At 68.8% G+C, this 456,665-nt stretch carries 414 protein-coding genes, 9 tRNA genes and 2 pseudogenes; 263 read left to right on the top strand and 162 right to left on the bottom strand.

Features of this window, described 5'->3' with window-relative positions:
- Positions 1–74: 74 nt before the first annotated feature.
- Genes U8331_RS09825 through cysS form a run of 3 tightly spaced genes read right to left on the bottom strand, consistent with a single transcriptional unit; the run spans position 75 to position 3,246 of the window.
- On the bottom strand, positions 75–1,316 hold the full coding sequence (locus U8331_RS09825; RefSeq protein ID WP_481130863.1) for an MFS transporter: 1,242 nt from the start codon (positions 1,314–1,316) through the stop codon (positions 75–77).
- 3 nt (positions 1,317–1,319) lie between these two features.
- Complete coding sequence (locus U8331_RS09820; protein WP_481130862.1) at positions 1,320–1,769, bottom strand: SufE family protein; 450 nt, start codon at positions 1,767–1,769, stop codon at positions 1,320–1,322.
- Between the two features lie 55 nt (positions 1,770–1,824).
- Complete coding sequence (gene cysS / locus U8331_RS09815; protein ID WP_481130861.1) at positions 1,825–3,246, bottom strand: cysteine--tRNA ligase; 1,422 nt, start codon at positions 3,244–3,246, stop codon at positions 1,825–1,827.
- A 136-nt stretch (positions 3,247–3,382) separates the two neighbouring features.
- On the opposite strand from cysS, the gene U8331_RS09810 reads away from it, so the two are divergent.
- The 10 genes from U8331_RS09810 to U8331_RS09765 all read left to right on the top strand — a co-directional run bounded on the left by U8331_RS09810 (position 3,383) and on the right by U8331_RS09765 (position 15,158).
- Positions 3,383–3,832: a hypothetical protein gene (locus tag U8331_RS09810; RefSeq protein ID WP_481130860.1), complete on the top strand. Its 450-nt coding sequence runs from the start codon at positions 3,383–3,385 to the stop codon at positions 3,830–3,832.
- A 280-nt stretch (positions 3,833–4,112) separates the two neighbouring features.
- Positions 4,113–5,129, top strand: coding sequence for an N-acetylornithine carbamoyltransferase (locus tag U8331_RS09805; protein WP_481130859.1), 1,017 nt, complete (start codon positions 4,113–4,115; stop codon positions 5,127–5,129).
- 33 nt (positions 5,130–5,162) lie between these two features.
- Positions 5,163–6,356: an argininosuccinate synthase gene (locus tag U8331_RS09800; RefSeq protein ID WP_481130858.1), complete on the top strand. Its 1,194-nt coding sequence runs from the start codon at positions 5,163–5,165 to the stop codon at positions 6,354–6,356.
- Positions 6,357–6,510: 154 nt separating this feature from the next.
- Complete coding sequence (locus tag U8331_RS09795; RefSeq protein WP_481130857.1) at positions 6,511–7,620, top strand: acetylornithine deacetylase; 1,110 nt, start codon at positions 6,511–6,513, stop codon at positions 7,618–7,620.
- Positions 7,621–7,710: 90 nt separating this feature from the next.
- The gene (locus U8331_RS09790; RefSeq protein WP_481130856.1) at positions 7,711–9,084 is read left to right on the top strand and encodes an acetylglutamate kinase; all 1,374 of its coding nucleotides are present in this window, start codon (positions 7,711–7,713) and stop codon (positions 9,082–9,084) included.
- Entirely contained in the window at positions 9,081–9,692 is a 612-nt protein-coding gene (locus U8331_RS09785) for a GNAT family N-acetyltransferase (protein WP_481130855.1), read from the top strand. The genes U8331_RS09790 and U8331_RS09785 overlap by 4 nt, the downstream gene beginning before the upstream one ends.
- The gene (gene argC / locus U8331_RS09780) at positions 9,689–10,639 is read left to right on the top strand and encodes an N-acetyl-gamma-glutamyl-phosphate reductase (protein ID WP_481130854.1); all 951 of its coding nucleotides are present in this window, start codon (positions 9,689–9,691) and stop codon (positions 10,637–10,639) included. The genes U8331_RS09785 and argC overlap by 4 nt, the downstream gene beginning before the upstream one ends.
- A 132-nt stretch (positions 10,640–10,771) precedes the next feature.
- The gene (gene argH, locus U8331_RS09775) at positions 10,772–12,067 is read left to right on the top strand and encodes an argininosuccinate lyase (RefSeq protein ID WP_481130853.1); all 1,296 of its coding nucleotides are present in this window, start codon (positions 10,772–10,774) and stop codon (positions 12,065–12,067) included.
- A gap of 614 nt (positions 12,068–12,681) precedes the next feature.
- Complete coding sequence (gene proB, locus U8331_RS09770) at positions 12,682–13,866, top strand: glutamate 5-kinase (RefSeq protein ID WP_481130852.1); 1,185 nt, start codon at positions 12,682–12,684, stop codon at positions 13,864–13,866.
- Positions 13,866–15,158: a glutamate-5-semialdehyde dehydrogenase gene (locus U8331_RS09765; RefSeq protein ID WP_481130851.1), complete on the top strand. Its 1,293-nt coding sequence runs from the start codon at positions 13,866–13,868 to the stop codon at positions 15,156–15,158. Before proB ends, U8331_RS09765 begins: the two co-directional genes overlap by 1 nt.
- A 109-nt stretch (positions 15,159–15,267) precedes the next feature.
- On the opposite strand, the gene U8331_RS09760 is transcribed toward U8331_RS09765, so the two are convergent.
- Positions 15,268–15,344: transfer RNA gene (locus tag U8331_RS09760), tRNA-Pro, on the bottom strand.
- A 181-nt stretch (positions 15,345–15,525) separates the two neighbouring features.
- On the opposite strand from U8331_RS09760, the gene hisS reads away from it, so the two are divergent.
- The 12 genes from hisS to U8331_RS09700 all read left to right on the top strand — a co-directional run bounded on the left by hisS (position 15,526) and on the right by U8331_RS09700 (position 28,396).
- Positions 15,526–16,902 (top strand): histidine--tRNA ligase, encoded by a 1,377-nt coding sequence (hisS, locus tag U8331_RS09755; RefSeq protein ID WP_481132947.1) that lies wholly within the window; start codon positions 15,526–15,528, stop codon positions 16,900–16,902.
- The gene (locus tag U8331_RS09750) at positions 16,899–18,791 is read left to right on the top strand and encodes an HAL/PAL/TAL family ammonia-lyase (RefSeq protein ID WP_481130850.1); all 1,893 of its coding nucleotides are present in this window, start codon (positions 16,899–16,901) and stop codon (positions 18,789–18,791) included. Before hisS ends, U8331_RS09750 begins: the two co-directional genes overlap by 4 nt.
- Before the next feature lie 267 nt (positions 18,792–19,058).
- Positions 19,059–19,364, top strand: coding sequence for a YerC/YecD family TrpR-related protein (locus U8331_RS09745; protein ID WP_481130849.1), 306 nt, complete (start codon positions 19,059–19,061; stop codon positions 19,362–19,364).
- Between the two features lie 33 nt (positions 19,365–19,397).
- Positions 19,398–20,306, top strand: a complete 909-nt coding sequence (gene hisG / locus U8331_RS09740; protein WP_481130848.1) for an ATP phosphoribosyltransferase — start codon at positions 19,398–19,400, stop codon at positions 20,304–20,306.
- Positions 20,303–21,604, top strand: a complete 1,302-nt coding sequence (gene hisD / locus U8331_RS09735) for a histidinol dehydrogenase (protein WP_481130847.1) — start codon at positions 20,303–20,305, stop codon at positions 21,602–21,604. Before hisG ends, hisD begins: the two co-directional genes overlap by 4 nt.
- 11 nt (positions 21,605–21,615) lie before the next feature.
- Positions 21,616–22,686, top strand: a complete 1,071-nt coding sequence (hisC, locus tag U8331_RS09730; RefSeq protein ID WP_481132946.1) for a histidinol-phosphate transaminase — start codon at positions 21,616–21,618, stop codon at positions 22,684–22,686.
- A gap of 5 nt (positions 22,687–22,691) precedes the next feature.
- The gene (gene hisB / locus U8331_RS09725) at positions 22,692–23,765 is read left to right on the top strand and encodes a bifunctional histidinol-phosphatase/imidazoleglycerol-phosphate dehydratase HisB (RefSeq protein WP_481132945.1); all 1,074 of its coding nucleotides are present in this window, start codon (positions 22,692–22,694) and stop codon (positions 23,763–23,765) included.
- On the top strand, positions 23,762–24,382 hold the full coding sequence (gene hisH / locus U8331_RS09720) for an imidazole glycerol phosphate synthase subunit HisH (protein ID WP_481130846.1): 621 nt from the start codon (positions 23,762–23,764) through the stop codon (positions 24,380–24,382). Before hisB ends, hisH begins: the two co-directional genes overlap by 4 nt.
- Positions 24,379–25,167: a 1-(5-phosphoribosyl)-5-[(5-phosphoribosylamino)methylideneamino]imidazole-4-carboxamide isomerase gene (gene hisA, locus U8331_RS09715; RefSeq protein WP_481130845.1), complete on the top strand. Its 789-nt coding sequence runs from the start codon at positions 24,379–24,381 to the stop codon at positions 25,165–25,167. The genes hisH and hisA overlap by 4 nt, the downstream gene beginning before the upstream one ends.
- Positions 25,161–25,934, top strand: coding sequence for an imidazole glycerol phosphate synthase subunit HisF (gene hisF / locus U8331_RS09710; protein ID WP_481130844.1), 774 nt, complete (start codon positions 25,161–25,163; stop codon positions 25,932–25,934). Before hisA ends, hisF begins: the two co-directional genes overlap by 7 nt.
- The gene (hisIE, locus tag U8331_RS09705; protein ID WP_481130843.1) at positions 25,927–26,556 is read left to right on the top strand and encodes a bifunctional phosphoribosyl-AMP cyclohydrolase/phosphoribosyl-ATP diphosphatase HisIE; all 630 of its coding nucleotides are present in this window, start codon (positions 25,927–25,929) and stop codon (positions 26,554–26,556) included. Before hisF ends, hisIE begins: the two co-directional genes overlap by 8 nt.
- A 217-nt stretch (positions 26,557–26,773) precedes the next feature.
- Positions 26,774–28,396, top strand: a complete 1,623-nt coding sequence (locus U8331_RS09700) for a calcineurin-like phosphoesterase C-terminal domain-containing protein (protein WP_481130842.1) — start codon at positions 26,774–26,776, stop codon at positions 28,394–28,396.
- 85 nt (positions 28,397–28,481) lie between these two features.
- On the opposite strand, the gene mtnC is transcribed toward U8331_RS09700, so the two are convergent.
- The 5 genes from mtnC to U8331_RS09675 form a co-directional block, all read right to left on the bottom strand.
- Positions 28,482–29,192 carry an acireductone synthase gene (gene mtnC / locus U8331_RS09695; protein ID WP_481130841.1) on the bottom strand — a complete coding sequence of 237 codons (711 nt, stop codon included), beginning with the start codon at positions 29,190–29,192 and terminating at the stop codon, positions 28,482–28,484.
- A gap of 2 nt (positions 29,193–29,194) precedes the next feature.
- Positions 29,195–29,746, bottom strand: coding sequence for a 1,2-dihydroxy-3-keto-5-methylthiopentene dioxygenase (locus U8331_RS09690; protein ID WP_481130840.1), 552 nt, complete (start codon positions 29,744–29,746; stop codon positions 29,195–29,197).
- Entirely contained in the window at positions 29,743–30,378 is a 636-nt protein-coding gene (locus U8331_RS09685; protein WP_481130839.1) for a methylthioribulose 1-phosphate dehydratase, read from the bottom strand. The genes U8331_RS09690 and U8331_RS09685 overlap by 4 nt, the downstream gene beginning before the upstream one ends.
- Before the next feature lie 72 nt (positions 30,379–30,450).
- Positions 30,451–31,743 (bottom strand): amino acid permease, encoded by a 1,293-nt coding sequence (locus U8331_RS09680; RefSeq protein ID WP_481130838.1) that lies wholly within the window; start codon positions 31,741–31,743, stop codon positions 30,451–30,453.
- A gap of 7 nt (positions 31,744–31,750) precedes the next feature.
- Positions 31,751–33,217, bottom strand: coding sequence for an amino acid permease (locus tag U8331_RS09675; RefSeq protein ID WP_481130837.1), 1,467 nt, complete (start codon positions 33,215–33,217; stop codon positions 31,751–31,753).
- Positions 33,218–33,407: 190 nt separating this feature from the next.
- Between U8331_RS09675 and U8331_RS09670 the strand changes: the two genes are divergently transcribed.
- Positions 33,408–33,986 carry an NUDIX hydrolase gene (locus tag U8331_RS09670; protein WP_481130836.1) on the top strand — a complete coding sequence of 193 codons (579 nt, stop codon included), beginning with the start codon at positions 33,408–33,410 and terminating at the stop codon, positions 33,984–33,986.
- 166 nt (positions 33,987–34,152) lie between these two features.
- On the opposite strand, the gene yeiP is transcribed toward U8331_RS09670, so the two are convergent.
- The 6 genes from yeiP to U8331_RS09640 form a co-directional block, all read right to left on the bottom strand.
- Positions 34,153–34,719, bottom strand: a complete 567-nt coding sequence (gene yeiP, locus U8331_RS09665; protein WP_481130835.1) for an elongation factor P-like protein YeiP — start codon at positions 34,717–34,719, stop codon at positions 34,153–34,155.
- A 137-nt stretch (positions 34,720–34,856) separates the two neighbouring features.
- On the bottom strand, positions 34,857–35,627 hold the full coding sequence (locus tag U8331_RS09660; RefSeq protein ID WP_481130834.1) for an SDR family NAD(P)-dependent oxidoreductase: 771 nt from the start codon (positions 35,625–35,627) through the stop codon (positions 34,857–34,859).
- A 112-nt stretch (positions 35,628–35,739) separates the two neighbouring features.
- Positions 35,740–38,307 (bottom strand): sensor domain-containing protein, encoded by a 2,568-nt coding sequence (locus U8331_RS09655; RefSeq protein WP_481130833.1) that lies wholly within the window; start codon positions 38,305–38,307, stop codon positions 35,740–35,742.
- A 23-nt stretch (positions 38,308–38,330) separates the two neighbouring features.
- The gene (locus tag U8331_RS09650; RefSeq protein ID WP_481130832.1) at positions 38,331–39,224 is read right to left on the bottom strand and encodes a hydroxymethylglutaryl-CoA lyase; all 894 of its coding nucleotides are present in this window, start codon (positions 39,222–39,224) and stop codon (positions 38,331–38,333) included.
- Between the two features lie 7 nt (positions 39,225–39,231).
- Positions 39,232–41,232, bottom strand: a complete 2,001-nt coding sequence (locus tag U8331_RS09645) for an acetyl/propionyl/methylcrotonyl-CoA carboxylase subunit alpha (RefSeq protein WP_481132944.1) — start codon at positions 41,230–41,232, stop codon at positions 39,232–39,234.
- Positions 41,233–41,323: 91 nt separating this feature from the next.
- Positions 41,324–42,106 carry an enoyl-CoA hydratase-related protein gene (locus U8331_RS09640; protein ID WP_481130831.1) on the bottom strand — a complete coding sequence of 261 codons (783 nt, stop codon included), beginning with the start codon at positions 42,104–42,106 and terminating at the stop codon, positions 41,324–41,326.
- Between the two features lie 79 nt (positions 42,107–42,185).
- On the opposite strand from U8331_RS09640, the pseudogene U8331_RS09635 reads away from it, so the two are divergent.
- The 3 genes and pseudogenes from U8331_RS09635 to U8331_RS09625 all read left to right on the top strand — a co-directional run.
- Positions 42,186–42,443: pseudogene (locus U8331_RS09635) on the top strand (FeoA family protein); the annotation flags it as partial.
- 86 nt (positions 42,444–42,529) lie between these two features.
- Positions 42,530–44,401 (top strand): ferrous iron transport protein B, encoded by a 1,872-nt coding sequence (gene feoB / locus U8331_RS09630; protein WP_481130830.1) that lies wholly within the window; start codon positions 42,530–42,532, stop codon positions 44,399–44,401.
- Positions 44,401–44,634, top strand: coding sequence for a DUF6587 family protein (locus tag U8331_RS09625; protein ID WP_481130829.1), 234 nt, complete (start codon positions 44,401–44,403; stop codon positions 44,632–44,634). Before feoB ends, U8331_RS09625 begins: the two co-directional genes overlap by 1 nt.
- A 31-nt stretch (positions 44,635–44,665) precedes the next feature.
- Here U8331_RS09625 and U8331_RS09620 read toward each other — a convergent pair whose 3' ends face one another.
- The 7 genes and pseudogenes from U8331_RS09620 to U8331_RS09590 form a co-directional block, all read right to left on the bottom strand.
- Positions 44,666–45,022: a hypothetical protein gene (locus U8331_RS09620; RefSeq protein WP_481130828.1), complete on the bottom strand. Its 357-nt coding sequence runs from the start codon at positions 45,020–45,022 to the stop codon at positions 44,666–44,668.
- Complete coding sequence (locus U8331_RS09615) at positions 45,019–45,561, bottom strand: bactofilin family protein (protein WP_481130827.1); 543 nt, start codon at positions 45,559–45,561, stop codon at positions 45,019–45,021. Before U8331_RS09615 ends, U8331_RS09620 begins: the two co-directional genes overlap by 4 nt.
- A 152-nt stretch (positions 45,562–45,713) precedes the next feature.
- A pseudogene (locus tag U8331_RS09610) lies at positions 45,714–47,268 on the bottom strand (BCCT family transporter).
- 127 nt (positions 47,269–47,395) lie between these two features.
- Positions 47,396–49,018, bottom strand: coding sequence for a carboxyl transferase domain-containing protein (locus U8331_RS09605; protein WP_481130826.1), 1,623 nt, complete (start codon positions 49,016–49,018; stop codon positions 47,396–47,398).
- 140 nt (positions 49,019–49,158) lie between these two features.
- Positions 49,159–49,539 carry a hypothetical protein gene (locus U8331_RS09600; RefSeq protein WP_481130825.1) on the bottom strand — a complete coding sequence of 127 codons (381 nt, stop codon included), beginning with the start codon at positions 49,537–49,539 and terminating at the stop codon, positions 49,159–49,161.
- A gap of 166 nt (positions 49,540–49,705) precedes the next feature.
- The gene (locus U8331_RS09595; RefSeq protein WP_481130824.1) at positions 49,706–50,083 is read right to left on the bottom strand and encodes a hypothetical protein; all 378 of its coding nucleotides are present in this window, start codon (positions 50,081–50,083) and stop codon (positions 49,706–49,708) included.
- A gap of 181 nt (positions 50,084–50,264) precedes the next feature.
- The gene (locus U8331_RS09590; protein ID WP_481130823.1) at positions 50,265–51,440 is read right to left on the bottom strand and encodes a thiolase family protein; all 1,176 of its coding nucleotides are present in this window, start codon (positions 51,438–51,440) and stop codon (positions 50,265–50,267) included.
- A 285-nt stretch (positions 51,441–51,725) separates the two neighbouring features.
- On the opposite strand from U8331_RS09590, the gene U8331_RS09585 reads away from it, so the two are divergent.
- Positions 51,726–54,554: a S8 family serine peptidase gene (locus U8331_RS09585; protein ID WP_481130822.1), complete on the top strand. Its 2,829-nt coding sequence runs from the start codon at positions 51,726–51,728 to the stop codon at positions 54,552–54,554.
- Between the two features lie 418 nt (positions 54,555–54,972).
- On the opposite strand, the gene U8331_RS09580 is transcribed toward U8331_RS09585, so the two are convergent.
- The 3 genes from U8331_RS09580 to U8331_RS09570 form a co-directional block, all read right to left on the bottom strand.
- Positions 54,973–56,130, bottom strand: coding sequence for an isovaleryl-CoA dehydrogenase (locus U8331_RS09580; protein WP_481130821.1), 1,158 nt, complete (start codon positions 56,128–56,130; stop codon positions 54,973–54,975).
- 113 nt (positions 56,131–56,243) lie between these two features.
- Entirely contained in the window at positions 56,244–57,347 is a 1,104-nt protein-coding gene (locus U8331_RS09575) for a Glu/Leu/Phe/Val dehydrogenase dimerization domain-containing protein (RefSeq protein ID WP_481130820.1), read from the bottom strand.
- A gap of 206 nt (positions 57,348–57,553) precedes the next feature.
- A complete protein-coding gene (locus U8331_RS09570) occupies positions 57,554–58,774 on the bottom strand; it encodes a 2OG-Fe(II) oxygenase (protein WP_481130819.1) in 1,221 nt (406 codons plus the stop codon).
- Positions 58,775–58,897: 123 nt separating this feature from the next.
- Here U8331_RS09570 and U8331_RS09565 point away from each other — a divergent pair, with 123 nt between their 5' ends.
- From U8331_RS09565 to U8331_RS09550, 4 genes are all read left to right on the top strand, one after another.
- Positions 58,898–62,347 (top strand): methylmalonyl-CoA mutase family protein, encoded by a 3,450-nt coding sequence (locus U8331_RS09565; RefSeq protein ID WP_481130818.1) that lies wholly within the window; start codon positions 58,898–58,900, stop codon positions 62,345–62,347.
- A gap of 228 nt (positions 62,348–62,575) precedes the next feature.
- Positions 62,576–63,520 carry a reverse transcriptase family protein gene (locus tag U8331_RS09560; protein ID WP_481130817.1) on the top strand — a complete coding sequence of 315 codons (945 nt, stop codon included), beginning with the start codon at positions 62,576–62,578 and terminating at the stop codon, positions 63,518–63,520.
- A 26-nt stretch (positions 63,521–63,546) separates the two neighbouring features.
- On the top strand, positions 63,547–64,899 hold the full coding sequence (locus U8331_RS09555; protein ID WP_481130816.1) for an OLD family protein: 1,353 nt from the start codon (positions 63,547–63,549) through the stop codon (positions 64,897–64,899).
- A gap of 718 nt (positions 64,900–65,617) precedes the next feature.
- On the top strand, positions 65,618–66,205 hold the full coding sequence (locus tag U8331_RS09550; protein ID WP_481130815.1) for a hypothetical protein: 588 nt from the start codon (positions 65,618–65,620) through the stop codon (positions 66,203–66,205).
- A 65-nt stretch (positions 66,206–66,270) separates the two neighbouring features.
- Here U8331_RS09550 and U8331_RS09545 read toward each other — a convergent pair whose 3' ends face one another.
- Entirely contained in the window at positions 66,271–67,074 is an 804-nt protein-coding gene (locus U8331_RS09545) for a protein NO VEIN domain-containing protein (RefSeq protein WP_481130814.1), read from the bottom strand.
- Between the two features lie 174 nt (positions 67,075–67,248).
- Between U8331_RS09545 and U8331_RS09540 the strand changes: the two genes are divergently transcribed.
- The 4 genes from U8331_RS09540 (at position 67,249) to U8331_RS09525 (ending at position 69,897) form a co-directional block, all read left to right on the top strand.
- Positions 67,249–67,632 carry a hypothetical protein gene (locus U8331_RS09540; RefSeq protein ID WP_481130813.1) on the top strand — a complete coding sequence of 128 codons (384 nt, stop codon included), beginning with the start codon at positions 67,249–67,251 and terminating at the stop codon, positions 67,630–67,632.
- 219 nt (positions 67,633–67,851) lie between these two features.
- A complete protein-coding gene (locus U8331_RS09535; protein ID WP_481130812.1) occupies positions 67,852–68,340 on the top strand; it encodes a hypothetical protein in 489 nt (162 codons plus the stop codon).
- 400 nt (positions 68,341–68,740) lie between these two features.
- The gene (locus U8331_RS09530; RefSeq protein WP_481130811.1) at positions 68,741–69,376 is read left to right on the top strand and encodes a tetratricopeptide repeat protein; all 636 of its coding nucleotides are present in this window, start codon (positions 68,741–68,743) and stop codon (positions 69,374–69,376) included.
- 116 nt (positions 69,377–69,492) lie between these two features.
- Entirely contained in the window at positions 69,493–69,897 is a 405-nt protein-coding gene (locus tag U8331_RS09525; protein ID WP_481130810.1) for a cupin domain-containing protein, read from the top strand.
- Between the two features lie 39 nt (positions 69,898–69,936).
- Here the strand turns inward: U8331_RS09525 and U8331_RS09520 are convergent, their stop codons facing one another.
- Positions 69,937–71,103, bottom strand: coding sequence for a Fic family protein (locus U8331_RS09520; RefSeq protein ID WP_481130809.1), 1,167 nt, complete (start codon positions 71,101–71,103; stop codon positions 69,937–69,939).
- A gap of 343 nt (positions 71,104–71,446) precedes the next feature.
- On the opposite strand from U8331_RS09520, the gene U8331_RS09515 reads away from it, so the two are divergent.
- Both U8331_RS09515 and U8331_RS09510 read left to right on the top strand, forming a co-directional pair.
- Positions 71,447–72,055, top strand: a complete 609-nt coding sequence (locus U8331_RS09515; protein ID WP_481130808.1) for a class I SAM-dependent methyltransferase — start codon at positions 71,447–71,449, stop codon at positions 72,053–72,055.
- A gap of 178 nt (positions 72,056–72,233) precedes the next feature.
- Positions 72,234–72,827, top strand: a complete 594-nt coding sequence (locus U8331_RS09510; protein WP_481130807.1) for a DUF6151 family protein — start codon at positions 72,234–72,236, stop codon at positions 72,825–72,827.
- A 53-nt stretch (positions 72,828–72,880) separates the two neighbouring features.
- Here the strand turns inward: U8331_RS09510 and U8331_RS09505 are convergent, their stop codons facing one another.
- Entirely contained in the window at positions 72,881–74,500 is a 1,620-nt protein-coding gene (locus tag U8331_RS09505) for a serine hydrolase domain-containing protein (protein ID WP_481130806.1), read from the bottom strand.
- Between the two features lie 186 nt (positions 74,501–74,686).
- Here U8331_RS09505 and U8331_RS09500 point away from each other — a divergent pair, with 186 nt between their 5' ends.
- The 7 genes from U8331_RS09500 (at position 74,687) to U8331_RS09470 (ending at position 81,646) form a co-directional block, all read left to right on the top strand.
- The gene (locus U8331_RS09500; RefSeq protein ID WP_481130805.1) at positions 74,687–75,964 is read left to right on the top strand and encodes a hypothetical protein; all 1,278 of its coding nucleotides are present in this window, start codon (positions 74,687–74,689) and stop codon (positions 75,962–75,964) included.
- 69 nt (positions 75,965–76,033) lie between these two features.
- Positions 76,034–76,825 (top strand): hypothetical protein, encoded by a 792-nt coding sequence (locus tag U8331_RS09495; RefSeq protein WP_481130804.1) that lies wholly within the window; start codon positions 76,034–76,036, stop codon positions 76,823–76,825.
- Between the two features lie 96 nt (positions 76,826–76,921).
- A complete protein-coding gene (locus tag U8331_RS09490) occupies positions 76,922–77,482 on the top strand; it encodes a type 1 glutamine amidotransferase domain-containing protein (protein WP_481130803.1) in 561 nt (186 codons plus the stop codon).
- A 31-nt stretch (positions 77,483–77,513) separates the two neighbouring features.
- Complete coding sequence (locus U8331_RS09485; RefSeq protein WP_481130802.1) at positions 77,514–78,014, top strand: DUF4126 family protein; 501 nt, start codon at positions 77,514–77,516, stop codon at positions 78,012–78,014.
- Positions 78,015–78,085: 71 nt separating this feature from the next.
- Entirely contained in the window at positions 78,086–78,364 is a 279-nt protein-coding gene (locus U8331_RS09480) for a hypothetical protein (RefSeq protein ID WP_481130801.1), read from the top strand.
- Positions 78,365–78,367: 3 nt separating this feature from the next.
- Positions 78,368–81,094, top strand: a complete 2,727-nt coding sequence (locus U8331_RS09475; protein WP_481130800.1) for an excinuclease ABC subunit UvrA — start codon at positions 78,368–78,370, stop codon at positions 81,092–81,094.
- Positions 81,095–81,115: 21 nt separating this feature from the next.
- The gene (locus U8331_RS09470) at positions 81,116–81,646 is read left to right on the top strand and encodes a nucleotidyltransferase family protein (protein ID WP_481130799.1); all 531 of its coding nucleotides are present in this window, start codon (positions 81,116–81,118) and stop codon (positions 81,644–81,646) included.
- A gap of 285 nt (positions 81,647–81,931) precedes the next feature.
- On the opposite strand, the gene U8331_RS09465 is transcribed toward U8331_RS09470, so the two are convergent.
- Positions 81,932–82,411, bottom strand: coding sequence for a VOC family protein (locus tag U8331_RS09465; protein WP_481130798.1), 480 nt, complete (start codon positions 82,409–82,411; stop codon positions 81,932–81,934).
- A 181-nt stretch (positions 82,412–82,592) separates the two neighbouring features.
- Between U8331_RS09465 and U8331_RS09460 the strand changes: the two genes are divergently transcribed.
- The 3 genes from U8331_RS09460 to U8331_RS09450 all read left to right on the top strand — a co-directional run bounded on the left by U8331_RS09460 (position 82,593) and on the right by U8331_RS09450 (position 86,977).
- On the top strand, positions 82,593–83,897 hold the full coding sequence (locus U8331_RS09460) for a PQQ-dependent sugar dehydrogenase (protein ID WP_481130797.1): 1,305 nt from the start codon (positions 82,593–82,595) through the stop codon (positions 83,895–83,897).
- Between the two features lie 32 nt (positions 83,898–83,929).
- Positions 83,930–86,089 (top strand): TPR end-of-group domain-containing protein, encoded by a 2,160-nt coding sequence (locus U8331_RS09455; RefSeq protein ID WP_481130796.1) that lies wholly within the window; start codon positions 83,930–83,932, stop codon positions 86,087–86,089.
- A 126-nt stretch (positions 86,090–86,215) separates the two neighbouring features.
- On the top strand, positions 86,216–86,977 hold the full coding sequence (locus U8331_RS09450) for a hypothetical protein (protein ID WP_481130795.1): 762 nt from the start codon (positions 86,216–86,218) through the stop codon (positions 86,975–86,977).
- A 74-nt stretch (positions 86,978–87,051) separates the two neighbouring features.
- Here the strand turns inward: U8331_RS09450 and U8331_RS09445 are convergent, their stop codons facing one another.
- Positions 87,052–88,794, bottom strand: coding sequence for a potassium/proton antiporter (locus U8331_RS09445; RefSeq protein ID WP_481130794.1), 1,743 nt, complete (start codon positions 88,792–88,794; stop codon positions 87,052–87,054).
- A 271-nt stretch (positions 88,795–89,065) separates the two neighbouring features.
- Between U8331_RS09445 and U8331_RS09440 the strand changes: the two genes are divergently transcribed.
- The 4 genes from U8331_RS09440 (at position 89,066) to motB (ending at position 93,698) form a co-directional block, all read left to right on the top strand.
- Positions 89,066–90,325 (top strand): putative DNA modification/repair radical SAM protein, encoded by a 1,260-nt coding sequence (locus U8331_RS09440; RefSeq protein WP_481130793.1) that lies wholly within the window; start codon positions 89,066–89,068, stop codon positions 90,323–90,325.
- A gap of 8 nt (positions 90,326–90,333) precedes the next feature.
- Positions 90,334–91,761 (top strand): UdgX family uracil-DNA binding protein, encoded by a 1,428-nt coding sequence (locus U8331_RS09435; RefSeq protein WP_481130792.1) that lies wholly within the window; start codon positions 90,334–90,336, stop codon positions 91,759–91,761.
- A gap of 141 nt (positions 91,762–91,902) precedes the next feature.
- A complete protein-coding gene (gene motA, locus U8331_RS09430; RefSeq protein ID WP_481130791.1) occupies positions 91,903–92,763 on the top strand; it encodes a flagellar motor stator protein MotA in 861 nt (286 codons plus the stop codon).
- Positions 92,764–92,774: 11 nt separating this feature from the next.
- Entirely contained in the window at positions 92,775–93,698 is a 924-nt protein-coding gene (motB, locus tag U8331_RS09425) for a flagellar motor protein MotB (protein WP_481130790.1), read from the top strand.
- A 29-nt stretch (positions 93,699–93,727) separates the two neighbouring features.
- Here the strand turns inward: motB and trmY are convergent, their stop codons facing one another.
- Entirely contained in the window at positions 93,728–94,321 is a 594-nt protein-coding gene (gene trmY, locus U8331_RS09420; protein ID WP_481130789.1) for a tRNA (pseudouridine(54)-N(1))-methyltransferase TrmY, read from the bottom strand.
- A 115-nt stretch (positions 94,322–94,436) separates the two neighbouring features.
- Here trmY and U8331_RS09415 point away from each other — a divergent pair, with 115 nt between their 5' ends.
- Positions 94,437–95,315, top strand: coding sequence for an acyltransferase (locus U8331_RS09415; protein ID WP_481130788.1), 879 nt, complete (start codon positions 94,437–94,439; stop codon positions 95,313–95,315).
- 228 nt (positions 95,316–95,543) lie between these two features.
- Here the strand turns inward: U8331_RS09415 and U8331_RS09410 are convergent, their stop codons facing one another.
- On the bottom strand, positions 95,544–96,896 hold the full coding sequence (locus tag U8331_RS09410) for a M14 family zinc carboxypeptidase (RefSeq protein WP_481130787.1): 1,353 nt from the start codon (positions 96,894–96,896) through the stop codon (positions 95,544–95,546).
- 124 nt (positions 96,897–97,020) lie between these two features.
- Here U8331_RS09410 and U8331_RS09405 point away from each other — a divergent pair, with 124 nt between their 5' ends.
- The 9 genes from U8331_RS09405 to U8331_RS09365 all read left to right on the top strand — a co-directional run bounded on the left by U8331_RS09405 (position 97,021) and on the right by U8331_RS09365 (position 104,604).
- Complete coding sequence (locus U8331_RS09405) at positions 97,021–97,512, top strand: GFA family protein (protein WP_481130786.1); 492 nt, start codon at positions 97,021–97,023, stop codon at positions 97,510–97,512.
- A gap of 3 nt (positions 97,513–97,515) precedes the next feature.
- Complete coding sequence (locus U8331_RS09400; protein ID WP_481130785.1) at positions 97,516–98,568, top strand: S66 peptidase family protein; 1,053 nt, start codon at positions 97,516–97,518, stop codon at positions 98,566–98,568.
- 34 nt (positions 98,569–98,602) lie between these two features.
- Positions 98,603–100,174: an N-acyl-D-amino-acid deacylase family protein gene (locus U8331_RS09395; RefSeq protein ID WP_481130784.1), complete on the top strand. Its 1,572-nt coding sequence runs from the start codon at positions 98,603–98,605 to the stop codon at positions 100,172–100,174.
- A 126-nt stretch (positions 100,175–100,300) separates the two neighbouring features.
- Complete coding sequence (locus U8331_RS09390) at positions 100,301–100,516, top strand: DUF4287 domain-containing protein (protein ID WP_481130783.1); 216 nt, start codon at positions 100,301–100,303, stop codon at positions 100,514–100,516.
- A 243-nt stretch (positions 100,517–100,759) separates the two neighbouring features.
- Positions 100,760–101,464, top strand: a complete 705-nt coding sequence (locus U8331_RS09385) for a hypothetical protein (protein WP_481130782.1) — start codon at positions 100,760–100,762, stop codon at positions 101,462–101,464.
- Positions 101,465–101,616: 152 nt separating this feature from the next.
- Positions 101,617–102,516, top strand: coding sequence for an RNA polymerase sigma factor SigJ (gene sigJ / locus U8331_RS09380; RefSeq protein ID WP_481130781.1), 900 nt, complete (start codon positions 101,617–101,619; stop codon positions 102,514–102,516).
- Between the two features lie 40 nt (positions 102,517–102,556).
- Positions 102,557–103,021 carry a carboxymuconolactone decarboxylase family protein gene (locus U8331_RS09375; protein ID WP_481130780.1) on the top strand — a complete coding sequence of 155 codons (465 nt, stop codon included), beginning with the start codon at positions 102,557–102,559 and terminating at the stop codon, positions 103,019–103,021.
- A gap of 275 nt (positions 103,022–103,296) precedes the next feature.
- Positions 103,297–103,929, top strand: coding sequence for a redoxin domain-containing protein (locus tag U8331_RS09370; RefSeq protein WP_481130779.1), 633 nt, complete (start codon positions 103,297–103,299; stop codon positions 103,927–103,929).
- 120 nt (positions 103,930–104,049) lie between these two features.
- Positions 104,050–104,604: a DUF3228 family protein gene (locus tag U8331_RS09365; RefSeq protein WP_481130778.1), complete on the top strand. Its 555-nt coding sequence runs from the start codon at positions 104,050–104,052 to the stop codon at positions 104,602–104,604.
- Here the strand turns inward: U8331_RS09365 and U8331_RS09360 are convergent.
- From U8331_RS09360 to U8331_RS09350, 3 genes are all read right to left on the bottom strand, one after another.
- The gene (locus U8331_RS09360; RefSeq protein WP_481130777.1) at positions 104,601–105,788 is read right to left on the bottom strand and encodes a DmpA family aminopeptidase; all 1,188 of its coding nucleotides are present in this window, start codon (positions 105,786–105,788) and stop codon (positions 104,601–104,603) included. The genes U8331_RS09365 and U8331_RS09360 overlap by 4 nt on opposite strands.
- A 69-nt stretch (positions 105,789–105,857) precedes the next feature.
- Positions 105,858–106,982, bottom strand: a complete 1,125-nt coding sequence (locus U8331_RS09355; protein ID WP_481130776.1) for an NAD(P)/FAD-dependent oxidoreductase — start codon at positions 106,980–106,982, stop codon at positions 105,858–105,860.
- Between the two features lie 113 nt (positions 106,983–107,095).
- Positions 107,096–108,814, bottom strand: coding sequence for an EAL domain-containing protein (locus U8331_RS09350; protein ID WP_481130775.1), 1,719 nt, complete (start codon positions 108,812–108,814; stop codon positions 107,096–107,098).
- Positions 108,815–109,034: 220 nt separating this feature from the next.
- On the opposite strand from U8331_RS09350, the gene U8331_RS09345 reads away from it, so the two are divergent.
- A complete protein-coding gene (locus U8331_RS09345) occupies positions 109,035–109,625 on the top strand; it encodes a hypothetical protein (protein WP_481130774.1) in 591 nt (196 codons plus the stop codon).
- A gap of 235 nt (positions 109,626–109,860) precedes the next feature.
- On the top strand, positions 109,861–110,643 hold the full coding sequence (locus U8331_RS09340) for a DUF72 domain-containing protein (protein WP_481130773.1): 783 nt from the start codon (positions 109,861–109,863) through the stop codon (positions 110,641–110,643).
- Here the strand turns inward: U8331_RS09340 and azu are convergent.
- The 3 genes from azu to U8331_RS09325 all read right to left on the bottom strand — a co-directional run bounded on the left by azu (position 110,615) and on the right by U8331_RS09325 (position 113,507).
- A complete protein-coding gene (azu, locus tag U8331_RS09335; RefSeq protein ID WP_481130772.1) occupies positions 110,615–111,232 on the bottom strand; it encodes an azurin in 618 nt (205 codons plus the stop codon). The genes U8331_RS09340 and azu overlap by 29 nt on opposite strands.
- Before the next feature lie 90 nt (positions 111,233–111,322).
- Complete coding sequence (locus U8331_RS09330; RefSeq protein WP_481132943.1) at positions 111,323–111,790, bottom strand: GGDEF domain-containing protein; 468 nt, start codon at positions 111,788–111,790, stop codon at positions 111,323–111,325.
- Between the two features lie 892 nt (positions 111,791–112,682).
- Positions 112,683–113,507: a hypothetical protein gene (locus U8331_RS09325; RefSeq protein WP_481130771.1), complete on the bottom strand. Its 825-nt coding sequence runs from the start codon at positions 113,505–113,507 to the stop codon at positions 112,683–112,685.
- A 220-nt stretch (positions 113,508–113,727) separates the two neighbouring features.
- Here U8331_RS09325 and U8331_RS09320 point away from each other — a divergent pair, with 220 nt between their 5' ends.
- The 13 genes from U8331_RS09320 to U8331_RS09260 all read left to right on the top strand — a co-directional run bounded on the left by U8331_RS09320 (position 113,728) and on the right by U8331_RS09260 (position 128,731).
- The gene (locus tag U8331_RS09320) at positions 113,728–115,071 is read left to right on the top strand and encodes a mechanosensitive ion channel family protein (RefSeq protein WP_481130770.1); all 1,344 of its coding nucleotides are present in this window, start codon (positions 113,728–113,730) and stop codon (positions 115,069–115,071) included.
- A gap of 61 nt (positions 115,072–115,132) precedes the next feature.
- Entirely contained in the window at positions 115,133–116,056 is a 924-nt protein-coding gene (locus tag U8331_RS09315; protein ID WP_481130769.1) for a M14 family metallopeptidase, read from the top strand.
- Between the two features lie 108 nt (positions 116,057–116,164).
- Positions 116,165–116,650, top strand: coding sequence for a pyridoxamine 5'-phosphate oxidase family protein (locus tag U8331_RS09310; RefSeq protein ID WP_481130768.1), 486 nt, complete (start codon positions 116,165–116,167; stop codon positions 116,648–116,650).
- 109 nt (positions 116,651–116,759) lie between these two features.
- Positions 116,760–117,761 carry a ligase-associated DNA damage response exonuclease gene (locus U8331_RS09305; protein ID WP_481132942.1) on the top strand — a complete coding sequence of 334 codons (1,002 nt, stop codon included), beginning with the start codon at positions 116,760–116,762 and terminating at the stop codon, positions 117,759–117,761.
- On the top strand, positions 117,761–119,365 hold the full coding sequence (locus U8331_RS09300) for an ATP-dependent DNA ligase (RefSeq protein WP_481130767.1): 1,605 nt from the start codon (positions 117,761–117,763) through the stop codon (positions 119,363–119,365). The genes U8331_RS09305 and U8331_RS09300 overlap by 1 nt, the downstream gene beginning before the upstream one ends.
- Before the next feature lie 74 nt (positions 119,366–119,439).
- A complete protein-coding gene (locus U8331_RS09295; protein ID WP_481132941.1) occupies positions 119,440–121,884 on the top strand; it encodes a ligase-associated DNA damage response DEXH box helicase in 2,445 nt (814 codons plus the stop codon).
- Positions 121,868–122,512, top strand: coding sequence for a ligase-associated DNA damage response endonuclease PdeM (pdeM, locus tag U8331_RS09290; protein WP_481130766.1), 645 nt, complete (start codon positions 121,868–121,870; stop codon positions 122,510–122,512). Before U8331_RS09295 ends, pdeM begins: the two co-directional genes overlap by 17 nt.
- 72 nt (positions 122,513–122,584) lie before the next feature.
- On the top strand, positions 122,585–123,562 hold the full coding sequence (locus U8331_RS09285) for a glutaminase (protein WP_481130765.1): 978 nt from the start codon (positions 122,585–122,587) through the stop codon (positions 123,560–123,562).
- 1,101 nt (positions 123,563–124,663) lie between these two features.
- A complete protein-coding gene (locus U8331_RS09280; protein WP_481130764.1) occupies positions 124,664–125,248 on the top strand; it encodes a glutathione S-transferase family protein in 585 nt (194 codons plus the stop codon).
- 73 nt (positions 125,249–125,321) lie between these two features.
- The gene (locus U8331_RS09275) at positions 125,322–125,768 is read left to right on the top strand and encodes a cupin domain-containing protein (RefSeq protein WP_481130763.1); all 447 of its coding nucleotides are present in this window, start codon (positions 125,322–125,324) and stop codon (positions 125,766–125,768) included.
- Positions 125,769–125,890: 122 nt separating this feature from the next.
- On the top strand, positions 125,891–126,943 hold the full coding sequence (locus U8331_RS09270) for a DUF1615 domain-containing protein (RefSeq protein ID WP_481130762.1): 1,053 nt from the start codon (positions 125,891–125,893) through the stop codon (positions 126,941–126,943).
- Between the two features lie 130 nt (positions 126,944–127,073).
- On the top strand, positions 127,074–128,003 hold the full coding sequence (gene yedA, locus U8331_RS09265; RefSeq protein WP_481130761.1) for a drug/metabolite exporter YedA: 930 nt from the start codon (positions 127,074–127,076) through the stop codon (positions 128,001–128,003).
- Positions 128,004–128,104: 101 nt separating this feature from the next.
- Complete coding sequence (locus U8331_RS09260) at positions 128,105–128,731, top strand: glutathione S-transferase family protein (protein ID WP_481130760.1); 627 nt, start codon at positions 128,105–128,107, stop codon at positions 128,729–128,731.
- Between the two features lie 173 nt (positions 128,732–128,904).
- On the opposite strand, the gene U8331_RS09255 is transcribed toward U8331_RS09260, so the two are convergent.
- Entirely contained in the window at positions 128,905–129,954 is a 1,050-nt protein-coding gene (locus tag U8331_RS09255; protein ID WP_481130759.1) for an ornithine cyclodeaminase, read from the bottom strand.
- A gap of 145 nt (positions 129,955–130,099) precedes the next feature.
- Between U8331_RS09255 and U8331_RS09250 the strand changes: the two genes are divergently transcribed.
- The gene (locus U8331_RS09250) at positions 130,100–130,519 is read left to right on the top strand and encodes an Lrp/AsnC family transcriptional regulator (RefSeq protein ID WP_481130758.1); all 420 of its coding nucleotides are present in this window, start codon (positions 130,100–130,102) and stop codon (positions 130,517–130,519) included.
- 125 nt (positions 130,520–130,644) lie between these two features.
- Positions 130,645–132,456: a YbhB/YbcL family Raf kinase inhibitor-like protein gene (locus tag U8331_RS09245; RefSeq protein WP_481130757.1), complete on the top strand. Its 1,812-nt coding sequence runs from the start codon at positions 130,645–130,647 to the stop codon at positions 132,454–132,456.
- A gap of 70 nt (positions 132,457–132,526) precedes the next feature.
- Here the strand turns inward: U8331_RS09245 and U8331_RS09240 are convergent, their stop codons facing one another.
- The 3 genes from U8331_RS09240 to U8331_RS09230 form a co-directional block, all read right to left on the bottom strand.
- On the bottom strand, positions 132,527–132,793 hold the full coding sequence (locus U8331_RS09240) for a hypothetical protein (RefSeq protein WP_481130756.1): 267 nt from the start codon (positions 132,791–132,793) through the stop codon (positions 132,527–132,529).
- A gap of 96 nt (positions 132,794–132,889) precedes the next feature.
- The gene (locus U8331_RS09235) at positions 132,890–133,405 is read right to left on the bottom strand and encodes a hypothetical protein (RefSeq protein ID WP_481130755.1); all 516 of its coding nucleotides are present in this window, start codon (positions 133,403–133,405) and stop codon (positions 132,890–132,892) included.
- Positions 133,402–134,625: a PAAR domain-containing protein gene (locus tag U8331_RS09230; RefSeq protein ID WP_481130754.1), complete on the bottom strand. Its 1,224-nt coding sequence runs from the start codon at positions 134,623–134,625 to the stop codon at positions 133,402–133,404. Before U8331_RS09230 ends, U8331_RS09235 begins: the two co-directional genes overlap by 4 nt.
- Positions 134,626–134,726: 101 nt before the next feature.
- Here U8331_RS09230 and U8331_RS09225 point away from each other — a divergent pair, with 101 nt between their 5' ends.
- The 4 genes from U8331_RS09225 (at position 134,727) to U8331_RS09210 (ending at position 137,034) form a co-directional block, all read left to right on the top strand.
- Positions 134,727–135,023: a hypothetical protein gene (locus U8331_RS09225; RefSeq protein ID WP_481130753.1), complete on the top strand. Its 297-nt coding sequence runs from the start codon at positions 134,727–134,729 to the stop codon at positions 135,021–135,023.
- A gap of 297 nt (positions 135,024–135,320) precedes the next feature.
- Positions 135,321–135,578, top strand: coding sequence for a hypothetical protein (locus U8331_RS09220; RefSeq protein ID WP_481130752.1), 258 nt, complete (start codon positions 135,321–135,323; stop codon positions 135,576–135,578).
- A 24-nt stretch (positions 135,579–135,602) separates the two neighbouring features.
- On the top strand, positions 135,603–135,845 hold the full coding sequence (locus U8331_RS09215; RefSeq protein ID WP_481130751.1) for a hypothetical protein: 243 nt from the start codon (positions 135,603–135,605) through the stop codon (positions 135,843–135,845).
- Positions 135,846–136,074: 229 nt separating this feature from the next.
- Positions 136,075–137,034: a serine hydrolase domain-containing protein gene (locus tag U8331_RS09210; RefSeq protein WP_481130750.1), complete on the top strand. Its 960-nt coding sequence runs from the start codon at positions 136,075–136,077 to the stop codon at positions 137,032–137,034.
- A gap of 23 nt (positions 137,035–137,057) precedes the next feature.
- Here the strand turns inward: U8331_RS09210 and arsN2 are convergent, their stop codons facing one another.
- From arsN2 to U8331_RS09190, 4 genes are read right to left on the bottom strand one after another with little or no spacing between them, the layout of a single operon-like run.
- Positions 137,058–137,645: an arsenic resistance N-acetyltransferase ArsN2 gene (arsN2, locus tag U8331_RS09205; RefSeq protein ID WP_481132940.1), complete on the bottom strand. Its 588-nt coding sequence runs from the start codon at positions 137,643–137,645 to the stop codon at positions 137,058–137,060.
- The gene (gene arsB, locus U8331_RS09200; RefSeq protein WP_481132939.1) at positions 137,534–138,592 is read right to left on the bottom strand and encodes an ACR3 family arsenite efflux transporter; all 1,059 of its coding nucleotides are present in this window, start codon (positions 138,590–138,592) and stop codon (positions 137,534–137,536) included. Before arsB ends, arsN2 begins: the two co-directional genes overlap by 112 nt.
- Positions 138,593–138,626: 34 nt before the next feature.
- Positions 138,627–139,154 carry an arsenate reductase ArsC gene (locus U8331_RS09195; RefSeq protein WP_481130749.1) on the bottom strand — a complete coding sequence of 176 codons (528 nt, stop codon included), beginning with the start codon at positions 139,152–139,154 and terminating at the stop codon, positions 138,627–138,629.
- Between the two features lie 36 nt (positions 139,155–139,190).
- Entirely contained in the window at positions 139,191–139,523 is a 333-nt protein-coding gene (locus U8331_RS09190; protein ID WP_481130748.1) for an ArsR/SmtB family transcription factor, read from the bottom strand.
- Positions 139,524–139,540: 17 nt separating this feature from the next.
- On the opposite strand from U8331_RS09190, the gene arsH reads away from it, so the two are divergent.
- Positions 139,541–140,263: an arsenical resistance protein ArsH gene (arsH, locus tag U8331_RS09185; RefSeq protein ID WP_481130747.1), complete on the top strand. Its 723-nt coding sequence runs from the start codon at positions 139,541–139,543 to the stop codon at positions 140,261–140,263.
- A gap of 39 nt (positions 140,264–140,302) precedes the next feature.
- Here the strand turns inward: arsH and U8331_RS09180 are convergent, their stop codons facing one another.
- Both U8331_RS09180 and U8331_RS09175 read right to left on the bottom strand, forming a co-directional pair.
- Positions 140,303–141,331, bottom strand: coding sequence for a sodium:calcium antiporter (locus U8331_RS09180; protein ID WP_481130746.1), 1,029 nt, complete (start codon positions 141,329–141,331; stop codon positions 140,303–140,305).
- A 114-nt stretch (positions 141,332–141,445) separates the two neighbouring features.
- The gene (locus tag U8331_RS09175) at positions 141,446–141,946 is read right to left on the bottom strand and encodes a lipocalin family protein (RefSeq protein ID WP_481130745.1); all 501 of its coding nucleotides are present in this window, start codon (positions 141,944–141,946) and stop codon (positions 141,446–141,448) included.
- A gap of 204 nt (positions 141,947–142,150) precedes the next feature.
- Here U8331_RS09175 and U8331_RS09170 point away from each other — a divergent pair, with 204 nt between their 5' ends.
- A complete protein-coding gene (locus tag U8331_RS09170; protein WP_481130744.1) occupies positions 142,151–143,356 on the top strand; it encodes a TerC family protein in 1,206 nt (401 codons plus the stop codon).
- 21 nt (positions 143,357–143,377) lie between these two features.
- Here U8331_RS09170 and U8331_RS09165 read toward each other — a convergent pair whose 3' ends face one another.
- On the bottom strand, positions 143,378–143,923 hold the full coding sequence (locus U8331_RS09165; protein ID WP_481130743.1) for a peroxiredoxin: 546 nt from the start codon (positions 143,921–143,923) through the stop codon (positions 143,378–143,380).
- 463 nt (positions 143,924–144,386) lie between these two features.
- On the opposite strand from U8331_RS09165, the gene U8331_RS09160 reads away from it, so the two are divergent.
- The 8 genes from U8331_RS09160 (at position 144,387) to U8331_RS09125 (ending at position 151,010) form a co-directional block, all read left to right on the top strand.
- On the top strand, positions 144,387–144,809 hold the full coding sequence (locus tag U8331_RS09160) for a hypothetical protein (protein WP_481130742.1): 423 nt from the start codon (positions 144,387–144,389) through the stop codon (positions 144,807–144,809).
- Positions 144,810–145,000: 191 nt separating this feature from the next.
- A complete protein-coding gene (locus U8331_RS09155) occupies positions 145,001–145,351 on the top strand; it encodes a VOC family protein (RefSeq protein ID WP_481130741.1) in 351 nt (116 codons plus the stop codon).
- Between the two features lie 18 nt (positions 145,352–145,369).
- On the top strand, positions 145,370–145,975 hold the full coding sequence (locus tag U8331_RS09150) for a phosphatase PAP2 family protein (RefSeq protein WP_481130740.1): 606 nt from the start codon (positions 145,370–145,372) through the stop codon (positions 145,973–145,975).
- 90 nt (positions 145,976–146,065) lie between these two features.
- Positions 146,066–146,578, top strand: a complete 513-nt coding sequence (locus tag U8331_RS09145; protein ID WP_481130739.1) for a hypothetical protein — start codon at positions 146,066–146,068, stop codon at positions 146,576–146,578.
- Between the two features lie 147 nt (positions 146,579–146,725).
- On the top strand, positions 146,726–148,849 hold the full coding sequence (locus U8331_RS09140) for a M13 family metallopeptidase (protein WP_481130738.1): 2,124 nt from the start codon (positions 146,726–146,728) through the stop codon (positions 148,847–148,849).
- Between the two features lie 256 nt (positions 148,850–149,105).
- Positions 149,106–149,552 (top strand): BON domain-containing protein, encoded by a 447-nt coding sequence (locus tag U8331_RS09135; RefSeq protein ID WP_481130737.1) that lies wholly within the window; start codon positions 149,106–149,108, stop codon positions 149,550–149,552.
- Between the two features lie 51 nt (positions 149,553–149,603).
- Positions 149,604–149,798: a hypothetical protein gene (locus U8331_RS09130; protein WP_481130736.1), complete on the top strand. Its 195-nt coding sequence runs from the start codon at positions 149,604–149,606 to the stop codon at positions 149,796–149,798.
- Between the two features lie 81 nt (positions 149,799–149,879).
- On the top strand, positions 149,880–151,010 hold the full coding sequence (locus tag U8331_RS09125; protein WP_481130735.1) for an HDOD domain-containing protein: 1,131 nt from the start codon (positions 149,880–149,882) through the stop codon (positions 151,008–151,010).
- Positions 151,011–151,020: 10 nt separating this feature from the next.
- On the opposite strand, the gene U8331_RS09120 is transcribed toward U8331_RS09125, so the two are convergent.
- Complete coding sequence (locus U8331_RS09120; RefSeq protein WP_481130734.1) at positions 151,021–151,305, bottom strand: hypothetical protein; 285 nt, start codon at positions 151,303–151,305, stop codon at positions 151,021–151,023.
- A gap of 278 nt (positions 151,306–151,583) precedes the next feature.
- Entirely contained in the window at positions 151,584–153,302 is a 1,719-nt protein-coding gene (locus tag U8331_RS09115) for a cytochrome c biogenesis protein DipZ (protein ID WP_481130733.1), read from the bottom strand.
- Positions 153,303–153,440: 138 nt separating this feature from the next.
- Here U8331_RS09115 and U8331_RS09110 point away from each other — a divergent pair, with 138 nt between their 5' ends.
- Complete coding sequence (locus U8331_RS09110) at positions 153,441–154,304, top strand: PA4780 family RIO1-like protein kinase (protein ID WP_481130732.1); 864 nt, start codon at positions 153,441–153,443, stop codon at positions 154,302–154,304.
- A gap of 90 nt (positions 154,305–154,394) precedes the next feature.
- Positions 154,395–155,744 (top strand): DUF763 domain-containing protein, encoded by a 1,350-nt coding sequence (locus tag U8331_RS09105; RefSeq protein WP_481130731.1) that lies wholly within the window; start codon positions 154,395–154,397, stop codon positions 155,742–155,744.
- A 36-nt stretch (positions 155,745–155,780) separates the two neighbouring features.
- On the opposite strand, the gene U8331_RS09100 is transcribed toward U8331_RS09105, so the two are convergent.
- Both U8331_RS09100 and U8331_RS09095 read right to left on the bottom strand, forming a co-directional pair.
- The gene (locus tag U8331_RS09100) at positions 155,781–156,515 is read right to left on the bottom strand and encodes an rRNA pseudouridine synthase (RefSeq protein ID WP_481130730.1); all 735 of its coding nucleotides are present in this window, start codon (positions 156,513–156,515) and stop codon (positions 155,781–155,783) included.
- 55 nt (positions 156,516–156,570) lie between these two features.
- A complete protein-coding gene (locus U8331_RS09095; protein ID WP_481130729.1) occupies positions 156,571–158,649 on the bottom strand; it encodes a TonB-dependent receptor plug domain-containing protein in 2,079 nt (692 codons plus the stop codon).
- Positions 158,650–158,929: 280 nt separating this feature from the next.
- Here U8331_RS09095 and U8331_RS09090 point away from each other — a divergent pair, with 280 nt between their 5' ends.
- Both U8331_RS09090 and U8331_RS09085 read left to right on the top strand, forming a co-directional pair.
- The gene (locus U8331_RS09090) at positions 158,930–159,115 is read left to right on the top strand and encodes a hypothetical protein (protein ID WP_481130728.1); all 186 of its coding nucleotides are present in this window, start codon (positions 158,930–158,932) and stop codon (positions 159,113–159,115) included.
- A 96-nt stretch (positions 159,116–159,211) separates the two neighbouring features.
- On the top strand, positions 159,212–161,140 hold the full coding sequence (locus U8331_RS09085; RefSeq protein ID WP_481130727.1) for a S9 family peptidase: 1,929 nt from the start codon (positions 159,212–159,214) through the stop codon (positions 161,138–161,140).
- Between the two features lie 26 nt (positions 161,141–161,166).
- Here the strand turns inward: U8331_RS09085 and U8331_RS09080 are convergent, their stop codons facing one another.
- The gene (locus U8331_RS09080) at positions 161,167–161,796 is read right to left on the bottom strand and encodes a DNA-3-methyladenine glycosylase (protein WP_481130726.1); all 630 of its coding nucleotides are present in this window, start codon (positions 161,794–161,796) and stop codon (positions 161,167–161,169) included.
- 4 nt (positions 161,797–161,800) lie between these two features.
- The gene (locus U8331_RS09075) at positions 161,801–163,672 is read right to left on the bottom strand and encodes an FUSC family protein (protein WP_481130725.1); all 1,872 of its coding nucleotides are present in this window, start codon (positions 163,670–163,672) and stop codon (positions 161,801–161,803) included.
- A gap of 229 nt (positions 163,673–163,901) precedes the next feature.
- On the opposite strand from U8331_RS09075, the gene U8331_RS09070 reads away from it, so the two are divergent.
- Together U8331_RS09070 and U8331_RS09065 are read left to right on the top strand one after the other, a co-directional pair.
- Positions 163,902–164,981, top strand: coding sequence for a diguanylate cyclase domain-containing protein (locus tag U8331_RS09070; protein WP_481130724.1), 1,080 nt, complete (start codon positions 163,902–163,904; stop codon positions 164,979–164,981).
- 123 nt (positions 164,982–165,104) lie between these two features.
- On the top strand, positions 165,105–165,251 hold the full coding sequence (locus U8331_RS09065) for a hypothetical protein (protein WP_481130723.1): 147 nt from the start codon (positions 165,105–165,107) through the stop codon (positions 165,249–165,251).
- Positions 165,252–165,345: 94 nt separating this feature from the next.
- Here the strand turns inward: U8331_RS09065 and U8331_RS09060 are convergent, their stop codons facing one another.
- The 4 genes from U8331_RS09060 to U8331_RS09045 all read right to left on the bottom strand — a co-directional run bounded on the left by U8331_RS09060 (position 165,346) and on the right by U8331_RS09045 (position 168,885).
- Positions 165,346–165,870, bottom strand: coding sequence for a hemerythrin domain-containing protein (locus U8331_RS09060; protein ID WP_481130722.1), 525 nt, complete (start codon positions 165,868–165,870; stop codon positions 165,346–165,348).
- A 75-nt stretch (positions 165,871–165,945) separates the two neighbouring features.
- Positions 165,946–167,790, bottom strand: a complete 1,845-nt coding sequence (locus U8331_RS09055) for a DUF7844 domain-containing protein (protein ID WP_481130721.1) — start codon at positions 167,788–167,790, stop codon at positions 165,946–165,948.
- A 27-nt stretch (positions 167,791–167,817) separates the two neighbouring features.
- Positions 167,818–168,120, bottom strand: a complete 303-nt coding sequence (locus U8331_RS09050) for a DUF2388 domain-containing protein (RefSeq protein WP_481130720.1) — start codon at positions 168,118–168,120, stop codon at positions 167,818–167,820.
- Positions 168,121–168,276: 156 nt separating this feature from the next.
- A complete protein-coding gene (locus U8331_RS09045) occupies positions 168,277–168,885 on the bottom strand; it encodes a mechanosensitive ion channel domain-containing protein (RefSeq protein ID WP_481130719.1) in 609 nt (202 codons plus the stop codon).
- A gap of 147 nt (positions 168,886–169,032) precedes the next feature.
- Between U8331_RS09045 and U8331_RS09040 the strand changes: the two genes are divergently transcribed.
- Positions 169,033–169,299 (top strand): DksA/TraR family C4-type zinc finger protein, encoded by a 267-nt coding sequence (locus U8331_RS09040; protein WP_481130718.1) that lies wholly within the window; start codon positions 169,033–169,035, stop codon positions 169,297–169,299.
- A 96-nt stretch (positions 169,300–169,395) separates the two neighbouring features.
- Here U8331_RS09040 and U8331_RS09035 read toward each other — a convergent pair whose 3' ends face one another.
- The 3 genes from U8331_RS09035 to U8331_RS09025 all read right to left on the bottom strand — a co-directional run bounded on the left by U8331_RS09035 (position 169,396) and on the right by U8331_RS09025 (position 172,032).
- Positions 169,396–170,019, bottom strand: coding sequence for a DUF4136 domain-containing protein (locus U8331_RS09035; RefSeq protein ID WP_481130717.1), 624 nt, complete (start codon positions 170,017–170,019; stop codon positions 169,396–169,398).
- A gap of 94 nt (positions 170,020–170,113) precedes the next feature.
- Positions 170,114–171,067, bottom strand: a complete 954-nt coding sequence (locus U8331_RS09030; RefSeq protein WP_481130716.1) for a cation diffusion facilitator family transporter — start codon at positions 171,065–171,067, stop codon at positions 170,114–170,116.
- Positions 171,068–171,129: 62 nt separating this feature from the next.
- Positions 171,130–172,032 (bottom strand): SDR family NAD(P)-dependent oxidoreductase, encoded by a 903-nt coding sequence (locus U8331_RS09025; protein ID WP_481130715.1) that lies wholly within the window; start codon positions 172,030–172,032, stop codon positions 171,130–171,132.
- A 150-nt stretch (positions 172,033–172,182) separates the two neighbouring features.
- Between U8331_RS09025 and U8331_RS09020 the strand changes: the two genes are divergently transcribed.
- The 4 genes from U8331_RS09020 (at position 172,183) to U8331_RS09005 (ending at position 176,595) form a co-directional block, all read left to right on the top strand.
- Complete coding sequence (locus U8331_RS09020) at positions 172,183–172,749, top strand: hypothetical protein (RefSeq protein WP_481130714.1); 567 nt, start codon at positions 172,183–172,185, stop codon at positions 172,747–172,749.
- An 8-nt stretch (positions 172,750–172,757) separates the two neighbouring features.
- Positions 172,758–173,429, top strand: coding sequence for a GGDEF domain-containing protein (locus U8331_RS09015; protein WP_481130713.1), 672 nt, complete (start codon positions 172,758–172,760; stop codon positions 173,427–173,429).
- 131 nt (positions 173,430–173,560) lie between these two features.
- Positions 173,561–174,358 (top strand): outer membrane protein OmpK, encoded by a 798-nt coding sequence (locus tag U8331_RS09010; RefSeq protein WP_481130712.1) that lies wholly within the window; start codon positions 173,561–173,563, stop codon positions 174,356–174,358.
- A gap of 110 nt (positions 174,359–174,468) precedes the next feature.
- The gene (locus U8331_RS09005) at positions 174,469–176,595 is read left to right on the top strand and encodes a methyl-accepting chemotaxis protein (RefSeq protein WP_481130711.1); all 2,127 of its coding nucleotides are present in this window, start codon (positions 174,469–174,471) and stop codon (positions 176,593–176,595) included.
- Between the two features lie 107 nt (positions 176,596–176,702).
- Here U8331_RS09005 and U8331_RS09000 read toward each other — a convergent pair whose 3' ends face one another.
- The 3 genes from U8331_RS09000 to xth form a co-directional block, all read right to left on the bottom strand.
- Positions 176,703–177,005, bottom strand: a complete 303-nt coding sequence (locus U8331_RS09000) for a hypothetical protein (protein WP_481130710.1) — start codon at positions 177,003–177,005, stop codon at positions 176,703–176,705.
- 349 nt (positions 177,006–177,354) lie between these two features.
- Entirely contained in the window at positions 177,355–177,549 is a 195-nt protein-coding gene (locus tag U8331_RS08995) for a hypothetical protein (protein ID WP_481130709.1), read from the bottom strand.
- Positions 177,550–177,667: 118 nt separating this feature from the next.
- Positions 177,668–178,456, bottom strand: coding sequence for an exodeoxyribonuclease III (gene xth / locus U8331_RS08990; RefSeq protein ID WP_481130708.1), 789 nt, complete (start codon positions 178,454–178,456; stop codon positions 177,668–177,670).
- Positions 178,457–178,605: 149 nt separating this feature from the next.
- Between xth and U8331_RS08985 the strand changes: the two genes are divergently transcribed.
- Positions 178,606–179,295 (top strand): COG4315 family predicted lipoprotein, encoded by a 690-nt coding sequence (locus tag U8331_RS08985; protein WP_481130707.1) that lies wholly within the window; start codon positions 178,606–178,608, stop codon positions 179,293–179,295.
- A gap of 31 nt (positions 179,296–179,326) precedes the next feature.
- Here the strand turns inward: U8331_RS08985 and U8331_RS08980 are convergent, their stop codons facing one another.
- Both U8331_RS08980 and U8331_RS08975 read right to left on the bottom strand, forming a co-directional pair.
- Positions 179,327–180,241, bottom strand: a complete 915-nt coding sequence (locus tag U8331_RS08980) for an NAD(P)/FAD-dependent oxidoreductase (RefSeq protein ID WP_481130706.1) — start codon at positions 180,239–180,241, stop codon at positions 179,327–179,329.
- A 79-nt stretch (positions 180,242–180,320) separates the two neighbouring features.
- Positions 180,321–181,406, bottom strand: a complete 1,086-nt coding sequence (locus U8331_RS08975; protein ID WP_481130705.1) for a COG3904 family protein — start codon at positions 181,404–181,406, stop codon at positions 180,321–180,323.
- Positions 181,407–181,728: 322 nt separating this feature from the next.
- Here U8331_RS08975 and U8331_RS08970 point away from each other — a divergent pair, with 322 nt between their 5' ends.
- Positions 181,729–182,736 (top strand): LLM class flavin-dependent oxidoreductase, encoded by a 1,008-nt coding sequence (locus U8331_RS08970; RefSeq protein ID WP_481130704.1) that lies wholly within the window; start codon positions 181,729–181,731, stop codon positions 182,734–182,736.
- Positions 182,737–182,851: 115 nt separating this feature from the next.
- Here the strand turns inward: U8331_RS08970 and U8331_RS08965 are convergent, their stop codons facing one another.
- From U8331_RS08965 to U8331_RS08950, 4 genes are all read right to left on the bottom strand, one after another.
- Entirely contained in the window at positions 182,852–183,592 is a 741-nt protein-coding gene (locus U8331_RS08965; protein WP_481130703.1) for a DUF3618 domain-containing protein, read from the bottom strand.
- Entirely contained in the window at positions 183,589–184,092 is a 504-nt protein-coding gene (locus U8331_RS08960; protein ID WP_481130702.1) for a phage holin family protein, read from the bottom strand. Before U8331_RS08960 ends, U8331_RS08965 begins: the two co-directional genes overlap by 4 nt.
- Positions 184,092–184,805, bottom strand: coding sequence for a hypothetical protein (locus U8331_RS08955; RefSeq protein WP_481130701.1), 714 nt, complete (start codon positions 184,803–184,805; stop codon positions 184,092–184,094). The genes U8331_RS08960 and U8331_RS08955 overlap by 1 nt, the downstream gene beginning before the upstream one ends.
- Before the next feature lie 273 nt (positions 184,806–185,078).
- Entirely contained in the window at positions 185,079–187,706 is a 2,628-nt protein-coding gene (locus tag U8331_RS08950) for an outer membrane protein assembly factor BamB family protein (RefSeq protein ID WP_481130700.1), read from the bottom strand.
- A gap of 181 nt (positions 187,707–187,887) precedes the next feature.
- Between U8331_RS08950 and trhA the strand changes: the two genes are divergently transcribed.
- Positions 187,888–188,559, top strand: a complete 672-nt coding sequence (gene trhA / locus U8331_RS08945) for a PAQR family membrane homeostasis protein TrhA (protein ID WP_481130699.1) — start codon at positions 187,888–187,890, stop codon at positions 188,557–188,559.
- 53 nt (positions 188,560–188,612) lie between these two features.
- On the opposite strand, the gene U8331_RS08940 is transcribed toward trhA, so the two are convergent.
- The gene (locus U8331_RS08940) at positions 188,613–189,083 is read right to left on the bottom strand and encodes an FKBP-type peptidyl-prolyl cis-trans isomerase (RefSeq protein WP_481130698.1); all 471 of its coding nucleotides are present in this window, start codon (positions 189,081–189,083) and stop codon (positions 188,613–188,615) included.
- A gap of 239 nt (positions 189,084–189,322) precedes the next feature.
- On the opposite strand from U8331_RS08940, the gene U8331_RS08935 reads away from it, so the two are divergent.
- The 10 genes from U8331_RS08935 to U8331_RS08890 all read left to right on the top strand — a co-directional run bounded on the left by U8331_RS08935 (position 189,323) and on the right by U8331_RS08890 (position 199,859).
- Positions 189,323–189,934 carry a tetratricopeptide repeat protein gene (locus U8331_RS08935; protein WP_481130697.1) on the top strand — a complete coding sequence of 204 codons (612 nt, stop codon included), beginning with the start codon at positions 189,323–189,325 and terminating at the stop codon, positions 189,932–189,934.
- 44 nt (positions 189,935–189,978) lie between these two features.
- Positions 189,979–190,842: an N-formylglutamate amidohydrolase gene (locus U8331_RS08930; protein WP_481130696.1), complete on the top strand. Its 864-nt coding sequence runs from the start codon at positions 189,979–189,981 to the stop codon at positions 190,840–190,842.
- 35 nt (positions 190,843–190,877) lie between these two features.
- The gene (locus tag U8331_RS08925; protein WP_481130695.1) at positions 190,878–192,173 is read left to right on the top strand and encodes a tyrosine/phenylalanine carboxypeptidase domain-containing protein; all 1,296 of its coding nucleotides are present in this window, start codon (positions 190,878–190,880) and stop codon (positions 192,171–192,173) included.
- Positions 192,170–193,252, top strand: a complete 1,083-nt coding sequence (locus U8331_RS08920) for an ATP-grasp domain-containing protein (RefSeq protein ID WP_481130694.1) — start codon at positions 192,170–192,172, stop codon at positions 193,250–193,252. The genes U8331_RS08925 and U8331_RS08920 overlap by 4 nt, the downstream gene beginning before the upstream one ends.
- 118 nt (positions 193,253–193,370) lie before the next feature.
- Positions 193,371–193,988 carry a trimeric intracellular cation channel family protein gene (locus tag U8331_RS08915; protein ID WP_481130693.1) on the top strand — a complete coding sequence of 206 codons (618 nt, stop codon included), beginning with the start codon at positions 193,371–193,373 and terminating at the stop codon, positions 193,986–193,988.
- 88 nt (positions 193,989–194,076) lie between these two features.
- Positions 194,077–195,585, top strand: coding sequence for an FAD-dependent oxidoreductase (locus U8331_RS08910; RefSeq protein ID WP_481130692.1), 1,509 nt, complete (start codon positions 194,077–194,079; stop codon positions 195,583–195,585).
- Positions 195,586–195,829: 244 nt separating this feature from the next.
- A complete protein-coding gene (locus U8331_RS08905; RefSeq protein WP_481130691.1) occupies positions 195,830–197,578 on the top strand; it encodes a M1 family metallopeptidase in 1,749 nt (582 codons plus the stop codon).
- 235 nt (positions 197,579–197,813) lie between these two features.
- The gene (locus tag U8331_RS08900; RefSeq protein WP_481132938.1) at positions 197,814–199,094 is read left to right on the top strand and encodes an MFS transporter; all 1,281 of its coding nucleotides are present in this window, start codon (positions 197,814–197,816) and stop codon (positions 199,092–199,094) included.
- 64 nt (positions 199,095–199,158) lie between these two features.
- The gene (gene trxC / locus U8331_RS08895; RefSeq protein ID WP_481130690.1) at positions 199,159–199,602 is read left to right on the top strand and encodes a thioredoxin TrxC; all 444 of its coding nucleotides are present in this window, start codon (positions 199,159–199,161) and stop codon (positions 199,600–199,602) included.
- 161 nt (positions 199,603–199,763) lie between these two features.
- The gene (locus tag U8331_RS08890; RefSeq protein ID WP_481130689.1) at positions 199,764–199,859 is read left to right on the top strand and encodes a hypothetical protein; all 96 of its coding nucleotides are present in this window, start codon (positions 199,764–199,766) and stop codon (positions 199,857–199,859) included.
- 220 nt (positions 199,860–200,079) lie between these two features.
- Here U8331_RS08890 and U8331_RS08885 read toward each other — a convergent pair whose 3' ends face one another.
- Both U8331_RS08885 and U8331_RS08880 read right to left on the bottom strand, forming a co-directional pair.
- The gene (locus U8331_RS08885) at positions 200,080–201,402 is read right to left on the bottom strand and encodes a DUF2254 domain-containing protein (RefSeq protein WP_481130688.1); all 1,323 of its coding nucleotides are present in this window, start codon (positions 201,400–201,402) and stop codon (positions 200,080–200,082) included.
- 49 nt (positions 201,403–201,451) lie between these two features.
- Positions 201,452–201,763: an HPF/RaiA family ribosome-associated protein gene (locus U8331_RS08880; RefSeq protein ID WP_481130687.1), complete on the bottom strand. Its 312-nt coding sequence runs from the start codon at positions 201,761–201,763 to the stop codon at positions 201,452–201,454.
- 120 nt (positions 201,764–201,883) lie between these two features.
- On the opposite strand from U8331_RS08880, the gene U8331_RS08875 reads away from it, so the two are divergent.
- The 3 genes from U8331_RS08875 to cueR all read left to right on the top strand — a co-directional run bounded on the left by U8331_RS08875 (position 201,884) and on the right by cueR (position 205,604).
- A complete protein-coding gene (locus U8331_RS08875) occupies positions 201,884–202,645 on the top strand; it encodes a sulfurtransferase (protein ID WP_481130686.1) in 762 nt (253 codons plus the stop codon).
- 71 nt (positions 202,646–202,716) lie between these two features.
- The gene (locus U8331_RS08870) at positions 202,717–205,143 is read left to right on the top strand and encodes a heavy metal translocating P-type ATPase (RefSeq protein WP_481130685.1); all 2,427 of its coding nucleotides are present in this window, start codon (positions 202,717–202,719) and stop codon (positions 205,141–205,143) included.
- The gene (cueR, locus tag U8331_RS08865) at positions 205,143–205,604 is read left to right on the top strand and encodes a Cu(I)-responsive transcriptional regulator (RefSeq protein WP_481130684.1); all 462 of its coding nucleotides are present in this window, start codon (positions 205,143–205,145) and stop codon (positions 205,602–205,604) included. Before U8331_RS08870 ends, cueR begins: the two co-directional genes overlap by 1 nt.
- Before the next feature lie 330 nt (positions 205,605–205,934).
- On the opposite strand, the gene U8331_RS08860 is transcribed toward cueR, so the two are convergent.
- Positions 205,935–207,170, bottom strand: a complete 1,236-nt coding sequence (locus U8331_RS08860; protein WP_481130683.1) for a TIGR03862 family flavoprotein — start codon at positions 207,168–207,170, stop codon at positions 205,935–205,937.
- A gap of 313 nt (positions 207,171–207,483) precedes the next feature.
- Here U8331_RS08860 and U8331_RS08855 point away from each other — a divergent pair, with 313 nt between their 5' ends.
- Positions 207,484–209,196 carry a serine hydrolase gene (locus tag U8331_RS08855; protein WP_481130682.1) on the top strand — a complete coding sequence of 571 codons (1,713 nt, stop codon included), beginning with the start codon at positions 207,484–207,486 and terminating at the stop codon, positions 209,194–209,196.
- Entirely contained in the window at positions 209,193–209,345 is a 153-nt protein-coding gene (locus U8331_RS08850) for a hypothetical protein (RefSeq protein WP_481130681.1), read from the top strand. Before U8331_RS08855 ends, U8331_RS08850 begins: the two co-directional genes overlap by 4 nt.
- Before the next feature lie 194 nt (positions 209,346–209,539).
- Here U8331_RS08850 and U8331_RS08845 read toward each other — a convergent pair whose 3' ends face one another.
- Positions 209,540–209,998, bottom strand: coding sequence for an FKBP-type peptidyl-prolyl cis-trans isomerase (locus tag U8331_RS08845; RefSeq protein ID WP_481130680.1), 459 nt, complete (start codon positions 209,996–209,998; stop codon positions 209,540–209,542).
- 235 nt (positions 209,999–210,233) lie between these two features.
- Here U8331_RS08845 and U8331_RS08840 point away from each other — a divergent pair, with 235 nt between their 5' ends.
- The 3 genes from U8331_RS08840 to U8331_RS08830 all read left to right on the top strand — a co-directional run bounded on the left by U8331_RS08840 (position 210,234) and on the right by U8331_RS08830 (position 212,064).
- Complete coding sequence (locus tag U8331_RS08840) at positions 210,234–210,695, top strand: EF-hand domain-containing protein (RefSeq protein WP_481130679.1); 462 nt, start codon at positions 210,234–210,236, stop codon at positions 210,693–210,695.
- 66 nt (positions 210,696–210,761) lie between these two features.
- Complete coding sequence (locus U8331_RS08835; RefSeq protein WP_481130678.1) at positions 210,762–211,154, top strand: host attachment family protein; 393 nt, start codon at positions 210,762–210,764, stop codon at positions 211,152–211,154.
- A gap of 22 nt (positions 211,155–211,176) precedes the next feature.
- Positions 211,177–212,064: an SDR family oxidoreductase gene (locus tag U8331_RS08830; protein WP_481130677.1), complete on the top strand. Its 888-nt coding sequence runs from the start codon at positions 211,177–211,179 to the stop codon at positions 212,062–212,064.
- Between the two features lie 143 nt (positions 212,065–212,207).
- On the opposite strand, the gene U8331_RS08825 is transcribed toward U8331_RS08830, so the two are convergent.
- Together U8331_RS08825 and U8331_RS08820 are read right to left on the bottom strand one after the other, a co-directional pair.
- Positions 212,208–213,341: a BaiN/RdsA family NAD(P)/FAD-dependent oxidoreductase gene (locus U8331_RS08825; protein ID WP_481132937.1), complete on the bottom strand. Its 1,134-nt coding sequence runs from the start codon at positions 213,339–213,341 to the stop codon at positions 212,208–212,210.
- A 70-nt stretch (positions 213,342–213,411) separates the two neighbouring features.
- The gene (locus U8331_RS08820) at positions 213,412–213,960 is read right to left on the bottom strand and encodes a YaeQ family protein (RefSeq protein WP_481130676.1); all 549 of its coding nucleotides are present in this window, start codon (positions 213,958–213,960) and stop codon (positions 213,412–213,414) included.
- Between the two features lie 160 nt (positions 213,961–214,120).
- Between U8331_RS08820 and U8331_RS08815 the strand changes: the two genes are divergently transcribed.
- A complete protein-coding gene (locus tag U8331_RS08815; protein ID WP_481130675.1) occupies positions 214,121–215,173 on the top strand; it encodes an NAD(P)-dependent alcohol dehydrogenase in 1,053 nt (350 codons plus the stop codon).
- A 111-nt stretch (positions 215,174–215,284) separates the two neighbouring features.
- On the opposite strand, the gene U8331_RS08810 is transcribed toward U8331_RS08815, so the two are convergent.
- On the bottom strand, positions 215,285–216,064 hold the full coding sequence (locus U8331_RS08810; RefSeq protein ID WP_481130674.1) for a TerC family protein: 780 nt from the start codon (positions 216,062–216,064) through the stop codon (positions 215,285–215,287).
- A 314-nt stretch (positions 216,065–216,378) separates the two neighbouring features.
- Here U8331_RS08810 and U8331_RS08805 point away from each other — a divergent pair, with 314 nt between their 5' ends.
- Positions 216,379–217,260, top strand: a complete 882-nt coding sequence (locus U8331_RS08805; RefSeq protein ID WP_481130673.1) for a pseudouridine synthase — start codon at positions 216,379–216,381, stop codon at positions 217,258–217,260.
- A 69-nt stretch (positions 217,261–217,329) separates the two neighbouring features.
- On the opposite strand, the gene U8331_RS08800 is transcribed toward U8331_RS08805, so the two are convergent.
- On the bottom strand, positions 217,330–217,767 hold the full coding sequence (locus U8331_RS08800) for an MgtC/SapB family protein (protein ID WP_481130672.1): 438 nt from the start codon (positions 217,765–217,767) through the stop codon (positions 217,330–217,332).
- Positions 217,768–217,795: 28 nt separating this feature from the next.
- Positions 217,796–219,796, bottom strand: coding sequence for a DEAD/DEAH box helicase (locus tag U8331_RS08795; protein WP_481130671.1), 2,001 nt, complete (start codon positions 219,794–219,796; stop codon positions 217,796–217,798).
- A gap of 309 nt (positions 219,797–220,105) precedes the next feature.
- Between U8331_RS08795 and U8331_RS08790 the strand changes: the two genes are divergently transcribed.
- From U8331_RS08790 to thpR, 5 genes are all read left to right on the top strand, one after another.
- Positions 220,106–221,683, top strand: a complete 1,578-nt coding sequence (locus U8331_RS08790) for a protein adenylyltransferase SelO (protein WP_481130670.1) — start codon at positions 220,106–220,108, stop codon at positions 221,681–221,683.
- A gap of 311 nt (positions 221,684–221,994) precedes the next feature.
- Positions 221,995–222,684 (top strand): DUF5666 domain-containing protein, encoded by a 690-nt coding sequence (locus U8331_RS08785; RefSeq protein WP_481130669.1) that lies wholly within the window; start codon positions 221,995–221,997, stop codon positions 222,682–222,684.
- Positions 222,685–222,730: 46 nt separating this feature from the next.
- The gene (locus tag U8331_RS08780) at positions 222,731–224,623 is read left to right on the top strand and encodes an ATP-binding cassette domain-containing protein (protein WP_481130668.1); all 1,893 of its coding nucleotides are present in this window, start codon (positions 222,731–222,733) and stop codon (positions 224,621–224,623) included.
- An 83-nt stretch (positions 224,624–224,706) separates the two neighbouring features.
- Positions 224,707–225,312, top strand: a complete 606-nt coding sequence (locus U8331_RS08775; RefSeq protein WP_481130667.1) for an alpha-ketoglutarate-dependent dioxygenase AlkB family protein — start codon at positions 224,707–224,709, stop codon at positions 225,310–225,312.
- Between the two features lie 48 nt (positions 225,313–225,360).
- Entirely contained in the window at positions 225,361–225,948 is a 588-nt protein-coding gene (thpR, locus tag U8331_RS08770; protein WP_481130666.1) for an RNA 2',3'-cyclic phosphodiesterase, read from the top strand.
- 16 nt (positions 225,949–225,964) lie between these two features.
- Here the strand turns inward: thpR and U8331_RS08765 are convergent, their stop codons facing one another.
- The 7 genes from U8331_RS08765 to U8331_RS08735 all read right to left on the bottom strand — a co-directional run bounded on the left by U8331_RS08765 (position 225,965) and on the right by U8331_RS08735 (position 235,888).
- Positions 225,965–226,234 carry a hypothetical protein gene (locus U8331_RS08765; RefSeq protein WP_481130665.1) on the bottom strand — a complete coding sequence of 90 codons (270 nt, stop codon included), beginning with the start codon at positions 226,232–226,234 and terminating at the stop codon, positions 225,965–225,967.
- A 106-nt stretch (positions 226,235–226,340) separates the two neighbouring features.
- Complete coding sequence (locus tag U8331_RS08760; protein WP_481130664.1) at positions 226,341–227,411, bottom strand: lipid A deacylase LpxR family protein; 1,071 nt, start codon at positions 227,409–227,411, stop codon at positions 226,341–226,343.
- A 28-nt stretch (positions 227,412–227,439) separates the two neighbouring features.
- Positions 227,440–228,048, bottom strand: coding sequence for a TetR/AcrR family transcriptional regulator (locus U8331_RS08755; protein WP_481130663.1), 609 nt, complete (start codon positions 228,046–228,048; stop codon positions 227,440–227,442).
- Positions 228,045–229,460, bottom strand: coding sequence for an efflux transporter outer membrane subunit (locus tag U8331_RS08750; protein WP_481130662.1), 1,416 nt, complete (start codon positions 229,458–229,460; stop codon positions 228,045–228,047). The genes U8331_RS08755 and U8331_RS08750 overlap by 4 nt, the downstream gene beginning before the upstream one ends.
- Positions 229,457–232,633, bottom strand: coding sequence for an efflux RND transporter permease subunit (locus U8331_RS08745; protein WP_481130661.1), 3,177 nt, complete (start codon positions 232,631–232,633; stop codon positions 229,457–229,459). Before U8331_RS08745 ends, U8331_RS08750 begins: the two co-directional genes overlap by 4 nt.
- 12 nt (positions 232,634–232,645) lie before the next feature.
- Complete coding sequence (locus U8331_RS08740; RefSeq protein ID WP_481130660.1) at positions 232,646–233,929, bottom strand: efflux RND transporter periplasmic adaptor subunit; 1,284 nt, start codon at positions 233,927–233,929, stop codon at positions 232,646–232,648.
- 162 nt (positions 233,930–234,091) lie between these two features.
- A complete protein-coding gene (locus tag U8331_RS08735) occupies positions 234,092–235,888 on the bottom strand; it encodes a M14 family metallopeptidase (RefSeq protein ID WP_481130659.1) in 1,797 nt (598 codons plus the stop codon).
- 135 nt (positions 235,889–236,023) lie between these two features.
- Here U8331_RS08735 and U8331_RS08730 point away from each other — a divergent pair, with 135 nt between their 5' ends.
- The 9 genes from U8331_RS08730 to U8331_RS08690 all read left to right on the top strand — a co-directional run bounded on the left by U8331_RS08730 (position 236,024) and on the right by U8331_RS08690 (position 242,549).
- Positions 236,024–237,670 (top strand): POT-type proton-dependent oligopeptide transporter, encoded by a 1,647-nt coding sequence (locus tag U8331_RS08730; protein ID WP_481130658.1) that lies wholly within the window; start codon positions 236,024–236,026, stop codon positions 237,668–237,670.
- Positions 237,671–237,705: 35 nt separating this feature from the next.
- Positions 237,706–238,311, top strand: coding sequence for a rhomboid family intramembrane serine protease (locus U8331_RS08725; RefSeq protein ID WP_481130657.1), 606 nt, complete (start codon positions 237,706–237,708; stop codon positions 238,309–238,311).
- 188 nt (positions 238,312–238,499) lie between these two features.
- Positions 238,500–239,387, top strand: a complete 888-nt coding sequence (locus U8331_RS08720) for a hypothetical protein (RefSeq protein WP_481130656.1) — start codon at positions 238,500–238,502, stop codon at positions 239,385–239,387.
- A gap of 117 nt (positions 239,388–239,504) precedes the next feature.
- A complete protein-coding gene (locus tag U8331_RS08715; protein ID WP_481130655.1) occupies positions 239,505–239,786 on the top strand; it encodes a GNAT family N-acetyltransferase in 282 nt (93 codons plus the stop codon).
- 69 nt (positions 239,787–239,855) lie between these two features.
- A complete protein-coding gene (locus U8331_RS08710; RefSeq protein WP_481130654.1) occupies positions 239,856–240,569 on the top strand; it encodes a pseudouridine synthase in 714 nt (237 codons plus the stop codon).
- A 94-nt stretch (positions 240,570–240,663) separates the two neighbouring features.
- Entirely contained in the window at positions 240,664–241,629 is a 966-nt protein-coding gene (locus U8331_RS08705; RefSeq protein ID WP_481130653.1) for a DUF3298 and DUF4163 domain-containing protein, read from the top strand.
- Entirely contained in the window at positions 241,626–242,012 is a 387-nt protein-coding gene (locus U8331_RS08700) for a sensory rhodopsin transducer (protein WP_481130652.1), read from the top strand. The genes U8331_RS08705 and U8331_RS08700 overlap by 4 nt, the downstream gene beginning before the upstream one ends.
- A 38-nt stretch (positions 242,013–242,050) precedes the next feature.
- Positions 242,051–242,158, top strand: coding sequence for a D-arabinono-1,4-lactone oxidase (locus U8331_RS08695; protein ID WP_481130651.1), 108 nt, complete (start codon positions 242,051–242,053; stop codon positions 242,156–242,158).
- Between the two features lie 61 nt (positions 242,159–242,219).
- Positions 242,220–242,549: a sensory rhodopsin transducer gene (locus U8331_RS08690; RefSeq protein WP_481130650.1), complete on the top strand. Its 330-nt coding sequence runs from the start codon at positions 242,220–242,222 to the stop codon at positions 242,547–242,549.
- A 224-nt stretch (positions 242,550–242,773) separates the two neighbouring features.
- On the opposite strand, the gene U8331_RS08685 is transcribed toward U8331_RS08690, so the two are convergent.
- Positions 242,774–245,011 carry a M3 family metallopeptidase gene (locus U8331_RS08685; RefSeq protein ID WP_481130649.1) on the bottom strand — a complete coding sequence of 746 codons (2,238 nt, stop codon included), beginning with the start codon at positions 245,009–245,011 and terminating at the stop codon, positions 242,774–242,776.
- Between the two features lie 215 nt (positions 245,012–245,226).
- Here U8331_RS08685 and U8331_RS08680 point away from each other — a divergent pair, with 215 nt between their 5' ends.
- Entirely contained in the window at positions 245,227–245,664 is a 438-nt protein-coding gene (locus U8331_RS08680) for a CBS domain-containing protein (protein ID WP_481130648.1), read from the top strand.
- A gap of 4 nt (positions 245,665–245,668) precedes the next feature.
- Here the strand turns inward: U8331_RS08680 and U8331_RS08675 are convergent, their stop codons facing one another.
- Positions 245,669–248,065 carry a Tex family protein gene (locus tag U8331_RS08675; protein ID WP_481130647.1) on the bottom strand — a complete coding sequence of 799 codons (2,397 nt, stop codon included), beginning with the start codon at positions 248,063–248,065 and terminating at the stop codon, positions 245,669–245,671.
- Between the two features lie 257 nt (positions 248,066–248,322).
- On the opposite strand from U8331_RS08675, the gene U8331_RS08670 reads away from it, so the two are divergent.
- On the top strand, positions 248,323–250,272 hold the full coding sequence (locus U8331_RS08670) for a diguanylate cyclase domain-containing protein (RefSeq protein WP_481130646.1): 1,950 nt from the start codon (positions 248,323–248,325) through the stop codon (positions 250,270–250,272).
- An 8-nt stretch (positions 250,273–250,280) separates the two neighbouring features.
- Here U8331_RS08670 and U8331_RS08665 read toward each other — a convergent pair whose 3' ends face one another.
- From U8331_RS08665 to U8331_RS08655, 3 genes are read right to left on the bottom strand one after another with little or no spacing between them, the layout of a single operon-like run.
- Positions 250,281–251,090: a ferredoxin--NADP reductase gene (locus tag U8331_RS08665; RefSeq protein WP_481130645.1), complete on the bottom strand. Its 810-nt coding sequence runs from the start codon at positions 251,088–251,090 to the stop codon at positions 250,281–250,283.
- Between the two features lie 43 nt (positions 251,091–251,133).
- On the bottom strand, positions 251,134–252,372 hold the full coding sequence (locus U8331_RS08660; protein ID WP_481130644.1) for an App1 family protein: 1,239 nt from the start codon (positions 252,370–252,372) through the stop codon (positions 251,134–251,136).
- Between the two features lie 9 nt (positions 252,373–252,381).
- Positions 252,382–254,124, bottom strand: coding sequence for an ABC1 kinase family protein (locus U8331_RS08655; RefSeq protein WP_481130643.1), 1,743 nt, complete (start codon positions 254,122–254,124; stop codon positions 252,382–252,384).
- 140 nt (positions 254,125–254,264) lie between these two features.
- Here U8331_RS08655 and U8331_RS08650 point away from each other — a divergent pair, with 140 nt between their 5' ends.
- From U8331_RS08650 to U8331_RS08640, 3 genes are all read left to right on the top strand, one after another.
- Positions 254,265–254,801 (top strand): DUF488 domain-containing protein, encoded by a 537-nt coding sequence (locus U8331_RS08650; protein WP_481130642.1) that lies wholly within the window; start codon positions 254,265–254,267, stop codon positions 254,799–254,801.
- A 524-nt stretch (positions 254,802–255,325) separates the two neighbouring features.
- A complete protein-coding gene (locus U8331_RS08645) occupies positions 255,326–256,792 on the top strand; it encodes a SulP family inorganic anion transporter (protein WP_481132936.1) in 1,467 nt (488 codons plus the stop codon).
- A gap of 10 nt (positions 256,793–256,802) precedes the next feature.
- Positions 256,803–257,675 (top strand): universal stress protein, encoded by an 873-nt coding sequence (locus tag U8331_RS08640; protein WP_481130641.1) that lies wholly within the window; start codon positions 256,803–256,805, stop codon positions 257,673–257,675.
- 456 nt (positions 257,676–258,131) lie between these two features.
- Here U8331_RS08640 and U8331_RS08635 read toward each other — a convergent pair whose 3' ends face one another.
- Positions 258,132–258,845 (bottom strand): BON domain-containing protein, encoded by a 714-nt coding sequence (locus U8331_RS08635; protein ID WP_481130640.1) that lies wholly within the window; start codon positions 258,843–258,845, stop codon positions 258,132–258,134.
- 387 nt (positions 258,846–259,232) lie between these two features.
- Positions 259,233–261,122 carry an ABC transporter ATP-binding protein gene (locus U8331_RS08630; protein WP_481130639.1) on the bottom strand — a complete coding sequence of 630 codons (1,890 nt, stop codon included), beginning with the start codon at positions 261,120–261,122 and terminating at the stop codon, positions 259,233–259,235.
- 234 nt (positions 261,123–261,356) lie between these two features.
- On the opposite strand from U8331_RS08630, the gene U8331_RS08625 reads away from it, so the two are divergent.
- The 7 genes from U8331_RS08625 (at position 261,357) to U8331_RS08595 (ending at position 268,337) form a co-directional block, all read left to right on the top strand.
- Positions 261,357–261,554 carry a hypothetical protein gene (locus tag U8331_RS08625; protein ID WP_481130638.1) on the top strand — a complete coding sequence of 66 codons (198 nt, stop codon included), beginning with the start codon at positions 261,357–261,359 and terminating at the stop codon, positions 261,552–261,554.
- A 97-nt stretch (positions 261,555–261,651) separates the two neighbouring features.
- The gene (locus U8331_RS08620; RefSeq protein ID WP_481130637.1) at positions 261,652–263,604 is read left to right on the top strand and encodes a S9 family peptidase; all 1,953 of its coding nucleotides are present in this window, start codon (positions 261,652–261,654) and stop codon (positions 263,602–263,604) included.
- 76 nt (positions 263,605–263,680) lie between these two features.
- Positions 263,681–264,142, top strand: coding sequence for a hemerythrin domain-containing protein (locus tag U8331_RS08615; RefSeq protein WP_481130636.1), 462 nt, complete (start codon positions 263,681–263,683; stop codon positions 264,140–264,142).
- A 100-nt stretch (positions 264,143–264,242) separates the two neighbouring features.
- Positions 264,243–265,421: a DUF3182 family protein gene (locus U8331_RS08610; RefSeq protein ID WP_481130635.1), complete on the top strand. Its 1,179-nt coding sequence runs from the start codon at positions 264,243–264,245 to the stop codon at positions 265,419–265,421.
- Complete coding sequence (locus U8331_RS08605; protein WP_481130634.1) at positions 265,418–266,236, top strand: alpha/beta hydrolase family protein; 819 nt, start codon at positions 265,418–265,420, stop codon at positions 266,234–266,236. Before U8331_RS08610 ends, U8331_RS08605 begins: the two co-directional genes overlap by 4 nt.
- 157 nt (positions 266,237–266,393) lie before the next feature.
- Complete coding sequence (locus U8331_RS08600) at positions 266,394–266,633, top strand: heavy-metal-associated domain-containing protein (RefSeq protein WP_481130633.1); 240 nt, start codon at positions 266,394–266,396, stop codon at positions 266,631–266,633.
- Between the two features lie 156 nt (positions 266,634–266,789).
- A complete protein-coding gene (locus U8331_RS08595) occupies positions 266,790–268,337 on the top strand; it encodes a fumarate hydratase (RefSeq protein ID WP_481132935.1) in 1,548 nt (515 codons plus the stop codon).
- Between the two features lie 309 nt (positions 268,338–268,646).
- On the opposite strand, the gene U8331_RS08590 is transcribed toward U8331_RS08595, so the two are convergent.
- The 5 genes from U8331_RS08590 to U8331_RS08570 all read right to left on the bottom strand — a co-directional run bounded on the left by U8331_RS08590 (position 268,647) and on the right by U8331_RS08570 (position 273,609).
- The gene (locus tag U8331_RS08590; RefSeq protein WP_481130632.1) at positions 268,647–269,321 is read right to left on the bottom strand and encodes a DUF4142 domain-containing protein; all 675 of its coding nucleotides are present in this window, start codon (positions 269,319–269,321) and stop codon (positions 268,647–268,649) included.
- A gap of 128 nt (positions 269,322–269,449) precedes the next feature.
- Positions 269,450–270,406, bottom strand: coding sequence for a patatin-like phospholipase family protein (locus U8331_RS08585; RefSeq protein WP_481130631.1), 957 nt, complete (start codon positions 270,404–270,406; stop codon positions 269,450–269,452).
- A 73-nt stretch (positions 270,407–270,479) separates the two neighbouring features.
- Positions 270,480–271,679 carry a phospholipase A gene (locus tag U8331_RS08580; protein WP_481130630.1) on the bottom strand — a complete coding sequence of 400 codons (1,200 nt, stop codon included), beginning with the start codon at positions 271,677–271,679 and terminating at the stop codon, positions 270,480–270,482.
- 78 nt (positions 271,680–271,757) lie between these two features.
- Positions 271,758–273,023 (bottom strand): phospholipase D-like domain-containing protein, encoded by a 1,266-nt coding sequence (locus tag U8331_RS08575; protein WP_481130629.1) that lies wholly within the window; start codon positions 273,021–273,023, stop codon positions 271,758–271,760.
- A 100-nt stretch (positions 273,024–273,123) separates the two neighbouring features.
- Complete coding sequence (locus U8331_RS08570) at positions 273,124–273,609, bottom strand: DUF456 domain-containing protein (protein ID WP_481130628.1); 486 nt, start codon at positions 273,607–273,609, stop codon at positions 273,124–273,126.
- Positions 273,610–273,828: 219 nt separating this feature from the next.
- Between U8331_RS08570 and U8331_RS08565 the strand changes: the two genes are divergently transcribed.
- The gene (locus tag U8331_RS08565; RefSeq protein WP_481130627.1) at positions 273,829–274,038 is read left to right on the top strand and encodes a cold-shock protein; all 210 of its coding nucleotides are present in this window, start codon (positions 273,829–273,831) and stop codon (positions 274,036–274,038) included.
- Positions 274,039–274,127: 89 nt separating this feature from the next.
- On the opposite strand, the gene U8331_RS08560 is transcribed toward U8331_RS08565, so the two are convergent.
- Positions 274,128–274,589, bottom strand: a complete 462-nt coding sequence (locus U8331_RS08560; protein ID WP_481132934.1) for a glycine zipper 2TM domain-containing protein — start codon at positions 274,587–274,589, stop codon at positions 274,128–274,130.
- A gap of 152 nt (positions 274,590–274,741) precedes the next feature.
- Entirely contained in the window at positions 274,742–275,191 is a 450-nt protein-coding gene (locus U8331_RS08555) for a cytochrome c (RefSeq protein ID WP_481130626.1), read from the bottom strand.
- A gap of 92 nt (positions 275,192–275,283) precedes the next feature.
- On the opposite strand from U8331_RS08555, the gene U8331_RS08550 reads away from it, so the two are divergent.
- Positions 275,284–276,105: a tRNA threonylcarbamoyladenosine dehydratase gene (locus U8331_RS08550; protein ID WP_481130625.1), complete on the top strand. Its 822-nt coding sequence runs from the start codon at positions 275,284–275,286 to the stop codon at positions 276,103–276,105.
- 78 nt (positions 276,106–276,183) lie between these two features.
- Here U8331_RS08550 and U8331_RS08545 read toward each other — a convergent pair whose 3' ends face one another.
- The gene (locus U8331_RS08545) at positions 276,184–276,960 is read right to left on the bottom strand and encodes a TatD family hydrolase (protein WP_481130624.1); all 777 of its coding nucleotides are present in this window, start codon (positions 276,958–276,960) and stop codon (positions 276,184–276,186) included.
- Between the two features lie 27 nt (positions 276,961–276,987).
- Positions 276,988–277,218, bottom strand: coding sequence for a DUF6116 family protein (locus U8331_RS08540; RefSeq protein ID WP_481130623.1), 231 nt, complete (start codon positions 277,216–277,218; stop codon positions 276,988–276,990).
- Positions 277,219–277,405: 187 nt separating this feature from the next.
- Between U8331_RS08540 and U8331_RS08535 the strand changes: the two genes are divergently transcribed.
- The 4 genes from U8331_RS08535 (at position 277,406) to U8331_RS08520 (ending at position 282,491) form a co-directional block, all read left to right on the top strand.
- Positions 277,406–278,212 (top strand): glycine zipper 2TM domain-containing protein, encoded by an 807-nt coding sequence (locus U8331_RS08535; protein ID WP_481130622.1) that lies wholly within the window; start codon positions 277,406–277,408, stop codon positions 278,210–278,212.
- 146 nt (positions 278,213–278,358) lie between these two features.
- Positions 278,359–279,522: an acyl-CoA dehydrogenase family protein gene (locus U8331_RS08530; RefSeq protein WP_481130621.1), complete on the top strand. Its 1,164-nt coding sequence runs from the start codon at positions 278,359–278,361 to the stop codon at positions 279,520–279,522.
- A gap of 33 nt (positions 279,523–279,555) precedes the next feature.
- A complete protein-coding gene (locus tag U8331_RS08525) occupies positions 279,556–280,110 on the top strand; it encodes a GNAT family N-acetyltransferase (RefSeq protein WP_481130620.1) in 555 nt (184 codons plus the stop codon).
- A 110-nt stretch (positions 280,111–280,220) separates the two neighbouring features.
- Positions 280,221–282,491 (top strand): thiamine pyrophosphate-dependent enzyme, encoded by a 2,271-nt coding sequence (locus tag U8331_RS08520; RefSeq protein ID WP_481130619.1) that lies wholly within the window; start codon positions 280,221–280,223, stop codon positions 282,489–282,491.
- 185 nt (positions 282,492–282,676) lie between these two features.
- Here U8331_RS08520 and ygfZ read toward each other — a convergent pair whose 3' ends face one another.
- On the bottom strand, positions 282,677–283,543 hold the full coding sequence (ygfZ, locus tag U8331_RS08515) for a CAF17-like 4Fe-4S cluster assembly/insertion protein YgfZ (RefSeq protein WP_481130618.1): 867 nt from the start codon (positions 283,541–283,543) through the stop codon (positions 282,677–282,679).
- Between the two features lie 29 nt (positions 283,544–283,572).
- On the opposite strand from ygfZ, the gene U8331_RS08510 reads away from it, so the two are divergent.
- From U8331_RS08510 to U8331_RS08435, 16 genes are all read left to right on the top strand, one after another.
- The gene (locus U8331_RS08510) at positions 283,573–283,746 is read left to right on the top strand and encodes a DUF1674 domain-containing protein (RefSeq protein ID WP_481130617.1); all 174 of its coding nucleotides are present in this window, start codon (positions 283,573–283,575) and stop codon (positions 283,744–283,746) included.
- Between the two features lie 76 nt (positions 283,747–283,822).
- On the top strand, positions 283,823–284,242 hold the full coding sequence (gene sdhC / locus U8331_RS08505; protein ID WP_481130616.1) for a succinate dehydrogenase, cytochrome b556 subunit: 420 nt from the start codon (positions 283,823–283,825) through the stop codon (positions 284,240–284,242).
- Complete coding sequence (sdhD, locus tag U8331_RS08500) at positions 284,239–284,649, top strand: succinate dehydrogenase, hydrophobic membrane anchor protein (protein ID WP_481130615.1); 411 nt, start codon at positions 284,239–284,241, stop codon at positions 284,647–284,649. Before sdhC ends, sdhD begins: the two co-directional genes overlap by 4 nt.
- Positions 284,650–284,655: 6 nt before the next feature.
- Positions 284,656–286,449, top strand: coding sequence for a succinate dehydrogenase flavoprotein subunit (sdhA, locus tag U8331_RS08495; protein ID WP_481130614.1), 1,794 nt, complete (start codon positions 284,656–284,658; stop codon positions 286,447–286,449).
- 21 nt (positions 286,450–286,470) lie between these two features.
- Complete coding sequence (locus U8331_RS08490) at positions 286,471–287,253, top strand: succinate dehydrogenase iron-sulfur subunit (RefSeq protein ID WP_481130613.1); 783 nt, start codon at positions 286,471–286,473, stop codon at positions 287,251–287,253.
- A gap of 88 nt (positions 287,254–287,341) precedes the next feature.
- A complete protein-coding gene (locus U8331_RS08485) occupies positions 287,342–287,761 on the top strand; it encodes an MAPEG family protein (protein ID WP_481130612.1) in 420 nt (139 codons plus the stop codon).
- Positions 287,762–287,771: 10 nt separating this feature from the next.
- Positions 287,772–288,032, top strand: coding sequence for an FAD assembly factor SdhE (locus tag U8331_RS08480; RefSeq protein WP_481130611.1), 261 nt, complete (start codon positions 287,772–287,774; stop codon positions 288,030–288,032).
- Between the two features lie 427 nt (positions 288,033–288,459).
- Positions 288,460–289,704: a lipoprotein-releasing ABC transporter permease subunit gene (locus U8331_RS08475; RefSeq protein ID WP_481130610.1), complete on the top strand. Its 1,245-nt coding sequence runs from the start codon at positions 288,460–288,462 to the stop codon at positions 289,702–289,704.
- Entirely contained in the window at positions 289,697–290,410 is a 714-nt protein-coding gene (gene lolD / locus U8331_RS08470; protein WP_481130609.1) for a lipoprotein-releasing ABC transporter ATP-binding protein LolD, read from the top strand. Before U8331_RS08475 ends, lolD begins: the two co-directional genes overlap by 8 nt.
- Before the next feature lie 14 nt (positions 290,411–290,424).
- Entirely contained in the window at positions 290,425–292,875 is a 2,451-nt protein-coding gene (locus U8331_RS08465) for a DNA internalization-related competence protein ComEC/Rec2 (protein WP_481130608.1), read from the top strand.
- A gap of 25 nt (positions 292,876–292,900) precedes the next feature.
- Positions 292,901–293,563 carry a MotA/TolQ/ExbB proton channel family protein gene (locus tag U8331_RS08460; protein WP_481130607.1) on the top strand — a complete coding sequence of 221 codons (663 nt, stop codon included), beginning with the start codon at positions 292,901–292,903 and terminating at the stop codon, positions 293,561–293,563.
- Between the two features lies 1 nt (position 293,564).
- Positions 293,565–294,005, top strand: coding sequence for an ExbD/TolR family protein (locus U8331_RS08455; protein ID WP_481130606.1), 441 nt, complete (start codon positions 293,565–293,567; stop codon positions 294,003–294,005).
- On the top strand, positions 294,002–295,750 hold the full coding sequence (msbA, locus tag U8331_RS08450) for a lipid A export permease/ATP-binding protein MsbA (RefSeq protein ID WP_481130605.1): 1,749 nt from the start codon (positions 294,002–294,004) through the stop codon (positions 295,748–295,750). Before U8331_RS08455 ends, msbA begins: the two co-directional genes overlap by 4 nt.
- Positions 295,747–296,772 carry a tetraacyldisaccharide 4'-kinase gene (lpxK, locus tag U8331_RS08445; protein WP_481130604.1) on the top strand — a complete coding sequence of 342 codons (1,026 nt, stop codon included), beginning with the start codon at positions 295,747–295,749 and terminating at the stop codon, positions 296,770–296,772. Before msbA ends, lpxK begins: the two co-directional genes overlap by 4 nt.
- Positions 296,769–297,542, top strand: a complete 774-nt coding sequence (gene kdsB / locus U8331_RS08440) for a 3-deoxy-manno-octulosonate cytidylyltransferase (RefSeq protein WP_481130603.1) — start codon at positions 296,769–296,771, stop codon at positions 297,540–297,542. Before lpxK ends, kdsB begins: the two co-directional genes overlap by 4 nt.
- Positions 297,543–297,546: 4 nt before the next feature.
- Complete coding sequence (locus tag U8331_RS08435; RefSeq protein WP_481132933.1) at positions 297,547–298,014, top strand: low molecular weight protein-tyrosine-phosphatase; 468 nt, start codon at positions 297,547–297,549, stop codon at positions 298,012–298,014.
- On the opposite strand, the gene U8331_RS08430 is transcribed toward U8331_RS08435, so the two are convergent.
- Entirely contained in the window at positions 298,000–299,304 is a 1,305-nt protein-coding gene (locus tag U8331_RS08430; protein WP_481130602.1) for a DUF445 domain-containing protein, read from the bottom strand. The genes U8331_RS08435 and U8331_RS08430 overlap by 15 nt on opposite strands.
- Before the next feature lie 226 nt (positions 299,305–299,530).
- Here U8331_RS08430 and uvrC point away from each other — a divergent pair, with 226 nt between their 5' ends.
- The 5 genes from uvrC to U8331_RS08405 all read left to right on the top strand — a co-directional run bounded on the left by uvrC (position 299,531) and on the right by U8331_RS08405 (position 302,493).
- Positions 299,531–301,453 (top strand): excinuclease ABC subunit UvrC, encoded by a 1,923-nt coding sequence (uvrC, locus tag U8331_RS08425; protein WP_481130601.1) that lies wholly within the window; start codon positions 299,531–299,533, stop codon positions 301,451–301,453.
- A complete protein-coding gene (pgsA, locus tag U8331_RS08420; RefSeq protein ID WP_481130600.1) occupies positions 301,450–302,043 on the top strand; it encodes a CDP-diacylglycerol--glycerol-3-phosphate 3-phosphatidyltransferase in 594 nt (197 codons plus the stop codon). The genes uvrC and pgsA overlap by 4 nt, the downstream gene beginning before the upstream one ends.
- A 40-nt stretch (positions 302,044–302,083) precedes the next feature.
- Positions 302,084–302,159 (top strand) — tRNA-Gly (locus tag U8331_RS08415).
- Positions 302,160–302,284: 125 nt separating this feature from the next.
- Positions 302,285–302,358: transfer RNA gene (locus U8331_RS08410), tRNA-Cys, on the top strand.
- A 48-nt stretch (positions 302,359–302,406) separates the two neighbouring features.
- Positions 302,407–302,493: transfer RNA gene (locus U8331_RS08405), tRNA-Leu, on the top strand.
- A 7-nt stretch (positions 302,494–302,500) separates the two neighbouring features.
- Here the strand turns inward: U8331_RS08405 and U8331_RS08400 are convergent.
- A complete protein-coding gene (locus U8331_RS08400) occupies positions 302,501–303,385 on the bottom strand; it encodes a LysR substrate-binding domain-containing protein (RefSeq protein WP_481130599.1) in 885 nt (294 codons plus the stop codon).
- A gap of 91 nt (positions 303,386–303,476) precedes the next feature.
- Here U8331_RS08400 and U8331_RS08395 point away from each other — a divergent pair, with 91 nt between their 5' ends.
- The 3 genes from U8331_RS08395 (at position 303,477) to U8331_RS08385 (ending at position 307,545) form a co-directional block, all read left to right on the top strand.
- Positions 303,477–304,505: a YeiH family protein gene (locus U8331_RS08395; protein ID WP_481130598.1), complete on the top strand. Its 1,029-nt coding sequence runs from the start codon at positions 303,477–303,479 to the stop codon at positions 304,503–304,505.
- A gap of 122 nt (positions 304,506–304,627) precedes the next feature.
- On the top strand, positions 304,628–305,848 hold the full coding sequence (locus U8331_RS08390) for a lytic murein transglycosylase (protein ID WP_481130597.1): 1,221 nt from the start codon (positions 304,628–304,630) through the stop codon (positions 305,846–305,848).
- A 71-nt stretch (positions 305,849–305,919) separates the two neighbouring features.
- Positions 305,920–307,545 (top strand): FMN-binding glutamate synthase family protein, encoded by a 1,626-nt coding sequence (locus tag U8331_RS08385; protein WP_481130596.1) that lies wholly within the window; start codon positions 305,920–305,922, stop codon positions 307,543–307,545.
- Between the two features lie 9 nt (positions 307,546–307,554).
- Here the strand turns inward: U8331_RS08385 and arsC are convergent, their stop codons facing one another.
- The 5 genes from arsC to U8331_RS08360 all read right to left on the bottom strand — a co-directional run bounded on the left by arsC (position 307,555) and on the right by U8331_RS08360 (position 309,797).
- Positions 307,555–307,908 carry an arsenate reductase (glutaredoxin) gene (arsC, locus tag U8331_RS08380; protein ID WP_481130595.1) on the bottom strand — a complete coding sequence of 118 codons (354 nt, stop codon included), beginning with the start codon at positions 307,906–307,908 and terminating at the stop codon, positions 307,555–307,557.
- A 77-nt stretch (positions 307,909–307,985) separates the two neighbouring features.
- Positions 307,986–308,060: transfer RNA gene (locus U8331_RS08375), tRNA-Val, on the bottom strand.
- 75 nt (positions 308,061–308,135) lie between these two features.
- Positions 308,136–308,393, bottom strand: coding sequence for an acyl-CoA-binding protein (locus U8331_RS08370; RefSeq protein ID WP_481130594.1), 258 nt, complete (start codon positions 308,391–308,393; stop codon positions 308,136–308,138).
- Positions 308,394–308,479: 86 nt separating this feature from the next.
- Positions 308,480–309,424: a restriction endonuclease gene (locus tag U8331_RS08365; protein ID WP_481130593.1), complete on the bottom strand. Its 945-nt coding sequence runs from the start codon at positions 309,422–309,424 to the stop codon at positions 308,480–308,482.
- Between the two features lie 97 nt (positions 309,425–309,521).
- On the bottom strand, positions 309,522–309,797 hold the full coding sequence (locus U8331_RS08360) for a polyhydroxyalkanoic acid system family protein (RefSeq protein ID WP_481130592.1): 276 nt from the start codon (positions 309,795–309,797) through the stop codon (positions 309,522–309,524).
- Positions 309,798–309,871: 74 nt separating this feature from the next.
- Here U8331_RS08360 and U8331_RS08355 point away from each other — a divergent pair, with 74 nt between their 5' ends.
- The 5 genes from U8331_RS08355 to aroA all read left to right on the top strand — a co-directional run bounded on the left by U8331_RS08355 (position 309,872) and on the right by aroA (position 315,717).
- Complete coding sequence (locus U8331_RS08355; RefSeq protein WP_481130591.1) at positions 309,872–310,690, top strand: FHA domain-containing protein; 819 nt, start codon at positions 309,872–309,874, stop codon at positions 310,688–310,690.
- 94 nt (positions 310,691–310,784) lie between these two features.
- Positions 310,785–311,870, top strand: a complete 1,086-nt coding sequence (serC, locus tag U8331_RS08350; RefSeq protein WP_481130590.1) for a 3-phosphoserine/phosphohydroxythreonine transaminase — start codon at positions 310,785–310,787, stop codon at positions 311,868–311,870.
- 138 nt (positions 311,871–312,008) lie between these two features.
- Positions 312,009–313,145: a prephenate dehydratase gene (pheA, locus tag U8331_RS08345; RefSeq protein WP_481130589.1), complete on the top strand. Its 1,137-nt coding sequence runs from the start codon at positions 312,009–312,011 to the stop codon at positions 313,143–313,145.
- Between the two features lie 74 nt (positions 313,146–313,219).
- The gene (hisC, locus tag U8331_RS08340) at positions 313,220–314,392 is read left to right on the top strand and encodes a histidinol-phosphate transaminase (RefSeq protein ID WP_481130588.1); all 1,173 of its coding nucleotides are present in this window, start codon (positions 313,220–313,222) and stop codon (positions 314,390–314,392) included.
- The gene (gene aroA, locus U8331_RS08335; RefSeq protein WP_481130587.1) at positions 314,389–315,717 is read left to right on the top strand and encodes a 3-phosphoshikimate 1-carboxyvinyltransferase; all 1,329 of its coding nucleotides are present in this window, start codon (positions 314,389–314,391) and stop codon (positions 315,715–315,717) included. Before hisC (U8331_RS08340) ends, aroA begins: the two co-directional genes overlap by 4 nt.
- Here the strand turns inward: aroA and U8331_RS08330 are convergent.
- Positions 315,714–316,367: an energy transducer TonB gene (locus U8331_RS08330; RefSeq protein WP_481130586.1), complete on the bottom strand. Its 654-nt coding sequence runs from the start codon at positions 316,365–316,367 to the stop codon at positions 315,714–315,716. The genes aroA and U8331_RS08330 overlap by 4 nt on opposite strands.
- A gap of 121 nt (positions 316,368–316,488) precedes the next feature.
- Here U8331_RS08330 and serS point away from each other — a divergent pair, with 121 nt between their 5' ends.
- The gene (gene serS, locus U8331_RS08325) at positions 316,489–317,784 is read left to right on the top strand and encodes a serine--tRNA ligase (protein ID WP_481130585.1); all 1,296 of its coding nucleotides are present in this window, start codon (positions 316,489–316,491) and stop codon (positions 317,782–317,784) included.
- 193 nt (positions 317,785–317,977) lie between these two features.
- Here the strand turns inward: serS and U8331_RS08320 are convergent, their stop codons facing one another.
- The gene (locus tag U8331_RS08320) at positions 317,978–318,562 is read right to left on the bottom strand and encodes an FMN-dependent NADH-azoreductase (RefSeq protein ID WP_481130584.1); all 585 of its coding nucleotides are present in this window, start codon (positions 318,560–318,562) and stop codon (positions 317,978–317,980) included.
- Positions 318,563–318,674: 112 nt separating this feature from the next.
- Here U8331_RS08320 and U8331_RS08315 point away from each other — a divergent pair, with 112 nt between their 5' ends.
- Together U8331_RS08315 and U8331_RS08310 are read left to right on the top strand one after the other, a co-directional pair.
- Entirely contained in the window at positions 318,675–319,649 is a 975-nt protein-coding gene (locus U8331_RS08315; RefSeq protein WP_481130583.1) for a LysR family transcriptional regulator, read from the top strand.
- A 70-nt stretch (positions 319,650–319,719) separates the two neighbouring features.
- A tRNA-Ser gene (locus U8331_RS08310) sits at positions 319,720–319,809 on the top strand.
- A gap of 38 nt (positions 319,810–319,847) precedes the next feature.
- Here U8331_RS08310 and U8331_RS08305 read toward each other — a convergent pair.
- The 6 genes from U8331_RS08305 to U8331_RS08280 all read right to left on the bottom strand — a co-directional run bounded on the left by U8331_RS08305 (position 319,848) and on the right by U8331_RS08280 (position 325,709).
- The gene (locus U8331_RS08305; protein WP_481130582.1) at positions 319,848–320,156 is read right to left on the bottom strand and encodes a DUF2218 domain-containing protein; all 309 of its coding nucleotides are present in this window, start codon (positions 320,154–320,156) and stop codon (positions 319,848–319,850) included.
- 13 nt (positions 320,157–320,169) lie between these two features.
- Entirely contained in the window at positions 320,170–321,735 is a 1,566-nt protein-coding gene (locus tag U8331_RS08300; RefSeq protein ID WP_481130581.1) for a PepSY-associated TM helix domain-containing protein, read from the bottom strand.
- Between the two features lie 10 nt (positions 321,736–321,745).
- Positions 321,746–322,009 carry a hypothetical protein gene (locus U8331_RS08295; protein ID WP_481130580.1) on the bottom strand — a complete coding sequence of 88 codons (264 nt, stop codon included), beginning with the start codon at positions 322,007–322,009 and terminating at the stop codon, positions 321,746–321,748.
- Entirely contained in the window at positions 322,009–322,347 is a 339-nt protein-coding gene (locus U8331_RS08290; RefSeq protein WP_481130579.1) for a hypothetical protein, read from the bottom strand. Before U8331_RS08290 ends, U8331_RS08295 begins: the two co-directional genes overlap by 1 nt.
- A gap of 19 nt (positions 322,348–322,366) precedes the next feature.
- Positions 322,367–324,508 (bottom strand): TonB-dependent siderophore receptor, encoded by a 2,142-nt coding sequence (locus tag U8331_RS08285; RefSeq protein WP_481130578.1) that lies wholly within the window; start codon positions 324,506–324,508, stop codon positions 322,367–322,369.
- Between the two features lie 229 nt (positions 324,509–324,737).
- Complete coding sequence (locus U8331_RS08280; protein ID WP_481130577.1) at positions 324,738–325,709, bottom strand: M28 family peptidase; 972 nt, start codon at positions 325,707–325,709, stop codon at positions 324,738–324,740.
- Positions 325,710–325,839: 130 nt separating this feature from the next.
- On the opposite strand from U8331_RS08280, the gene U8331_RS08275 reads away from it, so the two are divergent.
- Positions 325,840–326,487 (top strand): response regulator, encoded by a 648-nt coding sequence (locus U8331_RS08275; protein WP_481130576.1) that lies wholly within the window; start codon positions 325,840–325,842, stop codon positions 326,485–326,487.
- Between the two features lie 68 nt (positions 326,488–326,555).
- Here the strand turns inward: U8331_RS08275 and U8331_RS08270 are convergent, their stop codons facing one another.
- Complete coding sequence (locus U8331_RS08270) at positions 326,556–329,687, bottom strand: Rne/Rng family ribonuclease (RefSeq protein WP_481132932.1); 3,132 nt, start codon at positions 329,685–329,687, stop codon at positions 326,556–326,558.
- A gap of 477 nt (positions 329,688–330,164) precedes the next feature.
- Between U8331_RS08270 and U8331_RS08265 the strand changes: the two genes are divergently transcribed.
- Positions 330,165–331,139: an RluA family pseudouridine synthase gene (locus U8331_RS08265; RefSeq protein WP_481130575.1), complete on the top strand. Its 975-nt coding sequence runs from the start codon at positions 330,165–330,167 to the stop codon at positions 331,137–331,139.
- 75 nt (positions 331,140–331,214) lie between these two features.
- Here U8331_RS08265 and U8331_RS08260 read toward each other — a convergent pair whose 3' ends face one another.
- Both U8331_RS08260 and U8331_RS08255 read right to left on the bottom strand, forming a co-directional pair.
- Positions 331,215–331,661 carry an energy transducer TonB gene (locus U8331_RS08260; RefSeq protein WP_481130574.1) on the bottom strand — a complete coding sequence of 149 codons (447 nt, stop codon included), beginning with the start codon at positions 331,659–331,661 and terminating at the stop codon, positions 331,215–331,217.
- A 4-nt stretch (positions 331,662–331,665) separates the two neighbouring features.
- The gene (locus U8331_RS08255) at positions 331,666–332,007 is read right to left on the bottom strand and encodes a 4a-hydroxytetrahydrobiopterin dehydratase (RefSeq protein WP_481130573.1); all 342 of its coding nucleotides are present in this window, start codon (positions 332,005–332,007) and stop codon (positions 331,666–331,668) included.
- A 100-nt stretch (positions 332,008–332,107) separates the two neighbouring features.
- On the opposite strand from U8331_RS08255, the gene U8331_RS08250 reads away from it, so the two are divergent.
- Positions 332,108–332,704: an NfuA family Fe-S biogenesis protein gene (locus U8331_RS08250; protein WP_481130572.1), complete on the top strand. Its 597-nt coding sequence runs from the start codon at positions 332,108–332,110 to the stop codon at positions 332,702–332,704.
- Positions 332,705–332,720: 16 nt separating this feature from the next.
- The gene (locus tag U8331_RS08245) at positions 332,721–334,484 is read left to right on the top strand and encodes a serine/threonine-protein kinase (protein ID WP_481130571.1); all 1,764 of its coding nucleotides are present in this window, start codon (positions 332,721–332,723) and stop codon (positions 334,482–334,484) included.
- 134 nt (positions 334,485–334,618) lie between these two features.
- Here U8331_RS08245 and U8331_RS08240 read toward each other — a convergent pair whose 3' ends face one another.
- Both U8331_RS08240 and U8331_RS08235 read right to left on the bottom strand, forming a co-directional pair.
- Positions 334,619–335,053, bottom strand: coding sequence for a c-type cytochrome (locus U8331_RS08240; RefSeq protein WP_481132931.1), 435 nt, complete (start codon positions 335,051–335,053; stop codon positions 334,619–334,621).
- 20 nt (positions 335,054–335,073) lie between these two features.
- Positions 335,074–335,433: a c-type cytochrome gene (locus U8331_RS08235; protein WP_481132930.1), complete on the bottom strand. Its 360-nt coding sequence runs from the start codon at positions 335,431–335,433 to the stop codon at positions 335,074–335,076.
- Positions 335,434–335,735: 302 nt separating this feature from the next.
- Between U8331_RS08235 and U8331_RS08230 the strand changes: the two genes are divergently transcribed.
- Genes U8331_RS08230 through U8331_RS08220 form a run of 3 tightly spaced genes read left to right on the top strand, consistent with a single transcriptional unit; the run spans position 335,736 to position 343,461 of the window.
- Positions 335,736–336,887, top strand: coding sequence for an efflux RND transporter periplasmic adaptor subunit (locus U8331_RS08230; RefSeq protein WP_481130570.1), 1,152 nt, complete (start codon positions 335,736–335,738; stop codon positions 336,885–336,887).
- Positions 336,888–336,901: 14 nt separating this feature from the next.
- Positions 336,902–340,390 (top strand): efflux RND transporter permease subunit, encoded by a 3,489-nt coding sequence (locus U8331_RS08225; protein ID WP_481130569.1) that lies wholly within the window; start codon positions 336,902–336,904, stop codon positions 340,388–340,390.
- On the top strand, positions 340,387–343,461 hold the full coding sequence (locus U8331_RS08220) for an efflux RND transporter permease subunit (protein WP_481130568.1): 3,075 nt from the start codon (positions 340,387–340,389) through the stop codon (positions 343,459–343,461). Before U8331_RS08225 ends, U8331_RS08220 begins: the two co-directional genes overlap by 4 nt.
- A gap of 37 nt (positions 343,462–343,498) precedes the next feature.
- On the opposite strand, the gene U8331_RS08215 is transcribed toward U8331_RS08220, so the two are convergent.
- The 7 genes from U8331_RS08215 to ykgO form a co-directional block, all read right to left on the bottom strand.
- A complete protein-coding gene (locus tag U8331_RS08215) occupies positions 343,499–344,716 on the bottom strand; it encodes a TraB/GumN family protein (protein WP_481130567.1) in 1,218 nt (405 codons plus the stop codon).
- Between the two features lie 153 nt (positions 344,717–344,869).
- Complete coding sequence (locus U8331_RS08210) at positions 344,870–345,793, bottom strand: alpha/beta hydrolase (RefSeq protein WP_481130566.1); 924 nt, start codon at positions 345,791–345,793, stop codon at positions 344,870–344,872.
- A 13-nt stretch (positions 345,794–345,806) separates the two neighbouring features.
- Positions 345,807–346,424, bottom strand: coding sequence for a TetR/AcrR family transcriptional regulator (locus U8331_RS08205; protein ID WP_481130565.1), 618 nt, complete (start codon positions 346,422–346,424; stop codon positions 345,807–345,809).
- Between the two features lie 59 nt (positions 346,425–346,483).
- Positions 346,484–347,368 (bottom strand): carbon-nitrogen hydrolase, encoded by an 885-nt coding sequence (locus U8331_RS08200; RefSeq protein WP_481130564.1) that lies wholly within the window; start codon positions 347,366–347,368, stop codon positions 346,484–346,486.
- 73 nt (positions 347,369–347,441) lie between these two features.
- Entirely contained in the window at positions 347,442–348,479 is a 1,038-nt protein-coding gene (locus U8331_RS08195; protein WP_481130563.1) for an agmatine deiminase family protein, read from the bottom strand.
- A gap of 17 nt (positions 348,480–348,496) precedes the next feature.
- A complete protein-coding gene (locus U8331_RS08190) occupies positions 348,497–348,817 on the bottom strand; it encodes a hypothetical protein (protein WP_481132929.1) in 321 nt (106 codons plus the stop codon).
- 221 nt (positions 348,818–349,038) lie between these two features.
- Positions 349,039–349,164, bottom strand: a complete 126-nt coding sequence (ykgO, locus tag U8331_RS08185; RefSeq protein WP_005913193.1) for a type B 50S ribosomal protein L36 — start codon at positions 349,162–349,164, stop codon at positions 349,039–349,041.
- Between the two features lie 136 nt (positions 349,165–349,300).
- Here ykgO and cmk point away from each other — a divergent pair, with 136 nt between their 5' ends.
- The 9 genes from cmk to U8331_RS08140 all read left to right on the top strand — a co-directional run bounded on the left by cmk (position 349,301) and on the right by U8331_RS08140 (position 359,040).
- Positions 349,301–349,993 (top strand): (d)CMP kinase, encoded by a 693-nt coding sequence (cmk, locus tag U8331_RS08180; RefSeq protein WP_481130562.1) that lies wholly within the window; start codon positions 349,301–349,303, stop codon positions 349,991–349,993.
- A gap of 183 nt (positions 349,994–350,176) precedes the next feature.
- Positions 350,177–351,871: a 30S ribosomal protein S1 gene (rpsA, locus tag U8331_RS08175; protein ID WP_481130561.1), complete on the top strand. Its 1,695-nt coding sequence runs from the start codon at positions 350,177–350,179 to the stop codon at positions 351,869–351,871.
- A gap of 148 nt (positions 351,872–352,019) precedes the next feature.
- Positions 352,020–352,322 (top strand): integration host factor subunit beta, encoded by a 303-nt coding sequence (locus tag U8331_RS08170; protein WP_481130560.1) that lies wholly within the window; start codon positions 352,020–352,022, stop codon positions 352,320–352,322.
- Between the two features lie 80 nt (positions 352,323–352,402).
- The gene (locus U8331_RS08165; protein WP_481130559.1) at positions 352,403–352,669 is read left to right on the top strand and encodes a lipopolysaccharide assembly protein LapA domain-containing protein; all 267 of its coding nucleotides are present in this window, start codon (positions 352,403–352,405) and stop codon (positions 352,667–352,669) included.
- A gap of 1 nt (position 352,670) precedes the next feature.
- On the top strand, positions 352,671–353,849 hold the full coding sequence (lapB, locus tag U8331_RS08160) for a lipopolysaccharide assembly protein LapB (protein WP_481130558.1): 1,179 nt from the start codon (positions 352,671–352,673) through the stop codon (positions 353,847–353,849).
- A 5-nt stretch (positions 353,850–353,854) separates the two neighbouring features.
- Positions 353,855–354,853, top strand: a complete 999-nt coding sequence (locus tag U8331_RS08155) for an MraY family glycosyltransferase (protein WP_481130557.1) — start codon at positions 353,855–353,857, stop codon at positions 354,851–354,853.
- Positions 354,850–356,766 carry a polysaccharide biosynthesis protein gene (locus U8331_RS08150; RefSeq protein ID WP_481130556.1) on the top strand — a complete coding sequence of 639 codons (1,917 nt, stop codon included), beginning with the start codon at positions 354,850–354,852 and terminating at the stop codon, positions 356,764–356,766. Before U8331_RS08155 ends, U8331_RS08150 begins: the two co-directional genes overlap by 4 nt.
- Positions 356,766–357,665, top strand: a complete 900-nt coding sequence (galU, locus tag U8331_RS08145; protein ID WP_481130555.1) for a UTP--glucose-1-phosphate uridylyltransferase GalU — start codon at positions 356,766–356,768, stop codon at positions 357,663–357,665. Before U8331_RS08150 ends, galU begins: the two co-directional genes overlap by 1 nt.
- An 85-nt stretch (positions 357,666–357,750) precedes the next feature.
- Positions 357,751–359,040 (top strand): NAD(P)/FAD-dependent oxidoreductase, encoded by a 1,290-nt coding sequence (locus tag U8331_RS08140; protein ID WP_481130554.1) that lies wholly within the window; start codon positions 357,751–357,753, stop codon positions 359,038–359,040.
- Positions 359,041–359,085: 45 nt separating this feature from the next.
- On the opposite strand, the gene U8331_RS08135 is transcribed toward U8331_RS08140, so the two are convergent.
- From U8331_RS08135 to U8331_RS08125, 3 genes are all read right to left on the bottom strand, one after another.
- Positions 359,086–360,288 carry an acetyl-CoA C-acyltransferase gene (locus tag U8331_RS08135; RefSeq protein WP_481130553.1) on the bottom strand — a complete coding sequence of 401 codons (1,203 nt, stop codon included), beginning with the start codon at positions 360,286–360,288 and terminating at the stop codon, positions 359,086–359,088.
- Between the two features lie 144 nt (positions 360,289–360,432).
- Positions 360,433–362,820, bottom strand: coding sequence for a 3-hydroxyacyl-CoA dehydrogenase/enoyl-CoA hydratase family protein (locus U8331_RS08130; RefSeq protein ID WP_481130552.1), 2,388 nt, complete (start codon positions 362,818–362,820; stop codon positions 360,433–360,435).
- Positions 362,821–362,913: 93 nt separating this feature from the next.
- Positions 362,914–363,534, bottom strand: coding sequence for a TetR/AcrR family transcriptional regulator (locus U8331_RS08125; RefSeq protein ID WP_481130551.1), 621 nt, complete (start codon positions 363,532–363,534; stop codon positions 362,914–362,916).
- Positions 363,535–363,782: 248 nt separating this feature from the next.
- Here U8331_RS08125 and ndk point away from each other — a divergent pair, with 248 nt between their 5' ends.
- The 13 genes from ndk (at position 363,783) to tadA (ending at position 377,351) form a co-directional block, all read left to right on the top strand.
- Positions 363,783–364,208 carry a nucleoside-diphosphate kinase gene (ndk, locus tag U8331_RS08120; RefSeq protein ID WP_481130550.1) on the top strand — a complete coding sequence of 142 codons (426 nt, stop codon included), beginning with the start codon at positions 363,783–363,785 and terminating at the stop codon, positions 364,206–364,208.
- Between the two features lie 116 nt (positions 364,209–364,324).
- The gene (gene rlmN, locus U8331_RS08115) at positions 364,325–365,479 is read left to right on the top strand and encodes a dual-specificity RNA methyltransferase RlmN (protein ID WP_481132928.1); all 1,155 of its coding nucleotides are present in this window, start codon (positions 364,325–364,327) and stop codon (positions 365,477–365,479) included.
- Positions 365,466–366,308, top strand: a complete 843-nt coding sequence (gene pilW, locus U8331_RS08110) for a type IV pilus biogenesis/stability protein PilW (RefSeq protein ID WP_481130549.1) — start codon at positions 365,466–365,468, stop codon at positions 366,306–366,308. The genes rlmN and pilW overlap by 14 nt, the downstream gene beginning before the upstream one ends.
- A complete protein-coding gene (locus tag U8331_RS08105; protein ID WP_481130548.1) occupies positions 366,305–367,114 on the top strand; it encodes a helix-turn-helix domain-containing protein in 810 nt (269 codons plus the stop codon). The genes pilW and U8331_RS08105 overlap by 4 nt, the downstream gene beginning before the upstream one ends.
- A 95-nt stretch (positions 367,115–367,209) precedes the next feature.
- Positions 367,210–367,839: a YfgM family protein gene (locus U8331_RS08100; RefSeq protein WP_481130547.1), complete on the top strand. Its 630-nt coding sequence runs from the start codon at positions 367,210–367,212 to the stop codon at positions 367,837–367,839.
- Positions 367,839–369,050, top strand: coding sequence for an outer membrane protein assembly factor BamB (gene bamB, locus U8331_RS08095; RefSeq protein ID WP_481130546.1), 1,212 nt, complete (start codon positions 367,839–367,841; stop codon positions 369,048–369,050). Before U8331_RS08100 ends, bamB begins: the two co-directional genes overlap by 1 nt.
- A 149-nt stretch (positions 369,051–369,199) precedes the next feature.
- Positions 369,200–370,600 carry a ribosome biogenesis GTPase Der gene (gene der, locus U8331_RS08090; RefSeq protein ID WP_481130545.1) on the top strand — a complete coding sequence of 467 codons (1,401 nt, stop codon included), beginning with the start codon at positions 369,200–369,202 and terminating at the stop codon, positions 370,598–370,600.
- A 4-nt stretch (positions 370,601–370,604) separates the two neighbouring features.
- A complete protein-coding gene (locus U8331_RS08085; RefSeq protein WP_481130544.1) occupies positions 370,605–371,555 on the top strand; it encodes a molybdopterin-binding protein in 951 nt (316 codons plus the stop codon).
- A gap of 72 nt (positions 371,556–371,627) precedes the next feature.
- Complete coding sequence (gene moeB, locus U8331_RS08080) at positions 371,628–372,752, top strand: molybdopterin-synthase adenylyltransferase MoeB (RefSeq protein ID WP_481130543.1); 1,125 nt, start codon at positions 371,628–371,630, stop codon at positions 372,750–372,752.
- Between the two features lie 106 nt (positions 372,753–372,858).
- Complete coding sequence (gene folD, locus U8331_RS08075) at positions 372,859–373,779, top strand: bifunctional methylenetetrahydrofolate dehydrogenase/methenyltetrahydrofolate cyclohydrolase FolD (protein ID WP_481130542.1); 921 nt, start codon at positions 372,859–372,861, stop codon at positions 373,777–373,779.
- Between the two features lie 58 nt (positions 373,780–373,837).
- Positions 373,838–375,295, top strand: coding sequence for an IMP dehydrogenase (gene guaB / locus U8331_RS08070; protein ID WP_481130541.1), 1,458 nt, complete (start codon positions 373,838–373,840; stop codon positions 375,293–375,295).
- 1 nt (position 375,296) lies between these two features.
- Positions 375,297–376,862, top strand: a complete 1,566-nt coding sequence (gene guaA / locus U8331_RS08065) for a glutamine-hydrolyzing GMP synthase (RefSeq protein ID WP_481130540.1) — start codon at positions 375,297–375,299, stop codon at positions 376,860–376,862.
- 24 nt (positions 376,863–376,886) lie between these two features.
- Positions 376,887–377,351: a tRNA adenosine(34) deaminase TadA gene (gene tadA, locus U8331_RS08060; protein ID WP_481130539.1), complete on the top strand. Its 465-nt coding sequence runs from the start codon at positions 376,887–376,889 to the stop codon at positions 377,349–377,351.
- Here tadA and U8331_RS08055 read toward each other — a convergent pair.
- On the bottom strand, positions 377,348–377,776 hold the full coding sequence (locus U8331_RS08055; RefSeq protein ID WP_481130538.1) for a DUF2721 domain-containing protein: 429 nt from the start codon (positions 377,774–377,776) through the stop codon (positions 377,348–377,350). The genes tadA and U8331_RS08055 overlap by 4 nt on opposite strands.
- A gap of 101 nt (positions 377,777–377,877) precedes the next feature.
- Between U8331_RS08055 and orn the strand changes: the two genes are divergently transcribed.
- Positions 377,878–378,456 (top strand): oligoribonuclease, encoded by a 579-nt coding sequence (gene orn / locus U8331_RS08050; RefSeq protein WP_481130537.1) that lies wholly within the window; start codon positions 377,878–377,880, stop codon positions 378,454–378,456.
- Positions 378,457–378,585: 129 nt separating this feature from the next.
- Here orn and U8331_RS08045 read toward each other — a convergent pair whose 3' ends face one another.
- Together U8331_RS08045 and ppsA are read right to left on the bottom strand one after the other, a co-directional pair.
- Entirely contained in the window at positions 378,586–379,470 is an 885-nt protein-coding gene (locus tag U8331_RS08045) for a mechanosensitive ion channel family protein (RefSeq protein WP_481130536.1), read from the bottom strand.
- A 96-nt stretch (positions 379,471–379,566) separates the two neighbouring features.
- Positions 379,567–381,939, bottom strand: a complete 2,373-nt coding sequence (gene ppsA / locus U8331_RS08040; RefSeq protein ID WP_481130535.1) for a phosphoenolpyruvate synthase — start codon at positions 381,937–381,939, stop codon at positions 379,567–379,569.
- Between the two features lie 142 nt (positions 381,940–382,081).
- Here ppsA and ppsR point away from each other — a divergent pair, with 142 nt between their 5' ends.
- The 4 genes from ppsR (at position 382,082) to U8331_RS08020 (ending at position 383,754) form a co-directional block, all read left to right on the top strand.
- The gene (ppsR, locus tag U8331_RS08035) at positions 382,082–382,903 is read left to right on the top strand and encodes a posphoenolpyruvate synthetase regulatory kinase/phosphorylase PpsR (protein WP_481130534.1); all 822 of its coding nucleotides are present in this window, start codon (positions 382,082–382,084) and stop codon (positions 382,901–382,903) included.
- A 96-nt stretch (positions 382,904–382,999) separates the two neighbouring features.
- Positions 383,000–383,494, top strand: coding sequence for a DUF1249 domain-containing protein (locus U8331_RS08030; protein ID WP_481130533.1), 495 nt, complete (start codon positions 383,000–383,002; stop codon positions 383,492–383,494).
- Positions 383,495–383,538: 44 nt separating this feature from the next.
- A tRNA-Ala gene (locus U8331_RS08025) sits at positions 383,539–383,614 on the top strand.
- A 64-nt stretch (positions 383,615–383,678) separates the two neighbouring features.
- A tRNA-Glu gene (locus U8331_RS08020) sits at positions 383,679–383,754 on the top strand.
- Between the two features lie 122 nt (positions 383,755–383,876).
- Here U8331_RS08020 and U8331_RS08015 read toward each other — a convergent pair.
- The 4 genes from U8331_RS08015 to U8331_RS08000 all read right to left on the bottom strand — a co-directional run bounded on the left by U8331_RS08015 (position 383,877) and on the right by U8331_RS08000 (position 390,823).
- Positions 383,877–385,232 (bottom strand): efflux transporter outer membrane subunit, encoded by a 1,356-nt coding sequence (locus U8331_RS08015; RefSeq protein ID WP_481130532.1) that lies wholly within the window; start codon positions 385,230–385,232, stop codon positions 383,877–383,879.
- 169 nt (positions 385,233–385,401) lie between these two features.
- The gene (locus U8331_RS08010) at positions 385,402–388,569 is read right to left on the bottom strand and encodes an efflux RND transporter permease subunit (protein WP_481130531.1); all 3,168 of its coding nucleotides are present in this window, start codon (positions 388,567–388,569) and stop codon (positions 385,402–385,404) included.
- Positions 388,570–388,808: 239 nt separating this feature from the next.
- Positions 388,809–389,948, bottom strand: a complete 1,140-nt coding sequence (locus U8331_RS08005; RefSeq protein ID WP_481132927.1) for an efflux RND transporter periplasmic adaptor subunit — start codon at positions 389,946–389,948, stop codon at positions 388,809–388,811.
- Between the two features lie 74 nt (positions 389,949–390,022).
- A complete protein-coding gene (locus U8331_RS08000) occupies positions 390,023–390,823 on the bottom strand; it encodes an SDR family NAD(P)-dependent oxidoreductase (protein WP_481130530.1) in 801 nt (266 codons plus the stop codon).
- Between the two features lie 404 nt (positions 390,824–391,227).
- Between U8331_RS08000 and U8331_RS07995 the strand changes: the two genes are divergently transcribed.
- Positions 391,228–392,280, top strand: a complete 1,053-nt coding sequence (locus tag U8331_RS07995; RefSeq protein ID WP_481130529.1) for a LysR family transcriptional regulator — start codon at positions 391,228–391,230, stop codon at positions 392,278–392,280.
- Positions 392,281–392,296: 16 nt separating this feature from the next.
- A complete protein-coding gene (locus U8331_RS07990) occupies positions 392,297–393,340 on the top strand; it encodes a LysR family transcriptional regulator (RefSeq protein ID WP_481130528.1) in 1,044 nt (347 codons plus the stop codon).
- A gap of 14 nt (positions 393,341–393,354) precedes the next feature.
- Here U8331_RS07990 and U8331_RS07985 read toward each other — a convergent pair whose 3' ends face one another.
- The 4 genes from U8331_RS07985 to U8331_RS07970 form a co-directional block, all read right to left on the bottom strand.
- Positions 393,355–393,774 carry a hypothetical protein gene (locus U8331_RS07985; protein ID WP_481130527.1) on the bottom strand — a complete coding sequence of 140 codons (420 nt, stop codon included), beginning with the start codon at positions 393,772–393,774 and terminating at the stop codon, positions 393,355–393,357.
- A 53-nt stretch (positions 393,775–393,827) separates the two neighbouring features.
- Positions 393,828–394,181 (bottom strand): four-helix bundle copper-binding protein, encoded by a 354-nt coding sequence (locus U8331_RS07980; protein ID WP_481130526.1) that lies wholly within the window; start codon positions 394,179–394,181, stop codon positions 393,828–393,830.
- Between the two features lie 108 nt (positions 394,182–394,289).
- Positions 394,290–394,805 carry a DUF411 domain-containing protein gene (locus U8331_RS07975; protein WP_481130525.1) on the bottom strand — a complete coding sequence of 172 codons (516 nt, stop codon included), beginning with the start codon at positions 394,803–394,805 and terminating at the stop codon, positions 394,290–394,292.
- A 73-nt stretch (positions 394,806–394,878) separates the two neighbouring features.
- Positions 394,879–395,646 carry a copper resistance protein B gene (locus tag U8331_RS07970; RefSeq protein ID WP_481130524.1) on the bottom strand — a complete coding sequence of 256 codons (768 nt, stop codon included), beginning with the start codon at positions 395,644–395,646 and terminating at the stop codon, positions 394,879–394,881.
- A 6-nt stretch (positions 395,647–395,652) separates the two neighbouring features.
- Between U8331_RS07970 and U8331_RS07965 the strand changes: the two genes are divergently transcribed.
- Complete coding sequence (locus tag U8331_RS07965; protein WP_481130523.1) at positions 395,653–396,027, top strand: hypothetical protein; 375 nt, start codon at positions 395,653–395,655, stop codon at positions 396,025–396,027.
- Here the strand turns inward: U8331_RS07965 and U8331_RS07960 are convergent.
- The gene (locus U8331_RS07960) at positions 395,979–397,826 is read right to left on the bottom strand and encodes a copper resistance system multicopper oxidase (protein ID WP_481130522.1); all 1,848 of its coding nucleotides are present in this window, start codon (positions 397,824–397,826) and stop codon (positions 395,979–395,981) included. The two genes, U8331_RS07965 and U8331_RS07960, sit on opposite strands and share 49 nt — an antisense overlap.
- Positions 397,827–397,932: 106 nt before the next feature.
- Positions 397,933–398,331, bottom strand: a complete 399-nt coding sequence (locus tag U8331_RS07955) for a CopL family metal-binding regulatory protein (RefSeq protein ID WP_481132926.1) — start codon at positions 398,329–398,331, stop codon at positions 397,933–397,935.
- Between the two features lie 812 nt (positions 398,332–399,143).
- Here U8331_RS07955 and U8331_RS07950 point away from each other — a divergent pair.
- The 14 genes from U8331_RS07950 (at position 399,144) to U8331_RS07885 (ending at position 412,631) form a co-directional block, all read left to right on the top strand.
- Positions 399,144–401,033, top strand: a complete 1,890-nt coding sequence (locus U8331_RS07950; protein WP_481130521.1) for a hypothetical protein — start codon at positions 399,144–399,146, stop codon at positions 401,031–401,033.
- 3 nt (positions 401,034–401,036) lie between these two features.
- Complete coding sequence (locus tag U8331_RS07945) at positions 401,037–402,035, top strand: ATP-binding protein (RefSeq protein WP_481130520.1); 999 nt, start codon at positions 401,037–401,039, stop codon at positions 402,033–402,035.
- 431 nt (positions 402,036–402,466) lie between these two features.
- Positions 402,467–403,165, top strand: a complete 699-nt coding sequence (locus U8331_RS07940) for a hypothetical protein (RefSeq protein ID WP_481130519.1) — start codon at positions 402,467–402,469, stop codon at positions 403,163–403,165.
- 586 nt (positions 403,166–403,751) lie between these two features.
- The gene (locus U8331_RS07935; RefSeq protein ID WP_481130518.1) at positions 403,752–404,084 is read left to right on the top strand and encodes a helix-turn-helix domain-containing protein; all 333 of its coding nucleotides are present in this window, start codon (positions 403,752–403,754) and stop codon (positions 404,082–404,084) included.
- Complete coding sequence (locus U8331_RS07930) at positions 404,081–404,386, top strand: hypothetical protein (RefSeq protein ID WP_481130517.1); 306 nt, start codon at positions 404,081–404,083, stop codon at positions 404,384–404,386. The genes U8331_RS07935 and U8331_RS07930 overlap by 4 nt, the downstream gene beginning before the upstream one ends.
- Positions 404,380–404,697, top strand: a complete 318-nt coding sequence (locus U8331_RS07925; RefSeq protein ID WP_481130516.1) for a hypothetical protein — start codon at positions 404,380–404,382, stop codon at positions 404,695–404,697. The genes U8331_RS07930 and U8331_RS07925 overlap by 7 nt, the downstream gene beginning before the upstream one ends.
- Positions 404,624–404,971, top strand: a complete 348-nt coding sequence (locus tag U8331_RS07920; protein WP_481130515.1) for an SEC-C metal-binding domain-containing protein — start codon at positions 404,624–404,626, stop codon at positions 404,969–404,971. Before U8331_RS07925 ends, U8331_RS07920 begins: the two co-directional genes overlap by 74 nt.
- A 91-nt stretch (positions 404,972–405,062) precedes the next feature.
- Positions 405,063–405,152 (top strand) — tRNA-Ile (locus tag U8331_RS07915).
- A 51-nt stretch (positions 405,153–405,203) separates the two neighbouring features.
- Positions 405,204–405,596, top strand: a complete 393-nt coding sequence (locus tag U8331_RS07910; RefSeq protein ID WP_481130514.1) for a hypothetical protein — start codon at positions 405,204–405,206, stop codon at positions 405,594–405,596.
- A 57-nt stretch (positions 405,597–405,653) separates the two neighbouring features.
- Complete coding sequence (locus U8331_RS07905) at positions 405,654–406,934, top strand: TolC family protein (RefSeq protein ID WP_481130513.1); 1,281 nt, start codon at positions 405,654–405,656, stop codon at positions 406,932–406,934.
- A gap of 5 nt (positions 406,935–406,939) precedes the next feature.
- A complete protein-coding gene (locus tag U8331_RS07900) occupies positions 406,940–408,205 on the top strand; it encodes an efflux RND transporter periplasmic adaptor subunit (RefSeq protein ID WP_481132925.1) in 1,266 nt (421 codons plus the stop codon).
- Between the two features lie 22 nt (positions 408,206–408,227).
- Positions 408,228–411,407: an efflux RND transporter permease subunit gene (locus U8331_RS07895; protein ID WP_481132924.1), complete on the top strand. Its 3,180-nt coding sequence runs from the start codon at positions 408,228–408,230 to the stop codon at positions 411,405–411,407.
- Complete coding sequence (locus U8331_RS07890; protein WP_481130512.1) at positions 411,404–412,018, top strand: cation efflux transmembrane domain-containing protein; 615 nt, start codon at positions 411,404–411,406, stop codon at positions 412,016–412,018. Before U8331_RS07895 ends, U8331_RS07890 begins: the two co-directional genes overlap by 4 nt.
- On the top strand, positions 412,011–412,631 hold the full coding sequence (locus U8331_RS07885) for a cation efflux transmembrane domain-containing protein (protein ID WP_481130511.1): 621 nt from the start codon (positions 412,011–412,013) through the stop codon (positions 412,629–412,631). The genes U8331_RS07890 and U8331_RS07885 overlap by 8 nt, the downstream gene beginning before the upstream one ends.
- A gap of 247 nt (positions 412,632–412,878) precedes the next feature.
- On the opposite strand, the gene U8331_RS07880 is transcribed toward U8331_RS07885, so the two are convergent.
- The gene (locus U8331_RS07880; RefSeq protein ID WP_481130510.1) at positions 412,879–413,103 is read right to left on the bottom strand and encodes a hypothetical protein; all 225 of its coding nucleotides are present in this window, start codon (positions 413,101–413,103) and stop codon (positions 412,879–412,881) included.
- 136 nt (positions 413,104–413,239) lie between these two features.
- On the opposite strand from U8331_RS07880, the gene U8331_RS07875 reads away from it, so the two are divergent.
- From U8331_RS07875 to U8331_RS07835, 9 genes are all read left to right on the top strand, one after another.
- Positions 413,240–413,614 carry a hypothetical protein gene (locus U8331_RS07875; RefSeq protein ID WP_481130509.1) on the top strand — a complete coding sequence of 125 codons (375 nt, stop codon included), beginning with the start codon at positions 413,240–413,242 and terminating at the stop codon, positions 413,612–413,614.
- Between the two features lie 33 nt (positions 413,615–413,647).
- Positions 413,648–414,025: a hypothetical protein gene (locus U8331_RS07870; RefSeq protein WP_481130508.1), complete on the top strand. Its 378-nt coding sequence runs from the start codon at positions 413,648–413,650 to the stop codon at positions 414,023–414,025.
- A gap of 1,149 nt (positions 414,026–415,174) precedes the next feature.
- Positions 415,175–415,618 (top strand): CopL family metal-binding regulatory protein, encoded by a 444-nt coding sequence (locus U8331_RS07865; RefSeq protein ID WP_481130507.1) that lies wholly within the window; start codon positions 415,175–415,177, stop codon positions 415,616–415,618.
- A gap of 97 nt (positions 415,619–415,715) precedes the next feature.
- Positions 415,716–417,590 (top strand): copper resistance system multicopper oxidase, encoded by a 1,875-nt coding sequence (locus U8331_RS07860; RefSeq protein ID WP_036211308.1) that lies wholly within the window; start codon positions 415,716–415,718, stop codon positions 417,588–417,590.
- 5 nt (positions 417,591–417,595) lie between these two features.
- Positions 417,596–418,777 carry a copper resistance protein B gene (locus U8331_RS07855; protein ID WP_481130506.1) on the top strand — a complete coding sequence of 394 codons (1,182 nt, stop codon included), beginning with the start codon at positions 417,596–417,598 and terminating at the stop codon, positions 418,775–418,777.
- Between the two features lie 17 nt (positions 418,778–418,794).
- Complete coding sequence (locus U8331_RS07850; protein WP_036211302.1) at positions 418,795–419,646, top strand: c-type cytochrome; 852 nt, start codon at positions 418,795–418,797, stop codon at positions 419,644–419,646.
- An 18-nt stretch (positions 419,647–419,664) separates the two neighbouring features.
- Positions 419,665–420,192 (top strand): YybH family protein, encoded by a 528-nt coding sequence (locus U8331_RS07845; protein ID WP_481130505.1) that lies wholly within the window; start codon positions 419,665–419,667, stop codon positions 420,190–420,192.
- 93 nt (positions 420,193–420,285) lie between these two features.
- A complete protein-coding gene (locus tag U8331_RS07840) occupies positions 420,286–420,639 on the top strand; it encodes a four-helix bundle copper-binding protein (RefSeq protein WP_036211296.1) in 354 nt (117 codons plus the stop codon).
- 195 nt (positions 420,640–420,834) lie between these two features.
- On the top strand, positions 420,835–421,287 hold the full coding sequence (locus U8331_RS07835) for a DUF305 domain-containing protein (protein WP_481130504.1): 453 nt from the start codon (positions 420,835–420,837) through the stop codon (positions 421,285–421,287).
- 187 nt (positions 421,288–421,474) lie between these two features.
- Here U8331_RS07835 and U8331_RS07830 read toward each other — a convergent pair whose 3' ends face one another.
- From U8331_RS07830 to U8331_RS07790, 9 genes are all read right to left on the bottom strand, one after another.
- A complete protein-coding gene (locus U8331_RS07830; RefSeq protein WP_481130503.1) occupies positions 421,475–421,876 on the bottom strand; it encodes a copper-binding protein in 402 nt (133 codons plus the stop codon).
- Positions 421,877–421,947: 71 nt separating this feature from the next.
- On the bottom strand, positions 421,948–425,070 hold the full coding sequence (locus tag U8331_RS07825) for an efflux RND transporter permease subunit (RefSeq protein ID WP_481130502.1): 3,123 nt from the start codon (positions 425,068–425,070) through the stop codon (positions 421,948–421,950).
- Position 425,071: 1 nt separating this feature from the next.
- Entirely contained in the window at positions 425,072–426,475 is a 1,404-nt protein-coding gene (locus U8331_RS07820) for an efflux RND transporter periplasmic adaptor subunit (RefSeq protein ID WP_081974901.1), read from the bottom strand.
- Positions 426,472–427,710 carry a TolC family protein gene (locus U8331_RS07815; protein WP_036211284.1) on the bottom strand — a complete coding sequence of 413 codons (1,239 nt, stop codon included), beginning with the start codon at positions 427,708–427,710 and terminating at the stop codon, positions 426,472–426,474. The genes U8331_RS07820 and U8331_RS07815 overlap by 4 nt, the downstream gene beginning before the upstream one ends.
- A gap of 207 nt (positions 427,711–427,917) precedes the next feature.
- Entirely contained in the window at positions 427,918–428,319 is a 402-nt protein-coding gene (locus U8331_RS07810) for a hypothetical protein (protein WP_152597888.1), read from the bottom strand.
- Positions 428,320–428,376: 57 nt separating this feature from the next.
- Positions 428,377–430,656 (bottom strand): heavy metal translocating P-type ATPase, encoded by a 2,280-nt coding sequence (locus U8331_RS07805; protein WP_481132923.1) that lies wholly within the window; start codon positions 430,654–430,656, stop codon positions 428,377–428,379.
- Between the two features lie 166 nt (positions 430,657–430,822).
- Positions 430,823–431,335, bottom strand: coding sequence for a DUF411 domain-containing protein (locus U8331_RS07800; RefSeq protein WP_203225043.1), 513 nt, complete (start codon positions 431,333–431,335; stop codon positions 430,823–430,825).
- A 5-nt stretch (positions 431,336–431,340) separates the two neighbouring features.
- Complete coding sequence (locus U8331_RS07795) at positions 431,341–431,550, bottom strand: heavy-metal-associated domain-containing protein (protein WP_036211281.1); 210 nt, start codon at positions 431,548–431,550, stop codon at positions 431,341–431,343.
- A gap of 317 nt (positions 431,551–431,867) precedes the next feature.
- The gene (locus U8331_RS07790) at positions 431,868–432,647 is read right to left on the bottom strand and encodes a hypothetical protein (RefSeq protein ID WP_481130501.1); all 780 of its coding nucleotides are present in this window, start codon (positions 432,645–432,647) and stop codon (positions 431,868–431,870) included.
- 2,503 nt (positions 432,648–435,150) lie between these two features.
- Between U8331_RS07790 and U8331_RS07785 the strand changes: the two genes are divergently transcribed.
- The 3 genes from U8331_RS07785 to U8331_RS07775 all read left to right on the top strand — a co-directional run bounded on the left by U8331_RS07785 (position 435,151) and on the right by U8331_RS07775 (position 440,723).
- Positions 435,151–439,275, top strand: coding sequence for a wall-associated protein (locus U8331_RS07785; RefSeq protein WP_481130500.1), 4,125 nt, complete (start codon positions 435,151–435,153; stop codon positions 439,273–439,275).
- 133 nt (positions 439,276–439,408) lie between these two features.
- Complete coding sequence (locus U8331_RS07780) at positions 439,409–440,311, top strand: RHS repeat domain-containing protein (RefSeq protein ID WP_481130499.1); 903 nt, start codon at positions 439,409–439,411, stop codon at positions 440,309–440,311.
- Entirely contained in the window at positions 440,301–440,723 is a 423-nt protein-coding gene (locus tag U8331_RS07775) for a DUF4279 domain-containing protein (protein WP_481130498.1), read from the top strand. Before U8331_RS07780 ends, U8331_RS07775 begins: the two co-directional genes overlap by 11 nt.
- A gap of 692 nt (positions 440,724–441,415) precedes the next feature.
- Here U8331_RS07775 and U8331_RS07770 read toward each other — a convergent pair.
- Positions 441,416–441,982: a hypothetical protein gene (locus tag U8331_RS07770; RefSeq protein WP_481130497.1), complete on the bottom strand. Its 567-nt coding sequence runs from the start codon at positions 441,980–441,982 to the stop codon at positions 441,416–441,418.
- A gap of 275 nt (positions 441,983–442,257) precedes the next feature.
- Positions 442,258–443,493: an HNH endonuclease gene (locus tag U8331_RS07765; protein WP_481130496.1), complete on the bottom strand. Its 1,236-nt coding sequence runs from the start codon at positions 443,491–443,493 to the stop codon at positions 442,258–442,260.
- A 461-nt stretch (positions 443,494–443,954) separates the two neighbouring features.
- Here U8331_RS07765 and U8331_RS07760 point away from each other — a divergent pair, with 461 nt between their 5' ends.
- The gene (locus tag U8331_RS07760) at positions 443,955–445,115 is read left to right on the top strand and encodes an IS30 family transposase (RefSeq protein WP_481130495.1); all 1,161 of its coding nucleotides are present in this window, start codon (positions 443,955–443,957) and stop codon (positions 445,113–445,115) included.
- Between the two features lie 71 nt (positions 445,116–445,186).
- On the opposite strand, the gene U8331_RS07755 is transcribed toward U8331_RS07760, so the two are convergent.
- Positions 445,187–445,885, bottom strand: coding sequence for a hypothetical protein (locus U8331_RS07755; protein ID WP_481130494.1), 699 nt, complete (start codon positions 445,883–445,885; stop codon positions 445,187–445,189).
- Positions 445,886–446,317: 432 nt separating this feature from the next.
- Here U8331_RS07755 and U8331_RS07750 point away from each other — a divergent pair, with 432 nt between their 5' ends.
- Genes U8331_RS07750 through qatD form a run of 4 tightly spaced genes read left to right on the top strand, consistent with a single transcriptional unit; the run spans position 446,318 to position 451,009 of the window.
- Complete coding sequence (locus U8331_RS07750) at positions 446,318–448,165, top strand: KAP family P-loop NTPase fold protein (RefSeq protein WP_481130493.1); 1,848 nt, start codon at positions 446,318–446,320, stop codon at positions 448,163–448,165.
- Complete coding sequence (gene qatB, locus U8331_RS07745; RefSeq protein WP_481130492.1) at positions 448,165–449,004, top strand: Qat anti-phage system associated protein QatB; 840 nt, start codon at positions 448,165–448,167, stop codon at positions 449,002–449,004. The genes U8331_RS07750 and qatB overlap by 1 nt, the downstream gene beginning before the upstream one ends.
- Positions 449,001–450,278, top strand: coding sequence for a Qat anti-phage system QueC-like protein QatC (gene qatC, locus U8331_RS07740; protein WP_481130491.1), 1,278 nt, complete (start codon positions 449,001–449,003; stop codon positions 450,276–450,278). Before qatB ends, qatC begins: the two co-directional genes overlap by 4 nt.
- A complete protein-coding gene (qatD, locus tag U8331_RS07735; protein WP_481130490.1) occupies positions 450,275–451,009 on the top strand; it encodes a Qat anti-phage system TatD family nuclease QatD in 735 nt (244 codons plus the stop codon). Before qatC ends, qatD begins: the two co-directional genes overlap by 4 nt.
- A 32-nt stretch (positions 451,010–451,041) precedes the next feature.
- On the opposite strand, the gene U8331_RS07730 is transcribed toward qatD, so the two are convergent.
- Entirely contained in the window at positions 451,042–452,127 is a 1,086-nt protein-coding gene (locus U8331_RS07730) for a site-specific integrase (protein ID WP_481130489.1), read from the bottom strand.
- Between the two features lie 104 nt (positions 452,128–452,231).
- Here U8331_RS07730 and U8331_RS07725 point away from each other — a divergent pair, with 104 nt between their 5' ends.
- The 5 genes from U8331_RS07725 to U8331_RS07705 all read left to right on the top strand — a co-directional run bounded on the left by U8331_RS07725 (position 452,232) and on the right by U8331_RS07705 (position 456,587).
- Entirely contained in the window at positions 452,232–453,206 is a 975-nt protein-coding gene (locus tag U8331_RS07725) for a DNA-binding protein (RefSeq protein WP_481130488.1), read from the top strand.
- A gap of 107 nt (positions 453,207–453,313) precedes the next feature.
- Entirely contained in the window at positions 453,314–453,859 is a 546-nt protein-coding gene (locus U8331_RS07720; protein ID WP_481130487.1) for a hypothetical protein, read from the top strand.
- Between the two features lie 513 nt (positions 453,860–454,372).
- Positions 454,373–454,618 carry a hypothetical protein gene (locus tag U8331_RS07715; protein WP_481130486.1) on the top strand — a complete coding sequence of 82 codons (246 nt, stop codon included), beginning with the start codon at positions 454,373–454,375 and terminating at the stop codon, positions 454,616–454,618.
- Positions 454,619–454,885: 267 nt separating this feature from the next.
- Positions 454,886–455,551, top strand: coding sequence for a hypothetical protein (locus U8331_RS07710; RefSeq protein WP_481130485.1), 666 nt, complete (start codon positions 454,886–454,888; stop codon positions 455,549–455,551).
- 487 nt (positions 455,552–456,038) lie between these two features.
- Entirely contained in the window at positions 456,039–456,587 is a 549-nt protein-coding gene (locus tag U8331_RS07705) for an NIF family HAD-type phosphatase (protein ID WP_481130484.1), read from the top strand.
- Positions 456,588–456,665 lie beyond the last annotated feature (78 nt).

Raw genomic sequence — 456,665 nt, 5'->3', positions numbered from 1 at the left:
GCGGCCGGGGCCGATTATCCGATCGCGGCTGAAGCCGCTCCTACAGGAGCTGAGTCGCTCGCGCGAACGCCCGGTCAATGTAATTCGCGCAGGTCCATCCGCCGCAGTGCAGGCGCGAGTCGCGCGGTGATGCCGACCACCAGTAGCGTCATCGTCCCGCCGAACACCACCGACGGCACCAGCCCGAGCAGTCGCGCCGCCACGCCGGACTCGAACGCGCCCAGCTCATTGGAGGACCCGATGAAGATGCCGTTGATCGAGGCGACCCGGCCGCGCATGGCATCCGGCGTGGCCAGCTGGACCACGGTCGAGCGGATCACCATGGACACGCTGTCGAGTGCGCCGGACAGCGCCAGCATCGCGATCGACAGCCACAGCAGCTCCGACAGCGCAAAGCCGATGATGCACACGCCGAACCCGGCGACCGAGCCCAGCAGCAGGTAACCGGCGTGGCGTTGAGGCGGCCGGCGCGCCAGCCACAGGCCCATGCCGACCGCCCCCAGCGCCGGTGCTGCGCGCAGCAGCCCGAGTGCTTCCGGACCTTCCGCGAACACCTCGGTGACGAACGCCGGCAGCAACGCCACGGCCCCGCCGAACAGCACCGAAAACATGTCCAGCGCAAGCGCCGCGAACACGACCTGGCTGTTCCGGACAAACCGCAGTCCCTCGCCGATGCTGGCGAAGATCGGGCCCCGCTGCAGCGGCAACGGCGGCTCGGTGACCGGCAGCCGCACCACGGCCGCCGCGGCCACCAGCGCGAAGCCGGTGGCGACCAGATAGGTCGACGTGATCCCGCCGCCTGCGATCAACAGCCCACCCAGCGCGGGGCCGAGTACCAGCCCGGTCTGCGTGGCCACGCTGCCCACGCCGGCGCCATGGGCGAACTCCTCGCGCTTGAGCACGCGGGCGAACAGCGACATGTAGACCGGCGTGAGGAACGCACGCACCAGCCCGTTGAGCGCCACCGCCGCGTAGATCAGCAGGTTCTCCGCCGAGCCGAAGCCGGCGGGCAGCAGGCCATGCGCGATGGCGGCCAGCAGCAGGGTGGTGGTGGCCAGCCCGAGGCAGGCGGCCATGCCGATTCGCCGTCGCGGCAGGTGGTCGACCGCGTAGCCGGCGAACAATGCGAAGCCGACGTAGGGAATGACCTCGGCCAGGCCGATCAGGCCGAGGGCGAGTGGGTCGGACGTGCGCTGGTAAAGCTGCCAGCCGACGGTGACGGTGAGGATCTGGTTGGCGAACAGGGCCAGCAGCCGGTAGCCGAGCAACCCCAGGAAGCCGCGGTTGCGCAACACCGTCGCCGCGTCGCCCGCCACCGGTCAGTCGGCCCGCGCGAGCACCGCGCCCGCGTGTTCCCGGATGAAGGCGAGCAGGGCCGCCAGCCCGTTGCTGCGCGTCGGTGACAGGTGCTTCGCCAGGCCGATGTCGGCGATGTAGTCGGCATCGGTGGCGACGATCTCCGCCGCGCTGCGCCCGGAGTACACCCGCAGCGCCAGGTAGATCAGCCCGGAGACGATGGCCGAGTCGCTCACCGCATGGAACTCGAGGCGCGCGGCGTCGCCACGCGGAACGATCCACACCATCGACTGGCAACCGTGCAGCCGGTGTTCCTCGGTCTTCCACTCATCGGGGAAGGCCGGGAGCTTGCGGCCGAGGTCGATCAGGTACTGGTAGCGCTCCGACCAGTCGCCGAAGAACGCGAACTCCTCGCGGATGGCTGCCTGGGCCTCGGCCGCGGTGGGTTCGAGCGGAAAGGGGGAGGTGGTCACGTGCGGTTTCCGATGGTTCTTGCGCGTCTGGCGACCGCGCAGGTGGGCATGGGGTTCAGGCGCGGCGCCAGCGTACGCCGGCCGGCGTGTCCTCCAGCAGGATGCCTTCGTCGGCGAGTTGCTGGCGGATCGCGTCGGCGCGGGCGAAGTCGCGGGCCTGTTTGGCCGCCGCGCGTTCGTCCACCAGCGCCTGGATCCGTACGTCGTCGCCGGCGGCGCCGCGCGCGAACCACTGCGCTGGCGACTGCTGCAGCAGGCCGAGCGCCCGTGCGCCGGCACGCAGGAGATTCCCCAGCGTGGCCAATTCCGCGAGCCGCTCGTCGCCGTCGTCGTGCCGTGGCGTCCCGGCGCCGATCGCGCTGCGCAGGCTGCGCGCATTCGCCGCGATCGCGGCCAGTTCGGCCAGCGCCCACGGGGTGTTGAGGTCGTCGTCCAGCGCTTCCTCGATGACCGCCGGTACGGCTCCGGCGTTACCGTCCGCAGCCACTAGCGCATCGATGTCCCGCAGGGTGCCGTAGAGCCGGTCCAGGGTGCGCACGCTCTGCTCGATCAGGGCGTCCGACCAGTCCAGCGGCTGCCGGTAGTGGGCCGAGAGCAGCGCATAGCGCAGCGCCTCCGGCGGATGGGCGCGGACCAGGTCGTGGACCTTCTCGATGTTGCCCAGCGACTTGCTCATCTTGGCGCCGCCGAAGTTGAGCATGCCGTTGTGCAGCCACCAGCGGGCGAACACCTTGCCACCGTGCGCGCATTCGCTCTGGGCGATTTCGTTCTCGTGGTGCGGGAACTGCAGGTCGACGCCGCCGGCATGGATGTCGATGGTCTCGCCCAGGTGGGCCGCCGCCATCGCCGAGCATTCGATGTGCCAACCCGGCCGGCCACGACCCCAGGGCGAATCCCAGCCGGGCAGATCATCGGTCGAGGGCTTCCACAGCACGAAGTCGCCCGGGTCCCGTTTGTACGGCGCGACTTCGACCCGCGCGCCGGCGAGCATGTCCTCCGTATCGCGACGCGAGAGCTTGCCGTAGCCGTCGAAGCTCGCCACCGAGAACAGCACGTGGCCCTCCGCGGCGTAGGCGTGGCCGGTGCCGATCAGGCGTTCGATCATCGCGACGATCTGGCCGATGTGTCCGGTCGCCTCCGGCTCCATGTCCGGCGGCGCGACGCCGAGGGCCGCCATGTCCTCCCGGTAGGCGGCGGCGAAGCGGTCGGTGATCGTCGAGATCGGCACGCCCTGTTCCTTCGCGGCGGCGTTGATCTTGTCGTCGACGTCGGTGATGTTGCGGGCGTAGGCGAGGGCGCCGTAGCGACGGCGCAGCAGGTCGGCGAGCACGCCGAACACCACCGGCCCGCGCGCGTTGCCGATGTGCACGTAGTTGTAGACCGTCGGGCCGCAGACATACATGGTCGGGCGGGAAGGATCGGCGGGCGCGAACGGCTCGGCCCGGCGGGTCAGGCTGTTGTAGAGGTGCAGGCTCATGGGGGGTATTGCCGGGATTTGCGACATTCTAGCCGGGGTGGGCACGGGTACCGGGGCATGACAGCAGGCATTCAGGCGTTTCCGCCGGCTCCCGCATACACTTGCTGAATACGCCTGCCCGAGCACCCCGAGCCGAATGAACCGCCTCGTCCTGTCGATGCCCATCCTGCTGACCGTCCTGTTGGCGAACGCGGCGTGGGCCCAGGAGACGACGGTGATCCAGGCCGAGAACGTGCGTTTCGCCTACGCGCAGGTGCTGCGGGTGACCCCGGTGTACCAGACCCTTACCGCCACCAGCATCGAAGAGCAGTGCGACCAGTCGCCGGCGCCGGACGCGGATCGCTCCGGGCTGTCGCGCGTCGTCGGTGCGGTCAAGGATGCGCTGACCCGGCAGAGTGACGAGCAGCCCGACCCCGGCTGCCGTGCCGTGCCGGTGGAGCGGGAGTTCCGCCGCCCGATCGCCTATGACGTCGACTACGTCTACAAGGGGGCCAAGTACCGCTCGCGACTGCCGGACGACCCGGGCAACCGCCTGCGGATACGGATCGGCGTCACCCCGGTGGTAACCGGTTCGCGCAGCCACTGAGCGCCTTTTCGCGGCCCGGCGGAAACCTGTTGCCGCCGGCCTGCGCACATGCGAGCATTCGCCACCGATGAGCCACCCCCGCGCCGACGCCGACATCATGACCTCCGCCTGGATGGCGGCGGGGATGACCTCGCGCGCGCGCCGACGCCTGCCTTCACTCCAGGCCGGGTAGCCGCTCGCACGCACGTCATCGTTGCGTGACACACGAAAGCCCAGCCTCTGCGCTGGGCTTTTTTGTTTTTCGCGCCCGGCGATTCCCTCTCCCCGAAGGACTCCCGAGATGACCCCGACTCCCCGCCACTTCCTCAACACCCAGGACTGGTCGCGCGCCGACCTCGACGCGCTGCTCGCGCAGGCCGCCGCGTTCAAGCGCGACAAACTCGGCGACCAGCTGCGCGGCAAGTCCATCGCGCTGGTGTTCTTCAACCCGTCGATGCGCACCCGCACCAGCTTCGAACTCGGCGCGTTCCAGCTTGGCGGCCATGCGGTGGTGCTGCAGCCGGGCAAGGATGCCTGGCCGATCGAATTCGACCTCGGCACGGTCATGGACGGCGAGGCCGAGGAGCACGTCGCCGAGGTCGCGCGGGTGCTCGGCCGCTACGCCGACCTGATCGGCGTGCGCGCGTTCCCGAAGTTCGTCGACTGGTCGGTCGACCGCGAGGACCGGGTGCTGCAGGCATTCGCGAAGTACTCGCCGGTGCCGGTGATCAACATGGAGACGATCACCCACCCGTGCCAGGAACTGGCCCACGCGATGGCGCTGCAGGAGCACTTCGGCACCGCCGACCTGCGCGGGAAGAAGTTCGTGCTGACCTGGACCTACCACCCGAAGCCGCTCAACACCGCCGTCGCCAACTCCGCCTTGACCATCGCCACCCGCATGGGCATGGACGTGACCCTGCTGTGTCCGACGCCCGAGTACGTGCTGGACGAGCGCTACATGGGCTGGGCCGATGCCAACGTCGCCGAGTCCGGCGGCTCGCTCGCGGTCAGCCACGACATCGACAGCGCCTACACCGGCGCCGACGTGGTGTACGCCAAGAGCTGGGGCGCATTGCCGTACTTCGGCAACTGGGCGCCGGAAAAGCCCATCCGCGACCGGTACAGGCACTTCATCGTCGACGAACGAAAGATGGCGTTGACCAACAACGGCGTCTTCAGCCATTGCCTGCCGCTGCGCCGCAACGTCAAGGCGACCGACGCGGTGATGGACTCGCCGCGCTGCATCGCGATCGACGAGGCCGAGAACCGCCTGCACGTGCAGAAGGCCGTGATGGCCACGCTCGCGAACCGCTGATCCGCGTCAACACACACTCCGAAGAATCCGACCATGAGCAAAGACATCGTCCTCGCCTTTTCCGGCGGCCTCGACACCAGCTTCTGCGTGCCCTACCTGCAGGAGCGCGGCTGGGCCGTGCACACCGTGTTCGCCGACACCGGCGGCGTCGACGCGGAGGAGCGCGCCTTCATCGAGCAGCGCGCCGCCGAACTGGGCGTCGCCAGCCACGTCACCGTCGACGGCGGCCCGGCGATCTGGTCGGGCTTCGTCAAGCCGTTCGTGTGGGCGGGCGAGGGCTACCAGGGCCAGTACCCGCTGCTGGTGTCGGACCGCTACCTGATCGTCGAGGCGGCGCTGGAGCGCTGCGCCGAACTCGGCACCCGCGCGATCGCCCACGGCTGCACCGGCATGGGCAACGACCAGGTCCGCTTCGACCTTGCGGTCAAGGCGCTGGGCGACTACGAGATCGTGGCCCCGATCCGCGAGATCCAGAAGGAGCACACCGAGGTCCGCGCCTACGAACAGGCCTACCTGGAGGAGCGCGGTTTCGCAGTGCGCGCCAGGCAGAAGGCCTACACGATCAACGAGAACCTGCTCGGCCTGACCATGTCCGGCGGCGAGATCGACCGCTGGCAGGCACCGGGCGAGGGCGCGGTGGGCTGGTGCAGGCCACGCGCCGAATGGCCGGCGCAGCCAATGCGGGTGCGGGTCGGCTTCGAGCGCGGTGAGGCGGTGACGCTGGATGGCGCGAAGGTCGCAGGTCACGAACTGCTGGCGAAGCTCAACGGCCTGTTCGCGCAGTACGGCGTCGGCCGCGGGCTCTATACCGGCGACACCACGATCGGCCTGAAGGGCCGGATCATCTTCGAGGCGCCCGGACTGGCTGCGCTGCTGGTCGCCCACCGCGCGCTGGAAGAGGCGGTGCTGAGTAAGCAGCAGAACCGCTTCAAGCCCGAGGTCGCGCGCAAGTGGGTGGAGCTGGTGTACGAAGGCTTCTTCCACGACCCGCTGAAGACCGACCTCGAAGCCTTCCTCGCATCCAGCCAGTTGACCGTCAACGGCGAGGTGGTGCTGGAGACCCACGGCGGCGTGGTCAACGCGGTCGCGGTCGAATCCCCGCACATCCTCAACACCAGCGGCGCGACCTATGCGCAGGCGGCGGACTGGGGCGTGGCCGAGGCCGAGGGCTTCATCAAGCTGTTCGGGATGAGCAGCACGCTTTGGGCGGAGGTCAACCGGAAGTAGCCCTGAATCGTCAGGTCGGATCCGATGTCCGACTGGACTTGCTCCGCGGCGTAGGAGCGACGTAAGTCGCGACCCGCCGACCCCGCCTATCGATGTACAGGTCGCGACTCACGTCGCTCCTACACAAAGCACAAAGCAGAACCACAAAGATCCCATGCTCCCCGACATCCTCCGCCACCTCGAAGCCCTCGTCGCCTTCGACACCCGCAACCCGCCCCGCCGGATCGGCACCGGCGGCATGTTCGATTACCTGCTCGCGCAACTGCCGGGCTTCCGCGTCGACGTCACCGACCACGGCGAGGGCGCGGTGTCAATGCTGGCCGTCCGCGGCAACCCGCGCCGGCTGTTCAACGTGCACCTCGATACCGTGCCGTCGTCGCCGGCGTGGAGCGCCGACCCGCACGTGCTGCGCGTCACCGGCGACCACGCGATCGGGCTCGGCGCCTGCGACATCAAGAGCGCGGCGGCCGGGCTGCTGGCCGCGGCGGCGCGCACGTCGGGCGATGCCGCGTTCCTGTTCAGCACCGACGAGGAGGCCAACGACACGCGCTGCATCGCCGCGTTCCTGAAACAGAACGCACTGGGCCGCGACCACGGCTTCACCGAGGCCATCGTCGCCGAGCCGACCGCCTGCGAGGCGGTGCTCGCCCACCGCGGCATCAGCTCGGTGCTGATGCATTTCCGCGGCAGCGCCGGCCACGCGTCCAACGCCGAGGCCCAGCACGCCAGTGCGCTGCACCAGGCGATGCGCTGGGGCAGCCGCGCGCTCGACGTGGTCGAGGCGGAGTCGCACCAGCGCTTCGGCGGGCTGACCGGCCTGCGCTTCAACATCGGCAAGGTCGAGGGCGGGATCAAGGCGAACATGATCGCGCCGTCGGCCGAGCTGCGGTTCGGTTTCCGGCCGCTGCCGTCGATGTCGACCGACGCACTGCACGCGCGCTTCGGCACGCTGGTGGAAGCCGGCGCGGTGGCGCGCTACGAGGAGACCTTCCGCGGTCCGCCACTGCCCGCCGGCGACATCGCCGCCGCCGAGGATCGCCGGCTGCAGGCGCGCGACCTCGCCGAGGCGCTGGAGCTGCCGATCGGCAACGCGGTCGACTTCTGGACCGAGGCCTCGCTGTTCTCGGCCGCCGGCTTGACCGCGCTGGTCTACGGGCCGGGCGACATCGCCCAGGCGCATACCGCGGACGAGTGGGTGGCGCTGGAGCAGTTGCAGCGTTACGGCGAGTCCGTCACCCGGATCCTCGATGGCGCTTCGACGTAGGAGCGACGTGAGTCGCGACCCGCCGAACGCTGGAGACGATGTACAGGGCGCGACTCACGTCGCTCCTACAGGAAACCACCCACGAAGCCGATGACCATCCCCCCCACCATCCACGACCTCCAGACCCGCCAGACCATCGTCCGGCTGCTGTCCAGCATGGCCAGCGCGAAGGAGATCAGCCAGTACCTCAAGCGCTTCTCGCAGCTGGACGCCGCGCGCTTCGCCGTGGTCAAGGTCGGCGGCGCGGTGCTGCGCGACGACCTTGACGCGCTGACCTCGTCGCTGGCGTTCCTGCAGGACGTCGGCCTGACCCCGATCGTGATCCACGGCGCCGGCCCGCAGCTGGACGCGGAACTGTCCGCTGCCGGCATCGAGAAGCGCACCGTCGACGGCCTGCGGGTGACCTCGCCGGAGGCGCTGGCGGTGGTGCGCCGGGTGTTCCATGCGCAGAACCTGCGGCTGGTCGAGGCGCTGCAACGCAACGATGCCCGCGCCACCTCGATCGTCTCCGGCGTGTTCGAGGCCGACTACCTCGACCGTGACGGCCTCGGGCTGGTCGGACAGGTCACCCGGGTCGACCTCGCGCCGATCCAGGCCAGCCTGCAGGCCGGTTCGATCCCGGTGATCGCCAGCCTCGGCGAGACCGCCGGCGGGCAGATCCTCAACATCAACGCCGATTTCGCCGCCAACGAGCTGGTGCAGGTGCTGCAGCCCTACAAGATCGTGTTCCTGACCGGGACCGGCGGGCTGCTCGACGCGCAGGGCAGGGTGATCGACTCGATCAACCTGTCGACCGAGTACGAACACCTGCTGGCGCAGCCGTGGGTGCATGGCGGCATGCGGGTGAAGATCGAGCAGGTCAAGCAACTGCTCGACCGGCTGCCGCTGTCGTCGTCGGTGTCGATCACCCGGCCGGCCGAACTGGCCAAGGAGCTGTTCACCCACAAGGGCTCCGGCACGCTGGTCCGGCGCGGCGAGCGTGTGCTGCAGGCGGACCGCTGGGAGGCGCTGAACCTGCCGCGGCTGCGTGGGCTCGTCGAGTCGGCGTTCGGTCGCCGGCTGGCGCCGGACTACTTCGAACGCACCGCGCTGCACCGCGCCTACGTCAGCGAGAACTACCGCGCGGCGGTGATCCTGGTTGACGGGCACGAAGACGGTGATGGCGGGACCTACCTCGACAAGTTCGCCGTGCTCGACGAGGCGCAGGGCGAGGGCCTCGGCCGTGCGGTCTGGCAGGTCATGCGCGAGCAGAATCCGCGGGTGTTCTGGCGCTCGCGCCACGGCAACCCGGTCAATGCGTTCTACTACGCCGAGGCCGATGGCCACATCAAGCAGGAGCAATGGAACGTGTTCTGGTACGGGATGGAAGGATTCGATGCGATTGCCCGCTGCGTCGCGCATTGCCGCGAACGCGCACCGACCCTGCTCGGGCCGGTCGACGCCGACATGGAGGTGCAGCCATGAGCGGGGCATGGACCACGGTGCCGACGCTGGCCGGCCGCCACGTACGGCTGGAGCCGCTGCGTAGGGAGCACGTCGACAGCCTGCGCGCCGCGACCGACGAGGCGCTGGCCTCGGCCTGGTACACCAGCGTGCCGACGTCCGCCGACATGGACGCGTATGTCGAGGCCGCGCTGCGCAAGCAGGCCGGCGGCGGTTCGATGGCGTTCGCCGTACTCGATGCCGACGACGTGCCCTGCGGCAGCACGCGCTTCTACGACATGGACCCGTCGGTGCCACGGCTGCAGATCGGCTACACCTGGTACGCGCGCCGCGTACAGCGTACCGGGCTCAACACCGAGGCCAAGCGGCTGCTGCTCGGCCATGCCTTCGAGGCGCTTGGCTGCGCCGCGGTCGGCTTCCAGACCAGCTGGTTCAACCACGCCTCGCGCAACGCGATCGAGCGCCTCGGCGCGAAGCGGGATGGCGTGATCCGCAACCACCTGCGCCACGCCGACGGCAGCCTGCGCGACACCGTGACGTATTCGATCATTGACGGCGAATGGCCGGCGGTGCGGCGGCACCTGGAAGCGAAGCTTGCCCGCTACGACGCACCGGAGGCGGCATCATGAGTGGCGCCACAATTTCCCTCGGCATCGTCGGCGCGCGCGGCCATGTCGGCGCCGAGCTGATCCGGCTGGTCGCCGGCCACCCGCGGTTCGAGCTGGCGTTCGTGTCCTCGCGCGCGCTCGATGGCCAGCGCGTGGCCGACCACAACCCGGACTACCGCGGCGACCTGCGCTACAGCTCGCCGGACTACGACGAGCTGCCACGGCTAGGCGCCGACGCGGCGGTCCTGGCCCTGCCCAACGGCAAGGCCGCGCGCTGCGTGGAAGCGTTCGACCGGGCCGGCTCCGACGCGCTGCTGATCGACCTGTCGGCCGACTACCGCTTCGACCCCGGCTGGTACTACGGCCTACCTGAACTGACCCGTGGCGACCATGCCGGCCAGCGCCGGATCAGCAACCCGGGTTGTTACGCCACCGCGATGCAGCTGGTGATCGCGCCGATGCTCGACGTGCTGGACGGGCCGGTGCAGTGCTTCGGCGTGTCCGGCCATTCCGGTGCCGGCACCACGCCGTCCGACCGGAACGACCCCGACAGGCTGCGCGACAACCTGATGCCGTACGCGCTCACCGGCCACGTGCACGAGCGCGAGGTGTCGGCCCGGCTCGGCCACGCGGTCGAGTTCATGCCGCACGTGGCGCCGCACTTCAGGGGCATCACGGTGACCGCCAACCTGCACCTCGCGCGGCCGCTCGCGCTCGACGGGGTGCGGGCGCGCTACCGCGAGCGCTATGCCGGCGAGCCGCTGGTACGCGTGGTCGACGAGGCGCCGTGGGTCAGCGCGATCGCCGGGCGGCACCACGTCGAGATCGGCGGCTTCACCCTGTCGGGCGACGGCCGGCGGCTGGTCGTCGTCGCCACGGAGGACAACCTGCTGAAGGGCGCGGCGACGCAGGCGCTGCAGAACCTCAACCGGGCGTTTGGCTTCTCCGAGCTGACCGGGATCCGCTGAACTACATCGCGCTATTGGCTGCGCCGCCCCTCACCCGCCGATATCGCGCGTCGAACCTTGCACATCGCCCCGATTGCACCCTTTGCCCAACCATACCCATCACACAACCGGATCGCCCACGGAACTCACACCATGACCGACCTCCTCTGGCAGAAGCCTGGCGTCCGCATCGACGAGCGCATCCAGCAGTTCTGCGCTGGTGACGACGTCATCCTCGACCGCGAGTTCTTCGCGTTCGACATCCGCGCCAGCGCCGCGCACGCGGAAGGGCTGCAGCGCATCGGCCTCCTGTCCGCCGACGAGCTCGCCGCGATCCGGCGCGAGCTCGACACGCTGGCCAACGACTTCCAGGGCGGCGCCTTCGTTCTTGACGGCCGCTACGAGGACGGCCATTCGGCGATCGAGGCCCGGCTGGTCGAGCGACTCGGCGCCACCGGCCGGCGCATCCACGCGGGCCGCAGCCGCAATGACCAGGTGCTGGTCGCCACCCGGCTGTGGCTGAAGGACCGCCTCGCCACGCTGCAGTCGCTGTGCCGCGAAGTCGCAGGCGTCGCGCTGGACCGCGCGCAGGCCGAGCGTGACGTGCCGCTGCCCGGCTACACCCACCTGCAGCGTGCCGTGGTGTCGTCGCTGGGCATGTGGTGGGCGGCGTGGGCCGAGGGCTTCATCGACAACGCGGCGCGCGCGCGCGACACCCTGGCCTGGGTCGACGCCAACCCGCTCGGCAGCGCCGCTGGCTACGGCGTCAACCTGCCACTGGACCGCGACCACACCACGCAGGCGCTGGGTTTCGGCCGGATGCAGGTGGCTGCCACGTACGCGCAACTCTCGCGTGGCAAGTTCGAGCTGGCGGCGATCGAGGCACTGTCCAGCGCGGTGCTCGACCTGCGTCGGCTGGCGTGGGACCTTAGCCTGTTCACCAGCGCCGAGTTCGGCTTCGTCGCGCTGCCGCCGCAGTACACCACCGGCAGCTCGATCATGCCGAACAAGCGCAACCCGGATGTCATCGAACTGATGCGCGCCAGCTACGCCAGCGTCGCGGCGGGCAGGGCCGAGGTCGAGCAACTGCTGTCGCTGCCGTCCGGCTACCACCGCGACCTGCAGTTCTCCAAGGGCGCGATCTTCCACGCCTTCGGCCGCGGCCTCGGCGCGCTCGGCGTGCTGCCGGACCTGCTGCGCAACCTCGAATGGAAGCCCGACGCGATGCGCGCCGCGCTCGATCCGTCGATGTACGCGACCGACCTCGCGGTCGACCTCGCACGCGATGGCAAGCCGTTCCGCGATGCCTACCGCGAGGCGGCCGACCCGGCGCGGTGGGGCGAGGGTGAGCCTACGACGAGCCTGGCCGCGCGCGTGTCGCCGGGAGCGGCGGGTGATCTGCGGCTGGACGTGTTGCGCGAACGGCTTGCCGCCTTGACCGACCAATGATGTGCCTGGTTGTAGGAGCGACGTAAGTCGCGACCCACTGACAATTCGTCGGCGCCGCGATCCACGCAATGGCGCGGTCGCGCGATCGTGGGTGCGCGTTGATCTTTCGGCCTCGATTGCCAGTGGGTCGCGACTTACGTCGCTCCTACAGGAGCCTGGTGGCGGTGCGGATGTCGACAGCTGCACATCGTTTCAGGGGGCGTCCGTGCGACCGGTAATCACGGGCGATGGGTCTCATTCGGCTGCGGTGATCGCGCGGCTACACCGCCCCAAACCAACCCTCTCCTGAACCCGTCGCTGGCCCGGAAGCCTTGGAATTGCTAGACTTCCACGCTTTCGAGTACAGCTTCCGGCGTTGGTGCACGTAACGCCGTTGCCTCGCACGTACGTCTTCGGCTTCACTTGGAAGTCCGCCGGTCGCCACGCGACCTCCGACGTATACCGCCGCGAATCACCGCCGCCATCGCCGGTGCATCGCAACCTCCGGGGCACTCCATCCAGCATCGCCGGACACCTTGGCGCTTGGCGCCTACGTCCACGCCGGTCCGCTGTTCTCCTCCCTGTCGCCATGCCCGGCATGCGCGTCGCTGCACTACAGGAGGACCACCGCGCCGATGATCGCCACGTTCCCGGACAAGACTTTCCCCGAACAACCGTTGCCACGCTGGCAGCGCGCCGTGCTCAAGGTCGGCAGCAGCCTGCTGACCGACGGCAAGGGCGGGCTCGGCAAGCGCAATGCCGCCGCACTCGCCAATCTCATCGCGCGTTTCCGTGACCAGGGCCGCGAGGTGCTGCTGGTGTCGTCGGGTGCGGTCGCCGCCGGGCGCGGCCTGATGGCGAGCAACGGCGTCGGTCTCGCCCAGCGGCAGGCGCTCGCCGCGGTCGGTCAGACGCCGATGCTGGCGCTGTGGCAGGGGCTGGTGGAGCAACCGGTCGCGCAGGTGCTGCTCAGCCACGACGACCTGCGCAACCGCCGCCGCTACCTCAACGCCCGCGCGACGCTGCGCGAGCTGCTGCGGATCGGCGCGCTGCCGATCGTCAACGAGAACGACACCGTCGCCATCGACGAGCTCAAGCTCGGCGACAACGACAACCTCGCCGCGGTGGTCGCCACCCTGGTCGAGGCCGACGTGCTGCTGATCGCCACCGACACCGCCGGCCTGTACACCGGCCACCCGGTGCGCGACCCGGACGCGCGGCCGATGCCGCGGGTCGAGGAGATCACCCCCGAGGTGATGCTGATGGCGCAGGGTGGGGCGGGCTCGCTCGGCACCGGCGGCATGTACACCAAGCTGGAGGCGGCCACCAAGACCGCCGCCGCCGGCATCGACACCGCGCTGTTCTGCGGCCACGACGCCGACACCATCGCCGCTCTTGCCGAGGACCGCCTGCGCGGCACCTTCATTCCCGCGCACGGCGACCGGCTGGTCGCGCGCAAGCTGTGGCTGCGCCACACCCCGCCCAGCGGCGGTGCCATCCGCGTCGATGCGGGCGCCGCCAAGGCGCTGGCCGGGCAGGGCGCATCGCTGCTGCCGGGCGGCATCGTCGGGGTGGAGGGCGACTTCTGCCGCGACGCGATGGTCGACGTGCTGCCCGAGCGCGGGCACCGGCGCCTCGCCCGCGGGCTGGTCCAGTACGACTCGACCCATCTGGAGCGCATTGCCGGCTGCCACAGCCGCGAGATCGAATCGGTGCTCGGCTTCCACAACGGCGAATCGGTGATCCGTCGCGACGACCTCGTCCTGCTGACGCCCGCCGCTGCCGCCGCCACCCCCGAACTGTTCACGGAGACCCTTTGATGACCACCCGACACAGCGGCTACGTCCGCGATCTCGCCACCCGCGCGCGCGCCGCGTCCCTCGCCATCGCCGGCCTCGACGACACCGGCCGCGCCACGCTGCTGTCGGCGATGGCCGATGCGGTCGACGCCGGCCGCGCCGGCATCCTCGAAGCCAACGCCGCCGACATGGAGCGCGCCCACGCCAACGGCACCACCGGCGCCATGCTCGATCGGCTGAAGCTCGACGACGCCCGCATCGACGGCATCGTCGCCGCGATCCGCGAAGTCGCCGCGCTCCCCGACCCGGTCGGCCAGGTCACCCGCCGCGAGACCCGCCCGAACGGGCTGGTGGTGGAGAAGGTGCGCATTCCGCTCGGGCTGGTGGCGATGATCTACGAGGCCCGCCCGAACGTGACCGCCGATGCCGCCGCGCTGTGCCTGCGCGCCGGCAACGCGGTGCTGCTGCGGGGTGGCTCGGAGGCGCGCGAGAGCAACATCGCGATCGCCCGCTGCCTGCACCGTGCACTCGCCGACCACGGCCTGCCGGCCGAGGCGGTGGCGCTGGTGGAGGACACCGCGCGCGAGCACGTACTGGAATTGCTGCAGCTGACCGACCTGGTCGACCTCGCGATCCCGCGCGGCGGCGAGCGGCTGATCCGCTTCGTCGCCGAGAACGCCCGGGTGTCGGTGATCAAGCACTACAAGGGTGTGTGCCACCTCTACGTCGACCGCGCGGCCGGCCCCGCGCTGGCGCTGAAGCTGGCGATCGACGGCAAGCTGTCGCGCCCGGGCGTGTGCAACTCGCTCGAGACGATGCTCGTGCACGCCGACATCGCCGAAGAATGGCTGCCGGACGCGCTGGCCGAAATGCAGGCGCGTGGCGCGGAGATCCGTGGTTGCGAGCGCACCCGCGCGCTGTTCCCCGGCGCCAGCGCCGCGACCGAGGACGACTACGCGGCCGAGTTCCTGTCGCCGGTCCTCGCCGTGCGCGTGGTCGATTCGATCGACGACGCGATCGCCCACATCCACCGCCACACCTCCGACCACACCGAGGTGATCTGCAGCACCGACCAGACGGCGATCGACCGCTTCATCCGCGCGATCCGCAGCTCGGCGGTGGTGGTCAACGCCTCCTCGCGCTTCAACGACGGCGGCGAGCTGGGGCTCGGCGCGGAGATCGGCATCTCGACCACCCGCCTGCACGCCTACGGCCCGATGGGGCTGGAGTCGCTGACGATCGAGCGCTACGTCGTGCGCGGCGAGGGGCAGACCCGGCACGCCGATGTGCCGAAGGTCGCCGAGGCGGCCTGAATGCGGCGAGGCCCGCGGCCGAGGCTGCGGGCCCCGGACGGGCGACCCGTCGACCAGACACGAAAAAGCCGGCGCGAGGCCGGCTTTTTTGCGTTCTGCTTCAACTGATTGGTCGGGGAGACAGGATTTGAACCTGCGACTTCTACGTCCCGAACGTAGCGCTCTACCAGGCTGAGCTACACCCCGACTGCAGAGCCGCGCATTTTAGGGGGTGCCGGGGCATCCGGCAAGGGGGCGCATCGCGGGCGGGGCGGGGCCCATGGCGGACCGCTAAACTGTCGCGATCCCTTTGCGCCCCGCCTGGAGCCCTGCCTTGAGCAACGCCCCGACCCCGTCGCCGATCAAGCCGCGCACGCCGCCCGGTGTAATGGAGCTGCTCCCACGCGACCAGATCGCCTTCCAGCGCATGCTCGACACCATCCGCCGCAACTACGAGCGGTTCGGCTTCCTGCCGGTGGAAACGCCGGTGATGGAGCTGTCGGAGGTGCTGCTGACCAAGTCCGGCGGCGAGACCGAGCGGCAGGTCTACTTCGTACAGTCGACCGGCGCGCTGGACAAGGCCGCGCAGGGGCAGGGCGGCGAACTGCCCGAGCGTGCCCTTCCAGAGCTGGCGCTGCGCTTCGACCTGACGGTGCCGCTGGCACGCTACGTCGCCGAACACGAGCACGACCTCGCCTTCCCGTTCCGCCGCTACCAGATGCAGCGCGTCTACCGCGGCGAGCGTGCCCAGCGCGGCCGCTTCCGCGAGTTCTACCAGTGCGACATCGACGTGGTCGGCAAGGATGCGCTGAGCACGCGGTTCGACGCCGAGATCCCGGCGGTCATCCACGCGGTGTTCTCCGAGCTGGCGATCGGCAAGTTCACCATCCAGCTCAACAACCGCAAACTGATGCGCGGCTTCTTCGAGGCGCAGGGCGTGGCCGAGCCGGACCTGCAGGCGCGGGTGCTGCGGGAGGTCGACAAGCTCGACAAGCGCGGCGCCGACTACGTCCGAGAGACGCTGACCGGCGAAGGCTTTGGCCTGGCCGCGGACGCGGTCGCGCGGATCCTCGAATTCGTCGAGGTGCGCTCGACCTCGCATGCCGACGCGCTGGCCTGCCTCGACGTGCTCGGCGATGGCAACGACGCGCTGCGCGAGGGCGTGGCCGAACTGCGCGAGGTACTGGAGCTGGTCCGCGCGCTGGGCGTGCCCGAGGCCGACTACGCGCTCAACTTCTCGATCGCGCGCGGGCTCGACTACTACACCGACACCGTCTACGAGACCACGCTGGACGACTATCCGCAGATCGGTTCGATCTGCTCCGGCGGCCGTTACGAGAACCTCGCCAGCCATTACACGAAGTCGAAGCTGCCCGGCGTCGGCATCTCGATCGGCCTGACCCGGCTGTTCTGGCAACTGCGCGAGGCCGGCCTGCTCGACACCGCCGACAGCACGGTGCAGGTGCTGGTCACCCAGATGGATGCCGAAGTGCTGCCGCATTGCCTGTCGCTGGCGCATGAGTTGCGCCAGGGAGGGCTCAACACCGAGGTGGTGATGGAGCCGTCCAAGCTGGCGAAGCAGTTCAAGTACGCCGACCGCGCCGGCATCCGGTTTGTCGCGGTGCTGGGCGAGGAGGAGATCGCCAAGGGCACGGTGACGGTGAAGGACCTGCGCCGCGCCGACCAGTTCGAAGTGCCCCGCGCCGAGCTGGCGCAGGCGCTGAAGGTCGAGCTGGCGCAACCGCGGATGGAGGGCCGGGCATGAAGCCGGTACGTCTGGATGGCCGTTCGCTGACCCGGGCCGGGCTGGTCGCCGTCGCGCACGGGGCACAGGTGGAGCTGGCCGAGGAGCAGTTGCCGGCGGTCGCCCGCGCGGCGGGGTTCCTTGCCGAACAGGTCCGGCGCGAGGAACCCATCTACGGCGTCTCGACCGGTTTCGGCAGCAACGCCGACCGCCTGCTCGGCAGCCATCGGCTGCGCAGCGGCGCCGGCGAGGACGCGGTCAACCCGCACGAGTCGCTGCACGAGGAGTTGCAGCGCAACCTGATCGTCACCCATGCGGTCTGCGTCGGCGAGCCGTTCGCACCGGAGGTGGTCCGGGCGATGCTGTGCATCCGCATCAACACGCTGATGCGCGGCCATTCCGGGATCCGGGTCGAGACCCTGCAGGCGCTGGCGGCGATGCTCAACGCCGGGATCGTGCCGGTGGTGCCGCAGCTGGGTTCGGTCGGCGCGTCGGGCGACCTCGCGCCGCTGTCGCACCTGGCGATCGTGCTGCTCGGCGGCGGCGAGGCGTTCTACCGGGGCGAGCGCCTGTCCGGCGCCGAAGCGCTGTCGCGTGCGGGCCTGCAGCCGGTGACGCTGTCGTACAAGGAGGGCCTGGCGCTCAACAACGGCACCGCGCAGATGCTGGCCTGCGGCGTGCTGGCGCTGTCGAAGCTGGAGGACCTGCTCGACACCGCCGACCTTGCCGCGGCGATGACGATCGATGCGTTCGCCGGTCGCCTCGGTGCGTTCGCCGAGGAGGTGCACGCGCTGCGTCCGCACCCGGGGCAGGTCGAGGTCGCCGCGCACCTGCGGCGGCTGCTGGACGGCTCGACCCTTGCCGACATCCCGTACCACCTGGTGCCGAGGTTCCGGCCGTGGACGCCGGAGGCATGGGATGCCGCGGAGGCGCAGTCGCTGCGCTTCGACATCGGGTGGGACTGGGTGCCGTTCACCCAGCGCCACGGCCGCGAGAAGTTCTACACCCGGTTCCGGCCGTTCCGCGGCGGCAAGAAGCACCAGCCGCAGGACAGCTATTCGTTGCGCTGCATCCCGCAGGTGCACGGCGCGGTACGCGACGCGGTGGCGCAGGCCGCGCGCGTGCTGGAGGTCGAACTCAACGCGCTGACCGACAACCCGATCGTGTTCCCCGACGCCGACAGGGAGCACGTCGAGGAGCAGGTGATCTCCGCCGGCCACTTCCACGGCATGCCGCTGGCGCTGGCGATGAGCTACGTCAAGGCGGCGATCCCGGTGCTGGCCAGCATCTCCGAGCGCCGCCTCAACAAGCTGGTGGACCCGGCCACCAACGACGGCCTGCCGGGTTTCCTGATCGGCAACGAGGACGCGACCGAGTCGGGCTTCATGATCGTGCAGTACACCGCCGCGGCGATCGTCAACGACCTCGCAAGCCGCGCGCACCCGGCGTCGGTCTATTCGATCCCGACCAGCGCCAACGCCGAGGACCACGTCTCGATGGGCGCCAACGAGGCGCGCCACGTGCTGGCGATGGCCGACGACCTCGGCAAGGTGCTCGGCCTGGAGCTGTACACCGCCGCGCAGGCGCTGGACCTCCGGCGCGACATGATCAACGCCGCCCGCGGTTTGGCCGCCCGGGGCGACGCCGCCGCACTGGCGGACAAGGTGTCCGGCGCGCCGCGCCAGGACCACCGCGACCACGCCGGATTCATCGCCGATGTCGAGGCGCTGCGGACCGAGTTGGCCGATGCGGACGAGTTCCATCCCGGCCGCGCGGTGGCCGCCGCGCACGCGGCGATCCGGCAGCGCATCCCGTTCCTGCAGCGCGACCGTGCGCTGGATGGCGAGGTCGCCGCGGCCGTCCAGCTCGTGGTCGATGGCGTGGTGCTTGCAGCGGCGCGTTCGGCCTGAGCCCACACCGCCTGGGCCACGGCCTGATGCCGTGGCCTGCACCCGGTAGCCCACGCAGGATCCGGTAGCCCGCGCACGACCGCGGCGCCGCCGCGGCAGGCGGCGATCACCGCACCGCTAAACCCACTCTCCGGATCACCTTTGTCCGGGCGGGGACTCCGTCGAGGAAGCCCCGGCCCGTGGCGTCTGCTCCCACAGGAAAGCAGCGGTTGACCTCGTCCAACGCTTGCCCTAATGTGTTAACGCGTTAATACATTGGAGTGACGGATGAAGCGTCGTGCTGACGGAGCGGTGGAGGTACAGGAAGACGTGCTCGACACGCTCGCCTCGGTGATCGACCGCCTGCGCGGGGCGGCCGAGGTGCGGGCGTTTCTCGAAGACCTCTGCACGCCGGCCGAACTCGAGGCGATGACCGATCGCTGGCGGGTCGTGCCGCTGGTGGCGCAGGGCATCCCCTATCGCGAGATCCACGACCGCACCCAGGTCAGCGTGACCACGATCGGTCGCGTCGCACGGACGCTCGAACGCGGCGCGGGCGGTTACGGCCAGGCGCTCAAGCGAAGCCGTATCTGACGCCCCCGACATTCCGGACTCCAGGAACACCCCATGACCCCTTCGACCCCGGTGCGCGACAGGCTGCGCATCGCAATCCAGAAATCCGGCCGTCTGGCCGAGCCCGCCCGCGCCCTGCTGGCCTCGTGCGGCCTGAGCTGGCGCGAGAGCCGGGACCGCCTGTTCTGCTACGGCGAATCGCTTCCCGTCGATCTGCTGCTGGTGCGCGACGACGATATTCCCGGCCTGATCGCCGACGGCGTCTGCGACCTCGGCGTGGTCGGCCGCAACGTGCTGGCCGAGCAGGACGCCGTGCGCGTCGCCGACGGGCGCGGACGGGCGTTCCGCGAGTGGCGTGCGCTCGGTTTCGGCGCGTGCCGCCTGGCCCTGGCCGTGCCGGAGGGCTCGGGATGGCAGGGGCCGGCGCAGCTGTCGGGCAAGCGGATCGCGACCAGCTATCCGGCGCTGCTGTCGCGCTGGTTGGCCGGCGAGGGCGTCGACGCCGAGGTCGTGTTGCTGTCCGGGTCGGTGGAGATCGCGCCGCGGCTCGGGCAGGCCGATGCCGTCTGCGACCTCGTGTCCAGTGGCGCGACGCTGGCGGCCAACCAGCTCAAGCCGGTCGCGACGCTGTGCGAGAGCGAAGCGGTGCTCGCCGGGCCGGTCGCCGAGCTCGACGCGGTCCGTGGCGAGCTCGCGGCGCTGCTGCTGCGCCGGCTCGACGGTGCGCTGCGGATCCGCCACAGCAAGCTGCTGCTGTTCCAGGCGCCGCGCGATGTGCTGCCCAGGCTGTTGCCGTTGCTGCCGGACGCCGAGGCGCCGACGGTGATGCGCGTCGATGGCGCGGAGGACCTCGCGTTGCAGGCGTTGTGCCACGGCGCGGTGACCTGGCAGCGGCTCGAGGAGCTCAAGCGCGCCGGCGCGCGCGGCCTGATGGTGCTGCCGGTCGAGGGCATGCTCGCATGAGCCGCATCGTGCAGTGGAGCGACCTCGACGAGGCGGCGCGTACCGCGATGCTGCGGCGTCCGGCCCAGCAGGTCGGCGCGGAAACGGCGGCCACCGTCGCGGCATTGCTGGCCGAGGTCCGCAACGGGGGTGACGAGGCGCTGCGCCGGTTGAGCGCGCGGTTCGACGGGATCGCACCCGACGGTTTCGAGGTGACCGGGGCCGAATTCGCGGCGGCGGCCGATGCACTCGCGTCGGGGCTGCGCGACGCGATCATCGAAGCCGCCGCCCGCATCGAACACTTCCACCGCACCGGCATGGGCACGGCGCCGGCGGTGGAAACCGCACCCGGGGTCATGTGCGAACGCATGCAGCGGCCGATCGGCCGGGTCGGGCTGTACGTCCCGGCGGGGTCGGCCCCGCTGCCGTCGACCGCGCTGATGCTGGCGGTGCCCGCGCGGCTGGCCGGCTGCGAAGACGTGGTCCTGTGCACGCCGCCCAGGCGCGACGGTTCGGCCGACCCGGCGGTGCTGTTCGCCGCCGCGCATTGCGGCGTGCGGCGGGTCTTCAAGCTCGGTGGCGCCCAGGCGGTCGCGGCGATGGCGTTCGGCAGCGCGAGCGTGCCGGCGTGCGACAAGCTGTTCGGCCCCGGCAACGCGTGGGTCACCGAGGCCAAGCGGCAGGTCGCGATGCTGGAGGGTGGCGCCGCCATCGACATGCCGGCCGGGCCGTCGGAAGTGCTGGTGATCGCCGACGCCGGCGCCAATCCGGTGTTCGTGGCGGCGGACCTATTGTCGCAGGCCGAGCACGGCCCGGACTCGCAGGTGATCCTGCTCAGCGACGACGACGGCGTGCTCGCGCGGGTCGAGGCCGAGATCGAACGGCAACTGCCGGATCTGCCGCGGGCGTCGATCGCGCGGCAGGCGCTGGCCGCGTCGCGGCTGGTCCGGGTCGCTTCGACCACTCAGGCATTCGGGATCAGCAACCGGTACGCACCCGAGCACCTCATCCTGGCGTTGCGCGAACCGCGTCGCTGGCTGCCGTACGTCCGTGCCGCGGGCTCGGTGTTCCTGGGCGACTGGGCGCCGGAAGCGCTCGGTGATTACTGCAGCGGCACCAACCACGTGTTGCCCACCGGCGGTGCCGCGCGCTGGTGCAGCGGCCTCTCGGTGGCCAGCTTCCAGACCGCGATCACCGTGCAGGAAGTGGCGCCGGAGGGCCTGCGGGCGATCGGCCCGTGCGCGATGGAACTGGCCGCCGCCGAGGGACTGGACGCGCACCGCCGGGCGGTGTCGCGCCGGCTGGAGGCGTTGGCGTGAGCCGGTCTCCGATGAACCTCGTGCGCGAGGACCTGCGTGGCTTCGCCGGTTACCGCTCCGCCCGCAGCCACCCGGTCGAGGGTGAAACCTGGCTCAACGCGAACGAGTCGCCCTGGCCGAATCCCGCCGCCGGTGCCGAGCGTCTTCGCCGCTATCCGGAGCCACAGCCCGCGGCGCTGCGGGCCGCGATGGCGTCGCGCTACGGATGCTTGCCGGAGCAGGTGCTGGCCGGCCGCGGCAGTGACGAGGGCATCGATCTGCTGATCCGGGCGCTGTGTCGCCCGGGTGCCGACGCCATCGTGGTGACGCCACCCACCTTCGGCATGTACGAAGTCTGTGCCCGCCTGCACGGCACGCGCGTGCTCACGGTGCCGCTGGAAGACGGCGATGCCGGCTTCCGGTGTGATTTCGACGCGGTTGCCGAAGCCACGCTGGCCGGCGGCGCGAAGCTGGTCTTCCTGTGCTCGCCCGGCAACCCCGGTGGCAACCTGCTGCCGCTGGCCGACATCGAGGCGCTTGCACGAAAGCTGGACGACCGCGCACTGGTGGTGGTGGACGAGGCCTATGGCGAGTTCGCGCAGGCGCCATCGGCGGTGTGGCTGATCGCCCGCCAGCGCAACATCGCGGTGTTGCGCACGCTGTCGAAGGTCCACGCGCTGGCCGCCGCGCGGGTCGGCTGCGTGGTGGCCGATGCCGACCTGGTCGCCCTGCTGCAACGCTGCCAGGCGCCGTATCCGCTGCCGGCGCCCTGCAGCGAACCGGCCCGCGACGCGCTGGGCGACGTGGCGTGGGCGGTCACCCGGACGCGCATCGACACCGTCGTCGGCGAACGCGAGCGGCTGGCGTCGGCGCTGCGGCGGCTTGCGTCGGTCGAGCGGGTGTATCCGTCCTCGGCGAACTTCCTGCTGGTGCGGTTCGCCGACGCGCAGGCGGCGCTGGACCGGTTACTGCAGAGCGGCATCGTGGTGCGTGACATGCGGGCCAGCGCCGGGCTGGCGGACGCGTTGAGGATCACCGTCGGCACGCCCTCGCAGAACGATCGCATCATCGAGGCGATCGCCGCCGTGCAGGTGGCCGCATGAGCGGGTTGACGCCCATCCTGTTCGTGGATCGCGACGGCACCCTGATCGAAGAGCCCGAAGACTTCCAGATCGACCGCTTCGACAAGTTGCGTTTCGTGCCGGGCGTGATCCCGGCGCTGCTCCGGCTGCGCGACGCCGGCTACGCGTTCGTGATGGTGACCAACCAGGACGGGCTCGGCACCGAAGCCTTCCCGCAGGTGGACTTCGACGGCCCGCACCGCCTGATGATGCAGGTGTTCGAAAGCCAAGGCATCAGGTTCCGCGAGGTGCTGGTGGACCGCAGCCTGCCGGCCGACAACGCCCCCACCCGCAAACCGGCCATCGGCATGGTGCTGGCCTACCTGCGGGACCGCGGCATCGCCTGGGAGCGGTCGGCAATGGTGGGGGACCGCGAGAGCGACAACGCGTTCGCCCGCAACCTCGGGGTCCGGGCCTTCCAGCTGCGCACGCCGCAGTTCGGTGGCGACTGGGACTGGCCCGGCATCGCGCGTGAACTGGTCGATGCACCGCGGCGCGCGAGGGTGGAGCGGATCACCCGTGAAACGGCGGTGCGGGTCGTGCTCGACCTCGACTGCGTGGCGGATCCGCGGGTCGGTACCGGGCTCGGGTTCTTCGACCACATGCTGGACCAGCTCGGCAAGCACGGCGGCTTCTCGCTGGAGTTGCGCTGCCAGGGCGACCTGCACGTGGACGAGCACCACACCGTCGAGGACAGCGCACTGGCGCTGGGCCAGGCGCTGCGCGACGCATTGGGCGACAAGCGTGGCATCGGCCGCTACGGCTTTACCGTGCCGATGGACGAGTCGCTGGCGACGGCGGCGCTGGACTTCTCGGGCCGACCGCATTTCGTGTTCGACGGTGGCTTCCGCCGCGAACGCGTCGGCGACCTGCCCACCGAACTGGTACCGCACTTCTTCCGCTCGCTGTGCGACGGGGCCGGACTGAACCTGCACCTCCAGGTACGGGGCGACAACGACCACCACCAGGTGGAAGCCTGCTTCAAGGCGGTCGCGCGCGCGATGCGGCAGGCCATCCGCCGCGAGGGTAACGACCTGCCAAGCACCAAGGGGGCGCTGTGAACGACGTCGTGCTGATCGATGCCGGCGGCGCGAACCTCGGTTCGGTGCGGTACGCGCTGGAGCGGCTGGGTGCCGGTGTGCGGGTGAGCGCCGATGCGGCGGTGATCCGCGCCGCGCGGCGGGTCATCCTGCCCGGCGTCGGTACGGCCGCCGCCGGTATGGCGAGGCTGCACCAGGCCGGGCTGGTCGACGTGGTCCGTGGTCTTCGCCAGCCTCTGCTCGGGATCTGCCTGGGCATGCAGTTGCTGTACGACTCCTCGGACGAGGGCGGGGTCGAGTGCCTCGGTTTACTGCCGGGGTGTGTCACAAGGCTCCTTCCCGGCACCGGCAGCGCCGGCAGTCCGGCCGTGCGTGTCCCGCACATGGGCTGGAACCGCCTGCGCAGGGTGGCTGGCAGCACCCTGCTGGACGGCATCGAAGACGGCGCGCAGGCCTACTTCGTCCACAGCTATGCCGCGCCGGTGGGCAGCGCCACGCTCGCCAGCGCCACCCATGGTCGCGAATTTGGGGCGGTGGTCGGCGATGGCCTTCGTTTTGGCGCGCAGTTCCACCCCGAGCGTTCGGCCGCGGTGGGCGCGCGGCTGCTGCGCAACTTCCTGTCGGAGGCGATCGCATGAGCGTCGCCAAAGCGACTGCGCGCGCGCCCGCGTTCGAGGTGCTGCCCGCCATCGACGTGCGCGGCGGCCGGGTGGTGCGACTGCGCCAAGGGGACTATGCGCAGGAAACGCGCTACGACGACGCGCCGCTCGCGCTGGCCCGGCGCTACGCCGATGACGGGGCGCGTTGGCTGCACCTGGTGGATCTGGAGGCCGCGCGCGCCGGTGGATACACGCTGGGGCCGCTGCTGACGCGGCTGGCGGCTGAAACCGGCTTGCGGATCCAGACCGGCGGCGGGGTGCGGGACGAGCGCGATGTCGCGCTGCTACTCGAGGCGGGTGCGGCCCGAGTGGTAATCGGATCCCTCGCCGTGCGCGAACCCGACCGCGTTTCGGATTGGCTCCGGCGCTTCGGCTCCGATCGGATTACCGTTGCGCTCGATGCGCGGCAGGACCGGACAGGGCGCTGGCGACTGCCGACCTCCGGCTGGACCGAGGACAGCGAGACCGGACTCGAGCCGCTGCTGCGCCATTACGCCGACGCCGGCCTGCGCCACCTGCTGTGCACCGATATCGCGCGTGACGGCATGCTGTCCGGCCCCAACCTCGACCTGTACGCGCGGATACGGGCGTTGGCGCCCGGGGTGCGGCTGCAGGCCTCCGGTGGCATACGCGACCTCGCCGACATCGCCGCCGCGCGCGCCGCCGGCTGCGCCGGCGCGGTGCTCGGCAAGGCGCTGCTGGAGGGCCGGTTCCAGTTGGGTGACGCGCTGGCCGACGCGCTGGCCGGAGAACTGCCGTGCTGAGCCGCCGCATCATTCCGTGCCTGGACGTGCGCGACGGCCGGGTGGTCAAGGGCGTGCGGTTCCGCGACCACGTCGACATGGGCGACATCGTCGAACTCGCGCTGCGTTACCGCGACGAGGGTGCGGACGAGCTGGTGTTCTACGACATCACCGCCAGCCCGCAGGCGCGCTGCGTCGACCGGGGCTGGGTCGAGCGGGTTGCCCGTGTCGTCGACATCCCGTTCTGCGTCGCCGGTGGGATCCGCAGCGTCGATGACGCGCGCACGGCGCTGCATGCGGGGGCGGACAAGGTATCTATCAACACGCCCGCACTGCAGCGGCCGGCGCTGGTGTCGGAGTTGGCCGACGCGTTCGGCGTGCAGTGCGTGGTGGTGGGCATCGACAGCCTGCGCGACGCCGACGGCGAGTGGCGCGTGCGCCGGTTCACCGGTGATCCGTCGCGGACCGAAGTGCTGCCGCGCCGGACGCTGGACTGGATCGACGAAGTGCAGCGGCTTGGCGCCGGCGAGGTGGTGCTCAACTGCATGGGCAGCGACGGCGTGCGCGAAGGGTTCGATATCGAACAGCTGCAGGCCGCGCGACGCGCCTGCGACGTGCCGCTGGTTGCCTCCGGCGGCGCCGGGGAGGCATCGCACTTCGCCAGCGTATTCGAGCAGGCCGACGTGGACGGTGCGCTGGCGGCGAGTGTCTTCCATTCCGGTGCGGTGCCGATCCCCGGACTCAAGCGCGAGTTGCGCAGGCGCGGCGTGGAGGTGCGCGATGGCTGAGCTGACCGGGTTCGACCAGGCCGCGCTGGCCTGGGAAAGGCAGGACGGACTGCTGCCGGTCGTGGTCCAGCATGCCGACACCCTGCAGGTGCTGATGCTGGGTTACATGGACCGGGCGGCGCTGCGCGCTACGCTGGAAAGCCGTCGCGTCACGTTCTTCAGCCGCAGCCGGCAGCGGCTCTGGGAGAAGGGCGAGACCTCGGGCCACCACCTGGCGCTGGTGGCGCTGGAAACCGATTGCGACGCTGACACGCTGCTGGTCCAGGCGCGACCCGCAGGCCCGACCTGCCACCTGGGCCGCAGCAGCTGCTTCGCCGCGGCGCCCTCCGACTTCCTGGCCGAACTGGACGGGGTGGTCGAGCGCCGCCATCGGGAGCGGCCGCCGGACAGCTACACCAGCCGCCTGTTCGACGAGGGCATCCGGCGCATCGCGCAGAAGGTGGGCGAGGAGGGCGTGGAAACCGCGCTGGCCGCCGTCGCACAGGACGACGATGCGCTGCTCGGCGAGGCGGCCGACCTGCTGTTCCACCTGCAGGTACTGCTGCGTGCACGCGACCGGTCGCTGGCCGATGCGGTGGCGGTGTTGCGGCAACGGCATGGGCCGACTGCGCCGGTGAACTGACGTGTGTCTTCGTGGCTTCGCGGCTGTCTTCGCGGATTCGCGCCACCTTTTGCAGGAGCGGCTTCAGCCGCGATCCGGAACAGGTACCGGCGAACGGTTCCAGATCGCGGCTGAAGCCGCTCCTGCAAAGGCCTGCCGCTTGAGCCGATACTGAAAAGGCGCGTGGCTGCGTGGCTCGGCGCGCTGCGTTAGGCTTCCGGTCCTTCCGGAGGCCCGCATGACCGCTTCTCGCCTGCTGCTCCCATTGACTCTGCTGGCGCTGTCGTTTCCCCCGGCCTCGTTCGCCGGCGTAGACGCCTCCGTCTCCGGCGGGGTCTACGCCGACGCAAACGGCAACGGAAGGCGCGATGCCGGGGAACCGGGAGTCCAAGGGGTGAAGCTGTCCAACGGGCGCGCGGTGGTCGCAACCGATCGGGAAGGCCGCTACTCGATCGAAGTACGACCGGGCGACACCGTGTTCGCGATCAAGCCGGCGGGCTACGCCTTTCCGGCCGGTGAAAACGGACTGCCGCGGTTCTGGTCGCACTATTTCCCGGAGGGGTCCCCGCCGCTCGAGTTCGGCGGAGTGCCGAAGGGAGCGGACACCCGCTTCGATCTCGCGCTGCGACCCGCGCCGGCGCAGAGCGGCACCCCGCTCGACGTGCTGGTGTTCGCCGACCCGCAGACCAGCACCCTGACCGATGTGGGTTACTACGCACGCGATATCGTCGCGTCGGTGCGGGAGTCCGGTCACGCGACCGCGCAGCTGGGCCTGACCCTGGGCGACGTGGTCAACGACGACCTGTCGCTGTATCCGGCCATCAACCGGGCCACCGCGTCCCTGGGCGTGCCCTGGCTGCACGCGCCCGGCAACCATGATCTCGACTTCGACGCCGACGACGAGCAGTCGCTGCTGACCTTCCGCCGCCACTTCGGCCCCGACACCTTCGCCTGGGAAGAGCCGACCGCCACCTTCATCGTCTTCGACGATGTCGTCTACCGGCCGGGGCAGTCGCCCGGCTACATCGGCGGCCTGCGCGAGGACCAGTTCGCCTTCCTGCACGCGTACCTCGCCGTTGCCCCACGCGACCGCCTGCTGGTGGTCAGCGCCCACATTCCCTTCTTCGACACCGACCCCGGGCCGGAGCGGGAGACCTTTCGCAGCGCCGATCGCGAGCGGCTGTTCGCGATGCTCGAAGCCTTTCCCCATGTCCTGTTGCTGAGCGGGCACGGCCACGTCCAGCGGCACGTCTTCCACGGCGGATCGACCGGCTGGAACGGCGCCGCGCCCCTGCACGAGTACAACCTCGGCGCCGCCTGCGGCGCGTTCTGGTCGGGCGCGAAGGACGCCGACGGCATCCCGGACACCACCATGGCCGACGGGACGCCCAACGGCTATGCCCGCCTGGTGGTGCACCCCGGTGGCGAATACGCCCTCTCCTGGCATCCCGCGCGCCTCGGCGACGACGAGCCCGGCTCCGCCCCGGCGATGTTCCTGCACGCCCCGCGCGTGCTGCGCCGCGGCGCCTATCCGGCGTGGGGCGTCTACGCCAACGTGTTCATGGGACTGCAGGACACCCGTGTCGAGTATCGCGTCGATGAAGGCGAGTGGACGCCGATGCGAAAGGTGGATCGCCCCGACCCGCGCGTGCTGGCCGAAAACGTCCGCGACGACGAAGCCGCGGCACTGCGGGGTTACGACCGCTCCCCCGAAGCCGTCCCGAGCACCCACCTCTGGCGCGGCGCACTGCCGACCGACCTCGCGCTCGGCGCACATCGGGTGGAGGTGCGGGTGTTCGATCGCTGGCAGGGCGAGCAACGCGCCGCCACCACGTACCACCTGCAGGACGCCCGCCCGTAGCAACGCCGCCGGCCAGCTCCCTCGTCACGCCAGTTTCCGAAGCCCCGCCGCGGATCCCGTGCGCTATCCGGACGCCGGTAGCCGGCTACCTCCCAATCTCGATTTCCGCAAACGACTCCACCCGCCGATGCCCGTTCGCCGCGTCACCGGTACGCGCGTCCGGATAATCATCCCGGCGGTCGACCAGCACCGTCGCCATCCCGGCTTCGCGTGCCGCGTCGAGCTCCTCGACCACGTCCGACAGGAACAGCACCTCGGCCGCCGGCAGGCCGATCGACTCCGCGATCCGGCGATAACTGTCCGCCTCGCGCTTCCCGCCGACCTCGGTATCGAACCACCCCGAGAACAGCGCCGTCAGGTCGCCCGCATCGCTGTTTCCGAAGAACAGCCGCTGTGCCGGCACACTGCCCGACGAATACACGTACAGCGGCACGCCCGCGTCCAGCCACGCCCGAAGCGCCACCGGTGCGTCCGGATAGATGTGCGCGGTGAAGTCCGCCTCCCGGTAGCCCGCCGCCCAGATCATCCCCTGCAGCGCCTTCAGCGCGGTGTGCTTGCGGTCCTGGTCGATCCAGCCCTGCAGCACCTCGACCACCATGTCGTCCTGGCACATCCCGCCGTTCTCGGCGGCGACCGCGTCCAGCCACCTGCGTACGCCCGGGTCCGAGCCGTGGCTGCGGACAAAGCCCGGCAACGCGCGTCGCGCATACGGGAACAGCACGTCCTTGACGAACGAAATGCTGCTCGTGGTCCCCTCGATGTCGGTAAGGACCGCCTTCGCCCGGATCGCCACCATGCTCAGTGCCCCCGCTCGAGACGCGGGAAGCGCTGGGCGATGTCGCTCCCGGTGAAGTGCCCGACCCAGCCATCCGGCTCGGTGAAGAAGCGGATCGCCACGAAGCTCGGTTCCGGACCCATGTCGAACCAGTGGGTGGTGCCGTCGGGCACCGACACCAGGTCGCCGGCCTCGCACAGCAGTTCGTAGACCCGATCGCCCACGTGCAGCGTGAACAGCCCCGAGCCCGCGACGAAGAACCGCACCTCGTCCTCCTTGTGGAAGTGCTCGTCCAGGAACTTGCGGCGCATCTCGTCGCGGTCCGGATGGTCCGGCGCGATGCTGACGACGTCGACGCTCCTGAACCCGTGCTCGGCCACCAGGCGATCGATGTCGGCGCGGTACGCCGCCATGATGTGCTCGGCGCTGTCGCCCGGCGCCACCGGTGCCGTGGCCTGCCATTGCTCGAAGCCGACGCCCACCGGCGCGAGTCCGGCGGCGATCGCGGCGTGGTCGGTGGTAGAGACCAGCGGCGCGGCGGGCTGGTCTTCGGCGAAGATGCGCAGGCGGCTCATCGTTGCAGTTTCCTCAGTTCGAGTTCGCAGCCGAGCAGAAAATCGAAGGCTTCCAGGTGGCGGCGCGCTTCGGCCATGTCGCGGCCCCATGCGTACAGGCCGTGACCGTCGATCAGGTAGCCCCACATGCATTGCCGGTCGAGCAGGGCATCGACCTGGGCGGCAAGGGTGTGCATGTCCTGGCTGTTGGGCAGCACCGGCAGCTCGACCGCGGTCTCGTGGGTGGCGTTGCCGGTGAAGGCCTTGAGCAGTTCGTAACCTTCCAGGTGGACGTGGCCGGCGCCGGCGAACAGCCGGGATGCCACGGTCTGGTTGAACGAGTGGGTGTGCAGCACGCAGCCGATCCTGGCGAAACGCGAGTACAGCTGGGTGTGCAGCAGGGTCTCGGCCGACGGCCGGTGGTCCGTGGCGACCGGCTGCCCCTGCAGGTCGACCACCATGATGTCGTCCTCGACCAGCCGGCCCTTGTCGCGGCCCGACACCGTGATGGCGGCGTGCCTCTCGTCAAGCCGGCGCGAGAAGTTGCTGCTGGTCGCGGGGGTCCAGCCGGCCGCTGCCAGCTCGCGTACGTTGCGGATGATCTCGCCGGCGCAGTGCTGGAGCCGTTGCGGATCGTAGGGGAGGGTGTCCATCCGGCGAGTTTACAACGCCGGTGGTGCGCGGCCGGGCACGGACGGGCCCCGGTGAAACCGGGGCCGCGTGGTTCAGGCGGCCGGCACCCGACGCCGCCCGAACAGGCGGAAAAGTAGCCATGCCACCAGCATCGCCGCCGCCGCTCCGACCAGCATGGTCGGCGAGGTGGAGGCCAGCAGCAGCGCGCAGGCGAACAGCGCGGTGACGCCGAGCACCCGGTCACGCGTGCCCGGGCGCCTGGAGGGCGTTCCGACCACCAGGCTGAGGCCCGCGGCGGCGTAGGCGAGCACCACCAGGTTCACCACGATGCCGATGATCAGTCCGAACTGCTCCGACACGTTGGGCGACAGCGTGGTGAACGCGATCACGCTCATCGCCGAGGCGATGATCAACAAACCCCAACCGGAGGCGCCGCGCTGGTTCAGGCGACCGAAGATCGCCGGCAGGTAGCCGTGCTGGGCGGCGCGCGCGCCGGTCTCGCCGGTGACCAGCATCCACCCGCCCAGAGTGCCGGTGGCCTTCAGCGCGGCGGCCGCGGCAATCGCGATGCCGGCCCACGGCCCGAAGATCTCCGCCGCCACCAGCACGAAAGGTGCGCTGGATGCAGCCAGTTCTTCGGCCGGGATGATGCCCATCACCAGCACCGAGGAGAGGATGTAGACGATCGCGGCGATCAGGATGCCGCCAGCGGTGGCGATCGGCACGTCGCGGTCCGGGTCGCGTACCACGCCGGCGATCATCGCGCCGGTTTCCAGCCCCACGAAGGCCCAGAAGATCGCCCCCAGCGAACCGAAAACGACCGCCGCGTCGGACTCGCCCGACACGTTCCACGAAGCGTCGTAGATGCCGCCATCGAAGTGGCCCCAGCCGAACAGCAGCACCAGTGCCACCGGTGCCAGGCCGAACACCACGCACAGCGACTGGAAGCGTGCCACCGGCCGCGGCCCGAGCAGGTTGATCGCGAACATCAGCCAGATCAGCCCGATCTGCCCGGCCACCTGGACGGTCGGGTTGTCGCCGTCGAGCGGCAGCAGCGTCACCAGGTAACCGAACGCCGCCACCGCGATCGCGTTGTTGCCGATCCACGACGACGCCCAGTACAGCGACGTGGCCAGGAAGCTGGCATCGCGGCCGAGCGACGGCCGCACGTAGTCGTCGGCCGAGGTCAGGTCCGGGTAGTCGCGTGCCAGCCGGGCGAATGCGCCGCCGAGCATCAGCGCCAGCACGGTGCCGATCACCCAGCTGAAGACGGTAACGCCGCCGGAGGTGGCCAGCGAAGCGGGCAACAGGAAGAACCCCGACCCGATCATGTTGTTGGCCACCACGAAGGTGGCCAGCACGGGTCCGATCTTGCGTGGCGTCATCGGCGGCTTACCGCTTGCGCAGCCTGCTGTGGCGGTAACCGTAGACCGCGTAGATCAGCAGGCCGATGGCGATCCAGCCCAGCAGCAGGCGCCAGTGCTCGGCGAACGGCTGCGAGAACAGGTAGAGGCAGGCGACCACGCCGAGCGGACAGATCACGATCGCGAACGGCACCTTGAACGGACGCGGCAGGTCCGGCCGGGTGCGCCGCAGGATCAGCACGCCGGCGCAGACCGTCGCGAATGCGAGCAGGGTGCCCATCGACACCATCTCGCCGAGCAGGCCGATCGGCAGGAAGCCCGCGAGCACGGCGGCGATGACACCGACGATGACGGTGCCGACGTACGGCGTATGGAACTTCGGGTGGACTTTGCCGAACAGCTTGGGCATCAGGCCGTCGCGCGCCATGCTGTAGAAGATGCGCGGCTGCGCCATCAGCATGACCAGGATCACCGAGGACAGGCCGGCGATCGCGGCGACCTCGACCAGCGTCTGCAGCCAGCCCAGCGCCGGGTAGTTGTTGAGCGCGGTCGACACCGGTTCCGGCGTGCCCAGCAGGCGGTAGTCCATCATGCCGGTCAGCACCGCGCAGACCACGATGTAGAGCAGGGTGCAGACCACCAGCGAACCGAGGATGCCGACCGGCATGTCCTTCTGCGGGTTGCGCGCCTCGCCGGCCGCGGTGGAGACCGCGTCGAAGCCGATGTAGGCGAAGAACACGATCGCCGCCGCGCGCATCACGCCGTCCACGCCGAACCGGCCCGGGCCCTCGTTGGCGGGGATGAAGGGTTCCCAGTTGCCCGGATCGACGTACTGGGCGCCGAACGCGATGAACAGCAGGATCACCGTAACCTTGATCGCCACGATGATGCCGTTGACGAACGCCGACTGGGTGATGCCGACGTAGCCCACGCCGGTGACGAACGCGATGATCAGCACCGCCGGCAGGTTGATCAGGGTGCCGGTGCGGATGAACTCGCCGCCCTCGACGGCGAACGGTGCACTGGCCAGCGCCGCGGGTAGCGCGAGGTCGAAGTTGGTCAGGAACGCGTTGAGATACCCCGACCAGCCGACCGCCACGGTTGACGAGGCGAACAGGTATTCGAGTACCAGGCACCAGCCGATGAACCAGGCGACGGCCTCGCCCAGCGTGGCGTACGAGTAGGAGTACGCGCTGCCCGAGACCGGCAGCATCGCCGCGAACTCGGCGTAGCACAGGCCGGCGAATGCACAGGCGATACCGGCGATGACGAAGCTGAGCATGATCGCCGGGCCGGCGTGCTCGGCCGCGGCCTGGCCGGTCAGCACGAAGATGCCCGCGCCGATGACCGCGCCGACGCCCAGCAGGATCAGCTGGGTCCCGGTGAGGGTGCGCTTGAGCGTCGCCTCGCCTTCGAGACTGCCTTCGAACGGTTCACCGGCATCGACGTGGCCTGCCGGCTCGATCGGCTTGGTCGCTAACAGATTCTTGAACATCCGGATCCCCAGTTGGTGGCGCGGCGCATTGGTCCGCGTCCGTAAGCACGCCGGCATGACGCGCGGCAAGTGGCGGGCCACCTTACCCCAGCCCGGAAACGAGCGGCAAGGGACGATTGCCACGGTCACAATGGCCCGGCGCGGGTCGATAATCCGATGCCTCCACCTCGCCCCGAACGTACTGCCGCGTATGCCTTCGCCCACCCCGATCGACAGCCCGCTTCGCCGTTCACTGGACGAGTACCGCCGGCAATGGCCGGGCGAGGGCGCGGTGGTGGACCTGTTCGAAGCGCTGCTCGACGAGCACGACATGCCAACGGGGCCGAACGCCTATGCGCGCGAGCGGCTCGAGGGCCACTTCACCGCGTCCACCTGGCTGGTCGACCGCAGCGGCACGCGTGTGCTGCTGACCCACCATCGCAAGCTCGCCCGCTGGCTGCAGCTGGGTGGCCACGCCGACGGGGATTCCGATCTGGGCGCGGTGGCCCTGCGGGAGGCCGGGGAGGAGTCGGGATTGCCGGGGCTGGAGCTCGAGGGCGGGCTGTTCGATCTCGACCGGCACTGGATTCCGGAGCGCGGCGACGTGCCGGGCCACTGGCACTACGACGCCCGCTACGTGGTGCGGGCCATGGCGGGCGAGGCGTTCGTGGTCAGCGGGGAATCGCTGGACCTGGCCTGGCGCGACATCGTCGCGATCCAGGCCGACGCCGGCGCGGACGAGTCACTCCGGCGGATGGCGCGCAAATGGCTCGCGCGCGAGGTTTTGTAGGAGCGATGCAAGTCGCGACCTGTACACCGCCCCGACTCTCTCCGCGGTCGCGACTCACGTCGCTCCTACACTAGGAGGGCGGACGGACGTCGGTGCGCACGTAGACGCCGGCAGCCACGAATGCGACGCAGGAAAGCGGGCCAGCCGCGTCGGCCCGCTGCCGGCTTCAGTCCGCCCGCCCCGAAAACTCGCCGCTGGTGGTGTTGACCAGCACCCGCTCGCCGTTGGCGATGTACTCGGGGACCATGATCTCGATGCCGGTCGACAGCCTGGCCGGCTTCGGCCGCTTGGTCGCGGTGCCGCCCTTGAGTTCCGGCGGGGTCTCGACCACTTCGATCGCCACCGTCTGCGGCAGCTGCAACGCAACCGGCTGGTCGTCAATGATCTGCACGTAGCAGCCGGTGAGGTCGTCGACGATGTAGCCGGCGTCATCGCCGACGACGTCGGCGTCGAGCGTGTACGGGGTGTAGTCCTCGTCGTCGAGGAACACGAACGCCTCGCCGTCCTTGTAGGAGAACGTGGCCTGGCGGCGGCTCAGCTCGACTTCCTTCAGCTCGTCATCGCCGCCGAGGCTGAGGTCGAACTTGTTGCCGCCGGGCACCGAGTACATGGTGAAGCGGAACTTGACGTTGCCGCCGCGGCCCTGCGGCGAGCTGCGTTCGATGTCGCGCACCTGGTAGACGGTGCCGCTGTGCTCGACCACGTTTCCTTTCTTGACGTCGTAGGCTTTCATGCGATTTCCGGATGTGTTCCAAGCGCTCCACGTGGAGCTTCGTGTAGGAGCGACGTGAGTCGCGACCTGTACATGGCCTCGGGCGTTCGGCGGGTCGCGACTCACGTCGCTCCTACAACGAAGCCGTACCGCCGGACTTACTTCGGCGCCAGCCGCGTCGCGCCGTCGAGGCGGATCGTCTCGCCGTTGAGGTAGGTGTTGCCGAGGATGTACGCGACCAGGTCGGCGAACTCCTCGGGCTGGCCGAGCCTCGACGGGAACGGGATCGTCGCCGCCAGCGACTGCTGCACGCTCTCGGGCATGCCGTCGACCATCGGCGTCCAGAACACACCCGGCGCGACGGTCATCACGCGGATGCCGAAGCGGGCCAGCTCGCGCGCCATCGGCAGGGTCATGCCGACCACGCCGCCCTTGCTCGCCGAATACGCGGCCTGGCCGATCTGACCCTCGTAGGCGGCCACCGAGGCGGTGTTGACGATGACGCCGCGCTCACCATCCTTGCCGGCCTCGTTGTGCTGCATCAGGTCGGCGGCGGCCTTGGCGACGTTGAAGCTGCCGACCAGGTTCACCATCACCGTGGACTGGAACTGCGACAGCGGCATCGGCGCCTCGCGACCGAGCACGCGGCCCGCGCCGAGGATGCCGGCGCAGTTGATCGCCGCATTGAGGCCGCCGAGGAAGTCCTTCGCCGCGGCGACGTTGGCGACCACGCCGGCCTCGTCGGTGACGTCGGTCTTCCAGAAGCGCGCGTTGGCCTCGCCGAGTTCGGCGATCGCGGACGCGCCTTTCTCCTCGTTGACGTCGAACAGCGCGACCTTGCCGCCGTTGGCGACGAGATGGCGCGCGACCGCCAGCCCAAGGCCGGAAACGCCGCCGGTGATGACGGCGCGGGTATCGGAAAGCTGCATGGGAAATCTCGCAGTCGAATGAAGGCGGAATTCTACGGGAGGGCGGCGGCGGGCCGCGAACCCTGGGAGGTGCAGTCGGCGGGGTGCGGTCCCGCGCCGGTACCGCCCCGTATTACCCCACCTCCGCACTGCCGGCCACCGGAGCGGCCGAACCGGCATACCGGTGCTGCATCTCCTCGGGTGACAGCCCGGGCGCGAACAGGAAACCTTGGCCGATACCCACCCCCAGCCCGAGCAGGAACTCCCGCTGTGCCTCGTTCTCCACCCCTTCGGCGACCAGCCCGAGCTTGAGGCTGCGGGCAATGCCGGTGACCGCTTCGCAGACGGCGACGTCGGAGGCGTTCCCCGGCACGCCCTGCACGAACAGCTGGCTCAGCTTGAGGCCGTGGATGGGCAACCGGCGCAGGTAATTGAGCGCGCTGTAACCTTCGCCGAAGTCGTCGATGGTCAGCATGACCCCGAGTTCGCGCAGGGCGGCGAAGGTGCGGGTGGTCTCCGGCTCGTCCTCGATCAGCACCCGCTCGGTGAACTCCAGCTCGAGCGCGCTGCCGGGCAGGCCGGTTTCCCGGAGCGCCGCGCGCACGTTGGCGGCCAGGTCCTCGCCCAGGAACTGGCGGTAGGACACGTTGACCGCGACCCGCTCGATCGGCAGCCCGGTCTCGCGCCAGGTGCGGAGCTGGCGACAGGCCTCGTGCAGGACCCAGCCGCCGATGCCGACGATATCGCCGGTGCTCTCGGCATGGTCGATGAAGCGGCTGGGCTGCATCTGGCCCAGCGACGGATTGTTCCAGCGGATCAGGGCTTCGGCGGACACCAGCCGGCCGCTCGCGAGGTCCACCTGCGGCTGGTAGACCAGGTGGAACTCCTCGTTGCCGATCGCGCGCCGCAGCTGGGTTTCCAGCTGAAGCCGCTGCTGCTGCTGCTCGGCGAGTTCGGCGGTGAACAGTTGCCAGCCGTTGCGTCCGCGGCGCTTGCTGTCGTACATCGCCACGTCGGCGCACTGGATCAGTTGCTCGGAGGTGGTGCCATCGGCCGGTGCCTGGGCGATGCCGATGCTCGCGGTGATGGCGAACTCCTCGCCGCCCAGGCTGAAGCTGTCGCCGAAGATCTCCAGGATCGCACCCGCCAGTCGGGCCGGACGCGCGGGGTCGTCGCCGGTCGCGCAGGTCACCAGGAACTCGTCGCCACCGAAGCGGGCGATCAGCCCTTCATTGCCGACCGCGCGGCGGATGCGGCGTGCCGCCGAGCCCAGCAGGCGGTCGCCGGCCGCGTGGCCGAGGATGTCGTTGACGATCTTGAAGCGGTCCAGATCGATGTACAGCACCGCCAGCGCGGCGCGTGCCGGGTCGGCAAGCCGGGCGTCGAGCTCGCGTCGCATCGCGTCGCGATTGAGCAGGCCGGTGAGCGGGTCGGTGCGGGCCTGCACGTGCAGGCGTTCCTCGGCGTGCTTGCGGTCGGTGATGTCCTGCAGGGTGCCGGTCAGCCGCGCGCTGAGCGGGCCGCCGGCCTCCGCCTCGGCGATCGCGCGCACCCAGAACTGCCGGCCGTCGCCGCGGGTGCCCTGCAACTCCAGGTCGAGCGCCTGGCCGGTGGCCATCGCCTGGTCCAGGGCGTGGCGCAGGCGGACGCGGTCGTCGACGATGAGGCAGCCCAGCAGGTCGCCGATCGAGCGCGGGGCCGGGTGGCGGTCGATGATGCGGCGCGACTCGGCGGTCAGGTACAACCGGTCGCGTCCGGTGTCCCATTCCCAGCCACCGATGTGGGCCAGCGCCTGGGCGCGGTCGAACATCGTGCTGTCGCGCTTGAGCGCGGTGACGTCGGAGAACAGCGACAGCACCTGCTGGACGCGATTGCTGCCGGGACCGAACTGCGGCACCGCGGTGACCGAGAACCAGGTGAGCGTACGCCGCCGGCGGTGGTAGAAGCCGAGCAGGACGCTGCCGACCGGGCGGCCGTCGCGCAGTGCGCGGGCACTCGGCAGTTCGTCGTCGCGCAGCTCGCGGCCGCTTTCGTCGACGATCCGCCAGTGGTCGCGGGCGAGCGCGACTTCGGCGCGTTCCCCCGGGGCGATGCCGAACAGCCGCATCGCCGCCGCGTTGGCCTGGGTGATGTGGCCCTCGGCGTCGCGCACGAGGATGCCGGTGTCGATCGTCTCCATGAGCTCGCGATAGCGCAGCTCGGCGTCGCGGCGGCCGCTGAGGTCGCGGGCGACGGCGACGATGCAGTCGCGGTCGTCGTGGCGGAAGCCGGCCGAGTGCACCTCCACCGGGAAGCGGCTGCCGTCGGCGCGCATGTTGGACACCTCGACGACATAGGTGGCCCCGCGGTTGAGCGTCTCCCAGACCGGATCGAGGTGGTCGCGCGGCAGGTCGGGGTTGAGCACATGGATCGGCTGGCCGACGATCTCCTCGCGCGGCAGCCGGTAGGCGGCGAGGCCGGCGCGGTTGAGGTCGAGGACGATGCCGTGCTCGTCGAGGATGCTGACCGGGTCGGGGACGGCGTCGAACAGCGCGTGGTAGCGCAGGCGCGCCGATTCGGCATCCACCCGCGCGGCCAGCAGGGCGTCGCGTGCGCGCTGGAGCAGGCCGCGCAGGGTGGCGGGCAGGGTGTCGTCGTTGCAGGCCGCTTCCAGCGCCGCCAGCGTGGCCGCCGCGTCCGAGCCGTCGGGGGGCGGCGGCATGCCGGGCGCTGGCGGCGTGCGGCTCATGACACCGCGAGCGCCCGGGCGACGCGGCTGGAGGTCTCCCGGCCCAGGCGGGCGCTGAGCCAGCGCCCGGTATCGGCGAGCCGTTCCAGGTCGATGCCGGTGTCGATGCCGAGGCCATGCAGCATGTAGACCACGTCCTCGCTGGCGACGTTGCCGCTGGCGCCCTTGGCGTAGGGGCAACCGCCGGCTCCGGACACGGCCGAATCGACCACCGCGACGCCTTCCTCCAGGCAGGCGAGGATGTTCGCCAGCGCCTGTCCGTAGGTGTCGTGGAAGTGCACCGCCAGCGCGTCGATCGGCAGCTCGGAGGCGACCGCCTTCAGCATCGCCCGCGCCTTGCCGGGCGTGCCGATGCCGATGGTGTCGCCCAGTGAAATTTCGTAGCAGCCCATTGCGTGGAGTTCACGTGCCACGCGGACGACATCGGCCAACGGCACCTCGCCCTGGTAGGGGCAGCCGAGCACGGTGGAGACGTAACCGCGCACCTTCACGCCGTCGGCGCGGGCGCGGTCGAGCACCGGCGCGAAGCGCGCCAGCGATTCGTCGATCGAGGCGTTGATGTTCCTGCGGTTGAACGCCTCGGAGGCGGCGGTGAACACGGCGATCTCTTCCACCCCGACCTCGCGCGCGCGTTCGTAGCCCTTTTCGTTGGGCACCAGCACCGGGTAGTGCACGCCCGGGCGGCGGGTGATGCCGGCGAACACCTCGGCGGCGTCGGCCAGCTGCGGGATCCATCTGGGGCTGACGAAGCTGGTCGCCTCGATGCTCTGCAGGCCGGTGGCCGACAGCCGGTCGACCAGCTCGATCTTGTCGGCGGTGGACACCATCGCCTTCTCGTTCTGCAGGCCGTCGCGCGGACCCACCTCGACGATGCGGACGTGACTCTTCATGGCCGCTTCAATCCTGCGCCGCCAGGGCCACCAGCACCGCGTCGGCCTCGACGAAATCGCCGGCGCGGGCACGCACCTCCGCGACCTTGCCGGCGCGCGGCGCCTTGAGGCTGAGCTCCATCTTCATCGCCTCGATCACCATCACCTCCTGGCCGGATTCGACCATGTCACCGGTGGCGGCCTTCACCACGACCACCCGGCCCGGCATCGGGGCGGTAACCTGGTCGGCGCCCGCGCCGGGGCCGCTCGCCTCGTGACGATACATCGCCAGCGGCTGCAGTCGCAGGCGGCCTTCGCCGTCGTGCACCAGCAGGTGGGGCGCGTGTTCGAGCACCGCGAAACGGCGCGCGCGGGCGCCGATGCGCAGGCTCAGCTCGCCGCCGGCCAGGCGTGCGCCGCTGACCTCGTGCTCACCGTCCCCGGTTTCCACCAGGTAATGGCCGTCGCTGCCTCGCGCATGCACCTCGATGCGGCGGTCGCGGTGGCCGAATGCCAGGCTGCGCCGGCTGCCATGTCCGAGGCGCCAGCCGTCGGGCGTGGCCCAGGGGGAGCCGGGGTCCTCCGATGCCGCGGCCCGGGTGCGGGCGTCATGCTCCTGCACGAGCAGGCGGGTGACGGTCGCGGCCAGCAGCAGGTCGTCGTCGGACTCGGCGGACGGTATGAACTCGTCCAGGTGGCGGTCCAGGTAACCGGTGTCGATCGTTGCGCCGGTGATCGCCGGGTGGCGCGCCAGCCGTTCGAGGAACTCGATGTTCGACTTGGGCCCGTCGATGCCGCACTGCGCCAGCGCGCTGCGCAGGCGGGCGAGTGCACGCGGCCGGTCGGCGTCGTGCACGATCAGCTTGGCGATCATCGGGTCGTAGAAGATGGTGACGGTGTCGCCTTCGACCACGCCCGAGTCGATCCGCACGTGCGCCGACGGCGCCGGCAGGCGCAGCCGCTCCAGCCGGCCGGAACCCGGCAGGAATCCGGCCTCAGGGTCCTCCGCATACAGCCGCACTTCGATCGCGTGGCCGGTCTGGGTGATCGCCTCCTGCGGCAACGGCAGGGGTTCGCCGGCGGCGACCCGCAGCTGCCACGCGACCAGGTCGAGCCCGGTCACGCACTCGGTCACCGGATGTTCGACCTGCAGCCGGGTGTTGATTTCCATGAAGTAGAAGCTGCCGTCCGGGGCGACGATGAACTCGACCGTGCCGGCGTTGACGTAGTCGATCGCGCGTGCGGCGAGCACCGCGGCCTCGCCCATGGCTTGGCGCAGCGCCGGGGTCAGGAACGGCGAGGGCGATTCCTCCAGCACCTTCTGGTAGCGCCGCTGCGCCGAGCACTCGCGTTCGTTGAGGTGGAGGATGTTGCCGTGGCGGTCGCCGAACACCTGGATCTCGATGTGGCGCGGCTGTTCGATGTAGCGCTCCAGCAGCACCCGGTCGCGCCCGAAGGCACTGCCGGCTTCGCGCTGGCACGATTCCAGGTGGGCCAGGAACTCGCCGGAGCCGCGTACCACGCGCATGCCCTTGCCACCGCCGCCGTGCGCGGCCTTGATCATCAGCGGGTAGCCGATGCGGTCGGCCTCGGCGTGCAGGTGTGCCGGGTCCTGGTCCTCGCCGGTGTAGCCCGGCACCACGGGCACCCCGGCCGCGTGCATCAGTTCCTTGGCACCGGCCTTCGATCCCATCTTCCGCATCGATGCCGCGTTCGGGCCGATGAATGCGATCCCGGCGGCTTCGACCGCGTCGGCGAAGTCGGCGTTTTCCGACAGGAAGCCGTAGCCCGGATGGATCGCCTGCGCACCGCTGTCGCGCGCGACCTGAATGATCGCCTCGCCCCGCAGGTAGCTGTCGGCCGGCCGCGGCCCGCCGATGCAGTACGCCTCGTCGGCCTGACGCACGTGCTGCGCGTCGGCGTCGGCTTCCGAGTACACCGCCACGGTGCGGATGCCGAGTTCGCGGCAGGTACGGATGACCCGGCAGGCGATTTCGCCGCGGTTGGCAATCAGGATCTTGTCGAACATGGCCTTCTTGGACATGGGGATTGGCTTCCTCTCCTCCGCTGCGGGAGGGCCGGATGGATCGGTGGGCGGACGGCTGGCGATCAGTCCCGGTTCAATCGCACCAGCCCGGCTTGCGCTTGTCCAGGAACGCCGCCAGGCCTTCCTGGCCTTCCGCAGACACCCGCAGCCTGGCAATCAGGGCGGCGTTGTCGATGTCGTGGCGGGCGCCGTCGGCATGCGCGGTGACCTGGCGCACGAGCGCCTTCGCGCCGGCCGAGGCGAGTGGGCCGGCCTTGAGCAGCAGTTCGACCTGGCGCGCAACGGCGGTGTCGAGGGCGTCGGGCTCGACCGCCTCGTGCAGCAGGCCCATGCGCACGGCCCGGGCGGTGTCGAAGATCTCCGCCGTGGCAAACCAGCGCCGCGCCTGGCGCGCGCCGATCGCCTCGACGACGTACGGCGAGATCACCGCCGGCAGCAGGCCGAGCTTGCTCTCGGTGAGGCCGAACTTCGCGCCGTGGGCGCCGATGGCAATGTCGCAGCAGGCCACCAGGCCGACACCGCCGCCGAACGCGGCGCCGTGGACGCGCGCGACGGTCGGCTTGGGCAGCTCGTTCAGGGTACGCATCAGCCGGGCAAGAGCGAGCGAATCCGCGCGGTTTTCGGCCTCGCTGGCCTTGGCCATGCCGCGCATCCAGTGCAGGTCGGCGCCGGCGGAGAAGGAGGCGCCTTCGCCTTCCAGCACCACCACCCGAACGCCGTCGTCGCCGGCAAGCGACTCCAGCGCGCCGGTCAACGCGGCGATCAGCATCGCGTCGAAGGCGTTGTGCAATTCGGGCCGGTTCAGGCGCAGCCGGGCCACCGGGCCCTCGCGCAGGTGCAGCAGCGGATTGGTCATGTCGTGGGTCTTTGCGCAGGTGGGCGAATGATAACGGGCGGCGACCGGCGTCCCGTTTGCAGGGTCGCGCGATGCTAGAATGAGAACAATTCCCATTTGTCCGGACGTTGCCTTGAAGCTGACGGAACTGCCGCGGCGCACCGCGGCCACGGTGCTGGCGGTCGATGACATCTCCCCGAACGACGCGATCGCCCGGCGTCTGCGCGAACTCGGGTTCGTCGGTGGCGAGCGGGTCGAGGTGGTGGCGGCCGGGCTGTTCTCGGCCGAGCCGCTGCTGGTGCAGGTCGGTTTCACCCGGTTCGCGTTGCGCCGCGCGGAAGCGGCGCGCATCCGGGTGGGTCTTGAGGCGGAGCAGGGCGTCGACCCCGGTACGGAGCACGAGGTGGCCCGGCAGACCGTCCGCCACGCCGAGGAGCAGGCCGCATGAGCACGAGTGACATGCCGCGGCTGGCGCTGGTCGGCAGCCCCAACTGCGGCAAGACCGCGCTGTTCAACCTGCTGACCGGCAGCCGGCAGAAGGTGGCCAACTACGCCGGCGTCACCGTAGAGCGCAAGGAAGGGCGTTTCCGCGCGCCCTCCGGCCGCGATTACGCGGTGCTCGACCTGCCGGGCGCGTACAGCTTCGACGCCGCCAGCCTCGACGAGGCGGTGACCCGCGATCTGTGCCGTGGCTTCTACCCCGGCGAGCCCGCCCCCGACGTCATCATCTGCGTGGTCGATGCGACCAACCTGCGCCTGCACCTGCGTTTCGCCCTCGAAGTGCGGGCGCTGGGCAAGCCGATGATCCTGGCGGTCAACATGATGGATGCGGCCCGGCGTCGCGGCATCGAGGTCGACCTGGACGTGCTGGAGCGCGAGTTCGGCGTGCCGGTGGTCCCGACCGTGGCGATCCGCCGCGACGGCGCCGCCGCACTGGTCGGCCGGCTGGACGGCGCGGCCGGCGCGGTTCACGCCCCTCGCGAGACCACGGCCGCCGATGCGCGCACGCACCTGGAGGCGCTGCACGAGGAAACCCGGCGCCTGCTTTCGGTGGCGGTCAACATGCCGCGCCGCACCGCCAGGATCGACGACGCGCTGGACCGGTGGCTGCTGCAACCGGTCATCGGCCTGGTGTCGCTCGGCCTGGTGATGTTCCTGATCTTCCAGGCGGTCTACGCCTGGGCGACGCCACTGATGGACCTGATCGAGGCGGGCACCGGCTGGCTCGGCGAAGCGGTCGCCGCGAGCCTGCCCGAGGGGCCACTCGCCAGCCTGCTGGTGGACGGCGTCATTGCCGGTCTCGGCGGCGTCATCGTGTTCCTGCCGCAGATCCTCATCCTGTTCCTCTTCATCATCGCGCTGGAGGAATCCGGCTATCTGCCGCGTGCGGCCTTCCTGCTGGACCGCATGATGTCGAAGGCCGGGCTGTCGGGGCGCTCGTTCATCCCGCTGCTGTCGAGCTTCGCCTGCGCGATCCCCGGCATCATGGCGACGCGCTCGATCCAGGACCCGCGCGACCGCCTGGCGACGATCATGGTCGCCCCGCTGATGACGTGCTCGGCGCGGCTGCCGGTGTACGCGCTGCTGATCGGCGCCTTCATCCCCCAGCAGCAGGTCGCCGGCATCCTCAACCTGCAGGGGCTGGTGCTGTTCGGGCTGTACGCGGCCGGCATCCTCAGCGCGCTGGCGGTGTCGTGGGTGATGAAGAAGTGGCGCCGCGACAAGGGCGAGCACCCGCTGATGCTGGAGCTGCCGTCGTACCGCATTCCGCACCCGCGGGACGTGCTGATCGGCCTGTGGGAGCGGGCGTGGATCTTCCTGCGCCGGGTCGGCGGGATCATCCTCGCGTTGACCATCCTGTTGTGGTTCCTGCTGTCCTTCCCCGGTGCGCCGGAAGGGGCGACCGGCCCGGCAATCGACTACAGCTTCGCCGGCCGCATCGGCCACGCGTTGACCGCGGTGTTCGCGCCGCTGGGCTTCAACTGGCAGATCTGCATCGCGCTGATTCCCGGCATGGCCGCCCGCGAGGTCGCGGTGTCGTCGCTGGCCACCGTGTACGCGTTGCAGGCGGCGGATGAAAGCGCCGCCACCGCCGCGCTGACGCCGATCATCACCGACACCTGGTCGCTGGCCACCGCGCTGTCGCTGCTGGTGTGGTTCATCTACGCACCGCAGTGCCTGTCCACCCTGGCCACCATCAAGCGCGAGACCAACTCGTGGAAGCAGGTCGGCATCGCCACGGGCTATCTGTTCGCGCTCGCTTACCTGGCGTCGCTGGTGACCTATCAGGTGGCCGTGCTGCTGGGCGCCGGGTAATGAGTGGCGGGCTGTTCGCGCAGTACGGGGTGATCGCGCTGGCCGTGCTGGCCAGCGTGGCCTACGTGACGCGGCGGCAGTTCCCGGCGGCGGTGCGGCGCATGCGCATCCTGCTCGCGGTGCCGTTGGTGCGCGAAGGGCGCGCGCCGTGGGTGCAGCGACTCGGCCGCGCAATCGCGCCGCCGGGACAGGGTCCCGGCAACGGTTGCGGCGGTTGCGACGGCTGCGGCTAGCCTCGTAGACCCGCCGCGGGCGGGGCGCAGCTCAGTGCCGGCCGCGCCGCCCCTTGGGGTCCTTCACCTCGGTCGCCTCGACCCGCAGGCTGAAGGTGCGCTCCTCGCCCGGATGCATCGCGCCCACGCCTACGACCTGGCGGTTGATCTCGCGGCCACGACCGTCGCGGATCGACAGCACCATGGAGTACTCGCAGGCACCGTCGGCCGGAGCCGGAATCGTCCCGTCCACCTGCAGCGGCGAGAACGTCGCCGTGGTTGCCGCGTCGGCGTCGAAGCGCAGGTGCCCGCGACACTGCGGGCACACGCTCGCGCTTTCCAGAATGATGGTCTTGCAGTGCGGGCAGGTGCGCGTCGCGCCCGCGGTACCGGGGCGCGGGGCGCTCATGCGGCGTCGTCGTTGCCCGCCTTGGCCTTGCCCGGCTGCTTGTCGCCCCAGCCGAAGTCGACCTGTCCGCGCATCCGCGCGCCATTGGCAACGGTGAGCGCGCCGGCCTTGACGTCGCCGGTGAGCGCGCCGGACTCGAGCAGCTCCACCCGCTGCGCCGATTCGACATTGCCCTCCAGTTCGCCCGCCACGATCACCTTCTGCGCGCGTACCCCGCCGGTGAGCCTGGCGCCGGTTTCGATGGTCAGGTTGCCCTGCACGTTGACGTCGCCGTTGAACTTGCCCGCGATGCGGACGTGGCCGGTGCCCTCGATCTTGCCTTCGATAGTCAGGTCGGCCGCGATCAGCGATTCCTTCAGCTGCGCCTCGCCCGTACGCGGCGTACCGGCCGCCGCTGCGGGGCCGGGCGCCGGGGGCGTGATGTCGCGGACCGGTGCCGGCTCGAAGCTGGCCGGTCGGGCCGATTCGGTGTCGGCCGGGGCGGGGGACGGCGAGGGGGCGTTCGGCTTGGCGGGGGTCGATTCTTTCCAGATGGCCATCGGCAGGAGTCCGGTTCGTGACAGGGGGTTCCGAACTTAGCACCTGCTTCACAGCGTCATCATGTGACGCATCACGTCACGGCGCCGTCCTTCAGGAAACGGTCAGATTCCGCTGGTCCAAGCGGGCGGGCCGGAAGCGCGCTACGCCGTTGTCACGGGCTCGATGCATACAGGTAGTGCCGGAAGCGGTTGTAGTGGCTGATCACATCGGCGATGACCTGCTCGGCCTCGTAGCCGTAGATGTCGTAGCCGCGGTCGCCTTGCGGCAGGAACACTTCGGCTTGGCAGTAGCGGGTCCGTTCGCCCTCGCGACGCGCGGCATCGGTGAGCGCGAACGCGGGGATCGGGTGCTGTACCGGCCGCACCGAGTAGACGAAGTCCGACGCCCCCTCGCCATGATGGACCGTCAGCGCGACGCCTTCGTCGTCGGCGGTGACCTCGGCCACCAGTGCGCGTTCGGCCAGCTCGCCCACCACCGTCGCCAGCGCGGGCTTGACGGTCTTCTGCAGATAGGCGGTGACCTGCGGCAGGCTCGGGTGGCTGACGATGGCCGCCAACCGGCGTCGCCACGGAATCCCGGTCCCGGCACCCCAGGTCATCGGCGCCGCGGGCAGCCGCTCGCTCGCGACCGGCATGTTTTCTGCGACGGTGCGCGAGATCTCGCCGCCGGCCTCGTTGAGGTTCAGCCACATGGCGGTGTTGCCGAAGATCGTGAACCAGATGAAGCTGAAACCCGCCGGCGCGAACAGCACGCCGAACAGGAATTCGCGGATGGTGCGCCCGCGCGAGATGCGCGCGATGAACATGCCCACGAACGGCGACCACGAGATCCACCAGCCCCAGTAGAACAGCGTCCAGGTGCCGACCAGTCGGTCGGCTCGTAGGCATAGATGTGGAACGTGCGCGAGACGAACGCGTTGAGATACAGCCCGATGTTCTCGACGAAGGCCGTCAGCAGGAAGCGGGTGGGCCCGAGCGCCGGGATCAGCAGCATCAGCAGGAACGAGACCAGCAGGATCATCTCGCTGAGGCGGCGGATGCCGTTGTCCAGGCCTGTGGCGACCGTCATCGGCGCCAGCAGGGTGACGGCGGCGATCAGCACCAGCTGGGTCGCCAGGTTCTGCGGCATGCCGAACAGGTACGCCATGCTGGCGTTGAGCTGCGAGACGCCCAGCCCGAGCGAGGTGGCGAGGCCGGCGAGGGTGCCCACCACCGCGAAAATGTCGATCACATCACCCAGCGGCCCGTGGATGCGGTCGCCGAGCATGGGGTGGAAGGCCGAGCGCAGCAGCAGCGGCTGGTTCCGGCGGTAGCCGAAATAGGCCAGCGCGAGGCCGACCACCGCGTAGATCGCCCACGCGTGCACGCCCAGTGGAAGAACGTCACCTCCATCGCGTCGCGGGCGGCCTGTGGCGAGCGCGGCGACGCGTCCGGGGGGAACGAGAAATGGGTGATCGGCTCGGCCACGCCGTAGAACACGATGCCGATGCCCATGCCGGCACTGAACAGCATCGCGACCCAGGTGCCGTAGCGGTAGTCGGGGCGTGACTCGTCCGGGCCGAGCTTGATCATCCCGTAGGGGCTGAGCGCCAGCGCGAGCAGGAACAGCACGAAGACGCCCACGGCCAGCATGTAGAACCACCCCGCGTCGGCAATCACCCAGGCGTTGGCCACCGTAAACATCGCCGCGGCCGAGTCGGGCGCCAGGCTGGCGTAGACGATCAGGCAGAGGGCGATGATCGCCGAACCGAAGAACGTGACGGGGGAGACCTGCTAGAGCCAGGACTTCATGCGCTGTTTCCCCTGTATGCGGAAGCCGGCGCAGCCCGTGGAGCTACATGCGGAACACCCCGAAGCGCGTGCGGTCCGCGATGGGAGCGTTGAGGCTCGCCGACAGGCCCAGTCCTAGCACGCGCCGGGTGTCGGCCGGGTCGATGATGCCGTCGTCCCACAACCGCGCGGTGGCGTAGTACGGATTGCCCTGGTCCTCGTACTGTTGCCGGATTGGGGCCTTGAACGACTCCTCCTCGTCCGCCGTCCAGTCGCCGCCGCCGGCCTCGATGCCGTCGCGCTTGACCGTCGCCAGCACGCTGGCGGCCTGTTCGCCGCCCATTACGCTGATCCGCGCGTTCGGCCACATCCACAGGAAGCGCGCGCCGTACGCACGGCCGCACATCGCGTAGTTGCCGGCACCGAAGCTGCCGCCGATCACCACGGTGAACTTGGGCACGTGCGAGCACGCCACCGCGGTCACCATCTTCGCCCCGTCCTTGGCGATGCCGGCCTGCTCGTACTTCTTGCCGACCATGAAGCCGGTGATGTTCTGCAGGAACACCAGCGGGATGCCGCGCTGGTTGCACAGCTCGATGAAGTGCGCACCCTTGAGCGCGCTCTCGGCGAACAGGATGCCGTTGTTGGCGACGATGCCGACCGGGTAGCCGTGCAGGTGGGCGAAACCGGTGACGAGCGTCTTGCCGTAGCGGGCCTTGAACTCCTGGAACTCGCTGCCGTCGACCACGCGCGCGATGACCTCGCGGATATCGAACGGGCGGCGGGTGTCCTTCGGCACGATGCCGTACAGCTCCTCGGCGGCATATAGCGGTTCCTTGGGCGGCTCGCGCGACGGCTGCACCGCCACCGGCAACACCTTGCGGCGGTTGAACGTGCCGACGATGTCGCGCGCGATCTGCAACGCATGGCGGTCGTCCTCGGCGAAGTGGTCGGCAACGCCGGAGATCGACGTGTGCACGTCGGCGCCGCCGAGGGTCTCGGCATCGACCACCTCGCCGGTGGCTGCCTTCACCAGCGGGGGGCCGCCGAGGAAGATCGTGCCCTGTTCGCGCACGATCACCGACTCGTCGCACATCGCCGGCACGTAGGCGCCGCCGGCGGTGCAGCTGCCCATCACCACGGCGACCTGCGGGATGTTCTCCGCGCTCATCCGCGCCTGGTTGTAGAAGATCCGGCCGAAGTGCTCCTTGTCGGGGAACACCTCGTCCTGCAACGGCAGGAACGCGCCGCCCGAATCGACCAGGTAGACGCACGGCAGGTGGTTCTCGCGCGCGACTTCCTGCGCGCGCAGGTGCTTTTTGACCGTCATCGGGAAATAGGTGCCGCCCTTGACCGTCGCGTCGTTGGCGACGACCACCACTTCCTGGCCCATCACCCGCCCGATGCCGCAGGCCATGCCCGCGGCGGGTGCCGCGTCGTCGTACATGCCTTCGGCGGCCAACGGCGCGATCTCCAGGAACGGCGAGCCGGGATCGAGCAGGGCGGTGATGCGGTCGCGCGCGAGCAGCTTGCCGCGCGCGGTGTGCTTGTCCCGGGCCTTCTCGCCACCACCGGCGGCGGCGCGTGCCAGCCGTGCGTCCAGTTCCTCGACCAGCGCGCGGTGGTAGGCCGCGTTGTCCTGGAAATCCTGCGAGCGGGGATCGAGGGCTGAGCTCAGTCGGGGCATGCGGAGGTCGGCGGTGGTGGAGGCGCCACAGGATACCCGGGGTGGCGGACCGCGGTCGCGCGGGCGTGTGGCGCGGGCGGCGAGGACCAAAGAAAAAGGCCCGCGTGCGCGGGCCTTTCCGGTGCAGCAAGTGCGGACGATCAGTCCTGGACTTCCGCGTCGGCCTCGGCCTCGGCTTCGGCCTGCTCGTCGGCCATCTCCGCCGAGACGCTATCGGCCGCATCGCCGATGGCGCCGGCGGCGTTGGCCTTGCCTTCCTCGTAGGCCTGCTGGATCGGATCGGCGGCCGCGTCGGCCGCGGCCGCGGCCGAACCGACCGCCGCGGCGGCGCCGGCGGCGGCGGCTTCGGCGCCAGCCGCGGCGGCGTCACCCGCGGATTCGGCGGCGACGGCGGCCTGCTCGCCCGCGACCTCGGCTTCGGCGGCCGCTTCGTTGGCTTCCTGGTCGGCGGTCGGGGAGTTGCAGGCTGCGAGGGCGAACGCGCTGGCGGCCAGCAGGATCAGAAACTTGTTGTTATTCATTGCGGACTCCTGTGTCGGCAGTGGACTTCGATAAGGCGCCGGTGCTGCCGGCGGCGGAACTATCCGAGCGCCGCCCGTAAAGCAATGTGAAGACGGCGCCCGCGGACACAAAAAAAAGCCGCCGGCATAAACCGGCGGCTCTCTGGATCAATAACTCGGGCCGGAATTACTGGCCGTCGTTGTTGGTCTCGGCGTCGGCACCGGCAGCGGCTTCTTCAGCAGCGTCCTGGGCCTGCTCGGCGGCGTCGGCGGCGTTCTCGGCCGAGTCGGCAGCGTCGTCGGCGCCGGTCATGTCGGTCGCACCGGCAGCGGCGTCGGCCGAGGTGGCAGCGGCGTCGGCAGCGGCGGCGGCGGTGTCGGCAGCAGCCTGGGCAGCGTCGGCAGCCATGGCGTCGCCGGCAGCGGCGGCGTTGGCAGCGGCTTCGGAAGCCTCGCCAGCAGCCTCGGCGGCCTCGGCGGCGGAATCTTCAGCCTGCTGCTGGTTCGAGCAAGCAGCCAGAGCAAAACCCAGGGCCAGGGCAAGCAGCGCCTTGTTGAAAGTCATGGTTCGTTCCTCGTCGTTTTTAAAAGTGTGGGCAACGCGCAGTTGCGCGCCGTTAACATGATGACAAGGCCGTGACGCCTGTCAAGCGGCACGTTGAAATTTTTAGTTAATACCTTGTTAACCAATTCAGCGGCCGCGCGCGCAAAGTGAACAGGGGCGTGGTAAAAGCGCCGCCGCCCGTTCAGGTCAGCTCGATCGCGATCGCGGTGGCCTCGCCGCCGCCAATGCACAGCGATGCCACGCCGCGCTTTCCGCCGCGCGCACGCAAGGCGTTGATCAACGTCACCAGCAGGCGCGCGCCGCTGGCGCCGATGGGATGGCCAAGCGCCACGGCGCCGCCATGCACGTTGATTCTGTCGTGCGGAATGCCGAGATCCTTGATCGGCGCCATCGCCACGCAGGCGAACGCTTCGTTGATCTCGAACAGATCCACGTCCTCCACCCGCCAGCCGGCCTTCTCCAGCACGCTGGAGATCGCCTTCACCGGCGCGGTGGTGAACCACTCCGGCGCTTGGGCATGGCCGGCGTGCGCGACGATGCGTGCAAGCGGCTTCAGCCCTTGCGCCGCCGCGGTATCGGCCGACATCAGCACGGTTGCGGCGGCGCCGTCGGAAATCTTCGACGACGACGCGGCGGTCAGCACGCCTTCCTTGCCGAACGCCGCGCGCAGGCCCGGGATCTTGCCGGTGTCGATCTTGCCGGGTTCCTCGTCGGTGTCGACCACGACCTCGCCCTTGCGGGTTTTCACCGTCACCGGAACGATTTCGTCCTTGAACAGACCATCGGCCTGGGCCTTCTTCGCGCGGTTGACGCTCTCTTCGGAGAACGCGTCGAGCGCGGCGCGATCGAACCCGTAGGTGCTGCAGGTGGCGTCGCCGAACACGCCCATCGCCTTGCCGTCATACGGGTTGGTCAGGCCGTCGTGCGCCATGTGGTCGAGCATCTCGGCGCTGCCGTAGCGGATGCCGGTACGCGAGTTGTTGAGTACGTGCGGGGCGTTGGTCATCGACTCCATGCCACCGGCGACGATGACGCTGGCCGAGCCGGCCTTGATCATGTCGTGGCCGAGCATCACCGCCTTCATGCCCGAACCGCACACCTTGTTGATCGTGGTGCAGGCCGCGGACGCGGGCAGGCCGGCGCCGAGCGCGGCCTGGCGGGCGGGTGCCTGGCCCAGGCCGGCGGGAAGCACGCAACCCATGATCACCTCCTCGACCTGGCCGGGCGCGACGCCGGCCTGCTCGAGTGCGCCGGTGATCGCGGCGGTGCCCAGCTCCGGGGTCGGTACGCCGGTGAACTGGCCGAGGAAGGAACCGATGGCGGTGCGCTTGGCACCGACGATGACGACGTCGCTCATGGCGGACTCCAGATGATGTGGAAGCCCGCGGGGGCGGGCTCCGGATGGGGCGGCTGCGGCCGGATCGCCCGATTATGCGGCGGCGTGCTGCAGTGCCGCAAACCAGCAGGGCGGCCGGTCGCCGGCGCCATCCACTTCGCGGCGGCCGTGGCGGTTCGCTTCACCAGCTTGAACGCATTGCCGATTGTGTCGCCTGCGCGCCGCATCGATACTCCCGTGAACCGCGCCGCAGGGTCGCCCACCGGCGAGCGGCGCGTCGAAGCCATGGATTCCGGGGGAGACCTGATGAAGCTGCATCCCAACGTGCTCGCACGCGCGTGCCGTATTGCTCTGGGTGGTATCGGACTGGCCGTGCTGGCCGGGTGTGGTGGCGGTGGCGGCGGGAATGGTGGCGGCGTCATCGTCCGGCCCGACACCCCGCCGCCGACCGCGCCGCCGGGCGAGCCGGTGGTGTACGAGCAGGATCCGCGCTTCATCAAGCATCTCACCGTCACCCGCGCCGACGAGGCACTCGCGGCCGGGTTCACCGGCGAGGGCATCCGGATCGGCGTGGTCGACAGCGGCGTCAACCACTACCACCCGTCGCTGTACCCGCGCGTGGTGGAGAACCTCGTCTACCTGGACCCCAGCCAGAACGACCTGGACGTGGACGACACCCATGGCCACGGCACCGCGGTGGCGCAGGTCATGGCGGGCACCGCGTTCGGCGCCTGGCCCGGCGGCGTCGCGCCGGGCGCGGAGATCGTCTCCGCGCGGATCATCTCCGACGAGACGCCCGAGGACGACGGCACGGGGCAGGGCAACGAAGTCGACGGGCCGCTGGGGCTGGAGCCGATCCACCAGGACCTCATCGATCGCGACGTACGGATCATGAACAACTCCTGGGGCGGCCTGTACTGGACCAATCCGGAGGCGACCGCGCCGATCGCCGGGGAATACCGTCCCTTCATCATCGAGCACGGCGGGCTGGTGGTGTTCTCGACGGGCAATTCGGGCTTTGCCGGTCCTTCGAGCATGGCCGCACTGCCGAGCCAGCCGGGCGTCGGCGGCACGACGCCGGCCGCCGACCTGGAGAGGGGCTGGATCGCCGTCGCGGCGGTGAGCACCGATGCGCCGACCCGGTTGGCCAGCTACTCCAACGCCTGCGGCGTCGCGATGGACTACTGCATGGTCGCGCCCGGCGACGTGGTCACCACCGGGACCGACGATGCCTCGGACGATCCTTCGTACTACAACTGGAGCGGCACCTCGTTCTCCGCACCGCTGGTGTCCGGCGCCGCGGCGCTGGTGTGGGAGGCCTTCCCGTACTTCGACAACGATCTGGTGAGGCAGACCCTGCTGGGCACCGCCACCGACCTCGGTACGAGCGGCGTGGACGACGTCTTCGGCCATGGCCTGCTCAACGTTGCCGCGGCGGTGCAGGGACCGGGTCGCCTCGACTGGGGCCAGGTGGAGGCCGATTTCGACAGCGGCACCTCGTTCTGGAGCAACGACCTGTCCGGCGACGGCGGCATCACCAAGCGTGGCGACGGCGCGCTGGTGCTGGAAGGCGACAACGATTACGACGGTGACACGCGCATCGAGGGGGGCATCCTGACGGCCCTGTCCGACATTCCCGACAGCGCGTTCGTCGGCGCCGAGGGTGGTCTTGAACTGCTGGCGAGCGGAGTGGACGGCGCGCTGACCAGCAACGGCGTCGTGTTCATGCACGGCGGCGGGTCGGCTGGCCAGACGCATCGGGTGGCCGGCAATTTCCTGCAGGGGGAGGGCGCCCTGCTGGCGTTCGATGTCGGCTCGACACTGCAGGTCGACGGCACCGCCGCCATTGACGGCGACGCGATGGTGGCCGGCGTGACCGAGGGCTATGTCCACCAGTCCAGCGAGACCTTCCTGACGGCCGACGGCGGCGTCACCGGCCGGTTCGACAACCTGCTCGCGGGCGAGGGCGTGTTCCTCGAGGCGGAGCTGGCCTACACCGCCAATGCGGTGTCGCTGGAAATCGAGCGTCTCGACGTCGGCGCCACCGCACAGGCCTCGGCGATGAGTGCGGCTGCCGTGGGCAGCGCCGTCCGCGTCGAAAACGCATTCCGCATGATCGATGGCGTGCAGGCGCCGGTCGTGGGTGGCTTCATCGAAGGCGCGGCCGCGTTCCAGCGCACGCCCAGCCTGGCGGCGGCCGAGCAATCGCTCGAAAGCCTCTCCGGCGAGCTGCACGCCGCCGACACCGCTTTCGCGATGATGGCGATCGAGGGTGGACGGCACGCTTTGGAATCGCGACTGGACACGCTCGACCGTAGCGGCCTGGCGGGTGCCTGGGCCAACCGGCTCGATGGCGAGCGCTCAATGTGGGCGCACACCCGGCTCGACAGCAACGGATGGCTGGTCGGCCATGACCGCTGGCTCGCGCCGAACCTGATGACCGGTGTCGCGGTCGGCCAGAGCGACGGCTACGCGTCGCACGACCTGCGCGGTGACCGCGAGCGCAACCGCCAGCTCGAGGGCCAGTTCTACGGCGCGTGGGACGACGGCGCGAACTACGTGCTGGGCCGCTTGGCCGTGGGTCGTACGGATCGCCGGATGCAGCGCGACATCCTGCTGGGCGGCAGCCGGTTCGGCGTTGCTGCCGATTACGGCAACCACTACTCGACGCTGGGCGTTCAGGCCGGCCACCGGTTCGACATCGGCGGCGGCACGCTGACGCCGTACATCGGCACGCAGGCGTTGCAGCTGGACCGCGACGGCTTCGCCGAGCAGGGCGCCGCGGGCTTCGGGCTGGCCAGCGCAGCGTCCAGCCTCGAGGCGACCCAGGCACTGGCCGGTGCGCGGCTCGAGCGGCAGTGGTCGCTGGGATCGGCGCGCGTCGGCCTGCAGGGCCGGATCGAATGGCAGCGCACGCTGTCGCAGTCCGGCACTGCGATCGACGCGCGCTTCACCGGACTGGACGTGTGGTCGCCGATCGGCGGCGCCGGGCTGGGCGACGAGGCCGCGGTATTCGGCCTCGGGCTGCAGGCACGCCTGCCGGAGTGGGGACGACTCGGCCTTGACCTCGACAGCCGCCGCGAGCACGGCCGCAGCTACACCGGCGCGTTCGCAAACTGGTCGGTCGGGTTCTGATCCGGGGAATCCAGCCGGATAGGACGAAGGACGCCGCGGTCACACCGCGGCGTCTTTTTTCTGCCGCAGGGTACGTGGCACCTCGCGCCTTGAAGCGGTTCCCACGCAAGCTTGAGCTGTTGTAGGAGCGGCTTCAGCCGCGATCATGGAATCGGTGCGGGTGCCCGATCATCCGATCGCGGCTGAAGCCGCTCCTACAAAAAAGCCCGGATTTTCACGAGACGAAAGCAGGAGCGACGTAAGTCGCGACCTGTACATCGTGGCCGGAGGATCGATGGGCTCGGCGGGTCGGGGTGTCGGAGGCGGGTCTCCAGGCGACTTTATCGTTGCCGGACGGCCACCGGTGGTGGCCGGGTTTCGGCGGGTCGCGACTTACGTCGCTCCTACAAAGCGGAGGGCGGCCAGGAAACGGGCGCGATCAACTCCGCCCGTCGAACAGCTCCCGGCCGATCAGCATGCGGCGGATCTCGTTGGTGCCCGCTCCAATCGCGTACAGCTTGGCATCCCGCAGGATGCGGCCGGTCGGGTACTCGTTGATGTAGCCGTTGCCGCCGAGCGTCTGGATGCCTTCCAGCGCGACCTGCACCGCCGCCTCCGAGGCGTGCAGCAGGCACGAGGCGGCATCCACGCGGCTCTTGTGGCCCGCGTCGTAGTCCCGCGCCACCTGGTAGGCGAACGCGCGGCTGGACTGCAGGGCGGTGTACATGTCGGCGATCTTGCCCTGCATCAGCCCGAAGCAACCGATCGCCTGGTCGAACTGCTTGCGCTCGCGCACGTAGGGCAGGGCGATGTCGAGCGCCGCCTGCATCAGGCCGATCGGGCCGCCGGTCAGCACCAGCCGCTCGGTGTTGAGGCCCGACATCAGCACCTTCACGCCGTTGTCGACCTCGCCGAGCACGTTCTCCGCCGGGATCTCGCAGTCCTCGAACACCAGTTCGCAGGTGTTGGAGCCGCGCATGCCGAGCTTGTCCAGCTTCTGCGCGGTCGAGAACCCCTTCATGCCCTTCTCGACGATGAAGGCGGTCATGCACCGGCTGCCCGCGTCCTTGCCGGCGGTGCGCATGTAGACGATCAGCACGTCGGCCTCGGGGCCGTTGGTGATCCACATCTTGTTGCCGTTGGCGACCCAGACGTCGCCGCGCAACTCGGCGCGGCACGACATCGAGCCCACCACGTCCGACCCTGCACCGGGCTCGCTCATCGCCAGCGCGCCCTTCCACTCGCCGCTGCACAGCTTGGGCAGGTACTTCGCGCGCTGCGCGTCGTTGCCGTTGGCGTACAGGTTGTTGACGCACAGGTTGGAGTGGGCGCCGTAGCTCAGGCCGACCGAACCGGACGCGCGCGAGATCTCCTCCATCGCGACCAGATGGGCGAGGTAGCCCATGTCGCTGCCGCCGTATTCTCCCGGCACGGTGAGGCCGAGCAGGCCCATTTCGCCCAGCTTGGGCCACAGGTCCTGCGGGAATGCGTTTTCTTCGTCGATCGCGGCGGCGCGCGGGGCGATTTCGGCATCGGCGAAGCGGCGCACGGCCTCGCGCAGGGCGTCGAGTTCGTCACCAAGGGGGAACGGGCGCATGGAAACTCCTGGTGGGTCCGGTGGAGGCCGCCGTCCGGGGCGGCCGTGCAATGCAGGTTCCAGAAACGACGACGGGGCACTCGGCCCCGTCGTCGGTACAGCGTCAACCGTGCTTACGCACCGCCGCGAATGCGACCCTGGAAGCGCGGGGTCGAGCGGCCCAGCGGCAGCTTCAGCTTGCCCATCACGTCGATGCGCTCCTCGGCCATGCGGTCGGCGGCCTTGTAGGTCGGGATGCCGTCACGGTCGGCGATCTCGAAGATGCGCGTCAGGTTGTGGTAGATCGTGCGCATCTGGCGCATCGCACGCTCGCGGTTGTAGCCGGTCATCTCCAGCGCGACGTTCATCACGCCGCCGGCGTTCACCGCGTAATCCGGCGCGTACAGGACGCCGCGCTTGGCCACTTCGTCACCGATGGCGTTGTTGGCCAGCTGGTTGTTGGCCGCGCCGCAGATCACCTTGGCCTTCAGGCGGGGCAGGGTGTCCTCGTTGACGGTGCCGCCCAGGGCGCACGGCGAGTACACGTCGGCGTCGACGTCGTAGATCTCGTCCAGGCCCACGGCCTCGGCGCCGTACTCGGACACGGCCTTGTCGACCAGGCCCTTGTTGATGTCGGTCACGAAGATCTTCGCGCCGCGCTCCTTGAGCAGCTTCACGTACTCCATGCCGACGTGGCCCAGGCCCTGCACGGCGTAGGTGTACTTGCCGACTTCCTCGTCGCCGAAGCGCTTGTTGAGCGAGGCCATCAGGCCCTGCAGCGCGCCGTAGGCGGTGAACGGCGACGGGTCGCCCGAACCGCCGTGGACCTGGTGCACGCCGGTGACGAACTCGGTCTCGCGGTAGACGAACTCCATGTCGTTGACGTCGATGCCGACGTCCTCGGCGGTGATGTAGCGGCCGCCGAGCGACTGCACGAACTGGCCGAACGCGCGGAACAGCGCCTCGGACTTGTCGGTCGCCGGGTCACCGATGATCACCGCCTTGCCGCCGCCGATGTCCAGGCCGGCCACCGCGTTCTTGTAGGTCATGCCGCGGCTGAGGCGGAGCACGTCGTTCAGAGCGTCCTGCTCGGTCTTGTACGGCCACATGCGCGTACCACCCAGGGCCGGGCCCAGGACGGTGTTGTGGATCGCGATGATGGCCTTCAGGCCCGCGTCCTTGTTGTGGCAGAACACGACCTGCTCGTGGCCGAAGGTGTCCAGGGTCTCGAAAATCATCGGGTGCTCCGCGTCGGCGCGCGAATGCGTTGTTAACGCTTTACGCCAACTGTTTTTGGTAGGTAGTTGAATCTTTTGGGATTCGCCTGTGCGGCCGAGGTGATGCGCCGGCCGCAGGGGCGGTAGTCTAATCCAATCGCGGGATACGGCTGCGTATGTTTTTCGTGTGACCGGCGTTGCATTCAGGGGGTGACCGGCGCCAGCCGTCACGCATTCCGGTAGCGCCCGTCGCGTAGCCACAACGTGGCCTGCCACTGCTGCCCGCGTTCGATCGCAGCCTCGGCGTGCAGCGCGCAGGCGTCGTGGCTGCCGTCGTCGCGCAGGTTGTCGAACACCAGCGCGGCGCCGGTGGCCGGCCGCACCGTCCGCCGTACCAGCGGGAAGGACAGCCCGCCGCCGTCCTCGGCCGCGCCCAGGCACACCCACACCGTGCGGCGCCGGTTGCCGGCCAGCGGACGGTCGTGCGCCAGCTGCCCGGCGGGCAACGGATCGCGATGGGCCGGCCCGCTGGGCTGCAGCCCTCGGCATTCGACCTGCAGCGGTTCGGCCTGGGCCAGCTCGCCGCGGGCCGCGCGGGCCAGGCGCAACTGCAGCACGCGTAGTGCGAAATCCTCCTGCACGCCGTCCAGCCGGACCGTGCCGGGGCTGTCCTGCGCGTCGGCCAGCATCGCGCTGGCGACCAGCAAGCGGCACTCGTCCGACGTCAGCAGGCCATCGATGCGGGCCAGCCGCGGCCGCTCGGCCATCCAGCCGAGGGTCGGCGGCACCAGCGCCTCCTCGAAGGCGAGGGTGGAATGCGTCACCGGCCCGCGGCCCGGACGCGGCTTCACCGGCAGGGCGACGATCGGCGGCAGCGGCTCCACGCCCTGCTGGCGCAACTGCGCGCGGATTGCCGCGGCGGCGCGCGGCTGCAGCGGGCAGCCCTCGCCGCGCTGCAGCCGCTCGGCCAGCAATACGGCCGCCAGCATGTCGCCGCCAATGGCCGCACGCTCCAGCAGCTTGACGCACAAGGCCTGGTCGACCGGGTTCGCTTTGCGCCCCAGGTGCAGCGCCGCCGCGCGCAACGCCGGCGGGTGGTCGTGCTGTACCGCCACCAGCATCCGTTCGTTGATACGGCCATCGCGTGGCAACAGCACGCTGCCGAGCGCGACCCACGCCAGCCAGTAACCGGCCGTCGGGTTGCCCGCCGCTTCGGCCTGCTCCAGGCAGTGCACCGCGGCGCGCAGCCGCGTCGGGTCGCCGCCGAACAGCCATTCGCGCGCCCGCTCCACCTCGGCGTCGGTCTCCTCGCGAGGACGCGGCGCCCGAGGGGGCGCGGCGGTGGCCACCTCCTCGATCTCCGCCGCCGGCACGGCGGGAGCGGGTGCCGCGGCGGCCGCGCGCAGGGCGGCCAGGCCGTCATTTCCTTGGGCGGCGAACAGGTCCATGAAACGGAACAACGTACCCGCCGCGGCTGAGCGGCCGCCGCCCGTCGCGGCGTTGCCGCCCGGAGCCGCCAAACACCCCCGCGCTACAATCGGTGAATTCCCGTTACAGCAGTCGAGTGCGCCATGAGCACCCCCGCCAGCAACCTCCCCGAGTCCAACGCCGACACCGCCCGCACGCCGCTGCGGTTCGTCACCGCCGCCAGCCTGTTCGACGGCCACGACGCCGCCATCAACATCATGCGGCGGCTGATCCAGGGGCAGGGCGCGGAGGTGATCCACCTCGGCCACAACCGCTCGGTGGAGGACGTGGTACGCGCCGCGCTGCAGGAGGACGCCGATGGCATCGCGCTGTCGTCGTATCAGGGCGGCCACGTCGAGTACCTCAAGTACATGGTCGACATGCTCAAGGAGCGCGACGCCGGCCACATCAAGATCTTCGCCGGCGGCGGTGGCACCATCACCCCCGAGGAGATCCGCGAGCTGCAGGCCTACGGCGTCGAGCGCATCTACCACCCCAACGACGGCATGCACATGGGGCTGGTGGCGATGATCGAGGACGTGGTCCGCCGCGCCGAAGAGGGCCGCCAGGCCGACACCACGCCCGACAAGCCGGCCGCGATCGACGACGAGATCACGATCGGGAAAATGCTCAGCGCCATCGAAGAAGGCCTGCTGGACGAGGCCGAGCTCGCCCACAAGCGCAAGCAGTGGCAGCTGGCCGGCGGCAAGACCCCGGTCATCGGCATCACCGGCACCGGCGGCGCCGGCAAGTCGTCCGTCACCGACGAGCTGCTCAACCGCTTCCTCGCCAACTTCCCCGAGATGCGCATCGCCGTCATCTCCGTCGACCCGACCCGCCGCCGCACCGGTGGCGCGCTGCTGGGCGACCGCATCCGCATGAACTCCCTGCGCAGCCCGCGCGTCTACATGCGCTCGATGGCGACCCGCCGCCAGCACGCCGCCACCAACGCCGTGCTGAAGGACTCGATCGGCTTCCTCAAGGGCCTGGACTACGACCTCGTCATCGTCGAGACCGCCGGCATCGGCCAGAGCGACTCGGAGATCGTCGACCTGGTCGACTTCCCGATGTACGTGATGACCAGCGACTTCGGCGCCCCGAGCCAGCTCGAGAAGATCGACATGCTCGACTTCGCCGAGCTCATCGTGCTGAACAAGTACGACAAGCGCGGCGCCGAGGATGCCCTGCGCGACATCCGCAAGCAGTGGAAGCGCAACCGGGTGAAGTTCGACGTCAAGGACGAGGACGTCCCCGTCTACCCGACCATCGCCAGCCAGTTCAACGACCCCGGCGTCAGCTGGATGTTCGCCAACCTGTGCCGGTTGTTGCGGGAGAAGCTCGAGCTGCCGGCCGATAACTGGTCGCCCGACATCGACACCGCGCTGAAGGAACCGCGCGCGACGGTGCTGATCCCAGGCAGCCGCGTGCGCTACCTCGCCGAAATTGCCGAGCAGGGCCGGGGGATCAACAAGCAGATCGAGACGCAGGCCGAAATCGCCGACCGGGCGCAGTCCTACTGGCAGTCCCTGCACGACCTCGAAGACCCGCAGCTGCCCAAGCAGCTCGACCTCTACCAGGCCGAAGCCCTGCAGTCGGAGGACGACCGCACGCTCCTCACCCTCCGCCAGCGCTACAACGACGCCGTCCAATCCCTCACCTCCGAGGCCCTCAAGCTCCTGCGCGACTGGCCGGCCCGCCTCAAATCCATCACCGACGACGTCAACGAGTACCAGGTCCGCGACAAAACCATCCGCGTCGAAAACTACCGCGAGTCCCTGTCGCACCAGCAGATCCCCAAGATCGCCGCCCCCACCTACAAATCCTGGGGCGAGCTGCTCACCTTCCTGCAAAAAGAAAACCTCCCCGGCGCCTACCCCTACACCGGCGGCGTCTACCCCTACCGCCGCACCGGTGAGGACCCCATCCGCATGTTCGCCGGCGAGGGCACGCCGGAGCGCACCAACCGCCGCTTCCACTACCTCAGCGTCGGCCAGCCCGCCGCGCGCCTGTCCACCGCGTTCGACTCGGTCACCCTGTACGGCGAGGACCCGGCGCCGCGCCCGGACATCTACGGCAAGATCGGCAACTCCGGCGTCAACATCCCCACGCTGGACGACATGAAGAAGCTGTACTCCGGCTTCGACCTGTGCGCGCCCACCACCTCGGTGTCGATGACCATCAACGGCCCCGCGCCGATGATCCTGGCGATGTTCATGAACACCGCCATCGACCAGCAGGTGGAGAAATACCTGCGCGAAGACCAGCAGCGCTGGGACGACGCCCGCGCCAAACTCGACCAGATCTTCGAAGGCAAGCAGCGCCCCACCTACGACGGCAACCTGCCCGAAGGCCATGACGGCCTCGGCCTCGGCCTGCTCGGCGTCACCGGCGACCAGCTGGTGGACGCCGACACCTACGCCCGCATCAAGGCGCAGACCCTCAAGACCGTGCGCGGCACCGTGCAGGCCGACATCCTCAAGGAGGACCAGGCCCAGAACACCTGCATCTTCAGCACCGAGTTCGCGCTGCGGATGATGGGCGACATCCAGCAGTACTTCGTCGACAACGCGGTGCGCAACTTCTACTCGGTGTCGATCTCCGGCTACCACATCGCCGAGGCCGGGGCGAACCCGATCAGCCAGCTCGCCTTCACGCTGTCCAACGGCTTCACCATCGTCGAGTACTACCTCGCGCGCGGCATGAAGATCGACGACTTCGCGCCCAACCTGTCGTTCTTCTTCAGCAACGGCATGGACCCCGAGTACACCGTCATCGGCCGCGTCGCCCGCCGCATCTGGGCCCGCGCCATGCGCGAGCGCTACGGCGCCAGCGCCCGCAGCCAGATGATGAAGTACCACATCCAGACCAGCGGCCGGTCCCTGCACGCGCAGGAGATCCAGTTCAACGACATCCGCACCACGCTGCAGGCCCTGTACGCGCTGTTCGACAACTGCAACAGCCTGCACACCAACGCCTACGATGAGGCCATCACCACGCCGACCGAAGAGAGCGTGCGCCGCGCCGTGGCGATCCAGATGATCATCAACAAGGAACTCGGCCTTAACTTCTGCGAGAACCCATGGCAGGGCAGCTTCATCGTCGACAAGCTCACCGACATCGTCGAGGAAGCCGTCTACAAGGAGTTCGAAGCCATCAGCGAGCGCGGCGGCGTGCTCGGCGCCATGGACACCATGTACCAGCGCGGCAAGATCCAGGAAGAGAGCCTGTACTACGAGCACAAGAAGCACGACGGCAGCCTGCCGCTGGTGGGCGTCAACACCTTCCTGGGCAAGGACGGCCACTCTGATGTGGCCACCGAGATCGAACTGATCCGTTCGACCCCTGAGGAGAAGGGCCAGCAGATCGAGAACGTGGCCGGCTACCAGGACAACCGCAACGCACTGGCCGGGAAGGGCCTGCGCGCGCTACAGAAGACCGCCCGCGACCGCCAGAACGTGTTCACCGCGCTGATGGAGGCGGTGAAGACGCACAGTCTGGGGCAGATCAGCCATGCGTTGTATGAGGTGGGTGGGGAGTATCGGCGAAATATGTGACGTAACACTTCTGTATCGCTTCGACAGTCCACAACTGCTTTGGGCTTGCAGCAGCTCCTAGTTCTGCTAATCTGGCGACATGCCAGCGACTAGGAGTAGCTCCAGTCTAATGTCTGGCCTCTACAGCGCTTTAGTTATTTACGTATGCCCGGCCCGGCGAACAGCTGAAGGCCGGGCATTTCGTTTGCGGTGTTCGAACGTTGCGCAGATGGCGTTGGTGGGAAGGGTATGAAAGCGAGAGAACTGCGGACGCTGTTCGATGCCATGTATCACGGCAAATATGATTTCGATGATTTCCTCAACTGCAACGTTGAAGAAAACTATGACCTCGTGCCGTGGTCTGGTCGCGTTATATATAAGCCCAGCAAGAAGCTCAAATCCTTCCACCGGTTTACTAATAATTTCATTTTTGACCATCTTCCAATAAATGGTCGGGTTGCATTCGCGTATAGAAAGGGGTCAAACCCTCATCATGCGTTGGAGCCTCACTCCGAAAGCCGTGCGTTCTACCAAACGGACCTTACCAAGTTCTTTGACAGTATCACTACTGATTTAATTCGTGGTGTTCTGGCTCACGCAGCGACTCCTGTCTCTGACCTTTCCTCTTATACCGAGCGCGTGTTGGAACTCGTCACTGTCGAGGGGCGATTACCGATTGGCTTTTCATCGTCGCCGCCGCTTAGCAACGCATGCTTGAAGAAGTTTGACGACGCTTTAGAGGAGCTGTGTGGTCGCAAAGGTCTGATCTACTCTCGCTACGCAGACGACATCATCATTTCCTGCCAGGATCGAGAGCGTTTAGCCGGTATGGAAGAAACGCTTAAAGAGTTTCTGCGCCTCCATTTGGGAGAAGGGTTTAGCATTAACCAGTCGAAGAGTAAGCTTACTACGGTCGGTAGAAAGATAAAGGCGCTTGGGATGGTGGTGCTGCCGTCTGGTCAAGTTGCCATCGATATGGCCGTCAAGAAGAAAGTCGAGACCCAACTCCACTTCTTTATCAGCGACCGAGTTCGCTTAGCCAAGATATTCAACAATGACTTGGAGTCCGGGCTACAACAGCTTGCGGGCAGCATAAGTTATATAAATGCTGCTGATCAGGCTTATCTTGAGAAGCTCCGTAGAAAGTATGGCTCAACTGTGATTGATAGTTTTTTACATAGGTCGGCTCAATGAGTCGATTTAGCATTTCAATTCAGGCAGTGCAGCATATCAAGGACTTCCATGTTGACGTGGATCTAGCAAGCCCTGGTCTCTTATGTTTTGTTGGCCGGAACGGTGTTGGAAAGACTACGCTGATGCGTGCATTACGGAATTTGTCGAATGCGGATACCTTCATGAGGACCGCTAGCGCACAAATTTTCGATTCGAATAGTCGCATCGAGTATGAGGTGGACGGGAAAAAATTTTCTTTCAGTTACGATCCGAAGATTCGTTCGCTGAATTGTAGGCAAAGCATCCCAGTTGCGATTCGCACTCTCGTGTCGGCCGAACTGCCAATGCCGCATGGGGCTCGTTTCAACTATTTCAGGAGCGCGAGCGAAGCTGACAACGAAATTCGGCAGTCCTTAATTATCGAGGACTACGGTAAACCTGAGGAATTGATTAGATTCTTATCTTCCATCTACGCGTCAGATAAATACGACCAGTTGGTGGAGGTATCCGCAAGAGGAAGAAGTTATTACTGTATACCTCTTGCGGATGACAGGTATATCCGAGAGGATCACTTGAGCTCGGGTGAATACTTTTTGATAAATTTGTATCGCACGATCAAGGGCGAGGCGCGTCTAATCGCTGTCGATGAAATTGATCTGTCTTTGGATGCGGCAGCTCAGGTTCAGCTGGCAGGCTGGCTCCGTTCGTTCTGCAGGGAGTATCAGTGCAGTATTTTGTTTACTACCCATTCGCTTGCAATGATGCGAACGTTAGAAAAGTCTGAGTTGGCATATATAGACCAGGAGACTGACAGAACGGTTTGCTATCCCGCATCTTATAGCTACGTAAAGGCAAGGCTTTTCGGGTTTAGGGGGTGGGATCGGTACATTTTGACAGAAGACCCGGTTTTGAAAGGGTTCATTGAATATGTCATTCAGGAGTATTGCCCTCGCACCTTCTTTAGCTGCAATGTGATCTACATTGGCGGAGCTACGCAGGTGACTGACTTACTTCGTCGCAACCACGCTGAGCGTTTTCTAGCTGATCCAGGAAGCGTGATTGCTATTCTGGATGGTGATCAGCGCGAAACTGCTCATGCACAGCATCCGGCAGTACACTGTGTGCCGGTCGAGAGTGTGGAAAAGGCAATCCTTAGCCACTACTCTGAGCCCGATTTTCCATACAAGTTGCCTACGCCGAAGGTTTTTACCGGCGCGAAGGATGCTTTCAACTCAATTCAGGAGCAGCAAGTCGCGACAAGGAATGAGCTGTACAGCTTCTTGTGCCGGAAGTATTCGCTCGCGGACCTTTCGCGGACTCTGGCGGAATTTCTTGGTGTCGTCGAGCCTCCTGCGGGTTCGGAACAGCAGCCTGCATGCGGCTCATCGCTCGCGCCCTGACCCTGAGTGTAAGATTCTTGTCGCTCGCGTTGCGCTATGTGCCGATCACTTCCACAGACCGCGGCGGAACAGGGTGAGGCCGGTGCACTGGATTCGCAGACGGATCGACAAGAAGTTCAATGTGCCTTAGAGAGCGATTTTCCGCGACCTCTCCAACGACAAATCGCTCGCCCGCGCCGGTCTGCAGTTGCAAGTTAGCTGAGTAGCCGCTCTCGAGAATGGCCTTTTCCCGGCTTGAAACACACGCTTCAAAAAATCGCCTCTGCGCTGTCGCGGGTCGACGTCCGACATCTCGGATCCCGTCTCGCCCGGTCTAAGAGACCGTAAGGATGTGGATCGGTATCGATTCACATCCCCACGCCCGATCTTTACTAGCTGGTGTGACAACTAGGACAACAGTGGTAGCAGCCGTTGGATTGTGGATACGTTTGCTTTGCCTCTCGTACCGCAGAGTGGCAACTCACGTGATACCCAAGTGACAACTGATTGCTGGAGATGGGAAGGCGGTAGCAGGCGCCAGGCGTCAGGTCGTGGACCTCGTGATCACCGTTCGTTTGAGCGTTTCTGTTGACGCAGAAGTTAGGCATTGGTCGTCCAGTGAGTCGCGAAGAATTTTCGCCAGTTCCTTGTACAGACCGTTTGTCGCACTGGTTGCGACTGACGAGAGCGATGGTTGCTAGATGAACTGCTCTATCCGTCGCTTCGAATGAGGGTCGCCATGTTTTCAAAGTTGCTGGAGATCAGTGAGCACAGGTTTCTCATTCCGTTGGTCCTGATCGCAGCCGCAACAGCGCTGGCGAAGGCCGTGTTTGGCGTGCACCGCTTCCGTAGCCAAGATCGGAAGGATTACCTTGAGCTGTGGAACTCAAGGAAATCCTCTGATGATCTGTGGATCGAGGTTGCCGTGAGACACCAATTTGGCGAGTACCTTCCGGCTAGCTTGATCAGATCTCTGATGAGTGCGCCACAGGCAGGTCGCGCATTGCTGGAGGTTTCGACGATCTGGGCACTACTGGATTGCAAAGACGAAACCGGCGAAGTGCATTGGCGTAGCAAGCGGCATCAGAAGCAGATGTGGCGGGGCATCGAGCGACACGCTATGAACGTTGGTTACTTTCTGTCGATGGGTTCGGCACTGCTACTGAGCTATTTGATTGTAAAGGTGCCCGGTGGTGATGCGTTCTCTTTTGGACACCTTTGGGCACTCGTCATTGCTTTGGTCATCTTGGCCTTTGCGGCGCTGGAGAAAGCGAACGTGTTGCGGATTGCGGAGAAGGCGGCGCCAAGATGGCTAGGCCTGAATTAATTGGGGCCAAGTACGGGCATTCTGTTCATGTTTAACTGCCGTGAGGCGAAAGCATTTTCGAGGTATCAGGCTAGCCGAGCGAGATAGGAGACCGGCTCCAGTTCGCAGCGCGTCGCAATAGCGCCCGATAGTTCAAAAACGCGCGGGCGGTCTCGGAACGCGAAGAGCCGATAGAGGTGGTACTGCTCAGCATCGACCTCCGACCGTGCTAGCTCGTTCCGACTGACGTAGAAGGGAGTGAGTTGGCCAAAGGCCGTGGTCTTCACCTCGATTAGCCTCTCGCGTCCGTTTGTCTCGAACGACAGCACGTCGTAGCCCAGCCCATCTCCTTGCGTGGCGGCCACATGCTCCACTCGATTGCTGAGAGCCTGCTTGCCTAGAGCGTGGAGGCGTCGAACCTCGAGTTCCGCCACGAAGAGCTCGCCCGCTCGACCGAGCGATCTGTTCCTCGCTTCTTGGGCCAGATAGTCGCGGCGGGCTGGCGAGAAGCGCGGGGTGTACGTGGACGCATTCTCTTTCACTGCTGCTGGCTGGGGCGCTGGTACCCAGATTGAGAGGCCATCCTCAAGGGACGCCACGGTTGCTGGGCGTAGCACTGCGGCCTGCGCAGCGTCTTGCACCAATGGGTTGTGCTCCAGTTGCCTTTCCACCACTTCCAGCAACACGGTCTGATAGTTGCCACGCGGCTTGTACCCTTTGATGTACGGGTAATTAAGCTCAAGCATCACAGCACTGATGTTGCAGTGCTTGAACTCCACCGACTGGCGGTTTCGGTCGTCTAGAAGCTTGAGCAGCGCGTGCGCGTGTTCCGTCTTGCTGTAGCGCTGGCCGTTGAGTTCCAGCGTCAGCATGCGCAGGTAGTCCGCCACGCAGGCTTCTACCTCAATACGAGACCAATCGTTTGCCCGTGCCATATGCGTTTCCCGTCCGCGTGGCGCCAGGCTAGCACTCTCAAGTGCTGCGAGCCCCGTCCCTCCTTGGTCTCAAGCGTAGCGATGGGGCGGCAGTAGCTTCTGTCTGATCCCCACCTGCGAGGCTAGGACGTGTCTCATCAACGACAGACCGAACCACACACGATCTTTGAGTACCTCTACCGCGACGCAGGCAACTGGAAGACCGCCGGCGCTTTGTTGCTCACCGGTACTTCTGACAACGCAGAGACCACCACCCGAAGTTCGCTGGAATGGGCAGACCAGTTCGTAGCCGAACAAGTCGGCGTGCCGTCGCTCTGCCCCAAGCACTTCGAGACCACCGGCGACGGCCCGACCGATCTCGACCATGTCTATCACGAGTTCCTCGGCCTCCGTGCTGCAACGGCGGCCGATCTGTTGCTCCCGCTCGCCGGCGAGCTATCCGACCTCGTCGAACGCTTTGGCATCGCCGCCGGCCGTTGGAACGTGACGCTTTCGCCCAACTGCCTTCTGTAGCTCGCGGGTCGGAAAACTTCCCATACCCGCGTAGGACAACGCCGCGACACAGTGTCCGCATCGCCGCCGCGGGGGCTGAGACCGCGCCAAAGCTGCGAGACTCCCACCCGCTCCGATCGCCCCGTACCCGCGATCACCCAGCGCCACACGGACCGCGGCGGAGCATGGACGCACCCGGCATCCCGCCGGGTCGACACAAGGACCGACAAGGAGATCACCGTGTCCCAGAACTTCATTTCGCTCACCCTCACCGACGACCAGGTCACCGACGCCCGCGCCGGGCTGGACCAGCTGGCTGGCGCGCTCGTCGGGGCGGTGGCCATTCCGGATTCGGAGCGTCGCAACCTCATCTACATGGGCCCGCGCTCGGAGCCGTTCGTACGGCAGGTGCTGCGGGTGCTGCAGGCCAATCCGCAGATCGTGCCGCCGAGCATGGACGTGGCCGGCGCCACCGCGGACCTCGCCACGCTCGACCGCCTGCGCCCGCTGCTGGAGGACCTGCAGAAGCTGGTCGCGCGCGTGTCCGACACCGTCGACCTGCTCGGCAGCGACGCGATGGACCTGGCGCTGGACGGCTACGCGCAGATCAAGCTGTCCGGTGGCGACCAGGGTCTGGACGACCTGCGCCGGCAGCTCGGCACGCGCTTCACCCGCGGCCGCCGCGAGACCGCCGAGCCGGTGCCGGGTCCGGAATTGACGCCGGCCTGAGCCTGTAGGCACCGCTGCAACGGGAGAGCCGCCTTCGGGCGGCTTTTTCGTATCCGGTGCCGATCGTGCGGCTATCTCCGGCTAAAACGAGGTCTCGAACCTCATCGACGAGGTTCCGGACCTCGTTCGCGAGGTTCCAGACCTCGTCATCGGGGCTCCGGACCTCGCCAACGAGGTCCCGGACCTCACGCGCGAGGTTCGGCACCCCGTGAGCGAGGTCCCGGGCGTCATCGATGAGGTCCCGAACCTCGCCGGAGAGGTCCGGATGCTCAACGGTGAGGTTCGTCGGGTCACTACTGACTGCTCCAAACCAATCGCCAAGGCCGACTTGTAACATCGGGTCGGCAAGACTCACCTCACTCCATACCCAGCCCGTAAGCGTTCTCGAGGAATGCCAGCAATGCCCATGATCGGCCGTCGTTCGCTGGTGCTGCTCCTGATGCTGACCTGCCTGTTGCCCATGGCATGGGCCGGTGATGACGCGGCGACACCGGGGCTGTGGGTCCAGGACGACCCCGCTGCCGTTGCCTGGCGCCCGCCGCCGGGACAGACCAGCAGGTTTCGCGAGCTCCTGAACCAGGAGCTGCGGCGCCATCCCCGCAACGTGTCGGCACGGATACACAGGGCCTATCTGCTCGACAGGGCGGGCGAGCATGAGCGGGCGCGGCGCGATTACGACGCTGCGCTCGAAGCCGCACCGCCGCAGGGGCCGGAGCTCCGGCACATCCTCTGGTCACGCGGCTGGAGCCGCTACGACAGGGGCGACGTGGCCGGCGCGCTCGAAGACTGGCAGGAGTCCGTGCGCCGGCATGGTGGCCGTCCTCACTGGGCCCCCTATACCTTCGCCCTGGCCTACTGGACGCTGGGCGACGCGGAGCAGGCGCTGGCGTGGTACGAGGCCGCGGCCACTTCGAACAGGGAGTGGGGCACCGAGGCCGGCCTGAAGGACAAGACCAGCCATTGGCGCCCCGAGCAACGCGAACGCATGCAGGCGCTTTTCGGGGTATGGAACGCGGCGGCCGGGCCACGCCGATGATGGAAGCCCGCGCCAGCCATGCTGCCCGGAGCTGTAGCGCGGCTTGTCCGCGGGTGCGGCGTCGTTCTTTCCTTCATCGCCGCCTGATCCCCGCCGATGGTCCGTCGCCTGCGGCTGTGCGTTTCCTGGCCACCAGCGAGCAGACCGGTGGGCGCTTTGCCGTGGTCGAGCTGGCCGAGCAGGGCGGCTACATGACGCCGCCGCATCGCCACGACCACATGGACGAGAGCTTCCACGTACTGGAAGGCGTGCTGCGGGTGACGATGGCGGGCCGGACGGTGGACCACGGGCCCGGTTCGTTCGTGGTCATCCCGCGCGGCGTGGTGCATTCGCAGGGCAGCGCGGACGAGCGGCCGGTGCGCGTGGTGATGACCATGGTGCCGGGCGGGTTCGAGGCGTTCTTCGCCGGGCGTGTCGAGCTGGCGCGGCACACCCGGCGCGGTGAACCGGGGTTCGAGGACGGCATGTGGAAGCTCCTGCGCGAGAACGAGCGGTGGATCCAGCCGGGCGCTGCGGAGTAGGGGTTCCGCATCCGGCCATCGCAAGCACTGCCGCCCGGCCTACTCGCGCTCCAGCCGGGTGAGGATCTCGCCGGCATGGAACACCCGATTCCGGCGCCGGGTCGGCTCGCTCAGGATCTTCCGCTCCACCAGTTGCGCGATCGCTCGGCTGGCCGCCACGAACGATATGCCGTGGGCCCGGGCCACCTGGTTGACGGTGGTGACGGGGTGGCCCAGCAGGTAGGCCGGCAGCCGGTGCGCGGTGGCGTCCGCGCGCAGCCCGGCCAGCCGTTGCGACCAGTCTTCGCGGATGCGCTCCAGGTCGTTGGCGATGGCGATGGCGTTGTCGCAGGATTCGCTCACCGCGCGGGCCAGCAGGCCCAGCCACGGCGCCCAGTCCCATCGCAGCTGGATGTCGGACAGGGCGTCGTAGTACTCGCGCCGGTGGCGCAGCAGGCTGCCCGACACGTACAGCGGCGGGTAGCCCTCGGCGGCCAGCATCACCGGCATCAGCAGGCGGCCGGTACGTCCGTTGCCATCGGCGAACGGGTGGATGGTTTCGAACTGCGCGTGGGCGATGGCGATCTGCGCGACCGGCGACAGCGCCCATTGCTCGTCGTCCCGGGGCGTGTACTGGAGCATGGAGGTTTCGAGTTCCCGCATGCACGCCGCGATGTGTGACGGCGGGGCAGGGACGAACGTGGCGTCCTCGATGCGGCCGCTGCCGATCCAGGCCTGGATATCGCGGTAGCGGCCGCGGCCCACGTTCGCGGGTGCGTCCTGCATCAGGATGGCGTGCATCGCCTGCACCAGCCCGAGATCCAGCGCACGTCGCGAGCCGGCGCGGCGGATGGTCGACAGCCCGTGGTCCAGCGCCTGCACGTAGCGTTCGGTCACCGTCGCTTCGGTCGGCAGGCCGTCGGTCGTTTGCGTGGCCTCGTATTCCAGCAGCTCGTGCAGGCGGGTGCGCGTGCCTTCGATCTGCGAGCTCTGCACGGCCTCGCGGCGGGCGAGGGTGCGGGTGACCATGTCGACGTTGGGGAGGTGCTGCGTGGTCGCCTTCAGGCGCTCCAGCGCCAGCATCGCCTGCGTCAGGTCCCGGTCAGCCGCGACGACATCCGGCAGCCGCCGTGGGGTGGGCGGCGCCACCAGCGCGTGGCAGTGGGGCGTGTCCTCGCATTTGACCAGGTGCGCTTGCAGCTGGGGAGTCAGGTCGGACCGGCGCATGGGCGCTCGCAAAGGTTCAATAAGGCCAGTCGTTATTAAACTCTACTGCCTTAGAGTTCAACAACAGGGCAGGTTATTCAACCTTTTGGCCCAGCGGGGCAGCTCGAACGCCGCCGACACGCGTTCGGTGAAGTCGATGGTCGGTTGCAGGCAGGGCGGGTCTGCGAACTGCGCGGACTGGGCGTTGGGTCGTCAAGCCGGTGTTAACGCCGTCTGGGGGTTTTCGGCGCTGCATGCCCATAAACCGCTGTCGGGCGTGTTTGTCTGCACCGCCGTAAAAATGGTTTCAGGAGCAGACTGCCGCTTGCCCCCAGCGTGGCGGGTCTTCGAAGGAGTTGCGTCGATGGCGCGGGACGCGCGCGACAACAACCGTCGCACTGTCATGGACTACGAACGCTCCGCGCGCGAGTACGTCGCCACGGTGGCAGGCAAGCCGTCGGCCAGTGCCGAAGCGCTGCGGCGTCTGGCCGCGGAGGTGGCGCCCGGCACGCGCGTGCTGGAGATCGGCTCCGGTCCGGGATGGGATGCCGATGCGCTCGAGGCGCTGGGCGTCGCCGTGCACCGCACCGACGTCACGGCGGCCTTCTGCGAGCTCCAGGCCGAACGCGGCAAGCGCTGCGAGCGTCTCGACCTGCTGTCGGACCCGATCGAGGGGCGCTATGGCGGCGCGATGATGCTTTGTGTGCTGCAACACTTCGAGCGCGCCCAGTTGGATGGGGCGCTGCGCAAGCTGGCGGACGCTTTGGACCCCGGCGCGTCGCTATTGCTGATGTACCCCGAAGGCGACGACGAGGTCCGGGAACACGGAGTCGGCGGCGACTACCGGGTCGTGCGGTGGGCGCCGGCCCCGTTCGATGCCCACCTCGCGCGGGCGGGATTCACCGTGGTGTGGGAACACCGCAGGGAAGGGCGCGGTGGGCCGTGGCGCACCCTACTGGCGCTGAGACGGTAGGACCCATAGGCGGAACCTGCGTAGCGGGTTCAGCCGGATGCAGGAGCGGCGCGAAACCGGACCGTCGAGACGGACGCAACGCGTGGTCCGTCCATCTATGATCCGCCTGCGAATCGCTCCGAAACGCTCCGGCTTTCGACCGTCCCGAGGGCTCGTGACCATGCCTGCGAGAACACCCATGCCCCTGCCACTGAAATGCCGCTGCGGCGCCGTCCGCGGGGAGATGCAGCCCGGACGCGCGTACGCCCGGGCCATCTGCTACTGCAAGGATTGCCGGGCGTATGCGCGGTTCCTCGGGCAACCGGGCGTGCTGGACGAGGCGGGCGGCACCGATGTCGTGCCCACGGCGCCGGCCACCGTGCGGCTGACGGCCGGCGCGGAGCAGGTGGCCTGCATGTCGCTCAGCCCCAACGGCACGCTGCGCTGGTACGCCGGGTGCTGCCGCACGCCGCTGGGCAACACCTCGCGCAATGCCGGGCTCCCGTACCTGGGGCTGGTCACGGCGTGTCTGGACGCCACCCCGCAGCAGCTCGACGCGGCTTTCGGCCCGGCCGGCCGCTGCGTGCTCAACACCGCTTCCGCCACCGCGCCGGTGCGCGCCACGCCACTGGCGTTCGCGTGGGGCGGGTTGCGGATCCTCGCCGGCGTGCTCGGTGCCCGCCTGCGCGGCGAGCGCGGGTCGCCGTTCCTCGATGCCGACGGGCAGTGGTTGCGCGCGCCGGAGGTGGTCGGCCGGGAGCAGCGCCGGGAACTGGAACGCGACGGCGGCTGACCGCCAGCTCGCGGTACGCGTAGGGCACCCGGCCTGCAGGCGCGGGTGGCCCGCTACCGCGCCCGGATAAAGATCAGCCGGTTGATCCGCATCGGGCGGCCGCCCTGCCAGATCTGCATCCGGAACCGCCGTGCGGTGCGGTGCGCGGGCAGTACCACGTGCAGCACGTGCTTGTTGTCCGACAGCAGGTGTACCTGCCCGATCACCGTCTGCGGGGCGGGGCGCAGCTCCGGCACGCCCACCTGCCGCGGCTCGGGCGGGAAGTGCAGCTTGATCGTGTGCACGCTGCCGGCGGTCGGCTGGTACAGGGCGATGCCACGGATGGTTTCCTCATGGTGGAACTCGACGTCGATCCATGGTGCGTTGGTGCGGCTCTTCCAGCCGGTCGCGAACTCGGGGCTGTTCATCACCGACGCCGGCGCGGAGTTGGAGGCGCCGTCCTCCGATGACAGCGTCACGCTGCGGGCGGGCACCGCCTCGTGCAGGTAGCGGAACAGCTCCCAGCCCTCGGCCATCGCCAGCGCTTCCCGGGTGAGCGCCTCGGTGGCCTCGATGGCGCGTTCGCCCGAGATGTTGGTGAAGGCGTAGGCGGCGGTGCGGTTCAGCAGGTTGATTTGGCAATTCGCCCGCGACCAGCCGTTGTCGCCGTTGTGGCCGATGGTCGATCGCGCCTCGTTGGTGGACCAGCCGCCGACGGTGAACGGCACGCTGAGGCCCGGCGGGCAGATGCTGGTGTATTGGCGCCAGGTCTCCGGTGAGAGGAACCTGTGGGTATTGGTCGCCACCTCGGCGATAAGCCGCCCGAACGCGCGCAGCGACAGGCACACCGCGCCCGACGGCGCGTGGGTGTAGGCGATCTGGCTGGTGTTGAGGTGCGCGGTGGTGCGCAGCACGCCATTCCCGTCGAAGCCGTGGAACCGCGGCCCGTCTAGCTTGCTGGTGGCCGAGAGCCGGTTGAAGGAGTACCGCTTGATGCCGAGCGGCTCGAAGACATGCGCCTTCATCAACTGCTCCCACGTCTGGCCGGTGCGCTTCTCCATCATCGACGTGACGATGACGCAGCCGCCGGTGTAGCGATGGGACCTGAGACCCTCCTTCTTCGTAGCCCCGGGGTCGCTGAAAGGCTCGTCGAGCATGGCCAGCCGCGCGTACATCCGGCGCTTGGCGATGAGGTTCTTCGACGGTGTGCTGCCGGCCGGGACGTCCAGCAGGCCCAGCGCCTCTTCCTGGTCGACGGACGGCGCACCCGGCAGGCCGGAGGAGTGGGTCATCAGGTCCGCCACGGTGACGCGCGCGTAATGGTCGGCCCAGCGTCGCGACTCGCGGGGGATCGACATGCCCGGCAGGACCTCGCGGTCGCTCTCCAGCCATTCGATCAGGTCGGGGAATACGTCGCCGATGCGGGTGTTCCAGGACAGCTTGTTCTGGTCGATCAGCCGCGCGGCCAGCAGCCCGGTGAGCGGTTTGGAGATCGACCCCAGGCACCAGCGATCGGCCGAAGTGATCGGCGCGTCCTCCTTCCACTGCCGGACGCCGCGCTCCACGCGCAGGGCGATGTCGCTGCCCGAGGTGAGGCCGACGCCCACCGCCGGCAGCACGGAGCGGGCGCGTTGTTCGTCGATCATTCGCCGCAGGTGGTCCCGCGCGTTCATGGCGGTGCGGTCGTTGGGCATGACCAGCTCCTGGGTGGCAGACCCTGTCCGGGTGGAGACACGACCTGACGCCGGTCGGTCTACCTCTCCAACGCGAAATGCCACGGGCGCTGGCCCACAGAGCGGCGACCAGCGCGTGCTGACATCATGGATGGGGGCAGCGGGCCGATGGGCTGGCCACATGAATGGAATCCCGGGGGAGAGGCAATGAACAAGACAGGGGTAATGCGCGGTATCGCCTGGGCGGTGTGCATGCTGGTGGGGGTTCCGACAGTCGCGTACCTGGCGCTCGTGATCGTCAACTGGAATGACCAGCCGCCTTCCGCCGACGTGGAGCGGCTGGTCGCGATGAAGCATGACCGCCCGGTATGGGTCGATGCCGCCAACGGCTATGTCCACATGCTGGGTCTGGCTGGCGGGCCGGACGCGGAGTCGGGCTATAGAGCCGCGCGCCGTCCGGAGGTCACCGCGCTCGCCGAGGCGTGCAGCGAGGCTCCGGCCTGTGCGGAGGCCCTGGGCGCCCACCCCGGGGCGCTCGCGCAATGGCTGGAGTCGGAGCAGTGGCTGCTTGAGCGGTACCGCCGCATGCTCGCGACCGAGGGTTGGCGGGAGGTGATTCCCGATGACGTGGTCGCGCAGTTGCCGCCCTACCAAACTGCGATGGAGGCGCAGAAGCTGCATTTGCTCGACGCACGGCAACAGGCCCTCGCGGGTGAACCGGCGGCCGTGCGCGACCTGCTGGAGCGGGACCTGGTGTTCTGGCGGCAGGTGCTGGCCTCGTCGGACACGCTGATCACCAAGATGGTGGCCGTGGGGGCGGTCCGGCGGAACTTCGCATTGGGCAACCTTGCGCTGCGCGAGCTCCCGCCCGATCTCGCGGACGCGGCCGTGCCGCCGTCCTGGCAGCAATCGCTGACGGTGGCCGAGCGCTCGCTTGCCCGGGCGTTTGGCGGTGAATGGCACTTTGTCGCGAACTCGATGCGGGCGGCCATGCCGCCGGACGGTCAGGACGCCTCCTTTGAAAAGAGCACGGCCGACCGCCTGCTGCGCCCCCACTACCAAGAGCAGGCGACGCTCAACCTGACTGCCGCTCGCATGGTGCGGTTGGGCACGCTGTCGGAGCTGCCCTATCCGGAGCTCGGTCAGGCACTCGAGCGTCTCGCGCGGCCAGGGGAGCAGGCGGGGCTGCGTTTCCACCCGTACAACCCGGTCGGCGCCGTTCTCGATTCGGTGGCGACCGAAGCCGTTTATTCCGATTACATCGCGCGGGCCAGCGATCTCGAGGGGTTGCGCCGCGCCACGCTTTCGGTGGCCAGCCTGCGGGGCGGAGGCGTCGGGAGGGAAGGTGTAGCGGCGGCCGTGCGCGAGTCGCCGATGCGCAGCCCGTACGACGGCGCGCCGTTCGAATGGGATGTCGCTACCGGGTCGGTGGTATTTGACGGTTTGGCGGGGAGCGGGCGCGGGCGACACGCGGTGCTGTTCTAGGCAGCCGCGGGCGTCGCGCGCCCGCTGCTAGGCTGCCGTCCACCCCCACCCAGACCCCCGGAGCCGGTCATGCCCCGTACCCCCAGCGGATTTCGCTCTTCTCTCGTAATCGCCGCCACGTTGCTTGCCACCGCTTGCGCCACGCCGCCCGACGCGGCCCCCGCTGCCGACGGGGCCGTCCGCGCCACCGGCGTGGTGGCGTCCATCGACACCCAGCCGTGGGCCTACGACGGCCATGCGGTCGTGCAGGTGGACACCGCCGACCGCGGCCGGGTCGACGTGCAGTTGCCGGCCCGCTGGAGCCTGTGCAAGGCGCCGCCGGTGGACGTGGAGGCGCTGGCCGTCGGCATGCGGGTGCAGGTGGTGGCCGCGACGGCCGGCGAGGGCGCCCTGGTGGTCTGCACGGACTCGGCGCATCGGCTGGTGCCGGTGGGCGATGCGCCGTCGCCGGCGGGTGGCGAGGGCGACACCGTCGGTGGCGACGGCTCGGCGATCACGCTGTCGCCGCTCACCGCGGCGGACATCGAGGGCGCGTCGCTGGCCGGTGAACTCGCGTGCAGCTTTTCCGCCGCGCCGGGCGATGCGCCGCTGTTGCTGGCCGAGGGCGATGTCGCCTCGGATGCGCCCGCCCGCGGCGTGGTTAAGGTCGGCGACTACGTGGAGCCGGTCGCGGCGCCGGGTGGCTTCGACGGCATGCTGCGCGGCGCGCGTTTCTCGGGCGCCGGCAAGGTGGTGCTGGTCGAGCTCACCGGCCCCGCCACGCAGGGCGGTGAGTCGCCACCCGGCCCGGCAACCCTGACGTACCACCGCGCCGACGGCGCCCGGCGCACGTTCGCCGGCCAATGGCAGTGCGGGCCGTAAGGGGGGCGGGCCTGCACGGTCACGCCGTGCCCATGGCCCCGGTTGCATCCTGCGGGCCTGCGGCACGTGGCCGCGTCCGGACTTGCAGGAGGTCCCATGAGCAGTGCGCTTCAGAACAAGACCGTCGCCATCCTCGCCACCGATGGCGTCGAACAGGTCGAGCTGACCGAGCCGAAGAAGGCGGTGGAGCAGGCCGGGGCGACCACCCGGTTGCTGTCGATCAAGGACGGCGAGATCCAGGGGATGCACCACGACAAGCCCGGCGACAGGCTCAAGGTCGACGGCCGGGTGGCGGACGCGAAGGTTGAGGACTTCGACGCGTTGATCCTGCCCGGCGGCGTGGCCAATCCCGACAGGTTGCGCATGGACGAGGCGGCGGTGGGGTTCGTGCGTGACTTCTTCCGCAGCGGCAAGCCGATCGGCGTGATCTGCCACGGGCCGTGGGTGATGATCGAGGCCGACGTGGTGCGCGGCCGCCGCATGACGTCCTGGCCCAGCGTGCGCACCGACCTGCGCAATGCCGGCGCCGAGGTGGTGGACGAGGAGGTGGTGACCGACAAGGGCATCGTGTCCAGCCGCAAGCCCGATGACCTGCCGGCGTTCTGCAAAAAGATCGTCGAGGAGTTCGCCGAAGGCCGCCACTCGCCGCGCACCTGACACCGCGCGCACCGACACAGGGAGATTGCAGATGGCACTGGTCCATTCGGTTCTGATGGCCGCGGTCGGCGGGATGCGAGCGGTGACGCCACTGGCGGCGGTGGCCAACGCCGCGCGCGACGACCTGCTTCCGCGCGACACCGGGGCGCCGCGCTGGCTGGCCAGCCCCGTCACCTCGGCCGCCACCAGTGCACTCGCGCTGGCGGAGATGGCCGGCGACAAGATGAAGAGTGCGCCGGACCGCATCGCGCTGCCCGGCCTGCTGGCCCGCTGCGCCACCGGCGCGATCGCCGGCGTCGCGCTGGCCCCGGCGCGGCAACGCAACACCGCCGCGTTGCTGGGGGCGGCCGCCGCGGTCGGCTCGTCCTACGCCACCTTCCGGCTGCGCAAGTACGCGCTGAAACGCTACGGGCAGACGCCCACCGGCGTGGTCGAAGACGGGATCTCCGCGGCCGCGGCGGCGCTGGTGGTGGCCAGGGTGGGCCGGGAGGCGCGGCTCCGGCGGCGCGCACCGCTGCGGCGCCTACGCTGACCGGTCGCGCGTTTGCCCTCTAGGGGCGCCGGCTGCGTTAGCCTTCCCGTCCCCGATTTCAGGTCCCAACCATGAGAGCCACCGTTGTCGGTCTGGTGACGCCGCACCTGCTACGCGTCATCGACCTCGCCAATGAAGCCGAGAAGGGCGTCAACGTGGACTGGCACGTGCGCGATGCGGTGTCCCGGTCGATGGCCGAGCTGGCCGACCAGTACAACGCGGCGGCATTGATGCAGGCGCTGGTGGACGGGCTGGAGAGCGCGGCCGCGAACGCGCCGCGGGGCCGTACCGCCTACGCCGGCGTGCTGCAGTCCGCGGCAGAAACGGCCCGCCGCCTGCTGCGCGACTGAGGCATGCCCCGCGCCGCCAAACCCCGCTCCGCCGACGAGTCGCCGGCCGGCACGTCGCCCGCCAGCAGCCCGACGCCTGCCAACAGCCCGGCCCCCGTGATCGCCCGTGACGACGGCTGCGTCCGCGTCCGCGGCGCCCGCGAGCACAACCTCAAGGACGTCGACCTCGACGTGCCGCGCGACCGGCTGGTGGTGTTCTCCGGCGTGTCCGGCTCGGGCAAGTCGTCGCTGGCGTTCGGGACGATCTACGCCGAGGCGCAGCGCCGCTATTTCGAATCGGTGGCGCCTTACGCGCGGCGGCTGATCGACCAGGCAGGCGTGCCGGATGTCGACGCCATCGAGGGCCTGCCGCCGGCGATCGCCCTGCAGCAGCAGCGCGGGGCCAGCAACGCGCGCTCCAGCGTCGGCAGCGTGACCACGTTGTCGAGCCTGGTGCGGATGATGTATTCCCGCGCCGGCGCGTACCCGGCCGAGCAGCCGATGCTGTACGCCGAGGACTTCTCGCCGAACACGCCGCAGGGCGCGTGCCCGCGTTGCCACGGGCTCGGCCACGTGTACGAGGTGACCGAGGCGCTGATGGTGCCGGACCCGTCGCTGACCATCCGCGAGAAGGCGATCGCCTCGTGGCCGCCGGCGTGGCACGGGCAGAACCTGCGCGACATCCTGGTCACGCTCGGCTTTGATGTCGACAAACCCTGGAAGGACCTGCCGAAGAAGGACCGCGACTGGATCCTGTTCACCGAGGAGGCGCCGACGGCGCCGGTGTACGCCGGCTTCACCCCGGCCGAAACCCGCGCCGCGCTCAGGCGCAAGGCCGAGCCCAGTTACATGGGCACCTACACCGGCGCGCGCCGCTACGTGCTGCACACGTTCGCCACCACCCAGAGCGCGCTGATGAAGAAGCGGGTGTCGCGCTTCCTCGAGGGCCGGCTGTGCCCGGAGTGCGACGGCAAGCGGCTCAAGCGTGAGGCGCTGTCGGTGACGTTCGCCGGGGTCGATATCGGCGAGCTCTCGCGCCTGCCGCTGGACCGGGTGGTGGAACTGTTGCAGCCGGTCGCCGAAGGGGCGCTCCCTGCGGAAGCGGGCGAGGGCAGCACCAACGCCAGCGCGACCAGACGTGACCGCGCGAAACGCGCCGCCGCCAAACAGGCCACCCACGCCGCCGCGCCCGACGTGCGCCGCACCCCGGCGATGTCCGAGGAGAAGCGGCTGGCCGCGCAGCGCTTGGCGGAGGGCGTCGTCGGCCGGCTGCACACACTGCAAGCGCTGGGGCTGGGCTACCTGTCGCTGGACCGCAGCACGCCGACGCTGTCGCCCGGCGAGCTGCAGCGCCTGCGGCTGGCCACGCAGCTGCGCTCGCACCTGTTCGGCGTGGTCTACGTGCTCGACGAGCCGTCCGCCGGCCTGCACCCGGCCGACAGCCAGGCGCTGTACGACGCGCTGGAGCAGCTGCGCGACGCCGGCAATTCGGTCTTCGTGGTCGAGCACGACCTGGAGCTGATGCGCCGCGCGCAGTGGCTGGTCGACGTCGGCCCCGACGCCGGCGAGCGCGGCGGCGAAGTGCTCTACAGCGGGCCGCCGGCCGGGCTGGCCAAGATCAAGCAGTCGCGCACGGCGCAGTACCTGTTCGGCACCACGCCGGCGCCCGGCAGCCATGAGCGCACGCCGTCCGGCTGGCTGGAGCTGCAGGGCCTGCACCGCCACAACCTGCACGGGCTGGACGCGCGCGTCCCGCTGGGCGTGCTGACCGCGGTCACCGGCATCTCCGGCTCGGGCAAGTCCAGCCTGATCGCCCAGGCACTGGCCGAGCTGGTCCGCCTGCACCTGGGCCACGAGCCCGAGGACAGCGACGACGACACCCCCGACGCGCCGTCCGCCATCGAGCGCACCCGCGGCCACCTGGCCGGCGACGTCGATGCCGTGAAGCGGCTGGTGCAGGTCGACCAGAAGCCCATCGGCCGCACGCCGCGCTCCAACCTCGCCACCTACACCGGCCTGTTCGACCACGTGCGCAAGCTGTTCGCCGCCACGCCCGAGGCGCGCCGCCGCCGCTTCGACGCCGGCCGCTTTTCGTTCAACGTCGCCAAGGGCCGCTGCGAGACCTGCGAAGGCGAGGGCGTGGTCAGCGTCGAGCTGCTGTTCATGCCCAGCGTCCACGCGCCGTGCCCGACCTGCCACGGCGCCCGCTACAACGACGCCACGCTGCAGGTGCGGTGGAACGGCCGCAACATCGCCGAGGTGCTGGGCATGACGGTCGAGCAGGCCGCCGGGTTCTTCAGCGGGCAGGAGGCCATTGCCCGCCCGCTGCACCTGCTGCGGGAGATCGGCTTGGGCTACCTGCGGCTGGGCCAGCCCGCCACCGAGCTGTCCGGCGGCGAGGCCCAGCGCATCAAGCTGGCGACCGAGCTGCAGCGCAGCCAGCGCGGCCGCAGCCTGTACGTGCTCGACGAGCCCACCACCGGCCTGCACGCCGCCGACGTCGATCGCCTGATGGCGCAGTTGCACCGGCTGGTCGAAGCCGGCAACACGGTGGTGGTGATCGAACACGAGATGCGCGTGGTGGCGCAGGCCGACTGGGTGATCGACATGGGGCCGGGCGCCGGCGAGCGCGGAGGAAGGATCGTCGCCGAGGGCCGCCCGCGCGAGGTGGCGAAGGTGCGCGGCAGCCGGACGGCGGGGTACCTCGGTGCGGCGTTGGATTGTCTGGACGGGGACGCGCCGGGCGACTGACCAGCGCGCTAGGATGCGCGGATGGCCAGCCTGCTTGACCAGATCCGGGAATCCCTTGCCGCCTTCACCCGTTTGCGGGTCCCGCCGGCGCTGATTGGCGGGCTCGCGTTGGCCGCACACGATGTCGTGCGTGCCACGCGTGATGTCGATTTCCTCGTTGATGCAGACGATGGCGAACGGTCGCACGAACTGCTGTTGGAGCTCGGCTACCGCTGCATCCATCGCAGCGAGGATGCGGCCAACTACCTGCGGGGCGATGAGGGTCTCGACGTGCTGTATGCGCACCGCCCCATCGCCCGTCATCTGCTGGCGACCGCCAACGAGCGTGATACGCCCATGGGGCGATTGCGGGTGATCAGTGCCGAGGGGCTGGTTGCATTCAAGCTGCAGGGATATATCAATGACCCGACACGCACGCGCGACCTGGACGACATCCGGGCGCTGCTGCGTGCGCATTTCGAGACCCTCGACCGCGAGGAGTTGAGGAAGTATTTCGGTCTGTTCGAACGGGAGGATCTGTTTGAAGCGCTCGTCGACGAACTTTCCGATTGACAACGACCGCGTCGTCCTCGTCCGCGAGGGGGGGGAGGGCCGCATGCCGCCTCCGCTCGATCCGATCAAGGCATGGATCGACCTGATGGAAGTGGTGGAAATGCTGCGTCCGCAGGCGCGCCGGCGCCCCCCAAAGCGGGCCGGCGGGCGATTTCTGCTGTAGCCGGGGAGTAGGTCGTTCCGTAGACCGAGGCAAGCGGTCCGTCGCTCAAGCTGCTGGAGATCGACCGGAAGGGGCTGGAAGTGTTGCTCCAAGGCGAGTGCTCCGCCCTTGCCGGGCATCCTTCACCCCCGTCGCGCGGCCTCGATCGCGGCGACATCGATCTTGCGCATCGTCATCATTGCGTCGAACGCGCGCTTGGCGGCGGCGCGGTCCGGGTCGGTCCACGCGTTGGTCAGCACGCGCGGGGTGATCTGCCACGACACGCCCCACTTGTCCTTGCACCAGCCGCACTCGCTCTCCTGACCGCCGTTGCCGACGATGGCGTCCCAGTAGCGGTCGGTCTCGGCCTGGTCGTCGGCGGCGACCTGGAACGAGAACGCCTCGCTGTGCTTGAACATCGGCCCGCCGTTCAGGCCCATGCAGGGGATGCCCATCACGGTGAAGTCGACCGTCAGCACGTCGCCCTGCTGGCCGTCGGGGTAGTCGCCCGGCGCGTGGTGCACGGCGTCGACCGAGCTGTCGGGGAAGGTCTCGGCATAGAAGGTCGCGGCGTCCAGCGCGTCGCCGTCGAACCACAGGCAGATGGTGTTCTTGGAGATCATGCGGGGTGTCCTCGGGTGGAAGCGGCAGCGCCGCCGGTCTCCTGACGACGGGCGAGGGCGCCGGGATTCGACAATGCCATGCGCGGGCGGGATGGTGCCGGTGACTCGCGGCAATCACCTTGGGGGTAGGCTATCCGGGTCGGCATCGCGGTATGCGGCCGACGTGGATCAAGGGGGGTCGATGACGATGTTGCGTACCTTGGCAGTGGCTGCGACGTGCCTGCTGTCGGCGCTGCCCTGCGCGGCGCGTGAGCGCTATGCCGTGCAGGGCGCGCCATGCGACGGCTATCCGCGCCTGGCGATCGAGACCATGCGCGGCATGTGCGCCGGGCTGGTGGCCGGCCCGACCGTGCAGGACCCCGCACGCGAACTGCGCCTGCCGCGCTCGCTGCTGCAACTGGACGCCGACACCTGGCTGGTGACCGACCTGGGCCGCTGGGACGGCTCGCACGGTGCGGTGTGGAAGCTGCACACGCGTCCCGGTGAAGGCGCCACGCTGGAGCGGATCATCGACGGGCTGCACCTGCCGCATGCCATCGTCCGTGGTCCCGACGGGCGGGTCTACATCGGCGAGATGAGCCGGATCGTCCGTTTCGACCCCGGGGCGGCGACGCCCGCGGCGACCATCGAACCGGTCGTTACCGGGTTGCCCGACAACCGCCTGCATGCGCACCGGCATCCGCTGTCGAGCTTCGTGTTCCTGCCCGATGGCGACCTGCTGGTGAACGTCGGGGCGCCGAGCGACCAGTGCGCCGGCGACGGGGCGCGTACCGACGCCGGCCTGTGCGCGGAGAGCGAAGGCGAGTCGGACGCAGCGTCGCTGCGGGTCTATCCGCGCGATGGCGAGGGTGGCTGGTCGCCGGACTACACGGTAATGGCGCGCGGGCTGCGCAACTCGGTGGCGCTCGCGGTGCATTCCTCGGGGACGGTCCTGCAGGCGGAGAACAGCTACGACTTCGAAAGCCGCTGGGTGCCGTTCGAGGAGCTCAACATCATCGAGGCGGGCCGGCATTTCGGCTGGCCCTATTGCACGGCGACGTCCCACGTCACGCCCGCATGGCCCGACAGGGGGGAGTGGTGCCGGTCCGACTCGCACGCCACCGCGGCGCTGCTGTTGCCGCCGCACGCGGCGCCGCTGGACATGCTCTGGTACGACGGCGCGATGTTCCCGGCGTTGCAGGGGCGGCTGCTGATGAGCTGGCACGGCTACCGCTCGGTCGGCGGCCGCATCGCCAGCTTCGCGGTGGATGTGCGCGGGGTGCCGATTCCCGACCCGCGTCCGCGCTTCCCGATCTACGGCGCCGGCCACCGCGCGTACGGCGCGGCGCCGGCCGCCACGCCGGTGGTGCTGACGCCCGGGTGGGGCCTGCGTCGCGGGCTGCACCCGCAGGGATCGCCGGTGGGCATGGCCGTTGCCGCCGACGGTGCCATCTGGGTCGCCGACGACCGCGCCGGCGCGATCATCCGGTTGGCGACGGACGAATGAGCCGCCAACCCACGGACCGCCCGCGCAGGCGGATGCTGAAGAAACTTCTTCCCGCCGGCGTATTGCTGGCGCTGTCGGTATGCGTGCTTTTGATGACCGGTATCCAATCGCTGTTGTTCGCCGCCCAGCACGACCCGGCGTTTCCACGCCTGTCGGACAACCTGGCCGCGTCCGGGCACCTGGAAGTGCGCCGGCAGATCAGGGGCAACATCCAGGCGATGTTCGCGCTGCCACGGCGGAACGAGGTCATCGTGGTCGCCGACGGCTACCTGTGGCGCTTCAGCGCGGACGGCCGGCTGCTCGACACCATCGACACGCCCGGGGCGATGCACCGCAACGGCATTTCGTTCGGCGACGAGGGTTTCGTCGACTGGGTGCACACCGGCGTGCGCGCCCGCAAGCCGTATGCGCCCCCGGTCGACGGCAATGCGCTGGAGCCGGCGCGACTGCAGGCCACCCTGTCCGCGGCGAAGGTGGTGGCCTTCGGCCGCGACGACGTGAGCGCCTGGGCCTGGCTGTGGGATGGCGACACCGCCTGGAAGATGGACATCACCGGGTATCGCGAGCGGGTGGACACGTACTGCAACCCGCGTTCGTCCACCGACGACCATCTGTCCTGGGCCGACACCTGCCTGGAGGGACTGGACGCACCGGAGCCGCTGATGGTGGAGATCGAGGCGGATTCATTCGCCGGCGGCTACGGCGGCCGGCCGTCGCGCGTGGAGGTGGTCGGCTTCGACCGCCGCCATTACCACGTGGAGGGTGGGGTGGTCCGCTATGCGGCGGAGGTGGTCGCCGGCGGCGTGTTCAAGGTGATCGCGCCGCACCTGCCGGGCGGCTTGCCGCGCCGGTGCTGGTTCGGCGATGCGCACACCCGCCTGCGGGTGGGCGACGAGGTCCTGCAGTTCAAGGTCTTCGTGGGGCGCGACGAGGGCGACTACGAGTTCCTGCACATGACGTCCTGGTGGGACCCGTCCACCGTCCTGCCCGGCGCGAGTCCGTGGCTGCAGATACGCATGCGCGACTACATGGACCACGCGGGCGAGGACGCGTTGTGGCAGCTCTATCGCGAGGATTTCGGCCTGTACGCCGTGCGGCCACGGCGGAGCGCGCACGATCCGGCTGCCCCGGCGCAGCCGGTCCCGGCGTGGGTGCCCGCGTTCGAAGGGCCGGAGACCGAGCGCGATGCGGTCACCGGCACGGTGGTGCTGGACAGCGGTGCCACGGTCTACCGCTGGTGGCGCGCCCGGCCGGCGGGTCGGCGGATCATTGCTCCGACCGTGGCGCTGGATGCGGACGGTCCGCCGTTGAGCGGACTGCCGACCGCGATGCGGGTGGAGTGGGGCTCGCCGTGGGACGAGGGCAGGCACGCCGTTGTCGAAGTGACGCTGGACCCGGCGCAGACCCGCGCCGCGTTCGCGCGTCTGCCGGCCGCGCACGGCCCGGCCACCCTGCTGTTGCAGGTGCCGGACCTGTTCGGCGAGGTGGACGGGATGCGGTTGGTGCTGCGCCGCGGTGGCACCGACGTGCCGCTGGACCACGCGAAGGTGGCGTACATCCGCCGCCCGACGTTCCGGCCCTGGCACGGCCGCGAGGGAGAGCCGCCGCCGCCGACGCGCGTGGCGCAACTGCAACAGACCGGCGAGGCAGCGGCGGCCGGCGAGGACGAAGCGCTGGCCCGCTTCCAGCTCCAGGCCGAGACGATCGCGCGCGATCCGGGCATCGGGGCCCAGTCGGTGCCGTTCGTCACCGAAGGCTACGCCCGCCTGCTCAACGGCCTGAATTCGGCCGGGCATGTCGACGCATCGACGGCACTGGTGCGGCACTACCTGTCACGGGTGCATCCGTACACGTCCGGGCGTTCGGATGATCCCAGCGTCGCCTACAACACCAGCGTGATCGCGAGCCAGACCCTGGCGGTGGCGATGCGCCGGCCGCAGGACGCCGGGCTGGTCGATGACGTGATGACCACCCTGGTCGGCGCGCAGTTCGATCCCGACACGCACCCCAATGCCACCCTGCTGTACAACCTGGCCTGCTACTACGCGCTGCAGGGCGACAAGCCGCGGATGCTGAGGCACGTGTCCGCCGCCATGCGCCTGGGCAAACCGGGCGAGCAGTTCCAGCGCGACCGGGACTTCCAGCGGTACCGGGGCGATCCGGAATTCAAGGCCGCGGTGTCAGCGCAGTAACCCCTTGGACGCGGGGGCGCACCGTGCGCGGCCAGCTCCCCGCGCGCTGGAACCTCTGGCAGGCCGCGCCGGTAGACGTGGAGGCGCAAGCGCAGGGGCTTCACGCACCCGGCCTATCCTGTCCGCATGCAAAAGCTGGCCGACACCTTCTGGAACCTGCGTGGCACGTACCGCGTCGGCGGCGTGCTCGATATCGGCACGCAGATGTCGCTGGTACGACGGGCCAATGGCCGCTTCGTGGTGGTCGACGGCATCGCGCTGGATGACGGGCAGCAAGACGCGCTGATGTCGCTCACCGGCTACGGTGAACGGGTGGAGGCCGTGGTGCACGTGCACCCGTTCCACACGCTGCACGTGGAGGCGGTGCATCGGCTGTTTCCGTCGGCGACGCTGTACGGCACCGCGCGCCATCGCCGGCGGGCGCCGTCGCTGCCATGGGCGGGGGCGCCGGTGGAGGCGTGGGGCGTCGACCATCCGCTGGCGGACGTGTTCGACCTGTCGGTACCCGACGGCGTCCAGTTCACCTGTCCCGACGAGCGCGTGCACACGGCCTCGGTGCTGGTGCGCCACCGGGCCAGCGGCATCGTCCACGTCGACGACACGCTTAATGTCATGGCCGCGCCGGGGATGCTGCGGCGGTGGCTGCCGCAGTCCTCGCTGCGCATGCACCCGATGCTGGGACGTGCACTCCGGCCCGCGCCGGGGGCGGCGGATGCCTATGCGAGCTGGGCACGCGGGCTGGCGGCAAGGTGGGCCGACACGGCCATCGTCTGCGCCGCGCACTCGGCGGTACGGCGGTTGCCGGAGGGCGGCTTCGCCCGCGAGGTGCTGGCCGCGCTCGACAGGGTATCCGCCACGCTGGACAGGCACCGGGCGCGGCACGGGTAGGCCCGGCGGGGCGCCGAAGGCGTGGATCCATCCGGGGCCGGACGCCGGGGGTGGAGCGCCTAGTGCCGGACGATCTAGCGCCGCCGCGCTTCCGACCCGTTTTCCGGCGCCGCGGCGAGCATGCCGACGGTGGCGATCCGCGGCCCGTCCATGTCGCACACCTGCAGCCGCGTCCCGTCCAGCGCGATGGTGGCGCCGGCGACGGGTTCGCGGTCCAGGTGCTGGCGGATCACCGCTTCCAGCGAGTCTTCGTCCGCGGCGGTCAGGTGCACGCCATAGGAGTTGCGTATGTCCTCCACCGTGGTGCCGCCCTTGAGCCGCAGCTCGAGCTCGGGCAGCGGGTCGGCCGCGCTGTCGTCGGTGGCCTGGGAGAACGCGCGATCCACGAACGGCCGGGTGATGGGCCGCAGCACCGCGAACAGGTGGTCGTCGGCGCGCAGGACGGTGGAGCCGCGCGGCGGGATCACCCCGTCGCCGTGGGTGATCATGGCGATGACGGTGTCCTCCGGCAGCGCCATGCGCGACAGGCGCCGGCCGACGGCGCGCGAATCCGGCGCGAGCGTGTACTCGACGATGTCGGCGTTGACGTTGCCCAGCGAGGTGATTTCCAGCGTCGCCGCGGGGCGGGCCGGTGGCGCTTCGGCCAGGCCCAGCCTGCGGGCGAGCCATGCCAGCGTGGAGCCCTGCATGATTGCCGAGATCAGCACGACGAAGAACACCACGTTGAAGATCACCGGGGCGCCGGGCAGCTCGAACAGCAGCGGGAAGATCGCCAGCACGATCGGTACCGAGCCGCGCAGGCCGACCCAGGACACCAGCGTGGTCTCCCGCTTGCCGTAACCGAACGGCAGCATCAACGGCATCACCGCCAGCGGGCGGGCGATGAACATCAGCACCAGCGCGATCATCAGCCCCTGGATCCACACGTCCAGTAGCGCCATCGGGTCGATCAGCAGGCCCAGCACCACGAACATGGTGATCTGGGCGAGCCACGCCATGCCGTCGTGGAACAGGAACACGCTGCGCTTGAAGGCGAAATGGCTGTTGCCGACCACCACGCCGGCGATGAAGATCGCCAGGAAACCGCTGCCGCCCAGGTTGGCCGCCAGGCCGAACGCCAGCAGGCCGCACGCGGTCACCAGCACCGGGTACATGCCCGAGGCCTGCAGCCGGATACGCCTGAGCAGGGCGACCGCGCCCCAGCCCACGCCCAGCCCGCAAGCCGCCCCCACGCCCATCTGCATCAGGAACAGCTTCAGCAGCCCGACCCCGAGCGGCACGTCGTCGACGATCACCTCGATCACGCCGATGGTCAGGAAGATCGCCATCGGGTCGTTGGATGCGCTCTCCACCTCCAGCAGTGCCTTCAGGCGCTTGCGGATGTGGATGCCCGCGTTGCGCAGCTGGGCGAACACGGCGGCTGCATCGGTCGAGCCGACGATCGCGCCGATCAACAGCCCCTGCAGCAGCGGCCAGTCGAGGATGTGGGCGGCGGCCAGGCCGGTGACCACCGCCGTCACCAGCACGCCCAGCGTCGCCAGGGTGGCGGCCGGCTTCCACACCGAGCGGATCGAGGCCAGCGGGGTCTGCAGCCCACCGTCATACAGGATCACCGCCAGCGCCAAGGTGCCCAGCGCGTGCGCCGCGCCGGGGCTGTCGAAGGCGATGCCGCCGATGCCGCGCTCGCCGGCCAGCATGCCCACGATCAGGAACAGCACCAGCACCGGCAGCCCCAGCCGGGCGGATGCCTTGCTGGACACCACGCCGAGCAGGATCAGCACGGCGGAAAGGAGGAGGATCCGGTCGATCGCGAACATGCGCGGCGCTTCGGGCAGGAGGGACGGACCTTGGACCCTACCGCTGAAGCTGCCCTTGTTGGATCAACACGGTGCCGCGCAGGCGGCTGCTCGGCGCCGGTACACCGAGGCCTGCGGCACGCCGGCGGGCGATCCGCCCGCGCAATGCGAGCGGCGTGGAACGACTCGATACGGCCCGTACCGGGCCGCGCGGTGCTTCGCCGTGCGGGCAGGGCTGAACCGTTCATTGCCCGTCTCACCGGCTGAGACCGGCGCCCGCGACCCTCGCGCGATGAACGTCACCGAAAAACTCGCGGTGCTGGCGGACGCGGCCAAGTACGACGCCTCCTGCGCCTCCAGTGGCGCGGCGAGGCGCGACTCGTCGAAGACCGGCGGCATCGGCAGCACCGGTGGCATGGGCATCTGCCACTCCTACACGCCGGACGGCCGTTGCGTGTCGTTGCTGAAGATCCTGCTGACCAACTTCTGCATCTTCGACTGTGTGTACTGCGTCAACCGCGTATCCAGCAACGTGCGGCGCGCGCGCTTCAGCACTGACGAGGTGGTACGGCTGACGCTGGACTTCTACAAGCGCAACTACATCGAGGGGCTGTTCCTCTCCAGCGGCATCATCCGCAATGGCGACTACACCATGGAGCAGCTGGTGGAGGTGGCGCGCAGCCTGCGCGAGGACCACCGCTTCGGCGGTTACATCCACCTCAAGACCATCCCCGACGCGGCGCCCGAGCTGCTGGCCGCGGCCGGGCGTTACGCGGACCGGCTGAGCATCAACGTCGAGCTGCCGACCCAGGCCGGGCTGGACGCGCTGGCGCCGGAGAAGAACCTGCAGAAGATCCGCGGCGCGATGGGCGAGGTGCGCTGGCGCATCGAGGACGGCCAGGCCGCGCGCAAGGCGGTGCGGCGCGGCTCGGCCAGGCCGCCGCGGTTCGCGCCGGCCGGACAGAGCACGCAGATGATCATCGGCGCCGACGGCGCCGACGACCGCAGCGTGCTGCAGTCCAGCGCCAATCTGTACGGCAACTACCGGCTGCGGCGGGTGTACTACTCGGCCTTCAGCCCAATCCCGGACGCCTCGTCACGGCTGCCGCTGGTGGCACCGCCGCTGGCGCGCGAGCACCGCCTGTACCAGGCCGACTGGCTGCTGCGCTTCTACGGCTTCGAGGTCGACGAGATCGCCCCGGCCGTAAGCCACACCGCGCCCGGCGCCGGCATGCTCGACCTCGACATCGACCCCAAGCTGGCGTGGGCGCTGCGCCACCCGGAGCGTTTCCCGGTGGACCTCAACCATGCGCCGCGCGAGTTGCTGCTGCGCGTACCGGGGCTGGGCACGCGCAACGTGGCGCGCATCGTGCAGTCGCGCCGCAGCGGTGGACTGCGCGTGGCCGACCTGGCCCGGCTGCGCGCGCCGCTGGCCAAGGTGCTGCCGTTCGTGCAGTTGCTCGACCACCACCCCGGCCGCCACCTCGACGATCCGGTGCGGCTGCGTGCGCGGCTGGCGCCACCGCCGCGGCAGGCCGGGCTGTTCGGCTGAAGGCACGCATGCATCGCGCGATGGTGGAGCCGGCATGGAGCCTGGAGGCCTGGCGGGGACAGGCCCGGGCGGCGCTGGCGGCGGGGGTGCCGCCCGAGCAGTTGCAGTGGGACGGCGACGCCCAGCAGGGCCTCGCGCTGGCATCGCCACTGCCGGACGCGCGGCCAGCGGACGCCCGCCCGGCGGTGCCGGCGGCGCTGCCCGAACTGGCCGGCGCGGTGCTGTGCCATCGCGACGCCGGCCGCCACGGCCTGCTGTACCGGCTGCTGTGGCGCGTGGTGCATGGCGAGCGCCGCCTGCTGGAGCGCGCCACCGACGCCGACATGGCGGCGGCGACGGCGCTGGCGCAGGCGGTCCGTCGCGACACCCACAAGATGAAGGCGTTCGTGCGGTTCCGGCAGGCCGGCGAGGGCGCGGAGGCGTACGTCGCCTGGTTCGAACCCGAGCACTGGATTGTCGATCGCGTGGCGCCGTTCTTCGCCCGGCGCTTTGCCGGGATGCGCTGGGCGATCCTGACCCCGTACCGCAGCGTGCGATGGGATGGCAGCGCGCTGGAGTTCGGTCCCGGGGCCGTGCGCGCCGATGCGCCGGCCGAGGACGCCCGGGAGGACCTGTGGCGCACCTACTACGCCAACATCTTCAACCCGGCCCGGCTCAACCCGACGATGATGCGGCAGGAGATGCCGCAGAAGTACTGGAAGGGCCTGCCCGAAGCCGCGCTGCTGCCGTCACTGCTGCGCGACGCCGGCAGCCGCGTGCGCGACATGGCCGAGCGCGAGGCGCAGGCGCCGCGCCGCAGGATCCCGGAGCGGCGCATCGAGCCGGCACCGGCCGACGCCGGCGGCCTGGCGGCGGCGCGGGTGCAGGCGGCGGACTGCCGGCGTTGCCCGCTGTGGGAGCCGGCCACCCGGACGGTCTGGGGCGAAGGGCCGGAGGACGCGCGGCTGATGTTCATCGGCGAGCAGCCCGGCGACGCCGAAGACCTCACCGGGCGCCCGTTCGTCGGTCCGGCGGGCGCTTTGCTGGACCGCGCGTTCGCCGACGCCGGCATCGAGCGCGCTTCCGTCTACCTGACCAATGCGGTCAAGCACTTCCGGTTCGAGCAGCGCGGCAAAGTGCGCCTGCACCAGCGACCCGACGCCGGCCATGTCCGCGCCTGCCACGGGTGGCTGCAGCGCGAGCTCGGTACCGTGCGGCCGGACGCGGTCGTGTGCCTGGGGGCGACCGCCGCGTCGGCCGTGTTCGGGCCCGGTTTCGGGCTGACCGGGCAGCGCGGTCGTTGGCACACCCTCGGCAACGGCGTGCGGGCGATGGCGACGGTGCACCCGGCGTGGGTGCTGCGGCAGCCGGCCGCGAAGCAGGCGGCCGCCTACCGCGGGCTGGTCGAGGATCTGCGCGGCATCCAGTCCGGCAGCGGCCAGCCCTCCGGCCTGTGACGCGCTGGAGTGTGAGCGCGTTCGCATCCGGTCGGTGACGCAGCCATCGCCGCCGCGCACCATGCTGCGGAAAGGGGCTTAAAGCCCTGACGGATTGCGCCGTTACTGGCGGGACCCTCGTGCTTTCCGGAGCTCCCGCTCGTGTATCTGATCATCGGTGCCATCGTCGTCGTCGCCAGCGTGCTCGGCGGCTTCATGATGGTGGGCGGCAAGCTGCTGGCGTTGTGGCACGTCAACGAGGTCATCGTCATCTGCGGCTGCGCCCTCGGCGCCTATGTGATCGCCACGCCCCCCAAGGTGATGAAGAGCGCGTTGCAGGGCATGGTGGCGCTGCTCAAGGGCCCCAAGTACCGGCGGGCCGATTACGTCGACCTGCTGAAGCTGATCTACGAGGTGCTGCTGAAGATGCGGCGCGACGGCACGATGGCGATCGAGGACCACATCGAGAACCCGAAGGACAGCGCGATCTTCCAGAAGTACCCGAAGATTTCCGCCGACCCCCACGTGCTGGAGTTCATCACCGACTGCCTGCGGCTTATGGTGGGCGGCAACATGAACCCGCACGAGCTGGAGTCGCTGCTCGAATACGAGCTGGAAACGCACCACCAGGAGGCGCTGGAGCCGGCGCATTCGGTGCAGAAGGTCGCTGACGCGTTGCCCGGGTTCGGCATCGTCGCCGCCGTGCTCGGCATCATCCTGACGATGTCGATCGTCGGCAGCGCGCCCCCGGCGGAAATCGGCGAAAAGGTGGCCTCGGCGCTGGTGGGCACGTTTCTGGGCATCTTCATCGCGTACGGTTTCGTCGGGCCGATTGCCAGCGCGATGGAGAACCGTGCGCATGAAGAGGGCAAGGCGTTCGAGGTGGTCAAGATGGCGCTGGTGGCCTCGCTGCGCGGCTACGCACCGTCGGTGGCGATCGAGTTCGCGCGCAAGTTGCTGTTCTCCGACGTGCGTCCGAGCTTCCAGGACCTGGAAGCCGACCTCAAGGCCGCCAAGAGCTGACCGAAAGGCACATGGCCGCTCCACTGCAACCGATCATTGTCGTCCGCAAGAAAAAACGCGGCGGCGCCGCCCATCACGGCGGCGCCTGGAAGGTGGCGTATGCCGACTTCGTAACCGCGATGATGGCGTTTTTCATGGTGATGTGGCTGGTCGCCACGATGCCGCAGGAGAAGCTCGGCGGCATAGCCGACTACTTCAGAAACCCGAGTGCGGTCGAGGGGCGTGCCGCGGTGATGGCGCCAGGCTCCAGTGGGCCGGGGGGCGCCGGCAATGCGCCGATCAGAATGTTCGACCATCTCCGCAATCCGCCGGGCGCCGGCCCCGATGTCGCCGCGGCGGGCAGCAGGGACGATGCGGCGCAGAAGGCGCGCGATGCGCGTGACCGCCAGCAACTCGAGGCGCTCCAGCGCGCCCTCGAAGAGGCGGTGGCCAGCAGCCAGGCGTTGGCGCCGTTCAAGGACCAGCTGCTGATCGACATCACGCCGGAAGGCCTGCGGATCCAGATCGTGGACACCCACAACCGGCCGATGTTCGACCTGGGTTCGTCGAACCTGAAGGGCTACGCCAACGAAATCCTCGTCGAGCTGGCGACCTACCTCAACCAGGTGGAGAACCGGGTGGCGATCTCCGGCCACACCGACAACACGCCGTACTCCGGACGGAGCGGCTACAGCAACTGGGAGCTGTCGACCCAGCGCGCCAACGCGGCCCGGCGCGCCCTGGTTGCCGGTGGGCTGCAGGATGCGAAGCTCTCGCGGGTGGTCGGGCTGTCGTCTTCGGTGCCGTTCGACAAGACCGACGAGCGCAACCCCATCAACCGCCGCATCAGCATCGTCGTACTGAGCGACGCCGCCGAACGCACCGCCGCCGAGGTGGACGATGCGCTCCCCGCCGGGGCGGTCAGCGAGGAAGCGGTGGCGGCGTCCCGCGGTTGACGGATCTCCGGCAGCTTCCGTCGACGTTGCTACCGCTGGTCCAGCGCGTGGTGGATCAGCACCACGCATTGCGACGCGAACAGCATCGTCTTCCCGAGCGTGATCCGCTTCGCGCCCAGGCGGTCGAGGCTGCCGAAGGTCTTCTTCGGCATCGGGATGTGGTCGGTCAACAGGAAGCAGGGGTTGCCGTCGAATGCCTGTTCGCCGATCGGCGTGCCCTTGCGATCCATCACGTAGAGCTGGTGGTCTTCGGCCAGTTGCTGCACCAGCCGCTCGAAGCTGACGGTCTGCACAGTGACGCCGGGCTCCACAGGCCGGGTCTCCTCCTTGCCCATGCCGCGGGATGCATCCAGCGCCCGGGCGACCTTGCCCAGCAGCGCCTGCTCGTTGAAGCCGCCGATGTCGTGCATGGCGCTGGCGTCGAACCGCACCGTGCGCGAGAAGTCCTGCGTGCTTTCGAGCACAAGGTAGACCACCACGTCGGGACGGTGCGACTGCGCCACGAAGATGGCGTTCATCAGCGTGTGCGCGAGGATTTCGGTGTGAGCTTCCTGGCCGACGGACGCCAGCAGTCTCTGGCTGTCGGTGGGGGCGGCGCGGGCTCTGAGGACGAAGGTTCGCATGCGGGTCGGGGCGGGGGTTTCCGCCATTGTCCACCAATGGCGGTTCGCGGACGGGGCATGAAGCGGGCGCCGTTTCCGGGACAATGGTCCGCCCCCTTCGAAGCCCCCACAGTCCATGCTCCCATTGCGCGTCGCCCTGGTGTCCCTGCTGATCGCCGCCAGCACCGTGCTGCATGTCGTCCCGTTGATGGCGGTGGCGCTGGTGAAGGCGCTGCTGCCGTCCGGCCGCCTGCGCAAGGCGGCCAACCCGCTGCTCACCGGCGTGGCGGAAAGCTGGATCGGGGTGAACAACCGGACCTGGGACCGGTTCTTCCGCACGCGCGTGGAGGTGCAGCAGGACGTGGACCTGCGGAAAGACGGCCATTACCTGGTGCTGGCCAACCACCAGAGCTGGGTCGACATCGTGGTGCTGCAGAAGGTGTTCAACCGGCGCATCCCGCTGATGCGGTTTTTCCTGAAGCGGCAGCTGTTCTGGGTGCCGCTGCTGGGGCTGGCGTGGTGGGCGCTGGATTTCCCGTTCATGGGGCGGCACACGCCGCGGCAGATCGCGCGCCGGCCGGAGCTGGCCGGGCGCGACATCGAGGCCACCCGCCGCGCCTGCGGGAAGTTCCGCGAGATTCCGGTGGCGATCATGAACTTCGTCGAGGGCACGCGCTTCACCCCGGCCAAGCAAGCCGCACAGGGCGCGCCGTACCGCCACCTGCTCAAGCCGAAATCCGGCGGGGTGGCGTTCGTGCTGGACGCGATGGGCCAGGGCCTGCACTCGATACTCGACGTGACCATCGCGTACCCGGCCGGGCGGCCGTCGATGGTGGACCTGCTGGCCGACCGCGTCCCCGCGATCCGCGTGCTCGTCCGCCAGCGGCCGATCCCCGCCGAACTGCTCGGCGGCGACTACCAGAACGACCGCGCCTTCCGCGTCCGCTTCCAGCAGTGGATGAACGGGCTGTGGCAGGAGAAGGACGCGGACATGGCGCGGCTGCTGGCGGAGTGAAGCGGCAAGGAGCTTCGACGGGACCGCGTGCTCGATCGTGGCCTCGGTGCATGGCCTTTGTAGGAGCGGCTTCAGCCGCGATCGGGTGATCGTCCGCCCGCGCCGATGCCAGGATCGCGGCTGAAGCCGCTCCTACAGACGTCCGCTCCAAAGGGCGACCCGACCGCGCCCTTGTGTTCGGTGACCGCGTTCTCTCTGGGAGGACATGCGACACGCCGCGGCGCGCCTTTATCTCGGCGGCGGCGCGGGCCGGTCCGGGTCGACGTCGCCCGCCAGCGTCCACACCACGTCGCGGCCCTGGGGGTCGCGGCTGAGGTGGAAGTAAGCCGGCCTGCCGGTCGCGAACGCCACCGGGGTATCGCCGGTGCCCGGGTCGAACGGCACGATGTACAGCCCCGAGGCGTCGATCGTCCGGCGTGCACGTACCTCGGCCAGGTCGCCGATGTCGGCGAGGGTGCCACCGCGCTCCAGCAGCGGGCGCTCGAAGTCGACCAGCAGGTCCACCCGCGCCGGCGGCCGGCCGGGGAGGGCGAGCGTGCCGCCGGTGACCCGCAGGTCCGGCCAGACGTCGCCGTTTTCCGGCAGCTCGTCGTAACGCTCGCGCGGCAGCCCCGCGTACGCGCCGGTGGCGATGGCGTCGAGCGCGCCGGCCAGGGCGAGGAAGTTGAGCTTGCGCAGGCGCTGCTTCTGCAGGTCGCCCTCGATGCCGCCGGATTCGATCAGGATCGTCGACACGCCGGCCGCGGCCGTGAGGTCGCCGAACGCGCGTGGGTTGAAGGTGTCGTCCCATTTGGCGATGTGGCCGGCGATGTACGGCTCGAGCACGGCGCGGATGGCGACGGCGACTTCGATGGCGCGGGCGCGGGTCGGGTCGACATCGCGGGCTTCGTTGAAGGCCGGTGCGAGCAGGGCGATGGCGGTGCCGCGGTCGGAGTCGCCGGCGCGGTAGCCGACGTTCTGGTCGTGCAGGTTGAAGCCGAAGTCGGGCCGGACGCGTTGGCGCAGGCCGTGCAAGGCGCGGGCCTCGGGGGAGACGAGGGCGCGCGCGTCGCGGTTGATGTCGATGCCCTGCGCATTGCGACGCTGGAAGCGCGCGGCGCCGTCGGGGTTCATCACGGGCAGGAAGTGCAGGGTGGTGTGCTCGCGCAGGCGGCGCACCAGCGGGTGGTCCGGGTGTTCGCCGAGGAAGCGGAACAGGTCGGCCAGCGCCATCGAGGCGGTGCTCTCGTCGCCGTGCATCTGCGACCACAGCAGCACGCGGGTGTCGCCTTCGCCCCAGGATACGTGGCGCAACGGGCGCCCTTCCACGCTGCGGCCGATCTCCTCGGTATCGAAGCCGCGCGCGTGGCTGGCCAGCGGCGTGGCGATGTCCCACCAGTGCGCCGGTGCGAAGGCGCGGTCTTCCAGGCCGGGTACCCGGATGCGGGTGTCGTACAGCGCGTCCAGTTCGTCCAGCCAGGCCGGGGGCGGGGGCATCGCGTCCGGCGGGTGGGACGGCGGCGTACCGGTGTCGCCGGCGCCGGACACGCCCGGCATCAACAGGGTCGACAGCAGCAGGGACAGCGCGAGGGCGCGAGGCATGGCGGTGCTCCGTGACGTGCCCGCCCGATGCTCGGAGGCGGCCTGCGGGTTGTCAAACCGGGGCTGACGGGCCATCCACGCCCGCGCGGCTAAGGTCGGCCTTTCCGCCACGGGAAACCCGTCCATGCGACTCGAAGGATCCTGCCACTGCGGCCAGGTGCGCTTCCGCTGCGAGGCGTACGCGCCGGTGCCGTTCCTGCATTGCTACTGTTCCATCTGCCGCAAGACCGCGGGCGGGGGCGGCAGCGCGGTCAACCTCGGTGCCTGCGCCGACACGCTGGAGGTGGAAGGCCGCGAGCACCTGGGCGTCTACCGGGCGCGGATCCGCGAGGACGATGGCGGTTGCCGCATCAGCTCCGGCCGGCGGCATTTCTGCACCGGCTGCGGCAGCGCGCTGTGGCTGTTCGACCCGGAGTGGCCGGAGCTGGTGCACCCGCATGCATCGGCCATCGACACGCCGCTGCCGCACCCGCCCGGGCGTGTCCACATGCTGCTCGACTCGAAGGCCGAGTGGGTCGACGTGCCCGGCGGCCGCCACGACGTGCACGTCGATGGATTCCCCGACGAATCGCTGGAAGATTGGCACCGGCGGCACGGGCTGCTGGAGGAGGGCTGAGGCATGCACCGTCGGGACTTCATCCGTACCGCGGCGCTGGCGGCGCTGCTGCCGGCGCTGGGCCGCATCGGCCACGCGACCGCGGCATCGCGCGGGCGGATATTGCCGCTGCCGTTGAACCCCGGCGACACCGTCGGGCTGGTCAGCCCGTCCTCGGCCACCGACGGGCGGCTGGGCCTGCAGCTCGCGCGGGAGGTGATGGAGGCGCTCGGTTTCAGGGTGAAGACCGGCGCCCATTACGCGGCGCGGTACGGCCACCTGGCCGGCACCGACGCCGAACGCGCCGGCGACCTCAACACGATGTTCGCCGACCCGGAGGTCCGGGCCATCGTCTGCGTGCGCGGCGGATCCGGCGCGGCGCGGTTGCTGCCGCTGCTCGACTACAAAGCCATCCGCGCCGACCCCAAGGTGCTGCTCGGCTACTCGGACATCACCGCGCTGCACAACGCCATCCTTGCCAGGGCGGGACTGGTCACCTTCCATGGGCCGATCGGGGCGGGCAGCTGGAACACGTTCAACGTCGACCAGTTCCGCCGCCTGTTCTTCGACCGCGAGCTGATGCACTACGAAAACGTGGTCGACCCCGGCGACGAACTGGTCCCGCGCAAGCACCGCACGCTGACCATCACGGGTGGCAAGGCGCGCGGCGAGCTGGTCGGGGGCAACCTGTCGGTGCTGGTGGGGCTGGCCGGCTCGCCGTACCTGCCGGACTTCGACGGGCGGATCCTGTTCCTCGAGGACGTGGAGGAGGCGCCGTACCGCATTGATCGCATGCTCACCACGCTCAAGCTGATGGGCGCGCTGGACCGGATCGCCGGTTTCATCTTCGGCGAGTGCACCGACTGCGACCCCGGCGAGGGCTTCGGGTCGCTGACGCTCGACCAGATCTTCGACCACCACATCAGGCCGCTGGGCATTCCGGCGTACCGTGGCGCGATGATCGGGCACATCCGCCAGCAGTTCATCGTCCCGGTCGGCGGACAGGTGGAGATGGACGCCGATGCCGGCACGTTCCGCATGCTGGAGCCGGTGTTCCAGGCGGGTGGCGTCCGCTAATGTGAGTCACACTCATTACAGCGGAGACGCGGCGATGCGGCAGTCGGGGTGGTCCAGGCGCGAGGTGCTCGGGGTGATGGCGACGGGCGCGGCCTGCGCGGTGACGGCGCCGGCGTGGGGACGGTCGGCGTCGGTGTCGACGGAGGGCGGCCTGCTGCTGCGCGACGTGCGGCTGGTCGACGGCATCGAGCCCGCACACCCGACCGACGTCCTCGTCCGCGGCGACACCATCGAGCACATCGGCCGGGTCTCCGATGGCGAGGCGCGCGGTCTGCGGGTGATCGACGGCGGCGGCCGCGTGCTGGCGCCGGGCTTCATCGACCTGCACACCCACGGCGACCCTCTGAAGGAGTCGTTCGCTCCGTTCCTGGCAATGGGCGTGACCACGGTGGTGCTGGGGCAGGACGGCGGCAGCCCGTCGTTGCCGGACCGGGACACCGCGCCGGGCAGCCTGGGCGCGTGGATCGGCGCGGTCGAGCACGCCACGCCGGACATCAACGTCGCGACGCTGTCGGGACACGGCGCGTTGCGGCGGCGGGCGGGGATCGACGACGGCACGCGCCGCCCCCCGGACGCGCAGCTGGAGCGGATGCGGACGATCCTCGGGCACGACCTGGCCAACGGCGCGTTCGGCCTGTCCACCGGGCTCGAGTACGTGCCCGGCCTGTATGCCGAGCCGCGCGAGCTCGCCAGCCTCGGCTCGGTGGTCGCCGACGCGGACGGCGTGGTGATGAGCCACATGCGCTCGGAAGATGCCGACGAGGTGCGCGATTCCATTCGCGAGCTGGTCGAGGCGGCCGGCAAGGCGCACGCCCACGTGTCGCACCTGAAGATGGTCTACGGCAAGGGCGAGGCCGCGGCGGACGCGCTGCTCGCCTTCATGCAGACCCTGCGCACGCGCCGCCAGCCGCTGACCGCCGACGCCTATCCCTACGAAGCCAGCTACACCGGCGTGGCGATCCTGTTCCCCGAATGGGCGCTGCCGCCGACCGATTACGCCGCCGTGCTGGAGTCGCGCCGCGACGAGCTGCGCGCTTACCTGCAGCAGCGCATGGAGCAGCGCGGCGGGCCGGAGGCGCTGCTGTTCGGCACGGGTCCGTACGCCGGACGCACCCTGGCGCATGTGGCGGCGCAGCGTGACCTGCGGTTCGCCGACCTGCTGCTGGAGATTGGCCCCGGCGGCGGCAAAGCCGCGCACTTCGTCATGGACCGCGTGCTGCAGGACCGGCTGCTGCTGGACCCGCACGTGGCGATCGCCTCCGATGGTTCGCCCGGCGGCAGCCACCCGCGCGGGGCCGGCACGTTCGCCAGCTTGATCGAGGACTTCGTGGCGGGTGCGTCGCGGCTGTCGCTGGAGGAAGCGGTGCGAAAGGCCGCGGTGATGCCGGCATCGATCCTGCGGCTGTGGGACCGCGGCGTGGTCCGTGCCGGCAACAGGGCCGACCTGGTGCTGTTCGACCCGGGCAAGGTGCGCGCCCGTGCCGATTACGTGAATCCGACCGCGCTGTCCGAAGGGTTCGACCTGGTGGTGGTGAACGGCCAGCCGGCGTACGAAGCCGGCGAGCCGGTGGCACGGGCGGGCCGCATGCTGCGGCGGGGCTACTGACGGCGGTTGATGCCCCGCGGCGGAGGCGCTGTCGATTTCCCCGCGCCCCGTTCGTCGACAGGGAAAGCGCGCCGGTGCGACCGGGCCGGTAAGCCGCTTGCACCGTCACAGAAGAGGACCACGACCATGGCAGCAGACACGAAGACCAAAGGCCCCGCCTCGTACTTCCCCTCCATCGAGAAGACCTACGGCAAGCCGGTGCAGCACTGGTTCGAGCTGCTCGAGACCGTGCGGGACCGCAAGCACGGGGAGCAGGTGGCCTTCCTCAAGTCCGAACACGGACTCGGCCACGGCCACGCCAATGCGCTGGTGGCGTACCGGCGCGCGCAGGCGGCTGCTTGACGCGGCAAAGTTTCCGCCACCTGTCCGCGGAGCCCGTCATGTCCCGACGTTGTAGCGGCCGTGACCTTGTTGACACCGGCCGAGGCCGTCCCCACCCTACGCGCGGACCGGAGGTTCAGGCTGGACGCGATGTATGTGATGCATGGACCGCATCGCCGCCTCCGCAGTCGTGCCTGGCCCCGGCGCCTTACCACCAGGCGGCGCGTAGTTGAGCGACCGACCAGTCACTGACAGGGGAACAGCATGAACAAGACCAGGCTGATGGCGGCAATGGCCGCTGTCGGAGTTGCCGTTATCGCGTCTGCCACCGCGCACGCCCAGAACACACCGATCGGGGTGTGGCAGCCGCCACAGCAGGACGAGGCGGATCCGGCCAAGCGCATCTCCGAAACGCCCCGGACGGCACCCGCGTCCAACGTGGCCTCACAGCCGTACGGCTTTGCTCCGCCTGCTTCAGCTCCGTACGAGCAAGGCCGCGGTGGCTTCTTTCTCGGTGTGCAGGCCGGCAAGGGGTGGGTGTTCGACGATGTCGACCAGTCCGCGCGCATGGTCAATGCCGGCTATCGCTGGCAGGCCGGTGCGGTAACACTGGTGGGGATCGAAGCGGCCGGTGGTCGGCTCGAAGACGCCTGGCACGATGATGCATATTTCGGCGAGGTCGACTACGGCAGCCTCGGCGCGAACGCACGGTTCAACTTCGGTCCCGACAATCCGGTCTATGGCTTGGTGCGGGGCGGCTACTGGCTGGCCCATGAAGGGGCTTTCGGTAGCATCGAAGGCGGCTACTTCGGCGTCGGCCTCGGTGTCGACTTCAACCGCCACTTCAATATGAGTCTGGTTTACACCACCCACGTGTACTTCCAGGACTACTACTGGGAAGGCGATGACTTCTATTACGATCTCAATCGTGCGGATACGCTGATGCTCGGTGCCGAAGCCCGGTTCTGAACCGGTAGTCGCCGCGAATCCTCAGGGCCGCCTTCGGGCGGCCTTTTTATTGTCCGTAACGGGGCGGGGCAGGCCACAAGGCGGAACGACGCACGCTGTCACGAATCCAACCGCCCGCGCGTCCTGGCCATGTCTTGCCCGAGAATCCGCCCATGGACACCGCCACCGCCCTGTTCGAACACCATCGCCCGCGTCTGTTCGGCCTCGCCTATCGCATGCTCGGTTCGCCGGCCGACGCCGAGGACGTGCTGCATGACGCCTGGCTGCGGCTGCACGCGCAGGAGCTGGCCGCGCTCGACGACCCGGAAGCGTGGCTGGTCACCGTCACCACCCGCCTGGCGCTGGACCGCCTGCGCCGCGCCAAGGCGGAGCGCGAGCACTACACCGGCCCGTGGCTGCCCGAGCCGCTGGTGCCGGATGCCGAACGTCCCGACGCCACGTTCGAACGCGGCGAGTCGCTGACGCTGTCGTTCCTGCTGCTGCTGGAACGGTTGAGCCCGGACGAGCGCGCGGCGTTCCTGCTCAACGAGGTGTTCGACTACAGCCACGCCGAGGCGGCGGCGATCCTCGACATCGCCGAAGACGCCTGCCGCCAGCGCGTGCACCGCGCGCGGACGCGGCTGCGGCAGGGGCGGCCACGCTTCAACGTGGACGAGGCGGCACAGCGGCGGCTGCTGCAGCGGTTCGTGGCGGCGATGGCCGAGCCTTCGCTGGAGTCGCTGCGGGCGCTGTTCGCCGAGGACGCGGTGCACGTCAGCGATGGTGGCGGCCTCACGGCCGCGACGCTGCGGCCGTTGCACGGTGCCGACCGGCTCGCCCGGCTGTACCTGCAGATCGGGCGCAATCTGGGCGGGTCCGACGTGCGCTACGAGACGGTCATCCTCAACGGCGCGCCGGCGCTGCTGCAGTACCAGCGCGACGACGTGGTCACCGCGCTGTGGATCGAATGCGACGGCGAGTGCATCACCGCGATCCACGCACTGCGCCATCCGGGGAAGCTGGCGCGGTTGCTGGCTGTCACGAAAGCGCCGGCCTCCGCGTCCTTGCATTGAAGCGGCCGATTCCCCGGCCGCCAATGCAAGGAGTCGTTCCATGAGCCGTTTCTCCATCCAGCGCCACTACGCCGCGCTGCAGCCGCTGATCACCCTCAACCAGAACGTCCACACCGCCGGACGGCTGGAGCCGGCGCTGATCGAACTGGTGCTGATGCGCGTTTCGCAGATCAACGGCTGCGCCTACTGCCTGGACATGCACAGCAAGGACGCGCGCGCCGCCGGCGAGACCGAGCAGCGCCTGTACATGCTGTCGGCCTGGCGCGAGACGAAGCTCTACAGCGAGCGCGAGCAGATCGCCCTGGCATGGGCCGAGGAGCTGACCGAACTGGCCTCGCACGAGGCCGTGTCCGACGCCCTCTACGAGCGTGCGCGCCAGCAGTTCGAGGAAGCCGAACTGGTCGACCTGACGATGCTGGTGGTGGCGATCAACGGCTTCAACCGCATCAACGTGGCGGCACGCACCATCGGCGGGAGCTACAAGCCGGGCGCGCATTCGGCCTGAGCGCGGCGCCGGCGGAGGCCGCGCCTGGGCGCGGTCTCCGCGCCGAGGTGCGGTCCGGGCCGCGGAGCCGTCTCTGCGAAACGGTGGCGGCCGTCCCTGGCCGGGACCGACCGACGTCGCCGGGTTCCCAATTGACACGGACTTAAACCGATCGGGCGCACCGTCGACCATCACCGCCGCGCAGGCGGGGAACGGAGTCCCACTGCCGCCTCCCGCGTACCGCCCCGTCCGCATCGAGACCGGTGCGACGGCACCACGCGCCCAAGGAGCCGCCCATGAACCCGAAGATCGAAGTGGGACAGACGTTCCCCGACTACGTCCTTCCCGACCACACCAGGAGCCCGCGTCGCCTTTCCGCCCTGCAGACCGAAGGCGACCCCCTGCTGGTGGTGCTGATCCGCGGCTTCTTCTGCCCGAAGGACCGCGAGCAGCTGAAGGAGCTGACCCGCTTCCATCCGCAGCTGGTCGTGGGCAACTGTACCCCGGTGGTGATCACCACCGACGACTGGCACACGACCAACAACCTGCGGCAGCAACTGGGTGCGTCCTACACGTTCCTCTACGACGAGGAGCACCGCGTGCGCGACGACCTGGACATCTGCGAGTACACCGACACCCAGCACTACCCGATGATCCCGTACACCTTCCTGCTGGCGCCAGGGCTGGAGATCCGCAAGGTGTGGAACGGCTACTACTACTGGGGCCGACCGTCCAACGCCGAGCTGCATGCCGAACTGCGCCAGCTGACCCGCGATATCCGCGCGGACTGGGACCTGTCCGACCCCGGACTGAAGAAGCGCTGGGACGCCGGCGACAAGTCGGACTTCTACCCCTATGGCCTGAAATCGATGGAACAGACGCTCAAGGAAATGGCGGGCGCGGTGGATCAGTACGCCGGCAAGGCCTGATTTTCTTTTGGAGCTGCGGCCTCACTCTGCCGGGCGCCGACGTGCTGGCGTGCGGCCTCCATAGGCGAGCGGGGTGGCGCAGCCCGCATAATCGGGGGCCCCCACCTTGCCGGCCGCCGCATGTCCGTCGTCCTCACCGACTTCGCCCGTTCCCGCCTGTTCCGCGAGCAGCGCCGCAACACCATCCAGGACGTCACGCCCGCGCAGTTCGAGCAGCACCTCAACGAGGTCGCGCCGCTGGAGGTGCTGGACGGCTACGCGCCGTTCTGCAAGCTGCACGTGCACCGCAACTGGACTTCGACGCGCTGCCTGGCGGTGCCGATCACCGATGGCAACCGACACCTGCTGCGTTCGGATTACGAGGCGCGCACCAAGGACGAGTTGCCGGTGCTGGTGCGCTGGTTCGAAGGACTGGAACCGCCGGTGGCGGATTACCTGGTCGTGATCCTCTACAGCCGCGAGCAGCTGGCGAAGGAGGGCACGACGATCAGCGCCGACTGGGGGGTGGTGGGCTGCATGTACACGGCCGAGCCTGCGGAAACGCCGATGGCTCCCATCACCATGCTGCGCAATGCGCTGGGCGTGGAGGAGGGCGGCTCGGGCGTGCCGCTGGACCGCGAGGCGTACCGGCGCAGCGTCGAGTTCTGGCGTACGCACGCCAACTGGCGCGGCTAGCGCCGATCGGTTCCGGGCCGGCCTGGAGGGAGCGGTGGGACGGGCTGACGCGTGACCGGATCGCCGCGCTCCGCCATGATCCGAAGCACGTCGTCGACCGGCAGCGCGTCGACCTCGTGGCCGTCGCGGCCGGACATCGTCCGGGCGTGGAACAGCGAGTTGAGGATGGCTTCCTCGGTCGCTTCGATGGTGGCCATGAACAGCGGCGACATCGCGTCGTTGCGCAGGACGGCGACCTGCCGCATCGGACTGTCGGATTCGTACGGTACCCGCACCGATTCGCTGGCCGAGAACGCGATCACGTAGTCGCCGCTGCCGTTCGACGCGATGCCGCCGGTCCGTGCCAGGCCCAGCATCGCGCGCTTGGCCACGCGTTCCAGGTTGCGCGCGTCGAGCGGCGCGTCGGTGGCGACGATGATCATGCACGAGCCGTCGGCCGAGTCGTTGAGTTCGTCGCTCAGGTAGTACTTGCCCAGTGCCTTGCCGACGGGCACGCCGTCCACGCTCAGCACGCCGCCGAAGTTGGTCTGTGCGAGCACGCCGACGGTGTAGCCGCCCAGCGATGCCGGCAGCTTCCGCGACGAGGTGCCGATGCCGCCCTTGAAGCCGAACGCCACCGTCCCGGTGCCGGCGCCGACGTTGCCCTGTTCGACCGGGCCACTGATGGCCGATTCGATCGCGCCCAGCACGTCCTGCTCGGTCACGTGGCGGCCGCGGATGTCGTTGAGGTAGCCGTCGTTGGTCTCGCCCACCACGGCATTCACCGACCGCACCTCCTCGTTGTCCGGCAGCGCGAGGGTGTAACCGACCAGTGCGTCTATCGCGGTCGCCACGCCGAGCGTGTTGGTCAGCACGATCGGCGTCTCGACGGTGCCGAGCTCCCGCACCTGCGTGCTGCCGGCCAGCTTGCCGAAGCCGTTGCCGACATGGACCGCGGCGGGGACCTTGTCCTGGAACAGGTTGCCGGCATGCGGCAGCACGGCGGTGACCCCGGTGCGGACGTCGTCGCCATGGATGAGCGTCCGGTGGCCGACCCGCACCCCCGGCACGTCGGTGATCGCGTTCCACTGGCCCGGCGGCAGGACACCGATGGCGATGCCGTGGTCGCGCAGGTTTCCGTGCCGGGCGTAGGCCGAAGCCGCGACGGACAGCAGCAGAACGAGGATGAGCAGGCGAGGGCGCATGAAGGACTCCGTGCGGCGGGTGCAGGCCGACGATAGCCCAGGTGCGGCCGGGTCATGGAACGGCGGAGATCACGCCCGGCGCTTGTGGAAGTACACCCGCTCCGCCGCCCAGCGCAGCGGCGGCGAATGCAGCAGCAGGTCGAACGGCCAGTCGAACTGCAGGCGGTCGTAGGCCCAGCGCAGGGCGCGCTTGGTGCGGAAGCGCGGTGCGGCTTCGACGGCGACCTGCTCCGGCGGGGGCACGCGTCCCGCGGCCCCCGGCGAGGTGCCGCCACGATCACGCAGGTACGCGGCGATTCCGCGGCCCACCGCCCAGCCGTGCTCCCACGCCGAATGGATGCCGCCCGCGGTGACGGGCGAGACGATGCCGGCGGCGTCGCCGACCAGGATCGCGCGGTCGCGGGCCATGTCGAACACCGGACCGCTGCACGGAATCAGCCCTGCGCGGGTGTGACCCGGCCGGAGGTGGCGCGGCAGCCCGCCCGCCATGCCGACGCGCAACAGGAACCCGTCGATGTCGGGCACGCGCGCGTTCGCCGGGTCGTGCCGCAGCGCGAGGCCGGCCTGCACGCCGGTCGGGCTCTGGGCGATCCAGCCGATGTAGCCGGGTGCGTAGCGCTTGCTGATGAAACAGTGCAGCGCGCCGGGCCGGGCGAGGGTGGCGCCCGGGAACTCGTACTCCACGCCGTAGAGGAAGTGCCGCACCTCGCCGAGGCCGCAGCGTCGGGCCACGCGCGAGCGGGCCCCATCGGCGCCGACCAGGTAGCGCGTGCCGCCCACGCCGGCGACCTGCCAGCCGTCACCGTTGGGCACGGCGTCGGTGAAGGCGCAGCCCAGCCGCAGGTCCACGCCGTTGGCGCGCATTTGCCCGGCGAGCCAGCGCATCACCGCCGGTGTGTCGGTCGTGAGGAAGTAATAGCCCGGCGCGGCCAGCGCGACCTGTTTCAGGCTTGGCGCGTACAGGCGCACTTCCTCGACGCGCCGGGTCATCGCGACGGGGACCTGGTTGAGCAGGGTCCGCTCGGCGGCCTCCTTCACGATGATGCCGGTGGTGTGCAGCTTTTCGCCGGGGTCGTGCTTGCGTTCCAGCACGCAGACGCGCAGGCCGCGCTGGGCCGCGGCGATGGCGCAGGCGGCGCCGGCGAAGCTCGCACCGACGATGACGAGGTCGAAGGCAGGGGTGGCGGCGTTCAAGGGCGCTCCGGGCGATGGGATGCGCCGACGATGTCGGCGCCGCGCGAAGCGGCGATGGGGGGACGGTGAAGCGGGCTTGAAGTGTGGCGGCGTCCACCACCGGGTGCGGGTGGCTAGTGCATCAACCGCTGTGGCCTGCCGGGCGATGGCGCCGGAACCGGCGGGGCGCGGTCGGACTGCAGCAGCTCGGCGAACGCCTCGGGCGCCATCGGCCGCGCGATGCCGAACCCCTGTCCGGTGTCGCACCCGGCGGCGGCCAGCCAGCGCCAGGTCGCGGCGTCCTCGATGCCTTCGGCGGCGACGGTGGCGCCGAGGTCATGGGCCAGGCCGATGATCGCGTTGATGATGGCCTGGTCCGAATGCGACGTCAGCAGCGCGGCCACGAACGAGCGGTCGATCTTCAGCTCGTCGGGCGCGAGGCGGCGCAGGTTGACCAGCGAGGAATGCCCGGCGCCGAAGTCGTCCACCGAGATGCGGATGCCGTGGGCGCGCAGGCGCGGCAACGCCGCGGCGACGTGTTCGGGCTCGCGCATCACGTCGGTCTCGGTGACTTCAAGCATCAGCCCGGTGCCCGAAGGCCCGCATGCGCCGATGACGGCATCCACCAGTTGCGGGTCGGCCAGGTCGTTGGCCGACACGTTCACTGCCAGGTGCAGCGGCGGGTCGGCCTCCGGCCATTCCCGGCAATGCGCGAGGCCGCAACGCAGCAGGTGCAGGCTCATCTTGCCGATGACGCGGGCCTGTTCGGCGAGCGGCACGAACTCGTCGGGCGCGAGCGGGCCACGCTGCGGGTGGTCCCAGCGCACCAGCAGTTCGGCGCCGACCCAGCGGCCGCTGTGCAGGTCGAGCTTGGGCTGGAGCATGAAGCCGAGGCGGTCGGCGTCGATGGCGGCGTGCAGGTCGGCGAGCAGCGCCTCGTCCCGGCGCTCGGCCGCGGTGGCGTTGCGCGCCGCGGGCTTCCTCGTCCACCCGTAGGCGGCGAGGCCCAGGGCGACCAGCGTCACCAGCAGGGCCACGACCAGCGGCCAGGTCCGGGGCGGTTCGAGGCCGGGGTTGCCGATCCATTCGACATACAGGTCGTTCTGCACGCCCGCCGCACGCAGCCGCGCCAGCGAGGCGTCGAGCCGCTCCACCAGGTCGGGGCGTCCGCGATGCACCGCGAAGACGTACTTGCGCTCCAGCAGCGGCGGACTCAGGGCGATCACGTCGCCCAGGTGCTGCTGGCGGATCGCGTGGTAACCGATGCCGGTGGGCGCGAGGGCGTAGTCGGCCTCGCCACGCACCACCGCGCCGAGCGTGTCGGCCTCGGTGTCCAGCTCGACCAGCCGCACCCCCGGACCGGCCTGTGCATGCAGGGCTTCGGCGGCCAGCCCGGCGCGCTGCACGGCGACACGCACGTCGGCCAGTTCGTCCAGCGAGGCGAGCGTCGGCCGGTCGCGGCGCCCGAACAGCGCGTGGTGGCGGATCATGATCGGCTGGGTGAAGAGATAGCGCTGTTCGCGCTCGGCCGACCAGAACATCGGCACGATGTCGAGTTCGCCGCGCTCCAGTCGATCCAGCGCCCGGTCCCAGCCGCCCAGTTCGAACCGCGGCGCCAGGCCGAGGTCCCGTGCCAGCTCGCGGGCCAGCGCCACGTCGAAACCGTCGGCATCGCCGTCGTCGTCGATGAACTGGTAGGGCGGGTAGTCGGCGTCGCCGCCCATGCGCAGCACGCCGGCCGTGCCGTCCGCAGCGAAGGCCGGCATCGCCGCCGCCAGCATTGCAAGCAGCCACCCGCACGCGCGCACCGCTACGCCGCGGCCATGGTCCGACACCCACCCCAGACGATCCATGGAGTGCCCCTTCGGTTGGACAGGCGTCCTGTTTAGCACGGTGCCGGGGTGCTTGCCGTGTGCCGGGTCGCAGAGCGGCGCTAGGTGGCCGCTCTGCTGCCGCGGCTGCGGCCAAGGGGACGACGTATGCGGGACTTCGTCCCCGCTTCACACGTGCCCCATCGGGCGCTCACCCGTGGGCCGGAAGCTGGCGCTCCGGAACCCTGCAGGAGAACGAGCGATGGTCGGCAATACGGAAACCCATGGTGTACGGCCCACCGGGCCGGGGCGCGGCAACCGCTGGAGCGCGGTGACATGGGCCGCGGCCGCGTGCCTGCTGTTGCTGCCGGCGGTGGCGATGCGGTTCACCGACGAGGTCGACTGGGGCGCGGAGGACTTCATCGTGATGGGCGCGATGCTGGCGGCCGCCTGCGGCAGCTACGAGCTGGCAACGCGGCTGTCGGGCGGCCGGTCGTACCGCGCCGCCAGCGCCGTGGCGATTGCCGGCGGGTTCCTGCTGGTGTGGGTGAACCTCGCGGTCGGGATGATCGGCTCGGAGGACCACCCGGCCAACCTGCTCTATGCCGGTGTACTGGTGGTGGGGCTCGTCGGCGCCGTGTTCGTAAGGTTCCGCGCAGGTGGGATGGCCCGGGTGATGGTGGCGGTGGCGGTCGCGCAGATGCTGGTGGCACTGGCGGCGGTCGCCGCGGGCTGGGGCGCGCCGTACAGCCCGCCGGCCGAGGTGCTGGGCGTCAGCGCGCTGTTCGCGATGCCGTGGCTGATGTCGGCGGCGCTGTTCCGCCACGCGGCCCGGCCACCTACGGCCGGCTGACCGGACGTGCGGGTCGCGCGGCCGGTGCCGTCAGGGCCCGGGCGCAGTGGCCGGCGCGCCCAGTACGGTCGACACGTCGACCATGTCCGCACGTTCTGACCATCGGCACGGACGATGACGCCGCTGCCACCCGCGCCACCGCACCATCGAGGCCCCGTCCCGCTGCCGGTGTCCGCATGCCCCTGATCGATGCCCATGACCGCCGCCCGGACCGGGCGGCCGAGGCTCCAGGCGGATGACTCCGGCATCGACCGTTGGCGCCGCGAACGGGGTCCGGATCGGCTGCGCCGGCTGGTCGATTCCTTCGCGCCACGCCCATCTGTTCGGCGAAGGCGACAGCCACCTTGCGCGGTACGCCACCCGTTTCGACATCACCGAGATCAACTCGACGTTCTACCGGCCGCACCAGCCGCGGACGTTCGAGCGCTGGGCGGCGAGCGTCCCCGCGCGCTTCCGGTTCTCGGTGAAGGTGTCCCGGGCGATCACCCACGAGGCGCGGCTGCAGGGCACCGGCCCTGCGCTGACGGCGTTCTTCGACGGCGTGTCCGGGCTGGGTCGCAAGCTTGGCGGGGTGCTGGTGCAGTTGCCCCCGAGCCTGGCGTTCGACGCGCGGGTCGCCGACCGGTTCTTCGCGATGGTGCGGCGTCGCTGCACGGTGCCGGTGGCGTGCGAACCGCGTCACGCAAGCTGGTTTGAACCGGCGGTGGACGCCGTGTGGCAGCGCTACGGCATCGCACGTGTCGCCGCCGATCCTGCGCGGCTGCCGGAGGCGGCGCGGCCCGGCGGTGCCGGCGCGGCGGCGCGCTGGAGCTACTGGCGCTGGCACGGTTCGCCGCGCATCTACTACAGCCGCTACGACGATGCCGCCTTGGATGCCTTGGCGCAGGCATTGCGCGGGCACGGGAAGGCGCGGTCGCCGGCATGGTGCATCCTGGACAGCACCGCGCACGGGCATGCCATCGAGGACGCGGCGCGACTACAGGGTCGGCTCATCCGACCTGGATCGTCCCCTTCATGATCGCCGAGTGGCCCGGGAAGCTGCAGAAGAACTGGTACGGGCCGCCGTCCTGCAGCTCGCTGACCGGGAAGGTGACCGAGGTGGATTCGCCGCCGCCGACCAGATCGGTGTGGGCGATCACGCGTTCGTCGCCGGGCATCACGTAGTCCGCCTCCAGACCCGCCCCCATTCCCTCGGCGGCGACGGCGGCCATGTCGGAGGCCGCGGTGATCACCACGTTGTGTCCCATCGCCACCACGGGCATCTGGCCGGTGTGCTCCAGGGTGATGGTGAATTCGGTGCACGAGGACGGCACGGTGATGGAGCCGATGTTGAACTGCATCGCGTCGCTGCCTTCGATGGTCGTGCCGCAGTCGCTGACCACCGCGGCGGGCTTGCCGTCGGCGGTCGGCATGGCGGCGGGGGGCTGCGCGCCGGCGGCCGGGGTGCGCGCCGCCGGTGCCATGGTGTCGGGCGCGGTCGTGGCCGGCGCGGTATCGGCGGGCGCCGTGGCCGGGGCGGCGGTGCCCTGGGTGTCCGGCGCATCGTTGCCGCAGGCGGCCAGGGCGAGCGCGCAGGCCGCGGCGGTGAGGGTGGTCTTGAGGTTCATTGGACGGTCTCCTCGTCGGGTCGGCGGCATGATCGGCCGGCGTGCCCCGGCGCCATGTGAAAGCCGCCGTTCGCGGTCCGGGCGGTGCCGCTACTCCGGCCCGCCGTCTCCCGGTCCGCCCGACGCCGCCTGCACCCGGTTCCGGCCGCCGTGCTTGGCCCCGTACAGCGCCGCGTCGGCGCGGGCGACCAGCGCCTCGGCGGTTTCGCCGGACAGGTACTGGGCGACGCCGAAACTGCAGGTGATCGAATCGACGCCGGCGAAGGTTGCCCGCGCGATCGCCTCGCGCACCTTCTCCGCGGCCAGGCACGCCGAGTGGGCGTCGGAGCCGGGCATCAGGATCAGGAACTCCTCGCCGCCCCAGCGCACCAGCAGGTCGGTGTTGCGGATCACGCCGGGCACCAGCCGGGCCAGCTGGATCAGCACCTGGTCGCCGGCCGCATGGCCGTGGGTATCGTTGACCTGCTTGAAGCGGTCGACGTCGAACAGCACGATCGACAGCGGCATCTCGTAGCGCTGCGCGCGCGCCATTTCCGCGGAGAGCGTGTGCTCCAGCATCAGGCGGTTGTGCAGGCCGGTGAGCGGGTCGGTGGTGGCCTTGACGCCGAGGTCCTGCGCGAGCGCCTGCAGCTGCAGGCGCTGGCCGGCCTGGATGTCGTCGTGCATCCAGCGGCCGCGGCCGATCAGGTAGATCAACGCCATCAGCGCGGTCAGCAGGGTGATCACGATGCCGAGGAAGCGGTTGGCGAAGATTTCCCGGCTCGGCTCGAAGATCACCAGCGACCAGCCGTGGTCGTCGGCGAACTCGCGCCGCACGTAGTCCGAATCACCGTCCACCCGCGTCCACGCCGTGTCGGTGACTTCGGCGCCAAGTATCGGCCGTGTGCCCAGGCGGTCGTAGCTGCGCGCGAGCTCCGCCCGTTCCGCCGTGTCGAGTGGCCAGAGCGGGCGGAACAGCGTGGCGGGGCGATTGGTCAGGACGATGATGCCGTGCGGATCGGCCACGAAATACGGACGGTCGAAATTGCGCAGGTCCGCTTCGAAGGTATCCAATGACCGCGTGAGCATGGCGGTGCCGACGGTGCGCCCATCCACGGCGCGGACCGGCTGGCTGGCGAAATACAGCGGACGGGCCAAGGCCGTATCGAACACGAAGCCGCTGCCGCCGTGGGGGCGTGCCGGCGCGGGGAAGTGCCGCGTGCGCGCGGCGGCTGCCGGCGGCGTGGAGGCGGCGACCACCGCGCCCGAGGCGTCGCTGACCATGCCGTCGCGCGCGCCGGACGCGCTGACGGCCAGGTCGACCACGCGCTGCAGGTTGCGCGCCGCGGCGCTGCGTTCGCCGGGGGCGTCGACCAGCGCCGGCACCACCGACGGCGAGCCCGCCAGCGCCATCGTCATGGCATCGACGATGGCGCGCTCGCCCGCCAGGCGGCTGGCGATCAGGTCGAGGTCACTGGCGGCCTGTTCCTCCACGTCCTCGCGGTAGATGCCGCCGAGGAACTCGGTGAGCGTCCAGCCGGCCAGCATGATCCCGCCCAGTACCACGACGGTCCGCACGAACTGGCCGCGCACGAAGCGGGAACCGCGAGGACGACACCTCCGCGGCCAACTGCTCGCTCCAGACGGCCCAGATGCAGAACGATATCCAGCAGGCGATCAGTCCACGCACGAGTTGTATCGGCACGCCGGTGAGCGCGGCGAAGGTGTCGTGGTTGAGCGTGTCGGCCGGCCAGAACGACGCCCGCGGGACCACGAGGCCGGCGCAGACCGCGTAGAGCAGGAAGCCGGCGGCCGCCGACACGGCAAAGCGCTTCGCGCCGTCCGGCAGGCTGTCGGCCAGCCGCGCCAGCACCACGCTCGTGCCCGCCGCGCCGACAAAGCCGAGCGCGTAGCGGGCCGCGACATTGGCCGCGGGAGTGCCGTGGAGAAAGCCCACCAGCGCCACCAGCAACAACAATGGCACATGGATCCAGCGCCCCGGCACGCGTGCGCCGAGTCGCGCCCCTTCCAGCCGGGCGAACTCCAGCAACAGCACGAAGGAAACGGCCATCACTGCGGTACGCCCCGCGGCGAACAGCGGCGTGTCGCCGACGATCAACGCCGCCAGGTCGAGCCATTCACCGACGCCGTGCACGAGACCGAAGCCGCCCAGCGCCGCCCAGGCCCCGCGCCGGCCCACGCCGCGTGCCGTGGTCCAGCACGTGGTACCCAGCAGCAGAAACGCCAGGCCGTAGAAGAAAAATATGAAATCGAGCTGGTTGGCGAGCATGTCCATTGCAGGTCCGGACGTGGGGTGGTGACGCTGGCTCCACGCCGCCACTTTCCCGCAGCGACGGTGACCGGCGGCGCCGCCGATCCGATGGTGCTGACGCATCGTGAAGCGCCATGTGATGACCGGTGTTGGCATCGGACGGATGTCCGAGCCCCCGGTAGACATGCAAAGTGCACGGCGCGGGCTCCACGACGCATCAGTTATGGTGCGCGCGGAGGCGACCATGACCCATGCAACGAACAGCGCGGCCCCGGCCTGGATGGCCGCACTGATGCAGCCGTCGCTGCTGTGGCAGGGCGCCGCGGTGGTCGCGTGCCTGGCGCTCGCATGGCTGGCGCACCGGCGTTACGCCGGCTGGCGGGCGCGGCACCCCGCTGCCGCCGGAAGCGCCGCGCCGCTGGCCCTGACCGCCCTCGCGGCAGGCCGCCTGCTGGTGTTTCCGCTGGCGGCCTGCGTGTCCCTGCTGCTGGCCTGGGGTGCGTTCGCCGCGCTGCGGCAACCCGACGGCATGGTGCGCATCGCGCTGAGCCTGGCGGTCGCCTTCGGGCTCGTCCGGCTGGCGGTCTACCTGCTCTCGACCGCGCTCAATCCCGGGCCCCTGCTGCGTGCGTCCGAGAGCCTGATCGTCGCCGTGGTCTGGGTCGGCGTGGCGCTGCACCTGCTGGGCTGGTTGCCCCGGGTGGTCGGTGCGCTGGACGCGGCGGCGTTCTCCGTCGGGGACACCCGCATCTCGGTGTTGCTGGTCCTGCGCGCGCTCGCGGTGGTGCTGCTGGTGCTGGTCGTGGCGGCGTGGCTGTCGCGCCTGCTCGAGCGCCGGGTCATGGGTTCGCCCCATCTGTCCGCCAGTGCCCGCGTCGGCATCAGCAAGGTCGCCAAGCTCGCGCTGATGACGGTGGGGGTGGTGGTCGCGTTGCAGGTGGTGGGGCTGGACCTGTCGGCGCTGGCGGTGATCGGCGGCACCCTCGGCCTAGGCCTCGGCCTGGGCCTGCAGCGCATCGTCAGCAACTTCATCTCCGGCTTCATCCTGCTGGCCGACCGCTCGGTCAAGCCCGGCGACGTGGTCACGGTGGAGGACCAGTCGGGCAGCCGCTACGGCTGGGTGCAGGAAATGCGCGCGCGCTACGTCGTCATCCGCGACCGCGACGGCGTCGACACCTTGATGCCCAACGAGAACCTGATCATCAACCCGGTGGTCAACTGGAGCTACGGCGACCAGAACGTGCGGCTCAAACTGCCGGTGCGGATCAGCTACGACGCCGACCCGGAACTGGCCATGGCGCTCATGGAGCGGGCGGCGAAGGGCGGACAGCGCGTGCTGGACGATCCGGCTCCCGCGTCGCGGCTGATGGCCTTCGGCGAGAACGGCATCGAGCTGGAACTGCGCGTGTGGGTGACCTCGCCGGAGCAGGGCGTCAACAACGTGCGTTCCGAGATCAACCTGGCGATCTGGCGGGCCTTCCGGGTGCACGGCATCACGATCCCGCTTCCGCAGCGCGAGGTGCGGCTGCCGGGTGCCGGTCGCGGTGGTGAAGCGGGCGGGGCCGCCGGTCACGCAGGGCCGGGATGACGGTTGGCGCGGCGGCGACGGGCCTTCATCATCGGGTGCTTGTACCTGCGCAGGACCGACCATGACACGCACCGATTCCTTCTATCCCATCGGCACCCCCGGCACCCCGTGGGGTGCGCCCGAAAAGGCCGCCTGGCTGTCCGGCCAGCGCCGCAGGCGCAGCTACGAGGCGGACGTGCTCGGGGCGGTCGAGCGCCTGCGCGGGCGCTTCGACGTGGAGCAGTACGGGCAGCTCGACTACGCCGGCGAGCATTACCCGCTGCTGGCGATCAGGAGCCGCGGCTGGCGCGACGACCTGCCCGTGGTGCTGGTGACCGGCGGCGTGCATGGCTACGAGACCAGCGGCGTGCATGGCGCGCTGCAGTTCGTGGAGCAGCACGCGGCCGACTACGAGGGGCGCGCCAACCTGCTGGTCGCACCGTGCATCAGCCCGTGGGGCTACGAACGCATTCACCGCTGGAACATGCACGCGGTCGACCCGAACCGCTCGTTCGTCGCCGACAGCCCGGCGCCCGAGTCGGCCGCATTGATGGCGCTGGTGGCGCCGTACCGCGGTCGCATCGTGCTGCACATCGACCTGCACGAGACCACCGACAGCGACGAGTCCGAATTCCGCCCGGCGCTCGCCGCCCGTGACGGCAAGCCGTACGAGCCCGACGACGTGCCCGACGGCTTCTATCTGGTGGGCGACAGCGCGAACCCGCAGCCCGAATTCCAGCAGGCGATCATCGAAGCGGTGGCGAAGGTGACCCACATCGCTCCGGCCGATGCGAACGGCCGGATCATCGGCTCGCCCGTGGTCGCGCCCGGCGTCATCAACTACCCGGTCCGGCAGCTCGGCCTGTGTGCCGGCATCACCGACGCGGCGTACACCACCACCACCGAGGTCTATCCCGACAGTCCGAAGGCCACCCCGCAGCAGTGCAACGACGCCCAGGTGGCGGCGGTGCGCGCGGCGATCGACTTCGTGCTGGCGCAGCAGTAGACCGGTCTTCGCGCTGCGCCTCCGGGGAATTCCGCACGCCGCGCTAACCCGGGGCCTGCTATTCCAATCCCTTCCGCCGCATTGTTGCGGCGCTGACGGAGACTGGAAATGGCCGACCCCCGCGAGCTGGAAGCGAAATTCTGGAAGGCGCTGCACGACGACCGCACGATGATGCTGGGGCTGGACGGCGTCGAAGACGGCCACGCGCGCCCGATGACGGCGCTGGCCGAACACGACCGCAGCCCCATCTGGTTCTTCACCGCCCGTGACAACGCGCTGGTGCAGCAGCTCGGCCCGGGCGGCGGCCGCGCCGTCGCCGCATTCGCCTCCAAGGACCACGAACTGTTCGCCAGCATCCGCGGCACGCTGCGCGAGGACACCGACCGGGCGGTGGTCGAGCGCCTGTGGAACCCGTTCATCGCCGCCTGGTACGAGGGCAAGGACGATCCCAAGCTGGTGCTGCTGCGGCTGGACGCCGAGGAGGCCGAGGTGTGGCTCAACGAGTCCAGCCTGCTGGCCGGGGTGAAGATGATGCTCGGGGCCGATCCCAAGAAGGACTACCAGGACAAGGTCGGCGACGTCGACCTGCGGTAGCGGGCGCTGCGGTAGCGCGGGCGGGCGTGGACGCGCGGTGCTGACGTCGCGCTGACGCCCGCGCTGGTCCACTCGCTCCGACGCCGGCGCGGCGAAGTGGACGGGGTGGATTCTGGGCAGCGTTTCCGATCTGGTGGTGACGACGCCCGACGGCCTGTACTGCCCGGCCGGCGATTTCCACGTCGACCCGTGGCGGCCGGTTTCCCGCGCGGTGATCACCCACGGCCACGGCGACCACGCCCGGGTCGGCATGGGCTGCTACCACGTGGTCGACGCCGGCCTGCCGATCCTGCGGTGGCGGCTTGGCGAGCAGGACTACCGCGTGCACGCGCACGGCGAGCGGTTCCGGATCGGCGCGGCGACGCTGTCGTTCCACCCGGCCGGGCACGTGCTCGGCTCGACCCAGCTGCGCATCGAGGTCGACGGCGAGGCGTGGGTCCTGTCGGGCGACTACAAGCGCGACCCCGACCCGACCTGCCTGCCGTTCGAGGTGGTCCCGTGCGACGTGTTCGTCACCGAGGCGACGTTCGGGCTGCCGGTCTACCGCTGGCCTGCGACCGCCGACGTGGCGCGCGACATCGCGGAGTGGCGGGACGAGTGCGCGGCCAATGGCGAGGCGGCGATCCTGTACTGCTACGCGCTGGGCAAGGCGCAGCGGGTGCTCGCCGAGCTGATGGCGCATACCGACCGGCCGGCGTGGCTGCACGGCGCGATCGACGCCGGCGTGCAGGTGTACCGCGAGGTCGGCGTGCCGATGCTGGAAACGCGGCGCGTCGTCGACGAAGCGCGCGGGACCGACTTCGCCGGTGAACTCGTCATCGCGCCGCCGTCCGCGGCCGGCAGCCCGTGGGTGCGCCGCTTCAAGCGGGCGCAGCAGGGGTTCGCGTCGGGCTGGATGCGCATCCGCGGCAACCGCAGGCGGCGCAACCTGGACCGCGGCTTCGTGGTGTCCGACCACGCCGACTGGCCGGCGCTGCTGCGCACCGCGCGCGAGACCGGCGCTGGCCGCGTCATCGCCACCCACGGCGATACCGACGCGCTGGTGCGGGTGCTGCGCGAGTCCGGCATCGACGCGGGCGTGTTCCGCACCGATTACGGCGGCGACGACTGATGCGCCGCTTCGCCGCCCTGTACGAACGGCTCGACCGCAGCACCGGCACCGGTGACAAGCGCGCGGCGCTGGTCGACTACTTCCGCGACGCGCCGCCGCGCGATGCCGCGTGGGCGCTGTGGCTGCTGGCCGGCGGCAAGGTCGGCGGCGCGCGTGCGCGGATCGCCTCCAGCGGCGAGCTGCGTGCGTGGATCGCGGTCGAGAGCGGCAACCCGGACTGGCTGGTGGAGGCCAGCCACCATGCGGTCGGCGACCTGGCCGAAACGCTGGCCCTGCTGCTGGACGACCCGCGGGACCCCGGCGACGACATCGGGCTCGCGGAGTGGATCGAACGGCGGCTGGTGCCGGTCGCCAACGCCGACCCGGAGGCGCGGCGCGCGGTGGTGGTGGCGGCGTGGCGCGGCCTGTGTTTCCGCGAGCGGCTCGCGTTCAACAAGCTGCTGACCGGCGCGCTGCGGGTGGGCGTGTCGGCCGGGCTGGTGCAGAAGGCGCTGGCCGAGCTGTCGGGGCTGGACGTGGCGCTGGTCGCGCAGCGGATGCTCGGACGCTGGACGCCGTCGGCGGCGTTCATGGAAGGGCTGCTGTCGAACGAGCCGCAGGCCGGCGACGCCGAGTTGCCGTATCCGTTCTTCCTCGCCTCGCCGCTGGAATCCGACGCCGCCGCGCTCGGCGATATCGGCGACTGGCTGCTGGAATGGAAGTGGGACGGCATCCGTTTGCAGCTGATCCGCCGCGGCCCCGACATCGCGCTGTGGTCGCGCGGCGAGGAGCGGATGGACGGCCGCTTCCCCGAGATCGAGGCCGCAGCGGCGGAGCTGCCGCGCGACGCGGTGATCGACGGTGAACTGCTCGCCTGGCAGGGCGAGGACGAGGCGCCGTTGCCGTTCTCGGCCCTGCAGACGCGGATCCAGCGCCTGAAGCCGGGGCCGAAGGCATTGGCGAACGCCCCGGCGCGGGTGCTCGCCTACGACCTGCTGGAACTGGACGGACAGAACCTGCGCGAGCGCCCGCTGGCCGAGCGCCGCCGCTTGCTGGTCGACCTGCTCGACCCCGCCGCGCACCCGCTGCTGCGGGTGTCGCCGGAGGTCGTCGCACCCGACTGGGGACAGGCCGCCGGGTTGCGCGAGGAAGCCCGCGGCCGCGGTGTCGAGGGGCTGATGCTCAAGCGCCGCGACTCGCCGTACCGGCACGGCCGCAAGCGCGGCGACTGGTGGAAGTGGAAGGTCGACCCGCTGACCGTCGACGCGGTGCTGGTCTATGCGCAGTCCGGCTCGGGCCGGCGCAGCACGCTGTACACCGACTACACCTTCGCGCTGTGGGACGGCGACGCGCTGGTGCCGGTCGCCAAGGCGTACTCGGGGCTGGACGACAAGGAGATCCTGCAGCTGGACCGCTGGATCCGCGCCAACACCGTCGAGCGCTTCGGTCCGGTGCGTTCGGTGACGCCGGAGCATGTGTTCGAGCTCGGGTTCGAGGGGGTGAACCTGTCGAAGCGGCACAAGTCGGGCGTGGCGGTGCGGTTCCCGCGGATCCTGCGCTGGCGCACCGACAAGCCGGCGTCCGAAGCCGACCACGTCGATGCGTTGAAGGCACTGGCCCGGTGAGCGCGCAGGCGCCGCCCGCGGGCGGAGAGGAGCCGGGCGCGCCGCGACGGCGACGCCGCACCGCCGATGCGCCGCTGCTCGACTGGTTCGACGCGCGCGGGTGGCGGCCCGCGCCGTTCCAGCGCGAGGCGTGGCGGCGTTACCTCGCCGGCGAGTCCGGCCTGCTGGTCACGCCGACCGGCAGCGGCAAGACCCTGGCCGCGCTCGGCGGGCCGCTGCTGCAGGCGCTGAAGCTCGGCGACACCGCGGCGAAGACGCGCCGTGGCGTCGCCGCGCCGCCGCGGCTGCGCCTGCTGTGGATCACCCCGCTGCGCGCGCTGGCCGCCGACACCGCGCGCGCGATGCAGGAACCGATCGCCGCGCTCGGCGTGCCGTGGACGGTCGCCATGCGCACCGGTGATGCCAGCGCGCGCGACCGCCGCCTCGCGCGCAAGGGGTTGTCCGACGTGCTGGTCACCACGCCGGAGTCGTTCGCGCTGATGCTGTCGTACCCCGATGCCGCGCAGCTGCTGGGCGGCGTGCGCGGGGTGGTGGTCGACGAGTGGCACGAGCTGCTCGGCAACAAGCGCGGCGTGCTGTTGCAGTTGTGCCTGGCGCGCCTGCGCGCAATCGCCCCGGCCGCGCCGGTGTGGGGGCTGTCGGCCACGCTCGGCAATCTGGAAGAAGCGCGCGACGTGCTGCTGCCGCACGCGCCCGGCGCGGCGATCGTCGCTGCGCCACGCCGGCGCCGGATGACGGTCGAAACGCTGCTGCCCGGCGAAGGCGAGCGCTTTCCGTGGGCCGGTCATCTCGGCCTGTCACAGCTGCAACGCGTCGCGGCGGTGCTGCAACGGGCGCGTTCGAGCCTGCTGTTCACCAACACCCGCTCGCAGGCCGAGCTGTGGCACCGCGCGCTGCAGTCGGTGTGGCTGGACGACCCGGCCACGCTGGCGCTGCACCACGGCTCGCTCGATGCCTCGCTGCGTGCCGCCGCCGAAGCCGGCCTGCGCAACGGCAGCGTGCGCTGCGTGGTCGCCACGTCGAGCCTCGACCTCGGCGTCGACTTCCCCGCGGTCGACCAGGTGCTTCAGGTCGGCAGCCCGAAGGGCATGGCGCGGCTGCTGCAGCGCGGTGGCCGCGCGCGGCACCGGCCGGGCGAGGCCGGCCACGTGGTCTGTGTGCCGACCCACGCGCTTGAGTTGGCCGAGTACGCCGCGGCGCGCACCGCGCTGTCGCACGGCCGCATCGAGGCTCGGCCACCGCCGCGGCTGTCGCTGGACGTGCTGGCCCAGCACTGCGTGACGCTCGCGCTCGGTGGTGGATTCACGCCGGACCGGTTGCTGGCCGAGGTGCGCGGCACCCACGCCTACGCCGGTCTCTCCGACACCGCGTGGCAGGCGGTGCTCGACTTCATCGTCCGCGGCGGCAGCGCGCTGGAGCACTACCCCGACTACCGCCGCGTGGTCCGCGACGACGACGGCGGCTACCGCGTCCACGACCGCCGCATCGCGTTCCGGCACCGGCTGTCGATCGGCACCATCACCAGCGACGGCAGCGTGCAGGTGCGTTTCGCCAAGGGCGGCTATCTCGGCGCGGTCGAGGAGGCCTTCATTGGCCGGCTCAAGCCGCGCGACCGCTTCCAGTTCGCCGGCCGCACGCTGGAGCTGGTGCAGCTGCGCGACATGACCGCCTATGTGCGCATCGCCAAACGCGCCGACGGCCGGGTGCCGCGCTGGCAGGGCGGCCGCATGCCGCTGTCGAGCGAACTGGCGGAGGAGGTCGAGGCGATCCTCGCCGCGCCGCCGGACAGCCCCGAGATGCGCGCGCTGTCGCCGCTGCTCGACCTGCAGGAGCGCCTGAGCGGGCTGCCGACGCCGCGCACCCTGCTGGTCGAGGCGGTGAAGACGCGGCAGGGCTGGCACGCGTTCGTGTTCCCGTTCGCCGGTCGCGCCGTGCACGAGGGACTGGCCGCGCTGATGGCGCTGCGCTGGGGCCGCGAGGCGCCCAACACCTTCGGCTGGGCGGTCAACGACTACGGGCTAGTGCTGACCGCACAAGCGCAGGCCTGGCCGGATCCGCCGCTGCTGCAGCGGCTGCTGTCACCCGACGGGCTGATGGACGACCTGCGACAGAGCCTCAACCTGGCCGAACTGGCACGCCGGCAGTTCCGCGAGATCGCCCGCGTCGCCGGCCTGTTGCCGCCGTCACTACCGGGGAAGGCCGCGCGTTCGCTGCGGCAGCTGCAGGCGTCGAGCAGCCTGCTGTTCGACGTGCTGCGCCAGCACGACCCCGGCCACGTGCTGCTGGCGCAGGCCGAGCGCGAGGTGCTCGACGCGCAACTGGAGGTGCGACGGCTGCGCGAAGCACTGCAACGTTGCCGCGACCGCGTACTGGCCCTGCACCGGCCGCGCAGCCTGACGCCGCTGGCGTTCCCGCTGTGGGCCGAGGCGATCCGCGGCCAGCTCAGCACCGAGGACTGGCGCACCCGCGTCGCGCGCGCTGCGGAACAACTGGAGCAGCGCCATGCCGGACGCGCTTGAGCTGGTGCTTGCCGGCGAACGAGTGCACGCGCTGGCCGACCGCGCGCTGTACTGGCCGGCGCGGCGGCGGCTGCTGATCGCCGACCTGCACCTGGGCAAGGGCGACATCCTGCGCGCAGCCGGCATCGCGGTGCCCAGCGGCGGTACCCGGCACGACCTGTCGCGGCTTGACGGTCTCCTGCAACGCACCCGCGCCCGCGAGCTGTGGATCCTCGGCGACTTCCTGCACGGCGCGCGTCATCCGGGCGTCGAACAGGCATGGCGGGACTTGCTCGCCGCGCACCCGGCGCTCCCGGTCGCGGTGGTCGCCGGCAACCACGACCGCGCGCTGCGGGCGGACGCGCTGCAGGTCGAGCTGCTGCCCGGCGAGGTGCGCGACGGCCCGTTCCGGTTCCGCCACCATCCGCTGGACGGCGCGTCGATCGCCGACGGCCACGTGCTGTGCGGCCACGTGCATCCCGTGGTCGGGCTGCCGGGGCTGCCGGGGCGCTTTCCGGCGTTCCTGCTGGAGCCGGCGCAGATGGTGTTGCCGGCGTTCTCCGCGTTCACCGGCGGCTGCCGGGTGGACGAGCCGGAGCGGCAATGGATCGCCTGTGCGAAGGGCGAGCTGGTCGCGCACCTGCGGTGACGCCGCGCGACGGAGGGTTACGCCGGCGCCGGCACCTTCGTAGAGTGGGGGGCCGCCGACCAGGAACCCCTCATGCAGCAACGCGACCGGCGCGAACCGCGCGAGCCCATCCAGATCCAGTTCGACATCGGCGCGCTCGACCTGCCCGACATCCTCGGCACGATCGACCAGGAAGTCCGCGCGCGCTTCGGCGAAGGCGAGGTCGCCGACTACATCGACGCGCTCGCCAACGTGCCGCGGGACCGCTTCGGCATGGCGCTGGTCACCCGTGACAACGAGGTGCACGAGGTCGGCGAGTCGCGCGAGGCGTTCTCGATCCAGAGCATCTCCAAGGTCCACACCCTGACAATGGCGCTCGATGCCGTCGGTGACGCGCTGTGGGAGCGGGTGGACCGCGAACCCTCCGGCGACCCGTTCAACTCGCTGATCCAGCTGGAGTACGAGAAGGGCATCCCGCGCAACCCGTTCATGAACGCCGGCGCGCTGGTGGTGGCCGACGTGATCCTGTCGAACTACGAAAAGCCCGAGCAGGCGCTGGTGGAGTTCATGCGGGCGCGGTCCGGCGCCGTCGACGTGGGCGCGGATGACGTGGTCGCGAAGTCCGAGCGTGAAAGCGGCTACCGCAACATCGCCACCGCCAACTTCATCCGCAGCTACGGCAACATTGTCAACGACGTCGACGCCGTGCTCGACTTCTACTTCATGCAGTGCTCGCTGCGCATGAACTGCGTGGACCTCGCGCGCAGCGTGCAATACCTCGCCCGCGGTGGCTTCTGCGGCATTTCCGGCCAGCGCGTGGTCGACTGGCAACTGGCGACCCGGATCAACTCGCTGATGATGACCGCCGGCACCTACGACGCCGCCGGCGACTTCGCGTTCTACGTCGGCCTGCCGGCCAAGAGCGGCGTCGGCGGCGGCATCGTCGCCGTGGTCCCGCACGTAATGAGCCTGTGCGTCTGGTACCCGGGGCTGGACGACAAAGGCAACTCGGCGCTGGGCAAGTACGCGCTGCATCGTTTCGCCCAGATGACCGGGCTGTCGGTGTTCTGAGTAGGGGTCACTCCGCGGCGGCCAGCGCGGCGCACTTCGTCGATGACCCACGGGGCGTGGCGTGAGCAGAAGAACCCGGCCCAGTCCTCCAGCGGCTCCTCGCCGGGATGCCGCAGGGCGAGATCGATGTGCGGCGAGCGCAGGAACCGGCGGATGCGGGCGCGGCCTTCCGCCTCGGGCCACTCGGACCAGCCGCAGAACCTCTGGACGACGCCGAACTGCAGCGGCACGCCGCGCTGGCGCAGCAGCCCGGGCACCGGCTGGCGCGCATCGAAGCGGCCGCTGTCGAGCAGCATCATCAGTAACTCGAGGTCGGCGCCGTTGTTGTGGTTGATCGCGGCGAGGATCGCGGCGGGGGTGACGTCCACCCGCGGGTCCGCGAGCAGCACGCCGGTTTCGGTCAGGTCGCGGCGGCCCGCGTGGTACGCCAGCGGATCGCCCAGGTTGGCGTCGATGCCGGGCCGCGTGAGCAGCCATTGCAGGGCGCGTGGCCCGGCGAAGTGCAGCACCGTGCGGCCGGACGCGTCGGCGCGGTTCCAGTCGATGTCCTGCATCGACTCGAGCCGGGCCATGTCGTCGTAGCGGGCGGCGCGCACGGTCTGGGCGAACTCTTCCGCGTTCGTGGCGTCGACGCCGCCGGTGTCCGCGACCGGCGTGGAAGACGAGGCGCCGGCGGACGTGGCGCACAGCAGCCCCAGGAGAAGCGCTGCGAGCGTTGTGCCGCGGCGGCGACAGCGGTGAGGGACGTGGTGCATGGTCATGGATGCATTGCCTGCCGAGGCTCCGGGGCGGGGAGTCTAACCAGCGCCGGCGGACCGGGCTCTCCCGTCGGCGCGCCTGCGGGAGCTCCGTCGCGAGTCAAGCCGCGGTGGCGGCCGCCGGATCGGCAGGGACGGGGGCACGTGCGGTGCCTGCTGCCAGCCGCTCGACCAGCGCGTCGACCTGCGTTTCCGCTGCGGCGATGGACGCCTGCAGCCGCTCGTCGCGGAACTCGTCGTACTCGATGGCGATGCTCTCGGATGGACGCCGCGCTCCATCCGTGCCCTGTCAACCCGGCAGGCGGCGGGTAAGCTCGCCGAACCCGCCGCTGGAGCCGGCCCAATGCAGCTGATCTACACCCCTCGTTCCCATTTCGCCCGCAAGGTCCGGATCCTCATGGCCGGCCTCGGGCTGGAAGCCGGACTGGTCGACGCCGGCAATGTCGTGGAGAGCGACCCGGTGCCCTACGGACCCAACCCGCTGATGAAGGTCCCGACGCTGGTGGACGGCGACCGCACCGTATTCGAGTCCGACCACATCGCGGCCTACCTCGTCCGTCGCCACGACCCCGACGATCGCTTCGGCGTGCTGACCGGTGACCCCGACGTACTCAACGCGCGTACGGTGATGAACGGCGCCATGGCGTTGGAGGTCGAGCTGATCCTCGCCGAGCGCAGCGGGCTGGGCACGTCCCATGCGCGATTCGGCAAGATGCGGATCGCGCTGGTGCAAGCGCTGCAGTGGCTGAATGCAAATGCCCGTGTGTTCGGAGAGGAGCCGAACTACCTTGGATTCCACCTGGTCGCGATGTGGGACCACATGGAGGCGTTCGGACCGGTGGCCCTGGATGATTACCCCCGATTGCGCGGGCGGGCGACCGCCTACTCGGCGTGGCCGTTCGTGGCGACCTCGCGCCCGCCGCGCTGAGGTCCGGGGCGAACGATCGAGTCGCGACGCGCGGGCCTGCTGCACTATGGGGCACCTTCCGGCTGGATCGCCCATGCCCAAGCTCGACCTCAGCGCCATCGCCGCGACCAATGCCACCGGCTATCCGGCGCCGTATTCACACGTGGTGGCGGGTCGCTGGTACCGGCGCCTCGCCCCCGCATCGGGACTGAGCGACTTCGGCGCCAGCCACGTGACCCTGCAGCCGGGCGCCTGGTCGTCGCAACGGCACTGGCACGAAGACGAGGACGAACTGGTGGTGATGCTCGCCGGCGAGGCGGTGCTCGTCGACGACTCGGGCGAGACGCCGCTCCGGGCCGGCGACGTCGCGGTGTTCCCCAAGGGCGACGGCAACGGCCACTGCCTGCGCAACGACAGCGACGCCGATTGCGTGTTCCTCGCCGTAGGCCAGCCGACCACGCGCGTCTGCCACTACCCCGACATCGACATGCACCTGCCCGAAGGCGGCGGATTCCATCACAAAGACGGACGGCACTACTGATGCCGATGCTGGAGTCGATCCTGGGCGCCGTCGTCCGGCGGCATGCGGACACGGGCAGCGAAGTGACAGCCGCAAGCGTCCCGGCCGGGCGTGCCGGCCTCCGCGCGGGCGTCCTGGCGGGCATGCTGTTCGTGCTTGCCGGTTGCTTGACCGCGCCGCGGACCGCGGGCCCGGCGCCCGATGCGGTACAGGCGGAGATCGTCCGCCGGATGCCCGTCGACGTCGAGGACCGGGCCGGCTGGGCCGCGGACATCCAGGCCGCGTTCGCCGCACAGGGGATCGACCCGATGCCGGAGAACATCTGCGCGACGCTCGCGGTGATCGAGCAGGAATCCGGCTACAAGGCCGACCCGCCGGTGGCCAACCTGCCGGCGATCGCGCGCGGCGAGATCGAACGGCGGGCCGCTTCGATGCATGTGCCCGGCTTCGTGGTGGATGCGGCGCTGAAGCTGCGTTCCACCGATGGCCGCAGCTACGCCGAGCGCCTGCGCGGGGTGCGCACCGAGCGCGAGTTGAGTGACATCTACGAGGACCTGACCGGCCGCGTGCCACTGGGCGACCGGCTGTTCGACGGTTACAACCCGGTGCAGACGGGCGGGCCGATGCAGGTGTCGATCCCGTTCGCCGAGTCGCATGCCGGCGGCTATCCGTACGACGTCGACGGCAGCATCCGCGACGAGGTGTTCACCCGCCGCGGTGGCCTGCATTTCGGCATCGCCCACCTGCTGGGCTACACCACGCCGTACACGCGCAAGGTGCATCGCTTCGCCGACTTCAATGCCGGCTGGTACGCGAGCCGCAACGCCGCGTTCCAGAACGCGGTGGCGCTGGCGACCGGGCGCACGCTCGCACTGGATGGCGACCTGCTGCGGCCCGGTGCGCCGCTGGACCGGCCCGGCGAAACCGAGCAGGCGGTGCGGTCGCTCGGCAATCGCATCGGCCTGGACGACCGCGCCATCCGCGACGCGCTGGAGCGCGGCGACCGCCTCGACTTCAACGACACGGCCCTGTTCGCCCGCGTGTTCGAACTGGCCGAGACGCGCGCCGGCAAGCCGCTGCCGCGGGCGATGATCCCCGGCATCACCCTGGAGAGCCCGAAGATCACCCGCGAGCTGACGACGGCGTGGTTCGCGACCCGGGTGGACGCGCGCTACCGGGACTGCATGGCGCGCTGAGCGGCGGTTCCACAGAGGCCGGGCGATCGCGGCGGACCGGGCAGCGTCCGGGACACAGTGCGCCACGATCGGCACTCGTCGCGATCGCAGCGCCGCCGGATAATGGCGCCCCCTGCCCAAGGCCCTCCCCATGTCCGATGGCTGCACCCCCGCCGCCGCGGCGACTGTCGCGTCGCCCTCCGCCGGCCACTCGCTGGAGCCGCGGGTATTGATTCCGCTCGCCCTGCTCACGCTCTACGTCGTCTGGGGCTCCACGTACCTCGGCATCCTGTACGCGCTGAAGAGCTACCCGCCGTTCCTGCTGGCCGGCGTGAGGTTCCTCGGTGCCGGTGTGGCGATGTACGCCTTCCTGCGCTGGCGCGGGCATGCCGCGCCGAGCCGCCGGCAATGGCGCAACGCCGCCATCACCGGCGTGCTGCTGCTGGGGTTCGGCAACGGCCTGGTGTGCTTTGCCGAGGAGCGGGTGAGCTCGGGCATCGCCGCGGTGGCGGTGTCGAGCATGCCGCTGTTCGCCGCCGCCTTTTCGGGCATGTACGGCCAATGGCCGACCCGCCGGGAGACGGTCGGCCTGCTGGTGGGCTTTGCCGGCGTGGTGGTGCTCAACCTCGGCAGCGGCCTGTCGGGCGAGCGGCTCGGTGCCATCGCGCTGTTGACCGCGGCGATGTGCTGGGCGTTCGGGTCGGTCTGGAGCCGGCGCCAGGACATGCCGTCGGGGCCGATGAACACCGCCGCGCAGATGCTGTGCGCCAGCGTCGCGCTGCTGGCGGTCGGCTTCGGCACCGGCGAACGGCTGCCGGCGGACCCGACCTGGCGCGCCACCGCGGCGCTGGTCTATCTGGCGGTATTCGGCTCCATCCTCGCCTTCAGCGCCTACCTGTACGTGCTCAAGCACGCGCGGCCGGCGGTCGCGACCAGCTACGCCTACGTCAACCCGCCGGTGGCCGTGCTGTTCGGCGTGCTGCTGGTCGGCGAGACCGTCGGGCCGTACGACCTGGCGGGCATGGCGATCATCCTCGCCGGGGTCGCGGTGATCACGCTGGCGCGGCAGCGACGCACCTGACAACGACACGCGCGGGGGCGCAGGCCAATGAGGGCGGAAGGTGTCCGCATTGGCCGGCAGACTGCCGCCATCGACGTTCATCCACCACAAGGAGCACCACCATGGCCGAAGCACCCGCACTGACCCTGTACCACAACCCGCAGTCGCGATCCGCCGGCGTGCGGGTGATGCTCGAAGAGCTCGGCGTCGACTACCGAATCGAGCTGGTGAACCTGCAGGCCGGCGAGCAGCGCCGCCCTGAATTCCTCGCGCTCAATCCGCTCGGCAAGCTGCCGACGCTGGTGGACGGCGACACCGTGGTGACCGAGCAGGTGGCGATCTACCTGCACCTGGCCGACCGCTTCCCCGAGGCGGGGCTGGCCCCGGCCATCGGCGATCCGGCGCGCGGCGAGTACCTGCGCTGGATGGTCTATTACGCCTCGTGCTTCGAGCCTGCCGTGGTCGACCGTTCGCTCAAGCGCGAAGGGGCCGAGCCGATGGTGTCGCCGTACCGCGACTTCGACAGCATGCTGGCCGCGCTGGAAGGCCAGCTCGCCAAGGGGCCGTGGGTGCTGGGCGAGCGTTTCAGCGCCGCCGACGTGCTCTGGGGCACCGCACTCAACTGGACCACGCAGTTCGGCCTGGTACCGAAGAGCGCGGTGATCGAGCGCTACATCGAACGCGCCAAGGCGCGTCCCGCGTTCCAGCGCGCCGCGGACAAAGACGCGGCGTTGCTGGCGACGGCGTAGGCCAACCTGCCACGCGGCAATGCAACGGCCGCGACGCCCCCGCTGCCCATGGGCCGTTCAAACCGGAACCCCGGGCTGGTGCAGGAGCGGCTTCAGCCGCGATCGGATCTCCACAAACCAGACGCCCGCCGCGTTCCCGCGGCGGGCGTCTGCATCGCATCGACTGACAGCGCTTACGCCGCCTGCTGGCGCGCCTTCGTGCCCATCAGGTGCCCGAACAGGTCCTTCGGGTCGGCCATCACCGGCACGAGGTCGGTCCGGCTGCCGAGCTTGAGCTCGCTGGCCAGGTCGCGCACCAGCCGCAGCGCCGAGTAGTCCTCCAGCGCGAAGCCGACCGAGTCGAAGATCGTCACTTCGTCGGCGGCGGTGCGGCCCTCGGCCTCGCCGGCGACCACGCGCCAGAACTCGGTGACCCGGAAGTCCTCCGCCATGTGCTGCAGCTCGCCCTCGATCCGGCTCTGCGGCTCGAACTCGACGTAGGTCTTCGTGTTGGCCGTGGTCAGGATCGCCGGGTCCAGCTCGGTCTTGCCCGGGCAGTCGCCGCCGACGGCGTTGATGTGCATGCCCGGCTCGACCATGTCGGCGCTGAGGATGGTCGCGTTCTTCTTGTCGGCGGTGACGGTGGTGACGATGTCGGCGCCGCGCACGGCCTCGCGGGTGTCGGCGGCGCGGACCACGCGCAGCTTCGGCGCGGCCTCGGCGAGGTTGGCGGCGAGCTTGTCGGTGGCGGCGGCGTCGACGTCGTACAGCCGCACTTCCTCGATGCCGAGCATCTGGTGGAAGGCCAGCGCCTGGAACTCGCTCTGCGCGCCGTTGCCGATCAGCGCCATCACCCTGGCGTCCTTACGCGCGAGCTTCTTCGCGGCCATGATCGAGGTCGCCGCGGTGCGGATCGCGGTGGTCATGGTCAGCTCGCTGAGCACGGTCGGCATGCCGGTCTCGACGTCGGCCAGGGCGCCGAACGCCATTACCGTAGAGAGGCCGTGCCGGTAGTTGGTCGGGTGGCCGTTGACGAACTTGAAGGCGTACTCCTTGTCGTCGGCGACCGGCATCAGCTCGATCACGCCGACGTCGGAGTGCGCGGCGGTGCGGGCGGTCTTGTCGAAGTCGTTCCAGCGGGCGAAGTCGGCCTCGAGGTAGTCCACCAGGCGCGAGAACATCTGCGGCAGGCCGTGGGTGGCGACGATCCTGGCGACGTCGTGGGTGGTCAGCAGGGTGGTCATGCAGGCTCCTTTCGATGCGTCGGCGCCAGCGGGCGCCGGGGACACGACCATTGTCCGGACCTGCGCGTCAGCGCGAAACGGCAGGAGTGCGGCGGATCCGCCAGAAAGCTGGCAAAGTGGCAGCGCCAACTGACGGATTGAACGGATGGATGACCTCGACCACCGCCTGATCGCCGCGCTCCGCCACGATGCGCGCGCCCCGGTCGCCAGCCTCGCGCAGGCGCTCGGCGTCTCGCGCGGCACCGTCACCAACCGCATGGCGCGGCTGGAGCGCGACGGCGTCATCACCGGCTATACCGTGCGCCTGCGTCCCGACGCCGCGCCCGACGAGATCCGCGCCTGGACCAGCCTCGCGGTGAAGGGCAACCAGCACTCGGTGATCCGCGCGCTGCTGGGCGAGCCCGGCGTCGCCGAGCTGCACGACACCAACGGCCGCTGGGACCTCGTCGCCGAACTGCGCGTGGCCGACCTCGCCGAACTGTCGAAGGTGCTTGAGCGCATCCGCGGCATTCCCGGCATCAGCAACAGCGAGACCAGCGTCCACCTGCAGACGCTGCGGGGTTAGCCGCAAGGATTGCGAGCGTGCAGTGCTCGTGCGGGAGTAGGGCCGGCCGCGATCGGGTGTAAGCGTGTTCGCACCATGTCCACGCCGCGCCCGGCACGCTCGGCCACCCGCCCGAAGGTTGCGCCATGGCCCGTATCCCCCGTCGCACCGCGCTTGCCGGTGCCCTCGCGTGCCTTGCCGCGTACGCCGCGCCCGCCCTTGCTCAGCAGAACGACGGCACCAATACCGCCGCCCGCAACACCGTCTTCCAGCCGGCCCCGCTCGAGGCCACGCCCGAACGGCTGGCTTCCGTCGAGCTGCCGGACGGCTTTGCGATCGCACCCTTCGCCACCGGCCTGAAGAATCCGCGCATCCTCGCGGTCGACCCCGCCGGGCACGTCTACGTGTCGCGTCGCGAACAGGGCGACGTGCTGCTGCTGCGCGACGCCGACAAGGACGGCCGCGCCGACGGCGAGCCGGTGCAGGTGCTGCACCGGCCGGCCGCGCACGGGCTGACGGTGCACGACGGCCATCTCTACGTCGCCACGGTGAAGGAGATCCTGCGCGCGCCGATCAGGCCCGACGGCACGCTTGGCGAGGCGGAACTACTGGTCGACGACCTGCCCGACGGCGGCCAGCACCCCAACCGCACCCTCGCGTTCGGCCCCAACGGCAAGCTCTACGTCAGCATCGGCTCGACCTGCAACGCCTGTAACGAGAGCAACCCCGAGCACGCGAGCCTGCTGCGGTTCGAGCCCGACGGTTCCTCGCGCAGCATCTTCGCCAAGGGCCTGCGCAACACCATCGGCTTCGGCTGGCAGCCCGAAACCGGCGAGCTGTGGGGCATGGACCACAACATCGACAGCCTCGGCGACGACCGGCACGCCGAAGAGCTCAACCGGATCGCGATGGGCAAGCAGTACGGCTGGCCGCACGTGTTCGCCAAGGGCGACCTGCACCCGCAGACCAGCCCGCCCGGCGGCATCACCCACGAGCGGTGGCGCGACATGAGCGAGCCGATGGTGCTCGGCTACGACGCCCATGCCGCGCCGATGCAGATGGCCTTCTACCAGGGCGCGGCGTTCCCGGCCGAGTACCGCGGCGACGCCTTCGTCGCCATGCGTGGTTCTTGGAACCGCAAGCCCGCGTCGGGCTACGAGGTGGTGCGCATCCGTTTCGACGACGGCCGGCCACAGGCGATCGAGCCGTTCGCGACCGGCTTCCTGCTCGACGACGGCGAGCATCACATCGCCCGGCCCGTCGGCCTGACGGTGATGCCCGACGGCGCCCTGCTGGTCAGCGATGACAGCAATGGCGCGATCTACCGCATCGCCTACGCAGGCGGGCAGGGTGCGGCCAGCGCGGCCGCGCCGAAAACCCCGCCGGCCGGGCCGATGCAGCAGCAGGCCAGCAAGGGCCACGGCGTACCCTTGGCGTTCGATCGTCCGGAAGCCGAGGCCAGCACCGGGGCCGCCCTCGAGCTGCGGTCGGATGCGTTCGGCGACAACCAGCCCATTCCCCGCCGCCACAGCGACTACGGCGAGGGCATCTCCCCGCCGCTGGCGTGGCAGGCGGTCGAGGGCGCGCGCTCGTACGCACTGATCATGGAAGACCCCGACGTCGCCAAGCCCAAGCCGTTCGTGCACTGGGTCGCATGGAACATTCCCGCCAACCTCACCGCGCTGCCGGAAGGCCTGCACACGCTGCCGCGCCTGACCGAGCCCGAGGACCTGCGACAGGGCAGCAACAGCCGCGGCTCCACCGGCTACTTCGGGCCCAAGCCGCCGCCGGGCACCGGCACCCACCACTACCACTTCCAGCTGTTCGCCCTCGACGCCACGCTCGACGTCGACCCTGGCGCCGACCGCGACACCCTGCTTGAAGCGATGAAGGGCCACGTGCTGGGCAAGGCGAAGGTGGTGGGGACCTTTGCGGCGCCGGCGGACGCGGGGCGCTGAGCACCTGGACCGTGTCGTTCTCCACATGAGCAAGAGCGACATGTAAACGCCGGCAGCGTGACGCGAGTGCTTATTCCAGGATCGCGGAAGCGAGCCCGATGCCGAGCATCACCAGAGCGGGCGACCCGACGGCGACCACTTCCAGCCGTCGCGACAGCGGATGCGGCGCCATCAATTGCAGGTAGCCCACGGCCCCGACGATCACCGAGAGCAGCGACAACACGAAGCACACCATGAAGGAGAGAAGTATCGCGCCGAGCAGCGGCATCCCGCAGAACTCGGCGCCCCGGGACGGATCCGGATGCAGGAACTCGGTACGCGCCCAGACGAAGAACACGGCAGGAACGAGAACCGACAGCGCGCCAAGAGTCAGCGAAGCGGCACGCCATCGGCCGCGCCCTCTGGAATCAGAGATTGTGGAAGACACAGAGAATCACTCGGCGCACGCGTCCCATTGCGGACGACCCACGCCCCAAGGCACCGGCACAATCGATATCGCACCCGAAACGTGCTGCTTCAAACAGAAGTTTTCCCGGTAGAGCCGAGTGGCCCAGCCGTCGCCACGCGGCTCATCCTCGGGCTCGGCTCCCATGACGGAAAGTGCGTAGTGCGCTCCCGGGACGGGCGTTTCCCGAAGCACCTCAATCACGCCTTCGCCATGTGGCGCGCCGGGGCGCAAACATTCCCCGGGGGCGAGAACGAAAGGTTCGGATGCACCGGTGAAGTCGAGTTCCCAGACCGCTTCCGCCCGGTCACCCGAAAGCCGGCTCAGCGTCAGGCCCGCAAGCCTCGTTGTGTGCGGCCGGGTACCGCTGTCGCTCGCGACGGATACGCATATCTGTTCGTCGACCATGGCGACGGTGGCGCGCTGGTACAGATCGGCCGGCTGGGTGCATCCACCCGCGATGGGCAACATCAGCCCCGTCAGGAGCGTTGTAGTGCGCTTCATTCGGTCACCTGCGGAAGGTTGCCTGTGTCGTGTGGATTGCCGAGGAACTCCGACAAGGTGTGCTCGTACATCGGCAGCACGTCGAAGGTACTGAACATGTACTGCGTTTCGTAAAGGGCACGTCTGTCGCCGTGCACCTTCAACGTGTAGTAGTCGGCAATGATGTTGCCTTGGGCTTCCATGTTGTAGTCGCTGAACTTTCGCCCCATGCCCAGCGTGTAGGAGTAACTCATGGAGGGACGGAAAACCCGGATCCGCTTGATCGGATAGCCGAGCTGGTACTGCCAGACATGCGTGAGTTCATGTATCAACAACCGTTGCTCGGTTGGTCCGAGTAGAGAGAAGTCCGGTTTGAACAGGTCTTCGGGCAAGTAGATCTCCCCGTTCGGTGCAGTCGCCGTGTCGTCCCGCTGAAAGCCGAAGAACGCCCAATACCCGTGGTTGTGGAGCCTGACTGATCGATAGTCGATCGCTTCACCAAAAACCTGGCGGGCCATCACGATCTCTCCGCTGGTCAGGCTCCGGTCCTCAGCCTTGTTGACACCGGCCTGATGGACCGACGTCCCTACCTGGTTGCCGTTGGTCGCGACACCGCCCAAGGTGACCTGTACCGACTGCGACGGAAGCCCCGTAGCGCTGCAGCAACCGGCCGCTTGCGCCGGGGCCTGCAACTCTGCCCGGGCAATGCCGAGCGGCGCAGGGGTCGTTACGCGCCCGGTCCGGCCGTCGTCATCGGTTACCCCGTCGACACTGCTCCCATCTTCCAGATGCAGCACATAGCCGATGTTCGATAGCGCCACACCAGTTGGGCCCACGAACCGGATCTGCTCGTCAAAGACCGCCTCGTCGCCTGCAGCCGCCGCCGCAGTCGGAGCGAGAGCCGCGGCTGCGGCCGCGAGTGCACCGGTCCCGGCTGCGGCGCCTTCTGCTGCCGAACCCGAAACCGATCTGGCGCCACCGGCGCCACCCCCCGCATCCACGAAAACCCGCATCTGCTTCACCGCCAGCACCATGCAACCGCAGGCCAGCGAACTGCCATGCAGGGCCACCGCCTCGCCATCGATGACGGTGGTCGGGTCGCCATCGACGATCGGAAACGTCCCCTTGTGCTTCGGGCACGTCGCCTTGTCGTTGACCCGGGCGACGGGCTTGCCGTCGATATCGGTGAAGGGTGAGCCGCTGATCACCTGGCCGCCGCTCGACGTAGCGTCGCCCAGCACAATCCACATCCTTGTCATGTTTTCTCCTTGTCTTGGCGCAGACGTGGCGAGTTTAGCCCGCGCCCGTCTCACTCCACGCAATGCCCTGACGTATCCTGCTGATGGTGCTGGAGCAAAACCCCGACATCGTCCCTGCCGCGCTGCGGCTGGAGGAGGCGCAGGCCGACCTGCGCGCGGTCGACGCGTTGCGCCCGGTGTTGGCGCGCCTGCAGCGGCTGGCCGAGCGGGTGTCCGATTCGGAGATGGCGCTGGGCAGCGACGCGATGAGCACCGCGCTGGAGGGCTACGCCCTGCTCAAGGTCACCGGCCGCAACCGGGGGGTGGAGGCGCTGAGCGCGGCGCTGTCGCAGCGCTTCGCCCGCTCGGCCCCGGCCCGCGAACCCGCACCGGCGGAGTAATTCGCCCGTACGCGCAGCTGATAACCCCGCGCCCACAGAGAAAAGCCCCGGCAACGGGGCTTTTTTCTTGCCCGGTGGAGCGCAAGGCCCGGACCGCCGACCTTTCTGCTCCGCCATCCGGGCGTTCTGCTCCACCGGCGGAGCGTTTTGCCCGGCGGTCGGAGCAAAAAGGGCTGTCATCGCGGCTTTTTGCTCCGGAGTTGGACAAATTTTGTCCAACCTGGGGGTTCCGTCACTCCGCCGGCGCAAGCCGGGCAGCCGCTCGACCCTGTGACCACCGCGAGCCGGATGGTCGCCATGCCGAACGCGAGCGCGTTGGGGGACGAGGACGCCGCGAAGGCGCACTTCGACGCCGCCGACGCGGACCTGTTGAGGTCGATGAAGGTCGCCGACGCCCGTCGCCCGATCAACCGGGAGGCCGCGCGCGCGGCGGCACGTCAGGTGCCGGGGGTGCGCTCGGTTGCATGGGTGGATCGCCACCACCTGCTGGCCCTGGTGGACGGGCAAGGCCATCGCACCCAGCAGACCATCGACGGCATCTGCCATCGGCTGTAACCGCTGGGTGACACGTTGGCCGTGGTGGTGCACCTGCAGGACGCCACCGCCCGGACTGGCGACGAGCTGGAGACCATTAGCCGCAACTGCCAGTTGAAGCAGGGCGATGCCGCGCTTTTCCAGCGCCCCCGCCAGTTGGATGTGGTGGCGCCCGTGGTTCGCGCTCAGCACAAGGCCGTCAATGCAACCGCGCCGGATGTGGAGGAGTCGCAGCGGCGTGCGGACGAGGCGATGCGCCTGCTGGAAGACAGCACTCCGTCGATGTGAGATCGCGACGACTGTCGGCAGCCAGGCGCGGCGAGTGCAGACCGCGTCACTCGCGTGCCATGCCCGCATGGGCACGCGCCCACGACCCGCTGGCTGCAATCATTGCGGCATGCCACTTACACGAACCCTCGTTCTGCTGCTCGCGTGCCTGGCTGCACCAGCCTGCGGGCAGATGCCCGCGCCGTCAGCTGCCGGCAGCGCCGGCGGTACACAGGCTGAAGACCGCCCCGTGGCGGTGACGGCAGTCCGCACGGATCCGGGACCGGCGGTTGCCGAACTGCTCGATCAGGCCGAGTCGATCCAGCCGCTGAAGGCTGTCGCGGTCGCCCTCGACGGCGAAACCATCGCCGCGCGCGGCTACCGTGGTGCGACGCCGGACACGTCGACCAACATCAAGTCGGCATCCAAAACCGTGGTGTCGGCGCTGGTCGGCATCGCGATCGACAAGGGCGTGCTGGAGGGCGTGGACCAGCCGATCGCGCCGATTCTGCGCGACCAGTTGCCGCCGGACCCGGACCCGCGGCTGGCGCGGGTGACAGTCGGCCACCTGCTGTCGATGCAGGCCGGGCTGGAGCGCACTTCGGGGCCGTACTACGGACGCTGGGTGGGCAGCGACAACTGGGTGCGCGCGGCGCTGGCACGGCCGTTCGTGAACGAGCCGGGTGGGGCGATGCTGTACTCCACCGGCTCCACCCATCTGCTATCTGCGATCCTGACCCGTGCCAGCGGCCGTTCGACGCTGTCACTGGCGCGCGAATGGCTCGGGCCGCAGGACGGCTTCGCGATCACCGCCTGGGAGCGCGACCCGCAGGGCATCCATTTCGGCGGCAACAACATGGCGATGAGCACGCGCTCGCTGCTGGCGTTCGGCGAGCTGTACCGCAACGGCGGGGTGAGCGCGGACGGCGAGCGGTTGCTGTCACCCGGGTGGATCGAAGCCTCGTGGCAGCCGCGCACCCGTTCCCGCTACACCGGCGATGGCTACGGCTACGGCTGGTTCCTGCGCGATTTCGCAGGCGAGCCGGTGGCCTACGCCTGGGGCTACGGCGGGCAGATGCTCTACGTGGTGCCGTCGCTGAAACTGACGGTGGCGATGACTTCCGACGACAGCCAGGCGTCGGCACGCACTGGCCACCGCGACGACCTGCACCGGCTGATGGGCCGGATCATCGAGGCGGTGCGGGGATAAGCGTCCGCACCCCGCAAGAGGGTTCAACGCCCGGGCGGGCTCTGCACGCGCTCGGAAAGCGATACTCGCGCATGCCCCAGGTTCTTGCGCATGAAGTCCGAAGCGGCGGGGCAGAGCCGGCTGAACTGCGAAGTGGCGGCGATGGCCGGCGGCGCCTCGTCGCGTTCCACACGTCGATAGCCGTGGCGCTCGAAGAACCGCGTCGCGGTGGTGGTCAGCAGGTGGAGCGTTTCGATACCGTCCGCCCGGGCCTGCTGCTCCGCGAACTGCAGCAACTCGACCCCGAGACCGGTGCCGCGGTGCGACGGGTGCACCGCCAGCGAGCGCAACAGGGCGGTGTCGCCGTACACCTCCAGTGCGACGCAGCCGGCCGGCTCGCCGCCGATGGTGGCGACGAACAGCCGCAGGGCGGGGTGGTCGTGCAGGTCCCCGGTCGGCAGGCCGGCGTCGGCGAGCAGGGCGGCCAGTGCGGACGTGACGCGCGTGGCGTGGATATCCGTCATGCGCGGGCCTCCCGTTCCGTCGTGGTGCGGGTACGGTCGCCCTCGTACCAGCGCTGCGAGCGGTTGACGATGCGCACCACCGACAGCATCACCGGCACTTCGATCAATACGCCGACCACCGTGGCCAGTGCGGCGCCGGAGTGCACGCCGAACACGCTCACCGCGGTGGCCACGGCCAGTTCGAAGAAGTTGCTGGCGCCGATCAGTGCCGATGGGCCGGCGACGCAGTGGGCCACGCCAAGGCGGCGGTTGAGCAGGTAGGCCAGACCGGAATTGAAGTAGACCTGTATCAGGATCGGTACGGCGAGAATGGCGATGACCAGCGGCTGTCCGATGATCTGCCGGCCCTGGAAGCCGAACAGCAGCACCAGTGTCAGCAGCAAAGCGCCGAGCGAAAACGGCGCAAGCCGCGCCAGCCAGGATTCCAGCAGCGCGGGGCCGCCGCGGCCCAGCAGCCAGCGCCGCAGCACCAGCGCGACCGCCACCGGCACCAGGATGTACAGGCCTACCGACAGCACCAGGGTCGCCCACGGCACGGTGATCGACGACAGCCCCAGCAGCAGCGCGACCAGCGGCGCGAACGCGACCACCATGATCGCGTCGTTGAGGGCGACCTGGCTCAGGGTGAAGTTGGCATCGCCGCGGCACAGGTGGCTCCACACGAACACCATCGCCGTGCAGGGCGCGGCTGCCAACAGGATCAGCCCGGCGATGTAGGAGTCGATCTGCCCCGCCGGCAGCCACGGCGCGAACACGTGGCGCAGGAAGAACCAGCCCAGCAGTGCCATCGAGAACGGTTTGACCGCCCAGTTGATGAAGAGCGTCACGCCGATGCCGCGCCAGTGCCGCCCGACCTGCCCGAGCGCGCCGAAGTCGACCTTCAGCAGCATGGGGATGATCATCAGCCAGATCAGTGCGGCGACCGGCAGGTTGACCTTGGCGACTTCCATCGCGCCCAGCCGCGCGAAGGTGTCGGGCAGCAGGTAGCCCAGGCCGGTGCCGACCACGATGCAAAGCGTCACCCACAGGGTGAGGTAGCGCTCGAAGAAACCGATCCGCGGGGTGTCGGCGGAGGTGGCAGGGACCGCGTCAGACACCGGCGGCGCCTCCAGTGGATTCTGGCTCGGGCTGCACGGAGCCGATACGGTCGAGTGCCTGCTTCAGCGCCTCGCGGTCGGTCCAGGTGTCGGCCGGAATCGCCAGGAAAGCCAGCAGCCGCGCCTTGATGATGCGGTGCGCTTCGGCGAAGGCGACGCGCCTCCCGTCCTCGCTGCCCGTCACCGCCGCCGGGTCGAACAGGCCCCAGTGGGTCCGAATGAAGTCGCCGAACATCACCGGGCAGGTTTCCGCCGCGGCGGCGTCGCACACAGTTACCACCAGGTCCAGCGGCTGCGCACCTGGGCCTGCGAACTCGTCCCACGACTTGCTGCGCACCCCGGCGGTGGCGATGCCTTCGGCGGCCAGTTGCGCGACCGCGACCGGATGGACCGCCCCGGACGGGTGGCTACCGGCGCTGTGCACCTCGAAGCGGTCGCCGGCCCAGGCACGCAGCGTGGCTTCGGCGAGCACGCTGCGGGCGGAGTTGCCGGTGCAGAGGAAGAGGACGCGGGGTTTCATCGGCTCGATGCTCGTCAAGAGGGCGGAAGGGACGGGTCAGCAGGGGCGGCGGCCATTCGCCGCCGGGGCGCAGCCCATGGCCGGCGAGCCCGCGCAGCAGTTGTGGGTCAGGTAACCGATCAGTGCGTCCATCGCAGCGAAGTTGGCGCGGTAGCAGACGTTGCGGCCGCGGCTCTCGCTTTCGGCGAGGCCGGCGGTCACCAGCTCCTTGAGGTGGAATGACAGCGTGGCCCCGGGCACCGACAGGGCCTCGGCGATCTCACCGGGGGTACGCCCCGCGGGCCCCGCCTCCACCAGCAGGCGGAACGCGGCCAGGCGCGTGGCGTGGCCGAGAGCGGTGAGCGCGTGGATGGCGGCTTTCGTTTCCATTGTTCTAGAATATTCGAATGAACAACGAACAACAATCCGCCGCTCTGGACCTCCGGATGCACCCTGCGTCCAGTCCGCTCTTCGACACCCACTTGTTGCCACCGCCCCGCGCCGACGAACTGCGCGCGGCCGGCGATGACCGCCATCCGCCCCGCGTCTTGCTGCTGTACGGGTCGCTGCGGCCGCAGTCCTACAGCCGCAAGCTCGCGCTCGAGGCCGAGCGGGTGCTGCGCCACCTGGGGGCCGAAACCCGGGTGTTCGACCCGCACGACCTGCCGATGCTCGACAGCGTGGGTGCAGGCCACCCGGCGGTGCAGCGGTTGCGCGACTGGTCCCGGTGGTCCGAAGCGCATGTATGGGTGTCGCCCGAGCGCCACGGCACGGTGACCGGCGTGTTCAAGAACCAGATCGACTGGCTGCCACTGGAAGAGGGCGGCGTCCGTCCGACCCAGGGGCGGACGTTGGCCGTGATGCAGGTCTGCGGCGGCTCGCAGTCGTTCAACACGGTCAATACGTTGCGGGTGCTTGGGCGCTGGATGCGGATGGTGGCCATCCCCAACCAGTCGTCGGTGCCGAAGGCGTGGCAGGAGTTCGATGACGACGGTCGGATGAAGCCATCGCCGTACTACGACCGCGTGGTGGACGTGATGGAGGAGCTGGTCAAGTTCACCCTGATGGTGCGCGGACGCGCCGACTACCTGGTGGACCGCTACAGCGAGCGCAGGGCGGCCGCGCGCTAGATGCCGTGGGCGAGGGTCTGTGCCGGAACTGCACGACGCTCACTTCAGGAAATACAGCACCACCACGCCGCCGACGTACGCGGCCAGCACCAGCCAGCTGTCCGGCCCCAGCCGCAGCCAGGTGCGGTCTCGCCGTTCGACCAGTCCGGCCAGGTAGATCAGCGTCACCACCACGCCGAGCAGGGCGCCGAACGCGGCGAAGTTGCCTTGGGTGTCGAGCACCGGCTGGCCCGGCGCGACCGCGTCGATCAGGAAGACCAGCATCAGATCGATGATGTTGGTGCTGAAGATGTCCGCGAAGGCCATGGTGTAGCGGCGGATCCGCACCGCCATGACCACGGTGCTGATTTCCGGCAGCGAGGTGGCGGTGCCGACCAGCGTCATGCCGACGAAGCTCTCGCCCAGCCCGGTCTGCGTGGCCAGCGCGTCGCCGGTGCTCGCCAGCAGCCAGCCGCCGCACATGATGATCCCGCCCATCGCCGCGGTCAGCAGCACCGCGCGGCGCAGGGTGTCCGGCTTGCCTTGCGACTCGGCCGGCCGGGAGGCCGGTTGCGGGATCGCCTTCCAGGTTTCCCGGCGCTTGTAGCGGGCGATCAGCCAGAACATGCCGAGCCCGCCGACCAGCATGCCGGTGGTCCATGCACCGACACCGAACAGTGCGGCGTCGCCGGCGACGACCCCCATGGCGACCGCGATCAGCATCACGCACGAGAAGATGCCCTGCAGCAGCACGGTGGGGCTGGGTACCTGCGAGGTGATCGCCCGGCCGCGCAGCAGCGCATCGCCGACGGCGATGATCACCACCTGCAGCGCCACGCCGCCGAGCAGGTTGCTGACCGCCAGGTCGGCGTTGTCGTCCAGCCCCGCGGTGACCGACACCGCGATCTCCGGCAGCGACGTCACCCCGCCCAGCACGAGCATGCCGACCATCGCCTCGCCCATCCCGGTGAGCTCGGAGATCGCATCGGCGTAGCGGGTCAGGCGTGCGCCGGCCCACCACACCGCCACCGCCGTGGCGATGAAGACGGCGACGTTGAGCCACGGTGACCAGTTCGAAAAATCCGGCATCGCTGTTTCGTCGTTACGGCATGTCCAGGCCCCATCACGCGGGCTGCAACCACCGCGCGTGGCTGCGGCCGCACCGGATGCCGGCGCGGCCGGGCGTCCGCGCCGGCCGAGGCATCAGGCGGTCGAGGCGCCGCTTTGCGGAGTGTCGATCAGGTCGGCCAGGTCGAAGCCCTGCGCACGCGCGGTGTCGAGGTAGTCGCGACGGGTGGCGTCGTCGATGCGCGGCTCACGCGCCAGCAGCCACAGGTACTTGCGGTCGGGGCCGCCGACCAGGGCCACGCGGTAGTCGGGGTCCACCCGCAGCACCCAGTAGTCGCCCTTGGTGAACGGGATCCAGCGCAGCCCGTCGGGCAGGAAGCTCACCTCGAGCTTGCTGTTGTTGCTGCCGGGAACGGGCGTCGCCTCGCCGATCGACTCCTCCGGCTCGCCCCTGCCGTTGCGGGCGCGGTTGGCGACGCGGACCTTGCCGTCGTCCTGCAGCGAGTAGGTGGCGGTGATGTCGGTGTAGTCCGTCGGTTCGTGGCGCATCGGCAGGCGGGCGATCTCGTACCAGGTGCCGAGATAGCGCGGCAGGTCGAGCGCGGGGACGGTGGCGGGTTCGTCGTGGGAGTTCATGCGGGCTCCGGTTGGGGGCGTGGCGCCGGTGTAACCCACGGACGATGAAGGTCGCGGCAGGGCGGCGCCGGGCGACGGCTCGGGGCGGGCCGCTACGGATGCAATGAACTAACGCGCGCCGCAGTAACGTCGGGCCCACGTTCCCAGGAGGCACCCCGATGCGCGTGGCCCCGCCGGCCGCCAGGCCGATGTCCGTGTCCCCGCATGCCCGCGGCGCCTGAGCTCGCGTCCGCGCACGTCCCGCCCACGGTCTGGGCGCTGATGATCGCGCTGGTGGTCGGGCTGCTGCTGTTCGACTACATCTTCCACGTCCGCAAGGCACACGTGCCGGGCCTGCGCGAGGCGGCGGTCTGGTCCGCGCTGTACATCGCCGTGGCGCTGCTGTTCGGCATCGCGGTGGTGGTGTGGGGCCGGGAGGGGATGGGCACGGAGTACTTCGCCGGCTACATCACCGAGAAGGCGCTGTCGGTCGACAACGTGTTCGTGTTCCTGGTGATCCTGTCGAGTTTCCGGGTGCCGCGGCCGTACCAGCAAAAGGTGTTGCTGTTCGGCATCGTATTTTCGCTGATCGCCCGTGGCGGGTTGATCTTCCTGGGCGCGGCACTGATCGAGCGGTTCTCGTGGGTGTTCTACCTGTTCGGCCTGTTGCTGCTGATGACCGCGGGCAACCTGCTCAAGCCACGCTCGGGCGAGCACCACGAGAACATCGTGATGCGGCTGGCGGTGCGCTGGTTTCCCACCAGCGGCCACTACGACGGCCAGAAGCTGTTCACCCGGGAGGCTGGCCGCCGGGTGATGACGCCGCTGATGCTGGTGATGATCGTGATCGGCGGCACGGACGTGCTGTTCGCGCTGGATTCTATCCCCGCCATCTTCGGCCTTACCGAGGATCCGTTCGTGGTGGTCACCGCGACGGCGTTCTCGCTGCTGGGCCTGCGCCAGCTGTACTTCCTGATCGACCACCTGCTCGAGCGGCTGGTGTACCTGTCCTACGGGCTGGCGGTGATCCTGGCCTTCATCGGTGCCAAGCTCATCCTGCATGCGCTGCACGAGAACAACCTGCCTTTCATCAACGACGGCGCGCCGGTCAACGTGATCGAGATCACCACGGCCACGTCGCTCTACGTGATCGGCGCGATCCTGCTGGTAACCGTGATCGCCTCGCTGGCGAGCCGCAAGGGCAAGGCCAAGAGCGCGGTGGCGAACCTGCGCCAGCTCGCCACCGAGTACATGGACCTGGACGACGCGACGTTCGCGGCCGATCGCGAGCAGCTGTACGCGCGGCTGGTCGCCGCCGAGCAGCGCGTTGCCGCGCTCGACGAGGAGCTGCGCCGTTTCATCCCCGACCGTGAGGCGCTGAAGGCCACCCTGGCCCGCGCCCACGCGCGCCACGGGACCGCGGGCTTGTAGGCGGATCGGAGCGGGCGATCCCTACTTTTCCAGCGCCTCCACCGCTGCGAGCATCTCCCGGACATGGCGGTTCGGGTTGAGGTCGGAATACGCGGCGGTGATGGCGCCGTCGGGCGAAATCACGTACGACACCCGGCTGGACCACTCCGGCTTGCGATCGAGCACGGCGTCGTACTCGGCGGCGATCTTCGCGCCCGGGTCGGCGGCGACGGCGAACTTGCCGCCGCAGTAGCGGGTGTCCTCGGAAAACGCGGCCAGCTCGTCGACGTTGCCGGCGGTGACACCGATCACCGTCGCGCCGTGCGCCTTGAACTTCTCCACCGCCTGCGAGAACAGCGATGCCTCCAGGTTGCATCCGGGCGTGTGCGCGGCGGGGAAGAAGTACAGCACCACCGGCCCCTTCGCCAGCGCGTCGGCCAGCTCGAAGGTGAAGGGCTCGCCGGCAAGGTAGGCCGGTGCGCTGAAGTCCGGCGCCGGGTCGCCGGGCGCGAGCTCGGCGGAGGCGGGGCCGGCAGCGAACGCCGTGGCGCACAGGGTGGCGAGGGCGGCAAGCGTCGGGGTCTTCATGGAGCGCTCCTGTACTGGCAAAAAGGGCGAAGTGTCGGGCGAGGCCATGCTACGCCGCTGGCGCGTGGCCTTCCGCGGTGTACGGTCGGGCCAAACCCGAATCATGCTGCCAATAGGGACGTCACTGGAAATACGAACGCTGCTGAGGCGTGCGGTTCACGGCGTTGCCATTCCGCCGTCGATACGGTGACGGTCCAGCCATCGCGAGGACCGCCTCATGTCCCCCATTGCCCGCCCCGGTGCCCACGACCCCCGCGACGTTCCCGGCCAGGTCCCGCACCCCGCACGCGACCCCGTTCCCGACCAGCCGAGGGATCCGGTGCCCGATCGGCCGGTCGACCCCGTTCCCGATCGCCCGGTGGACCCGACCGCGCCTCCGCCGCTGCGGGAGCCGGAAGGCCCGGGGCCGCATCCCGAGCATTGAAAGGTGCATCCTGCGGTCTGTGCAATGGAGGAGAAGCCGATGAACAGGGTGCCCCGATGGTTCACCGCGGTAGCGGCCGGCGCGCTGGTGTGGAACCTGCTCGGCTGTTTCGCGTTCGTGTCGGACCTGCGGCTCGCGCCGGAGCAGGTCGCGGCGATGTCGCCGGAGCTGCAGGCGCTCTATGCGGCGCGGCCGGCGTGGGCGCTGGCGGCGACGGCGGTGGCGGTGTTCGGTGGCGCGCTGGGCTGCATTGGCCTGCTCGTCCGCCGGCGGTGGGCGTATCCCGCATTCCTGCTGTCACTGCTGGGCATTCTGGTACAGGATTTCGGACTGTTCGTGCTGGTCGACGGCGCCACGCTTGCCGGTCCCGGCGCAGTGGTGATGCAGGTGATCGTGCTGGCGGTTGGCATCGCGCTGGCCTGGCTCGGCCGCAGGGCGATCGCGCGCGGCTGGATTTCATAGCCGGAAGGCGACTGCGCCGTGACGGATTGCGACGTGGACAGATGGGAATGCGCCGAAGCGGGATGCGTGCGGAGCTTTGAGCGCGTCGTTCGCCTGCGCCGAATCCGCGAGCGCGGCTGAAGCCGCTCCTACAAAATGCCCGCACCAGGACGAGGGGACAGAATGTACGGAAAGGCTCCGGGGGCAGTGACATGAAAGTACGTCGTATCGTCGCCAACATCGCCACGGCGGATCCCGCGGCCGCGGACGCTTTCTACCGCGATGTGCTGGGACTGGACCTGCTGATGGACCACGGCTGGCTGCGCAGCTTGGGGTCCACGGAGAAGATGACGGTGCAGGTCGGCATCGCCTCGCAGGGCGGCTCCGGTACGCCGGTGCCTGACCTCTCGATCGAGGTCGACGACCTGTCCGGGGTGCTGGCGCGGGTCCGGCGCGCGGGGATCGCCATCGAATACGGACCCGTGGACGAGCCGTGGGGTGTACGTCGCTTCTACGTGCGTGATCCGTTCGGAAAGCTCGTCAATCTGCTCCAGCATCTCTGAGCCGGAGGGCTTCGGCACATGACGAAATCGACTCCGATCAACCAGCGCGTTGCCCGTCTGGCATCGATCCTGATCCACCCCGCGGCGGTGATGGCGATCGCGGCGGCGGTGGCCGCGGGTGCGGGGGACCGCGGCACCGGCGTGTTGTCGCAGGCGCTGGGATTCACGCTGGCGGCGATCTCGGTGGCGATGCTCTACAGCGCCTGGCAGGCGCGCTCGGGGCGGTGGTCGCACATCGATGCCTCGCGCGGGCACGAGCGGTCGCAGCTCAACCGGTTCCTGTCGTGGTTGCTGCTGGGGCTGGCGGCGGTGCTCGTGATCGCGGGGGCGCATCGCGGCATTGCCGCGGCGATCGCCGTGGCGGGTCTCATCTGCTTGATCGCGCACCTGTTGCGGGGCCGCCTCAAGAGCTCGTTGCACGTGGCATTTGCGGTGTTTGCCGCGGGGCTGGTGTGGCCGCATCCGATGGCGTGTACCGGCCTGGTGCTGGCGGCGGCGGTGGTCGCGTGGTCGCGTGTCGTGCTGGGGCGGCACGCGGTGTCGGAGGTGGTCGTCGGCGCGGCCATCGGCGCGTCAGGGGGCGTGTTGTTCCAGCTCGCCGTCCGCGCGCCTGCTTTCGCATGACTGCACACCACGCGCGCTTTACGGGGGCGGGCGCAGGCTGGCGTCCGGGTTCCCGGTAAGCGCCCGCTACCGCTTCACAGGTTGGCCGCCATGGTTTCGCAGGTTATCGACCGCGCCGATCCGCAGGGTGATGCAGCGGCTCCGTCCTGGCGCGATGTGCTGGGACGGGCGGCGGTGTCCGGCACGGTCGCCGCGCTGGCGTCGGGATTGACCGTCGCGCTGCTGGCGCGCCGCCGTACCGGACACCTGGCCAGCGGGCCCAATGCGACCAGCCACGTGCTGTGGGGCGAGTCCGCCGGGGATTGCGACGAGGTCGACCTGCGCCATACCGCGGCGGGCGCGGCGATCCACCACGGCAGTGCGGTGTTCTGGGCGGCGGGATTCGAGTGGCTGCTGGCCAGGCGACGTCCGCCCCATCCGGTGGTCGCGGCGGCGGCGGTCACCACCGTGGCCTACGTGGTCGATTACCACGTGGTGCCGAAGCGGCTCACGCCGGGGTTCGAGCACCACCTGTCGGGACGCGGAATGTGGGGCGTCTATGCCGCACTGGCGGCCGGGATGGCGGTGACGGCGATGCTGCGCAGGCCGCCATCGCGCGTTTGACGTATCCCTGCCGCGGCCTCGGCCGCCGCCGCCGCCGCCGCCCGCGGGCGGGTCGTGCGTCGGCCAACCGCCAACTTCGGACACTGCCTTCCGGGTGCCGGTCGCGGTAAAAGGGAGTGTCGTACACACCGCTTCCGGGGGAACATCTTGAACAAGACACTGCTCAGCCTGGCGACCGTCGTCGCCCTCGGCCTGGCCGCCGCGCCGGCCGCCCAGGCCCACCAGACCTGCGTCGACGACGCCTGCGACACCACCGCGCTGTTCGCCTCGGCCGACCACGCCGGCGGCGGCAGCACCGGCGCGATCGCCGCGAACCGGTTCGGCAGCTGGGGCATCGACACCGCGGGGATGGACGCCAGCGTCGACCCGGGTGCCAACTTCTTCGACTATGTCAACGGCGCCTGGGCCGACCGCACCGAGATCCCGTCGGACCGCTCCAGTTACGGCTCCTTCCTGGTCCTGCGCGACCTGTCCGAGGCCCGCGTGCGCCAGCTGGTCGAGAGCTACCCGCACGGCGACCCGGCCAGCGATGGCGACGCCGCCAAGGTCGCCGCGCTGTACCACGGCTTCCTGGACGAGGCGGCGATCGAGGCGCTCGGCGCCGCGCCGCTGCAGCCGCACCTGGATGCCATCCGCGCGGCGGACGACAAGGAGGCCATAGCCGCGCTGATGGGCCGGTCGAACGGCGGCTTCGGCAGCAGCCTGTTCGGCGCCTACGTGTCCGACGACCAGCGCAACCCCGATACGTACGCGCTCTACCTTAGCCAGGCCCGGCTCGGCCTGGGTGACCGCGAGCTCTACCTCGACGACAAGTTCGCCCCGCAGCGCGAGCGCTACGTCGACTACATCGCGCAGATGCTCGCACTGGCCGGCTGGGACGCGCCGCGCGCCCATGCCGAACAGATCATGGCGATGGAGACCCGGATCGCGCAGGCCCACTGGACCCGCGCCGAGAGCCGCGACCGCGACAAGACCTACAACCCGGGGGCGCTGGCGGAGATCGACGCCTACGCGCCGGGCTTCCCGTGGGCGACGTTCTTCAACGCCGCAGGCGTGGACTACGCCGACCGCGCGGTGATGCGCCAGAACACCGCCATGCCCAGGATCGCGCAGGTGTTCGCCGACGCCGACCTCGACACGCTCAAGGCCTGGCAGGCGTTCCGCACCACCGACAACGCCGCGCCGCTGTTGTCGAAGGCGTTCGTCGATGCCGAGTTCGACTTCCGCAGCCGGTTCATGTCGGGCCAGCCGGAGCAGCGCCCGCGCTGGAAGCGCGCGGTCGCCTACGCCGAGGGTGCTATGGGCGAAGCGATCGGCCGCGATTACGTGAAGCTGTACTTCCCGGCGGACGCCAAGGCCAAGATGGACGACCTGGTCGCCAACGTGAAGGCGGCGATGGGCGCGCGACTGGAGCAGCTGGACTGGATGAGCCCGGCGACCAAGGCCGAGGCGGCGAAGAAGCTCGCCAACTTCGGCCTCAAGATCGGCCATCCCGACACCTGGCGCGACTACAGCGGCCTGCAGGTGGCGAGCGGCGACGTGTTCGGCAACGCCGAGCGCTCGCTCGCGTTCGAATGGGAGCGCGACCGCAAGCGCATCGGCCAGCCGGTCGACGACAGCGAGTGGGGCATGACCCCGCAGACGGTGAACGCCTACTACTCCTCGGTGAAGAACGAGATCGTGTTCCCGGCGGCGATCCTGCAGCCGCCGTTCTTCGACCCGGACGCCGACCCCGCGGTCAACTATGGCGGCATCGGCGGCGTGATCGGCCACGAAATCATCCACGGCTTCGACGACCAGGGCCGCAAGTCCGACGGCAGCGGCCTGCTGCGCGACTGGTGGACCGCCGACGATGCGGCCAAGTTCGAGGTCCAGGCCGAGCGCCTGGGCGCGCAGTACGAGAGCTACGAGTTCGACGGCCTGCCGGGCGTGCACATCAACGGCCGCGCCTCGATGGGCGAGAACATCGGCGACCTCGGCGGCCTGACCATCGCGCTGGAGGCCTACCGCCGCTCGCTGCATGGCGGGGAAGCGCCGGTCATCGACGGCTTCACCGGCGAGCAGCGCCTGTTCATGGGCTGGGCGCAGGTCTGGCGCTCGCTGTACCGCGACGACGCGCTGCGCCAGCAGCTGGTCGGCGACCCGCATTCGCCGGGCCATATCCGTGCCTTCGCCCCGTTGCGCAACATCGATGCGTGGTACGAGGCGTTCAACGTCACCGAGGCCGACCCGCTGTGGATCGCGCCGGAGGAGCGCGTACGGATCTGGTAGCCGCCGGCATGGCCGGAAGTCAGGACGGAAGAACCCCCGGCGACCCCGGGGGTTTTTTCTTGTCGCGGCGGCATCGGGCGCCGCCGGGCGGGCACGAAGTCGTGCGTCTGGACGGGCTTGTCGCGCCACCTTCGCGTGGCCTTATCGGCGCAACCGGCACCATCGGTCCACCTTCGACGGATGTGGCGCTGCAGCCGCATCACCCTGCCGAGGCGCACCCCGCGTGCGCTGCCACTCTCGACCTGCGGAGCCCCACATGAATTCTGTCCTGCGCCTGACCACCGCCTTCGCCGTCGGCATCGCCGCGATGTACTACCTGGACCCGGTCGCCGGCCGCCGCCGCCGCGCGCTGGTCCGCGACCGCGGCGTGTCCGCCTGCCACGACGTGGAGGACTACGCCCGCGCCAAGTCGCGACACGCGCTTGGGCGGGGCCAGGGGCTGCTCGCGCGGGTCCGCTCAGGCCTGGTCAGTGACCCGGTCAGCGACCAGCAGCTGCAGGGGCGCATCCGCACCCGGCTGGGTCGCCTGGTCCAGCAGCCCGGGCTGGTCGATGTCGAGGTGAGCGAAGGCTGCGTGGTGCTGCGCGGCAGTGCGTCGACGGCGGAGATCGAAGAAGCCGTCACCACCATCGCGGCCATGCGCGGCGTGCGCGAGGTCGACAACCAGCTGACCGCGACTCCGTCCGGCGGCGAAGTCCACTGACCGTCGACCAGCCACGCACACCGCGCACCCGCGCGACTACAGGAGGCCGCCATGCGTCCCGACCACCAGAAGCTCAATGCCACCCAGAAGGAAGGCGCCAAGGACGAAGCGAAGGACTTGGCGAACCGTCGCCAGCCTGAAGCCGCGTCCAGGCAGGGCCACGAGCGCGAGGCGAGCGGGCAGGCCCACGTCCGCCGGCTCGACGGCAGCCGGGACGAAAAGGGCGGTCCGCGCTCCAACGGCTGACACTGAGGCGTTGCCGCGCCGCGTGGCGGTCAGCCCCCGGGTGAACGTTAAGATGGCGTTTTTGCCGGGGACGCCATCGCCATGCCGCCATCTTCCGTCGTAGTCGCGGGTTTCGCGGTGCTGCTGGTGGCGGGTGTTTCGCTCGGGTGGATGACGCTGCGCCGCCGTGGCTCGGCGACCGCCGGTTCCGGGCGTGGGCAGGGCGCCGCTTTCGGAACGTCACGGTCGGGCGAGCCGCCGGACACCGCGGGGCTGGCGCGTGATCATGCCGGCGACCACGAGGGGCGCGAGTTGCTGCGTCGCCTGTACGCGGTCGGCACCGAAGGCCGCGCCTTCAGCCACGGCGTCGTGGTGGCGGGCTCGCCCCATGCCGAGATCGTGGCGCGCGCCGTCGGCACGCTGGACCGGATCGATACCCAGCCGCGCTACACCCCGCGCCGTCCACACCTGCTCCCCCAGCTGATGCGCACGGTGAGCGACCCCGACGCGTCGGGCAAGGCGATCGCCGCGATCGCCGGACAGGACCCGGTGCTCGCCGGCAACCTGCTGCGCATCGCCAGCAGCCCGCTGTATTGCGGTCAGTCACGCCCGGTCGAGGACCTCGCCCACGCGGTGGCGATGGTCGGCACCGACGGCTTGCGCCAGCTGATCGCGGTGGCGCTGGTGCAGCCGGTGATGGGCGGTGGCGGCACCGGCCCGTTCCGCCGCCTGGCCGACCTGCTGTGGGAGCACACGCTGCTCTCGGCTGCCGCGGCGGCCGACCACGCGCAGCTGGTCGAGCGCGCGGATGCGTTCTCCGCGCAGCTGGCCGGGCTGACCCATGGCTTGGGCGCTGCCGCGGTCGCCCGGGTGGCGCGCGATCAGTACGGCCGCCGCCCCGCGCTGGCTCCCGACGCCGACGTGGTCCATGCGTTGCTCGATGCCTGGGCGACACCGACCGCGCTGCGCATCGCGGCGAAGTGGGAGTTGTCCGCACACGTCCACCAGGCGCTGGAGGACCAGCAGCAGGAATCGCCCCGCACCGCGCTCGGACGTTCGCTGCGCTTCGGCCGGATGGCCGGTGCGCTGGTCCTGTTGTGCCGTGAAGCGCGGGTGGACGAAGCCGACGCGATGCGCACGCTGGCGCCGTCGGGCGCCGCCGAAACGATCGCCATCATCTGGAAACGCCTGAGCCGCGGCGCCGACGCCCCGGGCGCCCGACCCGGCGAATGAGCAGGCGCCGTCAGCGGCCGTCGGGCGTACCCGCGTCCGGATCGGTGGCGTAGCGCCGGTACTCGTTGTCGTGCACATGGTTCAGTGCGTCCCGCACCTCCGGCGCGAGCCGCTCGACATCGAGTACGACTTTCTTGGAGTGCACGTCGCGCACCGCCGACAGCGGGATCACGAAGTCGCCGGCGTTCTGGATGTTGATCACCAGCTCGGCTTCACGCACCTCGCGCACGCCCGCCACGCCCATTTCGCCGTCGGCGACGAACACCATGAAGCCTTCCTCGATCTGATCGCGCATTGTCGGTTCCTGTGTGGGGGCGGCTGGCGTGCATGTGGCTGGCATGTAGCCGGTTTGCAGGTAGTCGGCATGCATGACCGGCATGGGTTCGATGATCTGCGGCGTGTCGTCGCCGGTGGGTGAAGCCGTTCGGCGTGCGCGGATGGGCAAGTCTTGTAGGAGCGACATCCGTCGTGGCCCGCCGAACGGTGGAGCGATGTACAGGTCGCGACTGACGTCGCTCCTACAAAGGCCCGCGAGCCTGCATGTAACGCAGAGCACGCCCCGAGCCATTCCCGTCACCCGAACGTGAACGCATAGGCGCGCACGCCTGGGTCGAGGAAGGTGATCTCGAACAGGCGCTCGCCGCTGCCGTCGGCCTGGCGCACCAGCTGGTAGAGCCGCTCTCCGGTGACCACGCCGTAGCCGTCGGGGTCGACGTCGATGCCCGCGTCCGCGCCCGGTGGCCGGCCGTCCAGGGTGACCCGGAACCGCACCGGCTCGCCTGCCGGGCCGGGCCCGAGCACGAGATGCAGGTCGCGGCCGCGGAAGCGGTAGGTGATGCCGCCGCCGGCGCGGTCGAGTGCCGCGTGCTCCGCGCGGACGGTCCAGCGGCCCTCCAGCGCCCACTGGTGGACCTGCAGCGACCGGGGCGCCTCGTAGTCGGCCGGCTGGCCGCGAACGATCCGGTCCCCGGCGAAATGCGCGATCCGTGCATGGCCGAGGTAGGTTTCCGGCGATCGGTTGAAATCGCCGGAGTCCGGCGCCTCCGCGCCTTCGCCGCGCTCTCCGACGTAGCCGCCGGGCAGGCCGGTGGCGCCGGCTTCGACCAGCAGGCGCCGGATCACGTCCTCGCTCTGGCGGTACTCGCCCTCGCCGAAGTGGTGGTGACGGATGCGGCCCTGCGTATCGATGAAGTAGTGCGCCGGCCAATAGCGGTTGTCGAAGCCGCGCCAGATGGCGAAGTCGTTGTCCAGCGCGACCGGGTAGTCGATGCCGAGATCCTCGACCGCGTCGGCGACGTTATCCGGGTCCTTCTCGAACGCGAACTCCGGCGCGTGCACGCCCGCCACCACCAGGCCGTGGTCGCGGTACCTGGCGGCCCAGCCGCGCACGTAGGGCAGGGCACGCAGGCAGTTGATGCAGGAGTAGGTCCAGAAATCGACCAGCACCACCCGGCCGCGCAACGCGGACGCCGTCAGCGGCGGACTGTTGAGCCAGCCGGTGGCACCGGCCAGCGACGGCATCCGCCCTTCCACCGGCAACGGCTCGCCGGGCGCGGGCGGAGGTGCGGACGGCGCCGGGGGCGGCTGCACGGCGTCGAGCAGTTTCTGTTCGACGATCCCGGTGCTGGCCAGTGACAGCCGCGCCAGCCAACCGGTATCCAGGCCAAGCGCGATCGCCGCCACACCGGCCAGGACCAGCACGCCCAAGCCCCGCCGCAGCCATTCGCCCGCACTCAGCGAGCGCTTCATCGCTTCGAACACCCGTCCACCGAGCAGCAACGCGAACGCCAGCGAGGTCACCGCGCCGGCGGCATAGGTGAGCAGCAACAGCGTGGTCTGCACGCTGGCACCGTTGAGTGCCGCCGCGGTCAACAGCAGCCCGAGAATCGGCCCCGCGCACGGCGCCCACAGCAGGCCGGTCGCGATGCCGAGCCCGGCGGCGGACCACGGTGAACCATCGTCCGCCTTCCGCGACAGCCGGTAGCCGAGCGCCACGAACGGCCGGCTGATCCATTCGGCCAGGCGCGGCCACACCAGCGTCAGCCCCAGCAGCGCCAGCACGGCCATCGCAATCAGGCGGCCATACTCGTTGACCTGTATCGCCCAGCCGCCGCCGACCGCCGCCAGCGTCGCCACCACGGCGAAGGTCACCGCCATGCCCAGCAGCATCGGCAACCCGCTGGTGGCGAACGGACGGTCGGCGCGCGCGAACACGAACGGCAGCACCGGCAGGATGCACGGGCTGATGATGGTCAGGACGCCGCCGAGATAGGCGAGCAACAGGATGAGCACGGCGCCTCCCTGGGCGGGGAAATGGGGCCGCCGGCGCGGCGGCTGAACGCGCGCAGCCCGCGTCGGGCCGCGGACCACGCCGACAGTGCGAAGATACGCGCCTCGCCGCGTCGACACCGCGGCCCATCCCAGGACTCCATGAAGACCCCCACCGGCCTGCAGGCGCTGATCGACGACGGCGTGATCGACGAGGTGTTGCGACCGCTCAAGAGCGGCAAGGAGGCGGCGGTCTACGTGGTGCGCAGCGGCGACGACGTGCGCTGCGCCAAGGTCTACAAGGACATGGCGCAGCGCAGCTTCCAGCAGCGGGTGCAGTACCAGGAAGGCCGCAAGGTGCGGGGCAGCCGCGAGGCACGGGCGATCGGCAAGGCGACCCGATACGGTCGCAAGCAGCAGGAAGCCGCCTGGAAGAACGCCGAGGTCGACGCGCTCTACCAGCTGCGCGACGCCGGCGTGCGGGTGCCGGAGCCGCACGGCTACTTCAATGGCGTGCTGGTGATGGAGCTGGTGAGCGACGCCGGGGGATTCGCCGCGCCACGCCTGGGCGAAGTGGAGCTCGAGCCGGGGCAGGCCCGCGAGTTCCACCGCGTGCTGGTGCGGCAGGTCGTGCGGATGCTGTGCTGCGGGCTGATCCACGGCGACCTGTCGCCCTACAACGTGCTGGTCGGGCCCGACGGCCCGGTGGTGATCGACTTCCCGCAGGTGGTGAGCGCGGCCGGCAACAACGCCGCCCGCACGATGCTGCTGCGCGACGTCAACAACCTCACCGCGTATCTGGGCCGGTTCGCCCCGGAACTGTTCGACACCTGGTTCGGCGAGGAGATGTGGGCGCTGTTCGAGGCCGGTGACCTGCAGCCGGACACACCGCTCACCGGCCGGTTCGTCCGCGACGAGCGCCGGGTCGACCTGGACAGCGTGCGCGATGCGATCAACGACGCCCGCGAGGAAGCGCTGATCCGCCAGCAGGGCCGCGAGGCGGCGGCGGAGGACGACGGCCGCTAGTGCGTCCCGGGCGGCGGCCCGGCGCCCGGCCGTCTCAAGGATGAGACGTCGCCCTGCGATCATCCGGACTGCTTTCGTGGAGCCTGAACGATGACCCGACGCGCCGGGAGCGCCGACCTGCCGTTGCACGGCGGACGCGTGCCGCGCTGGCTGGCCGACCGGATGACCCGGCTCGGCGCGGTCATGTCGCAGGCGATCGTCCACGAGTACGGCCGCGACGAACTGCTGCGGCGGCTGGCGCACCCGTTCTGGTTCCAGTCCTTCGGCGCGGTAATGGGGATGGACTGGCACTCCTCGGGCATCACCACCAGCGTGATCGGCGCGCTGAAGCGTGGCCTGACCCCGCTGTCGGGCGAACTCGGCATCCATGTATGCGGCGGGCGCGGGCGCCACTCGCGCGCCACCCCGGGTGAACTGGTCGCGATCGGCGAACGGGTCGGCTTCGACGGCACCGCGCTGGCGGCCGCCAGCCGCTTGGTTGCCAAGGTCGACAGTGCGGCGGTGCAGGACGGCTTCGACCTGTACCTGCACGGCTTCATCGTCAGCGACGACGGCCGCTGGGTGGTCGTGCAGCAGGGCATGGACGGCGACCGCAAGCAGGCGCGGCGCTACCACTGGTTGTCGGAAGACCTGAAGAGCTTCGTCGACGACCCGCACGCGGCGGTGGAGGGGCCGGGGCAGGGCCGCATCGTCAACCTGGCGGACCGCCGGGCGAAAGCTTCGCGCGAGGCGCAGGTCGAATTGCTGCAGGCGCTGGGGCCGGACGGGATCACCCGCGAGTTCGGAAAGATCGAGCGTCAGGACGGGTTATCCGCGGGCACGTCGCGGAATGTCACGCAACCGGTCGACGAGTCGCCCCAGCTCACCCTGCTACCGCACCTGTCGATGCCCGACCACCACGACGTGCGTGGCAGCGACATCGTGACCCGGCGCCTGCACGGCAACCTCGCCGCCGCAACCGAGAACGGCCCGCGCGACTTCACCGAACTGCTGCAGGTACCCGGCGTCGGCGCCCGCACCGTGCGCGCGCTGGCGATGGTGGCCGAGGTGCTGCACGGCGCGCCGTGCCGCTTCACCGACCCGGCCCGGTTCTCGCTGGCGCACGGCGGCAAGGACCGGCACCCGTTCCCGGTGCCGACGCGTGTCTATGACCGCACCATCAGCGTGCTCAAGTCCGCCGTCGAGAACGCGAAACTCGGGCGCGAAGAGCAACTCGCGGCGATCAGGCGCTTGGACGAGCAGGCACGCCGGCTGGAGCGCCATGCCACCGGCCCGTCGGTGGAGGCATTGATCGAAGAGGAGCGGCGGCAGTCGCACGCCTACGGCGGGCGCAGCATCTTCGGTTGGGAGCCGCCCACCGACACGGATTTGCAGTCCGCTGCACCGGTTGTCGGCGAACCGGGCTTTCCCGCCACTCCCGCGCAGAGGCGAGCCCGCTGACGACGATCGGCTGATCCGGCAGCCGCGGTACCGCGGTCAGAACTTCTCCCCGACCGGCAGGTAGCGCCACTCGCCCACGGGCATCTTCGCCAGCGGAATGCGCCCGATCCGCAGCCGCCGGATCGCGACCACGTCCAGCCCCACCTCGCCGCACATGTGGCGCAGCTGGCCGGGTTGCACGTTCTTGATCGCGAACCGCAGGCGGATCTCGTTCTGCCAGCTGACCTTGCACGGCGGCAATGCGCGGCTGCGGTAGTGCAGGCCATGGGCGAGGCGCTTCATGCCGTACGGACGCAGCTCGCCGTCGACTTCGACCAGGAACTCCTGCTCGATCTGCGCGTAGTCCTCGGTCAGGCGCCGCCGTACCCGGCCGTCCTGGCTCAGCACGACCAGCCCGCTCGCGTCCGTGTCCAGCGGCATCAACGGCGCCAGGTGCTGGAAGTGGCGCTTCAGCACGCGCACGCCCGACAGGTCCCCTTCGGTATGGGCGGCGGGCGTGACCAGCGCCGCGGTGGCGGCCAAGTCAAGGCCGGCAGGCTTGTGCAACAGCATCGTGGCCGGCTCGATCGGTTCCAGGTGCGCACCGTCGGCCAGCTCCACCCGTTGCGTGGTGATCGTCGCCTGTGGCTCTTCCACCACCTCGCCGTCCACCCGCACCCAGCCGCCGGCGATGTACTGCTGCGCTTCGGCGCGCGAGCAGCCGGTCAATTCGGCAACATGCCTATCAAGGCGGGGCCGATCGGGGCGGGTGGAAGCATTGGGGTCGGACATGGGAGGGCTCGGCAACACGGGTGCCGAGTGTAAAGAAACCCGGCGGCGTCGTTCCTCAGAACCGTCCCGACACCGAGAACGAGAAGATCGGGCCGATGCGGCGGTCGCGGGCTTCGTAGTAGTCGACCGGGCCGGTGCGGCGGTCGACGAACACCGTGCGGTCCCACATGCTCATCGCGTCGCCCTGGTTGCCGGCGGTGGCGCGCAGGGTAACCCCCCGCAGGTTCTTCCGCTCGACGAACACGCTCGCCCACACCGGGCCTTCCCACACCCGGCCGACTTCGGTGAGCCGGTAGTCCAGGGCGTAGTACTCGTAGGTGAGGTTGCCACCCCACGCCCAGTCGGTGCCGGGGACGTCGTGACGCAGCGAGAGCTCGCCCAGCCGCAGCAACTCGTTGCTGATATGGCGCGAGGCGCCGGTGAGCGGGTCGTCGACGCGGCTGTCCTGCCACTGGAACCGTGCGTCGAGCTTCGCGCCGCGCCAGCCGAGCGGGTCCAGCTGGAGGGTGCTCTTCCACTCGATGCCGTACAGCGTCGCCTGGTCGAGGTTGCCGGGGCTTTCGCCGGTCTCGCCGATCGGAATGGTGTCGACGATGTCGTCGATGCGCTGGCCGTAGACACGGACGCTGGCGTTGCCGTAGCGGCCCAGGTCGCGCACCGCCTCCAGGTCCAGCTCCCAGCTCTGCTGCGGAACGAGGTCGGGGTTGCCGGCGTTTTCCTGTTCGTCGGCCAGGTCGACCGAGGCCATGAAGTCGTAGAAGTCCAGTTGGCCGACGCGACGCTGCAGCTTCATGTTGATGTCCAGCTGCGGCGTCGCCTCCCACGCCAGCGACAGTGAGCCCTTTGGCCGGGTGAAGGCGCGGCTCAGCCCGCCCGCGCCGACCTGCCGAATCCGCGAGTGCTCGCCGCCGGCCGACACCTGGAGAGTGGTGCGGGACGAGAGCGGGCGGCCGTAGCTGGCCATGAGCTCGTAGCGGTCCTCCTCCACCGTGGCGGTACCGCCCGGCAGCGGCACCTCGTCGAACCCGCCGTCGGTGCCGAGCGTGTACAGATGGGCGACGTTGTCCAGGCTGTTGAACGCGCCCTCGGCGGACACCTGCCAGTCCGCCACGCCGACTTTCCAGCGGTATTCGGCGCGGGCGATGCGCTCCTTCTCCTCGCTGACGCGGGCATAGCGGCTGCCCGTCGCCGGAGTGCCGCCGTCGTCGGTGCGGGTGACCACCGTTTCCGAAACCGGCGAATGCGCGAAGCGGTGCAGGCCAATGAGTTTCAGCTGTCCGGCACCCAGCCCGAACTGGTAGTCGCCACCGACTTCGTGGTTGTAGCCGCCTTCCTCCACCTGCACGCGCCGGGTGCGGTCGGGGAGGTCCGGCCCGGTGCGCGTGCCGTCCTCGACGTAGTCATAGTAGATGCGCTGGTAGGACGCATTGAGGTTGCCTGCGCTGCCGGTCGGCCGGGTCCATGCCATTCGGCCGCTGACGGTCGGGGCGTCGAATTCGCCGGTCCACACGTCGTCTCGGTACTCGACGAACTGGCGCGCGGCGTCGTGGATGCGCGTAGCGCCGCCGGCGCCGCTGTGGCTGGCGCCGTTCTCCAGCGCCAGCGTGTAGTCGAAGGCGCCGCGCGCCACGCTGGCGGACACCTCGCCACGGGTGAGCAGCGGGTCGGTGTAGTACGAGCGGAACTCCGGGCGCCAGGCCCATTGGCCGCTGACCCCGGCCGCACGCGCGACCACGTTGGCGACCTGGCCCGAAAGCCCCGGAATGTCGAGCGTCGCACCGTCGACGATCTCGATGCGCAGCACGTTGTCGGCCGGAATACGGCTCAGCTCGGCAAGCACGTCATTGGATTTGCCCGACAGCCGCTGACCGTTGATGAGCACGTTGCCGGTGGCCTGACCCAGACCGCGTTCCTCCAGTGCTTCGCGGATGACGAAGCCGGGCACCTGCTCGAGCATGTCGAGGGCGTTGCGCGGCGCGTAACGGCTGAAGTCCTCCGGCGCGTAGGTGCGCGTCTCCTGCACGCCCGCAGGCGTCGGCGCCGCGGCGACCGGCACCTGCTGCGCGAGGGCGGTGGCCAGCGACAGCGGCAGGGCTGCAACGGAAAGCGCGAAGCGCCGGGCAAGACGAGCCATTTGCGGATCCCCAGGTAGTGAGTGGCCCGGGACCGCACGTCGGAACGGGCGGCTCGGGACCGGCCCGCCGTGCGGACCTGTGACTGGGACGCGGCTTGGCGGCCGACGGTTTAAAGCCGTCGCGCAGTTGAAGCGTGCCGGCAACGGATGCAGCTCGACGGCGCCTGGATGGATGTTGGGTGAACCCTTCAGCGAGCGCGCCATCGTTTCACACGGACCTGATCTCGCGAGGCGCTTTCTATCGGTGCCGGAGCACCGGCATTCCCTTCAGGAGTTCGTGATGAATAACAACAATCAGAACAATCGCAACGAGCAGAACAACCGTCAGGAAGGCCAGAACCAGCAGAACCAGCAGAACCGCCAGGAAGGCCAAAACCAGCAGAACCAACAGAACCAGCAGAACCAGCAGAACCAGCAGAACCGCGAGAACGAGCAGGAGCGGCAGAACCGACGCGAAGAGCGTTGATTCATGCCCTGTGCGCATGACGCGCACTGTGCTTTGACGACGAGCGCCCCCGGTTAGCCAGGGGCGTTTCTTTATGACCATGGAACTGCCCGCACGATGAAGCCTTTTTCGTCCGACGATCTCTTTCTGCACCGAACGCTGCAGGCGCTGCAGGGTTCGTCCGCCCACAACCAAGCCGCGTTCGTCGTTTCGCGCCCGATGAAGGAGAGCGACAGCTACGAGGCGGTCGCGTGGTCGCTGGACCCGTCGAGCGGCGAGGCGCCGCGATCGCTGACCTCGCCGGCGTTCAACGCCAAGTCGCCGGCATTGGATCCGCACGGGCAGCAACTGGCGTTCCTGTCCAAGCGCGACGGTGAAAGCCTGCAGGTCCAGTTGCTGCGGCTCGATGGAGGTGAGGCGCGGCAGCTCACCCACTCGGAGCACACGTTGCAGGCCATCGAAATGTGGTCGCCCGACGGCGGGCGGCTGCTGGTTACCACCAAGGTGCCGTGGGCCGAGGACGAGGCCGACGACAAGAGCATCACCAGGGACCGTCCGTGGGTGGTCACGTTCCTGCCTTACAAGCTCGACGGCTCCGGTCCGCTGGTCGGGCATCGCGACATCCTGCTGGAGGTGGACGCGAAGAGCAGCAAAGAGCGGGTGCTGGTGGAGGGCGACTTCGATGTCCGTTCGGCGCAGTGGTCGCCCGATGGCAAATCGCTGGCGTTCGTGCGCAATCGCTCCGGCACCCAGCGCCACCTGCAGGATCTCTGGATCGCCGACGCCGATGGCGGCGACGCCCGGCAGGTGACCCATGAGGAGGTGAGCATCAGCGGTATCCGCTGGTCGCCGGATGGGACGTCGATCGCGTTCGGCGGCAGTCGCCGGGAGGGCGATTCGATGATCCACCTGTGCCTGCTCGATGTCGAAAGCGGCGAAGTGTCGCGTCCGGCAGGCAAGGAGCTGCAGCTGGAAGGCAGCCACATCGTCTGGCACCCCGACGGCGACCGCGTGGCGCTTGTCGCGGCGCGACGCGGCCTGCACCAGGTGGTGGTGGTCGATATCGCCAGCGGCGACGTCGAGCGGGTCGACTCCGGCCTGCGCCACGCCTCGGGCCTGTGCGCCAGCGGTGACCGGCTGGTCTTCGTCTCGGCCAGCGTGCGCCACCCGGAAGAGGTGTATTCGGTCACCTGGGACGGCCGCGACGAGCGTCGCCACAGTGCGTTCAATCGCGATTGGTTCGAGGACCGCGCGCGGCCGCGTGTCGACAAGCGCACGTTCAAGGTGCCCGACGGCGATGGTGGCACCGAGGAAATCGACGCGTGGGTGCTGCTGCCGGCTGAAGGCGACGGCCCGTTCCCGGTGCTGCTGGATTTCCACGGCGGGCCGCAGAGCGATGTGCTGATCGACTATGCCGCCCACGTCTACTGGTACGACCTGTGCTCGAACGGCTGGGCGGTGGTGGCCGCCAACGCGGTGGGGTCGGGCGGCTACGGCGTGGAGTTCGCCCGGCGCATGTGCGGATGCTGGGGCGAGCTCGACCTGCCGCAGCACCTGGCGATCCTCGACACATTGCAGGAGGAGGGCACCGCCAGCGATCGCCTTGCCTGCACCGGCAAGTCCTACGGCGGCTATCTGGCCGCGTGGGCCATCGGCCACAGTGAGCGCTTCAAGGCGGCGGTGATCAGTGCACCGGTCGCCAATCTGGAATCGCATACCGGCACGTCCGACACCGGCTATTACGTGGGGCCGTACGCGATGGACGGCGAGATCACCGAGGTGCGCGAGCGCTACCACGACCTCTCGCCGATCGAGTACTGCCACGGCAGCACCGCGGCGACCCTGCTGCTGCAGGGCGAAAAGGACGAGCGGTGTCCGCTGGGACAGGCGGAGGAGGTCTTCGCCAACCTGATCCGCTGCGCGAAAGCCACCACCCGGATGGTGGTCTATCCGGGCGCCAGCCACAAAATGGCCGGCACCGGCAAGCCGAGCCATCGCGTCGACTACCACCGGCGACTCGCCGCCTGGGTGCGGGAGCAGACGTAGCGGGGCCGGCTCCCCGGCAACGTCCGTCAGCGGCGCGACACGCTCGGGCTGCCGGCGACGTACCACCGCCATGGCGCGTCCGCGGCACGCGAGATGCCGATGCGCGTGGCCACCACCGGTGAGGCGGGCGGCGGCATGCCGTCGTCGAGCACGCGGTACGCGCCTTCGACCAGGTCGATGCCGTCATGCACGCCGGTGATACCCATCGCCTGCGCGAGCCGGGCCGGGCCGCTGCACAGGTCGCGGTCGCGCTTGGCGGCCGGGCGCGCGGCGTACATCTGGTCCAGGCCGTGCAGCGGTTCGAGCGCGCGGAACAGGACGGCAACGCCCTCGTGGGTTGCGCCGCAGACCGCGTTCGCGCACCAGTGCATGCCGTAGGTGAAGTAGACATACAGGTGCCCGGGCGGGCCGAACATGGTGGCGTTGCGCGCGGTCCGGCCGCGATACGAGTGCGACGCGGGGTCGATGGCGCCGCAGTACGCCTCGACTTCGACGATCCGCCCGGCGCGCCCGTCGGGCCCGACCAGCACCTTGTTCAGCAGCGCGGGTGCGAGTTCGCGCGCGTCGCGCCGGTAGAACTCGCGCGGCAGCGTAGGCGAGGCCTGCACCAACGCCGATGGGTGGGCCGTGGGCAGATCGTCGCCGGGTCCGGTCATCGGCTCAGCCCTGCGCGCCGGCGCGGTGGTGCGCCAGGGTGTCGTGCAGGTGGTGCAGCTCCTCGGCCAGCACCGCCGGCAACCCCGCGGCCAATGGTCGCGCGCGGCCGTCGAGTACGGCGGCGGCGAGGTCGCTAAGAGCGGCGTCGACGGCGGCGGCACCCGCCGGATCGAACATGGCGCGTCCGGACTCGCCGGCCGCATCGTGTTCCGCCCGTTCCAGCGTCCAGGCGGTCGACAGGGTGCGGTAGACCAGCCGCTGGGTGGCGGCGATCACCGGCCAGGTGCCCTCGGCGGCGCGGCGTTGTTTCATCGAGGCCACCGTCGCCGCCTCGTAGGCGTGCTCCAGGGCGAAGCTGCGGGCCTGCAAGTCACGTCGCCGCGTTCGTGCCGCCTCCGAGGTGACTTGGCCCGTGGCGAGCACGCGCACCACCGCCGCGGCGGCCTGGAGCGTCCGCGCCAGCTCGTCCGGCAGCTGTGCCGCCGGCCGCGGCGGCAGTCCCCAGAACACCAGCAGCGCCAACGCGCAGCCCGCTGCCGTGTCGATGCCACGGGCGGCGAGGAAGCGGCCGACGTCGGCCACCGGCAGACCGCCGGTGGCGATCGTCAGCGCGGCTCCGGTGATGAAGACCACCGCCAGCGCATAGTTGCGCACCACCAGCATCTCGATGCAGAACTGCAGGACCACGATGGCCAGCACCAGCCACAACCCCTGCGGGTGCAATGCCAGTACCGCGCCGGCCAACAGCAGGCCGGCCCCGGTGCCGAGCACGCGTTCGACGCTCCGCTGGAGCATCCGCGGCCAGTCGAACCCCTGGTGCAGCATCAGCACCGCCGCGGCCACCGCCCAGTAGGCGCGTTCAAGGTGGAGCGTGGCGCCGAGCGCGCCGGCGGCCAGGGCGGCAATACCGACCCGCAGCACCACCCGGCGCGACAGCGAACCCGGACGCAGGGCGTCGACCAGCGCGGCCCGGATGCCGGGCCGGCCCAGGGGCAGGGCGTCGGCTCCCGTCGCCGGCGTGCGCGGTGGCAGATGCACCGCCTGTTCGATCAGGGCCCGGGCCTGACCGCTGGTACCCGGGGCCGGTGGCACGCCGCGGCTCGCCGCGCCCATGGCATCGGCGAACAGCAGGTGCAGGTCGCGGTTGACCCCGCGCAGGCGGCTCAGGCGGCTGCCGGCGGACAGGTGGCGCGGCTGGAAGCGCACCAGGTCCGACCACGCGTCGTGCAGCAGCAACGCCGCGGCGTGGCGGTCGGCGCGCTCGCGCGGGGTACCGATCGCGCCGAGGTAGCGCACCACCGCGCGACCGGCCGTGACCACCGCGTCCTGCTCGGGACCGCGCGGCCGGAACCACGCCCCCGCCATGTGCACCACCCAGGCGAACAGCCCGCCGCCGAGCACCAGCACGAAGGTGTGGCCGGCCCGGATGTGCTCGACCGGCATCGCGGTACCGGCCGCGCAGGCGAGCATGAACATGTAGGCGCCCGGCGGTCCGGTCCGCAGCGCGTTGCACAGCCAGGTCGCCAGCATCGCGATCGCCGCGACCGTGAGGATCGCCAGCCACGGCACGGCCGCCACCCACATGCCCAGCGCCACCGCGCACGCGAACGACAGCGCCACCACGGCGAGCAGCCGCGCCCGCAACGCGTAGGGGCGGCCGCTCCCGTACAGCGAGGTGAAGCCTCCGATGGCCGCCATCAGGCCGGCGGAGGTGTCGCCGGCGAGCCAGCCGGCCAGCACCGGCATCCCCATGCAGCTCGCGGCCCGCAGCGCGAACGGCCAGCGCTGGCGCGACACCGGCCGCAAGGTCGAGAGGCCGCGCAGGGCCTGCTTCAGCGGATGGGCGGGGCCGGCGGAGGGCGCGGGACTGGACACGCGGACCAGAATATCGCGCGCTGCGTGGAGGCCGTTTCGCGAAGAACCGTCGTGTCCGGCGTCCGCGGAGGTGATCCGATGCGGGAAGCGTGGATCGCATCACACTCTTTCGGACGTGCGCTCACCGTGGCTTTACCGCCGGTCGCCGAGCATCAGCGGTTGCGTCCCAGATCGCGGCAGGGTGAGACATTCGATGGGTTCCAGCACCGGGCAACAGCAGGCTCCGCGGATGCTTTCGTGGACCTCCGCGGCACACGGCCGGAGCGAATACCTGCGGCTGCGTGGCGTGGTCGATGCCCTGGTCAGGATCGCCGAGCACCCCGGCGACACCCGCTCGTTCCTCGGCGAAGCGACCGCGACCGTGATGGAGCTGACCCGGGCCACCGGCGCCGCGGTGCTGATGGCCGACGACCGCCGCGGGCTCAAGGTGGCGTCCGCGCGCGGGCAGATGCGCAAGGTGGGACGCAGCGCCTTCGATTCGGGCCAGACCCTGGCCCGCGCCTGCCTGCGCTCGCACCAGGTGCTGCATGGCGACGCGGCGCTGTCCGACCCGCGCATCCACGGCACCGCGCGTGCGGAGTACTCGCTGCACTCGCTGATCGCCACGCCGCTGCGGTTCGGCGAGGACGTGCTGGGAGTGCTCGAGGTCTGCTCGAGCGTGGCCTGCGCGTTCGACGACATCGACACCCAGGCGGTGGCGCTGGTCGGCAACGCGCTGGGCGGGGCGCTCGGTCGCCATGTCGCGCTGGAAGACAACGCGCGGCTGCTGGAGCGGCTGGAAACGGCGCTGGAGACCACCCGCAAGCAGGCTCGCGAATACCAGGATGCGGCCCTGTACGACGCGCTCACCGGCCTGCCCAACCGGGCCCACTTCCTCGCACGGCTGGAGGAGGCCTGCCAGCAGCACCAGGGATGCAAGGACGGATTCGCGGTGCTGTTCCTGGACCTGGACGACTTCAAGGCGATCAACGACACCCACGGCCACGCGATGGGCGACGCGGTGCTGCGCGAAACCGCGGTGGCGCTCCGGTCGCTGCTGCGCGAGGGCGACCTGATCGCGCGCCTGGGCGGCGACGAGTTCGTGGTGCTGCTCGGATCATTGCGCCACGGCGAGCGCGACATCCGCGCCATCGCCGCCCACCTGCTGAAGTCGCTGGCCGCGCCACGGCGCATCGCCGGGGTCGAGCAGGGCATTGCGGCGAGCATCGGCTGGGTGGTGCACGACGGCGTCGCCGGCACCTCCGCGTTGCTCGCCACCGCCGATGCCGCGATGTACCGGCACAAGAAGTCGCGACGCGCCGCGGCGTGATCGCCGCGGCAGCAGGTTCCAGCGCTTGAGAGCACCCGGCCAACGTGCAACGGCACGGCGTTGATTGGGTGCCGCGTCGCAGCCGTCTACACTGGCCGCTTCCCCACAGAGACGACGGAACCCATGGCGAAGCCCAACTACTCTTTCGAAAAGCGCCAGCGCGAACTGGCCAAGAAGAAGAAGCAGGACGAGAAGCAGGCCAAGAAGCAGGCCGCGAAGGAAGCCGCCAACCCGACGGCGGCGCCCCGCACCGACACGCCCGAGCAGTAACCGCGTCGGCGTAGCCGATTCTCCGTTCCGCCCGCGCCCTGCGGATGCCGGCACGCCGGCACCGCGCAGGCGCCGGGGCGGAGCCGGCCGGGGCTCAACCGGGCGACGAAGGCGAGCGCATGATCGACATCGCCGCCGTCTTGATCTTCGCCTGCATCGCGATCGCGCTGGCCGCCGAGGACTCCTTCCAGTCCTCGTACTGCTCGTCCATCTCCGCCAGTTCCGATGCGCTGAACAGCTGCCGGACGGCAGCGAACATGCGGGTCTCTTCCTCGGTGGCGTGGTGGTCGATCATCTCGCCGAACACCTTCACCGAGCCGGCGAACTGGCGTGAGTCGACGTCGGCGGCGTGGATGTCGGGCAGCACCGACTGCTCCACGGCGCGGTGCTCCTGCATCGCCTCGGCATACAGCAGCTTCTGGTCGTGGCTGGCGCGCTCTTCGAAGGCGGGATAGAACACCGTTTCCTCCCACTTCGCGTGCGGGATCAGGTTCGCTTCGATCTGCTGCAGCAACTGTTCCCGGGTGTCGGTGTCGTCGTCGGCGGTGGCGTTGATCCGGCCGAACAGTTCGCGGAGGGCTTCGTGTTCGCTCTTGAGGGTGGCGAGGATGTCGCGCATGTCGGGCTCCTGCGTGGGGTGCCGTCATTGCACGCCCGGCGCCGTTGCCCGTTCGTGAAGCGCGTCGGTGCCGGTTCAGTCCAGCTCGAAGCCGCCGGATCGCCGGTGGAGCTGGCGCAAGCGTTCGCCCAGCGCATCGATGTTCGCTTCAGTGCCGTGCATGGCGGTCCGCAGCGGCGGTGACAGCCAGCGTTCGGCCTCCGCGCGCAGGTGCTCGCGGCGATCCAGCCACTGCGCGGCGCGGCGTTGGCCTTCGCGCATCAGCGCGTCGCGCTCGGCCTGCTGCGGCAGGCCGTAACCGCCGGCCGGGAGCAGCGCGGCGGGCCGCGCGAGGACGCCTTCCAGTTGCAGGACCTCGCGCAGCGCGCCCAGTGCGTCCGTCCCGCCGGCGGGGGCGTCGCCATCATTGCCGGACAGGCGGCGCTTGAGCTCGTCGCGAGCGAGCAGCTCGTTGCGGCGCAGCGCGGCGTTTTCCAGCAGCAGCAGGGCGGCGGCGGTTCGCAGGTCGGCGCGCTCCAGCCACGGGCGTCGCTCGCCCGGCGGCAGGTCGAGCCAGTCCTGCACGCGCGCGTACGGCAGGTCCAGCGCCTGCCGTGCGATGTCGAACATCGCCTGGTAATGGGCGCTGGCCGGTTCGAAGTAGTAGCCCAGCCGGCGCGCTTCGGCGCCGTCGTCCAGGACCGAAGTATCGGCGATGCCGGCGTCGGCCAGCCGCCGCAGCAGGCCGGTCGGGGTGATGCTGGACAGGTCCGCGCGGGCCAGGCGCGGTACCCCGTCGTGCAGCAGCTTGAAGGTTTCCACCGCGCAGTTGTTGCCGACGAAGTAATAGCGGCCGTCGTAGCTCCAGTGCAGCCTGGCGGCGCGTTCCAGCAGGCCGGTGATCTCGGCCGGGCCCAGTCGCAGCGGGATCGACTGCAGGCCGCGCAGTTCCACGCGGGTGTACTCCTCGACCACCTGCGCCAGCGGCAGCACGAACAGGCGCGACGGGTACGAGCCGGTCAGCCCGCGCCAGCTGGAAATCTGCACGTCGTCGACGAACGCACGGAACGACAGCACGCGGTGGTGCTGCAGGTCGAGCCGGCAGTCCGGCCCCGGCGGGCGGCCCGGAGCGCAGACCACCAGCCGCAGCATGCTGTGGCCCCAGCGGCTCATGAGGCGGTCGTTGCCTTCGGCCAGCAGGTAGTCGACCGCGTACACGCGCGCGGGGTCGATGTGCAGCAACGGCGCGTCGGCGGTCTCCACGCCTGCCTGCAGGAACACCTGGCCCGGCGCGCACGCCGCGGTGGGCGGGGCCGCACCGAAGTGGGCGGTGAAATGGCGGTGCAGTGCCGGCCGGCGGCAGGCGTACTCCGGGTCGAGCAGGAAGTGCTCGAGGTTGACCGCGACAAACTCGACCGGGTCGGTCAGCTCGTACGGGTCGGGGCTGCGGTCGCTGAAGGCGTTGTCACGGCCGCGCCCCGGACGCAGGGGACGCACCTGCCAGCCGGCGAGGTCGAGCAGGCGCGGGTCGCGCGACAGGCCGCCGGCGGCGCTGCGGTCATGGAAGTGGGCCAGTTCGTGGATGACCGCGGCGAGCGCGGCCCGGGTGGCCGGGTGCCCGGTGCCCGCATCGGCGGGCCGCGCCATCCAGCCGTCGAGCAGCGCGCGGTCGAGCAGGATGCGCTCCGCCTCGGCGCGGCCGTGCACCTGTGGCGGGAGGTCCTCGCGCCATTCGACCGCGATGCGGCGGTCCAGCGATGCCACCCAGGCAGCGGGCAGGTGGGCGACGGCCGTTTCCAGCAACCGGCGGCTGGCGGCGGCTTCGGCCGGGGACAGCGTCGCTCCGGCCGGTCGCAGGTCGAGCGCCTGCGCGGCGCCGGTGCAGGCGAGCAGCGCCGCGGCCACGGCCCACCGCGGCGCGAGCCGACGGCGCGGCGTCATGGCGGATGTTGCGGTGGTGCCGGGCAATTAGAGCGCGAGGATGGCCTGCGCCAGCTCCAGGTCGCTGGCCTGGCGCGCGTCGGCGCGGTGGTCGCGCAGGTGGCGCAGCGCCGCTTCCAGCTGGACGCCGCGGATGCGGCCCTCGCTGGCGACGAAGCCGGCGGCGTCGTCGCGCGCCTGCAGCACGATCTTGTCGTCGCCCGACGTGCTGCCGGAGGACGCGGAGGAACCGGCGGAGGACGCACCGGCCGAGGTGCCGCCGAAGCTGGACGCCATGGCCGCGGCGGTGGGCAGCGCCAGCAGGGCGCACAGCAGGAACGCTCGGATCATCGGGAAACTTCTCGTGGACAGGGAAGGGGCCGCCGGTCGGGCGGGCGGGCGCGCAAAGACTACCTGCACATCGGATGCGATGGCTGAACTAGCGGCCGCCGTCCGCCGGCACGGGTCGGATTTCGTGACCTGCGACCCGCCAGGCTCTGGCGCGGACTAACCCGCGCCCTCGTCCTCGCCGCGTCCGGCGGCGACGTCGGCCTCGCGCAACGGCATCAACGGCCCGCGCCATCGGCGTACGGTGCGCTGGAAGAACAGGTTGTTGGGCACCCGCAGGACGGTATCTGCGCCGGTTCCGTGGGTTTCCTGCAAGGTGGTGTAGACCAGGTTGACGTCGATGACGCGCCCCTTGAGCCCGGCCTTCTCGCCGTTCTCCAGTACCTCGATGTGGTCGTACAGGCGGAACGGCCGGGTGGTGAGGATCAGCACCGTGCAGAAGATGTTCGACAGCACGCTCCAGGCGGCGAAGAACGCCACCGCACCCACCGCGGCGAAACCCGTGAACGCGGTCCACAGCACGGTGCCCGACACCCCCAGGCGCTCGAGCACCAGCAAGGTCGCGCCGGCGTAGATCAGGAAGCCGACCAGGCGCTGCCCGACCACCGTCAGTTCGGGTGGCAGGTCGTAGCGTCGGCACAGGCGGTCGAACATCCGGCGCGACAGCGCCCGCAGCAGCCACGCCGCCAGGACGATCAGCAGCACCTCGCCCAGCGGCACGACCGAACCCAGCCAGTTCTGGACCCACGGCGGAAGTTGTTCTCTCATCGGCGGGATCTGTTCGTGGCGCGGCCATGCGACGGGTCGACAAGGATAGCGGCGGTGGCCGATGAAGCGGATCGTCGCCTCCGCGCGGGGTTCATCGGGCTGCGGCTATCCTCTGGCTTTCACCGATCCGCAAATCCGGAGACTCCCATGGCAACCGGCTGGGCAGGCGACGGCGCCGTACAGGACCAGATCGACGCGACCGTGAAGGACGCGATCAAGCGGGCCCGCAGCCAGCTGCGCGATGGCCCGGGGCTCACCCATTGCGAGGAGTGCGACGCACCCATTCCCGAAGCCCGGCGCAAGGCCGTGGCCGGTGTACGCCTGTGCGTGGCCTGTCAGGAGGAGGAAGACCGCGAGCAGGGCGCCAGCGGCGGATACAACCGCCGCGGCAGCAAGGACAGCCAGTTGCGCTGAACCCGGCTCCGGGGCATGGCCGCCACGCGGTACTCACCGGCGGAGACCCGCCGTCGCACCGGCACAGCGGCCCGCGTTATCGAACCCGCCCGCCGGTCAGGGCGCCGGTACCGCGCCGACGACGAACGGGAAGCGCTCGAAGATCGCCGCGACCGCCTGGTCGGCGGCATCGGCGCGTTCCTGCGGCGTGCGCTGGGTGACCCGGCCGATCGCATCGCCGGTCCACACCAGGTGGTTGCGTTCGGCGTCCACCAGGTCGATGGTCAGGGTGCCCTCGGTGTACTCGCTGACGCGCGTCTCGTCGTACCACACCGGCACCGCGAAATAGCTGCGCGCACGGTAGCTGTAGAAGTACTGCACGTCCGTGCGCGGCACGCTGTACACGTCGCTGCGCTCGCGGATGTAGCCCTGGAAGTTGACCCGCAGGTCGGGGTCCGCCGGGTCGAAACGGTAGCCGCGCTGGTCCATCTCGCGGCGGACCGCCTGCTTGATCCGCTCCGACAGGTAGCTGGTGTAACCGGACTGCTCCATCGCCAGGGGCTCGTAGAAGGCGTAGGTGCGGTACGCGGAGAAGTCGACCCGCGGGTCGGCGTCGGTGACCACCCGCGGACCGGTGGCACAGGACGCCAGCACGAGGGCGAGCAGGCCGGCGAGGAGCAGGCGGAGGACGGAGGTTCGCGGTAGAGCCGCGAAGCCGCGGGAAAGAGGGCGACGAGGCATGGCACGGGTCTCCTGGAGCGGGCTGCCACGACGCTAGCAACGGCGCCAGGGAGCGCGCGTGAAGCCCGGCGGCGGCGCGCCGGGCGGCTCCGCATCAGTCCGCGTTCCTGCGCTGCAGGTGCAGGGTGCGCTGCTTCCAGGTTTCGGCCGTTTGTGGCTTGACGAACAGCGCCACCACGTCCGGGTGCCGGCGCTGTACGCAGGCTTCCACCCGGTTGATGCAGGCCTCGACCTGCGGCGTGGTCAGCCGGTCGTGGAAATCGGCGCTGAGCGCGGCGATCACCGTGTCGGGGCCGAGCTGCTCGGTGATGACGCCGTTGGCGCAGCGGATGTCGGGGTCGGCCCCGGCGATCCGCAGGATGTCGTCGCGCACGTGCGACTGCGCGGCCTCGCCGAGCAGCAGCCCCTTGGTCTCGCGCGCCAGCAGCATCGCGGTAACCGCCAGCAGCAGGCCGATGCCGATCGAGGCGAAGCCGTCGTAGCGCGGATCGCCGGTCACCTGCGCCGTCGCCACGCCGGCCAGCGCGATCAGCAGGCCCAGCACCGCCGCGGTGTCCTCGAACAGCACGGTGAACGTGCTCGCGTCCTTGCTGTCGCGAAAGGCCTGGAACCAGCCGCGCTCGCCCTTGGCCGCGCGGAACGCCTTCAGCGCGATGTACCAGGTGATGCCTTCGAAGATGATCGAGGCGCCCAGCACCACGTAGTTGACCATCGGGTTCTCGATCGGCTCGGGGTGCCGCAGGTGGCTGATGCCCTCGTAGATGGAAACGCCCGCGCCCAGCGCGAACACCAGCAGCGCCACGATGAAGGCCCAGAAGTACAGCTCGCGGCCGTAGCCGAACGGGTGCGTGGCGTCGGGTGCCTTGCCGGCCCGCTTCATGCCGTACAGCATCAGTACCTGGTTGCTGGTGTCGACCAGCGAGTGCACGCCTTCGCTGAGCATCGCCGAACTGCCGGTCGCCGCGGCGGCGACGAACTTGGTCACCGCCACGGCGCCGTTGCCGAGTAACGCCGCGACCACCACCTTCCTGCTGCCGGTTTTTGCCATGTCGTTTCCTGTAGGGGGGGAGCGGCCGGAGGGACATCCCGCCGGTTTTGCCGGTGCGTGGATTACGGCCCCGTGCGGTCCAGCTCGGCGGCCATGCGGGCGCGGATGCCGCCGTGCACGCCGGTGCCGATCGGTGATGGCGCGTGCACGTTGCCCGGCGTCGCCGTGGCGGGTGGCGCCTGCTCCATCTGCAACTGGTGGGCGACCACGCCGGTCACGGCCTGGGTGGGGCCGGGTGCGAGCCGTTCCGACAGCGCGGCCGCGGCCGCCGGCAGCCCCACGGTGACCTCGTCGCGTGGGCGCTGGACCACGTCGACGATCGCGTCCACCACCTGCCCGGCGTCGGTGATCGGGAACGGCCACAGGTCGTGGCCGGTGTAGTTGGCGGCGTGCTCGTAGAACGGCGTGTCGGCCGCCATCGGCAGGACCGCGCAGACGTGGATGTCGCGTTCGCCGCCGACCTCCAGCTCCTGCCGCAGCGATTCGGACAGGCCGAGCACGCCGTACTTGGTGGCGCAGTAGGACGCGTAGTACGGCGACGGCGTGCGGCCGAGCATCGAGGCGATGTTGACCAGCGTGCCCGAGTGCATGCGGCGGAAGTGGCGCATGGCGACGTGGCTGCCGTTGATGGCGCCGCCGAGATTGGTCTGGAGCACTCGCTGGTGGTCGCGCAGCGGGATCTCGTCGAAGCGGCCGAGCGCGGCCACGCCGGCGTTGTTGATCCACACGTCGAGCCGGTTGAACTTCGCCAGCGCGGCCTGCGCCAGCTTCTCGACATCATCGGGGTTGCCGACATCCGTCGTCACCGCGATCGCGTTGCCGCACTCGGCGGCCAGGTCCTGCAGCACGCGCGAGCGGCGCGCGGCGAGCACCAGGTTGAAGCCCTGGCCGGCCAGCCGCAGGGCGACGCCGCGGCCGAAGCCGCTCGATGCTCCGGTGATCACGACGGTACGGACGGGTTCCATGGCGACTCCGCTCGGTAGGGGCGGGGCCATCATCCGCACGCGGGTGTGGAGGCGGGGTGGGGGACGCGATGGTGGAAGGCGGAACGTGGTCTCAAGTTCCGCGCCGGCCGGCCGATAGGATCGCCGAGGAGCCTTCAAGAGCTTGCGATTTTGAACAACGAACTCCGCAGCGGCGGACATCCGTCCGCGCCGGCGCCGGGCCGCGACGCGGATATCCGCATGTCCGGTGGCCGGCCCGAAGGCGCGGAGGCTCGGGGTACGCGTTCTTCCGGAATCCGCGGATGGGCCGCGCGGCGGCTGCAGGGGTTGTTCGATGCCACGGCCGGCCGGGATGCCCGGCTGAGGATTTCCACCACCCAGTGGCTGATCACCGTCCCTGTCTACTGCGGCAGCGCGGTCGTCTACGGCCTGGGTGCCGCGCAGGGCTGGGTCTCCATGTTTCACATGGTGGTCTGGAGCGCCTGCGTCGCCGTGGCGCTCGCAGGGTTCTACGTCGCCCTGCGGAGTGGCTGGAGCGCACGGTTCAAGGACCCGACGCTGACGTTCGCCCAGATCGTCTTCGCGGTGGTTGCGGTGGACTGGGGCTATCTCGTCACCGGGCCGCTGCGCACCGCGACGCTGTTCCCGCTGTTGCTGGTGCTCACGTTCGGATCGTTTTCGCTGCCGTGGCGCCGGATCGTGTCGCTGACCGGCTTCACCCTGTTCAGCTTCGCCTGACCGTCTACGTGCTCCACCTCGTCCGCTCTGGCGGCGGCTGGTCGCTGGCCGATCCGGCGTTGCGGGTGGACCTGATCAACCTCGGGATGCTGGTGATCCTGCTGCCGGCGGTCTCGCTGGTGGCGGCGCGGCTTTCGTCGCTGCGACGGCGGCTGCGGGCCGAGCGCACGGCGCTGACCGACGCCCTGCGCGAGGTTCAGCGGCTGGCCACGCGCGACGAGCTGACCGGCTTGGCCAACCGCCGCCACATGCAGCAGTTGCTGGCCGCGGAAGAAGGCCGCTTCCAACGCCGTGAACATCCCTTCAGTGTCGCGGTGATCGACCTGGACCACTTCAAGCGGATCAACGACCTGCACGGCCACGCGACCGGCGACGAGGTCCTGCGCGCGTTCGCTGCACAGGCCGGTGGCTCCCTGCGCGGCAACGACGTGCTGGCACGCTGGGGCGGCGAGGAGTTCCTGCTGCTGATGCCCTATACGCGGGTCGAACAGGCCATCACGACGGTCACGCGGCTGCTGGCCGCCATGCGCCGGTTGCCCACCGAAGCCGGCGCGATGTCGTTTTCGGCGGGCGTGGCCGAGTTCGGGCGTGGCGACACGATGTCGGCCGTGCTGGCGAGGGCCGACGAGGCGATGTACGCGGCCAAGCGGGCCGGTCGCAACAGGGTGATGCAAGGCTGACGCCGGTGTGACCGCGGTCGCGGGAACGGATCCCGTGCCGGGGATGGCGCGGATCGCCCTCAAGAGTGCGCGCGGCGGGTCGATATGGCGCACGTGGCTTCCCCCGACCTTCCGTCCAGAGATTCCGTCCAATGAAATCCCCCCGTCTGCGCGCAGGTCTCCTGCTCGCCGGATGCCTGTCGCCTGCCGTCCCCGCCGTCGCCGGTGACTGGCTGCAGTGGCAGGACAACAGCATCACCTACCTCGCCGGCCGCGACTACACGGTCAATCCGGATCAGCAGCAGACGCTGACGTTCGAGCACGCCAACGGCTGGAAGTACGGCGACACCTTCGCGTTCGTCGACGTGACCGCCTTCAACGGCACGGTCGACCCCGGCACGGGCAGCGTCGCGTGGTACGGCGAATTCGCGCCCCGGTTATCGCTGGGCAAGCTGTCCGGTCGCGCGCTGGCCCTGGGTCCGGTCAAGGACGTGCTGCTCGCCACCGCGTACGAGTTCGGCGAAGGCGACGTCGAGACCTGGCTGGTGGGACCGGGTGTCGACCTCGACATCCCGGGCTTCGACTACGTGCAGCTCAACGCCTATCGCCGCCATCCGCGCCACGGTAGCCCCGATGCGCAGTGGCAGGTCACCCCGGTGTGGGCCTGGACGGTGCCGGTGGGCCGCTCGGACCTGCTGCTGGACGGCTTCATCGACTGGGTGGTCGACAACGGTCGCGGCCGCCACGCCCACCTGCACGTCAACCCGCAGGTGAAGTATGACCTCGGCAAGGCGCTGGGCTGGGGCGGGAAGACCGTCTACGTCGGCGTCGAGTACGACTACTGGAAGAACAAGTTCGGCATCGACGACGACGGCGTGCTCGGCCGCGATGTGCTCGGCGGTACCGACCAGAACACCGCCAGCCTGCTGTTGAAGGTCCACCTGCCATGAGCCGGCGGCCGATGGTGCAGTGGTCCACCGGCTCCGCCCCGTTTCCCGACTCCTCTCCGGTCGCAGTGCCCCGCACGCGTGACGACACCCCCTCCCCGAAGGTGAATGCAATGCAGTGGTTCAAGGACATGCCCATCGCCCGCAAGCAGTTGCTGGGCGTCTCGATGTCGGTCGTGCTGACCATCGTGCTCGGCGTGCTGGCGTACAACCAGATCACGTACTCCAACCAGCAGGTCGAGCGCATCACCCGCTACCAGATGCCGTCGGTGCGGGCGATCGCCAACATGTTCGCGTGGATCTCCGAGCTGCGTACCAACGAGATGGTGCTGCTGCAGACCCGCGACTACGAAGGCGCGCTGCCCGGCTTCGAGTTCGCCCGCAACGGTGCGCACGAGGCGAACGACCTCTATGCGTCGCTGTTGACCGACGACAGCTCGCGCAGGATGTATGCGGCGATCGCGCCCATGTACCAGCGCTACCTCGACGGCAGCCAGGCCTTCCTCGACGCCGCCAGGGCCGGTGACTACGACACCGCCACCTCGCTCGCGATGGACACGCTGCACCCGCTGCGGCTGGAGATGTTCACCGCGCTCAACAAGCTCAAGGACAACGACGATCGCCTGCTGCAGGAGCAGCTGGCCGAGTCCGACGCGGTCTACCGGCGCTCGCTGGTGGTGATCACCGCGCTGACCGTCGCGGTCGCGGTGCTGGCACTGGCGTTCGGCCTGCTGCTGGCGCGGATGATCGGCCGCGCACTCGGCCGTGCCACCCGCATTTCGGCGGCGATCGCGCAGGGCCGGTTCGACAACGAGATCGTGGTGGACTCGCGCGACGAGGTTGGCCAGTTGCTGGGTTCCATGCGCTCGATGCAGGACGGCCTGGGTCGCTTCGTCGAGGCGCAGCACGAGATTTCCCGCCGGCACGCGGCCGGCGAGACCGACCACCGGATCCAGGCCGACGCGTTCCCGGGTGCGTACGGCGACATGGCCAGCGGCGTCAACGAGCTGGTCGACTCGCATATCCGCATCAACGCCCACGTGGTCGACGTCGTTTCGCACTACGCCCGCGGCGACCTGTCGGTGGACGTGGACCGGCTGCCCGGCCGGCAGGCCGAGATCACCCGCGCGATCGACGCCGTCAAGGCCGGCATGGCCGCCATCAACGGCGAGATCAGCCGGCTGGTCGCCGCCGCGGTCGCCGGAGACTTCTCCCAGCGCGGCCAGGAAGACCGCTTCGAGCACGTCTACCGCGACATGATCGGCTCGCTCAACCAGCTCATGCGCACCTCCGACGAGAGTCTGGACGAAATCGGCCGGCTGCTCGCCGCGGTGGCCGACGGGGACCTCGGGCAGCGCATCGACCGCCCGCTCGCCGGCCGGTTCGGCGACGTGGCCGACAACGCCAACGCGACCGTGCACCGGCTGGCCCAGATCGTCCAGCAGATCCGCGGCGGTTCCGACGCCATCAACGAAGCCGCGCGCGAGATCGCGGCCGGCAACGTCGACCTGTCCGTCCGCACCGAACGCCAGGCCGCTTCGCTGGAGGAGACCGCCTCCTCGATGGAGGAGCTGACCAGCGTGGTCCGGCAGAACGCCGACAACGCCCGGCAGGCCAACGAACTGGCGATCAACGCCTCGGACGTGGCGGTGCGCGGCGGCGAAGTGGTGGGCCGCGTGGTGACCACCATGAGCGAGATCAATACCTCGTCGCACCGTATCGTCGACATCACCGGCGTGATCGACAGCATCGCCTTCCAGACCAACCTGCTCGCGCTGAATGCCGCCGTGGAAGCGGCACGCGCCGGCGAGCAGGGCCGCGGCTTCGCCGTGGTCGCCTCGGAAGTGCGCACCCTGGCGCAGCGCTCGGCCAACGCCGCGCGCGAGATCAAGCAGTTGATCCAGGACTCGGTGGAGAAGGTCCAAAGCGGCGCGGTGCTGGTCGACGAGGCCGGCCGCACCATGCAGGACATCGTCGGTGGCGTGCGCCAGGTAACCCAGCTGATGGCGGAGATCAGCGCGGCCTCGGCCGAGCAGAGCGCCGGCATCGAGCAGGTCAACCAGGTGGTGATGCAGCTCGACGACAGCACCCAGCAGAACGCCGCGCTGGTGGAGGAGGCGAGCGCGGCCGCCCGCAGCCTGGAACAGCAGGCCGGCAGCCTCAGCGACTCGGTATCGGTGTTCCGCCTCGGGCGTTCGGAGGAACGCATCGGCGCATCGGAGACCCGCGCCGCCGCCTGATGCGGGCCGGGTTCCCCGCTGGTGATGGAATCAGGGCGGCGCTGGTCAGGCCGCTCCGAAAAAAAAGGGCAGCCATGTGGCTGCCCTTTTCCGTTGCGCCCGTGACCTCAGGTCCCGGGGTTGTTCTCGTCCTGTACGTCGCTCGGATCGTTGACGTCCTCGGGATCGTCCATCTCGGTCTCGTCGGCCGGGGTGATGTCGACGTCCGGCACCGGCACGGTGACTTCCTCGGTATCGACGTCCACGTCCGGTGCGTCCACGTCATAGGCCGGCATCTGGCCGCCCTCGGCCTGCACGTCGACGTCCGGCAGCTCGCCCTCCTGGGTCTGGTCGACATCGCAGGCGGACAGTGCGAACGCCGAACCAAGCGCGAGCGCCAGAACCGCCGTCTTCTTCGTCAAGTTGCTCATTTCACGACTCCATGGACTGTTGTGGGTTCGCGCCTTCGCCTTCGTTCCAGCGGGCTTGCTGGTTCGACCGGCTGACTGTGACACCAGTACATGGCGAATACGCGCATACAGCTTTACCCAACCCGCGTTCACGTCAGGTGAGAAGGTCGCGGGCGACGGTCACAGTTGACCGGAATGAGAAGAAGGCCCAGCGGCGGACAAGGAACAAGTCGCCGGCTGAGCCTTCCGTGCCGGGACGCTCGCTCCGGACCTCGGCCCTTCGCTGTGCATCTCCGACGGTTGGAGACTACGCCTTCCTTCGTTACCGCATCGTCAAGCGGAAGGATGCGGGATGTAAGGACAGCGCGGTTCAGCGCTTGTCGCCGGAACCGGCATCGCCGCCGTTTTCGCCGAGCGTGCGCCGCTGGTCCTTGGTCGGCGCGTCGTCGCCGTTGCCCATCAGGTCACGGCGGTCCTTGTCGTTGATCCCGGCCAGGCCCTGGCCGAGGTTCTTGCCCTTGTCCGCGCCCTGCTGCTCGCGGTTGCGTTGGTCGGATTGGCTCATGTGCATGCTCCTTCGCTGCGGGGGGAGGCCGCGCAGTGCGGCCAGTCCGAGCCTGCGCCCGCGGTGGTGCACGGCGCGTCGCCGTCGGCGCGGACCCGCGAGTGTCGGATGCGGCGGGTCAATCCATGTCCAGCGTCACCCAGGTCGGCGCGTGGTCGCTGGGTTTGGGCAGGTCGCGCACCCAGCGGTCCACGCCGGCATCGACCAGGCGGCCGGCCAGCGGTGCGCTCAGCAGCAAGTGGTCGATGCGCAGGCCGGCGTTGCGTTCCCAGTGCTGGCGGAAGTAGTCCCAGAACGTGTAGATGCGCTCCCCGGGATGGCGGGCGCGCAGCGCGTCGGTCCAGCCCTGGTCGAGCAGGCGCGCCCAGGCGTCGCGGCTCCCGGGCTGCAACAGGGCGTCCTTCTTCCATGAGCGCGGGTTGTAGATGTCCAGCGCGTCGGTCGGCACGACGTTGTAGTCGCCGGCCAGCACCACCGGGTGTGCGCTCTTCCACAGGCCGGCCGCATGGCGCAGCAGGCGTTCGAACCACGCCAGCTTGTAGTCGAACTTGGGCCCGGGCTGCGGATTGCCGTTGGGCAGGTACAGGCTGCCGACGATCACCCCGTGCGCGGCCGCTTCCAGGTAGCGGCTCTGGCGGTCCTTCGGATCGCCCGGCAGCCCGCGGCGGCTTTCCAGCGGATCCATCCCGCGCGCGAGGATGGCCACGCCGTTCCACGACCGCTGGCCGTGCCAGATCGCGCCGTAGCCGGCGGCGCGGATCTCCTCGATCGGAAACGCTTCGTCGGGCGCCTTGAGTTCCTGCAGGCACGCGATGTCGGGCGCTTCGCGCTCCAACCACTGTAGCAGCGACGGCAGTCGCGAGCGGACGCCGTTGATGTTGAAGGTGGCGATGCGCAGCGTAGTCATTGCCGGAGGGTGCCGGCCGGACGCTCTAGGCCGGGTGAGGGAGCGTCACGCGCAGTGCACGCGGCGGGAACCGCGCATTAACGCCCGCCCGGCTATTGATCCGGCATCGCCAGCGGCATTCGCCGCTCCCACGCCACGAGGAGATTCCGGTGCGACACACCCTTCAGATCAAACTGTGCGGCGTCATCGCGCTGCTGTGCCTGGCCGGCTGCGCACAGGACGCGGCCGACCACATCGACGCCAACGACGTCCGCGACGCCGCGGCCGACGCCAACGCCCCGGGCAACGAACTGGGCCCGGCCACGCCGCCCGGCACCGGCCCCGACAGCAGCGTCGGCGGCACGGTGGAGGGCACCGGGCAGCTGGGCAGGGACGCGGCCAACGCGCAGGGCGCCGCATCCAATGTGCTGACGGTCGCCACTGCCGGGGGGGCGGGGCCGTACCTGGTCAACAGCGCCGGCAGCGCGTTGTACTACGTCGAGGGCGATACCGACGGCGCCAAGTGCGTCGACCAGTGCATCGAGGTGTGGCCGCCGCTGCTGGTCGCCGAGGCCGCGCCGACGCCGGGCGCCGAGCTCGAGGCGGGGCTGCTGGGCACCATCGAGCGTGAGGACGGCTCCACCCAGGTGACGTACAACAACCACCCGCTGTACCGCTACGCGGCCGACGTCGGCGTCGGCCGCACCGGCGGACACGACCTGCAGGACAAGTGGGGCCACTGGCACCTCGTCAGCCCGCAGGGTGAGGCAGTGACCGGATCGGCCCAGGAACAGGCCGCCCAAGGGCAACAGGGTACGCAGGCGAACGACTCGACGAACGAACAGGCCGGCGGGCAGTAGCCGAGCCACGTTGCGCACCGCCGGCGGCGCGCTAGCAGCGGTTCGGCGGCAAGCGGCGGTGGACGGACGTGGCGGCGATCGCCGCATGTCCGACCGCCACCGCGATCTGGTTGAGCGCGCTGGCGACGTCCCCGATAGCGTACAGGCCATCGACACTGGTCTGCAGGTGGTCGTTCACCAGCAGCGCACCGGCATCGTCGACCACCGCCCCCAGCGCGGTCGCGAGACCGGACTGCGCATCCGCGCCGAGCACGGGATACACGGTGTCGAAACGCTCGCGCCGGCCATCGGCGAACTCGGCTTCGCAGCCGCCGTCGACCAGGGCGAGGCGGCGCGGCGGTGACAGCAGGTGTACGCCGGCGTCGGCGGCACGCTGGCGCAGGGCGTCGTCCGCTTCCGCTCCGTCGCTGCCCAGGTGTTCGATCGCGGACACGCGCCGCGAGAACGTCCGCAGGAACAGCGCGTGGTTCACCGCTTCGTCGGCGGGCGCGAGGACCGCGATCGCATCGTCCTTGGCTTCGTAGGCATCGCAGACGGCGCACAGGCGGATCGCGCCGCTGGCGATCGCCTCCTCGATCCCGTCCAGCTCCGGCAACCGGTCGACCACGCCGGTGGCCAGGATCACCTTGCGGGCCCGCCACTCGCGCGCGCCGGCACCGGCGACGAAACCTTCATCCGCCAGCGCGAGCCGGTCGACATGGGCGGACTCGATGGCCACCCCGTAGGCCTCGGCATGGGTGCGAAAGCGCGCCAGCAGCTCGTTGCCGGCCACCCCGAAAGGAAAGCCCGGCACGTTGTGGCTGGCCGGGATCCAGCGGGCACGGCTGCGGCCGGCGTCGACCACCACGATGTCGCGGCGGAACCGCGCGAGGTAGGTGGCGGCGGTCAGGCCGGCAGGACCGGCCCCGACGATGAGGCAGTCGTGCAGGTGGGATGGAGCAGGCATGCGGTGGCCTCGGGAACGACGAGCCGCGAGTGGGCCGCGGCCGGCGTGAAGGCACCGTCGCCTGTCGCGGGGTCGGCCGTCAGCCCGGCGGGGCCTCCAGCGCGGGTTCCGCCGGCTCCGCCGCCGCATGCGAGCGGACGTCCAGCTCGGCGAACGGACTGTCGAGACGGCAGTTGTCGTCGGGGAAGCCGAAGCGTTCGCGCAGCTCCAGCCCGCAGGTGTTCATCGCCTCCAGGTCCTCGCCGGAACCGGCGCAGCGGCGGTCGAAGCTGCGGAAGAAGTCGTCCCGCCGACGCACGAAGTCCTCGCCGCACTTGCGGGCGAGCCGGATCCGGTCGAGGTCGTCCTGGGCGGCGTTGATCCCGGCGATGCCGTACTGGTCCAGCTCCTCCTCGGTGAGCAGGCGCAGGCTGCGGTTGGGCACGGTCATCATCAGGTCGGCCACCGCCACCGCGCCGCCGTTGCGGGCGAGGTACTGCTCGATGTTGGAGTGCACTTCCTGCAGCTCGCGGCTCAGCTCCGCACGCGAGGTCGCGTCGGAATGCAGGCGGATGATCCGGTGCACGCCGACCTTGCCCGAGAGCAGGCGGTTGTCGCCGCCGGCCAGCACCAGCACGCACGAGCTGTGGCAGATGGCGTCCTCGCGCACCCAGATGGTCCAGCCCGATTCGGCGATCAGGTCGCCGGCGCGGATCGCGGCCTCGACCTGGCCGCCGCTGGAGTCGATGTCGAGGATGCGCTTGCCGATCTCCATGCGGTCGGCCATCACCGCGACGCGTTCGATCAGCGCGGCGAAGTCGGGGGCGACCTTGCCGGTGTAGCTCAGCCGCAGCACGCCGGGCTCCTGGCAGGGCTGCATGGCCTCCATCACCGGCTCGAAGCCGAGGTCGACCAGCGGCTGGCCATCGCCGGCGGCTTCGTAGTCGACCGAGCAGCTGATCAGCGCCTCGCCGGAGGTGAGTTCGACGGCGGGCCAGTCGGTGGTGCTGGCGATGTCCGGCGGCGGTTCCGGCGGGGCGGGTTCGTCGACCGAAACCGCGCCGTAATTGCCGTTCCCGTCGCCACTGGTGGCCGCTTCGATGATGACCGGCTCCTCCGGCGGAGCGGCCGGGCTGCAGGCCGCCAGGGCCAGGCACAGCGCGAGCGGGAACCATTTGATGGGCATGCGCATCCTCGGTCGGGCGGGCACCGGCGGCGGGCCGGCGACAGGTCGTTCCAGTCTAGGGGAGGGCGGTGCGGCCGGGCGCAACCTGCGATGAATGCGGCGGCCTCGTGCCGTTCCGGGGGAATTTCATGCCGCGCTACGGAGCGTGGCGCTTCAATCGGGGCTTTACATCGGGGCACACCATGGAGGAGCGCAACGAGCGGTCTCCGCAAGGACAACCCGGCAGCGATGTCGGACCATGGGTGCATCGACCCGCGCCGCGACCAGGCCGCCGTGCCGTCCCGGAACGCGCGCCGCCCCACGCTGACAGTGAGTACCTGCCTTGACCACACGCGACATTCCGCTTTCGATCCTTGACCTCGCCCCGATCACCGAGGGCAGCGACGCCCGGCAGACGTTCGCCAACTCGCTGGACCTGGCGCGCCACGCCGAGCGCCTGGGGTACAGCCGCTACTGGCTGGCCGAACACCACAACATGCCCGGCATCGCCAGTGCGGCGACCGCGGTGCTGATCGGCCATGTCGCCGGCGGGACCTCGACCATCCGGGTGGGCGCGGGCGGCGTCATGCTGCCCAACCACGCCCCGCTGCAGGTGGCCGAGCAGTTCGGCACGCTGGCGTCGCTGTACCCCGGGCGGATCGACCTCGGCCTCGGGCGTGCGCCCGGCACCGACCAGCCGGCCGCGCGCGCACTGCGCCGGTATTACCAGAGCGCCGAGGAATTTCCGGCCGACGTGGTCGAACTGCTGCGCTACTTCGAGCCGGCGCAGCGTGGCCAGGCCGTGCAGGCGGTGCCCGGCGCGGGTGTGGACGTGGAGGCGTGGATCCTCGGGTCGAGCCTGTTCGGCGCGCGGCTGGCGGCGGCACTGGGCCTGCCGTACGCGTTCGCCTCGCACTTCGCCCCGGATGCGCTGGAGGACGCTCTGGCGCTGTACCGGCGCGAGTTCCAGCCGTCGGCACGGCTGTCGCAACCGCACGTGATGCTCGCTTTGAACGTGGTCGCCGCCGACAGCGACGAGGAAGCACGGCGCCTGTTCACCACCCAGCAGCAGAGCTTCGTCAACCTGCGGCGCGGACAGGCCGGCCTGGTGCCGCCGCCGCTGGCGTCGGGCGAGGCCATCGACGGGTACTGCTCGCCGCAGGAGAAGATCGGCATCGATCGCGCACTGGCCTGCACGGTGACCGGCGCTCCGGAGACGGTGCGCGCGGGCGTGGAGGCCTTCATCGGGCAGCACCGCCCCGACGAGCTGGTGCTGACCGCCAACGTGTTCGATCACCAGGCGCGGGTACGCTCGTTCGCGCTGGCCATGGAGGCGTGCCGCAGAGAGTGAGGCGGGGAGGGACGCCTGCGCTCCCTGCGACACGCCGGGACTGCCGCGAGGTGGAAACGCCGCCGCCGGTCGGAGCCGGGCGGCGGCGTGTTCCGGTGACGCGGAGGGCGCGGCCTCAGTGGGCCCGACCGCTGGACGCGCCGGCCGTGCCCGCGGCAGCGGCGTGGGACGCCTGCGGGGAACCGGCCCCGGCCGATGGCGGCGCGGTGACTTCGCGCCCGGCCTCGGCGGCCTGGTCGAAGCCCTTTTCCACCGTTTCCCGGGCCTTGTCGGCGAGGTGGTCGCGGGTGCCGCCCATCAGCTCGTCCTCCTTGCGGGTCGCGGGCAGCAGCGCGCCGAGCAGGGCGCCGACCGCGATGCCGATCGCGCCCACCGCCATCGGGTTGTCCTCCAGCATGTGGTGGAAGCCCGCGTTCGCGCGCCTGGCGCCGTGCCGCATGGAATCCATTGCGCCGTGGGCGCCCTCGCCGATGCGCTCCCTGGCGTGGCCCATGTGCGCCCTGGCGTCGTCGACCTTGTCCGACATGCGCTCGCGCAGGTCGCCACCGGCCCCCGTGTGGGTTTCGGCCGTGGCGGCGTGCGGGTGGCGCTGGGCGGAAGCCAGCCACGCCAGCCCGGCGGCGGTCAGCAGGGTCGGCACCGGGTTGGCCTTGATGGTCTGCGCGAGGTTGCCGGCGAACTCGCCGCCGCCGTCCTTGCCGTGGCGCATCACGCTGGCAAACAGGTCCCCCGGCGAAAGCCTGCCTTCGAGGGCCTGCAGGAGCTCGCCGATATGGTCGCGTTGCCGGTCGATTTCGTGCTCGAGCTGCTCGGGGTCTTTCCGGGACTGCGCCCGGATGGTGTCGGCGGTGTTCATTGCATCCTCCCTCGAATGGCTTCTTTGTCCTTGTGCAGCGAATGCATGGTGTGCTCGGGCCGCAGCGACTCGGAGCGGAACTTCTTCTTGCCCGCCTGCACCATCGCCAACCCGGCGAAGGTCACCACGCCGCCGACGATGACCGCCGCCAGCCAGGGCGCCATGACGTTGCTGAGGCCGTACACCGCGCCGAGCAGCAGGATGATGAAGCCCGACAGTGCCACCGCGCCGCCGCTGCCGACGGCCGCCGCGCCTTCCCGGGTGGTGCGCATGGTTTCGCGCGCTTCGCTCTTGGCCAGCGCTACCTCGTTGGTGAGCATGGAGGTGCCTTCGTGGAGCAGTTCCTTGAGCAGGTGGCCGACCGAGGCGCTGGACGTGCCGGTCGCGGACGCCGTGGTGCCGGCCGTGCTGCCGCGGTAGTGGCCATGGCCGTTGGTGCCGGTGCCGTTGGTGCCCGCGCGGCCGTCCGGGGTTCGGGTATCACGGGGTTGCGCGTTCATCAGTGCGTTCCTCCTCGGTTGCCTGGTGGGGTGCTGCCGGACGCAGGGGCCGGACCGGGATTGCCGGGCGTGCCCGGGCGGGAGACGCTGGCACTGCGGGTGTCGGCGGTGGTGCCGGTGCCCTGGGCGGACGCCGTGGCCGCCGTGGTGCTCCCGGCCGCGACGCCGGTCGGCGTGGTTGCGCCGGAGCTGGCCAGGCCGCTGCCGGGCATGCCGGCCGTACCCGGCTGCGACGACCAGGTGCTGGTGCCGTCCGCACTCGTGGCGCTGTCACCGGTATGGGAGGCGGAGGGCTGCGACGCCCGCGCGAACCGTCCCAGTCCGAAACCGATCGCGATGCTGCCGGTCACGAAGAGGGCCGGGTTCTCGCGCGCCAGCCGACCGATGTCGCGCAGCAGTTCATCTCCGCTCTTCTCGCGCAGGCTGCCGGAAAACCGGCCCATGCCGTCGGCAAGGCTGGAGATGTACTGCGACATGTGGCCGACGTCGTCCTGCGCCAGACGCGACGCCGCGGCCTGTACGCCTTCGGCGAGACGGTCGACGTTGCCGGCGGCGGTTTCGCGCAGGTCGTCCATGCGCGCCTTGCCTTCGACCTTGGCCTTTTCGCCGAGTTCGTGGGCCGTCTGCCGCGCATCGTGGCCGTTGCCGCGGGCGCCACTCGCCGGCGTGCCCGCCTGCGTGGCGCCGGGCTGGTTTTGCGGGGGTGAGGTCATGGGTGCGTTCTCCTTGTCGTTGCGGCCGGCGCGGCGGTCGGGTGGGGCACGGTGCCGGCGTGCTCACCGGGAGGTGCGACAGCGGCCGGCGGACGGGCCTGCAACGAGCGTGTCGCCGCAGCCATGGTCCGCGCCGTGTTACGCCGGCTCCGCCATCACCGATTGGGGCACGGCGCGCGTAACCCGGCCGTAAAGGACGGCCCGCGTTTTCTTCGCGTGCGGTTGATGTTTCGTCCGCGTCCGCGTCCGGGCGCCCGGCCGGGCGCGGACGCGTCAGTTGTCTCCGCCGCCGGGCAGGGCGTACGCGATCACGTGGTCGCCCGCCCGGGTACCCAGTGAGCCGTGGCCGCCGGCCACCACCAGCAGGTACTGGCGCCCGTCGCGGCCGAGATAGGTCATCGGCGTGGCCTGGCCGCCGGCCGGCAGGCGGTGCTCCCAGAGCTGCTCGCCGGTGCTCACGTCGTACGCGCGGACGAAGTAGTCGAGCGTGCCCGACAGGAACGCCACCCCGCCCGCCGTCATGATCGGCCCGCCGAGGTTGGGCACGCCCATCCGGAACGGCAGCGGCAACGGCGAGCTGTCGCGGACGGTGCCATTGCGGTGCTTCCAGAGGATCTCGCCGGTGGTCAGGTCGGCGGCGGCGACGTAGCCCCACGGCGGCTCCTGGCAGGGCAGCCCGAGCGCCGACACGAACGGCCCCAGCTTCACCGCGAACGGCGCGCCGAAGTTTTCGTTGAGCGCGGGCAGGGCGGTGCCGTGCTGCGGCGCGCTGCTGCCGGTGTTGATGTACAGCGTGGTGTCGTCCTCGCGCGGGATCAGGGTGGACACGAACGCCAGGTAGGTCGGCGTGGTGAAGGCGATCTGCCGTTGCGGGTCGACCGCGATGCCGCCCCAGTTGAACACCCCGAAGTTGCCCGGGTAGACCAGCGTGCCCTGCGTGCTCGGCGGCGTGTACCGGCCCTCGTAGCGCAGCTTCTTCAACGAGATGCGGCAGGCGAGCTGGTCCAGCAGGGTCGCGCCCCACATGTCGCGGCCGCGCAGCGGCGGCGGGTCGTACGACAGCGCGGATACCGGCTGGGTCGGCGCGGTGTGGTCGCCTTCGGCGGCGCCCTGCGGCGCGGGGACTTCGGTCACCGGCAGCAACGGCTCGCCGGTACGGCGGTCGAGCACGTACAACTCGCCCTGCTTGGTCGGCTGCACCAGCGCGGGTACGGTCGCGCCGTCGATGGTCAGGTCCACCAGGCTGGGCTGCGAGGGCACGTCGTAATCCCACAGGTCGTGGTGGACGGTCTGGAAAACCCAGCGCACCCGGCCGGTGGCGAGGTCCAGCGCCACCACCGAGGAGGAATGGCGTTCGGTCGCGGGGCTGCGGGCGCCGCCCCACTGGTCCGGCGGCTGGTTGCCGAGCGGCACGTAGAGCAGTCCGAGCGCCTCGTCGACGCTGGAGATCGACCAGCTGTTGGGCGAGCTAGGCGTGTAGGTTTCGCCGGGCGGCAGGGGCGCGGTATCGCCCGGGTTGCCCGGGTCCCAGCCCCACACCAGGTCGCCGGTGCGCACATCGAATGCGCGGATCACGCCGGACGGCTCGGTGGTGGACACGTTGTCGAGCACGGTGCCGCCGACGATGACCAGCGACTCGGTGACCACCACCGGCGAGGTCGAGTAGTACGAGCCCGGGTTGACGTACGGCATGTTGGCCCAGAGGTTGATCTGCCCGCGGCCGTGGCCGAATTCGGGGCAGACCTTGCCGTTGTCGGGGTTGATCGCGATCAGGCGCCCGTCGGCGGTCGGCATGAAGAGCCGGGCGATGCAGCGTTCGGCGACCGGCAGGTTGCGGGTGGCGATCGGCGCGTCGGTGGGGCGTGGCGCGGCAGCCGAAGTGCCGGGCGCCGGCGCGGTGCGCTCGCTCGCTTCGGGGTTGCCGTCGGTGACCGGCGCGGTGGTGGCGGCCGCAGCGGACCGTTGCTGTCCGGTGGCGTCCGCCGGGCGCGCGGCCGCGGAAGCGCTGTCGTCGGACGACGACCCTGCCGGTGCGGAGGCGGCCGGAGCGTCACCACCGGCGTGGTAGGACAGGCCGCGACAGGTCAGGTGCTGCAGCGCCAGCTCGCCCTGGATCTCGGGATCGAGCCGCCAGATCTCTTCGCCGGTGGTCGCGTCGAGCGCGATCACGAACTGGTGCGGCGTGCACAGGAAGAGGCGGTCGCCGATCTTCAGCGGCGTCACCTCGAAGGTGGTTTCGACCGGGTCGCCGGGTTGCCCGCGGACATCGCCCGTACGGTAGGTCCACGCCACCTCGAGTCCGTCGACATTGGCGGGCGTGATCTGGTCCAAAGGCGAATAGCGCTGCCCGAATGGGGTGCGCCCGTACGCGTGCCATTCGCCTTCCGGCACGCCGGGCGCCGCGGGCCGGGCGCGCGCCGCGGGAGCGTGGCCTTCGATCCGGTGCGGGTCGTTGAACCACGAGAGCGCGGACACCACCACCGTCAGCGCCACCGCGACCGTCAGCGGCAACGCGGCGCCGCGCCACGCGCGCGGGTGCGAAGGGTGGTCGAGGGTGCCGCGCACCGGCTGCAGCGGTCGCGTGATCCACGGCATCAGCAGCCACAGGCCGAGCAGGAACGGCAGGCCCAGGCGGGCCGCCAGCGGCCACCAGTCCAGCCCCGCTTCCCACCAGGACCACGCCAGCGTCGACGCCAGCAGCAGGCCGTAGACCGGCAGTGCCGCCCGGCGTCGCGTCAGCAGCAGGACACCGGTGAGCACGAAGCCGACGCCCGCGGCGAGGTAGAACCACGACCCGCCCAACGCGACCAGCTGGATGCCGCCACCCCCGAGTGCGAGTCCGATCAGCAGGAAGACGATTCCGGTGATGAGCAGGGCGATGCTGCGCCGGTGGACGGACATCATGGCTCTCCATTCGGTGGACCACCGCGCCTGGCGGCCCGCAGTGGTCGAAAGGGATCGCCCGAGCCTAGCGCCCGGGTGTTTACGCCGCGTGCATCGGACCGGCGGCCGTTGATCGACTCGGCTCGCTGATCCGCGCGCGCCGGCCGTCGGCCCACGGTGCTCGGGTAAGATCGGTGCCATGCGCAGCCGTACTGGTCATCCGAGTGCTTCGCCCGCCGTGCCCGTCGACGTGCATGCCGGCGAGGAACTGGCCAATGCGATCACCCATGGGCTGGGCGCGGCCGCGGCGCTGGCCGGCGGTGCGGTGCTGATCACCCTGGCGGCACTGTTCGGCGATGGGTGGCAGCTGGCCGGGGCGATCGTGTTCGGCGTCTGCCTGTTGCTGCTGTACCTGGCATCGACCCTGTACCACGCGATCGCGCATCCGGTGGCGAAGGCGCGGCTGAAGGTCTTCGACCATTGCGCGATCTACCTGCTGATCGCCGGCACCTATACGCCGTTCACCCTGGTCGGCCTGCGCGGGCCGTGGGGCTGGAGCCTGTTCGCCGCGATCTGGACGCTGGCGATCGCCGGCGTGGTGTTCAAGCTGTTCTTCACCGGCCGGTTCAAGCTGCTGTCGACGCTGCTCTATGTCGGCATGGGGTGGCTGGCGCTGGTGGCGATCAAGCCGCTGCTCAACGCGCTGGACGGCTGGACGCTGGGCTGGCTGCTCGCCGGTGGCGTGTTCTACACCCTGGGCACCTTGTTCTATCACCGCCCGGCACTGCGCTACTCGCATGCGGTGTGGCACCTGTTCGTGGTGGCCGGCAGCGTCTGCCACTACGTGTCGGTGATGGCGCTGGTGGTCTGACCGGCACAAAAAAGCCCGCGACCGGCGCGGGCTTTTCCGGCATTCGGCATGGGTCAGGCGGCAGGTTCCACGTGGCCCTGGTTGAGCTCCTCCTCGGAGGCTTCGCGTACGTCGGCCACCTCGACCGCGAAGTGCAGGTTCTGCCCCGCCAGCGGGTGGTTGCCGTCGACGGTGACCTCTTCCGGCTCCACCTTGGTCACGGTGACCAGCAGCGGTCCCTGCGCGGTGCGGGCCTCGAACTGCATGCCCGGCTGGACCGATTCCACGCCTTGGAACGCGCTGCGCGGCACGGTCTGGATCAGCCCGTCGTGGCGCGGGCCGTAGCCCTTCTCGGGAGCGACGTCGACGGTCAGGGTATCGCCGGTCTTCTTGCCGACCAGCGCCTGCTCGAGGCCGGGAATGATGTTGCCGGCGCCTTGCAGGTAGCTCAGCGGGGCTTCCGCGGCGGACTTGTCGATGACCTCGCCGGCGTCGTTGGTCAGGGTGTAATGGATGGTGGCGACGCGCCGATCGGCGATCTCCATGGGGAAACCTCACAGTAGGGAAGGGTGGAAATACGCCGGTGAAACTCACGGCGCAGGGAAGATGAGCGAAAGTGCTACCGCCCCAGCCTAGGAAAGTCGGACGCCCGCCGCAACCCGCGCACGGTTTTTTGGGACAATGGCGCCTGTTCAGGGGCCGGGAATGCGTGGATGCGCCCCGGTCATCGAGATTTTTACGTCGCCGCTGATAGGTTCCCGTGCATCAGGGAACGGAGACCCCCATGAGTCCTGTCGTTCCAGCCCGGTTCCGTGGCGCCCTGAAGAGCTGCGTGACCTTGGCATTGACTGCTTCACTGAGTGCCTGCGCCACATTGCACGCACCTGCCGCGCCCGATTACGACGCGTCGATGCTGCTCGCGCGCAGCCATGCGGAGGCCGGCCAGGTCGATGCCGCGGTCGCCACGCTGCAGCAGGCCGCCGCGCTCGACCCCACCCGCAAGGAGCCGTGGCTCGAGATCGCCGGCCTGCGCTATCGGCAGGGACGCGCGGTCGATGCGCTCTCGGCGGCCGAACAGGTACTGCGGCGCGACCCGGCCGACGCGCAGGCCCACGAGCTGACCATCGCCAGCGGTCTGCTGGTGGCGCAACGCACGCTGGAGCGCCTGCGTGCGTCGGGTGCCGCGGTCGATGACGCCCACCAGGCCACGGCGCGCGAAATCGCCACGCTGATGGCCGACGTATTCGGCCCCGAGACGCTGGTGTCGGACGAGTACCGCGAGCAGCTGGCGCGCGAGGCCGTGGCGCGTTACCGCGCCGCGCGCATCGAGCGGCTGCCCGAAGCGCGGCAGGAAGAACCCAAGGGCGACCCGCTGGATCTGCTCGGCGGCGACTGAACCGATCACGGTCACCTCATGCCGGCGATGCAACGATGGCCGGCATGGACAATCGAAACGACGCGGCCGTCGACGCGCCGCCGCAGTATTTTTCCCGCGACGAACAGCTCGTCCTGCAGCACCCCAGCGACGACTGGGACATCGTCCTCGGCGAGGGGCCGGTGGTCGCTGCCGCCATCCACGATGGTCATGCCATGCGCGATTCGCTGCTGCCGCACCTGGCCTTCAGCGAGGAAGAGCGGCGCCGTGACGAGGACCCGCTGACCGGCATCCTGACTTCCGTCGGCGACGTGCGCATCCAGGTGCGCGCCTCGCGCTTCCAGGTTGACCTCAACCGTCCGCGCGCGAAGGCGATCTCCACCAATCCCGCTGACACCTGGGGCCTGAAGGTCTGGCGCGGCCCGCTGCCCGCCGACGAACTGGACGCGTCGCTTGCCGGGCACGACCGCTTCTACGCGATGGTGCGCGCACTCATGGACGAGGTGCTGGGGAAGTGGGGCTGCGTGCTGCTGCTGGATATCCACAGCTACAACCATCGACGCGACGGCGCCGGCGCGGACCCGGCGCCGCAGCACCGCAATCCCGATATCGACCTGGGCGTGACCACGCTCGACGCGCGCCGCTGGGGCCGCACCGTCGACCGCTTCGCCGAAGTGCTGCGCGACACCACGGTCGCCGGACGCCGCCCGGACGTGCGCGAGAACGTGCGCTACGAGGGCGGCGGCTACTTTCCCGAGTGGCTGTATGCGACCTATGGCGAGCGCGTCTGCGCCATTTCGCTGGAATACAAGAAGATCTACATGGACGAATGGACCGCACAGGCCGACATCGGCGTGGTCGAGGCGTTCCGCGCCAGCCTGCAGGACGCGGTCGATGCGGTCCGCGGGGAGTTCCTGGCGTGCCGGTGACCGGCGTACCACGTGCGGCGCGCCGGCCGCGGCCCTTGCCCCCGGTCGCGGCGCAGGTCGACGCCGAACTGGCGCGGATGGACAGCGAGGTCGACTGGCTGCTGGCGCTGTCGCCCATCCACAACGACCGTTTGTGGACACAGTTCGAGGCCAGCGGACGGACCCGGGTGCCGCCGCTGGAATACCTCGATCCCGATATCGACCTGCACGCAGTACGCGAGCGGTTGCTCGCCCTGCCGGTCGAGAAGATCGAGTCGCCGCTGCTGGCGGGTCTGCTCGCGGAGAAGCAGCGCGAGCTCGACCGCCAGATCGAACTGGTGCGGATGCGCGACACCGACGGCTTCATCAATGCCAGCCTCGACCTGTTCGGCGGCGTGGAGCCGCGGCTGCTGGCGCTGGCCGAGCAGATCCTCGCCAGCGTCGGGCCGAGCGTGCCGCTGGAGGCGGAGGCCGGCATCGACGAGGTGCTCGCCGCGGTCGAGGACGAGCTGGACTGGTACCGCGACCGCTCGCCGGATTTCTTCGCCGAGGTGGTCGTCGACGCCGATCTGAATTCATTGATGATGGTGTCGCACGGCAAGTTCTTCATCGACGGCGACGTCCGGCTCCCGCGGGCGCGGGTGCAGCCGCTGATCCAGCACGAGATCGGCACCCACCTGGTGACCCGCCACAACGGCAACCGGCAGTCGCTGCAGCAGTTGCGGGTGGGCCTGGCGCACTACGACCCGCTGCAGGAAGGCCTGGGCGTGCTGGCCGAATACCTCGCCGGCTACCTGCCCGGAGAGCGCCTGCGCGTGCTGGCCGCGCGCGTGGTGGCGACCGACATGGCGATACGCGGCGAGGACATCCCCGTGATTTTCGACGTGCTGCACGGTACCCATGAGCTGCCCACCGACGACGCCTTCGACGTTGCTGTGCGCGCCCGCCGCGGAGGTGGACTGACCAAGGACGCGGTGTACCTGAGCGGCCTGCGCGACCTGGTCGAATACCTCGCCGGCGGCGGCGAGTTCGAGCCGCTGTTCATCGGCAAGTTCGCGCTGTCGCACCTGGTGGTGCTGGACCAGCTGATCGACGAAGGCTGGGCGGTCGCACCGGACCTGCTGCCGCGCTACTGCTCCGCCTACGGCGCCGGCGAACGGCTGGCCCGCTGCCGCGAAACGCCAGTCGAGCGCCTGTTCCACGTCGAGCCCGCCGCCGACGGTCCGGCCCGCACCGGGAGCCGCGACCCCGCGCACGCGCCGCCCCCCGGGCTGGCGCCGGAACACGTCGCGGGTCGCTCCGCGCGCAGCGCACCCATCCCCCACCAGCAAGCCTCCAAGGATCACGCATGAGCCCGTCCCCGGTCAGCGGCCCCGGCAAGCCGATCAAGCTCGGCTTCGTCATCAACGACATGGCCACCGAGAAGAACAACTACACCACCATCCGGCTCGCCCGCGCCGCGGTGAACCGTGGTCACGACGTGGCGCTGATCGGCCTGGGCGACTTCATCTACGACGCCAACGGCACCATCCGCGCCCGCGCGCACGTGCCGCGCCAATCGCAGTACGCCGACGACGACGCGCTGCTTGCCGACCTGCAGGGCACCGATTGCGAGACCCACCGGATTTCGGTCGAGGACCTCGACGTACTGATGCTGCGCAGCGACCCGGCCGAGGAGGTCGTCGACCGCCCGTGGGCGCCCAACAGCGGCCTGCTGTTCGCCCAGCTGGCCGCGCTCAAGCACGTCATCGTCCTCAACGACCCGACCCACCTCACCGACGCCTCCAACAAGACCTATTTCCAGCACTTCCCCGAGGAGCTGCGGCCGGTCACCTGCATCACCCTGGACGCCGACGAGATCAAGTCGTTCATCGCCGCCCACGACGGCTACGGGGTGATCAAGCCACTGCAGGGCTCGGGCGGGCAGAGCGTGTTCGTGGTGACGCCCGACAGCGGCGCCAACCTCAACCAGATGATCGAGGCGGTGACCCGCGACGGCTACGCCATCGTGCAGGAATACCTGCCCAAGGCCGCCGAGGGCGACCTGCGGCTGCTGACCCTCAATGGCCGGCCGCTGTGCGTCGACGGCCAGTACGCCTGCTTCCGGCGCTACAACGACAGCGGCGACGCGCGCAGCAACATCACCGCCGGTGGCAAGATCGAAATGGCCGTGCCCGACGAGGACGCGCTGCGGCTGGCCGAGATCGCCGCGCCCAAGCTGATGCGCGACGGCATGTACCTGGCCGGGCTCGACATCGTTGGCGACAAGATGATGGAGATCAACGTCGACACCCCCGGCGGCATCAACATGGCCGAGGAGCTCACCGGAGTGGATTTCAGCGGTTACATCATCAGCGACCTGGAGCGGAAGGTGCGCCTGCGCGACCAGTACAACCGGACGCTGACCAACAACGAGCTGGCGATGATGTAACGGCGGCTCCGCGTACGGCGCGCGTGCCCGCGAGGCCGGCGGACGATCCAGCGGCCCGGCTTGAACTCGGCCGACCGCTCCACGCATCCTGACGCCCCGCATCGCCGAGCCGCCGGACGTGGACCTCTTCCTGATCGCCCTGGACCTCCTGGGCACGTTCGTGTTCGCCATCGCCGGCGCGACCGTCGGCGTGCGGCACCGGCTCGACCTGTTCGGGGTGCTGGTGCTGTCTTTCGCCGCCGCGACCTCCGGCGGTATCGCCCGCGACGTGCTGATCGGCGACACGCCGCCGCTGGCGCTGGTCAGCTGGAGCTACCTGGCGACCACCTGTCTGGCGGGGCTGCTGACGTTCTACCGCTACGCCGACGTCGAGCGCCTGCGCAATCCGGTGCAGGTATTCGACGCGGCCGGGCTGGCGCTCTTCGCGGTGTCGGGCGCGATCAAGGCGATCGACTTCGGCCTCGGCCCGGTGTCGGCCACGCTGCTGGGGATGCTCAGCGGCATCGGCGGCGGCATCGCCCGCGATGTGCTGGTCGCGCGTACGCCGGTGATCTTCCAGGCCGAGCTCTACGCCGTCGCCGCCATGGCCGGCGCCGCCACCGTGGTGATCGGCCACCGGCTCGGGTGGCCGCTGGCGCCGGTGGTGGTGGTCGGGGCGCTGCTGTGCTTCGGCCTGCGCTACATGGCGATCCGGCACGGCTGGCGCCTGCCCGTGGCGCAGCCGCGGGACCCGTAGGTGGATCTGCGGTTGGCGCGCACCGTCGCCTGAACACCGTGCTTACGTCGCCTCCTGCGTAATGGGGCATCCCAAGCGCGGAGGCAACATGGATACCCACCCCGGCAGCATCTGGATGACCGGCCACGCGGAGGCGGGCGAGGTCGCCTACCCGGCGCTGTCCGGGGCGACGCTCGACGTGGATGTCGTGGTGGTCGGTGGCGGCATCACCGGCGTGACCACCGCACTGATGCTCGCCGAAGCCGGCCGCTCGGTCGCGCTGCTCGAGGCGGCGCGGATCGGTGCGAGCAACACCGGGCGCTCGACCGGCAATCTCTACGGCACCCTGTCGAGCGGCCTGGCCAAGGTGCGCGCGAAATGGGGCGACGAGGTACTGCGGGAGGTCGTCGCGATGCGCTCGGCGGCGGTCGACCGGATCGGGCAGAACGTCGCGCGCCTCGGAATCGACTGCGCATTCGAGCGGCGCGCGCTGTACTGCGGCGTGGCGGGCGACGGGGCAGCTGCGCTGCAGTCGCTGGAGGAGGAGTTCGACGCGGCTTCCGCGGCCGGGCTGGCGCCCGAATGGGTCGAGGCGGGTGCGCTGCCGGTGCCCTTCCACCGCGTGCTGCGGATCGATCGCCAGGCGCAGTTCAATCCGTGGCGGTACACCCGCGCGCTGGCCTCGGCGCTGGCCGGCCACGGCGCGCACGTGCACGAGCACAGTGCGGTCACCGACATCGACGCGGGCGATGGCATCGTGCGCACCCGCACCGGCGAGGTCCGTGCGCGGCACATCGTGCTCGCCACCCACACGCCGAAGGGCTTCAACCTGGTGCAGGCGGAGATGGAGGTCCAACGCGAATACGGGGTGGCCGCACCGATGCAGGGCGCTCCGGACGGCATCTTCTGGGTGCGCGACCGCTCGCGTTCGGTACGCAGCTATCGCCACGACGGGCGCGACTATCTGGTCGTGGTCGGCGAGAAGCACAAGACCGGCGAGCACGAACCCGGCGCCGACTACTACCAGCGCCTGCGCGACTACGCCCGCGCGCAGTTCGGTGTCGAGGAGTTCAGCCATGAATGGTCGGCCCAGCAGTACCACGCCGCCGACGAGCTGCCGTACGTCGGACCCAGCGCGCACGGCAACGTCTTCATCGCCACCGGGTTCGCGGCCGACGGGCTGACCTGGGGCACGGTCGCGGCGGCCGTCCTCTGCGATCTGGTGCAGGGACGGGAGACCGCGGCGGCCGAGCGCCTGTCCGCGCGGCGGTTCACTCCGGCCAAGTCCGCCCGCGGCTGGGCGACCGAGAACACGACGGTGGTCAAACACCTGGTCGGCGACCGGTTCGCGCATGCGGAGCTGGAAAGGCTGTCGCAGGTGCGGCCCGGCGAAGGCCGGATCGTCGATCTGGACGGCCGCAAGCACGCGGTCTACCGGTCGCCCGAGGGCGAGCTCACGGTGCTCTCGCCGGTGTGCCCGCACCTGAAGTGCCTGGTGGCGTGGAATCCCGCCGCGACGAGTTGGGACTGCCCCTGCCACGGCAGCCGCTTCGGCGTCGATGGCCGGGTACTGGAAGGGCCGTCGCTGCATCCGCTGGAGCATCTGGTGATCGGCTGAAGCCGGACCGGGCCGGGCCGGGCGCCTACTCCGTCTAATGACGATGTCCGGGCTCTTGTAGGAGCGGCTTCAGCCGCGATTTGAAACCGGCGCGCACGAACCGGCGGCCGATCGCGGCTGAAGCCGCTCCTACAAAGGCGCGCGGCTCCCGGCGGTGCCCCCACGTTGGCCGCACCCTCGCCGATGTGCCATGTTCGTGGGACGGGCGGGGGCTGCCCGCGTCCACGCCAAAGGGGAGTCTTCCATGGGGTCACGTCACCACTTCGCACTCGCGGGTCTGCCGCTGGCGCTCTTCCTCATGGCCGACCACGCCGCCGCCGCGGGGCAGGGCCACCCCGGCCAGGGCAACCTGACCGACCACACCTACGCTTCCGGCGCGCCATTGACGGACGAGCAGAAGGCGGTGGTGTTCGAGTCGGCCGACCTGCAGTTCCAGGTGTTTCCGGACACCCGCCGGCTGCGCGGCGACGCCACGCTGGGTTTCCGCGCCACCGCGCCGGTGCCGCGGCTGGTGCTCGATCTCGATCGCAACCTGGCCATCGGCTTGATCACCGTCGACGGCCGCACGCTGCCGGCGGATGCCTGGAGCAATCCGGACGGGCGGCTGACGATCGATCTGCCCGCTGCCCTTGCGCCCGGCGACAGCGTCGAGGTGCGGATCGCCTACGAGGGCGAGCCGCACGTGGCCGAGCGCGCGCCGTGGGACGGCGGCTTCGTCTGGGCGACCGCGCCGACCGGCGAGCCGTGGATCGCCACCGCGGTGCAGGGGCAGGGCTGCGACCTGTTCTGGCCGTGCATCGACCATCCGATGGCCGAGCCGCAGGTGGTCACCCAGCACGTAACCGTGCCCGCGCCGCTGGTGGCCGCCGGCAACGGCGTGCTGCTCGGCACGGACGAGAAGGACGGATGGCGCACCTGGCACTGGCGCACCGAGGACCCCAACACCTACGCCATCGCCCTCAACATCGGCCCGTACGAGCTGCTGCAGGACGAGTACGAAAGCCGCTACGGCAACACCATCCCGCTGCGTTTCTGGCACCTGCGCGACCGCGACGGGCAGGCGCGCGAGCTGTTCGCCGAGTTCCCGCGGATGCTGGACTTCTTCGAGGCCACGATCGGCCCGTACCCCTTCGCGGGCGAAAAGATGGGCGTGGTCGAGACCCCGCACCTGGGCATGGAGCACCAGACCATCAACGCCTACGGCAACGAGTATCGCAAGGGCGAGTTCGGCTACGACTGGCTGCTGCAGCACGAGTTCGCCCACGAGTGGTTCGCCAACCAGCTGACCAACCACGACTGGGACGACATGTGGCTGCACGAGGGCTTCGGCAGCTACATGCAGCCGCTGTATGCGCAGTACCTGCTCGGCGACATGGGCTATCACGCGCAGCTGCACGACCAGCGGCTCGGGTTGATCAACCGGCACCCGATCGTCTCCGGCCAGCCGATGCTGGAGCACGAGGTCTACGACGCGGAGGCCGGCCCCTGCGGCGACATCTACGCCAAGGGCTCGTTGGTGCTGCACACCCTGCGCGGAATGATCGGCGACGAAGCGTTCTTCCGGGCGACCCGCCGGCTGGTCTACGGCACCGACGACCCGCGGCCCGGCCGGTTCGCGCCGCGCTACGCCGACACCCCGGACTTCATCGACATCGTCAACGACGTGACCGGTGACGAGCTGGGCTGGTTCTTCGACGTCTACCTGTACTCGTCGGCATTGCCGGAGCTGGTGGTCGAGCGCGGTGCCGGCGGGCTCGATCTGCGCTGGAAGACGGAAGGCGACAGGCCGTTCCCGATGCCGCTGCAGGTGCGGGTCGGACCGCCCGGCGGCGAGGTGGTCGAGGTGCCGATGACTGGCGGGCGCGGCCACGTCGCATTGCCGGTCGGTGAGGTCTTCACCGTCGATCCGGCGTCGAAGGTGCTGCGGGCGATGCCGCATGTCGAGGCCTACCGGGCCGACCAGAAGGCGAGGGCGAAGAAGGACGCCGAATGAGCCGTTTGCCTGTCCGCTGCATGGTAGGAGCGACGTAGGTCGCGACCCGCCGAAGCCGGCCCGGTTCGCGAAGGCCGGTTACGGACGCGCCTCCCGAAGCGCTCTTTCTTCGGAAGCGACAAGGGCGACCCGGAGCCCGTCATCCTCGGCCACGATGTACAGGTCGCGACTCACGTCGCTCCTACAGCTCGAGATCCGCCATCCTCGCACTGCCATGCCACCGACCGCCGCGCCGATGACCGACACCGCCACCACTCCGGCCAACTCCAAGGCGCGCGTGCTGTTCGCCAGCCTGATCGGCACCACGATCGAGTTCTTCGACTTCTACATCTACGCCACCGCCGCGGTGCTGGTGTTCCCGCGGCTGTTCTTCCCGGATGCCGACCCGGTGTCGGCGACGTTGCAGTCGCTGGCCACCTTCGCGATCGCCTTCTTCGCCCGGCCGGTCGGCTCGGCGGTGTTCGGCCACTTCGGCGACCGCATCGGTCGCAAGGCGACGCTGGTCGCGGCGCTGCTGACGATGGGCGTGTCGACCGTCGCGATCGGGCTGCTGCCCACCTACGACCGCATCGGCGTCACCGCGTCGGTGCTGCTGGCGCTGTGCCGCTTCGGCCAGGGGCTCGGGCTGGGCGGCGAGTGGGGCGGGGCGGTGCTGCTGGCGACCGAGAACGCGCCGCCCGGCAAGCGTGCGTGGTACGGCATGTTCCCGCAGCTCGGCGCGCCGTTGGGCTTTTTCCTCGCCACCGGCGTGTTCCTGCTGCTGAGTGCGTGGCTGGACGAGGCGCAGTTCTTCGCCTGGGGCTGGCGCGCGCCGTTCCTCGGCAGTGCGGTACTGGTCGCGCTCGGGCTGTGGATGCGGTTGAAGCTGGTCGAGACGCCGGACTTCCAGCGCGCGATCGAGCGGGAGGAGCGCGTCCGCCTGCCGATGTGGACCGTGGTCACCCGCCACCCCGGCGCGCTGCTGGCAGGCACCGTCGGCGCGCTGGCGACGTTCGTGCTGTTCTACCTGATGACGGTGTTCGCGCTGAGCTGGGGCACGTCCGCGCTGGGCTATCCGCGCGATGCATTCCTGTGGATGCAGATGCTCGGGGTGGTGCTGTTCGCCGCCTTCATCCCGCTGGCGGCGGTGCTCGCCGACCGGCGCGGCGCACGCGCGGCAATGATCGTCGCGACCGTGCTGATCGCGTTGTTCGGGCTGGTGTTCGCGCCGATGTTCGTGGCCGGCGACCTTGCCGGGACGATGCTGTTCCTGGCGATCGGGCTGGCGCTGATGGGGCTGACCTACGGCCCGGTGGGCACGATCCTGGCCGGCATGTTCCCGACCGCGGTGCGCTACACCGGCGCGTCGCTGGCATTCAACCTGTCGGGCATCTTCGGCGCCTCGCTCGCGCCGTATGTGGCGACCTGGCTGGCGCGGCACCACGGTCTGGAATGGGTCGGCTACTACCTGACCGCCGCGGCGGTGCTGACGCTGGCGGCGCTGCTGGCAGTGCGCCGCCAGCCGCACGACGGATGAGCCGCATCCACGCGCATGCCACGCCGCGTGCGCGATGCTGGTCGCCCATCGCCGGACCGCACGCATGAACGACACTCCGCTCCTCATTCCCTGCCCGCACTGCGGCGCGATAAACCGCCTGCCACGCGGGCGGCTGGGCCAGTCACCCGGGTGTGGCCGTTGCCATCGGGCGTTGTTCGACGGGCGTCCGCTGGCGCTGGGCGCGGCCGACTTCGACCGGCACGCCGTGCGCAGCGGACTACCCCTGCTGGTCGACTTCTGGGCGCCATGGTGCGGCCCCTGCCGGACGATGGCGCCGCACTTCGAAGCCGCCGCGGCCGAACTGGAACCGGGGGTGCGGCTGGCCAAGGTCGACACCGAGGCCGAGCCGGCGCTGGGCGCGCGCTTCGGCATCCGCAGCATCCCGACGATGGTGCTGCTGCATGAAGGCCGGGAGCTCGCCCGCCAGTCCGGGGCGATGGCCCGGCCGCAGATCGTCGCCTGGGTGCACGGCCACCTGCCGCGATGACGGTTTCCAGCGCTGGACCGGCGGGGACGGGAAACGCGGCACCGCACGCGGCCGCGCGTGCTCCCGCGGAGACAGCGCCTGCGGCCGGCACACAGCGCGACGATCCGCGCCCGCGGCCGCCCGAGGAGCCCGACCCCGCCGATTGCTGCGGCGAGGGCTGCGTGCGCTGCATCTACGACGTCCACGACGAGGCGGTGGAGCGCTACCGCGCCGCGCTGGCGGCCTGGCAGGACCGCCATCCGGAACGGCCGGGCTGACGCTCCCACCTCCGCCCCGGGCGTAGGAGCGACGCAGGTGGCGACCCATGGCCCGACAGACGCGCCGCGGTCCACGCGATGCACCTTCGCCCGAAAATCGAACTCTCGCGAACCCCGGATCGTCGAATTGCGCGGCTGCGGGATCGCTGACGGTTCGCGCGTCCGCGAAATCGCGCGAGCACACGCCGAGCTCCGCTTCCGATGGTCAGTGAGTCGCGACCTACGTCGCTCCTGCGTCGGGCGGTGTGGAGTTGCCGCCGTTTGTGGGTGGGGTCCCTCGCAGGGGCACCGCCGCCACCTGCGCGGCGGCCTCGCGCAGCCGGATCCGGTCGGCCTCGATCACCAGCCCCGGCAATGCGCGCTCCAGCGCCTCGGCCGAGTGGCGCCTGGCGTGGCGTACGTAATCGGCATCGCCCAGTCGCGCCAGCGCCAGCAGCGACTTCTGCAGCCGCAGCCCGACCTCCACGACGGCCGCGCCGTCACGTCCGATGGGGGTGAACAGGTCGTCGAACAGGTCCGCGACGTCGATGGCCGGCACGTGCACCCTGGGGTGGCGCGGCGGCTCGCCGGCGTCCTCGTGCGGTTCGCTCCAGATGGCCAGCAGGCGCACGCCCCGGCCGAGCACGTCGATGGCGGTCCCCGGGTCGTTGACCGCCGGCGACAGCGCCCGCGAGGCGATCTCCGACAGGACGATCATGCCGAAGCGCGGATCCTGGTCGAACGTGCGCAGGTCGTCGACGGTGAACGCGGTACGGATGCCGTCCTCCGCCTCGGCGGGCACCCCGACCGCCCACGCCAGCTCGCGCGCGGGATCGACGAACGCACCGGGCAGGGCGGCCAGGTAGACCTCGGCGCGCTCATAGGGCTCGACCAGTGCCGCCAACGCATGGATGTCGACGTGCTGCACGTAGCCGATGCGCCGCGCGAACACCGCGACCGCGCCCTCGGGCAGCACGCTCCCGGGCTGCAGCGGCGTGCCGCCGAGGTGGGGACGCTTGTGGCGCTCGTGCATGGCCTCGGCGGTAGCCTTCTCGATGTGGTGGGTGGTCTCGGCGACCTGCCCGAGGGTGGACACGTGGTCGATCCAGCGCAGCAGGGTCAGCACCACGAACGCGATCACCGCCAGCGTCGCAATGAACAGCACCAGCCGCCCCTGCACCCGGTACAGCCCGGTGTTGAGCGCGATGATTCCGACCAGGCTGAACAGGAACGCGCCGACGAAGGTCCCCAGCGCGTTGTGCGCGGTGGCGTCCTCCACCAGCAGGCGGATCGCCCGCGGGGTGACGTTGCTGTTGGCGGCGATGTAGGCCGTCACCATCGTGCTGAGCGAGAAGATGGTGACCGCCAGCATGCTGGTGGCGATGACCCCGAGGATGCTGCCGACCGCGTCGGCACCGACCGTGGCCGGTATCCCGGCGGGGATGTACGGGGCGACCACGACCGCCAGCAGCGCGGTGCCCACCGCCAGCACGGAGAACAGGGTCACCCGCACCCACAGCCGCCGGCTGAGCTGCAGCAGCAGCCATTGCACGCGCGAGGTCATGTGCGTCCTGTCCGCGGGGTGGGGTCGGGTCAGCGGAAACCCGTGCCGGTCAGTGGCCCAGCTTGCCCAGGGAGCTGTCCAGCACCCGCTGCAGCTTGCGCGCCGCCCCACCGATCGCGCCGCGCATGGTGGGGGCCTCCGCGGTGGCGGTGGCCGGTGGCCGGCCCTCAAGCCGGGCTTCCATCGTGCAGTGCTTGTCGTCGTCGCCCGACTTGCCGGCATTCACGTCCGCCAGGTGCACCTCCACCCGCATCACCTGGCTGCCGAAGCGCCCGAGGGCATCGGTGACCACTTCCTCGACGTGCTGGGCAAGGGCTTCGTCGCCCTGGACGTGGTTGTCGGTGTTGAGCAGGACTTTCATGTGATGCGGCCTCCGTCGGTGCTGCGTGGGTCTGGAGCCACGCTAGCGCCGCCGGCATCCACGCCGCGAGAAGGTGCCCGATGTCCCGGCCGCGGGGCCGGCGGCCGGTAAAATCGGCGGATGATCCTGAACGTCGCCGCCTACCACTTCACCGCCATCGAGGACCCGGCCGCGCTCGCCGACGCCGTGCGCGAGCGCGCGGGAGCCGCGGCGCTGCGCGGCACCGTGCTGGTGGCGGGCGAGGGCATCAACCTGTTCCTGGCCGGCGCCACGACAGAGGTCGAAGGATTCCTCGGCTGGTTGCGGAGCGATGTGCGCTTCGCCGACCTCATCGCCAAGGCCAGTCACAGCCGCGCCCAGCCGTTCGCCCGGCTCAAGGTCAAGGTGAAGCCGGAGATCATCAGCTTCCGCCGTGCCGACGCGTCGCCGCTGGCCGGGCGCGCGCCGGTGGTGGTTCCGGCCGACCTGCAGCGCTGGATCGGGCAGGGCCACGACGACGCCGGCCGCCGGCTGGTGCTGCTGGACACCCGCAACCGGGAGGAGTTCGGCCACGGCACTTTCGCCGGCGCGCTGACCCTGCCGATCGACAATTTCACCGAGCTGCCGGCGGCGCTCGCGCCGCACCGCGAGGCGCTGGCCGACGCGACCGTGGTCAGCTTCTGCACCGGCGGCATCCGCTGCGAGAAGGCCGCGCTGCACCTGCAGGCCGACGGCATGGACAACCTGCTGCAGCTCGACGGCGGCATCCTCGGCTACTTCGAGCAGGTCGGCGGCTTCGGCTACGAAGGGCGCTGCTTCGTGTTCGACGAGCGGGTCGCGCTGAATCCGGCGCTGCAGCCGCTGGTCGATGCCGTGGCAGCGGACGGCGACGTCGCGGCCTGAACCGGCGGCAGGTTGACCTTCCCATGATGGGAAGCCGGAGCATGATGGCCATGCCCGCTCCGGAGAACCCCATGAACGCCGCCGCCCATCCCGCCGATACGCCACGCGAGTTCCGCCTCGAGGTCGAGGGCATGAACTGCGGATCCTGCGTCGGGCGGATCGAGAAGGCGCTGGCGGCGGTTCCCGGGGTCGAGTCGGCCAGCGCCAACCTTGCTACCGCGCACGCCGACATCCGGACCGGCGGCGACGTGCCGCTGGCGACGCTGGCCGAGGCGGTGCGCAAGGCCGGCTATGGGGTCGCGACCGGATCGGTCGACCTTGAAATCGCGGGCATGAGTTGCGCGTCCTGCGTCGGCCGGGTCGAGAAGGCGCTGGCGGCGGTGCCGGGCGTGCTCGGGGTGGAGGTGAACCTCGCCACCGAGCGGGCGCAGGTAACGGCGGTCCGGCGCGACGGGTTGGAGGCCGACCTGCTCGCCGCCGTGACCCGGGCCGGCTACACCGCGCGCCTGCCGCAGGTCGCAGCGGACACCACCGATGCTGCCATGCCGGCGCCGGACCCGCGCCGCTCGCGCGAGCTGCGCCACCTCTTCATCGCGATCCTGCTGTCGGCGCCGCTGGTGCTGCCGATGCTGCTGATGCCGTTCGGCGTGCACTGGATGGTGCCGGGCTGGGTGCAGTTCGCGCTGGCCACGCCGGTGCAGTTCTGGCTCGGCGCGCGGTTCTACCGCGGCGGCTGGGCGGCGCTGAAGGCCGGCACTGGAAACATGGACCTTCTGGTCGCGCTCGGTACCAGCGCCGGCTATGGCCTGAGCGTGTACCACCTGCTGGCCGGCAGCGGGCACCTGTATTTCGAGGCGTCCGCGGTGGTGATCACGCTGGTGCTGCTGGGCAAGTGGCTGGAGGCGCGCGCCAAGCGCCAGACCACCGAGGCGATCCGCGCATTGCAGGCGCTGCGCCCGGCGACCGCGCGGGTGCTGCGCGACGGCGTCGAGCGCGAACTGCCGCTGGCCGACGTGGTGGTCGGCGACGAGGTGGTGGTGCGGCCGGGCGAGCGGATCCCGGTCGATGCCGAGGTGGTCGACGGCCGCAGCCATGCCGACGAATCGCTGATCACCGGCGAGTCGCTGCCGGTGGCGAAGGAGCCCGGCGACCGGGTCACCGGCGGCGCGCTCAACGGCGAGGGGCGGCTGCGGCTGCGCACCGTCGCGGTCGGCGCCGAAACCGCGCTGGCGCGGATCATCCGGCTGGTCGAGGACGCGCAGGCCAGGAAGGCGCCGATCCAGCGGCTGGTCGACCGGGTCAGCGCGGTGTTCGTGCCGGTGGTCGTCGGCATCGCCGCGCTGACGCTGCTGGGCTGGGGTTTCATCGGCGGCGACTGGAGCGCGGCGATCCTGCACGCGGTCGCGGTGTTGGTGATCGCCTGCCCATGCGCGCTCGGGCTCGCCACGCCGACCGCGATCATGGCCGGCACCGGCGTCGCCGCGCGCGCCGGCATCCTGATCAAGGACGCCGAGGTGCTGGAGAACGCGCGCGCCGTCAACGTGGTCGCGTTCGACAGGACCGGCACCCTGACCGAGGGGCGGCCGCGGTTGGCCCGTCACGTCGCGCTCGACGGCGACGACGCGGCGCTGCTGCGGCTGGCCGCGGCGCTGCAGGCCGGCAGCGAGCATCCGCTCGCCATCGCGGTACGCGAGGCCGCGTCCGGGCTGTCGTTGCCACCGGCACACGGCACTCGCGCGGTGGCCGGCCGCGGCGTCAGCGGCGAGGTCGAAGGCCGCCGGTTGCTGCTCGGCAGCAGCCGCTGGATGGACGAGGAGGGCGCGCTGGCGTCCGCGGGTGCCCTGCGCGCCGAGTCCGATGCGCTCGCCGGCAGCGGCCACAGCGTCTCTTGGCTGGCGGAGCAGGGCGACGCCGGCGTGCGGCTGCTGGGCTTGCTGGCCTTCCACGACGCCCCGCGCGCCGAGGCGAGAGAAGCGGTCGCGACCCTGCACGCGCTCGGCATCCGCACCGCGATGATCTCCGGCGACAACCGCGGCGCCGCGCAGGCGGTGGCCGACGTGCTCGGCATCGACGACGTGCGCGCCGAGGTCCTGCCCGGCGACAAGGTCGACGCGGTGCAGTCGCTGAAGGCGCACGGCCGGGTGGCGATGGTCGGCGACGGCATCAACGACGCGCCGGCGCTGTCGGCGGCGGATGTCGGCATGGCGATGGGCAGCGGCAGCGACGTCGCCATGCACGCCGCCGGCGTCACGCTGATGCGGCCCGATCCGCGGCTGGTCGCCGACGCCATCGCGATCTCGCGGCGCACCAGCGGCAAGATCCGGCAGAACCTGTTCTGGGCGTTCGTCTACAACGTGGTCGGCCTGCCACTGGCGGCCGCCGGCCTGCTCGACCCGGTGGTGGCCGGCGCGGCGATGGCGCTGTCGAGCGTCAGCGTGGTCGCCAACACCCTGCTGCTGCGGCGCTGGACCCCGCAGGCGACCAGGGAGGTGGCGTGATGGCGAAGAAGAACGCCCGGCCCGAGCTGGCCGAGGCGCTGGCCGACGGCCTGCACAACATCGGCGACGCCGCGCGGCTGAGCGGCGTGACCGCAAAGATGATCCGCCACTACGAGGCGATCGGCCTGATCCCGCCGGCCGGCCGCACCTTCGCCGGCTATCGCATCTATTCCGACGCCGACCTGCATCGCCTGCGCTTCATCAAGCGCAGCCGCTCGCTCGGCTTCCCGGTGAAGCAGATCGAGACCCTGCTGGGCCTGTGGGACGACCGCGAACGCGCGAGCGCCGAGGTCAAGCACCTGGCCGAGGCGCACGCCGACGAACTCGGCAGGAAGATCGAGGAAATGCAGGCCATGCAGCGCACGCTGCAGCAACTCGCCCGCCGCTGCCACGGCGACGACCGCCCGGATTGCCCGATCCTCGATGACCTGGCCGGGCCGGATTCCGCAGGAGCGACGTAAGTCGCGACCCCCCTGACAGACCGACTTGGCCGCGCTCAACGCGGATCCCGCCGCGTTCGAACGGCCGAGACGGGAGATCCGCGACCGGCTGCTGCACTGGCTGTTGTAGGAGCGGCTTCAGCCGCGATCGGATGACCGTCCGCCCGCGCCGACTCCACGATCGCGGCTGAAGCCGCTCCTACAGAAGCCCGTGGTGGCGCGGTTCATTTCGCGGTGTCGGTCGCTTGGAGGAAGCCTCGCGTTCACCGCGTCCGGATCGACTTGTCAGTGGGTCGCGACTTACGTCGCTCCTACAAGAGCCCCGGACGGCGCGGGAGAGGGATGGGGCCGCTACCGCCGCAGCCACTCGACTGCGGCCAGCCCGGCGCGCTTGCCGCTGGCGAAGCACGCGGTCAGCAGGTACCCGCCCGTCGGTGCCTCCCAGTCGAGCATCTCCCCGGCGGCGAACACTCCCGGCAGCGCCTCCAGCATCAACCGCCGGTCCAGTGCCTCCAGCCGGACCCCACCCGCGCTGCTGATCGCCTCGGCCACCGGTCGCGGCCGCTTCAACACCACAGGCAGGCGCTTGATCGTCGCCGCCACGCGCCGTGCATCGCCCAGCCCGTCGCGCCCCAGTACCTCGTACAGCAGCGCCGCCTTCACGCCGGCCAGCCCGGCATGGCGCCGCAGGTGTTCGCTGGTACTGCGCCCCGCGCGGGGCGCGGCGAGGTCCCGCTGCAGCCGTGCCAGCTCGCGGCCGGGCGCGAGGTCGAGCCACAGCATTGCCTCGCCATCGCGAGCGATCGCCTCGCGCAGCGGCGCGGAGAGTGCGTAGACCAGGCTGCCTTCGATGCCGGTCGCGGTCACCACGCATTCGCCCTGCAGCGCGTGCTCGCGGCCGCCCTCCTGCCAGTGCGCGACGACCGGTTTCAGCGGCGCGCCGGCGTGGCGCTCGGCGAAGTGCGCGCTCCACCCGATGTCGAAACCGCAGTTGGCCGGCACCAGCGGCGCCACGTCGACGCCGCGCGCGGCGAGCCACGGCTGCCACTCGCCGTCGGAACCCAGCTGCGGCCAGCTGGCACCACCGAGTGCGAGCACGGCGGCACCGGCGTGGACCAGTTGCTCACCGTCCGCCGTCGCGAAGCGCAGCGCACCGTTGGCCTCCCAGCCCAGCCAGCGGTGGCCGACGTGGAAGCTCACGCCCTGGTCGCGCAGCTGCCGCACCCAGCCGCGCAGCAGCGGCGCGGCCTTGCGGTCGTCGGGGAACACCCGGCCGGAGCTGCCGACATAGGTGCCGACGCCGAGTCCGCGTGCCCATTCGCGCAGCGCTTCGCCGTCGAAGTCGTCGAGCCAGTCGGCGACTTCGGCGCGGCGCTCGCGGTAGCGTGCGTCGAACGCGGGCCGCGGCTCGCCGTGGGTGAGGTTGAGCCCGCCCTTGCCGGCGATCAGGAACTTGCGCCCGACCGAGCCCTTGCCTTCGAACAGGTCGACCTCGACACCCGCCGCGCGCGCGACCTCGGCCGCCATCAGGCCGGCGGGGCCGCCGCCGATGATCGCGAGGCCGGGGAGGGTGGTGGGGTCGGGCATGGGAGGCGGACGATTATGCGGCCGCAAAGGATCGCATGCCGCGCTAGGACGGGGCTTTGGTAGGAGCGACGTGAGTCGCGACCCACTGACCACCGGAGCACCGCATTGCCGTGCACTCGCCCCGTTGTCCCGGTCGCGCGAACGGGGGCCCGCGTTATCCGCAACGTGGTCGGTCTGTCAGTGGGTCGCGACTCACGTCGCTCCTACGGGCGACGGCGACGGCGACGGATGGCGGATGGCAGATGGCGGACATCTCGGGCCGCCGGGAGCGCGGGCTGCGGTAAGGTCCATCCTTCGCTTCCGGGGAGCCTGCATGTCCGACACCATCCTCTTGCGCGCGACGCTGCTCGCGCTCGGCCTGTCGTTGGCCACCAACGCCGCGGCGCAGACCGCGTCGCCGGGCACAGCCGCCGCGCAGGCCACGGCGCCGGGCGCCACCGCCGTCGCGCAGACGTCCCCGCTGGGTGCCACGACCACCGCGCCGGCCGCCGCCCCGCTGCAGGACTTCGACGCCTACATCGACAACGTCCGCGAGCAGTTCGACGTGCCCGCGATCGCCGTCGCCATCGTCAAGGACGGCGAGGTGGTGCTGGAGCGCGGCTACGGGGTCAAGGACCTGGAATCCCGCGAGCCGGTCGACGCGCACACGATGTTCGCGATCGCGTCCAACACCAAGGCCTTCACCGCCACCGCGCTGCAGATGCTGGCTCAGGACGGCAAGCTGGCGATGGACGACCGGGTGATCGACCACCTGCCGTGGTTCCGCATGTCCGATCCGTACATCACCCGCGAGATGCGCATCCGCGACCTGCTCGCGCACCGCAGCGGCCTCGCGCTCGGCGCCGGCGACCTGCTGTACTGGCCGGGCACCGACTACACCACCGAGGAAGTCGCCCGCCGACTGGCCGAGGTGCCGATCGACGGCGGCTTCCGCGAGCAGTACGCCTACGACAACATCCTGTTCGGCGTCGCCCAGCTGGTGATCGAGGCGGCCAGCGGGCAGACGTTCGAGGCCTTCCTGCGCGAGCGCATCCTGCAACCGCTCGGCATGGACGAGACCCGTTTCAACAGCGACCACCTGCGCGCGGATGACAACGTCGCCACCGGCTACTCCAAGGCGAACTTCACCGATCTGGTGGCCGCGCCGCGGATGTCGTGGAGCAACGTGTCCGGCGCCGGCGGGCTGTACTCGAGCGTGCACGACCTCGCCAGATGGGTGCAGGTGCAGCTCGACCAGGGTGTCATCGACGGGGCCGGCGGCGACGCCAGGCGCCTGTTCGGCGAGGCGCAGCAGCGCGACATGTGGAACGTGCTGACTCCGATCCCGCTCGGCGAGCCGTCCGAAGTTGCCGCGCTCGCCGCCGCGGCGCCGAACTTCCGCGGCTACGCGCAGGGCTGGAACGTTTCCGATTACCGCGGCGAGCGGCTGGTCTGGCACACCGGTGGCTGGCCCGGCTTCTACTCGCGCATCACCCTGGTGCCCGAACAGGAGTTCGGGATCGTCGTGCTGACCAGCGCCGAGGTCGACGGTGCCTTCAACTCGGTGACGATGCGGGCGCTCGACGCGATGCTCGGTGCGCCGGCCACCGACTGGACGGCGGCTTACCTGGAAGCGCGCGGCCAGTCGCAGGACGAAGCCGACGAGGACTGGCGCAAGCACGTCGCCGCGCGCGACACCGGCTCCCGTCCCTCGCTGCCGCTGGACGATTACGCCGGTACCTATCGCGACCCTTGGTATGGCGACGTGGTGGTCGAGCAGGGCGAGGACGGCCTGCGCGTCCGCTTCACCCGCAGCCCCGCGCTGGTCGGCAGCCTGTCGCACTGGCAGCACGACACCTTCGTGGTGCGCTGGGACGAGCGCTGGCTGAATGCCGACGCCTTCCTGGACTTCGATCTCGACCCCGATGGCGAAGTGCGCGCGGTGCGGATGGAGGCGATCTCGCCGCTGACCGACTTCAGCTTCGACTTCCACCACCTGCGGCTGGCGCCGGTGGACACGGAGGAAGACGGCGGGGAAGACGCGTGAGCTGGATCGGAATCGTCCTCGTCGTGTTGTGCGTGTGGCTGGCGCTCAAGGTGGCCGGCTTCGCGTTGCGGCTCGCGCTCTGGGCGCTGGTGCTGTGCGGGTTGTACTGGGTATTCGCGCCGCTGCTGGGATTGCCGCGGCCGTTCTGACCGCCTGCACGCCTGTCTTTTTGCTGCCGAGTGTGTGTCTGCGGGACCGGGCTTTTGCGACTGCCCGGGCTTTTGTAGGAGCGGCGTCAGCCGCGATCGGATGATCGTCCGCTCGAGCCGACTCCACGATCGCGGCTGAAGCCGCTCCTACAAAAGCCCGGGCCCCGTTGTGGAGTTCCGATGGTGGAGCCCAATCAGCGCTCCTCCACCCCCAGCAGCTCCACCTCGAACACCAGCGACGCCTCCGGCGGGATCACCCCGCCCGCACCCTTGCGTCCGTACCCGTATTCCGGCGGGATCAGCAGCACCCGCTTGCCGCCGACCCGCATCCCGGCGACCCCTTCGTCCCAGCCGCGGATCACCCGCCCGGCGCCGAGCAGGAAGGTGAAGGGCTCGCCGCGCCCGCGCGAGCTGTCGAACTGTTCGCCGCGCCGGTCGGGGGCGTCCTCGTCGTACAGCCAGCCGGTGTAGTGGACGCTGACTTCGTCACCGGGCGAGGCGCGGGCGCCGGCGCCCTCCGCCACCTCGATGCGCTGCAGCTCGGCGACGCGGCCGCCTGGCGGCGGTCCCGGTGGGGTGCAGGCGCACAGCAGCAATGCAGCGGACAGCAGGGCGCCCAGGAGGACGGCGTTCGGGCGGGGCGAGTTCGTCATCGGGCGGCTCCGGAAGTGCGGACAAAAGGGTAGCGGACGGTCGGGGTCGCCGGTGTCGCGCGGCGTGCAGGGCATGCAGCGGCTCCGATGGCGCCGGCCGTCTCGTGGCGCACCGGTACGTGCGTCACCGGCCGGGCCGTGTCGCCACCGGCGGTACACGTGTGCATAACGGAGGGCGGAATACGGTCGATCGCACTCATCCGCGCATCCCGCGTATTCCCCCAGGAGAGCACCAATGATTCCGATCCGCACACGCTCGCTCCGCTCCCGCACCCTGCTCGCGCTGTCCACCGCCTCGCTGCTGGCCTTCGGTGGCGCCGCCCTGGCCAACGAGAAGGGTGAATGGCAGAAGATGGATGCCGACGGCGACGGCATGGTGACCGCCGCCGAGTCCGGCAGTGCCGCCCGCGACATGTTCTCCCGCGCCGATGGCGACGGCGACGGCCGCGTTACCGCGGCGGAGATGCAGGCCGCCCATGCCGACAAGGCGGGCGACGGCGAAAAGACCGCGGAGGACTTCAACGAGAAGGTCCGCAAGATGGACGGGAACAACGACGGCGGTGTGTCGGCCGACGAGTTCGCCGCCACCGCGCGCGAGAAGCACGAGACGGCCGATGCCGACAGCGACGGCAACGTGAGCCGTGCCGAGTTCGACGCGGCCATGGCGAAGCACAAGGCCGAGAAGGGCGCCGACTGACCGCCCCGGTCGCGGCGATGCGCGCCATCGCCGCGACCAACCCCGTCGTGGCCGCAAGGAGCCCCCATGCAGATCCCCAACGAAGCACTGGTCATCGTCGCCGACGGCGAGGGCGCGCGCGTGTTCCGCAACCGCGGCGATGAACGCCGGATTTCGCTGCACCAGTACGACCAGCTCGAGCTGGTGAACATGAACGACGACGGTCCGTCGGGCTCGATGCCGGACGGTACCGACGACTTCCGCATCGACAAGGCGACCTTCGCCAAGCAGCTGGCGCAGCGCCTCAACGACGGCGCGCTCAAGCACCAGTACCGGGACCTGGTGCTGGTGGCCGACGAGAAAACCCTTGGCGAGGTGCGTCCGCTGCTGCACAAGGAAGTGCGTGAGCGTCTTTGTGGCGAGGTCGACAAGAACCTGACCAACACGCCGCTGGAGGAGCTGGAAAGGATCCTCTCCTGACCGCAGCCCATCGAGGAGTCCCATGTCCAGGCTCAAACCACTCGACCAGCAGGTGATGGTGATCACCGGCGCTTCCAGCGGCATCGGCCTGTGCACCGCGTTGATGGCGGCCGAGCAGGGCGCCGGGCTGGTCCTCGTCGCCCGCAGCAGCGACACCCTCGCCACCGTGGTCGGCCAGATCGAGGCGGCAGGCGGCGAAGCGGTCGCGGTGACCGCCGACGTCGGCGACCGCGAGCAGGTGGAAGGCGCCGCGCGCGCCGCGATCCAGCGCTTCGGCCGGATCGACACCTGGATCAACGACGCCGGCGTGGCGATCTACGGTCGCTTGGTCGAGGTCAGCGAGGAGGACAGCCGCCGACTGTTCGATACCAACTTCTGGGGCGTGGTCAACGGCTCGCTGGCGGCGTTGCCGCACCTGCGTGCAAGCGGCGGCGCGCTGATCAACGTCGGCAGCGAGGTCTCCGACGCGGTGGTGCCGCTGCAGGGCATGTACTCCGCCTCCAAGCACGCGGTGAAGGGCTTCACCGACGCGTTGCGGGTGGAGGTGGAGGAGGTGGACGACGCACCGGTGTCGATCACGCTGATCCAGCCCACCGCGGTCAACACGCCGTACCCGCAGCACGCCCGCAACTACATGGACCGCGAGCCGAAGCTGCCCGACCCGATGATCGACCCCTCGCGCGTCGCCGAGGCGATCCTCGGAGCCGCGACCGATGGCGGGCGTGACGTCAAGGTTGGTGCCATGGCGCGGATGAACACGATGGCCTCGAAGCTGATGCCCAGGCTCGCCGACAAGATGGCAGCCATCCAGGCCGGCCGGCAGCAGAAGGACGTCGCTCCGCGGGATCCGGCGGGCACGTTGTACAAGCCAGGCGAAACCGGGCGCGTGTATGGAGAGATGCCGGGCTAGGAGAGCTGTCCTGGTTTTCGCGCCTTGGAACGCCTCCGCGGGTTCGCGTCATTTCTGACTGGGCGCGAATCTCCGCCCGGCCAGCCGGGAGAAGCCCGGACAGTCGCCAACGCGTGGCGCCTGGCAAGCCGCGGAAACCTTCGCTACACCGCCAACCCGGCGGCGTGCCCGGAGGCCCAGGCCCACTGGAAGTTGTACCCGCCGAGCCAGCCGCTCACGTCGAGAACCTCGCCGACGAAATACAGACCCGGCACCGTGCGCGACTGCATCGTGCTTGACGACACGCCGTCGGTATCGACGCCGCCCAAGGTGACCTCGGCGGTGCGGTAGCCCTCCGTTCCGCTCGCCACGAGCGCGAAGTCTTCCAGCACCGCGGCGACCTCGCGCAATTGCGGGGCGTTGTACTGCTTCATCGGCCGGTTCGGCAGCCACACCTCGCACAGCCGGTGGGCGAACCGCTTGGGCATGACTTCGCCGAGCACGGTCTTCAGTTCCGCCGCGGGCCTTTCCGCCTGCCATCGCTGCAGGGCATCCAGTGCATCGGTGCCAGGCAGCAGGTCCAGCCGCAGGTCGTCGCCGGGCTGCCAGTAGGAGGAGATCTGGAGGATCGAGGGCCCGCTGATGCCGCGATGGGTGACCAGCATGAAGTTGCTGAAGGCCTGGCCATTGCAGCGGGCGGTGACCGGCAGTGCCACGCCGCTCAGGTCGGCGAAGCGCTCTTGGTGCTTGCCACTGAGCGTGAGCGGCACCAGCCCCGCGCGCGTCGGCAGCACCGCGTGGCCGAACTGCCGCGCCAGGTCGCAACCGAAGCCGCTGGCGCCCATGCTGGGGATCGACAATCCACCGCAGGCGACCACCAGCGACGGTGCGGACAACACCCCACGCGCGGTGTGGAGCCGGAATGCGCCATCACCGCCATGTACCACCCGCTCGACGCTGCAGTGCGTTTCGATCCGCACCCCCGCGGCCGCGCACTCGTCCAGCAGCATCTGCACGATCAGCTTGGACGACACGTCGCAGAACAGCTGGCCGAGTTCCTTCTCGTGGTACGCGATGCCGTGCCGCTCCACCATGTCGATGAAATGCCACGGCGTATAGCGGGCGAGGGCCGACTTGCAGAAATGCGGGTTGGCCGACAGGTAGTTGTCGGGCGTGGTGCCGGTGTTGGTGAAGTTGCAGCGTCCACCGCCCGACATGAGGATCTTCTTGCCGACCTTGTTGGCGTGCTCGACCACCCGCACCCGCCGCCCGCGCCGGCCCGCGGTGAGGGCGCACATCAGCCCGGCGGCACCGGCGCCGATGACGATGACGTCGGCGTGCTCGGTCACGTTGTCGTCCGCGACCGGATCAGCCGGCGGCCGCGGTCCGCACCGTGGGCCGCAGCGACACGCTGCCGCGCTCGCCCATCAGCTGGAGCTCGCCGTCCTGGATCAGCGCGTTGAGCCGCATCCCGCGCTCGCCGATCGCCGGCAGGGCATCGACCACGTCGGACGGGATATCGATCACGGTGAGGTTCTTCAGGCGGGTCAGCGAGCTGGCCGTGCGCTCCCACCAGAGGTCGGACGCGCGGCCGCCGTAGTTCACCACCACGACCTGCTCCGAGCGCCCGCACGCCTTCTTGATGCGCGACTCGTCGGGATTGCCCAACTCGATCCACAGCTCGATGTCGCCGGTGTAGCCGCGTTTCCACAATGCCGGCTCGTCCTCGTCGCTGAGGCCACGGCCGAACTCCAGCTTCTCGTCGGCATACAGGGCGAACGCCAGCAGCCGGACCATCAGCCGCTCGTCGGTCTCCGACGGGTGCTGCGCCAGGGTGAGGTTGTGGGTGGCGTAGTAGTGCCGGTCCATGTCGCTGACCTGCAACTCGGCCTTGACCACGGTGGATTTGAGCGCCATGCGGATGAGCCGGACGGGAGGGGGCGTCATTCTAGCGGGGCGGGGCGATGACTTGTCCGGCGCGTGCTTCGTCGCGGAGGTGGCAAGGCGCCGGGCGTGATGTCCCGAAGATTGCGGCGTAGCCTGTCCCACAACGCAACCCCACACGACGGAGATCCCGATGAATACGAAGGCCTACGGCGCACTCGCCGGCGACAAGCCGCTGCAAGCGATGGACATCGAACGACGCCCACCCGGTCCCCACGACGTCCAGATCGACATCGCCTATTGCGGCGTCTGCCACTCCGACCTGCACACGGTGCGCGCGGAATGGGGCGGCACGCGCTACCCGTGCGTACCCGGCCACGAGATCGTCGGCCACGTGAGCGCCGTCGGCGGGGAGGTCACCGGCTTCAAGGTCGGCGATACCGTCGGCGTGGGATGCATGGTCGACAGCTGCCAGCACTGCCCCGCCTGCGCGGAAGACCTCGAGCAGTATTGCCAGAACGGCTTCATCGGGACCTATAACGGCCGCACCGCGGACGCGCCGGGGCACACGCTCGGCGGCTACTCGCAACGCATCGTCGTCAGCGACCGGTTCGTGCTGAAGATCCGCCACCCCGAAGCGCGGCTGGCCGCGGTGGCGCCGCTGCTCTGCGCCGGCATCACCACGTACTCCCCGCTGCGCCACTGGAAGGTCGGGTCGGGTTCCAAGGTCGGCATCGTCGGCATTGGTGGCCTCGGCCACGTCGGCATCAAGCTCGCCCATGCGATGGGCGCGCATGTCGTCGCCTTCACCACGTCCGAGAACAAGCGGCAGGACGCGCTGGACCTGGGTGCCGACGAAGTGGTGGTGTCGCGCAACCTCGAGGAAGTCAGGAAGCACGCGGGCACGTTCGACTTCATCCTCGACACCGTGGCCGCCAGCCACGATCTCGACACCTTCACCGAACTGCTCAAGCGCGACGGCACGCTGTGCCTGATCGGGGTGCCGGAGCACGCGCATCCGAGCCCCGGCGTTGGCCAGCTGATCTTCGGCCGTCGTTCGATCGCGGGTTCGCTGATCGGCGGCATCGCCGAGACCCAGGAGATGCTCGACTTCTGCGCCGAGCACGGCATCGTAGCGGACATCGAGATGATCGCCGCGCAGGACATCGACAACGCCTACGACCGCATGCAGCGCAGCGACGTGAAGTACCGCTTCGTCATCGACACGGCGTCGCTGGAGCGCTGAGGGCCGCCAGCGCGGGCGCGGAGGCGACCCCGATGACGGGGTCGCCTCCGCCGGCCGTCGGCGGCAGTGCCGCGGAACGTCCGGCCCTCCGCGGCCGCTGCGGTGGAGTCCTCAGTGCCCGGCCGGACCTGCGGGGTCGTCGCTTGCCCCGACGTACTTCTCGTGCAGTTTCACCGGCGTGGCCTTCGCCTGCCGCCGGCGGATCCACAGGTTGATCATTTCGACGAACACTGAGAAGGCCATCGCCGCGTAGATGTAGCCCTTCGGGATGTGCACGCCGAAGCCGTCCGCGATCAGCACCAGGCCGATCATCAGCAGGAAGCTGAGCGCGAGCACCTTCACCGTCGGGTGGCGTTCGACGAAGTCGCTGATCGGGCGGGCGAAGGCGAGCATGAAGACGATCGAGATGACGATGGCGGTGACCATCACCCAGCGCTCGTCGACCATGCCGACCGCGGTGATGATCGAGTCCAGCGAGAACACGATGTCCAGCAGCATGATCTGCGTGATGACGCCGCCGAACGTCGCGGCGGCGCTGGGGGCGACGTGTTCGGACGCGCCCTCCAGTTTCTGGTGGATCTCGTGGGTCGCCTTGGCGATCAGGAACAGGCCGCCGCCGATCAGGATCAGGTCGCGCCAGGAGAAGGTGTGGCCGAACACCGAGAACAGCGGCGCGGTCAGGCCGATGATCCACGCGATGGCGAACAGCAGGGCCAGCCGGGTAACGGCGGCCAGCATGATGCCGACCTTGCGGGCGCGGTCACGCTGTTCGACCGGCAGGCGGCCGGCGAGGATCGAGATGAAGATGATGTTGTCGATGCCGAGGACGAGTTCGAGCGCCGTCAGCGTCGCGAGCGCGATCCACAGTTCGGGGTTCGCCAGTGCTTCCATTGGTTTTTTTCCTTCGCGATGGGCAACGCGCCGGCAGGAATGCTGGCGCGCGGTACGTGTCCTGCGGATGACGGATGACCATCCCTGCAGGGTCGCGAAGGTCTTGCTCGCACGTGGTGACGTGCCGCCGGACCGGAGCGGATGCTCGTATTGACGGCCGTGGCGATCGGGAGCTACTCCCCTTCGAGCGGCGAGGCTAGCACGGCGGCCGCGTACGCCGACATCATTTTTTCACCGTGTGGACGGTCCGGTGGGGAGTCCCGCCGGGGAGCTGCTAGCGTGTGGCGATGAGCACTGCGTCGCCGCCCGCCGCCATGCCCCCGAGTCGCCTGCAACTGCCGCCCGGCCCCTGGACGACGCTGCTGGACGGACTGGTGGCGCATTTTCCGCGGGTGTCGCGCGACCAGTGGGTGTCGCGGTTCGCGCGCGGCCGGGTCACCGACGGTGGCGGACACGTGCTCGCGCCGGACGCGCCGTACCGCGTCGGCCTGGAGGTGCGCTATTTCCGCGAGGTGGAGCAGGAGCCGCGGATCCCGTTCGACGAGGCTGTCCTGCACGTGGACGAACACCTGGTGGTGGCGGACAAGCCGCACTTCCTGCCGGTGGCGCCGGCGGGGGCGTTCGTCGAGCAGACCCTGCTGGCCCGGCTGGTCCGGCGGCTCGGCAATCCGGCGCTGGTGCCGCTGCACCGGATTGACCGCGGCACCGCCGGACTGGTGCTGTTCTCGGCCAATCCCGACACGCGCGCCGCCTACCAGGCGCTGTTTCGCGAGCGGCGCATCCGCAAGCATTACGAGGCGCTGGCGCCGCCGCTGCCGGCTATCGAGTTCCCGCACGTGCGCCGCAGCCGGCTGGGTCGCGGCGAACCGTTCTTTCGCATGGCCGAGGTAACGGGCGAACCCAACAGCGAAAGCCGGATCGACGTGCTGGAGCGCGGCGACGCGTACTGGCGCTATGCGCTGGAGCCGGTCAGCGGGCGCAAGCACCAGCTTCGCGTGCACATGGCGGCGCTGGGCGCGCCGCTCCTCGGCGATCCGTTCTATCCGCGGCTGCGGGAAGAGGGCGCGGATGACTTCGGTCGGCCTTTGCAGCTGCTGGCGCGCAGGTTGTCATTCGTAGACCCGCTTTCCGGGCAGCCGCGCCGCTTCGAAAGCGCCATGCGCCTCAAACAACCCGAATGCACCGGTCCGTTGTAGGAACGGCTTCAGCCGCGATCGCGGAATCGATGCGGGCGGCCGATCGACCGATCGCGGCTGAAGCCGTTCCTACGCCCGACCCGCGTCGTCCGGATCATGCTTGAAGCGCCCGAACGCGGCCACGACGACGAAGTTGATCGCCGCCAGCATGACCGCGTGGCCCCAGTAGCCAAAGCCGGCGGCAGCGCCGATGGCGCCGACCACCCAGATGCTGGCCGCGGACGCGGTGCCGGTCACGTGGTCGTCGTGCTTGAGGATGGCGCCGCCGCCGACGAAGCCGATGCCGGTCATCAGGCCCTGGAGGATACGCGCGGTCGCCGCCGGGTCGTCGTCGCCGATGAACTCGCGGGCGACCAGCACGTAGCCGCAGGCCCCGAGCGAGACCAGCGGGAACGTGCGCACGCCCATGATCCGGCTGTGCTTCTCGCGGTTCCAGCCGACCGGCAACGCCAGCAGCAGCGCACCCAGCAGGGCGAGTCCCGTCTGCACGACGTCCGGCAATTCCATGGCGCTCCTCCCGGCGGTTGGGGCGTCCTCAGCGCGGCGGGCGCGGTTTGAACGGCTTGCGCGGCCCGGCACCGTGCGGTCCGCCACGGCGCGGGCCGCCCGGACCGCCGGGCCGGTGGCCACCGGGTCGTCCGCCCGGCCGACCGCGGCCGCCCTCGGCATCGCCCGGTCCGGCACGCTGGATCTTCAGCGGCTGGCCGGCGACGTAGACGCGCTTGAGGTGCTCCATCAGCTCGCGCGGCATGCCCTCGGGCAGGTCGACCAGGGTGTACTCGTCGCGGATGTCGATGCGGCCGATGTAGCGGCTTTCCAGATCGGCCTCGTTGGCGATCGCGCCGACGATGTTGCCCGGCTGCACGCCGTGGTGGTGGCCGACCTCGATGCGGAAGGTCTCCATGCCGACATCGGCCTCGCGCGGAGCACGGGCGGGGCGCTCGCGCGGCTCGTGGCGCGTCGCCGGCGCGTCGTCGAACAGCATCTCGCCGGCGTTGCCGGTGGCGGCCGGCGGGGTGGTGCCGCGGTCGTCGTGGCGCGGCGGGTGCGCGGCGGCGGGGCGCGGGGCGCGGTGGTCATCGCGCGGTTCGCGGTCGAACGACCGGCCGCGCGGTTCGTATCCCTTGCCGTGCCCGGGGCGCTCGAACGGCTTGCGCTCGGGCCGTGCCGGGGCGGTCAGGAGCAGCGGGTTGTCGCCCTGCACCAGCTTCGCCAGGGCGGCGGCGATCTCCACCGCCGGCACGTTCTGCTCGCGTTCGTAGCGTTCCACCAGCTCGCGGAACAGCGACAGGTCCTCGCCCTCCAGCGCCTCGCCGATGCGGCCGAGGAACCTGGACACGCGCTGCTCGTTGACGGTCTCGATGCTCGGCAGCTCCATCGGCTCGATCGGCTGCCGGGTGGCGCGCTCGATCGCGCGCAGCATGCCGCGCTCGCGCGGGGTCACGAACAGGATTGCCTCGCCCTTGCGCCCGGCGCGACCGGTGCGGCCGATGCGGTGGACGTAGCTCTCGGTGTCGTACGGAATGTCGTAGTTGAGGACGTGGCTGATGCGCTCCACGTCGAGGCCGCGCGCGGCGACGTCGGTCGCCACCAGCACGTCGATCTTCCCGTCCTTGAGGTTCTGGATGGTCTTCTCGCGCTGCGCCTGCTGCACGTCGCCGTTGATCGCGGCGGCGGCGATGCCCCGCGCGGCCAGCTTGTCGGCCAGTTCCTCGGTGCCTAGCTTGGTGCGGGCGAACACGATCATCGCGTCGAACGGCTCGGCCTCGAGGATGCGGGTCAGCGCGTCGAGCTTGTGCACGCCGCTGACCGACCAGTAGCGCTGGCGGATGTTGGTCGCGGTGCTGGTTTTCGCCTTGATCGCGACCTCGACCGGGTCCTTCAGGTAGGTCTGTGCGATGCGCTTGATCTGCGGCGGCATGGTGGCAGAGAACAGCGCGACCTGGCGGGTCTCCGGGGTCTTCCTGAGCACCGCCTCGACATCGTCGATGAAGCCCATGCGCAGCATCTCGTCGGCCTCGTCGAGCACCAGGCAGCGCAGCTGCGACAGGTCCAGCGAACCGCGCTCCAGATGGTCGATCACCCGGCCGGGCGTGCCGACCACGACCTGCACGCCGCGCTTGAGCGCCTGCAGCTGCGGGTAGTAGCTCTGGCCACCGTAGATCGGCAGCACCTGGAAGCCGGGCAGGTGGTGGGCGTACTTCTGGAACGCCTCGGCGACCTGGATCGCCAGCTCGCGGGTCGGCGCGAGCACCAGCACCTGCGGCGCCTTCTGCGCGGGGTCGATATTGGCGAGGGCCGGCAGCGCGAACGCGGCGGTCTTGCCGGTGCCGGTCTGCGCCTGGCCGAGCACGTCGCGGCCCGCCAGCAGCGGCGGGATGGTCGCGGCCTGGATCGGCGACGGTGACTCGTAACCCACGTCCGCGAGCGCGCGCAGCAGCGGCTCCGGCAGGGCGAGGTCGGTGAACTTTACGGTGTCGGTGGCCGCAGCGTCGGCGGGCGGGGTGTTGGGGGTCGCGGGCGTTTCGGCGCTCATCGCTTCTCTCGTTGGCGCCGGCAGGGCCGGTCGGGGGGCGGCAATTGTATCCGTCCACCTGTCACGGGCGTTGCAAATGCTCCATCTGCCGTGAAGCCGCTGCTGCGACGGCCGCCTGCCGTTGCAGGGCCGACGTAAGTCGCGAACGCCCCAGAAGTTCCAGCCGCTGCAGCAGGCAGGCTTGGGGCGTGGCACCGGTCTTCAGGTTCTTCGGCTTCGGATCGCGCTGCGCGGTCGCGACTTACGTCGCTCCCACGGTCGTCGCGCCAACGAACGGAGTCGTTACGACGAGGGCGATACGATCTCCGGATGTTGCAATTCGACTTCGACAACGCCTTCATCCGCGAGCTGCCCGGCGACCCACGCGTCGGCCCCGGCGTGCGCGAGGTCGCGCAGGCGTGGTCCGCGGTCGACCCGACGCCGGTCGCGGCACCGCGCCTGGTCGCGCAGTCGGCGGAGATGGCGCAGGCGCTCGGCATCTCCGCCGAGGATGTTGCTTCCGACCACTTTGCCCGCGTCTTCGCCGGCAACGAGCTGTTGCCTGGCATGCAGCCGTTCGCCGCCAACTACGGCGGCCACCAGTTCGGCCACTGGGCCGGGCAGCTCGGCGACGGCCGCGCGATCAGCCTCGGCGAGACGGTCAACGCCGCCGGACAACGCTGGGAGCTGCAGCTCAAGGGCGCCGGACCAACGCCGTACTCGCGCAGCGCCGACGGCCGCGCGGTGCTGCGCTCGTCGGTGCGCGAGTTCCTGTGCAGCGAGGCGATGCACCACCTCGGCGTGCCGACCACCCGCGCGCTGAGCCTGGTCGGCACCGGCGAGCCGGTCGTGCGCGACATGTTCTACGACGGCCACCCGGCACCGGAGCCCGGCGCGATCGTCTGCCGCGTGGCGCCGTCGTTCCTGCGTTTCGGCAACTTCGAGCTGCCGGCCGCGCGCGGCGATTTCGAGCTGCTGCGGCGATTGGCCGACGTCTGCATCGCCCGCGACTATCCGCACCTGCGCGGCGATGGCGAAGCGCTGTACGGCGCGTGGTTCACCGAGGTCTGCGAACGCACCGCGGTGATGGTCGGCCACTGGATGCGGGTCGGCTTCGTCCACGGCGTGATGAACACCGACAACCTGTCGATCCTCGGCCTGACGATCGATTACGGCCCGTACGGCTGGATCGACAACTACGACCCGGACTGGACCCCCAACACCACCGACCGCCAGCACCGGCGCTACCGCTTCGGCCAGCAGCCGGCGGTGGCGTACTGGAACCTCGGCCGGCTGGCGGCGGCGCTGTCGCCGCTGTTCGACGGCGTGGAGCGCCTGCAGGACGGGCTGCAGCGCTACATCGACAGCTACACCGCGGCCGACCGCGACAACACCGCCCGCAAGCTCGGCCTGGCCGGATGCCGCGACGACGACGTCGAACTGATGCAGGCGCTGCGGGACCTGATGCGGACCGCGGAGGTCGACATGACGCTGATGTTCCGGGCGCTGCTGGACTTCGCGCCGGAGGCCGGTTCCGAGTCGCAGTCGGCGGATTTCAGCGCGACGTTGGGAGCGGCGTTCTACGACGACGGCAGGCGCGCGGCGTCGGCCGCCGCACTCGACGAATGGCTGGCCCGCTATGCCCGGCGCCTGCGCGACGATTCGCTGGCTCCGGCCGAGCGACGGGAGCGCATGCGGCTGGCCAATCCGCGCTACGTGCTGCGCAACTACCTCGCCCAGCAGGCGATCGACCGCGCCTCCGCAGGTGAGCCGGAAGCGGTAATGGAACTGCTCGATGTGATGCGCCGGCCATACGACGACCAGCCGGGGCGGGAAGCGTTCGCGGCGAAGCGGCCGGACTGGGCGCGGACGAGGGCGGGATGTTCGATGTTGTCGTGCAGTTCCTGAAATCCGGCGCCGGTTCTCGGCCGTTGCAGGAGCGGATTCACCCGCGATCGGAAGTTGTCGCGGGCGGACAATTCCACGATCGCGGCTGAAGCCGCTCCTACCAAAGCACGGGCATTCACCCGAGTGGACGCAGCCATCAGAGCGCGCGCGGCGACGCGCGCTTCGACCACACGTGCTGGATTCCCAGGCATCCATGCACCGGAACAACGTGCGCCACGCACCGCCGCCTGCCTGAACCGCCACCCGCCCCGATAACCCCCGGTTCACCTCCCGCCAACGATGCTCGGAACCCCGCGACCAGGAGCCGAGCCATGACCATTCGGACCGATTCCATGCGGCGGCTGCGTACCGCCGCCCGCTGGCTGATCCTTGCCGCGGCCGCGTTCCTGCTCGCCGGCTGCATGACCGGATACGGCGGCTATGGCGCTCCCGACGGCGGCCACGGCCAAGGCGACAGCTACGGCTATGGCAGCGAGCGCATCCTCGGCACGGTGCAGGACGTGGACCCGCGCTACGGACGCATCCTCCTGACGGCCGACCGCGGCTACGGCGGCCGCGTGTCCCAGGTCGAGCTGCGGTACGACCGCAATACCCGCCTGGTCTACCAGGGGCAGCTGCATGACCCCGCCGGGCTGGAACGGGGCGACCGCATCAGCGTCGAGGCGGTGCGGTCCGGCGACGCATTGTGGGCCCGTGATATCGAGGTGGTGCACAACGTCCGCGACAGCTACGGCGGCGGTTACTACGGCGGCGACCTGCGTGGTTCGGTGCGCTGGATCGATCCCCGTGCCCAGGTCCTGGAGATCACGCGCGGCGGCTACAGCGGCCGGCCGGAACGGGTGCGCTACGACAGCCGCACCCGGGTCGAGTACCGCGGCCAATGGTTGCGGCCCGAGCAGCTCGAGGCCGGCGACGTGGTCCGGATCCAGGCGCGGCCATGGGGCAATGACTGGCTGGCCGAGCACATCCGGGTGGAAGTGGACGCGCGTTCGCGCTACTGACGCATGCGCGCGGCGGATGGCGGCGTGGGCCACGTAGAATGGCCGGATGCCCCTGATTACCCTGAACAACGTCGACTACAGCGTCGGCGGCCCGCTGCTGCTCGAGAACGTCGATTTCGCGGTCGAACCCGGTGAGCGCGTCGCGCTGATCGGCCGCAACGGCGCCGGCAAGTCCACCCTGCTCAAGCTCATCGCCGGCGACATCGTCCCCGACGACGGCGAGGTCCGCCGCGAGGGGGGCGCGCGCATCGCCCGGCTCGAACAGGAAGTCCCGGCCGGGGCCGACGGCGACGTGTTCGACGTGGTCGCCGACGGCATGGGCGAGCTGGGCAAGTGGCTGGCCGAGTTCCACCACCTCAGCCACGCCGACGAGTTCGACGCCGACGCGATGGCCGCGGTGCAGGCGAAGATCGACGCCGCGCAGGGCTGGAGCGCCGACCAGCGCGTCGTCGAAACCCTCGACAAACTGGGCCTCGACGGCGACGCGCCGTTCTCCGGCCTGTCCGGCGGCATGAAGCGCCGCGTGCTGCTGGCCCGCGCGCTGGTGTCGGCGCCGGACCTGCTGCTGCTGGACGAGCCGACCAACCACCTCGACATCGAGTCGATCGACTGGCTCGAAGCCTTCCTGAAGTCCTGGCAGGGCGCGCTGATCTTCGTCACCCACGATCGACGTTTCCTGCGCGCGCTGGCGACCCGCATCGTCGAGATCGACCGCGGCCAGCTGACCAGCTGGCCCGGTGACTGGGCCAATTACGAACGCCGCCGCGAGGAGCGCCTCAACGCCGAGGCGCAGGAGAACGCGCGTTTCGACAAGCTGCTGGCGCAGGAGGAAGTCTGGATCCGCCAGGGCATCAAGGCCCGCCGCACCCGCGACGAAGGCCGCGTGCGGCGGCTCAAGGCGATGCGCGAGGAGCGTGCGCAGCGGCGCGAACGCACCGGCAACGTCCGGATGGAGTTCGCCCAGGCCGGGAATTCCGGCAAGAAGGTCATCGAGGCCAAGCACGTCACCTTCGGCTACGGCGGCCGCCTGCTGCTGGACGACGTCTCGACCACCGTGTTCCGCGGTGACCGCATCGGCCTGATCGGCCCCAACGGCAGTGGCAAGACCACCCTGCTCAAGGCGCTGCTGGGCGAGCTGGCGCCGACCGCCGGCGAGGTGAAGCTCGGCAGCAATCTGCAGGTCGCGTACTTCGACCAGTACCGCGCGACCCTGCGCGAGGACTGGAACGCGATCGAGAACGTCGCCGAGGGCCGCGAGTTCGTCGAGGTCGGCGGCAAGCAGAAGCACGTGATCGGCTACCTGCAGGACTTCCTGTTCACCCCCGAGCGCGCCCGCGCGCCGATCACGCGGCTTTCGGGCGGCGAGCGCAACCGCCTGCTGCTGGCCAAACTCTTCGCCCAGCCGTCCAACCTGCTGGTGATGGACGAACCGACCAACGACCTCGATGTCGAGACGCTGGAACTGCTGGAGGAACTGCTGGGCGACTACCCCGGCACCCTGCTGCTGGTCAGCCACGACCGCGACTTCCTCGACAACGTGGTGACTTCGACCCTGGTGATGGAGGGAGAGGGACGGGTTGGCGAATACGTCGGCGGTTACAGCGACTGGCTGCGGCAGCGCCCGACACGCGATGCACGCCCGTCGGCGGGCAAGCTGGAGCCGATGGCGGGCGGAGCCGCGTCGACGCCGGTCCCGGCGCCCGCGGCGCCCAACGCGGCCGCCCGCAAGCTGAGCTACAAGGAACAGCGCGAGCTGGAGCAACTCCCCGCCACGATCGAGGCGCTGGAGACCCGCATCGAGGCGATGACCGCCGAGATGAACGACCCCGCGTTCTACCAGCGCGACAGCGGCCAGATCACCGAACACAATCGCGTCCTGGCCGAGACGCAGGCGGAGCTCGACGCGGCCTACCTGCGCTGGGGCGAACTCGACGCCTGAGCCGGGCGGCGGCCGGTGAACCGCCGCCAACCGGCGTTTCGCGCGTCGCAGTGGACGCGACGCGCCGGCCCCATGTTGTGGCCATGTCGCCCGCCGCAGGCCAACCGGGACTGTTCGACGCCTTCCCCGGAGGAGGCGAGCGGGTGCTGGTGGAAGACGCCGAATGCGGCATCCGCTACCGGCCGGGCGTGGTCGATGCGGCGACGGCCGCGCGCTGGTTCGAGGCGCTGCGCGAGGGCATCGACTGGCAGGCGCAGCGGCGGCCGATGTACGACCGGGTGGTCGACGTGCCGCGGCTCACCGCCTCTTGGCGGTTACGCGATCCCGCGCTGCCGCCGGCCCTGCGGGAAGCGGCCGCGGCGGTCCGCGCGGAGGTGGACACCCCGTTCAACGCGGTCGGCCTGAACCATTACCGGGACGGCAACGACAGCGTCGCCCCGCATGGCGACAAGTTGCACATCTTGGTGCCGCGGCATCCGATCGCGCTGCTGTCGCTGGGCGCACCGCGGCGGATGGCGATCCGGCCGAACCGGCCGCCGCGCCGTTCGCTGCATGTCGACCTGGAGCCGGGCAGCCTGTTGCTGATGAGCTACGACTCGCAGCTGCACTACGAACACGGCGTCCCCAAGACACGGGAGCCGGTCGGGCCGCGCATCAGCCTGGCGTTCCGGGTGCGGCCGTTGCGATAGTGCCGGCGACGGGCGTCCCGTCCTTGTCCACGCCCGCGGGAGATCTCCATGGACCAACCCGGCCTGGCCGGCTTCGACACCGCGCCGCCCACCCTGCATCGACTGTTCTTCGCGCTCTGGCCCGGAGATGAGCTGCGTCGCGACATCGCCGAGGCGGCGGAGCGCCTGCACCGGGAACACGGTGGCGGTGGACGCCGGATCGGTGCGCACCGCTACCACCTGACCCTGCAGTTCCTGGGCGACTTCGCGCAGTTGCCGCCGTCCCTGGTCGACCGGGCCGCAGGCGCGGCCGCCAGCGCGGCGGGCACGGTGCCCGCGTTCGATTTCACCCTCGACCGGGCGGGGAGCTTCCGCAACCGCTCGATCCCCTGGTGGATCGGTTGCGAGGCGCTCCCGCCGGGGCTTGCGCATCTCTGGAGCACCCTGGGCGACGCGCTGGCGCGGGCCGGCGTGCGGGTGGCGTCGGGCAAGTCGCTGGTGCCGCATGTCACCGTGGTCCGCGACGCGCCACGGCCGCTTGCGCCGGTCGCGATCGAACCGCTGCGGTGGCGGGTGGATTCGTTCGTGCTGATCCACAGCGAACTCGGCGCCCGCAATGCCTACACCGAGGCAGGTCGCTGGCCGTTCGCCGGTTGACGCAGTAGCGGCGGTTTCAGAGTCCGGGGTGTCGGATCTTCAGCCGCGGCGCCTGGTCCACGCTTCCGTCGGGGCGGATCACCGCCCAGGATGCGTCGCCGGCGAAGATCACCGGTACCGCCATCCGCGCAGGCGAGCGGACCGGCGCTTCGCCGGGGGACTGGCGCACGAAGCGCAGCTCCCAGCCGAGGCGCTCCAGCAACTGCAGGGCCGCGGACTGGGCGTGGTTGAGCTGCTGCCGCATCTGCCTCGTATCGGCGGGAGCATGGCTGCGACGTTCGCGCATGGAGATGGTTCCTTCCGTCGGCCCCCCGATATCCGGTCAAACGCGGAAAACGGCATCGGACAGGACGTGCGAAGGCGTCCCTGGGGTCCGCCGGCCCGGCGGCCGTTCAGAACGCGCGGCTGATGGTGAAGCTCCCGTACGCCGGGAAGCGGTCCTGCCCCTCGAACTCCCGCGTGCGGAAGTAGCGCGCGAACGCCAGCTTGGTGCGCCCGCGGGTCACGGCGACGCCGATCGCCGCTTCCGCGACCCAGGGTTCCTTGTCGACACTGTGGCTGTTGCGGAAGGTGTTGCCGTCCAGCGTGATGTCCCGCAGGACACGCCGTACGTCCGCGGCGAGGAACCCGTGCCAGGCCCAGCCGCGGGTCCGGCGGGAATCCACCGGCGGCGCGGTGTTGTTGCCCGCGGGGCGGACCGGACTGGAGCCGAAGTCGTCCGGGAGGCGCTGGCCCAGGCGCAATTCGAAGCCGCCGTTGACCTGCGTGAGCAGGTTGCCGAAGGCGCCTCCCCAGTGGCTGATCGCGTCGAACTCCAGCGAGCCGGCGACCGGCACCACCGGACTGCGCAGCGACTGCTCATGGATGAGGTTGAGCACCGGCTCGTCATGGAGCTGGTGTTCCCAGCCCTGGAACTCGCGTGAACCGGTCACGTCGTGGATGAGCCCCTGGGTCGATTCGGCCAGCGATGCCGGACCCACCATGCCCACGGTGAGCTGGGTGGTGCGCAGGCGATTGTCCTTGCGCGCGTTGTAGCCGAAGCTCACCAGCAGCGCGCCGGCGTAGGGGCGGTCGTCCTCGATCAGGTCGGTGCGCTCCGGATCGGCCGGGGTGAAGATGCCCTGCGCGACGTGGACCACCATGTTCTGCTGGTCGAATCCTTCCGGCTGCAGCCGCGCCAGGTACGTGTTGAGCCACCGCGCCGGCGCCGGAAGACACGGGTCGTCGACGTAGTCGCGCAGGTTGGGCGAGACCATGCTGAGCATGACGCCGCTGGTGTAGCCCTCGTCCTGGTTGGCGAACAGGTCGTTGTCGATCCGCAGGCTGACCACCGGCGGGTACGCCTGCATGGTCGACGTTTCGGGGCAGCGGTCGGCGGCCAGCGCGGGGGTGGCGCAAGCGGCGATCAGGCCGGACGCCAGGCACACGGCGAGGGGGAGGGCGGGCCGGCGGGGCGGTCGCATGGCGGGGATACCGGAGCGGTCGGCGAGGTCAGGGTTTCATCAGCAGCGGCACGATCTCGCGCAAGGCCGTATCGAGCAGGGCGCGGTCGAGGTCGGGTTCACGGGTCTCGCGGATCTTCAGGCCTTCCACCAGCACCTGCAGCAGCAATGCCCGCGACTGCGCCAGCGGGGTCGGCAGGCCGTGGCCGTCGCGTTCGCGCGGCCCGGACAGCCACTCGACCAGGGCGGCCCGCAGGGTGCGGTCGAACTCGTCCAGCGCGGCGGCGATCTGCGGGTCGCGGGTGGCCTCGGCCGAGATCTCCAGCAGCAGCGCGGAGTTCATCCCGCGACCCTGCTTGGTGCACGACTGCCCGTAGTGCGACGCCAGTTCGGCCGCCAGGTCGACTTTGCGGTGGAGCTTGATGTCGTCGCGCAGCAGCTCGAGCTGGCGCTGCACGATGGCCAGGATGATCGCGCTCTTGTTCTCGAAGTAGCGGTAGATCAAGCCGGCGCTCATGCCCGCCGTGTCGGCGATGCTCGCCATGCTGGCGCCGTGGAAGCCGTTCTCGATGAAGCAGCGCTGCGCCGCATCGAGGATGCGGGCGCGCTGCTTCTCGGCGCGCTCCTGGGCCTTGTCCGACTGCTCGCTGGTGTTCATGTGCCGGTTTCCGTCCAGCCCCCGCCCAGTGCCTTGTACAGGGTGACGCGGTTTGCCTGTTCGGCCAAGCGGGTGGCGACCAGTTGCTGCCGCGCGGCATAGAGCGTGCGCTGGGCGTCGAGCAGGACCAGGAAGCTGTCCTGACCGGCGTCATAGCGCGCCTGGGAGAGGTCGTGCGCGCGCGTGGCGGCCTCGAGCAGCGCCTCCTGAGCCTCGCGCTGGCCGGCGAGGCTACGTGAACGCGCCAGCGCGTCGGCGACATCGCGGAAGCCGCTCTGGATCGCCTTCTCGTACTCGGCCAGGGCGATGTCGCGATCGGCGTTGGCCACGCCCAGGGCGGCCCGCAGGCGCCCGCCCTGGAAGATCGGCAGGGTGATCCTCGGGATGAAGCTCCAGCCGACGGTGCCGCTGTCGAACAGGCCCGAAAGCTCGTTGCTGGCGCTGCCGACGCTGCCGGTCAGGCTGATCGACGGGAAGAATGCCGCGCGGGCGGCGCCGATGTCGGCGTTGGCGGCGCGCAGGCGGTACTCGGCGGCGAGCACGTCGGGGCGACGCAGCAGGACTTCGGACGGCAATCCGGCCGGCAGCGGACCGAGCCCACTGACCTGAGGGGTAAAGGCATCGGGCAGCAGCGAAGGGTCGACCGGGCCACCGGCGAGCAGGGTCAGCGCATTGATGTCCTGTGCGACCTGGCCCTCGAACCGGGCGACGTCGGAGCGCGCGGTTTCCAGCTGGGTCCGGGCCTGGCTCAGCACCAGGCCCGACACCGCCCCGAGTTCATGGCGGCGCTGGTTGAGCTCGAACGACGCCTGCTGGCTCTCCAGCGTGGCGGTGGCGATCGCCAGCAGCTCCCGGTCGGCGCCCAGTGTCAGCCAGCTGTTGGCGACTTCGGCGATCAGCGCCAGTTGCGCGCTGCGCCGCGCCTCTTCGGTGGCGAAGTACTGCTGCAGCGCGGCCTCGCTGAGGTTGCGCACGCGGCCGAACAGGTCGAGTTCGAAACCGGCGATGCCCACGTTGGCCGAATAGCTTTCGGACACGTCGAGGTCGTCGCCGCCGGTGCGCGTCATTTCGACGCTGCCGGCCACCGAGGGCAGGCGGTCGGCGCGCTGCACGCGGTACAGCGATCGTGCACGCTCGACGTTGAGCACGGCGACACGCAGGTCGCGGTTGTTGTCGAGCGCCTGCGCCACCACGGCGTCGAGCCGCGGGTCGGCGAAAAAGTCGCGCCAGCCGATGTCGGCGACCTCCCGCGCCGGCGTGGTGCCGGTCGCATCGGACGGGGTCTCGGCGGGCAGCGGCCATTCGGTCGGGACCGACGGCGTGGCCTCGGGCAGGTCGGGTTCGAGGGTGGCGCAGCCGGCGACGAACAGCGTCGTCGCCAGCGCGAGGGTTGAAACGAGGGGACGGATCATTGCGGGGCTCCTGCCGGGTCGGTCGGCGCTTGGCCGTCGTCCGGCGTGGTGGCGGTGCGGCGCTTGCCGAACAGGCGCTGGACGACCACGAAGAACAGGGGAATGAAGAACAGGCCGAGTGCGGTGCCGACGATCATGCCGCCGAGCACGCCGGTGCCGATCGCGCGCTGCGCACCCGAGCCGGCACCGCCGGCGAGGGCCAGTGGCAGCACGCCCAGGCCGAACGCGAGCGAGGTCATCAGGATCGGGCGCAGGCGGTCGCGCACGGCCGTCATGGTGGCCGCGATCACGTCCATGCCCTTTTCCAGGTTCTCCTTGGCGAACTCGACGATCAGGATCGCGTTCTTGCTGGTCAGGCCCACGGTGGTGAGCATCGCCACCTGGAAGTAGATGTCGCGCTCCATCCCGCGCATCGTGTTGGCCAGCACGGCACCGAGGATGCCCAGCGGGGCGACCAGCAGTACCGCGGTCGGCACCGACCAGCTCTCGTACAGCGCCGCCAGGCACAGGAACACGATCAGCAGCGACAGCGTGTACAGCAGCGGGGTCTGCGAACCGGCCTCGCGCTCCTGGTAGGACAGCGCGGTCCAGGCGACCGAGAAGCCGGGCGGCAGTTCGCCGGCGATGCGCTCGATCTCGGCCATCGCGTCACCCGACGCCACGCCCGGCGCCGCCTCGCCCTGGATCTCCATCGCCGGCACGCCGTTGTAGCGCTCCAGCCGCGGCGAGCCGTAGTCCCAGTGCGAACGGGCGAACGCGGAGAACGGCACCATCTCGCCCTGGTCGTTCTTGACCGACCACAGGTTGAAGTCCTCCGGCGTCATGCGGAACGGCGCATCGGCCTGGACGTAGACGCGCTTGACCCGGCCGCGGTCGACGAAGTCGTCGATGTACCGGCCGCCCCAGGCCGCCGACAGCGTCGCATTGATCGCGTCCATCGACAGGCCCAGTGCGGCGGCCTTGTCGGTATCGACGTCGATGCGGAACTGCGGGGTGTCCTCCTGGCCGTTCGGACGCACGTTGGCCAGCAGTTCGCTCTGCCCGGCGGCACCGAGGAGCTGGTTGCGCGCCGCCAGCAGCGCCTCGTGGCCCTGGCCGGCATTGTCCTGCAGGTAGAACGAGTAACCGGCGGCCATGCCCAGCTCCGGCATCGCCGGCGGGGCGAAGGCGAAGATCATCGCGTCCTTGACCTGCATGAGCGCGCCCATCGCGCGGCCGGCGACCGCATCGATCGACATCGCCTCGTCGGTACGTTCGTCCCAGTCCTTGAGCTTGATGAAGGCCATGCCGGCGTTCTGGCCCATGCCGGCGAAGCTGAAGCCCTGCACGCTGAACACCGACTCGACCACTTCGGTCTCGTTCTGCAGGAAGTGATCCTCGAGCTTCCTGATCGACTCCATCGTGCGCTCCTGGGTGGAGCCGACCGGCGCCGACACCAGCGCCATCAGCACGCCCTGGTCCTCGTTGGGCAGGAAGGAGGAGGGCAGGCGCACGAACATCACGCCCATCACCAGCACCATCGCCGCGAAGATCGCCAGGAACCGGCCCGGGCGGCCCAGCACGCCACGCACGCCGCGCTGGTATTTGTTGCTGCCCTGGTCGAACTTGCGGTTGAACCAGCCGAAGAAGCGCGCCATCAGTCCGGTGCCGCTGTCGTGGTGCTCGCCCTTCTTCAGCGGCTTGAGCATCGTCGCGCACAGCGCCGGGGTCAGCACGATCGCGACCAGCACCGACAGCGCCATCGCGGATACGATCGTCGCGGAGAACTGGCGGTAGATGACGCCGGTCGAGCCGGACATGAAAGCCATCGGCACGAACACCGCCGACAGCACCAGGCCGATGCCGACCAGCGCGCCGGTGATCTGCTTCATCGATTTGCGGGTGGCCTCCAGCGGCGACAGGCCTTCCTCGCTCATGATGCGCTCGACGTTCTCCACCACGACGATGGCGTCGTCGACCAGCAGGCCGATCGCCAGCACCATCGCGAACATCGTCAGCATGTTGATCGAGAAGCCCAGCGCGGCCAGGATGCCGAAGGTTCCGAGCAGCACCACCGGCACCGCGATCGTCGGGATCAGGGTGGCGCGGAAGTTCTGCAGGAACAGGTACATCACCAGGAACACCAGCACGATCGCTTCGAGCAGGGTGTGGATCACGCCCTCGATCGACACCTGCACGAACGGCGTGGTGTCGAACGGCACCACCGCCTTGAGCCCGGCGGGGAAGTACGGCGACAGCTCGTCAAGCGCTTCCTTGACGCCCGCCGCGGTATCCAGTGCGTTGGCCCCCGTGGCCAGCGAGATGGCGATGCCGCTGGCGGGTTTGCCGTTGTAGCGGGTGATGAAGTCGTAGGTCTCCGCGCCGAGTTCGACCCGCGCGATCTCGCCCAGCTTCAGCACCGACCCGTCGGCGTTGCTGCGCACGACGATGTCGCGGAACTGCTCCGGCGTCTGCAGCCGGTCCTGGGCGTTGATGGTGGCGTTGAGCTGCTGGCCGTCGATGGCCGGGGTGCCGCCGAGCTGGCCGATCGCGACCTGGGCGTTCTGCGCCTGGATGGCGGCGATCACCTCGGGCACCGCGAGGCCATAGGTGTCGAGCTTGTTCGGGTCCAGCCAGATCCGCATCGCGTACTTGGCACCGAACACCTGGATGTTGCCCACGCCCGGCACGCGGCTGAGCGGGTCGACCAGGTTGGCGCCGACGTAGTCGGAGATGTCGACGCGGTCCATGCTGCCGTCCTCGGACACGAAGCCGATCACCTGCAGGAAGCCGCTGGCCGACTTGCTGACGTTGACGCCCTGCCGCTGGACCTCCTGCGGCAGCAGCGGCATTGCCAGCTGCAGCTTGTTCTGCACCTGCACCTGGGCGATGTCGGGGTCGGTCCCGCTCTCGAAGGTCAGGGTGATGGTGGCCATGCCGTTGGAGGCGCTGTTGGCCGAGAAGTAGAGCAGGCCGTCGAGGCCGGTCATGTTCTGCTCGATGACCTGGGTCACCGAGTTCTCGACCACCTGCGCCGAGGCGCCGGGATAGGTCGCGCGGATCTCGACCGACGGCGGCGCCACGGTCGGGTACATCGACACCGGCAGGGTGGTGATCGCCAGCGTGCCGGCGAGCATGATGATGATCGCGATCACCCACGCGAAGATGGGGCGATCGATAAAGAAGCGTGCCATGTGTTTCTCCGCTTACTGCTGCGAGGCCGGGGCGTCGGCTGCCGGTCCGGCGGCGTCGGGGGCCGACGCGTCTTCCGTGCCGGCGCCACCGACGGGTGCCTGCTCCGCGGCTCCGGCGTCCGCCGCCGGCTGACCGGCGGCTCCGCCTGGCGCCGCCTCGCTGCCCTTCTCGGTGGCCTGCACCGGCATGCCCGGCTGGATCTTCTGCAGGCCCTCGACGATGACCCTGTCGCCCGCGGCCAGGCCGCTCTCGACCAGCCACCGGTCGCCGACGGTGCGGCTGACCTTGACCGGCCGCACCTCGACCGTGCCGTCCTGGCCGACCACCATCGCGGTGGTGTTGCCCTTCGGGTCGCGGGCGATGCCCTGCTGCGGCACCAGGATGCCGTCCTCGCGCACTCCGCTGCCGACCACCGCGCGCACGTACATGCCGGGCAGCAGCAGGTGGTCGGGGTTGTCCACCACCACGCGCAGCGAATAGCTGCCGGTGGTCGGATCGACGGTCACTTCGGAGAACGCCAGCCGGCCCTCGTGGGCGTAGGTGCTGCCGTCCTCAAGGAGGATGGTCACCGGCATTTCGCCGGTGCTTTCCAGATCGCCGGCCGCCAGGCCCTTGCGCAGCGCCAGCAGTTCGGTGGCCGACTGGGTGAGGTCGACGTAGATCGGGTCCAGCTGCTGCACGGTGGCGAGCGGGGTCGCCTGGTTGGCGGTGACCAGGGCGCCGCGGGTGACCGCCGACTTGCCGATCCGCCCGGTGATGGGCGAGGTGATGCGGGCGTAGCCGAGGGTGACGTTGCTGCGCTGCAGGGCGGCGCGGGCGACGCCGACGTCGGCTTCGGCCTGGCGCAGGGCGGCGGTCGCGTTTTCGGCGTCCTGCCTGCTGACCGCGTCGATTTTCGCGAGCTCGGCCGTGCGCGCGGCGGTCAGGCGCGCGGAGGTGAGGGTGGCCTCCGCGCGGGCGAGCGCCGCACGCGCGCTGGCGGCGTCGGCGCTGTAGGTCGCGTCCTCCAGCTGGTACAGCGGCTGGCCGGCCTCGACCTGTCCGCCTTCGGTGAACAGGCGGCGGTCGACGATTCCGGTCACCTGCGGACGGACCTCGGCGACCAGGGACGGGTGGGTGCGACCCGGCAATTCGCGGGTCAGGGTGACGGGTGCCGCCTCGAGCGTCACCACGGTCACCGGAGCGGCGGCCATCTGCGCCGGTGCGGGATCCCCGCTGCAGGCGGCCAGCGCAAGGGAGAGGGCGAGGGGCAGGAACAGGGCGCGGCCGACCGTGCGGCGGGGGGGCTGGGTCATGGGAAGTTCGTCCGGAAAGAAAAAGGGGCCGCGAGGCCCGTTCATGTGCGTAAGAATGAATGATCATTCTTTTTTTGTCAAAGGCCGCTCACCCCCGGCCGCCCGTCCGTCGGATGGAACGAAAAAAGGCGCCCCGTCATGGGGCGCCTCGCGGTCTCACCGTCAGCGCGGTGCGCGGTCGGTGCGCAGCACCGGATAGAGGTTGAAGCGATCGTCGTACGAGGAGTGGCGGCGATAGAAGAAGTCCAGGCGCTCGCGCGGACTGGCGGCGAACTCCTCATCCTCGCGCAGCCGCTTTTCGAACTCCGCCTTCAGCCGGGCGTCGCTGTCCAGCATCTCGCGGGCGACCGCTTCGGCCACGTAGTCCTCCATGTACTCCTTGCGCTCGAAGGCGTTGTTGAATTCACCCCAGGCGGCCAGCGCGTCCGGCGCCTGCGGCTCCAGAATCGCCATCACCAGGCGGGCCTTGGCCTGTGCGATCGGGACGAACAGGGCGCCGGCGGCCAGATCGTGGGCTTCGCGCTCCCACTGCCCCTCCAGTTCGAGCCGCTGGTGGCCTTCGACCGGTTGCGCGGCGAACTCGCGGGACTCGGCGCGGAAGGCTTCGACCCTGGCGTCGGACAGCGCCTGCTCCAGCCGGCGATAGTCGATGTCGTGGCGGTCCAGCCGTTCGGCGACCCACGCCGCGTGAGCGGCCGGCACCAGGTAGCCGGCCCCGGGGGCGTCGACCACCAGATCAGGCTGCACGTCGTCGCACAGCGGCACCGTCCAGGTCTGCGGCGTGTCCTCGTCGTAGCGGGTCATGATCCCGCCGGATACCGCAGACGGCGTGCGGGTGTAGGCGTAGCCGAGGAAGTCGATCTGCCGGCACTCGTCGCTCGCGTCGAAAGACAACGCTACCGGGTCGCCGCCGAGCTTGCGCGCCCGCGTGTCGGCCGCCTGCGCCAGCGACAGCCATTGCCCGCCATGTTCGGCGACCTGCCCGAGCACCGCGAGGATGGCGTCGTGGGTGGACTTCACCCGGTGCGGGTACTCGCGCCACGAGTGGGTCTCCACCAGCATGCCCAGCCGGTTGCGCAGCTGCATGTAGCCGTGCGAGAAGCGCGGCGTGGCGACGCCGTCCTCGAAGCCCGACGCCGGATTGTCGTACTGCACGAACGACGGGTAGAACGGCAGCGGCAGCGAACCGTGCCCGGCGAGGTAGGCGATGGTGTTGCCGCGCAGCGCCTTGCCCGCCGCGCGCAGGGCCGGGTCGCCGCTGTTGACCGGCTCGACCTGGATCGAGACGTCGTGCTGGAACTTGGCGCCGTCGGTAACGTGCAGGTCGACGTAGGCCAGCGGGTCCCAGCGGTTGATCAGGCCCAGCATTGCCTGCATCTCGGGCGAGTCGGCCTTCACGTAGTCGCGGTTGAGGTTGTAGTTCTGCGCGGTGGTGCGCCAGCCCATCTCCTTCGGACCGCGCTGGTTGGGCCGGTTCCACGCGCCGAAGCGCTCGTGGCCGTCGACGTTGAACACCGGCACGAACAGGAAGACCTGCTTTTCCAGCACGTCGGCCGGGACGTCGGCCGCCTCGCCCTCCAGCAGCTCGCGCAGGGCGAGGAAGCCGGCGTCCTTGCCATCGATCTCGCCGGCGTGGATGCCGCCCTGCATCAGCGTCACCGGCAGGCCTTGCTGCGTGGCTGCCTCGGGCGTGAACGCACCGCTGCGGGTGACCACCAGCAGCTTCATCGGCCGGCCCTCGGGGCTGGTGCCGAACGTCTCGCAGCGCACCGCGTCCGGGTAGCGCGCGGCGAATGCGTCGCACAGCGCGATGACCTCGTCGTAGCGGCCGGTCTCGATGAAGCCGCTGCGCTCGGACACCGTGGTCAACGGCGCGTCCTGCGCGGCGGCGGGGAGGGCGGTGGCGAGCAGGCCGGCGAGCACGACGGCGAGCGGGGCGGAGCGCAGCAAACGGGTCATCGGGCGGTTCTCGTTGAAATCCGGCGCCGATGGTAACGGCCCGCGCGCGGGGGCGCCCGGCACCGGCGCGCGGCCCGGCGGTTCGGGTAGGCTTGGCCACTTCGCCCAGCGCCTCCGTCCAGGATTCCGCCGCAGATGACGACAACCGCAACGGCCCCGGCCGCCGCGGGCAGGATGCCCCGCCAGATCCCCTACATCATCGGCAACGAAGCCTGCGAACGCTTCAGCTTCTACGGGATGCGCAACATCCTGGTGCCGTTCCTGATCAGTTCGGTGCTGTTGCAGTACATCCCGGCGGGGATCGACCGCGAGTCGGCCGCGAAGGACGTGTTCCACACCTTCGTCATTGGCGTGTACTTCTTCCCGCTGCTGGGCGGCTGGCTGTCGGACCGGTTCTTCGGCAAGTACAACACCGTCCTGTGGTTCTCGCTGATCTACTGCGCCGGCCACGCCTGCCTGGCCATGTTCGAGAACAGCCGCACAGGATTCTTCACCGGCCTGTTCCTGATCGCGTTCGGGTCCGGCGGCATCAAACCGCTCGTGGTGTCGTTCTGCGGCGACCAGTTCGACCAGACCAACAAGGACAAGGCGAAGATCGTCTTCGACGCGTTCTACTGGATCATCAACTTCGGCTCGTTCTTCGCCTCGCTGTTCGCGCCGCTGCTGCTGCGCCACTACGGGCCGTCGATGGCGTTCGGCGTGCCGGGCGTGCTGATGTTCATCGCGACCTTCGTGTTCTGGCTGGGGCGCCGGCAGTACGTCAACGTGCCGCCGTCGGGCGCGGACCCGGATTCCTTCCTGTCGGTCTCGCGCACGGCGCTGCTGGCACGCGCATCCGGGCAGGGACGGCCGGCTTCTGGAAGGCCCGGGCTGGTGATCGCGGCCATCGGCGTCGCGGTCGCGGTCGGCCTGTTGCTGCTGTGGGCGCTGTCGCTGGGCGGCATGGCGCCGGGCTGGTGGCCGGATGATTTCGGCTTCGTCATCAGCGCCTGCCTGGCGCTGGGCGTGCTGATCGCGTTCGGCGGCGTGGGCACCTCGATGCAACTCGACCGTGCGCGCGGGATCCATCCGGATGCCGCGGTCGACAGCGTGCGCGGCGTGCTGCGGGTGCTGATCGTGTTCGCGCTGGTGACGCCGTTCTGGTCCCTGTTCGACCAGAAGGCCTCGACCTGGATCATCCAGGGCCGCGAGATGGTGGTGCCGCACGACCGCTGGTGGTGGCCGAGCTGGCTGGTGATGGAGCCGGCGCAGATGCAGGCGCTGAACCCCTTGCTGGTGATGCTGCTGATCCCGTTCAACAACATCGTGCTGTACCCGGCGCTGCGGCGGATGGGCTTCCAGGTCACCGCGCTGCGGCGGATGGGTTGGGGCATCGCATTCTCCGGCGTGGCGTGGGTCGCGGCCGGCGTGATCCAGCTGTGGATCGACGGCGGCGACGAGGTGTCGCTGGCCTGGCAGACGCTGCCCTACGCGCTGCTGACCTTCGGCGAGGTGCTGGTATCGGCGACCGCGCTGGAGTTCGCCTACAGCCAGGCCACGCAGTCGATGAAGGGCGTGATCATGGCGTTCTGGTATCTCACCAGCACCTTCGGCAGCCTGTGGGTGCTGATCACCAACGCGGCGGTCCGCAACGACGCGGTCACCGCCGGCATCGCCGGCACCGGCTACAGCGAGAACGCGTTCCTGATGTTCTTCTTCGCGGCATTCGCGTTCGTGGCGGCGCTGGCATTCGCGCTGTACGCGCGGCGCTATCCGATGCAGGACAACTACCGCGTCGCCTGACCGCGGCCTGACACCCGACCACACCGGAATCCCCAATGCTGACCCTGATAATCATCGGCGTGACCGTCCTGGTCACCTGGCTTGCCTTCAACAATCCGCGTCTGCTGGACCGCCTGATCCTGTGGCCGCCGGCGATCGACCGGCAGAAGCAGGTCGACCGCCTGCTGACCCACGGCTTCATCCACGCCGACTGGCAGCACCTGCTGTTCAACATGATCACGCTGTTCTTCTTCGGCCGCTTCGCCGAGCAGGTGGTCTCGTCGCTGATCGGCCCGGTCGGGTTCGTGCTGTTCTACCTGTCGGCGATTGTCATCGCCATCCTGCCGACCTACCTGCGGCACCGGCACGACAGCCGCTACCGCAGCCTCGGCGCGTCGGGCGCGGTGTCGGCGGTGCTGTTCGCCTTCATCCTGGTCCAGCCGTGGTCGCTGATCTTCGTGTTCTTCCTGCCGGTGCCGGCGATCCTGTACGGCGTGTTCTACGTCGGCTACTCGTTCTGGATGGACCGGCAGGGTGGCGGCAACACCAACCACAACGCGCACCTGTCGGGCGCGATCTACGGCGTGCTGTTCATGCTGCTGATGGAGCCGCGGATCGGCGGGTTGTTCCTGCAGCGGCTGATGAGCCCGTCGTTCGGCTGACGGGTCGGGCCGCGGCGGCGGGGTCGTCCGCCGCCGCAGAACGGCAGGCATCGCCGCCAACGGAGGGCTCCGGACGGGCTGGCCACTCACCCGGCTTGCATGCGGGCCGTGGTATCGAGACAGGGCCCGGCAAACGCGCGATGCGCATCGCACCCGATGGCACGCCTGCCGAATCCGACGGAGGAGTGATGGCCACCACACCCAGCGCCCGCAAGAGCAGTCCGACCCGCCAGATCACGCCGACCGGCAAAAGGGCCGGTGGATCGACCGCCAGCAGGTCGACGTCCGGCTCGGGACGCGCCGGTTCCGCCGCCAGGGCGACTTCGACCGCGGAGGCCACCGCCGCTGAACTGAAGGCCCGCAAGAAAGCCGGCTCGAAGGCGGCGGGGACGTCGAGGCCCGCGCCGGCGACAACGAAGACCACCAAAACCACCAAGGCCGCCAAGATCGCCAAGACCAAGACCGCCACGGCGACGAAGACCGCGAAGGCGACCGGAAGCAGCAAGCCGGAAAAGGCGAGCGCGGCCAAGAAGGCAAGCAAGGCAGCCAAGGCCACGAAGGCCGCCAAGAGCACGAAGACGGCCAAGCCTACGAAGGCGGCCAAGAGCGCTAAGGCGGCCAAAGCCACGAAGGCGGCCAAGAGCACGAAGACCGCCAAGACCACGAAGGCGGCCCAAGCCGCGCAGCCCACCCCCACGCCGTCAGCGACGAAGAAGGCGGCCAAGCGCCCCGTCGCCAGAAAAACGGCCGTCCGCACCGGCGAAGCAGCCGCCCGCAAGGGCCCAGCCGGCGCCTCGGCACGCCGCCCGGACGGCGGTTCACGCAGGATCACGCCCGATCAGGCGCTCGCCAACACCAGGGAACTGCTGCAGGCCAAGCAGCAACAGGCGCGCCAAGAGCCGTCGTGGCAGGCGCTCGGTGGTCAGCCGGGCGATGGCGTACATGCCGGCTACCAGTCCAACCGGGCGGCCGAACAGGCCGAGGACCTGCATGCCGCGGAAGCACGCCTGCAGGGCACACAGGGCAGCATCAGCACGCACGACCGCCACAATCAGGGCAAGCGCGACAATCGTTGATATGGAGCAATGCACCGGTAGCGGTTCCGGCCGCTCCGGTGCCGGTGTTCGACACCGTCGCCAACCGGCCCGTTACCGTCTGCAAACCAGAAGCGCGCTTCATCCACAGGGGGCAGCATGTCCGAATCGTTCCAGATCCGCCACGAACCCGGCCAGCGTCATTTCGTCGTCAGCGTCGACAATATGGACGCGATACTCGACTACCGGCTGGAGGATCACTGCATGGTGATCACCCACACCAATGTCCCCGACGCGATCGGCGGGCGGGGCATTGCCGCGGAACTGACCCAGGCGGCCTTCGAGCACGCCCGCCGCGAGGGCTGGCAGGTCCGTCCCGCGTGCTCCTACGCCGCCGGCTGGGCGGAGCGGCACCCGGAATACAGCGAACTGCTCGGCTGAGCGGTCGCCGGGCTCGCCAATGACGGGGGGTTGTGCCAGCCTGTTCGCCCCCCGCGACCCGGCCCCCGCATGCGCCTCAACAAACACATCAGCGAAAGCGGCTTCTGCTCGCGCCGCGAAGCCGACCGGCTGATCGCCGAGGGGCGGGTCACCATCAACGGCGTGCGCGGGCGCGTCGGCTCGGAAGTGGGCGAGGGCGACGAGGTCCGGGTGGATGGCCAGGCGCTGCGCACGCGCACCGTCGCCAAGGGGCAGAAGCAGCACGTGTATATCGCCCTGAACAAGCCGGTCGGCGTGGTCTGCACGACCGAGTCGTCGGTGAAGGACAACATCGTCGACTTCGTCGGCCACGAGCGCCGGATCTTCCCGATCGGCCGGCTCGACAAGGACTCCGAAGGGCTGATCCTGCTCACCAGCAACGGCAACATCGTCAACGAGATCCTGCGCGCGGAGAACAAGCTGGAGAAGGAATACCTCGTGGCGGTCAACCACGAGGTGACGCCGGAGTTCCTGCGTGGCATGGCCAAGGGCGTGCCCGTGCACGGACAGATGACGCTGCCCTGCAAGACCGGCAAGCTGGGAAGGTTCGGTTTCCGGGTGGTGCTGGTGCAGGGCCTCAACCGGCAGATCCGCCTGATGGCGGCGCACTTCCGTTACCGGGTGAAGCAACTGGTGCGCGTGCGCATCGGCAACGTCAAGCTGGGCCGCCTGAAGATCGGCCAGTGGCGCAACTTGACCGACGCGGAACTGCGCGGCCTGCTGCCCCATCGCAGCGACTGGTAGCGCGAGGCCGCAACCTCCACGGCGGCGCAACTGCCTGCATCCGGGCGTCACATCGGCGGCGATAAGGTCGACCCCGGTCAACAGGGGCTGCCAAATGAAGGACACGAAACGGACGGGCGCGCGCTGCAGGGCCGCCTGCCTCGCCATGATGCTGGCCGGCATCGTCGCCTGCGACCGCGATGCGACGGCACCCGGGGAGGCTGCCGCCCCGGCGCCGGCACCGGGGGCGCCGACCGCCCCGGCCGCCCCGTCTACCGGCGGGAGCGCGGCACCGGTCGAGCTCGAGGACGTCTCCGAAGCCACCGCCGACTACATCATCGGGATCACCTACCCGCAGTCGGCGAACCAGTACCCCCTCCTGGCCGCGGAGCTGAAGCGGTACGCCGACGACGCCCGTGGTGAACTCATGGAATCGGTGCAGGCGCGGCAGCAGCGCGAGCCGGCCGGGGAGGGCAGCGAGGGCGCGACCATGTACGACCTCTCGCTGGCCTTCACCGAAGTGCTCGACAGCCCGCGGCTCGTCGCCTACGCCGCCGACGGCAGCATGTACACCGGTGGCGCGCACGGCATACCGCTGCTGGCGCGTTTCGTATGGCTGCCGGGCCAGGACCGGCGGCTCACCGCGGAGGCCCTGGTGCCGGAGCCGGGCGGCTGGGCCGCCATCGCCGGGTACGTGCGCGAGCAGCTGCATACCGCGCTGTCGCAGCGCGCCGAGAGCGATGGCCTGACGCCGGCCGAACGCAGTGGCCTGGTGCGCAACGCGGGCCGGATGATCGACGCCGGCACGGGCGCCGAACCCGAGAACTTCTCGCAGTTCGAGCCGGTGGTGGACGAGGCCGGCCGGGTCACCGGACTGCGCTTCGTGTTCGCGCCCTATCAGGTGGGGCCGTACTCCGACGGCACCCAGACCGTCGAGGTTCCCGCCGCGGTCCTGCTGCCGCACCTTGCGCCCGAATACCGGAGTCTTTTCCACGTCGCCACCCCGGCTCCGGCAGCGGGAGGCGAGCCCGCCACTGCCCAGCCCACTCCGGCTCCGCCTGTCGAGGAGACCACCCCATGAATGCAAGCGCCGGGCGCATCGGCCGTACCCGGTGGGCCATCGCCGAAGGGTACCTGCCGGGCTGGAGCAACGGTCCCGAGCCGCAGATGGCCAGCCACGAGACCTGCTGCATCCTCAATGCCTGCGATGAACCGGCGAACGTCCGGATCACGGTCTATTTCGAGGACCGCGAGCCGGTCGGCCCCTACACGGTGACGGTCGACCCGCGCCGCACCCGCCACCTGCGCTTCAACGAGCTGAGCGATCCCGAGCCGATTCCCACCGACGTGCCGTACGCCAGCGTGATCGAGTCGGACGTGCCCATCGTCGTGCAGCACACCCGCCTCGACTCGCGCCAGGCGGAGAACGCGCTGATGACGACGATCGCCTTCGGCGCGGACTGAGCACCCGCCGCGGCGATGGGCGAAGCTCGCTTGCTCCGATGTATCCCCGCTGGTCCGACTTCGCGCGGGTGCGGCAGGCCATGGACCCGCAGGGCACGTTCCTGACGCCATACCTGCGCGAACTGCTGGGAGTGCCGGCGCCATGAGCGATCTGCAGCAAGGCGACGCGGGCGCCCTGGGACGACGTCGCTGGGTCGTTTCGGCGGGGTGGATACCGGCGCGCTCCCACGGCGACGAACCGGTGTTCACCAGCGCGACGAACTGAGCCTGCTCAACACGGGCCACCGGCTCGCCAACGTTCGCATCACCGTGCTGTACGCCGCCCATGGCGAGGTCGGGCCCCACCGGATCGGCGTCGCGCCACGACGGCTGCGGCGGATCCGGGTCAACGACCTGATCTTTCCGGAAGCGGTGAGGCTGGAAGAGGCGTACGGGTTGCTGATCGAGAGTGACGTGCCGGTGGTGGTGCAGTTCACCCGCCAGGACACGCGGCAGCGTGAGAACGCCGGGATGCTCGCCACCGCCTGGCCGGGATAGGAGCGACGTGAGTCGCGAGCCACTGACCTCGCGCACGCTTGCGATCAACGCGATGTGTGATCGCACGATCGCCGCTACGCGTTTACCGGGAGGAATCGACGTGTCAGTGGGTCGCGACTCACGTCGCTCCTACGGACGCCACCCCTGACGCGGTCGAAGCCGCGGCACAAAAAAAAGCCGCCCGGATTGCTCCGGACGGCTTCGGTACTGCAAGGCCGGACGAATCAGTTGTTCGGCTTGGGTGCTTCCGGCGACGGGGCCTTCGGCGCGTCCGGTACCGCGGCGTCGTCGGCGACCGGGGCATTCAGGCCGCGGCGCTCCAGCAGCGGCTCGATCCGCGGCTCGTGGCCGGTGAAGTCGCGGAACAGCTGCAGCGCATCCTTGCTGCCGCCCTGCGAGAGCAGGCTGGCGCGGAAGTGATCGCCGTTCTCGCGGGTCAGGCCGCCGTTGTCCTTGATCCACGCCACCGTGTTGGCGTCGAGCACCTCGGACCAGATGTAAGCGTAGTAGCCGGCCGCGTAGCCACCCATGATGTGGCTGAAGTACGGGGTGCGGTAACGCGGCGGCACGGCTTCGAAATCGGTGCCGTTGGCGGCGAGCGCCCTGGCCTCGAAGTCCATCACGCCCGCTGCGTCCGGCACCTCGTCCAGCGCCAGCTGGTGCCAGCTCTGGTCCAGCATCGCCGCGCCGAGGTACTCGGTGGTGGCGAAGCCCTGGTTGAACTGGGCGCTGGCCAGCACCTTGTCCAGCAGCGCCTGCGGCATCGGCTCGCCGGTCTCGTGGTGCTTGGCGTAGTTGGCCAGCACGCTCGGCCAGTCGGCCCACATCTCGTTGACCTGCGACGGGAACTCGACGAAGTCACGCGGCACGCTGGTGCCCGAGAAGTACGGGTACTTCACGTCCGAGAACAGGCCGTGCAGCGCGTGGCCGAACTCGTGGAACATGGTGGTGACCTCGTCCCAGGTCATCAGGGTCGGCTTGCCTTCGGCCGGTTCCGGGATGTTGAGGTGGTTGGCCACCACCGGCAGGTTGCCGGTCAGCCCGGACTGGTCGACGTAGGAGTTCATCCACGCGCCGCCGCGCTTGGACTCGCGCTGGTACGGGTCGAAGATGAAGATGCCCTGCTGGCTGCCGTCCTTGTCGAACACGTCGTAGACGGTGACGTCCTCGTGGTAGACCGGCAGGTCGGTGCGCTGCTTGAAGCTCAGGCCGTAGAGCTGGTTGGCGGCGTAGAACACGCCGTTCTCCAGCACGTTCTTCATCTCGAAGTACGGCTTGAGCTGGTTCTCGTCGAAGTCGTACTCGGCCTGGCGGACCTTCTCGGCGTAGTAGGCCCAGTCCCACGGCTCCAGCTTGAAGGTCGGCTCGCCCTTGGCGGCCTGCTCCTTGTCGATCATCGCCTGCAGCTTGGCCGCCTCGGCCTTGGCATTGGCGACCGCGGCCGGGGCGAGCTGGTCGAGCATGGCGTTGACCGCTTCCGGCGTCTGCGCGGTCTCGTCGGCGAGCACGTAGGCGGCGTAGGTCGGGTAGCCGAGCATGTTGGCCTTCTCGATGCGCAGCTTGACCACGTCGGACACGATGCCGGTGTTGTCCCACTTGTTGGCGCGGCTGCCGCGGGCGACCGACGCCTTGTGGATGCGCTCGCGCAGGTCGCGGTTCTCGAGGTAGGTGTTCGGCGGCTGGCCGGTGGTGTTCTGCAGGGCGATCACGTACTTGCCGTCCAGTCCGCGCGACTTGGCGGCCTCGGCGGCGGCGGTGATGGCCTGCTCCGACAGGCCGGCCAGCTCCTCGACGGTGTCGACCACGATGGCCGAATCGTTGACCTCGGCCAGCACGTTCTGGCTGAAGGTCGTGCCCAGCTTGGCCAGCTCGCCGTTGATTTCCTTCAGGCGGGTCTTGTCGGCATCCGACAGCTTGGCGCCGGCGCGGACGAAATCGGTGTGGTAGCGCTCGATCAGGCGCACGCCCTGCGGGTCGAGGCCGAGGTCGTTGCGCTGCTCGTACAGCGACTCGATGCGCTCGAACAGCTTCGGGTTCAGCGAGATGGCGTCGCTGTGGGCCGACAGCTTCGGCGCGTACTCGGCCTGGATGGCCTTGCGCGCGTCATTGGTGTCGGCGCCGACCAGGCTGAAGAACACCGAAGCGGTGCGCGACAGGATGTCGCCGGATTCCTCCAGCGCGACGATGGTGTTTTCGAACGTCGCCGGCTCGGGGTTGTTGGCGATCGCCTCGACTTCCTTCAGGTGCTCGGCCATGCCGCGATCGAAGGCCGGGCCGAAATGGCTGTCCTTGATCTGGTCGAACCGCGGGTAGTGCAGCGGCAGCGGGCTTTCGGTGAAGAACGGATTGCTGGCGTCGGCGGTCACGGCGGTGTCGGCTTGTGGGTTGGCTTCGGACTGGGCGCACGCGGCGAGGCTGGTGGTCAGCGCGACGGCGAGCGCCAGGGCGAGGGGATGCTTCATCGGACGGGAACCTGCTCGAAAGGAACCCGAAGCCTACCGCAACGCCGTTTGGCGCCACCATGACGAAAGCCATGGTGGCCGGCCCCGCGGCATCCGGTCAGCGTTGCCGCCAGATCCGGCGAGGTGCCGGCAGTGCCGCGGCAAACGCGCGGGTCACGGACCGGTAACCGGAGGCGCGGCAGGGTGGACCTTCCCCCGCACCACCAGGAGTTTCCATGAACATGACCGTGAACAACGTGATGACCGCCCACCCGGCGTGCTGCACCGGCGACACCCCGTTGCGGGAAGTGGCGCGGATGATGGTGGAGAACGACTGCGGCGAGATCCCGGTGGTCGACAGCCGCGATTCGGGCCGTCCGGTCGGCGTCGTGACCGACCGTGACATAGCCGTGCGCATGGTCGCCGAGGGGCGCGACACCAACGCGGCCTGCGCGTCTGACTGCATGAGCTCGCCGGTGACTACGGTGCCGGAGAGTGCGTCACTGGCCGACTGCGCCCGCGCGATGGAACAGAACCAGATCCGCCGGGTGGTGGTGGTCGATGACTCCGGCGCGGTCTGCGGGATCGTGGCGCAGGCCGACATCGCGCTGGCCGGACGCGACCGCACCACGGGCGAGGTGGTGGAACAGGTGTCGCGTCCGACCGCGCATTGATCGCTCAGCCGTTGCCCTTCGCCCTGGCGAAAGCGGCGGCGAGCGCGTTGTTGGCCGGCGGGGCGGGGGTGGCGCGCGGCCCACCTCCGTGGGAATCCGGGCGTCGTGCATTGCCGCGGGCGCCGTCGCGGCCATCACGGGCATCCGCCCGTCCACCGTCGCGTCCGCGCCCGTCGCGCTCGCCGCGCGGTGCCGGCGAGGTGTCGTCGAGCCGGCAGGTCAGTGCAATGCGCTTGCGGGGGATGTCGACCTCCAGCACCTTCACCTTGACCACGTCGCCGGCCTTGACCACCTCGCGCGGGTCCTTGACGTAGCGGTCCGACAGCGCCGAGATGTGGACCAGCCCGTCCTGGTGCACGCCGATGTCGACGAACGCGCCGAACGCGGCGACGTTGCTGACCACGCCCTCCAGGATCATCCCGACCTGCAGGTCCTTGAGCTCCTCGACGCCGTCGGCGAAGCGCGCCGCCTTGAACTCCGGGCGCGGGTCGCGGCCGGGCTTCTCCAGCTCCTTTAGGATGTCGCGGATGGTCGGCACGCCGAACTTTCCGTCGGTGTACTGCTCCGGGCGGATGCCGCGCAGGAAGCCGGCGTCGCCTATCAGCTGCTTCACCTCGCGGCCGCAGTCGCGCACGATCCGCTCGACCACCGGGTAGGCCTCCGGGTGAACCGATGACGCGTCCAGCGGCTGGTCGCCATCGGCGATGCGCAGGAAGCCGGCGCACTGCTCGAAGGTCTTGTCACCCAGCCGCGGCACCTTCAGCAGCTCCTTGCGGCTCCTGAATGCACCATTGGCGTCGCGGTAGACCACGATGTTCTCGGCCACGGTCGACGACAGGCCCGACACCCGCGAGAGCAGGGCGGCCGAGGCGGTGTTGACGTGCACGCCGACCGCGTTGACGCAGTCCTCGACCTTCGCGTCGAGCGCACGCGCCAGCCGGAAGCCGTCGACGTCGTGCTGGTACTGGCCCACGCCAATGGCCTTGGGCTCGATCTTGACCAGCTCGGCCAGCGGATCCTGCAGCCGGCGGGCGATCGATACCGCGCCGCGTAGCGACACGTCGAGGCCGGGGAACTCCTTCGCCGCGAACTCCGACGCCGAGTACACCGAGGCGCCGGCCTCGCTGACGACGATCTTCTGCAGCTTCAGCTCCGGTGCCAGCTTGATCAGGTCGCCGGCGAGCTTGTCGGTCTCGCGGCTGGCGGTGCCGTTGCCGATCGCGATCAGCTCGACCGAGTGCTTGGAACACAGCGCCTTCAGCGTGTGCAGCGAGGCGTCCCACTGGTTGCGCGGCTGGTGCGGGTAGATGGTGTCGGTGGCGACCAGCTTGCCGGTGCGGTCGACCACCGCGACCTTGACGCCGGTGCGCAGGCCCGGGTCCAGCCCGAGCACCGCGCGCGGGCCCGCCGGTGCGGCCAGCAGCAGGTCCTTGAGGTTGTCGCCGAACACCGCGATCGCCTCGGCCTCGGCCTTCTCGCGGGCCTGGCCGAACAGGTCGAGCATCAAATGCAGATGCAGCTTGGCCTTCCACGCCAGCCGGCAGCCGTCCATCAGCCACTTGTCGGCCGGGCGGCCGGCGTCGCGGATGCCGGCGTGGTGGGCGACCCGGCCGGTGGCCTGCAGGTGGCCGGCCTCGGCGTCGGCACCGGGCTCCAGGTCGAGGAACAGGATCTCCTCGCGGCGGGCGCGGAACAGGGCGAGCAGGCGGTGCGAGGGGATCTTCGCCAGCGACTCGGCGTGGTCGAAGTAGTCGCGGTACTTGGCGCCTTCGTTCTCCTTGCCGTCGGCGACGCGGGCGCGGATCTGGCCGACATCGTGCAGCCAGTTGCGCAGCTCGCCGACCAGCGCGGCGTCCTCGCCCCAGCGCTCCATCAGGATCGCGCGGGCGCCGTCCAGCGCCGCTTTCGTATCGGCCACGCCCTTGTCGGCGTCGACGAAGCCGGCGGCGAACGCGTCCGGCGCCAGCGACGGGTCGGCCAGCAGGCCGTCGGCCAGCGGCTCCAGCCCGGCCTCGCGGGCGATCTGCGCCTTGGTCCGGCGCTTGGTCTTGTACGGCAGGTACAGGTCTTCCAGCCGCGACTTGGTGTCGGCGGCCTCGATATCGGCGCGCAACTCGTCGGTCAGCTTGCCCTGCTCGTCGATGCTCGCCAGTACCGCGGCGCGGCGGTCCTCCAGCTCGCGCAGGTAGCCCAAGCGCACTTCGAGGTTGCGCAGCTGGGTGTCGTCCAGGCCGCCGGTGACCTCCTTGCGGTAGCGCGCGATGAACGGCACCGTCGCGCCCTCGTCGAGCAGGGCGATCGCGGCGCGCGCCTGCGCAGGCTGGGCGCCGATCTCGTCGGCGATGGTGCGCGCGATCTGCTCGGCGAGCGAGGTGGCGTGGGCGGTGGTGCTGTTGGACATTCGGATGCTGCCGGGGAACGGAAACCGCGATTGTGGCGATGCGGGCGCACCGGCGTCACCGTTGACAATCGGGGCTTGGGAGGGCATCGGCGGGAGGCGCGCGCCGGCGAGCCGTGACCGGGTTCACGATGTGTGGGGGTGATCCGGTCGATGCTCGCTGCGGACTCAACTCAACTCGCACCATCCGGAGCCGTTAAACAGCCATGGGGATCCGCGTTCCGCTCTTCTTGTTGATGCTGCTTGCGCCGTTTTCCACGGTGGCAGCCACTGTGGACGACGTTCTGCAGACCCAGCGGATGCACGGCTATCACTCGGTGTCCGACGCCCTGGAGCAGTTGCGTGGCGCGACCGATGTGCCGACAGGCGATTCGCCGCCGCTGCGGCAGTACCGCTACTACTCCCGGCTGGGGGAGCTGGCCGCCGCGCTTGCGGACAACACCCTCGCCGACGAGGTACTGACCCGGCTGGACGCGTTGGCGCGGACTGGCGGGTGCCCGCCATGCACGGCCGACGCCGCCCTGTTGCGTGCCAATGTCGCCATGTGGGCGGGCGACAACACGCGCGCCCGGGAATATGTGGAGCAGGCCGCCGGCCTGATCGGCGACGACGACTCGCCGTTGAGGTTGCAACTGGCGCTCGTCCGTTCCCGCCTGGCCGATAACGAGAGCCGTTTCGCCGACGCGCTCGGTCATTCGGTCGATGCGTTGGCGCTGACCGAGCGGCTCGGCTATCCCGCGTTGCGTACCGAGGTCCTCAACTCGCTGGTCGGCTTCAATGCGGACCTGGGCTATACCGATCGCGCCGCGGCCTACGCCGAGGAGGGCATCGCGCTTGCCAGCGAGATCGGCTTCGACGAGTCGTTGGGTTACCTGCGGCTCAACCAGGGACACCTGTACTCGGTCACCGGGGACCTTGGCCGCCAGTTCGAGGCGCTCAGCGGGGCGCTGGCGATTTCCGCCGGCGACCCCGAGCTGGCCCGGATCGAGATCACCACCCGCTCCAACCTCGCCGACTACCACCTCAAGGTGGGCGACAACGCCGCGGCGCTGGAGCAGGCGCGCCAGGCCGAGACACTGGCCCGCGCCCACGAGGACAACCGTGGCCTGGTGGTCTCGCTGGCCAACAAGGGCATTGCGATGGCCGGCATGGGCCGGGTCGGGGAAGGCGTCGCGGTGCTGCGCGAATCGATCACGCTGGCCGAGGACATCGGGCACAAAGGGTACATCGTCGGCATCACCGCCGAGCTGGTCCGGGTGCTGGAGGACGCAGGCCGCTATCGCGAGGCGCTGGAGGCCATGCACCGGGTCGACGAAGTAGAGGCCGACATCACCCGGGAGGAGCGCGAGCGCGCCGTGCTTGAAGTGCAGGAACGCTACGCCACCGACCGGAAGAACCGCGAAATCGCCCGGCTGGAGGCCGAGAACCGCGCGAGTGAAGCCGAAATGGCCGCGCGCAGCCTGCGCCAGCGGTTGTGGGCCGCGCTGGCGGTGGTGTTCGCCCTCTCGGCCGTGTTGCTGGTCCAGTGGCTGGTGCGCAGCAGCCGCAGCAACCGCCACCTGCGTGCGATCAACGCCGGTCTCGCCGAGGAGAGCAGCCACGACCCGTTGACCGGTGCGTTCAACCGCCGCCACTTCGAACAGCAGATGGCACGGCTGGGCGAGGACGACGAGGCCGTGGTCGGGTTGATGGTGCTGGACGTCGATCACTTCAAACAGATCAACGACCGGTTCGGCCATGACGCCGGTGATGCCGTGCTGGTGGAGCTGGTGCGCCGGCTCGGCGGCGTGCTGCGCAGCCAGGACAGCGTGGTGCGCTGGGGTGGCGAGGAGTTCGTGCTGATGCTCCCCGGCACCGCCGGTGCCGGTCTGGAGACGCTGGCCGCGCGTGTGCTGGCGGCGGTCGGTGGGCAGCCGATGCAATACGGCGGCCGGTCGTTGACGGTGACGGCCTCGGTGGGCGCGGCCGCGCACCCGGTGGTGCCGGACCATCCGTGGGAGAACGCCCTGCGCCTGGCCGACGCGGCCATGTACCTGGCCAAGCAGACCGGCCGCAACCGTGCCGCGCTGGTGACGGTCGCCGCCGACGATCCGGATGCCCTGGCGACCGCGATGGCGCAGATGGACGCGGCGCGGGAGGGCGGTCATCCCGCCGTGCGGGTCATCGAAGGCCCCGCGCAACGGCCGGTGCCCGCGGCGGCCATCGACTGATCCCGAGGCTATTTCTCGACGAACGCCCGCTCGAACACGTACTGCCCCGGCGTGCCGATGCGCGGCGCGGCGGTGAAGCCGCGGCCGTCGAGCAGGGCGCGGAAGTCCGCCAGCATCTGCGGGCTGCCGCAGATCATCGCGCGGTCGTGCGCCGGGTCCAGCGGCTCGATGCCGAGGTGCTCCATCATCTGGCCGGTCGCCATCATGTCGGTCATCCGGCCGCGGTGGTCGCGGCCCTCGTGGACGAAGTCCTCGCGGGTGACGGCGGGGAAGTAGCGCAGCTTGGCCCCGATCAGCCCGCCGAGGAACTCGTGGCGCGGCAGCTCGCGTTCGATGTAGTCGCGGTACGCCAGGTCCTGTGCGTTGCGCACGCCGTGGCAGACGATCACGCGCTCGAAGCGCTCATACGTTTCGGGATCCTTGATCACCGACAGCCACGGCGCGAATCCGGTGCCGGTGCCCAGCAGGTAGAGGTTGCGGCCGGGGTGCAGGTCGTGGATCAGCAGGGTGCCGGTGGGCTTGCGGCCGACCAGCAGCGGGTCGCCGGGCCTGATGTGCTGCAGGCGCGAGGTCAGCGGGCCGTCGGGCACCTTGATGCTGAAGAACTCCAGCTGCTCTTCCCAGTTGGCACTCGCGATCGAATACGCGCGCAGCAACGGCTTGCTGCTGCCGTTGGGCTGCGGGACGTCGAGCCCGATCATCACGAACTGGCCGTTCTCGAAGCGGAAGCCGCTGTCGCGCGTGGTGGTGAAGCTGAAGTAGTCGTCGGTCCAGTGACGGACGTCGAGCACGGTTTCGGTGCCGAAGGCGGAGGACATGCAGGGCCGGTGGTGCGGGTGAGCCGCCCATTTTAGCGGAGCGTCACCCGCCGGGCTGCGACCCTTGCCCCTGTCCCGTGACCTGCTCCTTGACCTGTTCCTTCGCCTCGTCGGCGGCGGCCTCTCCCAGGTCCGGCCGTGCGCGATCGCGCTTCACTTCCCTGGCGATGCCGGCGATGCGTGCCGGGTCGATCAGGCCGATGCCGGCCGCGTGCTCGGCGATCGCCAGGCTGTCGCGGCTGCGCAGCATCGGTACCGAGGTGCCGGCGACCTTCTCGATGAATCCGTCGACCTTGATGTCCAGCGGCGAATCGGACGCCGGGTCGACGTCGCGGATGTAGATCGCCGCGATGCGGTCGCCGAACTCGCGCGCGGCCTCCGCATACAGCTCGGCGTCGGCCTGGCCGGAGTCGCCCAGCAGCACCCAGCGCAGGGTGGGGAAGCGCTGGATCAGCGTCCGCGCGCGCTCGAGCTTGTGGCCATGGCCCTCGGTCTTGATGAACTTGCCGGTGTCGGTGCCGAGGTCGCGCAGGAAGACCGGGCCGCACGGAATGGCGTTGAGCTCCATGAAGTCCTCCAGCAGGTCGTAGAGGTTCCACGGCGAGGACGAGACGTAGAAGATCGGGTGGCGTCCGCTGCGGTCGGCGCCCTCCTGCAGCGCCTGGTAGAGCATCGCCACGCCGTCCAGCGGCTTCCGGGTGCGGGCGTTGTGCAGGAAGGTCAGCTGGGCGGCGGTCTTCCAGTCGGTGATGGAGCTCTGCAGGACGGTGTCGTCGATGTCCGAGATGATTCCGAAGCCGGCATCGGCGCGGACCTGCAGCACCGGCTGCGCGGTGGCGAGGGTGCCGTCGGCGAGGCTGACCGTCGCGTTTTCCCACAGCGCGTCGCTCGCCGGCGCGCTGCTGGCGATGGCGGCGGTGTAGTAGCCCTCGTGGTCGCTGATCGCGTCGACCTCGGCGCCGCGGAAGCGGGCCTTGAGGGCGACCGCGGGGACCTCGTCGCTCTCGAAGCGGCGGTAGGTATTGAGCAGGTTGTCCCACCAGGTGTCGTCCTCCCCGGGGCCGCCCTGCGGCTTCTCGGCCAGTACCCGGCCGAACAGCTCGGCGCCGCGCTCGTCGGCATAGCCGCGATAGGCCGCGAGATGGCGCGGCTGGCCACGCCCGAGGCGCTGGTCCAGCCGGCGCCAGGCGGCGTCGAGGTGGTCATCGGCGTCGATGACGAAGTGCTCCAGCCGCGTGCGCAGCGCGGAAGGCCAGGTGTCGGGTGGACCGGATCGATGCATGGCGGCGTCCTAGCGCGGGCTGCGCTCCTCGTGGGGTTTGGCCCGGCGGTCGCTGAAAAGCGCGCTGAGCACGATGGTGATGCCCAGGACGGCGCCGATCAGGAACAGCACCAGCGCGATCGCCGGATAGCCGAACAGCAGCGGTCCGGCGCCGACATCCATCATCAGCGCCGATGCGAGGATCAGCGCCGCGGTGACGATGCCGGCCGCCACCCGGTTGGCGATCTTCTGCAGCGCCTCCAGCACCTGCGAGTCCTCGAACCCGCAGATGCGGACCTGCAGGCGATTGTCGGCGAGCAGGGAAAGCACGTCGGACACCTTGCGCGGCGCCTCGCGCAGCAACCCGTGCAGTTCGATCATCTCGCCCGCGAGGTGGGCCGGCGACAGCGACTTGCGCAGGCGTGCGCGCATCACGTGGTCGAGGTGGTCCTCCACCACGTTCTTGACGTCCAGCTCGGGGTCGAGCGCGTGGCACACCGACTCCAGGCTCAGCAGGGTCTTGCCCAGCAGGCTCAGCTCCGGCGGCGTGCGCAGGCCGCAGGCGGTGGCGATGCGGGTCAGGTCGAGCACCAGCCGGCCCTCCGACATGGTCTGCACATGCCCCGGGCTGGCGTGGTGGGCGGCGTAGCGCGAGACCAGCTGGCCGACCTCGCGCAGGTAGCGCTCCTCGTCGAAATCCTCCAGCCGGGTACCCATCGCGATCGCTTCGCCGGCGACCTCCTCGCCGCGGCCGTCGACCGCGGCGAACAGCAGCTTGAGCAGCCGGTCGCGCTGCTTGGGCGGCACGTGGGCAACCATGCCCAGGTCGAAGATCGCCAGGCGCCCGTCCCCGGTGACCAGCAGGTTGCCCGGGTGCGGGTCGGCATGGATTTCGCCGTGGACGAAGGTCTGGTCCAGGTAGCCGCGCATGAGCGCTTCGGCCAGCCGGTCCATCGGCTGCTCGGCCCGGCGCATGCCGCTGATGTCGGTGACCTTGGTGCCGGTCACCAGGTCCATGGTCAGCACGCGGGTACGGGTCAGGTCCCACACCGGTGCGGGCACGGTCAACTCGGGATAGTCCTCGAAATGGCGGGCGAAGCGGTCGAGGTTCTCCGCCTCGGTGCGGTAGTCGAGCTCGGCCATCAGCGTCTTGCGGAACTCGTGGACCCAGTCGCCGAAGCGCATCCGGCGGCCGATCCGGGTCGAGTGGTCCACCCGGCCGGCGATGGCGGCCAGCGCGTCGAGGTCGGCGCGGATCTGCTCGACCGCGTGCGGGCGCTGCACCTTGACGGCGACCTGGCGGCCGTCTCGCAGGGTCGCGCGGTGCACCTGGGCGAGCGAAGCGCAGCCCAGCGGAGTTTCGTCGAAGGTCTCGTACGCCTTGCTCAGGCGCACGCCCAGCGCGTCCTCCACGGCCTCGCGGATGACCGCGAAGTCCACCGGTGCGACGTTGTCCTGCATGCGCTCGAGCGCGACGAGATACTCCGCCGGCACCATGTCGGGCCGGGTCGACAGCGCCTGGCCGATCTTGACGAAGGTGGGACCGAGCGCCTCCAGGTCGGCGACGAACTGCTCGGGCCGGCCGGCGCTGGTGGGCGCTGCGACGCCGTGCTCGGCGGTGGCGGCGTCCAGGTCGAGGCCGCTGAACACGCCGGCGTTGCGGTACTTGAGCAGGAACCGCAGGATCCGCGCGCTCCGGGTCAGACCACTCTCCGGCGCATGGTTCCGGTGGGCGGAGGTCGCAGTCTCGGGTGCATCGTCTGGCTGGTTCATCTCGCTCTCCGCGGGGACCTCCGCAGCCTAGCCACCGTCGCGTCAACGCCGCTTCACCGGACGCTTCACGGCGACGGCGGCACCATGGCCACATGGCGGAGAAGGGCCCCTCGGATAACAGACCCCCGGAAAACGGATCCATGTTGTGGACCATCGGACATTCGACCCGCGAATGGGAGGTTTTCACCGGAATGCTGGCCGATGCCGGGATCGACGTCCTGGTCGATGTGCGCCGGTTCGCCGGCTCGCGCCGCAACCCGCAGTTCTCCGGTGAAACCATGGCGCACACGCTGCCGGCCGCGGGCATCGAGTACCTGCCGATGCCCGACCTCGGCGGGCGCCGCAAGCCCGATCCCGACACCCGCAACACCGCGTGGCGCAACGCCAGCTTCCGCGGCTACGCCGACTACATGGAGACGCCGCCGTGGCGATCCGCACGCGACCGGCTGGCGGCGCTGGCCCGCCGCCGACGGGTGGCGATCATGTGCGCCGAGGCGCTGTGGTGGCAGTGCCACCGGGGCCTGATCTCCGACGACTTCAAGGCGCATGGGTGGGAGGTGATCCACCTCGCCGCGCCCGGGCGTTGCGAGGAGCACCCGTACACCTCGGCCGCCCGGATCGTCGACGGGGAGCTGGACTACAGCGCCCCGGAGCCGCCGCAGGCGTCGCTGTTCTGAGGGAAGGTGCCGGTCGCCCGGATGGGCAGTCGCAAGCGATTCTGAAGCGGCGCTCTCTCGTGAGCGCCGGGCGTTTGTAGGAGCGGCTTCAGCCGCGATCGTGGAATCGGCGCGGCGGATGATTGTCCGGTCGCGGCTGAAGCCGCTCCTCCAAGGGCCTGCGCGCTTAGCTGGAGGAGCGACGTGAGTCGCGACCTGTACATCGCACCGGCTCGCTGCGCGGTCGCGACTCACGTCGCTCCTACAAATCGCGCGGCCGCCGCACGCTGGCGCTGCCTGCCTGGTAGGCAGAACACCCCCGGACGCACGCGCTACAATCGCCCAGGCGTCCAAGCCGGATCCGCCCGGCGTCAAGAGGGCGCCCGCGCCCGTCCGTTCCCGGAACCCCTTCGTGCCTACGCCACCCTGATCCCGCCATCGTGATCCGCCGCGCCCGCTTGCGGCAGTTGTGCGTATTTCGACTTCGACAGTCGCGTCCGGCGGTGCCGGGCGCAGGAGTTCCTCTTTTGATCAATATCCAGCGGCTGCGCCAGGACTGGCTCGGCAACATCCGTGGCGACGTGCTCTCCGGCCTCGTCGTCGCCCTCGCACTCATCCCGGAGGCGATCGCGTTCTCGATCATCGCCGGGGTCGACCCCAAGGTCGGCCTGTATGCCTCGTTCTGCATCGCGGTGGTGATCGCCTTCGCCGGTGGACGGCCGGCGATGATCTCGGCCGCGACCGGTGCGATGGCGCTGGTGATGGTCGACCTGGTCCGCGACCACGGCCTGCAGTACCTGCTGGTGGCGACGCTGCTGACCGGCGTGATCCAGATCGCCATCGGCGTGGCGAAGCTGCCGGCGCTGATGCGGTTCGTCTCGCGCTCGGTGATCACCGGCTTCGTCAACGCGCTGGCGATCCTGATCTTCATGGCGCAACTGCCGCAGCTGGTCGGCGTCCCGTGGGCGGTGTATCCGATGGTCGCCGCGGGGCTGGCGGTCATCTACCTGCTGCCGCGGCTGACGAAGGCGATCCCCTCGCCGCTGGTGGCGATCGTCGCGCTGACCGCGTTCGCGCTCGCGATGGACATCCAGGTACCCACCGTCGGCGACATGGGCGAGTTGCCGGACGCGCTGCCCGTGTTCCTGCTGCCGCAGGTGCCGCTGACGCTGGAGACGCTGTCGATCGTGCTGCCGGTGTCGGTCACGCTGTCGATCGTCGGCCTGCTGGAGTCGATGCTTACCGCGCAGATCGTCGACGACCTCACCGACACGCCCAGCGACAAGAACCGCGAAGCGCGCGGGCAGGGCATCGCCAACATCGCCGCCGGCCTGCTCGGCGGCATGGCCGGCTGCGCGATGATCGGCCAGTCGGTGATCAACGTGAAATCCGGCGGGCGCGGGCGGCTGTCGACGCTGGTGGCCGGCGTGTTCCTGCTGATCCTGGTGGTGTTCGCCGGGCCGTGGGTGGCGCGCATCCCGATGGCGGCGCTGGTGGCGGTGATGGTGATGGTGTCGATCGGCACCTTCAGCTGGTCGTCGATCCGCGACCTGCGCAAGCACCCGCCGACCTCCAGCATCGTCATGCTCGGCACCGTCGTGGTCACGGTGCTGACCCACGACCTCGCCAAGGGCGTGCTGACCGGCGTGCTGCTGTCGGCGCTGTTCTTCGCCCGCAAGGTCGGCCAAGTGCTGCACGTCGGGTCGGTGTCGGCCGATGGCGGGCGGGCGCGGCACTACGAGGTCACCGGGCAGGTGTTCTTCGCCTCGGCGCAGGACTTCATAAACCGCTTCGATTTCCGCGACGCGGTGGAGCGCGTCCGTATCGATGTCCGCGGCGCGCACTTCTGGGATTTGACCGCGGTCGGCGCCCTCGACAAGGTGGTGCTGAAGTTCCGCCGCGAGGGCACGCAGGTCGAGGTCGTCGGCCTGAGCGAGGCCAGTGCGACGCTGGTCGGGCGCCTTGGCGTGCACGACAAGCCCGGCGCCGAACGCCTGATGGGCGACCACTGAGGACCCCGCCATGAATACCGCATCGCAGATTCCCGTCGACGGCCGTGTCCTCGCCGCGATCGATACCTCGATCTACACCGAGAGCGTGTGCCGGTACGCCGCCTGGGCGGCCACTCGGTTGGCGGCACCGCTGGAGTTCGTCCACGTGATCGATCCGGCCGAGCAGACCACGCCGGTCGACCTGAGCGGCAACCTCGCGCTCGGGGAGCAGGAAACGCTGCTGCTGGAGCTGAGCGCGCTCGACGAGAAGCGGGCAGGGCTCGCGCAGGAGCGCGGTCGCCTGCTGCTGCAGCAGGCGCGCCATTTCGCGACGACGCACGGCGCGGACGTCGCCGATGTCCGGCTGCGCCATGGCGGCCTGTCCGACACCCTGCTCGAGCTGGAAGCCGGCGTGCGCCTGTTCGTGGTTGGCAAGCGCGGCGAACATGCTGATTTCGCCAAGGGCCACCTCGGTCGGGAAGTCGAACGTGTCGTGCGCGCGGTGCACCGGCCGCTGCTGGTCGCCTCGCGCGAGTTCCGGCCGGTACGGCGCGTGCTCATCGCCTTCGACGGCAGCGCCACCACCCGCAAGGGCGTCGGGATGGTCGCCGCGAGTCCGCTGTTCCGTGGGCTCGAGGTCCACGTGGTGGCCGTCGGATACGGCGAGGGCCGACGCGGGTTGGACCGGGCGGGGCAGGTGCTCTCCGCTGCCGGGTTCGCGATGGTCCCGCGTGCGGTGGAGGGTGAGCCCGAGGACGCGATAGCCGCCTACGTCCGCGACAACGCCGTAGACCTGCTGGTCATGGGCGCGTACGGGCACTCCCGCATCCGCCAGTTGATCGTCGGCAGCACGACCGCCGCCATGCTGCGCAGCTGCCAGATTCCGGTGCTGTTGTTGCGGTAAGGGGCGGGGCGCGGGCCGTTTCTGGTGCGCATCGTTCCGTAGATTGCACGAGGTTGCGCGTGCGCCGCTTCGCAGGTTGCGTGCGCTTCGTTCCGTAGGTTGCGCGATCTTTCGGGGAGCGTTACTCCCCGAAGAATAGCGTGCTCTGGAGCGCACCGGCGTCCGGGGCGGCGCCCGGGCCTTTTACGTGGCCCCGGGCGTTTGTAGGAGCGGCTTCAGCCGCGATCGTGGAATCGGTGCGCGCGAATGATTGTCTGATCGCGGCTGAAGCCGCTCCTACAAAAGCCCGGACCAGCGTTCCGAAACTTCGCCGTCCGCATCACCGTAGGAGCGACGTAAGTCGCGACCTGTACATCACACCGATTCCCTGCGCGGTCGCGCCTCACGTCGCTCCTACATTCCGGTGAAACCGGCCTGCCCCCGTCGGCAAGCGCCATCGACGCTTCCCGCTTGCCGCTACCGCTTCCCGCCCTTGGCGCTCGCCTGCCGGTTCGCCTCGTGCCGCTCGGGGGCATCGGATTCGGTGCCCGCGCGGCCGACCCGCACCGCGTCGTCGGACAACGGGTTGCTGATCCGGCCGGAACTGGAAAACCCGCTGCCGATCTGGTTCTCGCCGCTGCGCACGCCCTCGCCGGCAGGACCGAACGACGACGAGCCGTTGTCGACCCGGATGCGGTTCTCGATCTCGCGCACGCCGCGGACCTCGTCGGCCAGGTCCTCGGCCAGGTGCTTCATCCGGCGCTCGGGTACTTCGCCGCTGAGGGTGACCACTCCGTTCTCCACCATCACCAGGATCTCGGTCGCATCCAGGCGCTCGTGCTCGGTCATGCGGTCGATGAGCTCGTCGACAATGCTTTCGTCGGATCGGGTGTAGTTGCGCGGGCCACGGCCCCGATGGCTGGTGCCTGCCGAGCGCCGTTCGCGATCGGCGAAATCGGAACCGCCGCGGCCATGCCCGCTCTGCGCATGCCGTCCCTGGTCCTCGCCATAACCGCCCTGGGTGAAGTCGCCGTAGCCGCCTTGGCCCTCGTAGCCATAGGAGTACGCATCGTTGCCTTCAGAGCCGGCACCCCACTGGCGGTTGGTCACCGCGGGCATGTCGCGGTAGTTGCGCTGGCGGGGATCGGAATCTCGGTCGCGGCGCGGGCCGCTCTGGTTGCCACGGTTCATCGGGGTTCTCCGCACACGGGGGAGTCAACAACGTACGCAGCGGCGCGTTAGGGCGGCGGCAACAGGAGAGGCAGCACGGTGATGTCGGGGGCGGTTGTAGGAGCGGCTTCAGCCGCGATCGGGAATTGACGCGAGCCAACGGTTTCATGATCGCGGCTGAAGCCGCTCCTACAAATGCTCCATCCACGCGTAGGAGCGACGTAAGTCGCGACCCGCCGAACCCGTCAGAAGTTCGGTTGTTGGATATCGATGATGCGGCCGGAGCTGATCTTCGGTGGCCTTCGCTCTATCCGCGTTCACCGTCTTCGGACATGAAGTACAGGTCGCGACTTACGTCGCTCCTACAGAAGAAGAGCCGGACCGTGCGGACGCGATCGGCGGCCGGCCTCACCGGTACCCCGCCGCCTGCAGCTCGAACAGTTCGGCGTAGCGGCCGCCTTCGGCCATCAGCTGCTCGTGGGTGCCGCTCGCCTCCAGCCGCCCTTCGGCCAGCACGAGGATCCGGTCGGCCATCCGCACGCTGCTGAACCGGTGGCTGATCAGCACCGCGGTGCGCTGGTCGGACAGCTCCTTGAAGCGCTGGAAGACCTCGAACTCGCTGCGTGCATCCAGCGCGGCGGTCGGTTCGTCCAGGATCATCACCTGGGCGTCGCGCATGTAGGCGCGGGCGATCGCGATCTTCTGCCACTGGCCGCCGGACAGGTCGACGCCGGTCTTGAAGCGTCGCCCGATCAGCTGGTCGTAGCCCATCGGCAGGCCCTCGATCACGCCGTCGGCCATGGCCCGCCGCGCGGCCTCGCGGATGCGGGTGTCGTCGCCCATCGCCTCGATCTGGCCGACGCCGATGTTCTCGCCGGCGGTCAGGTGGTAGCGCACGAAGTCCTGGAAGATCACGCCGATGTTGGCGCGCAGATCGTCGAGGTCGTACTCGCGCAGGTCGCGGCCGTCGAGCAGGATGCGGCCTTCGTCGGGGTCGTACAGTCGCGCCAGCAGCTTCACCAGCGTGGTCTTGCCGGCGCCGTTCTCGCCGACCAGCGCCAGCACCTCGCCGGCACGCAGTTCGAAGTCGAGCCCGCGCAGGGCCCACTTGTCGGCATCGGGGTAGCGGAAGCCGACGTTCTCGAACACGAAGCCGCGGGTGATGGGTCTGGGCACCGGCACCGCATCGGCCGGCGAGACGATCTCCGGCTCGATCTCGAAGAACGAGAACAGGTCCTCCAGGTAAAGCGCCTGCCCGGCCACCTGCGAGAACCCGACCAGCAGCCCCTCCAGCAATTGCCGCAGGCGGCGGAAACTCGATGCGAGGAAGGTCAGGTCGCCGATGGTGAAGTCGCCGCTGACTGTGCGCCACGCGATGTAGGCATACGCCACGTAGTAGCCCAGCGTGCCCAGCGCCGCCAGCAGCGTGCCCCAGGCCGCGCGGCGGCGGGCGAGCGCCCGGTTGGCGCGGAAGAAGCCGTCGGCCAGCGTGCGGTAGCGCTCGATCAGGTACTTGTGGAGGTTGAAGATCTTCACCTCCTTCGCGGTCTCGACGCTCGCGCCCATCTGCCGCACGTATTCCAGCTGGCGGCGCTCCGGCGTCCACGCGTAATTGAGCGAGTACCCCAGCGCGTTGAAATGCGACTCGCCGACGAATGCCGGGATCAGCGCCACCGCCAGCAGCACGATCAACCACGGCGCGTACACCAGCAGGCCGATCGCGAAGCTGACCACGGTGATCGCGTCCTGCACCTGGCCGAACAGCATGCTCATCAGGTTCATCCGGCCCATGGTCTGGCGCCGGGCGCGATCGAGCTTGTCCTGCAGGTCCGGGTCCTCGAAGTCCTCCAGGTCGAGCGTCGCCGCGTGCTCCATCAGCCGCACGCTGGTGGCATTGGTGAACAGCTCCGACAGCAGCGAGTCGCCGTAGCTCACCAGCCGGCCGATCAGGTCCGAGACGATCGCCAGACCGAACTCCAGCGCCAGCAGCCACAGCAGGGTGTCGAGCACGCCGCTGCGCCAGGCCGCCTCCAGCGTGTCGAAGCCAACGCCGTCGCCGACCAGCCGCACCGCCTCGTCGATGATCAGCTTGCCGATGTACAGCGTCGCGATCGGGAGGAACGCACGCACGACGCGCAGCCCCAGCGTGGCGATGGTCAGCGCCGGGCTGGTCGCCCAGATCTGCCTCAGGAACGGCGGCAGGTTGCGCAGCGCGTTGAAGCGCTCGCGCAGGCTCGGCTTGGTCTGGGGGGAAGCGGCGGAGGCCGGCGGCGGGGCTGAATCGGCGGATCGGGGCATGGCGCGATTCTGACCAGTCGGCGCGGGCGGAGGGTGAAAGCGGCGGCATGGCCCATATAGCGCCGGTCCCCGGCAACCCTCACCGCGATCGCGCCGTGCAGGGCCTCGCCTGAACGGTTAACCCCAATGTTTTCGTGGCGTCCAGCTCACGATCACGTAACCGCGTCGATGGTTATTTGCACCCATGACGCAACACCCGCCGGGCTTGCCGGCATTTCCCCCAGGAGAACGATCGTGAAAGACCGCCAGAACCAGGACAACCAGCGCCAGGAAGGTCAGCGTCAGAACCAGGGACAGGGTCAAGGCCAGAACCAGGGTCAGCAGACCCAAGGCCGGAGCCAGAACCAGGAAGGCCGCAACCAGCAGAACCAGCGTCAGGAAGGACGCGGTCAGCAGAGCCAGCGTCAGCAGGGCCGCAACGACCAGCGTTGAACGGGCGCCGGTTCGACACGTTTCATAAGCAGGGCGTCCCGGCTGATCACCGGGGCGCCTTTTCATATGCGGCTGCCGACAGGAGGACGACGCCGGCATGAAACCGTTCACCGCCGAGGACCTCTACCGGCATCGTTCCATCCACGGCCTGCAGGGGGCCCCGGCGCACGGCCAAGTGGTGTTCACCATTGCGCGTGCGGTCGAGTCGGTGGACGACTACCGCACCCGCGTCTGGCAGCTGGCGCCGGACGGCGAAGGCCGGGCGCGGCCGCTGACGGCGCAGGGATTCCCGGTGCGCTCGCCATTGCTCGATCCTGCCGGTGGACGCCTGGCGTTCCTGTCCCGGCGCGGTGATGACGGTGACCAGGTGCACCTGATGCGCCTGGACGGCGGCGAGGCGCGGCAGGTCTCCCATTGCGACCGTGTCCCGCAGGCGCTGCAGGGATGGTCGCCCGACGGCACCCGGCTGCTGCTGACGGTGCAGGTGCCGTGGGCCGAGGACGCGCACGACGATCCCGGGCAGGGCGGCAGCCGTCCGTGGGTGGTGAACCATCTGCCGTACAAGCTCGACGGCGCCGGCCCGATCGTCGGCTACCGCACCCACCTGCTCGAACTGGAGCTCGACTCCGGCCAAGCGCGGATGCGGGTCGAGGGGGACTTCGACGTGAAGGAGGCGCGCTGGTCGCCCGACGGACGCCGGCTGGCGTTCGTGCGCGGCCGTTCCGGCGCGCAACGCCACCGCAGCGACCTGTGGCTGGCCGACGCCGACGGGAGCAACCCGCGCCAGCTCACCTCCGAACTCGCCTCCGTCAGCGGCATCGCGTGGTCGCCGGACAGTACCCGCCTGGCCTTTGCCGGCATTCGCCGGGAGGGCAGTTCGCTGAGCCGGCTGTGGCTGCTGCACCCCGACGGCGGCGAGCCGTGGCGGCCGGCCGGCGACCTGCAACTGGAGGGCGGCACCATCGCCTGGCACCCCGGCGGCGACCGGCTGGCGACACTCGGCGCGCGTCGCGGCCTGCACGAGGTCGTGGTCGTGGACTGTGGCGCCGGCGGGCAGGGGACCGGGCGCGACCAGCGCGAGGGCGTCGCGGTCACCACCGGTCTGCGCCAAGTGCTCGGGCTGTGTGCCAGTGGCGACCGCCTCGTCTTCATCGCCACCAGCGTGCGGCGGCCGGACGAGGTGCACTCGGTGCGTTGGGACGGCAAGGACCCGCGCCGCCACACCGCATTCAACCGCCGGTGGTTTGCCGCGCGCTCACGGCCGCGGGTCGCCAAGCGGCGGTTCGAGGTGCCCGACGGCAAAGGCGGCACCGAGAAGATCGACGCCTGGCTGCTGCGCCCCGCGGAAGGCGACGGCCCGTTCCCGCTGCTGCTGGACCTGCATGCCGGCCCGGAAAGCGTGGTGCGCATCGACTACGCCAGCCACCCGTACTGGTACGAGCTGTGCGCCAACGGCTGGGCGGTGCTGGCGCCCAACGCGGTCGGCTCGGCCAGCTACGGCAAGGCGTTCGCCCGCCGCCTGCACGGCCGCTGGGGCGAGCTCGACCTGCCGCAGCACCTGGCCATCATCGACACGCTGCAGCGCGAGCGCCTCGCCGGCGAGCGGCTGGCCTGCACCGGCGAATCCTACGGCGGTTATCTCGCCGCCTGGGCCATCGGCCGCTCGTCGCGCTTCAGCGCGGCGGTGGTGCGCGCGCCCGTCATCAACCTGGAGTCGCACTCCGGCACGTCCGACACCGGCTACTACGTCGACCCGTACGCGATGGGCGGCGAGGTCATCGAGTCCCGCGACCGCTACCACCGGCTGTCCCCACTGACGTACTGCGACGCGGTCAGCGCCGCCACCCTGCTGCTGCAGGGCGAGCAGGACCAGCGCTGCCCGCTCGGCCAGGCCGAGGAGTTCTTCGCCCACCTGGTCCGCTGCGGCCGCGCGCCGGTGCGGATGGTGGTCTACCCCGGCGCCGCCCACAGCCTGTCGTCCAGCGGCCGGCCCGGCCACCGGGTGGACTACCACCGCCGGCTGGTCGCGTGGGTGCGGGACCACGCCTGAGACACGCGAGCCCACGCCGTCCTCACCGCGCCGATGCCATGTTCCCCGCCAGCCAACCACACCGATGGAGAGCCAGATGGATGCAATCGAACTGCTGACCGCCGACCACGAGAAAGTCCGCAAGCTGCTCACCCAGCTCGCCGACACCACCGTCCGCGCCGAGAAGACCCGCACCGAGCTGCTGGAGAAGATCCGCCTCGAGCTGGAAGCGCACACCACCATCGAGGAGGAGATCTTCTACCCGGCGTTCCGGCAGGCCGGCGACGAGTCCGACGACGACAAGATGTATTTCGAGGCGCTGGAGGAGCACCGCGCCGCCGGCGAACTGGTGTTGCCCGACCTGCTCAAGACCGAGGTCGCCTCCGAGAAGTTCAGCGGCCGCGCCAAGGTGCTCAAGGAGCTGATCGAGCACCACGCCGACGAAGAGGAAAAGGACATGTTCCCGCGGGCGAAGAAGCTGCTCGACAAGGCCCGGCTGGAAGAACTCGGCGCGCAGATGGACGCGCGCAAGCAGGAGCTGCTGGCGGCCGGCATCTGATCCCGCGCCGGGACTGACGGAACAAGCAGGCGGCGGACCCGTTGTGCCGGTCCGCCGCCATACGCGCCCCGTGCGCAGCGGAACTCCAGCGGATCGTCCGATGAACGCACAGCCCCGCACCGACTTCGATTCCACCGTTCCGTCCGACCTCGCCACCCTGTACCTGCTGCCGGCCGCCGGGCGGGAAGGGGCGGGCGACCACACCACGCTCACCCGGACCGACCTGGCGCGGCGCCTGGCCGCGCTGCTGGGGCATGCGTTCGGTGGTGAATACCGCCCGGGGACGCCGCGTCCACCCGGCGGGGCGTACTTCGTGCCCACCGACACCCTGCTGGCCGGCGATGCCCGGCCCCTGGGCATCCGCGACGAGCGGGACCTGTTCGGGGGCGTCGTCCCGCACGCGTTCCTGACCACCAAGACCATCAGCCACCCCGCGCTCCACCCGGAGGCACGCGTGCCCGAGGGCTGGTCACACGATCTCTGGCGCGACATGGGCGACGCGGTGCTGCCCGGCTACTCCACGTTCTCCCCGTCCGACGCACGGGACGCCGGGGAACGCCTGCTCCGCTGCGGCGACGTGCGCCTGAAGCTGGCCAATGGCGTCGGCGGCAGCGGCCAGAGCACCGTGTCCGACAGCCGCCAGCTGCAGGCCGCCATCGCCGCCCTGGACATTGACGACGTGCACCGGCACGGGGTGGTGCTCGAACTCAACCTGGCCGAGCCCGTCACCTACAGCGTCGGCCAGCTGCGCCTGGGCGACTGGCAACTGGCCTACTACGGCACCCAGTGGATGACCGACGACCACCGCGGCCAGCAGGTCTACGGCGGTTCGCGGCTGCACGTCGTGCGCGGCGGGTTCGATGACCTGCTGCGGCTGCCGCTCGCGCGCGGGCCACGGACCGCGGTGGAGTACGCCCTGCGCTATGACGCCGCGGTGGGCCGCGCCTACCCGGATTTCTTCGCCTCACGCCGCAACTACGACGTGGCCGCCGGCCGCGACGGCAACGGCCAGGAGCAGTGCGGCGTGCTGGAGCAGTCCTGGCGGATCGGCGGTGCCAGTCCGGCGGAACTCGCCGCCTTGCTCGCCCTCCGCGACGACCCGGCGCTGGAGCACGTGCACGTGTCCTGCCACGAGATGTACTCCGCCGAACCGCCACCGGTGGGTGCCACCGTCCATTACCACGGCGACGACGCCGAGGCCGGCATGCTGTGCAAGTACAGCCTGGTCGAGCGCGACCCGGCCGCGAACCGCCACCACGAGGGCCGCCATACCGCATGAGCATCCGCCTGGACCCCGTCGAAATCCCGGTCGAGCAACAGAAGCTCGAAGGCACCGTACTGTCGCCGACCACCCAGTTTCCCGGCGTGCTGTTCGTCCACGGCTGGGGCGGCAAGCAGGCGCACGACCTGAGCCGTGCGCGGGAGATCGCCGGCCTCGGCGCGGTCTGCTTGACCTTCGACCTGCGCGGCCACGAACGCAACGAGGACCAGCGGAAAACCGTGAACCGCGAGCAGAACCTCGCCGACCTGTGCGCCGCCTACGACTGGCTCGCGGCCGAGCCGAACGTGGATGCCGACTCCATCGCCGTGGTGGGCATCAGCTACGGCGGCTATCTCGCGTCCATCCTGACCGCGGTGCGCAAGGTGCGCTGGCTGGTGCTGCGCTCGCCGGCGCTGTACCAGGACGAGGGCTGGGAGCTGCCCAAGCGGCAACTGCACGAGGAGATCGACCTCAAGGCCTACCGCCGCAGCCGCGTCAAGTGGCGCGACAACCGCGCGCTGCGCGCCGCGGCGGAGTTCACCGGCGACGCACTGATCGTCGAGGCCGAGAAGGACGAGGTGATCCCGCCGCAGGTGATCAAGAACTTCGTGGCCGCCTTCCGCCATCCGCGCTCGCTGACCTCGCGCAAGCTGACCGGCGCCGACCACGAACTGAGCACCAAACCCATGCAGAGCGACTACAACGCCGTGCTGGTGAAATGGCTGACCGAGATGATCGTCGGCGCCCGTGCCGGCGATGCCGCCTCGCTGGTCGAACAGCACAAGCAGGCGGCGCCGCCGTCGGGGAAAGAGGAGCCGGACGGGCAGGGGTGAGGCGGGGTCTGGCAACCATCGTGCCGCGGGGACACCGCACCGCGAGTCTTTCGTTCGCCGATGGGCTTTGGACTGATCTCGGTCAAGGCACGCCGACACCGCCGGGTTGAAGCTGTTTCCTGTGCCGGCACCGGCCGGATCAACAGGAGACGCCCCCATGCTGTTCGAAGTGGAAGACATCAGCTGCGAGAAGTGCAGCGACAGGATCGAGAAGGCCATCCGTGCCGCCGACCCGACCGCACAGGTGGCGGTGAAGACCGACGAGAAGCGCGTCCGTGTCGAGGGCCTGCTGACGCCGGCGCAGGCGATTGCCGCACTGAGCGCCGCCGGTTACCCGGCCTCCGAGGCGCCGCCGCACAGCGGCGAGGGCAGCGAGTGCTGCGGCGGCTGCTCCTGAGCCGTTGCTCAGGTGGTACGGCTGGGCGGGCCTGACCGCCGTGCCGTGCCGGCCGCCCCCGCCGGCCCGACACAGTGTTCCCGGGGTGCAATGCCCCGGATCGGGGGCGCCGGTAGAATGGGCGGGTTTTCCGCCAGCCCAGTGCCCGCCGTGAACCTGCCTGCCAACCCCGCCGCCCTCCGCTCCTCCGTCGCGATTCGCCAGGAGGACCTGATCCAGTCCGTCGCCGACGCGCTGCAGTACATCAGCTACTACCACCCGGTCGACTACATCAAGAGCCTCGCCGCCGCCTACGAGCGCGAGGAGTCGCCGGCGGCGAAGGACGCGATCGCGCAGATCCTGATCAACTCGCGGATGTGCGCGGAGGGCCACCGGCCGATCTGCCAGGACACCGGCATCGTCACCGTGTTCCTCGAGATCGGCATGGACGTGCGCTGGGACGACGCCACGATGGGCGTGGAGGACATGGTCCACGAGGGCGTGCGCCGCGCCTACGCGCACCCGGACAACAAGCTGCGCGCCAGCGTGCTGGCCGACCCGGCCGGCAAGCGCGTCAACACGAAGGACAACACGCCGGGCGTGGTCAACGTCAAGGTGGTGCCGGGCAACACGGTCGACGTGATCGTCGCGGCCAAGGGCGGCGGCTCGGAGGCGAAGTCGAAGTTCGCGATGCTCAACCCCTCCGACTCGATCGTCGACTGGGTGCTGAAGACCGTGCCGACCATGGGCGCCGGCTGGTGCCCGCCGGGCATGCTCGGCATCGGCATCGGCGGTACCGCCGAGAAGGCGATGCTGCTGGCCAAGGAATCGCTGATGGAGCCGATCGACATCACCGAGCTGCAGGCGCGCGGCGCGAGCAACCGTGCCGAGGAGCTGCGGCTGGAGCTGTACGACAAGGTCAATGCGCTCGGCATCGGCGCGCAGGGCCTGGGCGGGCTGACCACGGTGCTCGACATCAAGGTCAAGGATTACCCGACCCACGCCGCCAACCTGCCGGTGGCGCTGATCCCGAACTGTGCGGCGACGCGCCATGCGCACTTCACCCTCGACGGCAGCGGCCCGGTGATGCTGGACCCGCCGTCGCTGGCCGACTGGCCGCAGCTGACCTACGACGCCAGCAAGGGCCGCCGGGTCGACCTCGACACCGTGACCCGCGAGGACGTCGCCAGCTGGAAGCCGGGCGAGACGCTGCTGCTCAACGGCAGGCTGCTGACCGGCCGCGACGCCGCGCACAAGCGCATCGTCGGGATGCTCGACAGGGGCGAGCCGCTTCCAGTCGATCTGCGCGGGCGCTTCATCTACTACGTCGGCCCGGTCGACCCGGTGCGCGACGAGGTGGTCGGCCCGGCCGGCCCGACCACGGCCACGCGCATGGACAAGTTCACCGGGCAGGTGCTGGAACAGACCGGTCTGCTGGGCATGGTCGGCAAGGCCGAGCGTGGGCCGGTGGCGCGCGAGGCGATCCGCGAGCACCAGTCGGCCTACCTGATGGCGGTGGGCGGCGCGGCGTACCTGGTGTCGAAGGCGATCAAGGCGTCGCGCGTGGTGGCGTTCGAGGACCTCGGGATGGAGGCGATCTACGAGTTCACCGTGCAGGACATGCCGGTGACGGTCGCGGTCGACAGCCACGGTGATTCGGTGCACGAGAGCGGCCCGCGGGAGTGGCAGGCGCGGATCGGGAAGATCCCGGTGGTGGTGGCCTGAGGCGCGGTTTGCCTGACGCCCTCCGACGAGGGATTTCCACGACGCCCCGCACTGTCGGGCTTCGTGCTTTGTAGGAGCGACGTGAGTCGCGACCCACTGACCCCCGGCTTGCGCCGCGGTTGACGCGAGTGTCCGGTCGTGCAAGCGCGGCGCCGCGTGGATCGTCGCGTTCGGGCGGGATCAGTGGGTCGCGACTCACGTCGCTCCTACGGGAGGACGGCACGGGCCGGGTCGCATTGGCCGCATATTGAGGCGGTCCCGGCAGCCTCGCCCGCTCACGGGCGAGGCCACGGTCTTGCCACCTGCGGTTTACTCGCCCTGCAGCGCCTGACCCCGTTCGAGGTGCTTGGCAACCGCGTCGCGGGTGCTGGTCAGGTGGGCCTGCAGCGCCGGGTCGGTGGCGGCGGGGAGCAGCTGATCGTCGATCATCGCCAGCGCTTCGGTGTGGCCCTTCACCATCGCGTCGACGTAGGCGTCCGCATAGGCTTCGCCGTCCAGCTCGGCGAGGCGGTCGAGTTCGGCCTGGCCCTTCTCCTTGTGGGCGGTGACCTTGTCGGTGGTCGCCGGGCTGATGCCGCTGTCCTGCGCAAGCTGCTGGTCGGCCTCGAGGTTACGGCTGTGCTCGGTATGGAGCATGTCGGCGTACTCGGCCACGTCGTCCGGCAGGTCCTTGCCGCGGGCCTGCTCGGCCGCGTCGATCTCGTGCTGGTCGACCGCCATCACGAGCGCGAGCGCTTCGCCGGCGCCGGCGCTGGCGTCGCCGGGCATGTCCATGCCGCCGGCCATGCCGGGGTCGTTCATGCCGTCGACGCCGTCCATGTCGTTCGGATTGCCGTCGGACATCGCCGGGTCGGTGGTCGCGTCGGTGGTCGCGCCCGCCGGGGTGGCGGCGTCGGTCATCGCGTCGTTCTGGTTGTTGCAGGCCGCCAGGCTGGCGGTGGCCAGCGCCAGGGCGGTGAGGGTAGCGATCGTCTTGGTGCTCATGGGGACTCCAGGGTTCACCGGGGATGTGTCCACCCGCGGGTGGCCCGGCCACGCTAGTCGAGCAATCCGTTGGCGATCGTGAAGGTGCTCCAGCGGCCGGCTGAACAGGCGCTCGGCCGCGATGCGGGTCAGAACAGCGCGACCAGCGACTTCAGCCGCTCGCGGGTGTCGGGGCGCGCGAGGTAGTCGCCGGCGAGCTTCTCCAGTGCGGCGATGTTGGTCGCGCTGGTGTCGTCGAGGTCGTCGAGCCCGACCAGCAGTTCGGCCTGCATGCGGAAGTACGCGTCGCCCACCAGCTGCCGGGCGATGTAGTCCACCGAGTCGGTGTTGCCGTCGAACAACACGTCGATGATCGGCACGGCCCACTCCAGCGCGCCCCATTCACGGGCGGCGGCCAGGCTGATCGGGCGGGTGCGTTCGCCGGTGCCGACCGACAGCACCACCAGCTCGCGGCTGTTGTCGACGCGGCGGTCGTGGCGCAGCGCTTCGGCGATGGCGCAGGCGGTCGGGTTGTTGGCGACCACGCCGCCGTCGATCAGTGCGCAATTCCTGCCGGCGATCGTCATCGGGTGGGCGGGGAAGTAGGTCGGCGCGGCGGTCGAGGCCCGGCAGACCTCCCAGACCGGCAGGTCTCGGTGGTCGGGATGGAAGCTCTTGAACACCACCGGCTTGCGCGAAATGGTGTCGTAGCCGGTGACCAGCGTCGGCACTCTGAGCTGCCCGAAGGTAGTGGTACCGAACACCTCCCTGAGCACGTTCTCCAGTCCCTTGGCGTCGTACTTGGGCGCCGACGCGCCGGCGCTGAACAACCGGCCCGCACGCGACCACAGGCGGCCGGCCATGCCGGGGAATATTTCGTGGCGGCGCACCTTGTACAGCTCGGCCATGGCTTGCGGTGCGAGCCCGATGCCCAGGCCGCAGGCGACGATCGCGCCGGTGGAACTGCCCGCCAGCAGGTCGAAATGCTTCAGCAGGCCGGGCTTGCCCTGCGCCGCCAGCATGTCCTCGACGCCCGACAGCCAGATGCAGCTGACCAGGCCGCGGATGCCGCCGCCGTCCAGCGAAAGAATGCGTCGTGCCTGCATCGCCTGCGCCTCCGTGTGCCGTCCGGTACGGAGCGTAACCCGGCCGGCTCCCCGTCGTCCGCGGCGCGACCGGTCAGAACCACTCCAGCAGCGAGACGCCCAGGCCGATGTGGGTGGAGCGGTGGTCGTAGTCGATCAGGCTCTCGCCGTAGCCATCGAACACCTGCAGGTGGCCGCGCAACGTGCGGGTGAGCGGGAAGCCCCAGTCGAACTGCACCGCGCCGCGGGAATCCTCGCCACCGCGCAGCGAATGCCGCGCCATCAGCGCGAACTCGTGCCCGCCGCGCACATAGACCAGGGTGGCGTCGCCGCGACCGATGTAGTTCTCGATGCCGGGGTTCTCGTCCTCGTCGCCATCGGAGATCCGCCACCACGGCCGCAGCATCAGCGCCCAGTTCTCCCGGTCGAGGCCGACATTGACGATCACCCGGTTCCAGCTGCGCGAGAGCGGGTCGGCACGGCCGTTGGACTGGTGGTTGACGCCGACGGCGAGCATCCTGCCGCGCCACTCGCCCAGGCCGTAGCCGGTGCGGAACGCCAGCATCACCTCGGGCTCGTAGTTGGACTCGCGGAACGGGCGCGAGGCCTCGCCGCCGTTGTAGACCTGCCACCTGGAGCTTTGCGTGTAGCCCATCCAGATGTCGCCGTTGTCGCCGAACAGGTTCTCGACGGCCTTGGTCTTGAAGCTGAGCTGGAACTTGGCCTCGGTGTCCTTCAGCGACTGCTCCAGCGGCGCGATGCCCGGGTTGGAGGAGGTCGGCAGGTCGTTCGGATCGCTGCCCCAGAACACCGGCAGCAGATAGACCGGCTTGTAGGCGCGGAAATTGAAAATGCCCAGCTTGGAATCGCGCGCAAGCTCCCAGCGGCTGTCGAGCAGACTGCCCTTGCCGACGTTGGCGATGCGTGCCTCCAGCGAGGCGAGCTCGGGTTCGGCGCTGAACAGGTCGCTGACCACGCGCCGCGCCCGTTCGCCGGCCGGCAGGGTCTCGCGCTCCAGCTGGTCGACGTGGCGCTCGACCTCGGCAATGGTTTCCTTGGTCTGCTTCGCCTCGACCGCGGCGGCATCGGCGCTGGCCGGATCGGGCGATCCGCGACGGAAGGCGGCGTCGTAGCAGGCCAGTCGCTCGGCGTCGATCTCCACGCTGGCGCAGGCGCCCGGGTCCGGCGGCGCGGGGATCTCCTGGGCGTGCAGGGACATCGCCGCGGACAGGGCCATCGCCAGCACGGCGCTGCGGCGGGTCAGGCGGAAGGGCGGGGCGGTTTGCTGGGGCATGCGGGACTCGCGGTGGGGGCGCCGCCGGGGTACGGGGCGGCGTGGACCCGGCCAGCTTATCGCCGGCGGGCGGGCGCCTTACAGCTGGGACTTGATCGGCAGGAGCACGCGTTCGGCCAATTTCCGGGTCCAGGGACGGTTCCGCCACATCTCCAGCGTGTAGCGCTTCGTCGGCTCGAGGTCGCGTTCGAATACTTCGGTCATACGCGCCGCGAACTCGTGGTCGTAGACGTTAAGGCTCGCCTCGTCATTGAGCCGGAACGAACGGATGTCGAAGTTGGTCGAACCGACCGACACCAGCTCCTGGTCGATGATCAGCAGCTTGGTGTGCAGCATCGTCGGCTGGTACTCACGGATCTCGACGCCGGCGCGCAGCAGCGGTCCCCAGCTCGCCTTCGATGCCACCCGCACCGCGTCCGAGTCGATGTGCGGGCCGGGCAGCAGGATCCTGATCTTCACCCCGCGTTCGCAGGCGTCGAGCAGCGCCTTCATGATCAGCTCGTCCGGCACGAAGTACGACGCGGCCAGGTCGATCGACTGCTCGGCGGCGGCAATCGCCATCAGGTACATCAGGTGCATGCTCTCGCTGCCGCCCGCGGGCGAAGCGATGAACAGGTGGGCGTTGGCGTCGCCGGCGGGCTGCAGCGGCGGGAAGTACTTCGGCCCGTTGAGCACCTCGCCGGTGGTCTTGATCCAGTTGTCGTTGAAGGCGGCCTGGATCTGCGCGACCACCGGGCCCTCGATCCGGAAGTGCATGTCGCGCCAGTGGTCCGGGTCCTTGGCGTCGCCGGTCCAGATATCCGCGATGCCGACGCCGCCGGTGAAACCGATGCGCCCATCCACCACCAGCAGCTTGCGGTGGGTGCGGTTGTTCATGCGGGCGAGGTTGTACCAGTGCAGCGGACGATACCGCTCCACCTCGACACCGGCATCCTCCATCCGGTCGAGCAGCTCCTGGTCCATCTTGATGCTGCCGACCCAGTCGATCGTCACGTGGACCGGAATGCCCGCGCGGGCGCGCTCGGCCAGCGCGTCGGTGAACTCCTCGCCGATCTCGCCCGACCAGTAGATGTAGGTTTCAAAGGTAATGGAGACCTGCGCGCCGCGAATGGCCTCCAGCATGGCGGGGAATATCTCCGTGCCGTTGTTGAGGGCCGTTATGCGGTTTCCCGGCATCACGGACGGGCCCATCATCACCGACATTTCCCGCAGGAACTGCGGGTCGGAGATGGAATAGTGGTGCTCGATCTTGCGTTCGAGTTCCTTTTCCGGCGTCGCGAAGTTCAGGGCCAGCACCACCGCGAGCGCGGTCAGTGCGACGGTCAACACGATGATCCAGGTCATGCGTTTGCGGCTCCAGCGTGGCATCGGGTCCCCCGTTCAGAATGCAGACTGTGCGTGCCGGCGGACGAGCGCCGCGTGAACGCCTCGCGCTCCCGTCGATTCAGAAGAACCAGGCGAACGCGAACAGCCCCAGCATGGCGAACGCCAGGCCGATCTTCAGTACGGTGCCCAGCAGGATGCCCAACCACGTGCCGAAGCCGACCCGGGTCGCCTGCCGTACTTCCCGTCCATGGATCAGTTCGCCGGCCAAGGCCCCGACGAACGGCCCGGCGATGAGGCCGATAGGACCGAAGAGCAGCCCGGCGAAGGTGCCGAGCACCGCCCCGGCCACCGCAAGCCGGCTCGCGCCGACCCGTTTGGCCCCCATCGCGGTGGCGAGGAAATCCACCCCCAGCGACAGCACCGTCAATATCCCCAGCAAGGCCAGGACGCCGGCGCCGACCTGTTCGAACCCACCGGCCCAGGCCGCCAGCAGCATGCCGGCGAACACCAGCGGCAGCCCCGGCAGGGCGGGCAGTACCGTGCCGGCCACGCCGACCAGGACCAGGAGGCCGGCGAGCAGGTAATAAACCGTTTGCATATCCAAGAGGGGCTCTCCATCGCGCCGCGGGCGCGATTGCAATTTCATGGGACGCGGGGTAGTTTTTTTGCCGCTGTTTGCCAGGGTCACCGTGAGCGTGAATGTTTAACCGTGGCCCGATGCGGATGATCCAACGATCGCTACATCGTTGCACCTCGCTTCCTCCTTGCAACCAGCACGGCGCCTGGCGTCGTTTACCAACCAAATGTTCCAGGGAGCAAGTAAATGTCGAACCGTGAAACCGGTACCGTCAAGTGGTTCAACGACGCCAAGGGCTTCGGCTTCATCAGCCGCGAGAATGGCGAGGACGTGTTCGTGCACTTCCGCGCGATCCAGACCCAGGGCTTCAAGAGCCTGAAGGAAGGCCAGCAGGTTTCCTTCACCGTCGTTCAGGGCCAGAAGGGCCTGCAGGCGGACGCGGTGGAGCCGATGTAAACCGTCGCCGGCCTGCGGGCCGCGCGATTGAAAAAGCCCGGCTTCGGCCGGGCTTTTTCGTGGGTGGCAGTCGGGAGGGAACGCCGGAATCAACGAGCCCAGGCGCGTCCGTTGTACACGCGCACGTAGGAGCCCTCGCGGATGCCGCCGAGATCGTCCTGGGTCACCACGGTGGTGCGGCCGTCGTCCATGCGGACATGGACGTTGAAGCGCGCATCGCTCACCCGCTTCTGGATGGCGTTGCCCGCGACGGCGCCGGCGACGGCGCCCGCGACGGTGGCGGTGTTCCGGCGGCCCTTGCTTTCGTCGTCGGCGAGTTCGCGGCCGGCGGCGGCGCCCACCAGGCCACCGAGAACCGCGCCGGTGGCGCTGGGTGCGGCACTGCCGCCCACCTGCTCGATGCGGGTCACGGTGCCGCAGTCATAGCAGCTGGTGCTGCTGCCGTAGCCGGGAGAGCTGGTGCCGTAGCCGCTGGAGCCGTAGCCCGAGGTGGCGCAGCCGGCGAGTGCGAGGCTGGCGGCCGCGGCCACGCCCAGCAGACGAAGATTCATCATGTTCATGCGGGTCTCCTGCGTCGAGGGGCGGATGGCGTGTTGGCCACGCCAGATCACGCTGCCATCGGACGCTAGTCGCGCTGCCGTGAACGAGCGATCAACCCCGCCGCGAACGGTTCAGGCGACGCCCTGACGCACTGCCGCCGGAATCAGCCGCGGAAATCCTGGTGGCATGCCTTGCAGGCTTCTCCGATGGCGGCGGTGGCTTCGCCCAGCGCGGCGCAATCCGCCGGCGGGTTGGCCAGCGCCGTATCCAGCGCGCCTCGCAGCTGGCTGGAGGACTTCACGAAGCGCTCGTCGTCGCGCAGGTCGGGGAACGCCGGCTCCAGGTCGTTCGCCATGACGCGCAGGGTCTGCAGGTGCGGCAGGCTGTCGTTCGCGCTGCAACGGTTCTGCTCGATGGCGGTTCGCAGCTGGCCGAAGTGCCATTGCTGTACGTGCATGATGCTGCCGTGGAAGTGATCCTTGCGCGCCTCGATGGCCCGCATCGCCATCACCGTGCAGATCGCGCCGATGACCAGGCCCAGCAGGAGCAGCGCGATGTAGCGCGCACCGTTGCCGTGTGCGGCGCCGTGGGGGTGGGTGTTGGGATCGCTCATGGCAGGGCTCCGTCGAGATTCGGCGCAACATATCACGCACCCGCGGCGTGGCTGCGACGCCCGCAATGACCCGCCCGACTACAATGTGCGGCATGAGCAATCCGCCCGTTGACCCCGCCCTGCAGGAGCGTTTTTCCGGCATCGACAGACTGTATGGCCACGGCGCGCTGTCGCGGTTTGCCGGCAGCCGGGTGGCGGTGGTCGGGATGGGGGGAGTGGGGTCGTGGGTGGTCGAGGCGCTGGTCCGCAGCGGCGTCGGCCATCTGACCCTGATCGACGCCGACGACATCTGCGTGTCCAACAGCAACCGGCAACTGCCGGCCCACGCCGGGCAGTTCGGCCGGGCCAAGGTCGAGGCGATGGCGGAGCGTTGCCGCGCGATCAATCCGCTCGTCGACGTGGTGGCGGTGCCGAGCTTCCTGGTCGCATCCAATATCGAATCACTCCTCGCCGGCGGGTTCGATCTCGTGCTCGACGCCTGCGACAGCTTCCGCAGCAAGGTGGAGCTGATCGCCTGGTGTCGCCGCCGCAAACTGCCGCTGATCGTCTGCGGCTCGGCCGGCGGCCGGATCGATCCGACCCTCGTGCGCATACGCGACCTCTCACGGACCGAACACGATGCGATGTTGGCGTTGATCCGCAAGAAGCTGCGCGGCGAGTTCAACTTCCCGAAGAACCCGCAGCGCTATTTCGGCGTACCGGCGGTGTACTCGCTGGAGAACGTGCGCTACCCGCAGGCGGACGGCAGCGTCTGCGGCCTGCGGCCAAAAGTGGACGGCGAGACGGCGCTGAAACTCGATTGCGGAGCCGGGCTCGGTGCGGCGACCCACATTACCGGCGCATTCGCGTTCGCGATGGTCGGCAAGGCGCTGGACTTGTTGCTCAAGCAACGTGGTGGGCCGGCCGAGTCGTAGCGGCGGCCGCGCGAACCGCTGGTTCTGCGATGGAGCGAGCGGAGCGCTGGGCTGAGCGTCCGCAACGCAAACGGACTTCTACGCTGCCTCGATCGGCGTGAGCCGGAACAGACGCTCCGCGTTTGCCGTCGTCGCCGCGGCGAGTTCCCCGGGGGCCGTGTCGCGCAATCGCGCGATCGATTCAAGCACGGTGGCCAGGCGCGCAGGCTCGTTGCGCTGGCCGTGATGGGCGGCGTCGGGCTGGTCGGGCGCGTCCGTCTCCAGCAGCAACCACTCCAGCGGCACGGTCGCCGCCAGGCGGCGCAACCGGTTCGCTCGCGTGTATGTCACCGGGCCGCCAAGGCCGAGGAGGAATCCCTGCGCGGCCAGTTGCGTCGCCTGCTGCTCACTGCCGGAAAAGCTGTGGACGACCCCCCGCAGCCCGCCGATACGCCGTATCGCGCCGAGCACGGCGTCCACCGCCCGGCGGGCATGGACGATCACCGGCAGGTCGAGTTCGCGTGCGAGCCGCAGTTGGGCCTCGAAGTAGTGCAACTGGGCGCCGGGATCGAGTCCTTCGACGAAATGGTCCAGCCCGCACTCTCCGATCGCCACCGGCCGTTCGCGCAGAACCCACTCGCGCAGCTCGTCCAGATGCCTGTCGCGATGTTCGGCCAGGAACATCGGGTGCAGGCCGTAGGCGGGGTGGAGGCCGCGGGACGTGGCGCAGACGTGTCGGAGCTTCGGCCATCCGGCGGCGGCGATCGCGGGAACGACCTGGCGCTGCACGCCGGCACCACGCGCGCGGGCGATCACTGCGGCTCGATCCGCGTCGAACGCATCGACATCGAGGTGGCAGTGGGTGTCGACCAGCATCGGGATGGAGCAGGGTGGAGCGCGCACTCAGCGTCGGCGCGAATCGCCGTCGATGACATCGGGAGCCGAAGGCTGCTTGCGGTTCTTCCAGTTCGCCAGCAGCAGCGTGCCGAGGCCCAGCAGCAATTCGTCGACGAACGGCACCAGGTCGGGAACGAACAGGTCGAACACGAACAGGGCGGCGGTCACCAGGAACAACCGCGGGTAGCTGAGGCGTCCAAGGAAGCGCATCACCGGCGCGAGCAGCAGGTTGGCCATGAGGGCTCCTCGAAAACGGAGAGGGCGAGGTTCGATGAACAGAGTTTGCTACCACCGTCACGCTACCACGCCGCCGGCGTTTACCCCGTTGACAGTATTCGTTAAAAAATTGGCAACCCGTTCAGGTTGACGGTGGTGCAATGCGCCCATCTCGACACGGGCATCGACCCAACGCAGGAGGCTCCCCATGAACAAGAGTTTGATTGCTGTCGCTCTGGCTTCGCTGCTGGTAGGCGGCGTTGCCGTTGCCGCATTCCAGAGCTTCCAGAACAACGACCAGGAAAATGCGCTGTTGAACCCCGCCGGTGACGGGCTCGCGGCCGGTCTCGATGGCGACTACGCTGCCGACGGCAGCATCCAGGGCATCGAGTATGCCGAGGTGGTCAACGTCGATCCGGTCACCGAGCAGCGCGAGTTGTTCGCCACCGTGATCGGCACCGATCCGGTGCGCGAGACCAGCACCACGTCCACTCCGCGCCAGGTGTGCGAGGACGTGGTCGTGCAGGAGCGTGCCCCCGAGCGGGACGGCAATGTCGGCGGCACCGTGGCCGGCGCGGTCATCGGCGGCCTGATCGGCAACCAGATCGGTGGCGGCAACGGCAAGAAGGTCGCCACCGCCGCGGGCGCCGTGGCCGGCGGTTACGTGGGCAACCGGGTCGACCGCAACCACGTCGGCGGCCAGGTCACCGAGCGCGTCGAAACCAACTGCCGCACGGTGACCGACACCTCGGAGTCGAGCACGGTGGTCGGCTACAACGTGACCTACCGCAATCCGGACGGCACCACCGGCACGATGCGCACCGGCAGCAAGCCGGGCGAGCGGATTTCGCTCGGCACCGAGGACCAGGTCGTCGGTTACGACGTGACCTACCGTTACGGCGGCGAGGAGCAGACCGTGCGCCTGGACGAGGAACCCGGCGAACGCCTGCCGGTGATCGATGGCGAAGTGGTGCTGCAGACCGCCGCCGCCAACGGCGGTGCCAGCCGCGGCTGAGAAAGGCCGGTCGACAGTGTGACAAAGCAGCGGGGCCGGAGAAATCCGGCCCCGTTTTCGTTGCTGGCTGCGGGGTTGCCGTCGCCCGCGTGCCTTCGGGAAGGAGCCGCCCTTACAATGGCCGCTTTCCCATCATCGAGCACGCCATGGCCCTGCACCCCTACGACCTGTACGACGTCCGTTCCATGCTCAGCGAAGAGGAGCAGGCGGTGCAGGACACGGTGGCGCGCTTTACCGACGAGCGCGTGCTGCCGATCATCGGCGACGCGTTCGACCAGGGCCGGTTCCCGAAGGAACTGGTTGCCGAGGTCGCAGAGCTCGGCCTGCTCGGTTCGACCCTGCCGGAGCAGTACGGCGGTGGCGGCCTCAACTCGGTCAGCTACGGCCTGATCTGCCAGGAGCTCGAGCGCGGCGACAGCGGCATCCGCAGCTTCGTCAGCGTGCAGTCCTCGCTGTGCATGTACCCGATCTTCGCGTACGGCACCGAGGAGCAGCGCATGCGCTGGCTGCCCGACATGGCCGCCGGCAAGGTGATCGGCTGCTTCGGCCTGACCGAGCCGCACGGTGGCTCCGACCCGGCCAACATGAAGACCGTCGCGAAGAAGGACGGCGGTGACTGGGTGCTCAACGGCGCCAAGATGTGGATCACCAACGGCAACCTGGCCGATATCGCAATCGTCTGGGCACAGACCGACGACGGCATCCAAGGCTTCGTGGTCGAGAAGGGCATGGCCGGCTTCGCCGCGCAGGAAATCAAGCACAAGATGTCGCTGCGTGCGTCGGTGACCTCGTCGCTGTTCTTCGACAACGTGCGCGTGCCGGAGGCCAACCGCCTGCCCAACGTAAAGGGTCTCAAGGGCCCTCTGGGCTGCCTGACCCAGGCACGTTACGGCATCACCTGGGGCCCGATCGGCGCCGCCATCGCGTGCCTGGACGAGGCGCTGAACTACAGCAAGGAGCGGATCCTGTTCGACCGCCCGCTGGCCGCCAACCAGGCCGCGCAGCTGCGCATGGCCGACATGGCCCGCCGGATCACCAGCGCGCAGCTGCTCTCGCTGCAGCTCGGCCGCCTGAAGGACGCCGGCAGGATGGCGCCGACCCAGGTCTCGCTGGCCAAGTGGAACAACTGCCGCATGGCGATCGACATCGCCCGCGACTGCCGCGACCTGCTCGGCGGCGCCGGCATCACCACCGAACACGCGGCGATCCGCCACGCGCTCAACCTCGAATCGGTCATCACCTACGAAGGCACCGAGACCGTGCACCAGCTGGTGGTCGGCCGCGAGCTGACCGGCATCAACGCGTTCTGATCCGGTTCGACCACCCACACGGAGCGCTGCGACATGACTGCACACCCGCTCGGCCCCACGCTCGAAACCGAACGGCTGATCCTGCGTCCGCAGCAGCGATCGGATTTCGACGGATTCGCCGAACTGCTGGGTGTCGAGGAGGCCGCCCGCCACATCGGCGGCCTCCTGCCGCGCGCGGCGGCGTGGCGGAAGTTCCTGCAGATGCCCGGCGCCTGGGTGGTGCAGGGCTTCGCTATGTTCTCGGTGATCGAGAAGGCCAGCGGTGAGTGGATCGGCCAGGCCGGTCCATGGCAGCCCGAGGGTTGGCCCGGCACCGAAGTGGGCTGGTCGTTCCGGCGCTCGGCCTGGGGCAAGGGGTACGCCCGCGAGGCCGCGATCGCGGCGATCGACTGGTCGTTCGACGCATTGGGCTGGACGGAGGTGATCCACTCGATCGCGCCGGCCAATACCCCCTCGCAGGTGCTCGCGGCGCGACTCGGGTCGGTCAACCGCGGCCCGGGCCGGCTGCCTGCGCCGCACGAGGACTCCCCGGTCGATATCTGGGGGCAGAGCCGCGAGCAGTGGCTGGCGCGACGTTCCGGCCTGTGACCGCCGCCGCCTCCCTGTAGGAGCGGCTTCAGCCGCGACCGGACGTCCGGTCGTCCATCGAGTTTCGGATCGCGGCTGAAGCCGCTCCTACAACAACCCAGCTACCGTCCATGTCGAACATTGCCAACCCCATTCCCGCCCGGATGCGTGGCCTCAACCGCGCCGAGATCTGCGACGTCAACTTCAGCGAGTTCGTGCGCGGGTGGGATGGCCGGGCGGACGTGGCGCCGGCGCCCGGCGAGGCGATCCTCGACGGCAGCGCGCTCGATGCGCAGGGCTTCCGCGAGCTGTTCGAGTCGCAGCTGGTCAGCCGCCACCTGGATCTGATGGCGCGCGTGCTGCGCGTGCAGAACAGGGTCTTCTACACGATCGGTTCCAGCGGCCACGAGGGCAACGCGATGGTCGCGCGTGCCACGCGCCATACCGATCCGGCGTTCCTGCATTACCGCAGCGGCGGCTTCATGGCCGAGCGCTTCCGCAAGCTGCCGGGGATGGACCCGGCGATGGACTCGGCGCTGTCGTTCGCCGCGAGCAAGGAAGACCCGGCCAGCGGCGGCCGACACAAAGTGTGGGGCAGCAAGCCACTGTGGGTGCTGCCGCAGACCTCGACGATCGCTTCCCACCTGCCCAAGGCGCTCGGCACCGCGATCGCGATCGAGACCGGTCGCCGCCTTGGCCACGCGCTGCCGATCCCCGACGACAGCATCGCCATCTGCTCGTTCGGCGATGCGTCCAGCAACCACGCCACCGCCCAGACTGCGTTCAACGCCGCGGCCTGGACGGCCTACCAGAAACTGCCGGCGCCGGTGCTGTTCGTCTGCGAGGACAACGGCATCGGCATCTCGGTCAAGACGCCGAACGGCTGGATTGCACGCAACTTCGCGCAGCGCCCGGACCTCGATTACTTCTACGCCGACGGCCTCGACCTGGCGAGCGGCTACGGCGACGTGCAGCGGGCGGTCGAGCACTGCCGCCGCACCCGCCGGCCGACCTTCCTGCACCTGCGCACGACCCGGATCATGGGCCACGCCGGCACCGACTTCGAGATCGAGTGGCGCTCCATCGAGGAGCTGTGCGCGGTCGAGGCGAGCGACCCGCTACTGCGTTCGGCGGCGATCGCGCTGGAGTCCGGCCTGATGTCGAAGGACGAGGTGCTGGACCTGTACGAGGCGACCCGCAAGCGCTGCTTCGCCGCCGCCGAGGCGGCTGACCGCACGCCCAAGCTCGACCGGCTCGACGAGGTGGTCGCGCCGTTGGCGCCGTACTCGCCCGATGCCGTGCGCGCCGAGGCGGGGCGCAGCGACTTCAGCAATCGCCGGCTGGAGGTGTTTGGCAGCGAGGACAAGCTGCCGGAGAACCAGCCGCCGCGGCACCTCGCGATCCAGATCAACAACGCGCTGCACGACACCTTCGCCAAGTATCCGGAAACGCTGCTGTTCGGCGAGGACGTGGCGCAGAAGGGCGGCGTCTACACCGTCACCAAGGGCCTGCAGAAGGCGTTCGGGCCGCGCCGCGTGTTCAACACGCTGCTCGACGAGACGATGATCCTGGGCATGGCGCAGGGCTTCGCCAACGTCGGCATGCTGCCGATTCCCGAGATCCAGTACCTCGCGTACTTCCACAACGCCTGCGACCAGATCCGCGGCGAGGCGGCGAGCCTGCAGTTCTTCAGCAACAACCAGTACGCCAACCCGATGGTCGTGCGCATCGCCGGGCTCGGCTACCAGCGCGGCTTCGGTGGGCACTTCCACAACGACAACTCGATCACCGCCCTGCGCGACATCCCGGGTCTGGTGGTCGGCTGTCCGTCGCGCGGCGACGACGCGGTGACCATGCTGCGTACCCTGACCGCGCTGTCGAAGGTCGACGGCCGCGTCAGCGTGTTCCTCGAACCGATCGCGCTGTACATGACCAAGGACCTGTTCGAAGCCGGCGACGGCGGCTGGCTGACCCCGTACCCGGCGCCGGGCGAGGCGATGGTGCTGGGCGAGGGCCGCATCTACGACGAGGCCAACGACGACCTGGTGATCTTCACCTACGGCAACGGCGTGCCGATGAGCCTGCGCGCCGCGCGGCAGATCGAGGCGAAGCATGGCTGGAGGGCGAGGGTGGTCGATCTGCGGTGGCTGGTGCCGCTCAACGCCGCATACATCGTCGATCAGGCGCGCAGTGCGAAGCGGATCATCATCGTCGACGAAGGCCGCCACAGCGCCGGCGTGGGCGAGGGCGTGATCTCCGCGATCGCCGAGGGCGGCTTCGGCGCGCGGCCGTTCCAGCGAGTGGTCGGGGTCGACACCTACACCCCGCTGGCGGGCGCCGCGTTCCTGGTCATCCCGGGCGAAGAGGACATCGTCGCCGCGGCGGACCGGTTGGCCGGCTGATCGCGCGGCTTCCGGCCGCTGCAGGAGCGACGTAAGTCGCGAACGCGCAGGAAGCCGGTACGCAGCGGTGGCAGGCCGGCTCGGTTCTCACGGAGCCATCTTCTGGCGTTCCGTCGTCGGCACCCGAGGCTCTGCGCGCTCGCGACTTACGTCGCTCCTACAAGAGTGTGCACTCGCGCAACCGGTCAGCGCGCCAACCCGTCGAGCAGCGGCCGCTCGCGTACTTCCACCCCGTCCGCCGTGAGCGCCGCCGCCTCCCGCTCCAGCGGCATCACCGCAAGGGCGAGGTGGCGCCCCTCCGCTCCGGCAACCGCGACCACGCTTCCGCTCGCCACGCCATCGACCGTCCGCACTTCGGTGCCGGCCACGACCGGTGCGTCCGACTCCAGCAGCACGAGGCCTCGCTTCGCCTTGCCGAGAAAGTGGGTGCGCGCGACGATCTCCTGTCCCGGATAGCATCCCTTCTTGATGCTGAAGCCGCGCAGGCGCTCCAGCGACAGCTGTTGCGGAGTCCAGCGGTCGAACTGATCCGCGGGCAGCCGCGGCAGGCCGTGCTCGAGGTCATGCAGTTTCCAGCGTGCCGCCGCCGCCACATCCCGAGGGGGCTGGGCCATGCCTACGTTCAACCGGCGCGGGATGCCGGGCGAGCCAAGGTCGAGTTCGATGCCGTCCCCGTGCTCGACGACTGCGGCGCCGGTCGCCACCGCGGGCCCGAACATGGCCGCCACGTGCAGGTCTTCGCGCACGGCGACCGCGACCTTGCTGCGGAAAACGAACCGGCGCAGCGACTCCGCCAACGCATCCGGATCGGCGTCCGGCAAGAGCATCCAGATGCGCTCCGGCGAAAATTTCACCAGGGCGAAAAGCGCGAGCACGCGTCCCTTCGGCGTCAGCCATCCGCTCCACTGCCAATGGCCGGGCTGCAGGGTGTCGACGTCGTTCATGAACTGCGCCTGCGCGAACGCTGCCGCGTCGCGCCCGTCGAGCGTGATTACGCGCAGATCCGGCAAAGCAAAAAGCGGGCCAGCCTGGGGTTGAAGCTTGTCATGCATGGGGGCGGGAATTAAGCTTTAACGCTGTGATGATAGGCCAAACCACTCCCGACGCTGTTCCCGCGGATGCTGCCGAGGCGCCGCCTTCAGCGGAGCCGCAAGAGCACGGCACGGACACGTCGCGGGAGTATGGTGGGCGCGACGGGCCGGAGCCCACTCGCTACGGCGACTGGGAAAAGAACGGCCGCTGCATCGATTTCTAGTCGTCACCTTCCAGTCGGATTCCCGCAATCCACCCCCGCCACGCGGCCACCGCCGCCCAGCCGAGACAGCCATCGCATGGCTAACGACCAACGCGTCAGCGCCCGCCCCCGACCACGCCCCCTCTCGCCGCACCTGCAGGTCTACCGCTGGCAGGTGCAGATGGTGACGTCGATCCTGCATCGCGCCACGGGCATCGTCCTCGTCCTCGGCAGTCTGCTGGTCGTCTGGGCGCTGCTGGCCCTCGCGGCCGGTCCCGCGCAATGGGCCGACTTCGGCGAGTTCGCCCGCTCGCCGCTGGGATTCCTGATCCTGTTCGGGTGGAGCTGGTCGCTGGCCTACCACCTGCTCAACGGTTTCCGGCATCTGGCGCAGGACGCCGGCCACGCGTTCGACATCCGCGGCTTCGTCCTCAACAGCTGGATCTCGATCATCGGCAGCCTCGTGCTGACCGCGATCATCTGGGCGGTCGCCATGGTGCAGTGGGGTAACGCATGAGCATCCAGAATCCCGGCAAGCAGGGGCCGCACCTGCGCCATCCGCTGAAGCGGGCACGTGGCCTTGGCTCGGCCAAGGACGGTACCCACCACTTCATCATCCAGCGCATCACCGCAATCGCGCTGGTGTTCCTCTCGATCTATACCGTCTGGCTGGTGCTTTCGCTGGTCGGCGACGATTACGCCACCGTTCGCGCCACGGTCGCCCGGCCCTGGAATGCGACCCTGCTGGTGGCGTTCCTGGTCGCCTCGTTCTGGCACGCCAAGCTCGGCCTGCAGGTGATCATCGAGGACTACGTCCATACCCCGTGGCTGGCGGCAACATCGCAGCTCGCGGTCATTTTCGTCTGCGTACTCGCGGCCATCGCCAGCGTGCTCGCGGTTGTTCGCATCGCGCTCGGGGGCTGATCGGCAATGCCTGCTGCATACAAGATCCAGGAACACAAGTTCGACATGCTCGTGGTCGGCGCCGGCGGCGCGGGCCTGCGCGCGACCTTCGGCCTCGCCCAGAAGGGCCTCAAGACCGCCTGCATCACCAAGGTCTTCCCGACGCGCTCGCACACCGTCGCGGCGCAGGGTGGCGTGGCTGCGGCGCTGGGCAACATGGGCGAGGACGACTGGCGCTACCACTTCTTCGACACGGTCAAGGGCTCGGACTGGCTGGGCGACCAGGACGCGATCGAGTACATGTGCCGCGAGGCGATCCCGGCGATCATCGAGCTCGAACACCAGGGCGTGCCGTTCTCGCGCACCGAGGACGGGCGGATCTACCAGCGTCCCTTCGGCGGCATGACCACCCGATTCGGCGAAGGCCCGCCGGCCCAGCGCACCTGCGCCGCGGCCGACCGTACCGGCCACGCCATCCTGCACACGCTGTACCAGCAGTCGCTCGCGCATGACGCGCAGTTCTTCATCGAATACTTCGCGCTCGACCTGATCATGGACGCCAGCGGCGCCTGCCGCGGCGTGCTGGCCCTCGAGCTCGAAACCGGCACGCTGCACCTGTTCCGTGCCCAGGGCACCGTCCTGGCGACCGGTGGCTACGGCCGTGCCTACTTCAGCGCGACCTCCGCACACACCTGCACCGGCGACGGCGGCGGCATGTTCCTGCGCGCCGGACTGGCGATGCAGGACCTGGAGTTCGTGCAGTTCCACCCGACCGGCATCTACGGCGCCGGCTGCCTGATCACCGAGGGCGTGCGAGGCGAGGGCGGCATCCTGCGCAACAGCAACGGCGAGCGCTTCATGGAGCGCTACGCGCCGAGCGTCAAGGACCTCGCCCCGCGCGACATGGTCAGCCGCTCGATGACGATGGAGATCCGCGATGGCCGGGGCGTCGGCGAGCACAAGGACCACATCCTGCTCGACCTGACCCATCTGGGGCCCGAGGTCATCCACGAGAAGCTGCCGGGCATCGCCGAATCGGCCCGGATCTTCGCCAACGTCGACGTCGAGAAGCAGCCGATCCCGGTGATTCCGACCGTCCACTACAACATGGGTGGCATCCCGACCAACTATCACGGCGAGGTCGTCCAGCTGAAGGATGGCAACCCGGACGCGGTGGTCCCGGGCCTGTACGCGATCGGCGAGGCGGCCTGCGTCTCGGTCCACGGCGCCAACCGGCTGGGTTCGAACTCGCTGCTCGACCTGGTGGTGTTCGGCCGCGCGGTCGCCAACCGCTGCGCGGAAACCATCACCCCGGACGGCACGCATGCGCCGCTCGCGGGAGATGCCTGCGACGAGGCGCTGGCCCGGCTGGATCGCCTGCGCAATGCCAACGGCGGCACTCCGACCGCGGTCATCCGCGACAAGATGCAGCGCACCATGCAGGCCGACGCGGCGGTGTTCCGCACCGGAGAGACCCTCGACGAAGGCGTGGCGAAGATCCGCGAGATCCATGCCTCGTTCGCCGATGTCCGGGTGTCGGACCGCTCGCTGATCTGGAATTCCGACCTGGTCGAGACCTACGAGCTGTCGAACCTGCTTGGACAGGCCCTTGGCACGATCGTGTCGGCGGCCAACCGTACCGAGTCGCGCGGCGCCCACGCGCGCGAGGATTTCCCCGAGCGCGACGACGTCAACTGGCTCAAGCACACCCTGTGCTGGGTCGGCGAGAACGGCGAGACGAAGATCGACTACAGGCCGGTGCACATGCACACGCTGACCGGTGAGATCGACGTCATCCCGCCGAAGAAGCGCGTGTACTGATCCGGCACGCAGGAAACCGAAATGGCCGAATTCGCTCTCCCCAAGAACTCGCAGATCCAGCAGGGCCGCCACTGGCCGGCGGAAGGTGCGAAGAACCCGCGCACCTTCAAGGTGTATCGCTGGAACCCGGACGACGGCATGAATCCGCGCGTCGACACCTACGAGGTGGACCTCGCGGCGTGTGGGCCGATGGTGCTGGACGCGCTGATCAAGATCAAAAACGAGATCGATCCGACGCTCACGTTCCGTCGCTCGTGCCGCGAGGGTATCTGTGGCTCGTGCGCGATGAACATCGACGGCACCAACACGCTGGCCTGCACCAAGGCGATCGACGACTGCGGTAAAGCCAACGTGCCGATCTATCCGCTGCCGCACATGGAAGTGGTCAAGGACCTGGTGCCGGACCTGACCCACTTCTACGCCCAGTACGCGTCGATCAAGCCGTGGCTGCGCACCCAGAGTGCGACCCCGTCCGACCGCGAGCGCCTGCAGTCGCCGGAAGACCGCAAGAAGCTCGACGGCCTGTACGAATGCATCCTGTGCGCCTGCTGCTCGACCAGCTGCCCGAGCTACTGGTGGAACGGCGACCGCTATCTCGGCCCGGCGATCCTGCTGCAGGCCTACCGCTGGATCATCGACTCGCGTGACGAGGACACCGGCGCGCGGCTGGACGACCTGGAGGATCCCTTCAAGCTGTACCGCTGCCACACCATCATGAACTGCACGCGGACCTGCCCGAAGGGATTGAACCCCGCCAAGGCGATCGGCGAGATCAAGAAGCTCATGCTGGCGCGCCGCGCCTGATGACCCGACGCGCGGGGCGGCTGGGACAGGGCGTGGGGTCCACGCCAGCCGTGCCGTTCCGCCAGGTTTCCTGTCCGCTGGAGTCGCAATGGACGCACGCGTGATCTTCCTTCCCGCGCTGGCGATGGTGGCGCTGACCATCCTCGTGTGGTTCCGCATGTACTTCATGCGGGTGGGTCAGATGAAGCGTGAGCGGATCCATCCGCAGCGGGTTGCCACCGCCGCACAGTCCAGCGCGCTGCTCACCGACAGCCGGGCGGCCGACAACTTCCGCAACCTGTTCGAATTGCCGGTGCTGTTCTACCTGGCGCTTGCCGCGGCCGCGGCCACCGCAAGCGCGGGTCCGGTGTTCCTCGCGCTGTCGTGGGTGTTCGTCGGGTTGCGTGTACTGCACAGCGCGATCCACTGCACCTACAACAAGGTCATCCACCGCTTCTACGCGTATCTCGGCGGCGGGCTGGTGCTCTGGGCGCTGTGGATCGTGCTCGCGGTCGAATGGCTGCGCTGAGCCCGGCGCCATGAACGACGCGGACGAAGCCGAACTGCGCCGCCTGCGCTGGAAGTCGCGACGCGGGATGCGTGAGCTCGACCAGTTGTTCGGGCGGTATATCGATCGCCTCTGGCGGCAGGAGTCGGAGGAGCAGCGCGGGGTTTTCCTACGGTTGCTGGCCTGCGAGGACGATAAGCTCTGGCACTGGTTCATGGGCCACGACACTCCCGCCGATGCCGAACTCGCCACACTCGTCCAGCGGATCCGCTCCCTTCCCGCAGCCACGTGAGGGCGGGGACCTGCGATTCGACTGGCGTGCCTCGCGCTGGCTGGTCGGCCTCCTCGTCTTGCTTGGTGTCTGTGCCGCGATCGCCGTGGTCGCCTCCGACCTGCCGCGCCGACTCGCGTGGCCGTCCGCGTTTGGCGCGATGGCGTGGGGGTTCTGGTTGTCCTGGCGAGAGTCCCGGCGCCCGGTGCGCGGGGTGTCGATCGCCCAAGACGGGGCAGTCCACGTCGACGGGGAGTGCGTGCGCGATTTCCGCGTGGACTGGCGAGGGTCGCTTGCCTTCGCCCGCTGGACCGGCGCGACCGGACGGAGGCAACGGCTGGTCTGGTGGCCCGACACCCTGCCGCCGGCCCGTGCGCGTGAACTCCGGCTGGCGTCGACGGTCGAAACTGCACCGCGTCCGCCGCGTTCGATGGCACCATAACGGGCTATGTTCAAACCCATCCCTGTCGCCATCGGCCTGCGCTACCTGCGCGCAAAACGCCGCAATGGCTTTATCTCCTTCATCTCGCTCGCGTCCATCCTGGGCATCGCACTGGGCGTGGCGGCACTGATCACCACCCTGGCGGTGATGACCGGGTTCCAGCGCGAGATCCGCGACCGCATGTTGCAGATGGCCGCGCACGCGACCGTCAGCGCCTACGGCGAGCCCATTACCGACTGGCAGCGAGCGGTCGACCTTGCCCTGGCAGACGAGCGCGTCGCCGGTGCCGCGCCGTACGTCGAAAAGGAAGCGCTGCTCAACGGTGCGCGGCAGCAACCGGCCTTCGTGCGCGGGGTGATTCCCGCCGACGAGCGCAGCGTTTCGGTGCTTGGCGACAAGATGGTGCAGGGCGAACTGGAGTCGCTGGAGCCCGGCAGCTTCAACATCATTCTCGGACGCGAACTCGCCGCCTGGCTGGGAGTCGGCGTCGGCGACGACGTGGTGATGATGCTGGCCGAGGCGCGCGGTTCGCCGATCGGTGCCCTCCCGCAGTTCAAGCGTTTCGTGGTCAGTGGCGTGTTCGAGGTCGGGTACAACGAGTACGACCGCAGCATGGCCTTCGTCCACATGGACGACCTGCAGCGCGTGCTGCGCATGGGCGAGGGGGTGACCGGCGTGCGGCTGAAGCTGCACGACATGAACCTGGCCTGGGACGTAGCGCGCGACCTCGCCGTGGAGTTGGGAGGTCCTTACCAGGTCAGCGACTGGACCACCGACAACGCCAACATGTTCCGTGCGTTGCGCATGGAGAAGACGATGATGGCGATCCTGCTGTCGCTGATCATCGCCATGGGCGCGTTCAACCTGGTGTCCTCGCAGGTCATGCTGGTCACCGACAAGCAGGCCGACATCGCCATTCTGCGTACGCTCGGCCTCAGTCCGCGCGGAGTCATGCAGGTGTTCGTGGTGCAGGGCAGCCTGATCGGCGTGATCGGCACCGTGCTGGGCGTGGTCGGCGGCATCGTGCTGACGCTCAACCTGGAGTCGATCCTGTTCGCGATCGAAAAGGTGGTCGGCGTGACCCTGCTGCCGGAGGACGTGTACTACATCACCGGCCTGCCGACGGAACTGAAGGCCAGCGATGTCGTGGCGATCGCCGCGGTGGCGCTGGTGATGGCGCTCATCGCCACGATCTACCCGGCATGGCGGGCGGCGCGCACGCCACCGGCGGAGGCTCTTCGCTATGAATGATGCGATCACCGAGCGCGAGACCGTCCTGAGCTGCGACGGCCTCGGCATGGTCTATGCCGAAGGCAAGCTGCGCACGCCGGTGTTCGACGGGCTGCAGCTGGACGTCCACAAGGGTGAGACGGTCGCCATCCTCGGTGCCTCGGGTGCCGGCAAGAGCACATTGCTGCATTTGCTGGGTGGCCTCGACACCCCGACTGCCGGCGAGGTGTTCGTCACCGGGCAGAAGATGAGTGCGCTCTCGGACACGGCGCGCGGGGCGCTGCGCAACCGCGCGCTTGGCTTCGTGTACCAGTTCCATCACCTGTTGCCGGAGTTCACCGCGGTCGAGAACGTGATGCTCCCGGTGCTCCTCAACGGCACCGGCATGCCGGAAGCGCAGCGGCGCGCGCGCGGGCTGCTCGAAACCGTCGGCCTCGGCCACCGGCTCGACCACAAGCCCGGTGAGCTGTCGGGTGGCGAACGCCAGCGTGCCGCGGTGGCACGCGCCCTGGTCAACCAGCCCGCGTGCGTGCTGGGCGACGAACCCACCGGCAACCTCGACGAGAAAACCGCGGCGACGGTGTTCGACCTGATGCTGTCGCTCAACCGCGAGCAGCACACCAGCCTGGTGCTGGTCACCCATGACCGGCGCCTCGCCCGGCGCCTCGACCGCGTGCTGGAACTGCACGACGGCAAGCTCCGCGAATTGCCGGCCAGCGAGATCTAGACAAGGACGACGCCATGAGCGAAGCGGCAGGGACGCCGCCCGATATGGACATTCCGGCCATCCCGCGACGCGCGGACAACCGGGGTCGTGTGCCCGGGGTTGCGCCGTTCGGCGTGGTGGTCGCACTCGGGCTTCTGGCCGGGATCTGTGGCGGCCTCTCGCTGCCTTCACCGCTGCCTTACTGGGCACTGGCGATCGCCGCCCTTACCGGCATTGCACTGTGGTGGCGGGTGGCGACATGGCGGTGGTTCGGGGCGCTCGCGCTCGGGTTCGCGCTGGCCGGGCTGCACGCGGTCCACGCACTGTCGCTGCAACTGCCGGCGGAATGGGAGAAGCGCGAGGTCACCGTGCAGGGGCGGGTGGTCGAACTCCCGGAGCACCTGTCACGGCGCACGGCGTTCGCCTTCCGCGTGGACGACCTGGACGAACAACCCGAGCCGCTGCGTGGGCGTTTGTTGCAGCTGTCCTGGTACGACGGCTTCGATGGTGAACCCACGGGGCGGGATCGCCTGTTGGCCGGGCAACGATGGGAACTCACCGTACGGGTGCGGGCGCCCCGGGGGCTACGCAATCCGGGAGGGTTCGACAGCGAGAAGCACGCACTCGCGCGCCGGCTTGCCGCACGCGGCCACGTCCGTGCGCCGGAGGTGGCCCGGCTGCTGGCACCCGCTGACGGGCTGGATGCGTGGCGGGAGGGGACGTCGGGACGGATCGCGGTGGCGGTGCCCGATGGCGGCGCGCGCTTTGTCCGCGCACTCGCCCTGGGTGATACCCGGGGCCTCGAGGACGCGGACTGGCAGGTACTCCGTGCGAACGGCCTCACCCACCTGATCGCGATTTCGGGCTTTCACGTCGGTCTGGTCGCGGGGTTCTTCGCACTGCTCGCGGCGGGCGTCTGGTGGAGTTGGCCGGCGCTCGGACGGCGTTGCCCCCGGCCGGTGGCCGCGGCCATTGCCGGACTCGCGGGCGCGCTGCTCTACGCCGCCGTCGCCGGGTTCGCGCTGCCGACGGTACGTACCGTGTTGATGATCGCCGTGGTGGTGGCGCTGCGGGTGTTCCGCCGGTCCTCGTCGACGTTCGACACGCTGGCGATGGCGGCGATAGTGATGTTGCTGGCCGATCCGCTGGCGGTGCTCGGGGCCGGGTTCTGGCTGAGTTTCCTCGGCGTGCTGTGGTTGCTCTGGTGCCTGCCGGATGCGGGCAGGCGACCGGTCCGCGACCTGCTATCGGCGCAGGGGGTCGCCACCGTCGGCCTGTTGCCGGTCGGCGTGGTGCTGTTCGGCCAGGCTTCGCTGGTCGGGCCGTTGGCCAACCTGGTCGCGGTGCCGTGGTGGAGCCTGGTGGTCGTGCCGCTCTCGTTGCTGGGCACTGCGCTCGAGCTGGTCCGGTCCGGCTGGGGCGCGTGGGCATGGCTGGCGGCGTCGTGGTGTTTCGACCTGAGCTGGCCCCTGTTCGACGGACTGTCCCGCAGCGGCATCGCCTTGTGGTGGTTGCCGGAACCGCGCTGGTTCGCCTTGCCGCTGGCCATGGCGGGCGCGTTCTGGCTGCTGCTTCCGCGCGGACTGCCGGGCCGGTCGCTTGCGTTGCTGCTATGGCTGCCGCTGCTGTGGCCGGCGCGACAGCTTCCCGCACCGGGCGAGGTGGAGCTGCAGGTGCTCGACGTGGGGCAGGGGCTGTCGGTGCTGGTCCGTACGGCACGGCACAGCCTGCTGTACGACATGGGGCCGGCCACACCCGGTGGCTGGGACAGTGGCGAGCGCGTCGTCGTTCCCGCGCTGCGTGCGCTCGGCGTACGCCGGCTGGATGTGGCAGTGGTCAGCCATGGAGATGGCGATCATGCCGGCGGTTTCGAAGCGGTGCGGCGCGAGATGCCCGTCGTGCGGGCGGTCGCACCCGACGGGGCGCCGGTCGTCGGCACATCGCCTTGCCTGGCGGGTGATCACTGGCAATGGGACAGCGTGTCGTTCCGGTTCCTCCATCCCGGTCTGCACTTTCCCTATCTCGGTAACGAAGCCAGTTGCGTGCTGCGCATCGACACCGCTCACGGCTCGGCGCTGCTGACGGGCGATATCGGCGAGGTGATCGAGCGCGAACTGGTTCGGCGGGGGATAGAGACGGAGCGGAGCTCCATCCGGGCAGACGTGGTGCTGGTGGCCCATCACGGCAGTGCCAGTGCGTCGGATCCGGGCTTCGTCGCCGCGACGGGCGCCCGCCACGCGCTGGTGTCCAGTGGCCACGGCAATCGATTTGGGCACCCGAAGCCTGAAATCATGCAGCGCTGGCGCGATGCCGGGGCGGCGACCTGGGACACCGGCGATCACGGTGCGCTGACCGTGCGGCTGGCACCCGGCGGGGTGCAACCGGAAACGCGACGGGCCGCACACCCCCGCCTGTGGGACGCCGCACGGCGCGCGGAGGCGGCGACGGCGGTGATGCCGGCTGGGCTATTCTATCGGCCGGACTAGATCGGCCCCTGGCCGGAGGTTGTACGTGCTGGAACTGGTCAAGGCCGGCGGTTGGCCGATGATCCCGCTGTTGGTGCTCACGGTACTGGCGCTGGCCATCATCCTGGAGCGGGCGTGGACCCTGCGTCGCACGGCGGTCGTGCCCCCCAGCCTCGGCAAGGAAGTCCGCACGTGGGCCGCCGGTGGCAAGCTGGACCCCGCGCACATCGAATCACTGCGAAGCACGTCGCCGCTGGGTGCATTGCTGGCCGCCGCGCTGGATGTGCGGCATCGGCCGCGCGACCAGGTCCGCGAGCGGATCGAGGATGTCGGCCGGCACCTGGTGCACCGGATGGAGCGCTACCTCAACACGTTGGGGACGATCTCCGCCGCGGGTCCGCTGCTGGGCCTGTTCGGCACCGTCGTGGGCATGATCCAGATGTTCCTGGTGATCGGCGACAGCGGCATCGGCGACGTCAACGAACTTGCCGGCGGCATCGGCAAGGCGCTGGTGTGCACCGCCACCGGCATGATCGTCGCGATCCCGGCGCTGATGGCCCACCGCTGGTTCCGCGGCCGCATTGCCGAGTACATCGTCGACATGGAGCACGAGGCGATGCAGCTGCTCGATACCCTCCAGCCTGCCGCGGCGCCGGCGGCGTCCGCACCGGGCGGGCACGGCATCAACCCGCCGGTGAGCGCGAGCTGAAATGCGGATCCGCGACCATCGCGCCGACGACGAGCCGGAGATCAACCTGGTTCCGCTGATCGACGTCATCCTGGTGTTGATCATCTTCTTCGTGGTCACCGCGACCTTCGACGCGCGCTCGGTGATCCAGCTGGAGCTGCCGCGCGCCACCGGCGAGCAAAGCGATGCCCAGCAGCCGCTGATCGTGCTGGTCAACGCCGAAGGCCGCTATTTCGTGGAAGACCGCGAGGTGCTGCGTACCGACATCGGCGCGCTGAAGGCGACCATTGCCGAAGTGGCCGGCGCCGACCGCGACCGCCCGGTGCTGCTGCGAGCCGATGCCCGTACCCAGTACCAGGCCGTGGTCACGGTGCAGGACGCGCTGGGGCAGCTGGGTTTCCAGCGGATCCTCGTGGCGACCGCGCCGGCGCCCGGTGGCGGTGGTGCCGGGGGCACGCGGTGAGCCCGGCGGCGTCGCCGTGGCAGGTCTACCGGCGGCTGCTCCGTTTCGCGCGTCCTTACCGCAGCCTGCTGGTGATCGCGGGCGTGGGCATGCTGTTCGAAGCGGCGAGCGCCGCCGCGTTCACCAAGCTGATGGAGCCGGTGGTCGACGAGACGTTCATCGACCGCGACAGCGAATTCAGCCTGCTGTTGCCGCTGGCGATCGTGGCGTTGTTCCTGTTGCGTGGCGTGGCCGGTTACATCACCGACATCCACATGGCCAAGTCCGGCCGCGGCATCGCCCGCGACCTGCGGGTGCGTGTGCTGGGCAAGTACCTGCGGCTGCCAGGCCTGCGCTTCGACGCCGAGCCGGTGCCCTCCATGCTGGTGCGACTCGGCTCCGACAGCGACCAGGTCGCACAGGCGGCGATCGACGCGATGAAGGTCATGCTGCAGCAGTCGCTGCAGGTCATCGCGATGCTTGGCGTGATGCTGTGGACCAGCTGGCAGGTCACCATCGCGATCCTGATCATGGCGCCGCCGCTGGCCTGGATCATGGACAAGGTCGGCAAGCGTTACCGCCGCATCAGCCACAAGATCCAGGAGAGCGGGGCGGCACTGATGCAGTCCGCCGACCAGGCGCTGGGCAACCAGCAGGAAGTCAAGGTGTACGGCGCCCAAGGCGTTGAACTGCAGCGCTATGCCGCGCAGGCCGACCACCATCTGAAGCTCAGCCTGAAGGTCGAATCGACCCGCAGCATCTCTTCGGCCATGGTGCAGCTGATGGGTTCGATGGGGCTCGCTCTGTTGCTGTTCTTCGCCGGACGCGAAGCGATGGCCGGGCGCCTCAGCGCAGGTGGATTCGTCACCCTGATGATCTCCATGATGGCCATCATCCCTTCGCTGAAGCAGCTGACCAACGTGCAGGGCATGCTGCAGCGGGGCGTGGCCTCGGCCGATCGCCTGTTCGACGTCATGGATGCCGAGGACGAAGCGGACGAAGGCAACCGGCCGCTGGAGCGCGCCCGTGGCCACATCGAGTTCCGCGACGTCAGCGCCCGCTACGCCGGGCAGCCCCGGCAGGCACTGTCCGATATCAGCTTCACCGCCAGCCCGGGCACGGTGACCGCGATCGTCGGCCGTTCCGGCAGCGGCAAATCCACGCTGATCAAGCTGATCCCGCGCTTCTACGAGATCGAGTCGGGCGAGATCCTGCTCGACGGCCATCCGCTGCGGGAGTACCGCCTGCCGGACCTGCGGCGGCAGATCGCCCTGGTCGGGCAGCAGGTCATGCTGTTCGACGGCACCGTGGCGGCCAACGTCGCCTATGGCGAGCTCGAGCAGGCGCCACCGACGGGGCTGGACCGCGCGATTCGCGGCGCCAACGCGATGGAGTTCGTGGAGCGGCTGCCCGAGGGCGTGGCAACCCACATCGGCAGCAAGGGCGGGCGCTTGTCCGGCGGCCAGCGCCAGCGCCTCGCCATCGCCCGCGCGATGCTCAAGGACGCGCCGATCCTGATCCTCGACGAGGCCACTGCCGCCCTCGACACCGAGTCCGAGCGGCTGGTGCAGGACGCGCTCGAACGCCTGATGCCGGACCGCACCACGCTGGTGATCGCCCACCGGTTGTCGACCATCGAACACGCCGACCAGGTGCTGGTGCTCGACGAGGGGCGCATCGTCGAGCGCGGCACCCATTCCGAACTGCTGGCGCGCGGCGGGCTGTACGCCCACCTGCACCGCATGCAGTTCCGCGAGGCGCAATGAACGCCGGTCCGACGGTTCCCGGCCCGCGACGCGAACACCAGCCCGCGTACTGGTACGGCGACGCGCCGATACCGCTCGCCGCCCGGCTGCTGGCGTCCGTGTATGCGCTCGTCACGGGTATGCGTCGCTGGCTGTACCGCAAGGGCTGGCTGCGGCGCAGCCATCCCGGCGTGCCGGTGATCGTGGTGGGCAACATCACCGCCGGTGGCGCGGGCAAGACGCCGTTGACGATCGCGCTGGTCGAGCGCCTGCGCAGCGAAGGATGGAATCCGGGCGTCGCCAGCCGCGGCTACGGCCGCACCGACGTCTCCAGCGCGGTCTGGGTGGAGGCGGGAACCCCTCCGACCGTCGGTGGCGACGAGCCGGTGCTGATCGCCCGTCGCACCGCGGCACGCCTGCGGGCGGACCGCGACCGCGCCGCCGCCGCCAGCGCCTTGGCCGAGGCGGGTTGCGACGTGGTCATCTGTGACGACGGCCTGCAGCACTACCGGCTGCAGCGCGATATCGAGATCGAGGTGGTCGACGGCAGGCGACGCTACGGCAACGGCCAGTTGCTGCCGGCCGGCCCCCTGCGCGAGTTGCCCGACCGCGGCGCCGCCTGCGATTTCCGCGTGATCAACGGCGGAGAAGCCGGGTTTGGCGAATGGCCGATGCGCCTGCTGGCCGACCGCGTGATGCCGGTGCGTGGCGGCCGTCCGCGAGCCCTGGAGAGCTTCGTGGGACACCGTGTCCATGCGGTCGCCGGCATCGGCAATCCGGACCGGTTCTTCTCGATGCTGCGCGGGCTCGGCATCGCGGTGGTGCCGCATGCCTTCGCCGATCACCACCGCTACCGCGCGGCCGATTTCGAATTCGGCAGCCCGTTGCCGGTGTTGATGACCGAGAAGGACGCGGTCAAGTGCGCGGACTTCGCGACGGACGCGTTCTACAGCGTGCCGGTGCGTGCGGAATTGCCGGAGGGCTTCTGGATCTCGTTGCTGGATCGCCTGCAATCGCTCGATCCGCCACAATCGCGGACATGACTGCATCGAACGATTTCGTGGTGGCGATCCCGGCCCGGCACGACGCCAGCCGGTTGCCCGGCAAGCCCCTGCGCCCGCTGGCCGGCGAGCCGCTGGTCCTCCATGTCGCACGCCGGGCGCTCGCGGCCGGCGCCCGCGAGGTCTGGGTCGCGGCGGACGATCCGCGCATCGCCGAAGCCCTGCAGGGCAGCGGGGTGAAGGTGGCGATGACCTCGACCGCGCACGCGTCGGGCACCGACCGGCTGGCCGAATGCGCACGCATCGCGGGTTGGGGCGAGGACACCGCGGTGGTGAACCTCCAGGGCGACGAGCCGTTTGCGCCGGCCGAGGGGATCCGGGCCGTCGCGGCGTTGCTGCGTGACAGTGGCGCAGAGATGGCGACGCTGGCGGCTCCGGTGGAAGACGTCGAGACCCTGCTCGATCCCAATGCGGTCAAGCTGGTGCGGGCCGAGAATGGCGATGCGCTGTATTTCAGCCGCGCACCGGTTCCGTGGCCGCGCGATGCGTTCGCGAAAGACCGCAGCCGCCTGCCGGAAAGCCACACCTGGCTCCGCCACATCGGCATCTACGGCTACCGCGCCGGGTTTCTGCAGCGGTTCGCCGCGATGCCCCCGGGGCGGCTGGAGCAGGTCGAATCGCTGGAACAGTTGCGAGTCCTCGAAGCCGGATGCCGGATCGCGGTGGCGCTGACGCCCGCGCCGTTCCCCCCTGGCGTCGACACGCCCGAGGATCTCGCCCGTGCCGAGGCGAGGCTCGCCGCGCGTGACTGAGCCGGTGCGCCTGTTGCTGGTGTGCCTGGGCAACATCTGCCGCTCGCCGATGGCCGAGGGCGTGCTGCGGGACCGGCTGGCGCGTGCCGGCTTCGAGGGGCAGGTGGAGCTGGACTCCGCCGGCACTGGCGACTGGCACGTGGGCAGTTGCCCGGACCCGCGAGCGGTGGCGTCCGCGGCCGGGCATGGCGTCGACATTTCCGGATTGCGCGGCCGGCAGCTGTCGCGCGCCGATTTCGACCGGTTCGACTGGCTGCTCGTCGCCGACCGCGCAAACCTCCGCGACGCCCGTGCGCTGGCGCCGGATGCGGCCGGCCGGACCAAGGTCGCACTGCTGCTGGATTGGGCCGGGGTGGAGCCGAACGGCGAAATCCCCGATCCGTACACCGGCGACGCCGGTCATTTCGAGCATGTCTGGTCGCTGCTCGAGCAGGCGGCGGAAGGGGCGGTCCAGCGGCTACGGCAGGGCTGATCCGCCGCCGATCCGCTCTATCAGCTGCACGATCCCGAACAGCAGTCCACCGATCAACGCGCCGATCGCGGTGCCGTTGTAGCGGATGTACTGCAGGTCGGCGCCGACGCTCAGTTCCAGTTCGTCGACCAGCTCGTGCGTGTCCCAGCGGCCGATCCGCTCGACGATGAAGTCGCGGATGTTGCCGCGGTACTTGTCCACCATCGGTTCCACCGTGGCGCGCAGCCACCGGTTGATCCAGTCGCGCATCTGCCCGTCGGCCGACAGCCGCTCGCCCAGCAGCAGGGCCATGCCGGCAGCGCGTGCGGCCACCGCGGAGTCCTCGCGGCGGAGGTCCTGCTGCAGCCACTCCAGCACGTCGTCCCAGAGGCCGCGAACGTAGCGGGGCAGGGCGGGGTCGTCCAGCAGGCGGTCGCGGAACATGGCCACCTTGTGTTGCAGGGCGGGGTCGCTGCGCAGCCGCTCCACGAAATCGGCGGCGTAATCGTCGAAGCGCAGGCGCAATTCGTGCCCGGGCTCGGTGGCCATTTCGCCGATGAGGTCGCTCACTCCCGCCACGACCCGCGCCGCCAGTCGCCGGGCGACCGGCTCGTCGAGCCCGGTGAGGCGCAGCACCGACCACAACTGGGGCGCGATGCGCGCGGCGATCGTTTCCTGCGTCGCGGGGTCGGCCAGCACCGTCCCGACGTCGCGCAGGACGCTGTCGAGCAGGGCCTGGTGGCGACGCTGGTGGGTCATCACTTCCAGCACCTGACCGGCCAGCGCGGCAATGTCCATCCGGCGCAGCTGTTCGCGGGTCAGCCGTTCCAGGAACCGGTGCAGCCGTTCGCTGTCCAGCAGCGCCAGCAGATGCGGCGACAGGTCGACCACGAGCGCGCCGACGCGCGCCGCGTGCTCGGGGCGTGACAGCGCGGAGGCCAGCCGCCGCGCCGGATCGAACTCGTCGAGCTTGCGCAGCACCTCGCGCGAATGGAGGAAGTGCTCGCAGATGAAGTCGGCCAGTGCGCGCCCGAGCGCTTCCTTCTTGCCCGGGATGATCGCCGTGTGCGGGATCCAGCGCTGGCCGAGGGGATGGCGGAACAGCGCGACCACCGCGAACCAGTCGGCCAGCCCGCCGATCAGCGCCGCTTCCGCCATGGCGACCAGCAGCGCGAAGGCCCAGTGGGAATGGCGCAGCTCCAGCCAACTGCCCGCGATGAACAGGAACATCGCCAGCACCAGCATGGCGGCGGCAATGCGCTTGCGGCGGGCGAGGGCAAGCGCCCGCGGTGGAAGAGGAGCCGGCGACATGCCTCGATGATTGCAGCCGCTGCCCGGCCGCGCCAGCCGGCGGTGGCGGGTTCACATGAACGGCGCGGTGCCGGCGCCGCCGCCGATGTGCGCGCGTGTTGCACGGGCGATAATCGCCCCCATCCATGGAGCCGATGTCACCCACGTATTCCGCCACCGCCGGCACCACGCGACCGGCGCGTCGCCGTGTCTGCCTTGCCCGTGTTGCCTGCGCCGGGAGGCGGCCGTGAGCACGCGGCCGGCGTTCGACGGCAAGGCCTTCGCGAAGGGGCTCAGCACCGCGCCGGGGGTCTACCGGATGATCGGCGCCGACGACAACGTGCTGTACGTCGGCAAGGCGAGCGCGCTGCGCAACCGCGTGTCGAGCTATTTCAACGCCACCCCGAAGTCGGCGCGGATCATGGCGATGCTGGCGCAGACGGTGCGGATGGAGGTCACGGTCACCCGTACCGAGGCCGAGGCGCTGATCCTCGAGAACCAGCTGATCAAGTCGCTCAAGCCGCGTTACAACGTGTTGCTGCGCGACGACAAGAGTTACCCGTACGTGCTGCTGACCAACGAGGAGTGGCCGCGGATCGCCGTGCACCGCGGTCCGCGCGCGGTGCCGGGACGCTATTTCGGGCCGTACGCGAGCGTCGGCGCGGTGCGCGACACGCTCAACCTGATGCACAAGCTCTTCAAGCTGCGCAGCTGCGAGGACAGCGTGTTCCGCAACCGGTCGCGGCCGTGCCTGCAGCATCAGATCGGCCGGTGCAGCGCGCCCTGCGTCGGGCTGGTGCCCGGCCCGGAATATGCCGAAAGCGTGCGCCGGGCCTCGCTGCTGCTCGACGGCCGCAGCGACGAGCTGACCGGCGAGCTCGGCCGGGCGATGGAGGCCGCGAGCGAACGGCTCGACTTCGAGGAAGCCGCGCGCCTGCGCGACCTGGTGACATCGATCCGCACCCTGCAGGCGCGCCAGTACGTGGATGGCCGTGCCGCCGACCTGGACGTACTGGCGGTGTCGATGCAGGGCGCCGCCGCCTGCGTGGTGATGCTGGCGTTCCGCGACGGCCGCAACCTGGGTACGCGCGCGTTCTTCCCGCGCACCAACGGCAGCGAAAATCCCGAAGAAGTGCTCGCCGCGTTCGTCTCGCAGTACTACGGCGAGCAGGTGCCGCCCGGCGAGATCGTGATCGACCGCGACATCCCGGATCGCGAGCTGATCCAGCAGGCGTTGTCGGTCGCCGGCGAACGCAAGGTCGAGGTCCGCCACCGGGTGCGCGGCGACCGCGCCGGCTATCTCGACATGGCCCGTCGCAACGCCCAGATCACGCTGGCCAGCGAACGCACCAGCCACGCCGCCCAGCTCGCCCGTGCCGAGGGCCTGCGGGAACTGCTCGGCCTGGCGGCGCTGGCGCAGCGGGTCGAGTGTTTCGACATCAGCCACACCATGGGCGAGGCGACGGTGGCATCGTGCGTGGTCTTCGACGCCGAAGGTCCGGTGCGCGGCCAGTACCGGCGCTACAACATCGCCGGCATCGAGCCGGGTGACGACTACGCGGCCATGCACCAGGCCATCAGCCGGCGCTTCCGCCGCGCGGTGGCGAGCGAGGCGACGGACCCCGGTGATCCGGCCGGGGCGACCCGTCGCAAGCGTACCGACAAGGCCGCCGCCGTCCTACCCGACGTGCTGTTGATCGACGGCGGCGCCGGGCAGGTCGCGCAGGCGAGGGCGGTGCTGGACGAACTGGGCATCGAAGGCGTCGTGCTGGTCGGCGTCGCCAAGGGGCCGGCGCGTCGACCCGGCGACGAGGAACTGCTGTTGCCCGACGGGCGTTGCGTGCGTCCGGGTGCGGAGTCGCCGGCGCTGCAGTTCATCCAGCAGGTCCGCGACGAGGCCCACCGGTTCGCCATCACCGGCCACCGCGGCCGCCGCCAGAAGGCGCGCAGCACCAGCCGGCTCGAGGACATCCCCGGCATCGGCCCGCGCCGACGCGCCAACCTGCTGCGGCACTTCGGGGGACTGGGCGGATTGAAGGCTGCGGGCGTCGAGGAAATCTCCCGGGTGGAGGGGGTCAATGCCGCCCTAGCCGAACGCATCTATGCGACCCTGCATGGGCTGGAAAGCGCCAACGGTGGCGTGGCCCAGGCGACACGGAGCGACGAATGAAGTTGACGGTGCCGACCATGCTCACCCTGCTGCGGATCGTGCTGATCCCGGTACTGGTGCTGGTGTTCTATCTCCCGTTCCGCTGGACCAATTTCCTTGCCGCGGCGATCTTCGCCTTCGCCGCGGTGACCGATTGGCTGGATGGATGGATCGCGCGGCGCTACGACCTGTCCTCGCCGTTTGGCGCCTTCCTCGATCCGGTGGCCGACAAGTTGATGGTTGCGACCGCGCTGTTCCTGATCGTCCAGGCGCACCCGACGCCCTGGATGGCGTTGTGGGCAGCGGTGATCGTCGGTCGCGAGATAGCGGTATCGGCGCTGCGGGAATGGATGGCCGAGCTGGGCCAGCGGGCCAAGGTGTCGGTGGCCGCCGTCGGCAAGGTGAAGACGGTGGTGCAGATGGTTGCGCTGGTCTGCCTGCTGTATGCGTTGCGGCCGGACCGTCCGGTGTACGTCGATCCCTGGATGGGACGGGCGGTGTTCGTGATCGGCGACTGGTTGCTGGCGGCTGCGGCGCTGCTCACGTTGTGGTCGGGTTTCGCCTATCTGCATGCGGCGTGGCCGTCGCTGAAAGAAGATGCAAAAAACTAGTTGACACTTCTGCGTCCATGCCTAAAATGGCGGCTCCTCAGCGGGAATAGCTCAGTTGGTAGAGCACGACCTTGCCAAGGTCGGGGTCGCGAGTTCGAGTCTCGTTTCCCGCTCCAGATTTCGCCCTCCGGTTCGCCGGAGGGGCTTTCGAAACAAACCCCGTTCGCGGGGTTTTGTTTTTTCCAGAGGCTGCCTCGTGCAGCCGGCATCACAAGCGGTATGCTTGCGGTGCGCGTCATCCGGCCGGGTGGCAGAGTGGTTATGCAGCGGACTGCAAATCCGCGTACGCCGGTTCAATTCCGACCTCGGCCTCCAACTTCGAAACCGCGCTCCGGCGCGGTTTTTCTTTGTCGCGCCCCATCGGCCCGGATGGCGAAACTGGTAGACGCAAGGGACTTAAAATCCCTCGGCCTCGCGGCCGTGTCGGTTCGATCCCGACTCCGGGCACCACCCGCTTTCACGTGCGTTCGCGCCGCACGCTTCGCAGGAACGCCTGCAGCAGCTGGCCGCGGTGGCGACGCCGATGCAGCACCAGGCTCAACTCGCGCTGCAGCGACAGGAAAGGCGTGTGCAGCACCGCGATCCGTCCCGAAGCGCGCGCCTGCTCCACCGCGACCTGCGGCAGCAATGCCAGTCCCAGGCCGGCGATGACCGCCTGCTTGATTGCTTCGCTCTGGTCAAGTTCCAGCACCGTCTCGCCTGCGGGAAGCGAAGCCAACGCGCGTTCGGCCTGTCCACGTGTGGCCGAACCGGTTTCGCGCAGGATCCAGCGCGCACCGGCGAAATCTTCCGGGCGCAGGCGCTTGCGCGCGGCGAGTCGATGGCCGGTCGGAGCGCAGACGCGGAGCGCGTCCTTGCGCCACGGCAGCAGCTCGAGCTCCGGATGCGCGGCCGGCCCTTCGATGCAGCCCAGGTCCAGGCTGTAGTCCAGCATGCCGGCGAGGATCGCCGCGCTGTTGTCGACGTGCAGCCGCACAGACATGCGTGGATGCGCGGCGACGAAGTCGCCCAGCAGGTCGCCAACCAGGTAGTTGCCGATCGTGTTGCTCGCGCCGAGCCGGAGGTCACCGGAGAGCTGCCCGGGCGACTCGGCCGTGCCGAACTCGCGCAGGCGTTCGAGGATCTCCTGCGCCTGCGGCAACAGCCGCTTGCCGTGGGCATTGAGGTGCAGCCGGCGCTGCACACGGTCGAATACCCGGTGGCCCAGCAGGCGCTCCATTTCCGACAGGCCCATGCTCGCGGCCGGCTGGCTCAGGTGGAGCTGGTCGGCCGCGCCGCGCACGCTGCCGGTGACCGCGACGGCGACGAATATTTCGAGCTGGCGGGGGCTGACGCCGATCATCAGGTTATTTGATCATGCCGCTAAGTAATATCAACTGTACTGAGCAGGCTGCGGCGTGGAGCATGCACGCCAGTTGCCACCGCCGATCGCCATGCTCCAGACCGCCGCGTCCCGCCTGATCCCCGACTCCCTGCGTCCCGGCCCACGCCTGTTGCCGGGCCTCGTGCTCGCAGTGGCGTTGGGGCTCGCCGGCTCGTGGCTGGCCGGGTTGCCGTGGCTGGCGCAATGGCAACTGAGTGCCCTGACCTGCGCGATCGTGCTCGGGCTGCTCGTCGGCAACGGGCTGGGGGCACGGCTGCCGGCGCGCACCGGTCCCGGCCTCCACCTGGCGCAGCGGCAACTGCTGCGTGCGGGCGTGGTGTTGTACGGCCTGCGCCTGAGCTTCCAAGACATCGCCGCGATTGGCGTGGCGGGGCTGCTGGTGGACGTCGTAGTGGTGGTGTCGACGCTGTTGCTCGGCAGCTGGGCGGGGCGCCGCTGGTTCGGGCTGGACCGGCATACCGCGCTGCTGACCGCCGCGGGCAGCGCCATCTGCGGTGCCGCCGCGGTGCTGGCGGTGGAGCGGGTGATCCGCGCCGAACCGGGCAAGGTCGCCATCGCGGTGGCAACCGTGGTGCTGTTCGGCACCTTCAACATCTTCCTGTATCCGCAGTTGTATCCGCACCTCGGGCTCGATCCCGCGGGTTTTGGCCTCTATGCGGGCGCGACCGTGCACGAAGTCGCGCAGGTGGTGGCGGTGGGCAGCGCGGTGAGTCCGGAAACCGCCGACGCGGCCGTCATCGTCAAGCTCACCCGCGTGCTGATGCTGGTGCCGGTACTGCTGGTGCTCGGCTGGCGCGAAGCGCGGGAAGGCGGCGAGGGCGCGATGGTGGTTCCATGGTTCGCGCTGGGGTTCCTTGCGGTGGTGGCGTTGAACTCGCTGGTGCAGATTCCGCCGGCGTGGAAGTCCGTCCTTCTGACGCTGGATACGTTGCTGCTGGCCACCGCCATGGCCGCGCTGGGCGTGGAGACCCGCTTCGCCAAGTTGCGTGCGCTGGGGCCGCGACCGCTGCTGCTCGCGGCGATGCTCTTCGTCTGGTTGAGCGTGGGCGGCTACCTGCTGGTCCGCGCCGTCGTCTGAACGCCGCGGGGTAGATCACCGCCGGCGGTCGGGTCGGCGCGCCGTTTTTGTGCGATCCGGTCCATCGCCGCCGGTCCTTTCACTACGACCCCGTCACGACCGGGCCCGATAAGGTGCGGTCCATGATCTCGAACCTGCTCGCGCTTGCCGTGGCCACGGCGTCGCAGGCCGCCGCGCCCTCTTACGACCAGGCCGCCTATGACCGCTGCCTGGATCGCCTAGCTCGACACGCGAATACCGAGGGCCTCGACGAGGCGGTGTTTGACCGCCATGTCCGCGCCGTTCAACCCGACACGTCGGTGCTGCGGCTTCTCGACGCGCAACCCGAGTTCAGCACGCCCATCTGGGACTACCTCGCAGGGCTGGTCGACGCGGAGCGCGTCGCCGACGGCCGGGCGATGCTCGCGCAGCATGCCGATACGCTGTCAAGGGTGGAGATCGCGTACGGGGTCGACCCGGAGACCGTCGTCGCGGTCTGGGGCGTGGAGAGCGACTACGGCCGCACCACTGGCAAGCGTCCGCTGCTGCAGTCACTGACGACACTGTCGTGCATGGGCCGGCGCCAGGATTTCTTCCGCGGCGAGCTGATGGCGACGCTGCGCATCATCCAGGACGGCGATGTCGCCGCCGACCGGCTGCTCGGCTCGTGGGCGGGTGCGTTCGGCCACACCCAGTTCATGCCCTCGACGTACCGGCGTATCGCGGTGGACTTCGACCGTGACGGGCGGCGAGACCTGGTCGGCAGCGTGCCGGACGCGCTCGCTTCCACCGCGAACTATCTGAAGCGATCCGGCTGGCGCAGCGGCGAAGCCTGGGGCTACGAGGTGAAGTTGCCCGACGGTTTCGCCGGCAGCGGCGGACGCACCGATCGACGCCCGCTGTCGCAGTGGGTGGGGCAGGGCATCACCCGGGTCGATGGCGGCGCGATCGAACCGACCTCCACCCGCGCCGCCGTGTTGCTGCCAGCGGGCAGGAACGGCCCGGCATTCCTGGTGTTCAGGAACTTCGACGCGATCTACTCCTACAACGCCGCGGAGAGCTACGCCCTCGCCATCGCCCACCTGTCTGACCGACTACGCGGGCAGGACGGATTCGTGCAGCCCTGGCCCACCGACGATCCGGGGCTGTCGCGGCAGGAACGGCGTGAGCTGCAACGCCTGCTGCTGCAGCGCGGCCATGACATCGGCGAGGTCGACGGCATCATCGGCGGCAGTTCGAGGGCGGCGATCCGTCTCGAGCAGCAGCGGCTGGGCCGCGAGCCCGACGGCCGCGCCAGCCAGTCCGTACTACGGGCCTTGCGGAGCGACCCGGCGCCGTCTCCCGCCGCTCGACCGCCCCACTAGCAGCATCTCTTCCCGGGGTCGCATGCCGGCACGGTTATCCTCGGGCACTGACGGATCGAACGGGAGCCTGCATGTCGCGTTACGCCCTCTACATCGTGGCCATCGTACTGACGCTGCTTTCAGCGGCGATGACGGTCTGGGTCGATCGTTCCTGGGCGTGGGTGCTGGTGCTGTCCGGCGCGCTGGCGGCACTGGGCACCTGGGACCTGCTGCAGCAGCGCAGCACGCTGAGGCGCAACTACCCGTTGCTCGCCCATTTCCGCTACGGGCTGGAGTCGATCGGTCCCGAGATGCGGCAGTACTTCATCCAGGCCGACACCGCCGAAGTGCCGTTCTCCCGCTTGCAGCGTGCGCTGGTCTACCAGCGCGCCAAATCGGTGATCGATACCCGCCCGTTCGGCACCCTCAACGACGTCTACGGCGTCGACTACGAGTGGATCAACCATTCGATGGTGCCGAGCCTGCACGTCGATCCGGATTTCCGCGTGCTGGTCGGCGAGAAGAGCGCACAACCGTATTCGGCCAGCGTGTTCAACATTTCGGCGATGAGTTTCGGTTCGCTGTCGGCCAATGCCATCCGCGCGCTCAACAAGGGCGCGAAGGCGGGCGGGTTCTACCACGACACCGGTGAGGGCTCGATCTCGCCCTACCACCGCGAGCACGGCGGGGACCTGGTGTGGGAGATCGGCTCGGGATACTTCGGCTGCCGTGACGACCAGGGACGCTTCAGTCCCGAGCGCTTCGTCGCCAATGCGACCGAGCCGCAGGTCAGGATGATCGAGATCAAGCTCTCGCAGGGCGCGAAGCCCGGGCACGGCGGCGTGCTGCCGGCGCCGAAGGTGAGCGAGGAAATCGCGCTGACCCGTGGCGTGCCGGCGTGGGTGGAATGCGTGTCGCCGCCACAGCACAGTGCGTTCTCCACGCCGATCGGCCTGCTCGAGTTCGTGGCACAGCTGCGCGAACTGTCGGGCGGCAAGCCGACCGGGTTCAAGCTGGCGATCGGCCACCCGTGGGAATGGTTCGGCATCGCCAAGGCGATGAAGGAAACCGGGATCCTGCCGGACTTCATCGTGGTCGACGGCGCGGAGGGCGGTACCGGTGCCTCTCCGGCGGAATTCATCGACCACGTCGGCGTGCCGATGCACGAGGCGCTGATGCTGGTGCACAACACCCTGGTCGGGTTGGGCCTGCGCGACAACCTGCGGCTGGCGGCGGCCGGAAAGATCACCAGCGCGTTCGACATCGCCCGTACGCTCGCCATGGGCGCGGACTGGTGCAACTCGGGGCGCGGCTTCATGTTCGCGGTCGGCTGCATCCAGGCCCAGACCTGCCACACCGACCATTGCCCGACCGGCGTCGCCACCCAGGATCCCAAGCGCTGGCGCGCACTGGACGTGGCCGACAAATCGGTGCGGGTCTACAACTTCCACCACAACACGGTGCGTGCCCTGCGGGACCTGCTGTGCGCGGCGGGGCTGGAACACCCGCGCGAGATCGGGCCCGAGCACATCATGCGCCGGGTGTCGCCGACCGAGGTCCGCTCGCTGGCGGCGCTGTTCCGGTTCCTGGAGCCCGGCGAACTGCTGTCGGGTCTCCCGGAACACGCGGTGTTCAAGGCGTTCTGGGCGAGCGCGCGCAGCGACTCCTTCGGCGCACCGGAACGGGTGCGGAAGATGCGCGAGAGCAAATCCTTCTAGCGGCGCCGTTCAGTCGAGCAGGTCGAGCACCCGCCCGGGCGGACGACCGATCACCGCCCGCCCGCGATGGACGAAGACCGGTCGTTCGATCAACCGCGGGTGCGCGACCATGGCCGCGATGAGCCGATCCTCCGGCAGTGCGGGGTCGGCCAGGCCCAGCTCCGCGAATTCGGCTTCGCCGGTGCGCAGCAGCCCGCGGGCGGGCATGGACAGCATCGCCAGCAGCCCGCGCAGCTCGTCCGCATCCGGCGGTGTGTCGAGGTAGAGGACGATCACCAGCTCGACGCCGCGCTCGCGCAACAATTCCAGCGCGCCACGCGACTTCGAGCAGCGGGGATTGTGGTACAGCCGGGTATCGTCCATGTCGCAACTCCGGGTGGCGTCGCGTCCGATGGCGACGCGGACATGAAAAAGCCGGCGCGTGGCCGGCTTAGTACAACTGGTGGGCGGTGCAGGGATCGAACCTGCGACCCTTGCCGTGTGAAGGCAATGCTCTACCGCTGAGCTAACCGCCCCGGTTGGGCCGCGCAGTATACAGCAAGGCCCGCGGGGTTGAGCAATACCTTTTTCGGCGATGCGGTGCTTCGGGGTCAGCGGCGGAGGCGGGTGGCGAGCTCGATGTAACGGCGCATCGCTTCGTCGCGGGTGACGCCTGCAAGGGCTGCCCACGCCTCGTACTTGGCCGCGCCGACGACATCGAAGATGCCGGGCTTCCGCCCGCCTGCGTCGCCCGCGGTGGCCTGCTTGTAGAGCCCGTACAGGCGCAGCAGGGTGTCGTTGTCGGGCCGGTCGGGCAGGGCCTGCACGTGGCGCACGGCCTCTTCGAACGCGGCGATCAGGTCCGGCATGGGGGCTCCAGGCACCGTCGAGGCGACGCATGACAGCACGGGTGCACGGGGTGGTCAACCGACGCCGCGGTGCCTGTCGCGGTCGGTCAGAACGTCCTGCATTGCATGAAGCGCACCGGCGTGTCACTGCCCGGCGCGGGTTGCAGCTGCACCCGGGAGGCGCGCAGTGCCTCGCTGCTTTCGAGCACGTCGCAGATGGCGTCGATCTGCGGCTCGGTCACGTCCGGTTTGAGCTGCACCAGCAGGGTCGAACGCGTCGCCCAACCCGCATCGACCATGCCGGGCAGCACCGCGACCGATTGTTCGATCGCAACGCGTTGCTCCTCCTCGCTGGCGGACGGGCGTTCGGGTGCGGGCTCGAGGGGCGCGGCCGCGGGTGCGGTCGGCGGCGGGGCGGCGGTCACGGGCGATTTTTCGACAGGCCCGTCGGCCGCCCCCCCGGTCAGCCCCGCCAGCACCGTCGCCAGCAGCAGGCCGACGGCGAGCGCCAGTGCCCACGCGAACAGGGTGAGTCGCGCGGTGTCGCGGCGTGCGCGTGCGAGCAGGTCGTCGTGCAGGCTCGGTGGCAACAACGGGTCGATCAGCGGCCACAGCTCCGCGCCGTCGAGCAGCTCGATCGCCCCCGCGTGCTTGCGAACGTCCGTCTCGATCCGGCCAAGGGTGGTGAGGATGCCGCCGCTCGCACCGCTCATCCGGACCGCCCGTGCCAGTTCGTCGACCATCGCGCGGTTGATGCGGTAATCCACGCCCTGCTTGCAGGTGAGCAGCCAAGTCTGGCCGTCGCGGTTGAGCAGCAGGTCGGCCTTCTGGCCACGGTCGGCGGAAGGCTCGAGCCGGCTCGCCTCGAATCCCTGCGCCTGCAGCGCCTCGATCACGAAGCGTGAAAACTCGCGCCAGCGCATCGCCGCCAGGGCACGCAGACCGGCCGACGCCGTCAGCCGGGGACAATGGATCCGCCAGAGCCAGGCGGTGGCGGCCGCGCCCAGCAGCAGGGCGATCACCAGCGCGGTCACCACGAACGAAACGGTCATCATTCCCGGATCAACCCTTTCCCCACCGAAGACCCGCCGCAATATACGCAGCGCTCCGCGACCGCCGGGTGACGCGATGCGGGCCGGGGTGCGGCGATCAGGAGAAGCGCTCCGTCAGCACGCGCCGGATCTCGGCCTCGATCGGCCCCTTCATCGCACCGAACAGGAAACCCAGCTGCGCGGTGACGTGCAATTGGCCGGGCAGCAGGGCGATGCGGCCCTCGACGCCGCTGCGGCTGAAGTCGAGGATGTCGCCGTTCCACCGGCACTCGACGCCGAAGCGGTCGACCAGCTTGTCGGCCACGTCCTGCACCGCCTGGCGGGCATGCGCCGGCGCCATCGTGTGGGGATGCTGGATGTCGATACTCGCCATGACGTTCTCCTGGGACGCGCCCATTGTGCTTCGGCGGACGTCGCCGTCAAAGCCGTGGGCGGGGACGCACCGCCATGCTAGATTTCGCCCGCGTGGATGCCCTGAAACTGCGATTTCCCGACCGCCAACCCGACGACGTGCCCCTGAGCCAGGGCGTGCACGCCGTCGGCCGTGCCGGCGACGGACGCCTTGCCCCCGTGCAGCAGCGCGAAGCGGCGCTCGTGCAGTTCTGCGTCGATCGCCGCGGTGTATGGCTGCAGTCGCGCGAGGGCACCACGGGGCTGCACGTCAACGGCCGCCCCGTGCGCCGCATGGCGATGCTCCGCGCCGGCGACGCGGTCCACGTCGAAGGGGTCGAGCTGACCCTGCTCGGTTCCGCGCCGGGGCCGATGCCCACCGCCGTCCCCGATATCCGCGAAAGCGACCGCCGCGTCGTCCTGCGCGGCGTCGGCGGCCCCCACCACGGGCGCTGCTTCAGCCTCGACCACTCGCGCGAAATCGGGCGCGGACCCGAATGCGACGTCCGCATCGACGAACCGCGGATCGCCGAGCGGCACGTCCGGCTGGAACCCCACCAGGACGGCATCGTGCTCCGGGACCTGGGGGCGACGGATGACAGCACCGTCAATGGACACCCGGTCCGGGAAGGATTGCTGCAGGCGGGCGACCAGATCGTCTTCGGCAGCCAGCACCGCTTCGTGCTGGAGGCACCGTTGTCGGCGGGTACGCAGTGGACCGAGCCGGCACGCGTCGATGAGCCGGGGCCGGAGCTGCCCGCCATTCCCGCACGTTCCTCCGGTGCACGCTCGGTGCGCCGCCTGCCGTGGCTGTTGCTGGCCGCGCTGCTGCTTGCGGGCGCGTTGACCCTGCTGCTGATGTTCGGGACGCGCTGAACCCGGGAGGGGCGTTGCGGGTCTTTGCATCGTGCTGCACTGCGGCATACTGCCGGTACGCCGGATTTCCCGGTCTGCCGACGGAGCGCCACCCATGACCCGCTGCTACAACTTCAGTGCCGGCCCCGCGACGTTGCCGGAATCCGTGCTGCAGCAGGCCCGGGATGAACTGCTGGAGTGGCGCGGGGCGGGCGCGTCGATCGTCGAACTGAGCCATCGCGGTCCCGAGTTCATGCAGGTGGCGTCGGAGGCGGAGTCCGACCTGCGCACGCTGATGTCGGTCCCCGACGATTACGCGGTGCTGTTCCTGTCCGGCGGCGCCACCACCCAGCAGGCGCTGATCGCGTTGAACTTCGCCGAACCCGGGCAAGTGGCCGACTATGTGGTCACCGGCCACTGGGGCAGGACCGCGCTGAAGCAGGTACAGCCGTACGTCGCCGCCCACGTCGCCGCCAGCGGCGAGGACGACGGGTTCCGCGACATCCCCCCGCGCGGCGAATGGCGCCTGTCGGCCGACGCGGCCTACGTCCACATCACCGCCAACGAAACCATCCACGGAGTGGAATTCGACGACGTGCCGGATGTCGGGGCCGCGCCGTTGATCGCCGACTTCAGTTCCAGCATCGCCTCGGCGCCGGTCGACGTCGCGCGGTTCGGCATGATCTACGCCGGCGCGCAGAAGAACCTCGGGCCGGTCGGCGTCAGCGTCGCCATCGTGCGGCGGGACCTGCTCGAACGCGCGGGTCAGCCGCGCGCGCCGATCCTCGACTACGCGCAGCACGCGCGCAGCGGCTCGATGCTCAACACGCCACCGACCTTCAACTGGTATCTGGCGGGCCTGGTGTTCAAGTGGATGCTGGCCGAGGGCGGAGTGGCGGAGTTCGCCCACCGCAACGCGCGCAAGGCGGCGATGCTCTACGAGGCCATCGACGGCTCCGGCGGTTTCTACCGCAACGAGGTCGCGCCCACCGCACGTTCGCGCATGAACGTGCCGTTCTTCCTGCACGACGCTGCGCTCGACAAGGATTTCCTTGCCGGGGCGAAGGACGCCGGCTTGATCTCGCTGAAGGGCCACCGGGCACTCGGCGGCATGCGCGCATCGATCTACAACGCCATGCCGGAAGAAGGCGTGCGGTCGCTGGCCGGCTTCATGCGCGATTTCCAGCAGCGCCGCGGCTGAGCCGGCCGGGCATGTCCTCATGCCCGTCGACGCGAGTCGGCTCCGGCGGAGTCGGCAACTATCGAGGGCCGGCGTCGCCGGTCCGGATAGCCTGTCGGAAGCCGGTTCCGCGTTGTCCATGTCCCAGGCGAGAGAGCGATGACTATCCCCACCACGCCGGCTGCGCCGGCCGCATCCGAAATCCCCGACGAGGCCGCTACGGCGGACCTGCCGGCGCTGCGCGAACGCATCGACGGGATCGACCGCCGCATCCAGGAGCTGATCGCCGAGCGGGCGCGGTTCGCCGGCCAGGTCGGCAAGGCCAAGGGCAAGTTGGCCGCCGCGGTGGACTACTACCGCCCCGAGCGTGAGGCGCAGGTGCTGCGGCGGGTGGTCGACCGCAACGACGGCCCGCTGGAGGGCGCGGTGCTGGTGCGCCTGTTCCGCGAGATCATGTCCGCCTGCCTGGCCCAGCAGGAACCGCTGAAGATCGGCTTCCTCGGTCCCGAGGGGACGCATTCGCAGCAGGCCGTGTACAAGCACTTCGGCCACTCGATCCATGGCCTGCCGCTGGGCAGCATCGAGGAGGTGTTCGGCGAGGTGGAGGCCGGCGCCGCCGATTTCGGCGTGGTGCCGGTGGAGAACTCCACCCAGGGCACGATCCAGTCCACGCTCGACATGTTCCTGACCTCCGGGGTAAAGATCTGCGGCGAGGTCGAGCTGCGCGTCCACCAGCACCTGCTGTCGCGCGGAGGACGGATCGGCGACATCGAACGGGTCTACTCGCACCCTCAGTCGTTCGCGCAATGCAAGGCGTGGTTGCGCCAGTACCTGCCGGGCGCGGAGACGATCCCGGTCTCCAGCAATGCGGAAGCCGCGCGACGCGCCCGCAACGCCGACGACGCCGCCGCGATCGCCGGCATCAGCGCGGGGACCGTGTACGGGCTGCAGAATGTCGCCGGGCCGATCGAGGACCGCCCGGACAACACCACCCGCTTCCTGGTGCTCGGCCGCGAGCTGTTCACCCCTTCCGGCAATGACCGCACGTCGCTGCTGGTGTTCGTCAAGGACCAGCCCGGCGCGTTGCACCACGTGCTCGCGCCGTTCGCCCGGCACGGACTGAGCATGAACCGGATCGAGTCGCGTCCGGGGCATACCGGGCGCTGGCAGTACGCGTTCTTCATCGATATCGGTGGACACGTGCAGGACGGGGCGATGCGCCCTGCGCTCGACGAGCTGGCGGAATTCGCGCAGCAGGTGAAAGTGCTGGGCTCCTATCCGGTGGCGATCGCGTGAGCGGCGTGGCGAACGGCCGGCGGGAAACGCAGGAGCCGGGCACGACGATCGGGGCGGCCGTGCCGGCGGGACCCGTGTCGCGCCGCACCCGCGACGAGGCGCCAGCCAGGCGCGGCGATGTGTTCGACGAAAACTGGTTCGCGGCCCGCGCCCGGCCCGCGGTCCGCACTTTGCGTGCCTACGATCCGGGGCACGACCTGGTGGACCTGCGCCGGCGGTTCGATGCGCAGGGGCTGGTCGAGCTCGGCTCCAACGAGAATCCGCACGGCCCCTCACCGGCCGCGCGTGCCGCGGTGCTGGATCGGCTGCACCTGCTGCATCGCTACCCCGATCCGCTCGGGGCGGGACTCCGGCAGGCGCTGGCGGAGCGGTACGCGGTGGATCCGGCGCAGGTGCTGCTCGGCAACGGCTCGCACGAGTTGCTGATGCAGCTGTCGCAGGTGTTCGCCGGCCCCGGCGACGAGGTGGTCTTTTCGCGCTACGGCTTTGCGGTGTTCGCGCTGGCCGCGCAGGCCGCCGGCGCCACCCCGCGTGCGGTCGAGGCGCTGCCCCGCACGGCGGCGATGCCGCTCGGCCACGACCTCGAGGCCATCGCTGGCGCGATCACGCCGGCGACCCGGCTGGTCTACCTGGCCAACCCGAACAATCCCACCGGCACGTGGTTCGATCGGGCGGCGCTGGAGCGCTTCATGGCACGCGTGCCGGCGGACGTGCTGGTGGTGCTCGACGAGGCGTACGCCGAGATGGCCGATCCCGGTGCCGATTGCGCGAATGGACTGGCCCTGCAGGCGACGCATCCGAACCTCCTGGTCACGCGCACCTTCAGCAAGGCCTACGGGCTCGCGGGGCTGCGGATCGGCTACCTGATCGCCGCGCGCGGACTGGTGGCGGTGATGGACCGGGTGCGCGAGAGCTTCAACGTCAACGCCCTGGCGCTGGCGGCGGCCGAAGCCGCGCTGGCCGACACCGCCCACCTGCGGAAAGCCTGTGCGGACAATGCCGCCGCCCGTGGCGAGCTGTCGGGGGCGCTGCGCGCCCGCGGAATACCCGCATTGCCGTCGCAGACCAACTTCATCCTGGCTGAGTTCGGGCCGCGGGCCGCGGCCGTGGAAGCGGGCCTCATCGAACGCGGCGTGGTGCTGCGGCCGATGGAAGGCTACGGGCTGCCGCAGTGGCTGCGGATCACGGTGGGCACGGCCGAGGAAAACGCGCGCCTGCTCGCCGCACTGGACGAGGTGCCGGCATGAGCAATCCGCGCCTTGACTGGTTGGCGTCCATGGGGGGACCGCTGCGCGGCACGGTTCGCGTGCCCGGCGACAAATCGGTGTCGCACCGGGCAGTGATGCTCGGCGCCATCGCCGAAGGCACCACCGAGATCCACGGCTTTCTGGAAGGCGACGACACCCGCGCGACCGCGCAGGTATTCGAGCAACTCGGCGTACGCATCGAGTCGCCCCGGGACAATGTACGGATCGTCCACGGCGTGAGCCTGCACGGGCTGGTGGGCAGTCGTTCGGCGCTGGACTGCGGCAACTCGGGAACCGGCATGCGGTTGCTGGCCGGGCTGCTGGCGGGGCAGCCGTTCGACAGCGTCCTGGTGGGCGATGCCTCGCTGACCCGGCGGCCGATGCGGCGCGTCACCGAACCGCTGGCCGGGATGGGCGCGGATATCGGCGCCGGTGCGGACGGCACGCCGCCACTGCGCATTCATGGCGGCCGCGAGCTTCACGGTGTCGATTACGACCTGCCGGTCGCGAGCGCCCAGGTGAAGTCGGCGATCCTGCTGGCCGGACTGTACGCGCGCGGCACCACCGTGGTGCGGGAGCCACACCCCACCCGCGACTACACCGAACGCATGCTCGCCGCGTTCGGCTGGCCCATCGATTTCGCCCCGGGTCGGGCACGGCTGGAGGGCGGCCACCGCCTGATCGCGGCCCGGGTCGACGTGCCCTCGGACTTCTCTTCCGCGGCGTTCTTCCTAGTGGCGGCCAGCGTGGTACCGGGGTCGGAACTGCGGCTGGAGGCCGTCGGCATGAACCCGCGACGGACCGGCTTGCTGCATGCCCTGCGCCGCATGGGGGCCGATATCGTCGAGGAGCGCCCGCGGGAGCAGGGCGGCGAACCGGTGGCCGACCTGGTCGTGCGCCACGCGTTGCTGCACGGCACCGAAATACCTGCCGCGCTGGTGCCCGACATGATCGACGAGTTCCCGGCGCTGTTCGTCGCGGCCGCCTGCGCGCGTGGCCGCACCGTGGTGAGTGGCGCGGCGGAGTTGCGGGTCAAGGAGTCCGACCGGATCGCGACCATGGCCGCGGGCCTGCGCTCGCTCGGGGTGGTCGTCGACGAATTCCCCGACGGCGCCGTCATCGAAGGTGGCGCGCCGGGCGGCGGGGCCGTCGACAGCCACGGCGATCACCGCATCGCCATGAGCTTCGCGGTGGCAGGGCAGGTGGCGTCGGGCGAAGTGCGGATAGCGGATGTCGCCAACGTGGCGACGTCGTTTCCGTCATTCGAGGAACTCGCCATGGACGCGGGAATGGCACTGCGTCCCGCAGCGCGGCACGCCGGCTAGCGCGGGGCCTCGAACGAGATCGGCACCTCCACGGTGCCCACGGTGGGGCGCCCGTCGAGCGTGGCCGGCTCGAAACGCCAGCGCTCGACGGCGCGGGTGGCTGCACGGTCGAGCAGGCGCGAGCCACTGCTGCCCGCCACGGTCACCGAGGTGGGCACGCCGTCCGGACCGATCTGCGCGCGGACCATCACCGTGCCGCGCTCGCCGCGGCGCAACGCGCGCAGCGGGTACTGCGGCGACGGCATCGATCCCGGCAGCGGGCGCGGTGGTACCAGTGCGCCCGCGGTGGGCGCGGGTGCCGGCACGGTTTCGGGCGTGGGTGGCGGTGCTTCCACCAGGTGCGGCAGTTCTTCTTTCGCCGCCGGTTCCGCCGCGACCTGTTCCCGGCGCTCCGGGTCGAGCCCGCTGGCGTCGTTGCCGCGCGCAGGCAGAGGCACCGGCAGCGGCTCGTACTGGTCGGGCGCGGCGGTCGGCGGCGTGCCTTCGACGCGGTAGAAGTCGTCGCGGTCGCGATCGCCCGACCACACCATCGCGAACAGCGCAAGGCCGATCACGAACGCGGCCAACACCAGCCACAGCGCTTTCGGCGACGGGCGCCAGGCGGCGAGGTCGAAGGAACGGCGCGGCGGAGTGGACGGGGATGCGGTCATGGAGAGGTCGACGGCGGCGTGTGGCGCCATTGTGCATGCATGTCGTTAATAGTTCGCAACCTGCGCCCATCCACGGCGATTCACGCGATAATCCCGCTCTGATCTCAACGCGGTAGCCCCGATGCTCGACCCCAACCTGCTGCGCCAGCAGCCCGCCGAACTTGCCGACCGCCTGCGCCGTACGCGGGGTTTCGACCTGGATGCCAGCGCCCTGGAGGCACTGGAGGCCGAGCGCAAGCAGATCCAGGTGCGGACGCAGGAGCTGCAGGCGTTGCGCAACAGCCGCTCCAAGGCGATCGGCCAAGCCAAGGCGAAAGGGGAGGACGTGGCGCCATTGCTGGCCGAAGTCGCCGGTCTCGGCGATGAGCTCAAGGCCAGCGAGGCGCGCCTGCAGGCGATCCAGGGCGAGCTGGAGGCGATCACCCTCGGCATCCCCAACCTGCCGCACGCATCGGTGCCGGTCGGCGCGGACGAATCGGACAACGTCGAGCAGCACCGCTGGGGCACCCCGCGCGCGTTCGATTTCGAGGTGAAGGACCACGTCGAGCTCGGCGCCCGCAACGGCTGGCTCGACGGCGACACCGCGGCCAAGCTCAGCGGCGCCCGCTTCACCGTGCTGCGTGGACCGCTGGCAAGGCTGCACCGGGCGCTGGCGCAGTTCATGCTCGACCTGCACACCGGCGAGCACGACTACCAGGAAACCAGCGTGCCGCTGCTCGTCAACGCCGACAGCATGCGTGGCACCGGCCAGCTGCCCAAGTTCGAGGACGACCTGTTCGCGACCGAGGTCGGCGACGGCAGTTCCGTCACCAGCCGGCGCTACCTGATCCCGACCTCGGAAGTGCCGCTCACCAACATCGTGCGCGACGAAATCATCGAGGACGCGGCGTTGCCGATGCGCATGACCGCGCACTCGATGTGCTTCCGCGCGGAGGCCGGCAGCCACGGCCGCGATACGCGGGGCATGATCCGCCAGCACCAGTTCGAGAAGGTCGAACTGGTCAGCATCACCCGCGCGGCGGAGTCGTGGGACGAACACGAGCGCATGACGCGCTGCGCCGAAGTCGTGCTGGAGAAGCTCGGCCTGCCGTACCGGCGGCTGCTGCTGTGCACCGGCGACATGGGCTTCTCCGCGGCCAAGACGTTCGACCTGGAGGTGTGGCTGCCGAGTCAGGCGACGTACCGCGAGATCTCTTCGGTATCCAACTGCGAGGCCTTCCAGGCGCGCCGCATGCAGGCCCGCTGGCGCAACCCCGAAGCCGGCAAACCCGAACTGGTGCACACGCTCAACGGCTCGGGTGTGGCGGTCGGCCGGGCGCTGATCGCGGTGATGGAGAACTACCAGAACGCCGACGGCTCGATCACCGTGCCGGAGGTCCTGCGCCCGTACATGGGCGGCCTGGAGCGGATCGACTGATCGACCCTCTGTTCCGTCGAACTCTTGTAGGAGCGGCTTCAGCCGCGATCGGATGCCCGTTCCGGATACCGATTCCACGATCGCGGCTGAAGCCGCTCCTGGCACCGGCGCACGGGGACGGCGTAACAGGCAGCAAAAACGAGGGCCCGCAGTGCGGGCCCTGTCCATAATCGGAGTGACGCGGATCCGGTACTCAGGCCGCCAGTGCCTCGCACGGGCCGTCGATCCGCTCGTGCGCGGCCCTGATCGAGGTAGTGCGCTGTTCCGGCGACACCGCCAGGCCTTCGGCGGTGATGAACTCGACCCCGGTGATGCCCCAGAACCCGAACACGAACCGCAGGTAGGGCTCGATGAAGTTGGTCGGCGCGTCGCCCGAGTGGAAGCCGCCATACGCGCCCGCCACGAACACCTTCTTGCCGCCCGCAAGGCCGACCGGGCCGGCTTCGGTGTACTTGAAGGTCTTGCCGGCCACCGAGATACGGTCGATCCAGGCCTTGAGCTGGCTGGGGATGTTGAAGTTGTACATGGGCACGCCGATCACCACGATATCGGCGGCAAGGAACTCGTCCATCATCGCCGCCGCCAGGGCGACTTCGGCCGCGTCGGTGCCCGCCAGCGAGCCCGCGGCCAGGTGGGGCGCCGGCGCCGCGGCCAAATCGCGGTAGGTGATGTCCAGGCCGGGGTGGGCGGCCTGCCAACGGGCCACGATCGCGGCGCTGAGCTCGCGGCTGGCCGAGTTGGCGCCGAGGATGCTCGAATCCAGGTGCAGCAGTTTCATGGGGTTCCCTCAAGGATGGGCCGTGGCCCGACGGAAACCAGCGTAGGTTGTTGCGCCTTTGGGATAAACCGGTTCTAATGCCACGAAACGTTCTGTCAGTGGAATTATCGCCATGCATGACCTCAACGACCTCTATTACTTCGCGATGGTGGTCGACCACTCCGGCTTCGCCGCCGCGGAACGAGCGCTCGGGATTCCCAAGTCGCGCCTGAGCCGCCGCATCACCCAGCTCGAGAACGACCTCGGCGTGCGCCTGCTGCAACGCTCCACCAGGCGTTTCGCGGTGACCGACGTCGGCCAGAGCGTCTACCGACACGCGCAGTCGATGCTGGCGGAGGCGCAGGCCGCGCGGGAGGTGGTCGATCGCCTGAGCGCGGAACCGCGCGGGCTGATCCGCGTCAGCGTGCCGGTCGGCGCGGCGCAGGAGCAGATGCCGCGCCTGCTGCCCGAATTCCTTGCCCGCTACCCGCAGGTGCGCGTGCAGCTGCACGTCAGCAACCGGCGGGTGGACGTCATCAACGAGGGCATCGACGTGGCCCTGCGCGTGCGCTCCCGCCTCGACGACGACGGCAGCCTGGTGATGCGCAGCTTCGGACAGATCCAGGAGTTGCTGGTCGCCAGCCCCGACTACCTGCGCAAGATGGGACGACCGACGAGCCCCGACCAGCTCGACGAGCACGTGACCCTGAGCATGAGTGAGGACGACGCGCGCCAGCGCTGGGAACTGCACGGGCCTGACGGCGAGGTCCGGCGCATCGACCTCAAGCCGCGCGTCGCCGGGTTCGACTTCCCCATGCTGATGGCGCTGGCGAAGATGGGCGTCGGGATCACCATGCTGCCCGAGACGATCTGCGCCGACGCCGTGCGCCGCGGCGAACTGCAGGTGGTGCTGCCCGAATGGCGCCTGCCGCAGGGCATCTTCCATGCCGTGTTCGCCTCGCGCCGCGGCCTGCTGCCGGCCGTGCGCGTGTTCATCGACTACCTCGCCGAGAAGGTGCCGGAGCTCGTCGAGTCCGCGCGCCTGGGCTGCGCCGACATCAACGGCCGCCCCTGCAGCGAAGCCGAACTGCGTCTCCACGCGCGTTGAGCGTACGGGCGGGCGCCATGCGAGAATGGCGCCCGCCGCGGCTCCACGGTCCGCGCCTGCAATGCATTACGGAGAGATGGCCGAGCGGTTTAAGGCACCGGTCTTGAAAACCGGCGAAGGGTCAAACCTTCCGTGGGTTCGAATCCCACTCTCTCCGCCAGATCCGGCCCGCGTTTCCGCGGGCCTTCTGTTGTCTGCTCAGGCCGCCGGTTGATCGGGCAGTCGATTCCACTCGATTTGCAGTGCCTCGCCGCGTGCCATGCGCAGCAGGTGATCGGCGACGACGCCTTCGATCCGCTCCAGCGCCTCGGGGTCGCTGGCCTCAACTGTTGCGGTCAGCCGGCTCCCGTTCGCCTGCAGACGGCACGTGGCGCCCGGCAGCGGGATCACCGCGTGCGATTCGCCCAGTTCGACATCGAACTTGTGCGCCCAGTGCTTGGCGAGGCGGTTCATCAGCTTGGCAGGGCCGAGGTCTTCGACGGTGATTTCGGCGCGGCTGGCGTACATGGCGTCTCCGGGATCAGGCTTGTGGCAGCGCGTCGGCCCACACACTGTGGGCGTCGCCATGCCGGGCGCGGCGTGCGCTGGCACGGGCCAGCGCAATGAAACCGGCGGCGAGGGCCAGCGCCATCGCGTCGACGGTGACCAGTACCCAGTGTCCAGCCGCGGCCGCTTCCCACAACGGCCAGCCGCTCGCCCAGCCGTGTGCGACCGGGACCGCCAGCGTCACCACCGCCGCGGTCCAGAGCAGTTCGCGCGCAGCCCTGGAGGGCGGGCGCAATGCGGCCCATAGACCACACAGCGCCCAGCTGCCGAAACAGGCCCAGCGCTCGGCGGCCGCGGACTCCATGCCGAGTGCCGGTGCAACCTGCGCGGCCACGAACGCTGCCGAGATGGCCACGCACACGCCGATGCAGACGCCAACGGTGGCACGCGCCATCGCAACGGGGGCACGGCCCTGTTGGAGCGCGCGCCGCTTGCGCCGCGTTTCCACCCACAGCAGGTTGCCGGAGTAGAACAGAAACGCGCCGGCGAGCCCGAGCAGGAAATACAGCCACAGCACCAGCCGGTTGCCGAACTCGCCGAAATGCAGCGCATAGCTCGCCATCAGGGTGGCGTGATTGGCGTCGCGCGAGCCCGGCAGCTGCACGCCCAGAGGGGTGCCGTCCCCGGCATCGAACGCGACCGAACCGAGGCCGAGCCCGCCTGCCGCCGCGCCGGTCACTTCCACCACCGCGTTGGCGTCACCGCCATGCTGGAGCTTCAGGTACTCGGGTTTGAACGCCGCGATGCCGTGCTCGCGCGCGATTGCTATCGAACGTGCATGCCATTGCGCGAGCGACTGCATCGGCGCCGGCTCGCCGGCCGCGGCGACCACCGGCGCGGTGTCCATTGCGCCGGGCACGGCCTCCATCAGCTTGCCTTCGAACACCAGCGGGTTGAGCACGGGCAGCAGGACGAAAGCAAGGCAGAGCATCGCGCCGGTGACGGCGAACATCACGTGCACCGGCAGGCTCAGCACGCCGATCACGTTGTGGGCGTCCTGCCAGAAGCGCTTGCGGTTGTGGCCGGGACGCAGGGCAAACAGGTCCTTGGCCAGGCGGGGCAGGTGGATCACCACGCCGGTGACCAGTGCCAGCCCGTACAGCAGGCTGACCACGCCCATCAGCCAGGCACCCGCCACGGGAATGCCGAGCGAGTAATGCAGCGCGTTCACCAGCTCGGCGAGGCTGGAGGTCGGCGGCACCGGGCTGCCCTCCAGCGTGTCGAGGGTGCCGAACTGCCACACGCCCGCGGTATCCAGCCACCACACCGAGGCCTGCGCCATCTCCTCACCCGGGAAGCCGAGACCGACATGCGTGCGGGCGCCCTCGTGCCGGGCCAGCACCTCGTCGAGCAGGCGCTGGGCGTCGTCGATGGTCTCGGGCGCGCTGCCGACCGCGCTCGACTGCCACACCGGCAGGTCGTGGTGGAACATGGTGATCGCGCCGGCATAGAACGCCACGAACAAGGCGAAGCCGGCGACCAGCCCGACCCAGCTGTGGACGGCGGTGAACACCCGCAATGTCTGTGCGCGTACTTTCATCGATCGCTCCTCATGCCGCCCATCCGGTGGCCTGCACCAGCCGGAGCAGACCGAGCGTGGCCAGTGCCAGTCCACCAAGCCACGCCCACGCACGCGCGCCGCTGGCAAAGCGGAAGGCCACCGCGGCGATGCCGATCCACAACGGGAACAGCAGCACCATCCCCGGCACCAGGGTGGACTGCCAGGGGCCCGGCAGCAGCCGTCCGACCAGGCCGACCAGGGCGGCGGCCAGTACGAAGCCGGGCAGGGCGCCGGCGGTCGCGCGGCCCCACATCACTCCACCTCCGTCGTGGGCTGCGCGGGGGCGTGGACTGCTGACGCTCGTGACAAATGCGGGTACGCGTGCGGGTCGCGGCCGTGCGTCCACCAGGCGAGGTAGGGCAGCAGCACCAGTGCCAGCATCCAGCTCGCGAACATCGCGCACAGACCCGGCCCAACACCCGCCACGGCGACCCACGCGCAGAGCGACACCAGTGCAAGCACCACGCCGACTGCCCGCAACCCGGTTCGCGCCAGGCGGAGCCGCCAGCCACAGTTGGGCGACGCCAGGTACAGCGCCAGCGCCGACAGGACGGACGAGGCGAGCGCCAGCAGGTTCAGTGCCGTTTCCATCAGGAGGCCCGTCCCGCCATCACCAGCGGTAGCGCACGGTCGCGGTCACCGTGCGCGGGTGGCCGTAGTAGCACCACATGCCGCTGTTGCAGACCGCGATGTACTCCTTGTCGAACAGGTTGGCCGCGTTGACCTGCAGGCGCCAGCGGTCGTAGTCGTAGTGCACGGCGGCGTCGAACAGGGTGTACGACGGCGTCTGCCATTCGTTGTAGATGTCGCCGTACACGGAGCCGGTGTAGCGCACACCGCCGCCGAAACCGAGGCCGGACAGCGCTCCGTAGCCGATGGTGTAGTCCAGGCCAAGCGAGGCCTGCCGCTCCGGCACCAGCGCGACCTGCTTGCCCAGTGCGGCGGCGTCGGTCGTCGATGTGACTTCGGTGTCCATCCAGGTGGCCGCGCCGTAGGCCGCCAGCGTCGGCGTGAAGTTCCAGCGGCCCTCCAGTTCCACGCCGCGCACGCGGGTTTCGCCCTGCTGAACGGAGAACAGCACGTGGTCCGGGTCGACGCTCAGGGTGTTCTGCTGGCGGATGTCGTACACCGCCAGCGTCGCCAGCCCGCGGCCGCCCGGCGGCAGGTACTTGAGGCCGGCCTCGACCTGCTCGCCGGTGGTCGGCACGAACGCATTGCCGTCGAAGTCGACGCCGACCGTCGGCTGGAACGATTCCGACCACGCCACGTATGGCGCGAAGCCCGAGTCGAACACGTAGTTCACGCCGACGCGGCCGGAAAACGCATCGTCGGCCTGCCGGGTACGAGTGACCGGATCGGCGATCAGGTTGTCGGTGCGGGTACGCACCTCGTCCTGGCGGCCGGCGACGGTGACCACCCAGCGGTCGAGCTGCATCTGGTCCTGCACGTAGACGCCGGTCTGCTCCTGCACCTTGTCCTCGTGGAAGGTGTAGTCCGGCACGATCACCTCGGCACCGTAGACCGGGTCGAACACGTCGATCGGCGCGATGCCGAACGCGAAAGCGGAGGCGTAGTCGTTCTGCAGGCGGCGGTAGTCCACGCCCGCCAGCACGGTGTGTTGCCAGCGGCCGGTGGCGAAACCGAAGGTGACGTTGTTGTCCACCGTGAAAGCCTTGGAGTGCTCCTCCAGCGGGAACAGGTAGCGGTTGAGCGTGCGTCCGTCGGCCTGCAGGTCCATGGTGCCTACGCCGGCGTCGTGGTCGACGTCGGCATCCTCGTAGCGCAGGTTCTGGCGGAACTCGACGCCGTTGGCGAAGGCATGCCGGAATTCGTAGCCCGCCGACTTGCTGGTGCGCAGGTAATCGTTCCAGCCGGGTTCTCCGGTGAACAGGCTCGGACGGATCTTGCCGTGCGGGTTGGGCAACAGCGTGCCTTGGGCCGGCAGGAAGCCGCTGCCGTTGGCCGTATCGGCCTTCTGCCAGCGCGCCAGCAGGGTCAGCGAGGTGGCTTCGTTCGGCTTCCACGCCAGTGCGGGCGCCAAGTAGTAGCGGTCGTCCTCGACGTAGTCGACCAGGTTGTCACTGTTGCGGGCCAGACCGGTGAGCCGGTACGACCAGGTGCCCTCGGCATCCAGCGGGCCGCCGAAATCGAACGCGCCCTGGCGCAGGTTGAAGTTGCCGACCTGCAGCTCGACTTCGCGCAGCGGCTCGTCGGTGGGACGCTTGCTGACCAGGTTGACCAGCCCGCCCGGTGGCATCGCGCCGTAGGACACCGACGACGGGCCCTTGAGTACGTCCATCCGCTCCAGGCCGTAGGGCTCGACACGGGTGGCGCCGGTCCAGGTGCCGTCGGTCATCGCCAGGCCATCCATGTAACGCGCCGGGGTGAAGCCGCGTACCAGCAGCCAGTCGCTGCGCGTGTCCTGTCCATACCCCGCGCCCTGGGTACCCGCGAGGTACCAGAACGCCTCGTCGATGCCGTGCAACCCGCGGTCGGCGAATTGCCGGGCGCCCACCACCGACACTGATTGCGGCACCTCCAGGATCGGGGTGTCGGTCTTGGTCACGGTCTGGCTGCGTTCGATGATCCGCGCCTGCACCTGGATCGTGTCGAGCGTGGTGGCGTCGGGCATCTCACCGGAGGAGTCCGCGGAAGAATCCTGGGCGGTGGCAATCGTCGGCGCCGCGAGCGACAGGGCAGCCAGAAGGACCCGCAGTGACTGCGAGAGGACGGAAGGTGCGGGGTGGGACATGGAAGGCCTTGTGCGGGAGGGGGCAGGCTGGAGTGCCTGCCCCCGGATCAAATGGTAATCATTCTCATTTTATCCGCCCGATGCCGCTGCGGCAATGCGCTCCCGAATGGGCCGCCGAAATCGGCGACCCGCACCCAAGCGGGCGCTTGCCCGCAAGCGCCGCGTGCCGGCGCTAGGGTCTCGACCCCGGCCGGTTCCCGCGACGCGAGAACCGGTGTCGTACGACGGACTAGTCCGCCCGACGGCTGACAGCGGCGGCGTCCACAGACGCATCGCCGACGGTGGCTCCGGTCTGCGCATCCCATGCCCGCAGCGCGGCCTCGATCGCATCGATGCCGCGAGCGGCGGCATCGGGATCGATCTGGTCGAGGGTGTCGTGTTCGCTGTGCAATACCCGCATGAGCTTGGGCATGGTCGTCGGGGTTTCGCCGGCATACGCCTGGAGTACGCCATCGACTTCGCCCGCGCCGACCAATGAGTAGGACACGGCCGGCCATTCGGCCTCGAGGAACGCGCGGTGGTCGGTGGGCGGGTACTCGGCGCCGGCCGAGAGCGCCAGGCCGGACGCCGTGGCGGCGACGCGGGTCGATGCGACCAGCGGATGGCCCGGGTCCGGGGCCATCATCCACACGGTGTCGCCCCAGCCGAACACGTCGAAGTTGACGTATTGCGCAGGGGCGGGGCCACCCGCCGCGACGAAGGCGCGCGCGCCGAGCAGGCCGCGTTCCTCCTGGTCCCAGAAAGCGACCGCGACCCGGTGCCGGTGCAGCGGTTGCGCGCGGAAGCGCTCGGCCAGTTCCAGCACGACCGCGCTGCCGGATGCATTGTCGGTCGCACCGTCGCCTTCGCCGACCCGGTCCGAATGCGCCCCGAGCAGCAACAGCGGCGCGTCGGCCGGGCCGCCGACATCGGCGAGCACGTTCACGCCGGGGCCGTGTTCGCTCTCGAACGGCGCCTCACGCGCATCCAGGCCGAGCGAATCGAGCTGGTGTCGGATGGCCTCGCGGCGACCGGCATTGTCTGCTGCGGCGGCGATCGCTTCGACGTCGGCCAGCCACTCCGATGCCTCGCTGCCGGCTGGCGCCGGTGTGTTGCTCCGCGCGGTCGATGTGGCACCGCCTGCCGATGGCGAGCACCCGGCGAGCAGCACCAGTGCCACTGCGATCGGGAGTGTGTAGGCGTGGCGGGCTCTGGGGTTCATGGCAGCGGGCTTGGATGGGATAGCGGCCGAGTGTGCCGCAGCTTCGCTCGTCCGGCATGTGCATCCGGTTGCGCGCCCCCGGCACCGCCGGTAGCCTCCGGGCGGGGAGTTGGACTACGAGGGGAAAGGGATGACCGTTCGTGTATTCATCGTCGACGACCATGCGCTGGTGAGGACCGGCATGCGCATGATCCTGTCGTCCGAAACCGATATCGAGGTGATCGGCGACGCCGAAAGCGGCGAAGCGGCGCTGCCGCTGATCCGTGCGCTCAAGCCGGACGTGGTGCTGTGCGACCTGCATCTGCCGGGCGTCAGCGGGCTGGAGGTGACCGAGCGCGTGGTCAAGGGGAACCACGGCACCCGCGTCATCATCGTCTCGGTGCTGGAAGACGGGCCGCTTCCGAAGCGGCTTCTCGAAGCGGGGGCGTCGGGCTACGTCGGCAAGGGCGGCGATGCCGCCGAACTGCTTCGGGCCGTGCGCGACGTTGCGCGCGGACGCCGCTACCTGGCCAGCGGGATCGCCCAGCACCTGGCGCTGAGCGGGCTCGGGGGCGGCGAATCACCGTTCGACCTGTTGTCGCCACGCGAGCTCGAAGTCGCGCTGCTGCTGGTACAGGGCCTGCGCCAGGAGGAGATCGCCCGGCGCCTGAGCCTGAGCGCCAAGACCGTGAACACCCACAAGTCGCGATTATTCGAGAAGCTCGAGATCACCGACACCATTGCATTGGCGCGATTGCTCGGGCAATACGGACTGATGGAGCCGGCACTGGCGCTGTAACGGCGTACGCGCAACGAAAAACGGGCCGCATCGAGCGGCCCGTTGTTTTTCTCCGCCTCGAAACGCGGTCAGGCGTCGCGACTGCGCGGCGTGTCGCCGCCGTCTTCCGAAGCTTGGCCTTCGACCGCCGCGTCCGCCGCCGGGGGTGACGGCTCGGCATCGAACAGTCCGGGCGTGCGCGGCGGCACGGCCGACGGCTGCCCACTGCCGTTGGTCGGGCCGGTTGCCGCGCCACGCTCGACATCGACCGCCTGCTGCTCCGGCCGGGCGGGTTCGATCGCGGTTTCCACCGAGTCGGCGGGAGCGATGGTCTCGTTGCCAACCACCGCGCCGTCGTCGACCGGTACCGGAGACGGCACGATGTTCTCTTCGATCACCGTCCCGTCGACGGCCGCGTCGGGTTCCGCGACCGGGGTGGACGGCTGACCTTCCGGATTCGCGGCCTGGACTGCCGCCTCCGCCGGCGACGGCGCGGCGGCTGCCACTTCAACGGGAGCTGCAGCCGGGGGCTCGTCATTGCCTCCGCGCGGGGCTGCCGCGACAGGCGCCGGGGCGCTGTCCGAAATGGCCTCCTGCTTCGGGGCCGACCGGCGCGGGCGGTCGATGCCGGCATCGGCATCGGCCTTGGGCCCGGTCCGGGTTTCGGCAGTCACTACCGGCAACGCGGCAGCCGCAGCGATCGCCGGGGTGGCGTCGTCCTTCGGCGAGGACACCGGGGCGTCGTTCCGGGCTTCGCGACGTGTCTGCCGGGGCGGGACAGCCTCGTCATCGAAGTCGAACTCCGGTTGCGAGCGGCTGGCCACGGGCTTGGCGACCTCGGCGTCGGCATCGATCTCGTCGATCGCCGCGGTGTCGGGAGCCACCGCCTCGGCGGCGCTGTCGGCGCCACCGCGGCGACGGCGACGACCGCCGCGACGGCCGCGGCGACGACGGCCGCCTTCGCCATTGGCGTCGGAGCCATCGCCGTTCTCGGAGCCTTCCTGTCGCGGCGCGTCGGCGTTGTCGCGGCTGGCCTTCGGCTCCGGTGCCTGTTCGGTCGGAGCCGGCTTGGCAACGGTCACTGCGGCGTCGGCGGCGGCCACCGCGGGTTCGACAGGCGGAGTCGTTGCGTCGGCAGTGGGCTTTTCGTTGCGCGGCTGGCGGGGCGGCTTGGGAGCGGGAGCCGCCGAGGTTTCGGCCGCGGCCTGGGCGTTCTGCGTGCGCTCTTCCGCCGGCTGGCGCGGTTGCTTCTGGCGGCCCTGCTTGCCGCCGCGGCCCGGCTGCACGTCCTGCGACGGCTGGCCATTGCGCTGCTGGGTCTTGCTGCCTTGCGCCTGGTTCTCGCGGCGCGGTTCGTCGCGGCGACCGTCACGGCCCTGCTTGCCACGGCGCTGACCGTTGCGGTCGTTGCGCTCCCCCCGCTCGCCGCGCTCACCGCGTTCGTTGCGGCCACGGCCGTCCTGCGGGCGGCGGCCCTGCGAGGAGGCCTCGACGGCGGCCGGTTGGCTGCCGCGGAAGAAGCGCATGATCCGCTCGACCACGCCGATGGAGTGGGTGGGTGCGACCACCTGCGGCGCCGGAGTCGGGGCGGCGGCCTCCACCGGCTCGCGCGGTTCGCGCAGCGGCGCGGGCTGTGCCGGCTTGACGTTGGTCACGGCGGCCGCCGCCGGGATGTTGAGGTGGGCCTTGGTCAGCGCGTGGGTCGGCAGCTTGCGCGGGGTGCCGCGGTGATAGCTCGGCCTGCTGGTTTCCTCGCCCATCTCGTTCTCGCGGATGCGCGTGACCTCGTAATGCGGCGTATGCAGCTGCTCGTCGGCGACGATCACGATCGGCGCGTCGTGGCGCCTTTCGATCTCGCTCAGGGCGCGGCGCTTTTCGTTGAGCAGGTAGGTGGCGATTTCGGTCGGCGCCTGCACCAGCACCTGGCCGGTGTTGTCCTTCATCGCGTGCTCTTCGGCGACACGCAGGATCGACAGCGACAGCGACTCGACCGACCGCATCCGGCCGTGGCCTTCGCAGCGCGGGCAGACGATCTGGCTCGATTCGCCCAGGCTGGGGCGCAGGCGCTGGCGGCTCATCTCGAGCAGGCCGAAACGCGAGATCCGGCCGACCTGCACGCGCGCGCGGTCCTGCCGCAGCGCGTGCTGCAGGCGGTTCTCGACCTCGCGCTGGTGCTTGTTGGAGGACATGTCGATGAAATCGATCACCACCAGACCGCCGAGGTCGCGCAGGCGCATCTGGCGCGCGACTTCCTCGGCCGCCTCCAGGTTGGTGTTGAACGCCGTCTCTTCGATGTCGCCGCCCTTCGTGGCGCGCGCCGAGTTGACGTCGACCGCGGTCAGCGCCTCGGTCTGGTCGATCACCAGCGCGCCGCCGGACGGCAGGCGCACCTCGCGCTCGTAGGCGTTCTCGATCTGGGACTCGATCTGGAAGCGGTTGAACAGCGGAACGTCGTCGGTGTAGTGCTTGAGCTTGCGCAGGTTGTGCGGCATCACCTGTTCGACGAACTCGCGCGCTTCGGCGTACATCTCGTCGGTGTCGACCAGGATCTCGCCGATGTCCGGGCGCATGTAGTCGCGCAGGGCGCGGATGATCAGGCGCGACTCCTGGTAGATCAGGAACGGCGCGGGCTTGCTGAGCGCGGCGTCGGTGATCGCCTTCCACACGCTGACCAGGTAATCCAGGTCCCACTGCAGCTCTTCTGCGTCGCGGCCGACGCCGGCGGTGCGGATGATCACGCCCATGTCGTCGGGGATGTTCAGGCTGTCCATCGCCTTCTTCAGCTCGGCGCGGTCGTCACCTTCGATCCGGCGTGACACGCCACCGGCGGTCGGCGAGTTCGGCATCAGCACCATGTAGCGGCCGGCCAGCGAGATGAACGTGGTCAGGGCGGCGCCCTTGTTGCCGCGCTCTTCCTTGTCGACCTGGACGACGACTTCCTGGCCTTCGCGCAGGAGTTCCTTCAGCCCGGCCTTGTTGTGGTCGACGCCGGCCTGGTAGTAGTCGCGGGAGATTTCCTTCAGCGGCAGGAAGCCGTGGCGGTCGGCGCCGTATTCGACAAAGGCGGCTTCGAGCGAGGGCTCGAGGCGGGTGATCTTGCCCTTGTAGATGTTGGACTTCTTCTGTTCCTTCGACGGTTGCTCGATGTCGATGTCGTACAGGTTCTGGCCGTCGACAATCGCTACGCGCAGTTCTTCGGCCTGCGTCGCATTGATCAGCATGCGCTTCATTGTTGCGTCCTCGCGCGCTCTATCGCGCGGAACGCCATGGCGTTTCGCTTCTGGACACCGGGTCCCGCCTTCGCGACTCGTGCAGGGCTTTGGGAAGCGACCCTTGCGCGCGCCGGCGCGACCTGACTATTTCCAGCGCTGCAACACCACGGCATGCCGCGGGAGCGCTTGTGTGTTGCTATCCAATCGTTCTGGGCCGGCGGCCGCGTTCGGCAGGATGCCTTGGCGTCGCACGGGGCGTGTTCATCGCAGGCGGTTTGACCCGCCGGACGAGGGCCGGTTCCGCCGGACCGTCGCTGCTAACATGGCTATCCCGGGGACAGTGGTCAGGCGCGGAACGGAATCGCAGGTCGGGCTTTCGGCCCCGGCCCCGGCTCCCGCCCGGACATCGTCCGGACGCGGCAGGGAACTCCCTGCGAAATCAAAACCTTATCTCGCGTCGCGAGTGTATCAGATAACCCTGAGCGGATGACCCATTCAGTACCAGCCCCCGCCGGCACCGGACAGGCAGGCGCCCGCACCGTGCGGGTGCCCGAAGACCGCGCCGGCCAGCGGCTCGACAATTTCCTGCTGGGCCAGCTGAAGGGCGCGCCCCGCTCGCTGATCTACAAGCTCGTCCGGTCCGGGCAGGTGCGGATCAACGGGGGGCGGGCCAAGGCCGAGCGCAAGCTCGAAGGCGGGGACGAAGTGCGGATCCCGCCGGTGCGTCTCGCCGAAGCGGGAGACAAGCCGGCGCCGCCGAAGGGTTTCATGGACGCGTTGGATGCGGCCATCGTGTTCGAGGACGCCCGGCTGCTGGCTCTCAACAAGCCTTCCGGCGTGGCCAGCCACGGCGGCAGCGGCATCAGTTTCGGCGCGATCGAAACCCTGCGTGCCCTGCGTCGGAACCAGACGCTGGAACTCGTCCACCGGCTCGACCGGGACACCTCCGGACTGCTGATAGTGGCCAAGAAGCGTTCGGCCCTGACCGAAATACAGGCGCTGATGCGGGAGGACGGCGGCATCGCCAAGCGCTACCTCGCGCTGCTCACCGGTCGCATGCCCGATGGGGTGATGAGCGTGGACGCGCCGCTCCATGTCGGTTTGCGCCAGGGCGGGGAGCGTCACGTGCAGGTGGTCGGACACGGTGCGGGAAAGGCATCACTGAGCCACTTCCGTGCGCTGGAGCGACGCGGCGGCCATTCGTATTGCGAAGTGCGGATCGAAACCGGACGGACCCACCAGATCCGCGTGCACGCGCAACACATCGGGCACGCGGTGGCAGGGGACGACAAATACGGCGATGCGGCGACCAACAAACGACTGCGGGAGCAGGTCGGACTGAAGCGCCTGTTCCTTCACGCGTCCACGCTGGAGTTCGCCCTGGACGGCGGCAAGGCGCCTTACCTGCTCAATGCCCCGCTTGCGCCGGAACTGGTGGACGTCCTCGACCGACTGGCCTGAGTCGGTACGGAAGGCATCCGGTCACGGGCGCACGTGGGAATCAGGCAGAGCCACGGCCTGACTCCTCCTCTGGCGCTACCGCTGCTCCTCGTACTGGAAGCACAGGTCCGGCCGCAGTGTCGGCGGATTGAACGTGACCGGCACGCGCAGGTCGGTCTGGACCGGAGCGCCGTTGCGGGTCGCGGGACGGAAGCGCCATGTCTTCACGGCATCCAGCGCGGCCTGGTCCAGCTGCGGATGGCCGCTGCTGTTTTCCACCCGAATGTTCACGGGGCTTCCGTCGATGCTGATTTCCAGCAGCAGGCCCACGGTGCCACCCTTGTCGAAGCAGGCCAGCTCCGGTGGGTAGGCGGGCGGTGGCGTGTCGAGCGCGACCGGCTGGGTGGGGGCGACCATCATGCTGGTGTCCGGCGGACCGCCGCCGTCACAGCCGGCCAGCAGGGCCAGCGACACGAGCGCGCCGCCGATGACGAGCCGGGCGGCGCCGGGGCGGGACAGCTTGCCGGTCGAAATCTGGGTCATGGCGTTACTCCGTCAGGGATTCGGCCTTCGCCGCGCAGATGAAATCGTTCTCGCTGAGGCCGCCGACATCGTGGGTGGAATAGCGGACCACGCAACGGTCGTAGTGGACGCTCAGGTCGGGGTGGTGATCTTCCCGGTGCGCGATGAAGGCGAGGGCGTTCACGAAGGCCATCGTGCGGTAGTAGTCGCCGAAGCGGAAGGTCTTGACCAGCGCGTGCCCGTCCTCGGCCAGCTCCCAACCCGGAATCTCGGGCAGCAACTCGCGCACGCGCGCCTGGGTGAGCTTGTGTTCGCTGCCGCGTCGGGCGATGCAGTGGGCGCGGGCGAGGGGGATCAGGTCGTTCATGGCGGTTCCTCTGGCATGGCCGGCTGAACCAAACGCAGCGACCACGGTCGGACGGGAGGCAGGCGCGGTGTTGCCGCGCGCAGGTCGCTAGAATAGCCGCATGATCCAGATTTCCGAATCCGCCCAGATCCATTTCCGCAAGCTGATCGAGCGCGAGGCGCTGCCGGGCCTCGGCGTGCGCCTGTCGGCCGTGCATCCCGGTACGCCCCGCGCGGACGTGCGGCTCGAGTTCGCCGAGCCCGGCGACCTGCAGGGCGACGAGTGGGCAATCGACTGCGACGGCTTCACCCTGTGGCTGGAAGCGGCCAGCACGGGCTACCTCGACGGTGCGGAGATCGATTACGAGACCCGCAGCACCGGCGGTCAGCTGCAGATCCGAGCGCCGAAGATCAAGGGTGTGGCGCCGGGCGAAGCGGCATCGCTGGTCGAGCGCGTGCGCTACGTGGTCGAGCACGAGATCAATCCGCAATTGGCCATGCACCGCGGCAGCGTCGCCGTGCAGGAAGTGACCGCCGACGGCGTGGTGGTGCTGCGGTTCGGCGGTGGCTGCCACGGGTGCGGCATGGCCGACGTGACCCTCAAGCAGGGGATCGAAAAGACGCTGCTGGAGAAGGTGCCGGGGGTGACGGCGGTGCGGGACGCGACCGACCACGATACCGGCGCGGCACCTTACATCAGCCGCGACGACGCGGCCTGAGCCCGGCCCCGCGTCGTTGACGACCTCAGCCGACGCATGGATCCACGCGCTGCAGCGCCGCCTCCTGGTGCTGGCGCCGCACCGGCGTCGGCCGCCGGGAGAGTTCCCGCCCGGATGGCAGGGCTGGTTCGATTCGATGCGCCAGCGCCCCGGCGCGGTGACCGGCGCGCCGGCCGAAGCACTCGTGTCCGTGCTGGCCGGGAGACCCGTGGCCGGACCGGCACGCAGCACGCCGGAACTGACCCGGTGGCAGGCCTTCGTCGCGCTGTGGCGGCAACAGTGGAATCCGGCGGAACCGGAAGACCGCGGTGTGCGGTGGCTCGCGGGGAGTATCTCGGCGCTCTGCCACCTGCTGCTGGCGGCGATCCTGCTGTGGCTGATGTACGTCAGCCTGTTCGACGCGGCGCATGCACCGCCGAAGGGCGAAGAACTGGTGGTCCAGATCGAGTACATCGGCGAAGGAACGCCCGAGCAGGCCGGCGGCGGGGATGAACCCGCCCCCGCCCGTCCCACCACGGATCCCGCGCCGCCAGCCGTGCCGACCACCCCTTCACCCGCGCGCCCGGAGGCACCTTCAGCGCCGGCGGTGCCGAGCGAAGTGACGCCACCCCGTCCTACCGCCCAGGCGCTGCCTTCGGCCGTCGCCATGCCCGACCTGCAGGTCACCGCGCCGCCCGTGATCGAGCGCGAGGTGGCGATGTCGCCACCGGTTCCGGACGCGCAGCCCCTCACGGTCAGCGAGCCCACGCCCGAAGCCGAGCCGGAGTTCGTGCTCGCCCCGACCACGCCGAGGATCGAGGCGCCGGCGGTCACGATGCCGGCTCTGGAGGCAACCGCGCCGAGCGTGCAGGTGGTCGACATTCCCCGCGTGCCTCGCCCGGCCGTTCAGCGCCTGCCCGTGCAGGCGCCCGGTGCGCCGGTGCTGCAGGCCCGGGTGCCGGAAGTGGCGGAGCGCGACGTGCCGGCGCCCGTGCGTCGGCCTGCGCCACGGCAGATACGGGCGCCGGACGTGGCGACACCGGAGCTGCAGGCGCAGGTGCCAACGGTGCGCGAGCGCGACATTCCTCCGGTCCCGCAGCCGACGCCCGACGTGTCCGCGGCGGTCGCGTCCACTGCGCCCGCCCAGGCCGAATCCACGCCTGCCGCGGCGTCACCCACCCGGGCCGCCGCCAGCGCACCAACGTCACCGAGTTCCGCGGACGCTCCACCCGATGATGCCGCCGAGTCCGGTGCGCCGGTCGCCCACGCGGGTCCCGAGGAGCTTCCCGCCCCCGGCGGCTGGCCGGCTCCGGAACGTGCGGACGACTGGGGCGCCGCGCAGCGCGAGCAACCCGGCGCCCAGCGCGGCGAACCCCCGGGCCTGTACAACAGCGACGGCAGCGTCCGGCTGGCGGAAACGCCCGGATCCGCCTCGCCCGGCCAGCCGCCGGGCACCATCACCGAAGAGATCGCCGACCTCGACCGGGCCGGCACCTGGCTGCGGCGCCCGCCCACGGATTACGAGCCGACCGCGTTCGATAAATACTGGCGCCCCAACGAGACACTGCTGGAAGAGTGGGTGCGGCGCAGCGTCAAGACGATCCGCATTCCGATCCCCGGCACCAACAAGCACATCGTCTGCCAGACCGTGCTGCTGGTGGTGGGTGGCGGCTGCGGCATCGACGACCCCAACCTCAACGAGCAGCCCGCCACCGCCCGCCCGCCTCCGGACATTCCGTTCAAACCGGAGCTCCAGGAAGGCAATGGCAGTCTGCCACCGGGTGCGCGGACGGAAGGCTGAGCCTTCGGGCGGATTCCACGGAAGAATCCCGGGGCGGATGGCGGCGATGGGCTGCCGGCCCACCCATCCTCCGGCAACAAAAAAGCCTGCTTGCTGGCAGGCTTTCTTGCGTCCGATCCGGCGGTGCCGATGGATCAGTCGTTCATGTTGCTCAGGTCGACCAGCTGGCTTTCGCGGGAGGCGAAATAGGCCGAGAGGTCGGCGATCTGCTGGTCGGTCAGGGTCTTGGCCTGGGCGGACATCAGCGCGTGGTCGCGCTTGCCGCTGCGGTAGGACTCCAGCGCGTGGGCAAGGTAGTCCGCGTACTGGCCACCGAGCTTCGGATAGGTGGGGTCGATCGGTGCATTGCCTTCCGCGCCGTGGCAATCCACGCAGGACTGGCCGGTGGCCTGGCCCTTGGTGCTTGCCCGTTGCTCGCCGGCGGCGATGTTGCCCTTGGGCAGGCCGGCCGAGGAGGAGCCGGGGGCGGCGTGCTCGCCGGCTTCGGCGGCGTGTTCTTCCGATCCCGAGCACGCGGACAGCATCAGCGCGGCGGCGATGAGGGCAGGGGCGATGGCGAAGTTACGGATCGTCATGGACGTCTGCTCACTCACTTCAGGCTGGAAAGGAAGGCGGCGATGTCGGCGATGTCCTGCTCCGAGAAGCTCTCGGCCTGCGCCTGCATCGTGGGGTGCTCGCGCGAGCCCTGCTGGTAGGCCTGCAACGCATTGACCAGGTACTGCGCCGACTGTCCGCCGAGCTTCGGGACGTGGTAGTTCGGGTAGGCGTTCTTGTAACCCTCCACGCCATGGCAGCCGTGGCAGGTATAGGTCAGCAGGCGGCCCTTTTCGAGGTCGCCCTGCACCGCGCCGGACGCGGTGGGACCGGCGGCCGCCGCGGGTTCCTGGGCCATGGCCGGGAAGGCGAGGGCAGTGGTAAGCGCCAAGGCGGCGATCGTCAGCGGTCGCATCATGTCGTAATCCGCAATCTCTGGTAGCTGGCAAAGGTTCGAAGCTGGCTGTGCGGCGGGACGCGTGACCGCGGGCACCGCACACAATCCGTGGAGTATAGCTCGCGACCCCGGCTGAACGAAGCCCGTCCATGAAGTGCGGCCACCCGACCGGCCGCCGCCGCCACGCCCGTTACACCGGTGCCTTCACTCACCATGACCTTCGGCGCATGGGCGAAACGGGTGCCGGTGATATACCTACATACAACACCGGCATAGGCCGGCCCGACCACGTTTCCATATCACCACCCTGGGGTCTCCCGATGCGTCACCACACCGTTTCCCGCGCCCGCGGCCACCTGCGAGCCGCTGTACTCGCGCTGTCCTGTGCACTGGTTCTCGCCGCCTGCAACGGGGGCGCCCCCGGCGATGCCCAGGCCGCCGCTCCCGGCGCGGAGAAGGGCGCCGAGGCGGTGCCGGTCGAGGTGGCCCTGGTCGAACAGCGTGCCGTCGCGGCCAGCTATTCGGGCACGGCGCCGCTCGAGGCGCCCGCCGAGTCGCAGGTGGTGGCCAAGACCTCCGGCGTGGCGTTGAGCGTGCTGGTGGAGGAAGGCGACGTCGTGCGTGCCGGCCAGACCCTGGTGAGGCTGGACCCGGCGCGTGCCCAGCTGCAGGCGGCGCAGACCGCCGCGCAGATGCACAAACTGCAGAACCAGTTCCAGCGCGCGCAAACGCTGGCGAAGGAGCAGTTGATCGCGGCATCGGACTACGACCAGATCCGCTACGACCTCGAGAACGCCCGCGCCGCCAACCGCCTGGCCAACCTGGAGCTGTCCTACGCGGCGGTGCAGGCACCGATCAGCGGGGTGGTCGCGTCGGTCACGCCGAAGCCCGGCAACTTCGTCCAGATCAACACGCCGATCGTGCGGATCGTCGACACGTCCAGGCTTGAGGCGGTGCTCAACGTGCCCGAGCGGGAGCTGGCCACCATGCAGGCCGGGCTGCCGGTGGAACTGCGCGTCGACGCGCTGCCGGGCAAGGCGTTCACCGGCACGATCGACCGGGTCTCGCCGGTGGTCGACGCCGGCAGCGGCACGTTCCGGGTGTTCACCGAGTTCGACAGCGGCGGACTGCTGCAGCCGGGCATGTTCGGTCGCATCAGCATCGATTACGACAAGCGGGCCAATGCCACGGTGGTGCCACGCGCCGCGCTGCTCGAGGGCGGCGGGGAGGCGGCGGTCTTCGCCGTGCGCGACGGCAAGGTCGAGCGGGTCCCGCTCACGCTGGGCTACATCGACGGCCAGTGGGCGGAAGTCCGCGAAGGCCTGAAGGTGGGCGACCAGGTGGTGGTGGCCGGCAAGACCGCGCTGCGCGACGGCAGCGCCGTGGCGGTGATCGGCCAGCCCGGAAAGGCCGCAGTGGCGGCGGCGGAACCCGCCGGCGATGCCGCCGGCTCCGCCGCCAACCACCAGTAACCGGGGCTGCCTCCGTGAGCGACGCCAAGCATCCGTCGGGCGAGCGGTACGACTCGCACGCACCCCGCAGCTTCGACCTGGTCGAGTTCGCCACCCGGCGGCGGGTGACCATCGCGATGGTGACGATCAGCTTCCTGCTGTTCGGCCTGATCGCCCTGGGCAACCTCAAGGTCAACCTGCTGCCGGACCTGAGCTATCCCACCCTGACCGTGCGCACCGAGTACACCGGCGCGGCGCCGGCGGAAATCGAGACCCTGATCAGCGAGCCGGTCGAGGAGGCCGTCGGCGTGGTCAAGGGCCTGCGCAAGCTCAAGTCGGTGTCGCGCACCGGGCAGAGCGATGTCGTGCTCGAGTTCGCCTGGGGCACCGACATGGACCAGGCCAGCCTGGAGGTGCGCGACAAGATGGAAGCGCTGCAGATGCCGCTGGAGGCCGAGCCGCCGGTGCTGCTGCGCTTCAATCCGTCGACCGAACCCGTCCTGCGACTGGCGCTGTCGGCCAACGCCGGCGGAGACGCGATGGCGCAGTTGACCACGTTGCGCCGCTATGCCGATGACGACCTGAAGAAGAAGCTCGAGCCGGTCGAGGGCGTCGCGGCGGTCAAGGTCGGCGGCGGCCTGGAGGACGAGATCCAGGTGCTGATCGATCAGCAGAAGCTGGCGCAGCTCAACCTGCCGATCGAGACCGTGATCCAGCGCCTGCAGCAGGAAAACATCAACATCTCCGGCGGCCGTCTGGAGGAAGGCTCCCAGCGCTACCTGGTGCGCACGGTCAACCAGTTCGCCAGCGTCGAGGAGATCGGCAACATGCTGGTGTCCACCAGCAGCGGCGGGGACAGCGCGGCGCAGGACGCGGCCATGCAGATGGCGCGGGTCGCCGCGGCGACCGGTTCGGCCGACGCGATGGCGGCGGCCGCTTCGGTGCAGAACGCCTCGTCCGGTTCGGGTTCAGTGGTGGCCGGCGGCATGCCGGTGCGGCTGAAGGACGTCGCGATCGTGCGCCAGGGCCACAAGGAGCGCGAGGCGATCATCCGCCTGGACGGGCAGGAAGCGGTCGAGCTGGCGATCTACAAGGAAGGCGACGCCAATACCGTCGCCACCGCCGACGCCGTCCACGCGCGGATCGAGCAGATCCGCGAGCAGGTGCCCCCGGGCATCGAACTGACCGTCATCGAGGACCAGTCGACCTTCATCCGCCACGCCATCGCCGACGTCAAGCTCGATGCCGTCATCGGCGGCGCGCTGGCGATCCTGATCATCTTCCTGTTCCTGCGCGACGGCTGGAGCACGTTCGTGATCAGCCTGTCGTTGCCGGTGTCGATCATCACCACATTCTTCTTCATGGGCCAGCTGGACCTGAGCCTCAACGTGATGTCGCTCGGCGGACTGGCACTGGCCACCGGCCTGGTGGTGGACGATTCGATCGTGGTGCTGGAGTCGATCGCCAAGGCCCGCGAGCGCGGGCTGGGCATCCTGCAGGCAGCGATCCAGGGCACGCGCGAGGTCAGCATGGCGGTGGTCGCCTCGACCCTGACCACGATCGCGGTGTTCCTGCCGCTGGTGTTCGTCGAGGGCGTGGCCGGCGAGCTGTTCCGCGACCAGGCGCTGACGGTGGCGATCGCCATCGGCATATCGCTGGTGGTGTCGATGACGCTGATCCCGATGCTGAGCGCGCTCAAGGGCCGGCCGCCGATGTCGTTCCCGGAAGAGCCGCCGCACCCGAAGTGGCAGCCCGGCTCGAAGTTGCAGAAGCCGCTGGCGATGGCCGGCCGCGGCGCCGGTGCGGGCACGCGGGGCGGGTTCTTCGCCATCGCGTGGGTGGTGGTCCGCCTGTGGCGTCTGCTGGCCGCCGTCGTCGGCCCGGTCATGCGCAAGGCCAGCGATATCGCCATGGCGCCGTACGGTCGCGCCGAGCGCGGCTACCTGCGGCTGCTGCCTGCCGCATTGGCCCGTCCCTGGCTGGTGATGGGTTCGGCCGCCGCCGCGTTCGTGCTGACGCTGCTCCTGGTGCCGTTGCTGGGCGCCGACCTGATTCCGCAGCTGGCCCAGGACCGGTTCGAAATGACCGTGAAGCTGCCGCCCGGCACACCGCTGGCGCAGACCGACGCGCTGGTCCGCGAGCTGCAGGACGAGCACGCCGACGCGCCGGGTATCCACGCGCTGTACGGCGTCAGCGGCAGCGGCACGCGGCTGGACGCCAGCCCGACCGAGAGCGGCGAGAACATCGGCAAGCTCAGCATCGTGATGGCCGATGGCGGCAGCGAGGAGGTCGAAGCGGCCATGACCGAGCAGTTGCGCGACACCATGCGCAGCCATCCGGGCACGCAGGTCGATTTCAGCCGGCCGGAGCTCTTCAGCTTCTCGCCACCGCTGGAGATCGAACTGCAGGGCAATGACCTGGAAGCCATCGAGCGCGCCGGGCGGAAGATGGCGGAGCTGCTGCGGTCCAATCCGCATTACGCCGACGTCAGTTCGACGGTGGAGCAGGGTTTCCCCGAGATCCAGATCCACTTCGACCAGGAGCGCGCCGCGGCGCTGGGCCTGACCACCCGCCAGATCGCGGACGCGGTCGTGGCCAAGGTGCGGGGCGAGGTGGCGACCCGCTACAGCTTCCGCGACCGCAAGATCGACGTGCTGGTCCGCGCGCAGCAGACCGACCGCGCCTCGGTGGACGACATCCGCAACCTCATCGTCAATCCGTCCGGCGCTGCGCCGGTGCGGCTCGCATCGGTGGCGGACGTGGTCGCCACCACCGGCCCGAGCGAGATCCACCGCGCCGACCAGGTGCGGGTGGCGATCGTCTCGGCCAACCTGCGCGATATCGACCTGGGCAGCGCGGTGCAGGAAGTGCAGGCGCTGGTCGAGACCAACCCGCTGGGCGCCGATGTGCGCATGAACATCGGCGGCCAGGGCGAGGAACTGGAGCAGTCGGTGAAGTCACTGCTGTTCGCCTTCGGCCTGGCGATCTTCCTGGTCTATCTGGTGATGGCGTCGCAGTTCGAGTCGCTGCTGCACCCGTTCGTGATCCTCTTCACCATCCCGCTGGCGCTGGTCGGCGCGGTGCTGGCGCTGCTGCTGACCGGCTCCTCGGTATCGGTGGTGGTGTTCATCGGCTTGATCCTGCTGGTCGGCCTGGTGACCAAGAACGCGATCATCCTGATCGACAAGGTGAACCAGCTGCGCGAGGCCGGCGTGGCCAAGCGCGAGGCGCTGGTGGAGGGCGCCCGCTCGCGCCTGCGGCCGATCATCATGACCACGCTGTGCACGCTGTTCGGCTTCCTGCCGCTGGCGCTGGCGTTCGGCGAGGGGGCGGAAGTGCGCTCGCCGATGGCGATCACCGTGATCGGCGGCCTGCTGGTCTCCACGCTGCTGACCCTGGTGGTGATCCCGGTGGTGTACGACCGGCTGGACCGGCGTGCCGACGAGCACTACCGCGAGCGCGGCCGCCGTACGGCGCGGCTGTCCGGTGGCGCATCGGGTGACGAGGCGGAGCAGCCTGCATGAGCATCGCCGAGCTGAGCCTGAAACGGCCGGTCACCACGATCATGCTGTTCGTGTCGATGTTCGTCATCGGCCTGATCGCGGCGGTGCGGCTGCCGCTGGAAGCGCTGCCATCACTGTCGTTCCCGGCGGTGTTCGTGGAGTTCCCGTATCCCGGCTCGACTCCCGAGGAGGTCGAGCGCACCATCCTGCGGCCGGCGGAGGAAGCGCTGTCGACCATGAGCGGCCTGGAGCGGATGGAAGGCCGCGCCAGCGCCAGCGGTGCATTCGTCGGGGTGTTCTATTCGGACTGGGATACCGACGTGCAGATCGCCGCTTCCGAGGCGCGCGAACGCCTCGACGCCATCCGCGACGAACTGCCCGACGACCTGCAGCGTTACTTCGTCGGCAACTTCTCCACTGACGACGAGGCCATCCTGCAGGTCCGGCTGGCCGGCGAGCAGGACCTGACCGGTGCCTACGAGCTCATCGAGCGCGAGTTCCAGCGTCCGCTCGAGCGGGTAGCCGGCGTGGCCAAGGTCGACATTGCCGGCGCGCCGCCGAACGAGGTGGAAATCGCGATCGACCCGGAGCGCCTCGGCGCGCATGGGCTCAACCTCAACGAGCTGAGTACCCGCCTGCGCGCAGTGAACTTTTCGCTGTCGGCCGGACAGATCGAAGCGGGCGACCAGCGCCTGCGGGTGCAGCCGGTCGGTGAACTGACCGACCTGGACCAGCTGCGCGATCTGGTGATCAACGACCGTGGCCTGCGCCTGCGGGACGTTGCCGACATCCGGCTCAAGCCGCAGCGGATGGACTACGGACGCCGCCTCGACGGGCAGCCGGCCGTCGGGCTGGAGATATTCAAGGAGCGCAACGCCAACCTGGTGGAGGTGTCGAACGCCGCACTCGCGGAGATCGAGCGGATCCGCCAGCACCCCGAGCTCAGCGGCATCCAGGTCAAGGTGATCCAGAACCTCGGTGAGGACGTCACCAGCTCGCTGCTGGAGCTCGCTGAGGCCGGCGGTGTCGGTCTGGTGCTGTCGATCGCGGTGCTGTTCTTCTTCCTGCGCCATTGGCCATCGACGTTGATGGTGACGCTGGCGATCCCGATCTGCTTCGTGATGACGCTCGGCTTCATGTACTTCGCCGGCGTGACCCTCAACGTGCTGTCGCTGATGGGGCTGCTGCTCGCCGTCGGCATGCTGGTGGACAACGCCGTGGTGGTGGTGGAGAGCATCTACCAGGAACGCGAGAGGATGCCGGGGCAACCGATGCGGGCGTCGGTGATAGGCACCCGGAACGTGGCGATCGCGTTGTCGGCCGGCACCCTGTGCCACTGCATCGTGTTCGTGCCCAACCTGTTCGGCGAAACCAACGACATCAGCATCTTCATGTCGCAGATCGCGATCACCATCTCGGTGTCGCTGCTCGCGTCGTGGCTGGTCGCGGTCAGCCTGATTCCGATGTTGTCGGCGCGTATGAAGACGCCTCCGGCGGTACGCAACGAGCGCGGCATGATCCATCGCCTGCAGTCCCGCTATGCGCGTTTCCTGCGCTGGACGCTGGAGCATCGCGGCTGGAGCGTGTTGGGCATCCTGATGATCATCGCCCTCAGCTTCGTACCGATGACGCAGACCAAGTTCGACATGTTCGGCGGTGGTGAGGACAGCAGCGAGGCGAACATCTTCTACCAGTGGAACGGCAGCTACACCAAGGAGCAGATCTCCGAGGAGGTGAGCCGCGTTGAAGGTTTCCTGGACACCAACCGCGACCGTTTCGAGATCGTGCAGATCTACTCGTGGTTCAGCGAGCAGGGTTGGGCGGGTACGGAAGTCACCTTCGATGAGTCGGTCGAGGACACCAAGGTGCTGGTGGAAGCCATCGGCAAGGAGCTGCCGAAGTCGGCACGGGCCAAGATCGGCATTGGCGAGCGTGGCGGCAATGACGATGGCGGCAACGTGCAGGTCCAGCTGGTCGGTGACTCGACCGAAATGCTCACCGAACTGGCCAAGGACATCATTCCCGTCCTCGCCGGCAACGAACAGCTGCGCGACGTTCGCGTGGACAGTGGCGACCAGAACAGCGAGCTGACGGTGCGCGTCGACCGTGACCGCGCGGCGGCGTTCGGTTTCAGCGCGCAGGACGTCTCCCAGTTCGTGTCGCTGGCGCTGCGCGGAGCGCAACTGCGTGACTTCCGCCAGGGCGAGAACGAGGTGCCGGTCTGGGTACGCTTCGAGGATGCCGAGAGCTTCGGGGTCGAGGACATCGCCGGCTTCACCGTGCGTGCGCCGGACGGCCGCACCGTGCCGCTGATGGCGATGGTCGACGTGGCCGTGCAGCCGGCGGCCACCGAGATCCGCCGGAACGATCGCCAGACCACCCTGACCATCCAGGCGGGACTGGCCGGCGAGACCACGGTCCCACAGGCGCGCGAGGTGATGGAGCGCACCATGGAGAACGTCGCATTCCCGCCCGGCTACGGCTACAGCTTCGACGGCAGCGCGTTCCAGCGCGACCAGGACGCGAGCCAGCAGATGCTGTTCAACCTGGTCATCGCGCTGGTGATGATCTACGTGGTGATGGCGGCGGTGTTCGAGTCGCTGCTGTTCCCGTCGGCGATCATGAGCTGCGTGCTGTTTTCGATCCTCGGCGTGTTCTGGCTGTTCTGGCTCACCGGCACCACGTTCTCGGTGATGGCCTTCATCGGCATCCTGGTGCTGATGGGCGTGGTGGTGAACAACGGCATCGTCATGATCGAGCACATCAACAACCTGCGCCGCATGGGCCGGTCGCGCACCGACGCGCTGGTGGAGGGCAGCCGCGAACGCCTGCGTCCGATCATGATGACGATGGGCACGGCGATCCTGGCGATGGTGCCGATCGGCCTCAGCGAGACCGAGGTGCTCGGCGGCATCACCTACTTCCCGATGGCGCGTGCGGTGGCCGGTGGCTTGGCGTTCTCGACCGTGGTCAGCCTGCTGTTCCTGCCGACGATCTACGCGATCCTGGACGACATGCGTGGCGGCACGGTGCGGGTCGTGCGAAGGGCGCGGGGCGTGGCGCCCGCCGGCCAGCAGGCGCGGCCGGCGTGATAGCGGCGGCCCGCGTCGGGCGCGGGCCGCACACGGCTCAGAGCAGGGTGTTCAGCATCTTCAACCCGCCGGTCCACACGCCGATCGCGGTGCCCAGGCTGGTCAGGAAGAAGTTCAGCAGCACCCGAGCGACCCGGTTGCGCCACCAGCCCTTGATGGTCTGAACGTCGTCGCGCAACGCCATGAAGTCGGCGTAGGTCGGCTTGCGCAGCCAGGCTTCGGTCAACGCACTCAGCGTGCCCGAGGCGAGCGCGGGGTGCAGCGGGGTGATCGGCGAGGCGAGAAAGGCCACCACGATGCTGAGCGGATGCCCGCCGGCGAGGGCGCAGCCCAGCGCGCCCAGCGCGCCGGTCGCAAACACCCACTGCAGCAACAGGTCGGAGCCGACATCGAGCCCGCCTTGCCAGAAGCCCCAGGCAAACCCGCCGATGACGAACACCGCCAGCGCGAAAGTGAACCACGGGATGCCGCTCTTTTCCGGCAGTTGCTCGAGTTCCTCACGCACGTCGGGCGCAGCGCGGGTTTCCTCGCGCAGGTGGCGCGCCAGCCCCTGCAGATGACCCGCCCCCACCACCGCCAGCACCTCGCGCGGCCGGTCCGTCGCGTCGGCGACTTCGCGCAGGCGCGCGGCCATGTAGCGGTCGCGCTCGGCGATGACGGTTTCGTACATCGCCGGGCTCTCGCTGGCGAACTCGCTGAAACTCGCCTCGAGCATGTCGCCCTGCTTGAGCTTCTCGATTTCATCGCTTCCCACGTCCTCGCTGGCCAGCAGCGAGACCAGCAGCCCGCTGCCCAGCTTGGCCCGTCCCCAGAACCCGAGCCGGGCGGACGCGCGCTTGAAGGTCAGGCCGACCTCCCGGTCAATGAGGTGCATCGGAAGGCCGCGTTCGCGCGCCTGCAGTGCCGCAAGCTTGAGCTCCGCGCCGGGCTCGATTTCCAGTTGCTCGGCCAACCGGCGCTGGTAGGCCGAAAGCGCCAGGTTGGCGGCGAACATGGCGGTGCGTCCGGTGCGTATCACCTGGATCAGGTCGAGCCGTGCCAGCGCATCGGGCTCCGTCAGCGACTGCAGTCGCGGTGCATCCAGTTCGACCGCGACCGCGTCGAAACCGCCGCTGGCCACCGCCTCGCGCACGGCGTCCACGCTGGCCAGGGACACGTGTGCGGTGCCCAGCAGGGTGTATCGCACACCGTCGCGCTCGACGATGGCGTGCGGCTGCTCCCGCCAGTTCGGCGACGCGACGGTGGGGTCACTCATGGACGCTTCGCCGGGCGAGGCGACGGGGGAAGAGGGCATCGGGCACCGTGAACGAAAACGGCGCCGAGCGGCGCCGTGCAATGGGACGTCGGCAGAGCTTAGAGGCTGCTGGCAACAGCGGCAAACGCTCCGGCACGGTGCGACAGGAACCGCTCAGCCGACACCGAACGGGAGGTTGGGCGAGGAGACCACCCGCTCGCCGACGCGTTCGCCGCGGAGGAACCGCAGGCCCGCCGCGATGACCGTTGCTTCATCGACGATCCGGCGATGACCAAGCCCCTGGGTGCTCAACAGCCGGGCGCCCGGCCAGCAGCGCGCATAGCACTCCCCCTCCGACCATGGAACCTCGCGGTCGCCGAGATCGTGGACTATCAACGCTGGCCGGCCGATGCGGTGAACGAACCGGTGCGCCCGCTGCTCCTCGAACGTTATCCCGAGTGCCGCCTCGTAAAGATTGAACATGTGCCGGCACAGGTGTTCGGCCAGACCGACCATGCGGGCAAACCGGTGGGTCGCGTCCACCGGGTCGGCGGCCGGCGCGATCAGGATCGCGCGATCGGCAGCCAGCCCGCGGGCCAGCGCCAATGCCGACGCCGCGCCGCCGAGCGAATGTCCGATGACCGCGGCGGCCGGGCCATGTCGCCGCGCCACTTCCAGCAGCAGGTCGGTAAAGCCGGGCAGGGTGGTGCGCTGCCCGGTGCTGCGACCGTGGCCGATCTGGTCGAAGGCGACCACCGCGTAACCCGCAGCACGCAGTGGCTGAACCCACGGCAGGATGCGTCCGCCGTGGCTCGACCAGCCATGCGCGAACAGGACGTGGGGCTGCGTCGACGGGTCGCCCCACAAGTAGGTTGCGATCGATTCATTCCGGTACCGGAACTGCCCGACGCGCGCATCCATCGACGGCGAGCCGAGCGCTCGTGCCCGGCTGCCCGGCAATGGCGTGCAGAACAGGTCGGCTGCGCGACGGGCCGTCCAGGCGGGGGCCAGCCGGCTCCCACACGCGAAACCTAGACGGATTGAAATCAACGCGATGGAACGAACGATCGTGCTTATTCCAGGGAAGGGCGTCGTCATCGGCGTTCCTATGCTAGCGGGAGGAGAGTGGGGAGTACGAATCGAGCAGGCGGTCAAGCGCCGCCCGGCCCCGCGTCGATGCGGCGTCGTAACCGAACAGGCCGGCGTCATGGTGGACGACCAGCGCAAGCGCATACAGCTCGAATGCCAGCTGGTCGGCGTCCGTGCCGGCGCGCAGATCGCCGGTTTCCACCGCCAGTCGCACCGCGTGCGCCAGCGCCCCGCGCCACTGGGCCTGCTGCTGCAACAGCCGCTCGCGCTGCGGCCCCGGCCGGTCGTCGTATTCGGTGACCGCGGCCAGGACCAGGCAACCGCCGTCGCCGGCATGGCGCACCCACTCAAACCACGCGTGGACGATGGCCTTCAGCCGCGGCAGACCACGCGGGACCTTCATCGCCGGCCGGAACACGTGGGCGACGAAACGCTCGGCGGCCGAATCGAGCACGGCCAATTGCAGCTCTTCGCGTGAGCCGAAATGGGCGAAGACACCGCTCTTGGACATGCCCACCGCCGCCGCGAGCGGCCCGATGGACAGGCCTTCCACGCCCGCCGAGCACGCGATGCCGTAGGCCCGGTCGATGATGGCTTCGCGGGTGGCCGCGCCCTTGCCGGTGGCGGGGGATGGAGACATGCGCGAGAAAATAGCACGCCCGTTCTTTTTGTGGCGCACCGCCCGTCGGCGAGGCCGGCCTAGTCCCGGTAGCGCTTGAGCAGGTCGCCGTAGGCGTCGATGCGACGATCCCGCAGGAACGGCCAGATCCGCCGGACATGCTCGCTGCGCTGCATGTCGATCTCGGCCATGAGGATCTCCGGCTCCGCGCCGGCTTCGGCCAGGAATTCGCCCTGCGGGCCGAGCACGTGGCTGTTGCCCCAGAAATCGATCCCCGACGCCTGCGACGGCGACGGCTCGTGCCCGACGCGGTTGCACGACAGCACCGGCACTCCGTTGGCGACCGCGTGGCCGCGATGGCTGAGGATCCAGGCATCGCGCTGGCGGTTCTTCTCGGCCTGGTCGTCGTCGGGGTCCCAGCCGATCGCCGTCGGGTACAGCAACAGCTCGGCACCGGCCAGCGCCATCAAGCGGGCACCCTCGGGATACCACTGGTCCCAGCAGACCAGCACGCCCAGGCGCCCCACCGACGTGTCGATCGGATGGAATCCGATGTCGCCGGGGGTGAAGTAGAACTTCTCGTAAAAGCCCGGATCGTCCGGGATGTGCATCTTGCGGTACTTGCCGGCGACGCTGCCGTCCTTTTCGAACACCACCGCGGTGTTGTGGTACAGGCCCGCGGCGCGACGCTCGAACAGCGAGCTGACCAGCACGACGCCATGTTCCCGGGCCAGCCGGCCCAGGCGCTCGGTGCTGGGGCCGGGGATCGGCTCGGCCAGTTCGAACTCGCAGACATTCTCGTGCTGGCAGAAGTAGGCACCGTTGTGGAGTTCCTGCAGCAGCACCAGCCGGGCGCCACGCTTGGCGGCCTCGGCCACGCGCTGCTCGATCACCGACAGGTTGGCCTCGGCGTCTCCATGGTTGCGCTCCTGGATCAGGGCGACGGGCAGGGTTTGCGTCTTCATCTGTACATCCGGGTGGCGCCACCGTCATCGGCGGCTCGACGGTCACGATCGCACGGCGACCGTGGCCGGAGGGTCAAGCGGCGAGGACGCCTTGGGGCAGCTGCATGGTGATGCAGTGCAGGCTGCCGTTCTGCCAGATCAGCGGGCGGCACGGCACCTGGACGATCTCGCGGTCCGGGAAGGCTCGAGCGAGCACCGCGGCCGCCTCGTCGTCGGCGCGATCGCCGTAGGCCGGCATCAGCACGGCGCCGTTGACGATGAGGAAGTTCGCGTAGCTCGCGGCAAGGCGCCGGTTATCGTCGATGACCGGCTGCGGCCATGGCAGCTCGAACAGGCGGTAGGGCTGGCCGTCGCGGGTGCGCAGGGCCGCCAGTTCAGCGCCCATCGCCTGCAGTTCGGCGTAATGCGAGTCGTGCGGGTCGTCGCAGCCCTGGTAGACGATCGCATCCGGGGCGGCGAAGCGGGCGAGGGTGTCGATGTGGGCGTCGGTGTCGTCGCCCTCCAGGTAGCCATGGTCGAGCCACAGCACGCGGTCCTGTTGCAACCATTCGGCCAGGCGCGCGCCCAGTTCGGCACGCGACGCCTGCGGGTGGCGTTCGTGCAGGCACTGCCAGGTGGTCAGCAGGGTGCCCGCACCGTCGGTTTCGATCGCGCCGCCCTCCAGGGCGAAGTCGATGTTCTCGCGTTCGCTGTCGCGGAACGTGCGCAACCCCACCAGCTCCTGCACGAGTCGATCGTCGCGCCCGGCCTCGAACTTGCCACCCCAGCCGGTGAAGCGGAAATCGAGCAGGCGGAAACCACCGGCGTCACGCAGGGTGATCGGCCCGGAGTCGCGCAACCAGGTGTCGTCGTAGTGAAGCTCGACGAACCGCACCCGCTGCATGTCGATGCGGGCGGAGGCGAGACGGGCTTGCGCGTAGGCCTGCACGTCGTCGTCGGCCACGCACACCAGCAACGGCTGGAAACGGGTGATGGCCGCGACCAGGGCGATGTAGGTTTCCTCGACCTCGCCGAGCCGCTCGGCCCAATCGGTGTCGGCATGGGGCCACGCGATCAGGATCGCGTCCTGCGGCTCCCATTCGGCGGGGAAGCGTGCTGCGGATTCACTCATGGATGGTGCGGGCTCGCTCAGAGGATGGGCGGCTTCGGGCCGATTTCGGTGGCGTCGGCCTTGTTCGCCACCACGTCGATCACCCGGTCGCGCTCGAAGTAAACGGTGAAGGCGGGGTACACCCAGCGATTGATGGTCGGCCACTGGCTCTTCTGGCCGCCGCGCGGATCCATGCGGTCGGCGGGTACGCCGTAACGGGCCTCGACCTGCGCCATGGTCTGGCCGCGTGCGGGCAGGGCGGCCGGAGTTTCCTCCTGCACCCGCTCGATCAGCAGGGTTTCGGCGCTGGCGGTCGCGGCCACGGCGAGCAGGGCGACCAGCGGGAGCGTGGCGAGCATCGGTTTCACGATCGACTTCATGAGTTCCCCTCTTCAAACCTGAATGGTTTCGAGACCCGCGATTGTATGCGCACGCACGTGGTCCGTCGGCATCGGCATCACGGATCGCGGCGCCGGGTGATCCAGTGGCGCCAAAACAAAAAGCCGCCCGGAGGCGGCTTCTTGCTTGAGCAGGTCGAACCCGGCGGCAGGGCGCGGTTTGCGCCGTGCGCACCACCACTTCAGCGCTGGCGCGCCTTGAAGCGGGGGTTGGACTTGCAGATTACGAAAACCTTGCCGCGGCGGCGGACGACCTTGCAGTCGCGGTGACGGGTCTTCGCCGACTTCAGGGAGGACAGGACCTTCATGACAGACCTCGGCAAACAGGGAAATTGGCAAGCCCGCAATGATAGCGGGTGTTCGTTCCTGCAGGCAAGTACTGGTTGGCTCGTGTCTTTTCCCGGTCGTGCACGTGGTCGGGCCGGTCGCCCGCATAATGGGTGAATGACGACCCACGACATCCCGGTACTCACCATCGACGGCCCTTCCGGATCCGGAAAGGGCACCATCAGCCGCCTCGTCGCCCGCCGACTGGGGTGGCATTACCTCGACTCCGGCGCGCTGTACCGCGCCATCGGTGTCGCTGCGGGCTGGGGCGACCTCGACCTTGCGGACCCGGCGGCACTGGTTCGCTGCGCATTCGACACCGAAATCGGCTTTCGCGACGAGGGCGACGAGCTGCGCGTGCTGATCAATGGCCAGGACGCGACCGACGAGCTGCGGACCGAAACCGCGGGCGCCGCCGCCTCGGCGATCGCCGCGATCCCGGAAGTCCGTGCGGCGTTGAAGGACCGGCAGCGGGTGTTCCGCCGCGCTCCGGGGCTGGTCGCCGACGGGCGCGACATGGGCACGGTCATTTTCCCCGATGCCGCCTACAAGGTGTTCCTCACCGCCAGTGCCGAGGAACGGGCCGAGAGGCGCTATAAGCAGTTGAATGACAAGGGGGTTTCCGTTACATTGGCTGGTCTGCTGCGGGAGATTCTGGCCCGCGACGCCCGCGATGCCAGTCGCGCGGTGGCTCCGCTCCGCCCGGCCGAGGATGCCGTGCGGATCGACACCACCGGACTTGGTATCGACGAGGTGGTCGACCGCGTGCTGGCGCTGCTGCCGGTACGCGAAGACGGATCGGGGGCCTGAACGACCGCGGCAGAACAGCCCCGCCACGCGGCATGGTGCAGCGCGGCGGATCAACCAACCGACACATGGTGCAGCGGCATCGCACCACATCAACGGGTGGGTCGACCACGTGTTGCCTGCGCTGCCCTGTCGGGAGCGAGTGCCAACCGGTGCGGCCCGTGTGTTCAACCGGATATTTTTCCAATGACCGAATCATTTGCCGAACTGTTCGAACAGAGCCAGCAGTACCTGGCCAAGCTGAAGCCAGGCGCCATCGTCACCGGTACCGTCGTCGAGGTCCGTGGCGACGTGGTGGTGATCAACGCCGGCCTGAAGTCCGAAGGCATCGTGCCGATCGAGCAGTTCCGTAACGACGCCGGCGAGATCGACGTGGCCGAGGGCGACCAGGTCAAGGTCGCGCTGGACTCCATCGAGAACGGCTTCGGCGAAACCGTGCTCTCGCGCGAGAAGGCCAAGCGCGCGATGGTGTGGGACGAGCTCGAAGAGGCGCTCGAGAAGAACGAGACCATCACCGGCCGCATCAGCGGCAAGGTCAAGGGTGGCTTCACCGTCGACATCAAGGACGTCCGCGGCTTCCTGCCCGGCTCGCTGGTCGACGTGCGCCCGGTGCGCGACTCGACCTACCTGGAAGGCAAGGAGCTCGAGTTCAAGCTGATCAAGCTGGACCGCAAGCGCAACAACATCGTCGTCTCCCGCCGTGCGGTGGTCGAGAGCGAGCACTCGGAAGAGCGCGAGCAGCTGATGGAGAAGCTGGTCGAGGGCGCGATCCTGAAGGGCGTGGTCAAGAACCTCACCGACTACGGCGCGTTCGTGGACCTGGGCGGCATCGACGGCCTGCTGCACATCACCGACATGGCCTGGAAGCGCGTGCGCCATCCGTCCGAGGTGGTGGAAGTCGGCCAGGAGCTCGACGTCCGCGTACTCAAGTACGACCGCGAGCGCAACCGCGTCAGCCTCGGTCTCAAGCAGCTGGGCGAGGATCCGTGGGAGAACATCTCGCGCCGTTACCCGGCCGACACCCGCGTGTTCGGCAAGGTCTCCAACGTCACCGACTACGGCGCGTTCGTCGAGATCGAGCCGGGCGTCGAAGGCCTGGTGCACGTCTCCGAGATGGATTGGACCAACAAGAACGTCAACCCGTCCAAGATCGTGCAGGTCGGCGACGACGTCCAGGTCATGGTGCTGGACGTGGACGAGGAGCGTCGCCGCATCTCGCTCGGCATGAAGCAGGTCACCAGCAATCCGTGGGAGACCTTCGCCGTGCTGCACAAGAAGGGCGACAAGGTCGAGGGCCAGATCAAGTCGATCACCGACTTCGGCATCTTCATCGGCCTGGACGGCGGCATCGACGGCCTGGTCCACCTGTCCGACATCAGCTGGAACACCACTGGCGAGGACATCGTCCGCAACTTCAAGAAGGGCGACACCCTTGAAGCGGTCGTGCTGGCGGTCGATCCGGAGCGCGAACGCATCTCGCTGGGCGTCAAGCAGCTCGAGCAGGATCCGTTCGGCCAGTACATGGCGTCGAACGCGAAGGGCTCGATCGTCACCGGCAAGGTCAAGGAAGTCGACGCCAAGGGCGCCACGATCGAGCTGGCCGATGGCATCGAGGGCTACATCGCCGCCCGCGACATCGCCAAGGAGCGCGTGGACGACGCCACCAAGTACCTGAAGGTTGGCGACGACGTCGAGGCACGCTTCATCGGCATGGACCGCAAGGGCCGCACGATGCAGCTGTCGATCAAGGCGAAGGATGAGGCGGAGATGCAGGAGGCCGTGGCCGACTACAACCGCTCCGCCGCTTCGGCCGAGGCGGCCAGCGGCACCACCAAGCTGGGTGCCCTGCTGCGCGAGCAGCTCAACAGCAAGTCCGAGTAACCGGTCTGCTGCGCGATGCCCCGCGCATCGTGGTAACAGGGAACGGCCCGGCTCCGGCCGGGCCGTTCCTTTTTTTGCATCACTGCCTTTCTGCTCCACCTGTCACTGGCGCCATCGCTCCGAGCCGCCTGTCGAGTGCCGCACATCCATGACCAAGTCAGAACTGATCGAGATCCTTTCCCAGCGCCAGGCTCACCTGAAGAGCGAGGACGTGGATCTGTCGGTCAAGGCGCTGCTCGACATGATGGGCGGGGCGCTGGCCGATGGTGAGCGCATCGAGATCCGCGGTTTCGGCAGCTTCTCGCTGCACTACCGCCCGCCCCGGCTGGGGCGCAATCCCAAGACCGGCGAATCGGTGGCGCTCGCCGGCAAGCACGTTCCCCATTTCAAGCCCGGCAAGGAGCTGCGCGAGCGCGTCAGTAACGCCGTGCCGATGGACGAAGGCGACTGAGTCCCGCATCGCCCGTTGCCGTGCCTGCGTCGCAGGTCGGCTAAGCTAAACACCGAACAGGGAGCCGTCCGGAGACCGCCATGCGTTTGATCCGCTATCTCGTCGCGTTTGCATGCCTCGCGGTGGGCGCGGTCATCGGTGCACTCAACCGGCAACTGGTGTCGGTCGATCTCGGCGTGATCCAGGTGCCGACCAACCTCGGCGTGGCGTTGATCATCGCGCTCCTGCTGGGCGTGCTGCTTGGGGGCATGGCGATCAGCGCGAGCGTGGTCCTGCCGCTGCATCGCCGTCTTGCCCGGACCCAACGCCAGCCGTCGCTCCCCGGGGACACAGGCAACAAGGACTGACATGGCCTTCATCGACGAGTGGTTCTGGTTCTTCCTTTTGTTGCCCATCGCGGCCGTGAGCGGCTGGGTGATCGGCCGCCGTGGCGGCGAGCGCCACAGCGACACCCAGGTCAGCCGCCTGTCGACCACGTACTTCCGCGGCCTCAACTATCTGTTGAACGAGCAGCCGGACAAGGCGATCGAGCTCTTCCTGCACATCGCCGAACTCGACAAGGACACGTTCGAGACACAGGTCGCCCTCGGGCATCTGTTCCGCCGCCGCGGCGAAGTCGACCGCGCGATCCGCCTGCACCAGGCACTGGTCCAGCGTCCGGGCCTGAGCGATCAGCAGAAGGTGCAGGCACTGCTCGCGCTGGGCGAGGACTACATGCGCTCCGGCCTGCTCGATCGCGCCGAAACCGTCTTCAGTGACCTGGTCGACCTGGACATGCGGGCGCCGCTCGCGCTGCGTCACCTGATCAACATCTACCAGTCCGAACGCGACTGGGACAAGGCGATCGAGAATGCGCAGCGTTACGAGGCGGCCACCGACGAGCCGATGGGCAAGCTGATCGCACAGTTCGAATGCGAACTGGCCGAGCGCCACCGCGCCGCCGGCGATAGCGACGCGGCGCGCGCAGCGGTCGCGAGGGCCTACCAGGCCGACGCGAATTCGGTGCGTGCGGGCATGCTGGAAGGCCGGATCGAAACCGAGGCCGGCAACCACCAGGCGGCGATCCGGGCGTTCGAACGCGTGGCCCGCCACGACCCCGATTACCTGCCGGAAGTGCTGCCGACACTCCTGTCGAGCTACGAGCACGTCGGCGACGCCCCGGGCGCTCGCGCGTTCCTCGCCGAGATGTGCGAGCACTACCGCGGCATCGCGCCGGTGCTGGCGCTGACCCGGATGGTCGAGGCGGGCGAGGGCGTGTCCGCCGCGCGCGCGTACCTGGCGCAGCAGCTCAAGGACCGGCCGTCGGTGCGGGGCGAAGCGGCGCTGATCGACCTGACCCTGGCTGAAGGGGCCGACCCATCGGCGACCCTGTTCGACCTCAAGCACATCACCGACCAGCTGCTCGTGCGCAATCCGAGCTATCGCTGCAACCGTTGCGGATTCGGTGCGCGCAGCCATCACTGGCAGTGCCCCAGTTGCAAGGAGTGGGGCACCATCAAGCCGCTGCTCAACTACGCGGTGGTCTGACGCCGATGCTGGGATGGCTGTTCCTTCATGCCGGTATCGGCGCCGGCGGTACATGGCTGGCGCGCGGCTATGCGCTGCATCGTGACCTGCTGGACCACCCCGGGGAGCGCCGCAGCCATGCGGTCGCCACGCCGCGTGGCGGCGGGATCGCGGTGGTGCTGGCGCTGCTGGTGGCGGCGATCGCGCTGGGTTTCCGCGAGCCTTCGCAGCGTCCGGTCCTGATCGCATTCGCCGCGGCACTGGCGCTGGTCGCGGGCATCGGCATGGCCGACGACCACCGGCCGCTTTCGCCCTGGTGGCGGCTGTCGGTGCACCTGCTGGCGGCGCTGATGTTCGCCGGGGTGCTGCAGTTCGTGTACGGGCAGTGGTGGCTGTCGCTGGTGGCGGTACTCGCGACGCTGGCGCTGACCAACATCTGGAACTTCATGGATGGCATCAACGGCATTGCCGCGAGCCAGGCGCTGCTGCTCGGTATTGCGCTGGCATGCACCGGGACCGGTACGTGGGCGTGGCTGGCGCTGGCGCTGGCGGCGGCCTGCGCGGGCTTTCTGCCGTTCAACTTTCCGCGCGCACGGATATTCCTGGGTGACGTCGGCAGCGGCGCGGTTGGCTTCGCGATAGCGGCCATGGCGGTCATGACCGCCGCCGGGCGGGGCACCGGTCCGGGCATGGCGCTGCTTCTGCCGTTGTCCGCCTTCCTCGTGGATGCGGGCCTCACCCTCGCGCGTCGGGTGGTCCGGGGAGAGCGCTGGTGGCTGCCGCACACCCAGCACGCGTACCAGGTGTGGGCGAGGCGGTCGGGTCACGCGTTCGTCACATCGGCTTATGTCGCATGGACGGTGCTGGGCACGTTGGCGATGGTTGTAGTGCTTCGTGCCGGAGTGTCGTTCACCACGCTCCTGGTGGCATGTGCCACCTGGTACGCGGTGACCGGCCTGGCATGGCTCGGTCTGCAGGGGCCACGCCCCGGAAACAGCTACAAGACGGACAAGGACAGCGAATGAAGGTTTTGCGCGACCGATGGTCGAGCGCCGCACCGCGCGTTGCGGTGGTGGTGCACGACCTCGCCATGGTCTGGCTGGTATGGCAGGGGCTGCACCGGCTGCGCTTCAGCGTCCTGCCGAACCCGCCCCATCTGCCGCTGTGGTCGCCGGAGATCGCGCTGGTGCTTGTCGCCCAGGGCCTGGTCTTTTGGCAGGTCGGCCTCTACCGAGGGCTGTGGCGGTTTGCCAGCGTTCCGGACCTGTGGAACATCTTCAAGGCCTGCGCCCTCGGCCTGTTCGCGATTGTCCTCGGCCTGTTCCTCTACAACCGTCTGGACCTGGTATCCAGAACGGTCCTCGTGCTCTATCCACTGGTGCTCATGGGCCTGCTGGGCGCGCCGCGGCTCCTGTACCGGGCGTGGAAGGACAGCCGGCTGGAACGTGGCGGAGAGACTCTCGTCCGGATCCTCATTCTCGGCGCCGGTCACGCCGGCGAGGCGCTGGTGCGCGACCTGCGGCGTTTCGGCACCTACCAGCCGGTGGGCTTCCTGGATGACGCCTCGCGGCTGCGCGGTACCAAGGTCCAGGGTGTGCCGGTGCTGGGACGGGTGGAGGACGTCGCCGAGATCGCGCGCGAGACCGCGGCGCGGTTGCTGGTCATCGCCATGCCATCGGCGGACGCCGATGCCATGCAGCGCGTGGTGATGGCCTGCGAGCGTTCCGGATTGCCGTTCCGCATGGTCCCGCGCCTGCGCGACGTGCTCGAAGGGCGGTCGCTCCCGGGCGAACTGAAGGAAGTCGCCATCGAGGACCTGCTCGGTCGTCAACCGGTGCTGCCCGACTGGAAGTCCATCCGCGGCTGGCTGGGCGCGCGATCGGTGCTGGTGACCGGGGCGGGCGGTTCGATCGGGTCGGAGCTGTGCCGCCAGTGTGCGCGCCATGGTGCACGCCGGATCACCCTCGTGGAACTGGATGAGCTGTCGTTGATCACGTCGGAGGCCACGCTGCGGCGTGACTTCCCGGATCTCGAGTACATCCCGGTGCTGGGTGATTGCGGCGACCCGGCGGTGATCTCGTTCGCGCTGGAGCAGGCGCAGCCGGAGGCGGTGTTCCATGCCGCCGCCTACAAGCAGGTGCCGCTGCTGGAGAGCCAGGTCCGCGAGGCCGTCCGCAACAACGTGCTCGCCACCGAAACGGTCGCCCGGGCCTGCCGCGAACGCGGGGTCGGCACCTTCGTGCTGATCTCCACCGACAAGGCGGTCGACCCCGGCAACGTGCTCGGCGCCACCAAGCGTTTGGCCGAGATGGCCTGCCAGGCACTGGCCGACCAGCGCGGCACCCGGTTCGTGACGGTGCGTTTCGGCAATGTCCTCGACTCGGCCGGCAGCGTGGTGCCGCTGTTCCGCGAACAGATCCGCAATGGCGGCCCGGTGACGGTGACGGACCCGGAGGTCACGCGCTTCTTCATGACCATCCCCGAAGCCTGCCAGCTGATCCTGCAGGCATCGGCGATCGGCAGCCACGAGGCCATCTACACGCTCGACATGGGCGAGCCGGTGCCGATCCGGGTGCTGGCCGAGCAGATGATCCGTCTTGCCGGGAAGCAACTGGGGCGTGATATCTCGATCGCCTACACCGGGCTGCGTCCCGGCGAGAAGCTGCACGAGACGTTGTTCCACGCCGACGAGCGTTATCGCGCCACCGCGCACCCGAAGATCCTGCAGGCCGAGCCACGCGCGGTATATGCCGATGTGGTGGATGCGGGGATGCAGCGCCTGCGCGACGCCTCCGTCCGCTACGACCTGGAGACGCTGGGCCGGGTGTTGCGCGAGCTGGTGCCGGAGTTCCACCCGATCGGCAAACACCCGCATGTCTCCCGGACGGGTTCGGCGACGGTGGTCACTCTCCCCCTACGATCCGCCAGGAAGGTCTGATGTCCCAACGCATACGCAAGGCCGTGTTCCCCGTGGCCGGCCTCGGTACCCGTTTTCTCCCCGCCACCAAGACTGTTCCCAAGGAGATGCTGCCGATCATCGACCGGCCGCTGATCCAGTACGCCGTCGACGAGGCGATCGAGGCCGGCTGCGACACCCTGATTTTCGTCACCAACCGTTACAAGCACGCGGTGGCCGACTACTTCGACAAGGCCTACGAGCTCGAGCAGAAGCTGGAACGCGCGGGCAAGCAGGAACAGCTCGAACTGGTGCGCAACGTGCTGCCCGAAGGCGTCCGCGCGGTGTTCGTCACCCAGGCCGAGGCACTGGGCCTCGGCCACGCGGTGCTGTGTGCCGAGCCGGTGATCGGCGACGAGCCATTCGCGGTGATCCTGCCGGATGACCTGATCTGGAACCGCGGCCCGGGCGCGCTCAGCCAGATGGCCGATGCGGCCGAGGCCACCGGGGCCAGCATGATCGCGGTGCAGGACGTGCCCCGCGAAAAGACCGCCAGCTACGGCATCGTGGCCACCGAGGGCTTCGCCGAACGGCGCGGGCGGATCCAGGCGATCGTCGAGAAGCCCCAGCCGGCAGACGCCCCCAGCACGCTGGCCGTGGTCGGGCGCTACGTGCTCAACCCGCGCATCTTCGAGCTGCTCGAGAGCACGCGTCCGGGCGCCGGTGGCGAGATCCAGCTGACCGACGCGATCGCCGCGCTGCTGCAGCAGGAGCCGGTGAATGCCTTCCGCTTCCAGGGCACCCGGTTCGACTGCGGCACCCACATCGGGCTGATCGAGGCGACGATCCGCTACGCCCTCGACCACGAGAAGCTCAGCGACGCCGCGCAGCAGCTGATGCAGGACTCACTCCGCGAGCTGGGCGTCACCGAGCTCGAGTAGGGCGCCCATGGCGATCGCCGTCGCCGACGCGAGCAGCGGCGGCTCGGCGGTTGACTTGTCGCCGCGCGGGCGGCTGACTCGCCGGATGGCGACTTCCTACTACCAGACGACACTGGACCCGCGCGTCCCGCATTCCAGCCTCGAAGGTCCGATCGATACCCGTGTGTGCGTGGTCGGCGGCGGCTTTGCCGGACTCAACGCCGCGTTGGGGCTGGTCGAGCGCGGCGTGCGCGACGTGGCGGTGATCGAGGCCGAGGAGATCGGCCACGGCGCGTCCGGTCGCAACGGCGGCTTCGTCTTCGGCGGCTTTTCGCTGGGCGAAGCCGCATTGCAGGAACGGCTGGGACCGGCGCGGGCGCGGGACCTGTACGCCGGCACGCTGCAAGCCGTCGACCTCATCCGCGCGCGGATCCGCCGGTACGGGATCGACTGCGATCCCGTCGATGGCGGGGTGGTGTGGGCCAACTGGTTCCGAGACCCCGAAGTGCTGCGGGCCCGCCAGCGCCTGCTCGCCGAGCATTACGGCGCCGAGTGGGAGTGGCTGCCGCGCGAGCAGTTGCGCCGGATGATCCATAGCGACCGCTACGGCGACGGCCTGCTGGAGCGCCGCGCCTTCCACTTCCATCCATTGAAGTACGTCGCGGGCCTGGCTGAAACGCTCGCCGGCGCCGGCGTGGCGCTGCACGAAAACACCCCGGCGGTTTCACTGGAGAAGCGCGGGCCACGATGGCGGGTGACCACCCCCGGTGGGGAGATTCTCGCCGACCAGGTCGTGCTCGCCTGCGGCGGCTACCTCGCCGGCCTGCGCGCGCGGGTCGACGCGGGCGTGATGCCCATTGCCACGTACGTGATGACGACGGAACCGCTGGGCGCGCGGATGGGCGAAGTGATGTCGACCCGGGCCGCGGTCTACGACAGCCGGTTCGCCTTCGACTATTACCGTCCGCTCCCCGATTCCCGACTCCTCTGGGGCGGTCGCATTTCGGTGCGCGACCGTTCGCCGACGACGGTGGAGCGCGTGCTTTACCGCGACATGCTCAAAGTGTTTCCGCAACTGCACGGCGTGCGGATCGAACACGCCTGGTCGGGGCTGATGAGTTACGCCCGGCATCAGATGCCGCAGGTCGGCCGGATCGAACCTGGGCTGTGGCTGGCCCAGGCCTTCGGAGGGCATGGCGTCGCACCGACCACGTTCGTCGGCGAGCTGCTTGCCGCGGCAATCGCCGACGGCGATGGGCGTTGGCGCGAGTTTGCCGACTTCGGGCTGGTCTCTGCGTGGAAGCCCGCGGGATTCGCCGCCGCGCAGCTCGGTTACTGGTGGGCGGAAGCGCGCGACGCGTGGAAGGACGCGCGCGAGCGAACCCTCGGCCGTTGACGGAAACGGCGCCATCCGGCGCCGCCTCCGTCGTTCCGGCCGAAGTCAGAGCGCTTCGAACACGCCGGCCGCGCCCATGCCGGTGCCGATGCACATCGTTACCAGACCGTACTTCTGCTGGCGGCGGCGCAGGCCGTGGATCGCGGTTGCCACACGGACGGCACCGGTGGCGCCCAGCGGATGGCCGAGGGCAATCGCGCCGCCCAGCGGGTTCACCTTGTCGGGATCGAGTCCGGAGTCCCGGATGACCGCCAGCGCCTGCGCGGCGAAGGCCTCGTTCAGTTCGATCCAGTCCATCTGGTCCTTGGTGAGACCGGCCTGCTTGAGTGCTTTCGGGATGGCTGCGATCGGACCGATGCCCATCACTTCGGGCCGAACGCCCGCGACCGAGAAACTCACGAACCGGGCCAACGGCGTCAGTCCGTAGTCCTTGATGGCCTGTTCCGACGCCAGCAGCACCGCACCGGCGCCATCGGACATCTGCGACGCGTTGCCGGCGGTGACGCTGCCACCGAACTGCCCGTTGCGGAACACCGGCTTGAGCTTCGCCAGACCATCCAGCGTGGAGCCCGGCCGCGGACCCTCGTCGGTGTCGACCAGGGTCTTCTTCAGCCGGATCGTGTTGCCGCCGAGGTCGGGGACGTGCGACACGACCTCCAGCGGGCTGATCTCGTCTTTGAATTCGCCGGCTTCGATGGCCTTGAGTGCCTTGAGGTGCGAGTCGAGCGCGAACGCGTCCTGGTCCTCCCGGCTGACGTTCCATTCCTCCGCGACCTTCTCGGCGGTAATCCCCATGCCGTAGGCGATGGCGACGTGGTCGTCCTTGAAGACGGAAGGGGAGAGGGCGACCTTGTTGCCCATCATCGGCACCATCGTCATCGACTCGGTGCCACCGGCCAGCATCAGGTCGGCGTTGCCCAGCCGGATCTGGTCGGCGGCCAGTGCGACCGCCTGCAAGCCCGACGAGCAGAACCGGTTGATGGTCTGGGCCGCGATCGTGTCGGGCAGGCCGGCCAGCAGCAGGCCGATGCGAGCGACGTTCATGCCCTGTTCGCCCTCCGGCATCGCGCAGCCGATGATCGCGTCCTCGATGCGGTTGACGTCGATGCCCGGTGCCTGGGCGACCACCGACCTGAGCACGTGGGCGAGCATGTCGTCGGGGCGGGTGTTGCGGAATGCGCCGCGCGCCTTCGCCACCGGCGTGCGGGTGGCGGCGACGATGTAGGCGTCCTGGATCTGTCTGGTCATGGATTGACTCCGGATTCGGTGGTGTTTACCGGCACATGGATGTGCCGGCGCGGCGTCGCGCGGCGACGTCGCGGCCTCTGGCGAAAACCACGCTTTTCGCCATAGGCGAAGAAGTCGCGGCAGGATGCCCGATCTTCTTCATGGTCAATTACGCAGCGGCTTGCCGGTCTTGAGCATGTGGGCCACGCGGGCCTGGGTCTTGGGCATCTGGGCGAGCGCCACGAAGTGCTCGCGCTCGAGCCGCAACAGCCACTCCTCGTCGACCACCGAATGGCGATCGACCTCGCCGCCGCAGAGGACGGTGGCGATGCGGGTGGCGATCTCGTAGTCGTGTTCGGAGATGAAGCGGCCCTCCAGCATGTTCACCAGCAGCATCTTGAAGGTCGCGATGCCGACGTCGCCGGCGACGCGGATTGCCCGCGCAGGCAGCGGTGGCCGGTAGCCCGACTCGGCCAATGCGAGCGCCTGCGCCTTGGCGACGTGCAGCAGTTCGAACGCGTTGAACACCACCACGTCGTCCTTGCGCGCCAGTTGCAGGTTCCTGGCCTCGAACGCGGAGGTCGAGACCTTGGCCATCGCCACGGTCTCGAACACGGTCTTCAGCTCGGCGAACACGTCGCCATCCGTGCCCGCCGCCTGGGAGGCGCGCACGGCCAGCTCTTTCAGGCCGCCGCCGGCCGGCAACAGCCCGACACCGGCCTCTACCAGCCCGATGTAGCTTTCCAGGCCAAGCACCGTGCGCGCGGCATGCATCTGGAACTCGCAACCGCCGCCCAGCGCGAGGCCACGCACCGCGGCCACCACCGGCACCAGCGAGTACTTGATCGCCTGGCTGGTGCGCTGGAAGTTGGCGACCATCGCGTCGAAGCCCTTGATGTCCCCGGCCTGCAGCAGCCCGAGCGCACCGGAGAGATCCGCACCGGCCGAGAACGGCTCCTTCGGTTGCCAGATCACCAGCCCGCGGAAGTCACGCTCCGCGATGCGGATCGCCTCCTGCAGCCCATCGAGCACCTGGTCGGACACGGTGTGCATCTTGGTCTTGAAACCGACCACCGCGATGTCGTCATCCACGCCGTCGACCTGGTCGACCCACATCCGGACGCCGTCGTTCTCGAACACCGTGCGGCCCTGCGAGAACTTCTCCCCCAGCAGCGCATCGGGGAAGCGCTGGCGCGCGTAGACCGGGTTGGCCGAGCGCGGCACCAGGGCATCGCGGCCCGGGCTGTAGCTGCCGGCGTTGGAGTGCACGCCTTCGCGACCGTCGAAGACCCAGTCGGGGAGGGTGGCGTTGCTCATCGCGTCGCCCGACACGATGTCCTCGGCGATCCACTCAGCGACCTGCTTCCAGCCAGCGGCCTGCCAGGTTTCGAACGGCCCGACCGACCAGCCGTAGCCCCAGCGCATCGCGAAATCGACGTCGCGCGTGGTCTGGGCGATGTCCTTGAGGTGGTAGGCGCTGTAGTGGAAGGTGTCGCGGAAGCAGGCCCACAGGAACTTCGCCTGCGGGTGGTCGCTGGCGCGCAGGGCGGCGAACTTCTTCGCCGGATCCTTCTCCTTCAGCAGGGCGGCGACGGCGGGGTCGAGTTCCGGATTCGAGGGGCAGTAATCCTGCGCCTGCAGGTCCAGGACGAGGATGTCCTTGCCCTTCTTCGTGTAGAAGCCCGCGCCGGTCTTGGCGCCGAGCGCTCCCTTGTCGACCAGCCCGGCCAACCATTTCGGCGCCTGGAAGTACTTGTGCCACGGGTCGTCGGGCAGGGTGTCGGCCATCGTCTTGATGACGTGGGCCATGGTGTCCAGACCGACCACGTCGGCGGTGCGGTAGGTGGCCGACTTCGGCCGGCCGATCGCAGGTCCGGTCAGCGCGTCGACGGTATCGAAGCCGAGCTTGAACTGGGTGGTGTGATGCATTGCGGCCAGCATCGAGAACACGCCGATGCGGTTGCCGATGAAGTTGGGCGTGTCCTTGGCGATGACCACGCCCTTGCCGAGCGTCGTGGTCAGGAAGGTTTCCAGGCCTTCGAGTACATCGGCGTCGGTGCTGCGGGCCGGGATCAGTTCGGCCAGGTGCATGTAGCGCGGCGGGTTGAAGAAGTGCACGCCGCAGAACCGGTGGCGCATCTCCTCGGGCAGCACTTCGGCGAGCTTGTTGATCCCCAGCCCGGACGTGTTGCTGGCCAGCACGGCGTGCGCGGGCACGTGCGGGGCGATCTTGCGGTACAGGTCCTGCTTCCAGTCCATGCGCTCGGCGATGGCCTCGATGACGAGATCGCAACCGGCCAGCTGTTCCAGCCCGGTCTCGTAGTTGGCCGGCGTGATGCGGCCCGCCAGCGACCTGTCGGCGAGCGGCGCCGGGCTGAGCTTGCCGAGGTTCGCGATCGCCTTGCGCACGATGCCGTCGGCGTCGCCGTCCTTGGCCGGCAGGTCGAACAGCACGGTGTCGACGCCCGCGTTGGTCAGGTGGGCGGCGATCTGGGCACCCATGACGCCGGCGCCGAGGACGGCGGCTCGCCTTACAAGCAGTTTCTTAGCCATTCCATGTAACTCCATGAAAAATAAGTTCAGGGCGACCCGATGGAGGCGCGCCGGGCGGGTACTGCAGTGGTCGCGGAAAGCCCGGTGACCGGCTCAACTCTTGAAGCCTGCCGCGGCAAAACGGATCAGTTCGCGCGCGGCGCGTTCGCGGTGGGCCTTTTCGGCGACTCCCGCCGGACGCTTGATCAGCCCGAAATCGGCCATCGCATAGGTGAGCGCGCCGGCGAGGAAGTCGAGCCGCCAGTAGAGCTCTTCCTTGCTCAGTTCCGGCACGCAGCCGGCGATGGCCCGGGCGAAGTCGCGCAGGACGTGGCCGTAGTGATCGGACAGGAACTTGCGCAGGCTGTCGTTCTTCTCGGCGTAGGCGCGGGCGACGACGCGGACAAAGGCCGCGCCGCCGTGCTTGTCCTGGGCCAGTGCCAGTGCCGGCTCGACGAACGCCGCGAGGATCGGTTCCAGTTCACCCGGGTGCTGTCGCACCGCGGCCTCCAGCGCGCCCAGACGCTGCGCGCTCATGTCGTCCATGCGGCGCCGGAACACTTCGTTGACCAGGTTTTCCTTGCTGCCGAAGTGATAGTTGACCGCCGCGATGTTGACGTCGGCGCGGCTGGTGACCTGGCGCAGCGACGTTCCGGTGAAGCCGAACTGGGCGAACAGTTCCTCGGCGGCGCCGAGGATGCGGTCCTTGGTGGAGAAAGGGGTCGTGGCGGCCATTCGGGTCGACGTGGGAAGAGGTGGAAGGCTGAATCAAACGCTTGTTTGATGCTACGTCCGCCGGGTCGCGGACGTCAATCGGCCGGTTCGTGAACAACCCGTCGCGGGTACTGCAAACGGGACCGGCAATCCGGTAGCATTACTGCAGCCATATCGGCTAAACCCGCGTCCTGTCGCGGGTTTTTCTGTTATCATCGGGCGCGACCCTCGGGAGAGAAGGTTGCGGCCCGCCTACCCGGAGATATCCCATGGCGCTGGAGCGCACCCTTTCCATCATCAAGCCCGATGCGGTCGCCAAGAACGTGATCGGCGAGATCTACACCCGCTTCGAAAAGGCCGGCCTGAAGGTCGTCGCCTCGAAGATGAAGCACCTGTCCAAGGCCGAGGCCGAAGGTTTCTACGCCGTCCACCGCGAGCGTCCGTTCTTCGGCGCGCTGGTCGAGTTCATGATCTCCGGCCCGGTGATGATCCAGGTGCTCGAGGGCGAGGGCGCGGTGCTCAAGAACCGCGACCTGATGGGTGCCACCAACCCGAAGGACGCCGCCGCCGGGACCATCCGCGCCGACTTCGCCGACAGCATCGATGCCAACGCGGTGCACGGTTCGGACAGCTTGGAGAACGCCGCGATCGAGATCGCCTACTTCTTCCCGGCGACCGACGTCTACGCACGCTGATACTCCGCAACACCGAGCAGGCCATGACCCGCAACCGCGACAACACCATCGACATCGCCCTCGCCACGTCATCAGGCGAGGCGGGTGTCACGGTGCCAGCCGTGGCTGCCCCGGACATGGCCGCCGCGGCGGGGTCGAAGAAGAACATCTTCGACCTCGACCGCGTCTCGCTGGAGGACTTCTTCGAGAACGTTCTCGGCGAAAAGCGCTACCGCGCGCATCAGGTGATGAAGTGGATCCACCACCGCTACGTCACCGATTTCGACCAGATGACCGACCTCGGCAAGGCGCTGCGCGCCAAGCTGCACGAGCACGCCGAAGTGCGGGCGCCGATGGTCATCCACGAGAAGCCTTCCGCCGACGGCACCATCAAGTGGCTGATCGGCATGGACCCGAAGAACGCCATCGAGGCGGTCTACATCCCCGACAAGGGGCGCGGCACGCTGTGCGTGTCCAGCCAGGTCGGCTGCGCCCTCAATTGCCAGTTCTGCTCGACCGCGACCCAGGGCTTCAACCGCAACCTGACCACCGCCGAAGTGATCGGCCAGGTCTGGATCGCCGCCCGCCAGCTCGGCAACCTGCCGCACCAGCAGCGCAAGCTCACCAACGTGGTGATGATGGGCATGGGCGAGCCGCTGATGAACTTCGACAACGTCGTGCGCGCGATGAGCATCATGCGCGACGACCTCGGCTACGGTCTGGCCAACAAGCGCGTGACCCTGTCGACGTCCGGACTGGTGCCACAGATCGACCAGCTCGGTCAGGCCAGTGACGTCTCGCTGGCAGTGTCCCTGCACGCGCCCAATGACCAACTGCGCACCGAGCTGATCCCGCTCAACAGGAAGTATCCGATCGCCGAGCTGATGGGGGCCTGCGAGCGCTACGTCAAGCGCAAGCCGCGTTCGTCGATCACCTTCGAGTACACCCTGATGAAGGGAGTCAACGACCAGCCGCACCACGCGCGCGAACTCGCGCGGCTGATGCGCCGGTTCGAGAACGCGGTGCAGATGAAGGACGCCGCGAAGGTCAATTTGATTCCGTTCAATCCGTTCCCGGGCACCCGTTTCGAGCGCTCATCGGAAGACGACATCCGTGCCTTCCAGAAGCTGATGCAGGAGGCGCGCGTGCTGACCACGGTGCGCCGCACCCGCGGCGACGACATCGACGCCGCCTGCGGCCAGCTCAAGGGACAGGTAATGGATCGCACGCGCCGCCAGGCCGAGTTCCGCAAGGCGCTCGCGGCGCAGGAGGCGGGCGATGCTGCCGCCTGAGCGCGGATACCGGGGACGCGTTCGGGCCGTGGCATGGGTGTGTGCGATCTCGCTGATCACCGTGGGGTGCAGCCGGCTGACATTCATCAAGCCCGACCTCGGTCGCGGCGATTTCGAACGGACCTCCCCCGAACTCGACATCACCACCGACGATCGCAGCGAGGGATCGGGGGCGGCCAGGGTGGTGGTGCAGCACGGGCAGGTCGCGTTTACCCAGGGCAAGATCGACGACGCCCGCCGGCTCGCCGAACAGGCGCTCGAACTGGATCCCGGTTCCGCCGCCGCGCACACCCTGCGCGCCGTGGTCGCCGACCGCGAGGGCGACTTCCGCCTGGCAGGACGGCATTACCAGCGCGCAGTCGAGTTGGCGCCGTACCTGGGCGGCATGCACAACAACTACGGCACCTGGCTGTGCGCCAACGGACGCGAGGAAGAGTCGCTCCAGTGGTTCGAGCAGGCACTGGCTGATCGCAACTACCCGACGCCCGCGGCAGCGCTCGCCAATGCCGGCGCCTGCGCCGGGAAGGCGGGGGCGGCGGAGCGTGCGGTACGGTACCTGGACGCGGCACTCGAGATCGACCCGGTCAATCCGGTCGCGCTGGCGGCCATGGCGGAGCACGAATTCCGCGCGGGCCGGGCGTTTCAGGCGCGGGCGTTCTCCCAGCGCCGGCTGGCCGCAGCCCCCGCGGACGTCGCCTCGTTGGTGCTTGCGTCACAAATCGAACAAAAACTCGGCGACACGGAAGCCGCCGATCGCTACGTTCAACGACTGCGGGCGGAGTTCCCGGCGGCGTCGGGCTCCGGAACAGGGGATGACGGTAAACGATGATGCAGTCGAACCAGGTCGCGCCGCCGGATGGCGTCGATAGCTGTGGCACCCGGCTCAGGGAGGCACGGGAGCGGGCAGGGCTTACGCGCGAGCAGGTGTCCGCCCGGCTGAAGATGCCGGTACGCGTCATCGATGCGCTCGAGAATGACGACTGGCAGCGCATCGGTGCCGCGGTGTTTGTCCGCGGACAGTTGCGCAGCTACGCCCGCCTGCTCGGCATCGACCTCGGGCAGGATCTGCTCCGCGCCGAGGTCGGCGCAGTCACCCCGCCCGAACTGGTCAGCCACAGCCACACTCCGCGGTACCGCCGCATGTTCGAGCAGACCATGCGTCGCGCGGTCTACATCGCCATTACCGCGGTGATCGCGGTACCGGTCTGGCTCGCCACCCGCCCGCACCTGTCCAACGACTTGCATGTGCAATCGCTGGACGTGCCGGCTTCCACGACCACCGCCGCCGCGCCGCCTGCGCGAGCGACGACTCCCGAGCGCACGCCGGTGATCGCGTCGATGGCCTCCATGCGAGCGCCATCGGCCGAGGCGCCCGCGTTGTCGATGTCGTTCGACGGCGAGAGCTGGGTCCAGGTCTTTGCACCGGATGGGCGCTCGATTGAACAGGGCCTGCTGGCGGCCGGCGAACAACGCACCTACGACCGGGGCGAAGTCGGTCGCGTGGTGCTCGGCAACATTGCCGCGGTAGAGGTGCTGCGGGAGGGTGAGCCGGTGGACCTCGAGCCGTTCAGCCGCGCGAATGTAGCGCGCTTTACGCTATCCTCTGACGGTTCCCTCGCGCCGGTCGTCGACTGACCCGCGACGGGTCCGAACCCCACCGGCCCGCCTCGCGGGCTCGTCCGTAATCAATCGACTCCGGCCGGCGGCCGGGGCGGGATAGCAGCTTCCGCATGGCAATAGACGATCCGCTCGACGAACACGAACAAAGCGAACGCGTCCTGGAGTGGTTGCGCAGCAACGGCGCAGGGCTCATTGGCGGCGTTGTCCTCGCACTGGCCGCCATCGGAGGATGGAAGTGGTGGCAGCAGCACCAGCGGCAGCAGGAACTGGCCGCGGCCGATAGCTACCAGGCTGCGATTACCGCGATCGAGCAGGGCGACGAACACGCCGCCAGCAAGGTGCAGGCCCTTGGCGAAGGCGTCTTCGCGAATCTTTCCAGCCTTGAGTTGGCCGCCGCACAGGTGTCCGCGGGAAATGTCGAGCAGGCGATCGCCACGCTGCGCGCGATCAGGCCGGCCGATCCGGCGGTGGCGGATATCGTCAACCAGCGCCTGGCGCGCTTGCTGATCCAGACCGAACAGGCCGAGGCCGCGCTGGAGCTGTTGGACGGCGCGTCCACCGCGGCGGCGCTCGAGGTCCGCGGTGATGCCAGTTTCGCGTTGGGGCAGCGCGACCAGGCGCGCGAAGCCTACGGCCAGGCGCTGGCCAGGCTGGACGTGGCCTCTCCGCAGCGCCGCGTGCTTGAACTCAAACTCATGGAGGTGGGCGGCTCGCCTGCCCGTACCGAGGCACAGTCTTGATGAAGCCCGCATCGACCCCGCGCGTCCGCCGCGTTCCTTCGGTTTCCTTGCCGGTCCGCGCGTCGGCGCTCGCGCTGTGCGTGCTGGCGCTGGCCGGCTGCAGCACCGTCAAGGGATGGTTCGACGGCAAGGACGACGACCAGACCGAACCCGCCAAGCTGACCGACATCACTCCCACCATCAGCGTCACCGAGCTCTGGTCGGCCGATGCCGGCAAGGGCGAGGGGAGCCTCGGTGCGCTCCAGCACCCCGCAATCGCCGACGGTCGCGTGTACGCGGCGGCGGTCGAAGGCGGTGTGCACGCGTTCGATCTGCAGACCGGCAGCCGTGTCTGGAGCTTCGAGAGCGACCTGGCCCTTAGTGGCGGGCCCGGCGTAGGCGAGAACCTGGTGGTGGTCGGCAGCCTGGACGGCGATGTGATCGCGCTCGATGCGGCGTCGGGCGAGGAAAAGTGGCGTGCCGAGGTCGGCAACGAGGTCATCGCGGCCCCGGCGGTGGGTCTGGGCATGGCGTTCGTCCGCTCCAACGACGGCCGGATCACCGCCTTCGACGCGGCCACGGGCGAGCGGCGCTGGTTCTGGAACCACGACGTGCCCTCGCTGTCGGTGCGTGGCAATGATGCGCCGGTGCTCGGTCCCGGCTACGTGTTCGCCGGCAACGACGACGGCACCGTGACCGCGCTCGCCGCGGCGGACGGGCGGCCATTGTGGGAGCAGGCGGTCGGCCAGCAGGAAGGGCGCACCGAGCTGGACCGCATGGCGGACGTCGATGGCACCCCGGTGCTCGACAACACCACGCTGTTCGCCACCAGCTTCAAGGGGCGCACCATGGCGATCGACGCGCCGACGGGGCAGCCGATGTGGGTGAGCGACCAGGGTGGTCCGGGCCAGGTGGCCGCGGCGCCTAGCGTGCTGGTGGTGACCGAGCCGGGTGGAACCGTCTATGGCCTGGAGAAGCGCAGCGGCAGCGCCTTGTGGAGCCAGCCGGCACTGCTGCGTCGCAACGTAACCGCCCCCGCGATCCACGGTGGTTACGCGGTGGTCGGCGACTACGACGGCTATCTGCACTGGCTCGACCTCGGCACCGGCGAGTTTGCCGCGCGCGAGCGTGCAGGCGGTGACGCCCTGCGGGCGGCACCGGTGGTGGCCGGCGACATCCTCGTCGTGCAGGACGTCGACGGGGAACTGAGCGCCTTCCGCATCGCCCAGTAATTCACGGGTGCACACCGGCCGGCGGTCGACGATGGGCCAAACGCCCATTCGACCGCCGGTTTCGTTTCCACGGTTAACATCATGTCCGGTCTGGCGCCGGCTTCCCGGCCGGGTACTCCGGACCACCCGCCCATCAACCGGCTGATCCCATGCTTCCGCTCGTCGCGCTCGTTGGTCGTCCCAACGTCGGAAAATCCACCCTGTTCAATGCGCTTACGCGTACCCGCGACGCGCTGGTCCACGACCAGCCGGGCGTGACCCGTGACCGCCACTACGGCGTGTGCCGGCCCGAAGGGCAGCGGCATTTCGCGGTGGTCGATACCGGCGGCATCGCCGGTGAGGACGAGGGGCTGGTCGGGGCGACCACCCGGCAGGCTCGCGCGGCCGCCGCGGAAGCCGACCTGGTGCTGTTCATCGTCGACGGTCGCGAAGGCGCCTCCGCGCTGGACGACGAGATCCTCGCCTGGCTGCGCAAGGCCGCGCGTCCGACGGTCCTGGTCGTCAACAAGACCGATGGCATCGACACCGCCGCGGCCTTGAGCGACTTCGCCCGTTACGGGTTCAGGGATGCGGTCGCGACGTCCTCCGCCCACCGGCAGGGTATCGACGACCTCATCGACGAAGTGGTCGGCCGGTTGCCGGAGGAGGGCGCTTCGCCCGAGCTCGACACCGATCCATCCCGCGTCCGTGTCGCCTTCATCGGCCGTCCCAACGTCGGCAAATCGACGCTGGTCAACCGGCTGCTTGGCGAGGAGCGCATGATCGCTTCCGACGTGCCCGGCACGACCCGGGACTCCGTGGCGATCGACATGGAGCGCGACGGACGCCGATACCGGCTGATCGACACCGCGGGGCTGCGGCGCAAGTCGCGGGTCGACGAGGCGGTCGAGAAGTTCTCCATCATCAAGACCCTCCAGGCGATCGAGCAGTGCCAGGTCGCGGTGGTGATGCTCGACGCCAGCGAAGGCGTGACCGATCAGGACGCCAGTGTGCTCGGCTACGCCCTCGATGCCGGCCGGGCGCTGGTGGTGGCGGTGAACAAGTGGGACGGATTGACCGACTACCAGCGCCAGCAGGCCGAGGCCCTGCTGGCCCGCAAGCTCGGTTTCGTCGACTGGGCCGAGGCGGTCCGGATCAGCGCCAAACATGGTTCGGGGCTGCGCGAGCTGTTCGGCGCCATCCACCGCGCCCACGCTTCGGCGACGCGGGAGTTCAGCACCAGCGAGATCACCCGCGCAGTGGAAATCGCCTACGAGACCAATCCGCCGCCGGTGGTGCGCGGCCACGTGGCGAAGCTGCGTTTCGCCCATCCGGTGGCCAGCAACCCGCCGACGTTCGCGATTCACGGCAACCGGCTGCGTACCCTCAGTGATACCTACAAGCGTTACCTGGAGAACTTCTTCCGGAAGCGTTTCAAGCTCGTCGGCACGCCGGTGCGGTTCGTCTTCAAGGAAGGCAGCAACCCGTACGAAGGCAAGAAGAACGTGCTGACCGACAAGCAGGTCGCCAAGAAGCGGCGCCTGATCCGGCACGTCAAGCGCGGGAAGTGAGGCCGTGAAGTCGCCGGCGGCCGGGCTGTCTTTCGGCGAGGCGCTCGCGACGATCCGCCAGGTGGCGGCCGACCACCGGCTCGAGGCCGAGGTCCTGCCGCTGTCGCGGTGCCACGGGCGCGTACTCGCCCACGACGTGTTCGCGCCCGCCCCGCATCCGGACACGCCGCCCGGAGACCGGTGGGTCATGGGGCAGGGTGAGTGGCTTGGTCCGCTGCAGATGGGCCGGTTGGCTGCGGCGGGAGTGTCATCGCTGACGGTTTCGCGCAAGCCGACCGTGGCCCTCTTCACCCTTGGCGACACGCTGGTCGAGCCGGGCCTGCCGCTTGCCCAAGGGCAAGCCCATGTGGGCAGTCGCGAGCTGTTGGTGGGTCTCCTGCGTGCCGAAGGGCTGGAACCGACCGCCTGGCCGCTGTTGGCCGACGAACGGCGGCCGGTCGAAGTGGCGTTGCGCGACGCCGCGTGCGCTTTCGACCTGGTCGTTACCTGCGGCGGCGCTCCGACTCACAGTCAGGACGGGCGGGGCCACGTGGCCGCCGTGGTGGAGGAGTTCGGTCGGCTGCATTTCCATGGCATTCGCACCGGCAACGCCGAGTCGACGGTGTTCGGTAGCCTGGACCAGGTCCGGCTGCTCGGTTTCCCGTCCGACGCCGACACGGTGACCCCGATCTGGCTGACGCTCGGCCGCGCGCTTGTCGATGGACTTCAGGGGCGGACAGCGCTGCGGACGCGCATGCGTGCCCGGCTGTTGCACGCGGTCGAAGGTGTCGACGGCGTCCTCGGGTTCGTGCCCGGTCGCCTGGTCGCGGCTGACGACGGCCTCGCGGTGGAATCAGTCGGACGCATCCCGCCTGGGTGGCCGGACGCACCCGTCCGCCTCGATGCCGACGCATGGATCGCGACGGACGGCCGTTCGCTGCCGGCGGGCAGTATCGTCGACCTCGTCCATCCCTGATCCCGCCCGTCCCGGAAGCGCTGGTCCGCGCCGTCGCCGCCGCTTGCCGGCCAATCGCGGATAATGCCCCGCATGTCCGTTGAAACCATCTCTCCGGCCGAAGCACGGCGGCGGCAGCTCGCCGGCGCTGTGCTGATCGACGTGCGCGAACCCTACGAACGTGCGCTCGGCATGGCGGAAGGCGCGCTGGGCGTAGCGCGCGATGAGCTCGAGCGCGATCCGGGCGCGACGCTCGGCGCACCCGGCCGGCCGGTGCTGCTGATCTGCGAACTGGGCGCCCGTTCGTTGCAGGCCGCGCAGGCGTTGCGCGAATCCGGCTACGATGCGGCATCCGTCGACGGCGGAACCCGCGGATGGCAGGCCGATCGCCTCCCGCTGGTGCTTCCGGCGGGCGACCACGACTTCCACGAGCGCTATTCGCGCCACCTGCGCCTACCGGAGGTGGGCGAGGCGGGGCAACGACTGCTGCAGCGGGCGACGGTGGCCCTGGTCGGCGCCGGCGGACTCGGTTCGCCGGCGGCGTACTACCTCGCCGCGGCCGGTGTCGGTACGCTGATGATCGCCGACGACGACATCGTCGATCGCAGCAATCTGCAGCGCCAGATCCTGCACACCGAGTCGCGGATCGGGCAGCCCAAGGTGGAATCGGCGCGGATCGCGCTGTCGGCGCTGAATCCCACCGTGGACATCGTCGGCATTCCCGAGCGCATCACCAGTGACAACGTGGAGCGGCTGATCGGCAACGCCGATGTGGTGCTCGACGGCGCGGACAACTTCGCGGTGCGCTACCTGCTCAACGACGCCTGCGTGAAGCTCGGCAAGCCACTCGTCTACGGCGCTGTGCACCGCTTCACCGGCCAGGTCAGCGTGTTCGATGCCGGTCGCCAGCGCGGCATGGCGCCGTGTTACCGCTGTCTGTTCCCCGAGCCACCGCCGCCGGAGGCCGCCCCCAACTGCAGCGAAGTGGGCGTGCTGGGGGCGGTGCCGGGCGTGATCGGAATGCTGCAGGCGACGGAAGTGATCAAGCTGATCCTCGGCCTCGGACAGCCGCTGGCCGGACGGCTGCTGAATTTCGACGCGCTGTCGATGCGGTTCCGCGAAACCAGGCTGCCGCCGGATCCCGATTGTCCGGTGTGCGCGGCAGGACGCCCGTTCCCCGGATATATCGACTACGCGGCCCTCTGCGCCGGCCGCTGAGGGACTGGTCGGCGACGGGCGGCCACGTCGGCGATCTCATCGGGCGGGGCAACAGGCGATAGGCGATAATCCCCGGCCCGTTCCGAACGCAGGCCCCCGAACGCGCATGACGGCTTCCTCGTCCGCCACCATTTCCTCCGCTTCCGTGGCTGCAGCCGGAGGGGCGGCCCGGGCCCGCATCCTCGACGGCAAAGGCATCGCCGAGGACCTGCTCGACAACCTCAAGGCGCGCGTGGACGCACGCGTGGCCGCGGGCAAGCGTCGGCCGGGGCTGGCCGTGGTGCTGGTGGGCAACGACCCCGCTTCGTCCGTGTACGTGCGCAACAAGCGCCGGGCCGCTGAAAAGGTCGGTATCCGCGCGATCGACTTCGACCTGCCCGAAGACACCTCCGACGAGCAGTTGCTGGCACTGATCGACCGGCTCAACGCCGATCCGGAGGTGCACGGCATCCTCGTCCAGCTCCCGTTGCCGGACCGTCGCGACGCCACCGCGCTGATCCACCGGATTTCGCCGGACAAGGACGTCGACGGCTTCCATCCCGAGAACGTCGGCCATCTGGCCCTGCGCCAGTTCGGCCTGCGGCCGTGCACGCCGCGCGGCATCACCACGTTGCTGGCGTACACCGACCGGCCGGTGCGCGGCGCCAGCGCCACCATCGTCGGCGTGTCCAACCACGTCGGGCGGCCGATGGCGCTGGAGCTGCTGATCGCCGGCTGCACCACCACCTGCTGCCACAAGTTCACCCCGCCCGAGGTACTGGAGGCGGCCGTGCGCGGCGCCGACATCCTGGTGGTCGCGGTAGGGCGCCCGCAGCTGATCCCCGGCGAATGGGTCAAGCCCGGGGCGGTGGTGATCGACGTCGGCATCAACCGTCTCGACGACGGCCGGCTGGTGGGGGATGTCGGCTTCGCGGCGGCGGCCGAGCGGGCCAGCTGGATCACGCCGGTTCCGGGCGGCGTGGGTCCGATGACCGTCGCCACCCTGATGCAGAACACCCTGGAAGCGGCCGAGGCCGCGGATCGATAGCACTCCGGGAGCGGCGGACGCGGTACAATGACGCGCTTCATCCTCCCCGGGCCCGCCCATGCTGCGCATCCAGGCTGAAGCGCTGACCTTCGACGACGTATCGCTCGTCCCCGCGCACTCGACCGTCCTGCCCAAGGACGTTTCCCTAGCCACCCGGGTCACCCGCGACCTGACCATCCGCCTGCCGATCCTGTCGGCGGCGATGGATACCGTCAGCGAAGCCCGCCTCGCCATTGCGATGGCCCAGCTGGGCGGGCTCAGCATCATCCACAAGAACATGACGCTGGCCGCGCAGGCCGCGCAGGTCGCGCAGGTGAAGACCTTCGAGGCCGGGGTGATCAAGTCGCCGTTCACGGTGGCCCCCGAAACCAGCATCGCCGACGTGCTCAAACTCACCCGCGAGCGCAACATCTCCGGCGTGCCGGTGGTGGACGGCGGCCGGCTGGTCGGCATCGTCACCAGCCGCGACATGCGCTTCGAGACCCGGCACGACGATCCGGTCCGCCACATCATGACCAAGAAGGACCGGCTGGTGACGGTGAAGGAGGGGGCCTCCGACGACGAGGTGCTCGGCCTGCTGCACAAGCACCGCATCGAAAAGGTGCTGGTGGTCAACGACGACTTCGAGCTGCGCGGCCTGATCACCGTCAAGGACATCCAGAAGAAGTCCGACAATCCCAATGCCGCCTACGACACCAGCGAGCGGCTGCTGGTGGGTGCGGCGGTCGGCGTCGGCGGCGACACCGAGGCGCGCGTGGAGGCACTCGCCGCGGCTGGCGTCGACGTGGTGGTGGTCGACACCGCGCACGGCCATTCGCAGGGCGTGCTGGAGCGCGTGCGATGGGTCAAGAAGAACTTCCCCCAGCTGCAGGTGATCGGCGGCAACATCGTCACCGGCGATGCGGCGCTGGCGCTGATGGACCACGGCGCCGACGCGGTGAAGGTCGGCGTCGGCCCGGGTTCGATCTGCACCACCCGCATCGTCGCCGGCGTCGGCGTGCCGCAGATCACCGCGGTCGACATGGTCGCCGAGGCGCTGCAGGACCGCATCCCGTTGATCGCCGATGGCGGCATCCGCTATTCCGGCGATATCGGCAAGGCGCTGGTGGCCGGAGCGTCGACGGTCATGGTCGGAGGGCTGTTTGCCGGCACCGAGGAATCGCCCGGCGAAACCGAGCTGTTCCAGGGCCGCAGCTACAAGAGCTACCGCGGCATGGGCAGTCTGGGCGCGATGGAGCAGGGGTCCAAGGACCGCTACTTCCAGGACGCCAGCGACGCCGACAAGCTCGTGCCGGAGGGCATCGAAGGCCGGGTGCCGTATCGCGGCCCGCTGCGTGGCGTGGTCCACCAGCTCGCCGGCGGCCTGAGGGCAACCATGGGCTACCTGGGCTGCGCGACCGTCGAGGAGATGCGCAAGAAGCCGCAGTTCGTCCGCGTCACCAACGCCGGCACGCGCGAGAGCCACGTGCACGACGTGCAGATCACCAAGGAACCGCCGAACTACCGCGCCGGCTGACATGACCGACATCCATTCCGACAAGATCCTGATCCTCGATTTCGGGGCGCAGTACACCCAGCTGATCGCCCGCCGCATCCGCGAAATCGGCGTCTACTGCGAGATCTGGGCCTGGGACCACGACCCGTCCGAGATCGCCGCCTACGGGGCCAAGGGCATCATCCTGTCGGGCGGCCCCGAGTCGACCACGCTGCCGGGCGCCCCGCGCGCGCCGCAGGAAGTGTTCGACAGCGGTCTGCCGATCCTCGGCATCTGCTACGGCATGCAGACGCTGGCCGCGCAGCTGGGCGGTTCGACCGAGGCCGCCGACGCGCGCGAGTTCGGCCATGCCGAAGTCGCGCTGGTCGCCCACGACGCGCTGCTCGGCGGTCTGTCCGACCACGGCGGCGAGCCGCGCCTGAATGTCTGGATGAGCCACGGGGACCACGTGGCCACCGCGCCGCCGGGCTTCACCGTCACCGCGAAGACCGACCGCATTCCGGTCGCGGCGATGGCCAACGAGGACAGGCGCTGGTACGGCGTGCAGTTCCACCCGGAGGTCACCCATACCCTGCAGGGCCAGACCCTGCTGCGCCGGTTCGTCACCGAGATCTGCGGCTGCCAGACGCTGTGGACCGCCGCCCACATCATCGAGGACCAGATCGCCCGCGTGCGCGAGCAGGTCGGCAGCGACGAGGTGATCCTCGGCCTGTCCGGCGGCGTGGACTCCTCGGTCGTCGCCGCGCTGCTGCACAAGGCGATCGGCGAGCAGCTGACCTGCGTGTTCGTCGACACCGGCCTGCTGCGCTGGCAGGAAGGCGACCAGGTCATGGCGATGTTCGCCGAGCACATGGGCGTCAAGGTGATCCGGGTCGACGCCGCCGACCGCTACTTCAAGGCGCTCGAAGGCGTCAGCGATCCGGAGGCCAAGCGCAAGATCATCGGCAACCTGTTCGTCGAGATCTTCGACGAGGAGGCCGGCAGGCTGGCCAACGCCAAGTGGCTGGCGCAGGGCACGATCTACCCCGACGTGATCGAGTCGGCCGGCAGTAGGACCGGCAAGGCCCACGTCATCAAGAGCCACCACAACGTCGGCGGCCTGCCCGAGCACATGAAGCTCGGCCTGGTCGAGCCGCTGCGCGAGCTGTTCAAGGACGAGGTGCGACGCCTGGGGGTCGAGCTCGGCCTGCCGGAGACGATGGTCTACCGCCATCCGTTCCCGGGCCCGGGGCTGGGCGTGCGCATCCTCGGCGAGGTCAAGCGCGAGTACGCCGAGCTGCTCGGCAAGGCCGACCACATCTTCATCGACGAGCTGCGCAAGGTGGGTCTTTACGACAAGACCAGCCAGGCCTTTGCTGTATTCCTGCCGGTCAAGTCGGTCGGCGTGGTCGGCGACGCCCGCGCCTACGAGTGGGTGATTGCGCTGCGCGCGGTCGAAACCATCGACTTCATGACCGCGCACTGGGCGCACCTGCCGTACGAATTCCTCGGCAAGGTGTCCAACCGGATCATCAACGAGCTGCGTGGTGTTTCCCGCGTCGTCTACGACATCAGCGGCAAGCCACCGGCAACGATCGAGTGGGAGTAAGGCGTTCCGCCACCGCCTGACGCCATGGACGAACACTGGATGCGCCATGCGCTCGCGCTCGCCGAACGGGCCGAGCGCGAGGATGACGAAATCCCGGTCGGCGCGGTACTGGTGTCGAGCGATGGCGACATCATTGGCGAAGGCTGGAATCGCAACATCACCGAGCACGACGCCACCGCACATGCGGAGATCGTCGCATTGCGGCAGGCCGGCGGCCGGCTTGGCAATCACCGGCTGCTCGGCAGCACCCTCTACGTGACCCTCGAGCCGTGCGCGATGTGCGCGATGGCAATGGTCCACGCGCGCGTGGCGCGGGTGGTGTTCGGTGCCTTCGACCCGAAGACCGGGGCGGCCGGCAGCGTGTTCGACCTGCTGGCCGATCCGCGCCACAACCACCGGGTCGATGTGCTCGGCGGTGTACTCGGTGGCGAAGCCGGGACGATGCTGCGCAACTACTTCCGCCGCAAGCGCGGCAAGCCGCCGCTTTAGCGGGTCCGCGAACGCGCGCGTGCGTGGGAGCGGTCCATCTCCTCGTTGAGAATGGCCACGGCAATCGTCGATTCGCGCGACAGCATCAGGCTGGAGGCGAACAGCCCCAGCACCCCGAGTACGGCGAAGGTGGTCGGGAGCACCCCCGCCCGGAACGGGACGAAGGCATCCAGGGCCACCACCAGGCTGGTGCCGACGAAGCAGCTCAGCGACAGGTAAAGCATCTGGTTGGCGCGCAGGATCAGGCCACTGCGGCGGCGCTGGCGTGAGATCCGGTAGTCCAGCCAGCGCAGTTCTTCCTCGTCGGTCGCCTGCTCCATGTCCTTCATCAGCTGGCGCAGCCGATCCACGACCCGCGCCAGCCGGTTGCTCGCCGAAATCAGCAGCGAGCCGGTGGCCGTCAGGAAGAAGGCTGGCGCGAGCATCGCCGTCAGTACTGCGTAATGGGGGTCGCTTGAGATCACTGTAGCCGCGGCAGTGACGGAGTCGTGGGCTATCATGCCGCGTCACGTAGGGAACGGCGAGCATGGGCACGAAGGCAGGGAACGAACAACGGTTGATCTGGATCGATCTGGAGATGACCGGCCTGGACACGGACAACGACTCGATCCTCGAGATCGCCACCGTGGTGACCGACGCCAACCTGGACGTGCTTGCCGAAGGGCCGGAGTTGGCGATTCGCCACCCGCTGCAGCGGCTCGAGGCAATGGACGACTGGAACCGCAACCAGCATCGCAAGTCCGGCCTCTGGGCGCGCGTACTGGAGCAGGGGGTCGCCATGGAGGACGCCGAGGCGCAGACGCTGGCCTTTCTCGCCGAGTGGGTGCCGGCCAACGCCTCGCCGATGTGCGGCAACTCGATCTGTCAGGACCGCCGCTTCCTGCACCGGCTGATGCCGCGGGTCGAGCAGCATTTCCACTACCGGAACCTCGATGTCAGCACCATCAAGGAGCTGGCGCGCCGGTGGGCGCCCGAGGTACTGGCCGGGGTCGGCAAGGAAGCCAAGCACACGGCGCTGAGCGACGTGCACGACTCCATCGCCGAGCTGAAACACTATCGCTTCTTCATGGGCCGGCTGGGCGGGCTGGATACGTCCGGCGTCTAGAACGGCAGGGGGCGTGGCTGGCTCTCCCTGCTTGCGCTTTCTGTAGGAGCGGCTTCAGCCGCGATTATCAAGCGGGGCAAAACGCCGCTTCCGATCGCGGCTGAAGCCGCTCCTACAGAAACCCCGTGGCTAGTCGCGCTCCTGCCGCGGTGACGGCAGTTGGCCGAACTCGCCCGGTCCGACCGCGCCGTCGGCCACGTGGTGATACATGTGCACATCGCGCTGCGGGAACGGAATGCTGATCCCGGCGGTATCGAACGCCTTCTTGATCGCCTCGTTGAGGTGCACCTTGACCGCGAACCAGTCCGCGTTGGCGGTGTGGCAGCGGACGCCGAGGTTGACGCTGTTCTGTGCCAGCTCGTAGACCACGACGTCCGCGGCGGGCTCCTCGAGTATTCGCGGATCGGCGTTGATGATTTCCATGATCACCGCGCGTGCCTGGTCGATGTCATCGTCGTAGCCGATGCCGATGACCAGCTCGACCCGACGTCGCACGTCGGGCGTCGAGTTGATGATGGAGTCGGTGGTGACCAGGCTGTTGGGCAGGACGATGGTCTGGTTGTCGGCGCCGCGAAGCCGGGTCTGGAAAATGCTGATCTCCTCGACCGTGCCGCCTTCGCCGTTGATGGTGACCACGTCACCGACGCGGAACGGCTTGAGGGTCACCAGCATCACCCCCGAAGCGATGTTGGACAGCGAGTCCTTCAGCGCCAGGCCGATCGCCAAGCCTGCCGCGCCGAGCACGGCGAACGCCGAGGTCATCGGCACCTCGAACACGCTCAGCACCGTCAGTGCGAGCAACACCAGCAGCGCCACGTACGCGACCTTCTTGAGGAACTGCACCGCGGTGGGTTCGACGTGGGTGTTGACGAGCGCGCGTTCGGCAATGTTCACCAGCCATTTCGCCAACCGCATGCCGATGACGAGGATCAGCAGCGCAGCGGCAATCTTCAGCCCCCATCCCACCAGGAACGCACGCCAGTCGATCCCCTCGAAGTTGCCGAACCACGTCATGCCCGTCTCCTCGTCCGCAAATGCGACGCCCCGCTGGGGCGGGGCGTCCGGTTGTGCATTCATGGTAAGGCCGGCGCGTGACCGGCCTGTGGTCGGTCAGCCGGCTTTGGCCTTGGCCAGTCGCAGCCAGGTATCGACCACCGTGTCCGGGTTGAGCGAGACCGACTCGATGCCTTGCTCCATCAGCCACTGCGCGAGGTCCGGGTGGTCGCTCGGGCCCTGGCCGCAGATGCCGACGTACTTGCCCTTGGCGCGTGCGGTCTGGATCGCCATTGACAGCAGCTTCTTCACCGCCGGGTCGCGTTCGTCGAAGAGGTGCGCCACCAGGCCGGAGTCGCGGTCGAGGCCGAGGGTCAGCTGGGTGAGGTCGTTGGAACCAATGGAGAAGCCGTCGAAGATCTCCAGGAACTCCTCGGCCAGCAGCGCGTTGGACGGCAGCTCGCACATCATGATGATCTTGAGCCCGTCCTTGCCCTGCTCGAGGCCGTTGGCGCGCAGCACCTCGACCACCTTGCGGCCCTCGTCCAGCGTGCGCACGAACGGGATCATCACCCAGCAGTTGGTCAGGCCCATCTGCTCGCGGACCTTGAGCACCGCGCGGCACTCCAGCGCGAAAGCCTCGGTGAAGCCCGGGTCGACGTAGCGGCTGGCGCCGCGGAAGCCGATCATCGGGTTCTCCTCGTGCGGCTCGTAGCGGCTGCCGCCGATGAGGTTGGCGTACTCGTTGGACTTGAAGTCGCTCAGTCGCACGATCACCGGGTTCGGCGCGACCGAGGCGGTGATGGTGGCGATGCCCTCGGCAAGGCGGTCGACGTAGAAATCCACCGGGTCGCCGTAGCCGGCGATGCGCTCGTCGATCTTCTTCTTCGTCGCGGCATCCTGCTGGTCGTACTCCAGCAGCGCCTTGGGATGCACGCCGATGTGGCTGGCGATGATCATCTCCAGCCGCGCCAGGCCGACGCCGGCGTTGGGCAGCATCGCGAAGTCGAACGCGCGCTCCGGGTTGGCGACGTTCATCATCACCTTGAGCGGCGCCGGCGGCATGTCCTCGAGGTCGGCGGTGTGGCGCTCGAAGGGCAGGGCGCCGTCGTAGATGAAGCCGGTGTCGCCCTCGGCGCAGCTGATGGTGACGACCTGGCCATCCTGGATCGCATCAAGCGCGTTGCCGGTGCCGACCACCGCCGGCACACCCAGCTCGCGCGCGATGATCGCCGCATGGCAGGTGCGGCCGCCGCGGTTGGTGACGATCGCGGCCGAGCGCTTCATCACCGGCTCCCAGTCCGGATCGGTCATGTCGGCGACCAGCACGTCGCCGGGCTGCACCCGCGCCATGTCGTCGAGCGAGCGGACCACGCGGGCGACGCCGCTGCCGATCTTCTGGCCGATCGCGCGGCCTTCGCAGACCACCGGGCCACGCTCGCCGAGCTGGTAGCGCTCGATCTGGGTCGCCTTGGCGCGCGACTTCACCGTCTCCGGACGGGCCTGCACGATGAACAGCCTGCCGGATACGCCGTCCTTCGCCCACTCGATGTCCATCGGGCGACCGTAGTGCTTCTCGATGGTCAGCGCCTGGCGGGCCAGCTCGTGCACGTCCTCGTCGGAGATCGAGAACGCGTTGCGCAGTTCGACCGGGGTGTCCTCGGTGCGGACGCGCTCGCCAGGCTGGTCGGAATAGACCATGCGCAGCTGCTTGGCGCCGATCGAGCGGCGCAGGATCGCCTGCTTGCCCTGGGCGAGGGTGGGCTTGTAGACGTAGAACTCGTCCGGATTGACCGCGCCCTGCACGACCATCTCGCCCAGGCCATAGCTGGAGGTGATGAACACCACCTCGCGGAAGCCCGACTCGGTGTCGAGGGTGAACAGCACGCCCGAGGCGCCGACGTCGGAACGCACCATCAGCTGCACGCCGGCCGACAGGAACACGTCCTCGTGCTTGAAGCCGTGGTGCACGCGGTAGGCGATTGCGCGGTCGTTGTAGAGGCTGGCGAAGACTTCCTTGACCTTGCGGACGACGTCGTCCTCGCCGGTGACGTTGAGGAAGGTCTCCTGCTGGCCGGCGAAGCTGGCGTCGGGCAGGTCCTCGGCGGTGGCCGAGGAGCGCACCGCGACGGCGACGTCACCGCCGCCGTTCTCGGCACACAGCTGGTGGTAGGCCTCGCGGATGTCCTTGTCGAGCGCCGGCTGCAGCGGGGCGTCGATGACCCAGCCGCGGATCTCGCCGCCGGCCTTCGTCAACGCGCCGACATCCTCCACGTCGAGATCGGCCAGGCGGTCGAAGATCCGCTGGTGCAGGTCGTTGTGGGCGATGAAATCCTTGAACGCCTCGGCCGTAGTGGCGTAGCCGCCGGGCACCGAAACCCCGAGGTTGGCTAGGTTGCCGATCATCTCGCCGAGCGAGGAATTCTTGCCGCCGACGCGGGCCAGGTCGTTGAGGCGCAGCGCGTGCAGCCAGAGGATGTTCTCGTTCAAGCGGGGTCTCCGAGGATGTCGAGCACGCCAGACGGGCCCGGCCGGCGCGGCCAAGCGGATATGATCGCTCCTGCGCCGGGTGCATACAAGGTTGATCCGACGGGCTTTTTCCTGTTGAACGACGACGAACGCGGGGGTTCCGATGGCACTGGTCAGGCCGGTCTTTTATGTCTCCGATGGCACCGGCATCACCGCCGAGACCATCGGCCACAGCCTGCTGACGCAGTTCACAGACACCCAGTTCATCGGCGAGCGCATCTCGTTCGTCGACAGCATCGAACGCGCCCGCGAGGCTGCCGACCGCATACGGGTGGCGGCGGAGGTCCACAGCGTCCGTCCCATCGTGATCAACTCCTGCATGGACAGCGAGGTGAGCGAAACCCTCGCCCACAGCGGGGCGCTCATGCTGGACGTGTTCGCGCCCTTCATCGAGCCGCTGGAGCGCGAGTTGCAGGAGAGCCGGCAGCGGCACGTCGGTCGCGCACACGCCATCGTCGATTTCGAGGCCTACCACCACCGCATCAACGCGATGAACTACGCGTTGAGCCACGACGACGGTCAGGCGGTCGACTACGAGGACGCCGACGTGATCCTGATCGCGGTGTCGAGGGCGGGCAAGACCCCGACCTGCGTCTACCTCGCGCTGCACTACGGCATCCGCGCCGCCAACTACCCGTTGACCGAGGAGGACCTCGAGCACGACCGGCTGCCCCCGCGCCTGCGCCCGTTCCGGCAGAAGCTGTTCGGACTGACGATCGATCCGTTGCGCCTGCAGCAGATCCGGCAGGAGCGCCGGCCCAACTCGCGCTACGCCAAGCTGGAGACCTGCCGGCGCGAGGTGGCCCAGGCCGAGGCGCTGTTCCGCGCCGAACGCATCCCCACGCTGAGCACCACGCACACCTCCATCGAGGAGATCTCCAGCAAGGTGCTTTCCACGCTCGGCATCCGGCGCGAGATGTTCTGAAAGCGGGGAGCAGGGCGGTCCCGCGATCCTGAATCGGTTGTTCGCGCAGGCCCGCGGGCGCTGCCGCACGCGCCGATCGGCGTGTAGGATCGATGCATGGACTCGCTGGCCGACCGCACCGCGCGGATTCCCACCCTGAGCCGCTTCGGCTGGCTGATGGCGCTCTATACGGAGAACCACGCCCGACTGGGCCGCCTGTTCGCCCCGGCGGGGCTGTCGGCGGGCCGCTACGTGTCGAGCATCGGCGATGGTCTGGATCTGCAGGTCGACATCCTCGAGCAGCACCGCTACACCACGGAACTGCGCCTGACCTACGCCATGCCCGACCCGGTGACCGGCGAGCCGGATCCATCGGCGTACCTGCGCCAGTACCACGACACCGGCCAGCTGGAGGCGACCCACTGCTACATCGGTCGCCGCTGGCAGGACGTCATCGGCATGTACCCGCCACCGGCGGAACTGATCGGCCACCGCCTGCGGATGAACACCTTCCTCGGCAAGTGGCTGCAGTACCTATCCGATCGCGGCCACGGAGCCACCACGCTGAGCGCGTCGGAAAAAAATTTCGCCGAACTCGAAAAGACTGCTTGACGACTTCGAAAACCGTCCTTAAGCTTGTCGACTTTCCAGCACGTGGGGCCATAGCTCAGCTGGGAGAGCGCTACAATGGCATTGTAGAGGTCGGCGGTTCGATCCCGCCTGGCTCCACCACTTCAAAGGTTCTTCGTTACCCGACTGAGTGAAAGCAGTCGACCCAGGTGCGGAAAACCACTGCGTCCCCATCGTCTAGAGGCCTAGGACACAACCCTTTCACGGTTGCGACCGGGGTTCGAATCCCCGTGGGGACGCCACTTCGCTTCAACATCAAGGGCTGCCGAAAGGCGGCCCTTGATGTTTTCGGGTGTCGCGTTCCAGCAAATGGACAACCCCGGCGCGCGGGGATCGGCACGCACGATGCCGATCCCCTCCGGCCTTATTGGCTGCTGGCCACGTCTTCCCGCACCGGCACGCGCCCAGGCCAGCCACCCGCCATCGCCTTGTAGACGGCCACGGCACTGTTCGCGGCGCGGGTGCGCACTTCGGCCAGTGCGTCCTGTGCCTGCAGGCGCGTGCGTTCGGCGTCGAGCACCTCCAGCAAACCGGTACTTCCGGCGTCGTAGCGCAGCCGGGCGAGTTCGGCCGCACGGGTACTTTCGTCGGCAGCCTGCTGCAGGTGGCCGTCTTCGACGCGCGTGCGCCGGTAACGGACCAGGGCGTTTTCGGTTTCCTCGAGCGCGAGCATCACAGTGTGCTGGTACCGGGCGAGCTCGCCCGCCGCATCCGCGTCAGCGGCGGCCATCCGCGCACGCACGCGGCCGATGTCCAGGAACGACCAGTCGATGCCGAGCGCGACCAGCCGCGTTTCGCTGTCGCGCTCGAACAGATCGCCCGAATCGATTGCCTGGCTGCCGATCAGCCCTCCGAGGGTGAAACGGGGGAACAGGTCCGCGGTAGCGACGCCAATCCGTGCGGTGGCGGCGTGCAGGCGGAATTCGGCGGCGGCAATGTCGGGCCGTCGCCGCAGCAGCTCGCCCGGCGTGCCGGGATCGACGGGCACCGGCAATGCAGGGAGCGGGGCGGGCACACCCAACTCCGCCACCAGTGCGCCCGGCGCTTTGCCGGTGAGCACCGCGAGCCGGTGCATCGTCACGGCCGCTTCCGCTTCCAGCGCGGGAATTCGGGCGAGGGTGGCTTCCAGCTGCGCGCTGGCACGTGCGCGGTCGAACCCGGTGGCGGCGCCCGCATCGAGCCGCGCCTGGACGATGCGCAGGGTCTCGCGCTGGTTCGCCGCGTTCTCCCGGGCGACCCGGAGCCGCTCCTGCAGACCGCGAAGGTCGATGTAGCTGCGTGCCACCTCGGCGACGATCGCCACCTGCATCGCTGCGAGATCGGCTGCGGTCGCCGCGGTTTCCGCCCGGCTCGCCTCGACACCGCGGCGGATCCGACCGAACAGATCCAGCTCCCAGACCATGTTGACGCCCGTGGTGTAACTCTCGCCGTCGCGCTCCGCCCGATCGAACCCCGGCGCCTGGTCGACGCTGGCGCGTGCATCGCTGGCTTCCGCGCTGGCAGTCAGCGTCGGCAGGTAATCGAAGCGGGCGCCCCGCAGCAGCGCGTTGGCACGGTCGTAGCGGGTGAGTGCAACCCGCAGGTCGAAGTTGGCCAGCAGGGCTTCGTCAACCAGCCGTGTCAGCAGCGGGTCGTCGAAGGCGTTCCAGAAGTCGGCGTCAGGTGCGGGCTGGGGTGAGCGCTGCACGACGCCGTCGTCGTTGATGAAGCGTGCGGGCATGGAAGGGGCTGGGCGCACATGGTCGGGGCCGACCATGCAGGCGGACAGGGCAAGGGTCAGCAGCGAGGCGACCAGTATTTTCCCGGGCACCCACCGCGCTCCCGCTCTCGCGGCAACGGATGGCATATCCGCGGAAAGAACGGGCGCGGGGGCAATGCCGGGGTTGGACTTACGCATGGGTGATCTCCAGCAGTTCGTTCTGGGCCTGCTTGCCTGCGCGCCGTGACACCAGCTTGCGCAGGGCCACGTAGAACACCGGGGTGAGGAACAGGCCGAAGACGGTGACGCCGAGCATGCCGGCAAAGACGGTGATGCCGGTGACCGAGCGCACTTCCGCGCCGGCGCCGGAGGCGATCACCAGCGGAACGGTGCCGGCGATGAAGGCGATCGAGGTCATGACGATCGGACGCAGGCGCAGGCGGCAGGCTTCCAGCGCCGACTCGACGATGCCCTTGCCCTGCATCTCCAGCTCGCGGGCGAACTCGACGATCAGGATGGCGTTCTTGCACGCCAGTCCCATCAGCACGACCAGTCCGACCTGCACGAAGACGTTGTTGTCGCCGCCGGTCAGCCACACCGCGGTGAGCGCCGAGAGCATGCACATCGGGACGATCAGGATCACCGCCAGTGGCAGGGTCCAGCTTTCGTACAGCGCGGCGAGCACCAGGAACGCGAGCAGGATCGCTACAGGGAACACCACCAGCGCGGCGTTGCCCTGCGTTGCCTGCTGGTAGCTCAGGTCGGTCCACTCGATCGCCATACCGGCGGGCAGCACCTTGTCGGCGACCGCCTGCAGCGTGCCCATCGCCTCGGCCGAGGACATCACCCGCGGATCGGCCTCGCCGGCAAGGTCGGCGGCGGGGTAGCCGTTGTAGCGCAGCACCGGGTCTGGGCCGAACGTGCGATGGATCTTCACCATCGAACCGATCGGCACCATCTCCCCATCGACGTTGCGCGTGCGCAGCTTGCCGATGTCCTCGATGCTGTCGCGGAACGGCGCGTCGGCCTGCGCGATCACCTGCCAGGTACGGCCGAACTCGTTGAAGTCATTGACGTAGGACGAACCGAGGTAGGTCTGCAGGGTGTCGAACAGCTCGGTCAACGGCACCCCCTGCGCCTTGGCCTTGACCCGGTCGACCTCGGCGTCGAGTTGCGGCACGTTGGCCTGGTAGCTGGTGATCGGGAAGGCCATCCCGGGCGTTTGCGAGACCGCTCCCTGCATCGCCTGGACCGCCTGCTGCAGTGCTCCATACCCGAGGTTGCCGCGGTCCTCGATGAACATCTGGTAGCCGTTGCCGTTGCCCAGCCCCAGGATCGGCGGCGGCATCATCGCGAACGCGAAGCCCTCCTGCAGCCCGGCGATCTTCTGGTTGATCTCGGCGTTGATCTCGGCGGCGCTGCGGTCGCGCTGGTCGAACGGCTTGAGCGGCAGGAACACCACGCCGGTGTTGGGCGTATTGGTGAACTGCAGCGCATTGAGGCCGGGGAACGCGATCGCGTGGGCGACGCCGTCGGTTTCCATCGCGATGTCGACCACCTTCGACAGCATGGCGTCGGTACGGGCCAACGACGCGCCCTCCGGCAACTTCACGCCGGCGATCAGGTACAGCTTGTCCTGGGTCGGGATGAAACCGGCCGGCACCGCCTTGAACATCAGGCCGGTCGCGACCAGCAGCACCGCGTACACCACGAACACCGCACCGCGCCGGCCCAGGCTGCGCGACACGATCTTCTGGTAGCGGTCCGAGCTGGTGTTGAAGAAGCGGTTGAAGGGGCGGAACAGCCAGCCGAACATCCGCTCGATCAGCCGTGACGGTGCGTCCTTCGGAGCGCCATGAGGCTTGAGCAGGCGGGCGGCGAGTGCGGGCGACAGGGTGAGCGAGTTGATCGCCGAGATCACCGTCGAGATGGCGATGGTCACCGCGAACTGCTTGTAGAACTCGCCGGTCACGCCGGACAGGAACGCCATCGGCACGAACACCGCGCACAGCACCAGCGCGATCGCGATGATCGGGCCGGAGACCTCCTTCATCGCCTGGTGAGCGGCGGCAAGCGGAGTCAGACCTTCCTCGATGTTGCGCTCGACGTTCTCCACCACGACGATCGCATCGTCCACCACGATGCCGATCGCCAGCACCAGCCCGAACAGGCTCAGGGTGTTGATCGAGAAGCCCAGCAGATACAGCGCGGCGAAGGTGCCGACCACCGAGACCGGTACCGCGATCAGCGGAATGATCGACGCACGCCAGGTCTGCAGGAACAGGATCACCACCAGTACCACCAGCACCACGGCCTCCAGCAATGTGGTGACCACTGCGTTGATCGAGTCGCGCACGAAGATGGTGGTGTCGTAGACGGCCTCGTATTCGACGCCGCCCGGGAAGCGCTGCGACAGTTCATCCATCGTCGCGATCACCGAATCGCGGATCTCCAGCGCATTGGCGCCCGGGGCCTGGAAGATGCCGATGCCGACCGCCGCCTTGCCGTCCAGCTGCGAGCGCAGGGTGTAGTCGCCGGCACCCAGCTCAAGGCGCGCGACGTCTGAAAGCCGGACGATCTCGCCGTCCGCTCCGGCCTTGAGCACGATGTCGCCGAACTCCTGCGTCGTGCGCAGCCGGCCGCGGGCGTTGATCAGGGTCAGGAATTCGCTGTCGGGCATCGGTTCGGCACCGAGCTGGCCGGCCGACACCTGCACGTTCTGCTCGCGCATGGCGCGCACCACGTCGCCGGCGGTCAAACCGCGGGACGCGATCCGTTCCGGGTCGAGCCAGGCGCGCATCGCGTAGTCGCCGCCGCCGAAGATCTGCGCATCGCCCACGCCGGTAATCCGCGACAGCCGGTCCTTGACGTGCAGGCGCGCGTAGTTGCGCAGGTACAGCGTGTCGTACTTGCCTTCGGGCGAGGTCAGGTGGACCACCATCAGGAAGGTGGGCGATTGCTTCTGGGTGGTGACGCCCTGGCGCCGCACGTCCTCGGGCAGTCGCGACAGCGCCTGGCTGACCCGGTTCTGCACGCGGACCGCGGCCTCGTCGGCGTCGGTGCCGGGGCGGAAGGTCACGGTCATCTGCAGCACGCCGTCCGAGCCGGCGACGGACTTGGTGTACATCATGTCCTCGACGCCGTTGATCGCTTCCTCCAGCGGCGTGGCCACGGTCTCGGCGATCACCTTCGGGTTGGCGCCCGGGTAGACGGTGCGCACGACCACCGAGGGCGGCACCACCTCCGGGTACTCGCCGATCGGTAGCAGCGGGATCGAGATCAGGCCGGCGGCGAAGATCACGATCGACAGTACCGCCGCGAAGATCGGGCGGTCGATGAAGAATCTCGAGAAATCCATATGGGGTGTCCTTGGGCGGCTTTTCGCCCTGGTGCCGTACGCTGCGTGGAAGGAACGTGCCTCGCCCGGAGCGCGGCGACAGCGGTCCCGTCCCGCGCCGTGAGCGGCCGGGTAGATGGGCGGTGGAACGGTCAGAGGTGGCGCCGGCCCTCCCCGCTGCGCGGGAGGGGAGCCCGTACCGGGGGAGGACGGGGAGGGCCGGCGGCCCCTGCGCGGGGGAGGTCAGCCTGACGAGGCCATCACTTCGCTCCCGCCGCGCTTGCCACGGGGTTGGAGGGCGGCGCGCCCATCGCGACTTCCTTCGGCGATACCTGCATGCCGGGGAAGAACACCTTCTGCACGCCGTGGACGATCACCTTGTCGCCGGCGTCCAGGCCGGACTTCACCACGCGCAGGCCGCCGGCCTCGCCGCCCAGTTCCACGTCCTTGCGTTGCGCGGCGTTGTCCTCGCCGAGCACATAGACGTAGCTGCGGTCCTGGTCCGTCAGCACGGCCTTGTCGTCGATCAGCATGGCGCCGTCAAGGTTCCGCCCGAGCAACTGCACCCGCGCGAACAGACCCGGGGTGAATACCCGGTCGGGGTTGGGCAGCACCGCGCGCAGGCGGATCGTGCCGGTCGCCGGGTCCACCTGGTTGTCGACGAAATCGACCACGCCCTTGTGCGGGTAACCGGCCTCGCTGGCGAGCCCGACCCGGACCGGGTTGCTCGACTCGGCGCGGTCGCCGTTGCGGGCGAGTTCGCGGTAGCGCAGGAAGGTCTGCTCGTCGCCTTCGAAGTGGACGTGCACCGGGTCGAGCGACACCACGCTGGTCAGCACCGTGGCATCGGCCTGGGCGAGGTTGCCGGCGGTGATGAGCGCGCGGCCGGCGCGGCCGTCGATCGGCGAGCGCACCTGGGTGAACTGCAGGTCGAGGCGGGCGCTGGCCACCGCGGCTTCGGCGGCGCGGACCGCCGCGTCGCCCTGTGCGGCTTCGGCGCGGCGGGATTCGGCCTCCTCGCGGGAGATCGCCTGCGCCTCCACCAGCGACTGCGCGCGTTCGTGCTGGGCGCGTGCGAGTCGCGCCTCGCTGCGGGCGCGCTCGAGGTTGGCTTCCGCCTCCGCCAGCGTCGCCCGGTACGGGCGTGGATCGATCTCGAACAGCAGGTCGCCCTTGCGGACTTCCTCGCCTTCTTCATAGGCGATCCGCTCGACGTAGCCACTGACGCGGGGTCGCAGCTCGACCGACTTCACCGCCTCGATGCGGCCGGTGAATTCGTCCCATTGCTGCACCGGTTTCTCCAGCACCCGGGCGACGCTGACTTCGGGTGCCGGCATGGCGGCGGCGGGCGCGGCCTGGCTGCCGCAACCGGAAACGCCCACGGCCAGCAGGGCGGCCATGGCAAGCGCCAGCTCCGGCAGCGCGTTCGGGCGGGAGGGACGGGCGGGACGCCCGGCGGAACGGGTGGGGGAGGTCATGGAGAAAGATCCTTCTTTGAGGCAGGTTGAGAAAAACGGCCCAGCAGCGCGCGTACGGAAGCGAGGGAGTTGCATCCGTCCGCCGGGGTATTGCCGTCTGGGCCAAAAGCGGGAGAGCGGACCGGTTCGTAATGCACCACCGGGGCGGCGGGCGCGGCCTGTTCGACCAGCGCCACCGCGTGCTGGCCAATGGCCAGGGCGCTGGGCCAGCGGGGACTGGCCGGGGCTTCCATGCCGCCGGTGCAGACCGGCACGTCGACGGTCAGCAGTTGCACGCGCACGTCGACCGCGCGCGCTTCGTCGTGCAGCACGCGTGCGAGCATCCGCAGCGCCGCGGCGCCGATGGAGCGGTGGCCGTAGCCCGCCCACGGGTGTTCGCTGCCGGGCCCGCCGATCAGCAGGTAGCTGCCACGGCCGCGCTCGGCCAGCAGAGGCAACAGGTTGCGGGCGGCCGCGAGGTGCGGCAGCAGGTCGTCGTCGAGTTTGCGGCGCAGGAAGTCGGCCGGACGGTCGAGCACGCGGCCGCCCTGGGCCTGGCCGCAGACGGAAACGACGATGCCGCTCACCGGCCTGCACAGGTCGCGGAGCCGCGTCGCGAGCGCGGCACCCTCGCCGTCGCTGGCCACCGAACCCGGCATGCAGGTCAGGTCGGCGCGGGGGTGGTCCAGCCGCAGTGCGTCGAGCGCGGCCGCGTGGCGCGCCACCGCGACCACGGCGTGCCCCCGGTCGAGGGCGGCCCGCACCACGCCGCGGCCGACGCCACCGGTGGCACCCACCACGATGAGCGCCGGCCTCATTGTCCCGCCCTCGGGATTTTTTCTCCCGCGGACGGGATTTCCACCGTGCGGGTGGGGCGCGACAGCCCCGCCCGAACCGCGGGGGCCGCCACCGGTACGACTGGCAGGACCATGAAGGAATCGGGCACCGGCCCCCTTGGCGGCGCAGCGTTGAAACCGTTGCCTGCGTTGCCCTGCAGCCCCGTCATGGCGAGGTTTGTCACGCCCGGCATGACCGGCGTGATCAGCGGAACGAAGGCAGGTTGGGCTGGGCGAAGAGAGCGCATGGGGACGGCCCGGGACGTGACCTGAAGAAGACAGGTGCACAGCCTAGGCGCGTGACCGGTGCTTGATTAGCCACCGGATCGGGGAATAATTGTCCCCACCGCGGGCCAATTACGGTGCGCGCGATTCGGAGCACATCGATGGCCCGCGATCTGAACGACACCCTGATCTTCGTGAAGGTGGTCGAGCACGGCAGCTTCATCGCCGCGGCCCGCTCGCTGCGACTGCCCAAGACAACGGTCAGCCGCAAGGTACAGGACCTGGAAACGCGCTTGGGTGCGCAACTGCTGCACCGCACCACCCGCAAGCTCGGCCTGACCGAGGCCGGCAACATCTACTTCGAGCACTGCAAGCGCATCGCGCACGAACTCGACGAAGCCGAGAACGCCGTCGGCCAGTTGCAGGGCGGCCCGCGCGGCTGGCTGCGCTTCACCGCGCCGTACTCGGTGGGCATCACCTGGATCGCGCCGTTGTTGGGCGAGTTCCACGCGCGCCATCCCGAAGTGCGCGTCGAGATGGTGCTGGCCAACGAATCGCTGGACCTGATCGATGCCGAAATCGACCTCGCACTGCGACTCGGCAGCCTGCCCGATTCGAACCTGGTCGCCCGGCGCCTGGCGGTGTTCCGCAGCCAGGTCTACGGATCCACCGAGTACCTGCGCAAGCACGGCGAGCCGCTGCACCCCGACGACCTGCAGCACCACCGCGCTCTGACGTTCCAGAAGTTCCGCCGCAACGGCGGGTATGCCTGGCCGCTCAACGACGGCGAGCAGACCGTCGAGTACCGGGTTGACCCGGTGCTGGTCGCCAACGACCCCGGCGCGCTCAAGGGCGCCCTGCTGTGCGGCGAGGGCCTGATGATGGCCAGCGACCTCACGGTCAAGCGCTACGCCGAACAGGGCATCGTGCAACGCGTACTGGCGGGCTGGACCGGACCGGACATGGAGTTCAACGCGGTGTTCCCCGGTGGCCGCATGCAGTCGCCGAAGGTCCGGGCGTTTGTGGACTTTCTGGTCGAACGCCTCAATTTCGACGCCGACTACATGCAGCACCTTTGCCCCAACATGCGCGCCTGCGATGGCACGGCGGAGGCGATCGAAGCCGCTGGCGCGATGGCGACGGCGGGCGCCGCCCGGACAGTGGCGTTGCCGCGGACCGAGGCCAAACCGGAAGAGGAGCCGGCCGTCGCCTGACGGCCGGTGGATACGCATGGCGCGCGACCTCAACGACACCCTCATCTTCGTCAAGGTGATCGAGCTGGGCAGCTTCATCGCCGCCGCCCGTGCCCTGCACCTGCCCAAGACCACCGTCAGCCGCAAGGTGCAGGAGCTCGAGTCGCGACTGGGCGCGCAACTGCTGCACCGGACCACGCGCAAGCTCGGCCTGACCGAAGCGGGCAACCTGTACTTCGATCACTGCCGGCGCATCGCCCGCGATCTCGACGAAGCCGAAAGCGCCGTGGGCCAGCTGCAGGGCGGTCCACGCGGGTGGCTGCGTTTCAGCGCGCCGTACGACGTCGGCATCACCTGGATCGCGCCGCTGCTGGGCGAATTCCACGCCAGGCATCCGGAGATCCGCGTCGAAATGGTGCTCACCACCCAGTTGCCGGACCTCAGTGACGAGGAGTTCGACGTCGCGCTCAACATCGGCGAGCTTCCCGACTCGAACCTGGTCGCGCGACGGCTGGCCGTGTTCCGCACCCAGGTGTACGCGAGCCACACCTATCTCGCCCGCCATGGCGAGCCATTGCACCCGGCCGAGCTCCAGCACCATCGTGCGGTGAGTCTGCACAGCGGCCGCCGCGGCAACGGCTTTGCCTGGCCGCTGGTGGAAGCCGGCGGGGCGGCGGCGGAGGGCAGGCCGGCGACGGACCTGGTCGACTACCGCATCCACCCGGTGCTGGTGGCGAATGATTTCGGCGCGCTCAAGGGTGCGCTGCTGGCCGGGGAAGGCCTGATGCTGGCGTGCGACGTCACCATCAAGGCCCACGCCGAGCGCGACCAGGTACGTCGCGTGTTGCCCGGCTGGACCGGGCCGAACCTCGCCTTCAGCGCGGTGTTTCCGCGCGGGCGGGTGCAATCGCCCAAGGTGCGCGCTTTCGTCGACTTCCTGGTGGAGCGGCTCAACTTCGATGCCGACTACATGCAGATGCTGTGTCCGACCGGCCGCGCCGACGGCGGTTGCGCGAAACAGATCGCAGCTCGACACGACGGTGCCGAGCCACGGGAACTCCGCGTACCGGTCCTGGCCTGACCCGCTACTTGCACTCAGTGCGTGACAGGGGACCCGGGCGTGGATCCGCCTGACGCGTCACGCAGTTGGCCATCGAGCCGGGCCTCGAACTGTTCGAAGCTCATCCCCTGCGCGCGGGCTTCCTCATGGGCGGCGGCACGCAGCGCATCGGAAAACTTCAGCGAGACGTGGCGGCCACTGCGCTCCTGCACCGCCGCCGCACGCCTGAGCATCGCGAGCAGGGTCGCGGCGCTGGCCGATTCGCCGACGATCCGTCCGTCCAGCCCCAGCACCCATTCGCCCTCGCGACGCGCTATGCCGCCGAGCAGGATGCCGTCACCGTCCCGCAGGTCGGCATGGGCTTCGACGCCGGGCGTGTGCACGGGCACCGCGATGCGATCGCTGCGGCGATTCTTCTTGTTGGCGTCGCGTTTGGCCTTGGAGCGGATGGACATGCGGTTCCCTGTTCGGAAGTGAGGCGGCGAGCGCGCGCGATGCCCGCCCGGTATCAGGCCGCCATTTTCGCGCAGGAATCGGCGCAGCGGCGACACAGTTCGGCGCAGCGCTGCATCTCGGCGTCGTCGCCCATCGACGCGCAGGAGTCGGCGCAGCGCCGGCAGATCTCCGCGCACGCGCCGCAGGTGTAGCGGTGCACGTCGGCGCCGCGCAGCATCGCGTCGGCGCTGGTGGCGCAGATGTCGGCGCAGACCGACATCAGGCCGATGTGCTCCGGCTCGGCATGCTTGCCGCCCCGGCCGAGGCAGTAGTTGATGGTTTCGAGGCAGATGGCATGGCAGCGCGTGCAGTTGTCGATGCACTCGTTCATTTCGGCGCTGCGGTGTTCGGCGGTGTGGTGGCTCATACCGTTCTCCGTTGAAGGCCGACGGAGTTCGGCGCGTCGGCATCGCCGCCCCTGGCCTGCGACCCTAGGGGCGGCGATGTCCACGCAGTGTCGAGCCCGTCGCCGACCTCAATCGCCGTGGGTGGCGAAGGGCGTGGTGGAGCCGTCCTTGCCCACCAGTTCCACCGTGTACGGGTCCACCGCACCGCCGGGCACCTCCATGCCGGGCGAGCCCTTGGGCATGCCGGGAACGGTCAATCCCCGTGCCTCGGGCCGTTCGGCCAGCAGCCGCTTGACGTCGGCCGCGGGCACGTGGCCTTCGATGAAGTAGCCGCCGATCTGCGCCGTGTGGCACGAAGCCTTCGCCGCCGGAACGCCGAGGCGCTCCTTGATCGAATGGACATCACTGACGTTGCGCGCCTCGACCGCGAAGCCCGCTTCGCGCATGTGTTCGATCCACAACTCGCAGCAGCCGCAGTACGGGCTCTTGTGGACGAGCAGAGTGGACGGGGCCGGCTCCGCGGCGGTGCGATCGGTGGCGGGCTGCGCCGTGGCATCGTGTTGCGGCGAGCGTGCGCAGACGGCGGTGCCGGTCACCGACAATGCGACGGCGAGTGCGGCTGTCATCAGGCGGGTGTGCTTCATGGTTACCTCGGTCAGGGCCGGATGGCCATTGGCTGGAAGTGGGGAAGGGGAGCGTTGGTCGCGTGCGCGTGGCTCAGAACCAGGTCCGGAGGCCAAGGACGAAGCGGGCATCGTCCACGTCGTGCCCGGCCGCGCGACGGAGATCCGCGGTCTGGCCGTACGCACGCTCCCAGGCCACGCCCACGTACGGTGCGAACCGGCGGGTGAATTCGTAACGCAGGCGCAAACCGGCCTCCACGGTGCCCAGTCCAGATCCTAGGCCGCGGCGGATGTCGTCCCGTCCCCAGGCTTCGGCCTCGACCACCGACTGCAGGATCAGGCGGTTGGTGAGCAGCGTCTCGTACTCCGCCGCGACCGCGAGCCCGGTCTGGCCACCGCTGCCGACATAGGCGGTGGCCTCGACCTCGAACATCCCCGGTGCAAGCCCCATGACCCCGGCCGCGATGAACGTCTGCGACGGACGCTCGCCGAAATCGTGGCGGATCCCGACAACCGCGTCCCACCAGCGCGCCACCGCACGGCCGTACAGCATCTCGACATCGGCCGATTCGAGATCCCCGTCGACGTGTTCGCCCTCGCTGCGCAGCCACAGGCGGTCCAGGTCCGTGCCGAACCAGCCGCTGCCTTCCCACGACAACGCATTGCCGGCGTCGCTGGTTTCCAGCCTGTCCAGCATGGCGAAGCGGTACGCGCGGCTGTCGTGCGTGGTGTGGCCGTGGGTGGGCGGGAAGGCCGCGGCGCGGTCGGCGGTATCCAGCGTCGGGATCGGCGTGATCGGCGCGGCCGTCGGCGGCAGGTCGGGCGATGGCGCGGCCTGTTCCCCGTGGCTGCCGTGGCTCATCGCCGCATGGTCGACCTGCAGCGCGGCGCCGTTGGGCGGGTGATGCGCGGAACGGCCGCCGGCATGCGTTCCCGGCGCCTGCGTCGCCGTCCGGTGGGCGGCGTGTGGATCCACCGGCGTCGACGCGTTGGCGGCAGGCGGATGGTGATCGACATGGGAATCGGCGGGCTGCATCGCCGGGGATGCCTCGACAGCACCGGCGATAGCGGGCGCGTTCCCGTGATCGCCATGGAGATGCGCTGCTTGGTCCTGTGCCCGTACCGGCAGGACGGCGCACAGGACGAGTGCCACGGCGAGTGGCAAGCGCTTGCGGGGCAGGGGGGGCATCGGCTTCATTCGTCCACCCTCACTTCGCGCATCATTCCCGCTTCCATGTGGTAGAGCAGGTGGCAGTGGTAGGCCCAGCGACCGAGCGCGTCGGCGCGCACGCGGTAGCTGCGGCGGGTACCGGGTGGCATGTCGATGGTGTGCTTGCGCACCAGGAACCGTCCGTCTTCGTCCTCGAGGTCGCTCCACATGCCGTGCAGGTGGATGGGGTGGGTCATCATCGTGTCGTTGACCAGCACGATGCGCATGCGCTCGCCGTAGTTGAGCCGCAGCGGCTCGGCATCCGAGAACTTCATGCCGTCGAACGACCAGGCGAAACGCTCCATGTGGCCGGTGAGGTGCAGTTCGACGGTGCGGCCGGGCTCACGGCCGTCCGGGTCACCGAAGGTGCTGCGCAGGTCGGCGTAGGCCAGCACGCGTCGGCCGTTGTCGCGCAGGCCGATGCCGGGGTCGCCGAGCTTCGGCGCCGGGTTCATCGTCTGCATGTCGACCAGCGGGTTGCCGGATTCGGACGGCGGGTGGCGCTGCGTTCCGCTCGCCGTCGTGCTTTCCGTTGGCGACGGGTGGTGCTGGCCATGGCCGGCGACGGCGTGGCCCATGCCAGCGTGGTCCATGGTCGAAGGGTCCAAAGCTGCGGAACCCGCCGCGGCGGCGCCATGGCCGCCGTGTCCGGATCCATGCGCGCCATGTCCCATGTCGCCCATCGTCAGGACTGGGCGCGGGTCAACGGCCGGCACCGGGGCGCGCAGTCCTTCGCGGACGGCCAGCGTGCCGGACACGAAGCCGGTGCGGCCCAGGTCCTGGGCGAAGACGGTGAACGCATCCTGCCCGGACGGCTCGACGATCACGTCGAAGGTCTCGGCCGCGGCGATGCGGAACTCGTCGACGCTCACCGGATGCACGTACTGGCCGTCGGCCGCGACCACCGTCATCTTCAGGCCGGGAATACGCACGTCGAAATGGGTCATCGACGAGCCGTTGATGAAGCGCAGCCGCACCTTCTCGCCCGGGCGGAACAGCCCGGTCCAGTTGCCGGCCGACGTGGTGCCGTTCATCAGGTAGGTGTAGGTGTTGGCGTTGACGTCCGACAGGTCGGTCGGCGTCATCCTCATCCCGCCCCACATCGCCCGGTCCTGCAACGTCGCCGACAGGCCGTGCCGGCGCACGTCCGCGAGGAAGTCGCCGACGGTGAGCTTGGCCCGGTTGTCGTAGTCGGACATCTGCTTGAGCCGGGCGAACAGCCGGGCGGGGTCGAGGTCGGTCCAGTCGCTCAGCAGCACCACGTAATCGCGGTGGTAGGTGAACGGCTCGGGCTCCAGCGGATCGATGATCAGCGCGCCATACAGCCCGGCCTGTTCCTGGAACGCCGAATGGCTGTGGTACCAGTAGGTGCCGCCCTGGCGCACGTCGAAACGGTACTGGTAGCTCTCGCCACGGTCGATGCCGTCGAAGCTGATGCCCGGCACGCCGTCCATGTTGGCCGGCAGCAGGATGCCGTGCCAGTGGATCGAGGTGGAATGGCCGTGGATGGAGCCGGGCGGCAAACGGTTGGACACCCGCAGGTTGACCGTGGTGCCCTCGCGCCAGCGCAACGTCGGTGCGGGCAGGGAACCATTGACCGTCACCGCGGGACGGACCACGCCGGTGAAGTCCATCGGCGTCTCGCCGATGGCCAGGTCGAACTCGGTACCGCTCAGGACTTCAGCCTGGCCCGGAGATCGCAGTGCCCACGAGGGACGCGACCAGAGCCCCAGGCCGGCGACGGCGCCACCGGCGGCGATGCCCTGGACGAAGCGGCGGCGCATGGGCGAACGGACCGACTCGGAGTCCGGACCGGGAAAACGGAATGACATGAAAAAACCTCAAGCTGCGATCGATTGCGCGATGGGTCCGCCTTGGCAGACAAGGCGTGCGAGTGGCCCGAAGCGAGCCACGGGTGGCGCCCTGCGGCGCCCATCGTCAGCCGATTGGAGGTCGGATCAAACCTGCGAGGAGCGGCGGCACATGGTCGATGCGCAGTGCCGGTATGGAAACAATCCGCGGGGGACCGGAAGGTGGCAACCGGACATCCAGCACGAAGAGCGAGGGGCTCTGGACCCCGGTGCAATCGCAACGGTCCGGATCGCAGCAGTTGGAGTCCGCGGGGCCGCCGTCGTTGGCTGCAACCTGAGCGGAATTGGCATTCCCGCCGTGGCAGGGTGCCTGACCGTCGCCAGGCGGCGCCGCCGGCGCTTGCAGGTGCGGTTGGACGTCGGCGTGTGCAAGTTCCATCGCCGCCGACGCCACGGCCGTCCCCGTTCCGTTGAAGACCAACGCGAACGCAAGCAGTAGACGTAGCAGAAGCGCCCGGGTAGCCATGCCCGGAGAGTTTAACGTCAGCCGGTGGATGCGCACCGAAATGCGCCAAGTATCGGAACTAGGAAGTGCTTGATTAATCTGCAGCAAAGAAGCGAACTGGTGAAATTCAGGTGTTGAGTTGAGCAGCTGAAAGTACTATACAGAGGGCGCCGAGAGCGGAGAATGCCCCCATGGGGTGAATGCTCGTCCAGATCCTCTCAGGGTTGAGCTCACGTTGCAGCAGCGACGGTCTCTCCCAGTGTGCGTCTACTACAGTGCAAAGCTGGCTAGAGAGGTCGTCGTTCAGGCTCGCTGCTATTGGTTGGGGCTGTGGCTGGACTGGGCGGCGGACGTACGTACGTATGTTGAGCGTCCCCGTGACCCGGGCAACCCGAATGATGCGCTAGCCGACTTCTGGGTCGTGTACGCCGGCAGCGAACTATTGCTGGACGTAGCCCCAGAAGCGAAGGTGACAGCAAGGGTGGCACCTAATGCTTGGGCACTTACTGAGAATGGCTATGTAGCCATCGACGAGAGTAGGGGGCGGATTACGCCTCATTGGGCTTGGGGTCGCCGTGCATTGCTCCTGGGTCTTGAGCAGGCCCATCCATACGCCGTGGCAGCGAGCCTGCAAGACGGGCTGAAATTAACGTGCAGTGCCTTGCTTAAGAACTGGCCGGCCGAGGGGCGCAGCGTCCGAGAGGCGTGCTCGCGCGCGGGGGCAAATCCCTACGTCGTGCAGAGCGCGATCTTTCACCTGGTCCGAACTGGACACCTGAACATCGACTGGACCCAAGGAATTTCTTGGGATTCCGTTCTGACGAGAAAAGAGCATGCATCGCAAGATTGAAGCTCTTTTCGCTCCTCAATGGCGAGATACGTCAGTCTGGCCGACGCCCTCAGACATCGAGCTGCCCGAGGCCTACCGCACCTCATACGCAAAGCGTAAACGGGCGGTCGAGCACTACATGTCTGGAGAATCACTCAAGTCAATCTGTGAAGCGGAATCAATAGACCCCTCGACTTTTTACCGCCTCCTGCGAGCGTGTGCCACGATCGATCCGGTGGCAGGCATTAGCGGCTTCCACGCGCTCATTCCGTATCGTAGGCAGAAGCACTATGAGCGCCTAAAGCCAGCGGATGAAAACGTGCTAGCAGGAGGTTCGGGGGCAGCCGGCCTTTTTCAGCAACTGGTCTCAACGCACGAACAATTGGGAACGTTGCTAGCGAAACAGGCTGAGAAATACTCGAAACTTGGCTACACAGGTCGCATCCCGATAGCGAAAGAGCATTCCAAATTCCTAAATTCGGTTTACGCGATCAATGGGAAGAGTGGCTATCCGTTTACGTTGAGAAACAATGGAAGGGAAGGATATCGCCAAGCGCTGCATGCTGAAATCGCGCGTCAGCGAGGCGACTCGCGCGCGCCCTACCGGGAGTCCGTAAGCCGCGCGTTCCGCCCACAAATCGACGTCTTCTACCGCCAGGTTCAAATCGATGCGCACCGCCTGGATAGCTTCATACAAGTTAGGTTTGAAGGTCGTAAGGGACGGTCTAAGACACGGGCGATTCGCCCTTGGCTAATCGCAGCCGTTGAGGTGGACAGCAGGGCGTGCATCGGTTGGAGCTTCTCCATTGAACGCGAGCCCTCGCGCCTGGATCTCCTCCGCTGCCTGAGCAACATGATGGAGCCTTGGCACCGAAGGGTAGAGTTCGCAATAGACGGCTTGGATTACAAGCCTGGGGCGGCCATGCCCTCGGGGGTCGTCGAGATTTGTAATGGACGCTACCCCGACTCCATCAGCCTCGATAATGCGCTTTGTGGCCATGCTGACCACATCCGCGAAGTCGTGGTCAGAAGGCTCCACGCGGCTTTGCACCTGGGGCTGCCCGGCGAGCCGCGGACCCGCTCAGAGGTCGAGCAGTTATTCAATACGCTTACACATCGAAATGTGCAGCATCTAAAGACGGGCGTGCGGCCCGACATGAGCAATCAAGAGCGCAAAGCCGCAATGCAGGAGGCAGAGGAGAATGGCCTGACAGTTGAGCAAATTGAGGAGTATCTGGACGTTATCATCTGCAACTACAACGCGCACCCTACGTCGGCACACTATGGAAAATCACCCCTTCAGGCGCTACGAGAGGAGTCTTCCCGTGTCTTGGCGAGACGTGACACCTCTGCCAATGCCTCCTGGAGGAACCTGCTTGTCGTCGATCTTCAGGTTCCCGTGAGGGCCGACGACGGCCACCCGCCCCACGTTAATTACGCGGGTGCTTCATACACGAACGACTTGCTTCGTTCGAGTGACATCCTGCTAGGAACTGACATCATCATTTCCTGTGACCTTAATGACTTGCGCACGGTCAGGGCCCGTCAGCTGAACGGCACATCCATCGGGGTTCTATTGGCCCGGGGTCCTTGGGCCCATTTTGTTCACGATGCCAGACGCCGTAAGCAGCTCAACCGAGAGATTCGTGATGGTAATTTTTGTTGGGATCCAGCGGTAGACCCTGAGGAGCAGGTGGATAGCTTCTTTCGTCGTCGAAAGGGACCCGAAAGGGCTCAGGTCGCCAATAATAATGGTCTGCTCCGCCAGCAAGCGGGGGCGTCGAGGGTTTCGCAGAAGGCGGAACGCAGGGCGGCTCCCAGGCTTATCGCCGATGTGGCGACTCCTCGCGTACTGAACCTCGATCGCGTGCTCGGTGACAAGCTCAAAGGGTAACCCATGAAAGCCGTGCACCCAATTGCGAGGAATGACTATCTCATCCTCACTCGGCCCATTGAGCGCATCATGGCGAGTCTGGTGGGGTGGATCACGCTTAATTTTTCCGGCGCGATAATCTATGGGCAACGCCGCTTGGGAAAGTCGCAGTGTGCGGAGTTCATCAAGCGGTACCTCGGTGATGTACTCGGTTACAAGATCGCAGTGGTGCTTCACTGTGTCCGCAAGCACGACACTGTTCGGGAGGGCGACTTCCTGGACAAGATGCTGCGTTCATTGGGAGTTGCTCCACCTAAGCGGGGCACCAAAGATCAGAAGATGCAACTAATCCTCAACCGCTTTCTGATGTTGGCTCGACGATGCCCAGTAAGAAAAGTCATCTTAGTGCTTGATGATGCCCAACGCTTGGAGACGCTGCATTTAGAGATCCTGATGTCGATTCAAAACGAGCTTTACCAGGAGCACCGGGTAATGCTCTTCACGCTGTTGGTAGGCCAACCTCAGCTCAAACTCAAGCGTGAAATGCTAACGGCCGCAGGGGAAAAGCAGATCACTGCCCGGCTCATGGCCGACGAGGTGGAGTTCGTCGGGCAGCGCTCCCTTGAAGAGTTCCAGTTTGCGTTCAATCGATTCGATGAGCACTGCTTCTACCCGAGCCGCAGTCGGATCAGTTTCACGCAGGGGCTGGCGCCGGAGGCATGGGCAGCAGGATGGCGACTGGCATCAGAGGCTGAAGCCCTGTGGAGCGAATACACCGAGCGTCGCGAAGGGATGGGGCTGGAGCCGGTGGAGGAAGCCTCCATGCAGGCGCTGACCACGATGGCGACGTACATCTACCAACGCTATGCGTGTCAGTCCGGCTTTACGGGCTTGGGAGAGGAGCAAGTCGCGGAGGTCGTCAACTTTGCAGGACTGCTGCAGCTGGAGACACCCGCCCGCAAGGATGCAACGAATGGCCAAGACGACACTACGGCAGCGGATGCTGACGCTCAAAAGGCTTGAACGGTGGTTTCACCGGCACGTCAACAAGACACTTGGACAGGCGTGGCCCAGAAGCGCTCGTCCAAATCAGTCGGTTGAAAGGGCGAAGCCTTTAGAGAGCGCCGTATCCGGTAGTCCCTGGCGATCCATCCGCTTGCCCTCCTCGCGTTTCAGCAGCAGGCCGACGCATTGGCCGGTGCAGCAGGACGGCCATGGCTGCACCTGCTGATGAACCGATTCGCCAGCCCACTGGTGGCGCGCGGCGGCTGGTCCGCACGTGCAGTTGCCGATTTTTTTGCGGATGGACTTTCCTCGGCAATCCCATCTGCCACCGTCGAGTCTCGAGGCGCTCGAGCTCCGCATAGGCTTCAAAAAGCAGTCTGACGAAGCTTCGTCGAGTGGCGTCCTGGCGGGGTGGGTGCGCGGGCGCCTGCCGTCCACTCGGTCAAAACGTGGGGGTCTTCGACGCGACGAACGGCGCGGTGGATCTAAACCACTACGTCAATCACCCACTGGTGCGTCTCGCGAGTCTCGAGACCCCACCTCTGAACTGGTTGCAAACACAGATTGCCAACGCCCCCGGCGCCCTCCGTCAGGAGGCCGGTCTGCCAGTCGCAGATGATCCGCTGGTGGTTCCAGTTGCGGTGAGCCGTCGTCACTGCCAGCTGTTACGCGAGCGTGGCTCTGTTGAGGCGTTTCTGCTGCTCCTCGCGCTCGCACGCCATGCCGAGCTGACTGGCGATTTTGACGCCCACCGGGCACCCGCTCAGGCGGCTTGGGACCTGCTGCCACGAGTAGTTGCATCCACTCCGTGGCTCCAAGGCAACTGGAGAGCGCTGGCCGCCTGTCTGCATCGCGTGATTTGGTCGCGCGACTACGGCAACGGCCTGCTCGCCGCGCCGCCGTTGCCGAAGCTCATCGAGAATGTTCTGAGTATGCTTAGGGATCCGCAGGTGTCGCTCCACCTGTTGGTCGGTCCCGTAGAACCCCTAAGCCGGGAAGTGGTACGGCAGTTGGTGCATGTTCGATGGCAAATTGAGCAGTTTGAATGCGCTGAGCCCATGCCCGACACCATTGCCTCGTTGTGTTCCCGTCTGGATGGCCTCATCAGTGACCTCCAAGCGATCCCGGCCAATGTTCCCGATAGCTAAGTCACTGGCTCACAGCACTGGCTGAATTTGCGACGGGAGCGGTCAACGCGACCTCTATTGGCCGCCGATCGGCTAGGCAGTGTTCGGACTGCGCTTCTGTTGTGGAAGGTCCGGTCAGTTGCCACCGTCACCAGACTTTGGATGTATAGAGCGGATCGACACCGCGTGGGTCGACAGGAATCGTCCCATGGCTGACCGTATCTTGAGTGCTTCCGGTGGTATCTCCAATCCATATCGAGCGGCCAAGTCAAAGGCGTACTTCAGCTGCGCGTCGGTTGGTGGTCGATTATCCCGATTGGGCGGATCTACTAGTACGCCGAAGAGCCGGTACGCCAATAGCTCGCCAAGTCGCTGATCCCCCAGTCTCGCGAGTTCCTGATGGCCCCGCTCAATGAGTTGCTCGGCTACATCGGCCCGGACGGGCACCTCCAGGCTCGATCCGGATAAGGCAATGCTTAGGACAGCGGCAGGTGCATCCGCGCCCATAGTGGGAGATCTCTCATGTTGAGATGTATCTAAGGATACCTTAGTATCGCTGTGGGGCGATCTTTCGCAGCCTGACGGTTCACACCCGAAGGAAGTGAGAGTGACCAAGGTCGCCCAAGAGCGCTCGGTATTTTCGATGCGGCTGTCCCAAGCGCGCGAGCGCGCCGCTTTTTCCCAAGCGGAGCTTGGGCGACGCGCCGGATTCGATCCGTCAGGAGCAAGTCCGAGAGTCAATCAGTACGAGCGCGGTAGGCATATGCCTGACCTAAACACCATCAAGCGGCTGGCCAATGTGCTACGGGTACCGGTGCCATTCCTGTTCGCCGAAGACGAACAGCTGGCAAAGCTTTTGCTCCTGTGGGCAGATCTCACGGCTGCCGATCAGCGCCGATTGATACGAGAACTCGAGGACCAGCGCAACGGCACCAAATGACTCAAAAAGCGCACGCGTACGTGACGCATTGCCGGCAACAAGGTCGAGCAGATCAAGGAACGTTTGCCAACCTGAAGCGTACCGACGACCAGCCGCGCGACTCGCGCATCTACCCGGGCATGTACGCCCCGGCGATGGTCTGGGAGGACGGCGGGCGAGTGATCAAGCCCATGCGCTACCAATGCCGGCCGGCGGGCAAGCCGGAGTTCTACGACCGCAAGTTCCCTGGCACCTACAACGCCCGGCGCGATAGCCTCGAAGGCTTCTGGAAGCCGCTCTTCAGCACTCCCACGCGGTGTTGATTGCGGACCGCTTCTACGAGAACGTCGAGACGCCGGAGGGCAATGCCGTGCTGGAGTTCGCTCCCCGAGCTGGCGAACCAATGCGGATCGCCTGCCTTTGGTCGCGTTGGTCTGCTGGTAACGACGAACTGCTGTCATTCGCCGCGATCACCGACGACCCCGAGCCGGAGGTGGCCGCGGCCGGGCACGACCGGACCATCATCACATCAAGCCCACGCATGGCTGACCCCAAGGCGGGTGAACTGGAAGCGCTGTACGCGATCTTCGACGACAAGCAGCACCCGTACTACGAGCATCGCCAAGCCGCGTAATCCTCGCTTTGCAAAGGGAAGGGCAGGCGTGAGATCCCTTCGGGGGTCGTGGCAAAGGCTATGCCCCGTCCTTACCGGCGATGAGGGCCATGCTTGTACCCGGAGCACCAGTCGGGGTCGCTTTCCCTGTCCAGAATCGGGCCCAAGATGCCAGGCGTTCTTGGCCCACGCGCTGTTATCGGGGCTGCGCCAACACCAGCCGTGCCTGTGCGGCAGTGGAAGCAAGTACAAGCGGTGCCACGGCCGCGAACTGGAGCGCGCCTTTGCCCTGTAGCCCCCTCGGGCGGCATGAGATACGCTCAGCGCATGTTCGCTCGACGGCCCATCGACCATCGAATACCGGCGTGATCTGAGATCCGGATCACGCCCCCGTAGCTCAATGGGTAGAGCAGCGGATTTATATCCCGTAAGCGCCAGATAAGCGGCTAGTGTCGGTTCGAGCCCGACCGGGGGCACACCACGACGAAATTGTGTAACGCCGTCGTCCACAGGTACCCTGCGCGACCATGACCCGTTTTCGCCCCCGCCGCTGGTTGCCGCTCCTGCGCGTTCTCGTGCTGGGGCTCTTTGCGCTGGGGTTGGTGCTGCAGCCGGTGATGGCGGCCGTTGGCGAGATGCACGAACTTGCGCACGACCCCTCGGGCACGCACAGCCACGACCTGCACGCTGAAGAGCTGGATGCGGAACTGGCCGCGGCCGGCGAGCAGGACGAAGGCGGAGCCAAGACCCTGCACGTGCTACTGCATTTTTCGCACTGCTGCGGTGCAGCCGCGGCCCTGCTGCCGGTGCTGAAGCCGCTCCCCGTCATGCCGTTGAGCGGCCGCCTGGCGATCGCGAAGACGCCGATCCCGCTGCAGGCGCGCCTGACTTCACCGTTCAAGCCTCCGATTTTCGTGTGACCGCGCCGCCGGCATGACGCCGGCCCCCGTCACCTCGAATAACCCGGAGCAACCCCCATGCGTTTGCGACTCGCGGCCTTCGCCGCGCTCGTCGTCGTGTGTGCCGTGGCCTTTCCCACGCACGCCGCCGACCCTTTGACCCTGGACGACGCGTTTCAACGCGTCGCCAACACCCATCCCAACCTTCGCCTGTTCGGCACCCGTCGTGACGTGCTGGAAGCCGAACTGGATCGGGCGTCGTTGCGCCCGGCCTTGGTCGCCGGCGCCAGCGTCGAGAACGCGTTCGGCACTGGCGAGGCCAGCGGTCTGGATGGCGCCGAGATCACCCTGAGTCTGGCGTCAGTGCTGGAGCGCGGCGGCAAGCTCGATGCGCGCCGGACCTTGGCGCAGAGTCGGATCGATGCGTTGGCTGTCGAGCGCGAGGCCCAGCGGCTGGACCTGCTGGCCGAGGTGGCGCGTCGGTACCTGGCGATCGTGGCCGCGCAGCAGCAAACCGCGATCGCGCGGTTCGATATCGAGCAGCGCGAGCGCACCGTCGCCGAAGCCCGCAAGCGGCTGCAAGCCGGTGCCTCGCCCGAATCGGTGGTGCTGACCGCCCAGGCCGCACTGGCCCGGGCCGAACTTGACCGCGCACGGGCGCAGCAGCGCGAAACGGCCGCCCGCCAGCACCTGGCGGCGCTGTGGGGCGAACGTGCCCCCACTTTTGAGGTGGCCAGCGGTGATCCGCTCACACTGCCCGAGGTGGCCGACTTTGCGGTGCTGGCCGATTGGCTGGCGCGGACGCCGGAGCTGGCGCAGTTCGTTGGCGAGGCGCGCATCCGCGAGGCGCGCCTGCAGCTCGCCCGCAGCGAAGCCACGCCGGACCTGGACTGGCAAGTGGGCGTGAGCCGGCTGCAAGGCAGTGACGACTTCGGCCTGATTGGCAGTGTCTCGATCCCGCTGGGCAGCGCGAGCCGGGCCCAGCCGGGCATTCGCGCCGCCCGGGCCGAACTGGCCGGGCTGGAGATCGAGCGCGAAGCCAAGGGCCTGTCGCTGTACTCGACCCTGGCCGAGGCCCACGGCCGTTACCGCGTCGCCGCGGTCGAGGTCGAGCGCCTGCGCGACGACGTACTGCCACGACTGACGAAGGCCGAAGCCGCCACACGCACGGCCTACCGCGCCGGCGCCGCCAGCTATCTGGAATGGGCGACCTTGCAGGCCGAGCGCACCGCCGCGCGTAAGCAACAACTGGAGGCCGCGCTGGATGCCCAGCGCGCCTTGATCGAAATCCAGCGACTCACCGGCCAGGCGTTCGTCGCCGGCTCCGGGTCCAACACCGAACAAGGAGTTTCCCCGTGAAGCCTATCCACCTGATCAGCGCGCTAGCGCTGGCGCTGTCGTTGGCTGCCTGCAGCGGCGAGTCCGGCGACGACCACGCCAACGAGGCCGCCGGCGAGCATGCCGCGGAAGAATCCGGCGAACACACCGAGGCAGAGGCCGAGACTGGCGAGCACGGCGGCCGCCTGCTCCAACGCGACGGCTACACGGTCGAGCTGGCGATGGCCGAGGACGGCACACCGCCGCGGTTCCAGGCCTGGCTGTACGAAGACGGCGAGCCACTGCCGGCCACGGCCGGCAAAATCGAGGTGCGCGTGACGCGTCTGGGTGGCCAGACCGCGAGCTACACCCTCACTCCGCAGGAGGACGGCAGCTTGGCTGCGGCCGACACTGTCCCCGAACCGCATTCCTTCGAGGTCGAGGTGCTGGCCAGCATTGGCGACAAGATGCTGCGCTGGGAGTACCCGAGTTACGAGGGCCGCACAATCATCGCCGCGGCGACGGCAGAAAAGTCGGGTATCGAGGTGCAACCCGCTGGACCCGGCGTGATCGCCGACGAGCACGAGGTGCAAGGTCTGCTGACGCCGATCGAGGGTCGGGTCGCCGAGGTTACCGCGCGTTTTCCCGGCCCCATTCGCTCGCTGCGCGCCAATGTCGGCGACCGGGTGCGTGCCGGGCAGACCTTGGCGACGATCGAAAGCAACCTCAGCCTGAGCACCTACAGCGTCGCCGCGCCGATTTCCGGCGTGGTCACCGCTCGCAATGCCTCGGTTGGCGGCCTGGCCGGCGAAGGCATGCCGCTGTTCGAGATCGCCGACCTATCGCAACTGTGGGTCGACCTGCACATTTTCGGCGCCGACGCCCAGCACATCCAGGCGGGCGTGCCGGTCACGGTCACCCGCATGAGCGACGGCAAGACGGTCGAGACCGTGCTCGAACGCGTGCTGCCGGGCATGGCGACCGCCAGCCAGAGCACCGTCGCGCGCGCCACGATCGACAACGCCGATGGCCTGTGGCGGCCCGGCTCGGCGGTCAAGGCGCGCATCACCGTCGAGCAGCAGCCGGTCGAGCTAATGGTGCCGCTGTCGGCGCTGCAGACCATGAACGGTGAGGAAGTGGTGTTCGTCCGCGTCGGTGAGGCCTATCAGGCGCAGCCGGTCGAGGTGGGCCAACGCGACGGCCAACGGGTGGAAATCCTGTCGGGTCTGAACAAGGGCGATCAGGTCGTGGTCCAGGAGAGCTACCTGATCAAGGCCGACATCGAAAAGGAAGGGGCCTCGCATGAGCACTGAGCCCCGTTCGAGCGAGGGCGGTCTGCTGGAAAAAATCGTCCGCTTCTCCATCCACCATCGCTGGATGATGCTGGTGTTGACCCTGGGATTGATCGGCGTGGGCATCTGGAGCTTCACCAAGCTGCCGATCGACGCCACGCCCGACATCACCAACGTCCAGGTACAGATCAATACCGAGGCCCCCGGCTACTCGCCGCTGGAGTCCGAGCAACGCGTCACCTATCCGATCGAGACTGCGCTGGCCGGCCTGCCGCAACTGGACTACACCCGTTCGCTGTCCCGCTACGGGCTGTCGCAGGTGACCGTGGTGTTCGAGGACGGCACCGACCTGTACTTCGCCCGGCAACAGGTGGCCCAACGGCTGCAGCAGATCCAATCGCAAATCCCGGAGGGGTTGGAGCCCCAAATGGGGCCGATCTCGACCGGTCTGGGCGAGATCTTCATGTACACGGTCGACGCGGCACCGGAGGCGCGCAAACCCGATGGCACGCCGTGGACCGCGACCGACCTGCGCACCCTGCAGGACTGGGTGATACGCCCGCAGATGCGCAACACGCCCGGCGTCACCGAGGTCAACACCATCGGCGGCTACGAGCGGCAGATCCACATCACGCCGGATCCGTCCAAGCTGGTCGCCCTCGGCTTCACCCTGCAGGACATCGTCGATGCGGTGGCTGCCAACAACCAGAACATGGGCGCGGGCTACATCGAGCGCAACGGGCAGCAATACCTGGTGCGCGTGCCCGGCCAGGTCGGCGGGCTGGATGAGATCCGCAACATCGTGCTGGACCGGCGCAACGGCCTGCCGATCCGCGTAAGCGATGTGGCCCAGGTCGGCGAAGGACCGGAACTGCGTACCGGTGCGGCGACCCAGAACGGCGAAGAAGTGGTGCTCGGCACGGTGGCGATGCTGGTGGGTGCCAACAGCCGCGAGGTCGCGCAGGCCGCGGCGGCCAAGCTAGAAGACGCCAACGCCAGCTTGCCGGCCGGGGTCGAGGCGACCGCCGTGTACGACCGCACCGAGCTGGTCGACCGCACCATGGAGACGATCTCCAAGAACCTGGTCGAGGGTGCGCTGCTGGTGATCGTGGTGCTGTTCCTGCTGCTCGGAAACTTCCGCGCGGCGCTGATCACGGCCGCAGTAATCCCGCTGGCGATGCTGTTCACCATCATCGGCATGGTCAAGGGCGGTGTGTCGGGCAACCTGATGAGCCTGGGCGCGCTCGACTTCGGCCTGATCGTCGATGGCGCGGTGATCATCATCGAGAACTGCCTGCGTCGATTCGGCGAGATGCAGCACCGGCTCGGCCGCGTCATGACCGATGACGAGCGCAAGGACCTGACTGCCACTGCCACGGTCGAGGTGATCCGGCCCAGCCTGTTCGGCTTGTTCATCATCGCCGCGGTGTATCTGCCGATCTTCGCGTTGACCGGGATCGAGGGAAAGATGTTCCACCCGATGGCGATCACCGTGGTGCTGGCGTTGACCGGCGCGATGGTGCTGTCGCTGACCTTCGTGCCCGCATCGGTCGCGCTGTTTCTCGGCGGCAAGGTCGAGGAGAAGGAAAACCGGGTGATGCAGTGGACCAAGCGTCGCTACGCACCACTGCTGGCCTGGTCGCTGCGCCGTCGCAGTTGGGTGCTCGGTGGCGCGTTGGCGCTGGTCGTGGTCTCCGGCTTGCTGGCGACGCGACTGGGCAGCGAATTCATCCCCAGCCTGGATGAGGGCGACATCGCCATGCACGCGATGCGCATCCCTGGCACCGGCATCGAGCAGGCGGTGAAGATGCAGGTCGCGGTGGAGGAGCGCGTGATGCAGATCCCCGAGGTCGAACGGGTGTTCAGCAAGATCGGCACCGCCGAGGTCGCCACCGACCCGATGCCGCCGAACGTGGCCGACACGTTCCTGATGATGAAACCGCGGGACGCCTGGCCCGATCCCCGCAAGCCCAAGGAGGTGCTGATCGCCGAGATCGAGGAAGCGGTATCGACGATCCCCGGTAATAACTACGAGTTCACCCAGCCGATCGAAATGCGCTTCAACGAGCTGATCTCCGGCGTTCGCGCGGATGTCGCGATCAAGGTGTTCGGCGATGACCTGGACACGCTGGTCGAGGTGGCCGAGCAGATCGAGGCGGTGACCAAGCAGGTCAGTGGCGCCGCCGACGTCAAGACCGAACAGGCCACCGGCCTGCCGCTGCTCACGGTGGTGCCCGATCGCGAGGCCTTGGCCCGTTATGGACTGAACCCGAGCGTGGTGCAGCAGACCGTCGCCACCGCCGTGGGCGGCCAAGTCGCCAGCGAGCTGTACGACGGCGATCGGCGCTTCGACATCGTGGTGCGGTTGCCCGAACAGATGCGGGCGGATCCGACGGCGCTGGAAGACCTGCCCATTCCCCTGGGCGGAAACATCAACGCCGACGAGTCCAGCCGTGATCCGGCTTGGTCAGACGACACCCCGCAGACCATCCCGCTGCGCGAGGTGGCGACGATCGAGAAGATTCTGGGACCGAACCAGATCAACCGCGAGAACGGCAAGCGCCGCGTGGTGGTCACCGCCAACGTGCGCGATCGTGACCTGGGCAGCTTCGTCGACGAGCTGCAGCAACGCGTCGGGCAGCGGGTCGACATCCCGGAAGGTTACTGGGTCGACTACGGCGGCACGTTCGAGCAGTTGATCTCGGCCAGCCGCCGACTGGCGGTCGTGGTGCCGGTGACGCTGGTGCTCATCTTCGGCCTGTTGTTCATGGCCTTCGGCTCGGCCAAGGACGCGGCAATCGTGTTCAGCGGCGTGCCGCTGGCGCTGACCGGCGGCGTATTCGCCTTGGCGCTGCGGGGGATCCCGCTGTCGATCACCGCCGGGGTCGGCTTCATCGCGCTGTCGGGCGTAGCGGTGCTCAACGGCCTGGTCATGATTGCCTTCATCCGCAAGCTGCGCGAACAGGGCGACCGGCTGGAGGATGCGATCGTCGACGGCGCGCTCGGACGCCTGCGCCCGGTGTTGATGACCGCGCTGGTGGCATCGCTGGGCTTCCTGCCGATGGCGTTCAACGTCGGCACCGGCTCGGAGGTGCAGCGGCCGCTGGCGACGGTGGTGATCGGCGGCATCGTGTCCTCGACCTTGCTCACGCTGCTGGTGTTGCCGGCGCTCTACCGCTGGCTGCATCGGGATTCCGAACGCATGCAGGGAGAGGCCGCATGAGCCACGACAACCTCGACGTGGACGATGCGAGCCGGCGCAGGATCCTCTGGATCGTTCTGGCACTGAATGTCGCGCTCGCCGCAGGGTTTGCGGTGACCGGCCTGACCGCCGACTCCAGCGCGCTGATCGCCAACGGGCTCGACAACCTGTCCGACAGCGTGGTGTACGTCATCACGCTGTTGGCGCTGGGCCGCCCGCCCGCATGGAAGCGCGGCGCGGCCCGTGTGTCGGGTGTCCTGCTGATCCTGTTCGCGGCGGGCGTGCTGTTCGACGTTGGACGACGTTTCCTGACCGGTACCGACCCGATCGGCGGCACGATGATGTGGATGGCACTGGCGGCCGCAGCGGTGAATCTGCTTTGCGTGTGGCTGCTCAAGCGCATCCGTCGCCCCGACGTGAACATCCGCGCCGCAAGCACCTTCAGCACCAACGACTTCGTCGCCAATGCCGGCGTCCTGATCGGTGGTGGGCTGGTGCTATGGCTCGGTCAAGCCTGGCCGGATCTCGTCGTCGGCCTGGCCGTTGCTGGCATCGCACTGAAGGGCGGTATCGACATACTGCACGATGCCCACCACGAGACGGACAAGCACAAGGAGCACGCGGATGGGTGATTCCTGCTGCAGCGGCACCGTCGATATCCGCGCCATGGAGGCGCGGCAACGGCGGGTGCTGATGATCGTGCTGGCGATCAACATCGGCACGTTCGCCGTGATGTTGTGGGCCGCGATCTACAGCGGCTCCTCGTCGCTGCTGTCGGGCGGACTGGACAACCTGGGCGACGCGCTCACCTACCTGTTGAGCTTGGCGGTGATCGGTGCCAGCACACGCGCCAAGGCCAAGGTGGCGCTGCTCAAGGGGGTGTTGATCTTCGGCGCCGCGGTCGCGGTGGCGATCCAGATCGGCTGGCGGTTGGCGCATCCGGATGTGCCGATCTTTGAGGCCATCGGCATCGCCGCCATGATCAACCTGGGGTTCAACGGCATCTGTCTGTGGCTGCTGACGCCGTATCGCCACGGCGACGTGAACATGTCATCGGCGTGGGAGTGCTCGCGCAACGACGTGTTCGAGGGCTTCGCAGTCCTGCTCGCGGCCGTTGGCGTCTGGCTGTTCGACGCCGGCTGGCCCGACCTGCTCATCGCCGCGGCATTGCTGGTGATGTTCCTGCGTTCGGCTTGGCGTGTACTGCGCTCGGCATGGCGAAGCTACCGGGCCGAGGCGGGATAGTTCGCGGCGGGCAATGCGGCCGCTGACACTGCTGTGCAGCGCCGCCCAAAGAAGAATGCCCCGCTTGCGGCGGGGCATTCTTTCGCGGGTTTGCTGATCAGCAGCAGCCCAGCGGGCATCCTGCCGCGGCCCAAGCCGCGAACGTGGTGGCGAACAGTGCAATACCCACCAAGACTTTCGTCTTCATCGAAGGATCCTCCAGTTGGACAGCCGAATGGCCCTGATGAGGTTGAACCTTGTCGTGAGGTCAGTCAACGTCTTCGTCACTCCAGCGCGGCCGGTCCCACGCGATCGCATGAAACCACTGGACGGCTCTGCCCCGGTCGAGGCTTGTGCCGCTTTCGACGGTCGGCGCCAGGTCGGCCATGAACGCCTGCAGGACCGCTGCCGGGGAAGCGCCGTGGCCTTCACAGTACTCGGCGAAGTCAGGCGGCACTGGGATGGTGAGAAGGGGATAGCGGTCGCGCTCCATGCCCAGTCCTGGAACTTATTGCGTACGAGTGAGCATACCAGCTGCCCCAAATTCGACAGGCCTTCATCGACGATCGGTGCGCCGCCGGCGTCCCGATGTGCCAATGTTCACACACCTACATATGCGGGCAGCCGACATGGGTGCCAACACCCCCGAGCACGCCACGGAACGGGTCGGGGTCTTGATGACCCCCACGCAAAAGGCCGACGCCAGCCGCCGCGCGAAAGCGGCGCGGCTGTCGCTGGGCGACTTCATCCGCCGGCAGATTTTCGGCGATGAGGAGTTGTTATCGCCTGTGGTGGCCCAGCTTGAGGAGTCGACCGCCACAGCAACCGCCGCGCTCGATAGCGCGACGGCTCGTCTGGCCGACGCGCAGGCGTTCCAACCCGAACGCGAGGCGCAGGCACGCGCGAGGGCGCGAGCCGAGTTCGCCGATGTCGACCCCGAGGCGTTCGCCGAGCTGGTCGCCGGCGCGCCGGCATCGCTGGTGCACCCGAGGGCAGGCCAATGAACACCTTATCGGTGGCGGCAGAATCGAACCCTCATGACTCGTGAAAAGAAGATCCCGGCACCCCAAGGGTATCCCTTGTTTGGCTGGACACTGACCACTGTGAAAGCCCACCTGCAGGCGCAGCCGCCGGGAGTAGGTGACGCCATGATCATCTACAACGCGCATGGCGGGTTTCATGCGTACTCGCTGGCGACGGTAGTCAACCCAGCCGCCGGCCGGCAAAAGCGGATCGTGCTCTCCAAGGCCGGCAGTTCGGGAGGCACCGCGTTTTACCGCAGCGGAATCAACGCGTTCATGCCCAAAGGTCGCACCCGCATGATCCCGCCGGTGCCCGCGCTTATGGAGCACCTCACCTCGGAGTGCGACGTGGTTCTGGATCTGCCGCTCTATGCACAAGAGCCGATGCGATAAGGAAAATCGTTAGTACATTCAACCTGTTAGGTAACTTTCGGCCGTTTTTTACACGAATCCCTGCCGACCCTCTGATTGGGGCCGTTGTCGGCGGCAGGTCGTCAGCCTTCCACACGGAAAAGCCACCTTGGGTCAGTGTGGTCTTCCAGGGATGGGAAGCCACCGATCCGGACGGTTGCGTACAGAGTCGATGGGAGGAATTATGCAAAAAGACGGCTTTTTCCATAATTATGCAAACGGTCACACGGATGCATAAGAGGTCGGGCTCGCGGCAGGCACGCGCTCGAAGACGTCGCGGTGTGATGGTCAGCTGCGCCTCCCATGATCGACAAAAAAGATGTGGACCGAGCCGTCGCGGCCTGAGCGATCAGGCCGAGGAGGCGCTGCCCCTCGGCCGCATGGGGCTCGGAAGGTCCGAGCATGACCGCTCGACGATCTGAGCTGAAGTGCAAGTCGTGTGCGGCTGCTCGAACGGTCGACCAGCTATAAGTCACTGAAATCAAACGATTAGCTGAAGTCTGCTAAAATTAGCAAATATCAATAAACCTGCTAAAAGCGTGTGCCCTGCCGTTGTTGCACCCGCTTTTGTCGGAACGGACACTCGGTTCAGGCGCCAAGATTGAGCTCCCGCCGAGCCGTAGCTTGCCACGGCAACTCGGCCTCCTCGTCACGTTCCGTGGCACAAGGGAAGGCCAGTCGGCCAGAAGGCACCGCTCAAGTTGCGGGAGCTCCGGGCTGTCACACGGAGCCAACTGAGCGTCGAAGTCCTTGCAAATCAATGTCTTGCCGGATTGTATCCCCAATTATCCGGCCAAGGGATAATTTATCCGGCCAGAGATAACTGGCTGACCGCCGCCGCCGCGGAGAGCGGACAGCTGTGGGGTAGGGGATTAGCGGCCGTTATCGGGGGGGTAGGGAGGGACGCTCCGCACGCAAGGTGCCGGTCGGTGTGTAAAGCTGGCATGCGTGGCAGTAGATCGGCCTCTGCACACCGGCGCAGTCTGGCAGCTGGCGGTCAGGTACCGGCGTAGGAGGAGGCGCGAGAACCGCACGGCCGTGGATGGCCGTCAGCCGTGCGTCAACGGCGCATGGAGCGCTTCACGCCTGCTTTACCCAACACCCCAGAGTCCGGGCTAAAGTATCCGCCGCATGCGCATCTTGCCCGCCATCCTGCTACGTGTCCTGCTCAGCCTGACCCTCGTCTTGAACGGCGCAGGGTATGCGGCTGCGTCGACGACGATGGAGTTGCATGGCTCGCACGCGGAGTCCGGCAATGACCAATCGGTGACTGTCGCCCACGACGGCACGTCGGCGCCTTGCCACACCGGAGCCGACGTCACAAATGCCGGGATGGCACACCACGGTCACGACTCGAGTCCCGCTCCGGGCACACCGGCGGCGAATGGATCAGTTGAGCCCGACTGCTGCGACTCCGGGCAGTGTGTCTGTGCCTGCGTCCAACACCTGGTGGTCACACTGATGATGCCGGTCGTAGCCGACGCAGTGTTCCTCCACGCGACCAGCGTGCGCCGACTCTCGTTGGCCCACGCCCAACCGGCTCTACCTCACCCCATCCGACCTCCGATTGCCTGATTGACCGCAGGGCCTTTGAGCCCGCCGACCGTCGCGCGCGCGTGACGGCCATCCCGTTGCCTGTGTGCCGGGGTCAATCTGTCGATCTGGAGTCACCATGTCTTCCTCGCCTCACGTTCCCGTGCCGCCGGTTCTGGCGTCGCGCCGCCGTTTCATCCAGGGACTCGCCGCAGGCGGTGCCGTAGCGGGTTTGGGTCTTTGGCCGAACCGCGGTTGGGGTGCCGGCCAACCCGCCCTCAACGGACCCGGCAACCCCAATGTGCTCACGGGTACCCGGTTCGATCTGAACATCGGCGAGACGCCGATGAACTTCACCGGGCTCACCCGCCCGGCGATCACGGTCAACGGCACCGTTCCGGCACCGATCCTGCGCTGGAGGGAGGGCACGACCGTCGACCTGTTCGTCAGCAACCGGCTGCCGCCCAACTCGATCCATGGACACTCCACCTCGATCCATTGGCACGGCATCCTGTTGCCGGCCAACATGGACGGCGTGCCAGGCCTCAGCTTCGACGGCATCGACCGCGGCGAGACCTACCACTACCGGTTCGATGTCCGGCAAGGCGGTACCTACTGGTACCACAGCCATTCCGCGTTCCAGGAACAGGCGGGGCTTTACGGCGCATTGATCATCGACCCGTTGGCACCCGAGCCGTTCCACTATGACCGCGACTACGTGGTCCTTCTCACCGACTGGACCGATCTGGACCCGACCGCGCTGTTCGCCCGACTGAAGAAGATGTCGGACTACGACAACTTCGCCAAGCAGACCGTCGGGGACTTCTTCGACGATGTGCAGGACCACGGCCTGGCGGCGACGATCCAGAACCGCAAGATGTGGGGCGAGATGCGGATGACGCCGACCGATCTGTCGGACGTCAACGGCAACACCTACACGTTCCTGATGAACGGCACGACGTCGCTGGGTAACTGGACGGGACTGTTCCGCTCCGGCGAGAAGGTACGACTGCGTTTCATCAACGGCTCGTCGATGACCCATTTCGACGTGCGCATCCCTGGGTTGAAGATGACGGTCGTCGCCGCAGACGGCCAGTACGTGCACCCGGTGAGCGTCGACGAGTTCCGCATCGCCACCGCCGAGACCTTCGACGTGATTGTCGAGCCTTCGGGCCAGGACGCCTTCACCATCTTCGCCCAGGATCTGGGCCGCACCGGCTTCGTGGCCGGCACCCTCGCCACCCGTGAAGGATTGCGCGCGCCCGTACCGCGGGTTGACCCGAAGCCGCTCCTGACGATGGACGACATGGGCCACGGAATGATGGGGCACGGCGGCCACGACATGTCGGCGATGTCCGGCGGTGCGATGGCAGGCATGCAGCACTCCGTTCCTGCTTCTGCGGCCGGCCACGCCGGCATGGATCACAGCCAGCACGGTACATCCTCGATGGCTCCCGGGCCGATGGCGACGATGGACCATGGGGCGGCCGGCATGCAGCAGCATCCTGCCAGCGAGGACAACCCGCTGGTCGACATGCAGACCATGAACCCGGTGCCCAAGCTCGACGACCCAGGCATCGGTCTGCGGGACAACGGCCGCCGCGTGCTGACCTACGCTGACCTGCGCAGCACGTTCAGCGACCCCGACGGACGTGAGCCCGGTCGCACTGTCGAGCTGCACCTGACCGGCCACATGGAACGTTTCGCCTGGTCGTTCGACGGCGAGAAGTTCTCCGATGCCGAGCCGTTGCGTCTCAACTACGGCGAGCGCATGCGGATCGTGCTGGTCAACGACACCATGATGACCCACCCGATCCACCTGCACGGGATGTGGAGTGATCTGGAAGACGAGCAGGGCAACTTCATGGTGCGCAAGCACACCATCGACATGCCGCCCGGTAGCAAGCGCGCCTATCGCGTACGCGCCGATGCCCTCGGCCGCTGGGCTTACCACTGCCACCTGCTGTACCACATGGAAGCGGGCATGTTCCGCGAAGTGCGGGTGGAGGAGTGAACAACATGACTTCCAAGACTCCGCATCTGCACGCACTGGCGTTGGCACTCGCGCTGGCCACCGCTTCGGCGCCGACGCTGGCGCAGGACAACGATCACTCCGACCACACGCCCGCCACCGCGGCCGAACCTGTCTCCGACGATCCGCATGCGGGCCACGTCATGCCGATCCCAGACCCGGCGGAACCTGATCAGCCGGCTTCCGAGGCGGATCACGCCGCCATGGGGCACGCCATGCCCGCGACCCCGGCAAGTGCGCCGGTCGACCACTCCGCGCATGCGGTGCCGGATCGGCAGGACACTGCAGCGGAAGAAGCGAGGGAGGAGCCTGCAGGCCACACCGGCATGGACCACTCGGACATGGACCATGGGTCGATGCAGGGGATGGATCACTCCTCCATGGACGGAATGGACCACTCCGGGATGCAAGAGATGGATCATGCGGCAATGGGGCACGACCTGCCCTCAACAGCCGCGCCGCTTGAACCGATCCCTCCAGTGACTCGGAGCGACCGCGCGGCCGCCTTTCCGGACGTCGCCGGTCATGCCGTGCACGATAAAAGCATCCACTCCTATTTTCTGTTGGACCGGCTCGAAACCTGGGACGCCGATGACGGAGATGCCCTGGCATGGGAGACGCTCGGGTGGGTCGGCACCGACCTCAACCGGCTGTGGGTTCGCAGCGAAGGCGAAGCGATCGACGGTAGTGTCGAGTCCGGCGATGTCGAGGTGTTCTACGGCCGCGCGATAGCGCGCTGGTGGGATGCGGTGATCGGCATCCGTCACGATTTCGGGGAAGACCCCTCACAGACCTTCGCGGCGGTCGGGGTGATGGGCGTGGCGCCGTACAAGTTCGAAGTCAGCGCCACCGCTTACGTGGGTCAGGGTGGTCAAACCGGCATTGGCGTGGAAGCCGAGTACGAGATGCTTCTGACCAACCGGTTGATCGCGCAATGGCTCGCGGAGGCGGAAGTCTGGGGAGAGGACGACTCGCGCCGGGGCATCGGCTCAGGCCTGAGCACCGTCGAGGCAGGCGTGCGCCTGCGCTACGAGTTCACGCGGCAATTCGCGCCATACATCGGCGTGGTGCACGAGCGCGCCTACGGCGGCACGGCCGATCTTTGGCGTGCCGAAGGCGATGACATCGACGACACCCGCGTGGTTGCGGGTGTGCGCATCTGGTTCTGACAGGAGGAGCACCATTCATGAAAGCGAAATCCTGGATTATCGGCAGCGCTGCCGTTTTTCTGCTGGTTGCCGCGTTGACCGCCGGCTTTGCCTGGTCGGGCATCTACAACGTGGGCGCCGACGACCAGCACACGCAGCCAGTACACGCGTTTCTGGAGACCGTGCGCGAGCGTTCCATTGCGGTTCGCGCGCGCGACCTGCAGCCCCCGGGTGACCTGGGAGAGATGGAGCGCATCCGGCAAGGAGCCGGCAACTACGACGCCATGTGCACGGGATGCCATCTCGCCCCTGGCATGGGCGAGACCGAGTTGAGCCGGGGCTTGAACCCGTCACCCCCCAACCTTTCGAAAACCACTGTCGAAGCTTCGGTCGCGTTCTGGGCCATCAAGCACGGCATCAAGGCCAGCGGTATGCCCGCGTGGGGCGAAAGCATGGGCGAGGAGTACATCTGGAACATGGCTGCCTTCCTGCAGAAACTGCCGAAGATGGATGCCGCGCGGTACCAGGCGCTGGTGGCGAGCAGCGACGGCCATGACCATGGCGGCGGCGAGACGGGTGGCCACGCCCATGCGGAAGGCGTTACGCCCGATCACCACGAAGCAGGCGCCGACAGCGAGGCAGACGCGCAGGCGGGTTTACCCGCAGATGGCCACGCTCATCCTGTAGGTACGGCGGACCACCACGGCACTCCGAGTCCAGCTGAGCCCGCCACTGTGACCCACCGTCATGCGGACGGAACGGTTGAATCACATCCGGCACCGGCTGCGCGCACCGACGGCGGCCACGAAGACGCATCCCCGGGATCGGCCACGCCCTCAACCGAATCCGCCGCGCCCGAATCGCACGACGGCCACGACCACCAGCACTGACCTCAACAGGAACAACATATGAAGAACGCAATCCCGACGCTCGCCACCGCACTGCTGTTTGGCCTGACCCTGCCTGTCGCAAATGCGCAGGACGCGTCCAGCGCTTCCGAGCACGCCCATCACGCCGCGACCGCCGAGGTCGCGGCCATCGATGTGCCGGCCGCTACGCAGGCACCCGTGGCCGTGGTCGAGGCCTTCGGCAAGGCACTGGCTGCCGGCGACTTCGCCGCCGTCGAGTCAATGTTGGCGCCGGACGTGATCATCCTTGAGGCCGGCGGTGCCGAGCGTAGCCGAGATGAGTACCTGGGCCATCACGCCAAGTCCGACGCCAAGTTCCTGTCGGGCGTGCACAGCGCGCTGATGCGCCGCAAGGCGCGCGTCGACGGAAACACGGCCTGGGTCGCGAGCGAGAGCGAGCTGCATGCGAGCAAGGACGGCAAACCGGTGACGCTGTTGAGCACCGAGACCATGGTGCTGGCGGACTCGCCAGAGGGCTGGCGCATCGTCCACATCCACTGGTCTTCGCGCCCGAAGCGGGGTGGTTGAGCCAAAGGCGCCACATTGAATCCAAGGTAGGGGGAATGGGGCGGTGAAGCAGGCGCGCCGATGATCGCCTGCAGATCAAAAGAGGTAACTCCAATGACTCACCATTCCGCTGAACACCGCGATCCAGCCATAAACGAGTGCATCGACAACTGCCAGCAGTGTCATGCCATTTGCCTGGAGACCATCAACTACTGCCTCACCAAGGGCGGCAAACACGCCGATCCACAGCACATCGCTTTGATGGCGGTGTGCGCGGATATCTGCGCCACCAGTGCCGACGCGATGCTGCGCGGGTCGCAGGTGCATTCCGTCATCTGCGGAGCCTGCGCGGAGGTTTGTCGCCGGTGCGCGGAGTCCTGCGCCAGCATGGGCGACGACGCCGAGATGCAGCGCTGCGTCGACATCTGCCGCCGCTGTGCTGACAGCTGCCAGCGCATGGCCGCCTGAGCACGCCGTGGCCACGGGGGCTGCCCGTCAAACGGGCAGTTCCCGCCACGCGGTAGGCGATACCCGAGCGGATTCCGAAGTGCTATTCGCAGCATTATTGTTGCGATGGATCATGCGGTAAGCGCTGGCAGAACCAGCAGCGTCAATACCGTCATCAACACTGCACACGCCCGCTACCACTGCCAGGAGAAAACAATGGAAGGTTCCTACGCTCGATTCGCCGCGATGATCGCTACGGCGACGGTGATCATGTTCGGACTGATGTATCTCACCGCCTATCAGTTGAACCACGTTTTTTGGAGCGAAACCCGCGCGTACATGGCGCTGGTCATGGGTGCGACCATGGCCGTAGTGATGCTCGTTTACATGCGACACATGTACAAGGACCGCAAGATCAATCTCGCCATTTACTGTGCCTCCGTCGTGGTGTTTGCAGGAGCGCTTTTTCTCGCCCGCAGCCAGACGACCGTGGACGATGTCTCCTGGATGAAGGCGATGATTCCGCACCACTCCATCGCAATCCTGACGAGCGAACGTGCACAGATCACAGACCCGCGGACGAGAGATCTGGCCGACCAAATTATCGAGTCGCAGCGTCGTGAGATCGAAGAAATGAAAGTGTTGATACAGGAACTTGAAGGCCGCTGATGGCTTGGCGCGCCAATGCGCATAAGGACCCGGCGTTGGCGCCGGGTTCGCCGCATTGCGCGCGACCTGAGGTGCGCTGCTCAGCTCACGGGGAGCCGATTCCGTAGCTGGCCGCGGCGGATGACGTGAGCGGCCTCCCGGCCACCCACTCGGTGTAGGGGAGTCGTAATCGATCGGATTTTTTGCGTCATTGCGCGGGCGTAATGCCCGTGACGGTGTGCTTCGAGCCCTGCGACAGGAACTCGAAGTTGACCCTCTGGCCGGGCTGTACTGCCTGAATTTGCTCGGGCGTTGCCGAGAAGCCCATGGTCATGGCAGGCCAGCCCAGCGCGTCGACCGCACCGTGTGCAATCACGATCTTCCCGGCTTCCGCATCGACGGACTCCACAGTGCCGGTCGCCGAGGCCGACGTGCCGGTGGCCTCATCCGTAGTGCGGCCCATGCCCATGGCCTGGTGCTGGGCCTCGGACATGTCCATCGATTGCGCGTCAGGTGTCCCGGCCGGTGAGGCCGCCGGCTCAGCGTTGTTGGCGTCCTGGGAGCAGGCGCCCAGGAGTGCAACAGTCAGCAGGGGAGCGAGCAGTTTCATAAGGGTGTTCCTCTCATGTTGGGAGTGAATGGCAGCCGCTCGGTGATCTTCAGTCGAGGCCGACAACGGCTTCAGTGGCGACGGGACACCAGCTGGTGGCGCTTGATGAGTGCGTAGATCGCGGGGATGACGGCCAATGTCAGCACGGTCGACGACACCATTCCACCCACCATCGGGGCGGCGATGCGGCGCATGACTTCCGAACCTGTGCCGGTGCTCCACATGATCGGCAGCAGGCCGGCCATGATCGCTACCACGGTCATCATCTTCGGCCGCACGCGTTCCACCGCGCCCTCTATGATCGCTTCCTGCAGGTCGTGGTCGGTAAGCGTGGCACCCTCCGCCTGTCGGCGTCCTGCCCGGGCTTCCAGCGCGTGGTCGAGGTAGATCAGCATCACCACGCCGGTTTCTGCGGCTACCCCGGCCAGGGCGATGAAACCCACTGCGACGGCGACACTGACGTTGTAGTCGAGCAACCACATCAGCCAGACACCGCCCACCAATGCGAACGGCACCGAAAGCATCACAATCAGCGATTCGGTCACGCGACGGAAGTTGAGGTATAGCAGCAGGAAGATGATTGCCAGCGTCACCGGAATCACCACCTTCATCTTCTCCGCGGCCCGTTGCATGTATTCGAACTGGCCGCTCCAGCTCGCGTAGTAGCCGGGCGGGAAGGTGACATCCCGTGCCACCGCTTCCTGTGCCCGCTCCACGAAGCTGCCGATGTCGCTCTCGCGCGTGTCCACGTAGATGTAGGCGGCCAACATCGCGTTCTCGGTACGAATGCTGGGTGCGCCCTTGCGGACCTGTACGGCGGCCACCTCGCCCAACGGTACCTGGGCCCCGCCCGGGGTGGGGATTAGCACCTGAGTGGCAATCCGGTGGGGGTCGTCCCGCAGGTCACGCGGGTAGCGCACGATGACTCCGAAGCGCTCACGCCCGTCCAGCAGGGTGGTCACCCGTTCGCCGCCGAGTGCGGCGGACACGATGTCCTGGACTTCGCCGATGGTGATGCCGTATTGGGCGAGCCGGGCCAGATCGGGGTCGATATCCAGGTAGAAGCCGCCGGTAAGGCGCTCGGCGAAGGCGCTGGTGGTGCCTGGCACCGTGCGTACCGCGGCCTCGATCTCCAGCGCGACCTTCTCTAACTCGGCGAGGTTGCTACCAAAGACCTTGATGCCCACCGGCGTGCGGATGCCGGTGGCGAGCATGTCGGTGCGAGCCTTGATCGGCATGGTCCAGGAGTTGGCGACGCCGGGGAACTTCAGCGCCGCGTCCATCTCCGCGATCAGCTTGTCGGTGGTCATGCCCTCGCGCCACTGGTCCTCGGGCTTGAGGTTGATCACCGTCTCGAACATCTCCAGCGGCGCGGGATCAGTGGCGGTCAGGGCGCGCCCCGCCTTTCCAAACACCGACTCGACCTCTGGGAAGGTCTTGATGATGCGATCCTGCTGCTGCAACAGCTCCGAAGCCTTGGTCACCGACATGCCGGGCAGTGACGCTGGCATGTACAACAAGGTGCCCTCGTTGAGCGTAGGCATGAACTCGCTGCCCAGCCTGGATGCCGGCCACATGGTGGCCAGCAGCGCGACCAACGCCAAGGCGATCGTTGCGAGCTTGTGCCGCAGCACCACGTTGATGATCGGACGGTAGGCGGCGATCAGGAACCGGTTCACCGGATTCTTTTGTTCGGGCACGATCTTGCCGCGCACGAACAGCAGCATGAGCACGGGCACCAGGGTGATCGACAACAGCGCTGCGCCGGCCATGGCGAATGTCTTGGTGAAGGCGAGCGGCTGGAACATCCGGCCCTCCTGCGCCTCCAGCGCGAACACCGGCAGGAACGAGACGGTGATGATCATCAAGCTGAAGAACAGCGCCGGTCCAACCTCACGGCAGGCGTCGATGATCAGTTGTGCGCGGCTGCGGGTACCGTCATCACGCTCGATGTGTTTGTGCGCGTTCTCGATCATCACGATCGCCGCGTCCACCATCGCGCCGATCGCAATCGCGATGCCGCCCAGGCTCATGATGTTGGAGTTCATGCCCAGCACACGCATGGCGATGACGGCGATCAGAACGCCGATCGGCAGCATCACGATCGCCACCAGCGCGCTGCGTGCGTGGAACAGGAACACCAGGCACACCAGGGCGACGATGAGACTCTCCTCCAGCAGCGTGTTGCGCAGCGTCTTGATGGCCCGCTCGATCAGGTCCGACCGATCGTAGACGGCCTGGATGCTCACGCCCTCGGGTAGGCCACCGGCGATCTCTGCGATCTTCTCCTTGAGTCCACCGATGACCGACAGCGCGTTCTCTCCGTAACGGGCTACCGCGATGCCGGCGACCACGTCGCCTTGGCCATCAAGGTCGGCCAGGCCGCGCCGTTCCTCGGGCACTAGCTCTACCCGGGCGATGTCACCGATCAGCACTGGCGCGCCGCCGTCGGCGCGTAGCACCAAGTCCTCGATGTCGGCGATGCCACGCAGATAGCCACGTCCGCGCACCATGTACTCCGTTTCGGCCATCTCGATCACGCGGCCGCCCACGTCGCGGTTGCTTTCCGCGATGACCTGGGAAACCCGTGAGAGCGGAATTCCGAACTCTCGCAGGCGAACCGGGTCCACGGTGACCGAGTACTGCCGGACAAAGCCGCCAACGCTGGCGACCTCGGCCACGCCGGGTGCCGTCGTCAGCTGATAGCGCACGTACCAGTCCTGCATCGCGCGCAGCTCGTCGAGCGAATGCTTCCCACTTTTGAGCACGTACTGGTAGACCCAGCCAACGCCGGTGGCATCGGGCCCCAGCGTCGGCGTGACACCATCCGGCAGGTTCTTCGAGGCGACGCTGAGGTTCTCCAGGACCCGCGATCGCGCCCAGTACAGATCCGTGCCGTCCTCGAAGATCACGTAAACAAACGAGGCTCCGAAGAACGAGAAGCCGCGGACCACCTTGGACTCGGGCACCGTCAACAGCGCGCTGGTGAGCGGGTAGGTGACCTGGTCCTCCACCACCTGTGGGGCTTGGCCCGGCACCTCCGTGAACACGATGACCTGAACGTCCGACAGGTCGGGCTGCGCGTCCAGGGGCGTGTTGATGATTGCGTATACGCCACCGGCGAGCACTGCCAGCGCCATCACCAGGACGAGAAAGACATTGTGGACAGACCACTCGATGATTCGACCGAGCATGTCAGTGGCCCTCGTGCGGGCTTGCTCCGCCATCGTCTGCAACGGGCGGTGTTACCGGTACCGGGGAATGGCCGGCATGCGGATCGGCGGATCGCGTTTCATGGCTGGCATGCGGGGCCTCCGACGGCGCGGACGGGCCAGTAGCGCCGGTTTCTTCGGATGCCGCTCCAAATCCTTCCAGCGCCGCCTTGAGGTTGCTCTCGGCATCGATAAGGAAGTTGGCGGATACCACCACCTCTTCGCCCTCGGCGACGCCATCAAGGATCTCGATCCGGTCACCCGCACGGCGCCCGATGGTCACCTCGCGCGGCGCAAAGCGCCCCGGTCCGGTCTGGACCAGCACAGTCTGGCGGGCGCCGCTGTCCAGCACGGCCGATCGAGGGACGCTCAGCACCGGTTGCCGCGACGGCTGCTCCAGCAGGACTGTGCCGAACAGGTTGGGGCGAAGGTCGCCGGTCGGGTTGGGCAGGGCAACTCGAACATCGACCGTACGCGAGGCAGCGTCCACCACCGGCTGCACGAAGGTCACTTCTCCTGCGAAGCTCTGACCGGGCAGGGTCTCGGTCTCGAACCGCGCCGGCTGGCCAACGGCGATGTCGGCCGCCTGCATCGCTGGCACCTTGGCCATGATCCAGACGGTCGACAGGTCGGCCAGCCGCAGGATTGTCTCGCCCGGCTGGAACCGGGCGCCCTGGATGATGGGCTTTTCGATGACTACCGCATTGGCGGGGGAGGTCAGGACCATGTTGTCGCTGCCGCCTTGGCCCCCAAGTTGTGCGCCACTGATCTCCCAGTTCTGCAGGCGTGTGCGTGCTGCCTCCCGCAGGCGCTCCATCGATGCGGCGCTGGCGGGATCGGATTGTGCGAGCCGGCGTGCGGCCGCGTCGGCCAGTCGGAACTCCTGTCGGGCCGCAGCAAGTTGGGGGCTGTACACCGCCATCAATGGTTGGCCGGCGCTGACCTGCATCCCGGTCTGATTCGCGTACAGGTGTTCGACCCAGCCCTCAAAGCGCGGCGCAATCGCATACTGCCGGGTTTCGTCGATCTCCACGGTTCCGCTGGCACGCACGAGGCTTGCCAGCTGCGAACGCCGGACCGGCTCGGTCCGCACGCCCAACGTCTGGATCTTGCCGGGCGAGAGCGCGACTGTTCCGGCGTCCGAGACAGGTTCGTCACTCGCATAGACGGGGATGTAATCCATCCCCATCGGGTCCTTTTTCGGTACTGGCGAGGTGTCCGGCAGGCCCATCGGGTTGCGGTAATACAGCACCCTGCGCTCGGCGGTCGGCGCATCTGCCGCCGCCGGGGCGGCTTCATCGTGGCCGGCGCGGCCGACCATCCAGCCGGCGGCAAGTGCCGCGAGCACGGCGGCGATTGCCAGCGACACAGTCTGGTTGCGGGTCATGGTGTCTCTCCTTCGATGGCGCGCACGGCGGCGGCGGCCAGCAGTTCGTCACGCAGGGCATCCACACGATCCAGGTCGGCGCCTTGCCATTGGTTGAGCGCTTCCAGCAGGGTGCCGAAGTCCACTTCGCCGACCTGGTAGCTGGCGAGTGCGGACTGGAAGGCGGCATCCGCCTGCGGTAGCAGCGTCTGTTCGGTGATCTCACGGCGGTCTTGCGCACTGCGCCATTGCGCCCAGGCTGTGGTGACTTGGCTGGCTAGCGCCTGGCGTGTCGCATCCATGCGCGCGAGTGCAGCCTGCTCGAGCAGCCGCGACTCCCGCTCCCGTTCGCGTCGGGCCGTCTGCTGGAAGGGAATTTCCACCTCCAGCATCACCTCCATGCTTTCCAGCCCGTCTTCGCGCTGCATGGCGCCGACGCCGAAGGTCACGTCGGGGTAACGGTTGCGGCGCTGCAACTCGACGTTGGTCCGCGCCGCCTGTGCACGCGCCTGTTGCGCCAGGACAGCTGGATGGGCGCTGCTGTCGAGGACGTTTAACGCGTCGCCCAGGTCACCGGAACGGATGGCCAGGACCGGCCGCTGAGCGGGAGGCGCGAGCGGGGCATCGGCGGGACGGCCAAGCAAGCCATTGAGCGCAGCCATCGCTTCACGCTTTTCGGCCAGGCGTTGGATGCGCTCGCGCTGCATGACGGTCTGCTCGACCTGGGCGCGAATGGAGTCCTGCTGGGCCGCCATGCCCAACGCGTAGCGGACCCCGGCCATCTCTTCGACCTGCCGCAGCAAGTCGAGGCGGCGGTCCAGCACCGCGATGGCCTGGTCGGCGTGCCAATAGCGCACATAGGCCGTCTCCGCCTCGGCGATCAGCTCACGAAGAACCGCGTCCCGGTCCAGGGCGACTGCCTCGGCACTCTGCCGGGCAATGGTGCGGGCCAGCCCACGCTTGCCCCAGAGCGGCACGCGCTGGCGAAGCGAGTAGTCGACCTCGCCGCCGTCGCCCGGAAGCTGCCAGGGGCGATCCGGATCGAGGTTGCGGAAGCTGATCGAGGCGCTGGGATCGGGCAGGGCACCGGCGGGTTGGATCCGGGCCCGCGCGGCCTCGGTTTCCGCCTGTAGTGCGCGCAACTCGGGGTTGTTATCACGCAGCCAGGCGTGGACGGAGGCCACGTCTTCGCCGGGCACCGACTGCGCCATGGCGGGCGCAGCCAAAGCGCAGAGCACAAGCAATGCCGCGATCAATCCAGGGGACCGAGAAGCTGGCGTGGGGGATGGAACAGACGGGGCACAGCCCCGCCGCAGAAGCGTCTTCAATGCCATGTCGAATGCCCGAATAGACCGGCGCCAAGCACCGAATCTGTGAACAGAGGGGACATGCCGCGCACGTTCGGCGCAGCCACACGCACCACCGCGCCGCACCCGTGGGCACGGCGTGGTGGTGGTTGGGCATCAAATCAGCAGGAGCTCCGCCGGATGGGCGGTGGGTCGTCGTTTGACGACGGGAAGCGGACGCTCGACAGCGCCCGCATCCATGGCGGCTGCATGGTTGGCACTCAGGACCAGCTCGGGGACCGCTGGCAATCCAAGCAGTGGCGGCACTGGCGGCACCCGGGCGGTATCGCTGCTCGACTCACCCTGGTTGCAGTGCGCGTGGCAGACCGGATCCTGCTCGGGAGGGGCGTCGTGTTCACAGGCCTGTGCCGCCGTTTCGACCACGGACGTAGTCGCCAACACAGCGTCCAGGGCTTCCACGCATCCCGGGTGTGCCGCAAACGCCAGTTGCGACCACAGCAGCGCCACTATCGCGAGAAGCGATAGACGGAAGCGCGTGCGGCGACGGAAGGCGTTCATGACTGAGGCGATTCTACGACTTTTGAGGAAGTGCTGGATTGATCTGGATCATAGGGGTCACTTGCCAGCGGACCTAGACCCGAACCCCGTCCCGCCCAGCCGCAAGGCATTGGCGACGACCGAGACCGAACTCAGGCTCATCGCCAGGGCGGCAATCATGGGGCTCAACAGCAGCCCGGTCGCGGGGTACAGCACGCCGGCAGCAATTGGCACGCCCAGCGCGTTGTAGAGGAAGGCGAACGCCAGGTTCTGCTTCATGTTGCCCACGGTGGCGCTGGAGATTGTCCGCGCCCGCGCAATCCCACGAAGGTCACCCTTGACCAGCGTGACCTGGGCACTCGACATCGCCACATCGGTGCCGGTGCCCATGGCGATGCCGATATCGGCACCCGCCAAGGCTGGTGCGTCGTTGATGCCGTCTCCGGCCATCGCCACCTTGTGGCCGTCAGCCTTGAGTCGGTTGACGAGATCGACCTTGTCCTTCGGACGCACCTCGCCGTGGACTTCATCGATCCCCAGCTGTCGCGCCACCGCATTGGCCGTCGTGACCCCGTCGCCGGTGGCCATGACGATGCGCAGGCCGGCCTCGTGCAAGGTGGCGATGGCATCGGCAGTCGAGTCCTTGATCGGATCGGCAACCGCAATAAGACCGGCAAGTGTCCCGTCGACTGCAAGGAACATCACACTGGCGCCGTCGCGGCGCAGTTGCTCCGCGTCCTCACGCAACGGTGCCGGGTCGACCCGGAGCTCCGTCATCAGCTCGGTATTGCCGATCGCGAGACGGTGGCCTGCAGCCTCGCCGCGCACACCGATGCCGGTCGAGGACTCGAAGCTGTCCGGCGTTTCCAGTTGCAGGCCGCGGCGCCGGGCTTCCGCGACGATCGCCTCCGCGAGCGGGTGTTCGCTACCCTGGTCCAGACTGGCCGCGAGCCTGAGCACCTCTTCCTCGATGAACCCGTTTATGCCCACCGCCTGCCTGAAAGCGGGGCGACCTTCGGTCAACGTACCGGTCTTGTCGACGATGAGGGTGTCGATCCGGCGGAAGTTCTCGATTGCCTCGGCGTCGCGAAACAACACGCCTGCACTGGCGGCGCGCCCGGTGGCGACCATGATCGACATCGGGGTGGCCAGCCCGAGCGCACACGGACAGGCAATGATAAGCACCGACACGGCATTGAGTACGGCGTATGTCCAGGACGGTTCGGGGCCCAACAGCCCCCACACCAGGAAGGTCGCCACCGCGATGCCCAGCACCGCCAGCACGAACCAGAACGCGACCTTGTCGGCCATGCGCTGCATCGGCGCGCGCGAGCGCTGCGCCTGCGCGACCAGCTGGACGATCTGTGAGAGCACCGTTTCCGAGCCGATCTTCTCCGCGCGGATGACCAGGCTGCCGTTGCCGTTGAGCGTTGCACCGATCACCGAGGCGCCATTGGCCTTCTCGACTGGGACTGGCTCGCCGGTGAGCATGGACTCGTCGACATTGGAACGCCCCTCCAGCACCGTGCCATCCACCGGGACCTTTTCACCGGGGCGCACCCGCAAACGGTCACCGACGTGGACATGGCTGAGCTCGATGTCCTCCTCGGTGCCGTCATCGCGCAATCGGCGCGCGGTCTTCGGCGCCAGCCCGAGCAGCGCCTTGATCGCCGCCGAGGTCCTGGAGCGCGCGCGCAGTTCCAGCATCTGGCCCAGCAACGTCAGCGAGATGATGACCGCCGCCGCCTCGAAGTAGACACCCACGCGGCCGTGCTCCCGGAACGAGTCGGGGAACAGACCCGGCGCAAGCGTGGCCACCACGCTGTAGCCGAACGCAGCACCGACGCCGATCCCGATCAGCGTCCACATGTTGGGGCTACGATTGCGTACGGACTGGACGCAGCGCACAAAGAAGGGCCAGCCCGCCCACAGAACGATGGGGATCGTCAGGACCAGCTCGACCCACGTCCGCACTTCGGTGGCTATCCACGCGTCGAAGTAGTGGCCGAACATCGCCACTACCAGCACGGTCAGAGTCAGCGGCAGCGTCCACCAGAAGCGCCGGGAGAAGTCGACCAGTTCGGGGTTCTCCTCATCCTCCAGACTCGGCATCTCCGGCTCCAGCGCCATGCCGCAGATGGGGCACGTCCCGGGGTGGTCCTGGCGGATCTGCGGATGCATCGGGCAGGTGTACATCGCGCCTGCAAGAGCAGGCGCCGCGTCCACGGCAGCCGCTTGCGGCGACAGGTACTTGGCGGGGGCGGTGACGAATTTCGCGCGGCAGCCGGCCGAACAGAAGTGGTACGTGTGTCCCTGATGTTCCGCGTGGTGGGGAGTACTGGAGGGGTCGACGGACATCCCGCAGACCGGGTCTACGGTCGTCCCGGAAAGCGCCGGTTGATGTTGGTGCTCGTGGTGGTGCATGCATCCTCCTCGTCAGGCTTGGCCATCAGGCCTCGAACTCGAACCGCCGATCCGTGTGTTGGGTGCGTCAGTCCACTGCCGGATTGACACGCTCCTCTTCTCAGCCGCCGTGTACCGAGAACGCCGTCGTGGTGCCGTCGGCGCCCACCAGCTCAACGGTATACCGCTGCACGCTTCCATCCGGCATCTCCATTCCGGGTGAGCCGGCCGGCATGCCCGGCACGGTCAGGCCCTTCGCTGCGGGCTTGGACGCGAGAAGCCGAATCACATCTTCAGCGGGCACATGGCCCTCGACGAAATAGCCGGCGACCTCCGCGGTATGGCAGGAACCCTTTCCGAAAGGCACACCAACCCGTTCCTTGACCGCGTGGACATTCTCGGTGTCATGGACCTCCACAGGGAAGCCCGTCTTCTTCATGTGTTCCACCCATGAACCACAGCATCCACAGGTGGGGCTCTTGCTCACCACCAGCAGAGGCAGGGCATCGATGGCGTTGCTCGACTCTTGCTGCGAGGCCGGACCATCAGGAGTTGGCCACGCAAGCGCCGCCGCGAGTGCGCCGGTGACGGCTATGGCAGTCGCCGCGCCAATCCACAGCTTGGGCTTACTCATCAGTTCTAGTCCTCGGCGTTGTCGGTGTCGGCGGGTGGGTACCCAGCGCTCCGAAGAGCGGCATCGAGGCGGTCCCGGCCGACATCAGATTCAACGCTCACCCGCTTGGACGAAAGATCAGCCTCGATCCGGGCAGTCGAGTCTACGGCCAGCAGCGCCGCGGTCACGGTGCTCAGGCATCCACCGCAGCTCATCTGGGGAACGCGGAATTGCATGCGAGTCTCCTGGTACTTCTGGAACTCGCACGGTAAGGATTCCCACTATGGCAATGTCAACCATCGCTCCGAGACCTGCGCATGGCTTCAAGGGAGGAGACGCTCCCGATCTGAGCGAAGCGCCGATCCGCCCCTGCGGGCCGGCTTACGGCTAGGCGGAGCCAAAACGGGGCTACTCGATTAGGGATGTTTATCGGGGGTGCGGAGAGCGACTTCCGACCCGATGCCCTCGCTGACCAAGTCATGCCTGCTCTGGAGATTGCGTCCCACGTGTAGGGTCAAATGCGCAAACCTCTGCCTTTTCTTGCTACACGCTGCTAGCGCTTCTTATTCTTCTTGCCTGCCGTGCGTCTGGCCTCTGCGGCGCGCTGAGCTGTTTTGATCTTCATGCCTTCTTCAAACAGCTCTGAGGCTTGTATCGCAAGGTCGTATATGCCGGGATTGCCACCTCGAAGCTTGCTAAAAATGCGGCCGAGCGTAGGAGAGGCCGTGATGCGTCGGTGATGCACATAGTACGAAAACTGCTTAGAACTGACGTACGTAGAGAAGCCACCTGCCAGGATGCTCAACTGGATCCAGAGTGAGCCGAGCGCTGGAATTCGCCCAGAATAGATCTGCACGAGCGCGACGCAAGAGGCCAGCAGAAGGACGAACGGAAGCATGATTAGAATGGCTCTGTAGCCACGTGGGACCTTCAGGATTCGGCGTGGGTCGTTCGCCTTCGTAATGGATGAGATTGCATAGATGTACAGGGGCAACCCTAAGCACGCGATGTCGATGTTGGATAGGCTATAGGCCGGCTTAGCAGCCCAGAAGATGCCCCAGAGTAGAGCAGCGAGCACCAGCATGGCGCCGAGGTCTTCATAGAGCAGCTTGTAGAACTTTCGGAGAAATTCGTTGTTGCGACGATGGTGCGAGCTCAGCAGGTCGATGAGATAGACGGTCGCTACGCCCCAGAAGGTTGTGCACAGGAAGATCAGTAGCAGCGCTGCTGTAAGCCCGGGAAAAAAGTCATATGCCCGGACAAAGATGGGTGCGATCGATGCCGATCCCCACGCAAGGGACACAATGATGCACAGCAGGAGGAGATAGTGCATGCGCTGTTGACGTAGGAATAAGGCATGACCTTAGCGGCTTGCCGACTGACTTCTGTGATGCCCACCTAAGATACGTGGACTGACCAGGATAAGGCAGCGGATTGTTCTAACAGCTTGTCGAGGTCCATGCCTCCCCCTGTCTGCCTGCATGATGCCGGGCTGGAGCACAAAGGATTAAACCGCGTGCTAGTGGCAAGTCTTCCGGCTTGAAATGGGCGCGATCGAAGCAGGCGATTTGTTTGATTTGTCAGGGGTAGGTCTTTGATTTGGGCTGGTTATTCGGGATAGAGAAGAGCGGTTCTTGGCCTAGGGATACGTTCTAAAGTGGCGACCAGGGCATCTGCAACGCCTCCGAGGTTCCGTGAGCTCGAAGACCCAGCCTAGGGGATCTCATCCCAGCGATCGAGCTTCGCATTCTCTCTGGGTGAGGGATCCAGAAAAGACCCCATGAGTTGTTCAGCCGCCGACTGCACTGGCGGTAGATCAAAGACAGGTGCGGTCACTAGCCTCTCGCAATGAAATGGTGTATGAAGAAGTTAGGAGCCGCACTGGGGAGTGCGGATGCGACTCGCAACGGGTCGACTAAGGAAAGGGGGCAATCTTGAGACTCCACTCTGCTGTTGCTGCAGGTCTCGCAGAGACCACCATCGACGCGTCTACTGAGGCGCAGATCGAACGTCCTAACCAATCGCGGCCGGCAAGCGGCCGAGGGCTTGCGTGCGGACCTAAGACGAAGCACATGCTGGGTGGACCGACACTGAATAGATATATGTCACTTGGCCGAGAGCTAGGGAGATTGGCTCCGTCCATAGCGCTTCTCTCGTTGTTGCTGTTTTTCAATGACAGCACTTTTGCAGAAGAGGTCGAGGCCGGTACGGAGTATCAGCACGATCTGCACACCCGCGGGACAGTTGCAAGGTTGGATGAATCACCCTTCGGCGAGAGCGTCAGCCTCTATAACGGAGGACTGTCTTTCGAGCAGGAAGATCTCCGCCTGAGAGGTAACGGGCCAGACATAGTTATTGCAAGACGCTACACGGCGGGTTCTCGCCCTGGAGAGCGTGAAACAACTATGGGCTTTGCTAATTGGCAGTTGGTGATCCCGGAAATCACCACGCTCACGCAGATCCCGGGAGGCTCAGGCCCCTATGGCGGAGGCAATCCCTCCCCCGGAACACCGGGGAAGTGGCAAGCGTGGGACGCAAACAGAGCGCCGACAAATGCACGATGCACAAACTTCAAGAATGGCGTGGCGCGAGTGTGGGGAACTGCCGTGGATACATGGTGGTTCGGTTATAACCTTACCACATTTCAAGGGTCTGAGCAGCTGCTCGCCCGTGAGAGTGGTAGCTGGGCTCCGACTGCGGCCATCTCTGGCGCCTCAAGTTACACGGGTGTAACCAAGTCAGGATGGGTTACGGGCTGCCTGCCTCAGACTACCAATGGCGAACCCGGCGAGGGGTTTCTTGGGGTCTCTCCCGGTGGTGATACATACGCCTTTACTCATCTGGTTTATAAAGATACGCATACGGTCTATCAGAGAGACTCTGAATTCCCCGGCACCTGGAGGCTATATCGCAGTCGTGCGCACATGATGGTCTCTCGTATTACTGATCGATTTGGAAATTACGTCGATTACTCCTACAGCGGCCCGCGCCTTACCGCCATTTCGGCCAGCGACGGGCGCCGAGTTGATTTGGACTGGAGTGCCGACGGAGCTCGCATTACGACCATTACCTCTAGTACTGGCTCTCAAAATAGTCGCACATGGGCCTACAACTACGACGACCATGGATTGGCATCTTTGGTACTTCCGGACAGTTCAAGATGGTCATTCAACTTGGGCTTCGGCTTCTACGATCAAGGAAGGATTTACGTAACCGGATGCGTTTTGGACGACTCGATTCGAGACGAAGGTGCGGTCTTCTTAGGCACTATTACGGCGCCGTCTGGGGTAACCGGGACATTCAAAATGGCGCCGCTCAAGCACGGCAGATCTTTTGTCGCGGGAGGGGACTGTATCCAAGAACTTCCGACACGGCCGCCGTACGTCCCAGTACCATCATTTTACGGATCGATGACGCTTGTGGAGCGGACTTTAAGCGGTCCAGGTCTGGCTCCGGCAACTTGGAAGTACCAGTATTCGGGGCCAAACAATAGCGGCCGTATTGAATGTCAGAGCAGAACTTGTGTTGGCACCAACTGGACGGCTGTAACCGCGCCTGACGGTACCAGCGCCAAGTACACTCACAGCAACCGGGATGGCGAGACCGAAGGGCTCCTGCTCGAGACCGAGGTCAAGACTGCCAGTGGTGCTCGGCTTAGGAAGGAAGTGTTCAGCTATGCCGCGTCCTCGACCGGACCTTGGCCGGTGCCACTTGGGAAAGCTCTTTCCGACGCACTGGGCAACAGAGAGAAGCTGACGAATCTAGTGCCGCGAGTCTCAGCTGAAATTTCCCAGCAAGACGCCACGTTCTCTTGGACAACGAATGGCGGGTGTGGAATGGGCACCTTCTGCATCGATTCGCGTGGGCGTGCCACGAAGGTGACCAGATCCAGTTCTCTGGGCTACAGCCGTACCGAGGCGACGACCTACCACGACAACACGGCCAAGTGGATCCTCGGTCAGGTGGCGACGAGATCGATCGACGGCACCCAGGTGTCGCGGACGGATTACACGCCCACCTACGCGCTGCCTCTGCGTACCTACGCCTTCGGCAAGCTGCAGCAGACGCTGGGCTACACGACCACGACGGGGGATCAGGACGGCACGCTGCGCACGGTCAAGGACGGGCGCAACCACGTCACCACGTTGACCGGCTGGAAGCGTGGCATCCCCCAGTCGATCGCCTACGCCGACGGCACCTCGATGTCGGCGGTGGTCAACGACGACGGCACGATCGCCTCGATCACCGACGAGAACGGCTTCACCACCAGTTACCAGTACGACCCGATGGGGCGGCTGACCAAGACGGTCTATCCGACCGGCGATTCCACGGCGTGGACCCCGCTGAGCCAGAGCTTCACCCAGGTGTCCGGCAGCGAGTACGGCATCCCGGCCGGCCACTGGCGGCAGTCGATCACCCAGGGCGAGTACCGCAAGAACGTGTATCTGGACGCACTGTGGCGTCCGATCCTGGTGCATGAGTTCGATCACCGCGATACGGCCGGCACGCGGCGCAGCACGAAGTTCGCCTACGACCACGAGGGGCGCACCACCTTCGCCAGTTACGCCGGTGGCAGTACCACGGCACCGAACGTGGGCGTGCGCAACACCTACGATGCACTAGGTCGCCTGCGTAAGACGGTCCAGGATTCGGAACTGGGCTCACTTGTCACCACCCACAATTACGCATCGAACGGCGGCTACAAGATCTCGACGGATCCGAGGGGCAACGTCACGCGCACCTGGTACGAAGCGTACGACCAGCCGACCGAGTCGATGCCTGCCGTGATCCGCCAAGCGGCAGGCTCCTACACCGATATTGTTCGGAACGCCTTCGGCCACCCCATACAAGTGACGCGCCGCAATGCGGATGGCTCCGTGAAAGCGGATCGCTACTACGTCTACGACCAGCACCAGCAGCTGTGCAAGCGGCTCGAGCCGGAGACTGGCGCGACGGTGATGGCCTACGACGCGGCCGGCAACCTGGCCTGGAGCGCCGGTGGGCTGGCGCTGCCGTCGACGAGCGCGTGCGATACCGCCAGCGTGCCGACCGCGGCGCGGGTGACCCGCGGCTATGACGCCCGCAACCGCCTGACGTCGCTGTCGTTCTTCGACGACAACGGCAACCAGCTGTGGGACTACACGCCCGACGGTCTGCCCGAGCAGATCGTCACCTACAACGACGGCGGCAGCACCGCGGCGGTCAATGCCTATACCTACAACAAGCGGCGGCTGCTGACCGGCGAGAGCCTGGCGCAGGGCAGCCTGTACAGCTGGGGGGTAGGGTACGGCTACGACAGCCTGGGCCACCTGAGTCGCCACACCTACCCGAAGGGGCTGACGGTCGACTACGCCCCTAACGCTCTTGGGCAACCCACCCAGGCGGGTGCCTACGCCACCGGCGTGGACTACTACCCCAACGGTGCGATCGCGGCCTTTACCTACGGCAACGGCATCGTCCACACCCTGGTGCAGAACGAGCGGGGCCTGCCCGAGCGTAGCCGTGATGCGAAGGGCACCACCCCGGTGCACGACGACAGCTACGACTACGACACCAACGGCAACGTGCTGGCGATCAGCGACGGGCGCAGCGGCGCTCGCGGCAACCGCGACATGGCCTACGACGCCCAGGACCGGCTGACGGGCACGACGTCGCCGATGTTCAGCCCGGCCAGCTACACCTACGATGTGCTGGACAACCTGACGTCGGTGAAGGTGGCCGGTCGCAACCACACCTACCACTACGACAACACCCAGCGGCTGACCAATGTCCGCGACGCGGTGAGCGGGGCGGCCGTGATCGGCCTGGGCTACGACGCCCAGGGCAACCTGGCCAACAAGAACGGGGTGGACTACACGTTCGACTACGGCAACCGCCTGCGCGCGGTGGAAGCCCGGGAGAGCTACCGCTACGACGGCCACGGCCGCCGGGTGCAGGCGACCACGCCGGCCGGTGCGGCGATCTACTCCCTGTACGGCAACGACGGGGTACTGCGCTACCAGGAGGACTACCGCCAGGGCGAGGCGACCAGCTACGTCTACCTGGGCGGCAGCCTGGTGGCCGAAGTGGGCAACCCGACCCAAACCACGACCACGCCGGTGATCAGCGCACCGCCTGACAGCAACGACGGCAGCTACACGGTCAGCTGGACGGCATCGTCGGGCGCCGAGCGCTACGTGCTGGACGAGAGCATCAACGGGGGCGGGTGGATCGAGATCGCCGAGGGCAGCAGCCGCACCTGGAGTGTGACGGGCAAGACCGACGCGAGCTACCGCTACCGGGTGCGAGCCTGCGCGATGGTCTGCTCGGGCTACTCCAACATCGCCACCGTCAGCGTGGCGCTGATCCCGCAGGGCACCCCGACGCTGAGTGCGCCCGCCTACGACGCGGACGGCAACTTCGAAGTGAACTGGACCCCCGTCCCGCTGGCCGAGGCGTATGAGCTGCGCGAACAGGTGGGCGAAGACGGTGCATGGAACGAAATTGCCGACACCCCCGAACTGACGTTTGACATCACCGGCCGGGCGCCCGGCATCTACGGCTACCAGGTGCGGGCCTGCAATCCGGTGGGCTGTGCGGACTGGAACGCGCCGGGCACGGTGACGGTGTACGTACAGGTCCGGCCGAACCAGGTGCCGACACTGACCGTGCCGGAGTGGGGCCGCAGCGGAAGCTACACGATCAGCTGGAGTCGCAGCGACGGCGCCACTGTGTACGTGCTGGAGGAAAGTTTTGAAGACGGCCCGTGGACGGAGGTCTACCAGGGGGCAAGCCGCAGTGAAGCGTTCAGCGGCCGCGCAGCCGGCACGTACAGCTACCGGGTGGCGGCCTGCAACCCCGCCGGGTGCACAGAACCGTCCGTCACGGGCAGCGTGGAGAACGTTTATGCCCCCACGACGGCGCCGGTGATCACCGCGCCGGCCCAGAACACCGATGCGTCGTTCACCGTGAGCTGGACGGCGGTGACAGGCACTGCGAAGTACCGGCTGGAGGAGAGCTTCAATAACGGGAGCTGGGTACTGATCCACAACGGCACGTCGCGCAGCTACGCACGCACGAATAGGGCGGCGGGCAACTGGCGCTATCGCGTTACGGCCTGCAGCGTGTTTGTCGACTGCGCCCCATGGTCGGCGATCGCGACCACGATCGAGATCGATCCACCGTCCGGGATCCCGACCCTGACTACGCCGCCACTGGTGACGAATGGGAGCAGCTACACCGTCAATTGGACCGCGGTGAGCGGCGCCACCGGGTACAAGTTGCAGGAGAGCGTGAACGGTGCGGCGTGGACGCACGAGCAAAGCAATGCTGCCCGTAATGAGGCCTACCCCAATAAGCCGGCGGGCAGCTACCGCTACCGGGTGTTGGCATACAACGACGCTGGCCACGGGACCTACTCCGAGATCAAGACCACGGAAATGGTGTACAAGCCGGCGTCAGCACCGGCGGTGACTGTGCCATCGAGCAACAGCACCGGCAGCTACACCGTCAGCTGGAGCGCGGTGGCAACCGCCGAGCGCTATGAACTGTACGAGCGTCCCGCCGGCGGCAGCTGGGTGCGGGTCTACCACGGCAGCAGCCGTACTACGGCGATGACGGTCGACACCAACGGAACTTACGAATACCGAGCGCGGGCTTGGAATGAGGGCGGGTTTAGTTCTTATAGCGCGATAACGAAAACAGCGGTGGACCTGACTCCGAGCGCACCGGCATCGCTCAACGTGACGAGGGAAGTTGACTACTCAACTCGTCCTCCAAATAGCACTTGGACAATAACTTGGCCTTCATCGGCAGGGGCTACCAGGTACGAAGTGAAAGAGCAGCGGGGAGATCTCGAGCCTACGATCATCTATGACGGTTCAGCTACTCAGACCGGCAGGGCAGGAGTGGGTGTGCGTCAGTATTGGGTGCGAGCATGCCATGGTAACTACTGCTCTTCCTGGCGCGGGCCCGCATCATGATGCAACCTCAAAGGGATGGGCATATGACAGCCGCCATGGAGAATGCCCAGGCCGTTGATTCATCCAGCTGTTCGGCCTGTTTGTCCACGGACTTCCCGGAAATCATCGGCTCACTCAAGGAGGAGGTTGCGCAATGATCGTCCGACTAGTTGCCCTTATCGGATTACTAGGAGCTTTCTCCGCCAGTTCGGCCGAATCGGTTCGCTACATCCACACCGATGCACTGGGGTCGCCGGTAGTAATCACCAACAGCAATGGCCAGATCATTGAGCGTCGGGAATACGAGCCTTACGGTGCGCAACTGCTACCTCGCCTGGACGATGGGCCCGGGTATACCGGGCATGTGCAGGATGCCGCCACGGGGCTGACGTACATGCAACAGCGCTATTACGATCCGATGCTCGGAAGATTCTTGAGCGTTGACCCGGTGACTGTTAACAGCGGCACCGGGGCGAACTTTAATCGGTACTGGTACGCAAACAACAATCCTTATCGGTTCACTGACCCTGACGGCCGCTTGGCTTTCGATGACGAAGAAAAGGAGCCGCCACCGCCGCCACCGCCGCCCCTACCAGAGCCGACGACGTTGCAGCCAGTAACTGTCACGGCTACAGCGCCTGCAGTAACTCTTCCAGGAGTCAGCGTCACGGCTCCTAGGCCGGCACCGATCCCGTGGGGTGCAATCGGCGGGCGGATTGGGGGTTTGGCGGAGGGAATCGGAAGTCGCGCATGGCCGTTGATGTTGATTTGGCCATCGCCAATGGGAGCCTCGGCGTGTGAGATGCCAGGCGGCCCGCCTTGCGGAATGGCAATGTCCGGTTCATTCCCGTCAGGGTTTTGGCCGGGCGACTCTGGAGCTGCCGAATGGGGTAAGAGAAATGGCGTGGGTGCGAATGAAGGAAAGCGCAGGTTCCATAGAGGAGTAAAGGAAAATACTCCTGGCGCAAGAGGTGATCATGATTTCGGCGTAAACCCAAGCACGGGAGAGGTCGTTGATCCGAACGGCGAGCCGGTTGGGAACTTGAATGATGAATAATGATGATATGCAGATGGACGATAACCACGCCTCTATTGCGATCTATCTCTATGGAAATTCGATTTCGCTGGATGGTGCGTCAGAGCTGCTCGGCTTAGTTCCAACCAGATCCCGCAGCCGCGGTGATGTGCGGATAACCTCGTCTGGATCAGAGGTCGTCCAGAAGATTGGCTTCTGGGAGTACCGCGCGAACGCAGAATCTGATCAGATTGCGTCCTCGCTAGCGGGGATCGTGAGTAGGATCAAATGCACAAGCATCGTCGGTGCGGCTGGAGTCGATAGGGCGGAGCTAGATATATTTGTTCCGCTCGACCCGAATGGCGATCAGTACGGGTTTAGTTTTGAGCTTCCCTCTGAGTTAATCAATAGATTGGCTAAACTTGGCTTTGATTTGGTAGTAACTGCACGCTGAAAGTACAACTTGTGTGTGGGAACATTTGGAGAACGGTGACCGTGTAATCGACCGCGAAACATCAAAGGATTGGCGGGCTTTGTCGTTTTCTGGCGTCGTTGTGCGCGTCGCGGAGAAGCTGATCGAGGGAGCAGTCGACATCGAGGAAGCGTCAGGCCCGAACTACTGGCTCGCCAAGCTCTATCGCGCATTGGCGGGCAACGATGATTTTTGTGATGGCGGCTTCGAGGTAGTTCGGTTCAGGCTGGGCTGTAATGATCAGTCAAGCGTTCCCGCAAATTATCTATATCTAGCACGGGCATGCGGGAGCGAGAAGTACGCTTCTGGCCGGAATCGGAAGCTGCGCAGGAGAGTAGGGCAACTGCAGAACGATTCGATGAATTATCGGGGGTATGGCAGCATTCGACCTAAAGCGGACGCGACTCGGTCCATTTCTCAACTTACCGAGCTAACTACTCTTAGACAGGGTTGCTGGCTCATTTGTTCGGAACCGCAAGCAACGCACTCTCAGATTCGGCGGTAAGGGCCTGACACTGGTTGTCAAAGTGCAACGCCAGGTGCTCGCCGCGTTCACGCGTGTCTTCCCCGAGCATGATTCGAAGCGCTCGCTACATGGGCACAAAGCGGCGCCCGTCTAACGCGCCAGCGGGCTCACAGCCGGCTCGGCAAAGTGTTGCCGCAGTCAGTGCTCTCTAGGGCCAGCAGTCGCAATCAGCGCCGCAGCCGGGCGGAGACATACACTCCGGCGCACAGGGAGGATTGCTCAAGTCGCGTGCGCGGTACGGCTCTCTCATTTGACCATAGAGCAGTGCTGCGTTCTCCCACTCATGGATAACGTCGATTTCTCGGTCGAAGCAGTAGTATCCGTCCATAAAACGCATGAAATTGGCGGCAAGAAAGTCACGAACTTCCAGGCGCATGGTTGCTGGGGATATCCCAAACCACTCTGATTCCCTCGAAGAGCCTACGTGAGGGAACACGTGATAGCGTTGCCCGAGGAATCCTTTGGCAGCGGTTTCGATCTCCCGCAATACGCTTGGTGCAATTCCAGCCTTGACCTTGAACATGCAAAAAAGCGTATAGAACGGATTCTGACTGCTGCTGTCGCGTGTATTAGCGAGTCCGGCTGTCAGGCCTATTTTCGCCATTTGGCCGTCGCGTGTATCGACGCCAATATAAATCCACCCGTCTTCGGATTCGCGCTGGCGACGCTGCTCTGCTACAACGTACTCAAGCTTATAGTCAAGTTCTTCGCGCATGCCGCACGCCCTCCAGAAGTATTTCTGCTCTTCGATTCTATGCCATGAGAGCTTGGGTTGATGCTTTTGGATCGACCCTGTGCACGGGGATGCTGCTGCGACTTCGACCTTGTTCGCTTTTGGCCGAAAGCGGGTGAGGCGGTCTGAACCTGTCCCTCAAAGTAGAGACCACGTCGTTATTTAATCGGCGGAAGCCACCCCATCCGAAGCGGCCGCGTAGAGCTCGCTCCGATGTGCACCGGAGCCGGCAGCCCAAGCGGATCGCAGCGTCGCGTTCAGCGGCCCGGAAATCCGGGCATCGTTGTGAGCCGCGCGTTGAAATTCAACGCCTCGGCGATCTGCGACTCGTAGAAGGCCAAGGTCGGCAGCGGCTGTTCTGTTAGGCGATGCGCAAGAAGATCGGCGAGTGTGGTCTCTACCGCGCGGTCCAGATACGGCACGAGGATCAGCGCGTAGCCGGCGTCCCCGATCGGAACTGCAGGCCCGAGCGTGGCTGGGGCGAGCGCGACCGTGGCCGCGACGGCGGCATCAATCGACAAAGTCAGAACAAAGTCGCCTTCGATCCGCAGGATTGTGAGCACCACGGCGCCTGGCAGGCTGCAGTATCGGGCAATGTCGGAGCCCGCAAGGGGCAGGCCGCCAAGACCGCGGACAGTGATGTCGTCCTGCCCTCTTGGCCAGACGCCGCGGCGCAACTCACCTGCCGCGTCGCTCGTCTCGAACGGCACGCCAAATACCGCCAATCCAACGCCCAGCGCGAGTTTGGAGAAAAATCGCGGATCGACCGGTGGCTGCAGTGCGATACGTGCGCGTATCGAGTCCTGGCAGGCCGCACGGAGCGCGTGAAGGTTGCGCTGATCGACGTCGTCGGGATCGACAAACCCCCAGGCGCTCAACTGGCGGCCAGGGTCATCGGCCGGACACCCGAGCACCAATCGCGTCTTCGGCCGTCCCTTGCGCAGTGTCGCCACGCTTTCAAACCCCATTTGCAGGCGCATTGGGTCATTGCTGGTAGGCAGCCAATATGCTGTCGCTGGCAGGCGCTTGTGCAGCGGATTGCCGCCCACGTAGGCGGACGTCTGATCGTCCTGCGGGCGGATCCACAGCAGCGTTTCACCGGACGGACCGACCCACATCTCTTGAACATACGCGTGCTTGTCCGACCGCCGGGTCGGCATGTCGACGCCTTCGAGCTGCACTTGGCCGATGCACCAGAGCGGCAATGGGCGCGGGCCGCCGACGTAGAGGCGCCGCGCCGCATGGGCCAACGCTTGGCTTACCGGCCACGATTTGGCGTATGCGCCATCGACGAAGGTGCCTAGGTTGTTGTTGCACGCCTTGCAGACGTTGCGCAGGCGGAAGACCTCGGGCGCCTGTGCCCCGCCGAGGAACTGTGGAATGGCATGCTCGAGCGCGAAGTCCGCCTCGGGCGTCGGCGCTTTACAGTACGCGCACGGACGCAGCGCTTCTGGGACGCCACCGTCCGTTCTGTTTTGGGTATTGCGCACCATCGGATCGCCAAATGTCGAGGCCCGTCATCATGCATGGACACGCCAAGCGCTGCTGCCGAGCCCGCGCGCGGTCAGGCCGCGCCCGCGACGCGCCAAGCCTTTAGCGGCACATTTCCCGAGTTGGACGCATCTGAGTGAGCGCTGGATCATCGAGGTCTCTCCTCGACGGTCTGGACTTAGGGTTGTGCGGCCATACTAGCTAGTGGTCTCCCAACTCCGTGCTTCACGGCCACTTCCGTCGAAACCTTCGGATCAAAGGCTCGATGCTTGGCTCGATGCGGGTAGCTCGTTGTGCAAACGGTTGGCGAGGTTAGGTCCGCTGAGGCCGTACCGGAGCAGATCTAAGCGAGGCAGGGGATTAGGCAGATTTATCGGGGGTAGGGGCATGGCAACTGTCGATGGCGGTTTCATACGATCGATGCAACACATGGCTAACTGCCTAGGCAGCAGGAGTGTTGCGGTTGAAGCGAAGAACCCGGATCCAGTACACCGATGCCCAGAAGGGCCTGATGTGGGACCGCTGGCAGAAGGGCGAGTCGCTCCACCAGATAGCCAGGCTATTTGATCGACATCATTCGTCGGTTCGCGGGATCTTGGCTGCAACGGGTGGTATCCGGCCGCCAGCTCGACACCGGTCGGTGCGGGCGTTGACCTTGGCCGAGCGCGAAGATGTCTCGCGAGCGCTGGTTGCCGGCCATTCGATTCGTTCGATCGCAGCGACTCTGGGGCGAGCGCCGTCGACGATCAGCCGGGAAATACGGCGCAATGGCGGCGCCGATCGCTACCGTGCAAGTCATGCGGATCAGGCCGCCTGGGACCGGGCGCACCGACCGAAGACTTGTAAGCTGGCGCTACATCCCGCGCTGGCGTCGAAAGTGGCGGACAAGCTGCAACAGCAGTGGTCCCCGCAGCAGATCGCCGGTTGGCTGATGCGCACTTATCCCAACGATGCGACCTGTCAGGTGTCCCACGAGACGATCTACCGCACGCTCTTCATCCAGTCGCGTGGCGCGCTGAAGAAGGAGCTGCTGGAGCACCTGCGGCGGAGCCGGGCGATGCGCCGTTCTCGCCACCACACCCAGAAAACGGCGGACCATGGCCTGATCAGCGACACCGTGTCGATCCGCGAACGGCCTGCCGACGTCGAGGATCGCGCCGTTCCCGGCCACTGGGAAGGCGACCTGCTGTTCGGCAGCGGCAACAGCCAGATCGCCACACTGGTCGAGCGCAGCACGCGCTACGTGATGTTGGTGAAGGTCGATCGCAAGGACACGAAGACGGTGGTGGACGCGCTGATCGAGCATGCACGCCAGCTGCCGAGTCAGCTGTACCAGTCGCGGACTTGGGACTGCGGTAAGGAGCTGGCTGACCATCGCCGCTTCACCCTGGCCACGGACATTCAGGTCTACTTCTGCGATCCGCAGAGCCCATGGCAACGCGGTTCAAACGAGAACACCAACGGTCTGCTGCGGCAGTACTTCCCGAAGGGCATCGATGTATCGGGCTTCTCGCAGGCCCAGCTCGATGAGGTGGTCAGACGCTTGAACGAACGACCACGCAAGACGCTGAACTTTGAAACGCCGATCGAACGATATCGACAAGCTGTTGCATTGACCGGTTGAAACCGCCATCCAGAGCGGACCTCGAAGCAGGGCCATAGTAAGTTCGGTTGGGCCTGTTGCGGCTACAGGGACTAAATCGGCGTCGCGGCTCGCCACAGATCGTCGTATATCCTCAACTTCTCTGTAACTAGATCTTCTGCCAACGGAGCTAGGTATGTGGGCTTTTTTGCGGCTGCGTCTTTGATAGATGCGCCGAGCACCCAGCACTGGGCTTCGTCGATGAAGACCAGGCGATCATGCAGTTCGGTACTGCGACGTATTTCGATCTGCCCGCCGTGCTGGGCGTGGAAGGCCGTGACTGCGACCTTGACGCTGTCGAGGTAACGGTGCATTAGCAACCGCGTGGCGATCGGTCGTCTCAGGTTGGCGAGGTAACCGTCGAAGACCATGCTGTCCATGTATGGGTCGACGACAAACAATGACTGCGTTGCACTGCCCACAAGCTCATTGAGGGTTCGGAAGAAGTCATACGTTGCGCCAGGTCCAAACACCTGTCCAGCATCCGCCGGCAGGCTGTGCTCAAGAGCCGCGATCGCCTCGTGAATAGTCGTCAGGACCGAGCCAAAATTGGCCTGGCGATTGATGTTTGCCGCCATGTTTCGCGCTTCGACGCGAAATCCGATAGCTTGCGCCCGGTCCCATTCGGACACTAGCGCGCTCGCTCGACCAAGCCATTGGCGCTGTTCAACACCGTACTCGCCGCGGCCTTCCAATGGTGGTTGAATTCGCAGGAGTCCACGGAGACCATCTAGCAAAACTTGAGGCGTCATGACGGGTGCGCTTCCGTGGAGGATAGTCATTTGTCAGGCCGCCGGACGGCAAATCGTAGCGGACAAGGGTCGTTGCCGTGGCAAATTGGGCCAGCCCAGAGTACTAGACGTTGGTGCCGACTGCACAATAAGCGGACATCGTGCCAGCGAGGGGATTAGGGGGTCTGATCGGGGCCGGATACCCAAAGCAGTGGCGATTCGTCCGTTGAAGACAAGAGCGCGGCCTCGGTCCGGGTCCGGGTCCGGATCCGGATCCGATGAAAAGTATGGCGCTAAGATGAGCGCAAGAGGTAATCAACTACCATGCTTGAAGATAAGCGATCAGCCGAACCGGTGACTCATGCTCCAGTCTTGGATCAAGTAAGGTTGATAGTGCTGTAGCTGGTGGCAGCCATTTCGAAGGTGTATAGAGATCGGGGAGAGCAGCACTCGATGTGGACAGACAACGAAACCGAAAGGGATTTCCTGAACTTTTCCGGCGTGGCGGACACCATTGCCGAAATCATCGCGCAGGCTCAGGGAAAGCCGATTTCAATCGGCGTATCAGGGCAGTGGGGCAGGGGTAAGTCTTCGCTGATCAAACTGACACGAGCATCGTTGGCGGGCCGTCCTAAGAAGAACGGTGATCGGGAATTTGTTTTCGTGGAGTTCAATGCGTGGCTCTACCAAGGTTATGACGATGCGCGCGCGGCATTGATGGATGTCATCGCTGAGAAGCTGCAGGAAGAAGCGGAAGAGCGAGGCAAGGGCGAGAACAAGGTCCTGGAGTTCATCAAACGGATCAAGTGGTTTCGCGCTGCTAAGCTGGTTACTGGGGATGCCATCGCGTTGGCGTTGGGGCTGGCTCCAACCGGCTTGCTGGGCGGGCTCTTGCGCACGGCTAAAGGCATGGCCGATGGTGTGAGTCAGAAGGAGTTCGAGCTGGGTAAGGAGCAAGCCAAGGCAGTGGCTGACGAGGCTGGCTCCCTGCTTGGACCCAAACCCGACGACTCTCCTCCTAAGGAAATTCAGGCGCTTCGCGATAGCTTTGAGGAAGCCCTAGAAGAGCTCGGTATCACGCTCGTCGTATTGATCGACGACTTGGACCGTTGCTTGCCGCCCACCACCATCTCGACGCTCGAGGCTATCCGGCTCTTCCTGTTCTTGAAGAACACGGCGTTTGTGATCGCTGCCGATGATGGAATGATCAAGCACGCGGTGCGCAAGCATTTCGAGGGTCTTGAAGACGATACGCTGGTCACCAACTACTTCGACAAGCTGATTCAGGTGCCCATCCGTGTGCCCGCACTGGGGACGCAGGAAGTTCGGGCATACATGATGATGTTGTTCGTAGACAACAGCGAGCTTGAAGCATCGATCAAGGAGACTATCCACCAGAAGGTCGGAGAGCGTCTGCGCCAGAGCTGGCTCGGAAAACGCGTGGATCGTGCTTTCATCCAATCGCTGGAACTTGACCTTCCCCCTAGTTTGCTCGGTCAGCTGGACACAGCTGATCGGTTGGCGCCTTTGATGGTTGCTGCGTCGGACATTTCGGGCAACCCGCGGCTCATTAAGCGGTTTCTCAACGCGCTTTCGATACGAATGACGATTTCGAAGGCTCAAGGAGTCGGCGTCGATGAGGCCGTTCTCGCTAAGTTGCTGCTGTTTGAGCGTCTGGGCGATCCAAAGGCTTACGGCCAACTCATTGCTTCGGTTAGCTCGCATGACAGCGGTCACCCAACGATCCTCGCGGAATGGGAAGAGAAGGCTGCCAGTGGTATTGCTGTTGAGTTGGCTGCTCCTTGGCAAGGGTCTTTCGTGCAAGAGTGGTTGACGTTGCCGCCTGCGTTGGCCAAAGAAGATCTTCGTGGCGCGCTATACGTTGGCCGGGAGCATGCGCCTCTGATCATGCCCGAAGACAGGCTGTCGTCAGACGCTGCGGACGTGTTGACTGGATTGCTGGCGAGCCCAGACATGGCGGGCGCACTGAAACCACGCTTGGTGGCCATCAGCCGTCCCGAGATTGCCATCATGATGGATCGCCTTTTGGATCGGGCCCGGCAGGAGCAACAGTGGGGCGTTCCAGAAATCTTGGAGGCTTGCTTGGTCGTTGGGGAGCACGATCCTGCCCAGGGGCTGCGTCTGGCGTCCTTCCTTCGCGATCGACCGATCGCGCAAATCCAAGCCAGCATCGTGCCGAAGGTCGATGGCCAACCGTGGGCGGACAGTCTATTCGAGCACTGGCTCAAACAAGGAGTCGGTGGTCCAGCGAAGAAAGCAATCCAGCAAAGGACGAGCTGATGGGAACCTCTCAGAGCAGTAAAGGGCCTGGGTCGGGCGTGCCGATGATTCCACCGTGGGCGGACGGCTCGGCGCCAGGCAGTCCACCTGGGGATGATCCTGGGCAGGACGGACAGGACGGGCAGCCGGGTGAAGCTCCCATGCCCACTCCCACTCCGACGGCACCACCGGGTAGATGGGGGACGACCCGTAGGAACTTGGGGGACTACGCGCAAACCGGCGACAGCAGATCGATGCGTAGGGCGCTGAAAGGGTATGTGCGTGGCGGGTATGGAGGATCCGGCACAGCGTCTCGCCGGATGGGCAGCACGGCAACAACCGCAGGAACTCTATCTACAGCTCTCAGCAGCTTGGCCGGAGGCGCGACGCCAGATCCAACTGCGGTGGTGGATCGCGCTTTGCTGGTCGGACGCAGCGCCGATGAGATTATGGATGCGATCGTCGAAGCCGTGCGGCCGGTGGATGGAACCCAGGATGCGGAAGCTTCACGAGCAGCGATTCGAGACGCTTTGTCCGAGCTCTTGGCGCGCTACGAGAGCGCTAACCTGCTGCAGCTGACGGACGAGCAGCGGGAATTCGCGATTGAGAGTTTCACGGCAAACGACGTCGTTCGTCGGTTCGAGCTCGATACGGGTCAAGTCATCATCGAAAAGGCGCCTACAACCACCATGGGTTTGGCGAGGCTGAAGGAGATTCGCAGCTACATCAAGCAGACGGTTTCCGCCTCTTTTCGAACGTTAAAGCAGGCAGGACGCCAACTGAATTCCGGCGGGGTCACCCAAATGGTGAGAGACGCGCTGCGGGAGACATTCACGGTGTTCGAGGAGTATGTGTCTTGAAGATCTTCTGTACACCGAAGGGCTGTCCGGTCCGGCAAGGCCACGATCTAGAGGTTCTGCTTTACGGCCAGCGCAACCGGTCTAACGATCGTCAGGGCAGTGCGGGAGAAGCCGTGCAGCGGGAAATTTACCGCTCTGGACTGCTGCCGGATCAACGCGCCTGGGACTTTCTCTCGCTGGCATTGGCGGTAGTGACGGCAGACGTGTCGGTGACGCGCAGTGACAGTCCCGATGGGTGGACGCGCCAGATAGAGCTGGTTGTAGCCGTTTCGGATCCCGACTTCTGGTCCACCCAATCCGATGCCATCCAGGCAATGCTGGGCTTTCTTTCCACGGATCGCTGGAACATCAGTTTTGTTGAAGGAGGGCACACGCCAAAAGCGCCATCGAAGTTGGTTCGTCCTAAAGAAGATTGCGTGGTGTTGCTTTCCGGGGGACTGGACAGCTTGGTCGGTGCGATAGACTTGGTGGAACAGGGCTATTCGCCCATGGCTGTGAGCAATGTGGTCCGAGGCGATGCGGACAATCAGAACTTGTTCGCTGAGCGTATCGGTGGCGGCCTTAAGCACCTAGCGCTCAATCACAACGCTACCCCGCCCTGGAGAAAGGAAGATTCACAACGCGCTCGGTCCATCATCTTTTTGGCATTCGCCGTTGTCGCGGCAACCACGCTTGAGCGCTATCACGAAGGCAAGGAGGTGCCTGTATTCGTCTGCGAAAACGGATTCATCGCCCTTAATCCATCTCTCACTCATACGCGATTGGGTAGCCTGAGCACCCGCACGGCGCATCCGGAGTTCTTGAGCAGGCTGCGTGATCTCCTGGCCGCAGCGGGACTGAGGATTCGGCTGGAAAACCCTTACGAAGACAAGACGAAGGGGCAGATGTTGAATGAGTGCAAGGATCAAACTTTGCTGGAAGAACTTGCTCTCTCTTCCGTCAGTTGTGGCCGCTACCGCGTGTTTGGCTATCAGCATTGCGGGCGCTGCGTTCCCTGTCAGGTCCGTCGGGCGGCCATCAATGCCTGGGAGCATGTGGATGACACTGGCTACAAGTTCAAGAATCTAGGCAAGAGGGATGCCGATCACGCGAAATTCGATGACGTAAGATCCATCGCCATGGCCATCGCTGAAGTGAAAATGGATGGAATCGATACATGGCTCTCTTCTTCCTTGTCGTATCCGCGGATGGGGGAGAGGGCGCCGCGCCGAGCGCTCGTGCAACGTGGGCTCGCTGAGCTGGAAAGCCTGCACGCCGAGCTTGGTGTGACGTGATCGACTTTCATTGCCACTTAGACCTGTATCCGGATCCGCACGCGGTCGCTGCGGCGTGTCAGGAGCGGGGCCTCTATGTTCTATCGGTCACTACCACGCCATCGGCCTGGAAGGGCACCTCGGCGTTGGCGTTAGGCAAGAGTCGTATCAGAACCGCCCTGGGGCTTCATCCCCAAGTGGCCCATCTGCGCAAGTCGGAGCTTCCGCTCTTCGAACAGTTGGTGGAGCAGACTCGCTACGTGGGCGAGATCGGGTTGGATGGAGCGCCAGAGTTCAAGCCGCACTGGAATGACCAGGTGGTAGTCTTCGAGCGAATCCTTGCAGCCTGCTCCAACGCGGGGGGCAAGATCCTCTCGTTACATAGCCGCCGCGCTAGCAAAGACGTTCTGAGTCGACTGGCAGAGCATCCGAGGGCTGGAATTCCTATCCTTCATTGGTTCAGCGGCACGGTGAAAGAGGTCGACAAGGCGGTGGAGCAGGGATGTTGGTTCAGTGTGGGCCCAGCGATGCTAAGTAGTTCGAAGGGCCGTGCTCTAGTGGATCACATGCCTCGAGAGAAAGTGCTTACAGAATCTGACGGCCCATTTGTGCAAATCGAAGGCAGATCTATCCTGCCATGGGAGGCTTCGCGCGCGGTGCTCGCCCTCAGTGACTTGTGGCAAGTACCTTCTGCCGAGGTAACGCAGCAGCTTTCTTTAAACCTAAAGAGGTTGGGTTCGGTTCATTCCTGACGCGTTCTACAAAAGAAAGAACATGAAGTCTCTTAGTCTTCCAGAAGACGAGCAGCTGGATTAGCTGTTGATCCACCTGCATGAAAGTACCCCACCACGCTCGACACCGACCTGTGCTCGGTCAGCTGCATGATCGCTGGCAGCGCCACGCCCTGGCGGCTGGCCTCGGTCACGAACCCCGAGCGCAGGCTGTGCCCGCCAAAATCCCCCTCCAGTCCAGCCAGACGCGCCCGCCGCTGCACGATCTCGCCTACCGCGGCGGGGGACAGGGCAGGGCCAATGCGCTGCTTCCACAGTCGCCGGAAGATCGCGCCCTCAGTAATCCCCGACGCCTCCAGCCAGTCCTCCAACGCCAGCGCCGCCCGATCTAGCACCGGCTTGTCTGGGGTGGAGGAGGCGGTGACCCCTGCCTGTTGGGTCTTGCTGTGCTCGAGCCGGTAGATGTAACCCTTCTCACCGATTCGACGCAGGTCGCGCAGGTCGGCGGCGGCAATCTCGCTGCGCCGGCGCCCGCCGCTGGCAAAGCCGAAGCAGAGCAGGGCACGATCGCGCAGACCCTCCAGACTGTCGTCGCAGGTGGCGAGCATGGATTCGAGCTCGGTCAGGGTGGTCGCAGTCTTCTTGCGGGGGCGTTCGCCGCGCTTGACCGCGGCGCGGGCGGCGCGGCTGAGCACGGTACGGATCGCCGGCTGTTCGCATGGATTGACCAACTGCTTGAGTCGGTGCGCGGTAGATAGCACCGCCACCCGATGCCTGACCGTGGACAAGGTCCATGGACCGGGCTTGGCCTTCAGGCCGGCGGCCACCAGGGCCCGGTCAACGGCCGGCGGCAGTTCCCAGGCCAACTCGCCGTCGGCGTTGCGCCGAACCACATGGTCGACCACGAACTGCAGCACGACCGCCTCGGGCACCGGCAGGGTCAATTCGGTCCCGTAGCGCGCCGTGTGCCAACCGGCCCAATAGCGCAAGGCGCTGGCGTAGCTGCGGGTGGTGTTCTCGGCCGCCGCTTCCGCGAGCAACTCGCGCACCGCATCCGCGGCCTGCTGCGCCAGTTGGGCAGGCAGTGCCATGCCGGAGGCGGTCTGGGCGAGGGTGGGAATTGTAGAATTATCTTTCATAGCATGTATTATTTACTACGAATAAGACGCTATAGCCACGATAATCATCACTTATCACGAGTACGCCGACAAGAGAGTAGGGCGCGGAAATAGGAGACTGACCAATGGCGCGCGGTATCACGGAACAGCAGGTACACGCCGCAGCCGACGCCCTGGTGGCGGCTGGCGAGCGACCCACCGTTGAGCGCGTGCGCGCGCACCTGGGCACCGGCTCGCCCAACACGGTCACGCGCCTGCTCGAGGGCTGGTGGCAGGCGCTCGGCACACGGCTCCAAGCCCAGGAGCGCCGCCTGGCGCTGCCGGACGCACCCGAAGCGGTGCAGGCGCTGGCCGCGCAACTGTGGACCGCGGCGTTGGAGGCGGGCAGCGCGCACGCTGAAGCGGCGCTGGCCGAGCACCGGGCGGCCGCAACCAACGCCGTGCGTGAGGCAGCGGCGGAGCGCGACGCCGCCACGGCTGCCGCGGACGGCGCCCGCACCGAGGCTGAGGTCGCCCGCTCCGAGCGGGACCAGGCGCAGAGCCGTGTGGCCGATCTGCAGCGCCTGGCCGACCTGCAGGTCGGCCAACTGGCGGAGGCCCAAGCCCTCGCCGAGCGCACACACAAGGCGCTGGCCGCGGCCCAGACTGAGACCGCCGAGCTGCGCACGCAGATCGACACCGTCCGACAAGAGGCAGCAGCCACCCAGGCCGCGCATGCCGCGCACCTGCGCCAGCTCGAGGACCGCGCCCATGCCGAGATCGACGCGGCGCGACAGCAGGTGCGCGAGCTCCGGACGGAACGGGCGAGCGCGCAAACGCAGGCCCGCCAAACCGAAGACGGCCTGCGTCAGGCATTGGAGGCGGCGCGTACGGCCCTGGCGACCGCCGAGCGCGAGGCCGCCACGCAACGCGCCCGGGCCGACGCCTTGGCGCAACAGGTAGAGACACTGGGAGATCTCCCGGCGGTGTTGCGCGCGACTCTCGCCAACAACCCTAAAGCCCGCGGCGCGCGGCCGCCCGCCACACGTGGCGCCAAGGCACCTACGCGCCCGAAATCCCCTGCAGTACGCGCTGCGCGCAGCACCAAACAAACGTCGTGACGCGGCGGACCGCAAACGTCGGAGAGTGGCGTGGCTGATGCGCAGACGGCACGGCGGGCGTAAGCTGAGGGCTCCGTCAGTTGCGGGAGCGGCCCAGGTCGCACACCATGACGACGCACCAAGCCACCCTCTCGCCCGAGGCCCGCGCGCACGTCGACAAACTGCGCGCTGCGTACCTAGCGCACATGCAGTGCCGGGACCAGGAGGCCATGAACATCGCCCTCAACTGGGCCGTCCAGGGTAGGACCCGCACGAACGGCCGCTTGCGGGTCGGCGACGAGATGCGGGAGCGCCCACGCCCCCGTCAGAAGGACCTGACACTGGTGGCCCGCCTCTGTGAGCCGGGAGAAGCTTGGTATTCACCTGCCCGAGTCGGTGTGTTCCTGCGACTGAGGCCCGAACCGCTGGCGGAGAGAGCGCGGGTCACCGTAAGCGAGCTCGATGTGTGGCCGCCCAGGCCACAACTGCGGACGTACCTAGAGGCCGTGGTTGAGGTCCTGGTCAAGGCGGTCGACATCCATGGCGGCAACGAGCGCCGCGCGGCCGCTTGGTATCTGGACTGCGCCGTGGCTGAATTCGGCGGCCGTACCGCTGACGAGATGGTGCAAGCAGGTCGGCGGGCTGCGGTGGGCGAGTACCTAGGCGGTCGTTAGAACGTTTAAACAGAGGGCCAAGTCTCGGCGGGGGCTGCTGAGTGCGTGCGTGGAGAGCTGAGGACCCTTGTCAGCGTCGTTTGGCGAGGGTTGGCGCGCGTGGTGAATAGAGCTTGGGGCGGTCAACAACGGCTGCGGCCGATGCTCGGAGCGGGGGCTGGGGAACGCGCGCACGCAGACCCCAGGCCAAAGCTGACATGGGGGGCGGAGGAAGCCATACTCAGTTCGTGACAATTCACACCCGTGCCGGATCTCGAACGGTCATGAGCCACAGTACTGATGATGTCGAAGGGCCCCATGGAGAGCTGGTTCGGCGCGTGGTGGAGAAATACGTCCATCGCCTGTTCCCCGCCTTCCGATCACCGGCCTATCTCGCCTGTCCGGACGAGGGCACTGAAAGCGCGGCGATTGCTGCGATTGCGACAGCCGCTTCCGACAAGGGGGTAAGTACTGAAGTGATTGACCTGCGACCGGCGCCCGCGGAACGACTGAACGGAGTGACCGATCGGCTGCATGGTTTCCATGGCTTCCGAAGGGGCCGAAGCCACGCTGCTGGTGTTGACGGGATTCGACTTGCTCGAAGGCGAACAGAACGAAGCTCCCACGTACCCATTTCGCTCCCAGTTCCAATTCGACCAAGAGCATCTGTGGCTCTTCGTCGGACGCGACTGGGAACGTCTGCGGCGCCTTTTCAACAGCTACAGCCTGCCGCTATACAGTGCCGCCTCGAGCTGCACACCCGAGGAGTGGCGGCGATGAAATTAACTCTGTGGAGTTCTCGCGGCTGATCTAACGCAGCTAGGTCTTTACGGAGTGCGACGCCGTTACGTAGCGGGTTGTGCCGCTTGCGCCTGCAAACTGAACCCAGCGGAATCCGGGGCCGTTTCCCCGGTGGCAATTCAACTCGGATGCGACTTGTGAGGCGATCAATGAATCGGGGGCGAAGTTTGGTAGCGTAGGAGCGGCTTGTCTGCTTAGGCAGGGGCGATTCCAGTTCGTCAATCACTGGCCCAAGCCCGCGACGACGTGGCCGCCGCCGTGCGCCAAGCCGAACTCGCACGCGACGCGGCCCACGTGACGGCCAAGGCCGCTCTCGCCGACGCCGATAGTGCCCAAGCCGAGCGTGACCAGGCGCAGACCCGCTTGGCCGACCTGCAGCGCCTTGCAGACCTGCAGGCGAGCCAACTCATGGAGGCCCATGCCCACGCCGAGCGCACGCAGCAGGCGCTGGCCGCGGCCCGGGCCGACGCCGCCTCGCTGCGCACGCACCTCGACGCCGTCCGGCAGGCGGCGGCCTCCCAAGCGGAGCACACTGCGCACCTGCGGCAGCTCGAGGACCGCGCCCATGCCGAGATCGATGTTGCGCGTCAGCAGTTGCGCGAGCTGCGGGCAGAGTCGGGACGCGCGCGGGCTCGATGGCGCCAGACGGAGGACGCCCTGCGTCAAGGTCTCGAGGCGACGCGCGTGGCGGCCACAACCGCCGAGCGGGAGGCCGCCGCGCAACGCGCGCGGGCCGATGCGTTGGCGGAGCAGCTCGTGACGTTGGGAGATCTCCCGGCGGTAGTGCGTGCGTCACTCGCCGACAACTCGAAACCCCGCGGCGGCCGACAGGCTGCCACGCGCGCCGCGAAAGCGCCGACGCGCCAGAAAACCCGTGCCAGACGCGCCGCCCGCGGTGCGGGAGCTCCCTGAAACCCCCATCGATCGGGCATGGGCGCGCGCTCGTGGGTGGGTGCCCGAGCGGGATAGAAGGCAGTGCTAGGCAGCACTCGGATGCTCGGACTCAATGCGGCGAGGGCAGTGATAGCGACCATGCCATCGCGACGTCGCTCCGCACCAAAATTTCGAAGACGCTGAACGTCTTAGCAGTTGAAGCTGGGCGGACGGTTGTATTCGAGCGCGTGGCTCGCCGTTCTGGGCGAGCAATGGCGCCCTGAGCATTCTGTGGACCGCCTGAAATCTCATCTTGGGCGACCGGGATCGTTCAAGCTATGACTCAACGAGCGCTACAAGGCCCGGCTTCGCCGAGAAGAGCCGGAAAGGGTGAGCCAAAGGCGAAATCGGCGCGTGGGCGTAGGAAGATGCACTCCTCTTCAACGGCGCATGAGGGGCGTTCTTGAGCCCTACTGGCTTAGCTTCTAAGTTACGCTTAGTGCCTGTCATAGGCGTCGGAGGGGATATGACGAGAGAACCAGCTGAACCAGGCGAGGGCCCACGTCAGCCAGTCTTGGCGCTGGATCTCGAAGGCACCTTGGTGTCGAACGCGGTCAGCCAAATCCCCCGTCCAGGACTGGGCGAATTCCTGATAGGGTGTCGGACGCTGTTTCACCGCATCGTCATGTTCACTACCGTGCGGGAACCCCAGTTTCGACGTATCGCTCTTGGGCTTGTAGAGGAGCGGCTTGTCCCAGCCTGGTTCGCTGACCTGGAGTATGTCGATTGGAAGGGCCCCACCAAGGACCTTCGGGTCATCTCACAGGTGCAATGGCCGCTTGCTCTCCTTGTGGATGACTGTGAGGCATACGTTCACCCCGGCCAAGAAGCACATTGGGTACCCGTCGAGCAGTTCTGCTCGCCGTACCTAAACACGGATACTGAGCTTTGCTCCACCTTGGAGCGACTGAGGTCGCATCTTGTGCGACTGAAAAGGAGCACCCTGGCAACTGATCAGTTGGGGTACACCGGGTTCGAATGGCCTGTGGACCGGACATGCAGCGAAGGTGATTGAACACTGCGGTGCCCGTCGAGCTGCACACCTGAGGAATGGCAGCGCTGAAATCCGCTACGTTATGGCCGGGTGCAACAC

The sequence above is a fragment of the Lysobacter sp. CC-YZS074 genome, from assembly GCF_056739745.1.
Note: the sequence above shows the minus strand (reverse complement) of the source record. Positions and strands in the feature narration are given on the sequence as shown.

Bases quoted from the DNA above. Each gene is read 5' to 3' on its own strand.
- U8331_RS08700 (WP_481130652.1), top strand. From the start codon at position 241,626: ATGAATGCAAGCGCCGGGCGCATCGGCCGTACCCGGTGGGCCATCGCC.
- U8331_RS08720 (WP_481130656.1), top strand. From the start codon at position 238,500: ATGGCCACCACACCCAGCGCCCGCAAGAGCAGTCCGACCCGCCAGATC.
- U8331_RS07810 (WP_152597888.1), bottom strand. From the start codon at position 428,319: ATGAACGCCTTCCGTCGCCGCACGCGCTTCCGTCTATCGCTTCTCGCG.
- U8331_RS08780 (WP_481130668.1), top strand. From the start codon at position 222,731: ATGCCCCTGATTACCCTGAACAACGTCGACTACAGCGTCGGCGGCCCG.
- U8331_RS09270 (WP_481130762.1), top strand. From the start codon at position 125,891: ATGCTGTTCGTGCTTGCCGGTTGCTTGACCGCGCCGCGGACCGCGGGC.
- U8331_RS08950 (WP_481130700.1), bottom strand. From the start codon at position 187,706: ATGTCCGTCCACCGGCGCAGCATCGCCCTGCTCATCACCGGAATCGTC.
- U8331_RS08615 (WP_481130636.1), top strand. From the start codon at position 263,681: ATGGATGCAATCGAACTGCTGACCGCCGACCACGAGAAAGTCCGCAAG.
- U8331_RS08455 (WP_481130606.1), top strand. From the start codon at position 293,565: ATGCGGATCCGCGACCATCGCGCCGACGACGAGCCGGAGATCAACCTG.
- U8331_RS09045 (WP_481130719.1), bottom strand. From the start codon at position 168,885: ATGAGAGAACAACTTCCGCCGTGGGTCCAGAACTGGCTGGGTTCGGTC.
- U8331_RS08680 (WP_481130648.1), top strand. From the start codon at position 245,227: ATGAACATGACCGTGAACAACGTGATGACCGCCCACCCGGCGTGCTGC.
- U8331_RS08695 (WP_481130651.1), top strand. From the start codon at position 242,051: ATGTATCCCCGCTGGTCCGACTTCGCGCGGGTGCGGCAGGCCATGGAC.
- U8331_RS09405 (WP_481130786.1), top strand. From the start codon at position 97,021: ATGCGACTCGAAGGATCCTGCCACTGCGGCCAGGTGCGCTTCCGCTGC.
- U8331_RS09345 (WP_481130774.1), top strand. From the start codon at position 109,035: ATGGTCGGCAATACGGAAACCCATGGTGTACGGCCCACCGGGCCGGGG.
- U8331_RS09310 (WP_481130768.1), top strand. From the start codon at position 116,165: ATGGCCGACCCCCGCGAGCTGGAAGCGAAATTCTGGAAGGCGCTGCAC.
- motB (WP_481130790.1), top strand. From the start codon at position 92,775: ATGGCCGCTCCACTGCAACCGATCATTGTCGTCCGCAAGAAAAAACGC.
- mtnC (WP_481130841.1), bottom strand. From the start codon at position 29,192: ATGGTGGCGATCCGGGCGAAGGCGGTCCTTACCGACATCGAGGGGACC.
- U8331_RS09400 (WP_481130785.1), top strand. From the start codon at position 97,516: ATGCACCGTCGGGACTTCATCCGTACCGCGGCGCTGGCGGCGCTGCTG.
- U8331_RS09375 (WP_481130780.1), top strand. From the start codon at position 102,557: ATGAGCCGTTTCTCCATCCAGCGCCACTACGCCGCGCTGCAGCCGCTG.
- U8331_RS09560 (WP_481130817.1), top strand. From the start codon at position 62,576: ATGAAAGCGAGAGAACTGCGGACGCTGTTCGATGCCATGTATCACGGC.
- U8331_RS08305 (WP_481130582.1), bottom strand. From the start codon at position 320,156: ATGTACGCCAGCCGCGCCGAAATCACCGTCGAAGACCTCGGCCCTGCC.
- U8331_RS09565 (WP_481130818.1), top strand. From the start codon at position 58,898: ATGAGCACCCCCGCCAGCAACCTCCCCGAGTCCAACGCCGACACCGCC.
- U8331_RS08030 (WP_481130533.1), top strand. From the start codon at position 383,000: ATGGACTCGCTGGCCGACCGCACCGCGCGGATTCCCACCCTGAGCCGC.
- U8331_RS09585 (WP_481130822.1), top strand. From the start codon at position 51,726: ATGAAGCTGCATCCCAACGTGCTCGCACGCGCGTGCCGTATTGCTCTG.
- arsH (WP_481130747.1), top strand. From the start codon at position 139,541: ATGAACAACGAACAACAATCCGCCGCTCTGGACCTCCGGATGCACCCT.
- U8331_RS09165 (WP_481130743.1), bottom strand. From the start codon at position 143,923: ATGAAGACCCCGACGCTTGCCGCCCTCGCCACCCTGTGCGCCACGGCG.
- azu (WP_481130772.1), bottom strand. From the start codon at position 111,232: ATGAACCTCAAGACCACCCTCACCGCCGCGGCCTGCGCGCTCGCCCTG.
- U8331_RS08675 (WP_481130647.1), bottom strand. From the start codon at position 248,065: ATGTCCAACAGCACCACCGCCCACGCCACCTCGCTCGCCGAGCAGATC.
- U8331_RS08205 (WP_481130565.1), bottom strand. From the start codon at position 346,424: ATGTCTCCATCCCCCGCCACCGGCAAGGGCGCGGCCACCCGCGAAGCC.
- folD (WP_481130542.1), top strand. From the start codon at position 372,859: ATGACGGCTTCCTCGTCCGCCACCATTTCCTCCGCTTCCGTGGCTGCA.
- U8331_RS07995 (WP_481130529.1), top strand. From the start codon at position 391,228: ATGGCCCGCGATCTGAACGACACCCTGATCTTCGTGAAGGTGGTCGAG.
- U8331_RS08315 (WP_481130583.1), top strand. From the start codon at position 318,675: ATGCATGACCTCAACGACCTCTATTACTTCGCGATGGTGGTCGACCAC.
- U8331_RS08200 (WP_481130564.1), bottom strand. From the start codon at position 347,368: ATGAAGACGCAAACCCTGCCCGTCGCCCTGATCCAGGAGCGCAACCAT.
- U8331_RS07945 (WP_481130520.1), top strand. From the start codon at position 401,037: ATGAAAGCCGTGCACCCAATTGCGAGGAATGACTATCTCATCCTCACT.
- hisG (WP_481130848.1), top strand. From the start codon at position 19,398: ATGACCCCTTCGACCCCGGTGCGCGACAGGCTGCGCATCGCAATCCAG.
- U8331_RS09245 (WP_481130757.1), top strand. From the start codon at position 130,645: ATGGCCCGTATCCCCCGTCGCACCGCGCTTGCCGGTGCCCTCGCGTGC.
- U8331_RS08805 (WP_481130673.1), top strand. From the start codon at position 216,379: ATGCCCCCGAGTCGCCTGCAACTGCCGCCCGGCCCCTGGACGACGCTG.
- U8331_RS08565 (WP_481130627.1), top strand. From the start codon at position 273,829: ATGTCGAACCGTGAAACCGGTACCGTCAAGTGGTTCAACGACGCCAAG.
- U8331_RS08875 (WP_481130686.1), top strand. From the start codon at position 201,884: ATGATCCTGAACGTCGCCGCCTACCACTTCACCGCCATCGAGGACCCG.
- hisS (WP_481132947.1), top strand. From the start codon at position 15,526: ATGGAGCTGCTCCCACGCGACCAGATCGCCTTCCAGCGCATGCTCGAC.
- U8331_RS09195 (WP_481130749.1), bottom strand. From the start codon at position 139,154: ATGAAACCCCGCGTCCTCTTCCTCTGCACCGGCAACTCCGCCCGCAGC.
- U8331_RS09510 (WP_481130807.1), top strand. From the start codon at position 72,234: ATGCCCCTGCCACTGAAATGCCGCTGCGGCGCCGTCCGCGGGGAGATG.
- U8331_RS08255 (WP_481130573.1), bottom strand. From the start codon at position 332,007: ATGAACGACCTGATCCCCCTCGCCCGCGCCCACTGCATCGCCCGACGC.
- U8331_RS09055 (WP_481130721.1), bottom strand. From the start codon at position 167,790: ATGACGCCGCGCCGTCGGCTCGCGCCGCGGTGGGCCGTGGCCGCGGCG.
- U8331_RS09330 (WP_481132943.1), bottom strand. From the start codon at position 111,790: ATGCTGGAGCACACGCTCTCCGCGGAAATGGCGCGCGCGCAGCGCTAC.
- proB (WP_481130852.1), top strand. From the start codon at position 12,682: ATGATCGCCACGTTCCCGGACAAGACTTTCCCCGAACAACCGTTGCCA.
- U8331_RS09170 (WP_481130744.1), top strand. From the start codon at position 142,151: ATGCCCGCGGCGCCTGAGCTCGCGTCCGCGCACGTCCCGCCCACGGTC.
- U8331_RS08840 (WP_481130679.1), top strand. From the start codon at position 210,234: ATGATTCCGATCCGCACACGCTCGCTCCGCTCCCGCACCCTGCTCGCG.
- U8331_RS08530 (WP_481130621.1), top strand. From the start codon at position 278,359: ATGGCCCTGCACCCCTACGACCTGTACGACGTCCGTTCCATGCTCAGC.
- sdhA (WP_481130614.1), top strand. From the start codon at position 284,656: ATGCCTGCTGCATACAAGATCCAGGAACACAAGTTCGACATGCTCGTG.
- lpxK (WP_481130604.1), top strand. From the start codon at position 295,747: ATGAACGCCGGTCCGACGGTTCCCGGCCCGCGACGCGAACACCAGCCC.
- U8331_RS09145 (WP_481130739.1), top strand. From the start codon at position 146,066: ATGGTTTCGCAGGTTATCGACCGCGCCGATCCGCAGGGTGATGCAGCG.
- U8331_RS08210 (WP_481130566.1), bottom strand. From the start codon at position 345,793: ATGACGACGCCCTTCCCTGGAATAAGCACGATCGTTCGTTCCATCGCG.
- U8331_RS09370 (WP_481130779.1), top strand. From the start codon at position 103,297: ATGAACCCGAAGATCGAAGTGGGACAGACGTTCCCCGACTACGTCCTT.
- U8331_RS09650 (WP_481130832.1), bottom strand. From the start codon at position 39,224: ATGAAGAGTCACGTCCGCATCGTCGAGGTGGGTCCGCGCGACGGCCTG.
- U8331_RS07795 (WP_036211281.1), bottom strand. From the start codon at position 431,550: ATGCAATTCCGCGTTCCCCAGATGAGCTGCGGTGGATGCCTGAGCACC.
- U8331_RS09750 (WP_481130850.1), top strand. From the start codon at position 16,899: ATGAAGCCGGTACGTCTGGATGGCCGTTCGCTGACCCGGGCCGGGCTG.
- U8331_RS07785 (WP_481130500.1), top strand. From the start codon at position 435,151: ATGGGCACCTTCTGCATCGATTCGCGTGGGCGTGCCACGAAGGTGACC.
- U8331_RS08820 (WP_481130676.1), bottom strand. From the start codon at position 213,960: ATGGCGCTCAAATCCACCGTGGTCAAGGCCGAGTTGCAGGTCAGCGAC.
- U8331_RS09105 (WP_481130731.1), top strand. From the start codon at position 154,395: ATGACCCGACGCGCCGGGAGCGCCGACCTGCCGTTGCACGGCGGACGC.
- U8331_RS08400 (WP_481130599.1), bottom strand. From the start codon at position 303,385: ATGATCGGCGTCAGCCCCCGCCAGCTCGAAATATTCGTCGCCGTCGCG.
- U8331_RS08165 (WP_481130559.1), top strand. From the start codon at position 352,403: ATGCGTTTGATCCGCTATCTCGTCGCGTTTGCATGCCTCGCGGTGGGC.
- U8331_RS09260 (WP_481130760.1), top strand. From the start codon at position 128,105: ATGGCCGAAGCACCCGCACTGACCCTGTACCACAACCCGCAGTCGCGA.
- U8331_RS08270 (WP_481132932.1), bottom strand. From the start codon at position 329,687: ATGCTGATCAATGCGACGCAGGCCGAAGAACTGCGCGTAGCGATTGTC.
- U8331_RS08800 (WP_481130672.1), bottom strand. From the start codon at position 217,767: ATGGAATTGCCGGACGTCGTGCAGACGGGACTCGCCCTGCTGGGTGCG.
- U8331_RS09275 (WP_481130763.1), top strand. From the start codon at position 125,322: ATGCCCAAGCTCGACCTCAGCGCCATCGCCGCGACCAATGCCACCGGC.
- guaA (WP_481130540.1), top strand. From the start codon at position 375,297: ATGACCGACATCCATTCCGACAAGATCCTGATCCTCGATTTCGGGGCG.
- U8331_RS08555 (WP_481130626.1), bottom strand. From the start codon at position 275,191: ATGAGCGATCCCAACACCCACCCCCACGGCGCCGCACACGGCAACGGT.
- U8331_RS08620 (WP_481130637.1), top strand. From the start codon at position 261,652: ATGAAACCGTTCACCGCCGAGGACCTCTACCGGCATCGTTCCATCCAC.
- U8331_RS09100 (WP_481130730.1), bottom strand. From the start codon at position 156,515: ATGTCCGACCCCAATGCTTCCACCCGCCCCGATCGGCCCCGCCTTGAT.
- U8331_RS09060 (WP_481130722.1), bottom strand. From the start codon at position 165,870: ATGCGCGACATCCTCGCCACCCTCAAGAGCGAACACGAAGCCCTCCGC.
- U8331_RS09470 (WP_481130799.1), top strand. From the start codon at position 81,116: ATGGCCAGCCTGCTTGACCAGATCCGGGAATCCCTTGCCGCCTTCACC.
- U8331_RS07850 (WP_036211302.1), top strand. From the start codon at position 418,795: ATGAAAGCGAAATCCTGGATTATCGGCAGCGCTGCCGTTTTTCTGCTG.
- U8331_RS09225 (WP_481130753.1), top strand. From the start codon at position 134,727: ATGGTGCTGGAGCAAAACCCCGACATCGTCCCTGCCGCGCTGCGGCTG.
- U8331_RS09500 (WP_481130805.1), top strand. From the start codon at position 74,687: ATGAACAAGACAGGGGTAATGCGCGGTATCGCCTGGGCGGTGTGCATG.
- U8331_RS08230 (WP_481130570.1), top strand. From the start codon at position 335,736: ATGCGTCACCACACCGTTTCCCGCGCCCGCGGCCACCTGCGAGCCGCT.
- ndk (WP_481130550.1), top strand. From the start codon at position 363,783: ATGGCGCTGGAGCGCACCCTTTCCATCATCAAGCCCGATGCGGTCGCC.
- U8331_RS07865 (WP_481130507.1), top strand. From the start codon at position 415,175: ATGCGCATCTTGCCCGCCATCCTGCTACGTGTCCTGCTCAGCCTGACC.
- U8331_RS08725 (WP_481130657.1), top strand. From the start codon at position 237,706: ATGCTGACCCTGATAATCATCGGCGTGACCGTCCTGGTCACCTGGCTT.
- U8331_RS09025 (WP_481130715.1), bottom strand. From the start codon at position 172,032: ATGGAACCCGTCCGTACCGTCGTGATCACCGGAGCATCGAGCGGCTTC.
- U8331_RS08825 (WP_481132937.1), bottom strand. From the start codon at position 213,341: ATGTGCGCCCTCACCGCGGGCCGGCGCGGGCGGCGGGTGCGGGTGGTC.
- U8331_RS07705 (WP_481130484.1), top strand. From the start codon at position 456,039: ATGACGAGAGAACCAGCTGAACCAGGCGAGGGCCCACGTCAGCCAGTC.
- U8331_RS08135 (WP_481130553.1), bottom strand. From the start codon at position 360,288: ATGACCAGACAGATCCAGGACGCCTACATCGTCGCCGCCACCCGCACG.
- U8331_RS09050 (WP_481130720.1), bottom strand. From the start codon at position 168,120: ATGATCCGAGCGTTCCTGCTGTGCGCCCTGCTGGCGCTGCCCACCGCC.
- U8331_RS08125 (WP_481130551.1), bottom strand. From the start codon at position 363,534: ATGGCCGCCACGACCCCTTTCTCCACCAAGGACCGCATCCTCGGCGCC.
- U8331_RS08000 (WP_481130530.1), bottom strand. From the start codon at position 390,823: ATGAGGCCGGCGCTCATCGTGGTGGGTGCCACCGGTGGCGTCGGCCGC.
- U8331_RS09325 (WP_481130771.1), bottom strand. From the start codon at position 113,507: ATGGACATGCTCGCCAACCAGCTCGATTTCATATTTTTCTTCTACGGC.
- U8331_RS07805 (WP_481132923.1), bottom strand. From the start codon at position 430,656: ATGTCCGTCGACCCCTCCAGTACTCCCCACCACGCGGAACATCAGGGA.
- U8331_RS09300 (WP_481130767.1), top strand. From the start codon at position 117,761: ATGCGCCGCTTCGCCGCCCTGTACGAACGGCTCGACCGCAGCACCGGC.
- U8331_RS08580 (WP_481130630.1), bottom strand. From the start codon at position 271,679: ATGCCCCAGCAAACCGCCCCGCCCTTCCGCCTGACCCGCCGCAGCGCC.
- U8331_RS09475 (WP_481130800.1), top strand. From the start codon at position 78,368: ATGCCCCGCGCCGCCAAACCCCGCTCCGCCGACGAGTCGCCGGCCGGC.
- U8331_RS09040 (WP_481130718.1), top strand. From the start codon at position 169,033: ATGGCAACCGGCTGGGCAGGCGACGGCGCCGTACAGGACCAGATCGAC.
- U8331_RS08295 (WP_481130580.1), bottom strand. From the start codon at position 322,009: ATGTGGGGCCGCGCGACCGCCGGCGCCCTGCCCGGCTTCGTACTGGCC.
- U8331_RS08715 (WP_481130655.1), top strand. From the start codon at position 239,505: ATGTCCGAATCGTTCCAGATCCGCCACGAACCCGGCCAGCGTCATTTC.
- U8331_RS09175 (WP_481130745.1), bottom strand. From the start codon at position 141,946: ATGAACTCCCACGACGAACCCGCCACCGTCCCCGCGCTCGACCTGCCG.
- U8331_RS08285 (WP_481130578.1), bottom strand. From the start codon at position 324,508: ATGTCCCACCCCGCACCTTCCGTCCTCTCGCAGTCACTGCGGGTCCTT.
- U8331_RS08900 (WP_481132938.1), top strand. From the start codon at position 197,814: ATGACCGACACCGCCACCACTCCGGCCAACTCCAAGGCGCGCGTGCTG.
- U8331_RS08525 (WP_481130620.1), top strand. From the start codon at position 279,556: ATGACTGCACACCCGCTCGGCCCCACGCTCGAAACCGAACGGCTGATC.
- cysS (WP_481130861.1), bottom strand. From the start codon at position 3,246: ATGAGCCTGCACCTCTACAACAGCCTGACCCGCCGGGCCGAGCCGTTC.
- qatB (WP_481130492.1), top strand. From the start codon at position 448,165: ATGGGAACCTCTCAGAGCAGTAAAGGGCCTGGGTCGGGCGTGCCGATG.
- U8331_RS09235 (WP_481130755.1), bottom strand. From the start codon at position 133,405: ATGAAGCGCACTACAACGCTCCTGACGGGGCTGATGTTGCCCATCGCG.
- ygfZ (WP_481130618.1), bottom strand. From the start codon at position 283,543: ATGCATGACAAGCTTCAACCCCAGGCTGGCCCGCTTTTTGCTTTGCCG.
- U8331_RS08130 (WP_481130552.1), bottom strand. From the start codon at position 362,820: ATGGCTAAGAAACTGCTTGTAAGGCGAGCCGCCGTCCTCGGCGCCGGC.
- U8331_RS07825 (WP_481130502.1), bottom strand. From the start codon at position 425,070: ATGCTCGGTCGAATCATCGAGTGGTCTGTCCACAATGTCTTTCTCGTC.
- U8331_RS09485 (WP_481130802.1), top strand. From the start codon at position 77,514: ATGGCACTGGTCCATTCGGTTCTGATGGCCGCGGTCGGCGGGATGCGA.
- U8331_RS07715 (WP_481130486.1), top strand. From the start codon at position 454,373: ATGGTTTCCATGGCTTCCGAAGGGGCCGAAGCCACGCTGCTGGTGTTG.
- U8331_RS08260 (WP_481130574.1), bottom strand. From the start codon at position 331,661: ATGACCCAGATTTCGACCGGCAAGCTGTCCCGCCCCGGCGCCGCCCGG.
- U8331_RS08540 (WP_481130623.1), bottom strand. From the start codon at position 277,218: ATGGCCAACCTGCTGCTCGCGCCGGTGATGCGCTTCCTTGGACGCCTC.
- U8331_RS07855 (WP_481130506.1), top strand. From the start codon at position 417,596: ATGACTTCCAAGACTCCGCATCTGCACGCACTGGCGTTGGCACTCGCG.
- U8331_RS08835 (WP_481130678.1), top strand. From the start codon at position 210,762: ATGCAGATCCCCAACGAAGCACTGGTCATCGTCGCCGACGGCGAGGGC.
- U8331_RS09455 (WP_481130796.1), top strand. From the start codon at position 83,930: ATGCTGAAGAAACTTCTTCCCGCCGGCGTATTGCTGGCGCTGTCGGTA.
- U8331_RS08765 (WP_481130665.1), bottom strand. From the start codon at position 226,234: ATGCGCGAACGTCGCAGCCATGCTCCCGCCGATACGAGGCAGATGCGG.
- U8331_RS07910 (WP_481130514.1), top strand. From the start codon at position 405,204: ATGACCCGTTTTCGCCCCCGCCGCTGGTTGCCGCTCCTGCGCGTTCTC.
- U8331_RS09150 (WP_481130740.1), top strand. From the start codon at position 145,370: ATGACGAAATCGACTCCGATCAACCAGCGCGTTGCCCGTCTGGCATCG.
- bamB (WP_481130546.1), top strand. From the start codon at position 367,839: ATGAAGCCCGCATCGACCCCGCGCGTCCGCCGCGTTCCTTCGGTTTCC.
- U8331_RS08105 (WP_481130548.1), top strand. From the start codon at position 366,305: ATGATGCAGTCGAACCAGGTCGCGCCGCCGGATGGCGTCGATAGCTGT.
- U8331_RS08630 (WP_481130639.1), bottom strand. From the start codon at position 261,122: ATGCCCCGATCCGCCGATTCAGCCCCGCCGCCGGCCTCCGCCGCTTCC.
- U8331_RS08550 (WP_481130625.1), top strand. From the start codon at position 275,284: ATGAGCAATCCGCCCGTTGACCCCGCCCTGCAGGAGCGTTTTTCCGGC.
- U8331_RS09130 (WP_481130736.1), top strand. From the start codon at position 149,604: ATGCGTCCCGACCACCAGAAGCTCAATGCCACCCAGAAGGAAGGCGCC.
- U8331_RS09360 (WP_481130777.1), bottom strand. From the start codon at position 105,788: ATGCGCCCTCGCCTGCTCATCCTCGTTCTGCTGCTGTCCGTCGCGGCT.
- pheA (WP_481130589.1), top strand. From the start codon at position 312,009: ATGACTATCCCCACCACGCCGGCTGCGCCGGCCGCATCCGAAATCCCC.
- U8331_RS09530 (WP_481130811.1), top strand. From the start codon at position 68,741: ATGCCCATGATCGGCCGTCGTTCGCTGGTGCTGCTCCTGATGCTGACC.
- U8331_RS08685 (WP_481130649.1), bottom strand. From the start codon at position 245,011: ATGAAGCATCCCCTCGCCCTGGCGCTCGCCGTCGCGCTGACCACCAGC.
- U8331_RS09605 (WP_481130826.1), bottom strand. From the start codon at position 49,018: ATGCCCCGACTGAGCTCAGCCCTCGATCCCCGCTCGCAGGATTTCCAG.
- xth (WP_481130708.1), bottom strand. From the start codon at position 178,456: ATGACTACGCTGCGCATCGCCACCTTCAACATCAACGGCGTCCGCTCG.
- U8331_RS09590 (WP_481130823.1), bottom strand. From the start codon at position 51,440: ATGAGCGACGTCGTCATCGTCGGTGCCAAGCGCACCGCCATCGGTTCC.
- U8331_RS08015 (WP_481130532.1), bottom strand. From the start codon at position 385,232: ATGCCCGCACGCTTCATCAACGACGACGGCGTCGTGCAGCGCTCACCC.
- U8331_RS08535 (WP_481130622.1), top strand. From the start codon at position 277,406: ATGAACAAGAGTTTGATTGCTGTCGCTCTGGCTTCGCTGCTGGTAGGC.
- U8331_RS09065 (WP_481130723.1), top strand. From the start codon at position 165,105: ATGGCGAAGCCCAACTACTCTTTCGAAAAGCGCCAGCGCGAACTGGCC.
- U8331_RS08600 (WP_481130633.1), top strand. From the start codon at position 266,394: ATGCTGTTCGAAGTGGAAGACATCAGCTGCGAGAAGTGCAGCGACAGG.
- U8331_RS08855 (WP_481130682.1), top strand. From the start codon at position 207,484: ATGTCCGACACCATCCTCTTGCGCGCGACGCTGCTCGCGCTCGGCCTG.
- U8331_RS07830 (WP_481130503.1), bottom strand. From the start codon at position 421,876: ATGAAACTGCTCGCTCCCCTGCTGACTGTTGCACTCCTGGGCGCCTGC.
- U8331_RS08195 (WP_481130563.1), bottom strand. From the start codon at position 348,479: ATGAGTGAATCCGCAGCACGCTTCCCCGCCGAATGGGAGCCGCAGGAC.
- U8331_RS08965 (WP_481130703.1), bottom strand. From the start codon at position 183,592: ATGAACACCGCCGACACCATCCGGGCGCAGTCCCGGAAAGACCCCGAG.
- U8331_RS09395 (WP_481130784.1), top strand. From the start codon at position 98,603: ATGCGGCAGTCGGGGTGGTCCAGGCGCGAGGTGCTCGGGGTGATGGCG.
- U8331_RS09600 (WP_481130825.1), bottom strand. From the start codon at position 49,539: ATGAATAACAACAAGTTTCTGATCCTGCTGGCCGCCAGCGCGTTCGCC.
- U8331_RS07840 (WP_036211296.1), top strand. From the start codon at position 420,286: ATGACTCACCATTCCGCTGAACACCGCGATCCAGCCATAAACGAGTGC.
- U8331_RS09160 (WP_481130742.1), top strand. From the start codon at position 144,387: ATGAACAGGGTGCCCCGATGGTTCACCGCGGTAGCGGCCGGCGCGCTG.
- U8331_RS08995 (WP_481130709.1), bottom strand. From the start codon at position 177,549: ATGAGCCAATCCGACCAACGCAACCGCGAGCAGCAGGGCGCGGACAAG.
- U8331_RS09410 (WP_481130787.1), bottom strand. From the start codon at position 96,896: ATGCCTCGCGCCCTCGCGCTGTCCCTGCTGCTGTCGACCCTGTTGATG.
- U8331_RS09550 (WP_481130815.1), top strand. From the start codon at position 65,618: ATGTTTTCAAAGTTGCTGGAGATCAGTGAGCACAGGTTTCTCATTCCG.
- U8331_RS09645 (WP_481132944.1), bottom strand. From the start codon at position 41,232: ATGTTCGACAAGATCCTGATTGCCAACCGCGGCGAAATCGCCTGCCGG.
- trhA (WP_481130699.1), top strand. From the start codon at position 187,888: ATGCGCAGCCGTACTGGTCATCCGAGTGCTTCGCCCGCCGTGCCCGTC.
- U8331_RS08705 (WP_481130653.1), top strand. From the start codon at position 240,664: ATGAAGGACACGAAACGGACGGGCGCGCGCTGCAGGGCCGCCTGCCTC.
- U8331_RS07770 (WP_481130497.1), bottom strand. From the start codon at position 441,982: ATGCGCGAAGAACTTGACTATAAGCTTGAGTACGTTGTAGCAGAGCAG.
- U8331_RS09520 (WP_481130809.1), bottom strand. From the start codon at position 71,103: ATGCGCCGGTCCGACCTGACTCCCCAGCTGCAAGCGCACCTGGTCAAA.
- U8331_RS08610 (WP_481130635.1), top strand. From the start codon at position 264,243: ATGAACGCACAGCCCCGCACCGACTTCGATTCCACCGTTCCGTCCGAC.
- U8331_RS09030 (WP_481130716.1), bottom strand. From the start codon at position 171,067: ATGGCAAAAACCGGCAGCAGGAAGGTGGTGGTCGCGGCGTTACTCGGC.
- U8331_RS08490 (WP_481130613.1), top strand. From the start codon at position 286,471: ATGGCCGAATTCGCTCTCCCCAAGAACTCGCAGATCCAGCAGGGCCGC.
- U8331_RS08650 (WP_481130642.1), top strand. From the start codon at position 254,265: ATGTTGTGGACCATCGGACATTCGACCCGCGAATGGGAGGTTTTCACC.
- U8331_RS09505 (WP_481130806.1), bottom strand. From the start codon at position 74,500: ATGCCCAACGACCGCACCGCCATGAACGCGCGGGACCACCTGCGGCGA.
- U8331_RS08280 (WP_481130577.1), bottom strand. From the start codon at position 325,709: ATGAACCCCAGAGCCCGCCACGCCTACACACTCCCGATCGCAGTGGCA.
- U8331_RS08635 (WP_481130640.1), bottom strand. From the start codon at position 258,845: ATGAACCGTGGCAACCAGAGCGGCCCGCGCCGCGACCGAGATTCCGAT.
- U8331_RS09365 (WP_481130778.1), top strand. From the start codon at position 104,050: ATGTCCGTCGTCCTCACCGACTTCGCCCGTTCCCGCCTGTTCCGCGAG.
- U8331_RS09000 (WP_481130710.1), bottom strand. From the start codon at position 177,005: ATGAGCAACTTGACGAAGAAGACGGCGGTTCTGGCGCTCGCGCTTGGT.
- U8331_RS08190 (WP_481132929.1), bottom strand. From the start codon at position 348,817: ATGCTCGCCACGCTCCCGCTGGTCGCCCTGCTCGCCGTGGCCGCGACC.
- ykgO (WP_005913193.1), bottom strand. From the start codon at position 349,164: ATGAAGGTCCTGTCCTCCCTGAAGTCGGCGAAGACCCGTCACCGCGAC.
- U8331_RS09180 (WP_481130746.1), bottom strand. From the start codon at position 141,331: ATGCCGGATTTTTCGAACTGGTCACCGTGGCTCAACGTCGCCGTCTTC.
- U8331_RS09655 (WP_481130833.1), bottom strand. From the start codon at position 38,307: ATGCCGCCGCCCCCCGACGGCTCGGACGCGGCGGCCACGCTGGCGGCG.
- U8331_RS08655 (WP_481130643.1), bottom strand. From the start codon at position 254,124: ATGAACCAGCCAGACGATGCACCCGAGACTGCGACCTCCGCCCACCGG.
- U8331_RS09570 (WP_481130819.1), bottom strand. From the start codon at position 58,774: ATGGACCTGTTCGCCGCCCAAGGAAATGACGGCCTGGCCGCCCTGCGC.
- U8331_RS09340 (WP_481130773.1), top strand. From the start codon at position 109,861: ATGACTCCGGCATCGACCGTTGGCGCCGCGAACGGGGTCCGGATCGGC.
- U8331_RS08520 (WP_481130619.1), top strand. From the start codon at position 280,221: ATGTCGAACATTGCCAACCCCATTCCCGCCCGGATGCGTGGCCTCAAC.
- U8331_RS07870 (WP_481130508.1), top strand. From the start codon at position 413,648: ATGACTCGTGAAAAGAAGATCCCGGCACCCCAAGGGTATCCCTTGTTT.
- sigJ (WP_481130781.1), top strand. From the start codon at position 101,617: ATGGACACCGCCACCGCCCTGTTCGAACACCATCGCCCGCGTCTGTTC.
- U8331_RS08960 (WP_481130702.1), bottom strand. From the start codon at position 184,092: ATGAACGCGCAACCCCGTGATACCCGAACCCCGGACGGCCGCGCGGGC.
- U8331_RS09085 (WP_481130727.1), top strand. From the start codon at position 159,212: ATGAAGCCTTTTTCGTCCGACGATCTCTTTCTGCACCGAACGCTGCAG.
- U8331_RS08155 (WP_481130557.1), top strand. From the start codon at position 353,855: ATGCTGGGATGGCTGTTCCTTCATGCCGGTATCGGCGCCGGCGGTACA.
- hisD (WP_481130847.1), top strand. From the start codon at position 20,303: ATGAGCCGCATCGTGCAGTGGAGCGACCTCGACGAGGCGGCGCGTACC.
- U8331_RS08920 (WP_481130694.1), top strand. From the start codon at position 192,170: ATGAGCCCGTCCCCGGTCAGCGGCCCCGGCAAGCCGATCAAGCTCGGC.
- U8331_RS09785 (WP_481130855.1), top strand. From the start codon at position 9,081: ATGAGCGGGGCATGGACCACGGTGCCGACGCTGGCCGGCCGCCACGTA.
- U8331_RS08430 (WP_481130602.1), bottom strand. From the start codon at position 299,304: ATGTCGCCGGCTCCTCTTCCACCGCGGGCGCTTGCCCTCGCCCGCCGC.
- trmY (WP_481130789.1), bottom strand. From the start codon at position 94,321: ATGCGAACCTTCGTCCTCAGAGCCCGCGCCGCCCCCACCGACAGCCAG.
- U8331_RS09625 (WP_481130829.1), top strand. From the start codon at position 44,401: ATGAGTGGCGGGCTGTTCGCGCAGTACGGGGTGATCGCGCTGGCCGTG.
- U8331_RS07890 (WP_481130512.1), top strand. From the start codon at position 411,404: ATGAGCCACGACAACCTCGACGTGGACGATGCGAGCCGGCGCAGGATC.
- U8331_RS08485 (WP_481130612.1), top strand. From the start codon at position 287,342: ATGGACGCACGCGTGATCTTCCTTCCCGCGCTGGCGATGGTGGCGCTG.
- U8331_RS07720 (WP_481130487.1), top strand. From the start codon at position 453,314: ATGACGACGCACCAAGCCACCCTCTCGCCCGAGGCCCGCGCGCACGTC.
- U8331_RS08740 (WP_481130660.1), bottom strand. From the start codon at position 233,929: ATGACCCAGCCCCCCCGCCGCACGGTCGGCCGCGCCCTGTTCCTGCCC.
- U8331_RS08055 (WP_481130538.1), bottom strand. From the start codon at position 377,776: ATGCTCGCGCCAGCCTTCTTCCTGACGGCCACCGGCTCGCTGCTGATT.
- U8331_RS07970 (WP_481130524.1), bottom strand. From the start codon at position 395,646: ATGAGCCACGGCAGCCACGGGGAACAGGCCGCGCCATCGCCCGACCTG.
- U8331_RS08755 (WP_481130663.1), bottom strand. From the start codon at position 228,048: ATGAACACCAGCGAGCAGTCGGACAAGGCCCAGGAGCGCGCCGAGAAG.
- U8331_RS07755 (WP_481130494.1), bottom strand. From the start codon at position 445,885: ATGACGCCTCAAGTTTTGCTAGATGGTCTCCGTGGACTCCTGCGAATT.
- U8331_RS08910 (WP_481130692.1), top strand. From the start codon at position 194,077: ATGGATACCCACCCCGGCAGCATCTGGATGACCGGCCACGCGGAGGCG.
- U8331_RS09315 (WP_481130769.1), top strand. From the start codon at position 115,133: ATGACACGCACCGATTCCTTCTATCCCATCGGCACCCCCGGCACCCCG.
- U8331_RS09745 (WP_481130849.1), top strand. From the start codon at position 19,059: ATGAAGCGTCGTGCTGACGGAGCGGTGGAGGTACAGGAAGACGTGCTC.
- pdeM (WP_481130766.1), top strand. From the start codon at position 121,868: ATGCCGGACGCGCTTGAGCTGGTGCTTGCCGGCGAACGAGTGCACGCG.
- U8331_RS07960 (WP_481130522.1), bottom strand. From the start codon at position 397,826: ATGTCATTCCGTTTTCCCGGTCCGGACTCCGAGTCGGTCCGTTCGCCC.
- U8331_RS08560 (WP_481132934.1), bottom strand. From the start codon at position 274,589: ATGAATCTTCGTCTGCTGGGCGTGGCCGCGGCCGCCAGCCTCGCACTC.
- U8331_RS09280 (WP_481130764.1), top strand. From the start codon at position 124,664: ATGCAGCTGATCTACACCCCTCGTTCCCATTTCGCCCGCAAGGTCCGG.
- U8331_RS08775 (WP_481130667.1), top strand. From the start codon at position 224,707: ATGTCGCCCGCCGCAGGCCAACCGGGACTGTTCGACGCCTTCCCCGGA.
- U8331_RS07725 (WP_481130488.1), top strand. From the start codon at position 452,232: ATGGCGCGCGGTATCACGGAACAGCAGGTACACGCCGCAGCCGACGCC.
- U8331_RS08005 (WP_481132927.1), bottom strand. From the start codon at position 389,948: ATGGCCGCCCTGCTGGCCGTGGGCGTTTCCGGTTGCGGCAGCCAGGCC.
- hisA (WP_481130845.1), top strand. From the start codon at position 24,379: ATGAGCGTCGCCAAAGCGACTGCGCGCGCGCCCGCGTTCGAGGTGCTG.
- U8331_RS07885 (WP_481130511.1), top strand. From the start codon at position 412,011: ATGGGTGATTCCTGCTGCAGCGGCACCGTCGATATCCGCGCCATGGAG.
- U8331_RS09675 (WP_481130837.1), bottom strand. From the start codon at position 33,217: ATGTTCAAGAATCTGTTAGCGACCAAGCCGATCGAGCCGGCAGGCCAC.
- U8331_RS09090 (WP_481130728.1), top strand. From the start codon at position 158,930: ATGAATAACAACAATCAGAACAATCGCAACGAGCAGAACAACCGTCAG.
- U8331_RS09125 (WP_481130735.1), top strand. From the start codon at position 149,880: ATGCCGCCATCTTCCGTCGTAGTCGCGGGTTTCGCGGTGCTGCTGGTG.
- U8331_RS08275 (WP_481130576.1), top strand. From the start codon at position 325,840: ATGACCGTTCGTGTATTCATCGTCGACGACCATGCGCTGGTGAGGACC.
- hisC (WP_481132946.1), top strand. From the start codon at position 21,616: ATGAACCTCGTGCGCGAGGACCTGCGTGGCTTCGCCGGTTACCGCTCC.
- U8331_RS09615 (WP_481130827.1), bottom strand. From the start codon at position 45,561: ATGGCCATCTGGAAAGAATCGACCCCCGCCAAGCCGAACGCCCCCTCG.
- U8331_RS08365 (WP_481130593.1), bottom strand. From the start codon at position 309,424: ATGACCGTTTCGTTCGTGGTGACCGCGCTGGTGATCGCCCTGCTGCTG.
- U8331_RS09515 (WP_481130808.1), top strand. From the start codon at position 71,447: ATGGCGCGGGACGCGCGCGACAACAACCGTCGCACTGTCATGGACTAC.
- U8331_RS09680 (WP_481130838.1), bottom strand. From the start codon at position 31,743: ATGACGCCACGCAAGATCGGACCCGTGCTGGCCACCTTCGTGGTGGCC.
- U8331_RS09415 (WP_481130788.1), top strand. From the start codon at position 94,437: ATGCTCCCATTGCGCGTCGCCCTGGTGTCCCTGCTGATCGCCGCCAGC.
- U8331_RS09010 (WP_481130712.1), top strand. From the start codon at position 173,561: ATGAAATCCCCCCGTCTGCGCGCAGGTCTCCTGCTCGCCGGATGCCTG.
- U8331_RS08790 (WP_481130670.1), top strand. From the start codon at position 220,106: ATGTTGCAATTCGACTTCGACAACGCCTTCATCCGCGAGCTGCCCGGC.
- U8331_RS07930 (WP_481130517.1), top strand. From the start codon at position 404,081: ATGACTCAAAAAGCGCACGCGTACGTGACGCATTGCCGGCAACAAGGT.
- U8331_RS08330 (WP_481130586.1), bottom strand. From the start codon at position 316,367: ATGACCGCATCCCCGTCCACTCCGCCGCGCCGTTCCTTCGACCTCGCC.
- U8331_RS07775 (WP_481130498.1), top strand. From the start codon at position 440,301: ATGATGAATAATGATGATATGCAGATGGACGATAACCACGCCTCTATT.
- U8331_RS09640 (WP_481130831.1), bottom strand. From the start codon at position 42,106: ATGACCAATCCGCTGCTGCACCTGCGCGAGGGCCCGGTGGCCCGGCTG.
- thpR (WP_481130666.1), top strand. From the start codon at position 225,361: ATGGACCAACCCGGCCTGGCCGGCTTCGACACCGCGCCGCCCACCCTG.
- sdhD (WP_481130615.1), top strand. From the start codon at position 284,239: ATGAGCATCCAGAATCCCGGCAAGCAGGGGCCGCACCTGCGCCATCCG.
- U8331_RS08465 (WP_481130608.1), top strand. From the start codon at position 290,425: ATGAGCGAAGCGGCAGGGACGCCGCCCGATATGGACATTCCGGCCATC.
- U8331_RS09580 (WP_481130821.1), bottom strand. From the start codon at position 56,130: ATGCGCCCGTTCCCCCTTGGTGACGAACTCGACGCCCTGCGCGAGGCC.
- U8331_RS09795 (WP_481130857.1), top strand. From the start codon at position 6,511: ATGCTCCCCGACATCCTCCGCCACCTCGAAGCCCTCGTCGCCTTCGAC.
- U8331_RS08605 (WP_481130634.1), top strand. From the start codon at position 265,418: ATGAGCATCCGCCTGGACCCCGTCGAAATCCCGGTCGAGCAACAGAAG.
- U8331_RS09035 (WP_481130717.1), bottom strand. From the start codon at position 170,019: ATGCCTCGTCGCCCTCTTTCCCGCGGCTTCGCGGCTCTACCGCGAACC.
- argC (WP_481130854.1), top strand. From the start codon at position 9,689: ATGAGTGGCGCCACAATTTCCCTCGGCATCGTCGGCGCGCGCGGCCAT.
- U8331_RS09385 (WP_481130782.1), top strand. From the start codon at position 100,760: ATGAACAAGACCAGGCTGATGGCGGCAATGGCCGCTGTCGGAGTTGCC.
- U8331_RS07765 (WP_481130496.1), bottom strand. From the start codon at position 443,493: ATGGTGCGCAATACCCAAAACAGAACGGACGGTGGCGTCCCAGAAGCG.
- U8331_RS09595 (WP_481130824.1), bottom strand. From the start codon at position 50,083: ATGACTTTCAACAAGGCGCTGCTTGCCCTGGCCCTGGGTTTTGCTCTG.
- yeiP (WP_481130835.1), bottom strand. From the start codon at position 34,719: ATGAAAGCCTACGACGTCAAGAAAGGAAACGTGGTCGAGCACAGCGGC.
- U8331_RS08100 (WP_481130547.1), top strand. From the start codon at position 367,210: ATGGCAATAGACGATCCGCTCGACGAACACGAACAAAGCGAACGCGTC.
- U8331_RS08360 (WP_481130592.1), bottom strand. From the start codon at position 309,797: ATGGCGAGTATCGACATCCAGCATCCCCACACGATGGCGCCGGCGCAT.
- pilW (WP_481130549.1), top strand. From the start codon at position 365,466: ATGCTGCCGCCTGAGCGCGGATACCGGGGACGCGTTCGGGCCGTGGCA.
- U8331_RS08235 (WP_481132930.1), bottom strand. From the start codon at position 335,433: ATGCGACCGCTGACGATCGCCGCCTTGGCGCTTACCACTGCCCTCGCC.
- U8331_RS08660 (WP_481130644.1), bottom strand. From the start codon at position 252,372: ATGCATCGATCCGGTCCACCCGACACCTGGCCTTCCGCGCTGCGCACG.
- pgsA (WP_481130600.1), top strand. From the start codon at position 301,450: ATGAAGTTGACGGTGCCGACCATGCTCACCCTGCTGCGGATCGTGCTG.
- cueR (WP_481130684.1), top strand. From the start codon at position 205,143: ATGGCGAAGAAGAACGCCCGGCCCGAGCTGGCCGAGGCGCTGGCCGAC.
- serS (WP_481130585.1), top strand. From the start codon at position 316,489: ATGCTCGACCCCAACCTGCTGCGCCAGCAGCCCGCCGAACTTGCCGAC.
- U8331_RS08930 (WP_481130696.1), top strand. From the start codon at position 189,979: ATGGACAATCGAAACGACGCGGCCGTCGACGCGCCGCCGCAGTATTTT.
- U8331_RS07875 (WP_481130509.1), top strand. From the start codon at position 413,240: ATGGGTGCCAACACCCCCGAGCACGCCACGGAACGGGTCGGGGTCTTG.
- U8331_RS09620 (WP_481130828.1), bottom strand. From the start codon at position 45,022: ATGAGCGCCCCGCGCCCCGGTACCGCGGGCGCGACGCGCACCTGCCCG.
- U8331_RS08760 (WP_481130664.1), bottom strand. From the start codon at position 227,411: ATGCGACCGCCCCGCCGGCCCGCCCTCCCCCTCGCCGTGTGCCTGGCG.
- U8331_RS07790 (WP_481130501.1), bottom strand. From the start codon at position 432,647: ATGCACTATCTCCTCCTGCTGTGCATCATTGTGTCCCTTGCGTGGGGA.
- feoB (WP_481130830.1), top strand. From the start codon at position 42,530: ATGAGCACGAGTGACATGCCGCGGCTGGCGCTGGTCGGCAGCCCCAAC.
- U8331_RS08290 (WP_481130579.1), bottom strand. From the start codon at position 322,347: ATGGAAACGGCACTGAACCTGCTGGCGCTCGCCTCGTCCGTCCTGTCG.
- U8331_RS08390 (WP_481130597.1), top strand. From the start codon at position 304,628: ATGATCTCGAACCTGCTCGCGCTTGCCGTGGCCACGGCGTCGCAGGCC.
- galU (WP_481130555.1), top strand. From the start codon at position 356,766: ATGTCCCAACGCATACGCAAGGCCGTGTTCCCCGTGGCCGGCCTCGGT.
- U8331_RS08575 (WP_481130629.1), bottom strand. From the start codon at position 273,023: ATGACCTGGATCATCGTGTTGACCGTCGCACTGACCGCGCTCGCGGTG.
- U8331_RS07950 (WP_481130521.1), top strand. From the start codon at position 399,144: ATGCATCGCAAGATTGAAGCTCTTTTCGCTCCTCAATGGCGAGATACG.
- cmk (WP_481130562.1), top strand. From the start codon at position 349,301: ATGACGACCCACGACATCCCGGTACTCACCATCGACGGCCCTTCCGGA.
- U8331_RS08395 (WP_481130598.1), top strand. From the start codon at position 303,477: ATGCTCCAGACCGCCGCGTCCCGCCTGATCCCCGACTCCCTGCGTCCC.
- U8331_RS08785 (WP_481130669.1), top strand. From the start codon at position 221,995: ATGACCATTCGGACCGATTCCATGCGGCGGCTGCGTACCGCCGCCCGC.
- U8331_RS07880 (WP_481130510.1), bottom strand. From the start codon at position 413,103: ATGGAGCGCGACCGCTATCCCCTTCTCACCATCCCAGTGCCGCCTGAC.
- moeB (WP_481130543.1), top strand. From the start codon at position 371,628: ATGTCCGTTGAAACCATCTCTCCGGCCGAAGCACGGCGGCGGCAGCTC.
- der (WP_481130545.1), top strand. From the start codon at position 369,200: ATGCTTCCGCTCGTCGCGCTCGTTGGTCGTCCCAACGTCGGAAAATCC.
- argH (WP_481130853.1), top strand. From the start codon at position 10,772: ATGACCGACCTCCTCTGGCAGAAGCCTGGCGTCCGCATCGACGAGCGC.
- U8331_RS09095 (WP_481130729.1), bottom strand. From the start codon at position 158,649: ATGGCTCGTCTTGCCCGGCGCTTCGCGCTTTCCGTTGCAGCCCTGCCG.
- U8331_RS09285 (WP_481130765.1), top strand. From the start codon at position 122,585: ATGCAGCAACGCGACCGGCGCGAACCGCGCGAGCCCATCCAGATCCAG.
- U8331_RS07975 (WP_481130525.1), bottom strand. From the start codon at position 394,805: ATGAAGCACACCCGCCTGATGACAGCCGCACTCGCCGTCGCATTGTCG.
- U8331_RS08845 (WP_481130680.1), bottom strand. From the start codon at position 209,998: ATGACGAACTCGCCCCGCCCGAACGCCGTCCTCCTGGGCGCCCTGCTG.
- U8331_RS08815 (WP_481130675.1), top strand. From the start codon at position 214,121: ATGAATACGAAGGCCTACGGCGCACTCGCCGGCGACAAGCCGCTGCAA.
- U8331_RS08320 (WP_481130584.1), bottom strand. From the start codon at position 318,562: ATGAAACTGCTGCACCTGGATTCGAGCATCCTCGGCGCCAACTCGGCC.
- U8331_RS08795 (WP_481130671.1), bottom strand. From the start codon at position 219,796: ATGAGCGCCGAAACGCCCGCGACCCCCAACACCCCGCCCGCCGACGCT.
- rlmN (WP_481132928.1), top strand. From the start codon at position 364,325: ATGGCCGCCGCGGCGGGGTCGAAGAAGAACATCTTCGACCTCGACCGC.
- aroA (WP_481130587.1), top strand. From the start codon at position 314,389: ATGAGCAATCCGCGCCTTGACTGGTTGGCGTCCATGGGGGGACCGCTG.
- U8331_RS07980 (WP_481130526.1), bottom strand. From the start codon at position 394,181: ATGAGCCACCACACCGCCGAACACCGCAGCGCCGAAATGAACGAGTGC.
- U8331_RS09805 (WP_481130859.1), top strand. From the start codon at position 4,113: ATGACCCCGACTCCCCGCCACTTCCTCAACACCCAGGACTGGTCGCGC.
- U8331_RS09480 (WP_481130801.1), top strand. From the start codon at position 78,086: ATGAGAGCCACCGTTGTCGGTCTGGTGACGCCGCACCTGCTACGCGTC.
- U8331_RS08370 (WP_481130594.1), bottom strand. From the start codon at position 308,393: ATGCCGGACCTGATCGCCGCGTTCGAAGAGGCCGTGCGCCACGTGCAG.
- U8331_RS08590 (WP_481130632.1), bottom strand. From the start codon at position 269,321: ATGAGCACCAAGACGATCGCTACCCTCACCGCCCTGGCGCTGGCCACC.
- U8331_RS08885 (WP_481130688.1), bottom strand. From the start codon at position 201,402: ATGACCTCGCGCGTGCAATGGCTGCTGCTGCAGCTCAGCCGGCGGCTG.
- U8331_RS09660 (WP_481130834.1), bottom strand. From the start codon at position 35,627: ATGCAGCTTTCCGATACCCGCGCCGTCATCACCGGCGGCGTTTCCGGC.
- U8331_RS09155 (WP_481130741.1), top strand. From the start codon at position 145,001: ATGAAAGTACGTCGTATCGTCGCCAACATCGCCACGGCGGATCCCGCG.
- orn (WP_481130537.1), top strand. From the start codon at position 377,878: ATGGGCACGAAGGCAGGGAACGAACAACGGTTGATCTGGATCGATCTG.
- ppsR (WP_481130534.1), top strand. From the start codon at position 382,082: ATGGCACTGGTCAGGCCGGTCTTTTATGTCTCCGATGGCACCGGCATC.
- U8331_RS09765 (WP_481130851.1), top strand. From the start codon at position 13,866: ATGACCACCCGACACAGCGGCTACGTCCGCGATCTCGCCACCCGCGCG.
- U8331_RS08250 (WP_481130572.1), top strand. From the start codon at position 332,108: ATGATCCAGATTTCCGAATCCGCCCAGATCCATTTCCGCAAGCTGATC.
- U8331_RS08140 (WP_481130554.1), top strand. From the start codon at position 357,751: ATGGCGACTTCCTACTACCAGACGACACTGGACCCGCGCGTCCCGCAT.
- U8331_RS08585 (WP_481130631.1), bottom strand. From the start codon at position 270,406: ATGCAGGCACGACGCATTCTTTCGCTGGACGGCGGCGGCATCCGCGGC.
- U8331_RS08975 (WP_481130705.1), bottom strand. From the start codon at position 181,406: ATGCCCATCAAATGGTTCCCGCTCGCGCTGTGCCTGGCCCTGGCGGCC.
- U8331_RS08480 (WP_481130611.1), top strand. From the start codon at position 287,772: ATGAACGACGCGGACGAAGCCGAACTGCGCCGCCTGCGCTGGAAGTCG.
- U8331_RS08265 (WP_481130575.1), top strand. From the start codon at position 330,165: ATGACCCATTCAGTACCAGCCCCCGCCGGCACCGGACAGGCAGGCGCC.
- U8331_RS07835 (WP_481130504.1), top strand. From the start codon at position 420,835: ATGGAAGGTTCCTACGCTCGATTCGCCGCGATGATCGCTACGGCGACG.
- U8331_RS09575 (WP_481130820.1), bottom strand. From the start codon at position 57,347: ATGATTTTCGAGACCCTGGACACCTTCGGCCACGAGCAGGTCGTGTTC.
- U8331_RS09790 (WP_481130856.1), top strand. From the start codon at position 7,711: ATGACCATCCCCCCCACCATCCACGACCTCCAGACCCGCCAGACCATC.
- U8331_RS07985 (WP_481130527.1), bottom strand. From the start codon at position 393,774: ATGTCCATCCGCTCCAAGGCCAAACGCGACGCCAACAAGAAGAATCGC.
- U8331_RS08150 (WP_481130556.1), top strand. From the start codon at position 354,850: ATGAAGGTTTTGCGCGACCGATGGTCGAGCGCCGCACCGCGCGTTGCG.
- U8331_RS09495 (WP_481130804.1), top strand. From the start codon at position 76,034: ATGCCCCGTACCCCCAGCGGATTTCGCTCTTCTCTCGTAATCGCCGCC.
- U8331_RS09490 (WP_481130803.1), top strand. From the start codon at position 76,922: ATGAGCAGTGCGCTTCAGAACAAGACCGTCGCCATCCTCGCCACCGAT.
- U8331_RS08170 (WP_481130560.1), top strand. From the start codon at position 352,020: ATGACCAAGTCAGAACTGATCGAGATCCTTTCCCAGCGCCAGGCTCAC.
- U8331_RS09690 (WP_481130840.1), bottom strand. From the start codon at position 29,746: ATGAGCCGCCTGCGCATCTTCGCCGAAGACCAGCCCGCCGCGCCGCTG.
- U8331_RS09110 (WP_481130732.1), top strand. From the start codon at position 153,441: ATGAAGACCCCCACCGGCCTGCAGGCGCTGATCGACGACGGCGTGATC.
- arsC (WP_481130595.1), bottom strand. From the start codon at position 307,908: ATGGACGATACCCGGCTGTACCACAATCCCCGCTGCTCGAAGTCGCGT.
- U8331_RS08665 (WP_481130645.1), bottom strand. From the start codon at position 251,090: ATGTCCTCCGCCTTCGGCACCGAAACCGTGCTCGACGTCCGTCACTGG.
- U8331_RS08810 (WP_481130674.1), bottom strand. From the start codon at position 216,064: ATGGAAGCACTGGCGAACCCCGAACTGTGGATCGCGCTCGCGACGCTG.
- U8331_RS07845 (WP_481130505.1), top strand. From the start codon at position 419,665: ATGAAGAACGCAATCCCGACGCTCGCCACCGCACTGCTGTTTGGCCTG.
- U8331_RS07955 (WP_481132926.1), bottom strand. From the start codon at position 398,331: ATGGCTACCCGGGCGCTTCTGCTACGTCTACTGCTTGCGTTCGCGTTG.
- U8331_RS08640 (WP_481130641.1), top strand. From the start codon at position 256,803: ATGAATACCGCATCGCAGATTCCCGTCGACGGCCGTGTCCTCGCCGCG.
- U8331_RS08940 (WP_481130698.1), bottom strand. From the start codon at position 189,083: ATGGAGATCGCCGATCGGCGCGTCGCCACCATCCATTACACCCTGACC.
- U8331_RS08220 (WP_481130568.1), top strand. From the start codon at position 340,387: ATGAGCATCGCCGAGCTGAGCCTGAAACGGCCGGTCACCACGATCATG.
- U8331_RS09005 (WP_481130711.1), top strand. From the start codon at position 174,469: ATGCAGTGGTTCAAGGACATGCCCATCGCCCGCAAGCAGTTGCTGGGC.
- U8331_RS08980 (WP_481130706.1), bottom strand. From the start codon at position 180,241: ATGCCTGCTCCATCCCACCTGCACGACTGCCTCATCGTCGGGGCCGGT.
- U8331_RS09465 (WP_481130798.1), bottom strand. From the start codon at position 82,411: ATGATCTCCAAGAACACCATCTGCCTGTGGTTCGACGGCGACGCGCTG.
- U8331_RS08830 (WP_481130677.1), top strand. From the start codon at position 211,177: ATGTCCAGGCTCAAACCACTCGACCAGCAGGTGATGGTGATCACCGGC.
- U8331_RS09080 (WP_481130726.1), bottom strand. From the start codon at position 161,796: ATGACCGGACCCGGCGACGATCTGCCCACGGCCCACCCATCGGCGTTG.
- U8331_RS07730 (WP_481130489.1), bottom strand. From the start codon at position 452,127: ATGAAAGATAATTCTACAATTCCCACCCTCGCCCAGACCGCCTCCGGC.
- U8331_RS09445 (WP_481130794.1), bottom strand. From the start codon at position 88,794: ATGTTCGCGATCGACCGGATCCTCCTCCTTTCCGCCGTGCTGATCCTG.
- U8331_RS09120 (WP_481130734.1), bottom strand. From the start codon at position 151,305: ATGCGCGATCAGATCGAGGAAGGCTTCATGGTGTTCGTCGCCGACGGC.
- U8331_RS09220 (WP_481130752.1), top strand. From the start codon at position 135,321: ATGCCGAACGCGAGCGCGTTGGGGGACGAGGACGCCGCGAAGGCGCAC.
- U8331_RS08735 (WP_481130659.1), bottom strand. From the start codon at position 235,888: ATGACCCGTTTGCTGCGCTCCGCCCCGCTCGCCGTCGTGCTCGCCGGC.
- U8331_RS07820 (WP_081974901.1), bottom strand. From the start codon at position 426,475: ATGACCCGCAACCAGACTGTGTCGCTGGCAATCGCCGCCGTGCTCGCG.
- hisIE (WP_481130843.1), top strand. From the start codon at position 25,927: ATGGCTGAGCTGACCGGGTTCGACCAGGCCGCGCTGGCCTGGGAAAGG.
- U8331_RS09435 (WP_481130792.1), top strand. From the start codon at position 90,334: ATGCATCGCGCGATGGTGGAGCCGGCATGGAGCCTGGAGGCCTGGCGG.
- U8331_RS08355 (WP_481130591.1), top strand. From the start codon at position 309,872: ATGCTAGATTTCGCCCGCGTGGATGCCCTGAAACTGCGATTTCCCGAC.
- U8331_RS07905 (WP_481130513.1), top strand. From the start codon at position 405,654: ATGCGTTTGCGACTCGCGGCCTTCGCCGCGCTCGTCGTCGTGTGTGCC.
- U8331_RS08935 (WP_481130697.1), top strand. From the start codon at position 189,323: ATGAGTCCTGTCGTTCCAGCCCGGTTCCGTGGCGCCCTGAAGAGCTGC.
- U8331_RS07860 (WP_036211308.1), top strand. From the start codon at position 415,716: ATGTCTTCCTCGCCTCACGTTCCCGTGCCGCCGGTTCTGGCGTCGCGC.
- U8331_RS08545 (WP_481130624.1), bottom strand. From the start codon at position 276,960: ATGCTGGTCGACACCCACTGCCACCTCGATGTCGATGCGTTCGACGCG.
- U8331_RS09670 (WP_481130836.1), top strand. From the start codon at position 33,408: ATGCCTTCGCCCACCCCGATCGACAGCCCGCTTCGCCGTTCACTGGAC.
- U8331_RS08385 (WP_481130596.1), top strand. From the start codon at position 305,920: ATGTCGCGTTACGCCCTCTACATCGTGGCCATCGTACTGACGCTGCTT.
- U8331_RS09450 (WP_481130795.1), top strand. From the start codon at position 86,216: ATGCAAAAGCTGGCCGACACCTTCTGGAACCTGCGTGGCACGTACCGC.
- U8331_RS09700 (WP_481130842.1), top strand. From the start codon at position 26,774: ATGACCGCTTCTCGCCTGCTGCTCCCATTGACTCTGCTGGCGCTGTCG.
- U8331_RS08745 (WP_481130661.1), bottom strand. From the start codon at position 232,633: ATGGCACGCTTCTTTATCGATCGCCCCATCTTCGCGTGGGTGATCGCG.
- U8331_RS08710 (WP_481130654.1), top strand. From the start codon at position 239,856: ATGCGCCTCAACAAACACATCAGCGAAAGCGGCTTCTGCTCGCGCCGC.
- sdhC (WP_481130616.1), top strand. From the start codon at position 283,823: ATGGCTAACGACCAACGCGTCAGCGCCCGCCCCCGACCACGCCCCCTC.
- U8331_RS08860 (WP_481130683.1), bottom strand. From the start codon at position 207,170: ATGCCCGACCCCACCACCCTCCCCGGCCTCGCGATCATCGGCGGCGGC.
- U8331_RS08955 (WP_481130701.1), bottom strand. From the start codon at position 184,805: ATGACCTCACCCCCGCAAAACCAGCCCGGCGCCACGCAGGCGGGCACG.
- tadA (WP_481130539.1), top strand. From the start codon at position 376,887: ATGGACGAACACTGGATGCGCCATGCGCTCGCGCTCGCCGAACGGGCC.
- U8331_RS09685 (WP_481130839.1), bottom strand. From the start codon at position 30,378: ATGGACACCCTCCCCTACGATCCGCAACGGCTCCAGCACTGCGCCGGC.
- U8331_RS08905 (WP_481130691.1), top strand. From the start codon at position 195,830: ATGGGGTCACGTCACCACTTCGCACTCGCGGGTCTGCCGCTGGCGCTC.
- kdsB (WP_481130603.1), top strand. From the start codon at position 296,769: ATGACTGCATCGAACGATTTCGTGGTGGCGATCCCGGCCCGGCACGAC.
- trxC (WP_481130690.1), top strand. From the start codon at position 199,159: ATGAACGACACTCCGCTCCTCATTCCCTGCCCGCACTGCGGCGCGATA.
- U8331_RS09460 (WP_481130797.1), top strand. From the start codon at position 82,593: ATGACGATGTTGCGTACCTTGGCAGTGGCTGCGACGTGCCTGCTGTCG.
- U8331_RS09255 (WP_481130759.1), bottom strand. From the start codon at position 129,954: ATGACCACCCTGCTGACCACCCACGACGTCGCCAGGATCGTCGCCACC.
- U8331_RS08475 (WP_481130610.1), top strand. From the start codon at position 288,460: ATGTTCAAACCCATCCCTGTCGCCATCGGCCTGCGCTACCTGCGCGCA.
- U8331_RS08730 (WP_481130658.1), top strand. From the start codon at position 236,024: ATGACGACAACCGCAACGGCCCCGGCCGCCGCGGGCAGGATGCCCCGC.
- U8331_RS07750 (WP_481130493.1), top strand. From the start codon at position 446,318: ATGTGGACAGACAACGAAACCGAAAGGGATTTCCTGAACTTTTCCGGC.
- U8331_RS08510 (WP_481130617.1), top strand. From the start codon at position 283,573: ATGATAGGCCAAACCACTCCCGACGCTGTTCCCGCGGATGCTGCCGAG.
- U8331_RS07800 (WP_203225043.1), bottom strand. From the start codon at position 431,335: ATGAGTAAGCCCAAGCTGTGGATTGGCGCGGCGACTGCCATAGCCGTC.
- U8331_RS09440 (WP_481130793.1), top strand. From the start codon at position 89,066: ATGAACGTCACCGAAAAACTCGCGGTGCTGGCGGACGCGGCCAAGTAC.
- U8331_RS09810 (WP_481130860.1), top strand. From the start codon at position 3,383: ATGAACCGCCTCGTCCTGTCGATGCCCATCCTGCTGACCGTCCTGTTG.
- lolD (WP_481130609.1), top strand. From the start codon at position 289,697: ATGAATGATGCGATCACCGAGCGCGAGACCGTCCTGAGCTGCGACGGC.
- U8331_RS07965 (WP_481130523.1), top strand. From the start codon at position 395,653: ATGGTCGACCTGCAGCGCGGCGCCGTTGGGCGGGTGATGCGCGGAACG.
- serC (WP_481130590.1), top strand. From the start codon at position 310,785: ATGACCCGCTGCTACAACTTCAGTGCCGGCCCCGCGACGTTGCCGGAA.
- U8331_RS09390 (WP_481130783.1), top strand. From the start codon at position 100,301: ATGGCAGCAGACACGAAGACCAAAGGCCCCGCCTCGTACTTCCCCTCC.
- U8331_RS07990 (WP_481130528.1), top strand. From the start codon at position 392,297: ATGGCGCGCGACCTCAACGACACCCTCATCTTCGTCAAGGTGATCGAG.
- U8331_RS08870 (WP_481130685.1), top strand. From the start codon at position 202,717: ATGAACGCCGCCGCCCATCCCGCCGATACGCCACGCGAGTTCCGCCTC.
- U8331_RS09070 (WP_481130724.1), top strand. From the start codon at position 163,902: ATGCTTTCGTGGACCTCCGCGGCACACGGCCGGAGCGAATACCTGCGG.
- U8331_RS09350 (WP_481130775.1), bottom strand. From the start codon at position 108,814: ATGGATCGTCTGGGGTGGGTGTCGGACCATGGCCGCGGCGTAGCGGTG.
- yedA (WP_481130761.1), top strand. From the start codon at position 127,074: ATGTCCGATGGCTGCACCCCCGCCGCCGCGGCGACTGTCGCGTCGCCC.
- guaB (WP_481130541.1), top strand. From the start codon at position 373,838: ATGCTGCGCATCCAGGCTGAAGCGCTGACCTTCGACGACGTATCGCTC.
- U8331_RS08300 (WP_481130581.1), bottom strand. From the start codon at position 321,735: ATGAAAGTACGCGCACAGACATTGCGGGTGTTCACCGCCGTCCACAGC.
- U8331_RS09320 (WP_481130770.1), top strand. From the start codon at position 113,728: ATGACCCATGCAACGAACAGCGCGGCCCCGGCCTGGATGGCCGCACTG.
- U8331_RS09135 (WP_481130737.1), top strand. From the start codon at position 149,106: ATGAATTCTGTCCTGCGCCTGACCACCGCCTTCGCCGTCGGCATCGCC.
- U8331_RS08010 (WP_481130531.1), bottom strand. From the start codon at position 388,569: ATGGATTTCTCGAGATTCTTCATCGACCGCCCGATCTTCGCGGCGGTA.
- U8331_RS08045 (WP_481130536.1), bottom strand. From the start codon at position 379,470: ATGACGTGGTTCGGCAACTTCGAGGGGATCGACTGGCGTGCGTTCCTG.
- lapB (WP_481130558.1), top strand. From the start codon at position 352,671: ATGGCCTTCATCGACGAGTGGTTCTGGTTCTTCCTTTTGTTGCCCATC.
- U8331_RS07780 (WP_481130499.1), top strand. From the start codon at position 439,409: ATGATCGTCCGACTAGTTGCCCTTATCGGATTACTAGGAGCTTTCTCC.
- U8331_RS09190 (WP_481130748.1), bottom strand. From the start codon at position 139,523: ATGGAAACGAAAGCCGCCATCCACGCGCTCACCGCTCTCGGCCACGCC.
- U8331_RS08750 (WP_481130662.1), bottom strand. From the start codon at position 229,460: ATGATCCGTCCCCTCGTTTCAACCCTCGCGCTGGCGACGACGCTGTTC.
- rpsA (WP_481130561.1), top strand. From the start codon at position 350,177: ATGACCGAATCATTTGCCGAACTGTTCGAACAGAGCCAGCAGTACCTG.
- U8331_RS08880 (WP_481130687.1), bottom strand. From the start codon at position 201,763: ATGAAAGTCCTGCTCAACACCGACAACCACGTCCAGGGCGACGAAGCC.
- U8331_RS09250 (WP_481130758.1), top strand. From the start codon at position 130,100: ATGGATGACCTCGACCACCGCCTGATCGCCGCGCTCCGCCACGATGCG.
- U8331_RS09800 (WP_481130858.1), top strand. From the start codon at position 5,163: ATGAGCAAAGACATCGTCCTCGCCTTTTCCGGCGGCCTCGACACCAGC.
- U8331_RS08215 (WP_481130567.1), bottom strand. From the start codon at position 344,716: ATGAGTGACCCCACCGTCGCGTCGCCGAACTGGCGGGAGCAGCCGCAC.